This window comes from Methylophilus sp. Leaf414 (genome assembly GCF_001425425.1).
GTDB lineage: Bacteria > Pseudomonadota > Gammaproteobacteria > Burkholderiales > Methylophilaceae > Methylophilus.
Genome location: NZ_LMQQ01000001.1, coordinates 518,013 through 919,897, shown reverse-complemented (window position 1 = coordinate 919,897; position 401,885 = coordinate 518,013). Strand labels below are relative to the sequence as shown.

At 48.0% G+C, this 401,885-nt stretch carries 396 protein-coding genes, 6 tRNA genes and 1 pseudogene (1 of these 403 only partly in view); 236 read left to right on the top strand and 167 right to left on the bottom strand.

Features of this window, described 5'->3' with window-relative positions:
- Window positions 1-229: 229 nt before the first annotated feature.
- Window positions 230-1,183, bottom strand: coding sequence for an integron integrase (locus ASG24_RS04490; RefSeq protein WP_055868304.1), 954 nt, complete (start codon window positions 1,181-1,183; stop codon window positions 230-232).
- A 1,002-nt stretch (window positions 1,184-2,185) separates the two neighbouring features.
- Here ASG24_RS04490 and ASG24_RS04480 point away from each other — a divergent pair.
- The 8 genes from ASG24_RS04480 to ASG24_RS04445 all read left to right on the top strand — a co-directional run bounded on the left by ASG24_RS04480 (window position 2,186) and on the right by ASG24_RS04445 (window position 7,048).
- A complete protein-coding gene (locus ASG24_RS04480; protein ID WP_055868298.1) occupies window positions 2,186-2,578 on the top strand; it encodes a hypothetical protein in 393 nt (130 codons plus the stop codon).
- A 73-nt stretch (window positions 2,579-2,651) separates the two neighbouring features.
- A complete protein-coding gene (locus ASG24_RS04475; RefSeq protein WP_055868295.1) occupies window positions 2,652-2,975 on the top strand; it encodes a hypothetical protein in 324 nt (107 codons plus the stop codon).
- 74 nt (window positions 2,976-3,049) lie between these two features.
- Window positions 3,050-3,382 (top strand): hypothetical protein, encoded by a 333-nt coding sequence (locus ASG24_RS14605; protein ID WP_156376514.1) that lies wholly within the window; start codon window positions 3,050-3,052, stop codon window positions 3,380-3,382.
- 30 nt (window positions 3,383-3,412) lie between these two features.
- A complete protein-coding gene (locus tag ASG24_RS04470; RefSeq protein ID WP_055868290.1) occupies window positions 3,413-3,925 on the top strand; it encodes a hypothetical protein in 513 nt (170 codons plus the stop codon).
- A 673-nt stretch (window positions 3,926-4,598) separates the two neighbouring features.
- Window positions 4,599-5,285, top strand: a complete 687-nt coding sequence (locus tag ASG24_RS04460) for a hypothetical protein (protein WP_162241157.1) — start codon at window positions 4,599-4,601, stop codon at window positions 5,283-5,285.
- 164 nt (window positions 5,286-5,449) lie between these two features.
- Window positions 5,450-5,953, top strand: coding sequence for a T6SS immunity protein Tdi1 domain-containing protein (locus tag ASG24_RS04455; RefSeq protein ID WP_055868279.1), 504 nt, complete (start codon window positions 5,450-5,452; stop codon window positions 5,951-5,953).
- Window positions 5,954-6,320: 367 nt separating this feature from the next.
- Window positions 6,321-6,548 carry a hypothetical protein gene (locus ASG24_RS04450; protein ID WP_055868276.1) on the top strand — a complete coding sequence of 76 codons (228 nt, stop codon included), beginning with the start codon at window positions 6,321-6,323 and terminating at the stop codon, window positions 6,546-6,548.
- Between the two features lie 176 nt (window positions 6,549-6,724).
- Entirely contained in the window at window positions 6,725-7,048 is a 324-nt protein-coding gene (locus ASG24_RS04445) for a hypothetical protein (RefSeq protein ID WP_055868272.1), read from the top strand.
- Between the two features lie 125 nt (window positions 7,049-7,173).
- Here the strand turns inward: ASG24_RS04445 and ASG24_RS14600 are convergent, their stop codons facing one another.
- Window positions 7,174-7,632: a hypothetical protein gene (locus ASG24_RS14600; RefSeq protein ID WP_162241156.1), complete on the bottom strand. Its 459-nt coding sequence runs from the start codon at window positions 7,630-7,632 to the stop codon at window positions 7,174-7,176.
- Between the two features lie 255 nt (window positions 7,633-7,887).
- On the opposite strand from ASG24_RS14600, the gene ASG24_RS04440 reads away from it, so the two are divergent.
- Entirely contained in the window at window positions 7,888-8,409 is a 522-nt protein-coding gene (locus tag ASG24_RS04440) for a hypothetical protein (RefSeq protein WP_055868269.1), read from the top strand.
- 421 nt (window positions 8,410-8,830) lie between these two features.
- Window positions 8,831-9,160, top strand: a complete 330-nt coding sequence (locus tag ASG24_RS04435) for a hypothetical protein (protein ID WP_055868266.1) — start codon at window positions 8,831-8,833, stop codon at window positions 9,158-9,160.
- Window positions 9,161-9,612: 452 nt separating this feature from the next.
- On the opposite strand, the gene ASG24_RS04425 is transcribed toward ASG24_RS04435, so the two are convergent.
- Together ASG24_RS04425 and ASG24_RS04420 are read right to left on the bottom strand one after the other, a co-directional pair.
- The gene (locus ASG24_RS04425) at window positions 9,613-10,356 is read right to left on the bottom strand and encodes a hypothetical protein (protein WP_055868259.1); all 744 of its coding nucleotides are present in this window, start codon (window positions 10,354-10,356) and stop codon (window positions 9,613-9,615) included.
- A 3-nt stretch (window positions 10,357-10,359) separates the two neighbouring features.
- Window positions 10,360-10,725: a hypothetical protein gene (locus ASG24_RS04420; protein WP_055868256.1), complete on the bottom strand. Its 366-nt coding sequence runs from the start codon at window positions 10,723-10,725 to the stop codon at window positions 10,360-10,362.
- A gap of 415 nt (window positions 10,726-11,140) precedes the next feature.
- Here ASG24_RS04420 and ASG24_RS04415 point away from each other — a divergent pair, with 415 nt between their 5' ends.
- The 3 genes from ASG24_RS04415 to ASG24_RS04410 all read left to right on the top strand — a co-directional run bounded on the left by ASG24_RS04415 (window position 11,141) and on the right by ASG24_RS04410 (window position 12,899).
- A complete protein-coding gene (locus ASG24_RS04415; protein ID WP_055868252.1) occupies window positions 11,141-11,557 on the top strand; it encodes a hypothetical protein in 417 nt (138 codons plus the stop codon).
- A 340-nt stretch (window positions 11,558-11,897) separates the two neighbouring features.
- Window positions 11,898-12,257 (top strand): hypothetical protein, encoded by a 360-nt coding sequence (locus ASG24_RS14595; protein ID WP_156376512.1) that lies wholly within the window; start codon window positions 11,898-11,900, stop codon window positions 12,255-12,257.
- 144 nt (window positions 12,258-12,401) lie between these two features.
- Window positions 12,402-12,899, top strand: a complete 498-nt coding sequence (locus ASG24_RS04410; protein WP_082487978.1) for an ATP-binding protein — start codon at window positions 12,402-12,404, stop codon at window positions 12,897-12,899.
- 103 nt (window positions 12,900-13,002) lie between these two features.
- On the opposite strand, the gene ASG24_RS14345 is transcribed toward ASG24_RS04410, so the two are convergent.
- From ASG24_RS14345 to ASG24_RS04395, 4 genes are read right to left on the bottom strand one after another with little or no spacing between them, the layout of a single operon-like run.
- Window positions 13,003-13,425 (bottom strand): GyrI-like domain-containing protein, encoded by a 423-nt coding sequence (locus ASG24_RS14345; RefSeq protein WP_369814156.1) that lies wholly within the window; start codon window positions 13,423-13,425, stop codon window positions 13,003-13,005.
- Window positions 13,426-13,430: 5 nt separating this feature from the next.
- A complete protein-coding gene (locus tag ASG24_RS04405) occupies window positions 13,431-15,551 on the bottom strand; it encodes a bifunctional diguanylate cyclase/phosphodiesterase (RefSeq protein ID WP_055868248.1) in 2,121 nt (706 codons plus the stop codon).
- Complete coding sequence (locus ASG24_RS04400) at window positions 15,551-16,060, bottom strand: YfiR family protein (RefSeq protein WP_162241155.1); 510 nt, start codon at window positions 16,058-16,060, stop codon at window positions 15,551-15,553. Before ASG24_RS04400 ends, ASG24_RS04405 begins: the two co-directional genes overlap by 1 nt.
- Window positions 16,057-18,018 (bottom strand): TonB-dependent siderophore receptor, encoded by a 1,962-nt coding sequence (locus ASG24_RS04395; RefSeq protein ID WP_055868243.1) that lies wholly within the window; start codon window positions 18,016-18,018, stop codon window positions 16,057-16,059. Before ASG24_RS04395 ends, ASG24_RS04400 begins: the two co-directional genes overlap by 4 nt.
- 610 nt (window positions 18,019-18,628) lie before the next feature.
- Here ASG24_RS04395 and cheY point away from each other — a divergent pair.
- Window positions 18,629-19,021 carry a chemotaxis response regulator CheY gene (cheY, locus tag ASG24_RS04390; RefSeq protein ID WP_055826752.1) on the top strand — a complete coding sequence of 131 codons (393 nt, stop codon included), beginning with the start codon at window positions 18,629-18,631 and terminating at the stop codon, window positions 19,019-19,021.
- Between the two features lie 40 nt (window positions 19,022-19,061).
- Here the strand turns inward: cheY and xth are convergent, their stop codons facing one another.
- The 3 genes from xth to ASG24_RS04375 all read right to left on the bottom strand — a co-directional run bounded on the left by xth (window position 19,062) and on the right by ASG24_RS04375 (window position 24,187).
- Complete coding sequence (gene xth, locus ASG24_RS04385; protein ID WP_055868240.1) at window positions 19,062-19,853, bottom strand: exodeoxyribonuclease III; 792 nt, start codon at window positions 19,851-19,853, stop codon at window positions 19,062-19,064.
- A gap of 361 nt (window positions 19,854-20,214) precedes the next feature.
- Window positions 20,215-22,668 carry a PAS domain-containing sensor histidine kinase gene (locus ASG24_RS04380; RefSeq protein WP_162241154.1) on the bottom strand — a complete coding sequence of 818 codons (2,454 nt, stop codon included), beginning with the start codon at window positions 22,666-22,668 and terminating at the stop codon, window positions 20,215-20,217.
- A gap of 4 nt (window positions 22,669-22,672) precedes the next feature.
- A complete protein-coding gene (locus ASG24_RS04375; protein WP_055826744.1) occupies window positions 22,673-24,187 on the bottom strand; it encodes an ATPase domain-containing protein in 1,515 nt (504 codons plus the stop codon).
- A gap of 384 nt (window positions 24,188-24,571) precedes the next feature.
- Here ASG24_RS04375 and ASG24_RS04370 point away from each other — a divergent pair, with 384 nt between their 5' ends.
- The 3 genes from ASG24_RS04370 to ASG24_RS04360 all read left to right on the top strand — a co-directional run bounded on the left by ASG24_RS04370 (window position 24,572) and on the right by ASG24_RS04360 (window position 26,763).
- The gene (locus ASG24_RS04370; protein ID WP_235562308.1) at window positions 24,572-25,060 is read left to right on the top strand and encodes a heme-binding protein; all 489 of its coding nucleotides are present in this window, start codon (window positions 24,572-24,574) and stop codon (window positions 25,058-25,060) included.
- 63 nt (window positions 25,061-25,123) lie between these two features.
- Window positions 25,124-25,696 (top strand): TetR/AcrR family transcriptional regulator, encoded by a 573-nt coding sequence (locus ASG24_RS04365; protein ID WP_055868232.1) that lies wholly within the window; start codon window positions 25,124-25,126, stop codon window positions 25,694-25,696.
- Window positions 25,697-25,713: 17 nt separating this feature from the next.
- A complete protein-coding gene (locus ASG24_RS04360) occupies window positions 25,714-26,763 on the top strand; it encodes an aldo/keto reductase (RefSeq protein WP_055868229.1) in 1,050 nt (349 codons plus the stop codon).
- Window positions 26,764-26,946: 183 nt separating this feature from the next.
- On the opposite strand, the gene ASG24_RS04355 is transcribed toward ASG24_RS04360, so the two are convergent.
- Complete coding sequence (locus ASG24_RS04355; protein ID WP_055868479.1) at window positions 26,947-27,378, bottom strand: lysozyme inhibitor LprI family protein; 432 nt, start codon at window positions 27,376-27,378, stop codon at window positions 26,947-26,949.
- Window positions 27,379-27,780: 402 nt separating this feature from the next.
- Here ASG24_RS04355 and ASG24_RS04350 point away from each other — a divergent pair, with 402 nt between their 5' ends.
- Both ASG24_RS04350 and ASG24_RS04345 read left to right on the top strand, forming a co-directional pair.
- Complete coding sequence (locus tag ASG24_RS04350) at window positions 27,781-29,907, top strand: molybdopterin-dependent oxidoreductase (protein WP_055868226.1); 2,127 nt, start codon at window positions 27,781-27,783, stop codon at window positions 29,905-29,907.
- 208 nt (window positions 29,908-30,115) lie between these two features.
- Window positions 30,116-31,276, top strand: coding sequence for a hypothetical protein (locus tag ASG24_RS04345; RefSeq protein WP_055868223.1), 1,161 nt, complete (start codon window positions 30,116-30,118; stop codon window positions 31,274-31,276).
- A 248-nt stretch (window positions 31,277-31,524) separates the two neighbouring features.
- On the opposite strand, the gene ASG24_RS04340 is transcribed toward ASG24_RS04345, so the two are convergent.
- Entirely contained in the window at window positions 31,525-33,726 is a 2,202-nt protein-coding gene (locus ASG24_RS04340; RefSeq protein WP_082487976.1) for a TonB-dependent siderophore receptor, read from the bottom strand.
- 205 nt (window positions 33,727-33,931) lie between these two features.
- On the opposite strand from ASG24_RS04340, the gene ASG24_RS04335 reads away from it, so the two are divergent.
- The 7 genes from ASG24_RS04335 (at window position 33,932) to ASG24_RS04310 (ending at window position 38,008) form a co-directional block, all read left to right on the top strand.
- The gene (locus tag ASG24_RS04335; protein WP_055868218.1) at window positions 33,932-34,171 is read left to right on the top strand and encodes a hypothetical protein; all 240 of its coding nucleotides are present in this window, start codon (window positions 33,932-33,934) and stop codon (window positions 34,169-34,171) included.
- 44 nt (window positions 34,172-34,215) lie between these two features.
- Complete coding sequence (locus ASG24_RS04330; RefSeq protein ID WP_055868215.1) at window positions 34,216-34,452, top strand: hypothetical protein; 237 nt, start codon at window positions 34,216-34,218, stop codon at window positions 34,450-34,452.
- 164 nt (window positions 34,453-34,616) lie between these two features.
- The gene (locus ASG24_RS04325; RefSeq protein WP_055826722.1) at window positions 34,617-34,904 is read left to right on the top strand and encodes a hypothetical protein; all 288 of its coding nucleotides are present in this window, start codon (window positions 34,617-34,619) and stop codon (window positions 34,902-34,904) included.
- A gap of 67 nt (window positions 34,905-34,971) precedes the next feature.
- Complete coding sequence (locus tag ASG24_RS04320) at window positions 34,972-36,069, top strand: catalase family protein (protein ID WP_055868213.1); 1,098 nt, start codon at window positions 34,972-34,974, stop codon at window positions 36,067-36,069.
- 211 nt (window positions 36,070-36,280) lie between these two features.
- Window positions 36,281-36,958 carry an alternative oxidase gene (locus ASG24_RS04315; RefSeq protein WP_235562307.1) on the top strand — a complete coding sequence of 226 codons (678 nt, stop codon included), beginning with the start codon at window positions 36,281-36,283 and terminating at the stop codon, window positions 36,956-36,958.
- A 218-nt stretch (window positions 36,959-37,176) separates the two neighbouring features.
- Window positions 37,177-37,518, top strand: a complete 342-nt coding sequence (locus tag ASG24_RS14340) for a PilZ domain-containing protein (RefSeq protein ID WP_082487975.1) — start codon at window positions 37,177-37,179, stop codon at window positions 37,516-37,518.
- Between the two features lie 190 nt (window positions 37,519-37,708).
- Complete coding sequence (locus ASG24_RS04310; RefSeq protein ID WP_055868210.1) at window positions 37,709-38,008, top strand: hypothetical protein; 300 nt, start codon at window positions 37,709-37,711, stop codon at window positions 38,006-38,008.
- Between the two features lie 143 nt (window positions 38,009-38,151).
- On the opposite strand, the gene ASG24_RS04305 is transcribed toward ASG24_RS04310, so the two are convergent.
- Window positions 38,152-38,670, bottom strand: coding sequence for a hypothetical protein (locus ASG24_RS04305; RefSeq protein ID WP_200936965.1), 519 nt, complete (start codon window positions 38,668-38,670; stop codon window positions 38,152-38,154).
- A 224-nt stretch (window positions 38,671-38,894) separates the two neighbouring features.
- On the opposite strand from ASG24_RS04305, the gene ASG24_RS14590 reads away from it, so the two are divergent.
- Window positions 38,895-39,038, top strand: a complete 144-nt coding sequence (locus ASG24_RS14590) for a hypothetical protein (RefSeq protein ID WP_162241153.1) — start codon at window positions 38,895-38,897, stop codon at window positions 39,036-39,038.
- Here the strand turns inward: ASG24_RS14590 and ASG24_RS04300 are convergent.
- Both ASG24_RS04300 and ASG24_RS04295 read right to left on the bottom strand, forming a co-directional pair.
- Window positions 39,018-40,667 (bottom strand): histidine kinase famiy protein, encoded by a 1,650-nt coding sequence (locus ASG24_RS04300; protein ID WP_055868207.1) that lies wholly within the window; start codon window positions 40,665-40,667, stop codon window positions 39,018-39,020. The two genes, ASG24_RS14590 and ASG24_RS04300, sit on opposite strands and share 21 nt — an antisense overlap.
- A gap of 375 nt (window positions 40,668-41,042) precedes the next feature.
- Window positions 41,043-42,074: an LLM class flavin-dependent oxidoreductase gene (locus ASG24_RS04295; protein WP_055868475.1), complete on the bottom strand. Its 1,032-nt coding sequence runs from the start codon at window positions 42,072-42,074 to the stop codon at window positions 41,043-41,045.
- 198 nt (window positions 42,075-42,272) lie between these two features.
- On the opposite strand from ASG24_RS04295, the gene ASG24_RS04290 reads away from it, so the two are divergent.
- The 5 genes from ASG24_RS04290 (at window position 42,273) to ASG24_RS04270 (ending at window position 46,923) form a co-directional block, all read left to right on the top strand.
- On the top strand, window positions 42,273-43,418 hold the full coding sequence (locus tag ASG24_RS04290) for a diguanylate cyclase (protein WP_055868204.1): 1,146 nt from the start codon (window positions 42,273-42,275) through the stop codon (window positions 43,416-43,418).
- 311 nt (window positions 43,419-43,729) lie between these two features.
- Window positions 43,730-45,982: a bifunctional diguanylate cyclase/phosphodiesterase gene (locus ASG24_RS04285; protein WP_235562306.1), complete on the top strand. Its 2,253-nt coding sequence runs from the start codon at window positions 43,730-43,732 to the stop codon at window positions 45,980-45,982.
- Window positions 45,983-46,146: 164 nt separating this feature from the next.
- Window positions 46,147-46,359 carry a hypothetical protein gene (locus ASG24_RS04280; RefSeq protein ID WP_235562305.1) on the top strand — a complete coding sequence of 71 codons (213 nt, stop codon included), beginning with the start codon at window positions 46,147-46,149 and terminating at the stop codon, window positions 46,357-46,359.
- Window positions 46,360-46,369: 10 nt separating this feature from the next.
- On the top strand, window positions 46,370-46,654 hold the full coding sequence (locus tag ASG24_RS04275) for a hypothetical protein (protein ID WP_235562304.1): 285 nt from the start codon (window positions 46,370-46,372) through the stop codon (window positions 46,652-46,654).
- A 29-nt stretch (window positions 46,655-46,683) separates the two neighbouring features.
- A complete protein-coding gene (locus ASG24_RS04270) occupies window positions 46,684-46,923 on the top strand; it encodes a hypothetical protein (RefSeq protein ID WP_055826703.1) in 240 nt (79 codons plus the stop codon).
- 71 nt (window positions 46,924-46,994) lie between these two features.
- On the opposite strand, the gene ASG24_RS04265 is transcribed toward ASG24_RS04270, so the two are convergent.
- Entirely contained in the window at window positions 46,995-47,432 is a 438-nt protein-coding gene (locus ASG24_RS04265) for a MarR family winged helix-turn-helix transcriptional regulator (RefSeq protein WP_055826701.1), read from the bottom strand.
- 273 nt (window positions 47,433-47,705) lie between these two features.
- Between ASG24_RS04265 and ASG24_RS04260 the strand changes: the two genes are divergently transcribed.
- Window positions 47,706-49,097, top strand: coding sequence for an exonuclease domain-containing protein (locus ASG24_RS04260; RefSeq protein ID WP_055868201.1), 1,392 nt, complete (start codon window positions 47,706-47,708; stop codon window positions 49,095-49,097).
- 38 nt (window positions 49,098-49,135) lie between these two features.
- Here ASG24_RS04260 and ccoG read toward each other — a convergent pair whose 3' ends face one another.
- Together ccoG and ASG24_RS04250 are read right to left on the bottom strand one after the other, a co-directional pair.
- Window positions 49,136-50,548: a cytochrome c oxidase accessory protein CcoG gene (gene ccoG, locus ASG24_RS04255; RefSeq protein WP_055868198.1), complete on the bottom strand. Its 1,413-nt coding sequence runs from the start codon at window positions 50,546-50,548 to the stop codon at window positions 49,136-49,138.
- Window positions 50,549-50,636: 88 nt separating this feature from the next.
- Window positions 50,637-52,061: a PLP-dependent aminotransferase family protein gene (locus ASG24_RS04250; protein WP_055868470.1), complete on the bottom strand. Its 1,425-nt coding sequence runs from the start codon at window positions 52,059-52,061 to the stop codon at window positions 50,637-50,639.
- Between the two features lie 121 nt (window positions 52,062-52,182).
- Between ASG24_RS04250 and ASG24_RS04245 the strand changes: the two genes are divergently transcribed.
- From ASG24_RS04245 to ASG24_RS04215, 7 genes are all read left to right on the top strand, one after another.
- Window positions 52,183-52,530 carry a hypothetical protein gene (locus tag ASG24_RS04245; protein ID WP_055826693.1) on the top strand — a complete coding sequence of 116 codons (348 nt, stop codon included), beginning with the start codon at window positions 52,183-52,185 and terminating at the stop codon, window positions 52,528-52,530.
- A 115-nt stretch (window positions 52,531-52,645) separates the two neighbouring features.
- Window positions 52,646-52,957 (top strand): 50S ribosomal protein L21, encoded by a 312-nt coding sequence (gene rplU / locus ASG24_RS04240; RefSeq protein WP_055826691.1) that lies wholly within the window; start codon window positions 52,646-52,648, stop codon window positions 52,955-52,957.
- 30 nt (window positions 52,958-52,987) lie between these two features.
- Entirely contained in the window at window positions 52,988-53,245 is a 258-nt protein-coding gene (gene rpmA / locus ASG24_RS04235; protein ID WP_055826688.1) for a 50S ribosomal protein L27, read from the top strand.
- Between the two features lie 218 nt (window positions 53,246-53,463).
- Window positions 53,464-54,540: an Obg family GTPase CgtA gene (obgE, locus tag ASG24_RS04230; protein ID WP_055868467.1), complete on the top strand. Its 1,077-nt coding sequence runs from the start codon at window positions 53,464-53,466 to the stop codon at window positions 54,538-54,540.
- 23 nt (window positions 54,541-54,563) lie between these two features.
- Window positions 54,564-55,685, top strand: coding sequence for a glutamate 5-kinase (proB, locus tag ASG24_RS04225; protein WP_055868195.1), 1,122 nt, complete (start codon window positions 54,564-54,566; stop codon window positions 55,683-55,685).
- A gap of 86 nt (window positions 55,686-55,771) precedes the next feature.
- A complete protein-coding gene (gene purE / locus ASG24_RS04220; RefSeq protein WP_055868192.1) occupies window positions 55,772-56,266 on the top strand; it encodes a 5-(carboxyamino)imidazole ribonucleotide mutase in 495 nt (164 codons plus the stop codon).
- A 90-nt stretch (window positions 56,267-56,356) separates the two neighbouring features.
- Window positions 56,357-57,550: a 5-(carboxyamino)imidazole ribonucleotide synthase gene (locus ASG24_RS04215; RefSeq protein WP_055868189.1), complete on the top strand. Its 1,194-nt coding sequence runs from the start codon at window positions 56,357-56,359 to the stop codon at window positions 57,548-57,550.
- Window positions 57,551-57,995: 445 nt separating this feature from the next.
- Here ASG24_RS04215 and rpsT read toward each other — a convergent pair whose 3' ends face one another.
- On the bottom strand, window positions 57,996-58,397 hold the full coding sequence (rpsT, locus tag ASG24_RS14335) for a 30S ribosomal protein S20 (protein ID WP_082487973.1): 402 nt from the start codon (window positions 58,395-58,397) through the stop codon (window positions 57,996-57,998).
- Window positions 58,398-58,637: 240 nt separating this feature from the next.
- On the opposite strand from rpsT, the gene murJ reads away from it, so the two are divergent.
- The 8 genes from murJ to ASG24_RS04170 all read left to right on the top strand — a co-directional run bounded on the left by murJ (window position 58,638) and on the right by ASG24_RS04170 (window position 67,377).
- On the top strand, window positions 58,638-60,182 hold the full coding sequence (gene murJ, locus ASG24_RS04205) for a murein biosynthesis integral membrane protein MurJ (RefSeq protein WP_055868186.1): 1,545 nt from the start codon (window positions 58,638-58,640) through the stop codon (window positions 60,180-60,182).
- Between the two features lie 40 nt (window positions 60,183-60,222).
- Entirely contained in the window at window positions 60,223-60,954 is a 732-nt protein-coding gene (locus ASG24_RS04200; protein ID WP_055826675.1) for a hypothetical protein, read from the top strand.
- A complete protein-coding gene (locus ASG24_RS04195; protein ID WP_055868183.1) occupies window positions 60,951-62,105 on the top strand; it encodes a M48 family metallopeptidase in 1,155 nt (384 codons plus the stop codon). The genes ASG24_RS04200 and ASG24_RS04195 overlap by 4 nt, the downstream gene beginning before the upstream one ends.
- A 25-nt stretch (window positions 62,106-62,130) precedes the next feature.
- On the top strand, window positions 62,131-62,700 hold the full coding sequence (locus tag ASG24_RS04190) for a PsbP-related protein (protein WP_055868180.1): 570 nt from the start codon (window positions 62,131-62,133) through the stop codon (window positions 62,698-62,700).
- A gap of 12 nt (window positions 62,701-62,712) precedes the next feature.
- The gene (locus tag ASG24_RS04185; protein WP_055868177.1) at window positions 62,713-63,615 is read left to right on the top strand and encodes a bifunctional riboflavin kinase/FAD synthetase; all 903 of its coding nucleotides are present in this window, start codon (window positions 62,713-62,715) and stop codon (window positions 63,613-63,615) included.
- 63 nt (window positions 63,616-63,678) lie between these two features.
- A complete protein-coding gene (ileS, locus tag ASG24_RS04180) occupies window positions 63,679-66,537 on the top strand; it encodes an isoleucine--tRNA ligase (protein ID WP_055868174.1) in 2,859 nt (952 codons plus the stop codon).
- 7 nt (window positions 66,538-66,544) lie between these two features.
- A complete protein-coding gene (lspA, locus tag ASG24_RS04175; protein WP_055868465.1) occupies window positions 66,545-67,018 on the top strand; it encodes a signal peptidase II in 474 nt (157 codons plus the stop codon).
- A gap of 44 nt (window positions 67,019-67,062) precedes the next feature.
- Window positions 67,063-67,377 carry a DUF1905 domain-containing protein gene (locus ASG24_RS04170; RefSeq protein ID WP_055868172.1) on the top strand — a complete coding sequence of 105 codons (315 nt, stop codon included), beginning with the start codon at window positions 67,063-67,065 and terminating at the stop codon, window positions 67,375-67,377.
- Window positions 67,378-67,380: 3 nt separating this feature from the next.
- Here ASG24_RS04170 and ASG24_RS04165 read toward each other — a convergent pair whose 3' ends face one another.
- Both ASG24_RS04165 and ASG24_RS04160 read right to left on the bottom strand, forming a co-directional pair.
- Window positions 67,381-69,687 (bottom strand): bifunctional diguanylate cyclase/phosphodiesterase, encoded by a 2,307-nt coding sequence (locus tag ASG24_RS04165; RefSeq protein WP_200936964.1) that lies wholly within the window; start codon window positions 69,685-69,687, stop codon window positions 67,381-67,383.
- A gap of 46 nt (window positions 69,688-69,733) precedes the next feature.
- A complete protein-coding gene (locus ASG24_RS04160) occupies window positions 69,734-70,624 on the bottom strand; it encodes a DUF808 domain-containing protein (RefSeq protein WP_055868169.1) in 891 nt (296 codons plus the stop codon).
- A gap of 62 nt (window positions 70,625-70,686) precedes the next feature.
- Between ASG24_RS04160 and ASG24_RS04155 the strand changes: the two genes are divergently transcribed.
- The 5 genes from ASG24_RS04155 (at window position 70,687) to ASG24_RS04135 (ending at window position 75,465) form a co-directional block, all read left to right on the top strand.
- Window positions 70,687-71,121: a DUF2946 domain-containing protein gene (locus ASG24_RS04155; protein ID WP_235562303.1), complete on the top strand. Its 435-nt coding sequence runs from the start codon at window positions 70,687-70,689 to the stop codon at window positions 71,119-71,121.
- Between the two features lie 66 nt (window positions 71,122-71,187).
- Window positions 71,188-71,436, top strand: a complete 249-nt coding sequence (locus ASG24_RS04150) for a helix-turn-helix transcriptional regulator (protein ID WP_055826655.1) — start codon at window positions 71,188-71,190, stop codon at window positions 71,434-71,436.
- A gap of 71 nt (window positions 71,437-71,507) precedes the next feature.
- Window positions 71,508-73,574, top strand: a complete 2,067-nt coding sequence (locus ASG24_RS04145) for a TonB-dependent receptor (protein WP_055868166.1) — start codon at window positions 71,508-71,510, stop codon at window positions 73,572-73,574.
- Between the two features lie 53 nt (window positions 73,575-73,627).
- Window positions 73,628-74,995, top strand: coding sequence for a PepSY domain-containing protein (locus ASG24_RS04140; RefSeq protein ID WP_055868162.1), 1,368 nt, complete (start codon window positions 73,628-73,630; stop codon window positions 74,993-74,995).
- On the top strand, window positions 74,992-75,465 hold the full coding sequence (locus tag ASG24_RS04135) for a copper chaperone PCu(A)C (RefSeq protein ID WP_055868159.1): 474 nt from the start codon (window positions 74,992-74,994) through the stop codon (window positions 75,463-75,465). Before ASG24_RS04140 ends, ASG24_RS04135 begins: the two co-directional genes overlap by 4 nt.
- Window positions 75,466-75,551: 86 nt before the next feature.
- Here ASG24_RS04135 and ASG24_RS04130 read toward each other — a convergent pair whose 3' ends face one another.
- Window positions 75,552-76,832 carry an HD domain-containing phosphohydrolase gene (locus ASG24_RS04130; RefSeq protein WP_055868156.1) on the bottom strand — a complete coding sequence of 427 codons (1,281 nt, stop codon included), beginning with the start codon at window positions 76,830-76,832 and terminating at the stop codon, window positions 75,552-75,554.
- Window positions 76,825-79,770, bottom strand: a complete 2,946-nt coding sequence (locus ASG24_RS04125; protein ID WP_055868153.1) for an EAL domain-containing protein — start codon at window positions 79,768-79,770, stop codon at window positions 76,825-76,827. The genes ASG24_RS04130 and ASG24_RS04125 overlap by 8 nt, the downstream gene beginning before the upstream one ends.
- A gap of 137 nt (window positions 79,771-79,907) precedes the next feature.
- On the opposite strand from ASG24_RS04125, the gene ASG24_RS04120 reads away from it, so the two are divergent.
- From ASG24_RS04120 to ASG24_RS14735, 5 genes are all read left to right on the top strand, one after another.
- Window positions 79,908-81,098 carry a sialidase family protein gene (locus ASG24_RS04120; RefSeq protein ID WP_235562302.1) on the top strand — a complete coding sequence of 397 codons (1,191 nt, stop codon included), beginning with the start codon at window positions 79,908-79,910 and terminating at the stop codon, window positions 81,096-81,098.
- 130 nt (window positions 81,099-81,228) lie between these two features.
- Window positions 81,229-83,811 carry an ATP-dependent chaperone ClpB gene (clpB, locus tag ASG24_RS04115; RefSeq protein WP_055868461.1) on the top strand — a complete coding sequence of 861 codons (2,583 nt, stop codon included), beginning with the start codon at window positions 81,229-81,231 and terminating at the stop codon, window positions 83,809-83,811.
- Between the two features lie 85 nt (window positions 83,812-83,896).
- Window positions 83,897-84,427: a hypothetical protein gene (locus ASG24_RS04110; protein ID WP_229007848.1), complete on the top strand. Its 531-nt coding sequence runs from the start codon at window positions 83,897-83,899 to the stop codon at window positions 84,425-84,427.
- 98 nt (window positions 84,428-84,525) lie between these two features.
- Entirely contained in the window at window positions 84,526-84,945 is a 420-nt protein-coding gene (locus ASG24_RS04105; protein WP_055868148.1) for a secondary thiamine-phosphate synthase enzyme YjbQ, read from the top strand.
- A 57-nt stretch (window positions 84,946-85,002) separates the two neighbouring features.
- Window positions 85,003-85,299 (top strand): hypothetical protein, encoded by a 297-nt coding sequence (locus ASG24_RS14735; RefSeq protein ID WP_055868144.1) that lies wholly within the window; start codon window positions 85,003-85,005, stop codon window positions 85,297-85,299.
- A 276-nt stretch (window positions 85,300-85,575) separates the two neighbouring features.
- Here ASG24_RS14735 and ASG24_RS04095 read toward each other — a convergent pair whose 3' ends face one another.
- Both ASG24_RS04095 and gpmI read right to left on the bottom strand, forming a co-directional pair.
- Window positions 85,576-86,874 carry a murein hydrolase activator EnvC gene (locus ASG24_RS04095; RefSeq protein ID WP_235562301.1) on the bottom strand — a complete coding sequence of 433 codons (1,299 nt, stop codon included), beginning with the start codon at window positions 86,872-86,874 and terminating at the stop codon, window positions 85,576-85,578.
- A 104-nt stretch (window positions 86,875-86,978) separates the two neighbouring features.
- Complete coding sequence (gene gpmI / locus ASG24_RS04090; protein ID WP_055868138.1) at window positions 86,979-88,529, bottom strand: 2,3-bisphosphoglycerate-independent phosphoglycerate mutase; 1,551 nt, start codon at window positions 88,527-88,529, stop codon at window positions 86,979-86,981.
- Between the two features lie 135 nt (window positions 88,530-88,664).
- Between gpmI and ASG24_RS04085 the strand changes: the two genes are divergently transcribed.
- From ASG24_RS04085 to ASG24_RS04065, 5 genes are all read left to right on the top strand, one after another.
- The gene (locus tag ASG24_RS04085) at window positions 88,665-89,075 is read left to right on the top strand and encodes a rhodanese-like domain-containing protein (protein ID WP_055868135.1); all 411 of its coding nucleotides are present in this window, start codon (window positions 88,665-88,667) and stop codon (window positions 89,073-89,075) included.
- 50 nt (window positions 89,076-89,125) lie between these two features.
- Entirely contained in the window at window positions 89,126-89,383 is a 258-nt protein-coding gene (gene grxC, locus ASG24_RS04080; RefSeq protein WP_055868133.1) for a glutaredoxin 3, read from the top strand.
- 105 nt (window positions 89,384-89,488) lie between these two features.
- Window positions 89,489-89,965, top strand: coding sequence for a protein-export chaperone SecB (gene secB, locus ASG24_RS04075; protein ID WP_055826615.1), 477 nt, complete (start codon window positions 89,489-89,491; stop codon window positions 89,963-89,965).
- 69 nt (window positions 89,966-90,034) lie between these two features.
- On the top strand, window positions 90,035-91,027 hold the full coding sequence (locus tag ASG24_RS04070; RefSeq protein ID WP_055868130.1) for an NAD(P)H-dependent glycerol-3-phosphate dehydrogenase: 993 nt from the start codon (window positions 90,035-90,037) through the stop codon (window positions 91,025-91,027).
- Window positions 91,028-91,235: 208 nt separating this feature from the next.
- A complete protein-coding gene (locus tag ASG24_RS04065) occupies window positions 91,236-92,171 on the top strand; it encodes an SdiA-regulated domain-containing protein (protein WP_082487971.1) in 936 nt (311 codons plus the stop codon).
- A gap of 101 nt (window positions 92,172-92,272) precedes the next feature.
- Here ASG24_RS04065 and ASG24_RS04060 read toward each other — a convergent pair whose 3' ends face one another.
- The 3 genes from ASG24_RS04060 to ASG24_RS04050 all read right to left on the bottom strand — a co-directional run bounded on the left by ASG24_RS04060 (window position 92,273) and on the right by ASG24_RS04050 (window position 95,160).
- Window positions 92,273-92,887, bottom strand: coding sequence for an FKBP-type peptidyl-prolyl cis-trans isomerase (locus tag ASG24_RS04060; protein ID WP_055868128.1), 615 nt, complete (start codon window positions 92,885-92,887; stop codon window positions 92,273-92,275).
- Window positions 92,888-93,120: 233 nt separating this feature from the next.
- Window positions 93,121-94,758 carry a chaperonin GroEL gene (groL, locus tag ASG24_RS04055; protein WP_055826605.1) on the bottom strand — a complete coding sequence of 546 codons (1,638 nt, stop codon included), beginning with the start codon at window positions 94,756-94,758 and terminating at the stop codon, window positions 93,121-93,123.
- 114 nt (window positions 94,759-94,872) lie between these two features.
- The gene (locus ASG24_RS04050; RefSeq protein WP_055826602.1) at window positions 94,873-95,160 is read right to left on the bottom strand and encodes a co-chaperone GroES; all 288 of its coding nucleotides are present in this window, start codon (window positions 95,158-95,160) and stop codon (window positions 94,873-94,875) included.
- Between the two features lie 408 nt (window positions 95,161-95,568).
- Here ASG24_RS04050 and paoA point away from each other — a divergent pair, with 408 nt between their 5' ends.
- Genes paoA through ASG24_RS04035 form a run of 3 tightly spaced genes read left to right on the top strand, consistent with a single transcriptional unit; the run spans window position 95,569 to window position 99,436 of the window.
- Window positions 95,569-96,216, top strand: a complete 648-nt coding sequence (gene paoA, locus ASG24_RS04045; protein ID WP_055868124.1) for an aldehyde dehydrogenase iron-sulfur subunit PaoA — start codon at window positions 95,569-95,571, stop codon at window positions 96,214-96,216.
- On the top strand, window positions 96,213-97,163 hold the full coding sequence (locus ASG24_RS04040) for a xanthine dehydrogenase family protein subunit M (protein ID WP_055868120.1): 951 nt from the start codon (window positions 96,213-96,215) through the stop codon (window positions 97,161-97,163). The genes paoA and ASG24_RS04040 overlap by 4 nt, the downstream gene beginning before the upstream one ends.
- Before the next feature lie 2 nt (window positions 97,164-97,165).
- Complete coding sequence (locus ASG24_RS04035) at window positions 97,166-99,436, top strand: xanthine dehydrogenase family protein molybdopterin-binding subunit (RefSeq protein ID WP_055868117.1); 2,271 nt, start codon at window positions 97,166-97,168, stop codon at window positions 99,434-99,436.
- Window positions 99,437-99,736: 300 nt separating this feature from the next.
- Here ASG24_RS04035 and ribA read toward each other — a convergent pair whose 3' ends face one another.
- Genes ribA through ASG24_RS04020 form a run of 3 tightly spaced genes read right to left on the bottom strand, consistent with a single transcriptional unit; the run spans window position 99,737 to window position 102,679 of the window.
- Complete coding sequence (gene ribA, locus ASG24_RS04030; RefSeq protein ID WP_055868458.1) at window positions 99,737-100,366, bottom strand: GTP cyclohydrolase II; 630 nt, start codon at window positions 100,364-100,366, stop codon at window positions 99,737-99,739.
- Entirely contained in the window at window positions 100,353-101,465 is a 1,113-nt protein-coding gene (locus ASG24_RS04025; protein ID WP_055868457.1) for a sigma-54-dependent Fis family transcriptional regulator, read from the bottom strand. The genes ribA and ASG24_RS04025 overlap by 14 nt, the downstream gene beginning before the upstream one ends.
- Before the next feature lie 5 nt (window positions 101,466-101,470).
- Window positions 101,471-102,679: an acyl-CoA dehydrogenase family protein gene (locus ASG24_RS04020; protein WP_055868114.1), complete on the bottom strand. Its 1,209-nt coding sequence runs from the start codon at window positions 102,677-102,679 to the stop codon at window positions 101,471-101,473.
- Between the two features lie 380 nt (window positions 102,680-103,059).
- On the opposite strand from ASG24_RS04020, the gene ssuD reads away from it, so the two are divergent.
- Genes ssuD through ribB form a run of 4 tightly spaced genes read left to right on the top strand, consistent with a single transcriptional unit; the run spans window position 103,060 to window position 107,074 of the window.
- A complete protein-coding gene (gene ssuD, locus ASG24_RS04015) occupies window positions 103,060-104,193 on the top strand; it encodes an FMNH2-dependent alkanesulfonate monooxygenase (protein ID WP_055868111.1) in 1,134 nt (377 codons plus the stop codon).
- A gap of 9 nt (window positions 104,194-104,202) precedes the next feature.
- A complete protein-coding gene (locus ASG24_RS04010; protein WP_082487970.1) occupies window positions 104,203-105,468 on the top strand; it encodes an acyl-CoA dehydrogenase family protein in 1,266 nt (421 codons plus the stop codon).
- 21 nt (window positions 105,469-105,489) lie between these two features.
- A complete protein-coding gene (locus tag ASG24_RS04005) occupies window positions 105,490-106,350 on the top strand; it encodes an amidohydrolase family protein (protein ID WP_055868108.1) in 861 nt (286 codons plus the stop codon).
- Window positions 106,351-106,363: 13 nt separating this feature from the next.
- On the top strand, window positions 106,364-107,074 hold the full coding sequence (ribB, locus tag ASG24_RS04000) for a 3,4-dihydroxy-2-butanone-4-phosphate synthase (RefSeq protein WP_082487969.1): 711 nt from the start codon (window positions 106,364-106,366) through the stop codon (window positions 107,072-107,074).
- Between the two features lie 98 nt (window positions 107,075-107,172).
- Here ribB and ASG24_RS03995 read toward each other — a convergent pair whose 3' ends face one another.
- Complete coding sequence (locus ASG24_RS03995) at window positions 107,173-108,426, bottom strand: SfnB family sulfur acquisition oxidoreductase (RefSeq protein WP_055868105.1); 1,254 nt, start codon at window positions 108,424-108,426, stop codon at window positions 107,173-107,175.
- 454 nt (window positions 108,427-108,880) lie between these two features.
- Between ASG24_RS03995 and msuE the strand changes: the two genes are divergently transcribed.
- The 8 genes from msuE (at window position 108,881) to ASG24_RS03955 (ending at window position 117,115) form a co-directional block, all read left to right on the top strand.
- Complete coding sequence (gene msuE / locus ASG24_RS03990; RefSeq protein ID WP_055826578.1) at window positions 108,881-109,453, top strand: FMN reductase; 573 nt, start codon at window positions 108,881-108,883, stop codon at window positions 109,451-109,453.
- A gap of 59 nt (window positions 109,454-109,512) precedes the next feature.
- Window positions 109,513-110,601 (top strand): dimethylsulfone monooxygenase SfnG, encoded by a 1,089-nt coding sequence (gene sfnG, locus ASG24_RS03985; RefSeq protein WP_055868102.1) that lies wholly within the window; start codon window positions 109,513-109,515, stop codon window positions 110,599-110,601.
- Window positions 110,602-110,625: 24 nt separating this feature from the next.
- On the top strand, window positions 110,626-111,789 hold the full coding sequence (locus ASG24_RS03980) for an AMP-binding protein (RefSeq protein WP_055868100.1): 1,164 nt from the start codon (window positions 110,626-110,628) through the stop codon (window positions 111,787-111,789).
- A 30-nt stretch (window positions 111,790-111,819) separates the two neighbouring features.
- The gene (locus tag ASG24_RS03975; protein WP_055868097.1) at window positions 111,820-112,596 is read left to right on the top strand and encodes an ABC transporter ATP-binding protein; all 777 of its coding nucleotides are present in this window, start codon (window positions 111,820-111,822) and stop codon (window positions 112,594-112,596) included.
- A 33-nt stretch (window positions 112,597-112,629) separates the two neighbouring features.
- Window positions 112,630-113,511, top strand: a complete 882-nt coding sequence (locus ASG24_RS03970; RefSeq protein WP_055868094.1) for a branched-chain amino acid ABC transporter permease — start codon at window positions 112,630-112,632, stop codon at window positions 113,509-113,511.
- Between the two features lie 11 nt (window positions 113,512-113,522).
- Window positions 113,523-114,590 (top strand): branched-chain amino acid ABC transporter permease, encoded by a 1,068-nt coding sequence (locus ASG24_RS03965; RefSeq protein ID WP_055868092.1) that lies wholly within the window; start codon window positions 113,523-113,525, stop codon window positions 114,588-114,590.
- Window positions 114,591-114,717: 127 nt separating this feature from the next.
- A complete protein-coding gene (locus tag ASG24_RS03960) occupies window positions 114,718-116,064 on the top strand; it encodes an ABC transporter substrate-binding protein (protein ID WP_055868089.1) in 1,347 nt (448 codons plus the stop codon).
- A 277-nt stretch (window positions 116,065-116,341) separates the two neighbouring features.
- The gene (locus ASG24_RS03955; protein ID WP_055868086.1) at window positions 116,342-117,115 is read left to right on the top strand and encodes an ABC transporter ATP-binding protein; all 774 of its coding nucleotides are present in this window, start codon (window positions 116,342-116,344) and stop codon (window positions 117,113-117,115) included.
- Between the two features lie 1,007 nt (window positions 117,116-118,122).
- On the opposite strand, the gene ASG24_RS03950 is transcribed toward ASG24_RS03955, so the two are convergent.
- Window positions 118,123-119,220 carry a hypothetical protein gene (locus ASG24_RS03950; protein WP_055868082.1) on the bottom strand — a complete coding sequence of 366 codons (1,098 nt, stop codon included), beginning with the start codon at window positions 119,218-119,220 and terminating at the stop codon, window positions 118,123-118,125.
- Between the two features lie 304 nt (window positions 119,221-119,524).
- Window positions 119,525-120,658, bottom strand: coding sequence for an MFS transporter (locus ASG24_RS03945; protein WP_055868079.1), 1,134 nt, complete (start codon window positions 120,656-120,658; stop codon window positions 119,525-119,527).
- A gap of 143 nt (window positions 120,659-120,801) precedes the next feature.
- On the opposite strand from ASG24_RS03945, the gene ASG24_RS03940 reads away from it, so the two are divergent.
- The gene (locus ASG24_RS03940; RefSeq protein ID WP_055868076.1) at window positions 120,802-121,455 is read left to right on the top strand and encodes a nucleoside-diphosphate sugar epimerase; all 654 of its coding nucleotides are present in this window, start codon (window positions 120,802-120,804) and stop codon (window positions 121,453-121,455) included.
- Between the two features lie 63 nt (window positions 121,456-121,518).
- Here the strand turns inward: ASG24_RS03940 and ASG24_RS03935 are convergent, their stop codons facing one another.
- Window positions 121,519-121,770: a DUF2798 domain-containing protein gene (locus tag ASG24_RS03935; protein WP_055868072.1), complete on the bottom strand. Its 252-nt coding sequence runs from the start codon at window positions 121,768-121,770 to the stop codon at window positions 121,519-121,521.
- Window positions 121,771-121,885: 115 nt separating this feature from the next.
- Here ASG24_RS03935 and ASG24_RS03930 point away from each other — a divergent pair, with 115 nt between their 5' ends.
- Entirely contained in the window at window positions 121,886-122,809 is a 924-nt protein-coding gene (locus tag ASG24_RS03930; RefSeq protein WP_055868068.1) for a LysR family transcriptional regulator, read from the top strand.
- 161 nt (window positions 122,810-122,970) lie between these two features.
- Window positions 122,971-123,990, top strand: coding sequence for a bifunctional DNA-binding transcriptional regulator/O6-methylguanine-DNA methyltransferase Ada (ada, locus tag ASG24_RS03925; protein WP_235562299.1), 1,020 nt, complete (start codon window positions 122,971-122,973; stop codon window positions 123,988-123,990).
- Here the strand turns inward: ada and ASG24_RS03920 are convergent.
- Window positions 123,987-124,883, bottom strand: coding sequence for a LysR family transcriptional regulator (locus tag ASG24_RS03920; protein ID WP_055868064.1), 897 nt, complete (start codon window positions 124,881-124,883; stop codon window positions 123,987-123,989). The genes ada and ASG24_RS03920 overlap by 4 nt on opposite strands.
- Window positions 124,884-125,023: 140 nt before the next feature.
- On the opposite strand from ASG24_RS03920, the gene ASG24_RS03915 reads away from it, so the two are divergent.
- Window positions 125,024-125,782, top strand: a complete 759-nt coding sequence (locus ASG24_RS03915) for an SDR family NAD(P)-dependent oxidoreductase (RefSeq protein WP_055868059.1) — start codon at window positions 125,024-125,026, stop codon at window positions 125,780-125,782.
- A 65-nt stretch (window positions 125,783-125,847) separates the two neighbouring features.
- On the opposite strand, the gene ASG24_RS03910 is transcribed toward ASG24_RS03915, so the two are convergent.
- The 3 genes from ASG24_RS03910 to ASG24_RS03900 all read right to left on the bottom strand — a co-directional run bounded on the left by ASG24_RS03910 (window position 125,848) and on the right by ASG24_RS03900 (window position 127,949).
- Window positions 125,848-126,705: a DUF6279 family lipoprotein gene (locus ASG24_RS03910; protein ID WP_055868054.1), complete on the bottom strand. Its 858-nt coding sequence runs from the start codon at window positions 126,703-126,705 to the stop codon at window positions 125,848-125,850.
- 214 nt (window positions 126,706-126,919) lie between these two features.
- Window positions 126,920-127,477 (bottom strand): YMGG-like glycine zipper-containing protein, encoded by a 558-nt coding sequence (locus tag ASG24_RS03905; RefSeq protein ID WP_055868050.1) that lies wholly within the window; start codon window positions 127,475-127,477, stop codon window positions 126,920-126,922.
- Window positions 127,478-127,481: 4 nt separating this feature from the next.
- Window positions 127,482-127,949, bottom strand: a complete 468-nt coding sequence (locus ASG24_RS03900) for a hypothetical protein (protein ID WP_055868047.1) — start codon at window positions 127,947-127,949, stop codon at window positions 127,482-127,484.
- A gap of 272 nt (window positions 127,950-128,221) precedes the next feature.
- On the opposite strand from ASG24_RS03900, the gene ASG24_RS03895 reads away from it, so the two are divergent.
- The 5 genes from ASG24_RS03895 to pqqA all read left to right on the top strand — a co-directional run bounded on the left by ASG24_RS03895 (window position 128,222) and on the right by pqqA (window position 132,404).
- Window positions 128,222-128,794 carry a hypothetical protein gene (locus ASG24_RS03895; protein ID WP_055868044.1) on the top strand — a complete coding sequence of 191 codons (573 nt, stop codon included), beginning with the start codon at window positions 128,222-128,224 and terminating at the stop codon, window positions 128,792-128,794.
- Window positions 128,794-129,852, top strand: coding sequence for an aldo/keto reductase (locus tag ASG24_RS03890; protein ID WP_055868040.1), 1,059 nt, complete (start codon window positions 128,794-128,796; stop codon window positions 129,850-129,852). The genes ASG24_RS03895 and ASG24_RS03890 overlap by 1 nt, the downstream gene beginning before the upstream one ends.
- A 67-nt stretch (window positions 129,853-129,919) precedes the next feature.
- On the top strand, window positions 129,920-131,005 hold the full coding sequence (locus ASG24_RS03885) for a phospholipase A (protein ID WP_055868036.1): 1,086 nt from the start codon (window positions 129,920-129,922) through the stop codon (window positions 131,003-131,005).
- A 58-nt stretch (window positions 131,006-131,063) separates the two neighbouring features.
- Window positions 131,064-132,218 carry a Na+/H+ antiporter NhaA gene (gene nhaA, locus ASG24_RS03880; protein WP_055868033.1) on the top strand — a complete coding sequence of 385 codons (1,155 nt, stop codon included), beginning with the start codon at window positions 131,064-131,066 and terminating at the stop codon, window positions 132,216-132,218.
- A gap of 114 nt (window positions 132,219-132,332) precedes the next feature.
- Window positions 132,333-132,404, top strand: coding sequence for a pyrroloquinoline quinone precursor peptide PqqA (gene pqqA, locus ASG24_RS14875; protein WP_081624291.1), 72 nt, complete (start codon window positions 132,333-132,335; stop codon window positions 132,402-132,404).
- 74 nt (window positions 132,405-132,478) lie between these two features.
- On the opposite strand, the gene ASG24_RS03875 is transcribed toward pqqA, so the two are convergent.
- Window positions 132,479-132,973: a pyridoxamine 5'-phosphate oxidase family protein gene (locus ASG24_RS03875; RefSeq protein WP_055826508.1), complete on the bottom strand. Its 495-nt coding sequence runs from the start codon at window positions 132,971-132,973 to the stop codon at window positions 132,479-132,481.
- 66 nt (window positions 132,974-133,039) lie between these two features.
- Window positions 133,040-133,237: a hypothetical protein gene (locus tag ASG24_RS03870; RefSeq protein WP_055826504.1), complete on the bottom strand. Its 198-nt coding sequence runs from the start codon at window positions 133,235-133,237 to the stop codon at window positions 133,040-133,042.
- 312 nt (window positions 133,238-133,549) lie between these two features.
- On the opposite strand from ASG24_RS03870, the gene ASG24_RS03865 reads away from it, so the two are divergent.
- Window positions 133,550-133,792 (top strand): DUF2171 domain-containing protein, encoded by a 243-nt coding sequence (locus ASG24_RS03865; RefSeq protein WP_055826501.1) that lies wholly within the window; start codon window positions 133,550-133,552, stop codon window positions 133,790-133,792.
- A 65-nt stretch (window positions 133,793-133,857) separates the two neighbouring features.
- On the opposite strand, the gene ASG24_RS03860 is transcribed toward ASG24_RS03865, so the two are convergent.
- Window positions 133,858-134,322, bottom strand: coding sequence for a PA2169 family four-helix-bundle protein (locus tag ASG24_RS03860; RefSeq protein ID WP_055868029.1), 465 nt, complete (start codon window positions 134,320-134,322; stop codon window positions 133,858-133,860).
- Between the two features lie 415 nt (window positions 134,323-134,737).
- Between ASG24_RS03860 and ASG24_RS03855 the strand changes: the two genes are divergently transcribed.
- A complete protein-coding gene (locus ASG24_RS03855; protein ID WP_055868027.1) occupies window positions 134,738-135,340 on the top strand; it encodes a Yip1 family protein in 603 nt (200 codons plus the stop codon).
- 94 nt (window positions 135,341-135,434) lie between these two features.
- Here ASG24_RS03855 and ASG24_RS03850 read toward each other — a convergent pair whose 3' ends face one another.
- The 5 genes from ASG24_RS03850 to ASG24_RS03830 all read right to left on the bottom strand — a co-directional run bounded on the left by ASG24_RS03850 (window position 135,435) and on the right by ASG24_RS03830 (window position 140,248).
- Window positions 135,435-136,052 carry a response regulator transcription factor gene (locus tag ASG24_RS03850; protein WP_055826491.1) on the bottom strand — a complete coding sequence of 206 codons (618 nt, stop codon included), beginning with the start codon at window positions 136,050-136,052 and terminating at the stop codon, window positions 135,435-135,437.
- A gap of 79 nt (window positions 136,053-136,131) precedes the next feature.
- Window positions 136,132-137,235, bottom strand: a complete 1,104-nt coding sequence (locus ASG24_RS03845) for a DNA topoisomerase IB (protein ID WP_055826488.1) — start codon at window positions 137,233-137,235, stop codon at window positions 136,132-136,134.
- 72 nt (window positions 137,236-137,307) lie between these two features.
- Window positions 137,308-138,639, bottom strand: coding sequence for a sorbosone dehydrogenase family protein (locus ASG24_RS03840; RefSeq protein WP_055826485.1), 1,332 nt, complete (start codon window positions 138,637-138,639; stop codon window positions 137,308-137,310).
- Between the two features lie 38 nt (window positions 138,640-138,677).
- Window positions 138,678-140,024, bottom strand: a complete 1,347-nt coding sequence (locus tag ASG24_RS03835; protein WP_082487968.1) for a cyclopropane-fatty-acyl-phospholipid synthase family protein — start codon at window positions 140,022-140,024, stop codon at window positions 138,678-138,680.
- A gap of 35 nt (window positions 140,025-140,059) precedes the next feature.
- A complete protein-coding gene (locus ASG24_RS03830; RefSeq protein WP_055868024.1) occupies window positions 140,060-140,248 on the bottom strand; it encodes a hypothetical protein in 189 nt (62 codons plus the stop codon).
- A 445-nt stretch (window positions 140,249-140,693) separates the two neighbouring features.
- Here ASG24_RS03830 and ASG24_RS03825 point away from each other — a divergent pair, with 445 nt between their 5' ends.
- The 7 genes from ASG24_RS03825 (at window position 140,694) to ASG24_RS03800 (ending at window position 144,740) form a co-directional block, all read left to right on the top strand.
- The gene (locus ASG24_RS03825; RefSeq protein ID WP_055868021.1) at window positions 140,694-141,017 is read left to right on the top strand and encodes a hypothetical protein; all 324 of its coding nucleotides are present in this window, start codon (window positions 140,694-140,696) and stop codon (window positions 141,015-141,017) included.
- 138 nt (window positions 141,018-141,155) lie between these two features.
- Window positions 141,156-142,019 carry an SDR family oxidoreductase gene (locus tag ASG24_RS03820; RefSeq protein ID WP_055868018.1) on the top strand — a complete coding sequence of 288 codons (864 nt, stop codon included), beginning with the start codon at window positions 141,156-141,158 and terminating at the stop codon, window positions 142,017-142,019.
- A 207-nt stretch (window positions 142,020-142,226) separates the two neighbouring features.
- Complete coding sequence (locus ASG24_RS03815) at window positions 142,227-142,676, top strand: hypothetical protein (protein WP_055868016.1); 450 nt, start codon at window positions 142,227-142,229, stop codon at window positions 142,674-142,676.
- A gap of 234 nt (window positions 142,677-142,910) precedes the next feature.
- On the top strand, window positions 142,911-143,078 hold the full coding sequence (locus ASG24_RS14580; protein ID WP_156376450.1) for a hypothetical protein: 168 nt from the start codon (window positions 142,911-142,913) through the stop codon (window positions 143,076-143,078).
- A 254-nt stretch (window positions 143,079-143,332) separates the two neighbouring features.
- Window positions 143,333-143,866, top strand: a complete 534-nt coding sequence (locus ASG24_RS03810; protein ID WP_055868014.1) for a cytochrome c — start codon at window positions 143,333-143,335, stop codon at window positions 143,864-143,866.
- 123 nt (window positions 143,867-143,989) lie between these two features.
- On the top strand, window positions 143,990-144,295 hold the full coding sequence (locus ASG24_RS03805; RefSeq protein WP_235562297.1) for a hypothetical protein: 306 nt from the start codon (window positions 143,990-143,992) through the stop codon (window positions 144,293-144,295).
- Window positions 144,296-144,401: 106 nt separating this feature from the next.
- Complete coding sequence (locus ASG24_RS03800; protein ID WP_055868011.1) at window positions 144,402-144,740, top strand: four-helix bundle copper-binding protein; 339 nt, start codon at window positions 144,402-144,404, stop codon at window positions 144,738-144,740.
- Window positions 144,741-144,810: 70 nt separating this feature from the next.
- On the opposite strand, the gene ASG24_RS03795 is transcribed toward ASG24_RS03800, so the two are convergent.
- The 3 genes from ASG24_RS03795 to ASG24_RS03785 form a co-directional block, all read right to left on the bottom strand.
- Complete coding sequence (locus ASG24_RS03795) at window positions 144,811-146,295, bottom strand: phage tail sheath C-terminal domain-containing protein (RefSeq protein WP_055868008.1); 1,485 nt, start codon at window positions 146,293-146,295, stop codon at window positions 144,811-144,813.
- Window positions 146,296-146,298: 3 nt separating this feature from the next.
- Complete coding sequence (locus ASG24_RS03790) at window positions 146,299-146,901, bottom strand: DUF4255 domain-containing protein (RefSeq protein ID WP_055868006.1); 603 nt, start codon at window positions 146,899-146,901, stop codon at window positions 146,299-146,301.
- 271 nt (window positions 146,902-147,172) lie between these two features.
- A complete protein-coding gene (locus ASG24_RS03785) occupies window positions 147,173-147,481 on the bottom strand; it encodes a BON domain-containing protein (RefSeq protein ID WP_055868003.1) in 309 nt (102 codons plus the stop codon).
- Window positions 147,482-147,667: 186 nt separating this feature from the next.
- On the opposite strand from ASG24_RS03785, the gene ASG24_RS03780 reads away from it, so the two are divergent.
- The 3 genes from ASG24_RS03780 (at window position 147,668) to ASG24_RS03770 (ending at window position 149,960) form a co-directional block, all read left to right on the top strand.
- A complete protein-coding gene (locus ASG24_RS03780) occupies window positions 147,668-148,240 on the top strand; it encodes a hypothetical protein (protein ID WP_055868000.1) in 573 nt (190 codons plus the stop codon).
- Window positions 148,237-149,172, top strand: a complete 936-nt coding sequence (locus ASG24_RS14575; protein WP_055867998.1) for a Kiwa anti-phage protein KwaB-like domain-containing protein — start codon at window positions 148,237-148,239, stop codon at window positions 149,170-149,172. Before ASG24_RS03780 ends, ASG24_RS14575 begins: the two co-directional genes overlap by 4 nt.
- A gap of 71 nt (window positions 149,173-149,243) precedes the next feature.
- On the top strand, window positions 149,244-149,960 hold the full coding sequence (locus tag ASG24_RS03770) for an alpha/beta fold hydrolase (RefSeq protein ID WP_235562296.1): 717 nt from the start codon (window positions 149,244-149,246) through the stop codon (window positions 149,958-149,960).
- Between the two features lie 72 nt (window positions 149,961-150,032).
- Here the strand turns inward: ASG24_RS03770 and ASG24_RS03765 are convergent, their stop codons facing one another.
- Window positions 150,033-150,566, bottom strand: coding sequence for a carboxymuconolactone decarboxylase family protein (locus ASG24_RS03765; RefSeq protein WP_055867993.1), 534 nt, complete (start codon window positions 150,564-150,566; stop codon window positions 150,033-150,035).
- A gap of 103 nt (window positions 150,567-150,669) precedes the next feature.
- Between ASG24_RS03765 and ASG24_RS03760 the strand changes: the two genes are divergently transcribed.
- The 3 genes from ASG24_RS03760 (at window position 150,670) to ASG24_RS03750 (ending at window position 152,451) form a co-directional block, all read left to right on the top strand.
- Window positions 150,670-151,479 (top strand): AraC family transcriptional regulator, encoded by an 810-nt coding sequence (locus ASG24_RS03760; protein ID WP_055867989.1) that lies wholly within the window; start codon window positions 150,670-150,672, stop codon window positions 151,477-151,479.
- Between the two features lie 101 nt (window positions 151,480-151,580).
- Complete coding sequence (locus ASG24_RS03755; RefSeq protein ID WP_200936963.1) at window positions 151,581-152,108, top strand: RNA polymerase sigma factor; 528 nt, start codon at window positions 151,581-151,583, stop codon at window positions 152,106-152,108.
- A gap of 31 nt (window positions 152,109-152,139) precedes the next feature.
- The gene (locus ASG24_RS03750) at window positions 152,140-152,451 is read left to right on the top strand and encodes a hypothetical protein (protein WP_055867983.1); all 312 of its coding nucleotides are present in this window, start codon (window positions 152,140-152,142) and stop codon (window positions 152,449-152,451) included.
- A gap of 60 nt (window positions 152,452-152,511) precedes the next feature.
- Here the strand turns inward: ASG24_RS03750 and ASG24_RS03745 are convergent, their stop codons facing one another.
- The gene (locus tag ASG24_RS03745) at window positions 152,512-153,426 is read right to left on the bottom strand and encodes a LysR family transcriptional regulator (RefSeq protein ID WP_055867981.1); all 915 of its coding nucleotides are present in this window, start codon (window positions 153,424-153,426) and stop codon (window positions 152,512-152,514) included.
- Between the two features lie 115 nt (window positions 153,427-153,541).
- Between ASG24_RS03745 and ASG24_RS03740 the strand changes: the two genes are divergently transcribed.
- Window positions 153,542-154,297 (top strand): SDR family NAD(P)-dependent oxidoreductase, encoded by a 756-nt coding sequence (locus tag ASG24_RS03740; protein ID WP_055867979.1) that lies wholly within the window; start codon window positions 153,542-153,544, stop codon window positions 154,295-154,297.
- A gap of 58 nt (window positions 154,298-154,355) precedes the next feature.
- On the opposite strand, the gene ASG24_RS03735 is transcribed toward ASG24_RS03740, so the two are convergent.
- Complete coding sequence (locus tag ASG24_RS03735; RefSeq protein ID WP_055867977.1) at window positions 154,356-155,369, bottom strand: MBL fold metallo-hydrolase; 1,014 nt, start codon at window positions 155,367-155,369, stop codon at window positions 154,356-154,358.
- Between the two features lie 91 nt (window positions 155,370-155,460).
- On the opposite strand from ASG24_RS03735, the gene ASG24_RS03730 reads away from it, so the two are divergent.
- Window positions 155,461-156,363: a LysR family transcriptional regulator gene (locus ASG24_RS03730; protein ID WP_055867974.1), complete on the top strand. Its 903-nt coding sequence runs from the start codon at window positions 155,461-155,463 to the stop codon at window positions 156,361-156,363.
- A 522-nt stretch (window positions 156,364-156,885) separates the two neighbouring features.
- On the top strand, window positions 156,886-158,280 hold the full coding sequence (locus tag ASG24_RS03725) for a PEP-CTERM sorting domain-containing protein (protein ID WP_156376510.1): 1,395 nt from the start codon (window positions 156,886-156,888) through the stop codon (window positions 158,278-158,280).
- Window positions 158,281-158,465: 185 nt separating this feature from the next.
- Here ASG24_RS03725 and ASG24_RS03720 read toward each other — a convergent pair whose 3' ends face one another.
- From ASG24_RS03720 to ASG24_RS03645, 16 genes are all read right to left on the bottom strand, one after another.
- Window positions 158,466-158,900 (bottom strand): heme-binding protein, encoded by a 435-nt coding sequence (locus ASG24_RS03720; protein WP_055826420.1) that lies wholly within the window; start codon window positions 158,898-158,900, stop codon window positions 158,466-158,468.
- Window positions 158,901-158,990: 90 nt separating this feature from the next.
- On the bottom strand, window positions 158,991-159,467 hold the full coding sequence (locus ASG24_RS03715; RefSeq protein ID WP_055867969.1) for an arsenate reductase ArsC: 477 nt from the start codon (window positions 159,465-159,467) through the stop codon (window positions 158,991-158,993).
- A gap of 16 nt (window positions 159,468-159,483) precedes the next feature.
- Window positions 159,484-160,527, bottom strand: a complete 1,044-nt coding sequence (arsB, locus tag ASG24_RS03710) for an ACR3 family arsenite efflux transporter (RefSeq protein WP_055867967.1) — start codon at window positions 160,525-160,527, stop codon at window positions 159,484-159,486.
- A complete protein-coding gene (locus ASG24_RS03705; RefSeq protein ID WP_055867963.1) occupies window positions 160,514-160,978 on the bottom strand; it encodes an ArsI/CadI family heavy metal resistance metalloenzyme in 465 nt (154 codons plus the stop codon). The genes arsB and ASG24_RS03705 overlap by 14 nt, the downstream gene beginning before the upstream one ends.
- Entirely contained in the window at window positions 160,975-161,313 is a 339-nt protein-coding gene (locus ASG24_RS03700; RefSeq protein ID WP_055867960.1) for a helix-turn-helix transcriptional regulator, read from the bottom strand. The genes ASG24_RS03705 and ASG24_RS03700 overlap by 4 nt, the downstream gene beginning before the upstream one ends.
- Before the next feature lie 174 nt (window positions 161,314-161,487).
- Complete coding sequence (locus ASG24_RS03695) at window positions 161,488-161,994, bottom strand: hypothetical protein (RefSeq protein WP_055867959.1); 507 nt, start codon at window positions 161,992-161,994, stop codon at window positions 161,488-161,490.
- 170 nt (window positions 161,995-162,164) lie between these two features.
- Window positions 162,165-162,455, bottom strand: a complete 291-nt coding sequence (locus ASG24_RS03690) for a hypothetical protein (protein WP_055826407.1) — start codon at window positions 162,453-162,455, stop codon at window positions 162,165-162,167.
- 94 nt (window positions 162,456-162,549) lie between these two features.
- On the bottom strand, window positions 162,550-164,799 hold the full coding sequence (locus tag ASG24_RS03685) for an ATP-dependent DNA helicase (RefSeq protein ID WP_055868448.1): 2,250 nt from the start codon (window positions 164,797-164,799) through the stop codon (window positions 162,550-162,552).
- A 95-nt stretch (window positions 164,800-164,894) separates the two neighbouring features.
- Window positions 164,895-165,179 (bottom strand): hypothetical protein, encoded by a 285-nt coding sequence (locus tag ASG24_RS03680; RefSeq protein ID WP_055867957.1) that lies wholly within the window; start codon window positions 165,177-165,179, stop codon window positions 164,895-164,897.
- A 198-nt stretch (window positions 165,180-165,377) separates the two neighbouring features.
- The gene (locus tag ASG24_RS03675; RefSeq protein WP_055867954.1) at window positions 165,378-165,917 is read right to left on the bottom strand and encodes a cytochrome b; all 540 of its coding nucleotides are present in this window, start codon (window positions 165,915-165,917) and stop codon (window positions 165,378-165,380) included.
- Window positions 165,918-165,959: 42 nt separating this feature from the next.
- Window positions 165,960-166,454: a hypothetical protein gene (locus tag ASG24_RS03670; RefSeq protein ID WP_235562294.1), complete on the bottom strand. Its 495-nt coding sequence runs from the start codon at window positions 166,452-166,454 to the stop codon at window positions 165,960-165,962.
- On the bottom strand, window positions 166,447-167,376 hold the full coding sequence (locus ASG24_RS03665; RefSeq protein ID WP_055867948.1) for a DMT family transporter: 930 nt from the start codon (window positions 167,374-167,376) through the stop codon (window positions 166,447-166,449). Before ASG24_RS03665 ends, ASG24_RS03670 begins: the two co-directional genes overlap by 8 nt.
- Window positions 167,373-168,623, bottom strand: a complete 1,251-nt coding sequence (locus ASG24_RS03660; RefSeq protein WP_055867946.1) for an NAD(P)-binding domain-containing protein — start codon at window positions 168,621-168,623, stop codon at window positions 167,373-167,375. The genes ASG24_RS03665 and ASG24_RS03660 overlap by 4 nt, the downstream gene beginning before the upstream one ends.
- Window positions 168,620-169,828: a hypothetical protein gene (locus tag ASG24_RS03655; protein ID WP_055867944.1), complete on the bottom strand. Its 1,209-nt coding sequence runs from the start codon at window positions 169,826-169,828 to the stop codon at window positions 168,620-168,622. Before ASG24_RS03655 ends, ASG24_RS03660 begins: the two co-directional genes overlap by 4 nt.
- A gap of 8 nt (window positions 169,829-169,836) precedes the next feature.
- Complete coding sequence (locus ASG24_RS03650) at window positions 169,837-170,340, bottom strand: GNAT family N-acetyltransferase (protein ID WP_055867941.1); 504 nt, start codon at window positions 170,338-170,340, stop codon at window positions 169,837-169,839.
- Window positions 170,341-170,364: 24 nt separating this feature from the next.
- On the bottom strand, window positions 170,365-171,177 hold the full coding sequence (locus tag ASG24_RS03645; protein WP_055867940.1) for a hypothetical protein: 813 nt from the start codon (window positions 171,175-171,177) through the stop codon (window positions 170,365-170,367).
- 184 nt (window positions 171,178-171,361) lie between these two features.
- Here ASG24_RS03645 and ASG24_RS03640 point away from each other — a divergent pair, with 184 nt between their 5' ends.
- Together ASG24_RS03640 and ASG24_RS03635 are read left to right on the top strand one after the other, a co-directional pair.
- Window positions 171,362-172,384, top strand: coding sequence for an isopenicillin N synthase family oxygenase (locus tag ASG24_RS03640; RefSeq protein WP_055867934.1), 1,023 nt, complete (start codon window positions 171,362-171,364; stop codon window positions 172,382-172,384).
- Window positions 172,381-173,574: a M20 aminoacylase family protein gene (locus ASG24_RS03635; protein WP_235562293.1), complete on the top strand. Its 1,194-nt coding sequence runs from the start codon at window positions 172,381-172,383 to the stop codon at window positions 173,572-173,574. The genes ASG24_RS03640 and ASG24_RS03635 overlap by 4 nt, the downstream gene beginning before the upstream one ends.
- A 10-nt stretch (window positions 173,575-173,584) precedes the next feature.
- On the opposite strand, the gene ASG24_RS03630 is transcribed toward ASG24_RS03635, so the two are convergent.
- Window positions 173,585-174,298: a LuxR family transcriptional regulator gene (locus ASG24_RS03630; protein WP_055867927.1), complete on the bottom strand. Its 714-nt coding sequence runs from the start codon at window positions 174,296-174,298 to the stop codon at window positions 173,585-173,587.
- Between the two features lie 370 nt (window positions 174,299-174,668).
- On the opposite strand from ASG24_RS03630, the gene ASG24_RS03625 reads away from it, so the two are divergent.
- Window positions 174,669-175,649 carry a helix-turn-helix domain-containing protein gene (locus ASG24_RS03625; protein ID WP_235562292.1) on the top strand — a complete coding sequence of 327 codons (981 nt, stop codon included), beginning with the start codon at window positions 174,669-174,671 and terminating at the stop codon, window positions 175,647-175,649.
- 218 nt (window positions 175,650-175,867) lie between these two features.
- Here the strand turns inward: ASG24_RS03625 and ASG24_RS03620 are convergent.
- Together ASG24_RS03620 and ychF are read right to left on the bottom strand one after the other, a co-directional pair.
- A tRNA-Met gene (locus ASG24_RS03620) sits at window positions 175,868-175,944 on the bottom strand.
- 81 nt (window positions 175,945-176,025) lie between these two features.
- A complete protein-coding gene (gene ychF / locus ASG24_RS03615; RefSeq protein ID WP_055867920.1) occupies window positions 176,026-177,111 on the bottom strand; it encodes a redox-regulated ATPase YchF in 1,086 nt (361 codons plus the stop codon).
- 214 nt (window positions 177,112-177,325) lie between these two features.
- On the opposite strand from ychF, the gene ASG24_RS03610 reads away from it, so the two are divergent.
- Entirely contained in the window at window positions 177,326-180,088 is a 2,763-nt protein-coding gene (locus tag ASG24_RS03610; RefSeq protein WP_055867913.1) for an EAL domain-containing protein, read from the top strand.
- A 43-nt stretch (window positions 180,089-180,131) separates the two neighbouring features.
- Here the strand turns inward: ASG24_RS03610 and pth are convergent, their stop codons facing one another.
- From pth to ASG24_RS03570, 8 genes are all read right to left on the bottom strand, one after another.
- Entirely contained in the window at window positions 180,132-180,704 is a 573-nt protein-coding gene (pth, locus tag ASG24_RS03605; protein WP_055867911.1) for an aminoacyl-tRNA hydrolase, read from the bottom strand.
- A 164-nt stretch (window positions 180,705-180,868) separates the two neighbouring features.
- A complete protein-coding gene (locus tag ASG24_RS03600) occupies window positions 180,869-181,489 on the bottom strand; it encodes a 50S ribosomal protein L25/general stress protein Ctc (protein WP_055826376.1) in 621 nt (206 codons plus the stop codon).
- A gap of 118 nt (window positions 181,490-181,607) precedes the next feature.
- Complete coding sequence (locus ASG24_RS03595; protein ID WP_055867909.1) at window positions 181,608-182,543, bottom strand: ribose-phosphate pyrophosphokinase; 936 nt, start codon at window positions 182,541-182,543, stop codon at window positions 181,608-181,610.
- Between the two features lie 125 nt (window positions 182,544-182,668).
- Window positions 182,669-182,745, bottom strand: a tRNA-Gln gene (locus ASG24_RS03590).
- A gap of 36 nt (window positions 182,746-182,781) precedes the next feature.
- Window positions 182,782-183,657 carry a 4-(cytidine 5'-diphospho)-2-C-methyl-D-erythritol kinase gene (gene ispE, locus ASG24_RS03585; RefSeq protein WP_055868444.1) on the bottom strand — a complete coding sequence of 292 codons (876 nt, stop codon included), beginning with the start codon at window positions 183,655-183,657 and terminating at the stop codon, window positions 182,782-182,784.
- 81 nt (window positions 183,658-183,738) lie between these two features.
- Window positions 183,739-185,178 carry a carbonic anhydrase gene (locus tag ASG24_RS03580; protein ID WP_200936962.1) on the bottom strand — a complete coding sequence of 480 codons (1,440 nt, stop codon included), beginning with the start codon at window positions 185,176-185,178 and terminating at the stop codon, window positions 183,739-183,741.
- Window positions 185,179-185,271: 93 nt separating this feature from the next.
- Window positions 185,272-185,832 (bottom strand): lipoprotein insertase outer membrane protein LolB, encoded by a 561-nt coding sequence (gene lolB, locus ASG24_RS03575; protein ID WP_235562291.1) that lies wholly within the window; start codon window positions 185,830-185,832, stop codon window positions 185,272-185,274.
- Between the two features lie 74 nt (window positions 185,833-185,906).
- Entirely contained in the window at window positions 185,907-187,613 is a 1,707-nt protein-coding gene (locus tag ASG24_RS03570; protein ID WP_229007776.1) for a tetratricopeptide repeat protein, read from the bottom strand.
- Between the two features lie 294 nt (window positions 187,614-187,907).
- On the opposite strand from ASG24_RS03570, the gene ASG24_RS03565 reads away from it, so the two are divergent.
- From ASG24_RS03565 to mutM, 5 genes are read left to right on the top strand one after another with little or no spacing between them, the layout of a single operon-like run.
- Entirely contained in the window at window positions 187,908-188,861 is a 954-nt protein-coding gene (locus ASG24_RS03565; protein WP_055867901.1) for an ATP-binding cassette domain-containing protein, read from the top strand.
- A 38-nt stretch (window positions 188,862-188,899) separates the two neighbouring features.
- Window positions 188,900-189,643 carry an ABC transporter permease gene (locus tag ASG24_RS03560; protein WP_055826367.1) on the top strand — a complete coding sequence of 248 codons (744 nt, stop codon included), beginning with the start codon at window positions 188,900-188,902 and terminating at the stop codon, window positions 189,641-189,643.
- 30 nt (window positions 189,644-189,673) lie between these two features.
- Window positions 189,674-191,059: a GldG family protein gene (locus tag ASG24_RS03555; RefSeq protein WP_055867898.1), complete on the top strand. Its 1,386-nt coding sequence runs from the start codon at window positions 189,674-189,676 to the stop codon at window positions 191,057-191,059.
- A gap of 53 nt (window positions 191,060-191,112) precedes the next feature.
- Window positions 191,113-192,021, top strand: a complete 909-nt coding sequence (locus ASG24_RS03550; protein WP_055867895.1) for a DUF4340 domain-containing protein — start codon at window positions 191,113-191,115, stop codon at window positions 192,019-192,021.
- 3 nt (window positions 192,022-192,024) lie between these two features.
- Window positions 192,025-192,879: a bifunctional DNA-formamidopyrimidine glycosylase/DNA-(apurinic or apyrimidinic site) lyase gene (gene mutM / locus ASG24_RS03545; RefSeq protein WP_055867891.1), complete on the top strand. Its 855-nt coding sequence runs from the start codon at window positions 192,025-192,027 to the stop codon at window positions 192,877-192,879.
- Window positions 192,880-192,919: 40 nt separating this feature from the next.
- Here the strand turns inward: mutM and ASG24_RS03540 are convergent, their stop codons facing one another.
- The 6 genes from ASG24_RS03540 to ASG24_RS03515 form a co-directional block, all read right to left on the bottom strand.
- Window positions 192,920-194,383: a sensor domain-containing diguanylate cyclase gene (locus ASG24_RS03540; protein ID WP_055867887.1), complete on the bottom strand. Its 1,464-nt coding sequence runs from the start codon at window positions 194,381-194,383 to the stop codon at window positions 192,920-192,922.
- 164 nt (window positions 194,384-194,547) lie between these two features.
- A complete protein-coding gene (locus ASG24_RS03535) occupies window positions 194,548-196,017 on the bottom strand; it encodes a sodium:solute symporter family protein (RefSeq protein ID WP_055867884.1) in 1,470 nt (489 codons plus the stop codon).
- Window positions 196,018-196,152: 135 nt separating this feature from the next.
- A complete protein-coding gene (ubiB, locus tag ASG24_RS03530) occupies window positions 196,153-197,700 on the bottom strand; it encodes a ubiquinone biosynthesis regulatory protein kinase UbiB (RefSeq protein ID WP_055867881.1) in 1,548 nt (515 codons plus the stop codon).
- Window positions 197,701-197,702: 2 nt separating this feature from the next.
- The gene (locus ASG24_RS03525) at window positions 197,703-198,296 is read right to left on the bottom strand and encodes an SCP2 domain-containing protein (RefSeq protein WP_055826354.1); all 594 of its coding nucleotides are present in this window, start codon (window positions 198,294-198,296) and stop codon (window positions 197,703-197,705) included.
- Window positions 198,297-198,300: 4 nt separating this feature from the next.
- On the bottom strand, window positions 198,301-199,068 hold the full coding sequence (gene ubiE, locus ASG24_RS03520) for a bifunctional demethylmenaquinone methyltransferase/2-methoxy-6-polyprenyl-1,4-benzoquinol methylase UbiE (protein WP_055867872.1): 768 nt from the start codon (window positions 199,066-199,068) through the stop codon (window positions 198,301-198,303).
- 1 nt (window position 199,069) lies between these two features.
- Window positions 199,070-199,447 (bottom strand): gamma-butyrobetaine hydroxylase-like domain-containing protein, encoded by a 378-nt coding sequence (locus tag ASG24_RS03515; protein ID WP_055867868.1) that lies wholly within the window; start codon window positions 199,445-199,447, stop codon window positions 199,070-199,072.
- 234 nt (window positions 199,448-199,681) lie between these two features.
- On the opposite strand from ASG24_RS03515, the gene ASG24_RS03510 reads away from it, so the two are divergent.
- Window positions 199,682-201,637, top strand: coding sequence for a dynamin family protein (locus ASG24_RS03510; RefSeq protein WP_055867865.1), 1,956 nt, complete (start codon window positions 199,682-199,684; stop codon window positions 201,635-201,637).
- Between the two features lie 69 nt (window positions 201,638-201,706).
- Here the strand turns inward: ASG24_RS03510 and rpoH are convergent, their stop codons facing one another.
- Window positions 201,707-202,561, bottom strand: a complete 855-nt coding sequence (rpoH, locus tag ASG24_RS03505) for an RNA polymerase sigma factor RpoH (RefSeq protein ID WP_200934437.1) — start codon at window positions 202,559-202,561, stop codon at window positions 201,707-201,709.
- A 533-nt stretch (window positions 202,562-203,094) separates the two neighbouring features.
- On the opposite strand from rpoH, the gene ASG24_RS03500 reads away from it, so the two are divergent.
- From ASG24_RS03500 to ASG24_RS03480, 5 genes are read left to right on the top strand one after another with little or no spacing between them, the layout of a single operon-like run.
- Complete coding sequence (locus ASG24_RS03500; RefSeq protein ID WP_055867863.1) at window positions 203,095-203,736, top strand: thermostable hemolysin; 642 nt, start codon at window positions 203,095-203,097, stop codon at window positions 203,734-203,736.
- A gap of 4 nt (window positions 203,737-203,740) precedes the next feature.
- Entirely contained in the window at window positions 203,741-205,234 is a 1,494-nt protein-coding gene (locus ASG24_RS03495; RefSeq protein ID WP_055867861.1) for an AMP-binding protein, read from the top strand.
- Window positions 205,231-205,896 carry a TenA family transcriptional regulator gene (locus ASG24_RS03490; protein ID WP_055867858.1) on the top strand — a complete coding sequence of 222 codons (666 nt, stop codon included), beginning with the start codon at window positions 205,231-205,233 and terminating at the stop codon, window positions 205,894-205,896. Before ASG24_RS03495 ends, ASG24_RS03490 begins: the two co-directional genes overlap by 4 nt.
- 1 nt (window position 205,897) lies before the next feature.
- Window positions 205,898-206,689, top strand: a complete 792-nt coding sequence (locus ASG24_RS03485; RefSeq protein WP_055867855.1) for an SDR family oxidoreductase — start codon at window positions 205,898-205,900, stop codon at window positions 206,687-206,689.
- 18 nt (window positions 206,690-206,707) lie between these two features.
- Window positions 206,708-207,355: a tetratricopeptide repeat protein gene (locus ASG24_RS03480; protein ID WP_055867853.1), complete on the top strand. Its 648-nt coding sequence runs from the start codon at window positions 206,708-206,710 to the stop codon at window positions 207,353-207,355.
- Between the two features lie 139 nt (window positions 207,356-207,494).
- Here the strand turns inward: ASG24_RS03480 and ASG24_RS14320 are convergent, their stop codons facing one another.
- Window positions 207,495-207,833 (bottom strand): DUF2171 domain-containing protein, encoded by a 339-nt coding sequence (locus tag ASG24_RS14320; RefSeq protein ID WP_082487966.1) that lies wholly within the window; start codon window positions 207,831-207,833, stop codon window positions 207,495-207,497.
- A 1,348-nt stretch (window positions 207,834-209,181) separates the two neighbouring features.
- Here ASG24_RS14320 and ASG24_RS03470 point away from each other — a divergent pair.
- On the top strand, window positions 209,182-210,666 hold the full coding sequence (locus ASG24_RS03470) for an Atrophin-1 multi-domain protein (RefSeq protein WP_200936961.1): 1,485 nt from the start codon (window positions 209,182-209,184) through the stop codon (window positions 210,664-210,666).
- A 163-nt stretch (window positions 210,667-210,829) separates the two neighbouring features.
- Here the strand turns inward: ASG24_RS03470 and ASG24_RS03465 are convergent, their stop codons facing one another.
- The gene (locus ASG24_RS03465) at window positions 210,830-211,318 is read right to left on the bottom strand and encodes a hypothetical protein (RefSeq protein WP_055867847.1); all 489 of its coding nucleotides are present in this window, start codon (window positions 211,316-211,318) and stop codon (window positions 210,830-210,832) included.
- Between the two features lie 253 nt (window positions 211,319-211,571).
- A complete protein-coding gene (locus tag ASG24_RS03460; RefSeq protein ID WP_235562290.1) occupies window positions 211,572-212,207 on the bottom strand; it encodes a hypothetical protein in 636 nt (211 codons plus the stop codon).
- 162 nt (window positions 212,208-212,369) lie between these two features.
- On the opposite strand from ASG24_RS03460, the gene ASG24_RS03455 reads away from it, so the two are divergent.
- The 21 genes from ASG24_RS03455 to ASG24_RS03350 all read left to right on the top strand — a co-directional run bounded on the left by ASG24_RS03455 (window position 212,370) and on the right by ASG24_RS03350 (window position 235,855).
- Window positions 212,370-213,554 (top strand): hypothetical protein, encoded by a 1,185-nt coding sequence (locus ASG24_RS03455; protein ID WP_055867843.1) that lies wholly within the window; start codon window positions 212,370-212,372, stop codon window positions 213,552-213,554.
- 40 nt (window positions 213,555-213,594) lie between these two features.
- Window positions 213,595-214,818: a formamidase gene (gene fmdA, locus ASG24_RS03450; protein WP_055826334.1), complete on the top strand. Its 1,224-nt coding sequence runs from the start codon at window positions 213,595-213,597 to the stop codon at window positions 214,816-214,818.
- Window positions 214,819-214,871: 53 nt separating this feature from the next.
- Complete coding sequence (locus ASG24_RS03445; RefSeq protein WP_055867841.1) at window positions 214,872-215,210, top strand: FmdB family zinc ribbon protein; 339 nt, start codon at window positions 214,872-214,874, stop codon at window positions 215,208-215,210.
- Window positions 215,211-215,347: 137 nt separating this feature from the next.
- On the top strand, window positions 215,348-216,586 hold the full coding sequence (gene urtA, locus ASG24_RS03440; RefSeq protein ID WP_055867838.1) for an urea ABC transporter substrate-binding protein: 1,239 nt from the start codon (window positions 215,348-215,350) through the stop codon (window positions 216,584-216,586).
- A gap of 106 nt (window positions 216,587-216,692) precedes the next feature.
- A complete protein-coding gene (gene urtB / locus ASG24_RS03435) occupies window positions 216,693-217,610 on the top strand; it encodes an urea ABC transporter permease subunit UrtB (RefSeq protein WP_055867835.1) in 918 nt (305 codons plus the stop codon).
- Between the two features lie 115 nt (window positions 217,611-217,725).
- Window positions 217,726-219,009, top strand: a complete 1,284-nt coding sequence (gene urtC / locus ASG24_RS03430; RefSeq protein WP_055867832.1) for an urea ABC transporter permease subunit UrtC — start codon at window positions 217,726-217,728, stop codon at window positions 219,007-219,009.
- On the top strand, window positions 219,006-219,749 hold the full coding sequence (gene urtD, locus ASG24_RS03425; RefSeq protein ID WP_055826325.1) for an urea ABC transporter ATP-binding protein UrtD: 744 nt from the start codon (window positions 219,006-219,008) through the stop codon (window positions 219,747-219,749). Before urtC ends, urtD begins: the two co-directional genes overlap by 4 nt.
- 11 nt (window positions 219,750-219,760) lie before the next feature.
- Window positions 219,761-220,450 carry an urea ABC transporter ATP-binding subunit UrtE gene (gene urtE, locus ASG24_RS03420; protein WP_055826322.1) on the top strand — a complete coding sequence of 230 codons (690 nt, stop codon included), beginning with the start codon at window positions 219,761-219,763 and terminating at the stop codon, window positions 220,448-220,450.
- Between the two features lie 124 nt (window positions 220,451-220,574).
- On the top strand, window positions 220,575-221,444 hold the full coding sequence (locus ASG24_RS03415) for an urease accessory protein UreD (protein ID WP_055867829.1): 870 nt from the start codon (window positions 220,575-220,577) through the stop codon (window positions 221,442-221,444).
- Window positions 221,445-221,508: 64 nt separating this feature from the next.
- Window positions 221,509-221,811 carry an urease subunit gamma gene (gene ureA, locus ASG24_RS03410; protein ID WP_055826318.1) on the top strand — a complete coding sequence of 101 codons (303 nt, stop codon included), beginning with the start codon at window positions 221,509-221,511 and terminating at the stop codon, window positions 221,809-221,811.
- A 159-nt stretch (window positions 221,812-221,970) separates the two neighbouring features.
- Window positions 221,971-222,279 carry an urease subunit beta gene (locus tag ASG24_RS03405; RefSeq protein WP_055867824.1) on the top strand — a complete coding sequence of 103 codons (309 nt, stop codon included), beginning with the start codon at window positions 221,971-221,973 and terminating at the stop codon, window positions 222,277-222,279.
- Between the two features lie 37 nt (window positions 222,280-222,316).
- Window positions 222,317-224,020: an urease subunit alpha gene (ureC, locus tag ASG24_RS03400; RefSeq protein ID WP_055867820.1), complete on the top strand. Its 1,704-nt coding sequence runs from the start codon at window positions 222,317-222,319 to the stop codon at window positions 224,018-224,020.
- A gap of 87 nt (window positions 224,021-224,107) precedes the next feature.
- The gene (gene ureE / locus ASG24_RS03395) at window positions 224,108-224,596 is read left to right on the top strand and encodes an urease accessory protein UreE (protein ID WP_055867817.1); all 489 of its coding nucleotides are present in this window, start codon (window positions 224,108-224,110) and stop codon (window positions 224,594-224,596) included.
- On the top strand, window positions 224,589-225,272 hold the full coding sequence (locus tag ASG24_RS03390) for an urease accessory protein UreF (protein ID WP_055867815.1): 684 nt from the start codon (window positions 224,589-224,591) through the stop codon (window positions 225,270-225,272). Before ureE ends, ASG24_RS03390 begins: the two co-directional genes overlap by 8 nt.
- Complete coding sequence (gene ureG, locus ASG24_RS03385; RefSeq protein WP_055867813.1) at window positions 225,269-225,922, top strand: urease accessory protein UreG; 654 nt, start codon at window positions 225,269-225,271, stop codon at window positions 225,920-225,922. Before ASG24_RS03390 ends, ureG begins: the two co-directional genes overlap by 4 nt.
- 184 nt (window positions 225,923-226,106) lie before the next feature.
- Complete coding sequence (locus ASG24_RS03380; protein ID WP_055867811.1) at window positions 226,107-226,670, top strand: HupE/UreJ family protein; 564 nt, start codon at window positions 226,107-226,109, stop codon at window positions 226,668-226,670.
- 217 nt (window positions 226,671-226,887) lie between these two features.
- Window positions 226,888-230,322 (top strand): ATP-binding protein, encoded by a 3,435-nt coding sequence (locus ASG24_RS03375; protein ID WP_055867809.1) that lies wholly within the window; start codon window positions 226,888-226,890, stop codon window positions 230,320-230,322.
- Window positions 230,319-231,251, top strand: coding sequence for a response regulator (locus ASG24_RS03370; RefSeq protein WP_055826302.1), 933 nt, complete (start codon window positions 230,319-230,321; stop codon window positions 231,249-231,251). The genes ASG24_RS03375 and ASG24_RS03370 overlap by 4 nt, the downstream gene beginning before the upstream one ends.
- A gap of 402 nt (window positions 231,252-231,653) precedes the next feature.
- Window positions 231,654-233,969, top strand: a complete 2,316-nt coding sequence (locus tag ASG24_RS03360) for a DUF1549 and DUF1553 domain-containing protein (protein ID WP_082487965.1) — start codon at window positions 231,654-231,656, stop codon at window positions 233,967-233,969.
- Window positions 233,970-234,029: 60 nt separating this feature from the next.
- The gene (locus ASG24_RS03355; RefSeq protein ID WP_055867801.1) at window positions 234,030-235,484 is read left to right on the top strand and encodes a DUF1501 domain-containing protein; all 1,455 of its coding nucleotides are present in this window, start codon (window positions 234,030-234,032) and stop codon (window positions 235,482-235,484) included.
- Window positions 235,484-235,855: a hypothetical protein gene (locus ASG24_RS03350; RefSeq protein ID WP_055867797.1), complete on the top strand. Its 372-nt coding sequence runs from the start codon at window positions 235,484-235,486 to the stop codon at window positions 235,853-235,855. Before ASG24_RS03355 ends, ASG24_RS03350 begins: the two co-directional genes overlap by 1 nt.
- 70 nt (window positions 235,856-235,925) lie before the next feature.
- Here the strand turns inward: ASG24_RS03350 and ASG24_RS03345 are convergent, their stop codons facing one another.
- The 4 genes from ASG24_RS03345 to ASG24_RS03330 form a co-directional block, all read right to left on the bottom strand.
- Window positions 235,926-238,799, bottom strand: a complete 2,874-nt coding sequence (locus ASG24_RS03345; RefSeq protein ID WP_162241152.1) for a TonB-dependent receptor — start codon at window positions 238,797-238,799, stop codon at window positions 235,926-235,928.
- A 361-nt stretch (window positions 238,800-239,160) separates the two neighbouring features.
- The gene (locus ASG24_RS03340; protein WP_055867791.1) at window positions 239,161-240,183 is read right to left on the bottom strand and encodes a hypothetical protein; all 1,023 of its coding nucleotides are present in this window, start codon (window positions 240,181-240,183) and stop codon (window positions 239,161-239,163) included.
- A gap of 56 nt (window positions 240,184-240,239) precedes the next feature.
- A complete protein-coding gene (locus ASG24_RS03335) occupies window positions 240,240-241,043 on the bottom strand; it encodes a hypothetical protein (RefSeq protein ID WP_229007742.1) in 804 nt (267 codons plus the stop codon).
- Between the two features lie 42 nt (window positions 241,044-241,085).
- Window positions 241,086-241,502 (bottom strand): DUF6152 family protein, encoded by a 417-nt coding sequence (locus ASG24_RS03330; protein ID WP_229007741.1) that lies wholly within the window; start codon window positions 241,500-241,502, stop codon window positions 241,086-241,088.
- A 436-nt stretch (window positions 241,503-241,938) separates the two neighbouring features.
- On the opposite strand from ASG24_RS03330, the pseudogene ASG24_RS03325 reads away from it, so the two are divergent.
- Both ASG24_RS03325 and ASG24_RS03320 read left to right on the top strand, forming a co-directional pair.
- Window positions 241,939-242,730 (top strand): annotated as a pseudogene (locus ASG24_RS03325) (SDR family NAD(P)-dependent oxidoreductase).
- Between the two features lie 178 nt (window positions 242,731-242,908).
- Window positions 242,909-244,327: an MFS transporter gene (locus ASG24_RS03320; protein ID WP_055867788.1), complete on the top strand. Its 1,419-nt coding sequence runs from the start codon at window positions 242,909-242,911 to the stop codon at window positions 244,325-244,327.
- A gap of 24 nt (window positions 244,328-244,351) precedes the next feature.
- On the opposite strand, the gene ASG24_RS03315 is transcribed toward ASG24_RS03320, so the two are convergent.
- Genes ASG24_RS03315 through ASG24_RS03300 form a run of 4 tightly spaced genes read right to left on the bottom strand, consistent with a single transcriptional unit; the run spans window position 244,352 to window position 247,386 of the window.
- Window positions 244,352-244,819: a GNAT family N-acetyltransferase gene (locus ASG24_RS03315; RefSeq protein WP_055867786.1), complete on the bottom strand. Its 468-nt coding sequence runs from the start codon at window positions 244,817-244,819 to the stop codon at window positions 244,352-244,354.
- Window positions 244,820-244,874: 55 nt separating this feature from the next.
- Complete coding sequence (locus ASG24_RS03310; RefSeq protein ID WP_055826285.1) at window positions 244,875-245,657, bottom strand: ferredoxin--NADP reductase; 783 nt, start codon at window positions 245,655-245,657, stop codon at window positions 244,875-244,877.
- A 50-nt stretch (window positions 245,658-245,707) separates the two neighbouring features.
- Complete coding sequence (locus ASG24_RS03305) at window positions 245,708-246,637, bottom strand: electron transfer flavoprotein subunit alpha/FixB family protein (protein ID WP_055867781.1); 930 nt, start codon at window positions 246,635-246,637, stop codon at window positions 245,708-245,710.
- The gene (locus tag ASG24_RS03300; protein WP_055867778.1) at window positions 246,634-247,386 is read right to left on the bottom strand and encodes an electron transfer flavoprotein subunit beta/FixA family protein; all 753 of its coding nucleotides are present in this window, start codon (window positions 247,384-247,386) and stop codon (window positions 246,634-246,636) included. The genes ASG24_RS03305 and ASG24_RS03300 overlap by 4 nt, the downstream gene beginning before the upstream one ends.
- A 150-nt stretch (window positions 247,387-247,536) precedes the next feature.
- Between ASG24_RS03300 and ASG24_RS03295 the strand changes: the two genes are divergently transcribed.
- Together ASG24_RS03295 and ASG24_RS03290 are read left to right on the top strand one after the other, a co-directional pair.
- Window positions 247,537-248,475, top strand: coding sequence for a LysR family transcriptional regulator (locus tag ASG24_RS03295; RefSeq protein ID WP_055826279.1), 939 nt, complete (start codon window positions 247,537-247,539; stop codon window positions 248,473-248,475).
- A 28-nt stretch (window positions 248,476-248,503) separates the two neighbouring features.
- Window positions 248,504-250,150, top strand: a complete 1,647-nt coding sequence (locus ASG24_RS03290; protein WP_055867776.1) for an electron transfer flavoprotein-ubiquinone oxidoreductase — start codon at window positions 248,504-248,506, stop codon at window positions 250,148-250,150.
- A gap of 805 nt (window positions 250,151-250,955) precedes the next feature.
- On the opposite strand, the gene ftsX is transcribed toward ASG24_RS03290, so the two are convergent.
- From ftsX to ftsY, 3 genes are read right to left on the bottom strand one after another with little or no spacing between them, the layout of a single operon-like run.
- A complete protein-coding gene (gene ftsX, locus ASG24_RS03285) occupies window positions 250,956-251,846 on the bottom strand; it encodes a permease-like cell division protein FtsX (protein ID WP_055867774.1) in 891 nt (296 codons plus the stop codon).
- Entirely contained in the window at window positions 251,843-252,520 is a 678-nt protein-coding gene (ftsE, locus tag ASG24_RS03280) for a cell division ATP-binding protein FtsE (protein ID WP_055826274.1), read from the bottom strand. The genes ftsX and ftsE overlap by 4 nt, the downstream gene beginning before the upstream one ends.
- A gap of 60 nt (window positions 252,521-252,580) precedes the next feature.
- Window positions 252,581-253,564: a signal recognition particle-docking protein FtsY gene (gene ftsY / locus ASG24_RS03275; RefSeq protein ID WP_055867771.1), complete on the bottom strand. Its 984-nt coding sequence runs from the start codon at window positions 253,562-253,564 to the stop codon at window positions 252,581-252,583.
- 194 nt (window positions 253,565-253,758) lie between these two features.
- Here ftsY and ASG24_RS03270 point away from each other — a divergent pair, with 194 nt between their 5' ends.
- Both ASG24_RS03270 and ASG24_RS03265 read left to right on the top strand, forming a co-directional pair.
- A complete protein-coding gene (locus ASG24_RS03270; protein WP_055867769.1) occupies window positions 253,759-255,132 on the top strand; it encodes a pitrilysin family protein in 1,374 nt (457 codons plus the stop codon).
- Between the two features lie 62 nt (window positions 255,133-255,194).
- Window positions 255,195-256,505, top strand: coding sequence for a pitrilysin family protein (locus ASG24_RS03265; protein WP_055867767.1), 1,311 nt, complete (start codon window positions 255,195-255,197; stop codon window positions 256,503-256,505).
- Between the two features lie 59 nt (window positions 256,506-256,564).
- Here ASG24_RS03265 and ASG24_RS03260 read toward each other — a convergent pair whose 3' ends face one another.
- Window positions 256,565-256,771 (bottom strand): PLDc N-terminal domain-containing protein, encoded by a 207-nt coding sequence (locus ASG24_RS03260; protein ID WP_055867764.1) that lies wholly within the window; start codon window positions 256,769-256,771, stop codon window positions 256,565-256,567.
- Window positions 256,772-256,894: 123 nt separating this feature from the next.
- On the opposite strand from ASG24_RS03260, the gene rsmD reads away from it, so the two are divergent.
- The 5 genes from rsmD to ASG24_RS03235 are packed head-to-tail and all read left to right on the top strand — an operon-like array spanning window position 256,895 to window position 258,929.
- Window positions 256,895-257,455: a 16S rRNA (guanine(966)-N(2))-methyltransferase RsmD gene (gene rsmD / locus ASG24_RS03255; RefSeq protein WP_055867761.1), complete on the top strand. Its 561-nt coding sequence runs from the start codon at window positions 256,895-256,897 to the stop codon at window positions 257,453-257,455.
- 31 nt (window positions 257,456-257,486) lie between these two features.
- Window positions 257,487-257,972: a pantetheine-phosphate adenylyltransferase gene (coaD, locus tag ASG24_RS03250; protein ID WP_055826263.1), complete on the top strand. Its 486-nt coding sequence runs from the start codon at window positions 257,487-257,489 to the stop codon at window positions 257,970-257,972.
- Window positions 257,973-257,980: 8 nt separating this feature from the next.
- Window positions 257,981-258,229, top strand: coding sequence for a YfhL family 4Fe-4S dicluster ferredoxin (locus ASG24_RS03245; RefSeq protein WP_055826260.1), 249 nt, complete (start codon window positions 257,981-257,983; stop codon window positions 258,227-258,229).
- 39 nt (window positions 258,230-258,268) lie between these two features.
- Window positions 258,269-258,676, top strand: a complete 408-nt coding sequence (gloA, locus tag ASG24_RS03240) for a lactoylglutathione lyase (protein WP_055867758.1) — start codon at window positions 258,269-258,271, stop codon at window positions 258,674-258,676.
- Window positions 258,669-258,929: a hypothetical protein gene (locus ASG24_RS03235; RefSeq protein ID WP_055867755.1), complete on the top strand. Its 261-nt coding sequence runs from the start codon at window positions 258,669-258,671 to the stop codon at window positions 258,927-258,929. The genes gloA and ASG24_RS03235 overlap by 8 nt, the downstream gene beginning before the upstream one ends.
- A gap of 15 nt (window positions 258,930-258,944) precedes the next feature.
- On the opposite strand, the gene ASG24_RS03230 is transcribed toward ASG24_RS03235, so the two are convergent.
- On the bottom strand, window positions 258,945-259,169 hold the full coding sequence (locus tag ASG24_RS03230) for a hypothetical protein (RefSeq protein ID WP_229007732.1): 225 nt from the start codon (window positions 259,167-259,169) through the stop codon (window positions 258,945-258,947).
- Window positions 259,170-259,412: 243 nt separating this feature from the next.
- Here ASG24_RS03230 and ppc point away from each other — a divergent pair, with 243 nt between their 5' ends.
- Window positions 259,413-262,202 (top strand): phosphoenolpyruvate carboxylase, encoded by a 2,790-nt coding sequence (ppc, locus tag ASG24_RS03225; protein WP_055867752.1) that lies wholly within the window; start codon window positions 259,413-259,415, stop codon window positions 262,200-262,202.
- A 74-nt stretch (window positions 262,203-262,276) separates the two neighbouring features.
- Here ppc and ASG24_RS03220 read toward each other — a convergent pair whose 3' ends face one another.
- Complete coding sequence (locus ASG24_RS03220; protein WP_055826253.1) at window positions 262,277-262,480, bottom strand: CsbD family protein; 204 nt, start codon at window positions 262,478-262,480, stop codon at window positions 262,277-262,279.
- Window positions 262,481-262,732: 252 nt separating this feature from the next.
- On the opposite strand from ASG24_RS03220, the gene ASG24_RS03215 reads away from it, so the two are divergent.
- From ASG24_RS03215 to kdsB, 9 genes are all read left to right on the top strand, one after another.
- The gene (locus ASG24_RS03215; protein WP_055867750.1) at window positions 262,733-264,040 is read left to right on the top strand and encodes a lipoprotein-releasing ABC transporter permease subunit; all 1,308 of its coding nucleotides are present in this window, start codon (window positions 262,733-262,735) and stop codon (window positions 264,038-264,040) included.
- Window positions 264,033-264,740 carry an ABC transporter ATP-binding protein gene (locus tag ASG24_RS03210; protein WP_055826249.1) on the top strand — a complete coding sequence of 236 codons (708 nt, stop codon included), beginning with the start codon at window positions 264,033-264,035 and terminating at the stop codon, window positions 264,738-264,740. The genes ASG24_RS03215 and ASG24_RS03210 overlap by 8 nt, the downstream gene beginning before the upstream one ends.
- Before the next feature lie 8 nt (window positions 264,741-264,748).
- Window positions 264,749-267,157, top strand: a complete 2,409-nt coding sequence (locus ASG24_RS03205; RefSeq protein WP_055867747.1) for a DNA internalization-related competence protein ComEC/Rec2 — start codon at window positions 264,749-264,751, stop codon at window positions 267,155-267,157.
- Between the two features lie 84 nt (window positions 267,158-267,241).
- The gene (locus tag ASG24_RS03200; protein WP_055867744.1) at window positions 267,242-267,847 is read left to right on the top strand and encodes a MotA/TolQ/ExbB proton channel family protein; all 606 of its coding nucleotides are present in this window, start codon (window positions 267,242-267,244) and stop codon (window positions 267,845-267,847) included.
- Between the two features lie 36 nt (window positions 267,848-267,883).
- Complete coding sequence (locus ASG24_RS03195; RefSeq protein ID WP_055826243.1) at window positions 267,884-268,312, top strand: biopolymer transporter ExbD; 429 nt, start codon at window positions 267,884-267,886, stop codon at window positions 268,310-268,312.
- 86 nt (window positions 268,313-268,398) lie between these two features.
- Complete coding sequence (msbA, locus tag ASG24_RS03190) at window positions 268,399-270,153, top strand: lipid A export permease/ATP-binding protein MsbA (protein ID WP_055867742.1); 1,755 nt, start codon at window positions 268,399-268,401, stop codon at window positions 270,151-270,153.
- Window positions 270,153-271,166: a tetraacyldisaccharide 4'-kinase gene (lpxK, locus tag ASG24_RS03185; protein WP_055867739.1), complete on the top strand. Its 1,014-nt coding sequence runs from the start codon at window positions 270,153-270,155 to the stop codon at window positions 271,164-271,166. The genes msbA and lpxK overlap by 1 nt, the downstream gene beginning before the upstream one ends.
- 1 nt (window position 271,167) lies before the next feature.
- A complete protein-coding gene (locus ASG24_RS03180) occupies window positions 271,168-271,350 on the top strand; it encodes a Trm112 family protein (protein ID WP_055826237.1) in 183 nt (60 codons plus the stop codon).
- A 9-nt stretch (window positions 271,351-271,359) separates the two neighbouring features.
- Complete coding sequence (gene kdsB, locus ASG24_RS03175) at window positions 271,360-272,103, top strand: 3-deoxy-manno-octulosonate cytidylyltransferase (RefSeq protein ID WP_055867736.1); 744 nt, start codon at window positions 271,360-271,362, stop codon at window positions 272,101-272,103.
- An 84-nt stretch (window positions 272,104-272,187) separates the two neighbouring features.
- On the opposite strand, the gene ASG24_RS03170 is transcribed toward kdsB, so the two are convergent.
- From ASG24_RS03170 to ASG24_RS03135, 8 genes are all read right to left on the bottom strand, one after another.
- Window positions 272,188-272,679, bottom strand: a complete 492-nt coding sequence (locus ASG24_RS03170) for an FxDxF family PEP-CTERM protein (RefSeq protein WP_235562289.1) — start codon at window positions 272,677-272,679, stop codon at window positions 272,188-272,190.
- Window positions 272,680-272,811: 132 nt separating this feature from the next.
- Complete coding sequence (locus tag ASG24_RS03165; protein WP_055826230.1) at window positions 272,812-273,156, bottom strand: DMT family protein; 345 nt, start codon at window positions 273,154-273,156, stop codon at window positions 272,812-272,814.
- Between the two features lie 68 nt (window positions 273,157-273,224).
- Entirely contained in the window at window positions 273,225-273,563 is a 339-nt protein-coding gene (locus tag ASG24_RS03160; protein WP_055826229.1) for a P-II family nitrogen regulator, read from the bottom strand.
- 97 nt (window positions 273,564-273,660) lie between these two features.
- Window positions 273,661-275,262 carry an NAD+ synthase gene (locus ASG24_RS03155; protein ID WP_055867731.1) on the bottom strand — a complete coding sequence of 534 codons (1,602 nt, stop codon included), beginning with the start codon at window positions 275,260-275,262 and terminating at the stop codon, window positions 273,661-273,663.
- A gap of 11 nt (window positions 275,263-275,273) precedes the next feature.
- Window positions 275,274-276,179 (bottom strand): ankyrin repeat domain-containing protein, encoded by a 906-nt coding sequence (locus ASG24_RS03150; RefSeq protein ID WP_082487990.1) that lies wholly within the window; start codon window positions 276,177-276,179, stop codon window positions 275,274-275,276.
- A 165-nt stretch (window positions 276,180-276,344) separates the two neighbouring features.
- Window positions 276,345-277,226, bottom strand: coding sequence for a succinate--CoA ligase subunit alpha (gene sucD, locus ASG24_RS03145; RefSeq protein ID WP_055867728.1), 882 nt, complete (start codon window positions 277,224-277,226; stop codon window positions 276,345-276,347).
- 2 nt (window positions 277,227-277,228) lie between these two features.
- Window positions 277,229-278,398 (bottom strand): ADP-forming succinate--CoA ligase subunit beta, encoded by a 1,170-nt coding sequence (sucC, locus tag ASG24_RS03140; protein ID WP_055867725.1) that lies wholly within the window; start codon window positions 278,396-278,398, stop codon window positions 277,229-277,231.
- Window positions 278,399-278,538: 140 nt separating this feature from the next.
- Window positions 278,539-279,309, bottom strand: coding sequence for a hypothetical protein (locus tag ASG24_RS03135; RefSeq protein WP_055826221.1), 771 nt, complete (start codon window positions 279,307-279,309; stop codon window positions 278,539-278,541).
- A 163-nt stretch (window positions 279,310-279,472) separates the two neighbouring features.
- Between ASG24_RS03135 and serB the strand changes: the two genes are divergently transcribed.
- Together serB and chrA are read left to right on the top strand one after the other, a co-directional pair.
- Window positions 279,473-280,312, top strand: a complete 840-nt coding sequence (gene serB / locus ASG24_RS03130; RefSeq protein WP_055867721.1) for a phosphoserine phosphatase SerB — start codon at window positions 279,473-279,475, stop codon at window positions 280,310-280,312.
- A gap of 65 nt (window positions 280,313-280,377) precedes the next feature.
- A complete protein-coding gene (chrA, locus tag ASG24_RS03125; protein WP_055867718.1) occupies window positions 280,378-281,724 on the top strand; it encodes a chromate efflux transporter in 1,347 nt (448 codons plus the stop codon).
- A 29-nt stretch (window positions 281,725-281,753) separates the two neighbouring features.
- Here chrA and ASG24_RS03120 read toward each other — a convergent pair whose 3' ends face one another.
- The 4 genes from ASG24_RS03120 to ASG24_RS03105 form a co-directional block, all read right to left on the bottom strand.
- A complete protein-coding gene (locus ASG24_RS03120) occupies window positions 281,754-282,497 on the bottom strand; it encodes an EAL domain-containing protein (RefSeq protein WP_235562288.1) in 744 nt (247 codons plus the stop codon).
- Between the two features lie 283 nt (window positions 282,498-282,780).
- Entirely contained in the window at window positions 282,781-283,587 is an 807-nt protein-coding gene (locus ASG24_RS03115) for a ferritin-like domain-containing protein (protein ID WP_055867712.1), read from the bottom strand.
- A complete protein-coding gene (locus ASG24_RS03110; RefSeq protein WP_235562287.1) occupies window positions 283,538-284,983 on the bottom strand; it encodes a sensor histidine kinase in 1,446 nt (481 codons plus the stop codon). Before ASG24_RS03110 ends, ASG24_RS03115 begins: the two co-directional genes overlap by 50 nt.
- A complete protein-coding gene (locus ASG24_RS03105) occupies window positions 284,980-285,657 on the bottom strand; it encodes a response regulator transcription factor (protein WP_055826210.1) in 678 nt (225 codons plus the stop codon). Before ASG24_RS03105 ends, ASG24_RS03110 begins: the two co-directional genes overlap by 4 nt.
- A gap of 173 nt (window positions 285,658-285,830) precedes the next feature.
- On the opposite strand from ASG24_RS03105, the gene ASG24_RS03100 reads away from it, so the two are divergent.
- Window positions 285,831-286,019, top strand: coding sequence for a hypothetical protein (locus ASG24_RS03100; protein WP_235559639.1), 189 nt, complete (start codon window positions 285,831-285,833; stop codon window positions 286,017-286,019).
- Between the two features lie 124 nt (window positions 286,020-286,143).
- Here the strand turns inward: ASG24_RS03100 and ASG24_RS03095 are convergent, their stop codons facing one another.
- The 13 genes from ASG24_RS03095 to ASG24_RS03035 all read right to left on the bottom strand — a co-directional run bounded on the left by ASG24_RS03095 (window position 286,144) and on the right by ASG24_RS03035 (window position 299,617).
- Window positions 286,144-287,019 (bottom strand): SMP-30/gluconolactonase/LRE family protein, encoded by an 876-nt coding sequence (locus ASG24_RS03095; RefSeq protein ID WP_055867710.1) that lies wholly within the window; start codon window positions 287,017-287,019, stop codon window positions 286,144-286,146.
- 8 nt (window positions 287,020-287,027) lie between these two features.
- Window positions 287,028-287,609 (bottom strand): hypothetical protein, encoded by a 582-nt coding sequence (locus ASG24_RS03090; protein ID WP_055867707.1) that lies wholly within the window; start codon window positions 287,607-287,609, stop codon window positions 287,028-287,030.
- 80 nt (window positions 287,610-287,689) lie between these two features.
- Window positions 287,690-288,931 (bottom strand): sorbosone dehydrogenase family protein, encoded by a 1,242-nt coding sequence (locus tag ASG24_RS03085; protein WP_082487988.1) that lies wholly within the window; start codon window positions 288,929-288,931, stop codon window positions 287,690-287,692.
- Window positions 288,932-288,960: 29 nt separating this feature from the next.
- Complete coding sequence (locus ASG24_RS03080) at window positions 288,961-290,250, bottom strand: NAD(P)/FAD-dependent oxidoreductase (RefSeq protein ID WP_200936959.1); 1,290 nt, start codon at window positions 290,248-290,250, stop codon at window positions 288,961-288,963.
- Between the two features lie 5 nt (window positions 290,251-290,255).
- Window positions 290,256-290,633 carry a c-type cytochrome gene (locus tag ASG24_RS03075; protein ID WP_055867690.1) on the bottom strand — a complete coding sequence of 126 codons (378 nt, stop codon included), beginning with the start codon at window positions 290,631-290,633 and terminating at the stop codon, window positions 290,256-290,258.
- Between the two features lie 193 nt (window positions 290,634-290,826).
- Entirely contained in the window at window positions 290,827-291,312 is a 486-nt protein-coding gene (locus ASG24_RS03070) for an ankyrin repeat domain-containing protein (RefSeq protein WP_055868427.1), read from the bottom strand.
- Between the two features lie 56 nt (window positions 291,313-291,368).
- Window positions 291,369-295,277: a phosphoribosylformylglycinamidine synthase gene (gene purL, locus ASG24_RS03065; RefSeq protein ID WP_055867687.1), complete on the bottom strand. Its 3,909-nt coding sequence runs from the start codon at window positions 295,275-295,277 to the stop codon at window positions 291,369-291,371.
- A gap of 158 nt (window positions 295,278-295,435) precedes the next feature.
- Window positions 295,436-297,226 carry a ferrous iron transport protein B gene (gene feoB / locus ASG24_RS03060; protein ID WP_055867683.1) on the bottom strand — a complete coding sequence of 597 codons (1,791 nt, stop codon included), beginning with the start codon at window positions 297,224-297,226 and terminating at the stop codon, window positions 295,436-295,438.
- Entirely contained in the window at window positions 297,223-297,468 is a 246-nt protein-coding gene (locus tag ASG24_RS03055) for a FeoA family protein (protein WP_055826191.1), read from the bottom strand. The genes feoB and ASG24_RS03055 overlap by 4 nt, the downstream gene beginning before the upstream one ends.
- A 156-nt stretch (window positions 297,469-297,624) precedes the next feature.
- On the bottom strand, window positions 297,625-298,440 hold the full coding sequence (locus tag ASG24_RS03050) for a peptidylprolyl isomerase (RefSeq protein ID WP_055867679.1): 816 nt from the start codon (window positions 298,438-298,440) through the stop codon (window positions 297,625-297,627).
- Window positions 298,441-298,490: 50 nt separating this feature from the next.
- On the bottom strand, window positions 298,491-298,754 hold the full coding sequence (locus tag ASG24_RS03045; protein WP_055867676.1) for a BolA family transcriptional regulator: 264 nt from the start codon (window positions 298,752-298,754) through the stop codon (window positions 298,491-298,493).
- Window positions 298,754-299,053: a YciI family protein gene (locus ASG24_RS03040; protein WP_055867673.1), complete on the bottom strand. Its 300-nt coding sequence runs from the start codon at window positions 299,051-299,053 to the stop codon at window positions 298,754-298,756. The genes ASG24_RS03045 and ASG24_RS03040 overlap by 1 nt, the downstream gene beginning before the upstream one ends.
- A 21-nt stretch (window positions 299,054-299,074) precedes the next feature.
- Entirely contained in the window at window positions 299,075-299,617 is a 543-nt protein-coding gene (locus ASG24_RS03035) for a septation protein A (protein ID WP_055826184.1), read from the bottom strand.
- A gap of 143 nt (window positions 299,618-299,760) precedes the next feature.
- On the opposite strand from ASG24_RS03035, the gene ASG24_RS03030 reads away from it, so the two are divergent.
- From ASG24_RS03030 to ASG24_RS03020, 3 genes are read left to right on the top strand one after another with little or no spacing between them, the layout of a single operon-like run.
- Window positions 299,761-300,612, top strand: coding sequence for a 3',5'-nucleoside bisphosphate phosphatase (locus tag ASG24_RS03030; protein WP_055867670.1), 852 nt, complete (start codon window positions 299,761-299,763; stop codon window positions 300,610-300,612).
- A 5-nt stretch (window positions 300,613-300,617) separates the two neighbouring features.
- Window positions 300,618-301,229 (top strand): L-threonylcarbamoyladenylate synthase, encoded by a 612-nt coding sequence (locus ASG24_RS03025; RefSeq protein WP_055867667.1) that lies wholly within the window; start codon window positions 300,618-300,620, stop codon window positions 301,227-301,229.
- A 30-nt stretch (window positions 301,230-301,259) separates the two neighbouring features.
- Window positions 301,260-301,898 (top strand): site-2 protease family protein, encoded by a 639-nt coding sequence (locus ASG24_RS03020; RefSeq protein ID WP_055826177.1) that lies wholly within the window; start codon window positions 301,260-301,262, stop codon window positions 301,896-301,898.
- A 59-nt stretch (window positions 301,899-301,957) separates the two neighbouring features.
- On the opposite strand, the gene ASG24_RS03015 is transcribed toward ASG24_RS03020, so the two are convergent.
- The gene (locus ASG24_RS03015; protein ID WP_055867665.1) at window positions 301,958-305,647 is read right to left on the bottom strand and encodes a DUF748 domain-containing protein; all 3,690 of its coding nucleotides are present in this window, start codon (window positions 305,645-305,647) and stop codon (window positions 301,958-301,960) included.
- 159 nt (window positions 305,648-305,806) lie between these two features.
- Between ASG24_RS03015 and ASG24_RS03010 the strand changes: the two genes are divergently transcribed.
- Together ASG24_RS03010 and ASG24_RS03005 are read left to right on the top strand one after the other, a co-directional pair.
- Entirely contained in the window at window positions 305,807-306,667 is an 861-nt protein-coding gene (locus ASG24_RS03010) for an HlyC/CorC family transporter (RefSeq protein WP_055826173.1), read from the top strand.
- Between the two features lie 77 nt (window positions 306,668-306,744).
- The gene (locus ASG24_RS03005; RefSeq protein ID WP_055867662.1) at window positions 306,745-307,128 is read left to right on the top strand and encodes a hypothetical protein; all 384 of its coding nucleotides are present in this window, start codon (window positions 306,745-306,747) and stop codon (window positions 307,126-307,128) included.
- Window positions 307,129-307,191: 63 nt separating this feature from the next.
- Here ASG24_RS03005 and mscL read toward each other — a convergent pair whose 3' ends face one another.
- A complete protein-coding gene (mscL, locus tag ASG24_RS03000; protein ID WP_055867659.1) occupies window positions 307,192-307,608 on the bottom strand; it encodes a large conductance mechanosensitive channel protein MscL in 417 nt (138 codons plus the stop codon).
- Window positions 307,609-307,762: 154 nt separating this feature from the next.
- Between mscL and panC the strand changes: the two genes are divergently transcribed.
- The 6 genes from panC to ASG24_RS02970 all read left to right on the top strand — a co-directional run bounded on the left by panC (window position 307,763) and on the right by ASG24_RS02970 (window position 312,839).
- Window positions 307,763-308,617, top strand: coding sequence for a pantoate--beta-alanine ligase (gene panC, locus ASG24_RS02995; RefSeq protein WP_055867656.1), 855 nt, complete (start codon window positions 307,763-307,765; stop codon window positions 308,615-308,617).
- A 102-nt stretch (window positions 308,618-308,719) separates the two neighbouring features.
- Window positions 308,720-309,100 carry an aspartate 1-decarboxylase gene (panD, locus tag ASG24_RS02990; protein WP_055826164.1) on the top strand — a complete coding sequence of 127 codons (381 nt, stop codon included), beginning with the start codon at window positions 308,720-308,722 and terminating at the stop codon, window positions 309,098-309,100.
- Between the two features lie 17 nt (window positions 309,101-309,117).
- Window positions 309,118-309,489, top strand: a complete 372-nt coding sequence (rsfS, locus tag ASG24_RS02985; protein ID WP_055826162.1) for a ribosome silencing factor — start codon at window positions 309,118-309,120, stop codon at window positions 309,487-309,489.
- 151 nt (window positions 309,490-309,640) lie between these two features.
- Complete coding sequence (gene rlmH / locus ASG24_RS02980; RefSeq protein ID WP_055867653.1) at window positions 309,641-310,108, top strand: 23S rRNA (pseudouridine(1915)-N(3))-methyltransferase RlmH; 468 nt, start codon at window positions 309,641-309,643, stop codon at window positions 310,106-310,108.
- Window positions 310,109-310,110: 2 nt separating this feature from the next.
- Complete coding sequence (locus ASG24_RS02975; protein ID WP_055867650.1) at window positions 310,111-311,541, top strand: deoxyribodipyrimidine photo-lyase; 1,431 nt, start codon at window positions 310,111-310,113, stop codon at window positions 311,539-311,541.
- A 221-nt stretch (window positions 311,542-311,762) separates the two neighbouring features.
- Window positions 311,763-312,839, top strand: a complete 1,077-nt coding sequence (locus ASG24_RS02970) for a VacJ family lipoprotein (RefSeq protein WP_055867647.1) — start codon at window positions 311,763-311,765, stop codon at window positions 312,837-312,839.
- A 95-nt stretch (window positions 312,840-312,934) separates the two neighbouring features.
- Here ASG24_RS02970 and pmbA read toward each other — a convergent pair whose 3' ends face one another.
- Window positions 312,935-314,257, bottom strand: a complete 1,323-nt coding sequence (gene pmbA, locus ASG24_RS02965) for a metalloprotease PmbA (RefSeq protein WP_055867644.1) — start codon at window positions 314,255-314,257, stop codon at window positions 312,935-312,937.
- Window positions 314,258-314,364: 107 nt separating this feature from the next.
- On the opposite strand from pmbA, the gene yjgA reads away from it, so the two are divergent.
- Together yjgA and ASG24_RS02955 are read left to right on the top strand one after the other, a co-directional pair.
- Window positions 314,365-314,877: a ribosome biogenesis factor YjgA gene (gene yjgA / locus ASG24_RS02960; protein ID WP_235562286.1), complete on the top strand. Its 513-nt coding sequence runs from the start codon at window positions 314,365-314,367 to the stop codon at window positions 314,875-314,877.
- Window positions 314,878-315,034: 157 nt separating this feature from the next.
- The gene (locus tag ASG24_RS02955) at window positions 315,035-315,271 is read left to right on the top strand and encodes a sulfurtransferase TusA family protein (RefSeq protein WP_156376509.1); all 237 of its coding nucleotides are present in this window, start codon (window positions 315,035-315,037) and stop codon (window positions 315,269-315,271) included.
- A gap of 65 nt (window positions 315,272-315,336) precedes the next feature.
- On the opposite strand, the gene ASG24_RS02950 is transcribed toward ASG24_RS02955, so the two are convergent.
- Window positions 315,337-317,337 (bottom strand): site-specific recombinase, encoded by a 2,001-nt coding sequence (locus tag ASG24_RS02950; protein WP_055867642.1) that lies wholly within the window; start codon window positions 317,335-317,337, stop codon window positions 315,337-315,339.
- A 48-nt stretch (window positions 317,338-317,385) separates the two neighbouring features.
- Window positions 317,386-318,186 (bottom strand): PDZ domain-containing protein, encoded by an 801-nt coding sequence (locus tag ASG24_RS02945; protein WP_235562285.1) that lies wholly within the window; start codon window positions 318,184-318,186, stop codon window positions 317,386-317,388.
- A gap of 121 nt (window positions 318,187-318,307) precedes the next feature.
- Here ASG24_RS02945 and mog point away from each other — a divergent pair, with 121 nt between their 5' ends.
- From mog to ASG24_RS02920, 5 genes are read left to right on the top strand one after another with little or no spacing between them, the layout of a single operon-like run.
- Entirely contained in the window at window positions 318,308-318,919 is a 612-nt protein-coding gene (mog, locus tag ASG24_RS02940) for a molybdopterin adenylyltransferase (protein ID WP_055826149.1), read from the top strand.
- Window positions 318,916-319,275, top strand: a complete 360-nt coding sequence (locus tag ASG24_RS02935) for a hypothetical protein (RefSeq protein WP_235562284.1) — start codon at window positions 318,916-318,918, stop codon at window positions 319,273-319,275. The genes mog and ASG24_RS02935 overlap by 4 nt, the downstream gene beginning before the upstream one ends.
- Window positions 319,268-320,227: a thiamine-phosphate kinase gene (gene thiL, locus ASG24_RS02930; RefSeq protein ID WP_055867636.1), complete on the top strand. Its 960-nt coding sequence runs from the start codon at window positions 319,268-319,270 to the stop codon at window positions 320,225-320,227. The genes ASG24_RS02935 and thiL overlap by 8 nt, the downstream gene beginning before the upstream one ends.
- Window positions 320,211-320,717 carry a phosphatidylglycerophosphatase A gene (locus tag ASG24_RS02925; RefSeq protein WP_055868416.1) on the top strand — a complete coding sequence of 169 codons (507 nt, stop codon included), beginning with the start codon at window positions 320,211-320,213 and terminating at the stop codon, window positions 320,715-320,717. The genes thiL and ASG24_RS02925 overlap by 17 nt, the downstream gene beginning before the upstream one ends.
- Window positions 320,717-321,220 carry a CinA family protein gene (locus ASG24_RS02920; RefSeq protein ID WP_055868413.1) on the top strand — a complete coding sequence of 168 codons (504 nt, stop codon included), beginning with the start codon at window positions 320,717-320,719 and terminating at the stop codon, window positions 321,218-321,220. Before ASG24_RS02925 ends, ASG24_RS02920 begins: the two co-directional genes overlap by 1 nt.
- Before the next feature lie 5 nt (window positions 321,221-321,225).
- On the opposite strand, the gene ASG24_RS02915 is transcribed toward ASG24_RS02920, so the two are convergent.
- On the bottom strand, window positions 321,226-321,570 hold the full coding sequence (locus tag ASG24_RS02915; RefSeq protein ID WP_055867633.1) for a hypothetical protein: 345 nt from the start codon (window positions 321,568-321,570) through the stop codon (window positions 321,226-321,228).
- 201 nt (window positions 321,571-321,771) lie between these two features.
- On the opposite strand from ASG24_RS02915, the gene recA reads away from it, so the two are divergent.
- The 7 genes from recA (at window position 321,772) to ASG24_RS02880 (ending at window position 328,747) form a co-directional block, all read left to right on the top strand.
- Window positions 321,772-322,800: a recombinase RecA gene (recA, locus tag ASG24_RS02910; RefSeq protein ID WP_055826141.1), complete on the top strand. Its 1,029-nt coding sequence runs from the start codon at window positions 321,772-321,774 to the stop codon at window positions 322,798-322,800.
- Window positions 322,801-322,805: 5 nt separating this feature from the next.
- A complete protein-coding gene (gene recX, locus ASG24_RS02905; protein ID WP_055867630.1) occupies window positions 322,806-323,279 on the top strand; it encodes a recombination regulator RecX in 474 nt (157 codons plus the stop codon).
- A complete protein-coding gene (gene alaS, locus ASG24_RS02900) occupies window positions 323,254-325,905 on the top strand; it encodes an alanine--tRNA ligase (RefSeq protein WP_055867627.1) in 2,652 nt (883 codons plus the stop codon). Before recX ends, alaS begins: the two co-directional genes overlap by 26 nt.
- A 25-nt stretch (window positions 325,906-325,930) precedes the next feature.
- Entirely contained in the window at window positions 325,931-327,160 is a 1,230-nt protein-coding gene (locus ASG24_RS02895) for an aspartate kinase (protein WP_055867624.1), read from the top strand.
- 118 nt (window positions 327,161-327,278) lie between these two features.
- Window positions 327,279-327,372, top strand: a tRNA-Ser gene (locus ASG24_RS02890).
- A 58-nt stretch (window positions 327,373-327,430) separates the two neighbouring features.
- Window positions 327,431-327,507: transfer RNA gene (locus tag ASG24_RS02885), tRNA-Arg, on the top strand.
- A 307-nt stretch (window positions 327,508-327,814) separates the two neighbouring features.
- Window positions 327,815-328,747 carry a polyprenyl synthetase family protein gene (locus ASG24_RS02880; RefSeq protein ID WP_055868410.1) on the top strand — a complete coding sequence of 311 codons (933 nt, stop codon included), beginning with the start codon at window positions 327,815-327,817 and terminating at the stop codon, window positions 328,745-328,747.
- Window positions 328,748-328,790: 43 nt separating this feature from the next.
- Here the strand turns inward: ASG24_RS02880 and ASG24_RS02875 are convergent, their stop codons facing one another.
- Window positions 328,791-329,189 (bottom strand): hypothetical protein, encoded by a 399-nt coding sequence (locus ASG24_RS02875; RefSeq protein ID WP_055867620.1) that lies wholly within the window; start codon window positions 329,187-329,189, stop codon window positions 328,791-328,793.
- A gap of 211 nt (window positions 329,190-329,400) precedes the next feature.
- On the opposite strand from ASG24_RS02875, the gene ASG24_RS02870 reads away from it, so the two are divergent.
- The 5 genes from ASG24_RS02870 (at window position 329,401) to ASG24_RS02850 (ending at window position 333,370) form a co-directional block, all read left to right on the top strand.
- Window positions 329,401-330,273: an A24 family peptidase gene (locus ASG24_RS02870; RefSeq protein WP_055867617.1), complete on the top strand. Its 873-nt coding sequence runs from the start codon at window positions 329,401-329,403 to the stop codon at window positions 330,271-330,273.
- A 27-nt stretch (window positions 330,274-330,300) separates the two neighbouring features.
- Window positions 330,301-330,903, top strand: a complete 603-nt coding sequence (gene coaE / locus ASG24_RS02865) for a dephospho-CoA kinase (RefSeq protein ID WP_055867614.1) — start codon at window positions 330,301-330,303, stop codon at window positions 330,901-330,903.
- Window positions 330,904-330,972: 69 nt separating this feature from the next.
- Window positions 330,973-331,746 carry a cell division protein ZapD gene (zapD, locus tag ASG24_RS02860; protein WP_055826127.1) on the top strand — a complete coding sequence of 258 codons (774 nt, stop codon included), beginning with the start codon at window positions 330,973-330,975 and terminating at the stop codon, window positions 331,744-331,746.
- Complete coding sequence (locus tag ASG24_RS02855) at window positions 331,746-331,934, top strand: DNA gyrase inhibitor YacG (RefSeq protein WP_055867610.1); 189 nt, start codon at window positions 331,746-331,748, stop codon at window positions 331,932-331,934. The genes zapD and ASG24_RS02855 overlap by 1 nt, the downstream gene beginning before the upstream one ends.
- 635 nt (window positions 331,935-332,569) lie before the next feature.
- A complete protein-coding gene (locus ASG24_RS02850; RefSeq protein ID WP_235562283.1) occupies window positions 332,570-333,370 on the top strand; it encodes an alpha/beta hydrolase in 801 nt (266 codons plus the stop codon).
- A 20-nt stretch (window positions 333,371-333,390) separates the two neighbouring features.
- On the opposite strand, the gene ASG24_RS02845 is transcribed toward ASG24_RS02850, so the two are convergent.
- The 6 genes from ASG24_RS02845 to ASG24_RS02820 form a co-directional block, all read right to left on the bottom strand.
- Window positions 333,391-333,615: a VF530 family DNA-binding protein gene (locus ASG24_RS02845; RefSeq protein WP_055867604.1), complete on the bottom strand. Its 225-nt coding sequence runs from the start codon at window positions 333,613-333,615 to the stop codon at window positions 333,391-333,393.
- Between the two features lie 22 nt (window positions 333,616-333,637).
- Window positions 333,638-333,988 (bottom strand): hypothetical protein, encoded by a 351-nt coding sequence (locus tag ASG24_RS02840; RefSeq protein ID WP_055867600.1) that lies wholly within the window; start codon window positions 333,986-333,988, stop codon window positions 333,638-333,640.
- A 191-nt stretch (window positions 333,989-334,179) separates the two neighbouring features.
- The gene (locus ASG24_RS02835; RefSeq protein WP_200936957.1) at window positions 334,180-334,479 is read right to left on the bottom strand and encodes a hypothetical protein; all 300 of its coding nucleotides are present in this window, start codon (window positions 334,477-334,479) and stop codon (window positions 334,180-334,182) included.
- Between the two features lie 468 nt (window positions 334,480-334,947).
- On the bottom strand, window positions 334,948-335,445 hold the full coding sequence (locus ASG24_RS02830; RefSeq protein ID WP_082487960.1) for a septal ring lytic transglycosylase RlpA family protein: 498 nt from the start codon (window positions 335,443-335,445) through the stop codon (window positions 334,948-334,950).
- The gene (locus ASG24_RS02825; protein ID WP_055868403.1) at window positions 335,390-336,340 is read right to left on the bottom strand and encodes a Nudix family hydrolase; all 951 of its coding nucleotides are present in this window, start codon (window positions 336,338-336,340) and stop codon (window positions 335,390-335,392) included. The genes ASG24_RS02830 and ASG24_RS02825 overlap by 56 nt, the downstream gene beginning before the upstream one ends.
- A gap of 2 nt (window positions 336,341-336,342) precedes the next feature.
- Window positions 336,343-337,203 (bottom strand): ATP-binding protein, encoded by an 861-nt coding sequence (locus ASG24_RS02820; protein ID WP_055867593.1) that lies wholly within the window; start codon window positions 337,201-337,203, stop codon window positions 336,343-336,345.
- Window positions 337,204-337,378: 175 nt separating this feature from the next.
- Here ASG24_RS02820 and ASG24_RS02815 point away from each other — a divergent pair, with 175 nt between their 5' ends.
- Window positions 337,379-337,945 (top strand): nucleoside triphosphate pyrophosphatase, encoded by a 567-nt coding sequence (locus ASG24_RS02815; protein ID WP_055826108.1) that lies wholly within the window; start codon window positions 337,379-337,381, stop codon window positions 337,943-337,945.
- Between the two features lie 49 nt (window positions 337,946-337,994).
- Window positions 337,995-339,461 (top strand): ribonuclease G, encoded by a 1,467-nt coding sequence (gene rng / locus ASG24_RS02810; RefSeq protein ID WP_200936972.1) that lies wholly within the window; start codon window positions 337,995-337,997, stop codon window positions 339,459-339,461.
- A 50-nt stretch (window positions 339,462-339,511) separates the two neighbouring features.
- Here rng and ASG24_RS02805 read toward each other — a convergent pair whose 3' ends face one another.
- Genes ASG24_RS02805 through ASG24_RS02795 form a run of 3 tightly spaced genes read right to left on the bottom strand, consistent with a single transcriptional unit; the run spans window position 339,512 to window position 341,629 of the window.
- Complete coding sequence (locus ASG24_RS02805) at window positions 339,512-340,048, bottom strand: YggT family protein (RefSeq protein ID WP_235562282.1); 537 nt, start codon at window positions 340,046-340,048, stop codon at window positions 339,512-339,514.
- A gap of 14 nt (window positions 340,049-340,062) precedes the next feature.
- Complete coding sequence (proC, locus tag ASG24_RS02800) at window positions 340,063-340,893, bottom strand: pyrroline-5-carboxylate reductase (protein WP_055867585.1); 831 nt, start codon at window positions 340,891-340,893, stop codon at window positions 340,063-340,065.
- Window positions 340,894-340,915: 22 nt separating this feature from the next.
- Window positions 340,916-341,629 carry a YggS family pyridoxal phosphate-dependent enzyme gene (locus ASG24_RS02795; RefSeq protein WP_055867582.1) on the bottom strand — a complete coding sequence of 238 codons (714 nt, stop codon included), beginning with the start codon at window positions 341,627-341,629 and terminating at the stop codon, window positions 340,916-340,918.
- A gap of 63 nt (window positions 341,630-341,692) precedes the next feature.
- Here ASG24_RS02795 and ASG24_RS02790 point away from each other — a divergent pair, with 63 nt between their 5' ends.
- Window positions 341,693-342,736 (top strand): type IV pilus twitching motility protein PilT, encoded by a 1,044-nt coding sequence (locus ASG24_RS02790; RefSeq protein ID WP_055826097.1) that lies wholly within the window; start codon window positions 341,693-341,695, stop codon window positions 342,734-342,736.
- Window positions 342,737-342,744: 8 nt separating this feature from the next.
- Window positions 342,745-343,905, top strand: a complete 1,161-nt coding sequence (locus ASG24_RS02785; protein ID WP_055826095.1) for a PilT/PilU family type 4a pilus ATPase — start codon at window positions 342,745-342,747, stop codon at window positions 343,903-343,905.
- Window positions 343,906-344,005: 100 nt separating this feature from the next.
- Here ASG24_RS02785 and ASG24_RS02780 read toward each other — a convergent pair whose 3' ends face one another.
- From ASG24_RS02780 to ASG24_RS02750, 7 genes are read right to left on the bottom strand one after another with little or no spacing between them, the layout of a single operon-like run.
- The gene (locus ASG24_RS02780) at window positions 344,006-345,304 is read right to left on the bottom strand and encodes a dihydroorotase (RefSeq protein WP_055867579.1); all 1,299 of its coding nucleotides are present in this window, start codon (window positions 345,302-345,304) and stop codon (window positions 344,006-344,008) included.
- Window positions 345,301-346,257 carry an aspartate carbamoyltransferase catalytic subunit gene (locus tag ASG24_RS02775; protein WP_055826091.1) on the bottom strand — a complete coding sequence of 319 codons (957 nt, stop codon included), beginning with the start codon at window positions 346,255-346,257 and terminating at the stop codon, window positions 345,301-345,303. Before ASG24_RS02775 ends, ASG24_RS02780 begins: the two co-directional genes overlap by 4 nt.
- A 1-nt stretch (window position 346,258) precedes the next feature.
- Window positions 346,259-346,822 carry a bifunctional pyr operon transcriptional regulator/uracil phosphoribosyltransferase PyrR gene (gene pyrR / locus ASG24_RS02770; protein ID WP_055826089.1) on the bottom strand — a complete coding sequence of 188 codons (564 nt, stop codon included), beginning with the start codon at window positions 346,820-346,822 and terminating at the stop codon, window positions 346,259-346,261.
- A 12-nt stretch (window positions 346,823-346,834) separates the two neighbouring features.
- Window positions 346,835-347,335, bottom strand: a complete 501-nt coding sequence (ruvX, locus tag ASG24_RS02765; protein WP_055867575.1) for a Holliday junction resolvase RuvX — start codon at window positions 347,333-347,335, stop codon at window positions 346,835-346,837.
- Entirely contained in the window at window positions 347,328-347,933 is a 606-nt protein-coding gene (locus ASG24_RS02760; protein ID WP_055867572.1) for a YqgE/AlgH family protein, read from the bottom strand. The genes ruvX and ASG24_RS02760 overlap by 8 nt, the downstream gene beginning before the upstream one ends.
- A complete protein-coding gene (ribBA, locus tag ASG24_RS02755) occupies window positions 347,930-349,039 on the bottom strand; it encodes a bifunctional 3,4-dihydroxy-2-butanone-4-phosphate synthase/GTP cyclohydrolase II (protein WP_055826084.1) in 1,110 nt (369 codons plus the stop codon). Before ribBA ends, ASG24_RS02760 begins: the two co-directional genes overlap by 4 nt.
- A complete protein-coding gene (locus ASG24_RS02750; RefSeq protein ID WP_055867570.1) occupies window positions 349,039-349,632 on the bottom strand; it encodes a riboflavin synthase in 594 nt (197 codons plus the stop codon). Before ASG24_RS02750 ends, ribBA begins: the two co-directional genes overlap by 1 nt.
- 92 nt (window positions 349,633-349,724) lie before the next feature.
- On the opposite strand from ASG24_RS02750, the gene ASG24_RS02745 reads away from it, so the two are divergent.
- The 14 genes from ASG24_RS02745 (at window position 349,725) to ASG24_RS02680 (ending at window position 361,542) form a co-directional block, all read left to right on the top strand.
- Window positions 349,725-350,570, top strand: a complete 846-nt coding sequence (locus tag ASG24_RS02745; protein WP_055867567.1) for a neutral zinc metallopeptidase — start codon at window positions 349,725-349,727, stop codon at window positions 350,568-350,570.
- A gap of 29 nt (window positions 350,571-350,599) precedes the next feature.
- Window positions 350,600-351,217 carry an NUDIX domain-containing protein gene (locus ASG24_RS02740; protein WP_055868400.1) on the top strand — a complete coding sequence of 206 codons (618 nt, stop codon included), beginning with the start codon at window positions 350,600-350,602 and terminating at the stop codon, window positions 351,215-351,217.
- A gap of 11 nt (window positions 351,218-351,228) precedes the next feature.
- Window positions 351,229-352,062 carry an NAD-dependent epimerase/dehydratase family protein gene (locus ASG24_RS02735; RefSeq protein ID WP_055867564.1) on the top strand — a complete coding sequence of 278 codons (834 nt, stop codon included), beginning with the start codon at window positions 351,229-351,231 and terminating at the stop codon, window positions 352,060-352,062.
- Window positions 352,063-352,099: 37 nt separating this feature from the next.
- Window positions 352,100-353,284: a lytic murein transglycosylase gene (locus ASG24_RS02730; protein ID WP_055867561.1), complete on the top strand. Its 1,185-nt coding sequence runs from the start codon at window positions 352,100-352,102 to the stop codon at window positions 353,282-353,284.
- 251 nt (window positions 353,285-353,535) lie between these two features.
- Window positions 353,536-353,612 (top strand) — tRNA-Val (locus ASG24_RS02725).
- Between the two features lie 210 nt (window positions 353,613-353,822).
- Complete coding sequence (gene thrS, locus ASG24_RS02720) at window positions 353,823-355,745, top strand: threonine--tRNA ligase (protein WP_055826073.1); 1,923 nt, start codon at window positions 353,823-353,825, stop codon at window positions 355,743-355,745.
- 47 nt (window positions 355,746-355,792) lie between these two features.
- Entirely contained in the window at window positions 355,793-356,371 is a 579-nt protein-coding gene (infC, locus tag ASG24_RS02715; RefSeq protein ID WP_200936971.1) for a translation initiation factor IF-3, read from the top strand.
- A 101-nt stretch (window positions 356,372-356,472) separates the two neighbouring features.
- Entirely contained in the window at window positions 356,473-356,670 is a 198-nt protein-coding gene (gene rpmI / locus ASG24_RS02710; protein WP_019881750.1) for a 50S ribosomal protein L35, read from the top strand.
- Window positions 356,671-356,680: 10 nt separating this feature from the next.
- A complete protein-coding gene (gene rplT, locus ASG24_RS02705; protein ID WP_055826068.1) occupies window positions 356,681-357,040 on the top strand; it encodes a 50S ribosomal protein L20 in 360 nt (119 codons plus the stop codon).
- A gap of 82 nt (window positions 357,041-357,122) precedes the next feature.
- Entirely contained in the window at window positions 357,123-358,124 is a 1,002-nt protein-coding gene (pheS, locus tag ASG24_RS02700; RefSeq protein ID WP_055867553.1) for a phenylalanine--tRNA ligase subunit alpha, read from the top strand.
- A gap of 45 nt (window positions 358,125-358,169) precedes the next feature.
- Window positions 358,170-360,518, top strand: coding sequence for a phenylalanine--tRNA ligase subunit beta (gene pheT / locus ASG24_RS02695; RefSeq protein ID WP_055867551.1), 2,349 nt, complete (start codon window positions 358,170-358,172; stop codon window positions 360,516-360,518).
- A gap of 90 nt (window positions 360,519-360,608) precedes the next feature.
- The gene (locus tag ASG24_RS02690; protein WP_055826063.1) at window positions 360,609-360,923 is read left to right on the top strand and encodes an integration host factor subunit alpha; all 315 of its coding nucleotides are present in this window, start codon (window positions 360,609-360,611) and stop codon (window positions 360,921-360,923) included.
- Between the two features lie 14 nt (window positions 360,924-360,937).
- Window positions 360,938-361,360: a MerR family transcriptional regulator gene (locus tag ASG24_RS02685; protein ID WP_055867548.1), complete on the top strand. Its 423-nt coding sequence runs from the start codon at window positions 360,938-360,940 to the stop codon at window positions 361,358-361,360.
- Window positions 361,361-361,465: 105 nt separating this feature from the next.
- A tRNA-Pro gene (locus ASG24_RS02680) sits at window positions 361,466-361,542 on the top strand.
- A gap of 158 nt (window positions 361,543-361,700) precedes the next feature.
- Here ASG24_RS02680 and ASG24_RS02675 read toward each other — a convergent pair.
- Both ASG24_RS02675 and ASG24_RS14570 read right to left on the bottom strand, forming a co-directional pair.
- Window positions 361,701-361,919, bottom strand: a complete 219-nt coding sequence (locus tag ASG24_RS02675) for a hypothetical protein (protein ID WP_156376508.1) — start codon at window positions 361,917-361,919, stop codon at window positions 361,701-361,703.
- Between the two features lie 34 nt (window positions 361,920-361,953).
- Window positions 361,954-362,109, bottom strand: a complete 156-nt coding sequence (locus ASG24_RS14570; protein ID WP_156376507.1) for a hypothetical protein — start codon at window positions 362,107-362,109, stop codon at window positions 361,954-361,956.
- 311 nt (window positions 362,110-362,420) lie between these two features.
- On the opposite strand from ASG24_RS14570, the gene ASG24_RS02670 reads away from it, so the two are divergent.
- The 9 genes from ASG24_RS02670 (at window position 362,421) to ASG24_RS02630 (ending at window position 373,337) form a co-directional block, all read left to right on the top strand.
- Window positions 362,421-362,858 (top strand): hypothetical protein, encoded by a 438-nt coding sequence (locus tag ASG24_RS02670; protein ID WP_156376506.1) that lies wholly within the window; start codon window positions 362,421-362,423, stop codon window positions 362,856-362,858.
- 158 nt (window positions 362,859-363,016) lie between these two features.
- A complete protein-coding gene (locus tag ASG24_RS02665) occupies window positions 363,017-365,413 on the top strand; it encodes a catalase (RefSeq protein ID WP_055867540.1) in 2,397 nt (798 codons plus the stop codon).
- Between the two features lie 416 nt (window positions 365,414-365,829).
- Window positions 365,830-367,083 carry a glycosyltransferase family 1 protein gene (locus ASG24_RS02660; RefSeq protein WP_055867538.1) on the top strand — a complete coding sequence of 418 codons (1,254 nt, stop codon included), beginning with the start codon at window positions 365,830-365,832 and terminating at the stop codon, window positions 367,081-367,083.
- Window positions 367,083-368,234: a UDP-galactopyranose mutase gene (glf, locus tag ASG24_RS02655; protein WP_055867535.1), complete on the top strand. Its 1,152-nt coding sequence runs from the start codon at window positions 367,083-367,085 to the stop codon at window positions 368,232-368,234. The genes ASG24_RS02660 and glf overlap by 1 nt, the downstream gene beginning before the upstream one ends.
- A 34-nt stretch (window positions 368,235-368,268) precedes the next feature.
- On the top strand, window positions 368,269-369,366 hold the full coding sequence (locus tag ASG24_RS02650; protein ID WP_055868399.1) for a hypothetical protein: 1,098 nt from the start codon (window positions 368,269-368,271) through the stop codon (window positions 369,364-369,366).
- Window positions 369,367-369,952: 586 nt separating this feature from the next.
- Window positions 369,953-370,555, top strand: a complete 603-nt coding sequence (locus ASG24_RS02645; protein WP_156376505.1) for a PEP-CTERM sorting domain-containing protein — start codon at window positions 369,953-369,955, stop codon at window positions 370,553-370,555.
- A gap of 275 nt (window positions 370,556-370,830) precedes the next feature.
- The gene (locus ASG24_RS02640; RefSeq protein WP_055826050.1) at window positions 370,831-371,580 is read left to right on the top strand and encodes a Crp/Fnr family transcriptional regulator; all 750 of its coding nucleotides are present in this window, start codon (window positions 370,831-370,833) and stop codon (window positions 371,578-371,580) included.
- A gap of 227 nt (window positions 371,581-371,807) precedes the next feature.
- Entirely contained in the window at window positions 371,808-372,512 is a 705-nt protein-coding gene (locus ASG24_RS02635) for a Crp/Fnr family transcriptional regulator (RefSeq protein WP_082487958.1), read from the top strand.
- 426 nt (window positions 372,513-372,938) lie between these two features.
- On the top strand, window positions 372,939-373,337 hold the full coding sequence (locus tag ASG24_RS02630) for a hypothetical protein (RefSeq protein ID WP_055867530.1): 399 nt from the start codon (window positions 372,939-372,941) through the stop codon (window positions 373,335-373,337).
- Window positions 373,338-373,393: 56 nt separating this feature from the next.
- Here ASG24_RS02630 and ASG24_RS02625 read toward each other — a convergent pair whose 3' ends face one another.
- Window positions 373,394-375,490 (bottom strand): bifunctional diguanylate cyclase/phosphodiesterase, encoded by a 2,097-nt coding sequence (locus ASG24_RS02625; protein ID WP_055867527.1) that lies wholly within the window; start codon window positions 375,488-375,490, stop codon window positions 373,394-373,396.
- A gap of 202 nt (window positions 375,491-375,692) precedes the next feature.
- Between ASG24_RS02625 and ASG24_RS02620 the strand changes: the two genes are divergently transcribed.
- From ASG24_RS02620 to rluB, 3 genes are all read left to right on the top strand, one after another.
- Window positions 375,693-376,700 carry a hypothetical protein gene (locus ASG24_RS02620; protein ID WP_055867524.1) on the top strand — a complete coding sequence of 336 codons (1,008 nt, stop codon included), beginning with the start codon at window positions 375,693-375,695 and terminating at the stop codon, window positions 376,698-376,700.
- A 26-nt stretch (window positions 376,701-376,726) separates the two neighbouring features.
- Window positions 376,727-378,412, top strand: coding sequence for a single-stranded-DNA-specific exonuclease RecJ (recJ, locus tag ASG24_RS02615; RefSeq protein WP_055867521.1), 1,686 nt, complete (start codon window positions 376,727-376,729; stop codon window positions 378,410-378,412).
- A 157-nt stretch (window positions 378,413-378,569) separates the two neighbouring features.
- Window positions 378,570-379,679: a 23S rRNA pseudouridine(2605) synthase RluB gene (gene rluB / locus ASG24_RS02610; protein WP_055867517.1), complete on the top strand. Its 1,110-nt coding sequence runs from the start codon at window positions 378,570-378,572 to the stop codon at window positions 379,677-379,679.
- A 113-nt stretch (window positions 379,680-379,792) separates the two neighbouring features.
- Here the strand turns inward: rluB and prmB are convergent, their stop codons facing one another.
- The 8 genes from prmB to xseA all read right to left on the bottom strand — a co-directional run bounded on the left by prmB (window position 379,793) and on the right by xseA (window position 389,702).
- Entirely contained in the window at window positions 379,793-380,695 is a 903-nt protein-coding gene (gene prmB, locus ASG24_RS02605; RefSeq protein WP_055826036.1) for a 50S ribosomal protein L3 N(5)-glutamine methyltransferase, read from the bottom strand.
- Between the two features lie 13 nt (window positions 380,696-380,708).
- Entirely contained in the window at window positions 380,709-381,848 is a 1,140-nt protein-coding gene (dapE, locus tag ASG24_RS02600; RefSeq protein WP_055867516.1) for a succinyl-diaminopimelate desuccinylase, read from the bottom strand.
- Window positions 381,849-381,853: 5 nt separating this feature from the next.
- Window positions 381,854-382,207 carry an ArsC family reductase gene (locus tag ASG24_RS02595; RefSeq protein WP_055867513.1) on the bottom strand — a complete coding sequence of 118 codons (354 nt, stop codon included), beginning with the start codon at window positions 382,205-382,207 and terminating at the stop codon, window positions 381,854-381,856.
- 89 nt (window positions 382,208-382,296) lie between these two features.
- Window positions 382,297-384,369: an EAL domain-containing protein gene (locus ASG24_RS02590; protein ID WP_055867511.1), complete on the bottom strand. Its 2,073-nt coding sequence runs from the start codon at window positions 384,367-384,369 to the stop codon at window positions 382,297-382,299.
- 242 nt (window positions 384,370-384,611) lie between these two features.
- A complete protein-coding gene (dapD, locus tag ASG24_RS02585) occupies window positions 384,612-385,439 on the bottom strand; it encodes a 2,3,4,5-tetrahydropyridine-2,6-dicarboxylate N-succinyltransferase (protein ID WP_055867508.1) in 828 nt (275 codons plus the stop codon).
- 104 nt (window positions 385,440-385,543) lie between these two features.
- A complete protein-coding gene (locus ASG24_RS02580; RefSeq protein ID WP_369814153.1) occupies window positions 385,544-386,371 on the bottom strand; it encodes a M48 family metallopeptidase in 828 nt (275 codons plus the stop codon).
- Window positions 386,372-386,465: 94 nt separating this feature from the next.
- On the bottom strand, window positions 386,466-388,349 hold the full coding sequence (locus tag ASG24_RS02575; protein ID WP_055826027.1) for a potassium transporter Kup: 1,884 nt from the start codon (window positions 388,347-388,349) through the stop codon (window positions 386,466-386,468).
- Between the two features lie 126 nt (window positions 388,350-388,475).
- The gene (xseA, locus tag ASG24_RS02570; protein ID WP_055867505.1) at window positions 388,476-389,702 is read right to left on the bottom strand and encodes an exodeoxyribonuclease VII large subunit; all 1,227 of its coding nucleotides are present in this window, start codon (window positions 389,700-389,702) and stop codon (window positions 388,476-388,478) included.
- Window positions 389,703-389,995: 293 nt separating this feature from the next.
- Between xseA and ASG24_RS02565 the strand changes: the two genes are divergently transcribed.
- Complete coding sequence (locus ASG24_RS02565) at window positions 389,996-390,979, top strand: lytic transglycosylase domain-containing protein (RefSeq protein ID WP_235562281.1); 984 nt, start codon at window positions 389,996-389,998, stop codon at window positions 390,977-390,979.
- A 106-nt stretch (window positions 390,980-391,085) separates the two neighbouring features.
- Window positions 391,086-391,589: a disulfide bond formation protein B gene (locus tag ASG24_RS02560; RefSeq protein WP_055867502.1), complete on the top strand. Its 504-nt coding sequence runs from the start codon at window positions 391,086-391,088 to the stop codon at window positions 391,587-391,589.
- Between the two features lie 52 nt (window positions 391,590-391,641).
- On the opposite strand, the gene ASG24_RS02555 is transcribed toward ASG24_RS02560, so the two are convergent.
- Together ASG24_RS02555 and ASG24_RS02550 are read right to left on the bottom strand one after the other, a co-directional pair.
- Window positions 391,642-392,649 (bottom strand): hypothetical protein, encoded by a 1,008-nt coding sequence (locus tag ASG24_RS02555; RefSeq protein ID WP_235562280.1) that lies wholly within the window; start codon window positions 392,647-392,649, stop codon window positions 391,642-391,644.
- A 48-nt stretch (window positions 392,650-392,697) separates the two neighbouring features.
- Complete coding sequence (locus ASG24_RS02550; protein ID WP_055867499.1) at window positions 392,698-393,858, bottom strand: diguanylate cyclase; 1,161 nt, start codon at window positions 393,856-393,858, stop codon at window positions 392,698-392,700.
- Window positions 393,859-394,052: 194 nt separating this feature from the next.
- Here ASG24_RS02550 and cysM point away from each other — a divergent pair, with 194 nt between their 5' ends.
- From cysM to ASG24_RS02520, 6 genes are all read left to right on the top strand, one after another.
- Complete coding sequence (cysM, locus tag ASG24_RS02545) at window positions 394,053-394,946, top strand: cysteine synthase CysM (protein ID WP_055867495.1); 894 nt, start codon at window positions 394,053-394,055, stop codon at window positions 394,944-394,946.
- Window positions 394,946-396,934: a hypothetical protein gene (locus ASG24_RS02540; RefSeq protein WP_055867492.1), complete on the top strand. Its 1,989-nt coding sequence runs from the start codon at window positions 394,946-394,948 to the stop codon at window positions 396,932-396,934. Before cysM ends, ASG24_RS02540 begins: the two co-directional genes overlap by 1 nt.
- Before the next feature lie 48 nt (window positions 396,935-396,982).
- Complete coding sequence (locus ASG24_RS02535; RefSeq protein WP_369814152.1) at window positions 396,983-397,267, top strand: hypothetical protein; 285 nt, start codon at window positions 396,983-396,985, stop codon at window positions 397,265-397,267.
- 92 nt (window positions 397,268-397,359) lie between these two features.
- Entirely contained in the window at window positions 397,360-397,746 is a 387-nt protein-coding gene (locus ASG24_RS02530; RefSeq protein WP_055827267.1) for a YdbL family protein, read from the top strand.
- Window positions 397,747-397,946: 200 nt separating this feature from the next.
- On the top strand, window positions 397,947-398,426 hold the full coding sequence (locus tag ASG24_RS02525; RefSeq protein WP_055827264.1) for a hypothetical protein: 480 nt from the start codon (window positions 397,947-397,949) through the stop codon (window positions 398,424-398,426).
- Between the two features lie 182 nt (window positions 398,427-398,608).
- The gene (locus ASG24_RS02520) at window positions 398,609-399,397 is read left to right on the top strand and encodes a 3'-5' exonuclease (RefSeq protein ID WP_055867490.1); all 789 of its coding nucleotides are present in this window, start codon (window positions 398,609-398,611) and stop codon (window positions 399,395-399,397) included.
- Window positions 399,398-399,415: 18 nt separating this feature from the next.
- Here the strand turns inward: ASG24_RS02520 and ASG24_RS02515 are convergent, their stop codons facing one another.
- Window positions 399,416-399,922, bottom strand: a complete 507-nt coding sequence (locus tag ASG24_RS02515; RefSeq protein ID WP_055867487.1) for a hypothetical protein — start codon at window positions 399,920-399,922, stop codon at window positions 399,416-399,418.
- Window positions 399,923-399,987: 65 nt separating this feature from the next.
- Between ASG24_RS02515 and rlmD the strand changes: the two genes are divergently transcribed.
- Both rlmD and ASG24_RS02505 read left to right on the top strand, forming a co-directional pair.
- Entirely contained in the window at window positions 399,988-401,346 is a 1,359-nt protein-coding gene (rlmD, locus tag ASG24_RS02510) for a 23S rRNA (uracil(1939)-C(5))-methyltransferase RlmD (protein ID WP_055867484.1), read from the top strand.
- 29 nt (window positions 401,347-401,375) lie between these two features.
- Window positions 401,376-401,885 carry the 5' portion of an ABC transporter substrate-binding protein gene (locus tag ASG24_RS02505; protein ID WP_055867481.1) on the top strand. 945 nt of this gene lie beyond the right edge of the window, so the window shows 510 of its 1,455 coding nt (coding positions 1-510); its start codon is at window positions 401,376-401,378; the stop codon falls past the right edge of the window.

The window sequence follows — 401,885 nt, the reverse complement described above, 5'->3', positions numbered from 1 at the left end:
TAGCCCTTTATTTTTTTGTCATCTCGCAAAAAGTTCAACCGAGGATCTGTAATCACTCTTATCCGGCCCATATTTATGGATCTTAATTAAGGCCGATAACAATAGTATTTGTTTATTGGTTGTGCGTTCGTACTCGGAGAACTTGGTAGATAATCCCTTGTGAGTAAAGTGGTTAGATTTTTCTCGGATTCGAAAGAACGGCCACAAATGGCCGTTTATAAGCTTCTTGTCAAAGTCGATCAAAAGGGCTGATGACTGATTTTGTTGCTTGCAGCACATGCGTGTAAATCATAGTGGTTTGTAAGCTGCGATGCCCTAGTAGCAATTGAATCGTGCGGATGTCGGTACCTGAGTGCAATAAGTGTGTTGCAAATGAGTGACGTAGTGTGTGAWTAGATGCATGTTTTCTGATCTCTGACTTAATAATTGCAGCGCGAAATGCTCGTTGAAGGGTGGTGTCAGCCATATGCCAACGTACCAGGTGTTGATCCTTCCAAGGCCTCAAAATTGAAGAAGGAAACACAAACTGCCAGCCAAGTGTRCGCGAAGCTGATGGATATTTTGTATACAGAGCATTTGGCATCAGAGCATTTGGCATCACTGCGTAACCACCACCTTTGAGTACATCCGTAGTGTGTAGTTGGGCGACCTTGATTAGATGTTCTTGAAGGCTAGTGATGAGCATGGTTGGAATAATAGTTGTTCTATCTTTGCCGCCTTTTCCATCTCGCACGACCAAGGTTTTCGAGCTAAAGTCTAAGTCTTTTATGCGCAGCCCAATGCACTCACTAATTCTTAAGCCTGCTCCATAAATAAGTTGAGCCATTAATTGGCAGGTGCCATTCATCATCGTCAAAACATTGTTAACCTCATCTACCGTTAAAACAACGGGAACTGTATGTCGACGTTGAATACGCTGGAGATGAGCCATTTGGCCTAATGGCTTTTGTAGCACAGCTGAGTATAAGAAAACGATTGCGTTCAAAGCAATCGTTTGCGTCGAGGCAGAAACTTTTCGATCCCGAGCAAGATGATTCAAAAACAGTTCAACTTCTGCTGAACCCATAGTTTGAGGGTGGCGTTTATTGTGAAAGTAAATGAATCTTCGAATCCAGTGARAGTWAGCTTCTTCAGTGCGTGGGCTGAAGTGTCGTCTTCGACACACAGTGCTTACCTGATCCATTAGACGCGGCGGGTTAGGTAGATTTTGACCCCATAAATGTAGCTCCTAAACAGGGGTTGAAAATGATGAAGTTTACCTAAATTAAAAGTGATTGCGTCCGCAATTACACTTAATTATTATACGGACAGGTTTNCCATAAATGTAGCTCCTAAACAGGGGTTGAAAATGATGAAGTTTACCTAAATTAAAAGTGATTGCGTCCGCAATTACACTTAATTATTATACGGACAGGTTTCCTTCTAAACATAAGAAATACTTGGAACGACGCATGAGAGTTTCCCTTTTAAAAATATTATTATGCGAACAGATGCGTCCGGTTAATAACTGTTAGAGCACAAATCATGAAAGCCACAGAGTTGAAATTCCGCGCTCACGAATATACAGGGCGAGAAAAAGGGATGATGGTAATCGGAAGCACTACTCAACTTCAGCAGTTATCCGAGCTTTTGAAAGCTCCAATTCATACTGAAAAATTACTGAATGGCCAACACAAGTTACTTCAATTAATATTGGCTCTGAATCCAACCCATATATTTTGTCATTTCACATTGAAAATAACTCTAATAAGCCAGTTTCAAACATACTACTGAATGGCCAACACAAGTTACTTCAATTAATATTGGCTCTGAATCCAACCCATATATTTTGTCATTTCACATTGAAAATAACTCTAATAAGCCAGTTTCAAACATACCTAGAAACTCTAGTCCATTTTGGCTACTGGCTACATTATTTCCCTTAGCAGTTATTGGTGTGTTTGCAATAATCCATTGGGGCAAAAATGCGCTCTAACCCATCCATCAAGCGGGACTGGCGAAAACAAGCATCTATGAAANCCCTTAGCAGTTATTGGTGTGTTTGCAATAATCCATTGGGGCAAAAATGCGCTCTAACCCATCCATCAAGCGGGACTGGCGAAAACAAGCATCTATGAAAGCAATTTTAATAACTTCGGCTGTGCCACCATTCTCGCCAGCCCCTTATCTCAAAAGTTAGAGCGCTATGAGCCATTTGCCAAAATTTGCTACTGATCAAGAACTCATTAAGTTCGTCGATGATTGGGCCGCCTTGATGGAGAGCGAAGACTATGAAGCAGCTTTCGCACTCACCGCGCACATACCCGAGATGAAGTGGACTCCATCTCTCATGAAAGACGTAGTAAAAGCATACGACGAGTGCAGCCCTGATCAGAAAGTAACAGTCCAAGGCATGCCCTCCGACGTGAGCCAGCGCAAAGAGGTCAGTCGCTGGCCTAAGAATCGCTACGGCGAAATTGCTGAAATTTGGCATGACCTAAACATTAACGGGTTGGCGTCTGACCTTACGGCCACATTTCGTGTTGTGGAAAGCAACAACGGCTTGGTGGTAAAGCTCAATGATATCCATGTCATGTAGTTTGCGCTCTAACCCATCATTCAAGCGGGACATGCTAAAGCGTGCCCCTTAATTCAAACGTTAGGGGTTAAAGATGGCTCGCTTATCTGAAGCGCAGAATGTGCTAATCGAGGCTTCTGTCCCTCTCGTCAACGGGCACAAGGTGGTTCTTCTTGACGTTGGCGGGCGCAAAGACGTTCCACTTGTCGAGTACAACCAGAACATTTACTGCGTGGATGACTTCGGAAATATTGTTTGGCAAGTTGATGCGCCAACGTCACAGTTCTCTGAAAGAGATTCCTTCGTCGGAGTCTTCAAGAACAAAGAGGGCCTGTTACGTGCAGATCGGTTCGGAGGGAACGAATACGTCATCGACCCAAAAACCGGAAAGGCAAACTATGTCGGCTGGCATAAATAACCCTAACTGGCGCTTCAAGCCGACGTGCCCGAAAAGCCCGGCACGCGGCTTAAGCTGGCGTTAGAGGTCTATCTGTGGAAGCAGTCGCTGGAGGTCAATCGCTCGCTCGAATCCTTGCTGCTATCGAAGGGTTCTTTGTTACTTATGGCGAGTGGCCATCTATAGTTCGCCTCACTCCAGGCTACATTGCGCATTTACAAAGTAATGTATTATCGCCATCAGAGTTATCGAAGTTAAAAGACAAAATTACCCTTGTTCCCGATGTGTTATCAACAGTTATCGCAGAGAATCAAAATGGCCTGCAATACAACTATGGCACTTCAGGTTTTCCAAAATCAAAACCACCAATTCGTGCAAGAGATTGGCTTTGGCAACCTCTAACCCATCAGTCAAGCGGGACTGGCTAAAGCCAGGCCTTAATTCCAACGTTAGCAATCATGAATTATATCTTTGTCATTCTTTTTGCCTTCGCACTGTCAGGCTGTCATGGTATGGCCGACTATCTCGGCCCGCCTCCTAGTGCCATTGGGGCATCAGCCGTTCCAGTTGACCCCGAAGCAGTGAGGGTGGATTCCAAGCTGTATCCAAAGTTTCACCTTGCATCAAAGATAAGCCCACCCAATTGGGTCTCTCCATATAACCCTAAATTTCAGCTTCCGATGGTTGACATCCTTCCAAGTGACACATGGACAGTCCGCCATTTTATTGGAGGACTTTTTATAATCACATCGGAATCATACGACACGCGTGAAAAAGTGGCGGCAGGGAAGTTTGGAGGAGATTATATAAATGGAATATTTATTACGCCTGAGGGTCATGTCTCTGGAGGCTGGATATGTTTTAAGAATCCGAAAAAAGCTATTCTTGCATCGGATCGTAAAACTTACCTCGTGCCATCACCATCGCAGGATAACGGATGGGAAAAGATTGTTTTTGAGAAAGTAGAGTGAGCGGCAACAAATCGTTCGAGTCGTTCGCTTCGCTCACTGGTACTGGCCGCTTGGCGTGTCCGGCCCCTCAACTCAAACGTTACGAGGGTTGAGATAGTCCTCTATAGAGGAGGTACAACGAAAGTTCAACGTTATAGTTAGGTGACAAGTCTACTTAGTTGCATAACGTAATTTATGTATATGTATGTGGACTCATAATCCGTTGGTGCTGTGTTCGACTCACAGAGGGGCCACCATTTATAGAGAGACTCAAGGTTAACGCCTTGGGTCTTTTTTGTTTTTTGGGTTAGTGTAGACTTCAAAAACTAAATTCGAGTGATGACATAGAAGATGCATTTAAAAATATACCCAATTAGTGAGAGCATATTTGAAAATGGTGTACCTTGGGACATGTTTTTAGAGGCATTTTCTGATTTTGAAATTATTAAAGATCCCAAAGATACATATGACGGACGTTTAATTCTCCAGCACCCTCTTCAAGACATTCATATATATATATATAAGGCTATCAGATTTTATTAATAAAGACTGTCTAGATATTGATTTTGAGTATGATGATGTTTGTGAGATAAGACACTTAGAGGCAAGTTTGGACCATCCTCTCTGGAAAGGCATTTATTTCATACTGAGCAATCATAAAACTCTTCTATTAGTAAAACCGCCAGGCCCGGGCATGCCTCTCACAACGGGTGTCATTGTGAGCCGAGATGATTATTTGCGAGAGTTACCAACTTGGATAGATGATGAAGATCATAAATTTTTATGCTCAACATTTGAAGATTTTCAAAGGGTGATTGTCTCCGGATGGCAGTTAAGCATGCAGTTTATTGAAGCATCAGATTCAAAGACTAAATGGGCCAGTAAAGAGCATGATGCTGAAATCTATAAGGTTTTTGAGAATTACATCACAGGCAAAAGAGGAAACAAGATACGATATGCTTGGGACGGAAGGCCTGTTAAGCCGAATCTAAGCTCAGGGACATTCCTCGATGTCTATGGGATAGACGTAGATTGGCGTGATATGGACTCATCAATTGTTGAATACTTTGCGGACTCTCTGAAATATGAACAACTAATTGGAGAAGAGACTGAAACTTCTTTGGTCATAAGCTATGAAGGGCGAACTATCGAATTATCCATTGATGAAATAGGTAAAGAGCGCTACAACACAATACGAGCTATAAATAAATTAATTGCTCCAGATTATGAGATTCGCGCCGTTCTGCGTTCAATGCGTGGTGACACACATTGCTTTCTATTCGCACCATCATGGTTATGGCAAAATCTTCAAGAGTCTTACAGCGAGCAATTGAGTCTTAAAGTAAAGGTAATTACCGAAACAGATGGGTTTGTTTCATAGCCCATCCGTTGGTGCTGTGTTCGACTACAGAGGGGCCACCATTTATAGAGAGACTCAAGGTTAACGCCCTGGGTCTTTTTTGTTTGTGGTGGTGAGTAGAGATTAGTATCAGTATAAAAATAGCTTAACCAAATTAGAGCATGCCTGAATTAAGAAAGAATAGTATGACTAACCGCTACTTCATTAATCCTTCGCAAGATGATCTCGATAGAGCACTTGAATCATGGAACTGGCTTGAGCTTCAAGGAAAGCAAGTTTTATTAGTTACAGCTTTTGCCGATGTATTTTTCGCCGCGTCCGATGGTATTTGGCTTCTTGATACCCTGGAAGGAAAGCTTAAAAGGATTTGTAAAACGCAAAGAGAGTTTGATGCGGCATTATTAACCGAAGAAATGGAAGATACATATCTTATGGCTCCCATAGTGGACTACTTGATTAATTCAGGCGTTACTTTGGCCGACTCAGAATGCTATGACTTCAAAATTCATCCTCGTCTTGGAGGGCAGATGCATCATGAAAATATTGAAGCTTCTAACTTCGTTCTGTCACTAAATCTAAGAGGTCAGCTTCTTGAGCAAATTCGACAAATGAAGCCAGGGACTAAGATTTCTAAATTTGTAATGCAGAATGATGCCGAACCAAAGCCATGGTGGAAGTTCTGGGCATGAGGCCATACTCCGAAACTCACATCCACCTGCAGCCCCAAACCCTACCTATAGTCGCACGTTCGGAGCCTTAGACCCTTGCCCCTAGTCACACATCTTGAGCCATAGCCAAACAATCAGGGGCTAGGTGATACGACTGGTAATCCCGGTGGGAATCGTTGGCCGTTATGTTGGCTTGGCGTGGGAAGTGTAGTTTCTTAGAGCGGGAGTGATTAGCGTTGGTAATCAGATTCGATTGAGAGGTGGGCCGTATTAGTTAGATTGGGGGCTCAAGGTTAACGCCTTGGGTCTTTTTGTTTTGGGTGAGGTAAACTAGGGATAGTTCTAAGGCTGGGAATTGCTGAATGAGTTCAAGTGTTGAGGAAAACTTATGAGTTGGAGAATAGGAAGCAGAATTTTTATAGAAATATGGCCGATCCTTCAAAAACACATCGAGGATGAAGATGAGCGGATTGAGTTTACTGCGGCACTATTGAAGTTATTCACAGAACGGGACATGGATACATACGACATTGAAGATGTTCATGCAGAAATTCGTGCAGCCATGAAAGAGGCTGGAATTGAGCTTGCTGAACCAGAGGAATACGAGGACGATTGATTTGTCCACTTCTAACTCTTCAGTCAAGCGGGATAGCTGAAGCACGTCCTTTATCTCAAGCGTTAGTCATAATGGAAGATTTAGAATTTATTTTCATTGGTGTTTTTTAATGATTACACCATTAGTTATATTTTTCCTAATTCGTTTCCTTTTGGTCGAAAGGTATATATAGGTATATGACTCAGGTATTCCAAATTTTTAGAGTTGCCGCCCTTACACAAACACCTGGCATGGAGGATGACAGAGAAGAGACTATAAATTTGTGCTATCAAGTCATTAAGTTCTTACAAGATAATGATTTATTGCTGCGCACCATGGCCAAGAGTATTGAGGACATAAATGATGACTTTGTTTTAATGTCCACAGACTTAACTGAAGACGGTGTAGATGTAATGAAAGCTGCATTTTATAAGTGGCTTAAAAAGACTGATACAGGCATGCCGCCAGAAGATACAACTTTGCTTATTAAAGCTTTAAACAAAGTCAGAAGTAAGAGCTAGGTGCACAAGTGGTACTGCTACTTAACCCCCTTATTGGTTGGAGGTTAGTACAAGGTTCGATTGTTAGGTGGGCAGTTCTAGATGAGACTCAAGGTTAACGCCTTGGGTCTTTTTTATTTTGAGGTCTATCTTACATCACATTCCTTTTTCCCACGGACGATGGTTATTTGATCGGCAAGTTGGCCTCTCATGCCGCAATGAAGCATATGCGAAACATCAATGAATTGAATCGTATAAGTATTGCCACTTCGAGTAATTGCGGCATTACCTTCTTCAAAACTGATCATGGTTGTCTTTCCTTTTTCAGACCATTTTGACAGCCTGTCGCCACGGCTAGCGCTTACATCGCAACTAAAATCATAGACTGTGCTGAAGTAACTAAAGGCGGTTACTTTGCCCTGACTAATTTCCAAAGATAAGGAGTGGCTATATTCATCATCTCCTGATCTGCAGTTTAATTTCTCACTAGCAGATAAGTGAACTGTCGAGAATGTAAGCAATATGAAAATAATCTTGTGGCTGGAACCTCGATTGAAAAAAATCATGTAAGAAACTATTCGCGTTAAGGAAGAAGTATTTAGCATATTACATCTATAGAAGCACATTTGAGGCATAGCTGGCTAATAGTCGGGATCCCGGTTGAGATCGTTGGCCGTTATGTTGACCTAGTGTGAGAATTGGATTTGTCCAGGCGGAAGTAACTTAGGGTTAGTTCAATATTCGATTGTTAAGTGGGCCGTACATCATGAGAGACTCCAGGTTAACGCCTTGGGTCTTTTTTGTTTTGTGGTAAGGTAGATAAACTAAATACTGATTTAAGTTGGATCCTTCGTCTTTATATGAAGTTACTTTATTTTATTGTTTTTCTAGTCTGTGCTTTTTGTTGTTCTACTGCATCTGCAGAAAAACCTGAATGGGCAGTGGCTTTGGTTAATACAAAAGTGCATGCTTTTGCATCAAGCGATAGTTCAATTATCCATGAGTTGTCAATCGGTGATAGATTACTTATTGTCGAGAGGGACGTTTCTGGTACTTGGGTACGTGATCGAGATAGTGGATGGGTACTCACTAGCACTACTGCATTCTTACGGCATCTTGAGAAAGTGCGCTCATGGAGGGGGCCAAAAAGTATTGAGATTGAAAATGGTGACTTTTCCGGCACATATCAATTTAGGCGTAATGGAAGCTTTACTTTGACCTCCGCAGGTAATGATGGAGCAGATGAATATTCCGGTCATCTTTTCAAGAAAGGTTTAGTTGTTTTCGCAAAGAAGTCAGGTGAACCTGATTTTGGTGATGTGTTTGTTTGGAATGGAGCCAGTTTTTGCTGGACGACAGACAGTAAACAGTGTTCGAAATGAAGCGGTGTGGAACTCATGTAAATCATTTCAGAATTCACCCGACGCACTTGTCGCCTTTCGATGCACTACATGGCTTTTTGCCTGGTTTCGGGTTCGTCATGTCGTCGATTCGTAACTATCCAGGCCACACTCGAAAACTCCTCCACTCGCAGTCCCAGGTCCGGCCCATAATCGCACGTTATAAGCCATTGTCAAGAAATCAGGCGCTGGCAGATATCGACGGTAATCACGGCGGCAATTGTTGGTAGTTACGTTGGCTTGGCATGGGAGTTTTGGTTTGTCAAAGCGGAATTGACTAGCGTTGATATTCAGATTCGATTGTTAAGTGGGCAGTCTATGATGAGACTTAAGGTTAACGCCTTGGGGTCTTTTTTTGTTTTGAGGTGGGGTAAACTAGTTAGGCCGTCAAATTGAGACAAAAATGAAAACCTTAAGTTATAAGTATTATTTTTATTTGCTGATGACAGGGCTATTTGTTTTGCTTTGTGAAGAGGCGGTTCCAAATGACAAAGCCTTTTTTCCAACAATATTCTTTACTCTTTGGCTTGTGTTTTCCCCAATCGTTATAACAATACTTTTATTCAAGCATTGGTTATTTTATTTGACAGTAAGCGCTTTAACTTTTTTTGTTTTAACCGTATTTATTAATAGTGTATTCATTGTTACAGCGGCCTATAGTGGAGTAATGCTAGGAATTATGATTAGGCATTTTTTCCCCGAGGTCAAACTGGCTAGAGAAGCAAAAGGATAAATAAATGATTTTTTTTCTAAGCACATTTTTATTGATACTTGGGGTGTTAAGTACAATTAGATTTGCGGAGGATGACAAAATATTCTGGTTATTATCATCGCTGTTGTCCGTTAGTGGACTCCCGATAGCGTTGTCATTATTCCCTGTGCCAAAATTAATAATTGATATATCAATCGTAATTGCGCCCTGGCTTGTCTTTATAGTTCAGCAATTCTACTGGAATGCTGAAAGCTGAATTACACCCTTGTTGCAGCCTACTCAAAAGTTTATCCGTCGCACTGCAGCCACAAATCCTGCCCAGAGTCGCTCGCCTTGTGCCATAGCCCGCAATTAGGGGCTGATTGATACGACGGTAATCCCGCTGGAAATAATTGGCCGTTATGTTGGCTTGGTGTGGAACTTGGAATTTTTTCAAGCGGGAGAGGCGCAAGGTTACCTGAGTTTAGAATGCATCATTGATTTACACTAGAAGTCTTCGAAGCAATTGTTTTCGACATATCCTGGAGCCAAGTTAAATCTTCTTCTCTCGAATATTTACAGTACCCATAGATATTAATTAGTTTCCCCTTGGCTAACAGTATTGTAGACACCGATGCCATAAGTACCTCCTCTGATTTATTGCCAAATTTAAAAATGTTCTTTGTCACGGAAGCTGTCGATAGGTAATTTTCTTGCTCTTCCGTTTTACCAAGGATGATTGTGTTTCCCAATCGGAAATCAAACGGTTGGAGTTTATAGCGCTTCTGTAGTTGTGAAATATTGTTTTTCACATCACGTTGATCTTTCAAGTCCATAGAGCTTGGAGGTTGCTCTTTTTTTGTTTTCTCAATGATCGCTTTATTAAGTGCTAGCTTAAGACGAGAGAATTCAGATACTGTCATCGTCTTTTCCTCTTCCTGACGCTCAGTTTGAATAATGAAATATCGATCAATGTCCAGTGGTTTACCATTCAACCAAGCTTCAACTCTATCTTTCTCATAAAAAGCATTTATAAATCGATGAGATGGAGGGGTAACAGCTTCAGAGCCTGCGTAAAGCTTGGGAATGGTTTCTACGCTTACAAATCCTTTAGGGGTCGGAAGCAGAATTCGCTGGTTCCCAACACTTCCCACGTAAACCTTTTCATCTTCAGCTGACTGGCATGCGCTAGAAGCAACTAGGCTAAGGAGTAAAAGTATTCTTAATGTTTTCATCATGCATTAAGCCAACCATTGCGGGGTAATCTCCCTTTTTAATCTTTGATTAATCCACCATCCTAACGCTCCAAGAACTGCACCAAAAGCAATAGCATAAGTTGGAGGATATGGCCAGATTAATGATGGAACACAAATCAATAAACCAATTGCTGATACTAGAAATAGCTTACCTTTACTTTTCCTTTTGAGTAGTAGTCTAATGGCTGCAACATAAAGACTGAGACTTGCAATAACCCATATTAAAAAAGAATACATGGATATTGCACCTTGGCTGGTCAAATAATAAATTGTTGTTGAGTAGTGAAACATTAGTCCAAATTGTATGAAGATTAGTAGGAGAACTATATTCTTAAGATTTTCAGTGGTCATTGCATCCCTCTTATTGATTAGATGTTTTTAGAGTAAGGCTAACATGCGAATGCTAGGCGGTTCTACGTTAATCAATATAAATGGTCAAAGCCATTTTTTGCAAGAAGTAGGTAGTACTTATTAGCTATAAGTTTCTATCATTATTCACAAACCCCGCCCAAAGTCGCACGTCTTGAGCCATAGCCCAACATTCAGGGGCTGGCTGATACGACGGTGATCCCGGCTAAGATCGTTGGCCGGTATGTTGGTTAAGCGTGGGAAATCAGATTATCCAGGCTGGAGTGATTTAGCCTTGATATTCAATTTCAATTGTTAGGTGGGCATTTCTTGATGAGAGACTTGAGGCAAACACCTTGGGTCTTTTTTGTTATGTGTTGAGGTAAGCTTGTGACTGAGAGTATTTTCAGAGCATCGAATGCAAAATCTTAAAATAAATACATTGATAACCATACTCGCAATAATGGGGATGATTTTGCCTTTAATTGTGAATGCTGACTCTGGTCCGTTGCTAAATGGGCCAGCTTTAGAGTGTATAGAACTAGACTTTCAGCATGTTCAATCAGCTCCTGAAAATTTGGAATCTATTTATTGTGGTTATTGGGCTGGATTAAGAATTCTTGAACTGAATCCACATCAGCCTTGGGTCGGTGGATACTCAACTCATGAAAATACAGAGGCTGTGCGGGAAAGAAGACGGATTGAGCTTTTAATAGTATGTAATGATGGGAAAAATAAAGCGTTTCACATTCTTGAAACCCGCTTTACAGACTATCAAATTAATTGCAGTAAATATCTGAATTTCGATAAGTTAACCACACAAAAATATCCTTAATTATTAGTTTATAGACGTGCGCCTTGAGCCATAGCCAACCAACCACGAGTAGGCTGATACGACGGTAATTTCGACTGAGATCGTTAGCTGGTATGTTGGCCTGAAGTAGAGGTTGGGGTCTGTTCAGACCTGCCAATCCAAATCCAAGTTTATTAGAATGCAACTTGGTGGACTCAACTTAATGCAGGAGTTCTATGCTCAAGCTCCAAAGTATCCCGCTGATCCTATTAGCAGTAAGGTGTAAGATAATTCTTACACCATTTTAAGAATGATTCTTATTTAAAGGGAAGGTGATTTTTAGGATGATTGCGGCTAGGTGTTTTACAACCGAGGGTGCTGCGTGTCTCAAGTTACAAAAAATAAAAAATTGGAAAGATCCATTGCAAACCTGTTAATGCCCGCTGGGGCAATAGTTGTTGCTGTTGGCGGTATGTTTGTAGTTTCAATTAGCTTGATAGTATTGATCGGTATTACCTTGGGTGGTAATTTTTCATTTGATGCGAAAAACAGTTTGAGTAAAAAAACTCAAGTATTGTGTTTATTACCAATTCAAACTCTATTGAAAGTGAAATCAAAAAGGCTGAGTTGGCAACTCCAGAACTTCCACTGCATGCCAGATTCCCACCTCAAATATCTTTGTCCAGTTTGCAGTTTATCTATCGCAATTAGGGTTTTGCTAGATCCTAGTGTGTACTGTTAAGTCATAGAGTTGACTCATAATCCGTTGGTGCTGTGTTCGACTCACAGAGGGGCCACCATTTATAGAAAGACTCAAGGTTAACGCCTTGGGTCTTTTTTGTTTTGTGGTGTTAGTATCAACTTTAGCAAAACTCAAGGATATGCTGTGAATCAAAAAGGTAATTTAATTTTCTTCTGTGGAGAGATGGGAGCTGGGAAAACTACAACATCAAAAACGATTGCGCGAGAGAAAAACGCTGTATTGATATCAGAGGACGAGTGGTTATCTGCACATTATCCAAACGAAATAAATTCCTTTGACGACTATCTAGCGTATTCATCTCGAATAAAAGCTTTTGTTATGTTGCACGTTCAGTCGATTCTAAAAACCGGCACTGATGTTGTTATAGATTTCCCAGCAAATACTATTAATCAAAGGGGTTGGTTTAAACAACTTTGTAATGAAATTGAATGCAACCACGAGCTTATTTATCTTGATCTAAGTAATGAGGAATGTCTTTTACAGATAGCGAAGCGAAGACATGAACATCCAGAACGTGCGCAGTTTGATAATGAGGCTGTGTTCTATCATGTAACTAACTTTTTTGAACCGCCTTCAGAAAACGAAGGATTGAAAATTGTACAAAAAAGTTCTGGTCTATGAGTTGATTAATATCGGAAATTCCCACTTACTCGACGACTTGTCCCCTTTAGATGTTCTGGCTGGCGTCGGTTTCATTAGGTCGTCGAGTCGACGTCTTGTTTGATTACTTCAGAGGTAGATAGATATCTGTCACTAGATCTGCCTCAGCAATATCTGGTAGTAAATTCAAATATTGAAAGTAAAGTGGGTAGTTACGTAATTCTTCGCCACTATTAGGCAGCCATTCCCAGGATAAGGGATAGATTGACTCTCCCAAGCGGTTATGTGATCCCAAATGCCTCACTACTGCGCAACGGCCACCAGGAATAGTTTTCATAACGATTCCATGCGTATTTTCTGGGACAGCACTTTTAACTTCGCCAGCAATGTCAAAGCGAAATTGTGAAGGTTCAGCTGTATCTGGATTGTCATAAGCGATGCCAAAGGTTCTGCTTTTGTTTTTGGGGGACAGCCCCGTTGCTTTCCTCCAAGCGATGAATTGACCTATCGTATTGTTAAGCTTCTCAACGGGCTCATTTTTCGGGATATTCTTTAATCCAAATTTGATGAGTCCACATAATTGATGAAGTTTTGATCATGCTCTTCAAGAGTATTTTGTGAGAAATTAGCTCTAACCACACTTTCTAGTGCAGGCGATGGTAATGGTTTACTAAATAAATAGCCTTGAGCCTTCTCGCAATTATTTTGCCTTAAAATCCTCTTTTGTTCAGCAGTCTCAACACCTTCAGCCACAACGGTGAGTTTGAGCGTGTTTGCCAGGGCAATGATTGCCAGCGTAATGGCCTGGTCCTCTGAATCGTGCGAGATATCCATGATAAAACTGCGATCAATCTTGATTGTATTGATTGGGAACCGCTTCAGGTAGCTTAATGATGAATAGCCGGTACCAAAATCATCAATGGAAATGCTTACGCCTGCAGCGCGCAAGACATGGAATTTATTGATCGTAGACTGGGAGTTATCCATCAGCACGCTTTCAGTCAGCTCAATATTCAAGGCGGTCGGGTTGATGCCGGTTTCCGACACAACATCCAGGATTTTATGCACCACATCAAACTCTCTCAGCTGTCTCCCTGAAAGATTCACGTTCATCATGAAATCGATACCAAACTCATCTCGCAACTTTTTCTGTTGCAGGCAGGCTTGACGTAACACCCATTCACCTATCGGGATAATTACACCGATACGCTCCGCGCACGGAATGAAAATGCCGGGGCTGATATCTCCATAAATGGGTTCATGCCACCTTAGCAAAGCCTCAAAACCGACGATCTGCTCGGACTTCAGGTTGATGATGGGTTGGTAATACACTTCAAATTCATTGCGTCCCAGTGCACTTCTAAGCGCGGTTTCCAGATAGTTCCTGAAATGAGATTCATCATCAATTTCCTTGGAAAAGAGTTTGAAATTATTCTTGCCCTCATTTTTTGCCCTATACATTGCGCTGTCGGCTGAGCGCAGCAAATCGGTAGCCTGTATGCCAGGCTGGGTTGAACCGCTAATGCCTATGCTGACGCCGATATATAGGTCATTGTTATTGATGATGAATTTTTCAGCACAGTTGTGGATGACTTTAGCGGCTAATTCCCGCGCATGGGAAAACTGGTTATTATCAGAAATCAGGATAGCGAACTCATCGCCGCCTATACGGAATACTTCATCGCCAGGCCTGAGGTTTTCCTTAAGGCGATGCCCTACATCCGCCAGCAACTCGTCGCCAACCCGGTGCCCATAGGTATCATTGATGACCTTGAAGTCATCAAGATCAATGAACATCAGGCAGCAAACCTTGTTGAGGCGCTCAGCCTCTATAATTTTCTTTTGCAATTGCTGGTTGAAATAGTGTCGGTTAGGCAGCTGGGTAACGGTGTCAAAATAGGCCAGCCGGTCAAGGGCTTTCTCCGCCTGCTTCTGTTTGGCCAGCTCAGCTTCCAGAAGCTCATCCCTTTGCTCAATGCTGCGCAGCATGGCGTTGATCCCCACTGACAGGCTGCCTATCTCATCTTTAGTTAACAGGTGGCTACGTACGGTGTAGTCATGACTGCTGGAGACTTTATCTACCAGGTTGGTTAAGGCCAGAATGGGTTGCGTCAAAAATTTGTTGATCCTAATTGAGACTAACAGTGAGATGATCAGTCCTATGAAGGCAGCAATCATGACCGCCAGGACCAGCAGGCCGAGCCGGGTATTCAATTTATCCAGATTTGCTTCTATAAAAATAGTGCCGATTACACGGTGATCAAACACGATATCCCGGGTCAGGATATGCGTTTTGAAACTGGATTTCAATTTGCGTAACGCGGGCAAGCGGATTTGGGAGGCGCGCACGGTTTGTTGATTTTTGTCATAGGTGGCCAGCAAATGACCAGTCTCATGAAAGAGATAAGCGCGGTTGATGCTGCCCATTAGATTTAACGTGGACAATATTTCATTTGCTGCATTTTTGTCATCAAAGAGCAGCGCGGCAGTGCTGCTATGTTCAATGATGGTGGCCTGGGTGTCCAAGTCATTGTACAAGTCATTCCTGAAACTGGTGTAGCCGTAGCCGAGAACGATGGCCAACAACACAAATAGGGCAGAAATCGTCACCACACCCTGGGCCATCAATAATTTAATCTGGATAGACAGATTATTCAATCTGGCAGAAAACATTATTCATGCACTTTCTGGGCAAGCGGAATCAATTTTGAACTCAGAGAGATATTGGCTTTGCGCGCACGTGAGAGGTCAAGATCAAACACTAGACGGTTGTTCTTGATCGACAAGTTGATTATCCCAGGCCCGCTGCCGTTATATTCTTCCCCTACGGTCAGCACATGCTCGGTGCTCAGCATCTTGGCAATTTTTGCGACATAGGCGGCGTCTGAGGAATTTAGGTAAACCAACTGGCACTCGGTGGCATCCGTCGATTCCGAAAAACGTGCAAGCCGGATTTTCTTGCCATGGACCGTTTTGTTAGCCAGCACTTCCGGGCTGATACTATCTGTAACTTTTTCCAAGGTACAGATATTGAAGGTCGGCTGATCATTGACTGGCCAGTCTGTAAATTGAGCAAAGTTATATAGGTAGGCAGAGCGCATATCCAATTCGGGGATTGCCGCTGCAAGAGCATGGCCATGATGGCACAGCAGGCCCATCATCAACAGCAGAGGTTTCTTCATGGCCATTGATACACCATTTGTAGCCAAATATTTCTGCCATCTTGAAGAATGGTTTCCTGCGCATTGAAACCCGACGCGGCAATCGCATAATCGCGGTCAAACAGGTTGCGCACCGTCGCACTGACATTCACATGCGGAATCAGGTGGGTGGAAGACAGACTGACATTGACTAAGCTGTAGCCAGCTATGTCGTTACGCTGCTCGCTTAAACGCTTGCCAAACGATTGCAATTCCACGCCGAGGTAGAGCTGGTTGCTGAGTAATGGCATGGAAAAGTTGGACTTGAACAAATGTCTGGGTGAATTGACCATCCACTGTCCATTGCCATCTTCAACCAGTTGCCAGGCATAACTGGTTTTCAGATGCATACCAGATTTCCAGAAATGGTCCAGCTCGATATCCGCCCCCCTGGTGATGGCCTTATCCCAGTTGCCATACTGAATGATGCCCGGTCCCCCTACCTCGCTGGCGGATATAAGGTTTTGCGTTGTGTAATAGAAAAAGGAATTCTGTATTTTGGTCTGGCTATCCGGACGACTTTCAATCACCAATTCCGTCGCATCCACTGTTTCTTTCCTCAGGTTCCTGTTCGGTAGCAGAAAACTGGGGTCGGAATAGTATTTCTCATAGACATTCGGTCTCCTGAATGCCGAAGCATACGAAACCTTCACATCCGTTTCTTCGGTTGCCGAATAAATAGCGGCCACACGCGGGCTGACAAAAGTGGCATTTTTTCCACCGTAGTCATAACGAGCACCCATATTCAAGCGCACGTTACGCAGCCACTGATATTCATCTTGCGCATAACCACTTATCAGGTACTGGCTGTGCTCCAGCGAAGCATCTGGCAAGTAAAAGTCCTGCTGGTAATCATTTCGATATTCGACACCATAGAGCAGCTTGTGATTGGCGATGCTGGTATTGGTGAATTTTGCTTCTGCCCCCCACCAGCGACCCATATTTTTTTCCGAATAAAATTCCCCGGTGAACACTGCACGGCTACGGTACTGATACTGGCCATAATAGGTTCGGTAAGAAGCCTTATGCTGCGCGTTGAAATCAGCGTCGTATTTGAGATCGATAAAGCCGTTGCTATCCTGGATCCAATTAGGGCTGACATTAAAGTCCGCGCCAAACTGTGCAGTCGGATCACTTTTACGGCGGCTAACAAATGCACCTGTTAAGGTCCATTTATCAAAAATTAGCTTGCCAAAAAAACGTCGGTTGCGCTCATCATCCAGGTTTTCTGCTCGGCCATTATTGGTGGCAGGGAAATCAAATTCAGGATAATAATGTGTCTGGCCATCACTGGCGAACCGTGAGGCTGACAGTAATATATTTAAGCCATTGGCCAACGTCTTGCCATAGGTCACCCGTTCCTTCTGGCTGCCAAAACTGCCGGCATCCAGAGCAGTTTGCACTCCATTGATATCACTGCCTTTTTTAGTGATGACATTAATGATGCCGTAAAATGCGCCGTTTCCATAAGTGACGCCACCGGGGCCAGAAACATATTCGACCCTGTCTATCAGCTCGGCATCCAGCAGCCCGTCATTGCCCAGGTAGGCAGCGTTGTAGAGATTGTCATTGGCCTGGTAGCCATCGATTAACAACATCACCCTGCCAGCATAATCGCCGGTCCGGCCGAATCCGCGCCCCCCCATATAGGTGTAGGTGCGGTCATTGGTGGTATATAACCCGCGCATGCTGCCGATAATGTCAGCCAAAGTTCGATAACCAAATTTGCGAATATCTTCCGCAGTGACTGTGCTGACTGCAGAGGGCGCGTTACTAATCTGCTGGCCGATCCTCGATGCGGTGATAATGTCTGTCTGTATAAGATGTTCAAAAGGAATGTCAGTGACATCGGTGGATGCGGCAAAAACACTGGTGCATCCCTGTATAACAATTATTGCGACGTAGGCATAAATAACTCGATTTTGAGATCTGAACTTCATTCACGTTTAACGGCTTTATTAAATAAATCTTCAGTAAAAAATCAGCCATTCTGTTACTCTCAATATCGAGAAATAATGGCTGTGAAAAATGCTTCTTGTACCAACCCAATTTAAATATGTGGTTGCTCATTAATGAATGAAAAAAAGCCATCAAAAGATGGCCCACGATTATGCAGTCACAACTATACTTTCATGCAGAAAGTGTAGGAATAATATCACTATTGAAACATCTAAATTAGCAAAAATCGCACCGATGTAGTCCTCATTTCATTAGTGCATATATTACGATGTTATCTAATAACAACCTATCAAACCTGAACACTCTTCCGGAGTTCCTTACCTTGTAGCACCGATGAATGATTACATCGATTCATTCTTGTGCCCACCGTCGGAAAACTCTTTAGTTGTATTACCACTCATATTATGAAATTGGATGTTTTACAATGCCTGTGCTGTTAAACTGATTTAGCATACATATCTACTTTCATGACTAATTCTCAAAGTCTGCACAATCCACTATTTATTTTTCAACAGTTCCACCCAAGTAAGCTGTCAATAACTCAATTTTGAATCAACCAGTATCAAACCTTTTTAGAACAGTGGAGTAACAGTGGGTAACCCAAATACTAAATTTCTGGTGGTAGACGATTTCTCTACAATGCGAAGAATTGTACGTAATTTACTGAAGGAACTCGGCTATAACAATGTAGAGGAAGCTGAAGATGGTGTTGAAGCGCTAGAAAAGCTTCGCGACGGTAATTTCGAGTTTGTAGTGTCTGATTGGAATATGCCTAATATGGATGGTCTTACTATGCTTCAAAACATTCGTGCTGACCCTAAATTGTGTAATTTGCCTGTTCTTATGGTGACGGCGGAAGCAAAAAAAGAAAATATTATTGCCGCCGCCCAAGCCAAAGCCAGTGGTTATGTAGTGAAGCCATTCACCTCAGCAACTTTGGAAGACAAATTAACTAAAATTTTTGAGAAAATTGATAAAGGCTAAGCTTGATTTGCATGAATCTCAACTCAAATGGAGTTCATGATTAGTTTGTAATCACAGGCTCCCAATCAAACTCCACCCATGTTGGCGCGTGGTCACTAGCACCTTCTATGCCTCTATAATCCTTATCCACATTTGCATTTCGGAGACCTGCGGCCAATACCGGGCTCAGTAACAAGTGGTCGATTCTCAATCCGGCATTTCGAGACCAGCGATTTCGTTTGTAGTCCCAGTATGTGTAAATGCTTTCATTGGGATGACATGACCTCAATGCATCTGTCCAGCCTTGCTTAACCAGATCTGCGAATGCTGTACGACTTTCAGGCTGTAAAAGGGCATCGTCGTCCCATGAAGTGGTTTTGTATATATCTAGATTGGTTGGAACAACGTTATAGTCGCCAGCGAGAACCACAGGCAAACCGGTATCTAAAAGCTCTTTAGCATGAACGTTCAACCGCTGAAACCAGGCTAATTTATAGTCAAATTTTGGGCCCGGTTGGGGATTGCCGTTAGGCAAATATAAACTGGCCAGAATCAATTCATTCACAGCCGCTTCAATATACCTTGCTTGTTTGTCAGCGGGGTCTCCGGGTAAGCTGCGGCGTATTAAAAGTGGCTCACTATCTCTACTAAGTATAGCGACACCGTTCCAGGCTTTTTGACCTTGCCATAAAGCACCATAACCCGCTTTCTCAATAGCCTTGACTGGAAACTTATTCGTTTCTGACTTAAGCTCCTGGAGACACACTGCATCAGGCTCTGTTTCGGCTAACCACTCCAATAATCGCTCAATCCGATTATTGATCCCATTAATGTTGTAAGTGGCAATCTTCATATGGATATTATGTTGTAGTGGCTTTCGGCTGAGCGATCATTTGATGAGTTTATATACAGAAAATCAAATGGTCGGCTCAATAAGTTATCAGTTGGTCCTGTGTTCGACTCACAGAGGGTGACCAATGATAAAGACTCAAAGTTAACGGCTTGGGTCTTATTTGTTTGAAGTGAGATAAACTGGATATTATTCGAAATCAAATTTCAGGAGACCTTAGTGTCTGGAGAGGATTTAATTCGGCTTGCTGTTGCTGAAGCACCTCGTCCTGGCCAAGAACAATTAAAGGTTAAGGTTCTGGAAATTGTTGATCGCTTAATTTAGGAGCAGAATCAGTAGCTGAGTTAGGAGTCAATCGCAATCCTTATATAATTTTAACTAGCTCAGTTACTTTCGTAATCAATGATTCCATTTCAAATGGTTTAGTGATTAATGCCATTCCCTCACGTAAAAATCCAGAGGATGCAACTGCAGCCTCTGCATAACCTGTCATGAATAAAACTTTTAGTTCAGCCCTATCAACTAGCGCAGCATCTGCAATTTGTTTGCCATTTAAACCGGGCAAACCTATATCTGTGAGTAGTAAATTAATTGACGCTTTGCTTTTTAAGATATCCAAACCAGAAGGGCCATCACTGGCTTGAAGAGTTTTAAAGCCTACATCTTCAAGGGCGTCTACAACAAGGGCTCTGATTATTTCATCGTCTTCGACTACCAATATGACTTGCCCATCAGCTGTAATTGAATTGGGAAAGTTTGAGACTTCAGTGGCTGGCAAGGCCTCGTGTTGGCTTTGGTGTCTAGGTAGATAAAGATGCAATGTAGTTCCGGCACCCAGCGTACTTTCTATTTTACTGAATCCATCGGACTGTCTGGTAAAACCATAAATCATTGATAGACCAAGCCCAGTACCTTGACCTTGAGGTTTGGTAGTGAAAAACGGATCGAATGCACGTTCAATAACATCAGGTGACATGCCAGTACCGGTATCACTGACAGAGATTCTGACAAACTCGGCATCATCTTGGCTAGCAAACTTCTTTTCAACTACATTGCGTGTAGAAATTTTTAACTGACCACCATCAGGCATGGCATCACGAGCATTAATGGCCAGATTGAGAATTGCACTTTCTAATTGGTTGATATCACAAAGTGTTTCCCATAGCTTATCTTCCAGATCTAGTACAAACGATATCTTTTCATCCAGCGTTCGAATTAAAAGATCATCCATAGTTCTAATGAGAGGATTGACTTGAACAGGCTTAGGGTCTAAGGGCTGCCTACGTGAAAAAGCTAGTAACCGATGCGTCAATCCAGCCGCTCTGAAAGATGCACTCAAGGCATTATCAATATAACGTTCAACATCTACAGTTTTTCCGAGTTGCAGACTTTTTTTAATGACGTTCAATGAACCGGTGATACCTTGAAGTAAGTTATTAAAGTCATGTGCGATTCCACCAGTTAGTTGGCCGACAGATTCCATCTTTTGAGACTGCCGCAATGCATCTTCTGCAGCCAATCGCTCATCCATAGCTTTTTGTAAGGCTAAAGTACGTTCAGCAACGCGCTGTTCTAAAACGATCTGGGATTGGTGGTAAATCTCTTCTGCAATTTTCCGATCTGTAATTTCCATTACAAATAAGTGGAAACCATCAACTACAGCACTTTCAGACAATCGAGGTAAAAACCTTACTTCGGCTTCTCTTCTTTTGCCGTCTATATGTGGCCAAACAAGTTCGCAGTGAACAATTTTGCCAGCTAGAGCGTTAGCGATGTGCTCTAAAGAACCATGATTAGTTCTTTCCACTAAAAAATTATCGATCTGATTGCCAATGAGATCACTCTCATGTCTGTAAAACCAAGTTTCGCAAGCATTGTTCACAAACTTGATCCGGCGTTCCATATCAATAAATGCAATTAATACAGGTAAAGAGTCTGTGACTAATCGAAGCTCACTTTCGCTCTGTTTTAAAGACTCCTCTGCATTTTTACGCTCATCTATGTCGATCAGGACACCAGGAAACCGTATAGCCCCACCCTGCGCGTTTAATTCGCAATATCCATTGGCTTCAACCCAGCGCCAGTTACCGTCTCCATTTTTAACACGATATTCAGCTCGGTAGACTCCACCATTTTGGACTGTTTTGGCAATCATCTGATTTAGATAGGCTTGATCTTGAGGATGTACTAATTGCACAAACGTATCAACAGCGACTCCCTCTATGAATACGTCCGGGCTGGATCCAAAGCTTTTAGCTAAGCGTTCATCACCTGTCAAAACATCATGTTGGACATCCCAAATCCATGTCCCTAACACCGTGCCAGAATTGAGTGCTAAATCGATACGTTCATTTGAAACGCGTAATTGTTCAGATGTTTGCCTCAGCTGTTCCAGTTGATCACGAATCACGTATTGTCTGAGTCTTGCAGATAATGCCCACTTAACGGCACTAATTAAGGACTCTCTACTTAACGGTCTTTCAAGGACCATGACATTCGAGATTCTTTCGGGCAATAGATTACGTACTGCAACACTGTTTGTAGAAGAAGATACTTGCCTAGCCGGTGCTAAATATATAAAGGGAATATCTGACCAGGTTGGTTGCGCATTCAACGCTTCAACTAATTCATTGAGATTGATTCGAGCAATTGACTCGCTGGTCAACAAAATTGAGCCTGTATTATCGTTTATGGCAAGCGCTAATTCATGTACTGAATGAATTACATCAGCTTCAATACCCGCAGTTTCTAACAATGCCAGACAATATTCGGCATCTTTACCAAATGAAGCGAGAATTAATACAGTGCATTTACCCATTAAACTATTGGGTATCATCTGTGCGTGGTTCTAATAGTTGATCTGAACTGCCTTTGTAATCTGGTACACCGGTTAACACGCCCTTGAAGCCATCTAACACTTCACCAACGCGTAATCCTTTAGAGTCGATCCTCAGTTCACGAATAGTATCTTCATGAGAACCACCACGGTTTTTGATGATGGATATGGCTTTCCTGATCCTGCCTTCAAATTCAAAGAAGCGTAATAAAATTACCGTATCGGCTATATAGCTAACATTCAAACCTGTCACCGACATCGTTCCTACAAGGCTTTGTTGCGGATTGATCAATAAGGTAACGATACCTTGTTGGTTGAGATAAGACAGCATTTCATGCATTTGAAGAAGTAGTTGCTTTTCTTGTGGCATAGAGGACATGTAACCTGCCAAGCTATCCACTACTATCATTTTCACATCAAATTCCTCGACCTCCTTTTTGACTAAACATGCAAATTCACCTGGTGTAATCTCGGCTGGATCCATCTGCCTGATGTTTAATTGACCTGAAGCTATATATTGTTGTAGATCAAATCCTAAAAGTTTTGATCTGGTAAGTAATGTGCCGATACGCTCATCAAACTCATAGATAACGGCCCGCTCACCACGCTTGCAAGTTTCGGCAACATACTGAAGGGCAATATTCGTTTTACCGCTGCCAGCAGGGCCAGTAATCAGTGTAGTAGTGCCTTTTAGCATGCCTCCATCTAGCAATTTGTCTAATTCATCTATTCCAGATTGAACAGGCTCCTCTAAAAATTCAGTATGAAATTTAGAGGCAATTAATCTTGCATAAACATTTACTCCACCTTTTTTTATCGCGAAGTCGTGGAAGCCAGCTATGAAATCAACACCTCTTAGCTTTTGAACTTGTAATTTCCTAGTTGCTCCACCGAACTCAAGTGTTTTTCGTTCTAGCGTAATCACTCCATGACAGAGGCTGTGTAGATGCACATCACGTTCGCCAGCATTTCCCGTCATATCATCAACGAGTAAAACCGTAATTTTTTTTGAGGCAAAGTGTTGTTTAAGCATCAATAACTGTCGTCTATAGCGCAGCGAGTCCTGTGCTAGCAATCGCATTTCTGACAAGCTATCAAAAACAACTCTACTCGGTTTTATTTCTTCAACTTTATCAGTGATTAATTTAATAGTCTCGGAAAGCTCAACCTCCCAAGGATGCAAAATACTTTGTTCACGATCAAAACTTAGTGCAACATCTGCCTGTGCTAACTCGAACAGTGGCATTGTTTCTAAATTCCAGTCATGTGATTGCCCGACTGCATATAATTCTTCAGCAGTTTCTGACAAAGTTACATAAAGTACCTTTTCACCATTGGACAAACCTTCCATCAAAAACTGTATAGCAACTGTCGTTTTTCCAGAGCCAGGGGCACCTTCTAATAGATAAAAACGGCCGGCAGGCAATCCGCCTTTAAGCACAGCATCTAACCCTTCTATGCCTGTTCTTGCAATTTTGATATTTTCTGAAATAGTGTTCATTAAATATTAGTAAAAATTAAATTTATAGTTCACAACCTACATGTCTTGTAACACCTCGTCAACACAGAGATCACTAGATAACTTATTACATGAGACTATCCTACAACCTTATCAGGATAATCCCACACGTCGTTGGCTTGGAGGGGAGCTAGGATTACCCAGATGTGAGGAATTTTGGGGCTAGATTCGATTGAGATAGGCAGTTATAGATGAGAGACTCTAGGTTCACGTCTAGGGTCTTGGTTACAGCTGCGCAAATATTTCATAGGATTATGGAAAATAGATTATATTCATAATCTAAATTTGACTTATTCAAGAAGCCCCTTTATTATTAGATTACGGTCGTAATCATATGGCTGTTTCTATTTACTAAAGGATATGGATATGAATCCCAAACATTTATTCATCAATCTGGCATTTGCCGCAGCGAGTGTCAGTTTCCAAGCGCATGCATTTGAAACCCAGCCTGTACTTAATCTTGAAACAGCGCAGAAGATTGCAGCAGGTTGCCAAGCCAAAGCTACAAAGGAAGGTTGGAAAATGAGCATTACTATCGTTGATGCAGGCGCTAATCCAATCTATTTTCAACGTATGAATGGCGCTTATATTGCTTCAGCTGAATTATCAAAGCTCAAAGCGTTAAATTCTGCTGGTATGCAGCTACCAACAAGCGCGCTTGAGGAATTTTCTTTTGGTAAGGATAAAAAAGGTGGGCCAGCGCCAGGTCTAGCTAACTTGCCTGGTTTCGTTACTTTAGGTGGGGGTATTCCCTTTAGCGTTGGTAAAGAATTTTTAGGCGCTATAGGTGTTAGTGGTGGCATGCCTGATCAAGATGCTGCTTGTGCTCAAGCGGGTATTGATGCGATTCAATAACTTTTAAATAAGTAATATCGAAAGTCACAGCAAAATAGTTGGATTTCATGTGAAAGAACACTGATGAGAGTAAGTAGGGCTAAATCTGTAGAGAATCGTGAACTGGTGCTAGACACTGCGTCAACCCTATTTAAGGAGCATGGGTTTGATGGTATTGGTGTAGCTGATTTAATGAAAAGTGCTGGATTGACTGTCGGCGGGTTTTATAAAACCTTCCAGTCAAAAGAGGATTTGATCGCTCAAGCTTGCCAACGAGCTTGCGATAAAACTCTAAAAAGATGGGAAGAGCATATAGCCAATCCTGAAATTGAGAATCCTATTGCTCGCATCGGCAACTCTTATCTCTCAACCAAAAATAGAGACGAGTTAGCTACAACATGTGTGTTTTCAACATTGGCGCCTGAAGTGTCACGCCATGATATAGCAGTTCAAAAAGTTTTCGAAGGTAGTATTGAGTCAGTCGTTAAGCTTCTATCAAAGATTGTTCCTGGCGAATCTGAGCAAGAAAAGCGCGAGAACTCTATCGCCATGTTTTCTCAATGGGTGGGTGCATTGATATTGGCTAGAGCCGCAGGCACGAGTGAATTATCTGAAGAGATTCTGGATACCTCGAAAAAAATGACTTTGAATGAGTAGTATCAAGAAAGACGCATATGAAATTTAAAGTATTTGGCCGGAATTCTGGATTAAGGGTGTCTGAGTTAGCACTGGGTACGGGCAACTTCGGTACAGGTTGGGGGCATGGCGCAGAGCCTGAAGAGGCTAAAAAGATTTTTGATCAGTATGTAAGTGCGGGTGGGAATTTCTTTGATACTGCAAACGCATATCAACGCGGTGAGTCAGAGTCATTATTAGGTGATTTCATTGCCTCGGATAGGGATCAATTTGTCGTTGCAACCAAATATAGCAATGCAACTGCACCCGATGCCGGGATTTCCAGAACCGGTAACAGCCGTAAGAACATGGTGCGCGCTGTTGAGGAAAGCTTAAAGCGGCTGAAAACGGATCGCATTGACCTTTACTGGGTGCATATCAGTGATGGTGTCACGCCTATGGAAGAAATCCTGCGTGGATTAGATGATTTGGTGCGCAGCGGGAAAGTAATTTATGCGGGCCTTTCCAACTTTCCTGCATGGCGGATTGCACGGGCGGACTTGATGGCAGATTTGAAAGGGTGGTCTCCCATCATCGGCATTCAGATTGAATACAGCTTGGCAGAACGTTCGCCAGATCGAGAGCTGATCCCAATGGCAGAGTCTTTAGGGTTGGGAATCACCACTTGGTCACCCCTTGGTGGAGGCTTTCTAACGGGTAAATACCGGGAGCATCATATGGACACTCGCTTAACTAAGCTGGGGATGTTGGTCCATACTGAAAAGTCAGAAAAAGAAACTGAATTGCTCAATATGATTTTGTCCATTGCAGATGAGTTGGGGGCTAGTCCAACCCACATTGCTATTGCCTGGTTGCTAGACAAGGCCGCTAGATCGACAACTTCAATCATACCAATATTAGGACCTCGCACAGTAGAACAATTAGATGCCACCTTAGGTGCTTTGGATATCAGTTTGCCCCCTGAAATGGTTGCGCGATTGGATGCAGCGAGTGCAGTAGCGTTGGGTGTACCGCATGAACAAATAAACTCTTCTTATAGAAGCCTGTCCGGCGGCAATGATTTGCAGGTGCTAATAAAACCAGCTTAAACCATTTAATACTCAAAAACATTCACAAACTGTAAAGCCTGCTCATAGTCACACATTTTGAGTCATAGCCAAACAATCAGGGGCTGACTGATTCAGCTTCCCCGGGCAAATCGCTGGCCGTTATGTTGGCTTGGTGTGGAAGTAAGGACTTATCCAGGCGGGAGATGGAATAGCTTGATTATATTATTTCGAAAACTCTTGTTCATATGCGAGCAGGTTCAATGCTCGGGAACGTTCTAGCTGCATGCCTAAGTTTGTGCCGGTTAATTGGTGAATAGTGCCTTGCTGTGATGAGATAATTTCACTAATAGCTTTACCTTCGGTATCTCTGTACTTCAGCCATTGTTGTTGAGCTTTCCTAAGCGCCACTTGCTGGGTCGAATTCAATCTTTTCATGAGCCGCTTGTAGACTATATTCATTTCTGAATCCCACTTAACTCTGGCTTCATTAGTAATGTTACGCATGTCAGCAGTTGTTGAAACTGTCTCTTCAGCCATTTTGTTTTCATACCATACATCAATTGGATGTTGAATAGGTTTGATGTCAATGCCGGCGTGCGCAATCGCTGATAGAAAGATAAATACTGTAACCAATAAGGGCTTAAGTAAATTCATATTCACCATAACATTAGGACACTAATATTTAAAGATCACAACTATCCAATACATCACTCAGCTTCAGGCCCACAGCCTCAAACCTTACCCATAGTCTCAGGTCTTTAGCCATAGCCAGAAAATCAGGAATTGGATGATACGACGGTAATCTCGGTGACAATCGTTGGCCATTATGTTGGCTTGGATTATTCATGAAGATCAATTTTGCATACCTCTAGTTCAGGGGAGCGCATGCTCGCATTTTACAGAAAAGCAATACTAATATAAGGATTCAAGCTTAATTCCTTGAGTCTTTGTTTTTAAGCCCGTACAAGTTAGTATGTTTAATAGATTGCCTGGCGTATTGTTTTTAGTCTGCTTGTTTTAGCTGTTATCAATTGATTGCTTATCAAGGAGTGGAAGATGAATGATGTTGCAGATGTAATTGAAACCTTTCATGGTGGGTGTCCTCATGATTGTCCCGATACCTGTTCCATGCAATTCCATGTCAAGAACGGGGAGCTGGTGTCGGTTTCAGGTAATCCTAATCATCCGATGACGCGCGGCGGTTTGTGCGTCAAATTAAAGGATTACGAAAAGCGACATTATCATCCAAACCGTCTTCTATACCCGATGAAGCGGGTAGGGCCAAAAGGAAGTAATCAATTTCAGCGAATCACATGGGATGAAGCGCTGGATACTATTGTTGATCGATGGCAAGCCCTGATTAAAGACGATGGTCCGCGCGCGATACTCCCGGTGAGTTATTTGGGTAATCAGGGGCTTGTGCATGGACTCAACGGGGGTGATGCTTTTTTTAACCGATTGGGTGCTACCGTATGCGAAAGGACCTTTTGTGGTGAAGGCTCCTGTACTGCCTGGTTACTGACTGTTGGGCCTACCGCCGGGGTAGACCCCGAAAGTTTCATACATGCAAATTTCATTGTGATCTGGGCATGTAACTCTGTCTCCACCAATCTACATCACTGGCACATCATTAAGGAAGCGCAAAAAAGAGGCGCGAAGATCGTGGTGGTGGATTCTTTCGCTTCCAAAACGGCGAAAGAAGCGGATTGGCATATTGCACCCAAGCCGGGCACCGATGGCGCTTTGGCGATGGCGATGATGAACGTAATCATTGAAGAAAACCTGGTCGATCATGATTATGTCGAAAGATATACGGTCGGGTATGCAGAGCTAGCGGAAAGGGCGAAAACCTGTACTCCGGAATGGGCTGCCGAAATAACCGGTATACCAGCAGACGAGATTCGATTGTTCGCGCGTGAGTATGCTTCAACTCCCCCGGCAGCCATCCGCATAGGCGTGGCTTTGGAACGTAATTATGGTGGAAGCCAGGCGATACGGGCAGTCACCTGTTTGCCTGCACTTATAGGTGCCTGGCGTCATGTGGGAGGAGGGGCACTACAATTCCCGGTCTGGGAGCATCCCTACAAATTTGATGTGATTTGCAGGCCGGATCTCATTCCCGAAGGTACGCCCGTTGTGAATATCTTGCAATTAGGCAGAGCCCTGCTTGGCGAAACGCCTCTGGAAACCCCCATTAAATCCATCATGGTGTGGAATACCAATCCTGTCACACAGTCTCCTGAAACCGACAAGGTGATAGATGGTTTGAAGCGGGAAGACCTGTTCACCATCGTGGCCGATCACTTCATTTCTGATACGGCTTCTTATGCAGATATCATCTTGCCGGCAGCCATGGGGGCGGAGCAGGAAGACATGATTTTATCCTGGGGCCATTTGTATCTCACCTATAACACCAAATGTATCGAGCCTCCCGGAGAGGCATTACCAAATAATGAGATATTCCGCCGCTTAGCCAAACGGTTGGGATTTGAAGAAGACAATTTCAAATGGACTGATGGCGAGTGCCTGCAGAATTATGTCGACTGGAGTTCACCCGCTTGCAAGGGGATTGATCTCAACTATATGCGTGAGCATGGGTTTGCCAGATTGAATGTGGGTACCAAAGACGACCGTGCACCCCATCGGCAGGGCAATTTCCCTACCCCAACTGGTAAATGCATGTTCATGGTCGAAGGCGCGAAGAATTTCGTTGCCGGGCCTTTCAGGCAGATGTACGAGGGTTTTCAACCCGGGGAAGATCTGGATCCATTACCTGCATATATTGCAAGTCGAGAATCAGCTGATACCAATGCTGTGCTGGCAGCCAGGTTCCCTTTGAATATCATTTCTCCTAAAAGCCATGGCTTCATCAATTCCTCATATGCGAATATGGAATCCAAAATCCGCGTGCAGGGAGAGCAATACCTGATGATCAACCCGGTCGATGCACTAGCAAGAGACGTTCAGGATGGAATGGTGGTAAAGGTATTCAATGACAGAGGTGCTTTTGAGGGGCTGGCACGCGTCACTACAGATGTAAATCCTGGAATAGTCGTAGCAACATTAGGCTATTGGCGCCAACTCAACAATGGTACTGTGAACTGTATCAGCTCCGCTGAGTATGGCGACATGGGTCATTCAAATACGTTTAGCGATAACCTGGTTGAAGTCGAGCTGGTTTGAATAAACAGAGGCAGAGGGTTCAAGCTATCAGGTGCTGTGTTTGACTCACAGAGGGGCTACATTTATAAACAGACCCAAGGTGGAACACCCTGGGTCTGTTTTTATTTTTCAGGTTATATTAATGATTGCTGCAAATTAATTATTCCAATATTAATAAAAGCTCATCGTTGAGTAATAAATCGTTTGTAAATCAAGGGGAGGATTGTTTATGTTTGCAACTTCAACACGTTCTGTGCTGGTGATGACCGTTTTAGGGATGTTATTGATTCCGCTAACGGCATCCTGGTTTGCTTATCCGTCTACGCATCTACCACCCGGTTTTGGTGTTTTTCCGCCACAGTTTGTTGAAGAACCTCCGGGGTTTAATCTGATTGTTTTTATTGGGGTTGCCCTGCTTGAAGCGGCATTTGCTGTTTTTTTGATTTTTCCGCAATGGTTTGGTTTTAAACCGGTCGCACCATCCCCGCAGCCTGCACTGCGTGCCTTGCCCTGGTGGTTTTGGGTGGGGGCGGTTGTGACACTGTTTTTCTGGTGGTTGATGTGGACGCGCACGACACCATTTGGTGATTTGGTTTATTACGCGTTTACGCCGATGTGGTGGGGCTTTATCTTTGTACTTGATGGCCTGACATTCCGTTATTCTGGCGGTTATTCTCTGTTCGCTAGTCGCCCCAAAACTTTTCTGATTAGTGCGGTTGTATCGATTGGTGGCTGGTATTTCTTTGAATATTTCGATTACTTTGCCTTAGGTAACTGGTATTACCCAAATACCGAGATCCCAGGGTTAAGCCATGCCACGATCGTGTGGATATTTATTTTTGCCTACAGCACCGTTTGGCCTGCCGTTTTTGAGTGGTATACCTTGTTGAATGCTTTTCCTAAAATTGCCGGGCGCTATGCCCAGGGCCCCGCGCTTGCACTGCCAGCAAAGCCGATGCTGTATCTGAGTTTTTTATTGTTTGCTGCCGTGCCGTTCTGGCCTTACCCATTGTTCTGGGCAATGTGGATCGCGCCTTTGATAGGTATTGCTGGCATATTGATGATGTGCGGTATCTGGACCCCATTTACGGACATGGCTAAAGGAAATTGGAGCCCGGTGCTTCTGATGGCACTCAGCTCCTTGTTTAATGGATTTTTTTGGGAGGTTTGGAACTACGGCAGTGCGCATCCAGCATTACCTGTCACCAACCCGAATTACTGGCTTTACGATATCCCCTATGTCAATGTAATTCATATTCATGCTGAAATGCCACTACTGGGTTTTGCAGGTTATTTGCCCTTTGGTGTGCTGGTATGGGTGGTGTTTATTTTGGCGGGTAAGGTGTTTGGTTTTAACACCGATATTCTTAAGAGTGGCCAAGGTCATTGAGTTGTGTTTTATGCGGAGAACACTAAACCTATGATGCGTTTGTCATAGGTTTGATTAGCTTATCCTATCAAAATTAAAAAGCGGCTTGCAGGAATGTAAGCCGCTTTTCTTTCGGCGCGTCCGATTTTAAGACTCTACAAAAACAAGGTTTCTTATCAAGAGTACGAAGTTAAAAAGTCCATTTATTCTAAATGGACTTTTACTTTTGAAGCGATAGTTTTTATTACACTCTCTTAAACCAATGCGTACTAAAAATCTAAAGTGGCTGATAACAATGCTGTTCTCGGCGTACCGAAAGTTAAGCCAAATTGAGACGCTGTGCTCCAGTATCTTTTATCGGTGACATTTTCGACACTTGCTCTTAAGGTTACTGTTTTGCCATGGGTTTTGAATACGTAACGACTACCAATGTCTAAACGAGTCCAGTCAGGTATCTCTAATGTATTGGCTTCATTCACATATTGGTCACCTGTGTGAATAGCTCGGGCAGTTAACGTTAAACCTGGCACATAGCTGATATCCCACTCGGTACCAACATTCACATTTACTTTTGCAACGCCAATTGCTGTATTACCTTCATTGATGCCACCTCTGGTTTTGGTGAGCTCGGCATCCAACAGCATAAAGCCACCTAATAGCCTAACCCCGGTCACTGGTTCACCGAAAACGTTGAGTTCCAATCCCGTATTCTGTTGCTCGCCATTCAAGCCAAATATGTTCGTAGTTAGATCAACGAAGGTATTTGGCCGCTCAATCCTAAAAACACTCAGGGTGGTAGTGAATTTGCCCATATCCACTTTGACGCCAGCTTCGATTTGTTTGGACTTGCCAGGAGGCAACATCGCTCCAGGGTTAGATACCCCAACATTCGGGCCAATTGGCGTTTGAGTAAGCGCTTCAATATAGTTGCCGAACACTGAAACCCCTTCAAGAGGTTTAATTACAATTGCGGCAGTTGGTGTTAAAGCATCTTCATCGTATTCGGTTCTCACGCCGTTAGCCGGTGTGCTTACACCGATCACACGCTGCTTTCTGGCGCCGAGCGTGAGCTGAACACGCTCATTCAGTATGGATAAAGTATCGGTAACAGCAAAACTTTCAAGCTGTGTTTTCCCGGTGGGGCGCTCTGAACTCCCTGGTGTATTTGATTGCGGTCGATTAACCGGGTCATAGATATTGGAGGTTATGCTGCCTAAACCGGTTTCAGAGTTGCCGAAGTCAATCCTGTACAAGCTGGCATTGAAATTCACTGAATGATCCACAAAACCGGTTGAAAAAGCAGTTCTTAATCCTGCCTCATTGGAAATGGTGTCTTCATCACGCAGAAATCTATTGGTTTGCGCAGTAAAATTACCAGCTGAATCAACATTTATGGGAGATACCCGAAGGAAATCATAACGGCCTCTTCTCGCGCCCCAGGCGCCGTAAACCGTTGTGAGCGGCGTAATATCGTACTCGCCTCTAAACATTAAAGAGCTATCAATGGTGTCAACATATGACCATTTTTGGGCAAAATTGCGGTCAATGCGATCAGCATTTGGCACAACGGCATTCGTACTTAACGCTACACGTTCTAAGGGGGCAGTTCCATGACTCTCATAATGGTTGATATCGCTTGAAAGCCGCAAATTTTCACCCCGGAAATCAAGACCTACAGAGATTAAACTTCTCTCAATGGTCTGATCATTTGAAAAAGCTGTTTTCCCATCTTGGTGCACTGCATTCACTCTTACACCGAATTGAGCATCAGTGCCAAAGCGTCTTCCCACATCCAGATGCCCACCTAACACTGATTGAGAGAGATAACTTGCGGTGAATTGAGTGATGTCTTTATCCAGAGCGCGCTTAGGCACAATGTTGATGCTGCCCCCAACTGCGCCACTTGGCGACATCCCATTCAACAGTGTATTAGGCCCTTTAAAAATTTCTACCCGTTCAGCAGATTCGACTGGCACTGTATAAGTCGGCACCAGGCCATATAAACCGTTGAAAGCAATTTCGCTATTTACCAGGTTAAAGCCACGAATAGTGAATTGATCAAAACGACCAAAGCGAGGATTGATATTCCTGACTGAGGGATCGTTAGCAACCACATCGGCTACCGTGGTAGCTTGTTGATTTTGAATCAGTTCCCGGGTGTAATTTGTGACGCTATAGGGAGTATCGATTATAGATTTGTCACCCAGTAAGCCAACTCTGCCGCCCGATGCAACTTGCCCACCGGCATACACTGGCATAGGCTTGCCACGTACTTCTGCCGATGCTTTTACTTTTACCGTCTCTAGGGTTTGATCTTCAGAAGATGTTTTTCCAGATTTTGATTCATTGCTTGTTTCAGCTGTTTCGGCTGCATACACAGTTGTAGCGGCGCACATGGCTGCAATTAAAGAACTTAACGTTGTCCGTTTGAATGTATACAGTGGAATAGAGAAAACTTTTTGATTCGGCATTACTTAACCTTGATATTAATACTACGGGGTCAAGATTATAATGTATTTAATGAGAATAATTATCAATTACTTTATGCTTTAGTTCCAAGATTCTTTATTTAAGTACGCGTTTTCCTACAGAAATTTCAGCTTTAAAGGTATGTAGCAAAGTTTTCTTTGAGTTCATTATTGAGTGAGTTAAAACTAAACCTAATTGGAGATTGCTATGGCCTTGAACAAAGACACTAACCCGCACAGCGTCAATCATATTGATGAAAGCCGTCTCGACCCTTCAAACCCGAATTCGATTGATCCAGCCAATACAGATCCGGCTGATGACTCACGTGGATATGAGAAAGATGAGGCAAACGCAGGTAATCAGGATAGAAGTTTGAATAAGCAGAATATTGATGACCGAAACAAGAAGTTTCCTAACGATATCAGCAATCCGGATGCCGGGATTTAAGCTGTTGATATAGCTTCCGCACTTCCTCAATGTGGAGTACATAGATGACGAATAAAACCTTTAATCTTATTGCAACGGTAGTTTTTTATTTGGCCGGCGCGATAGCTGTTGGTTTAGTGTTTATCAGTTGGAATGAGTCCGATACACCTCCTGCTGCTGAACCTCTGAGTGAAACAGTAAAACCCATCACAAACTCTGAAGCCGCCAATCCGCTCCCAATTAATGACAGGGAGCCGCAAAATTTTGCTCAACCGACGGTTAAGCCTGATTCACAACAATAATTCAATCCCAAAAGCCGATTTTGGAATTCATTCATAGTCAGTTACGTCCTACATGTAAATGAGAGCACTACGGATAGGCCTGAGACCAGATACGTCATTTAATGGTTAGCAGTCTAGAAAAGAGTTAAATCCAGTAATGATTTCAATTTTATAGGGACATAGATATGAACAAACTTTTGATCGCATTATTATTCTCGGCATTTGCAATGACAACTAATGCTGCTGATACTGATAACCAGACAGATGGTGCTGAACTGGGTACCCAGGAAACCCCACAAGCACAGGATCAAAGCAAAAATAGTAATAAATCGACGACTACCAACAAACATAATAAAAAGCGTAACCATACGCAGAAAAAAGCCAATCACAATCATCCCAAAGCCAATGGCGCTGAAGAGAATCCACTACAGCCTACCGATTCAGAACCAGCACCAGGAGCGGCTACCAAGTAATAAAAAAGAGATTGCATGCAGCAATCTCTTTTTTATTCGCAGCCCCCAATTATGATCATGGAACTTTATGAACGCCACTATCAGCTTAACCCCCCTCATTTATAGACCTGATTATGAAAAGATTCAGGATGATGAAGGCGACACTCTCAAGGAGTTGGTAGAAACCCTCCAGGAAATTTCCGACATTACTTCTAAGGATTATGGCCGGGCGGTACGTAGCGTTCATGCAAAGCCACATGGTTTGATTCGCGGTAAGTTAACCATTAAAAGAGATCTGCCTGACTTTTTAAAACAGGGCATTTTTGCTTCTGAAGGCATATATCCGGCAATTATGCGTTTTTCCACCAGCCCTGGCGATATCATGCACGACAGTGTTTCCACTCCGCGAGGTATTGCGATCAAACTCATGGGTGTTGAAGGTGAACGCTTAACCGGAGAGCCTACAAGCAGAACACAGGATTTCCTGATGGTAAATGGCCCGGCCTTTTTAAAACCAGATGCCAAGAGTTTTGTGCCTGGCCTGAAATTGCTTGCGAAAACAACTGATAAGGCAGAGGGTTTAAAAAGAGTGTTTTCCGCAGTCTTGCGTGGCACGGAAAGATTGATAGAAAGATTGGGTGGAGAAAGCCCGACCATTAAAAGTCTGGGAGGCCATCCGCAAACCAACATTTTAGGTGAGACTTTCTTCACGCAAGTGCCTTTGCTATATGGGAAATACATGGCGAAGTTTTCTTTAGTGCCCATTGCACCTGAATTGACCGCCTTGAAAGATGCACCATTGGAAGCTGGTAAGGAAAATGGAATCAGGGAAGCGGTTTCAGCGTTCTTCAAAACGCATACAGCGAAATGGGAGCTGCGTGCGCAATTATGTACAAACATCGAAACTATGCCGATTGAAGATGCTTCAGTGGTGTGGCCTGAAGTGGAAAGTCCGTACATTGCTGTCGCCACCTTAGAGGCAACCCCGCAGGTGTCCTGGGATGATGCCACCTTTCCACAAATTGAGGACAGGCTGACTTTCAGTCCATGGAATGGAGTTCAGGATCATCGTCCGTTGGGGTCCGTCATGCGTGCACGCCGCCACGTTTATCAAAGCTCCAGCAACTTCCGCAAGCAATTTAACGGTTGCCCAATGACAGAAATAAACGCTTTGGAAGAGGTATGAGCAAACCGCATTTGATAGCATCAACGGGGGCTGCGGTTGGTTGGAGCTGTTGTAACGGTCTTTCAGTATTTTTGCAATGCCGTATAAAGAGCCTATACGGCACTTATAAGGCCTGAAACGACCTCAATGCTTTTCCTGTACGAATTGTGCATGGTCAAAGCTGGCAAAATTAATTATTCGATTTTTTTGAGAATCTTGCCATGGCACCTGCATGTCAGATTATTGTCAAAAAGCCGATGCCGACTTTCTTAAAAAATATACCTACAACATGATTAAAAATAAAACTGCCGCGCCATATCACGAACCAAATAGTGTTTCCGACCGAATTGCCTTGGCTATAGTCAAATTCATGCGGGTTTTTGCGGATGCATTTTTTTCAGGCCGCTACGGGCATCGTGCCGTTGTACTTGAAACGATTGCAGCTGTACCAGGCATGGTGGGTGGTGCTTTACAACATCTACGTTCGTTAAGACGGATGGAAAATGATGATGGCTGGATCAATGTCCTGTTGGATGAAGCCGAGAATGAACGTATGCATCTGCTCACCTTTGTGCAAATTGCAAAGCCCAGTTTATTCGAACGGTTGCTGGTTATCATCGCTCAAGGCGTTTTTTATAATTTATATTTCATCTTGTATATATTTTCTTCAAAAGTAGCTCATCGGATCGTGGGCTATCTGGAAGAGGAAGCTATCTACAGCTATGGTGAGTACCTTGCAGAAATAGACGCTGGAAAATGTGAAAACGTACCCGCGCCGGGTATTGCTATTAAATATTGGGATCTGCCAAAAGAAGCCCGCTTGCGCGATGTGGTGGTCGTGGTAAGAGAAGACGAAGCCAAACATAGGGATGTTAATCACGGGTTCGCAAACCAACTCGAAAATGCCTGAGTATTCTTGGCGCTTCTCTCCTCTATCAGGCATTTGTAAAATGACACACCACTATGATGTCTATGAGTGACTTAGATTATTCAATGTAATGGAGCAGTACAGAATAATCATGAATGAAAGGCTGCAACTGTAAACCCCTGCAAACAGGGCACTTATTTATTCAGATCAGAGCTTATCCGGCATATAATGTAAGGTAGTAGAGAAAGTAACAGAAATCCATGTCCCCCAGTAGTTTGCGCAGCATCTCCGTAGAATCAAACCGTCGTTCTTGGCAAAAGAAGTCTCAACTTGTAGATGGGTTGGGCGGTGAATATACAGTATTCACCCACGATATTTCTCATACGGGCATGAGTCTTTTTGCTGACAGGCAATATAAGGCTGGACAATTGTGCAAAGTGAATGTGCCTGTATTTGTCGGGTCATCCCTTCGACATTTCAAATTTAATTGCCGGGTTGTTTTCTCATCCCTCAGTGGCATGAAAGGTTTTAGAACAAACCTGGAGTTTCTTGAAGTAACGCCAGAAAATAAAACCTTGATCCAATCGGTGATGGCAAGATAATCCGGGCTAAAGTTTAATAAGCTGGCTAGACTCAAGGTCAATACCTTGAGTTTTTTGTTTTAGAAGATTATCGTTGCCAAATTCAGTAACAGCTTGCCTACAGAACAATCAGTGCTATCTGACTTACCACACTTAGAATCCCAAACTAAACTCAAATCTTTCCGCTTAGCATTTAAACTGGAGATTGAGTATGGACCTGAAGTCAGAAGTAAGCAGCGCCGATAATTCCCTTAAAAGCAGTCTGGACCCATCTACTACCAATGTGGTAGAAACTCCTGAGGAGGAGCCTGCAGAAAATTCTGCAGATTATGAAGCTGATCCTGCGGATCCAGACACAATAGACCCCGAACTGATTAATGCACCTTCGCTGGACGCTGAGGATGATGATTTGACAGAGGAAGAAGTGGATCCTGATCTTGATGAGGATGCGGGTAATCCTATTGAACCTGATTTTGATTTGCCTAGTCCGGATGAGGGGATTCCTGACTAAATTGATTCTGGTTTGGATGGCCGCAACTCTGAAAAAAAGCAGTTGCGGGATGTGAACTGATGCAATTGGCTGGATTGCCATACGAAATCAGTCTATTGATGTGCTGAAGTCGATCATTATCAAGTGATTAACCAGTCAGCTTACTAAACCGATTTTAATGATTTGGTGGTTACTTTAACTTTACTTTTTTTGGTATTCAGTCCGACATTGCCGAGTGTATACATGCTGATTAGGCTTGGCGTTGCGCCTTGGCACAATTGGAAGTGCATAAGGTAACTTTTGCCAACCTGGATAAATTGGCTTGCACTTCGGATCTCATCAATAGTTAATGCTGCATTTTCACCGATATTGGTAAGCACGGTAGTATCAGTTTCATGCCATTTGAAGTTCATACTTTGTAATGAAATGCCGCTTTCGCTATAAGCAACATTTTTAATCTTTGCCTGGGTGACATGCTGCGTGCAGTCCGGCAGTACCTCATCCATGCTCATCAGCGCAATTACATCCTGTTTAACACCTGCTTTATTTAAAGATGCTTGTGGTGAAGTGCATATTACTTTAGCACCGTCGCTTGAAGTATGACCAAACAATGGGTTCAGGAGCAAAGGAAAAAGAGCTATCTGGCACAGTGTTTTGCTCGCTTTTTTAGTGAATATTTGCATGGCATGTTCCCTTTATTTTTATCAGGATTACTTCATCCGCTAACGAATTACATGATGACTGATTCAACTTGCTCCGGAGTCACGGCGCAAGAAATAGCCGCTTAAATCATACAATATATTTATCCTAATTTATATCGGAGTCTGCCAGCTAATGCAATGAAGTCTAGCGGGTTTTGGGATTGTGAAGTCGGCGGCATGATAGAGTTGTGATAAAGCGTGAAGCCATGATCACGCATATCAAACGCGATAAGGAATTGCCAATCATGAAAACAGACAGCAAATCACTGGTGAAAGATCTTCCGTCAATTTTGACCAGTGATTCGCTAAGATTCAAACGCTGGCAGGGATTATTTTCTGCGATTCTGTAATACTGTAGGGCCTTCCAATACGGACCTCACTTTTTTAGCCAGATCTGCCATTTTGTATGGCTTGGTCAGGACTTCAAACTCTACACCCTGATCCTGTTCTTTATCCGGTGACCCGGCATAGCCAGTGGTGAGGAGAACCGGCAAGTTAGGGATAAGTTTACGCAATTCCCGCGCCAGCATAATGCCATTGATACCGCCAGGCATAATAATGTCCGAAAACAGTAATTGAGGAGGCTGTTTTTTTTCAACCAGCTTCTTGGTGGTATTGATCGCTTCAATCGCGCTATTGGATACAATCACTTCGTAGCCAAGCGTCAGCAACATTTCCATTGCTAATTCAGACACTTCAGGCCGGTCATCCACCACCAGGACTGTTTCTTTGCCGCCACGATCTGCCTGCGTTTTAGCGCCAGCCAGGTCAACATGGCGGGTCTGGTCAGTTGCTTTAAAGTAGATACGCACGGTGGTACCCAAATTCAACTCTGAATAAATGGTCGCAGTACCACCGGATTGTTTGGCAAAACCATACACCATTGAAAGGCCAAGGCCAGTGCCTTTGCCTTCTTCCTTGGTGGTAAAGAAAGGATCCATCACGCGATTCAAGATTTCCGGTGGAATCCCGGTGCCGGTATCGGTGATCGCAATCGACACATAGCGGCCAGGTGGCAATCCAGCATAGGCGCTGATGTCTTCCGGGGACACGGTTACATTTTCGGTAACCAGGGTAACTTTGCCGCCTTTAGGCATCGCATCACGGGCATTCACCAGCACGTTAATCAGGCAGGCTTCAAGCTGGGTCGGGTCGAGCTGGCAATTGTGCAGGTCAGGGTCAAGCTCGCGTTGCAGTGATATTTCAGGCCCCAGCGTTTTTAGAACAAGATCACTAATGCCTTGCGCCACGTTGTTAAGATTGACGATACGGCCATCCAGGCGTTGCTTGCGGGCAAATGCCAGCAATTGCTGTGTCAGTGCTGACGCTCTGGTCACTGCACTGCGTATGCTTTCCAACCCGCGCAAGATGGAGGCATCATCCGCTTGTTGGCGGTCTATCTTCAATTTGAGGATATCGACATGGCCAGACATCACTTGCAGGAAATTATTAAAGTCATGCGAAATACCGCCGGTAAGCTGGCCTAACGCTTCCATTTTCTGCGCCTGCGTTAAAGCATCTTCGGCATCGCGGCGTCGGCTGACATCCAGTTGCGAAGCAAAATAATACACCAGTTCTTTTTTCTTGTTGTACACCGGCGAGATGTAGAGGGCATTCCAGAAGGAAGAGCCATCCTTGCGGTAATTGAGAATTTCAGTAGTGATTTCGGTGCGCGAAGCAATCGCTTCACGTATCGAATTCACGGTATGAGAATCCGTATCTGGCCCCTGTAAAAAACGACAGTTATGACCGATGATTTCTTCAGCTTTGTAGCCACTCATGGAAATAAATGCCCTGTTGGCAAACACGATAGGATTATCCGGTTGCCTCGGGTCTGTCACCAGCATCGGCATGCGTGTACTTTCAATCGCGGCAAAAAAGATATCGTCTTTATGCTCTGCAATCGCGTTATCGTGGTATTCGGTGACTTCAATTGTGGAGCCTTGCGAATGGGAAGGCTTTTCGGGATGTTTGCTCATAAATTTTTGTAATGCTTGTATTTGTTATTAATGGGCATAAATATATTTACTCAATAAAACCAAATGCTTGCGTACATTTATGCAATATATTTATCAACGCGTGATATTACCGTTATAGCCGTATTTTGTCTGTCAGATATTTAATAAGTCCTCTTGAAAAGGGCTAAGTTCCATGGATTAGTTGTATCTGCTATCAACAGGCAAAAAAAAACCACTCCGGAGAGTGGGTAGATAGGGAAATAAATCTAGATGTAGATAAGCACCAAATATTATGGTTGCCGTGATAAATATTATCATAATGCATGCAGGTTGGTTTTAATTTAAAAGTAATTTTTAAAACAGATGCCAAGTTGAACCATAGATGAGCGTGTCTAATCAGGTCTTCGCTTCGAATGGAATGGTTTTGTAAACATTCGCCGTAATTTCATATGATCTTAGCCGCGCTGTATGATCAAAGATCTGCGAAGTAATCATCAATTCATCAGCGCCGGTTTTGGCGATAAAAGCCAGCATGTCAGTGATAACTTTTTTGCCGTCACCGATTGCCGAGCAAGATAACACCTGGCTCAGAATCGCCCGCTCAGCACCTCCCAGTTGGTTCCATAGATCAAACATGGGCGGCGGTAATCTGGTTGGATTTCCACTACGCAAATTGACAAATGCCTGCTGCATTGAGGAAGCCAGGAAAATGGCTTCTTCCTCAGTATCTGCCGCAAAAACATTAAATCCAAGCATCAGATAAGGTTTATCCAGGTACTGTGAGGGCTTGAAAGTTTCCCTGTAAATTTCAATCGCTTGCAGCATATAGGCCGGAGCAAAGTGCGAGGCGAATGCGAAAGGCAAGCCCAAAGCCGCGGCAAGCTGTGCACCAAATAAGCTGGAGCCAAGAATCCATACCGGTATTTCTAATCCCGTTCCCGGAATCGCTTTTACCGGACGCTTGGGTTCAGCAGAAAAGTAATCCAGTAACTCCATTACATCTTGAGGAAAAAAAGCATCAGCATCCGAATCAAGATTTCTTCGCAGGGCGCGCGCAGTCAATTGATCAGAACCTGGCGCACGCCCAACGCCGAGATCGATCCGTTTGGGGAATAGAGATTCTAAAGTGCCAAATTGTTCAGCAATCACTAATGGTGAATGGTTGGGCAGCATGATGCCGCCAGCGCCGACACGAATACTGCTCGTGCCCGCTGCGACATGACCTATTAGAATCGATGTGGCGGCACTGGCGATACCAGGCATGCCATGATGCTCAGCCAACCAATAACGATGGTAACCCCACTTTTCTGCATGCTGGGCAAGATCCAGCGTATGCTTGAACGATTGTCCTGCATGACTGCCTTCAGCAATAGGGGAAAGATCAAGGACTGATAACTTGGGTCTGGTGGTGTGTTCGATGTTTAGCATGTCATAGGTTTGATTACTTGATGGTGATTCGTTCACCAAATCAGTGAGTTTTTGACACATTAATTCAATCATGCGTGATTGTAATGAAATGAAAAACCCTGATCGTAAACTGGTTATTTTTGCAGGCTTGTATTAGCATGAGTTTAAATAAGATGGCTATTTATTTAGCTTTAACAAGCATTAAGAGTGAGAAAGTTGATGAGTTTAGAGGGCCGTGTTGACGAAGCGCTGTTTCATCGGCTGATGTCGAGCGCCCATATTCCGTTAATCGGTAGTGCCCTCGGTGGTTTGCTGATCTCTATTTCACAGCTTGATTCTGATAACCGCCACTTGTTTTTTGCCTGGGCTTTCCTTGTATATGTGGTGATTGCGATACGCTGGTGGTTAACGCAGCGCTGCAAAAACAAATTAGCCAGGCAGGGGTTTGATCGCAAGTTAGCTTATCAGTATTGCCTGACCCTGGCGTTATCTGGGATAGTGTGGGGGGCGCTAGGTTTCCTGATCACTGATGCACCGCCGATGACGGTGATTATCGTGATTACGGCTATCCAGGCGATGGTCATGGGTGGCGTGGTGACCATGGCTTCCTGTATCCCTGCGTTTTTTGCATTCAGCCTGCCTGCGATGTTGCCTACGGTAGTGATTTTTGCGACCGGTAACAGCACGCCGAATGCTGTGATGGCGGTGTTCAGTGTGATTTTCTATTTGCTGATGGTAGGCGTCACTTATCGTTTTAATCATTCGTTACGGCAGGCGCAGCGCATCAGCTTCGAGAATGAGGATTTAATCGGGTCACTCAAAGAGGCTTATCAAAAAATATCCGCGCAAAACCTGGAGCTGAACCACGTTGCCCACCACGATATATTAACCGGCTTGCCCAACCGTAAATTGCTGGCTGTGCGCATACAGCAAGCGATCGAAATTGCAGAAGTTAAAAAAACCAGCACCGCGATTTTGTACCTGGACCTGAATGGATTCAAGGCGGTTAATGACCAGCTTGGACACGAGGCCGGCGATCTGGCGCTGATAGAAGTGTCACGCCGGTTGGGTAAGGTCATTCGTGGTAGCGACACGCTGGCAAGGGTAGGGGGCGATGAATTTGTGATTGTGCTTTCTGATCTGCAAGGACACGCCAAGTCTTCGGTAGAGATGGTTGCCAGCAAATGCCTGATGGTGTTTGAGCAGGAGTTCGTTATTCAGACGTCTGAACGGCAGCTAGGGGCATCCATAGGACTAGCACTTTGCAAAGAAGGCGACACGATAGAGCAGCTACTTTCGCTGGCCGATAAAGCCATGTATCAGGCCAAATTATTAGGTTGTGGAAAAGTACACTGGGCATCTTAACAGGTGCCTGCTTTAGCGCTCTTCTAAGCCCATATCCAAATTCTTCAGTTGATAGTTAAACTGCAGGTCTTTCCTCTGCATATTCTATGCTTTGATTTTTATCCTTTCACTTACAGTTTGAGAAATAAAGGCAGTTTCGCAAGTAGATGACAGTTTCAGGAATAGTTTTTATTTATTCCTGTGAATGTATATCATCATGTACAGCAAGAAATAAAATAGCAGGGCCAGTACTTGTGAGTAGCGGGTTCAGGCATGTGCTTGATTTTACAAGCGCGTGAATGTGTTTATATGTATCTGTAGCGGAGTGGTTGATGAGCACGTCGCAAACTGTAAAGCATCATCAGCAATTGACGCAGCTTTATCTGGCACTGAGTCAATGCAGCCAGGCGATTGTGCAAAGCCACGATCGGCAGGCGCTATTTGAGAAAATTTGCCGCATCATCGTCGATTTCGGTCACGCGAAAATGGCCTGGGTTGGCGAAGTCAATCCTGAAACAAGGCAAGTGAATGTGGCGGCAGCTTTTGGTACCGGGCTTGAATACCTCAACAAAGTGTCTATTTCTGCAGATCCGGAACAACCTAATGGAAGAGGTCCTTGTGGGCTAGCCATTTCCACCGACCAGCCTTACTGGCTACAGGATTTTCAAACAAACCCGGTTGCCTCTTTATGGCATGCTTCGGCAGCAGAGTTTTCCTGGAAAGCCGCGGCCTTCTTGCCGCTACATACCGAAGGTAAAGTGGTCGCTTGCCTTTCATTATATGCCTCTGAAGAACACGCTTTTGATCCTGACACCCAGCGCCTGTTGATGGACATGGTGGCGAATATTGACTTCGCACTGGACCGTTTTGCAGTGCAGCAGGAGCGCACGCAATATCAAAAAAGCCTGCTGGCCAGCGAGCAGCGTGCGCGTCAGGTGATGGAAAATGCGCTGGATGCGATTATCAATATGGATACCGGCGGTTTTATCATCGAGTGGAATAAAGCGGCCGAGCGTATTTTTGGCTATAAACGTAGCGATGCCGTGGGTAGAAGTCTGGCAGAAGTGATTGTCCCTGAAAGCTACAGGGAGGCGCACAACAAAGGTCTGCAACGGCTGCAACATTCTGGAGAATCCAAACTGCTGGGCCGTTCTATCGAAATTACAGCGATGCGTAGCAATGGCGCTGAATTCCCGGTGGAATTGACCATTATAGAAATAGTCAGCAGTGGAGAGCGCTATTACAGCGCTTTCCTGCGCGATATTACCCGCCGCAAAGACTATGAAGCGCGCATAAAATTTTTAGCCAATTATGATGCGCTGACCAGCTTGCCCAATCGTAACCTGTTGAATGAGCGTGTGACCAAGGAAATCGAGAATGCCTGGGCGAATGATAGCCAGTTTGCCTTGATGTTCCTCGACCTGGATCATTTCAAGGATGTAAATGACAGCCTTGGACACCGCTACGGCGACAGCTTGCTGATTGAACTGACCAAGCGTTTTCAAAACCTGGTTCGCCCGGAAGATACGATTTGCCGTTTGGGCGGGGATGAGTTTGTGTTTTTATTGGCGGGTTCAGGGCATGCTGTCGCTAAAGAGGTGGTGGAGCGTTTGCTCGCGGCGGTCGAGCAACCTTTGGTGATAGACCAATACCAGCTAACCGTGACCGCTTCGGTTGGCATTGCCATTTATCCTGACGATGGGCTGGATATTGAAACTCTGCAACGCAATGCCGATGTCGCCATGTACCGTACCAAAAAGGAAAGCCGTAACGGCTACCGTTTTTTCAGTAACCAGATGCAAATCCAGACCACCCGTCATTTGCAAATGGCTAATGCCCTGCGCCAGGCAATCTCCTTGAGACAATTGGAAGTGTATTACCAACCGCAAATGGATCTCACTACCAAAAAACTGGTTGGGGTAGAGGCCTTATTACGCTGGCAGCATCCGCAATTGGGTGCAGTGTCGCCGGCCGAATTTATTCCTCTGGCAGAAACCAGTGGTTTGATTATTTCGATAGGCAGCTGGGTGCTTGAACAGGCTGTGCAACAAATACAGCAATGGCAACAAGCGGGTATTCATAATATTTGTGTATCGGTAAATTTATCCAGCATCCAGTTCCGTGATCCCGAATTGCCGGCATTGGTGCAGAGAATATTGCATCGCTACCAGGTGATGCCGCAGGCGCTTGAACTTGAGTTGACAGAAGGCGTGGCGCTGGAAAACCCTGAAGGGGCCGTCAATATGATGGATGCGCTAGATCTGTTGGGTATCCGGTTGTCGATTGATGATTTCGGTACCGGGTACTCATCGCTGAGTTACCTTAAAAAGTTTAAAGTCTACAAGTTAAAGATCGACCAGTCGTTCGTTCGCGATATTTCTACCGATGATGAGGACAAGGCGATTGTGATCGCTATTATCCAGCTGGCGCGCAGCCTGGGATTAAAAACTATCGCCGAAGGCGTGGAAACGGCCGAGCAGAAAGCATTCCTGCTGGCGCATGGCTGCGATGAGATGCAAGGCTATTATTTAAGCCGGCCTATGCGTAGCGAAGATGCAACATCTTTTTTATTGGAAAATCAATAGTTAAACATTTCGGCATTTCTGTTGATGCCATCCTTAAAGCACATGCTGATGTGTGCATTTTTCTTAGATTTCCCTCCTGCTTCAACAAGTACCACAAAATAAAATAGTTGACTTCCTAAATGATAATAATTATCATTTACTTTAAGTTAATCAAGAGGAGAGTGATGATGAAGCGTCAAACTGTAGTGGGCAAGACCATGCTGGCAGGTAAAACGGCTTGTAAAGTGCTTTATCACAAATCTTCCGATACGGTAGAAGTTGAAGTTGGCGGCACAACGCTCAAGTTCGAAGCGGATAGTTTTATTGTGATTAACGAAATGCTGCGCAAAGCTGCCGCCAGAATCGTGATGCAAACCGAGATAGAAATGAGTATTTGAAAGGATCATCATGCAGGCAATCGGAAAAGAGACAATGCGCTTTGATCCGTCACTGCCGGACGCAGAGTCCGTCATGGCGTCATTGCTTTACATCGCAACGCTATATATTAAAAAGCCCACTTACGAGCTGGCCAAGCAAGCCTTGCGCTTGGCAGAAACGCTGACCGCGCCTGAATATGCAGATTCAGATCTGATCTGCAGGGTGTCGCGTCGCATGTGTGTGCAGTGGACGTTGCTGGTGAATGAGTACGAGCAATCAGCGCTACACACTAGCCTCATGCGAGAGTGCCGCTAATTCCATCCATTAATTCAATGAAACTAATCATGAGCGAACATTCAATGTGTAAGAAAATTTTGTTATCAGGCCAGGCGGGTTTCCGCGTACATTACTGTGAAACACACCGCACGGTTGAGCTGGAAATAGGAGCCATGAGTTTGAGGTTGGATGAAGATGCGCTGGAAATGATGAGTGAATCTTTAACTGAATCTGTGAGCAAGTTACATGCATTGCAAGCCACCAAAGGCTCATTTGAGGCGTTTATGCGTCAGTTGAAAAACGCCTGATAACGGAAGAAAATGGTATTAAAAAAGGCAGTGACTTAACCGTCACTGCCTTTTGTTTTTCAGATTAAAGTTTAATCTACAGATTTCGAGCTGACGTTTCTTGTTAATTCACTCAAGGTTTTATTGAGTGTATGGAAGGCTGCATCAGACAAGCCGGTATCGCAGGCAACGCGTTTTTGCACTTCAGACAACTTGCTGCGCAGGTTCAAACCCTCTTCAGTCAGGCTGACAATCACTACCCGCTCATCATCTTTCTGGCGTGTACGTTTAGTCAGTTTCTTCACTTCCAGCCGTTTTACCACAGGCGTAATCGTAGCCGGTTCCAACAGCAATTTTTCGGCGATTTCTTTAATTGAAAGCTGCTTGTATTGCCAAAGTGCGACCAGTACCAGATATTGAGGGTATGTTAGATTCAGCTTATCAAGGTCGGGCTTATAGGATCGAAGTAGGGCATGCGTTGCGGAGTAAAGTGAAAAACATAGCTGATTTTCTAGGTATAAATTCGGCATGAATGGAGCTTTAAATTGTCATCAATGGAATCCGAATATTACAGCATCAATTACTGACACTGTCTAGAGTTGTTTTACGTAGTTATGAAGGTAATTCAGTATAATTGGCTGTTGCATGCTTAAATTATTGTCAATCTCGGCAAAGAACCGCTCTGCGTTGCATGAGTCATAGATTTAAAGCCCCTTATAAGCGTATCAATTAAGATAAAATATATAAGATAAAATATATGGGCGCACATTACTTTTAGTGCCACGAATTGACTCTTCGGAATTATGCTGCCGTCCATCACTTTTCTTGATCTCGAAACCACAGGCGCCACCCCGCTAAAAGACCGCATTACCGAAATTGCGCTGGTGCGTTTTGATGGTGGGGTCGAAACTGCCCGCTGGCAGACATTGGTCAATCCGCAAATGGCGATTCCCCCATTTATCCAGTCATTGACCGGCATCAACAATGCCATGGTTGAAAATGCTCCCGAGTTTTCTGAAGTGGCAGGCCAGCTGCTGGCTTTTCTGGAAGGCAGTGTGCTGGCGGCTCACAATGTCAGGTTTGATTATGGTTTCCTCAAAACCGAATTCAAGCGCATGGGCATCAATTTTCAGCAAAAAGTGTTATGCACGGTCAAGCTATCACGTCTGTTATACCCGGAACATTTCAGCCACGGCATAGATGCGATTGTGGCCCGCCATAAAATCGAAGGCCTGGCCCGCCACCGCGCAATGGGCGACGTCGAAGCCATCCTGAGAATGCTGGCTGATGCGAGGCAGCAGTTGGGTGAGACTGTGATCCAGAGCGCTGCGCAAAAACTGATGGCATCGCCTGTATTGCCGCCGCATATTGATGCAAACCTGATTGGTGAATTACCGGAAACACCAGGCGTGTACCAGTTTTATGGTGAAAACGACTTGCTGTTATATATAGGCAAAGGGACGAATATGCGTGCCCGCGTACTCTCTCATTTTAGCAATGAGCGAGCTACCGGTAAGGATAAGCGCCTGGTGCAGGAGATTAAGCGCTTGGAGTGGATACCCACCGCCGGAGAGTTGAGTGCTGTAATACTGGAGTCGCGCCTGATCAGGGAGCGAGCACCGGCCTACAACCGTCAGATGCGGCAAGAGCGCCAACTTTGCAGCTGGTTACTGGATTCGTCTGCGCAACCAATGATCAGGCTCGTTGATGAAGAGGATATGGACTCCAGCCAGTTGAATCACATGTTCGGCACGTTTAAAAGCCGTCACCAGGCAACTGAAGCCTTGCGTAAAATTGCCCAGCAAAATCGCTTATGCCTGAAAACATTAGGGCTGGAAAGCGACAGCAGCGGCGCTTGTCTGGCGTATCAGTTGAAACGCTGCAAAGGCGCCTGTTGCGGTCATGAATCAACCGAGATGCACGGCTTGCGGCTGCAACAGGCGTTAATCGCCCACAAACTCAAGGCCTGGCCTTTCGCAGGCAAAATTGGTATCGAGGAGTACAGTCTGGAAAACGATATAAGGCAGATTCATGTGTTCGAGCATTGGGTTTACCTGGGAGTGGCTGATAGCGATGAAAGCCTGCAAGGATTAAGCACACAAATCACTAAGCTTAAATTCGACCTGGATACTTATAAACTGCTGAATAAAGTATTTGCGCAAAAAAAGACCCGCGTGCTGAACCTGCCGCTTTAACACGGCAGTCCGGCTTGCGCGGGTGAAGGGGTAGTCAATTAATGTGGTATATAAAAGGTGCTGTCGGTCGATACCGTCTCGCCAGAAGGCTGCGCAGTGACTTCAATCGTAATGCGCTGGCTTCCCGCTCTTTCTGAATGGGGGATAGCCAGGCTTAGCGGTATTAATGCTTCCTTGGTAGCGTTAACAGTGAGTGACTGTTCACTTTCTACCTTGATTTCAGGCAACCCTTTGGCACGAATACGGTAGTGCTGTGCTTGCTCGGTGGCATTGATCAGGTGTAACTGGTAAAGGTTTTCTACACCCTGGCTGGTTTCCCGGTACATGATGTTACGGTCCCGCATGATGTCGACCTTGAAGTTTGGTTTATGCAACATGCTGTACGCCATCCAGCCAAATATCAGCGCAAACAATGCGCTATAAATCAGCACGCGCGGTCGTAACATATGGCTTAATAAACCATGTTCGCTGGTATTGCCGCCTGCAGAAAATCGGATCAACCCACGCGGGTATTGCATTTTATCCATTACCTCATCGCAGGCATCAATGCACAGGCCGCAGCTGATGCATTCATATTGCAAGCCCTGGCGGATATCAATCCCCACTGGACATACCTGCACGCAGATGTTGCAATCTATGCAAGAGCCCAGGCCCTCGGCCTTGAAATCCTGCCCTTTGCTGCGGCCGCCGCGTGGTTCGCCACGTTCGCTGTCGTAAGCCACAATCAGCGTGTGATTATCAAACATGGCACTCTGGAAGCGCGCATAGGGACACATATGTTTGCACACCTGCTCGCGCAGAAAGCCGGCATTGCCATAAGTGGCAACACTGTAAAAACCAAACCAGAACCATTCCCAGCCACTCAGCTGAAAATTCAGCAATGCCGGTGTCAGTTCGCGAATAGGCGTGAAGTAACCGACAAACGATATCCCTGTCACCATCGCAAAACCGAGCCAGACACCATGCTTGCTAAATTTAATAGCTGTTTTTCTTAATCCCCAGGGCTGCGCATCCAGCTTCTGCCGCGCCATGCGGTCACCTTCGATGCGGCGTTCCATCCATAAGAATATTTCTGTATACACCGATTGCGGGCAGGAGAAGCCACACCACAAGCGACCGGCGACAGCCGTAAACAAAAACAAACCCAGCGCGCACACGATTAATAGCAGCGCCAGGTAAAACAGATCCTGTGGAAAAATCACCATCCCAAACAGGTAAAACCGCTGCGCGTTGATATCCATTAAAAACGCCTGGCGTTCGCCATATTGCAGCCAGGGCAAGCCATAAAAAACGATTTGCGTGAGCCAGATCATCAGCCAGCGCCAGTTTTTGAAATAGCCGTTGACCGTTCGCGGATAAATCTTCGCGGTTTTCTGATACAAGGACATGGTTTTTTCCGTGACCGGGGTGGCCACAATGGGAATCACGGTTTTGCTACGAGAGGCTTGCATGATGACACTCGAAAACGACTGGAGACGAGCGCACTATAGGCTGTTTGCAAAAACTAAAACAGATTCAGTTTTTAATTAAAAAACCATATCAGTTTGGTGTGAGTGTTTTTAAAATGAGCTTGCCCAGTGTCTGGATAGCTTGCAGGCCTGCTGGGTTTAATGGGTGCCCATAATTGAGGCGGATAAAGTTGGCGTATTGTTGTTGCGACGAAAACATATGCCCAGGTGCAAGACCGATATTTTGGGTGATCGCCTGCTGAAAAAGCTGCAAGCTATCGCACTGTTCTGGCAGTTGCATCCAGAAAAAATAGCCTCCTTGTGGCTGGTTAAAGCGTACCTGCTCGGGAAAGTGCTGATGAATGGCCTGTGAAAACTGCAATTGCTGCAACATGAGCTGGTGTCTGAGCTGGCGCAGGTATTTATCATAACCGCCTTTCGCCAGATAACTTGCCAGTGCATGCTGGGCCGGGATGGACGTGGCAAGGGTGGTCGAGATTTTCAAGCGCGTGATCTTGTCAGTAAACCGTCCCGCCGAGACCCAGCCGACGCGGTAACCCGGCGCCAGCGATTTGGAAAAAGAGCTGCAATGCATGACCCAGCCCTCCGTATCCCAGGCCTTGGCTGGCAGCGGACGCTGCTTGCCAAAATACAATTCGCGATACACGTCATCTTCGATCAGCGGCAATCGGTGGCGTGTCACTAAAGCAACGAGTGCCTGCTTTTTATCTTCCGGCATCAGGCTACCGGTGGGGTTTTGAAAATTGGTCATCAGCCAGCAGGCTTTGGGCTGGTGTTGAATGATGGCCAGTTCCAGCGCAGCTAGATCAATACCATGCTCGGGATGGCTGGGTACTTCAATCGCCTTTAGCCCCATTCTTTCAATTGCCTGCAAGGCAGCATAAAAGCTCGGTGACTCTATGATCACGCTATCACCAGGCTGGGTTACGGCGGCCAGGCTCAGATTGAGCGCTTCAAGTGCACCGTTTGTCACGACGATATCTGTTGCATCAGTTTGCGTGCCATCCAACTGGTAACGCAATGCAATCTGGCGCCTCAGCTCAAAATCGCCTTGCCCGATATCACTTACCGTATCAGACGGTTGCATACGGCGAACAGAGGCCACCATATGGTCAGCCAGTTTTGAAAGGGGAAAATGCAATGGACTGGGAAACGCCGAGCCGAACGGCACGTGCTGAGGGTCTTTAATGCGATCCAGAACAGTAAAGACCAGATCGCTGATTTGCAAAATGGTCGGCAGGCCGGTTTGCGCAGGGCTTGCTGGTGCGAGTGACCGTTCGCTACGCAATGGCCCGGCCACGTAATAGCCCGAACGTGGCCGCGTGACCAGCAGGCCACGCGCTTCCAGTAAATAATATGCCTGGAACACGGTGGAGGCATTCACCTGTTTCAGGGCCTGAATCTGGCGTATCGAAGGCAATTTGTCGCCGCGGTTGAGCAACCCTTGCTGGATGGTGCTGGCAATTTCTTCGGCAATGATTTCGTATTTTTTCACGTAGTGACCTTGCGACATCGTTGCCGGGCAACTGATATGGTAAATTAAATCTAAACTGAAGCTGTTTGGCAAGTGTCATTATGTTTAGGATGCAGCTTTTTGCAGATTGAGATATTTCCTCATGCCCCAGCTAATCATCAGTCATATTGAACGCTTGAACAAAAGACATTACCTGCTCTGGCTTAGCGACGGGCAATCCTTGCAGTTATCGATTACGGATATGTTCAATGTCAAAGTCATGCTGGCCGATCAGGAGGTTGCTTCTGTGCATTTTCAGCCATTAAGCTCATTGAATAATATTGAAATGCCGCCGCTGTATCGCATTAATGACTATCGCGCGCCAGCAGGTGTTTTTGCTTTATTGGCTGATGGTTTTCTCAATGCCATATTAAGTGTGTACGCGTTCTATACACACGGTATAATCAAGCCTTGGCGAGCGGCACCGGCAACTAAATCGCTGCTGGCTTGACACTCATCCATTCACCACCCGCATTCGCTGTTGAATATACGCAAATGTATTTGCATTCTTGAATTAATTGCGTATAATTGCGGGTTCTTTAAAAGGCGACGTTTAAGGCATTTTTATGTACGCAGTGATTAAAACAGGTGGCAAACAGTACAAAGTTACCGCTGGTGAAAAATTAAAAGTTGAAAAATTGGTTGGCGACGTGGGTTCTACTGTTGTGATCGACAAAGTATTGTTGATTGCAAACGGCGAAACGACTACGGTTGGTGCACCTTTGATAGCCGGCGCTACAGTGAATGCCACAGTGGTATCACATGGCCGTGGTGACAAAGTGATGATCTTTAAAATGCGTCGTCGTAAGCACTATCGCAAGACTCAAGGTCATCGTCAGAGCTATACTGAAATTCAAATCGATACTATTTCTGCTTAATCGGCAGATTGCTAGAGTAAGGAATCAAACATGGCACACAAAAAAGCAGGCGGTAGTTCACGTAACGGCCGCGACTCACAAGCCAAACGCCTGGGCGTAAAAGCTTTTGGTGAAACAGTAGTTAACGCCGGTAGCATTATCGTGCGTCAACGTGGTACAAAAATGCATGCTGGCGAAAACGTTGGCATGGGTAAAGACCACACGCTGTATGCACTGGTTGAAGGCAAAGTTAAATTTGCTATCAAAGGCGCGTTAAAGCGTCATACAGTGAGCATCGAAGCGGTTTAATCGCAGATTCATGTAAAAAGCCCTGTCGCTTGACGGGGCTTTTTACTTTATAGTTATCAGATTGTAGCCTTGTATAATTGCCTGTTAATAAGCACAGGCAATTTGAAATTTTAAGATGCAGTGCAAGGCACACGGCACGCAGAAACCGGAATGTACAAAGTACACAAGGATATTGAGTACCGTGTAACGCAACAATGCGCTTAAAAGGCAAATTGATCATGAAGTTTATTGACGAAGCTACTATCAAAGTTTACGCCGGTGACGGCGGTAATGGCGTAGCCACATTCCGCCGTGAAAAATACGAGCCTATGGGCGGCCCCAATGGCGGTGATGGTGGCAAGGGCGGTTCGGTATTCGTGCTCGCTGACCGCAATATCAATACCCTGGTGGATTATCGCTATACCCGAACTTTCAAAGCCCAGCGCGGTGAGAACGGTAGCGGATCAGATTGCTACGGCAAGGGTGGCGATGATATGGTGCTGCGTGTGCCTGTAGGTACCACTATCAGCGACAAAGCGACCGGCAATACCATGGTTGACCTCAATGTCGACGGCCAGCAGGTGATGATTGCCAGTGGCGGTAAAGGTGGCTTGGGCAATATTCACTTTAAAACCAGTACCAACCGTGCACCTCGCCAATGTACCAAAGGTGATCCGGGTGAAGCTTTCGAGCTGTATCTGGAGTTGAAAGTGCTGGCAGATGTCGGTTTGCTGGGTATGCCAAATGCGGGCAAATCTACATTTATACGCTCGGTGTCAGCTGCTAAACCAAAAGTGGCTGATTATCCATTTACAACGCTGCACCCCAATCTTGGCGTAGTACGCGTCGATAGCAATCGCAGTTTTGTGATCGCCGATGTGCCTGGCCTGATTGAAGGTGCTGCTGAAGGTGCTGGTTTGGGCCATCAATTCCTGCGCCATCTGCAACGTACTTCTTTATTGCTGCATTTAGTCGATCTGGCGCCATTTGATGAAATGGTCAATCCAGTGAAAGAAGCTAAAGCCATCGTTAACGAGTTAAAGAAATACGATCAAGAGTTATACGACAAACCTCGCTGGCTGGTGTTGAATAAAATCGACATGCTGCCTGACAGCGCTGACAAGGTCGCAGACTTTGTCAAAGCCTATGGCTGGGATGGTCCCGTGTTCGCTATTTCTGCGATCAGCGGTATTGGCTGTAAAGAGCTGACGTATGCCATCATGGATCATATCGACCAGGCGCGCGTTCAGCGCCATGCTGAAGCTGACCAACAGCAAGCAGCACCGGCGGCTCAAGCACCGCAAGTGATTGAATAAATAACAGATAATAAAAAATCGGTATGGGTGTCTCCCTTATTCAAGATAGTAAAACCCTGATTGTAAAGGTCGGATCCAGCCTGGTCACCAATAATGGCCAAGGCCTGGACAGGGCTGCGATTGCTGCTTGGGCCGAGCAAATCAGTGCCTTGGTTAAGCAGGGCAAGCATGTGGTACTGGTATCCAGTGGCGCCGTGGCTGAAGGCATGCAGCGCCTGGGCTGGAAAAAACGCCCGGTGGAAATCAACGAGTTGCAAGCTGCTGCGGCAGTAGGGCAGATGGGGCTGGTGCAAATGTATGAGCAATGTTTTGCACAACACGGTTTGCACACTGCCCAATTACTGCTGACCCATGACGATCTGGCCGACCGCAAGCGCTATCTCAATGCGCGCACTACCTTACGTACCTTGCTTGATTTGAACGTGATTCCCATCATTAACGAAAATGATACGGTGGTCACTGAAGAAATCCGCTTTGGCGATAATGATACCTTGGGTGCGCTTGTAGCCAACCTGATTGAAGCCGATGCGCTTATTATACTCACCGACCAGCAAGGCCTTTACTCTGCTGATCCGCGCAAAGACCCCAATGCCTTATTTGTGCATTCCGAAATGGCAGGTAACCCGGCTTTGGAAACCATGGCTGGTGGTGCTGGCAGCGCGGTCGGTACAGGCGGTATGCTCACTAAAATACTGGCTGCCAAACGTGCCGCCAATAGTGGCGCGCACACGGTGATTGCTTCAGGCCGCGAGCCTGAAGTCCTAATCAGGTTAAGCCAGGGCGAAGCGATCGGTACCCACCTGCAAGCAGGCAAAATGAAAATCATCGCCAAAAAACAATGGCTGGCAGATCATTTACGTCTGGGTGGAAAACTGGTGCTTGATGCAGGTGCAGTAAATGTATTATGCAAGGATGGCAAAAGCCTGCTGCCGATAGGGGTAGTCGAGGTGATTGGCCAGTTTGAGCGTGGCGATGTAGTGGCCTGTGTCGATGCCGAAGGTAAAGAATGGGCGCGCGGCATTGTGAATTACCATGCCAGCGAAGTACGCCGCATCATGCGCAAACCAAGTAGCGAGATTAAAAACATACTTGGCTATGTAGAACAAAAAGAACTGATCCACAGGGATAACCTGGTGGTGTTATAAAACAAGTCAGTCATGCACTTGCATGGCGGTTTAAATCTGATCAAAGCACTTTGCACTGAAAAAGTTAACTAAAAAGGTTGTGTGATATGAGTAAACCTCTGGTAGCCATCATTATGGGCTCTGACAGCGATTGGCCGGTCATGAGAAATGCCGCGCAAATGCTGGCAGATTTTGGCGTGGCTTATGAAGCCCGCGTGGTATCCGCACACCGGACGCCCGACCTGATGTTCCAGTTTGCTGAGTCAGCAGCGACTAACGGATTCCAGGTGATCATCGCTGGCGCTGGCGGCGCTGCGCATCTGCCAGGTATGGTAGCGGCGAAAACCACATTGCCGGTACTGGGTGTGCCTGTGCCATCCAAGCATTTGCAAGGCCAGGATTCATTGTTATCTATCGTGCAGATGCCTAAAGGTATCCCGGTAGCTACTTTCGCGATTGGTGATGCAGGCGCTGCCAATGCTGGTCTGTTTGCCGTTTCAGTACTGGCCAATCAGGATGCAGTTTTGGCGCAAAAACTGGCAGATTTCCGCCAGAAGCAGGCTGAAAAAGTGCATGCCATGACTTTGCCTGAGCAGCCTTAATTTTATTCAAGAAACATACCTGGCTTAGAGTTACAAATAATTAGAATAACCGCACAAGGTAATTCTGTCAGGGCATGATGGGGATTGTTGATGAGTTCGCAAGCAAATATTCAAAATCAAAGTTTACATAATTCAAATGAATCCAGCGTGATTCAGCCAACGGCTATGCTTGGCATGTTAGGCGGCGGCCAGCTTGGCCGTTTTTTCGTGATTGCAGCGCACGAAATGGGCTACAAAGTCACTGTGCTCGACCCGGACAAAAATAGCCCGGCAGGGATGATTGCGGATGTGCATTTATGTGCCGCTTTTGATGACGCAGCGGCTCTGAAAACCATGGCTGAAACCTGCGCGGCGATTTCTACCGAATTTGAAAACGTGCCTGCTGAAACACTGGCAACGCTGGCAACATCAACCATTGTCCATCCAAGCGCCGAAGCTGTAGCGATTGCCCAGCACAGAGTTAAAGAAAAAACTTTTTTCAAAGAAGCTGGTTTGCCTATAGGCCCATTTGTCGCAGTCACCAATGCAAGCGATTTGCCGGAAGATGGCGACATGTATCCTGCGGTGCTAAAAGTAGCGCGTTTTGGTTATGATGGCAAAGGCCAGGCGCGGGTGGCTAACCAGGCTGAAGCCAAAACCGCTTTCCAGAATTTCAAGCAGGAAGTCTGTGTGCTGGAAAAAATGCTGGCGCTCGACCTGGAAGTCTCCGTGGTGCTGGCGCGTGATGTGCATGGCAATATTGCAGCTTTTCCAACCGCCGAAAATAGCCATTTGAATGGCATACTGGATATCAGCATCGCCCCGGCCCGTTGTTCTGAGGTGATCAAGGCCAATGCACAGGAACTGGCAAAAAAACTGGCAGCCAGGCTCAATTATGTCGGCGTGCTAGGCGTGGAGTTTTTTGTTGTCGGTAACCAGTTGCTAATTAACGAAATTGCGCCGCGACCACATAATTCCGGCCATTACACGCTGGATGCCTGTATTACCAACCAGTTTGAACAGCAGGTGCGCGTCATTACTGGCCAGGCGTTAGGTAATCCAGGCTTGCACAGCAATGCCGTGATGGTGAATATCCTTGGCGATAGCTGGCTGTATAGTGGGAAACAGAAAGAGCCGGCCTGGGACAAAGCTTTTGCACACGGTAATCTCAAGATGCATTTATATGGCAAACATGAGCCGCGCAAAAGCCGCAAGATGGGCCATTTCACCGTGATTGGCAATGATGCGCAGGGAGTATTAAATACAGCCAAGGTGGCGCGCAGTGAATTGCATATAGGTGAATAGTACTTAAGAGGTATGTATTACAAATCTCGGCTGAAAAGCCGAGATTTTTTTATTTGTATTTTTCAAGCAGGGATGGAGTCTTTTTAAAGTTGCAGCTCTTTAATTCTCAAGTTCTGACACGGGTCAATACACGCCAAAGAGGATATACTTGATATTGTACTGAATACGCAGGCTTGGGTTATGTCGAAGGAAGTTCAGTAATTGCTATTGAACTTAATAGTGCCAGTGATGAGCGTTAAACTCATATTCTTGAATATATAAAATCCACAGCTTTAGAATTTGAACGGCTTGATAGCCTGGTTTTCTTGCCAAGAGACTGGGCTGATCCTTTGATAGTAAGCATTCTTCAGCATATTCATAATCAGCCTAAGGAATTAACCAGCCTTGCAGGCAATAAAAAAGCCAGACATATGTCTGGCTTTTTAAGTAAGCACCCCTACTGAAATTATTCAGCAGCTTTTTTCGCACGAGGCTTGGCGGCAGCTTTTTTGGCTGGCGCGGCTTCGGCTTTAGCAGCAGCTTTTTTCGGAGCTGCTTTAGGAGCAACTGCTTTTTTCACAGAAGTCAAAGTTGCAGGTGCGTCACCTGACAATGCTTTGATCGCAGCTGTCAAACGGCTTTTATGACGGGCAGCTTTGTTTTTGTGAATGATTTTTTTGTCAGCGATACGGTCAATCACGCTCACGTTTTCCTGGTAAGACGCAACTGCAGCAGCTTTGTCACCAGTTTGAATTGCTTTAATTACTTTTTTGATCGCAGTGCGTAAAGTTGAACGTAACGCAGCGTTGTGCGCGTTCACTTTTACGGATTGGCGCGCGCGTTTGCGTGCTTGTGCGGTGTTTGCCATATTCGTTTATCCTGTAACTTTTCAAAAGGGGTGTAATACGAAACCGTGCATAATACTGTTTTTGCTCGGTTTTTGCAAGGCGAAAATCATATTTCTGCGGATTCGAAATAGTCGCATGGTAAAATCGCCCGACTCAAGAACAATTGTTCTAAAAGATTGAAAATTGCAGGCGGAATAATAAAGCAAAAGCTGCCTGCACCTAGCATTTTTTACCAGACTGCCGGAACCTGAATACCCCATATGAACTTGCTTAAAGCTTTGGCCACTGTCGGTGGCATGACGTTTATCTCGCGCCTGCTGGGGTTTGTCCGCGATACGCTGATTGCCCGTATTTTTGGCGCAGGCATGGCGACTGATGCTTTTTTTGTGGCATTTAAAATCCCCAATCTGTTACGCCGCATTTCCGGCGAGGGCGCTTTTAGCCAGGCATTCGTGCCTATTCTGTCCGAATACCGCAAACAGCGCACGCCGGAAGCAACCAAGGCTCTGATCAACCATGTCTCCAGTTTGCTGGGACTGTTTCTGGTCGGCATTACTATCGTTGGTATGCTGGCGGCACCTTTGATTGTGCGACTGACTTCGCCAGGGTTTGTGGGAGATCCGGCCAAGTTTGCGCTAACCACCGATTTATTGCGCATTACCTTTCCCTATATTCTGTTTATTTCGCTGGTATCAATGGCCGGTGGTGTGCTCAATGCACACAGCAAATTCCAGGTGCCTGCCTTTACGCCGGTGTGGCTTAACCTCAGTTTTATAACGGCGGCTTTATTTGTGGCACCACATTTTAATAATTCAGTTTACGTGCTGGCTTGGGCAGTGTTTGTCGGCGGCATCATTCAGTTAATTTACCAATTACCTTCTTTGCAAAAAATCGGCATGTTGCCGCGCTATGCGCTGAATATCCAGGATGAAGGTGTGCGGCGTATTCTTAAATTAATGGGACCAGCCATTTTTGGCGTGTCTGTTGCGCAAATTTCAATTGTACTTAACAATGTATTTGCTTCATTTATGCCCACTGGCAGTGTCTCGTGGCTTTATTATGCGGACCGGTTAATGGAATTTCCGACCGGCGTACTTGGGGTTGCACTAGGCACAATTCTTTTGCCAAGCTTATCCAAAGCACATGTCGATAAATCTCCAGCCGAATTTTCGCAATTGCTGGATTGGGGTTTGCGTCTGACCTTTATGCTTGCTATTCCTGCCGCTGTCGCCATGGCTGTACTTTCTAAACCATTGGTTGCCAGTCTATTCTATTACGGTAAATTTACCGAGATCGACGTTGCGCAAACCGAGCGCGCATTGATTGCGTATAGCCTTAGCCTGTTAGGGCTGATTATGGTGAAGGTGTTGGCGCCAGGTTTTTATGCTCGCCAGAATGTCAGAACCCCAGTCAAAATTGCCATCTTCACCTTGGTGATGACGCAAATATTAAATGTACTATTCCTTTACTTTACCCCGTTGCGCCATGCAGGACTGGCACTGGCAGTAGGATTGGGCGCTTGTTTAAATGCGACTTTGTTATGGGTCACATTGCAAAGAACCGGAGCCTTCGTGCCAAATAAAGGTTGGCTGGCATTCCTCGCAAAACTATTATTGGCCGTCACAGTAATGGCAGTGGGCCTTCATTTTGTTGCAACATGGTCAGGTGACTGGCTGAGTATGCCAGTTTTGCCGCGATTAATGCATTTAGCTGGTGTAGTGGTATTAGGAATAGCTGTGTATTTTGCTATGCTTGGCATACTTGGATTCAGGCCAAGAGATTTTTCACGTAGGGTTGTTAATTAATTCATCAAGTATTTATCAGACAATAATAAAGAGGAACAATATGAACAAAAACCTGATTGCTTTTGTATTATTTTTTACCACTTCAGTAGCATGGTCAGCAGACACCAGTATTAAGAAAGCCCATCTGGACTTGGGTAGTTTGCCTAAGAAAATAGTACTTATTGAACCTGAAATTTTCGTCAAGGAACTATCTGTTGGTGGTGTGGCTGAAAAGGTGGATGAATGGTCAATCAAAGCCAAGAATAACGTGCGCTCGGCGCTTGCCGCTCAAATTGCTTCTAGACATTTGTTTGATAAGTTGGAGTTGCCAGAAAATTTATCTCCTGAAGAAATTGCCAGCCTGGATGAACATGTCGCTTTATACGATGTAGTCGGATTCAACGCATTTTATTACTCACGTGCAGAATTTGATGCCTGGAAACATAAACGCACAGAGTTTGACTATACATTAGGTTCCGGATTAAAAACGCTGGCGGAAAGATCAGGAGCAGATGCTGCCTTGTTTATTGTTGGTGAAGATTATATTTCAACCGGTGGCCGCAAGGCGGCACGTGTATTCGCTGCCATGTTTGGTGTGGTTCTTCCTCCTAGTCCAACGTTTTTATCAGCAGCTCTGGTGGATTTAAGGTCAGGGGATATTCTATGGATGAATTATGGCTTCGCCATGGATAGTAAGGACCTTAGGATAGCCGAAGACGTCAATAAAATGATGAATGAAATGTTCTTAAATTACCCCGGCCGCGTAAGTCTTGAAAACCAGGCCGGATTATGAGAACAATCAGAAAAACATTGAGTGCACTGCTGACTGGCATCTTGTTGATGCAGCAAGTTGCATGGGCTGAATCGCGTTTGCCCTATTCTGATGCGAGTTCATTGCAGAAGCTGGAATCAGATGAACAACGTCTGTGGTCTGCCAGTACTGATTTTGAAAAGGCCATCCGCAAAGGCGGACAGATTTATGCCTCACCTGAACTTGAGACTTATCTACAAGGAATTATGGATAAACTTTATCCGGAATTCGCGGGGCTTATCAAAGTGCATGTAGTCAACTCTCCAGTATTAAATGCATTCGCTATCCCTAATGGACATATTTACATGCATACCGGCCTGCTCGCCCGTTTTGACAATGAGGCACAGTTGGCAACCGTACTTGCACATGAAGGCGCGCATTTTGTTTATAGACATGGTTACTTCAACCAACAGTCCATAAAGGGATCTTCTGCATTTGCTACGATTACTGCCGTCATCGGCATTCCTATCGTTGGATTGATAGGTAATATCCTTGCAACTTCCTCAATTTATGGATATTCCCGTGAACTTGAAGCTGAGGCCGATAATATGGGTTTCAAGCGTCTTGTTCAAGCGGGCTATGATCCCCATGAAGCGCATAAAGTCTTTGAACATCTAGCTAGGGAGGTGAAGTTATCAGAGGCGCAGGAAGGCTTTTTTTATTCCACCCATCCAAAACTTAAAGATCGGGTAGACAACTTTACCAAGCTGGCGGCGCAAGAGTCGAACACGGGGGTTATGAATGAAGCGGAATATGCTGCCAAAGTGAATCGGTTGCGTATTGAAGTACTAGAGCAGGAATTCAGTTTTGGCCGTTATAAGCATGTCATTGCATTGCTGTCTGATGAAAACGTACTGAAACGATACCCGCCCACAGTACATTACTATCTGGGGGAAGCGCACCGAAAACGTAACGAAAAAGATGACATTGACATCGCGTTGCGTGAATTTGACCGGGCAATAGAGCTCAATTCTGATTTTGCACCGGTATATCGTTCAAGGGGTTTGCTGTTAATGAGTCAGAGTAAGAGAGAGCAGGCAGCCAGCGAATTCAAGCGTTATTTAGAGCTGGTACCAGAGGCCAGTGATAAGAGTTATGTAAATAGTTACCTTGAAACCCTTGCTAAACAATAATTTGAAAACTAAAAAAAGGCAAATCATGCATTTCTATAAAAAAATTATAATCTTCAGTTTAATTACATTACTCACTTCATGTGGCGGACCATTCACACGACTGACAAAAGCGGAGTATGTTGATACCAATAAAAACTTTAAAGTGAGTTTGCCGGTAGGGTGGGTGCAGATCAACGGATATCAAAGCGAAAATGCGCTATGGATATCAAAAGATGGTTACAGTTTGCAATCAATCCGGATTGAGGCATTGAAGCCAGATAAAGCGTTCTCCCGCATTAAGAAACCAGCAGCAGCCAATATGCCTATTTCGGATCTTGCAGAATTGGAGTTGGCTGAAATTAAGGCTAAGAGCAGCAATGCCGCCAGTATCAAAGTGCTTGAAAACACTTTGGAAAATGTTTCTGACCAAAAAGCCTTTCGTTTGCATATTCAATATTTAAATGAAAAAGGATTGAGGTTCGAGCAGGTCACTTATGGCTTGGTTAGCGCCCAAAATTATTACAGAATTAGCTATCAGGCTCCTTCAATTCATTATTTTGAACGTGATAAACAGACTTTTAATCAAACAGTAACCAGCTTCAAGATCACGGGTTAATTTAAGTATTCAGTGAAAATATACAGACACATCCCTGATAGCTCTTTACCTCAGACGATTGCGATCGGTAACTTTGATGGGATGCACCTTGGGCATCAGGCGTTATTACGCCAATTAGTTGCCTTTGCTCAAACCTACCGGATTGTTCCGGCAGTGATGACGTTTGAACCTCATCCACGCGAATTTTTTGTGCCGCAAAATGCGCCTGCACGGCTGGCCTCCATGCGGGAAAAACTGGAGTATTTAGCTGAATTTGGTGTGCAGCGTGTCTATGTGCAACGCTTTAGCCATGCTTTTGCTGCCCAGACCCCTGCCACGTTTATGCATACATTGCAGCACCAGCTTAATGCCAATGTGGTCATGGTGGGTGAAGATTTTTGTTTTGGTGCCAAACGGGCAGGCACTGTACAAACCTTGATTGAACATGGGTTCAACGTTATTCCCTTGCCGGAAGTGCAATTTGACGGTGAACGGGTGTCCAGCACCCTGGTGCGTAACGCACTGGCAGCAGGCGATTTTGCAAAAGCACATACTTTGCTAGGGCGCACTTACAGCATCAGCGGCAAGGTGGTGCATGGAGCAAAATTAGGCAGGCAGCTTGGCTTCCCCACGGCTAACGTGCATATGCGCCACGAACGGCCTGCACTCACCGGGGTTTATGCGGTAAAATTGAACAATTTACCGGCAGTTGCCAATCTGGGCGTGCGACCCACCATTGAAGGTATCCCTAAACTCAAATTGGAAGTGCATGTATTTGATTTTAATGGTGATTTATATGATCAGCATGTGCATGTGGAGTTTTTGCACAAATTGCGTGATGAGATGAAATTTGCCGGTTTGGACGCACTGACAGCACAGATTGCAGCCGACGTTGTGCATGCTAAACAATACCTCCAGTCCGGTGCCGTTAAATAGTTAAAAGAAATAGTGTGTCATGCCTTATGAAAATGCAGGGCATGCAATGTTGAGATTTTTTAAATGACTGACCAAAATAAAGACTCTAAATACAAACTGAATTTACCTGAGACCAGTTTCCCCATGCGTGGCGATTTAGCCAAGCGTGAACCGGCCTGGCTAGCTGGCTGGCAGCAGCGCAAAGTGTATGAGCGCATTCGCACCAAACGCCAGGGCGCTAAAAAATTCATTTTGCATGATGGTCCGCCGTATGCCAACGGTGACATTCATATCGGTCACGCAGTGAATAAAATCCTCAAAGACATCATCATCAAAGCCAAAACCATGAGTGGTTTTGATGCACCCTATGTGCCAGGCTGGGATTGCCACGGCCTGCCAATTGAACTGGTAGTTGAAAAAGCCCACGGCAAAAATATAGATCCGGCCAAATTCCGTGAATTATGTCGTGCCTATGCTGCTGAGCAGGTTGAAAAGCAGAAGAAAGACTTTATCCGCCTGGGCGTATTTGGTGATTGGGATCATCCCTACCTGACCATGGCTTTCGATACCGAAGCTGACATCATGCGTGCGTTGGGCGATATCTACAAAAACGGTTACCTGTATCAAGGTAGCAAGCCTGTGCATTGGTGCGTGGACTGTGGTTCGGCCCTGGCTGAAGCCGAAGTTGAATACGAGGATGTGAACTCACCAGCGATCGATGTCGGTTTTAAAGTCGCAGATAACGCGGCGCTGGGTAAAGCGTTTGGGGTTAATGTAACAGGTGATGTTTATGTGGTGATCTGGACCACGACGCCATGGACACTGCCTGCTAACCAGGCGGTGAGCGTAAATGCCGAGCTGGATTATGACCTGATTCAAACCAGCAAAGGCTTGTTGATCCTTGCACGCGAGCTGGCTGAAAAAACGCTGGCACGGTATACCGAAGAAAATACTGCTGTGCTTGCCAGCGCAAAAGGCGAAGCCTTGCGTGGATTAATATTGCAACATCCATTCGATAACCGTCAGGTGCCTGTGATCACAGGCGACCATGTCACGACCGAAGCAGGTACCGGCCTGGTACATACAGCTGCAGCACACGGTAACGATGACTGGCTGGTGATGCGTGCCAATTTCCCGAATGAGAAACCGCGCGTGCTCATCGGTGGAGATGGCAAGTTTTTTAACAGTGAACTGGTCGAGTTTGCTGAAATCCGTGGCTTGAGCCGTCAGGAAGCAAACAAGATTATTCTGGCAAAGCTACAAGAAAACGGTGTTCTGTTTGCCTCTGCACGCCTGAACCATAGCTTTCCGCATTGCTGGCGCCATAAAACGCCATTGATGCAATTAGCGACACATCAATGGTTTATCGGCATGAACTCTGTTGGTACAGATGGTAAACCTTTGCGTGAGCAGGCCAATACCGCTGTGGATGCTACCGAGTTTTTCCCTAGCTGGGGCCGTGCTCGTTTGGAAGCGATGATTAAGAATCGTCCGGATTGGTGCGTGTCGCGTCAGCGTAACTGGGGCGTGCCTATGCCTTTCTTTGTGCATAAAGAAACCGGCGCACCGCACCCTGACACATTGAATTTGCTGGAGACTGTTTGCAAACAGGTTGAACAACAAGGTGTGGAAGCCTGGTTTAGCCTGGACGGTGCTGCTTTCCTCAATCAGCATGCGCCGGAAAATGCCGAGCAATACAAAAAAGTCACCGACACCCTGGATGTCTGGTTTGACTCCGGCGCTACGCATTACGCAGTTATCCGTTCTTCACAACATCCGTCATTGGCGGTTGAAGCACAAGCGCGAGTAGCAGCAGGCAAACCAGTGGCAGATTTATACCTGGAAGGCTCTGACCAGCATAGGGGCTGGTTTCAGTCCAGTTTGTTGACCGGTTGTGCGATTGACGGCCATGCACCTTATAACGCCTTGCTGACACACGGTTTTGTGGTGGATGGTGCCGGTCATAAAATGAGCAAATCCAAAGGCAATGTGGTCGCACCGCAAAAAGTAATGGACACTTACGGCGCGGATATCCTGCGCTTATGGGTAGCTTCGACTGATTATTCCGGTGAATTGACCATCAGTGATGAAATCCTGAAACGTGTCGCTGACGGTTATCGCCGTATCCGCAATACCTTGCGCTTCCTGCTTTCTAACCTGGCGGACTTTGATGCCAGCAAGGATTTATTGCCGGTGGAGCAGTGGCTGGAAATCGATCGTTACGCCTTACATCTGACCCAGCAATTGCAGGCAGATATCCTTGCGGATTATGATAAATACGAATTCCACCTGGCGGTACAAAAGTTCGTTGGTTTCTGCTCTGAGGATCTGGGTGGTTTCTACCTGGATATCCTGAAAGACCGTCTATATACCAGTGGTGAAACTTCACGTGCACGCCGTGCCGCGCAGAGTGCGCTGTATCACATCACTCACGCTTTGATGCGTTTGATGACTCCTATCCTGAGCTTTACTGCGGATGAAATCTGGCAGACGTTGAGACTGGATGAAGTAGCGACCGTGTTTGAAGAAGAGTGGTATAGCTTGCCTGCGCATGGCTTGAGCGATACGCAATTACAACACTGGCAGATCATGATTGATTTGCGCAGCCAGGCTGCCAAAGAAATCGAACTGTTGCGTGGTGAAGGAAAGGTCGGTTCTTCGCTGCAAGCAGAATTGGAATTCCATGTGGCGGGTAAGGCATTCGACGCACTGAAAAGCCTGCAGGATGACTTGCGGTTTGTCACCATCACTTCTGCAGCGACGACTTATCAAGTGGCGGATGCGGCGGCGCAGAAAATCCTGGTTAAACCAAGCGTATATCAGAAATGCGACCGTTGCTGGCATTACCGTGCCGATGTAGGCAGCGATGCCGCGCACCCAAGCATTTGTGGCCGTTGCGTCAGCAACCTGTTTGGTAGTGGTGAAGCACGCAAGTATGCTTAATGTCTCTATGCGCAATATAAGGTCGGCAATGCCGTGGTTTGTGTTGAGCGCAATTGTGATTGTGCTCGACCTCTATACCAAGCACCTGATCCAGCAGGCATTTGTGTATGGCGAACATGTGCCAGTAACTGGTTTTTTTGATCTGGTACGCTATCACAATACCGGCGCGGCATTCAGCTTTCTCGCGAATGCCGGTGGCTGGCAGCATGGATTTTTCACCGCGGTGTCTACGCTGGCATCTGTAGTCATGGTCTATTTGCTGGTCAAGTATCCACAGAAAACATTGTTCTGCTTCGGTATCGCACTGGTGTTAGGCGGTGCACTTGGTAATTTGTATGACCGCCTGACCTTGGGCTATGTGGTTGATTTTCTGCTGTTTTATTATGAACAATGGGCATGGCCAGCGTTTAATGTGGCTGATAGTGCCATTTGCGTGGGCGTAGCTTCGTTGGTACTGGATAGTTTTAAGAATCCTGGCTAGTAGCCACATAGTTTTGGCCTACCAGCTGATGAAAGTGCGTGTGTATGGAAGGTTTGAATTACACTTTTACTGATATCATCAAAGTCTGGCAGGGCAGTAAAAGCATTTGGCATTACATCAGTTTGCCTGAACAGATGTCTGACGAAATACACACACTAAGCCAATATCATCAAACCAAGCGTAGAGGTTGGGGCGCAGTCAAAGTCGAAGTCACTGTGCAGGATCAACAATGGCAGACCTCCATTTTTCCGGTATTTGAAGGTGGCCGTTATGCGCTGTTTTTAAAAGCGGATGTTCGTAAAAAGCTCGGTGTAACTGTTGAAAGTGAAATCACCGTCACGTTGAAAGTGACATTTTAAGCATTAAGCCGGCTGTTGATCTGTCCTGTCAGATTTCAGGAGTGCCTGAATATCTTGAATGGGCATAGGCTTTCCAAGTAAAAAACCTTGAATACAATCGCAGCCGATCTCCTCTAAAAAGTCGAGTTGCGCCTGGGTTTCTATTCCTTCTACTACGACTGAAATCCCTAAAATGCCTGCCGTTTTAACGATGGTGCTAACAATTTCACTATCCGAACTGCTATCCGGTACATCAACCATAAAAGCACGGTCAATCTTGAGTTCGTCAATTGGCAAGTGTTTCAGTTTAAACAGCGAAGAATTACCCACGCCAAAATCGTCCAGTGACACACGCACGCCCATCGCTTTTAGCTGATTGAGCATTTCGAGTGCCTGTTCTTCATGCTCAAATACTGCGCTTTCGGTGATCTCCAGCGTGATACGTCCAGGGGCAATGGCATATTGTTTTAAGTGCTGTGCCACTCGGGAAGGCAAGTGATGGTCGCGGAATTGGCGCGGGGAGATATTAATGGATAGCCCCGGCGCTTGATCATGTGCATACGTAAGTAAAGATAAATGGCGGATGGCCTCAGCGATGACCCATTCACCAATCGGCAGGATCAGCCCGGACTGTTCGGCATATGGAATAAATTCGATCGGCGAGATAATCTCGCCTTTGCTGTTTTTCCAGCGGATAAGTGCTTCTATATTGGCGACTTGAGGTTGATTTTGTTTATTTAGTTTGAATATCGGCTGGAAAACCAGAAAGAACTCCTGCTTTTTAATCGCTTTGCGCAATTGCACATCCAGCTTAAACCGGTTTTGTGCCTGCTTGGTTTGTTCTTTACAATAAAACAAAAATGACTGTTCAGTAGAGCATTTGGCATGGGCCAACGCTGTATTCGCACTACGTGCCAGCTGGTCTGCATTCTCTGCATCGCGCGGGTAGACGCTGATACCAATGCAGGCATCAAGTATCAATTCATGATCTTCAATCATCACAGGTTTATGGACGATTTTGCATAGATTATTGGCCAGCCTTAACAACTCGGCGTCTGATTTATGCTGGGTGATAATCAAGGCAAATTTATCGCCATGCACACGGCCTAACTCGCCACTTTCATTCGCGATGTATTGCAAACGTTGGGATATCTCGATCAAGAATAGATCGCCTGCGCGATGGCCAAAGCTGTCGTTAATGCTTTGAAAATGCCTTAAATCAATCATCATTAATGACACCATCCCGCTCTCGCTGGCGGCATTAATAATATTATGTTCAAGCAGGCTCAACATAGTGATGCGGTTAGGTAACTGTGTCAGCGCGTCCAGCCGCGACAGTTGCTGATATTCCAGTTCTTTTTCAGCCAGCTTTTTCTCGGCGCGTAATAGCCGCTCACTTTCATTTAACAATATGCTTTGCCTGAGCGCCGAAAAAATAAGGATAGAAACAACTGAGCCGATGGCAATGTGATACGCATATGGGTGTGGGCCACTTTGCCACCAGATCTGTATCAATGTGCAAATGCTGAAGATAAAAGCGATCACCGGAATCCAGCCGCGTAGCCGCCTGCATTGACGATGATAGTTTGTTTGTTTGGCGATGCGTACCTGCCAGCCATAGAGGCCGCTGCCTATCAGTAAATCAGCCACTGAGAAGCCGTAATTAATATACAGGCTGGTTTGCGGGAGGTGATTTAGCGCATTCAAATTCCATTGCATCCAGCATATTCCTAACAGTGCCAGCCCTGCGCTAAGCAATAGCCAGGGCAGCATACACACCGGTCTCAGGTAGGGAATTAACAGCAACGAAACCAAGGATGCACTGAGCATGCTGACGGGGTAGGCGGTGAGTACGGCAAGTTGAAACAGGCTGATTCCTGCGGATTTTGGTAAGTAGGAAATCAGCACATAGCCCAGGATGGCGATGCTGAATGCCGTTGCATCTACAGTAAATGCCCAGGCTTTTGAGTGGGAGAGCTGAGTGCGTAACGCGATGATGAAGCCGACGATAATACAGGGGCCCATCAATGGGTAAAAGATATCGGACTGGGCAGGGAATTGCGATTGCTGCGAGAGGACTTCAAAGATCCACATTAAGCCACCCGTAAAGTAGAACAGGGTGCCAATCACAAACCAGCCTTTGCAGGGGCGATGGGTAGTATTCGCGCGCAGATATCCCAGCATGGCCAATATCAGGCAGGCTGCATTGGTGGTGAACCAGTGAATATTATCCAGCCACAGTGACATTTCTGGGGTGGCATGAATGGTTGCTAGCAGGCAGATAATGGTTATGGATAAAGCAACACCAATAACTTTACGAGAAAGTGTCATGCAGCCCCCCTTGTTAAGTCAATTCTAACAAGGGCTTAGAAAAAAACTAGTCTTTATTGATAAATAACTTCACGATACTAATCAGCACAAAACATAATGCGCCAGTGAGTATGCCAACGCCTGCATTGACGAGTAAAGACCACGGTAGCGCAAGTTCAGTCAAACCGTGTAACTGAGGGATACCATGCGCAATAATGCCACCACCCACCAGGAACATGGCGGCGGTCCCCAGCACACTCAGCAAACGCATCAGGTAAGGCACTATGCGCACCATGCCCCAGCCAAGTTTACGTATCGATTGCGAGGTAACATTTTGTCCCTGGCGCTGCATTAACCACAAGCCGATATCATCCATTTTGACGATAAACGCCACCAGGCCGTAAACACCAATTGTCATCAGGACGGCAATGATCGAAAGCACCACAATGCGCTGGGTCAATGCGGCTTCAGCCACCACCCCCAAAGAGATTACGATAATCTCGGCCGACAAAATAAAGTCAGTGCGCACCGCACCTTTAATTTTTTCTTTTTCCAGCGCAACCAGATCAGTGTCAGGGTTTTGCACAGATACATGCACTTTTTCGTGTGTGTCGCCTTTTTTTTCATGCAATTTATGCCAGATTTTTTCAAAGCCTTCGTAACATAAAAATGCACCACCCAGCATCAGTAACGGAGTAATCAGCCACGGAATAAAAGCGCTGATCAGCAGGGCCGCAGGTACCAATACCAGTTTATTCAGGAAAGACCCGCGCGCTACTGCCCACACCACTGGTAATTCACGTTTTGCCGATATTCCGGTTACCTGTTGTGCATTCAATGCCAGGTCATCGCCTAATACGCCAGCCGTTTTTTTGGCGGCTACTTGGCTCATGACGGAAACGTCATCCAGCATGGTGGTGATGTCGTCTAATAAGGCAAGCAGGCTTGGGGTGGCCATGAAAATATCCTGAAACAATGAAAGAGTTGTTTATTCTAAAGGATTGCCGTTAGAATGACGCCATGGTGACGGTCAAATTTCAAAAATGGATGGCGCGCATGGCATTGATGGCAATCATGCTGGCTTCGCTTATCCCGACTTTGAGCCTGGCTTTCCCCATGCAAAACGGTGGCACGTTTATGCAACAAATCTGTTCTACCCAAGGCAGTAAACTGTTGGTGCAGGTGATTACCACGCAAGGCAAGCAATTATCCACGCTGATAGACTTTAAGCCTTCGCAAAAGCCAGTGTCACTGAGCCACCATCTTAATCATTGCCCGTTTTGCCATATGGCGCTGGATGAAATAACTTTGCCTGCGCATAGCCCAGCTTACATTCTGTTTCAGCAAGCTCAGGCTGAGATCGCCCTTAGCGAATATCAGCCACCTGTTGTTTCCAGTTTTTACCCTACTGCGCATCCCTCACGCGCACCGCCACTGACTCCACACTCAATCTAAGCCCGTCCACATGGTGGCCGGATTCTGAGTAATGCCTGCTTCGCAGGCATGGATGGAGTCATCTCAATGATCGTTATCAACCTACAGGCAATGATTTTTGCCAAACAGGTGGAGTGGAAACGCCACATCACCCTTAAAGAAATCGCCGAATCCACGGCTATCAGCCGCATGACCTTGCATCGCATGGTCAAAAATCCTGCTTACAACGCTTGTACCGAGCACCTGGACAAGCTGTGTGCCTATTTCACTTGCGATATTTCGGCATTGATCAGCTGGCAGCCCGACTCGGCCGCCAGGCAAGTATTTGCTGCCTGAATAACTCACTCTGCTGATTAAGAGTTAGTCAGCAGAGTGAATGCCTATTAAAAATAAAGAAAGAATTCGCAATGAAATATACCAACATCGGGCTGGCGATTTTGTCAGCCTTACCTTATCTCGCACATGCTGAGCATGAGGGAACACAACATCTGGATACCGTGCATGTGGTTTCAGAAAAACAGAAAACATCACTGACGCAGCCGGACATTGAGGCGGCCAAAAAAGAGCTGGCGAAAACAGCAGGCGGTACCACCTTAGTGGATATGGTGACCGTACGTGAAGGGCGCACCAGTAATATGCAGGATACGCTGGGCATGGCGACCGGCGTGCTCGCACAGTCACGTTTTGGCGCTGAAGAAACACGATTATCGATTCGCGGCTCCGGCCTGCAGCGCACATTTCACGGGCGTGGTTTGAAATTAATGCAAGATGGCATCGCCATTAACCTGGCTGACGGCGGCTTTGACTTTCCTGCCATCGACCCGATGGCGACGGATTATATTGAAGTCTATCGTGGCGCCAATGCCCTGCAATATGGTTCAAGCAATCTGGGTGGCAGCATCAATTTTATTTCCCGCACCGGCTACACGGCATCTCCGCTGGAAATACGCACTGAAGGCGGTAGTTATGGCTATGCCCGCCTGGGCATCAGCACCGGCGGTGTCAAAGATGACATAGATTATTTCGTCACTGCCAGTAAATACCACACCGATAGCTTCCGTGATAATGCGCAGCAAAGTGCTGATCGCCTGACCGGTAATGTGGGCATCAAAATAAATGAGCAGGTTGAAACCCGCTTTTACTTTGGTTATGTCAACAACGATTCGCAGCTTTCCAGTAGCCTGACCAAATCGCAATTGAAAGATGACCCCAGGCAGGCAACTGTGACTCCCGGGCAAGGGATTAATCAACGGGATATTAACGTGAGCAGGCTGGCGAATAAAACAACCATCCTGTTTGACCAGAGCAAACTGGAACTAGGCGCGTTTTACTCGCATAAAAGCTTATATCACCCGATAGGCAATTTTGGCGATACTACCGGCGTGATTGACCAGTTATCCAACGATGTGGGCCTGACGGCAAGATGGTCGCACATGGGAGAGTTGTTCGGACTTAAAAATGAATTCATTGCCGGACTTTCTCCGACTCGAGGACGTACCGATGCAAAAAACTTCGTGAATGTGAATGCCAAGCGTGGTGCGTTACTGAATAATTTTGACCAGAAAGCTTCCAACTTTGAAGCCTATCTCGAATACAGGTTAAGCCTGGACGAACAATGGACAGTGATTGCCGGTGTGCAATATGCCAAATCCAAACGCGATTCACAGGATCAGCTGATCACCGCCAGCGGTAACCAGAGCGTGGATAAAACTTATAGCCAGACCAGCCCGAAACTGGGTGTGCTATATCAATTGCAACCGCAAGTACAACTATTTGCCAATGCATCGCGCAGTTTTGAGCCGCCAAGTTTTGGTGAGTTAAATAGCCTGGTCGTCAGCAGCTTAAATGCGCAGAAAGGCACTACGTTTGAAATTGGCTCACGTGGTAATAGTGAGTTTATTGATTGGGATATCGCGCTTTATCAAGCGCGCTTGCAAGATGAGCTGCTTCAGGTGGGGGCCGTAGGTTCACCTTTCGCTAACCAGACCATCAATGCCGGGAAAACCATCCATCGTGGCCTGGAGTTTGGACTGACGGGGAGACTTCCTTACAGCCTGCAATGGCGTTCCAGTCTGTTAATCAATGATTTCAAGCTCGATGGTGATCCAACATTCGGTAATAACCGCCTGCCCGGGATTCAACGGTCTTTGTTGCGGGCCGAGCTGTTGTACCGGGGCAGCGACTTTCTCGAAAACTTCTATATCGGCCCAACCATTGAGTGGTCACCACAACGCTACAATGTTGACTTTGCTGAGACGCTATATGCAGATAGCTATTTCCTGTGGGGAATCAAAGCCGGACAGAAAATCAGTCAGCATTGGTCATGGTTTGTGGAGGGACGTAACCTAGCTGACCAGAAATATGCTGCGACGACTGGTGTCATCGCCGATGCAAGACGCGCCTTCACAAGTCCTGCCCAATTTTTTCCTGGCGATGGCCGCACGGCTTACCTTGGTGTGACCTGGACTTACTAATAAATAGCCCGGTAAATAATACCGGGCTTAATAAATAACAATCGGTGCTACAGATGCAATCAGTCAATACAAAGGTGATCCCCCCAGCAAAAGCCGGTTCTGCACTCTATGCACGTGTGTGGCGCTGGCATTTTTTTGCCGGATTATTATGTTTACCAATCTTGCTTAACCTCGCGATCACCGGAAGTCTATATCTTTTTAAAAATGAGATTAATGATTGGATTTATCACAATGAGCGCTTCGTTTCTCCCTCCTCGCAAGCGGCGATCTCCCTGCAGCGACTGACGCAACAGGTGTTACTCGAGTATCCCGGCGAAGTGAAACTGGTGCAAACGCCAGCAACCATTGATCGCAGTATGGGCATACTCATCAAACAGCCACATGGTGAAACCGTGCAGGTGCTGGTGAATCCTTTTACCGGTCAAATCCTGGGTGCACATGCCGAGAGCCAGCAATGGGAGCTGATCGTCAAAAAGCTGCATTCTCTGACCTTAGTCGGTACTTGGGCAAACTGGCTGGTGGAGGTTGTGGCGGGCTGGACGATGGTGCTGGTCATCACCGGCCTGTATCTTTGGTGGCCGCGTGGTAAAAGTGCGAACATTGTGCGTGTGCGTGAAACGCCTGAAAAGCGGGTGTGGTGGCGCGATGTGCATGCGCTCACTGGCCTGATAGGCGGTGGCATTATTCTGTTCCTTGCATTGACGGGGATGCCATGGTCTGCGTTCTGGGGGCAACAGCTGGGGAAAATCAGCACTGCCTATGGCTGGGGTTTCCCCACCTATCTCTGGGCTGCGGTTCCGCAATCCAATATACCACTCGAGTCACAAGGTGATGTGCCGTGGACGCTGGAGAAAACCACTTTGCCGACTTCAAGTGATGACCCATCGAATGGCGCTATTGTATCTATCGGATTGGATGCCGCGCGGCATGTGTTTGAGTCCGCCAGCTTGAAACCGGGATATTCTATTCGCCTCCCCATGGGGCCTGGCGGCGTATATACCGCCTTGCAGTTTCCCGCCGATGCGACGCAGGAGAGGGTGATTCATATTGACCAGTATTCAGGAAAGACGCTCATCGATACCGATTATGCAGAATATGGACCTGTCGCCAAAGTGACTGAATGGGGAACCTCTGTGCACCAAGGCAAGCAATATGGCTTGATCAGCCAGTTGATCATGCTGGCGGGTTGTATTGCCTTGTTTCTGCTAACCATTTCCTCAGTAACGATGTGGTGGAAGCGCCGCCCGGCCGGCAAACGCGTGGCAGCACCACCCAAGCGGCAAGATGGAAAAATAACGCGTAATGTCGCCATCATTACCGTGGCGCTGGGTGTTATATTTCCGTTGCTTGGTGTTTCCATATTATGTGCACTCATTTTCGACACCCTCTGGCAGTTTGTGATTACAAAGGAGCAGCAATGAAGTCTTATGTAAAAAAAATAGTGGTGGCTATCAGCATGTCCTGTTTCACCATCGCAGCCCATGCAGAACTGAAGGTAGCGAATGCATGGGTAAAACCGACTGTGTCGGGGCAGCCAGTGGGCGCTGCCTATATGCAATTAACCTCTGATAAAAATGTTGAGATTATAGCGTTATCCTCACCAGTTGCAGGTAAAACTGAGCTGCATTCAATGTCGATGACGGGCAATATCATGAGGATGAAAAGAGTCGACCGGTTACAGCTCAAAGCCGGAAAGCTGGTGGAGTTAAAGCCAGGCGGGTTTCATATTATGCTGATGGAATTGAAACACCAGATCAAAGAAGGTGAAACAGTGCCTATCAGTTTTGTGACGCAGGATGAAGCCGGAAACAAGGCTACCGTATCAATCAAAGCCATTGCAACTGCGCCTCCAGAATCTGACTCAGATTCTCATATGCATATGCATCATTGATTCCTGTAACCAAGAGGCTGACTTGGTCAGAGGACAGCCTGATTAATAATGCCTCTTGTATTCACAGGAGGCATTTTCAACGTTAACTAAGCGCTGATGACTTTGTCCAGGAAGTAGCTGGTACGCTGTTTCTGGCGCATCATTTTTTGCAGGATAGTAGGTAACTGCTCAGGTTTAAGGCATTGGATAATATTTAGATCCAACACTTCACGCAAGTCGATAATTTCACCATCTTCGTCATTGTCATCCGTGATCATCTGAATAAACGGACGCAAAGGTTGTTGTGGATTGGTCGATAATACGGTCGCCAGTTTCTGGTCAGAAAGTCTGATCACGCTGCCTGGAGGATAAATGCCAAGGCACTTGATAAAGCGGCGCAGAATAGTCTGGTCAAACTGGTGGCGCTGCTGGGCAAACATCACGCTTAAGGCTTCATATGGGGTTTTGGCCAACGCCGGGTTTGAAGGGTTGCACAGGTTATCGTACATATTTGTAATAATCAGGATATGCGATAACGGATCAATATCATCGCAATGCAAGCCTTTCGGATAACCACTGCCATCGGCAAACTCATGATGCTGGCCTATGATGGAGAGTATTTTCCTGGGGACTGAAACCTCTTTCAGCATATTCAGGCCCAGCATTACGTGGGTTTGGTAAATGGCGGTTTCGCGGACACTTAACGGGTCTTTTTTTAATAAAATCTTGTCGCTGATCTGCCTTTTGCCAATGTCGTGCAAAATGGCGGCCATGCCTAGAATAACGGCGTCATCATCCGAAATATCCAGGTTTTTTGCCAACAGCATTGAAAGCACCAGGATATTCAGCTCATGCTGGTAATGCTGGTCACCAATACGATGGCCATTCATGGCATGGATGGCCACGTCACCCTCAGTCAGTGTGCTGGTTACCAGGTCTTGCACCACGCTGGATGCCAGGCCAAAAGCTTTGTCTGGATGCTCAACAGACATTTTCTGTATGTTCCACACATCGGAGCTGGCCTTAAGGAATTTTTGCTCGCTTTCTGTAATCGCGTGCTTGAGTGCCAATTGTTTTTTTTGTGCAGTGCTTAATTCAGGGCTGTCGTCTATCACTTCCAGTCTTGGTAAAAACGCCTTCTTCAAAGGAAATTCAACCACATTGTTGTGGCTGCCAGACCTTAAAGGTGTGCTGGAACTGCGTCTCGGGTCGTAACGCAATTGCGTGAGCCCCAAAGATTTAATGGTTTCAATCTGGGATTCTTCAGTGACTTTGAAGTTGCTGATGGAGAATGGGTGATCCATCCATCCCAAATCCAGATGGATGTAGAGTCCGATCTGGAGTTGTTCTATGTCGATGTAAAAAGTATCGGAGGCGTGATTAGGCATGGCGTTTTATTTTTCTTTGATTATTTAACACTAATAACTGCAAAAAGTCGTCCGAATTGACCGGGTAGGCATACAAATAGCCTTGCGCCGTCTGGCAACCCAAACGCTGTAAAAATTTTTCCTGTTCTTCTGTTTCTACTCCTTCAGCAACGACAGTGAATCCCAACTGGGTCGCCATCGCATAAATAGCACTGGTAATAGCCGCATCATCTTTGTCATCTGGCAAATCTTTGACAAAGCTGCGGTCGATTTTAATCTGGTCTAATGGCAAACGTTTTAAGTGCGACAGCGATGAATAGCCGGTGCCAAAATCATCAATCGCAATGCTGATACCCAGTTTCTTTAACTGGTTGAAGGTATCCACCACATGCTGCGTATGTTGCATCAGCGTGCTTTCGGTGATTTCAAGCTCTATGATGGCCGGGTCACAATCACTTTCCATCAGGATGCCGTATACAGTATCGGCAAACTTGCTCTTCATGATTTGCACGGCTGACACATTGATCGCAATTTTTTTGAATTCGGGATGCAGTTTGTGCCACGCATGCGCCTGGCGCACAGATTCACGCAATGCCCATTCACCTATGCTTAAGATCAAGCCGGTTTCTTCCGCCAGCGGAATAAATTTCATGGGTGGAATCAGGCCCTGGGTCGGGTGCTGCCAGCGTATTAACGCTTCTGCCCCGATAATCATGCCGGTAGTCAGGTCAATTTGTGCCTGGTAGAACATTTTGAGCTGTTTTCTGGATAGCGCCTGGCGCAACTCTGTTTCCAGCTGGAAATGCTCCACCGCATTACGGCTCAACGCAGCGTCGTAGAATGCCACGTGGTTTTTACCATTGTTTTTGACCTGGTACATCGCGAGGTCAGCGGCCTTGATCAGGCCTTCAACATCCTTGGCATCATGAGGATACATGGAAATACCAATACTGGCGCCGATAAATATTTCATGATGATCAATCATGAACTGGCGTTTCAGCGTATCCAGGATATCCTGTGCTTTTTGCGCAGCATCTGCCTTGTTGTGCAGGTTTTCCAGCAACACAATAAATTCATCACCACCAAGGCGTCCGACAATGTCAGACTCTCGCAAAGAGGCCTGGATACGCTCGGTCACGCCCAGCAGCAGCTGGTCGCCTGTGTAATGACCCAGGCTGTCGTTAATATTCTTGAACCTGTCCAGGTCAATAAACAATACCGCTGCCTGCTGCTCATTGCGGTTAGCCCGCTGAATGGCATGTGTAAACAGATGGTTAATCAATCTGCGGTTAGGCAGCCCTGTTAACGGGTCGTGGTTGACCAGCGAATTGAGTTGCACTTGTGAGCGCTTCATTTCGGTGATGTCCGCAAACACACCCACATAATTGGTAATCACGTTGGCATGGTTGCGCACTGCGGTAATCGTCATCCATTCGGTATAGCTTTCACCACTCTTACGTACGGTCTCAATCTCGCCTGACCATTTGCCATGACGCTTGAGTGCACCAAACAGGCCACGCGGGCGTTGGCGGAAGATTTGCGGTTTGGTCCCCAGTACTTCAGCTTCATCAAAGCCAGTGATCAGGGTGTAGCCTTCATTAATCCCTACCAGTTCCCCGGCGGGATTCACAATCATGATGCCCTCGGTGGTACTGTCGAAGGCAATCTTGGCCAGTTTCAGACTTTTGCCGGTTTGCTCGCGGTCTATAGCCACGCTCAAGGTACGACCAATCGCCATCAAAGAGCCTAATTCTTGCGAGCTGGTGCTCTCGGCATCGAAACAGCGCTCAATCACCATTGATCCCCACCACTCATGATCTATCATCAGCGGCACAATCACCAGGTTGACGGTGTCATGCGATTTGAGCAGGAAACGCTCATCTTCCGGCAAGGTATGCGCATCGCACATGACGGGCTGCCCTTTGGAGAGCAACTCATGCCAGCGCTTCAGTTCAGGGGAGTGGAATGAAATTTTCTCCCAATGCTCGCAAGTCGAATGGAAGCCGTTGGTCGCCCAGTGGAATAAAGCTTTGGAACGTGTTTCGGTTTTTTTGCGTGCAGTCGTTGTTGTGTGATGTTGCAGCAAAATCGCACGGCTAAAGCGGAAAGACAGGCAGCATTGCTGCAACACATTTTCCGCAACGGTTTGCCAGCGTTCTGCCGAATGCAGCATCCAGTCGCAAGAAATTAACGTATCCAGCACCGCGCTTCGATTGACTAATTGGCCTTCAATAAACTTTTGCTCGCTGACATCACGCGCCACGCTAATCAGGTGGCTGGGCTGTTCATCCTGGTCGTAATAAGCGGTTTTATTCACTTCCAGCGTTTTGTAACCACCTTGCGGCAAATGCACCAGTTCTTCATTGTGGTAAGGCTGACGCGTTTGCCATACAGTCTGGTCAGACTTCTCGTGGTGTTCAAAACTGTTCCGGAATACCGGATGCAAGTTATCCGCAATTTGCAGATTATTCCGGAATTCGTAATCGTTATTGTCGATCTGAAAGGTGTTCAACATACGCTGATTGGCCATCATCCAGCGATTGTCATGGTCTTTGATGCAGATCAGGTCAGGGCTCATTTCAATCAATGAATGCACAATGGATTGCATGTGCACTAATTGCTGGGCTAATGTATTTTCTTGTTCTTCCAGCATCAAGCCAATTGCACGCCGGCCATTCTGGGCATAAAACAGGCGGCATTTAAACTCGCGGTTTAAACCATTCAAGCGGGTTTGCACTATAAGTTCGGTTTTATTCTCGCGTATGGCTCTTATCAATGCCTGTTGCATCTCTTTGGGCAAGCTGCCTATGCTTTCTCCCAGCAACGTTTTTGCCATCTCGTTGGCAGCCGAGCACTGTGCCCGGCGGTTGATTGCCAGCATGGGCATATCCGGCATGGCGGCCGCCAAAGGCTGTAGCCACGCTGTGCTATGATGATCAAAGGTTGCTTGCATAGTCATAAATTAATTGCTATTCGACATGTCGTCGTTATTCATCCAGTTATTTGGGTTAACGGCTTTTGACCCCCTAACTTTAGCAGCTTTGTTATTTGTAAAGAATTATTTTTTTTAATATATTTTAGTAAGGAAATCTAGCGGTGAGATGGCTGGTGAACGGATTGATGGTGGTCCTGGGTTTTGGTTATTTTAGCCAGGTGAATGCGCATGACAGCCATGCTGATCATTCTGCATTCGGACTGGCGATCAGCCTGACAACAGACAGTGATGGCAGAGTGTGGCAGGCACGTACAAGCAAGGGTCAAGTGTGGGTTTCTTCCAGTGAGGACGCCGGGCAACATTTCAGTCCGGAAGTGGCAGTGAACACTAAGCCAATGAAAGTGTCCTCCGGTGCCGAGGCCAGGCCTAAGATTGCGATTGCCAGTAATGGCAATATCTACCTCAGTTGGACTGAGTCACTTAGAAAAGCCTATGCAGGCTATGTCTGGTTTGCTCGCTCCACCGATGGTGGTAAGCACTTTGATGACCCATATATTGTGCATCAGGACAGGGCAGAGATCACGCATGCGTTTGAGGCCTTGCAGGTAGCTGCTGACGGCACCATTACCGTTGCATGGGTTGATAAGCGAGACCTGGTGGCGGCAAAGGCTGCCGGAAAAACCTATCACGGCGCCGGGATTTATTACGCTATATCCACCGACCAGGGCAAAAGCTTTATGCCGGAGCAAAAGCTCGCGGATAGCAGTTGCGAATGTTGCCGGATTGCCATGACAAGTAAACCTGATAGCACAGTGGCTGTACTGTGGCGGCATGTGTTCGAAGATAGCGAGCGCGACCATGCCATGGCGGAAATAAACAAAGCAGGCGCTGGCAAGCCGGCTATCGTGCGTGCCAGCTATGGCCGCTGGAAGATTGATGGATGCCCGCATCACGGTGCCGCTCTGGCAGTGGGTGAAGGTTTTGGTTACCACCTGGCGTATTTTGATGGTGCCGGTAACAAGCCGGGATTGCGCCTGGTGCGTATGGATGGGCAAGCGTGGGTGATGACACCGCCGAGACCCATTGGAGACCCAAAAAAGAACGCCGGGCATCCGGCATTGCTGAGCGTGGGAGACAAAGTCTGGCTGGCATGGCAGGAACGCAACAATGAAGGCATGGATATGATGACGATGACTTCACTGGATGGCGGTAAAACCTGGGGTTTGCCGACCTTGGCTATTCACAGTGCGGGCAAACTTGATTATCCGCAATGGCTGAATGTTCGCGGCCAGTCAATGCTGGCGGTGAACAGTGCTGAAAAAGGGCTGATTGTGATGCCATATCCGCAATAGAAATGTAATACCCAAGCCTGTAAAACTGACCCGAATTTGATCTGGCTCTATTGAAAACACAAAAACCCGCCTCATTATAGGGTTATCCCGCCGCAGCATGTGGCATGACTTTTGTGTGAAAGGGTTTAACGTGCGTTTTGATAAGCTCACTACCAAATTCCAGCAGGCACTTGCCGATGCGCAAAGCATGGCAGTCGGTGCCGACCAACCAACGATAGAAGCACCACATTTATTACTGGCGATGCTGAACCAGGACGATAGCGGCGTGGCCGCTTTGCTCTCACGGGCAGGCGCGCAGGTGAATGCCTTGAAAACCAGCCTCCAACAGGCTGTAGATGCCTTGCCTAAGGTCAGTGAAAACAGTGGTGAAGTCACTATTTCACGAGACCTGAATAACCTGCTCAATATCACCGACAAACTCGCCCAGAAAAGTGGCGACAGCTACATAGCCAGCGAAATGTTCCTGCTGGCCTTGACTGATGACAAGGGCGAAACCGGTAGATTGCTGAAACAGCATGGCTTGAATAAGGCCACGCTGGAACAAGCCATTAAAGCGGTGCGCGGCAATGACACCGTAAATAGCCAGGAGGCTGAAGGGCAGCGCGAAGCGTTGAAGAAATTTACGCTGGACCTGACCGAGCGCGCCCGTGCCGGTAAGCTGGATCCGGTGATTGGCCGTGACGATGAGATACGCCGTGCCATTCAGGTATTGCAACGCCGCACCAAAAATAACCCGGTATTGATCGGTGAGCCAGGGGTGGGTAAAACTGCCATTGTCGAAGGGCTGGCGCAGCGTATCGTTAATGGCGAAGTGCCTGATTCACTCAAGAACAAAAAAGTCCTCAGCCTGGATATGGCAGCATTGCTGGCCGGTGCCAAATACCGAGGTGAGTTTGAAGAGCGCCTGAAAGCAGTGTTGAAAGAGCTGGCTCAGGATGAGGGTCAGACCATTGTGTTTATCGATGAAATCCATACCATGGTTGGCGCCGGTAAATCAGAAGGTGCCATGGATGCCGGCAATATGCTGAAACCTGCCCTGGCACGCGGTGAACTGCACTGTGTAGGCGCGACTACCTTGGATGAGTATCGTAAATATATTGAAAAAGACGCTGCTCTGGAACGCCGCTTCCAGAAAGTGCTGGTCGATGAGCCTACAGTGGAAGCAACCATTGCGATTCTGCGTGGTTTGCAGGAAAAGTATGAACTGCACCATGGGGTGGAAATCACTGACCCAGCGATTGTCGCCGCCGCAGAATTATCCAATCGCTACATCACAGACCGCTTTTTGCCGGATAAGGCCATCGATCTGATTGACGAGGCAGCGTCCCGTATCAAGATGGAAATTGACTCCAAACCGGAGGTGATGGACAAACTTGACCGTCGCTTGATCCAGCTCAAAATTGAGCGCGAAGCTGTGCGGCGCGAGAAAGATGAAGCCAGCCAGAAACGTTTCACCTTGATTGAAGACGAAATAGACCGGCTTGAAAAAGAATATGCCGACCTGGAAGAAATCTGGAAGGCTGAGAAAGCCGCAGTCCAGGGCTCTGCAGGCGTCAAGGAAGCGATTGAAAAGGTCAAGCTGGATATGGAAGCAGCTACCCGCAAGGGTGACTGGCAGCGTGTGTCTGAGTTGCAATACGGAAAATTGCCCCAGCTCGAAGCACAGTTAAAACATGATGACACGGCTGATGTGCAGCACCAGGTCAAACATAAAATGCTGCGTACTGAAGTCGGTGCCGACGAAATCGCCGAAGTAGTCAGCCGCGCAACCGGCATTCCAGTCAGCAAAATGATGACCGGTGAGCGGGAAAAACTGCTGGGTATGGAAAACAAACTGCATGAACGTGTGGTCGGCCAGGATGAGGCTGTACGCCTGGTATCGGATGCGATTCGCCGTTCGCGCAGTGGTTTAAGCGACCCTAACCGTCCTTATGGCAGCTTCCTGTTCCTGGGGCCTACTGGTGTTGGTAAAACCGAGCTTTGCAAAGCTTTGGCTGGCTTTTTGTTTGACAGTGAAGAGCACCTGATCCGCATAGATATGAGTGAGTTTATGGAAAAACACTCGGTCTCCCGTCTGATTGGTGCGCCCCCCGGCTATGTCGGATATGAGGAGGGCGGCACCCTGACCGAGGCTGTGCGTCGTAAGCCTTATTCAGTGATTTTGCTCGATGAAGTGGAGAAAGCACACCCGGATGTATTCAATGTGTTGCTACAGGTGCTAGATGATGGCCGCCTGACGGATGGCCAGGGTCGCACGGTGGATTTTAAAAATACCGTGATTATCATGACCTCAAACCTCGGAAGCCAGATGATACAAAGTATGGCTGATCAGGATTACCAGGTGGTCAAACTGGCAGTGATGGGTGAGGTGAAAACGCATTTCCGTCCGGAGTTTATCAACCGTATCGATGAAGTGATTGTCTTCCATTCACTGGGCGAAGCGCATGTGAAATCCATTGCAAACATTCAGTTGCAGTTGCTGGCAAAACGTGTGGCTGCCATGGATATGCATCTGGAAGTAACGGATGCAGCGCTGGCGGAAATCGCCAATGCCGGGTTTGACCCGGTGTATGGGGCGCGGCCATTGAAACGGGCGATTCAGGGCGAAATAGAAAATCCGCTGGCAAAAGAAATTCTGGCCGGGCAATTTGCAGCCAAGGATACAATCAAAGTGGACTTTTCTGCAGGAAAAATGCAGTTCAGTAAAGCTTAATCGCATACTGCAAGCGAACCATCGCCATTACTTAGGGTCACAATGATTGTGGCCCTATTCTTTTAATATAGGGATAAAAACTGAAATGATGATGAATCACTTAAAACTCTTGCGTTTAATCTCTGCCATTTTTGTACTCGGCGGCCTGGCAGGTTGCGCCACGCAACCGCAGCAGCCAGTGCAGATTGAGAGAATCTCGCCAGAACAACTGGCAGCATTGGTGCCACCTGCACAATCAACTTTGAGTCTAGAGGAGATTGCCAGCATGAGCAAAAAAGGCAAGCCAGATGCTGAAATTATTGAGGCGATAAAACAGTCCCAATCCCGTTATTCACTGACTGCATCTGAAGTGCTTAGCTGGCATCAAAAAGGAATTTCAAAAGGCGTGCTCGACTATATGCAGCAGGCCAATGCCTTGGCGCAACAAAATGCCATTGCCGATGAAATCAACAAGCGTGAAAAAGCGCGTGTGGAAGCAGAGACTCGACTTAAGCGAGAACGTGATTCTGCCAGACTGCGTAGCATGGACCCATGGTTTTACGGTCCCGGTTATTATGGCGGCCCTTGGGGATACAGACCTTACTGGGGCGGTGGTATGGGTTGGCGCTATTGGTAAGTAAAGAACAGATGGGAAGCCGCTGTAGTACTGATTGCAGAGATGGGTCGCTTAGTCTTGAGCCAGTATAATTAAGTTTTTTGATAGCGGAAACCGGCATGAAACAGCTTCATGAAACACTTTCAATTAATGCACAAGGTAGACGTTTGTACGACATTACGCCGCAAGTGGTGCAATGGATAAAGCAGTCAGGGATACAAAGCGGCTTACTGACTTTATATATTCAGCATACTTCCGCCAGTTTGCTGGTCAATGAAAATTATGACACTGATGTATTGGTAGATCTGGAAGCATTTTTTAACCGAATCGCGCCGGATGGTGACGATTTGTTTATACACACAGTGGAAGGGCCAGATGATATGCCTGCCCATGTGAGAACCGCATTAACGCAAACCAGTTTGTCTATTCCTGTGATTGATGGCGGAGTGGCACTAGGGCAATGGCAGGGAATTTTCCTGTTTGAACATAGACATCAGCCAGCCCGCAGGCGGGTGTTGATGCATGTGATTGGCGAATAGCCAGTCGTTTTTTGCAGTACCTATAATTTTATAATGAAGTAATAAAAGGAGAAACTTATGAGATGGAATACTTACTTGCTGACATTTATTTTGGCGTTGGGCCTGATGGCGTGTGGAAAAGAAGAAGCCCCCGCACCTGAAACAGCAGCCCCCGCAGCAGAGGCAACCCCGGCCGCTGCGGCTGATACGCCTGCTCCAGCAAAGTCTAGCGGCGGCGGCTATGAGCCTGCAGAAAATGAACGCGTGCCTGGTATTACCGTTTCTAAGGAAGAGTTGGAAAAGCAGTCAGAAGCTGCGCTCGCTAATACACCACAGCCAGAAATTCCTGCTGATGAAGCACCTAAAGCAGAATAACCTTGTTGAGCCTGGCAACTCCCTATGAGTTGCTAGTTGATGAATAGATATACCATTCGAAGTCTGTTGCACAGTGTTTCATCCGATGTGTGAAGGCTTCGATGTTCTTCCAAAAGTCTTAAACTTCTAATTTTTAGACTTCTTTTTAGTGCGGGACTGTTAGCCCTAGGCACTTCACCACCCATCAATATTATTTCCAATAGCTTACTCAAAGAATGCGGGTTGTGAGAATGAAATTCGCACCCAGTTTAGCCAAGCCAAGTCTAGCCTTGTGCGTTAACGGACGCTGCTCCATTGCAGCGGATCAAACGGAATGCTGTTGCGGCGCAATTCGTAATACACGCCATTCTCGGCATTGCCACCACTGTTACCGACCGCAGCAATCGTATCTCCACTTTTGACCGCCTGGCCTGAAGATTTATACAGCGCTTCATTATTGCCATACAGGCTCATATAGCCATTGCCATGGTCAATGACAATCAGGTTACCAAACCCGCGCATCCAGTCGGCAAACACCACTTGCCCGCCGGCGACAGATTTAACCTCGCTGCCTTCTTTGGCGCGTATAAACAGTCCTTTCCAGCTGACACCGGTATCTGCACGTGCGCTGCCGAATCGATTGATCACTTCGCCGCGTGCAGGCAAGCGTAACCGGCCACGCAATTGAGCAAAATTTTCTTTAGACGCGTTGTATTCAGGCAAGGTCTCATTTTTTGCAACTACAGTATTGCTCTGAGATTCCGATTCACTATCATCGCCTTTCTGCGCATCTACCTTGGCTTGTGAAGAGTGTTCAAACGTGCGGCCACTGGTTTTCTTCTTGCGTGCCAGTTCGGCTGAGCGTTTGGCAGCCGCTTCCTTTTCACGTTTGGCGCGGGCGATTGCTTCCTGCTCACGTTTTTTTGCTTCTGCCGCCAGTCGCTGGAATAGCCTGGATAATGCTTCCTCATCTTTTTTCAGGCGCACCAGTTGCTGCTCCTGAGTTTCGATCTGTTTGGAAAGCTGGGTCAGTGCCTCGGCGCGCTTTGATTTTTCATTCACCAGTTTATGCGTGGTTTCGGTATATTGATTCGCCAGCCGGTCAGTTTCATGCAGCTGTTCAGTGGTGGCGGCGCGCACGCGTTCAATGGCGTCACGGTTGTCCTGCAAGGATTGTATCTGCTGCTGGTGTGCAGCTGTTAAGTAACCGAGATATTTCAGATTACGGGTGGTATTGGCCGGGTCTTGTTGCTGTAACAGCATCTGCAACGGACTATTATTGCCATGACGATATTGCTGATTTAGCTGCTGACTAAGCAACTCGCGTTGCTGGTTCACTTGCCTTTGTAGCAAAGACATTTGTTTTTGCAGGTCTTGCAACTTACTACGATTTTCCTGCTGCGCATCCTGGATTTCGCGTAGCTTTTTACGTGAGGCACTGATGGCAGTTTCAGAGGCTTTTAAAGCTTCATTGGCATCCTGTTTCGCCAGTTGCGAAGCTTTGATGGCATTGGCTAGTTGCTGGATTTTTTCTTTGACCTGTTCCAGATCACCTTTGGCTGCCTCAGCCTTGTCATTGTTCGCAGCCACAGCCATGATGGGCGCGGCCATGAACAGGGCAAGGAGGGCCGATGCTGAAAACAATCTGCGCAAAAGGGGGCGAACTAACAGGATATCAGGCATGCACCAACAAAGTTTGCTTAGGCTGCTTCATTCAATGTAACCAGGCTTTCACCAGTCATTTCTGCCGGTTTTGGCAAACCCATTAATTTCAGTAACGTCGGTGCAATATCAGACAGCGCGCCACTTTCATTCACTTTCCCCGAGCGGCCAATGTAAATGAACGGCACGAGATTAGTGGTATGTTGGGTATGCGCTTGGGCGCTGTCGTGATCAAACATGCTTTCGGCATTGCCGTGGTCGGCAGTGATGATGACTTCGGCCCCGCTTTTTTGTGCGGCTGCGACGACTCTGCCCACGCATGTATCCAGCGTTTCAACGGCTTTAATCGCCGCTTGCAGGTTGCCGGTATGGCCGACCATATCACCATTGGCATAATTGCAAATCACCGCCTGGTACTGCCTGGACTCAATAGCAGCCACCAGTTTGTCGGTGAGCTCAGGGGCGCTCATTTCTGGTTGCAAATCGTAAGTGGCCACCTTGGGGGAGGGCACCAGAATGCGGTCTTCACCCGTAAATACGGTTTCTTCGCCACCGTTAAAAAAGAAGGTGACATGCGGATATTTTTCGGTTTCGGCAATCCGTAATTGTTTGAGGCCGAGGTTGGCGACATATTCGCCAAATGTGTTCGGCACAGTGAAAGGTGCAAAAATCGGCTGCGCCAAACGCTGGTTTTTATCATATTGCGTAAGTGTCAAATAGTGGCTAAATGCAGGCACACGGCTACGCACAAAGCCATCAAAGTCTGGTTTCAGCAACGCATCAGTGAGTTGGCGCGCGCGGTCACTTCTGAAATTCATGAACACTAGCGCATCGCCATCTTCCATGCGCACAGGCGCATCATCAGCGTTTCTGATAGCCGTACATTTAACAAACTCGTCACTTTCATCGCGTGCATAAGCCTGTTGCAAGGCAGTCAGGCTGTCCGGCGCGACATACTCTGCTACACCATTCACCAGTAATTCATAAGCGACTGAAACGCGTTCCCAGCGCTTGTCTCTATCCATGCCATAAAAACGGCCACCTACTGTGGCAACCTTGCCCACGCCTTGCAGTTTCAGCTCTTTTTCCAGCGCTTCAAGGTTGGGTTGGGCACTTTTAGGCGGGGTGTCTCGACCATCGAGGAATGCATGGATGTAAACCTTGTTCAGGCCTTGCTGTTTAGCCATTTCGATTAATGCATGGATATGCGGCTGGTAGCTATGGACCCCGCCGTCGGACAGCAATCCCAGGATATGCAGGGCTTTGTCGTTAGCTTTGACGGTTTGCATGGTGTTGACCAGTGTTGGCAGTTTATAAAACTCGCCACTGCTGATGCTATTGTTTATGCGCTCAAAGTCTTGAAAAACGATACGTCCTGCCCCAATATTCAGGTGGCCTACTTCAGAGTTACCCATTTGCCCTGCGGGCAGGCCAACGTAATGTTCGGAGGCGTTAATCAGCCCATGTGGATAATGGGCCTTGAGTTGATCCAGATTAGGTGTGTTGGCTTGCAGTACTGCATTGTGCTCCGGGATTTCGCTATGACCGAAGCCATCCAGAATCAGTAAAATAACAGGTTTAATTGACATGGCTTACCGTTTAAATGTGGTGACTGAAAGTCGGATTCAAGAATTACTCTATTATAATCGCAACCGCTGGCGGCGCATACCTAACAACGGTGATGCGGGCGACAGGTTCGACAACAAGCTTAGGTAAAAGATCAAGTGGAATTCTTTAAAGAAAATGTTCTATTAATCGGGCTGGCAATCGGCTCAGGCGTGGCTCTACTATTTCCACTGTTAAACCGTTCTGCAGCGGGTAGCACATTGCTAACAGTCACTGAAGCGGTGATGCTGATGAGCCGCAAGCAGGTTGTGGTTCTGGATGTACGCGAGCCTGATGAATTCAAGCAAGGGCACTTGCAAGGCGCGCGCAATATCCCGTTGTCGCAATTGGCAACGCGCGTAGCAGAGCTGGAGAAGTTCAAGGACAAACCGGTATTGCTGGTCTGCGAGCGGGGCAACCGTACCCGCGCAGCGGTGAAAGTACTCCGGGAAAAGCAGTTTTCGGCATTGCATCAGTTAAAAGGTGGTATGCAGGCCTGGATTGAAGCCAAGATGCCTCTGGGAAAATAACAGCTGAGTAATCTTTGAACAATCATTAAAGTGAAGTTGGAAAGGGAATCATGGCAAAAATAATGATGTATACCTCGGCAGTCTGCCCTTATTGCATCAATGCCGAACGTTTGCTGCGCAACAAGGGTGTGACCGAGATTGAAAAAATCCGTATAGATTTACAGCCTGAACTGCGCGCAGAAATGATGGAGAAAACCGGTCGCCGCACCGTGCCGCAAATCTACATTGATGAGCGACATGTAGGTGGTTTTGATGATTTGCATGCACTGGATGTACGCGGTGAGTTGGACCCATTGCTGGCGGCCTGATGTCGAGATTGAAATCCAGATCAAAACCTTCACAAAAAACACATAGTCAGGCCGTGGATGACCAGTTAGAATAGCGGCTTTGCGTAGATATTATAAGGACGATTCATGGCTCAGGAACCACAAAACCAAGCAGAACAAAACGCAGGTCCAGTTTTCAGTATTGAAAAACTGTACGTGCATGATGCATCCATCGAAGTGCCAAATGCACCAGCTATTTTCACCGAGCGTACTACTCCGCAAATCAACGTAGAGTTGGGTAATGCTGTTGAGCAAGTACAGGATGGCATTTTTAATGTGTCTATCAAGGTGACGGTGACTGCTAAAATTGAAGACAAAACTGCATTCCTGGTAGAAGTTAACCAATCCGGCATTTTCGCGATCCGTAATGTTCCGCAAGAAAATCTTGAGCCTATCCTGTCAGTGGCTTGCCCTAACATCCTGTTCCCATACGCGCGCGAAGCAATTTCCGACATGGTGACACGTGCCGGTTTCATGCCAGTATTGCTGAACCCTATCAATTTTGAAGCGTTGTACCTGCAACAGCAACAGCAGGCTGCCCAAGCCGCTGGCGCGCCTAATTAATTTTTAAGACTATTTTATTTAAGCAAAAAAATAGGTCAGTGATGGCCTGTTTTTTCTGGATAAATGTAAATGAGTAAAGTCGCAGTTTTGGGTGCAGGTGCCTGGGGTACAGCGCTTGCCATGCATATCGCATTACGGCATGAAGTGGTGCTGTGGGCGCGTAATAGTGGTCACGTTTCCGGTATGCGTAAAGCGCGCGCCAATCCCCTCTACCTGGGTGAATTCCCTTTCCCTGAAAAACTGACCGTTGAAGATGACCTCGCAACAGCCGTTGCTGGATCAGATTTGATTTTATCTGTGGTGCCGACTGCGGGTTTCCGTCCGATTTTGCAACAGCTGAAAGCGTTGGGAATAAGCCAGCCTTTGATCTGGGCCAATAAGGGCTTGGAGCCACAAACTGCAAAACTGCCTTTTGAAGTGGCGCAGGAAGAACTGGGCAGTGCTTACCCTTGGGGCGTATTAAGCGGCCCCAGTTTTGCGGCTGAACTGGTACGAGGCTTGCCAACCGCGATCACGCTCGCGGCCAACCATACAGAACTTGCCCAAGAAGCCGCGCAGTTAATCCATGGAAGCTGTCTGCGTGTATACAACAGCACTGATGTCATTGGTGCCTCAGTGGGTGGTGCAGTGAAAAACGTGATGGCAATTGCCGCCGGCATCTCAGATGGTATGGGTTTTGGTAATAATGCACGTGCAGCCATGATTACCCGTGGCCTTGCTGAAATTACCCGCTTTGGCATGGCTTTAGGTGCTAAAGCTGATACCTTTATGGGTCTGGCCGGGGCAGGTGACCTGATCCTGACGTGTACCGGCCAATATTCCCGCAACCGTGAAGTAGGGTTGCAACTGGCTTCAGGGAAATCACTGGAAAGCATTCTGGCCGGTCTAGGGCATGTCGCTGAGGGTGTGAATACAGCACGGGAAGTAATGCGGCGCGCTGAGGTTATTCATGTCGAGATGCCCATTACTTTTGAAGTGAATCAGTTGCTGACTAATCAAAAAACCGCGCAAGACGCCGTCAGTGCTCTATTAGGCCGTGGTCAACGCCAGGAATCTGCCTGATCCTTTTGCTAGTCATTCCAGTCCATTTTCTAGAATTTGTTTATTCTTAATGAGTTCATCTAATTGCTTCACAGGCACTTAGATCCTGTTTAAAATTTTTCCAGCTAATTCTGTCGCGGGCTATTGCGCCGTATCGCATCCTTGTCATGTAAATGCTCTATAAAACCAGGAACTATACTTAGCGAACGCAGTCTGGTAGTTAGCTCAAATGAATGAGAAGATTATTTTGCAGTTTAGTAAAACAAAGTTATTAAAAGCAGGCTTTACTCTGGCGATTATTGCGTCCATCGCCTCCACCCTGTATGTCATGAAGGCCGAAGCGCTGGCCTGGCATGTGTGGCATCAATTCACTCATCATGATCATCATGGCCTCGATCTATCCGAATATGAGGTAGCCATCGAAGGCAAACAGCTCGCTGATTACAAAAATGCTTCTGGCCTGGCGTTCAATAATGAAACAGGCACATTGTTTACCGTGCTCAATGATATGAGCATGATTGTAGAGTTAACCCGTGATGGCAAACCTATCCGTGAAATCAAAGTCCACGGCACTGATGACCTGGAAGGCATCTCACACCTGGAGAAAGATTATTATGTAGTTGCCGATGAGCGCGAAAGTAAACTCTGGTTACTGCAAATAAAACCGGAGACGCGTGAACTCTCAATCAAGGATGCACGGTTGCTGAAGTTTGGCATGAACGAGCGTGGTAACAAGAATTTTGAGGGAGTAACGTGGGATAGCGTTCACCACCGGCTGATCGTAGTGAAAGAGCGTGATCCTAAATATGTGATGTCTGTGACAGGCTTGTATGAGCCGAATGAAGACAAGCAGAGCCAGATAGAAGTGCAGCGGATGACACAATTTGATCCCGCGTTAAAATGGGCACTAAGGGATTTATCCTCAGTCACCTATCATGAGCGTACTGGTCATTTCTTTTTGCTTAGTGATGAGTCCAAATTGCTCAAACAGTTTAACGAACAAGGTCAAACGCTGGGGTCATTAGCCTTATGGAAAGGCTTTCACGGATTGCACGAAAATGTCCCGCAAGCCGAGGGCGTTTCCATCGATGATGAAGGCAATGTATATATCGTCAGTGAGCCTAACCTTTTTTACGTTTTCAAGCCTAAATCCAGCCGCACTTGAGTCAGATCTAGAGGCCTATTAGCCGGGGCTGATTTCAAAGCTGAGATAATAAAAAACCCGCCTTGGCGGGTTTTTTGTACTAATCTCTTTGTTTAAAACAGTTATTCAATACCCAACAACTCAACTTCAAATACTAGCGTCGCATCCGGACCAATCACCGGGCCGCTACCGTTAGCACCATAAGCCAGTTCAGAAGGAATCGTCAGCTCGAATTTGCTGCCAACCTGCATTAACTGCAAGCCTTCTACCCAGCCAGAAATCACACCGGTCACCGGGAAAACGATAGGTTCACCACGGTCATAAGAGCTATCAAATGCGGTGCCATCAATCAGCGTGCCTCTGTAATGCACTTTTACGCGATCGCTAGGGACAGGTTTTGCACCGTTGCCAGTCACCAATACTTTATATTGCAGGCCGCTGTCAGTAGTTGTCACGCCTTCTTTTTTAGCATTCTCAGCCAGGTAAGCCACGCCGTCAGCCTTGTTTTTTGCCTGTGCAGCCACTTGTTTTGCCTGGCTTTCTTTCTGTACCTGCTCAACCGCGCTTTGCTTTTCTTCATTCGATAAACGGGATGGCTGGTCTGTCATCACATCGCGGACAGCAAGCGCAACCACGTCTGCATCCAGCTCAAGATTATCATTTTTAAGCTGGTGAGCCAGGTTTTCACCCACGATATAGCTCAGGCGCTGGGTCAGGGTTTTTAATTCGATTGTCATTAAGGGTTCTTTCGTGATTTGAGGATGTTGCTTTGTATCGACAACATAATGCGTGATTATGTCCGAGAAAGCCTATAAAACAAAACCCGCCAAAGCGGGTTTTGTCTGAAATGCTACTTAGGGCATTTTGCGTTAAGCAGGAAAGTGAGACAAGGCGCGCAAGTCGAAGACAATACATTTTAGTATGGCAAGACTTGCGCAACGCAGTATCACTGAACTGCTTAAATGCAAAATTACATCATACCGCCCATGCCACCCATACCACCCATATCCGGCATCGCTGGCGCATCTTCTTTAGGCAACTCAGCAACCATGCAATCCGTTGTCAGCATCAAGCCAGCGACTGAAGCGGCATTCTGCAATGCAGAACGGGTTACTTTAGTTGGGTCCAGAATACCCATCTCAATCATGTCACCGTAAGTTTCATTAGCAGCGTTGTAACCGTAGTTACCTTTACCGGCAGCAACGTTGTTCACAACTACAGATGGCTCAACACCAGCGTTTTGCGTGATCTGGCGCAATGGCTCTTCAACTGCGCGCAATACAATTTTCACGCCAGCTTCCTGGTCCAGGTTCTCACCTTTCACTTTAGCAATCGCATCACGGGCACGAATCAGCGCAACGCCACCACCAGCTACGATACCTTCTTCAACCGCAGCACGTGTTGCATGCAATGCATCTTCCACGCGGGCTTTTTTCTCTTTCATTTCGATTTCTGTTGTCGCGCCAACCTTGATCACAGCAACACCACCAGCCAGTTTGGCTACGCGCTCTTGCAGTTTTTCACGGTCATAGTCGCTAGTCGCTTCTTCGATTTGAGTTTTGATCTGGCCGATACGGGCTTTGATGGTTTCTTCGTTGCCAGCGCCGTCGATGATGATGGTGTTTTCTTTACCCACTTCGATGCGTTTCGCTTGACCCAGGTCAGTCAGTTGTACACTTTCCAGTTTCAGGCCAACTTCTTCAGAAATCACGGTACCACCGGTCAACACAGCAATGTCTTCCAACATGGCTTTACGACGGTCACCAAAACCAGGGGCTTTCACAGCAGTGGTTTTCAGGATGCCGCGGATGTTGTTCACCACCAGGGTAGCCAGTGCTTCGCCATCTACGTCTTCTGAAATGATCAGCAGTGGACGGCCAGCTTTAGCGACTTGCTCCAGTGTAGGCAAAAGGTCACGGATGTTAGAGATTTTTTTGTCGTGCAATAACACGAAAGGATTGTCCAGCAACGAAATTTGACGCTCTGGATTGTTGATGAAGTAAGGGGACAGGTAACCGCGGTCAAACTGCATACCTTCAACCACATCTAATTCATTGGTCAGGCCTGAACCGTCTTCAACAGTGATCACGCCTTCTTTACCCACTTTGTCCATTGCATCAGCAATGATCTGGCCAACTGAGCTATCGGAGTTTGCAGAAATAGCACCTACTTGTGCGATTTCCTTGCTGGTTGTACATGGCTTGGATTGTGCAGCCAGGTCAGCCACAGCAGCTTCAACTGCTTTATCGATACCGCGCTTCAGGTCCATCGGGTTCATACCAGCTGCTACAGATTTCATGCCTTCGCGGATGATCGCTTGTGCCAACACTGTGGCAGTCGTTGTACCGTCACCGGCGATGTCATTGGTTTTAGAAGCCACTTCTTTCACCATCTGAGCGCCCATGTTTTCGAACTTGTCTTTCAATTCGATTTCTTTGGCTACAGAAACACCATCTTTAGTGATGGTAGGCGCGCCGAAAGAACGCTCCAACACTACGTTGCGGCCTTTAGGGCCCAAAGTCACGCGTACTGCATTAGCCAATACGTTGACACCGTTAACCATTTTTTGGCGAACGTCATCACCAAATCTTACGTCTTTAGCTGCCATTTAAATTCTCCTAAATTGCTTAATATTCAATTGGTTTTTACTAGAAATTGTGTCTAATCATGAAGCGCTGAAAAGGGATGCTGTAAGCAGAATCGCCTTAAAAGCGGTCAAGAATTACTCAACAATCGCCATGATGTCTTCTTCGCGCATAACCAACAGCTCTTCGCCATCGACCTTAACTGCTTGACCGGAGTATTTGCCGAACAACACTTTGTCGCCCACTTTTACGTCCAACGGAATAGATTTTCCGTTGTCATCTTTTTTACCGTTACCAACGGCTTGCACAATGCCTTGATCAGGTTTTTCAGTTGCGCTGTCTGGAATCACAATACCAGAAGCGGTTGTGCGCTCTTCAGCGGCGCGTTTAACAATCACTCGATCATGCAATGGACGAATACTCATAAAAGTCTCCTTGTATTCCTAAAGTATTATTTGGGAAGCGTTTTAATAAAAAATAACCAACGTTGAGTTGCAGTGCGCATTTTAGCACTCGCGCACCTTGATTGCTAATTTGGGGTATAAAGCCACATTTCAAGAGGGGAAATTAAAAAAATTTGTGGGCAGGCAAACATTAATTACTTTTCAAAACCCATAAGTAAATAACTCGTCTTCAGGACCTTTGTTTCTGGGGCTTTAAAATAATGAATGTCTTAGATTGTTATTTATTTTCCATCAAATTTTCCGGGCTGCATTCTTCTCATTCCTGTCTCCGCCGTATCGAACAGGAACTTAATCCACTCTTATCTATCACTCTAGTTGTCGCGAATAGTATTGATAAATCCGGCAATCTCTTTTTCAAGGAAGTGAAGAATGGCTGAATTCGATCCAAACAGACGTAAATTCATAAGAAATACTGCGGCTTCAAGTGGAGCGATAGCGGTTGCCAAAATTGCGACTGAAGCTGAAGCCAGATCAGTTATCCAGCCTTCACAGACTACCGAGCCTTCCAAGGTGAATGTCTTATTGAGAGTGAATGGCAGTGAGCACCAGTTGCTGGTTGATTCACGAACTACGCTACTTGACGCCCTGCGGGAGCGACTGCATCTCACCGGGACGAAAAAGGGCTGTGATCAAGGCCAGTGTGGCGCTTGTACCGTCATCGTAGACGGACGACGTATCGCTTCATGCCTTACCCTTGCAGTGATGCAAGAAGGCCACGACATCACTACGATTGAAGGTTTGGGTACTCCGAATAATCTACATCCGATGCAGGCTGCTTTCATCAAGCACGATGGCTATCAATGCGGATTCTGTACTCCGGGACAAATCTGCTCCGCAGTTGCGATGCTTGATGAGATCAAAGCCGGGATACCGAGTCATGTCACGGAGGATCTGACACACCCAATTGAGATGAGCCCTATTGAGTTCAGAGAACGCATGAGTGGTAATTTATGCCGCTGTGGTGCTTATTCAAATATCCAGGAAGCCATCACAGAAGTTGCCGGGGTATCCAGATGAAAGCATTTACTTATGAGAGAGTCAATTTACCGGTTGATGCGGCTGTCAAAGCAGCACGTATCGGTAATTCGAAATTCATAGCAGGCGGGACTAACCTCCTCGATTTAATGAAATTGCAGGTAGAGACTCCTGGTCATTTAATTGATATCAATGACCTTGGCTTGGACAAAATTGAACCTACCACCGATGGGGGTTTACGAATCGGTGCCCTGGTGCGCAATACGGACCTTGCTGCGCATGACATTGTGCGGCGCAAATATGGCGTCCTTTCAAGAGCCTTGCTTGCAGGCGCCTCCGGTCAGCTGAGAAATCAGGCAACCACGGCGGGTAACTTATTACAGCGTACTCGCTGTGCTTATTTTTATGATACCAATCTGCCCTGTAACAAACGGGAGCCCGGGACTGGCTGTGCGGCACTTGGCGGATATAGCCGCAATCATGCGATTGTAGGCGTGAGTGATCAATGTATTGCTACTCATCCTAGCGACATGGCTGTTGCCATGCGGGTATTGGATGCGACGATTGAGACAGTTCGTTCGAACGGGTCAACCCGATCAATACCTATTGCTGAGTTGCACAGGTTACCTGGTAATACACCCCAGATCGAACATACGCTGGAGAAGGGGGAATTGATCACTGCGGTGACACTTCCGCCGCCTGTTGGAGGCATTCACATTTACCGGAAAGTAAGGGACCGCGCATCTTATGCCTTTGCTCTTGTATCTGTTGCAGCCATTATTCAACGAGACGGATCAGGCAGAGTGGCGCTAGGCGGCGTGGCACATAAGCCCTGGCGCGTTGAGGAAGCTGAGCGGGCTTTGCCGAAAGGGGCCAAAGCAGTGTCGGCTAAGTTGTTGGCAAATGCGCGTACCACACATGACAATGCATTTAAAGTGTCCCTAGTGGAACGTACGCTAGCGTCGGTCATCAATGAAGCGAAGGCATAACCATGAAATTCGATACCCCGGCAACCAATAACCCTATAGACCAGCTGAAAGTGGTGGGTCAGCCCGTTTCCCGCATTGATGGCCCGCTCAAAACCACTGGCACCGCGCCTTATGCCTATGACCGGAATGACGTTATCGCAAACCAGGCCTATGGTTACATACTTGGATCGAGTATTGCAAAAGGCCACATTACCTCACTTAATTTATCAGCTGCCAAAGCTTATCCTGGCGTAATCACAATCGTGACTTACCAAAATGCGGGAAAGCTCGCTAAAGGTAAATTCAATACAGCCCTGTTGCTGGGTGGCCCAGAAATTCAGCACTATCACCAGGCTATCGCCATTGTGGTGGCCGAAACCTTTGAACAAGCCCGGGCTGCCGCTCACCTGATCCAGGTTAAGTATGAGCGATCCAAGGGCTATTATGACCTGGAAAAAGAAAAGCCCAAAGGCGTCCCCACAGATGATACGGGTACAGCGGGTGAGAGTGCCGTAGGTAATTTCGACGCCGCTTTTGCATCATCATCTTTAAAGTTGGATGCGACTTACTCCACCTCCCATGAATCGCATTCGATGATGGAACCGCATGCCACGATTGCAGCCTGGGATGGCGGCCAGTTAACACTATGGACCTCTAATCAGATGATCGATTGGGCGGTTGGAGATATGGCGAAGACTCTCGGCATTGCCAAGGAAAAAGTGCGGGTGATATCCCCGTATATCGGTGGTGGATTTGGTGCCAAATTATTTTTGCGCTCTGATGCCTTAATGGCCGCCCTTGCAGCCAGGGCCGCACAACGCCCCGTGAAAGTGAGTTTGCAGCGCGCTTTGATCCCTAACAATACAACGCACCGTTCCGCAACGATTCAGCGCATACGCATTGGCGCTCATAAAGATGGACTGATTACCGCTATCGGCCATGAAAGCTGGTCGGGCAACTTGCCGGAGGGCGGGCCTGAGGCCGGCGCATTCCAGACGCGCTCCCTGTATGCGGGAGCAAACCGGATGACCTCGAATCGCGTGTCCAGGCTGGATCTACCTGAAGCCAACGCCATGCGTGCGCCAAACGAGGCTTCCGGGCTGGCGGCGCTGGAAATCGCCATGGATGAAATGGCAGAGAAATTAGGCATGGATCCCATTGAGTTCCGCATCAGGAATGACACTCAAACTGTTCCGGACTCTCCTGCTAAACCTTCATCGACAGATTCACAATCCAAAAAAACTGAAGAAAAAGAGCCACCAAATCCTCATCCACCATTTTCCTTACGCCAACTGGTGAAGTGCTTCCAAACTGGCGCTAAACAATTTGGATGGAGCAAACGAAAAGCTAAGCCTGGGGTATTGCGTGAAGGCCGCTGGTTGATTGGATTGGGAGTCGCATCCGCTTATCGGGATAACATCGTCACGAAATCAGCTGCGCGCGTACGTCTGGATCGGCGTGGCTATTTGACTGTTGAAACTGACATGACGGACATCGGTACCGGCAGCTACACCATCATTGCCCAAACGGCGGCGGAAATGATGGGCGTGCCTTTAGCAAAGGTCAATGTCAGACTTGGCGACTCGAATTTTCCGGTTTCATCTGGTTCAGGCGGTCAGTGGGGCGGTAACAGTTCTACTTCAGGTGTGTATGCTGCCTGTGTCAAATTGCGGGAAGCCATCGCGCAAAAAGCAAATTTCAATATCGAGAGTGCTGTTTTTGCTGATGAGAAAATCCTTCATGGCTCAAAGAGCTTTACTCTGGCGGAATTGGCGGGCAGCCAAGGTATAAACGCTGAAGATACGATTGAATTCGGTGATCTTGATAAAAAATACCAGCAGTCCACCTTTGGTGCACATTTTGTAGAGGTTGCTGTGGATGCTTACACCGGCGAAACCAGGATTCGCCGTATGTTAGCCGTTTGCGCAGCCGGGCGCATCCTTAATCCAAAAACGGCACGTAGCCAGGTGATTGGCGCGATGACCATGGGGGTAGGGGCTGCTTTGATGGAGTCACTGGAGGTCGACCAGCGCTATGGTTATTTTGTGAATCATGATCTGGCAGGCTATGAAGTCCCAGTACATGCAGACATTCCGCACCAGGAAGTGATTTTCCTGGAAGAAACTGATCCTATCTCATCCCCTATGAAAGCCAAAGGCGTCGGGGAGTTAGGTATCTGTGGTGTGGCTGCAGCAGTATCGAACGCCATTTACAATGCCACAGGTGTTCGTGTGCGTGACTATCCTGTCACCCTCGACAAACTTATTGGCAAAATGCCGATCAAGGTGGGATAGATTTCATAGTAATCCCTGAAACTCCAATAAGAACGCTTAAAGTTATCGATAAAATATATAAAAGTGTTCGAGTCATTTTTTATAAGACTTAAATTTTTATGATTCTAAACAGATAGTTATTACCATGGCTGTCTCAAATGCCAAATCGTGACTGGTGTTTTTAAGGTTTCAGTAAGGATTTATATGAGTAGGGCCAATTTGGCTTTTCTTGGGTTGGTTGCGTAGGAGGGCATGCTTACGCTTCTGGAATCATGGCGTTGCAGACTGCCTTAATCAATCAAGTTATAGAGTTTGATTGTTTTATATGGATAGCACATGTCCCAATTTTAATTTCTTAGCATACAAATAGGATTGATTCGAGGCGTTCACTTCTGTCTGCAAAGGTCGGATTTTATCAATCACGATTTTATGGGAAAGCAATGATGAGACCTTTCCCGGATTATTAGTGAGCAGGGTGATGGAAGCGATACCGAGTTTTTTTAAAATGACAGCAGCGGCTTCATATTGTCTGCTATCCACCGGCAGGTTTAGTTTAAGGTTGGCGTCCACGGTGTCCAGCCCGCTATCTTGTAGCGCATAAGCCAGTATCTTGTTGGTGATGCCTATGCCCCGGCCTTCCTGGCCGCGCAGATAAACGATAACTCCTTTTCCTTCTTGCTGGATAAGTGACTGCGCCAGCTTGAACTGATCGCCGCAATCGCAGCGTTGCGATGAAAACACGTCACCAGTCAGGCATTCGGAGTGGACGCGGGTTAACACATTACTCTGGCCTGCGATATCACCCAGCACCAATGCAATATGCTCAATATGGGTTTGCGTGTCTTCAAACACATGCAACAGGTATTCGCCGTATTGCGTGGGTAATTTCGAAGTCGCTTTCAGGGTGATGCGCTCGGCCTCTAATGCGGGCAGCAAATCATCTAAGCGCATTGATGGCTCCCATTTTGATCAGCTTGGCGCGAACTACGTTTCTGCTGACGCCGAGTAATTTGGCGGTTTGCACCTGGTTCTGGTGGCAATGGTCATAGGCGGCTTTGACAAACGCGTCTTCAAAATAGGTATATAAATCCTCTCTGCCTGACTCAAATAACTGGTCGAAGGCCTCTTTCAGAACATCTGCTTCAGCCTGATGTTGCACTTGCTGTTCAGATTTCTGGCGGTGCAATTGGATGGAAGACAGGTGCAGGTCTTCGCTACGTACCAGATTGTTTTTGCAGATGAGCAGTGAGTGGTGGATGACATTTTCCAGTTCACGGATGTTGCCTGGCCAGCTGTGCTGTAGCAGTTTCTGCCTGGCGGAGTCATCCAGGCGGATTTCTGAATAACCCAGGCGGCGTGTGTATTCACCGACGAAGTACTCAGCCAGCGGCAGTATATCGCCGGGGCGGTTTCTTAAGGTTGGTAATTCCAGGTGGGCAACGCGTAAGCGATAGAATAAATCTTCCCGGAAATTACCCGCCTGTACTGCTTCCTCCAGCCGGACATTAGTCGCCGCCACCAGCCGCACATCAATGGGTGTCGATTTTCGTGCGCCAAGGCGGACGACTTCGCGCTCTTGCAACACACGCAGCAATTTGACCTGGATGTTGAGCGGTAAATCGCCAATTTCATCGAGGAACAGTGTCCCGCCATTAGCCGCTTCAAACCAGCCTGCTTTCGCAACAAAGGCGCCGGTAAACGCACCTTTCTCATGGCCGAACAATTCACTTTCAACCAGGGTTTCAGAGAATGCACCGCAATTTACCGCGACAAACGGTTTGCCTTTACGGTTGCTGAGCTCATGCACATGCCTGGCAATCAGTTCCTTGCCGGTACCGGTTTCACCTATGATCAGCACATTAGCATCACTGGGCGCGATCTGATTGATGCGGCTCAGCAGTGCGATAGATTTAGGGTCTTCAAACACCTGCGCCGTGGCACGGATAGAGGTCGTCAGCGAACGCGAATTCGGCAGCGTCAGCAGCTTCTTTTCGTTCTCGCGGGTGGTCACATCATTCGCGTAATCCAGTTGCTCGATAAATTTGTCCATAATTTTCATGAGTAAAATGTAGGGTTAGGGAAGCTGCCATTCAGCGCCCATTCACCCAGCTCCTTGATTTTGTAATCTATGGGGTCATGCAGGGTATGTGTTCTCAGGTTGCGCCAATGCCGGTCCAGTCTCAAGCCTGCATGTGTTGCCCTTGAACCCGCGACTTCGAACATGCGGCTGGTAATATCCAGGCCGGTGCGGGTAGCCAGCACTTTGGCGGCACTGATGCTGGTTGCTACCAGGCCACGCTCTTCTTCAGTTAATGCCAATTCTTTTGCCCAGGCGTCATCCAGTTTTTCTGCCGCCAGGTTGGTCAGCGCACGTGTGGCCTCCAGGCTCACCCAAAACTCGCCATAATGGCTGAGGATATAGGGATCTTCGCTGGTCAAAGCCACGTTAGAATTCTTCCATGGCCTGGCTTCGTGCAAGGTGTAGTTTTGCGCATCATTAAAAGCGCCTTCTGCAATGCCCAGGTAAATATTGGTCAGGATCAATTGCGCGATCAGCGGCCTTAAACATGCAAAAGGGTTGCTGAGTGGCCCCGGCTCGGTCAGCAGTTCGTTTTCTTCAACACGTACTTTCTCGAAATTCACGGTGCCGCTATCAGTTTGGCGCTGGCCGATATTGTCCCAGTCATCCATGATAGTAATACCCGTCCGCAACGTGGGAATAGCCGCAATCACCAATTCGCCATCTGTTTTCCTGATTGCCGATGCAATCAGCATTTCCGAATCCAGCGCGCCGGAACAAAAACTTTTCTTGCCGGAAAACTCATGCCAGTGCGCGTACGATTTCGAAATCGTCCTGTCATCTAAAGGGTTGAGCGCATTACCCCAGAACCAGTCCAGTTGTGCCGTTTGCTCAAACCAGCGTTCCCATTGGTCAGGCCGCGAAAACAGGCGCACAGTTGCCAGCATCAGGTGTTGAAAGCCATACACATGCGCAATCGAACTATCCACCTTGGCAAACTCACGTACTACCAGCAAGGTTTCCTGCCAGTTGGCACCATAGCCACCATATTGCTGTGGAATGATTAACGACAGCAGGCCACTGTTGCGCAACGCATCACGTTCAAATTTTGGTGTGCCACCGCGATGATCACGCTCCACTGCGGTCAGTGCAAATGAATCAGCCAATAGTCTCGCTACCGCCAAAGGTTCCAACCCATCACTCAGGTGCACTGTGGGTATGAGGGCAAATTGATTTATATTCAAAAGTTATATCCAGCTTATTGCTTATGCTGGAATATTCAGCAGGATTTGTGCCAACTCAATTGAGTGCTGATTTTCAGCATGCCGCAGCTTTAATAGTGTCTTGATATTGGCAATAAGTATATATAAAACAATAGCTTATTTATTTATAGATAGGTTGAGGTTGTGGCAATCAAATAACTCTATATTTCTTATTAAAACCACATCTGCTGCTGTATCAGCAACTGTGCTGCTGATACAGCAGCACCCCGGTTAATTGTGCTGCTTATCCAGCAACATTGAATTTCTATCATTTAAGTGACTGAATTGATTGATTTTTATTTATGGCATGCTCTTTGCAGTTGTTCACTCAATCTGTAGCACGAGTGAAGGAAAGCACTATTATGGAAATTTTCTGGTTTTTACCCACACATGGGGACCAGCGTTACCTAGGCACCAGCAAGGGTGCCAGGCCGGCAACATTCTCTTATTTAAAACAAATTGCACAGGCAGCCGACAGGCTGGGCTTTGGTGGCGTACTGGTTCCGTCCGGCCGTTCCTGCGAAGACGCCTGGGTGATTTCTTCTGCCCTGATCAATGAAACCAAACAACTCAAATTTTTAGTCGCCACGCGTCCTGGATTTATATCTCCAGTGGTGTCCGCCAGGATGGCCTCCACCCTGGACCGCATTTCCGGTGGCCGTTTGCTGATCAATGTGGTGGCTGGTGGCGACCCGGCAGAGCAGCAGGCGGAAGGCAGCTTTCTCGCCCATGACGAGCGCTATGCAGAAGCGGAAGAATTTTTATCTATCTGGCGTGCAGTACTGGCAGAAGAAGTGGTTGATTTTGAAGGCGATTACTTGCGCGTCAAAGGTGCCAGCCTGCCCACTGGCAGCCTGCAAAAGCCTTATCCGCCATTATTTATCGGTGGTGCTTCTGAAGCAGCCATTGCACTGAGCAGCAAGCATGTAGATGTGCATTTGACCTGGGGCGAGCCACCGGCAGCGGTAGCGGAAAAAATCCGCGTGATTCGCGAGGCGGCGGCACAGCAGGGGCGCAGTATCCGATTCGGTATCCGCCTGCATGTGATTGTGCGCGAAACCAGTGAGCAAGCCTGGGCGGCAGCCGAGGATTTAATCTCGCATGTGACCGATGACACGATTGCTGCTGCACAGGCAGCAGTTGCGAATTTTGATTCAGTCGCGCAAAAGAAAATGACCGAATTACATCAGGGTCGGCGTGACAAGCTGGAAGTGTCTCCCAATTTGTGGGCAGGGGTAGGTTTGGTGCGCGGCGGCGCGGGCACAGCGCTGGTGGGTAACCCACAGGAAGTGGCTGACAGGATCAAAGAGTATCAATCGCTAGGGATTGATTACTTTATCTTCTCCGGCTATCCGCATCTGGAAGAATCTTACCGCGTCGCCGAGTTGTTGTTTCCGCTATTGCCGGTGCAGCCCAGGGTAGAAGCCGAGGTGAGTATCAACACCAACATGACCGGGCCCTTTGGCGCGGCCAGACCGGTTAAACATGCGGCGTAGGGGAAAGTAATGACACTTGCAGTTAACGCCCGCCAAAAAGATGAATCCAAAGAAATAGCATTGAACGGCGGTACATTAAAGAACGACACATTTAATCAGCATGGCATCTCGTTCAGTGGCGACCCGCAGCAGGTCACGCAGCAACTGGTCGCCTATTTAGCCAAAACAGCGGTAGAGCGCGATGCGGCAGGTGGCACGCCTTACGAGCAAAGGCAGGCGGTTCGCGATAGCGGGTTATTGAAATTACTCATCCCGCAAACCTATGGCGGCCTGGGAGGTAATTGGCAGGAAATCTACACCATCATCCGCCAGATCGCCCGCGTCGACAGTTCCATCGCCCAGGTATTTGCCTTCCAGTTTTTGATGCTGACTTCTATCCGCCTGTACGCCAGTGACACGCAATGGCAGCACTATTACCGGTTAACCGCCAGTCATAACCTCTGGTGGGGAAATGCACTCAACCCGCTGGATAACCGCACCATAGCACGCAAGATTTCCGGTGGTTATGAATTCACCGGCCAGAAAAGTTTTTGCTCGGGCTCTATGGATTCGGACTACATGATTGTTTCCGCCATTGAGGAAAATACCGGCAAGTTCCTGGTCGCGGCGGTACCTACCCAGCGCAAGGGCATACACCTGAAAGGCGATTGGGACAATATCGGCCAGCGCCAGACCGACAGCGGAAGTGCAGAGTTTGAGCAGCTATTGGTCGAAGATGGCGAGTTACTGATTGATCCGGGTCCGCTGAGTTCTTCTTTTGCCAGCCTGCGCTCGCTGGTCGCGCAATTGATATTCACCAATATCTACATTGGCATTGCCGAAGGCGCGTTGGAAGAAGGTGTCAAGTACACCAGCAGCAACAGCCGCGTCTGGTCTGGCTCGCTGGCGCAAACCATACATCAGGACCCGTTTACGCTGCTGCATTACGGCGAATTCTGGGCCGGTCTGCATGCCTCGGCCATCCTTGCTGACCACGCAGCCACTTTGCTTGACCTGTCCTGGGAAAAAGACCTTTCCCTGGACGAAAAAACCAGGGGTGAACTGGCGCTGGCGGTGTTTTCCGCCAAGGTGAATGCGACAAAATCCGGTCTGGATGTGACGACGCGCATATTCGAGGTTGCAGGTGCCAGGGCCACCACCGCCAAACTGCGCATGGACAGGTACTGGCGCAACTTGCGGGTATACACCTTACACGACCCGGTGGATTACAAACTGAAAGACCTGGGGGATTGGGCACTGAATGGCAATTATCCAACCCCAAGTTTCTACGCTTAAACTCTTGATTGAATTGATTTCATGAAACAAAAAATAATTGATATGCGCAACCGTCCTGCATTTTTGCATGACTTCTTTGGCGCAACTCCCAACACGCCTTCATACGAAACAGCAAAGTGGCTTAATCAGCGGGTGGGTTCGCTGGAGCCTGAACATTTCCGCCGCTCTTACACGGTTGAAGGGTACCTGCAGGAAATTGATGAGGCTGGGATTGATTACGCTGTGGTAGTCGGCCGTGAAACACCAGATCTGACGATAGATGATAATCAGGTCGCTCAGTTGGTAAGACACAGCCCTAAGCTGGTGGGATTGGGTTCGGTGGATATCGAAACCCGCGGTGTGGAGAGTGCGCTGGCAGCGATTGATCAGGCTATCAATGACCATAAGTTCAAAGCCATCAACATCGAACCTGGTTTCGGCAAGCCTGCACGTTATGTAGATGACCCGATATTTGATCCGGTTTATCAGGCGTGCCAACGCCACAAGGTGCCGGTGTGCGTGATGTCCGGACCAACCACGCCAGACCTGGATTATGCGCACCCGAATGCGGTCGCGCGGCTAGCCAGGAAATACCCGGATTTAAATATCATTTGCTTTCACGGCTATTACCCGTTTGTGAACGAAATCGTTGGTGCGGCTTTCCGCTACCCCAACTTATACCTGGTACCTGATATGTATATCTTCCAGCCGGGTGCTGAGCTCTATGTGCAGGCAGCCAACAAGTTTTTGGGTGACCAGCTGTTGTTTGGTACCTCGTATCCTTTCCGGCCCATGCAGCAAACTATTGATGATTTTATCCAACTGGGTTTCAAGGACGAAGTGTTGGATAAAGTGTTTTACCGCAACGCAGCCGGATTATTAAATCTGGGCGAAAAAGAATAAGGAAGTGTTTTAAATGCAAAATAATCTGGAAAAGTTTGATGCTGTCAGCCAAGCGATTGAGGCTATCGCCAATGGCGAGTTTGTGATTGTGGTGGATGACACTGACCGCGAAAATGAAGGTGATTTAATCATCGCTGCGGAGAAGATCACGACTGAACAAATGGCGTTTTTGGTAAGGCATAGCAGTGGCCTGGTGTGCGTCGCCCTTGGTGAAGAGCGACTGAATGCGCTGGCACTGCCACAGATGGTGGCTCAAAATGCAGACCCGTTCAGGACTGCTTTTACGGTCAGTGTGGATTATAAATACGGCACCACCAGCGGCATTTCTGCTGCGGACAGAGCCTTAACGTTAAGGGCATTGGCCAACACTAACAGCCAGGCAAACGAGTTTCATAGGCCTGGCCATATATTCCCGTTACGGGCGCGGTTAGGTGGTGTGCTTGAACGCCCGGGGCATACCGAAGCCGCTTATGATTTAGCACGGATGGCAGGCCTCAGCCCTGTCGGTGTGTTGTGCGAAATCGTCAATGACGATGGCAGCATGGCAAGGCGACCGGACCTGCTGTTATTCGCTAAAAAGCATGGTTTGAAAATCATCACCATTGCTGAACTGATTACGTACCGTGAGCAGGACCTGGAGCAAACTTTCCCTTATCAAAGCGAACGTCCGGCGCCTAGCCGTTTGCAGAATAAACTGCTGGATTCCGCAATCAGCTATATTTAAAAATGCCTGGCGGTAACTGAAAAAACGCTGTGCTTTTCAGGTAGCTATATAAAATAAAGCCCTCAATCGAGGGCTTTATTTTTAGCTGAATTCTTGAATCAAATCCATGGATGGCGCGGTGGCTTCACCTTGTTCAGGCTGTAATTGCCCACTGCATGGTATTTCCAGCGTACCGGGTCATGCAGTGTATGCGTACGTGCGTTGCGCCAGTGCCTGTCCAGGTTGTACTCACCGAGTGTGGAGCGCGTGCCAGCCAGTTCAAACAGCTTGCTACCTGCCAGCAAAGCGGTTTCAGTACTCAGCACCTTGGCTTCAGCCACTGCAATCGAAGCTTCCGCGACAGTTTCTTCATTCGGGTTGCGTTGCGCTTCATCGATGTATTCACCTGCACGGGCCAATAATGCGTCCGTAGCATGGATACGGATTTGCAGGTCGCCGATATCCTTGATCGTGTGCGGATCTTCATAACCATGTTCCAGCTCGGTATCTATCCATGGACGGGTGTAATTGCGCACGAAATGCAGTGTGTCCTTAAATGCTGCACGTGCAATGCCTGTATCTACCGCTGCCTGGATGATTTGTGCCACCGGACCCATGGCCGTAGGACGGTCAAACGCCAGGTGATGCGGCACTACATGTTCGCTAGGCACAAAAATATTGTCCAGGATGGTGGTGCCGCTCGCAGTAGTGCGCTGGCCGAAACTGGACCAGTCATCAATAATGGTCAGGCCTTCAGCGCCAGCCGGGACGAACGCCACCACGGTATTGTCGTTTTCGTCTTTGGCCACCACTGGCACCCAATCCGCCAGCAACGCGCCTGAGGAATAGAATTTTTTGCCATTCAGGAAGTAGCCGCTGTTGGCGGGTGTCAGCCTGGTTTTCACATCATTGACGCTTTTGGTGCCGACTTCAGAAAAGGCATTGCCAAAGCGTACGCCTTGCAGCACCAGGTCAAAAAAGTAGCGCTTCTGGAAATCCGTGCCATCCAGGCGCAAACCTTCCACCATATACAAATGGTTTTGCGGGATCTGGCCTATGCTGGGGTCAGCCTCTGCCACTATTGCAATCACTTCTGCCAGGGTTTTATTAGAAACTCCTGCGCCGCCATATTCCTTAGGCACGGTAATGCCCCACAAGCCGCTGCTGGAGAATAAATCCAGCTCTTTGCGCGGCAAGCGTCTTTCCTTGTCGCGGATGGAAGCCTCTTTGGCGATTTCAGTGGCTACCTGATGTGCAACCGCGATGGCTTCGGCATCACTTTTAATAATATGGGCGGCATCCCTGCCGCGATGTTCGTGCGCCTGGTTCAGGCTCTCTGGCAAATGCGCAAGGTTGCTTGCATGTGCAGTCATATTTGAATCCTTCTAACTAAAAATAAGGGAGATTTAAAAGCGCAGTCATTTAGTTCTTAAATAGCGCTGCGCGTCGGTGTAGCTATTGCATTTAGCATGCCAATAGATAAGTAATTGAATTTAAATGTTTTATTTAATTTCGTGATGACGTTGAGCGCTTTAGAAACAGCTTTCTGCTGAATGGGTGCTGATTAATCAGCACCTAATAGCTAGTTTTTAGCTGGTAAAGCGTGAGTCAGGTGCTGTATTTCTGTTTTAGCTGCTGCTATATCAGCAGTGCATCAGCATATATAGCTAAATTTCAACATGGTTAAATGGCGCTTAATTTTCATAAGTCATTGAAATATATAAAAAAAATACTCTTGGCATGGTTGCTGCTATATCTACAGGGAGCTGGCTCACCGATATTGAACACATCAAATTGGCGCCGGCAACCAAAGTTTAGGAGCCACACATGAGTCGTCCATTAAGAGTTACTGCTGTATCAGGCAGCTATAAATTACCTTCACGCACTGCCGCCCTCGTAGAAGCCTTGACCCAGCAGCTGGGCCAGCATATTCCGATTGAACTGCATTCTATTGAGTTGAGCGAAATCGGCAGCAGCCTGGTGTCTTCATTTGACCCTAAACAGCTGCCTGCGAAAGTGCAGAAAGATATTGAAGCGATTGAAACCGCTGATCTGCTGATTGTGGCAACGCCGGTTTACCGCGCGTCTTACACTGGTTTGTTCAAACACCTGTTTGACCTGGTCAATTACGAAGCATTGATTGATGTGCCGGTATTGCTGGCAGCGACCGGCGGCAGTGAGCGCCATGCCCTGATTATCGACCATGAGCTGAGGCCGCTATTCAGCTTTTTCCAGGCATTGACCTTGCCTATTGGCGTATACGCCACCGAGGGCGACTTTGAAAACTACAAAGTGAAAAGTGAAACCGTGAAAGCCCGTATCGAGCTGGCGATAGAGCGGGCATTGCCATTATTAACACATCGTGAACTTGTGAAGGCTGCCAGCCTGCAAGCGGTTTGACGCAGGCCAGTATTTAGAGAAAACCAGTATTAGAGTAAAACAGATTTGGAGATTGGGTGATGAGTACAGAAAACATTAAATTTGCATATTGGGTACCTAACGTCAGTGGTGGCCTGGTGGTCAGTAATATCGAACAGCGCACCAGCTGGGATATCGATTACAACCGTAAACTGGCACAAATTGCCGAAAAGGCGGGTTTTGAATATGCCTTGAGCCAGATTCGCTTTACTGCCGGTTATGGCGCTGAGTTCCAGCATGAGTCAGTCTCGTTTTCACATGCCTTGCTGGCAGCGACCACCAAACTGAAAGTGATTGCAGCGATTCTGCCAGGTCCCTGGAATCCGGTACTGGCGGCCAAGCAGCTGGCAACCATTGATTTGCTGACTGAAGGCCGCGTCGCGGTCAATATCGTTTCCGGCTGGTTCCGCGGCGAATTTACCGCGATTGGTGAACATTGGCTGGACCATGATGAGCGCTATCGCCGTTCAAAAGAATTTATCGAAGCCTTAAAAGGTATCTGGACCCAGGATAACTTTACCTACCGCGGTGACTTCTACCGCTTTAGCAACTACACATTGAAACCGAAACCATTGCAGCAGCCGCATCCGGAAATCTTCCAGGGTGGCAGTTCGCGTGCTGCGCGTGACAATGCCGCCAGCGTGTCTGACTGGTATTTCACCAATGGCAATACCGTGGAAGGCATCAAGGCACAAGTGGATGATATCCGTGCCAAGACTGCTGCCAATAATCACAGCGTCAAAGTCGGCGTGAATGCTTTCGTGATTGCGCGCGACACTGAAGAAGAGGCCAGGGCTGTGCTGAAAGAAATTATCGACAAGGCCAACCCTGATGCCGTGAATGCCTTTGGCCACGAAGTGAAAAATGCGGGTGCTGCCAGCCCGGAAAAAGAAGGCAACTGGGCAAAATCGACGTTTGAAGACTTGGTGCAGTATAACGATGGTTTTAAAACCAACCTGATCGGTACACCGCAACAGATTGCTGAACGTATTGTTGAATTGAAAGCCGTTGGCGTTGACCTGATCCTGTCCGGCTTCCTGCACTTCCAGGAAGAGGTGGCTTACTTTGGTGAAAAAGTATTGCCGCTGGTGCGTGAGCTGGAAGCCAAAAAACTGGCGAAGGCCGCCTGATCAAGACTAACAGAGCTAAAGACGATGGCCGCTGATACATTACCCGACTGGCTCGCTGTGCAGGCTGAAAAGCGGCCTGCACAGGTCGCTATCCGCCATAAAAAACTGGGTATCTGGCATGAACAACCCTGGCACGCAGTACACAACAAAGTGCTGCTGGCAGCGCGATTTTTAAAGCAGCAAGGGTTCGGCAGCGGCGATACGCTGTTCCTGCTCAGTGAGCCAAGGCCGGAAGCCTTGTTGCTGTCTCTGGCAGCACACTGGCTGGGAGGCATCGCCGCACCATTAGACCCTGCCTATGCACAACCGCAGTTGCTGGATCTGTTGCATACCTTGCGGCCACAATTTGTATTTGCTGAAGCACAAGCGCAAGTTGACCAGGTGTTTGACGCCAAGCCGGATGTCTCAGTGCTGATTTATGCCAATGCGCGCGGCCTGGCTGATTACACACATCCTGCCATTCATGCTTACACGAACATCATCTCGGTTGGTGAAGCTGTGCATGGCACATTGGCCGCCGTGGCGAAGCCGGAAAGTCTTGCTTTCCGTTTTTACCGTTTGGGCGATGCCTATCAACTGGAGTACCGTGAACTTAGCCACGCAGAGTTGTTGAAAAATGGCCGTCAGCTGGTTGTACATGAGTTACTGACTGATAAGGAAGAAGCGCTGGCAGCGCGTGCGTTTGCCGCCAGCGGCCATGCGCGCTACCTGCTTTCACCCTGGTTGCTGGCCGGCTTCAAGCTTAATTTCCCTGAAAACCTGTCCACCCGGGACACTGATCGCCGGGAACTGGGGCCTACCCTGGTCGCAGGGACAGCGGCGACTTATCAAAGGCTGTATACATTGGTTCAATCACGCTGGCCGCTGCCAGCCAGCTGGCAATTTACATTAGTTAAATGGGCGCTGCATCAATACCAGAAACGTGTGCCGCTGCTGGCGGCAATTGCAAACTGGCTGGTGATTCTGCCCTTGAAAGACGTACTGGGTTTGCGGCATGCGCGCGTGCCACTCTTGGTTGGCGAGCCTTTATCAGCCGAAGCAGAGCAGTTCTTTAAATCAATCGGTATCCAGGTGCGGGACTGGCCGGAAGAGGCAGACTGGCAGGCCAGTCCTTTACAAGTGATTCCACGCCCACCCAGCCATACCGAACATTACTTTGGTTTGAAAAACCTTAGAGCAGCAATATGAACGATGCGGCAATATGAAAGGCGCAGCAGTATGACAGAGGCAACGCAGCTATTACGCCTGGATGGTATCTCCTTATCCTTTAAGGGGGTGAAAGCCATCACCAACATCAGTTTTTCAGTGAAAAAAGGCGAAATCTGCGCCCTGATTGGCCCCAATGGCGCTGGTAAAAGCTCACTGTTAAATGTGATCAATGGCGTTTACCAGGCTGATGAAGGGCAAATTGTTTACAAGGGTAATGCCAGGAAAAACATGCATCCGCAATGGGCAGCCAGGCGTGGTGTAGCGAGGACTTTCCAGAATATTGCCTTGTTCAAAGGCATGTCAGTGCTGGATAACGTGCTGACGGGCACCAACCTCAAAGTGAAAAGCAGCTGGATAGAGCAGGTGTTTAATGTCGGGCGGGCACCCGCTGACGCCCAACAGCAACGGCAAAAGGCCGAGCAGGTGATTGCTTTCCTCAAGCTGCAACCCTGGCGAAACAGCATCGTCGGCAATTTACCCTATGGTTTGCAGAAACGGGTTGAACTGGCGCGTGCACTGGCGGCAGAGCCCGAGTTGCTATTGCTGGATGAACCTATGGCCGGCATGAATGCCGAGGAGAAAGCCGAGATGAGCCGCTTTATCGTAGAGACCCGCCAGGAGTTTGGCACCACCATCGTGTTGATCGAACATGATATCGGCGTCGTGATGTCACTTTCCGACCATGTGGTGGTACTGGATTATGGCAAGAAAATTGGTGATGGCACGCCGGACGAAGTGCGGGTCAACCCCGAAGTGCTGGCCGCCTACCTGGGTACTAAACACTAAATTTGGCCCAGGCTGGCAGAGGATGACGAAACAATGAATTTTTTTCTGGAAGTGTTTACCGGCGGTTTGCTGGCCGGGGTGATGTATTCGCTGGTCGCCATCGGCTTTGTGCTGATCTACAAAGCCTCCGGGGTGTTTAATTTCGCGCAGGGCTCTATGGTGCTGTTTGCCGCATTGACCTTCGTCAGCCTGGTTGAACGCGGTATTCCGTTCTGGGGTGCATTTGCAACTACATTGATCACCATGGCGGTGCTGGCCTGGTTGATAGAAGTGCTGGTGCTGCGGCAGTTGGTGAATCGTTCGCCTATCACCCTGTTTATGGCCACGCTGGGCCTGAGCTATATTGTTGAAGGCTTGGCGCAAGCTGTATGGGGCGCACAAGTGCATGCGCTCGACATCGGTATCAATGACGAGCCTTATGAGGTATTCGGCATCCTGCTGTCACAGTTTGATTTATTTGCTGCCGGGATTGCCGGTGGTTTAGTCGCCTTGCTCGGCTTTTTGTTTAACAAAACACGCATTGGTATCTCGCTGAGAGCGGTGGCTGACGATCAGTTGGCTGCCCTGGCAGTGGGGATAAAATTGCAGCGTTTATGGCTGATTGTATGGGCGGTGGCCGGCTTTGTCGGGCTGGTCGCAGGCATCCTCTGGGGTGCGCGGGTCGGCGTGCAATTCTCTTTGTCCCTGATTGTCCTGAAGGCATTGCCGGTGCTGATTATTGGCGGCTTTACTTCGATTGAAGGTGCGATTGTCGGTGGGCTTATCGTCGGCGCCTCTGAAAAACTGGCGGAAGTATTTATCGGCCCGCTGATCGGTGGCGGCATCGAAAACTGGTTTCCGTATGTGCTGGCGATGCTGTTCTTGCTGGTCAGGCCATACGGGTTGTTTGGTGACAAAGCGATTGAACGCGTTTAGCAGGATGCAAGATGCTTTATAAAGAATCTGGACAGTTTGTAACCACATATCGTTTTGATAAACGATTTTTCCGGCTCAAGCAGGAGCGGTGGGCATTTGCACTTTTGCTGGCTTTTGCTTTCCTGGTGGTGCCATCCATAGGCAATGATTACTGGTTTAGCGCAATCCTGATTCCTTTTCTGGTGCTGTCACTGGCAGGGCTGGGGCTAAATTTACTGACTGGCTATGCCGGGCAATTATCTTTGGGTTCAGCGGCGTTTATGGCGGTGGGTGCGTTTGCCACCTATAACTTCAATCTGCGTATTGAAGGGTTGCCATTGATCATCAGTCTGATTTTAGGCGGGCTCACTGCCGGTGGCGTAGGACTGGTTTTCGGTTTGCCCAGTCTGCGGATCAAAGGCTTTTATTTAATCGTTTCTACCCTTGCAGCCCAGTTTTTTGTGCAATGGGTATTCACCAATTTCACCTGGTTTTCCAACAACTCTTCTTCCGGGGTGATCACAGCGCCGCCATTACATGTGTTCGGTTCTGATTTCAATTCGCCGGTGGGACGCTACTTGCTGACGTTGACCGTGGTGGTCGCACTTGGCTTGTTGGCCAAAACGATAGTCAGCGGTGAGCTGGGCAGGAAGTGGATGGCGGTACGGGACATGGATACTGCGGCGGCCGTGATTGGCATCTCCGTGCCCAAAACCAAATTGCTGGCTTTTGCGATCAGTTCATTCTACCTGGGCATTGCAGGTGCACTTTGGGCTTTCACTTACCTGGGTACCGTCGAGCCGCACGGCTTTGACTTGACGCGCTCATTCCAGATTTTGTTCATCATCATTATTGGTGGCATGGGCAGCATTTTAGGTAATTTTTTGGGTGCGGCTTTTATTGTGCTGTTCCCGATATTACTGTCGAACCTGTCATCGGGCTTGTTTGCCGGCGCGATTGACCCCGGGCAGCTGGAGAATTTTCAGAAGATGATTTTCGGCGCATTGATCATATTTTTCCTGATCAAAGAGCCCAACGGGTTAGCCAAAGTCTGGCAAACCGTCAAGCAACGGCTGCGCGTCTGGCCGCTACGTTTCTAGTTTATCCAATGCATTAAGGGAGATTTTTCATGTGTTGAATAGGCTCATTACAATTTTTTATATAACCAAAAACGATTAGTAACTGTTTTTATAGTTCAATATTTATTTAAAACCAAGGAGTCTCAAAGTGAAATTTTTAGGCAAACATCGCTGGCTGCTGCTGGCATTAGGGTTAGGCATCGCCAGCGTCACTTCGCAAGTGCAGGCGGCGAACGAACAATATTTTCCGTTACAAAGCTACCGGATCGGGCCTTATGCAGCCGGTGGCTCAGGCTTTTTTGGCGGATTTATCGATTACCTGCAATACGTCAATGCCAAAGAAGGCGGCGTCAATGGCGTCAAATTCACCTGGAGTGAGTGCGAAACTGAATATGTAGTGGAAAAAGGTGTCGAGTGCTACGAGCGCCTTAAGAAAGGCCTGAACGGCGCGCCAGCCGCAGCGACCAATCCACTATCAGTCGGTATCGCTTATGCCACGCTGGAACGCTCTACCGCTGACAAATTGCCGCTGATCACCATCAACCACGGCCGCACCGATTCTACAGATGGTAGCGTGTTCCCGTATGCGTTCCCGTTGCAGTTGAACCCGTACAGCGAAGTGTCTGCGATCGTGAATTACATTGCCACTCAATCCGGTGGGCTGGATAAACTCAAAGGCAAAAAAATCGTGACCTTGTATCACGGTTCACCTTATGGCAAGGAAACCAGCCCTATACTGGAACTGCTGGCCAAGAAATATGGCTTTGAACTGACACTGCTCGAAGTGCCGCATCCGGGCAATGAGCAGCAGTCACAATGGCTCACTATCCGCCGCATCAAACCGGATTGGGTGATCTTGCGCGGCTGGGGCGTGATGAACCCGGTAGCGTTGAAAACGGCACAGAAAACCGGTTTCCCGGCTAACCATATCATCGGCAATATCTGGAGCAACTCCGAAGATGATGCGGCACCAGCAGGCAGTGCAGCAAAAGGCTTTATCTCGATCACCACGCATCCCTCAGGCACCAGTTTCCCGGTGTTGCAAGGTATCAATCAATACGTGATCAAAGCCGGCAAAGGCAACCTGCAAGACCCGAAACGCTTTGGTAACGTGTATTACAACCTGGGTGTGGTGAATGGCATCCTCAACGTAGAGGCGGTTCGCGTGGCGCAGGCCAAATTCGGCAAACGCCCGTTGACCGGGGAAGAAGTGCGCTGGGGCTTTGAAAACCTCAAGCTGGATGACAAACGCCTCACTGAACTCGGTGCCCTGGGTCTGGTGCAACCATTGAAGTTAAGTTGCGCTGACCACGAAGGCGGCGGTGCGGTGCGCTTCCAGCAATGGGACGGCAGCAAGTGGAACGTGATTTCAGAATGGGTGCAGGCTGACCGCCAGTTGTTGCGTCCTATCATCGAAAAATCGTCACACGAATATGCCAAGGAAAAAGGCATCACCCCGCGTGATTGCAGCAAGGAAACTGTCGCTGCCAAGTAATTCTTAACATTGTCTTGATTGGAGATGCATACCGCGGAAGCGGTATGCATGTTCAAGAAAACATGGAGTCAGTGAGCGAGCGGTACAAAGTGCAAGGCGCACTGAACGCAGGAACCAAGACAGTACAAAAGTACGGCTTGGTTACGATGCTGTAATTAGAAAAGCTTGCGCAACGCAGCACTTTGTTCGCGTAGCCACTGAATCCTTGTTTTCTTTAGTTTGATGCCTTGGGCAATGTTATAACAGTGTCCATGAGATCAAATTGAGGAGCACAGATATGTCCCAGACCAGTGAAAAACTTAATCCGGCTGCCGATGCCATTTTGCAGCTGGATAATATTGAAGTGATTTATGAAAAAGTCATTTTTGCCATCAAACATATTTCGCTACAAGTAGGGCCGCAAGCGATTGTCGCCTTATTGGGCGCAAATGGGGCGGGTAAAAGCACTATACTCAAAGCCATTTCCGGCCTGATTCCCGCGCAGCGTGGTGAAATCGTGCAGGGCCGGATTTTTTACCAAGGCCATGATGTGACCCAGGCCACGCCTGCACAGCTGGTATCACAAGGCCTGGTGCAAGTGCTGGAAGGCCGGCATTGTTTCGGCCATTTAACGGTAGAAGAAAACCTGCTGACCGGCGCATTTGTACGCCGCCCATCCGCCAAGGTGTTATCGCAGGAACTGGAGAAAGTGTATAACTTTTTCCCCCGGCTGAAGTTATTACGTAAAAATCAAGCCGGTTACACTTCTGGTGGCGAGCAGCAGATGGTGGCGATAGGGCGCGCGTTAATGGCAAACCCCAAGCTGATCCTGCTGGATGAACCTTCCATGGGGCTGGCGCCACAGATCGTGGAAGAAATTTTCGAGATTGTGCACCAGTTGCAGCAGACGCAAGGCTTGAGTTTTCTGCTGGCTGAGCAGAATGCCACGGTGGCGTTGAGATATGCTGATTATGCCTATGTGCTGGAGAGTGGGCATATTACGCATCATGGCGATGCGCAGACAATAGCAAGCAGTCAGGCGTTGAGTGACTCGTATTTGGGTAAGCAGTGATTGAGAGGTTATTGAAACGTAGTTTTTCGCACCTAGGCGAGTTACTTTTCTTTGCTTGCCCAAAGAATAAGTAACCAAAAGAAAGGGTACCCTAGCTTCCGCTTGATTCCTGCGTTGCTCGAACTAGGACTTTCGTCCGTTGCTTTGCCGGACTTAGGCATAAGCGGTCACGAAACTCATCCTAGCGGCCTGCACAAAACGCAGGCCACCGCGGGATTCGAACAGTCGCTCCCTTCCTCCTTATTTTGCCTGCGCTACTAGGCGCGTCAGATAGGGGCCCGTTTAAACCACCACGGTGCAACGTTGATTGGATATGTAACATTCAGCGCGCTAAGTGAGTTTTAAACTTTAGAGGATCAAAAATTAAATGCTAGTAACTCTAGTTCTTTGCTTCTTTTTCCGCAGTGCTTGAGCGTGATGTAGTGCAAAGAATTACTCTCAAATTGAAAGCGTGTGCCTTTCACGGGCCCCTATCTGACGCGCCGAGTAGCGCAGTCAGCGTGGGAGTTTTCGGCCAGCGTTTGTTCGAGTTCCGCGGTGGCTTGCGTCTTATGCAAGCCGCTAGGGCGAGTTTCGTTGGCCGCCCGCGCTGATGAGCAACACAGGGAAAAAGCGGAGGCTAGGGTGCCCTTTACTTTGGTGCCTTTGCTTTGGGCAAGCAAAGGAAAGACACTCGCCTAGAGGCGAAAAAGAACAGTGAATATTCTGAAGAAATACCTATTTAGGAAATACAGCAAGCGTAGAACCCGCTCTTCGATTTAATCAAGCTTGGCATCAACCTTGCCTGGATTCTGGCCTCCGCCAGAATGACGATATTTTTGCAGGGCGCGCTGGCTTCTGCGGAAGTCAGCTGTTACGCAGAAAGCACAGCATGCTGTGCGAAATCGCTACGCCAGAATGACGAGCATGCAATATAGCGTTGACTTTATCTCGTTGTAAATAAACTTGCGTTCGCCATAAAAAAACGGCTCAGAAAGCCGTTTTTTTAAGATGTTGATGCAGGCGGGTTAGAAAAAATGCGCCACATGGAAAATGGCCTTAATGCCATCAATATCCGGCAGGTTATTACGGTTCTCCCTAAAGTAGAACACATCGATACGTTTGTTGCTGTCACCATCAATCAGGTAACCCACGCCCACATCCACGCGCTTGCGATCCAGGCCGGTGGTATCGTTGTTAAATTCCTGGTAAATCACTTTTGGCTGGAATTTACCGATCCATACCGTATCGGCAAAGGTGTAACTACCATTTACGAAAAAGCCTTTTGCTTCCGGTAACACGGTATCGCCGGTATTGTCGTTATCATAATTATAGTAAGACGCTTCAGCGCCAAGCACCGCGCCATTGCTTAATGGTTTTTCCAGGCGCGCATCTACGTTCCAGTATTTGGAATCGCCCTGATTAAGGATAGTCCCCGTACCATCTTTCTGGTAACGGTAGGAGCCGCCGATGGAAAGGATAGACTTTTTACCATCATAGCTGGCAAGGTTGTAAAAGCCTGGCTCGGTATCCCAGAAGTTGTATTGCAGGCGGGTGGCATATGACAAGTTGTCAGACTGGTTTGAGCCGCCCTGGCGTCCGTTGGTAGCAGACACATAGTATTTAAAGGCGGCGCTTTGGTCCCATCCAAAAAATACCGCGCCGTTATCACGACCGGCAAATTCATAAGAACCCTGTTCCGCAATCGGGAAGTCAAAGGTTGTGGAATACATTGGTGCCGAGGCGGATGCACGGCTGGCTGCCGGCAGGAAGCGACCGGCCCAGATATTCACGTAGTTGTTGATTTCCAGACCCAGGTGACCATCCAGTAATTCAATTTTGTCATCAGCGACATTGCGCGCGAAGTTGAATTCATAGGTCACGTTTTTATGCAATTTACCGTTGGTATATAAACGCGCTTCTTCCACTTCAAAGTCTTTGGAGCGGCTTCTACCGTTCGGGGCGGCATCGCTGATCGAACTGAAGCTCACGCGTGAAGCCAGGCCGATATTGAGGAACAGATTTTCATCCCGTTGGATAGTCGGATCTGCATAAGCCTGGCTGCTGAGGATCATCCCGGTGAGAACCGCTAACTGTTTACGATGAATTTTTAATTTTGTTGTCATTTTAACTCTCTGCTGTTTGAAAGATTGGAATAAGACTTTCGAGCGTTTTCAGGCGCAAAACGAAGTGATACCAATCTGCTTATTGCAGAAAGTGTGCCATTATAAAAACTTAATTAAAACAATGGCTTAATGTGTTTTTTGGTGTGTGGGGTATGCTGGGTAATCGGCACGGTTGCTGGTGCTATGCCGTTGAGTCAGCAGGCCATGATGTGGCGGTCAAATAAGGTAAATCAGGCATCCTTAAATTGCTGCTTTACAAGCATGAAATGGCCAGTGAAGCAGCAACACGATTTATTTTTCCGGCTTATTTTTTGGTAATCAAAAATGAGAAAACCGGCACTAAACCAAGCAGCAATGCCAGCATGATAAATGCATTGGGCAGGCCGATTTGTTGCGCGACAAACCCGATCAAGGCGGGGCCGAGTAAGACGCCGGAATAGCCAACAGTGGAAATAGCCGCCACCGCCAGACCGGTCGGCATCTGGGTTTGCGCACCTGCCAGCCTGAATAGGATAGGTGCCGTATTGGAAGCCCCTGCGCCAATCAGCAGAAATCCAGTCAATGCGGCAAGCCTGGAGCTTGCATGCACTGCGATAAACATCCCCAGCACGGCGACGATACCTCCCCATAATAAAACCCTGCGATCCCCTAAACGGTTACTCAGGCCATCTCCCATAAAACGGCCGCTTAGCATGGCAATGGAGAACATAATATAGGGCAGGCCGCCTTGTGCGGTGGGTACTAAACCGGCATCGGTAATCAGCAAGGCGCTCCAGTCCAGCATGGCGCCTTCGACCAGGAAGGCGATGCCGGTCAACAAAGCAAGGATCAGCACAATACCTCTGGGCAAGGAAAAAAGTTGTCCATGCTCACCTTTAGGCGTTTGCGATAGCCGAGGCCAGGTTGCCAGCATTAATACGGCTAATAAAATAGCAGAGACCAAGGCACTGCTGAACGTGGTCATATGCAAACTCAGCATCAAGGTCATGATGGCCGAACCAGCAAAGCCGCCCACACTGAACATGGCATGAAAACCCGACATCAATGAACACTCGGAGGCTTTCTCTACCTCGACTGCATGCAGGTTCATGGAGACATCCAGTGAACCTAGGGATGCGCCAAAAAACAATAAGGTAATGGCGAGTTGCAGGGTGCTTTCAGCAACCGGGAGTAGCATGACGGTCATGGCAAGTGAGAAGCCACTCAGGATGATGATGGAACGGTTACCAAAACGCGCACTGATGGCGCCGGTCATCACCATGGCAGAAACGGAGCCTAGGCCCAGGCATAACAATAATGTACCTAACACGCCGGGATCCAGATGCAGCTTCTCCCGCATAAAGGGAATCAAAGGTGCCCAGCATGAAAGACCAAATCCGCCCACAAAAAAAGCGAGCCTGGTGGCTAATCTCGCGGCGTTACTATTTAAAGCTGGCATTGATTTCCTGTATAAAATTATAGGTACTTCTTTTGAGTTGATATGTTTTTGGCCTACACTCGCCTTTGCGGTCACTCATCATATAGATCATTGGTGTCTGAATGATTTCAGGAAAACAGATTTACTCCAGGGAGGTATCACAAATGGCAAATCGTCGAGTTGTTCTGGCTGGCGCATCAGGGTTGGTAGGCTCCTCACTATTGGTGTATTTATTGCAGGATAGTTCCGTGTCAGAGGTGCATGTATTGGGCCGGCGTCCTTTAAATATTTCACACCCGAAGTTAACTATCCATGTAGTGGATTTTAAGTTCATTCCTGCTTTGCCTCCTCTGGATGAAATCTATCTCGCATTAGGCACTACCATCAAACAGGCGGGGAGCCAGGAGGCATTCCGGGCGGTGGATTTTGAGGCAAATCTGGCAGTCGCGCATGCAGGATTTTCGACGGGTGCAAAGCGTCTGGGCTTAGTCAGTGCCATGGGCGCCAACGCCAACGCTTCCATTTTTTATAATCGGGTGAAAGGCGAATTGGAAGATGCATTATCCAGCCTGGCGTTAGAAACACTCATTATCGCCCGGCCGTCATTGATCATAGGTGACAGGGAAAAGCTGAACCAGCCCAGACGGGTTGGCGAGAAAATAGGCACCTGGCTCAGCACGCTTTTGAATCCATTACTGCCCATGAATTACAAAGCGGTTGAGGCAAAAAAAATTGCCCTGGCGTTGGTTTCTGAAGTCCCTAGGCATCAAGGAAAACGCGTGTTGCTATCGGGTGAGATTCAAGGTTTTAATACATGATCAGCGTGGATGTGGAGTTGGCTATCTTTGCAGAACCGCAAAAGATAGCCGGTTGAAGACTTGTTAATCAGTGTATACCACGACTGATACCAGGTGCATCACGACCGGCCTGACAATCAGCACGCAAAAAAATGCCACCGGCATTGCCAGCGTGTAGGCGTGCAATACACGCCAAATATATCCGCTATGGATGCCGCTATTCGCCGCCACAATCACCATGGACATTAAAAAAGCCATGATGCCTGCCATAAAGAAAGCAAACACATAAGGGGTAAACCTTTTTGGAATTCTGTATGTGCTGTTTACTTGTTTCATTTTCATCTCCATATTCGAAGCGACACTTTATTCGTATCTTTATTGGTCAGGTAGAAGATTGATTATTTATTCATCTTAAAGATAAACTATCGAATGCATTCATTATTCGATAGTTATGGATACGCTCAGAAGTATTGAAAGTTTCGTCAAAGCCGTACAGGCAGGCAGCATTGCTGCCGGAGCGCGGTTACAAGGCATCACTGCTGCTGCAGCCAGCCAGAATATACAGCGTCTTGAAAAGTCACTCGGCACGCGCTTGCTGATTCGTACTACACGCAATCTGGCGATGACGGAAAGTGGCGAGCTGTATTACGCAGAAGTTGAGCATCTGATTGCGGGTCTGGCTCGTGCGCAATCTGCAGTGACTGAGTTTCATGGCCAGCCGCAAGGGCGTTTACGGGTAGGCACCTCCGTGGCTTTCGGGCGGCATATCCTGATGCCTTTGATTCCGGTATTTGCGCGCAATTTTCCTAAACTGTCGATTGAGGTCGTGTTATCTGACCGCAGTCTGGATCACGTCACCGAAGATATTGATGTCAGTATCCGCTTCAAGGAACAGCTGGAACCTGGCCTGGTCGCCAGAAAGATTGCAACCGCACCTGTCGTCTACTGTGCTTCTCCAGACTATTTGCAACGAAAAGGCATCCCGAACAATCCGGAAGCGTTGTCGCGGCATGACTGCCTGATGTTTCGTGTGCCTGTGGATGGTCGTCTATTCAGCTGGACATTTGTGCGTCAAGGTATCCGTTATGCGCCCGAAATCACGCCCAGCATCATTTGCAATGACATAGACTCACTGCATCGCCTGGTGCTTGAAGGCGCGGGGATTACGCGCCTGGCGACATTTATCGCCAATAAAGATATTAACCGGGGAGCGCTAGTCGCATTATTTCAGCCCGATCCTGCCAGCGCTGACGAGGTTCAATCGGATACAGTTCCACTGGAGTTCTACGCCTGTTTCCGTGACCGGCATGCCATCACCAACAAAGTGCGGGCGTTTGTAGACTACCTGGTGAGTGCCATTCCGCAAAGCTGGTAAATGTGGAAAACGCATCGCAGTAATTCAAAAGCAAGAATCGGCGTTCTTGAATTTTTATTTCCGGGTATCTTTGTGATTATCCAAACAAGTTCAAGCAGGATAGTGTGACCATGCATAGTGACCGTGAACCAGATATCAGGAGTGATCCCCGCTGGCAGTAAGTGCTCACGCGAGACCGTGACGCAGACGGAGAATTCTTTTATTCAGTAAAAACCACCGGCATTTACTGTCGCCCATCGTGTGGCGCACGGCTACCTTTGCCGGAAAATGTTGAATTTCACGTGACCGCCAGTGAAGCAGAAAAAGCCGGGTTCAGGCCATGCAAGCGATGCAAACCAGATCAACTCGCTTTATCGGCTGCACATGCAGAAAAGGTTGCCGAAGCCTGTCGCCTGATAGAAAGTGCTGAGGTAGCGCCTACGCTGACGCAGTTGGCCGCTCACGTAGCATTAAGCAAATATCACTTTCACCGGCTGTTTAAATCCATGACAGGATTAACCCCTAAAGCTTATGCGTCGGCACATAGAGCACACAACGTGCGGCAAAATCTACAAGCCAATATCAATATCACCGATGCCATTTATGCGGCAGGCTATGAATCGAATAGCCGCTTTTATGAAAAATCCAGCCAGACCTTGGGCATGAAGCCTTCGCAATACAAGAAAGGCGGCGCTAATACCGAGATCCGTTTTGCCCTGGCTGAATGTTCGCTCGGTAGCCTCCTGGTAGCCAGCAGTGCCAAAGGCATATGTGCAATTTCCATGGGTGATGCTCCGGATACTTTATTACGTGAATTGCAGGATAAGTTTCCTCAGGCAAATCTCATTGGTGGTGATGCTGGATATGAGTCGCTTGTCGCACAGGTGGTCGGTTTTATCGAAGCACCCAAGCTCGGATTGGAATTGCCATTGGACATACAAGGGACGGCTTTCCAGCAAAGGGTGTGGCAAGCCTTGCGTGAGATTCCTTGCGGAAAGACCATTACTTACAGTCAACTAGCCCAAAAGCTGGGTATGCCAAAAGCGTTACGGACAGTGGCCAGCGCGTGTGCCGCCAATACACTGGCGGTGGTAATCCCCTGCCATCGCGTGGTCAGGCTGGACGGTTCACTTTCCGGTTATCGTTGGGGCGTGGAGCGTAAAAAGATGTTGATTGAATCAGAGAAAATGAAGAGTTGTTAAAGCTGCGTTTTAATCACTTCGCTTAGCCAGTCCATAAAAATACGTACCCGCTTGGACAGATTGCGTCTATGCGGGAAAAGAAGTGAAACTGGCATAGCTGGCGCTGTGCTATTACGCAAAATCTCAACCAGGTTACCACTAGCCAAAAGTTCATGCGCGCCGAACCTGGGCGCTTGCATAATGCCTAGCCCGGCGGCGCAGGCTGCGCGATAGGCATCCGTGTTATTGACGCAGATGCGGCTTTTCATTTTATAGCTTTGCGCTTGGCCTTTTACGCTATATTCAAAGGCATCGAATCGCTTGTCGGTGCCGGTCTGGTAATGAATCAGGTAGTGGTTCTGTAAATCTTCAATACTGCGTGGTTCACCATGTTCGGCAATATAGGCGGGACTGGCAAAGTTGGTTTGCTGCATTTCGCCAATTTTGCGCATGATCATGCCTGATTCTTCGACTTCGCCAGTTCTGACCACACAGTCATAACCTTCGCTGATCAGGTCAACCTTGCGGTCTTCGCTGCTGATGTCTAGGGACAGGTTAGGGTAACGTTGCAGGAATTCCGGTAATGCCGGAATCACCAGGTGACGTGCCATTGGGTGTGACATATTGACGCGGATGACGCCGGAAATTTGACTGTCATCGCTAATGAACAGGGTTTCCAGTTCTTCTATTTCACTGAGCACATCTTTGCTTTTCTCATAAAACAGTTGCCCGTCTGGTGTCAGTTGCACGGTACGTGTGGTGCGATGAAACAGCTGGGTTTGCAGTTTGGTTTCAAGCTGTTGTATGGCTTGTGACACGCTAGCTTTGGGTAGGCTCAGGCTTTCTGCTGCCTTGGTAAAACTCCCTAACTCAGCCACACGGACGAAGCGCTTTAAACTTTCATTAGTATCCATCTTCTAAACAACCATTCTTTGAAATGCTACTGTTCATTAATTATGAACAGTATAGTCAAATTTTGCATATTTATCCGTTATGAGAATACCAATAAACTGCACCTACTTTGATTACCTTTAATCACTTTAGGAGATAACAAATGGCTACAAAAATTGGATTAATCACTGGCGGCAGCCGTGGATTGGGTAAAAACACCGCATTGGCGATGGCACGTCAAGGTATTGATGTGGTATTGACTTACCAAAGCAAACAGGACCTTGCTCAGGAAACGGTCAATAAAATTGTAGCGCTGGGCCGCAAAGCGGTGGCGTTGCAACTGGATGTAGCAAAGGTCAGCAGTTTTGATGCTTTTACTACCAAGTTGAAACAGGCGTTACAAACAGAATGGCAAACCGGGAAATTTGATTTTCTGATTAACAATGCGGGCACTGGTATCACTGCACCATTTGCGGAAACGACTGAGCAGATTTTTGATGACATGGTGAATATCCACCTGAAATCTACTTTCTTCGTGACGCAGAAATTGCTGCCATTGCTCAATGATGGAGGCCGCATTATCAATATTTCCAGTGGCCTGGCACGATTTACTTTACCTGGCTACAGTGCTTATGCGGCCATGAAAGGTGGCATCGAGGTACTGACGCGCTATATGGCTAAAGAGTTGGGCGCAAGGGGGATTGCGGTAAATACTGTGGCCCCGGGTGCGATTGAAACCGATTTTGGCCAGGGCCTGGTAAGGGATAACAAGGATGTGAATGCGTTTATAGCCTCACAAACAGCACTTGGCCGTGTTGGGGTGCCGGATGATATCGGCCCCATGATCGCCAGTTTGCTGTCTGAAGATAACCGCTGGGTGAATGCGCAACGGATAGAGGCATCAGGCGGGATGTTGATTTAATAAGCGTATGGATAAAAAAACAGGCATTCTCTAGCCTGTTTTTTTACTTACCCTAATCCATCAGGTTATTTGCTTTGCAGTTGGGTGAATTGCGTCTTGTAATCTTCCACCCACTGTTGAGCATGCAACCGTTGTTTGTCATTTGTACTTGCATGCAAGCTGGCGATGGTTTCACAGGTTTGTTGCGTGATTTTGTCGATGTGAGCCTGGTAAGCCAGATTGGGACTGTTTTGCATACGCTCAAAACCTGCACGGACCAGTTGTGATTTTTCTTCGTTTGACGTAGAAGGGTTTCGTAGGGCTTTTAAAATATTTAACGCATCTTCATCACGCCGTTGAATTTCAGAGAATATGGTAGCCGGGTCTACATTATTCCTGGCAATGCTTTGTTTTAAGATGTTTATTTGTTTTTCGTTTAAATCCCCATATATTTTTTCAGCATACTCTTTGGATTTCTCCAGTCTCACTTCACGCTGTTCCTCGGCGGTTTCCTGCCACCATTCCTCTTTCCATTCTGTATTGCGTTTTTCCAGCTTTTGCTGGAAATGCTGCAATTGTTTATCGCTCAGGGTAGTGCCTATGTCCACAATGATAGAGATGAATTTCGTTTGCAGCGCCTGCGCATTGGATTTGATGGATTCAATGCGCTGGCAGGCGGTTTCTGCAGTCACCTCATGGCCTAGATCTTTGTTTATTTCATCCAGCAACGCTACATAACGAGGCAGCTCGTTTTTACGGTGCCATGCATGCAACTCCTGCAGCGCTGGTTTAAGTTTGGCTTTTTGCGCATCGCTGAAATTGAAGTAATCATCCAGCCGCCATGCGATCAGCGCAGGCGCGTTGTTGTAAGCGGTTTTTACCACACTACAACTGAGGGTTGAAAAGGCGAGCGCCAGGATAAACAGGTTTTTAATTATTTGCATGACTCTAGGACCACGCCTGCAATGCTTAAGTTTGCGATGCAGTGATTTATAGCTAGTGTTTTATTGTGAAACTGGCCTGGCTCGCCAGCAGCGCTATCTTTGCCGAACCCATCTTTACACAGGCGCACCTGTGCCTGCGTTTGCGCGGCCCGGAATAGAAAGTGAACAGACCAGTCACCATCAGGCAGCGCAAAATGGTTACCTTTTTGGATTATTAACGCTGATAGCCAGGGGGTGGCGGTGGAGGAGGGTAGTAGGTTGACCTCTCAGGAGGCGTGCCTATCGTAGTTTGCGTTCTGGTGATTTGGGTTGAGCTGGTGCCCTGTGTATAGGTTTTAGCCATGCTGGCAGGCACGGGGATTTTATGACCTGCCGCATACATGCATTGAAAATACGCATTGTCGTATTTTTGCTGGGCATTCTCGCCACTAGCCGCGGCGGTATCTGCGCCAATCGCGCCGCCGGATAATGCCCCTACACCGGCACCAATCGCAGCTCCCTGGCCACCGCCAGCAGCAGCGCCTATCGCTGCACCGATGACAGTGCCGACTGCGGTGGTCGCGGCCAGGCTCTCGTTATATTGCTGATTGACCGATTTGGAACCCATCTGCGTCATGGCAAAATTCCGGCAGGATAAATCGGCACTCCTGAATGTGTTGAAGTCTTTGCCGGTGCCGGGTAAGGCCATGTTGCTAGGGCCGGTCGGGGTTGTTGCACAGGCCGTTAAAGCCAGCGTCAAACTGACAAGCGCAATATTTGTGGTCTTGCTCATATGCTTATTTCGCCGAAGTCGCTGGAGGTGTTGGTGTCACCTGTTTCCAGCCGGCCGGGCATTCTTTCACGTATGGATAATAAGTATCTGACTGCTCACAGTAATACCAGTAACCCTGGCTGTTACCTGCGCTGGTAGAGGGCGCAGCCTGTGCTGGTGGCTGAGCGTTGGCGTTGGCATCAGGCACTGAAGTGATACTCCCACCCTGTTCGATATATACCTGAGGTTGTGGTGGTTGTGTCACAATCACCTGCGGCTGGCTGTAAGCATATGGGTATGGGTAATAAGGATAGCCATAAGAATATGCAAACGCTGGCGGAGGCGCATAGAACGGGTAGGGGCTGCCGACATAGACGCCTACACTGCCACGCCAGCCTCCGCGGTGACCGGGTGGATGCGCTTGTGCGATGTTGCTGATTAGCGCCAGGCTAACCAGCATACCCGCCAATATACTTGATTTCATTTTCATCATTTACTCCCAAAAAACTTCGGTAATACGCTTAGCAATTAAGACCGGAGAATAATGAAATCTATTCATAAATACCCTTGTTGTTTTGTATCGGTTTGTATCTATAGTGTTTGAAAGCGTATTGCCCTGTAGCCACATTTGTTGCCAACACGCCCAAAGTGAAACATTTCCATAAAAAGCCGCTTGATAGCCTATCTTTTTAAGGCTGCTTTTAGTAACTTGTCAAAGTGCGTACAGAGTGCGCAAGCAAATTGCTTGATTCCAGGAAGTACAAGATGCAACCTCAATCCCAATCCGTGCAGCAAATCAATTTGGCTTATGACAACCAGCAGGATCGCCTGCTGTTGAAAGCGGCTGTAAATAATGAGCAGGAAGTCCGCGTATGGATTACTTACCGTGTCGCGCGGCAAATATTCATTGTGTTAAACCGTGAGGCGCATTTGCCGGTGGCAGCGACTTCAGTGACTGCTGCCTTGCTGGATAATATGCAATCCCCGGCAGAAGCGACACGCCAGTTTGAACAGGAAGCAGAAGCGGTGCAAAACCTGGAAGCACTGGATTTTGATACGGCTTATCAGCAACGCGGATCTTCAGTGAGTGAGCAGGAGTTATTGGCAATCGAGGCCAGGTTTGTGTCTATTAATGATCAATTGAACAGCATGCAGCTGGTATGTGCAGGCGGCATGAACGTCAATATGGGCTTGAACAAGGAGCTGGTGCTGGCGATCAGCCGCATGTTGATGATCGCCAGTAAAGACGCCGGTTGGGTTTTACCGGCAGAGAAGGAACCACAAGCCGTTTCCAGCATCGTAATGCAGGTACCAACAGAAAAGCAGGTGTTGCATTAATGGATGAGACGTATCTTGGAGACAGCGGCATCCGCGTTTCTAAAATTGCTTTGGGCACCATGACGTATGGCGACCAGAACACACAACAGGATGCAGAGAACCAGCTGGACTTTGCCCTGGCGCAAGGCATTAACTTTATCGATACCGCTGAAATGTATCCGGTGCCGCCCAAAGCCGAAACAGTTACCCGCACTGAAACCATCCTTGGCCACTGGATCAAGAAGCAACCGCGCGACCGCTTTGTACTGGCAAGCAAGATAGCCGGGCCGCGGCGCGGCATGCATTGGATCCGCGGAGGTCCTACCGGCATGGATAGGGCGAATATCCGCCAGGCCGTGCATGACAGCTTGCAGAGACTACAAACCGATTACCTGGATGTGCTTTACCTGCATTGGCCGGAGCGCAACGTGCCTATGTTTGGCCAATACCAGTTTGATCCTGAAGCTGAACTTGATAGCGGTGGCCAACCGATGGCATGGGTGCCTATTCAGCACCAGCTGGAAACGCTGGCGGAGCTGATCAAGGAAGGCAAGGTGCGCACAATCGGGCTTAGCAATGAGCAGCCATGGGGAGTGATGGAGTTTTTAAGAATTGCGCGCGAACAGGGCTTGCCGCGTATTTCTGTATTGCAGAACTGTTATAACCTGATGAACCGCGGTCTTGAGTTTGGCATGGCAGAAATCCTATACCGCGAACGTATCAGCCTGGCGGCGTATTCACCGCTGGCATTTGGCCATTTGACCGGAAAATATGTTGAAAATCCTGCCGCGCAGGGCCGGGTCACCATGTTTCTTGGTTATGCGCAGCGTTACAAAAAGCCGGGCGTGCTGGCCGCCTCCACTGCCTACGCTGCGCTGGCAAAAGCGCACGGACTGACCCCGACTCAACTCGCTTTGAGCTTTGTCTATCACCGCTGGTTTATGGGGGCTACCATTATTGGCGCGACCAACATGACGCAGCTGCAGGAAAATGTTGCTGCTTATACGGTTCACTTAAGCGATGAGGTTTTGCAAGAAATTGAGCTGTTGCATTTAACCATGATGAATCCAGCGCCCTGATGAATCACAGATATATAGAGCGTAGTAACCACTATGCTGTTTAAAGTAATTGGATAAGGAAAATCGTATGTTAAAAAGTAATGGGCTGACTGGCCTGATGATGCTGGCATTAATGTTTTCCAGCGGGGCACATGCAGCGACCACCAATGATATGCAAAATGCTCTGCGTACCTGCAAAACCGAGTTTATCGATGATGCCAGTCGCCGGCTGGTGTGTTTTGACCAGGTTGCAGCACAATATGCAACCACGCAAGTCGCTGCCGTAGCCTTAACACCCAAGCAGGAAAATCTTGTGAAAACGGTGGATGCCAAAACCGGCTTCCTGGCACGCAAATGGCATTTGAACCCTGATGACGAGTTGCATTTCACCGATCTGGAAACGTATCAACTGAACTACGTGGTCGGTTCGATTTCTTCTAACCCGAACGATGTACCTACCTCACCTTCCAGGCCTAACACCCAGAATAGAGACTTGAGTAACAGTGACCTGCATTTCCAGATCAGCCTGAAAACCCAACTAATGAATTTGTCTGACTGGTTGCCCGAGAATAACTGGGTACATAGCGCAAGGCTTTGGGGTGCTTACACCCAGCAATCTTTCTGGCAAGTGACCGAAAAAGACCAATCGCGCCCCATGCGTGACCACAACTATACCCCTGAACTGATTTTGTCATTAGGCCTTAATAAACCCGGTGAAACCAAACAGTGGGCAGTCATGCCGGACATGTTAAACCTGGGCATAGTGCATGACTCCAATGGGCGTTCACAGCCACTGTCACGCAGCTGGAACAGGATTTACCTGCAAGGCGGCTGGCAACTGAACGAGCGTTATAGCCTGTTGTTCAAGCCATGGTGGCGTATTCCTGAAAGTAAATCAGAAGATGACAACCCTGACATCAGCAAGTACATGGGTTATGGCGACGTAAGCTTGCGCTGGGATAATGAAGCCAATGACACGGCTGCCAGTTTTACATTGCGCAACAATTTGCGCAGCGATAACAAAGGCTACGTGAAGGTTGATGTGCAATACAAACCACTCAAGAGCGAAAGTGTTAAATTTTACGCCATGCTGGCAAGTGGCTATGGTGTATCACTGCTGGATTACAACCAGGCACAAACGATGTTCGGAATTGGCTTTGCCATTGGGGAGTAATCCCAAGTTTCTGTAAAAAGTGTATTGGCAAGTATGTATCAAGGTAACATGACGGCTTATGTGGCTATTTAATCAACTTCGCAGGCTTTTTGCGTCCGATCAGTCAAGTAGTTTACTGCTATTGCTATTCACCATACTGGCGCTTGTCATTGCCAACAGCGGTTTAGCCGGGGAATACCATGCGTTTTGGCATGTCCACTGGTTGGATCTGAGTTTGGAAGAGTGGGTAAACGATGGGCTAATGGCCATTTTCTTTTTGCTGATTGGCCTGGAGTTGAAGCGCGAGCTATATGTCGGTGAGCTATCCAATCTCAATGATGCCTTATTGCCGACTGTTGCCGCCATCGGCGGTATGTTAACTCCGGCCCTGATCTTCTGGACATTCAATCATGGCACCGAGTACCAGTCAGGTATAGGTATCCCGATGGCAACGGATATCGCGTTTGCTATTGGAGTGCTATCGGTATTGGGATCGCGTGTACCCGTCGCTTTGAAGGTGTTCCTGGTGGCATTTGCGGTGATTGATGACCTTGGTGCGGCTATCGTGATTGCCGTATTTTATACCTCCTCCATCTCGCTGGCTTACCTGCTCGCTGCACTGGCAGTCATCGCATGCTTATTGTTGTTGAACAGGTGGCAGGTGCGCTTCATGGTGCCTTACATACTGGGTGGCGTGATGGTGTGGTGGTTAACGCTGCAATCCGGTGTACATCCCACTGTCGCCGGCGTTGCGCTGGCGTTTACCATCCCCTTTTCAAGGGAAGACCAGGATTCACTTTCGCATAAACTTGAACATGCCCTTTATTTGCCTGTGGCTTTCCTGATTTTGCCGATTTTCGCATTTGCCAATACCGGGCTGGCGATTGATATGCGCAGTTTGCAAGACATGTTCTCTCACAGCAATAGCATAGGTATTATCGCTGGTTTACTCATTGGCAAACCGGTTGGTATTGCATTGGCAGCGTGGCTTGCGGTGAAAGCTGGCCTATGTAAGCTGCCTTCTTCGTTACGATGGGGGCATATAATCGGCGCTGGTATTCTCGGCGGCATAGGCTTTACCATGTCTATTTTTATCACCAACCTGGCCTATGCTGGTGAAGAAGAAATTATCCATATCTCTAAAATGGCGATTCTGGCGGGTTCATTGTTTTCCGGGGTTATCGGTTGGTGGTGGCTTAAAATCGCGCTGCCACCGAAAACGCTCACTACGTAAAATCATGACTGATTTTTAGGGATGCTACGCAAGCCTTGTGCACGGCATCTGCGTATAGTTATTCCTAACGAGATGCATCATGTGATGCGCTCTTAACCTTCTAGGAGAATGACTATGTGGACTAAACCAGCAGCTACTGAAATGCGTTTTGGCTTTGAAGTGACTATGTACGTCATGAACAAATAATTCAAGCGTTAACTTGTATAAACAAACCCGACCTAGTGTCGGGTTTGTTGTTTGTAAAGCCTTAAAGCCTGTTGTTATAGATGATTTAAATGTCCATGGTCGCCCAGGCCGATAGGTCTTGCGGCAACAATGGAAGCTGCCATTGCAAACAACCTGACCACGGAACTATGCGGTGCGTCCCAATATTCAGCGGTATGCGGTACAAACTTAAGCAACGCCAAATTAGGCGAATCAGGGCCATCAGGAAACCAAGGTTTCACAAATGGCGACCATAGCTCTTCTTTACGCGCCTGATCTGTTACCAGCTCGCCGTAACCTGACAGGGAAATATAAGTGCCATCAGGCTCGCCGCTAAAGGCGAGGTTTAATTCATCCAGGTGCTGCGCTTTTTCTGAAGTGCTGTCAGTAAAAAACCAGATATTGCCATCACTATCCATTTCTATCGGACCCATAGGCTGGCTGATTAAAGCACCTTTGTCATCGATAAAGGTGAGCATTGAAATCCTGAAGTCTTCAATCAGCTCGCCCAGTTTGGTCAGTTCTTCTGTCGTTTGTGGGTGAATTTTCATTCTTTTTCCTTTTAAATAGATCAATGTAAATTAATTCAATAGTGGTTAAGCCAGGTATTTTGTTAGTTAAGTCGTAATCGATTTTTCAGCAGATTCACCGGTCGCAACCAAGGTAAAGTCCTCTATATTTAAATCGGGGTTTTCGCTTTCAAATCGCTCCTTGCCTATCCGGTAACTTTCTTCCATATCCTGAGCAATCACGCTGGATGTCCAAAAGGGAACGTCTTGTTTGGGTTTGCTAGCGCTTACATAAAATAAAGCCATCGAATAATCTCCTGTAATTGAAAGGCTAGTCTCAAGAAATAGCTTCTACATTTTTCTTTACGACTACACTTCTATCAGTAATCATAAATTTTCACTCTTGAACTTGCCGTAGGACATTCGAGGATAAGGCTGTCAGATATCATTTATTTTTATGTCAGTCACAAGGAATCATGGATAGTCACAACCAGTTGAATATTCCTACAAAACATTCAGTCATAGTGCCCTAGAGGCTAGAGGCGGCTTGCAGGCAAAATAGAAGCTCGAATTCAGTATGCATCTGGATTAACTAATGCCAACGAAGGGAAGTTAAAAATGATTGAAGCTCATGAAATTAAAGAAGATATGCCGGTAGTGACTGCGCAAGCTGAAGAGTTCGCGGTAGTTGATCACACCACTGGGCCCGATTCGATCAAGCTGAAGAAGGATGATTCCGGCACTCACCATTACATTCCGGTTAGCTGGGTCATTTCTACTGAAGGCGGTGTGGTAAAGATTAACCGCACGCTTGAGCAAGTTAAAAAGGACTGGACCACTAAATCAATGGAAAACGTTTAACGTTTTTCACATTGTAGAAGCAAAAAAGCCCTGCCATATGACAGGGCTTTTTTCTGCTTCATACCTTAGTGAACTTCAGCTGCAGCACGTGCTGCGTCACGTAAATGTTTCACTTCGTCATGGTTACGTTTAGCGCCTTCAAGTTGGCGAGTAACCACCATGCGCACGTTGATTGGCAAGTCTTTTTCAGCCGCTTTACGATAAGCTTTCAGTGCAACGTCCTCACCGCGTTCTGCTTCATTCAGCACTGCGACTGTGTCATTGCTGGTCAACGCTGTTTTCAAATCAATCCAGCGTCTATGCAACGCACCCCCCAAGGTGCTTGAATCGGCAGGGTCGCCACCTAATGAACGCACCAGACCTTGCAGTTCTTTAACGCTGGAAGCGACCTCTAAAGAGCGGCGTAAAAAGAATGCTTTCAACTGTGGGTCGTCCACATTTTCTGCTGAACTGCGGAATCCTTCTTCACCATCTTTAGAAGTTTCAATCAAATCATTGAGTGTAGAAATTACTTCGTCGTTATCTGCCATATCGTTCTCCAAAGTTAAAATTTAAGAGTAGAAATGTCAGTATGCCAACAGCACCTCGCCATCTGAATCAGAGAGAGTCGTAAATACCTGTAGGAATGCCTTTACAATAAAATATAGGCGCTCACGAAACTTTGCTATGGGATATTTTAGCGTGGTTATTTTCATTGAGTCTTGCCTTGGAAGCAAATAACGGAGCATGCGCGAAAGGCGGGTATCAATGATTTTAGTCAGGATTTTAGTCAGGATTTTAGTCAGGCTAACATTGTGGGAATCTACTTCATGCGAAATGTGCTTTTTCCTACATCCAAATCAGACGCAGTCTTGTAGTGACTTTTCTGCAACGCTGGATAATGGCTACTAACGGGCTTTTGAATCTAAGCCATCACCAATTTTTAATAGTAGTCAGGAGTACATTATGAATCTCATCCGCTTGTTTAGTTATGTCACGCCTAAAAGCAGGGAAAAAAGCTTTAAAGCTGAAAAACCCAGTGCCATGCAGTTAATGTTGTTCTATGTACTGCCGCTGTCGCTGATTCCATGCGCGATGATGTATTTCCGTTTGTACCATAATTACCCGAAACAGTTTATGGATACCTTACCCGGTAACCGTTTGATGGTTATCAGTGCCGAGCTGCTTTTGTTACAGATCAGTGTCATTCTAGCGATGGCCTGGATTACGCAGAATCTGGCAGAAATGGTGAATAGGAAGCCATCGTTTCGTGACTCGTTACTGATGATTGCGATCGCCACCACACCATTATGGTTAACTTCTATTTTTTATGTAGTGCCTAGCCTGAGCTTTAATGTGATTGTGCATGCGGTGGCCGTGTTGATTTCAATCGGCCTGGTTTATCGTGGGGTGAAATATATATTCACGATACAAGAGCGTGGTGCGATCGCAACACTGACACTAGCGATTGTTTGTACGGCCGGTTTGGGATTTGCCGTGGTGATGATCGGATCCCTGATTTCATGGGAAGCGATTGAACAATTGCAATTCGCGGTCAAAAAGTCCTAAACATTGATTATTAAAAAAACCTGCGCTCGGTTGAGTGCAGGTTTTTTTTGTTTTCATCTAATATGTGAATTAAAGGTGGCGAGCAACTCAGCGCTTAATTAATCAGGTGATGATCAAGCGCATAGTGGATTAACGAAGCATTATTATGCATATTCATTTTCTTCAGTATCTTGGACCTGAATACACTGACCGAACCGGGTGCGATAGAAAGCTCTTCCGCCACTGAATTTACCGCCTGTCCTTTAATCAGTTTAAAAAACACCTGCAGTTCTCGAATAGACAAGCGCTCATGAAGTAAAGGGTGATCTCTTTCATCCAGCTTCTCATGCGTCGACGCATAATAGGTCTGGCCACGTGCCAAGGCCTTAATCGCCGGCACTACTTGTGCGCTGGTGGCGGTGTAAGACAGATAGCCTCTGCAGCCTAGGCGGGTGAAATTCGCCATCCGGTCTACCTGGTCACTGCCATTAATAATCAATATGGCTAAATTCGGGTAAGCCTGTTTCAGGTCACAAAAAGTTTCCAAGCCGTTTTTATTGGGCGCGGAAACGTCCAGTACCACTACATCAAATTGCTGGGTGCGGATTTTTTCGATGGCTTCACCGACATCACTCACTTCTTCAGCGAGATGCATGGTGCCATCGGCGTCTATCAAGGCTTTTAGTGCGTTATGACTTAATTCATGGCCATAGAGTAATAATATTTTTTTCATTTCTTCGTCTCCAGATCAAAGGGAAGAAGAGTCAGCAAAAAACATAACTTTTTACAAACTAAACTTGTGATCAATAAATTCATGATTGTGCGCTTACCCTTTGTTTTAATAAGCACAACATATATTGCTCGGCCGGATTCAGCTCGGTATCCTTATATTCGGCCTCTTGCACATCGTGTGTAAATCCACTGCCGGACAGGTAGTGTTCGAGAATAAAAGGATGCACATAGCTATTGCGGCATATCGCCGGCGTATTACCCAGTTTAGAAGCCGCAATACGAATGGCTGCCACTATATTTTTCTTGGCTTCGGTGACACTGGTAAATGGCTCCAGCTCGCTCAGAGCCAGCAGCGTATGCAAGCTGCCAAACCAGGTGCGGAAATCCTTGGCAGTAAAATCGCCTTCGGTGATTTGCTGCAAATACTCATTCACATCAGATGAGCCTATGGTGTGGCGTTCTCCTTCAGCATCAACATACTGAAAAAGTGCCTGGCCCGGCAACTCGCGCATATTGCGTATCATGCGCGCCAGCCTGCGGTCTTTCAAGCTGACGCTATGTTCTACCCCGCTTTTGCCACGGAAATGAAATTTGACTTCACTGCCCGCTATCTCGACATGGCGATTGCGCAAGGTAGTGAGACCAAATGATTTATTGGTTTTGGCATATTCGTCATTGCCTATTCGGATCAAGGTGTTTTCGAGCAAGTAAATCATCATTGCCAGCACTTTTTCTTTGCCCAGGCCGGATGACGCCAGGTCGTGTGCAATGTGCTTGCGGATAGCAGGTAACTGCCGGCCAAACTCTATCATGTGCTCGTATTTCTTCGCTTCCCTTAGCCGGCGCCATTCAGCGTGGTAGAGATATTGTTTGCGTCCCTTCACATCGCGGCCGGTAGCCTGGAGATGTCCGTTGGCGCGGGCGCAAATCCATACCGCTTCCCAGGCGGGGGGGATTCTTAACGCAATAATGCGGCTGATTTCGTTTTCTGCCTTGATCAACTGACCCTGCAGATCCAAATACCTGAATTTTCCGCGAAAGCGTTCCCTGCTAAACCCAGGCGTGTTGTCCTGGATGTAATGCAGCTTGTTTAACCTGGCTTCACGCGCAACGTCGATATCAATCGATGTATGCGTATCTTCAGCCAGTGATCGGGTATTTTTTGACAGTTCAGAATCCATCATCAGTTAAAGACATATCTTTCAATAATTAAACGCTGCGCTCCCGCTATCAGGAGCACAGCGTAAATGCTGGTCTTATTTTGTCGCGGTTTTATTATTGCCTTTAACATTCCAGATAACATTGCCAACATCATCAGCCACTAACAGGTGACCACGTTTGTCAACAATGACACCAACCGGACGGCCTTGTGCCTCGCCATCTACATTGAGGAATTCAGTCAGCACATCAATCGGTTTACCTGCTGGTTTGCCACTTTCAAACGGCACAAAAATCACTTTGTAGCCGCTATATGGAATCCGGTTCCAGGAACCATGCTGGCCAATAAACATGCCATTCTTGAATTGGTCAGGCAGGTTGTTGCCTTTTGCCGCAGTGAGGCCCAATGAAGCGGTATGCGAGCCCAGCGCATAATCCGGTTTAATGGCTTTAGCGACCAATTCCGGCTGTTGTGGCTTGATGCGGGTGTCCACATGCTGGCCATAATAACTGTAAGGCCAGCCATAAAAGCCGCCTTGCGACACGGAGGTCATGTAGTCAGGCACCAGGTCGCTGCCGATTTCATCGCGTTCATTGACTACTACCCACAAGGCTCCGCTGTCTGGTTCCCAGGTCATGCCGTTTGGGTTGCGTAATCCGGAAGCGAAAATATTATGCTGACCGGAAGCCGCATCCACCTCCCAGATGGCCGCGCGCTCTTTTTCAGTCTCCATGCCGTTTTCGCCAACATTACTGTTAGAGCCCACGGTGACATAAATCTTGCTGCCATCTTTGTTTGGCAGAATATTTTTGGTCCAGTGATGATTACGTTCGGCAGGTAAATCAGTCACTTTCACGCCCGGCGCAGTGATCTCAGTCTGGCCTTCTTCATAAGGAAACTTCACCAGTGCATCCGCATTGGCGACATAAAATGTATTGCCTACCAAAGCCATGCCAAAAGGCGAGTTCAGATTCTGCAAAAAAATGTGTTTTTGGTCAGCGACGCCATCGCCATCGATATCGCGCAGCAATGTAATGCGGTTAAAGCTCTCAGCACCGGCACCGCCTTCTTTCATAAACAAACCGGCAATCCAACCTTTCAGGCTAAAGCCATCGCTTTTTTCATGATGGTTGGTTTCAGCAACCAGAATGTCTCCATTTGGTAACTCATACAACCAGCGTGGATGTTGTAAATCCGTAGCAAACGCGACTACATTAGTGCCAGGCGCCGAAGTTGGCTTTTTGCCTTCAGGCCAGCCAACCGCTTTAGCGACATTGACGGTAGGGATTAAACCGGTCTGATATGAAGATAAATCGGGTTCGGGACCAAAGCCAGCGGCTTCGGGCAGTTTGGCTGGTTGCGAGCAGCCACTCAGGGCGATCATTAACAGGGAAGCTTTTAGCAGGTGTTGTGGGGGTGTGGTTTGCATGTTGTAACTCCTCAGGCTATTTTATGATGGCAATTTAATTATGTTGTGCGGACGGCGAGAATCTGGTGAGTGCCGGTGACACCTTGTTCAAACTGAATGGCGCAAGCTGTCATATACAGGCGCCAGATGCGATATGTACGCTCACCGACGATCTGTGTAATTTCTTGGTGAGATTGTTCCATTTTTGCCAGCCAGCGGCGTAATGTCAGTGCCTGGTGCCGCCGTAAACCCTCCACGTTAAATACTTCCAGCTTTGCTGCATGCATTTGTTCGCGAAAGTGGGAGAGGGAGGTTAACGGGCCGTCAGCAAATATCTGGCGGTTAATGAATTCTGTGGAGAGCTCATGCTGGCGACCAGGGCTTTCAGTGGTAATGGCATGATGAAGGAGTAAACCACCGGGTTTCAGCACCTGGTGGATTTTAGCGAGATAAGCTGGCAGGTTTTGTTCGCCAACCTGTCCGCAAACATCAATATTCACGGCTTTGTCGTAGCACGCAAAATCGGACAAACTGTCATATCGACCTAGCCCCACAGTCACCAGTTTTTCCAACCCATGCTTTTTGATCTCGGCAGATACGTGCGCACATTGCTCAGGGTTGTGGACTAAAGTGTGTACAAATGCACCATAGTTTTTAGCCGCCCAGTATGCCAGTCCGCCCCAGCTACCACTTACATCTAATAACCTGTCGCCATGTTGCAGATGCAGTTTCAGGCATATAAGATCGAGCTGGTTATGCTGGGCTTGAGCAAGGTCTTGTGAAGCATTGCTAAAAAAGGCACATGAATGCAGCATTCTTTCATCTAGCCACAAACGGTAAAAAGCACTGGGTAGGTCGTAATCAAGCGTAAATGCTGGGGATTCATTTTTTTGTAATGAATTGGTTGCAACAGTATGCTGGTCTGTTTCGGCAACATCAGTCTGATTATCAGCAAGTGTCAGCGCTTTAAATACCAGTCCCAATTTTTCATGCAGTGGCAATGACAGCGACTCAAAATAATAACGCAGCTGCATAGCTGCATTGAAATCACCTAAAATTTGTACTTCACCGGCAAAGTAGGCCTCTGCCAAACGAGCCGGATCACTGAAAAACACCATGTCGCGCAACACTGACGCTTGTTCCAGGCAAAATGTAAATGCAGGCGTGTCGTTGCCGATATAAAGCATGCTGCCATTCCATAAGCGAACCGCAAACGATCCACTATAGTCCTGGAATAAACGGTTCAGGATAAAACGTGCTTTCGATGTTTCATTGACTGCACCGGCAGTCTCAGGCGAGGGTAATTCGGTGGGTGCACTAGGTAAACTGGATGAGAAAGTTAAACTGGTTTCGTCAAATTGCCATGCTTGATCAAATGGAAGCAGGTGATGAGTGTTGCTTAACATGTTATCTGTCTCCAAATTGATCTGTAAAATAATGGCTAGGCATTATCTGAATCAGGGTTAGTCGAAAAATCAGCATCGTTTGAATCATACGAATTCGCCAACATCGGACGATGGCAGGCAAGTAGTAAACGCGCTTTGGCGATCTCCATCCTGGCTTTCTCAACACTGATTGCAGAAACCAGCGAGTTTTCATACATGGATAGAGCTTGATTGGTATTACGCATAAAGACTCCTGCCAATACATGATTTAACTGAAAACTTCTAATGAACCCACAGCATTTTGCATGAGTCAGGCTGAGATCAATTTTCCAGCTTTCAGAAAATGATGATTACTGTCAAACGAAGGCTTGAGTGTAAAAATGAAGTATGTTTTTCAACATAGGTCGGCTACTGATTGTATTGTCAGACCTGTCTGACACAAGTCTTTACGCCTGTTAAGGTGCCTAATTCATGACTAATATCAGGCTAAATTACCCCTCGCGAATTTGACGTTTTTCTCTTGTTGCAACGCTGAATTAGTACAAATTGAAACCGATTCCTACAGTGAAATCAGTTTTTGCCTATGACATGGTTATTAATGTGCCCCTAGAATAAGCTGGAAATTCAATAAAACCGTTTATTTCTGGTTCAGTAGTATTTCCCTTAACAATAAATATAGGAGCAGTAGTTATGCGTAAATTAATTGTGATGATACTTGTAATGATGCCAATGATAGGGACGGCCTGGGGTGCTGATAAACCAGCTAAAAAGCCCCTCACCAAACCTCCGGTAAATAATGCAGTGCCACCCTGTGATAACTCCCCAAACTCAAAAAAACCTTCCTGTGATATGGATTCGGATAGCGTGAATGTGCCACCGAAAATGCCACATGAGCGCGGCGTGATTGTGCCACCAGAAGTACCTGCTGAAGGTTTGCCAAACCGCGAGAAAGATATTCCTACCCCTCGAGAGCCTATGCAGCCTACCTCGTTTGAGAACAATCTGCAGAATTAGGTTACAGAAAGCCACTCTGGAAAAAGCCAGGTGATAGCCTGGTTTTTCCACCTAGATACACATGTCACAGATATACACATGAAGCACAGTAGTTTTGCTAGTTAGCTATCCTGCCAACTAGCCGTTAGGAGAACTTGTATGGAAGCAGCAAAAGAAAAACTTAACCCGCCACAACATCAGGAAGATCAACCGGGTTCGGAAGAAGAGATGACGCCAGCACCAGTTTATATTGATGCTGCATATAGTGCCGGTGCTAAATTAAAAGATAAAGTAGCCATCATTACCGGCGGTGATAGCGGTATTGGACGCGCAGTGGCGGTGCACTTTGCAGCTGAAGGCGCCAATGTGGCGATTGTCTATCTTGATGAACACGAGGATGCGCACAAGACGAAAGCGCTAGTCGAATCTTACGGTAGCAAATGTTTGTTACTGCCGGGAGATATTTCAGATGAAGCATTTTGTCAGCAATCCGTGCTGAATACTTTAAAGCAGTTCGGCAAGCTGGATATTGTGATTAACAACGCCGCCCAGCAATTTCCGCAAAAAAGTATCCTCGATATTACTCAGCGACAACTGGAACATACTTTCCGCAACAATATTTTCTCTATGTTTTACCTGGTCAAGGCGGCATTGCCGCATTTGCCGAAAAAGAGCCACATTATTAATACCACTTCCGTTACCGCTTATCGTGGCAGCCCTGAACTGCTGGATTACTCATCGACCAAAGGCGCGGTGGTTTCATTTACCCGTTCATTAGCAAAGCAGTTGGTCGAAGAAGAGATTTATGTAAACGCTGTCGCTCCAGGGCCGGTGTGGACACCTTTGATCCCTTCCACTTTTGATGAGAAGAAAGTGAGTGAGTTTGGTAATCAGGTGCCAATGAAGCGCCCAGGGCAGCCAAGTGAAATTGCGCCTGCCTATGTTTTTTTAGCCTGCCAGGACTCTTCGTATATGACTGGCCAGGTTTTACATGCAAACGGTGGTGAAGTTGTGAATGGCTAACCATTTTCTACCTGTTGCCGGGTAGATTAATTAGCGACATGTTTATTAAATGTTAACCGTTAAGCATTAGTTTGTCTGACAACAGAATACGTCATTGGATGATAACCGCGGCAGTTACGGTCACCTAAGATAACTTAGGGTTAAATTTAAAATTAGGGATTCAGCCTATTAACCCTTTGGCTGCATCTACACATTAGGAGAAGCGATATGTCAAATCCACAAGATAATCAAGTAGGCCAAGATCAGAAAAATCAAGGTCAGCAGAATCAAAGCCAACCAGGTCAAGGCCAGCAGGGTCAAGGCCAGCAAGGGCAAAATCAGGCAGGCCAAGGTCAACACAACCAAGGTCAACAAAACCAGGACCAGAAGAATCAGGTTCAACCAGGTCAGGATCAACAAAGACAAGGTCAGCAGAACCAGGGTCAATCTAGCCAAGATCAGAAAAACCAGGGTCAGCATAATCAGCAAGGCCAGAATCCAAGCCAACAAGGACAGAATCAGCCTAAGCAAGATCAACAGCAACAAGGCATTGGTGCAGGTACTGAGCATCTTGACCCAGCCCAAAAGCAACAGTCCAATATTGGTAAAGATGAGGCGCCTGGTAGCCAGCCTTTGTCAGGTGGCAATAGGCAAGGTGAAGGCGATAGTGGTAATTAATGCCTGCTACGCTTGATCATAAAAAACCTGGAGTAATCCAGGTTTTTTTTGTTTCAGATAATTGGTTATATATGATGAAAAGGTTGGATATTCTGACAGCAGATTAGGCGCTTTCACGATAAAGTCATTGCTAAAACACTTTTATCATGAACTCACGTTACTATATTTCTCAAGAAACATTTAGGTCATTCAAGTAACGGTTTGACTAAATAACATTCCGAAGGAGATTTAACAATGGCAAATGTACAAAATAACAAAAATCAGCAGCAGGATAAATCCAGTTCTAAAATATCTGGCTCTACCAGCAAAGATCAGCAGCAACATGCGCAAGGTGGAAAACAGCAATCGCCTGGTAGCCAGCAAGATAAATCCCGTCAGCAAAGTAACAAGCAGCACGGCTAGAGTAAGCAAGTTCTAACTAGCTGCACATAGAAAAGCCTGGAGAAATCCGGGCTTTTTTAATGCTTGACTGATGAAATCTTTCCAGATTTGATAGCGAAAAAGATCCTCTGTCCGAATCGTCCTACAAAAGATTGCGCCATTCTTACATGGGCGGCACTTTCTGTTTTATTCATAATCGGTCTGCAAGCAATGCTTATATAAGCAGTGACTACAATAATTTTTCAAGAGAACATTTAATACTAAGGAGAATAAGCATGAATACTAAGCTCGGACTTGGCATGTTGGTGTTGATCACAGGCCTTACCGCCTGTAACAAAAATGAATCCGGTTCTGGTGAGGCTGCTTCTGCAGGTGCCAGTGGACCGGCCATCAAATTCGTTACCACCCAGGATGGTTCTCCAATGGAAATCAAACCTGAGTTATTTGATACGCCTGCTGCGAAAGAGTTTTTAGCCACAGGTAAAAACCCATATGTGGGTAAAGATGATGCGATTAAAGCCGGTAAGAAAATTTTCCAGCTGTATTCATGTACCCAGTGTCATGGCCCTGAAGCAGGTGGCCAGGTAGGCCCGGCATTGACTGGCCCAAATTATAATTATGCCAAAGATGCCACTAACAAAGGGATGTTTGAAACCGTGTGGCACGGTACTAACGGCGGTATGGGTGCAAAAGGTAAAGGCCTGATGGACCCTTCCGACCCTAATAATGGTATTTCACCGGATGAATTATTGAAGGTGATTGCCTGGATTCGTAGCCATGGCAGCCTGACCGGTAACGAGGATAGTTAAGCGCTCGTCATTATCCTACATCACATTCGTAGGCCTGCTTACATACAAGTAAAACGTGGGTAAGTAACATGGTTATCACGCTTCTAAAATAAGAAGCAATCCAATAATTTTTGAGGAGATACCATGAATAAATTACTCACAGTTTTACTTGCAGGTCTGTTTATGTGTACGACGACTACTGCCTTTGCAGCGGACACTAACGCTGGTGCGGGTCGTGATGTACCGCCTGCGCATCAGCAGAAAAAAGAAGTGCCTAACACCACCAAAAATGGTGATTACCTGCAAGAACAGCAAGACAACAACAATGGTAACAGTGCCAACCAAGGCTCTGGTAATAAACAATCCAAGCCTGGCAGCAATATGGAAAAAAGTAAACGCTTCCATGAGCAACCTGCTGATGGTGGTACTAACGTTCAACAGGGTAAATAACCCTCGTTAAATTTACGTTTTCACTCCTTTTTAATAGGGGTGAAAACGTAAGTCACTATTATCAAATGTGGTTCCTGACAGCTGATTTATTATTTGGGAGATTAAGATGAACGAACAGAATTTAAAATTGTGCATGGATCTCTGTAAAAAGGCTGCAGATGCATGTGACAGCTGTGCTATCGCTTGCGAAAGCGAAGCCAACCCGATGATGCGCACCTGCATTGAACATGACATGGATTGTGCCGACTTTTGCCGTTTGACAGCTTCATTTATTGCCCGTGGTAGTGAGTTCGTTGATTTGGTCTGCCAGGACTGTGCTGAGATTTGTACTGCCTGTGCGGAAGAATGTGAAAAACATGCATCTGAGCATTGCCGTCTCTGTGCGGAAGCTTGCAGACGTTGTGCTGAAGAATGCCTCAAGGTAGGTGTTGCAGAGTATGCATAAGCACGATCAAGAATAAAAGTGGAGAGGCTAAGTGGCCTCTCCATTTTTTATATCTCAACGTTGATAAGAACTAATTCTGAGCCATTTTCTGGCTAAATTTCAGAATAATAAATTCAGCTGGCCTCACACTGGCCAACCCGATTTCCAGCAGCATGCGCCCCTCTAAGATATCCAGGGCTGTCATGGTCTTGTTTAAGCCAATAGCTACGTAAAAAGCATGTTCAGGTTTAGCGCCTTGTAATGCGCCTGCACGCCACTGTAGTGTTAGGAAACTTTCAATCATGGCTTTAATTTTGACCCAGGTATTGGCATCGTTGGGTTCAAATATAAATGCATGAATCGCTTGTTTAACGGATGCTTCGATAAAGTTGAAGTATCTGCGCGCACTGATGTAACGCCACTCATTGTCATTGCCTGCCAAAGTCCTTGCTCCCCACACCAGGGTCCCTTTGCCGCTAAAACGACGAATAGCATTGATGGATTTACCCGTAGCATGCACGTTCAGCGTTTCTTGCATGTCATCTGTGATTGCAAATACAGGCTCTAAGACCTCATTGATAGACACATTAGCCGGGGCTTTCCAGACGCCACGATTAGCATCTACGCGTGCATAAATGCCCGCCATTACGCCGCCTGGCGGGATGGTATTCAGGGCTGCCGTCGATTGAGTCACCCAAGTTTTGAATAATTCAAACTGGGAGTAGAGGTCGTTGTATAGCTGCTGTAAAGATTTATGCCCAATTTGAGTGTTTACTGCAGTTGCTTCTATCTCAACACTGGTTCCTGAGGTTTCTGCCAGGCGGATCTGTGCGATCAATTCAAGAATACTTGCGTCGCTGGTGAGGCTCTCCGGCCGGATGACGGTGCCATCTGTTTTGCGCTTGAGGGTCAAATTTGCAAATCGGATTTCTCTGGGAAGAGTACTGATCAGCCATGGCCCATAAGCTGCTCCGTATTTAAGATTCTCATTACCGATCTCGTTTCTGAATGTATCCACGACTTCGCTAAAATCAGTATCGGTTGAGTGGTAACCCAAGTCGCAAATAACGATACGGTTGTGCACCTCTGCACATTGCGCCAGTGCAGCCATATATAGCGGCGCGCCATATTTTTCAGTGGCAACGGCTTCCGGCATCACGATGATGGTTGGCTCAGGGAGCTTTTCAATACTGCTTAATCCCTGAGCAAGCGCTGCTGCAGAAACAGCACTGCTGTAGCCGCCAACTGACACTATCATGCATGGGCCGCCGCCATTAAAAAAATACAAACGCAAGCTGTCATACAGGTAAAAAACATGATCAACCCTGGTATCAGTGACCTGATTTTGCTCATCTAGCCATAGCGTCACAGCCTGTGCAGGCGGACCACCAAAGCAGGATTCATATTCAACTAAGGACGAGATTCTGGTAGGTACCTGCAACAACGAGGCACCATCGCGCTCAGCTTTTTCTGTATAGCCGATAAACACCGGAAATGCGGTTTCAACCTCGGTGACTGTCGGGGGTAGCTTGATGATTTCTTCTATATACACGCCTGGAGTTTTGTATTGGGCCATGATTTAATTTCTATCGCGGTTAGGGGTGGGCAGCCGTCTTTCCAGCATAGGCAATACCTTGGTGTCCGGCGCATCTGTCGCTAAGGTCAGTAAACGTAATTTATATAGTGCAGAAGGCACTGGCACTGCTTTCAATGTCGACCACACATCATGCGTTTCTTCCAGTGTCGGCGAATATAAATCAATCGCAAGCTTGAATTCGCGCAATCTGTCCAGCGCATGCGTCGGCGCATTGTGCGTCATGGATTCGTGCTTCACATTCATCTCGCTAAACAATGGCTGTGCGTGGAAAAACTGCATGGCGCGTCCAAGCATTAACAATGCTTCAGTATAGGATGCATAAGTCGCGGACAGCAACACAAGCAGGTTTAGCTGCAGCGGTGGCGATTGATAAACGGTATGGGAGGGGTTCATGCCCGGCGGCGAATTTTTTAACCCGGCATCTTCCTGAACATTCACCAGCGTCAGGTTTAAACCTTCACGCTGAGCATTTGCAGAAGAAAGATCATGCAATCCGGCTGGCGTGGCATTACTACTGATACCGTACGCCTCTACCAGCTGATGATTTAACTCATTCACAATGATGGTTAATGCATGTGCGATCATGGCTTCTCCCCAGACTGTTCAAGCCATTATAGGACGGTTAGCACGGACGCGCGACCCTTAACGTTGCACTAGTGTAAAAGCTGTATATTGCGAATCAATGAATGGTAAACGCAAAGCCGGGTGGCAACTGAAGATGGTGAGGATGTATTTAGCTTAAGAATAAGAGCCCTGAAAATTAAATACCCATAGGAATTTTGAAATTCCTATGGGCAAGTCCTGCGCTTAGATGTGGCGAGTTGTAAGTCTTGTCTATCTAAGTATCGATTGCTGCTTAGTTAGCAACAACGATTTCGTTTTTAACGGCAGTTACGCCTTTGATGCTCTTAGCAATTTTTTCTGCTTTTTGAGCTTCAGCTTTAGATTTTGCATTGCCTGACAGTTGTACCAGGCCATTGCTATCAGTTTCGACGCTGATGTCAGTTGCGCTAACAACTTTGTCTTTAGCGAAAGCAGCTTTAACTTTAGTAGTGATCACTGAATCTTCTACTTTGGTACCCAATGAGTCACCGTCAGCAGCAAAACCAGCCATAGGCAAAGCCAAAGCACTTACCAGCAATAATGATTTGATTGTATTTTTCATAATGTTTCCTTCTTGAGTGGATTTAGGAGGTTCCATTATTCAAAAATCGCCTCATGCCGTGAATACACTAAATTCTGATAGTAACGTAGGAATGGGCTGACTTGCTTTAGCCACCGTTGCATGCCATTTGATTGCAATGCAAACTGCCTGTATTCTTGGGTGGATCAACTTATCTAAGCTTGCAATATGCAACTGCATTTTTTATCGGCGCTAGCCATTTTTATCAGCGGTTACGCACCGTTGGGCCTGATTCTCATCATCAAGGACTTGAATGAAGACACGCTTCATTTTGAGCATCCGATGCGTGCGCTCGCCATTTTTGTGATCTTCGCACTCAGCGCTTTATTTGCCTTGAGTGCAGCGCGCAATATCAGGCAGGGCGTACCGGTGAAGATTTCCAAGGTATCCAATAAATCCGGCGATATGTTTACGTATACCATCCCCTACATGATGTCTTTTTATAAGTTTGACCTGGGTGACTGGAAATTGCTGTTATGCCTGTTTATCTTTTTGAGCCTGATGTTTGTGCTTTCATACCGTACGCAAAATGTGTTCGTCAACCCGGTGCTGGCGCTGGCCGGTTACGGGCTGTATGACTGCCAGTTCAAAGATGGCACGCAAGAGAGGCAGGGCCTGCTGTTGTCAAAACAGCATTTCCAGGTCGGTGATTATTGCGCAATCAAACGGCTTTCCAATTTAATGTACTTTGTTACTCATGTAGAAGTCACGAAGGAAGCAGGCGAAGGAGAATCTCAGTGACGACTAATGTGAAACACAGCTTACAGGCCCTACGCGCCAGTGATTTCAAGCATTGGGTGACCACTTTTTGGCTGGTGAAAAGAAAGCTCAGCCAGCAGCAGGCAAAATATTCGGTGTTAAAAGTAGATACCGATACCAAACTGGAGCAAAAGCTTAAAAATGCAGTCACCGAAAAAATCCTTGATCAGGACTACCAGCTGGATGAGTACGACTTCCTGACCGCCGACCAGGACAAAAGCCTGTTAACCATTGCTTCGTCTGAGACCGATGTCACCCTGATCCAGGCCGAGATTGAAAAAGGCACCGCCAACGCCAAAGTCGAGCAATATGAGCAACTGCTGGATTCATGGGCGATGGTGATCAAACTGGAGCACCAGGACAAAGCCATCTATGCCTACCGCAAAATCAATAAATTCAATCATGCAGCCCGCCTGTCGCATGTGTCTTTTATCCAGTTCAAAGACCAGGAACTGAAAGACCTGGATGAAAAGGAGATCTTCACCATTGATACCCAGGTGGATTTCTTCACTTATGACGGCACGACTTTCATCGCCAATAAAAAAGAGTTTGAAAAGACGTTGAATTTCCGCGCCGGTATGGAGAAAAACCGCGATGTGGTGTTAAAGGAATTTGTAGACCTGAACATATTCAACGATGCCAGCTTGCTGAAAGAACATATAGGCGCCAACCTGAATTACCTGCGCAAGGTGTCTTCGATCCAGAAAAGCGGCTACTACAAAGACGCCACATTCATGGAAGAACTGGTCAAAGTCAACCAGCTGAAAAACTGGGGGCTGCAAGTCGAGAATGGTGCGATTGTCATCAATGAAGCCTCGATAGACCTGGTACTGACATTGCTGAATAACGGCCGACTGGAATCGCCGATCAACCACGAAATGTTTGATGCTGCCGTCAAGAAAAAAGTCACTTAATATCATTTAATGCCGGTGAATGCCGGCATACCTAAAGTATGCAACTACATTATCAAACGCTAGGCGAGGGGATGCCGTTAGTCCTTATACACGGCCTGTTCGGCTCAGCCGATAACTGGGGCAATATCGCCAAACATTTTGCTCAACATTTCCAGGTGATCAGCATAGATCTGCGCAATCATGGCCGCTCGCCGCATAGTGAGTCGCAAAGCTACGCTGACATGGCAGATGACCTGCTGGAGCTATGCGATGTCTTAGATTTAGAGCAGATTCATTTACTCGGGCATTCTTTAGGTGGCAAGGTCGCCATGCAGTTTGCCACGCAATACCCTGAGCGTGTCAGCAAGTTGATTGTGGTCGATATGGCCATGCGGGCTTATGCGGATGAACACACGCATTTGATCAATGCCATGATGACCGTAGATTTAAGCCATGCGGAATCACGTAATGATATTGATCGCGCATTAAAGGCACCGATCAGCAACCTGATGGTGCGCCAGTTTTTACTGACTAACCTGGTAAAAGTAGAAGGTCAGTTACAGTGGCGGATCAACCTGCCAGCAATCAAAGTTAACTACCCAAAATTTCAGGCTGCATTTTCAGCGCACTTTGCAAAGCCTTGCCTGTTTATTCGCGGCGAGCGCAGTCAATATGTGCAAGAAAGTGATATTGCTGAGATTAAGCAGCATTTTCCTAAAGCCGAATTTATCAGTCTGCCAACGGATCATTGGGTACATGCCGAACAGCCACAGCTGTTTATACAAACGGTTGAAAATTTCCTTGTTTAGCCAGTTAATTAACATCAGCAATCGTCGCCACTTGAATGAATCAGGCCACATCGTTGTGGCCTGATCTGCTGCTTACACTGCGACTACGGGAAAATCAATCTCCGTCTGCGCAATATGGTTGGTGTAGTTGGTCAATGTGTTTAAAGCAACATTGGCAATCACTTCCAGAATTAAACCGTCATCGACACCTGCCAAATGCGCTTCACTCAAGTCCTGTTCTGACAATACCCCACGCTGTTGCACAATTTTCACCGCCAGTTTCAACAATCCATCAGTCACTTCATCGTTTGCCCCGGCGTGGCGTGCGGCCTGGATAGCCTCTGAGTTAAGGCCAGCCCCCCTGGCAATCAGGCTATGCGCAGACAGGCAATACTGGCAACTATTGGCCTGCCCAATGGCAAGTGCAAGTGACTCCCTTTGTTTGGCGGTCAAGCGGCCTTTGGTGACTCCTTCACTTAAGCTGAGGTAAGCATTTAACGCAACCGGTGCCTGCGCAAAAGTGGCAATCAAATTAGGGACTTTGCCCAGTTTGGCTTTGACTGCGTCTAGCGTTGCATTGATCTCCGCACTGGCGGTTTCGCGGTTGATTGTTTGAATTCGTGCCATGATAAATCTCCTTGTTTGGTTAATTAAGACGCTTTGTGCGTTGGAGATATTATGCAATACTAATGATTATCAAAGGTCTCGTTATGTTGATCAGGAGTATCGTTTGGACCCATTATTACCCCTTTTGAATCAGATTTCACTTTCTGCCAAAGTATTTTTTACCGGTGATCTATGTGAAATTGCAAACTTTGATGGATCAGGGCAGGTGGGACATATCCACTTGCTACGGTCCGGCAAGCTAGACCTCATGTGGAAAGGTCAGCCTATTTCACAGATAGAACAGCCCAGCGTAGTGTTTTTCCCGCGCCCCAGCATACATATGCTCACGCCTGTGGCGGGCTCAGCCTGTGAGCTGGTGTGTGCCTCGATTGATTTAGGTGCCAGTGTGCGTAGCCCGTTGGCGACTGCATTGCCAGAATTTGTGATCGTGCCTCTGAATGAAGTGCAGCTCATTGCGCCCACCCTGCAATTATTGTTTAACGAGGCATTTGAGCAAGCATTGGGCAGGCAGGCTGCCTTAGACCGATTGGCAGAGTATTTCCTGATTCAGGTATTACGGCATGTGATTCAGCACGGTCAGTTGCAGCAAAGCATTTTTGCGGCATTGGCCGATACTCGCCTGGCACAGGCCGTGAAGGCCATGCACGAAAAACCATCACATCCGTGGACACTAGAAACCCTGGCCGATGTATCCGGCATGTCACGCGCCAGGTTCGCGGCTAACTTTAAAGCGACGGTAGGCACCACACCGTTAGACTATCTCACCGATTGGCGGCTCTCCATTGCGCAAAACCTGATCAGGCAGGGCAAGCCACTCAAAAGCATTGCCACCCAAGTGGGTTACCAAAGTTCAGCGGCATTCAGCCGGGTGTTTGCAAAACGGCTAGGCATTACACCGACCGAGTGGCATTAGCTGCGCCATCATCTTTTTAAGCATATTTCAGCCTGCATACAATATTTCCAAAGCTGAAACGTCTACACAGCATGGATACACATTTAGAAAACAACTTGCGCATGGCCCAACAAGATTCTGTGATCACAGAAACATTCAATAAAGAAAAAGCCAGGCTACGCAATTTCATCAGAAAAAGTGTCCCGAATGCCGGTGACGCAGATGATATTTTGCAGGATGTGTTCTACGAGTTTGTGTCGGCTTATCGCTTGCCCGAGCCGCTGGAGCAGGTCGGCGCGTGGTTATATCGTGTAGCAAAAAATCGCATTATTGACCGTTTTAGAAAGCAAAAGCAGGAGGTCACACTTGACCAGGATGAGGATGAAGACTCCCTATGGCTGGAATCTATACTTTCGATTGAAACCGAAACCCCGGCCTCAATTTACGAAAGAAAAATGCTGGTTGAACAAGTGATTGCGACGCTTAATCAGCTACCAATTGAGCAACGACAAGTGTTTATCGTACATGAGATAGATGGCAAAAGTTTCAAACAAATTGCCGCAGAAACCGGTGTTTCTATCAACACCTTATTAGCTAGAAAAAGGTACGCAGTGACTTTCCTCAGAGATCAACTGCATGCCAGTGACTAAGCATATTAATGACTAATGATTGGAGAGATGAATGAAAAGTTGTAAAAGTAAATGTGCTGCCTTTGCAGCGTTAGCCGTAGTTGCAATCGCCGCGTTATCTTATGTCGTCATGCTGTTGTGGAACCACGTGGCTGTTTCATTAGCCGATGGTATTCATGCGATTGATTACTGCCAGGCAGTGGGCTTGTTGATCCTCAGCAGGATTCTTTTTGGTGGATTCAGAGGTCGTCATGGGCATCACCACAGGCATTGCTGTGATGGCGCCATGACCGCAGATGAGGCAGAAAAAGTCCGTTGTGGCCTGTTCAGTCGGTTTAAATCCAAACAGGATACGGAGTCATAATGGCAGCATAAAACAAGGAAGGCCACGTGTGAAGAACGGCTTCTGGCAACAGAGGCCCTTTTATATTTTTAAATTTGGGGTAGTGGCAGTCTGTTTCACTTGAGCTGCCAGGTGATCAATAAATGCCCGCACTACTGGTGGTAATCCGCGTCGGGTCGTGAATACAATATGCAGAATACCCATGGTGGTTTTCCATTCAGGGAAAACCTTTACCAGTTTGCCGTCATGCAAAGCTTCACTGCACGTATGGTCAGGCAGCAATGCAATGCCAATCCCAGCGATAGCCGCCTCTCTCACCGTTGAAAAATCCACACAACTCAATATGGGTTCATGCCAGATAGATTTTTCTCCTAACGAAGCATGATGGAATTGCCATTCGATGGCATGGTTCTGGTCCGAAGTCGCAATGGTTGGCAGGCTGGATAAATTGTCCAGGCTAGATTGATCTATTTTTTTTGCCAGCGTCGGTGAGGCCACAAGGATGCGTTCAGAATGGCCAAGCGTCCTCATTACCAGCGAGCCATCGGTATCCAAAACCGTACGCACCCTGATGGCGACATCGATTCTATCCTCGATCAGGTTCACCGGATTATCTCCGGCCACCAGCTGCAACCTGGCTTGGGGAAAGGCCAACAGAAATGAAGAAAAAATAGAGGAGAGGGTTTCGTACAAACCCAGCGGGCAACTGCACCGCACCAATCCTTTCGGTTCGCTAAGTGACTCCGAGACAATGGAATCCGCCTGTTCTACATCCAGCATAATCACTTTGCACCGCTCATAAAACGATTGCCCGATTTCAGTTACCCGAAACCGTCTGGTGGACCGTTCAATCAAGCGTACGCCCAGCCTTTCTTCCAGCAAACCGATTCTTCGACTAATGGTGGATTTAGGGATACGCACGCGTCGGCTGGCCGCTGCAAAACTGCCGCCACTCACCACCTCCGCAAACAAGATGTAATCATTAATGTCACGCATATTGGCTCATTATTGGAACAATTAAACTCAAAAAAGCAGTCTAGTGCATTTATTGGCCCACTGGCAATATTTCATCCATGCAGTGACGTTCATTAATTACTTAAGGAGAAATATCATGTCAACAACATTTGAAAACAAAGTCGTCGTGGTTACGGGTGGCACTAGCGGTATCGGCCTGGCCACAGCCAAACATTTTTCAAACCAGGGCGCTTATGTCTATATCACTGGTCGCAGACAGGCTGAACTAGAGGCCGCCATCAAAACCATAGGCGGTAAGGTGAAAGGCATCCAGGCCGATATGTCCAAGCTGGCGGACATTGACCGTCTCTATGATGCAGTACAGCAAAATCACTCACAAATTGACGTGATTTACGCCAATGCAGGTGGCGGTAACATGTTGCCATTAGGCGCAATTACTGAAGATCACTATGAAGATATTTTTGGCCGGAACGTAAAAGGCGTGATCTTTACCGTGCAAAAAGCCTTGCCGTTGCTTAAAGATGGCGCGTCTATTGTATTAACCGGCTCAACCACCAGCATCAAAGGTACCGCCGCATTCAGTATTTACAGCGCCTCAAAAGCCGCAATCCGCAACCTGGCCCGAAGCTGGATTTTAGACCTCAAAGACCGCGGTATTCGTGTCAATGTGGTCAGCCCTGGCCCGATCAAAACCCCAGGCCTGGTTGAACTGGCCGGTAACGACCCAGCGCAGCAACAAGGCTTGCTGGATTACTTAGGCGCTCAAGTGCCTATGGGCAGAGTGGGCGACCCTGATGAAGTCGCCAAAGCTGTGGCATTCCTCTCATCACCACATGCCAGCTTTATTAACGGGATTGAGTTTTTTATAGATGGGGGCCAGGCACAGATTTAACCTAGCCTAAAATAAAGGCCCTCATTGAGAGGGCTTTTTCACGTCTAAATCTGCTTAATCACAGTCCATCCCTGTCATGAAATTCTGTACGGATAAATGCAAACCCTTCTTTTTGCGTATGAATGTAGCCAATCCCAGGATATGGCAAGTGTGGGGCGGCAATCATGGCCTTGCTTTTAGCAAGTTGATCGAATTGAGTCTGTCGTTGTTTCGCTGCACTAGGTTGGTCAACATCGTAAGTAATGGTGATGTCAGGTTGAGGAAACTGCACCGCTTCAACATGCACGGAGTCACCAATGAATGTAATCGACTGGCCCTGGCTTTCTAACCTGTAGTAGTAATGCCCAGGCGTATGGCCGGGTGTTGGGTAAGCATTAAAATCAGCAAGAATTTTTTGTACGCCACTCAGCGGTTTTACACGGCCCAACGCCACATAAGGCTGCATCGCAGTTTGTGCCTGCTGGAAATAGGCTTTGTCATAGCCATCCACCCCGTTTTGGTTTTTAGCATCCAGAAAAAAAGCTACATCGGCTTTACCTACATAGATATTCGCATTGGGGAAAACGGCTTTGCCCTCATGCACCAGGCCGCCTGTATGATCGGTATGGATATGAGTGATCAATATGTCAGAAATATCCTCAGGCTTCACGCCCAACTTGTTTAAGCGCTCACTAAACTTGCCGCCAAACCCCTTGCCAAAAAAATCGCCCGCACCCGTATCCACCAGTATTAACTTCTTGCCTGTGTTAATTAAAAACACATTGATGGATGCCTCTACCGGGTTATGCAAATGCACCTGCTCCAACAAGCCATCCACCGTTTGCTGGGGCGCGCCTTTTAGCAATGCATGTAAGTCTTGAGGCACCGTGCCATCCGAAATCACCGTGATTTCATACGTACCCAATTTAAACGTGTAATAACCAGTTTCAGCATGGTATTTAGCAACAGGGCTTGCTGGTAATTCAGCTCCGGCAACAGAAGTGTTGGCGTAAGTCAGGCACTTCAACAATAAGCCGATGGCTAAAACCGTCTTCTTGAATCTCATTCTTTTTTTGCCTTGCACATTGCTCATCAATATTCTCCTTTTCATTTAAATTGCCGTCAGAATACGTATAATTAATGATTATTTAAAATTGAATATTTGTATTGGAAGTATAAATATTATGGATATTAAAAGAGCCGACCTCCCTTTATTGATTTCGCTGGATATTCTTCTGGAAGAAAAAAACGTCACCAAGGCGGCGCAGAGACTGAATATCAGCCAGCCAGCGCTCTCTACGCAGTTAGCCAGGCTGCGGGTGCTGTTTGAAGACCCGTTGCTGGTTCCGGCTGAAGTAGGGCGCGGTATGGTGCTCACTGAGCGGGCTTTAAACCTACAGCATAAATTAAGGGCATCCATTAACGAGCTTAAGTTTGCCGTCAATTTCAAATCCAGCTTTGACCCACTCACCTCGCGCCGCAAATTCACCATTGCAACCAACGATAGTGTATTCACGATTCTGGGCTTGCCAGTCTTAAAAAAGGTTCTTTCATTTAATAATCCCGGGCTGCAAATTTCATTCGTGTCAGTGTTTGGCGTGAATGTGAAAGAAGACCTAGAGAAAGGCAACATTGATTTATACATAGGCGATATCAACAAAATGCCAGACAGCCTCAAGGTCAGGTATTTAATGAAAGACAGCTTTATCATGGCGCAGAAAAAAAGGCATGCGCGAGGCACCAAAAAACCGACGCTCAATGAATATTGTCAACTCTCGCATGTCATCGTATCTGCAAAAGGTGACTTATCCAGCTCAATTGATCATTTGTTATCCGAGCAGTCACAAACCAGGAATATCGTGGCGTCTGTGCCCAGTTATAACCAGATTGCTTTGGTGCTCACTAATAGCGATTGCGTCGCCACCTTACCTAAGCAGTTACTTGAGAAGTATCAAGATTCGTTGGATTTGATTGAGCTGCCATTCTCAATCCCGCCTTTCGAGCTAGGCATGGCGTGGCATATAAAGTCTCAAGAGGACGAGGCGATGGTTTGGTTAAGGCAGCAGTTTACACAAGCTAAATTCTAGGAGATCAAAGCTCACGAATCTAATCATCAACTTTGAAAGTGCAGCAAGTTTGAAAGTGTTGCTCTGGCAGATATTCATTTAATTCGCATTTTTAGTGCATGTTATGCACTGTTTTTGAGAATTAACTGGTATTTAGTACCTTTTTCAGCGAATTTAAAGTCAAAACATGTGCGTGTTTTTTACCTTAACACTGTTTTACCTGGGACTGATTGTTAATCCTGAAATCCTTTTATCAAGTGAGCAGTAAAAAAGGATTCCTAAAAGATTACGTCTTTATTCCTAATCATTTCTCATGAATTTTAGAACTTGTTTTTTTATTCAAAAAGTCGTCTGAATGTTTTGAATTTTGATAAGTAATATTTATTTTATTTTAATTTATAAGAATTATTTTTAATTTTAAATTGATGTTTAATCAACCTTGGGTGCACTGGAAAAGCAGTAAAAAGAAATGGCATGTGAATTGCTGTAAGTGAGAAAAGTTTTTAAAAAGCAGCAATCTCATCGTTATCTCAGGGAAAAATCATGAATAAATTCATACGTTTGTTGACAGTTCTATATGTTTTTCTACTTTTTGTAAGTCCAGCCAAAGCTGCATTCGATGTATGGGATGCGGCAGCACCTTGGGGTTCTTCGCCAACTTATTATGCGGGGTGGAATGTGTTTGACGTGCTGCCCCAAGACAACACGCCCGATGCTCCTGGGAGTGGTACAGGGTCCGTGTTTTTTTATCCTTACAATGGCGGGCCAGTTTTTATGACACCCACTCCATATTACGGTAGTGGCAACGTGAGCATGCCGAATCCGTCCGGGAATGTCAGTGGAATCTTGAGCTCAAATATATCGGGGATGGACCCCACTTTGCCGGGTACTTTTGATGTGTATTTGAGGCTGGAGACATACAAGGCGCCGGTACTGACGGATGCCTATTTATTTACCAGCACCGATTCGTATATGGCTACAAGTATCGTTGCCTATTCCGATTCAAATTTCCTGGAGTATGAGTACTATTGGCTGTTTCAGGGAATACCTGCGGACAGCACATATCAATTCAAGGTACTCAACGTTGGCAACCTCTTTAATCAGACTAACTTCACCCAGGTAGACATCGCAGTGGTTGGTTCAGTCACTCCAGTACCGGAGCCAATGAGTAGCAGCTTGATGCTTGCGGCAATGTTCATGTTATTTTTGAATCGTAAGGCAAGTACTTACCTCAAGAAAATATCAAAAGTTAAATTGTTCAAACATGCATTGCTAGTCACAGCCGCCACTACAACAGTCAATGCACACGCTGCCATGGATACATGGGATTCCGCCACACCCTGGGGTAGCGCGACAACTTCAATGTATGTGGGCTGGAACAACTTCGATCAAGTGCCGGTTGATAGCACGCCAGATGTCGTCGGTAGTGGCGGTGGGTCATTCACATTAAATGTTCCAGGTTCAAATTTTTACGGTGGCGGTAATGTGTATTCGCCGCCTAATAACACGAATGGCAGTTACAGCATCGTGATGCAAGGTTCTACCGGTGGCTTTTATGATATTTACCTGAGAATTGAAACTGGTCGTGCTACACCCACAACATTTACCGGGGCAACGCTGATTATTGATGATGATGTTGCGTCTTCACTAGGTTTAAGCAATGATTTTCAGACCACGCAGGTCGTGACGTTTTTTGATACTAGCAGTGGCCTGAATGAGTCAGAGTCTTATTGGGTATGGCACAACATTCCTGGCTCTAATTTTTACAATGTGATGCTCGCGCAGGATTCGCAGGCTTCGGGTAGCAATTACTACACGATCTTTTCGCAGGCTGAGATGGCTGCAGTCGCAATCCCAGTGCCTGAACCTGAAAACAAAGCGATGTTGATGGCAGGATTATTATTGATCGGGATGATGTTTGCGCGTCGGAAACAATAATCTATCCAGTAGCGTCATTATCAATCACGCCAAAGGCGGTGAGCAAAAGTCCGAAGTTATCTTTGATTTTTGTTAGAGTTTATCGACACTCATGAAGTATTTTGCAAGCAGGACTCAAGGTATTCACTTGAGTCCTGCTGCTTTTTAAATAGCGCTGTTAATTAGTTTTCTGATCTGATCTGAAACTATGTACGCCAAGGATGCTTAGGCACATCACAGACACCAGCGACATTCACACCGGCTTGCGCAACCAAATGATCATTCTCAACCGTATCACCACTGACACCGATAGCACCAATCAACATGCCTTCTTCATCCACAATCGGTAACCCGCCAGGGAAAGTGATCAAGCCATCATTGGAATGCTCAATGCCGTATAAAGGCGAGCCAGGCACTGAAAGTTTGCCGATTTCACCAGATGGCATGGCGAAATAACAGGCTGTTTTCGCTTTTTTGATGGCAATATCGATACTGCCTACCCACGCATCATCCATTCTTGTGAAGCTTTTCAGGTTGCCGCCAGAATCCAGTACGGCGATACACATCTTGACGCCGATCTCTTTGGATTTTTCAACTGCTTTATCTATGATTTCTTGTGCGACTTCAAAGCTTACGTGCATTTGTTTTCCTTATTTTTATGAATGGAACAAATACGACTACCGCAGCCCATTTAAATTCATTGAAAGTTTGTTTGAAACCCAAATTAGCCGCTAGGTGATGTTTTCGCCTATGCGCTGCAATTCTTTTTGCAGTTTATCTTTATCTGCCAGAAACTCGGCATCCAGCGTTAAGAGTGCCTCTATGCGTTTGCGCAGCGTGGAGTAAGCTTTGAAGAATGAGGCTTCTATTTCAGCTTCGCTTCCCGTTGCTTTTGCAGGGTCATCAACGCCCCAATGTGCCCTTAATACATTTCCTAAATAAGCCGGGCAGGTTTCTCCGGCAGCATTGCTGCACACTGTGATCACGATGTCTGGCGTTGCGGGCAGGTTATCCCACGACTTGCTGTAATAGCCTTCTGTGGCGATGCCTTCACGCTTAAGCAATGCCAGGGAACGCGGATGTACTTCGCCTGTAGGCTGGCTGCCGGCGCTCATGGCTTGCATGCTTGCCGGGGCTAGTGCGTTAAACGTGGCTTCTGCCAGGATGGAGCGGCAGGAGTTGCCGGTGCATAGAAACAGGATATTCATAGACTGCTTTCAAACATTAGTGGGTCTCGTACCAGGTACGGCTACGGTTGACGATGGAAACGACGGAAAGCATGACAGGGACTTCTACCAGCACGCCGACGACAGTGGCCAGCGCTGCCCCTGAGTGAAAACCAAACAGTGCGATAGCTGTTGCCACAGCCAGCTCAAAGAAGTTGGAAGCACCGATGAGTGCAGAGGGCGCAGCAACACAGTGGGCGACCTTGAGTTTTTTGTTCAGCCAGTAAGCCAGCATGGAATTGAAGTACACCTGAATGATGATAGGCACGGCAAGCAAGGCGATGATAAGTGGTTGTTCCAGGATCTGCTGGCCTTGGAACCCAAATAGTAAAACAAGCGTTGCCAGTAAGGCGGACAGGGAAACAGGCTGGATGCGCTTAAGTAACTTTTCAAGTGCGCCTTGCCCTTTTGCCAGCATGACCTTACGCAGAGCCTGGCTGATCAAGACAGGCACAATGATAAAGACAACCACGGACATAAAGAGCGTGTCCCATGGTACAGCGATGCTGGAAAGGCCAAGCAAAAGCGCTACCAGGGGCGCAAAGGCAAACAGCATAATGGTGTCATTGAGTGCGACTTGTGACAGTGTGAACCTGGGCTCGCCATTGCAAAGCTGGCTCCAGACGAACACCATGGCCGTGCATGGCGCGGCGGCTAAGAGAATCAAGCCTGCGATGTAGCTGTCGAGCTGGTCTGCCGGTAGCAGGTCTGCGAACAGGTGCCTTATAAAGACCCACGCAAGTAAGGCCATCGAGAACGGCTTGACTACCCAGTTAATGAACAAGGTCACGCCTATGCCCTTGCTGTGCGCGAGGACTTCTTTCATGGTGCTGAAGTCGATTTTTAGCAACATGGGGATAATCATCAGCCAGATCAGTACGGCCACTGGCAGGTTTACTTCGGCAACCTTTAAGCCACCTATGGCCTGGAAGAAGGCGGGGAAGGCTTGGCCTAATGCTATCCCGACCACTATGCAGCCCAGTACCCACCAGGTCAGGTTACGTTCAAAGCTAGAGATTGCAGTTGGGTTAGCAGCAGCCATGATGTTCTTTTGACTTTCTCGGGGTGATTTGTATGGCTTGCGTTACTGGCGTACAGCATGCACTTTCGGTTTCTGCATTGTTAAACGTGGGCGCGCTTTCCAGCGTGCGGTAACTTTCCCAGGCGATGCCGGAGGGATCTTGCACCCAATGCTTGTCTGACCTGGCGTAACAGCAGGTGGTACTCTCCTGGGTAAGGAGTGACATCTCGGCTTGTTCCAGTCGTGTCCTGATCTCCTCCAGCTCTTCTTCTGTTTCAACCTGGATGCCGATATGGTCCAGGCCCGCTTTGGCACCGCGCGAGCTAATAGCGAAATTCACGTGCGGGCTTTCCAGCATCCATTTGGCATAGTCAAGTTTCTCAACTATCGGAGGGACACCAAAAAGCGCCGAGTAGAACCGGACACTTTGCGGGATATTGTCGACAGCGACATGCATGTGCATACGTTTCATGCGTTGTTCTCCGTTTCAGGGTGGCAATTGAGGTCAGGGCAACACACAGCCTGGCCTGCGCAGCAGTTTTCGGTGAGGTAGGCGAGCAGGGTGTTCATGGCTTGATAGTTGGCTGTGTAATAAATAAACCGGCTGACCTGCCGTGAGCTGGTTAATCCGGCATGGGTCAGTTCTTTCAGGTGGAAAGACAAGGTGCTCGCAGGAATCTTGAGCTGTTCACCAATTGAGCCCGCCGGGAGGCCTTCGGCACCTGCCTGAACCAGTAACCGGAATATCTCCAGCCTGGCCTCTTGTGCAATGGCTGAGAGTTGCGTAACTGCTGTTGTCGTTTCCATAGATTCTATATTTCCATAAATATGGAAATAATGCAAGCGCTGGCAGATTGTTAAGTAAGGTGCTTGCTTCAAAAACTGTGATGCGCTTCAGTGAGCGATGAATCACTCTCTAAGAAAGGCGTGATAAAAAACCACCCGGAGGTGGTTTTTCATGGCGGGCTATTTATTTCACTTTTAAACGCGATTGAGTTCTGGATTGCCCCAGTCGCTTTGGAAACGGCGGGTGTCTTCATCATTTTTTGAATTAACACCAATCAGGATGCCACCCTCTTTAACATCAGCTTCGTATTGTTTCAGGGTATCTTCCGGAATACCCCAGCCAATCAGTGCACCGACCAGACCGGCGGTTACCCCGCCAGCACCTGCGCCTGCAATACCTGCGGCCAGTGGACCGGCAATGACCAGACCCAAGCCAGGTACCACAATGGCTGTACCCACAGCGGCGATAGCAGCTGCAATCGCACCTGCCGTTGCACCAAGTGCACCGCCGATAGCCGCGCCTTCAGCCGCTTTGCTGCCCACTTCAGTTTCTAGTGTGGCATTTTTACCATAGTAGCGCTCACGCGTTTCCTCGGACATGATGACGTTGATGTCATTCGCCCCGTAACCCGCTTCAGTAGCAGAAAGATATGCACGCTCTGCACTTTCCTGATCTTTAAATAAACCGGTAACTGTAGTCATAGTCGTTCTCCAAATGTTTTTTTATTAGAGCGACCAGTGTAGGTATTGGTATGGGATGTGACGAGTGTGATTATTCTGATTCGAATGTAGGAAGGCGCCTCAACGAATTAGCATCCAGCAAGTATTGCCATATGTTTTAATTCAATGACTGGTGCGTCAGAATTAGGACGTCAGATCACCTTTGCAACCGCTAATAGCCTTTCGCGATCAGCGTCTGGTAGCTGGTTGGGTGTACAAGCGTATACAGCTACGTCTAACAGCTGTTCCAGTTGATGTTGAATTTTGCCAATATCTTCTGGCATAAACTCATAGGTGCGGTCGACCACGATTTCTAGAAATGTTTCATCAAGATCGTAGCCATGTAAATCGTTGAAAAGTATTCGAGGATATAACGCGTGATTTTTCTCAACGATCTGGATAATTTCTAAGCGTTTTGATTTTATTTTGGCCGAAAGCTTCATTCTCAGAGGTTAGTTAAATTACTTGTTTAACCTTATATGATTTTATGCGCTTCAATATGTTCATTTTTTTGAAGCTCTAGATTGAATGCAGACGTTAATGATCTGGGGACGGCCACCACTTAGGCAGCAGTTTTTTAATTTTGGATTGGTTGTAGCGGTCGTCCATTAAATGAATCACGCCACTATCATTGGTTGTGCGAATCACTCTGCCGGCTGCCTGGACAACTTTTTGCAATCCCGGATAGAGGTAGGTGTATTCATAACCCAAGCCAAATATCTTTTCCATTCTCAAGCGCATTTGCTCATTCACATCATTGAGTTGTGGCAATCCTAAGGTGGCGATAAAGGCGCCGATTAACCTGTCACCCGTTAAGTCAATCGCTTCACCGAATGAGCCGCCCAATACCGCAAACGCGATGCCTTCTGAAGTGAGGGTGAAGTCATTCACAAATTGCTGTTTATCCATTTCCGACATTACCCTCAATTGCGCGCGCGTTGGAATGTGGGGATACAAACTATTGAACAAGGATTGCACATCGTTCAGGTAATCAAAACTGCTCAAAAACAATATGTAATTGCCCGGTCTCTCGATGAACTGCTTTGCCACCAGATGCACAATCGGTTCATGGGATGAATGCCGCTCTTTGAACCTGGTTGAAATATGTCTGGCTACTTTTACTTTCAATTGCTTGGCGTCAAACGGCGATTCCACATCCAGAAAACTGGTATTTTCAGGAAGGCCCAGCATGTCATTAAAGAATGAGGAGGGGCTTAGGGTGGCTGAAAATAAAGTGTTTGAATTGGCTGCCTGGAAGCGGGGGGTTAAATGTTTTGCCGGAATCACATTGCGGATGCATAACGTGGCGTCTTGCTGAAACAGGCCGACACTGGTTTCGTTTTTAGTGATATCGAATAGGGAGTGATCCCCAAATGATTCAGCCAGTGTCGAAAACTGCAAGGCATCAAAATAGAAATTGAGCACTTTGGCATCATTGAAAGTTGGGTACTCCGCAAGATAATCAGTGATTTTTGAGATCACGCGTTGTAATGCATCTTCAAACTCTTCAGGGATATAGGGATACACTTCATAACGCACCTTCTGGCTACGGTTCAATACCGCCCAGCTGACATTCAGTTTCTCCAGTACACCTTTTAATGACTTGGGCACATGCGGCAGCATTTCGTTGAAAGCGCCATAATTCAATTCTGCACTATACATTTTGCGTGAGCGCTCGATCATGTTGTGCGCTTCGTCAACCAGTACACTGACTTTCCATTCATTGAGCACAGTGCCCGCATACAGCAAGGCATGCAGATCAAAATAGTAGTTGTAATCACCCACCACCACATCGCTCCAGCTAGCCAGATCCTGCGATAGGTAGTACGGACACACCTGGTGTTTAAGCGCAACCTTTCGGATGGTGGGTTTATCCATCATAGTTTGTTTAAGCGCCTCATTTCTGGCGTTGGGCAAGCGGTCATAAAAGCCATTGGCCAACGGGCATGACTCACCATGACAGGATTTGTCCGGATGCTCGCAAGACTTCTCGCGGGAGGTTAATTCCAGTGTCCTGATAGGCAAGCCTGGATTGGTCTTTTGTACCATTCTGATGGCATTTAATCCCAGCTCACGGCCGGATGATTTGGCAGTCAGGAAAAAGACCTTGTCCAGTTTGGCTTCTGGCATGGCTTTTAATAAGGGGAAGATAGTGCCCAGTGTTTTTCCTATGCCTGTGGTGGCCTGAATCAACTGGTGCCTTTGTTTCATGGCTGATTTATACACCGACTCTGCCAGCACTCTTTGACCAGTCCTGAATTCAGGATACGGGAAATTGAGTCTGGATAATTCACTATCCCTGCTGGCTCTGTGTGCCAGTTCCTGCTCCGCCCATACCAGCAACTTGCGACACAATGACTCAAAGAATGCTTGCAAGGTAGCTGCCGAATATTCTTCAACCAGCAGCGTTTTCTCTTTGGAAGTCACGTTGTAATACACCAGGGCCACGTTGATGGAGGGGAGCTCTTTCTCCATACACATCAGATGCGCATACACCTTGGCCTGCGCCCAGTGCAGCAACCTGTGGTTCTCAGGCATGCGGTCCAGATGCCCTTTATAGGTTTTCACCTCTTCCAGCTGGTTGAGCTCCGGGTCAAAGCCATCGGCCCTGCCACGCACAAAGATATTCTGGTATTCACCGGTGAGGGTAATTTCAGTCTGGTAATAATGCTCGCGACGGTAAGCCACGGCCAAATGACACAGCATGCCTTCGATGGCAGTGGGGGAAGGGGTAAATCGTTGATCCAGGCTACCGGTTTTGGCAGTCAGTTCACACAGCGTGCGCACAGAAATCACATACTTAAAGATGGCTTTAAGATCTTCTGAGATTGCTAAGTTTGCGACTAACTTAATGGCTGGCCTACTTTGGGGGATTTAGAATTTTAATTATCAAGCACGAGAGGCAGGTCCATTTCAATTCTTGCCAGTCTCTGCGCCATTTTGATTGTTGACTCATCAAAAAGGCTGATGTCAGTATCTGCGAGTGATATTTGCCTGTATTTTTCCAACGCATTTTCAAAAGGTGACTCTTTGATGAAGGCAATCAGTTCAGAGTACCTATCCCTTTGTCTGGTGTCTTTCGGATGGTTGTGTTCGCTGTAAATGTTTTCCAGATGCATGGAAAAACAGGCAATAAACTCTAATTCAAAACTATTGTTGATTTCCATGCGGGTAGTTACAAAATAGATTTTGATGAATTCAAGTACACTATTTTAAAGCTTTTTAGGTCAGTGAAGCTTTTTAGATTGTCGCCAGAGTCCCATGCGAAGCTACACTAGTTGATACGATTTCTTTGAACTTCTCAACTGCCTTTTCAATGCTTTGCTGGGCGGCTTTAAAAACTTATGTGCATCTGTTTTCTATCGTTACTCTGCAATCGGTTTTTCTTCTACTAAACCAAAAATTTGATGATAGATGGCCGCCGTAATGTGGATAGCGAACAGGGGATAAATCATGACTGAAATGAAATAGTGAAAACCTAATATTTTTTCGTAAATGGAAGCTTTTTCAAGCAATGGCGGTAAATCAAATATATTGAAAAAATGCAGTACTTCGCTTCCTGTCAGCAACATCAATACACCTAAAACACATTGTGCAATGATGATCACATAGATTGATCGGTGAAGGGAAAGCGCGAGCAGTTTTTGCCAGTTTTTGATGCTGTAAGAGTGAATAGGATTTGGATTCAGGTTTCGCCATGTGAACCTAGTGATCATGAGTATAAATAACATGATGCCTATTGAAGCGTGCAGGTTGATCAATTCCTGTTTTTCAGGACTAGGCGCTTGATCTGTAAACTGACTCGCCACCACAATAAGCGTTAACAGCATCGCAACACTGGTCCAATGCAAAATCCTGGCGATCAGACCATATTGCGTATGCGAGTTTTTAAAAGCAATGCCCATGTGGAATAACCCCAAGTTCTATAGCTTTACTCTAACGTCCATTTATTTGAGTGAGAATCTCAGTGTTTTAATTGCGGCCATCCCATAACCAAAGGTCGTTAAAGATAAGGTTGTGTAGAGGAACACCATAAAAGTCAGTGATTGAATTTTGGGGGCCATTGCTAATACAAGGAAAGCCGTTGGGTTGCCGATAGAACCAAGTGCCATTGGCCAAATAACAAATTTGGGTAATCTGATTTTTGATGCGTAAAAACCTAATAACAACATGGTCATCATCAAAAAGTCTAAATGGGCAGAGAGCAGGTTTTCGGTACTAGGGAATATATTCAGCATGTAAGGAATTTTCATGCCTCGCGTCATGACCAGGCACCATGCAAGCACCAGCCCGGTAAGTAATGTAATACAGGCTGTTCTCAATAAAATCACATTGCCTGCATGTTTATCTTCATTCATTTTTTGTTTTCCCTTGAAGTCTTTGTTTTGATTAACCGTAACGCTAATAGCGCCACTTCTTAAGTATCTATTCTGTTTATGCAATTCCTGGTTTCATGAGCTTCACTCTTATTTCTGCCAAGTAAACTCCGGTTAATCCCAATACCAGTGCTATTACGTGGTGCGGCAGGAAAGGCTCACCTAAGATAATGACGGCGAACATCGCCCCCAATGCCGGAACCAGGCAAGGGAACAAGCTAGCGCGGGAGGGGCCGATCAACTCTACTCCTCGCATATACGCTAATTGTGCTGTCAAGGTAGGCCCGATCGTTACGAACAGCAACACCCACCAGCCTGTAGAGTTTGGCCAATAGGTATAGCCTGCTGCCAATTCCACTATGAAGAGTGGTAAGGATGTAAGCAGGCCGCCGATAGCCATACCGAAAAAAAATACTAATGCCGGTAATGCTGGCCTTGTACGAATTGAAAGCGTGTAAAGGGCATACAGCATGCATGCCAGTATCATCGCAAGATCGCCCAGATTGAAAGAAAGCCGTAGCAGAGTTTCCAAATGGCCATGAGATGCAATGAATACCATGCTTAACAAAGCCATCAACATGCCAATGACTCTAATGCTATTGATCTGCTCTTTGAAGTAAAGCCATGCCCCAAGCATGATAAAAGGGGGCATGGAAGTTTGAAGTAAGGTGATGTTGACGGCTGAGGTTTTATACGCTGCGAGATAAAATAGAGCGCTGAACCCGGTGAATCCTGCAAATCCCAACCAAAGAAAGCGCACGGAGTTAGCTTTGAGTAGTGGCATGTGACGGTGTATGGGTTCTCGCAGGAATATAGCCAATACTGCGCACACCATTAGCCAGCGCAGCATGACTAAACTCATAGGCGAAATGTTGCCTGCTGCTATTTTGGCAGCGATGGCATTACAACCCCAGATTGAGGCCGTGTAAAGTAAAAGCAGCACGGGGCTGTGCCACAACTGATGGATGACTTTTTTGACAAGTGTCATCTTAAGTATTGCTCAGTAATGCCTGCTTGCTGATGGGCGACAGGGCGTTGCACCTGGCTTAACTCATCTGCCAAATGTCGGGATATGATTTTTGAGCTATATCCCGCGCCCAGGGCAAACCGCATCAGAGGACCAAAGTTATTGACCGTAGATGGTCCGGCGAAATACAACCCGCGTACGCTAGATTCGAAATGCCGGTTTAGTCGGGGGGTATTTCCTATGAGATGTATTTCCTTACGTATTCCTTGGCTCAAGAAATGAATACCCTCCAGGCTGGCTTTGTAGCCGGTCGCTGCAATCACATGATCAACCTCTATTTCGGAAGTTTTACCGTTTCTGTCGATAAAGCGTAAAGAGGCCTTATCTGCAAGTGAATGTGCCAAAATGAGGTGCTGCCCCAATATAATCGGTACTTTATTCAGGCGGTCTTGTATAAACCAGGCACCGGATGGGCCAAGAAAATTCTTGGCAATACGGATGCGCGCCTGCGCGGGCAAATAGCGAAAAAGCCCTGGAGCGGATGCACATAACAGGTTCTGCCATCCAGGTCCCAAACCCGACATAGGCGCTAAAATTCTGCTCAATAGTCCCCTGACTCGGCCTTCTTTCTGATTAAAGTTTAAAGTGCTGCGCCGAGCTAACAGTGTGGGCTTTGCACCAATTTCATTAAGTAATACAGCCATATCTATCGCTGAAGAGCCGCTGCCAATGATCGCTACTTTTTTACCTGAAAAATGACTGAGCTCATGATGTTGCGAGCTATGGGAATAATGCCTCTCATTTAAGGATTTCAAGGCAGCAGGCGTGTAGCGGAAATAGTCAATGCCCACTGCAAGTATCACCTTGCCAGAAGTGAACTGGTCGCCGTTGTCTAAAGTCAATTCAAACCCATCACGCAGTTTTTCCATCTTGACTACTTTTGCCTCCTCAAGATGAGGCGCAAACTGTTGTTGAAAGGCAATGCCATATTTGGTAAATAACTCTAGGGAAATGGGTAAGCCCTCATCCTCATAAGGGATGTTATTTTGCCTGCAATAATCTTTAAGCCTGAACTTGTGTTCTGGATCAAAAAGAGTGGCAGACAATCCTGCAGACTTCAGATGCATGCCCTTGGGCATATGTATGCGCCAGGTATGCATCGGGCTACCTATAATGCGGAATCTGAGGCCCAGGTGTTTGAGATGTGCAGCAATAGAAAGCCCATACGGTCCTGCGCCAACGATAGTAATTTCGGTGGATGCACTCATTCCAATCTCCTGTCCATAGTACTGTTCTTAAATCGATAACCTGTGGGGAAAACAAAGTCTTTGCCGGCTCTTGTCGCTTCAAGAAATGCTTCAATCGTTGGCGTGGTATAGCCCACAGCGCCTTCCCGAATAGCCGTTGCGGAAATGCAGTCGGAGCGCACAACTGGATAAGGATAGATATCACCTGATAACTCAAAGATGTTACGTACCCATATTCCACCCACGTCGCTACCATGCATGCCATGCAGTGGTTCACCTGGCGCCAAGGCTTCTTTCACTATGTCCAGCAAAGCAAAAAAACCACCATGATCATAAATATGAGGAAGATTGAGCACTTCAACTTTATCCTGAAGACCTGCATCAAATATCGCGGCTTGTAGTAATTGCTGGCGTAACTCATATTCATAAAATTTTCGGCCGGTTGGGAAGTAATGTTTATGGGGGTCAGCCAGCTTAGTAGTGCTATATACGCGCATTCCCGCTTCCTCAACCATACTGAGTTCTCCTTTTTCCAATGCCACTCTATGTAACTTGGGAACGGTAGTAGGATGTATATAAACCTTGCGTAAACCGCGCTGCTGGATAGCTTGTTGCAAAATCTTTACGTGGGTTTTATGGACTGGATTAAAGCTTCCAAAAAACACACCTACTCCATGCTTTGGATAGAACATAGAGCGAAAATCAGAGCAGATGCTTTCAACCAGCGTAAAAATCCATTGCACGGCTAGACCAATCGCTAGCAGTAAGGCCACTGGCTTAATCAAAATTAAGGTAATAAGTATGGATGCGCTACAAAATGCCAGTAATGAGTTGCCGGCTCTATCGCCCCATCCCCTGTAGGCGGCGGCGGTTGCTAGTGAATGCAATCCGGAAGATGCCATTATAAGGATGAGTATGAATACCCCGTTCGCAGCCGATGAGGTGGCTATTGCCTGGATTAATAACACTAGAGGAATATGCCATATCAGCCTTAACACCCGAGCCGGGGTCAGAAAGCCCAACTTTAAATTCACCACATCTTCAACATCCAGAATGCCTTTGATATATCGCGGTATGATTTGTAGGCTGATGAACATTACCAATGGATAAGCTAGCAATGTAAACGCCACGCCTATTAATTTGGGCGCGAAAAATAAATAGGGAGTTGATAAAGTTAATCCTGCATATAGCCTTGAACGGTGTTTGATCCAGAATGTTTTAAACATATGCGCTCCTAGTTTCTAGTCATAGCAATATGTGGAATGCGGTCTTCGATGTAGGGCTCACCTTCTGCGACAAATCCAAACTTGCTGTAAAAGTTTTTGAGGTATAACTGGGAAGAAATACAAATAGGCGTTCCATGGCGTATGGAGTCCAAATATTCCAGGCCTAGTCCAACCAGGGTATGACCTATCTTCCCGCCTCGTAATGATTGCTTTAATACCACTCTGCCCATGCTAAAACTGTCGGGTTTAAATAACCCTTTTGGCACCAAACGAAGATAAGCGACAAGTTCATTGTTCAGATAACCCATTAAATGTGTACACTGCATGTCCTTACCATCAATGTCGATGTAAGGCACATCTTGTTCGACGATGAAAATACTTTCTCGGAGTGCCAGGATTTCATAAAGCTCCTGAATTTTAAGTGACTCAAAATCCCTGAAACACCAAACCAGCTTGGTGCTCAGGTCATCATTAATCAAATTTGCCTGCATGGCATCATTGGTTATATGCATACTTGTCGTCTCCTGAGCATTGCTTCACACTGCATCCGACAGGCCGTACAGCAGTGTCGCTGTGCGCCCATAATCCGCTACCGGTGTCGATTGAAATGCCAGGTTTACCACTGACCGGCGTTCACCTGAGCGCTTGAGCGGGCATACGCGATGCAAATTGATATCAGCCCTTAACAAATAGGCGTCGCCACTGTTGTGTGAGTGTCTGTCCACCATCCCATTCTCTTCAGCCCACAAAATGAGATCTTGAATATTGCTATCCGGCTGGCGCTGTTTTCGCCTGCAAATATCTTGCCAGTTAGAAATAAACTCAACTTCGCCTCCACCTCCTTCCAATGGGCTTTCGGCAAAAATAATCAAGGCATAGGCCGGGTCATCCAGGTGCCAGCCGTGAGTGTCTCCACTGTTATGCAGGAAATTGGCCACCATATACTCTTCAGGATGTGTACATGTATAAATGCGGCGACCTGTGAGCTGTTCAACGCAACCACGCAACGCATAGTGATGGTACAAAGTGTAAAGTACAGGGGAGTAGGATTTAATTTGGCTACCTCCGGCGACTGAAAGTTTGCGGGGAGTCTGGTAGCCTGGCATTTCGAACTTCTTGCGGGATGCGAAAAACTCAAGTTGCTCCATTTCATCGCGAAACACAGCTAAAGCATCTTTGGAGAGAAATGAAGGCAGCTTGACGTAGCCAGAGCGGGCAAATTGCTCGCGCATATCAAGTAATTCATCCGCCAAAAAAAACTTGGGTGTGATGAGTTCGTATAGGTCTACATTCCTGCTGAAGTCGAGTAAATTTACTGGTTGTTCAATTGCAGCAATCGTATCTTGCACAGTATCTCTCCCATTATTCGAGGCGATAGCCCCAATGTCGATGAGGTTGTTGGGTATATCCTGTTTGCAGGAAAACTACATTGGATTATAGGAATTGGAAGCGGTGAATTAACCTAGTAAATGTGCTAGGTGTATGTCTTCAGGGAAACGCATATGATCCCTTTCCATATCGAGGGAGGGGACAATGGACGACAATCATTTCACGGAATTAGAAATACCGATTATTGACATTGCCGACTTGCGAAAGCCGGGAACAACAGGATTGTCTGAAGTTGCGCAGCAACTAGGCAGGGCGTGCCGGGAAGTGGGATTTTTCTATATAAAGAACCATGGTATTGAAGAAGGGCTGATACAGCAGACCTTTGAAATGGCCGACACCTTCTTTTCTCAGCCTTTGGATGCCAAGTTAGATTATTCAATGGAAAAACATAGTAAATGCTTTCGCGGCTATTCCCCAGTGCTAGCAGAACTTGCAGACGGGAAACGTAATTCTTATGAGTTGATGGAGTTCAGCGTAGATTTTCCACCAAATGCACCGGAAGTTTTAGCGAAAATGCCTATGCATGGCCCTAATATCTGGCCGCAGATTGATGGTTACCAAGGTATTTTGACGCGGTATATAGACGAGATGAACCGGCTGGGGTTTGATCTCATGCGAGGTATCGCCATTAGCCTAAACCTTGATGAACATTACTTTTTCAATGCATTCAATGGACGTTCATTCTGGCAATTCCGTACGGTTAATTATCCTAAATCATCCGAAATAGGACAGATGGCAAAGAAAATGCCAGAACTTGAAAAGCGTATGGAGGGTATTGAAATCGGTGACCATAACTGTGGGGCCCATACCGATTACGGCTGTTTGACGATTTTATTAGCAAACAATCCCGGTTTGCAGGTTCTGAGTAAAAACAATATTTGGTTTGATGCGCCGGTGATAGAAAATGCTTACATCTGCAACATAGGAGACATGTTGCAATACTGGTCCAGAGATGCGTATGTCGCGACTAAACACCGTGTGCTTACCAATATTCCCCGCTTATCCTTACCATTCTTTTTTCAGCCTAATTACGACAGTGTGATTGAGCCTGTTTCTACCATGCAAGGATTGCCCGGTAAGGCATATCCCCCCATTCAGTACGGGCCATATGCTTATAAAAATTATCGAGGGATTTATCCTGCCTGCCCCACCTACGAAGGTTCATGACCATCATGATGAATCTTATTCCTGATGTTGTGGAACAGTCCAATGCATTCAAGAGTATCCGTCGCCACATACATGCTCATCCTGAAATTGCGTTTGAAGAGTACGACACTAGCAAACTGGTGGCCGGCATGCTTGAGGAGTGGGGCTTGGAAGTTCATCGAGAGATTGCTGGAACAGGGGTGGTAGGCGTACTCCGAGGGCAGGCTGGAGCTAAGTCTATTGGCTTGCGTGCGGATATGGATGCTTTGCCAATGCAAGAAAACAATACCTTTTCGCATTGCTCACACAACAATGGAAAAATGCATGGCTGTGGTCATGATGGACATATCACTATGCTGCTTGCAGCCGCGAGATATCTTTCTTTGAACCGAACTTTCAAGGGTGCCATCAATTTTATCTTCCAGCCTGCAGAAGAAGGGGGTGGGGGAGCGAAACGTATGATAGAGGAGGGGTTGTTTGAGCGATTCCCCTGTGACGCAGTGTTTGCCTTACATAACTGGCCTGGTCTTCATGCTGGCGAATTTGCTACCCGATCCGGGCCTATTATGGCTTCATGTAATCAATTTAGCATCACCGTTCATGGCAGAGGTGGGCATGCAGCCATGCCACAACATACTATCGATCCTATTCTGGCGGCAGCTAACATTGTCAGTGCATTACAGTCTGTTGTGAGCCGGAATACTTCTCCGCTAGACAACGCAGTCCTATCTGTGACTAGCCTGCAAGCAGGTAGTAGTTTTAATATCATCCCCGATCACGCTCGCATAGGAGGTACGGTGCGTACTTTTGACATGACAGTATTGGATATGATTGAGAAGCGTATGGAGGATATTTCAAAGTTAACTGCACAAGCGCATGGCTGTCATGCGGAATTTAGTTTTCATCGGCAGTCTATCGCTACAGTTAACGATGCTGACCAGACTGCATTTGCCTCAAGTATCATGAGTGCTATTGTAGGCTCTGAAAACGTCAATACAAATATCGAGCCAACCATGGGGGCTGAAGATTTTGCTTACATGTTATCTGAAAGGCCAGGGTGCTATGCTTTTATTGGCAACGACATGCAAGCAAAAAATAGCCGGAATTTTGGCTTGCATCATCCTAGTTACGATTTTAACGATGATGTTATTTCATTGGGTGCCAGCTATTGGGTGAAACTGGCAAATGCTTTTCTTGATGGTGCCCATTAATTGCCAGCAGTCAGACAGAAATTAAGCCACAACGCATTGCTTTGACGACAGCCAACTGGGTGCTACCAACATTGAATTTATTTCTTATGTTCGAGAGATGAAAATTAATAGTTGACTCAGAACAGCTTAGTATTCTTGATACTTCCCAACTGGTTTTTCCAGCGGCACACCAATTGATGACCTCCTTCTCACGCGGTGTCAGGTGTGCGGAACGATAATTCAAATGATTGTTGAAGGATTTCGACAATTCAAACACATAGTCTTTGAAAAGGGACAGCATAGGAATCGAGTTTGAAATATGCTCCTTTTTAATCTTGCTGATTGGTGTATTCGTTGCGAAATTCATCATACCAAACTCCCCATTAGCACCATGTATTGGGAATACCAAGCCTGAATTTAATCCAAACCTCTCTCCTTGCTTATACATAATTTCTTGTGAAGGCGTCGAATAATCAGATTCATCCCAGAGCATGGGGAAGTGTGAGGAATAACAATGCTGGACTATTGGATCAATATCACAATAGTGATAAACATTATAAATAGAACACCATCGGTCATCATAATTAGTAAGCACAAAGGCTTTATCCATAGGGCTGAATTTATTTGGTAGGACTCTGAAATTGCATTTTTCAAAGCCGTAACTTTCTGCCCAACGAAAAACAGCTACAGACAGCTGATCCAAGCTTTTTAATTCAAATAATCCTGCGAATTGATTTATATGCATCTCACTCTCACCTGTTTCACTGGGTTGCTATGCACTGCTCAGGCTACCCATTAATTTCACTATTCTCAGTTGTTTACTTCCAGCTACCGTGGCATGACTTCATATTGAATTGATTTCGTGACTGCAAAGAATGACGAATGATTTGTTTTTTTTAAGTACCCTTCAGTGGCCAACTATTTCAAAATAAGATATTTGTATTTATTTAAATTTAAAAAATAACATTAGAATGTGATTGATTAATTTTCTCTAAGGGAGTGGCTAGGATAATCGACCGCATATTGTTCGCTTGACTGAAACGGTATTAAAACTTGACTTAAACGGAGGCATCTCACGTACGTGTTGAGATGTTCGCATCTTTAGAAGGAGGGATATGATGCAGCAGACTTCACAATTAGTAACTGAAACTAGGCGCAGATTCACCACTGAAGACATACAACCCTGGCATCGCAAAGCCTGGTTGCGTGAAGTGATTGGTAGAGAATATGCCGATGTCGAGATTATTCCACCCTCAACAATGCCGTTGTTCAATGAGATGACACTTTATCCCTGGCAGGATCTTCAGTTATCGGTCATTCACTCCAACAGTCTCACCATAGAGCGAGGGGCACGCGAAATCAGCCATCCCGATCTTGATAACTACTTTGCAGTTGTATTGTTAAAAGGACGTTATAGTTTGCAGCAACAGGGTAAAGAGGTGTTTCTTAAACCGGGTGATATGACAATCTACGATGCCACTCGCCCTCATCGTATCCATTGTCCTGATGCTTTTTCTAAGCTAATTGTGACTATCCCGCGTGTTTTACTGCATCAGCATTTACCTATGGCTGGGCATTACACTGCGATGCGCCTGGATGGTGAGCGGGGGATGGGCGCCATACTTTCACCCTTGATACGTAATTTGAATGCTCAATTGAACTATCTCTCAACGAAAAGCTTTAATCATAGTGCCAATACGGTGATTGAACTACTTGGATTAACTTTGAGTGAGCTGGCTGAATCTCCTGTACCGTTATCCAGCAGTCGTTCGTTGTCATTGCTCAGAATCAAACAGTGGATAGCCAATAACCTGCATGACAGCGAATTAAATAGTGAAAAGATCGCAGCTGCTACTGGCTTATCTTGCCGTTATATCAATCAATTATTTGCTGAGGAAGATACTTCCTTGATGAGGTACGTTTGGCAGCAACGATTGGCAATGAGTGCCCAAAGCATGTTGCGTCCATCTTTGCAGCATCGGAGTATTTCCGACATTGCATTGACGTGTGGATTTAATGATTTTTCACACTTCAGTCGTGCATTTAAGAAGCAGTTTGGTCAATCTCCAAAAAGTTATCGAGAGTGTGAAAAGTAGAGATGCAAAGGCGATATTTTCAATGACATCAAGCACAGCATCCCCTTTCAGTATAGCAATGCTGTTTTAGATAGTTAGTATCTTTAACGAAGTAATAAAAATTAATTTATGGCGTGACCATATAAGGAATTAGCTGACACGATGTATAGCCCTATCGCCGAATTCAAGGCAAAAAAATAAGCCACTGATTTATTAAATCAATGGCTTATTTAAAATTTTGGTGGTGAAAGAGGGACTTGAACCCTCGACCCCAGGATTATGAATCCTGTGCTCTAACCAGCTGAGCTACATCACCATTTGAAAGACCGCGATTATAGCAGTTGTGTCTAGGGACGACAACAATCGTTTATAGTGTTTTCGCAGTCTTTTAAGTCAATTAAACATTGAAGCGGAAGTGCATGACATCGCCGTCTTGCACGATGTATTCCTTGCCTTCCAGACGCATTTTGCCTGCTTCCTGCGAGCCTTTTTCACCTTTGTATTGCACGTAGTCGTTGTAGGCGATCACTTCGGCACGGATAAAGCCGCGTTCGAAGTCGGTGTGGATGACGCCAGCAGCTTGCGGTGCGGTAGCACCTTTTTTCACAGTCCATGCGCGGACTTCCTGTACGCCGGCGGTGAAGTAGGTTTGCAGGCCTAGCAAATCGTATGCGGCGCGGATGACGCGGTTGAGGCCTGGTTCATCCTGGCCGAGTTCTTCCAGGAACAGCAGTTTGTCTTCTTCGTCCAGTTCGGAGATTTCACCTTCGATTTTGGCGCAGATAGTCACGACGGGTGCTTTCTCGGTTTTTGCCAGGGCTAATACTTTGTCCAGGTGCGGATTGTTTTCAAACCCACCTTCAATTACGTTGGTGATGTACATCACTGGTTTTACGGTGATCAGGCACAGCGGTTTCAGCAATGTTAGTTCATCAGAATCCAGGTTCAGTGTGCGTACGGCTTTGGCTTCGTTCAGGCACGGTAATACCTTGTCTAATACTTTTATGAGTGCGATGGCGTCTTTGTCGCCACTTTTGGCTTTTTTGCCTTCGCGCTGCATGGTTTTTTCTACGGTTTCCATATCCGCCAGTGCCAGCTCGGTATTGATGACTTCAATATCGGCCAGCGGATCGATTTTGCCAGCTACGTGAATCACGTTGCCGTCTTCAAAACAGCGTACGACGTGGGCAATGGCATCAGTCTCGCGGATATTGGCGAGGAATTTGTTACCCAGGCCTTCACCTTTGGAAGCGCCGGCAACCAGACCGGCAATATCTACGAATTCCACAATGGCAGGCTGGACTTTTTGCGGCTTGACCAGGTCGATCAGCGGTTGCAGGCGGTTATCCGGTACTTCAACAATGCCAACGTTAGGCTCGATGGTACAGAAGGGGTAGTTTTCTGCGGCGATGCCGGCTTTAGTAATTGCATTAAACAGGGTGGATTTGCCTACGTTTGGCAGGCCGACAATACCGCATTTCATAATGGAATGGCTTTCAGTGTGTGCTGCCGCACAAGATTTTTGCGGCTGGCATTGAATAAAAGTGATATTTTACCGTTAGTAAAGAAATACAACAAAAGTATCTTGCAATGACTTGCTTTTATACAGGCAGGCGGGCAGGATGATGACAATATACATTGCATGACAGCGGGGGCATAATCATCCTGTCATGCATCTTCCTGGATAAGGATGAGAAATGTTTCTTTTCGAAATGGCGCCGTTGCGACAACTCCTAATGTCGCGCTGGATTGCCGGGGTGATATTTTCGGGAGCGGTGCTGACTACACTATTGCTGTGGATCAGCGAGCGTCACCATGCGGAAGCATTGCAGGAAATACAATTCAGGCAATCCGTCGTCAATGCCGCGGAAGATATTCAGCACAGGATAGAGGCCTACCGCCAGATATTAAAGGGGGTTGAACAGCTGTATATTTCTTCAGAGCATGTTTCTGCCGATGAATTCAAACTCTACGTGAATGACTTTATCGAGCGCCCCGGTGATGCCAGCCTGAGCGCGATCGGATTTATCAAATACATCAACCTGCAACACCCTGATACTTTTAAAGACCTGGAAATGCCTATCCAGAAACTGTTGCAGGAGCGTGGCAATACATTCAAGGGCGACGAGTTCGCGCCTATCATCTATGTGGAGCCTCGCAACGATACCAACCGTGAAGTATTATTCAAGAATGCTTTTGGTCATGCAGCGATAAGGGCTGATTTGCTAACGTCTGGGGATGGTGGGCAGCTGGTAATGGCTACCCATTCGATGATAGATGATATCTTGCCGCTGCAAAAACATTATGTGTTACATGCGCCGGTGTATCGCGGCAAGCTGACGGATATTCCTGTGCATGACCGCAGGCGCATGTTGAATGGCTGGGTATTTTTGCGTTTCGATGTGGCGGTTTTCTTAAGTGAAGCGCTGCACCAGACAGAGCAGCGGCATGTGCATTTTGATGTGTTTGATCAGGTCAAAGGCAAGGGACAGACGCCGTTGTACCACAGCAACGACGAATCGCAACTGCATGCACTGAAGGCGATTTACGGCATGTCTCATGTGCTGGGCATCAATGGGCAGGAGTGGAGTTTGCGGGCCCGCTCCACGCCTGCATTTGAAGCGACAATTGATTATGGCCAGGCCAACCGCATCGGTATTCTGGGGATTTTCCTCAGTATGTTGCTGGGCGGCATTGCCTACTTCGCAGTGATGCGCAGCCAGACTCAGCAGGCACTGGAGAAATTTAACCAGGAGTTCAATACCAGCGAGCAGCGCTGGATGCTGGCACTGGAAAGTACCGGCGATGGTTTGTGGGATTGGTATGTACCGGAATCCCGCATTGTGTATTCTGACCGCTGGAAAGGCATGCTGGGGTTTTTACCGCATGAGTTTGATCACCAGCCTGGCAGCTGGCATACGCGTATTCATGAAGATGATTACCCGGCGGCGATGGCCATGCTGCAACAAGTGCTGGATGGCGAGCGTGACCACTATGCGATGGAGTATCGCATGGCATGCAAGGATGGTAGCTGGAAGTGGGTGTATGACCGCGGCATGGTGTTCAAGCGCGATGACGAGGGCAAGTCATTGCGGGTACTTGGCACATTGGCAGATATCAGCAAAATCAAGCAGTCTGAAGAGGCGATCTGGCAGTACGCGAATGTGGACACGTTGACTGGCTTGCCTAACCGGCGCATGTTCTTTGACCGCCTGGATCAGCAATTGCGACTTGTTAAGAACAATAACCATAAATTGGCGATTATCTTTCTAGACCTAGACCGCTTTAAAGAGGTGAATGATTCGCAAGGTCACGACCAGGGCGACCTGTTACTGAAACATGCTGGGCAACGCCTGACACAATGTATTGATGAAAACGGCCTGGTGGCGCGGTTGGGCGGTGACGAATTTGTATTGATGCTCACCGATGCACATGCAGCTTATGTGGAGAATATTGCGCAGAAGGTGATTGATAGCCTGTCTACACCATTCAAGCTGGAAAACAGCCATGCATATGTTGCCGCCAGCCTCGGGATTGCGATTTTCCCGGATGATGCCAGCAATAAGGATGACCTGATGAAACGGGTGGATCAGGCCATGTATGCCTCCAAGCAGAAGGGTGGTAACTGCTTCACCTACTTTACGCCGCGCATGCAGGAGCACGCCGAAAACCGCATGCTGTTGTCGCATGACCTGCATATGGCGATTAAGGGACAGCAGTTTTTCCTCGAATACCAGCCGGTGGTCAATCTGCAAACCAACGCGGTGTTAAAAGCGGAAGCGCTGATTCGCTGGCAGCATCCGGTCAAAGGGATTATCCCGCCGATGGAGTTTATCAGTATTGCAGAAGATACCTTGCTGATTGTGTCGATTGGTGACTGGGTTTTTAAAACCGCAATCCAGCAATGCCGCACATGGCGGCAGAGTTTGCATGCTGATTTTCAGGTGGCGATTAATAAATCGCCTGTGCAGTTTGCATCCGAGTATAAAAAACAGCATGACTGGCTAAAAGAGATTTTAAGCGGCAATACCGAACGCAACATGGTAGTAGTGGAAATCACTGAGCGCTTGTTAATGGATGCCAATTCGCAGGTGAGTGAACGCCTGGCGTTATACCAGCAGGCGGGCGTGCAGGTGGCGCTGGATGATTTTGGTACAGGCTATTCGTCATTGTCTTACCTGAAAAAATTCCCGATTAATTACGTCAAAATAGACCGTTCGTTTGTACGCGAACTGGAGACTTCCAGTGAAGATGAAGCTTTGTGCCGTGCCATTATCATGATGGCTCACAGCCTGGGCATGCAGGTGATTGCAGAAGGTATTGAAAGTCTGCGCCAGCTAGAAATATTACGCGATATGGGTTGTGATCACGGCCAGGGCTTTTATTTCTCGCAACCACTGCGGCCAGATGATTTTGTCAATTGGGTCCACCAGTGGCAGCAGCATACCGTGTCGCAGTAGGTTGTTTGTGAAGTCATTCAGCGCACCGCTGATAGTGGCGTTGTTATTTGCTATGCAGTTGCAGCATGGCCTTTTCAAACTGGCCTTGTGCCAATAGGTCAGTCACTGTAGTCGCTTTAATGATGCTGTCGTCTATGGCCTGCTGCTCGTTTTTACTGGCCGCTTTCAATACAAAATTAACCACTTCGGCTTTGTTGCCTGGGTGACCAATGCCTATGCGCAAGCGCCAATACTCAGGCGTGTTTAATGCTGCATGAATATCCCGCAGGCCATTGTGGCCACCATGGCCGCCGCCGAACTTGAGTTTTGCCTGACCGGGTAGTAAATCCAGCTCATCGTGCACCACCAGAATTTCGGCAGGTAATATTTTGTAGTAATTGGCGAGTGCAGCGACGGATTTTCCGCTGGCATTCATAAACGTTGTGGGTTTTAAAAGCCATTTGTCAGCATGTGGCGACCATTTTCCGGCGATGCCAAACAGTTTGGCTTCAGGCGATAAACGGCTGCCAGATTGCTGCGCCAGAAGATCTACCATCCAGAAGCCGGCGTTGTGCCGCGTCATGGTGTACTTTTCACCCGGGTTACCCAGGCCTACAATTAATTTGATCCCGCTCATGAGTTGTCTTTAATGATTAAAAGCGCACAGCTTTAAGAGTGGCTGCAATAAGTGGCCTATATATTTCACGTGGAAATTCAACCTAATAAACCTGTCGCCATAAAAAAACGCGCACAAAACTGTGCGCGTTTATTTTAGCGTTAAATCGCCGGCCTGGCCGATGATTATTCAGCTGCTGGTGGTGCCTCTTCTTCAGCAGCTACTTCTTCTTCACCACCGCGTGGTTTCAGGAGTGTTGCAATCGCTGCATCATCACCATGTGCCAGTTGTACGAACTCAACGCCTTTAGGCAGTTTGACTTCGGACAAGTGTACTGAATGGCCTGTTTCCAGGTTGCCCAGGTCGATTTCAATAAACTCTGGCAGGTCTTTAGCCAGGCAACTGATATCAGCTTCAGTCTGGATGTGCGAGATATTACCGCCACCCAGTTTAACGCCAGGTGCTACATCTTCATTGATGAAGTGGAAAGGCACTTTAACGTGGATTTTTTCTGAAGCAGACACACGTTGAAAGTCGATGTGCTGAATCGTATTGCGCACTGGGTGCAGTTGATAGTCACGCAGTAACACGCTTTCTGTTTTGCCATCCAGAACCAGGCTCAGGATAGAAGCGTGGAAAGCTTCGTGGCGGAACTGCATAAACAGTTCTTTATGATCAAACTCGATAGAGATGGCTGGCTTTTCACCACCATACACTACACCTGGCACATTGCCAGCGCGACGTAGACGGCGGCTCGCACCCGTACCTTTAACGTCACGTTTGACGGCTTTAATTTCGATACTCATGTGGAAAACTCCTAAAAACACCATGAAAAATGGTGGTACTACACTAAAATCCACCCGCCGCGACCAGCTGGTGGTGTAAAAATTATTCTTTAATCCTAGCCTTAACTGTTTATGACATTCAGTCCATAAACAGCGAAGAAACTGACTCTTCCTGGCTGATGCGCTTGATGGTTTCAGCCAGCAAGGTTGCCGCACTCAGTTGGCGGATCTTTCTACAGGCCCGAGCATTGTCGTTTAGCGCAATGGTATTGGTCACGACCAACTCATCCAGTTCCGAATTCAGTATGCGCTCGCCGGCGCCGCCTGACAGTACCGGGTGAGTAGCATAAGCCACCACTTTCACCGCACCCTGATTTTTCAGCGCTGCTGCGGCTTCGCACAGGGTATTTGCGGTATCCACCATATCATCCATGATGACGCAGGTGCGGCCTTCAACTTCACCAATAATATTCATGACCTTGGCAACGTTCGCTTTTGGGCGACGCTTGTCAATAATTGCCAGGTCAGCATTCAATTGTTTTGCAGCGGCGCGTGCACGTACTACACCACCAACATCCGGTGAAACGACCACCAGGTTTTCATAACCTTGCAGGGCCAGGTCATCCAGCAAAATCGGCGTTGCATAAATATTGTCGACCGGAATATCAAAGAAACCCTGAATCTGGTCGGAGTGCAAATCCATGGTCAGCAAACGGTTTACACCGACGCTGGTCAGCATGTTTGCCACCACTTTGGCCGTAATCGCAACACGGGCAGAGCGCGGGCGTCTGTCCTGGCGAGAATAGCCAAGGTAGGGAATCGCTGCGGTAATACGGCCAGCGGATGAGCGACGCAATGCATCTACCATGACCATGACTTCCATCAGGCTGTCATTGGTTGGATAGCTGGTGGATTGCAGCACGAATACATCACGGCCGCGCACGTTTTCCAGCAGCTCCAGCATGATTTCGCCATCCGAAAACCGGCCAACATCAGCGCGCCCTAATTCAATGCCCAAATGCGTGGCAACTTCTTGTGCCAGTACCGGATTGGCATTGCCGGTAAAAACCATCATGTTGGCGTTACTCAACGTTGTACCCTTTTCAGCGAAAACGATGTCTTAAAACCCGAATTCCTGCCGGAGGCAGAAACCTGCAAAAAAATAAGCGTGTAAATTGTTAAATCTACACGCTTTATATTTGGCTGAGGAGGAAGGATTCGAACCTTCGCATGCCGGAATCAAAATCCGGTGCCTTAACCAGCTTGGCGACTCCCCAAAAACTTTTCTTACTATCACTTTTACTGCCGGCAATTTAATCTTTTGCCGAGCTGAAAAGCGGATGGTATTTTAACCCTTTTGCCCAAAAACCAGAAGTGTTTTCTGGTCTGTTTGCAATCAATTCATCTGCTTTTTTTGCACTGTCTACCGCCACAAATACTGAAGCACCGGAGCCACTCATACGAGCATCGCCGTATTGTTTTAACCAGGCCAACGTATTGTTAACTTCAGGATAGAGTGCACAAACAACTGGTTCCATATCGTTTCTGGCTTGCTGCCAGAACGCGCTGGAATTAGCGCCGTTTGAAAAGTCCGCTATTCTCAATGGTTTTGAATCTCTTGTCAATGCTTGATGTGCAAATATTTCAGCTGTTGGAACCTGAATTTGCGGGGTAATCACCACATAGTATTTTTCCTGCATTTCAGCGGTTAAAGTGACTGCCGAAAGTTGTTCGCCAACACCTTCTGCCCAGGCAGTTTGGCCAAAAATAAATACCGGCACATCGGCACCCAGGTTTAAGCCAATCTGCATCAGCTGCTCACGCGAGTAATTCAGTTGCCATAATTGGTTAAGGGCCAGCAGGGTGGTAGCGGCATCTGAACTGCCGCCGCCAAGGCCACCCCCCATAGGAATGCGTTTAGTGCAATGGATATCCGCGCCAAACTGGCAACCGCTGGCAGTTTTTAAGGCACGGGCAGCACGAACAGCGAGGTCTTTTTCCGGCGGCACGCCGGCGAGCGGGTTTTGGTGCACGATTTGGCCGTCAGTCCGTACACCAATGCGCAAGTCATCGCCATGGTCTAGCAGCAGGAAAATGCTTTGCAGGACATGGTAGCCATCGGCACGGCGACCAGTGATATGTAGAAACAGGTTGAGCTTGCACGGCGCGAAATATAACGAAGAATCCATGCGCGTATTGTAAAGCATGTGCCTCAATTAAAGGCACATGCATATTGATTCTGGAACGAGGCTAACTTTGAAGTCCTGGCCTTATTCCAGAATCATGCGGCCCTGGCTGTCCTGGATAGGACGCAAATTTGGTTCGCCAATCGCCTGTTGCAATCTGGTCAGCTGTGCTTTGGATATTTTTAAAGCTTCCTTCATGATGATCCATTGCACACCTTCGGTACAAGGCGGGGAGGTCAATGAGCCGGTGTAGCGGTAGTAAGCCGGTTTGGTTGGCATCAACTCTGCCGGTGTGACCCGGATCGCCAGAGATTTGCTTTGTCCTTTTTCCTTAGGAATGCTGCTGATCAACGTTTCCAGCGTGCTATTTGCAGTGCCTTCTTCCAGCATGACGGCAATAATCACGCGATGCCCGGCCTTATCTTCATGCACCATTTGCAATTCTGCCGCATAAGACTTTTCTTTAATCTGGTGCTCGGAAGGCGCATGCACGCTGATATATTTCAACTGGTAAGGCTTCTGATCCAGCACCATCATATTGCCGCTACCCGCATCCAGAATCAGGCTGTGGTCTTTTAAAGCAATATTCTTCAGCGGAAATTTTTGCAAGCGTTTGATCGGCTTCAGCGCTGCGGTGATGGTGTTGTCCACGTTAATCGGAGATTGCTGGCTACCGGCATTACATACTGCAAAATCAGGGTTTAAGCTGCCCCATTTATCAGGACCGTGCGGACCACTATAGGCCCAGGACTTATCTTCTTTATCTTTATCCTGTTTCTCCTCTTTGCCTTGTTGGGCAGATTTGTCTTGCTTGGCGGCTTTGTTCTTGTCTTTTTCCGATGCTTTGATTTGCTCTGTTGCAGCCGCTTGCTCAGCTTTTTTGGCTGGCGCGTCTTTAGCAGGTGCAGGTTTTTCTGCAGCCGGTTTATCAGCGGCGCTGGTTTTCTCCGCAGGTGCAGCCTCTGCAGCCGGTGTCGCAGGCTCGGCTACACTATTTGGAGCGGCCGGTTTATCTTTATCGTTAGCAACAGCTGGCTTGATAGGATTGGCCGCCCGATTGGCGATGGCTTCGGCACGTTGCTTTTCCTTGGCTTGCCATTTGCAGGCATATTGCTGCGTAATTTCCACTTCGGAGTCAGGCAGTGGCTCGATAAAATCGGCTTGTTTGAGTGTAGTGCCAGCTGAATAGACCAGTTCACCCTGGTCATATTGAAATACCTGGATAGTCGCTGCTTTACGCTTGGCGCAATCAAAATACCATAGTGCTTTTGCGTGATTGTAAACACGGTCTACCGACTCCACATTTTTTTGCGGCTGGCGGTAATCCACTTTTACCCAGGCTTTGATGTAATTTTTTTCTTCTACCAGTGATTGCTTGTCAACCATCAGTTGGTTGAGATCTGTTTTCTTGATCGACAGCCATTGCGCAGCCTGGCAATCCATAGACGGCAAGCAGGCGAGAATTAGCAGGCCGGAGGCTAGCCAAAAGCGATAGTAAGTGATTGAAAACTGATAACGGCTCATAGTGCCATTATCGACAGCTGGGGATGAATCTTTAGTTAGAACGCAGGCTTTTACCGCAGGTTGTGATGATCGGCTGTTTTTAATACAGATTTATTACCAATGCTGAATCACCAGTTTTAGCCGCACATCCTGCTGTTGCAAGCGGGTGGTGTATGGCAACGACGCTGTGATGCCATTTATTGAAGCTGTCTGGTAGTCATCATATTCTATGCGCCAGTCATCCTGGGTTAAGGTAGCAGGTTCGCCACTAGGAAGATAGCTGGCCTGGTATGGGCTGGCATTATGCGGAATACCTAATATCCACTGGCTTAGGCCTGCCAGTGGCAATCTCCAGCCTAGCAAGCGCTCAGTCAGGCTGGCAACATCACCAGCCTGATGCTGTTTGCCCGCCTGGTCGGTGAGGGTGACGGAATTTGCAGTGCGATGAATCAGCGCGACTTGCTGACCTAAGGGGCTGAAAATCCGCATGTGATCTTCCTGACCATCATGTTGCCAGTCCAGCCTTGCGGTATAGCCTTTGCCGTTGTATTGCACAGCCAGTTTGGCTTCTAAAGAAAACTGTTTTACTGCTGCGAGCGTTTGTATGCGTTGCTGTGAAGCAGCGCTTGCAGTCTGGCTCACTGGCTGTTTTGGCAGGATGCTGCAAGCTGCCACGGCTAACGCCAAACAGCAGCTTGCAACAATTCTGCCCCAGGCCAGGGGCGTAGACAGTTTCAAAAGCAGCGGCATTACAATGGTGATTTAAGTTTTTGCGCCGTAGAGGCAAGCACTTCGTTTTCCGGATTGGCAGAAAGCGCCTTATCCAGGATTTGCTTGGCTTCTTCACGCTGGCCTTGCTTCCATAACACCTCGGCCAGGTGGGCAGCGATTTCAGGATCTTGCTGAATGGCATAAGCACGGCGTAATTGCTCAACGGCATGACCCATGTCGCCTAATCTGTAATAAACCCAGCCCAGGCTATCCATGATGTAATGATCTTCAGGTGACAACTTGGTGGCGGCTTCAATCAGCGCTTTGGCTTCGATCAGCTTGATGTTGCGATCAGCGAATGAGTAACCAAGCGCATTGTAAGCAGCCGCGAAATCCGGTTTCATTTGGATCACTTTACTCAAGGTGTCTTCCATCACCTTGAAATTACCCACACGCTCTGCATTCAGCGCATAGTCATACAAAAGCTCAGGACTATCCGGATATTTTTGCACTGCCTTTTCCAGCAGGGCATAAGCTTCATCTGTGCGTTTGGCCTGGTTGAGTAGCAGAGCCTGGTTTTGCACAACCAGGGTTTGTTGTTCAGGCGTGAGGCCGCTGACATTATCCAGCATGGCAATCGCGGCATCGATGCCGTCGCGACGGGCGATAATCGCAGCTGCCGCTAATCTCCCGGCCAGGAACTGTTCACCATCGGTAATTTTGTCAAACCACTGTAGCGCGCGGGTATCATCATGCTGTTCAGCAGCCGAGCGGCCCAGATTGAAGTAGACCTTGTTCGGTTCCTTGAATCCGACTTCCAGTGCATGCTGCAGATAGCGGTCGGCAAATTCATATTCTTTGGCGTCCAGCGCCAGCAGGCCAACAATCACGTTCATTTCCGGATTGTTCTGGTGTCTTTCCACCAGTTTGGTGAACTCTACTTTTGCTTCGGTAGGATTTTTCTGTAAAAGCAGCGTGCGTGCCAGCGCCAGCCTGATCTGGTCAGCTTCCGGGTGCGATTGCAGGAATTCCCTGTAATAGGCGATGCCTTTTTGCGGGTCTTTCTCAGTCAGCATCTGGCCGCGGATCTGTGCCGGTGCTTCCCAGCCAGGACGCAGTTTCGAGGCTTCTTTCAGCTCTTTTTCCATCAAGGCTTCATTGCGCGCAAAGTAAGCCGCCTGCGAGATGGCAAAATGCGCTTCAGGCAATTTAGGATAAGGTTTAGCCAGCAACTGGATGGTTTCCAGCACACTGTTCTTATCTGTCACGCGCATCATCAGGCTGTTCAGTTCCATAAAGGCACTTGGGCGTATGCGCTCATCCGCCAGTACTTTCTGGATATTAGGCACCGCTTTTTTCAGTTCGCCGTTGGCGATTAATAACTGGCTGGCGGCTTGTGCGGCAGGGATGGAGTCCGGCACCAGTTCAGACCAAAGCTCTGCGGAAGGCAGAGCGAGTTGCGGCGCACGTGCGATGGTGGCCGCCTGGGTGGCACGTTCTGCCAGTAATGGGTCGCGGGTTTGTTTCGCTAAATCAAGGAACAACTGGCTGGCTAGTACAAACTCACCGCGCTGAGCCGCCACTTCTCCCAGCAGGTATTTGTATACAAATTCGGCAGTGGGTGTTGTCATCGTGGGAGAGCTGCTGGCAGACCAGACAGGGGGTGCCAATAATGCAAGCCACAACGCCAACGCCGGGCGGCGCAGTAAGGTTGGTTTAAGCTTTGGGCGGCGGGTTTGAGGCATACTTGATTCCTGTTTAATAAGTCTTGTAATGGAGGCTGCAATGAGGGTCATGAAGCGGGCAATAGTGATCCCTGAGTTTTAGTTTAGTCCGTGACAGTTGCTGCAAGTTCATCCATAATGTGCGATTTGTAACTGAATTGTAATTGACGTTTATCATCAGTCTTCAGGCACTGATAAAACGTGATGTAGACACTATAACTTTTTGGTGAAAACTTTGTCTAGGAATTTGCTTGCCGGTGCATCATTGTGCCTGAGTCAGGCAAAGTCTTGAGTAAGCAGGTGTGTGGAAGAATTATGGCAAATTTGACAGTTGAAGCAATTGAATTGACCCGTCTTTATGGAGGTCGTGCCGCAGTAAGTGACGTGACTTTTACTTTGCAGCAAGGACAAGTACTCGGATTTCTCGGCCCGAATGGCGCCGGTAAATCCACCACGATGAAAATGTTGACCGGCAACCTTGCACCTAGTGCCGGCAGCGTGAAAATCTGTGGCATCGATATGATAGAAAATCCCAAGGAAGCCAAGGCATTGATCGGTTATTTGCCGGAGATGCGCCCGCTGTACAAAGAGTTTACGGTAGACGAATACCTGACTATTGCAGCACGACTGCATAACGTTTCCAGCAAACACATTAAAAAAGCGGTTGAACATGCCAAGGAGCGTTGCGGGTTAACGCACATGAGCAAGCGCCTGATTGAGAACCTGTCTAACGGCTATCAACAACGCGTTGGCATCGCTCAAGCGATTATTCATAACCCTATGGTGGTGATTCTGGACGAACCGACTGTCGGTCTGGACCCTATCCAGATTCGCGATATCCGTGCGTTGATCAAAGAAATTGGCCAGGCGCACAGCGTGATTGTGTCTACGCATATCCTGCCGGAAGTGGAAATGGTGTGTGACCATGTGCAGATTATCGATAAAGGCAAGCTGGTGTTTAATGGCGGCATTGATGTGCTGAAACAGCAGCGTATTGGTAACAAATTGCTGGTAGGCCTGCGTCAGTCACCAGATGTTGCGCAGCTGGCTGCCATCGAAGGTGTCGCAGAGGTTGAAGCGGCAGACGGTTTATGGCGCATCCGCTTTCATGAAGGAAGCCAGCCGCACGAAGCGATTGTGCAGGCTGCAGTTAAAAATGGCTGGGGGCTGTATCATATCGCTCCTGACCAGACCAGCCTGGAAGACGTATTCGTTCAGCTGACCTATCATGACTCTGCCACTTCGTCAGACCTGCCAAAAGCGGCTTAAGCTGATTCTGCAAGACTGTCTACATTGAAAGACCACGTATGTTGAATATAGCAAGAAAAGAACTACAAAGCATGTTCGCCTCGCCTATGGGGTGGATTATCCTGGCTGTGATTGCGGCGATGTTTGGTAACTACTTCGCCAATGGCGTGACGGATTACCTGGATGTCGCCTCTGGCGCCATTCGACCGGCCGAGCGGTTTGGTATTACGCAATCTGTATCGCAGAGTGTCTATGGTTCGGCCTCTTTTATCATGCTGTTCGCCGTGCCTTTACTTTCCATGCGCCTGATTGCCGAGGAACGCCGTAGCCAAACTTTACCGTTTCTGTTTAGCTCGCCACTGTCCATTACCGATATCGTCGTGGGTAAATTTCTAGGACTGATGATATTCCTGTCTAGCCTGATCCTGTATATAGGCCTGATGCTATCTACGCTCAATCTGTGGTCCGACATAGACTTTGGATACATCATTGCGAACACCCTGGGACTGCTATTATTGACCGGGAGCTTCTGTGCACTGGGGATTTACTTTTCCAGCCTGACTTCCCAGCCTATTATTGCCGGTATCTTGAGTTTTATTGTGTCGTTTATCCTGATGATCCTGGGGCGTTTTTTCGCAAACGACCCTACCAATGTAGCAGGGCAGTTTTCTTTCTCCACCCATTTCCAGTCATTTGCCAATGGGCTGCTCGATACCGCTGACCTGGCCTTCTTTATTTTATTCATCATCACATTTTTAACTTTGACCATCCGTCGCCTGGATGCTGATCGTCTGCGTGGTTAACAGGAACTGTTTTTTAAGTTTGAAAGCATTATGAAAATTAACCGTAAATTTAGATTGCAGTTGTTGGCACAAAACTGGATGTTCGTGCTGGTGTTTTTAACCATGATAGTCATGTTGGGCTATCTATCTAACCAGTACCGTTGGGCAAAAGATATCACACAGGCCAACCGTAATATCCTCACCCAGGGCAGTATCAATGTGCTCAAGCAGATGGATGGTGATATCAATATTACCGTCTATGCGACCAAGGATGACGCCAGTAACGGTGACACTTTCCGCAAGGGTATGCTGGATTTCGTGGCCCGGTACCAGCGCGAAAAGAAAAATGTGTTCATCAATTTCGTCAATCCATCCGAAGAGCCAAAGCTGGCGCAAGAAGCCGGTGTTAAGGTGGATGGAGAAACCATCGTTGAATACAACAAACGCAGCGAGCACATTAACCCGCCGTTCGCCGAGCAGGAGATGACCAATTTGCTGGTACGCCTGTCACGTACCAATAACCAGCCGGTAATGTACCTAGATGGACACGGTGAGCGCTTGCTGCAAGGCGAGAAAAACCATGACCTGGGCGAGTTTGGCAAGCAACTGGAAAGCAAAGGTTTCAAGTTCGCCAATCCTGATTTAACCATTGCGCAAGATGTACCGGCTAATGGTTCCATGCTGGTAATCGCAGCGCCCCAAGTAGATGTCAGTGCGGTAGAGGCCAAGAAAATCAAGGCTTATATTGAAGCCGGTGGCAATGTACTCTGGTTGTTGGATGATGATAACCTGCATGGTTTGCAAGAGGTTGCCGATTATCTTGGTATCAAGGTTTCGGCAGGCATGGTGGTTGACCGCACGGCTGAACAGTATGGCGCGGACCCTAAAATGTCATTCGCCAGCCTCTATGGTGATCATCCGATTACCCGTAATTTCATGTTGCGCACCGTATTCCCTGAGGCACACGAGATCGATGGTCACGCATCCGATGACCTTGGCTGGAAAGTAGGGCGCCTGATTGATGTGGCCCAGAACGGCTGGCTGGAATCGGACAAAATACCAGCCGGTGCGCAAAACCTCAAAGTACGTTTTGACCAGGGCAAGGACAAAGCCGGCCCGATTAATATCGGTGTGGCTTTAGAGCGCCAATTTGGTAAAAAAGGTCAACGCGTGGTGGTGATTGGCAATGCTAATTTCCTGGCTAATACGTTTATCACCAATGGCGGTAATCTTGACCTGGGTATTAATATCATCAACTGGCTGGCTGGTGATGACCGTTTGATTACTATCCAACCCATGCCCTTGAAAGATATCAATATTAATATCCCTTCAGGCTCTATTGCGGCATTAGTCGTCGGCTATGGCACCCAGTATGTGTTGCCGGTCATTATCCTGATCGCAGGCTTTTTCCTGTGGTGGAAACGCCGTAAAGCATAATTGGGTAAAGTTTGTGAATTATTGAAGTCGTATCGCGCACGGAGTTGGTCGCAATGAAAAAAAGATGGATTTTGAACCTGTTGCTGCTGGCAGTTGTGGTTGGCATTGCCGTTTTCCTGCACCTGAAACCTGAAGAAAAAGCGCTGGCTGCCAAGTATGATGTGTCTAGCCTCAAAATGGCGGATGCAGAGGCATTAAAAATCGAATTCCCAGCCAAGGCGCCGACCATTTTTGAACGTCAGGATGGTTACTGGATGATGCGCAAGCCATATGCCGCACGTGCTGACCAGATGTCTGTCCAGCGTGCCTTGTCTATTATTGCTGCCACCAGCGGTACCAAGTTGCCATTGCAGGATGCAGCGAAATACGGACTGGACCAGCCGGAGTTGAAAGTGACTCTGTCAGGCGCGCAGGGCGAGCATGTATTTATTTTCGGCACGCATAATCCTGTTACCGAAGAGCAGTATGTTGGCTACGCAGGCAATGTGTATATGCTATCCGGCCAATATAGTGAGGCGGCGTCCACGCAGCCTATTGAGATGATAGATAAAACACCGCTGTCACCTGCCGAGCGCAAACAGCTGGCCGGCCTAGACCTGGCGCATCTTGAACAGTGGGAAGAAAACGCCCTCAAGATTGAGTTGGCAACTGATGGCAAATGGTCTGCGAACGACCCCAAGGCCAAGCCTACCCAGAATGAAATGAATGAGTGGCTGGACTTTAGCTGGAAACAGGCGCAGGCGACTTCTGTTGAAGTGTATACGCCGGATCGCAGACAACCTTACGCGTCTTTCGAAGTGCTGCTGCGCGATGGCAAAAAAGTGCACTTTGATAAAATCCAGGAATCCCCGGAATACCTGCTGGCACGCCCCGATGAAGGCATTATTTATCACTTCCCAAATGACGTTGGTTTCACTATGGTCAATCCACCGGTGAATATCCAGGCCCCGAAAAGCAAATAGCGCATGCCAGAATTACCTGAGGTAGAGGTCACCCGCCTGGGTTTGTTGCCGGTGCAGGGTGCGCGCATCAGCGAAGTCACTATCCGCCATCATGGCCTGAGATGGCCGATTCCGGCTGATTTACCACAGTATTTGCACGGCAAACGGGTATTGCAGCTCACCCGTAGAGCCAAATATATCCTGATGGAAGTCGGCGAAATCAGCGATGCTGGGGAGCCGGTCTCCCAGGGCGTATTGTTACTGCATTTGGGTATGTCGGGCAGGCTATGTTTGCTGGAGCGCTACTTTCCGCATGAGAAACATGACCACGTCGATATTGCCTTTGAAGATGGGCGAGTAATTCGCTTGCGTGACCCAAGACGGTTTGGTGCCGTCTTGTGGCTGGATAAAGATCCATCTGAGCATCCATTACTAAGTAGCCTTGGGCCGGAACCTCTGGATGCCGAGTTTGATGGCGAATATTTGTTCCAGCAATTACGCTCACGTAATGCGGCAATCAAACCAACGATTATGGATGCGCATATTGTCGTCGGCGTCGGGAATATCTATGCCAGTGAGTCTTTGTTCCGGGCGCGTATTCATCCGGAGACACCATCCAGAAGTCTGACGCTAGCACAATGCCAGTTGCTGGTAGCAGAGATCAAGGCAACATTACTTGCGGCGCTGGAAGCTGGTGGGAGTAGTTTGAGGGACTTTTTTGGCGCAGATGGCAACCCAGGCTATTTTCAGCAGACCTACTATGTCTACGGCCGTACAGGACAGCCTTGCCGGGTGTGTGGGCAATTAATTGCTAATATACGCCTGGGCCAGCGCTCTACTTTTTATTGCGCGACATGCCAGCCGCGTGCACTTGTGTAACTGCCAGATTTTCAAATAACGCTTCATCAAGCCAGCCTTATCAAGCCGTCTCGTTATCCGTATCACTATCAGGCTTAATGCAGTTGCGTCCGGCATGTTTGGCTTCATAAAGGTGATGGTCAGCACGTTCAACCACTTGGGCGAACGCTTCACTTTGCTGCATTTCTGCCAGCCCGGCACTAATCGTCACCCTGACAACCTGGTTGTTAAAGTGAAATTCCAAACCAGCGACTGCTGACCGGATGATTTCGGTAATTCCCCGCGCGCGCTCAAGATTGCAGCTCGTCAGTAGTAGCAGGAATTCTTCACCACCCCAGCGGCAAACAATATCTTCTTCACGTACATGGGATTTAATCAGCTGGGCAATTCTGGTCAGTACCAAATCGCCTGCCTGGTGGCCATAGTTATCGTTTATCAGCTTGAACAGGTCGATATCCAGCAAAACTAATGACAGTGATTCGTCACGTCGTTTGCAGCGCGCAACAGCCTGACCAAAGTAAAACTCAAATACCTGGCGGCTGGTGGCACCGGTTAGCTTATCCTGTGTCGCCATCGACTCCAGTCTTTCATGGTAACCACGTACCGCCACATGTGCGAGTAACAATACAATCACGCTAATAACCAGTGCTACTGCCATATTAATAATAAAGGCAGTTTCAATGCGGTCAGAGCTCGGATCGTTGACCTGTTCGACAATCAAATGCCAGTCAAACTCAGGCACCAGCCTGCTGTTGAGGTAAAGCGTACTGCCATTATTGGTTTTAAATGAAGATGACGCGCTTGGAGAAGTCAGGATTTTGACAAATGCCTTGCTCAATGCCGCTTTGTTTTCGTTATGCAGCTCGGCATGATACTGGCTGCTTCGCAACATGATTTCGCCCTGGCGGTTCACGAAGTAAATCTCGCGGCCATAGCGTTTTTGATAGTTTTCTATCAGTTCAACCACCGATTGTAAGGCCAGGCCAACACCGATGATGCCGATAAAATTGCCTGATTTGTCCTCGATGCGGTAATTCACAAAAATGCTTAAGCGACGTACGTCTGCTGTGTCGCGATCAATATTGATGACATAGGGATTACGTGATTTTTTTGCCTCAAAATACCAGCTTTCATCTTCATGTTTTTCCGAAATTTTCTTCAATACGCCCGACGGGTGATAGTAAAGCCTGGATTTTTCGGAGATGAAAAATGCGGTGATGGTGTTATATTTTTTCTGGATCTGGGCCAGATAACTGGTCATCTTGCTGGCATCTTTTTCGCCACCATTTACCCAGTCAAACACAAATACATCATTAGCCATCAGTGAAGAAATCAGCAGTGGCTGTAACAAGTCACGCTGGATTTCCGAGTAGATATTGTCGCTGGTAAGAGGCAGCATTTCCTGCTGCAGGCGCTCGGTCAGCGAGTCTTTGGCCACAAAGTACCCAATCAGGCTGGTCGCCAGAAAACCTGTCAACACAATGACGCTGAGGATGATGATGTAAAACCGTTTGTTGACTACCATAAAAATGCTTGCTTACGAATTACTGAAAACGCCCCGGCATTATCTTGAATGCCCGCCTGTTTTGTTTGCGGGAACAGTCGTGGCTTTAAACTGCAGTTCCATAAATACCGTTCCGGATCCGATCATTTTATATCAATACAGTTTTAAGCGTTACCTGTGAAGGTTTATTCTGTATGCCTGCGCGAAGCATGTTCGTGCAGGTAACCATGCGGCGGTTGCGGTGAGCCGCCAAATTTTTGTGGTAGCAGCGAGCCTGCCACCATCGCTATCGCACTGATGACCAATCCCAGTAATTGTGCCGGAATCACGCTTTCGTCACCAATCATGACTTCTACCAGTATCCAGCTGCCGATACCAAAAATAATCGCAGCGAGCGCACCCTGGCTGCTGGCTCGTTTCCAGAATGCCCCAAAAAACAGTGGCACAAATGCGCCAGCCAAGGTGATTTTATAAGCACTTTCTACCATGCCGAAAATAGAGAGCTCGGAATTGAGCGCATAAAACAGTACCATACCGGCAAAGCCGACCAGGCACAGGCGCATGACGCGCAGGAATGCATGGTCGGTCATGGTGGGGACAAATCCTTTAATGACATTTTCGGCAAAAGTGACAGAAGGCGCCAGCAAGGTCGCAGAAGAGCAACTCATAATGGCGGACAGCACTGCGCCAAAGAAGATTGCCTGGGCCACTAATGGCGTATGCGTTAGCACCAAGGTTGGCAACACACGCTGAGAGTCCGATTTAACTAGCGCACCAAAGGTTGCAGGGTCTATCAACGTTGCCGCATAGGCAATGAACATGGGCACGAACGTAAAGCAGAAATAAATGCTGGCCCCCAGGAAAGAACCCCAAAGTGCGATATTGGCAGTTTTTGCCGAGGTGATACGCTGGAAAACATCTTGCTGTGGAATCGAGCCCAGCATCATGGTGAGCCAGCCGCCCAGAAAAGTTAGCCAGACGCTCCAGTTGGTGGATTGCGGGAAAAAGTGCAGTTTTCCTGCATTGCGTGCATGCTCTATCACCGGACCCACGCCACCCGTCTGGCCGGAAACAATGCTGGCGATATAAAGCAGCCCGCCTATCACTACAATCATCTGCACAAAGTCGAGGATAGCGACAGATAGCATGCCGCCTAATGTCGTGTAAGTGAGGACAATCGCGGTGCCTAGAATCATGCCGGTCTGTTCCGGAATATGGCCATCGCTGATCAGGTTGAAAATCAGTCCCAGTGCTTTGATTTGTGCCGCGACCCAGCCCATGTAGGAGACGACGATGGCAATAGTGGTGAGGATTTCTACCGTGCGGTTATAACGCATGCGATAAAAGTCGCCAAGGGTCAGGATATTGAGTTTATACAGGCGGCTGGAAAAGAAGATACCGGCAATGATCAGGCACATACTGGAGCCAAACGGGTCTGCCGCAACGCCGGTCAGGCCCTCACGTACGAAAGTCGCGGAAACGCCAAATACAGCTTCGGCGCCAAACCAGGTGGCAAATACCGTCGCCATGACGACGGGTAGCGGTAAATGGCGGCCAGCGACCGCATAGTCCTTGGTGCTGTGAACATTTCTGGCTGCAAACAGGCCGATTGCAATGGAGACCAGCAAATACGCTATCACAAACCAGAGCAGCACTATCTCTATCCTTTTAAGGCCGTTGCAAAAGGCAGATTTTAAAACAAAACCTGTTTAAGGATAGGGTTTGTTTTGTCTGGAAAAGTAAAAAAGCCTGAAACCCAGGCTTTTTTACTTGTGCGTGTGTGTTGCGACTTAATTTGTGAATAACAAGAACAAACTGCCGAGTTGTAACACTACCAGTACGCCAATGGCGCTGATAAACCATTTCTGCCAGATCGCTTGTTTGTGTTGCGTTGCCAGCATGGCATCAATATGGCTTTGCTGTTTGGCAAACTCGCTCTGGTTGCGTAAATATTGTTCGAACAACCTTGGAATTTCTGCCGCGTGTGCCAGCATGTAAGGTAATTCATGTTTGGCGGATTTGATTAACCTGCGCCAGCCTATCTGCTCGCTCATCCAGCGTTTGAGGAATGGTTTTGCGCTATGCCATAAGTCGATGTTGGGATCGAGTTCACGCCCCATGCCTTCAATATTGAGCAGGGTTTTTTGCAGCATGATCAGCTGCGGTTGAATATTGACGCCAAAACGGCGTGACATCTGGAACAAGCTGAGCAGGGTCCGGCCAAACGAAATATCCTTAAGCGGTTTCTCAAAAATCGGCTCACAGATGGCACGGATCGCCGTTTCCAGCGCTTCAACGTTGGTATCCGCTGGCACCCAGCCAGATTCAATATGCGCTACCGCGACATCGCGGTAATCACGGTTGAAAAATGCCAGAAAATTCCGCGCCAGGTAATATTGGTCTGTCGGGGACAAGCTGCCCATAATCCCGAAATCGAGGGCAATAAATTTGCCCTTGTCCGGGCCTTCGGTCACAACCTGGATATTACCGGGGTGCATATCCGCGTGGAAGAAGCCATCACGAAACACCTGGGTGAAGAATATTTCAACACCTTCGTGTGCGAGTTGGGTAAGGTTGATTCCTGCTTCTTTTAATGTGTAGGTATCACGCACAGGTGTGCCAAACATGCGCTGCATGGTCATGACTTGTTTGCGCGAATAGTCCCAGTAAACAACGGGCACAAGCAGGCGCTTGTCACTGAAGTTGCGGCCCAGTTGTGAGCATTGCGCAGCTTCAAGCGTCAGGTCTAGTTCATGCTCTGTATGGCGGGCAAATTCATCCACCATTTCATCCGGCTTCAGGCGGCGGCCTTCATTTGACAGTTTTTTGACCCACCATGCCAGCGTGCGTAATAGCGCAATATCACGATGGATAATCGCAGCAATACCTGGGCGCAATACTTTAACTGCTACCTGTTCGCCACTGTGCAGGGTGGCGAAATGCACTTGCGCGACAGAGGCGCTGGCGACCGGCACCGGGTCGAAATCGGCATAAGTGCTCTGAAGTGGAGCGTTAAAAGCTTCCATGAGAATGGTTTCTACCATGCTGAATGCAAATGGTGGTACCCGGTCTTGCAGTTTGGTCAGTTCATCGGCCACATCAGGCGGTAACAGGTCGCGGCGGGTAGACAGCATCTGGCCGAACTTAACAAAAATCGGCCCTAGTCTTTCCAGTGCCAGCCGTAACCTGATCGCGCGCTGATGGGGTGCCTGGCGCCAGAAAAACATCAGGTTAAGCAGGCGCGGTAATGTATTGGATTTCTCTTCGCGTACAAAAAAGATGTCCAGTCGATACCAGATAAAAATGCCGATAATATGGAAGAGGCGAAACCAGTGCATGTTTATCGGCTTTCTGTCGAGGGCGCGGCCGCCAGCAATCTGTCGACGCGCGACTGCAGACGGTCAGTATCTTCGCGCAGCTGGTCTACTGACTGATTGAAGCGTTCAATACTGGATTTCTTGGCAATCAAGGGTTGCTCTTCCTGCCAGTATTCCACTAGCATTTCCCCGAGATTTTTGGCATTGGCTTGCAGTTGCTTGAATTTTTCCTGGCCCAGTTGCACTACCTGGTAGGCGGCGACGTCACCGACAATTTTACTCAAGTCCTCTTCTACATCCCAACGGATAGCAGAGAATATTTTGCCGATTTCAATACCCAAAGCGACATCACCATCAATTTTAATCAGGCTGGAGGCGAGCGGGTCTTTGCGTAACAACCGCATGGCCAGGCTAGGGGGTAAATGAATCGTGGCGTCTGCCGTCGCGGAGTCGGCAGCGACGGCCAGTTCACCATTTTGCAGGATGGTAAGAGCGACCCTGGCCACCTTGAAATCCATGCAGATGGTCTGGTTGGCATATGGCTGAAGCAGGGGTGCAGTCCAGCTGTTTTGCTGCATCAGGTGTTGCAGCACAAATTGAATCAATGGTTTAAACATAGAATTAAAGTTTAATGCCTTTGTGCAAGGCAACGACGCCTGCTGTCAGGTTGTAATAATCGACTTTGGCAAAACCGGCGTCATGCATCATCTGTTTCAGTGTCTCCTGGTCCGGATGCATGCGGATGCTTTCAGCCAGGTAACGATAACTGGGTTCGTCATTGGCAATCCATTTACCAAGCTTGGGCAGCAGTTTGAAAGAATAGGTATCGTATAATTTTTCCAGCGGTTGCCATACTTTTGAGAACTCAAGTACCAGCAGGCGGCCACCTGGTTTTAGTACACGTTGCATTTCACTCAGCGCATTATCTTTATGTGTCATATTGCGCAAGCCGAATGCCACGATCACACAGTTAAATGTTTCATCTGCAAATGGCAGTATTTCGGCATTGCATTGGGCAGCCGGAATATTCAACCCTGCATCTATCATGCGGTCACGGCCCACACTCAGCATGGAGGCATTAATATCGGTCAAAATTACCTGACCGGGGTTATGTGCTGCTTGCGTGCCTACTTTTTTGGCAAACAGGCTGGATAAGTCGCCACTGCCACCAGCAATATCCAGCACCTTGTCACCCTGGCCAACGCCGCTGACATCCACTGCAAAGCGCTTCCATAAGCGGTGCAATCCAGCCGACATAACATCATTCATGATGTTGTATTTTTGCGCCACAGAATGGAAAACCTCGCCGACTTTCTTTTGCTTGTCTTGCTCGGCGACCGTTTCAAAGCCAAAGTGGGTCGTTTTATCCTGCTCAGTGTTGTCTTGCATATTAGGTTTCCTTACGGGTGTGGCCTGCCATGGTCAGCTTGGTGATGTAGTCCTGCCACAGGCTTTCATAGTGTTGGGCCAGGTAGTACAGATAATCCCATGAATACAGGCCGGTATCATGACCATCATCAAAAATCAGTTTAATAGCATATCGGCCCACCGGTTCGATTCCGCTGATGTTCACAAGTTCTTTACCTGTTTGCAGGACTTCCTGCCCGGCACCATGACCGCGCACTTCAGCCGAAGGTGAATACACACGCAAAAACTCGCATGAGAGCATACATTCGGTATGGTTATCGAAATGAATTTCCAGCAAGCGCGATCCCTGATGTAACTGGATCAGGGTAGGGGTTGGAGTTTCTGCTTGAAGACCGCTCATGGCATTGAAGAATGTCGTACTTTGGACCGTTATATAGCTTATGTGAATGATAGCAGATGACAACCACCTACGCATAAGTGCGTATATGTCTAATCTTATGGTTGATAATTCATTTTATTTATGAATTAATGGCTATACCTTCATGATTTATTTGAACTTTTACGAAATCATGATAGATTAATGAAAAACAGGCAATCCTAAGTAGGTTACCGGATAACTATATAAGCAGGTCCTATGGAAAATAACAGACTGGCACAACAATTTGATTTGTATACGCGCTGGCGTGAGACGATTGCTGATGTATTGGGGGAGTATCGGCGCTGGTTGGCTGATAAGCAACTCAGCGATGTGCAACTTGAAGAACGTATTCAGCAGCAGCTTAACCGTTTGCGGGAAGATAAACTGACGGTCGCATTTGTGGCAGAGTTTTCCCGTGGCAAGTCCGAACTGATCAACGCTATTTTCTTTTCAGATTATGGTCATCGCTTATTACCTTCCGGTGCCGGCCGCACCACGATGTGTCCTACCGAACTTCGTTATGACCTGGGCAAGCCAGTCAGCCTGTCATTATTGCCGATCGAGAGCGGCGCCAATCAAATATCCATCAGCGAATACAGACGCATGCCGCAGGCATGGTCGGTGATTGAATTCGACGCCCATTCCCGCGAGAGCATGGTTGAAGCCTTTAAAGAGGTCAGCCGCACCCGGCGTGTCACGCGTGAAGAAGCGCAAGCATTGGGTTTATACCATCCTGATCATCCCGATGACTTAATGCTTATCGGCCAGGATGGCTTGATGGAAATCCCGTGCTGGCGCTATGCAGTGATTAATTTTCCGCACGCCTTACTCAAACAAGGTTTAGTCATTCTGGATACGCCAGGGTTAAACGCGATTGGTGCCGAGCCGGAATTAACCATGAGCATGCTGCCAAATGCGCATGCAGTACTGTTTATACTGGGTGCCGATACTGGCGTCACCAAGTCCGAAATGGAAGTATGGCGCCGTTACATCAGTGGTGCACGCTGGAAGCAAAAAGGGCGCATGGCTGTGCTCAACAAGATAGATGGCCTGTGGGATCCGCTAAAAACTGACGATGAAATACAAGCCGAACTGTCTCGCCAGTTGCAAACAACTGCCGAACTCCTGGGCCTTTCTCGTGAGCAGATTTTACCAACTTCCGCTCAGAAAGGCCTGCTGGCAAAAGTGACTGGAGATCATCAGTTACTGGCAAAAAGCCGTTTGTTACAGCTGGAAAAAAATCTTTCTGATGAATTGATTCCTGCCAAGCAGGAAATTGTGCGTGAAAGCATACATAGCGAACTCGAAGATATGATGCTGCAAACCCGCAGCATTTTGGAAACGCGCTTGCAAAGCGTTATCGATCAAACCGATGAGCTCAGATGCCTGCAAGGCAAAAACGAAGATGTGATTGCGCAAATGATGCGTAAGGTCAAGCAGGATAAAGTAAATTTTGAAATTGGTTTGCAGCGTTATCAAGCGCTACGTAGCGTATTTTCGGTGCAATCCAACCAGTTGTTCCATCACCTGGGCATGCCGGCCCTCAAAAACAAAGTGCGCGAAACACGCGACAATATGATGAAAGCGTCATTCACGAAAACCATGCGTCAGGCAATGGATGATTTTTTCAGTGACTTGAAGCGCCGCATGATGGAAGCGGACATCCATGTGCTCGAAATCAAAAAAATGATGGAAGCCATGTACGAAAAATTCTCGAAAGAACACGGCCTGTTGCAAAAAAGCCCACCCCCATTTTCAACTTCGCGCTACCTCAAAGCGCTTAATAAGCTTGAAACCATATATCGCGATCAGTTCAATACGACATTCAATATGATTGCGCATGAGAAATTCACGTTAACCAGCAAGTTTTTTGAAACATTGGCCAGTCATGTCATTCTCGAGTATGAAGCAGCCAACCGTGACGCTGAAAGCTGGCTGAAAGCCGTGATTGCGCCTATGGAAAGCCAGATGCGTGAGCATCATGTGCAATTGAAACGCCGCGTGGAAAGTATTAAGCGTATCTACCAGGCGACTGATACGTTGGAAGAGCGTATTGGAGACCTGGAGCAGGTCGAACTGACCATCAGGCAGCAACTTGCCGAATTGGAGCAACTAAATGGCAAAGCCTTACATACCCTGCAACACGAAGATGTGATTGTGCAGGCGGCTTAGATTATTAGTTGGAGATTGATAATAGTTGAATAACACAAATAAAAACGGGTGCCTAAGCACCCGTTTTTATTATTTGCTTTCCAGCATGTAAGTCTTGATTTTCTGCATCGCCTTTTGCTCAATCTGGCGGATACGTTCCGCAGACACATTGAACTCAGCCGCCAGTTCGTGCAGAGTAGATACATCGCCCTCAGTCAACCAGCGCGCCTGCAACACACGGCGGCTACGCTCATCCAGCTGTTGCATGGCATTACTTAAGCCTTCAGTCTGCATATGCTCTGTTTGCAATGTCTCAAGCAAAGCTGACGGCTCAGGACCTTCATCCTGCAAGTAAGCAATCGGACTGTATGCTTCTTCACCATCATCATCTACCTGAGCGTCCAGTGGAATCTCCTGACCATTCAGGCGATATTCCATTTCAACGACTTCTTCAGGTTTTACATTCAGTTCGGTAGCGATACGATTTACATCGTCCGGGCTTAATGTTTCAAAGCCTTGCTTCATGCTACGCAGATTAAAGAATAGCTTACGTTGTGCTTTAGTGGTCGCGGTTTTCACCAAGCGCCAGTTGCGCACAATGTATTCATGAATTTCAGCTTTGATCCAGTGCATGGCAAAAGACACCAGGCGCACGCCGCGCTCAGGGTCAAAGCGTTTGACTGCTTTCATCAAACCAATATTACCTTCCTGAATCAGGTCAGCTTGCGGTAAGCCATAGCCACTGTAACCACGCGCAATACTGGCAACCAGGCGAAGATGCGAAACAATCAGCCCACGTGCAGACTCAAGGTCGCCGGTTTCTTTCAAGCGTTTGGCATAGCTGTATTCTTCTTCAGGCGTGAGTATTGGAAACTGCTTGATGGTTTGCAGGTATTTATCCAAGCTGTCCGCTGAGGAAACGACAGGTATAGTTAAAGCGTTAATGGTAAAGCTCCTTGTTTGATAAAGAGGTTTAAACTAATTTTAGCACTCAAAGAGTGAGAGTGCTAGCCTGATAGAAAAGTTCAGGCAAATTGTGATGATTTGCAAGTTGGCGGTTGCCATAGCATTTAATCTAAGACAGGTAATGTCCCCATTTTCATTGATACTGAGCAATCGATAATGCGCGGCTTAGCGTCATTTAGAGAGTAGTTGGAAAGAAAAGTTAAATTTAAAAATATGAGCCCGGTAAAAAATATCTAAATTTTCTATAGATGCAAAAACATGGTGTTCCAATTTATTTATCTAGAATGGATATACATGCGATTAGAGAAGTTATCGACCCTCAATCTAAGTAAGAATTAATTCGCGAGTTTAGGAGATAAATTGTCTGCAAAGTTTGCAGGGCTTTTCTTTCGCAGCTATGCATTTATTGCATGAATTATCAATTTAATTTCCTTAACTTAATGATTTTAAAGTAATTTTTTTATTGGCATGTCGCTTGCTCAGTTAGGATCGTATTCTTACGGAAAGCCTATATGTTCAGCGCATCGATCCCAGTGTTTCCTCAGGCCTTTTATGCTGAAAGAGCCTATGATTTACGCGTCTTTGCAAAACCCAAAAGATATACCCTGCAAGAGATTAACGCGTTTGAAATAAATGCAACTCATTCGGATCGAATCGAGGTCGAAAACTTCATTGCAGCAGTTTTCGATTTTGCATACGGCGCGCATGTAAAAAATTTCATGCCTAAACTGATCGCTTTACGAGATCAGAATCATCAATTGATGGCAGCGTTTGGAATGCGCGATGCAAGCGATTCATCTTTATTCCTGGAACAGTATCTGGATGAACCTATTGAAAACGTTATATCGCAAAACCTCAATTGCAATATTCAACGTTCAGATATCACGGAGATCGGCAATCTTGCTGTTGCCAACCCCAGAAACGCCGGCATCCTTATCTCACATGTAATCCAACATAGCATTAATGCAGGGGTGCAGTATTGTGTGGCGACTGCTCATCACACATTACAAAATGGATTGATTAAAGGTGGCGTCGATGTACTGCCTTTATCACCCGTGGACCCCATGCGCTTACCCCCTGGTGAACTAGCCAGCTGGGGGCGTTACTACGATAACCAGCCACAAGTCGTGGTTGTTCGTCAGCCTGTGAGGTAAGAAGATGCAATACGCTACTTTTGAACAAGCTTTAGCGAAACATGCCTTACTAAGCCCTCATTCCGTCGCCTTGCAGGGTAGTAGCACAGCACTTACCTATGCGCATTTGCAGCTCGAAGTTGATCAACTGAGACGCGAGTTAGCTCTGGATAGTAGTTGTCAGCCGATTGCTTTTGCAATTTCCAATCATCCGGCATGGGTAGTATTGGATATAGCTGTATTAGGTTGTGAAATTCCGTCAGTGCCTCTTCCATTTTTCTTCACTGACACGCAAATCTTCCATGCGGTTTTGGATGCCGGTGTCGGGACATTGATTACAGACCAGCCTGAACGATTCAGCAGGATTTTTGCAAGCTTAATCAAGAGAAAAATGACCTTGCTGATTGCAGGTAAACGCGTCATGCAAATCGAGTTAAGTGTTCCTCCAAAGCGTTTACCAAAAGGAACTGTAAAAATTACCTATACCTCTGGCACCACGGGAACCCCGAATGGCGTGTGCTTAAGTGTAGAAAGCATGTTGAATGTAGCCGAGTCTGTGATTCACGCAACTGGGATCACTGGTGAAGCGAATCATTTATGCGTATTGCCACTAGCTACACTTTTGGAAAATGTAGCGGGTGTTTATGCAGCCCTGCTTGCAGGCGCAAAGGTACATTTACTCTCCAGCCAGGAAGTGGGATTAAATGGCAGTCAATTAGATTCTCAGCAATTGCATTATGCACTATCGGACACGCAAGCCAACACCGCTATTTTCATTCCAGAGCTACTCAATGCACTGGTCAGTGTGATTGAGTCCGGGGCCTTGCCTCTGCCCAATTTGCGCTTTCTTGCAGTGGGTGGTGCAGCTGTGGCGAGCCAATTGCTGTCCAGAGCCAATAAGCTTGGCGTGCCAGTCTTTCAGGGTTATGGGCTATCTGAATGTGCCTCAGTGGTTGCTTTAAATACCATGTCCGAAAATCAAGTCGGCAGTGTTGGTAAACCTTTGCAACATCTGGAAATCAAGCTGGCCGATGATGGTGAGATATTGGTGAAATGTACGCATTTCCTAGGGTATACCGGACAAGCGGAAGTTGTTCGCCATGAGTGGTTAGCCACTGGTGACATAGGTGCTCTGGATGCGCAGGGATATTTATATATCAAAGGTCGCAAGAAAAACATGTTCATCACATCCTTTGGTCGAAACGTTTCACCCGAATGGGTTGAATGCGCCTTATTGAATTCTCCATACATTACTCAAGCGTGTGTTTATGGAGAAGCGCAGCCATGGAATATTGCACTCATCGTATGTAAACCAGGCATATCCGAGAAATTGATTTCGGAATCAATCGCGGAAATTAATCAACAGTTGCCAGATTACGCCCGTATCAAACAGTGGGTGCCGGTCAGCCCATTTAGTAGTGCCAATCAACAGTTAACCCTGAATGGCAGACTGAAACGAGAGGCAATTTATCAAGTACACCAGACAGCGATTGATCATTTATACAAGGAATTGGCATGACCTTTTACGAACAGCTTTTGCAAGCAACAGAACCGGACAGAAAAGCACTTCTAAGTCTACCGTTAATAACGCGTGGTGCTGCAGGTGCATTGAACCTGGAAGCCTATGTGGCATTCCTCACACAGGCTTACCACCATGTTAAACATACTATTCCATTGCTTATGTCTACAGGCGGACGTTTAGAGGAGCGATACGAGTGGTTACGGGTGGCGACTGGTGAATACATCGAAGAAGAAATGAGTCATCAGGAGTGGGTACTGAACGATATTGAAGCCTGCGGATTTGATAAAGAAAAAGTACGTCATGGCAAGCCAGGTTTAGCCACTGAACTGATGGTTTCATATGCATATGATATGGTTAACCGTGTCAATCCAATCGGCTTTTTTGGCATGGTATTAGTACTTGAAGGGACGAGTACAGCAGTGGCGAGCCATGCAGCAAAAGCAATTTCTCAAAGCCTGAATCTACCAGCCAACTGCTTTAGTTATCTGGCTTCTCATGGCGCTCTTGATGTCGAGCATACGCAATTCTATGAGGAGATTGTTAACAAAATCTCTGATGAGAAAGATCAGCAGTTATTGGTACATGCTGCCAAGGTATTTTACAAATTGTATGCCGATATCTTTCGGGATTTGGGTGAGCAGTTCATTGGGAAGGCTTGATATGGACCTCAAAGAAAAACGAATTCTCCTGACTGGTGCAACAGGCGGGTTAGGCCAAGAGCTTGCAATCGCACTTGCCAGAAGAGGCGCTGAACTCACCTTGGTTGGCCGTGATGAGGCCAAATTGCTACAACTGAAAAATTCGTTATTTCAGATTGGCAAAAGTGCGCACACTATTGGGATTGATCTCAGTGAAACGGGAGCAATTTCTCACGTTTCAAAAGCTGCCAGGCGATATATGGGCGGGGTCGATATTTTAATCAATAACGCAGGTGTCATGGATTTCATTAAATTTGAACAGCAGACTCCAGAGCGCATCGAGCAAATGATAGAAACAAATGTAACCATACCGATTCAGCTTACTAACGCCATTCTTGCAGAATTCCTGCTGAGGGGTACAGGCCATTTAGTATTTGTTGGCTCAATATTTGGCTCGTTGGGTTTTCCTCATTTTGCAACCTACTGCGCCAGCAAGTTCGCTATTCATGGATTTTCACAATCTTTACGCCGGGAGCTATTAGGTACCAATATTGGCGTCACTTATATTGCACCCAGAGGGATTAAGACTGCGATGAACGATGCCAATACTGTTGCCATGTGGGAGAAGACTAACAGTGTAATGGATGAACCGGTAGTAGTTGCCAACCGTATTGTTCGCGGCCTTGAAAAAAATCAACAAGAAGTGTTTATTGGACAGCCACAGTCATTCTTTGCCTGGTTAAATGCGGTGTGTCCGAAATTAGTCAGTAGTGGTACTAAAAAAGATACAGCCATCGCACGTCATTTTTTATAACTTCGAAGGAGCATTCTCATGAAACATTATCGGCTAGGTATTTCTGTTCTCTTATTCAGTTTATTTTCCGGTTTAGTCATGGCTGATGAAAAACTTGATGGAAGTATTGCCAGTTTGCAGCACGAATGGGCGAAGGCTAATTACAGTACCCCTAAAGATGCACAGGAGTCTGCGTTCAAAAATCTGTCCGAAGAAGCGCACCTGATCACTGAGAGAAATGCTAATGCCCCGGAAGCCCTGATCTGGGAAGGCATTGCCAATGCTTGTTATTCTAAAGCGAAAGGTGGGCTTGGGGCACTTAAGCTTGCCGAAAAGGCACGTGACTTGCTGCTTGCAGCCGAAAAGTCTAATCCAAATGCGCTCCAAGGATCAGCGTATACCAGTTTAGGTTCACTATATTACAAGGTACCAGGCTGGCCAATCGGATTCGGTGACAAGAAAAAAGCTAAAGCTTATCTTGAAAAGGCATTGCAAATAAATCCAGCTGGCATAGATCCCAACTTTTTTTATGCGGATTTTCTGAGTGAACAAGGTGAATATAAGCAAGCCATTCCGTATTATGAAAAAGCATTGGTTGCCGCACCAAGGATTGGACGCGAAGATGCTGATGCCGGCCGTAGAGCTGAAGTTGAAGCAGGGTTGAAGTTAGCCAAGAGCAAAGTCTGACTTAAAGTGACCAGCCTAATTGTTTATCGAATGGATAATAAAATTTCAGCGAGATATCGACGCTTAATAATCAAACAGACTCAAAGAGTTAACCTTGAGTCTGTTTAAAAATAATACTCATTGCAGAGCAGAGAATGCATCAATGAATTGGCGTTAGCGACCAATTTTTCATTGCTTCATCGCCAGGGCGATCAACGACAACTTTGCCATTTTCAGTACTGCTTACCCAACTGGTCGGAATATAGTGATGCTGGCCGTTACTATCTTTATTCAACTTGATGCAGTCGGTGCCTTCAAGGTGATCCACTGTAGCAAACTGACCACCTTGCGAACAGACGACCGGCATTTCCGGAAGGATCTGGTTGATATTCACGTTGTTTTCCTGTGACAGTGCGTTTTGATTGCCCGTGTCAGCGTCAGGGGTAAGCGCGTTATCAATGATTTCTTCTACAAAGTTTTTTGGGGAAGTGTTCGCCATTTGATCTCCTTAATGTTCTTCTTCATTTGAAAATTCGATGATAAATGGACGGTTTGGAAAAGCTTATCAGGAGATGGCTGATTGCGCTGTAAGAATTACGGAAAGCTATTAAAAACCCCAAGGCTTCAATTACTAGCATGTTGTAAACACCGGCAGTGATTTCAAAGGATCTCAAGCGAGACTCATGGTTGAAAATTTGCGAAGTGTTTATTAGCTCATCTGCCTGGGTTTTCGCAATAAAAGTCAGTAAGGCATCCCAAACCTGCTGGCTGGTGCCTCGCCGAACATGATAATCCCATGCTTGATGAAAGCCCGTTCCGCACACCTAGTTGATCCCAGAGATTTGCAGGTGGTAGTAATTTGATGAGACGGCTGCAGGGCAGATTGATAATAACTGTTGTGCGGAGAGGTCACGAATACTGTCTCCTCTTCTGTTTCCGCTGCAAACACATTGAACCCCAGAATCACTGAAGATTCGCCAGATATTGCTAGGGCTTGAAAGTTCCTCTTTATATTTCAATGGTTTGCAATAGATAAGCTGGCGCAAAATGCGAGGAAAATGCTAAAAGCAGGGCCAATGCAGAACTTTGCGAGACACAAATCAATTAATTCATTTTAAGTAATTTTACTTATCCAATTGTATAAATGGACTTTACAAACTTTTGGTTTAAAAACTGGGAGCATAGTTGCAGGAGACTTTGAGTGACTAGTTACATAAGTGGTATATCTTTTGCTAATAGGTCTTGTAAATCGATATTGAAGCTAAATTCACTAGCAATTTAATCCGAGATGTTTAAACAACTTCCCATCCTGGTCACTTTATACAATAGCTTGTAAATTTTGTGACAAATTTTAGCTATTCTTGATGCGCAAGAAGGGTAATCATCAAAACAGCAATGCAGTGTAAAAGCACTTTAAATATCGAATAATCGGACACTGTCTAGATTAAAAATGTGGATCGACTTAAAAGAAAGGATGTTATCTAAACCGTTAAACTTTAGTGTTATGGGTTTGCTAACAGTACAAATTGAGATAATAGACTGGCAATTATTTTTTGACTGTCAGTAATTATACTCATATCGAAAAAAACAAAAGCCTTTAGGTTTTTGATGCAGGTGAGTTAGAAGTGTTATTGGAAAGCGTTTTAGTCGTTGGCAGTCACCTCGTGGAAACAATCCGTATGGCGACTGCTTGGAATGTCAGTGCAGTAAAAAATGTAAAGTGCATATCATGAATGTTGTGCTTGTTCATCAGTATAACTACTCATAAATGCCACCCAAGTTTGCATGGGTTACGTTGGATTTACGAATGCTGATCATTTAATCATAACCTTTCCTTATAGGAGTAAATGATGAAAGCATACACAAACGTGTCTTTTATTATCCGGAATTGCCTAGCCTCAGTGTCCCTATTAACAGCCATAAGTGCTGTTGGTGCAGTTGATCCAAATGTTGCGGCAGCCCAATTAAGTAACAATACTAATTCGAGCAGTAGTCAATTACGGCTTGCTGAATATTATGCAAAGCCCTTTGCTAAAAACTCTCTTTGGAATAGCAGGCCTATTTCCCCGACTTTTTCTAATTATGTGATCCCACCTTCAATATATTATCCTTTAATTGAATCAGGTAAATATTCGTCAGGATGTTTTTATGCTGACGATAAAAGTGGGGCTGTGACGGTTAAACCCACTCCAGGTCGACAGGGTATATATGATGCTGATTCCGAAACAAATCTGCCTCAAGTCGTTGTCCCGCATTGGCCCGCTGACTTGGAGCCTTCTGCAAGTGGCGATGGTCATGCTGATATCTATGATGTTTCAACCGGCGTGATACATTCTTTTTGGCAGCTGAAAAAAGTGAATGGTGCCTGGACGGCCTACTTATACGCATGGTCATCAATGAAAGGTGATGGCTGGGCTGATCCGGCACATTATTACCAAGGTGCAAGGGCTGTCGCGATAGGCGCCTGCCCAGGTATCATCCGGAAACAGGAGTTTCTAAGTAACGATGCTATCTATCCTCATGCGCTAGCCATGTCTCTTGATAAGACTGGCATGGGACCAGGATATGTTTATCCTGCAACATCAGCTGACACTTTAAGTGCAAAAAATACTGGTCAAATCCCTGAAGGTACATTACTCATGCTGCCCTCAGATTTTGATGTTTCCAAGATTAAGACGCCTGAACTGATCAAAATTGTGAAAACATTAAAAGTGTATGGTGCCTATGTGGTTGATCTTAATCACGGCACGCCTTTTGTGATCTATGCTGAAATAGGCTCTGGGCTTAATGTACATAAAAATGGATGGAATTCCAGAGCCGGTAACGAGTTGCACTTAATTCGCCAGTCTTTGCGTAGAGTCACCGCTGCCAAGTATTGGGTGGATGCAAATGGAGCCCCATTTACGCCAGAGAAAAATTTAAATATTTTATCTATGCGTGGACCATGGGGTGTTAAAAGAGGAAATGGTTGGTACAAGAATGACCCTAGCGTCGGGCAATTTAATACGTGGAAACAAGCGGTGGAATTTGGCCCAACAAAATCACCTATTGTGCAGTCGAATCCAACTAACCGGTTTGTAAGCCAGGTGACATGGGCTAAACCTAATCCTGGGGACAAGTTTAAACTGACTGCCGTCACTACTGGTGGTGGTAAACTGAGACTGGTTATTTACGACCAGAGCGGGAAGACGAGGATTGATACTTATGATTTATCTAATGGGCAATCGACGACTTTCATTTGGCCGACTGGTACTCTTAACTTTAATCTTTTTGCGACTAGTGGTGTCGGTCAGGGCTCAAGCGTCAGTGGTACTTTATTACGGGTTAAGTAAATCATAGCTTACCCTAAAAAACGGACACTTTTATCAAGCGTATTAAGATGAAAGTAAACGTAAGAAAGGGTAAGCAATTTGCTGCAAAAGAAGAGAAATACATAAAGAAGCTTATCATTTCAAAGTATTGCACGGAAAGTGTGTGCAATACTTTGAATTAAAATCAATCCCTGCCCTTACTGTTTCCATTGCCGTTCCCACGCCCTTTGCCATTTCCCGGCACACGATCATCATGCCTGGGGCCACGTCCTTTTTTGTCATAGTGCTCATGGTGATGATCATCTCTGTCACCCCTGTAATCGCCATGATCATGTGAGTAAGATACATAGCGGGGCGCATATACGTTTTGATACCATGAATCCTGGACAAAATACACCTGTCTGCCACATGCGCCGTAGTGACCACAATAGCGTGACCATTTTTTCATCTGGCCAGGCGGGACACGCAAATACATAGGCGGTTGGACAACAGCTACGGGTGGTGGTTGGATAATCACCGGTTGCGCATAGACGACTTGTGGGGCCGGGTAGGGGTCACCTAAAACGATCTGACCATAAAATCCCGGTTGACCAATACTGACAGCGACGCCATCTGCATAGGCTAGCGCTGAAGTTGTTAAAAATACTATACCCATCGCTACATTTTTAATCATGGTATTTCCTCTCAGATAAACATGCTTATTAGATTAAGCATGAAATAAATGCATGGTGGGCATTTTAAAAATCTGTACAAAAGGAAAGTAGTCTCATAAATCTGATAGCTTCGTCAGAATGCGCTGACAGCTGGATAGGAATTTATCCTAGTGAGAGTGGTAGATAAGCAGAAAAGATGTTGATTAAAGTGATAGCTTAAAGGATGCAGGAAAATGAAGCAATTTTCCTGCGTGTAATTTAATGAGCGATACATTACTTAATATTCCTGATCGCCATCCATCCCAAATCATGCATGCATACTACAAAGGCGCGTTTGAACGTCTGGGTTTTGTAGTTGGGTAAATAATCTGGCCCCAGTTTTTTCTCACAGGAGACTTGATCCTGTTTCAGCTTGTCTGGAAATGCCCCCATTTTCCACCAGGAGTTAATCGCGTATTCCACATCGGGGCCGTCATTTACTGTTGAGAGGCTGGCGGCCTTATCTGTTTTCTCTTCAGAGGTGGTGCTGGTTGTCGTTGCAGCAGCGGTAGGTGCAGCCATCTCTGTAGGCTTGGTTAAAGTTGTAGCACTATTCTGTGGTGTTTTCGCAACAGCAGGGGCGACTGGTTTTTCCTTTTTATCCGGAGTGATCTCAATAAACGGACTCGGCTTACTGATGACTTCCTGGTGGTTGTCACGGGTTTCAATGGTCGCAAACAGCGGATCCATCGCGTCAACTTTTGGTTTTTGCCAGCCTTGTTCTGCCAGGCAGGCACTCAATTGATCGCCGCTGCCGCGGCAGGCTTGATGCGCTCTATCTATATCTTGCTGTGAACCTCCACGCTTATATGAAACCTCGCCACAGCCGGGCAATAATGCTACCAATATTAAGTAAGTTAAAAGACGCATTGCGAGTCCTGTTCTCAATTTGTTATGTGCAGTCTAGCGATGTTTGCTATTTAGCATCCTACGCAAATTGACGTATTTGTCCTACACCTCCCTGTCGTTAATCTGGGCACAAGTTTTGATCGACTGTGATTGTTTTGAAGTTAACGAGAAAGGGAGTTTTAGATGATGAATATTAAAAAATGTGCCTTGCATACCGCTGTAGCAATGGCTTGTGGCTTCGGTGCGCAATTGGCAAATGCGGGCGCCACTATCAGTTTTGGTGAAGACAAGTATATCAGTGCCGGCTTCGGTTTTATCACCAGTTATAACTCTGTTGAAGATGCGGCCAACAACGGACGTGACCGCTCAAACGATTTTGCGCTGGATAGTGCGCGTTTATATTTGTCTGGTTCATTCAATAAATACATCAAAGGCATGTTAAACACCGAGAAGTCCGGTGGTGGTTCTGCAGGTAGTAACTTTGAAGTGATTGACGCCAACGTGCAGTTCCAGGTCACGCCTGAAGTGTCCATCTGGGCAGGTCGCTTCCTGTCTCCAAGTGACCGTGCCAACATGGCAGGCCCTTATTACTCTATGGGTGGGGGTTACTGGGCAAACATCGCTTCACGTTACGGCTGGAATGGTGGCGTAATTGGTCGTGATGATGGTGTGGCAGTTGTAACCAGCTTTATGGAAGACCATGTAGCTGTTTCTTTCGGTGCTTTTGAAGGCGACAACATTTTCCGTTTCAGTGGTCCAGCTGGCGCACGCCTAGGTGGTCAAGAAAATGCCGCAGTAAAAGATAAGTTGATGTATGCCGGTCGCGTACAAATCGACTTCTGGGATGCTGAACCAGGCTACTACGGTACTGGTAATTATTTTGGTGCCAAGGACATTCTGGCTATCGGTATTGCCGGGCGTATGAAGAAGGATGGCGCAATCAGTACATTGGCGGGTGTTGTGGGTGATTACAAGTCCTACAGTGTCGATTTCTTGCTTGAGAAAAAAGACGTAGGTCCAGGCACATTCTCTGCCGAAGCAGCTTACTACTACTACGACACTGATGATGTCTTCCTGGCAGAACAAGGCAAGGCTTATTCAGCTGGTCTGGGTTATCTGTTCAACGATCCAATCGGTTGGGGCAAGATTATGCCTATCGTTCGTTACCAGAAATTTGATGCGGATGGTTTGACCAGTGGCGGCAGTGTCAATACTCGTACCGGTGCAGATACAAAGCGTTTCGAGATCGGTGCTAACTACGTCATCGCGCCTTATAACTCAGTGATTACCGCGACTGTGGGCAAAACAGATGTACCGCAGGCGTCTACTGATAATTTCTTCAAACTTGCGTTACAGATGCAATTTTAAACAAACCTTATAACCCTTTCTCACAAAGGAGATGAGTGTAATGAAAACAATAGTGAAACTGGATTTGGATAAAAAACCCTGGGAGCAGGACGGTCAAATCCATAACCGTTGGCACCCGGACCTGCCGATGATTGCCATGGTCAAGCCTGGTGACGAGTTCCGTGTCGAGTGCATGGACTGGACCGGCGGCCAGATCGGTAACAACGACAGCGCCAACGATATCCGTGATGTGGACCTGACCCAGGTGCATTACCTGAGTGGCCCTATCGGGGTTGAAGGTGCTGAACCGGGCGACCTGATGGTGGTGGATATCCTCGACGTGGGTACGTTTGAAGACCAGCAATGGGGCTTTAACGGCCTGTTTGCCAAGGAAAATGGCGGCGGTTTCCTGACTGACCATTTCCCTAAGGCAAGCAAGTCAATCTGGGATTTCCACGGCGTTTACACTACTTCCCGCCATGTACCTAAGGTGCGTTATGCCGGCATCATGCATCCTGGCTTGATCGGTTGCCTGCCATCACGTGAATTACTGGAAACTTGGAATGAGCGTGAAGCTGCGCTGATTGCCACCGACCCTGACCGCGTACCGGCGCTGGCACTGCCACCCGAGCCACAGTCTGCGGTAATGGGCCGCTTGTCAGGTGATGCTGCCAAAAAAGCGGCGGCGGAAGGTGCGCGTACCGTTCCGCCACGTGACCACGGCGGTAACTGCGACATCAAGAACCTGACCAAAGGCTCCAAAGTATATTTCCCAGTGTATGTGAAAGACGGTGGTCTCTCCATGGGTGACCTGCACTTCTCACAAGGTGATGGTGAAATTACTTTCTGCGGTGCGATTGAAATGGCCGGCTACCTGGACATCAAGGTCAGCCTGATCAAGGATGGCGTCAAGAAATACGGTATCAAGAACCCGATTTTCCAGCCTAGCCCGATCACTCCGACTTATCGTGATTATGTGATTTTTGAAGGTATCTCGGTAGATGAAGCTGGTAAACAACACTACCTGGATGTACATGTGGCTTACCGCCAGGCTTGCCTGAATGCGATCGAGTACCTGAAGAAATTCGGCTATAGCGGCGAACAGGCGGTGGCTATCCTCGGCACGGCCCCGGTAGAAGGTCATATCAGCGGCATTGTAGATATCCCGAATGCGTGTGCAACGTTGTGGGTCCCGACCGAGATCTTCGAATTTGATATCCGTCCAAATGCTGATGGACCGAAGATCGAAGTCCCACCTGGAATCAATGTGGCGCCAAGTACTTAAGATTTAAGGAAACTTAGGTTTACGTTTTAAAAGTTTGCATAAGGAAAAGCGAGATGCCTCTTTACGAATATGAGTGTGACAGTTGTGGCGTGTTTACCGCGCTACGCAAGATGAGTGAATCCAGTTTGCCAGCTGATTGTGAGTGTTGTGGGTCAGAAAGTCCGCGCATCCTGTCGGTGCCTAAACTGGCCATCATGGGCAAGCAACAACGGTCAGCGCATGAACGTAACGAGAAATCTGCCCACGAACCACGCAGTGGTCGCCGCTCAAGTTGTGGTTGTACAGGCTCACATACCTGCAAAACCACCACCAAGGTGAACCCTGATAACGGCAAACCGGCGATGCAGATGCAAACCAAGAAAACGGCCAGGCCCTGGATGATCGGACACTAGTCTGATAAGTAAAGCTGATCGGACACTCGTCTGATCAGCCGACTAAAGCCCTCATCGTAATAAAGCAGTTCCTGAATACAGTATGTAGTGAGCAATGTTTAATTTTGAAGTTAACTGATTTTTAAAGGAGAGTTGTAATGAGTACCTTGAACAGAAGGGGTTTTATCAAAGGCGCGATGTTAGGTGCCATGATGGCAGCGGGTCTCGTTACCGGACACGCATTTGCTGCAGACTATCCAACAGCAAAAGTGAACACCACCGGCCTGGCCGTGACTGACACAACCGTCAAAGTCGGTATCCTGCACTCCGCAACCGGCACGATGGCGATCAGTGAAACAGGTTCTATCCAGGCTGAAAAGCTGGCGATTGAGCAGATCAACGCCATGGGCGGTATCCTGGGTCGCAAGATCGAAGTCGTGCAGGAAGACGGCGCATCTGACTGGCCGACTTTTGCTGAAAAAGCGAAGAAACTGCTGGAAAAAGACAAAGTGGCTTCTGTGATGGGCTGCTGGACATCCGCTTCACGTAAAGCTGCATTGCCAGTGTTTGAAAAAGACAACGGCTTGCTGTTCTATCCAACATTCTACGAAGGTTTAGAGCAATCTAAAAACGTGTTCTACACAGGTCAGGAAGCGACTCAACAAATCCTAGCAGGTCTGGACTGGATCGCTAAAGAGAAGAAAGCTAAAACTTTCTACCTGATCGGTTCTGATTATATCTGGCCACGTACTTCCATGAAAATTGCCCGTAAACACATCGAGCAACATCTGGGCGGCAAAGTGGTAGGTGAAGAGTACATTGCTTTGGGTGATACGCAATTTGGTTCTGTGATCAACAAAATCAAACTGAAAAAACCTGACGTGATTTATGCAGCGGTTGTTGGCGGCAGTAACGTAGCCTGGTTCAAACAGTTGAACGCAGCTGGCCTGAACTCAAGCAAGCAAACCATGTTGACCATCTCCGTGACCGAAGATGAAGTATTGGGTATCGGTGGTGAGAACCTGGCTGGCTTCTACTCAGCCATGAAATACTTCCAGTCGCAAGACAACGATGCAAACAAAAAATTTGTTGAAGCCTTCAAAAAACGCTGGGGTAAAGATGCTGTGATCGGCGACGTGACGCAAGCGGCTTACCTGGGCCCATGGTTGTACAAAGCAGCGGTTGAACGTGCTGGCAGCTTCGATGTAGACAAGGTTCAAGCAGCATTGCCTGGTTACGAGTTTAAAGATGCACCAGAAGGCCCTGTGACTGTAGAAGCTAACCATCACCTGACTACCAAACTGCGTATTGGTCAGTGGGGTAAAGATGGCCAGGCGAAAGTGGTTTACACCTCTGGTTACATCAAACCTGATCCATTTCCAAAAGGCTACCAATAAACTAGTCTGGTCTTAAATGCCTGAGCGGTAGCCGGTTTTGCCGGCTACCGTTTAGCGCAAGTAGTCAATCCCATTAGTGTGTTTTTTAAGTTTCAAGGAGACCTGTATGTTTGGTTATTCGATGGCAGATATAGGCAATATTGTGGTGATGCAGGGCTTTTCCGGCCTGAGCATGTTTACAGTGTTGCTGCTGATGGCACTTGGTCTCGCAATTATTTTCGGGCAAATGGGTGTAATTAACATGGCACATGGTGAGTTCATGACCATCGGTGCGTATACCACGGTCCTGCTTTCCAAAGTGGCGGCGACTTATGGCTTCACTAATTATTACTTTATATTTGCCATAGCGATTGCCTTTTTACTGGCATTCGCCGTCGGTTACTTTATTGAATTCATTATGATCCGGCACCTCTACAAGCGGCCGCTGGATACCTTGCTGGCCACCTGGGGTTTGAGCCTGGTCATGCAGCAAATTTTCCGCTCGACCTTTGGCGCCAAAGAAGTCAGCGCCGAGTTGCCTGAATGGATGCTCGGGTCATTTAAACCGACACCAGATATTGATATTCCTATTAATGGCGTATTCGTGATGGTGCTGGCAGCGCTGGTGACTTTCGGTGTGTATATGTTTATGTACAAGTCCCGCTGGGGCCTGCGTGTGCGCGCTACCGTGCAAAACCGCACCATGGCTGGAGCAGTAGGTATCAACACTGCCAAAGTTGACCGCGTCACATTTGCACTGGGCTGCGGCATTGCCGGAATCGCTGGTGCTGCGTTTACTACCATTGCTTCCACTGGCCCGACCACAGGTACCTTGTACATCGTCGACAGCTTTATGGTGGTAGTGTTTGGCGGCGCAGCAAGTATCGTCGGTACGATTGCCTCTGCCTTCGGTATCGCCCAGGCACAATCTATCCTGCAATTCTTTATGACCAGCTCTATGGGTAAGGTGTCTACCTTGCTCGTCATCGTCACTATCCTGATGATGAAACCAGAGGGCTTGTTTGCCTCCAAACTGCGTAAATAAAAGGGTGATGGCAACGTGTGAACAGGTTTTCCACGCGTTGCCATAAGTAAATGAACGTATTAAGTGTTTTGCCCTGCCGCAATAGAATCAACGCATCAACAGAGGAGAAATCTTGATGACATTATGGGAAAAAATGAAAGCCAGCCCTGTACTGGGTGGTAAGGAGGGAGTGATCAGCCTGGCTGTACTGGCTGCCATCATCTTCGTTGTACTTCCACTGGGCTTAGATATCTTCCGCCTCAATTTAATCGGTAAATACCTGACTTACGCGTTTGTTGCTGTCGGCCTGGTCATGCTGTGGGGGCACGGCGGTATCCTGAGTTTAGGCCAGGGTATCTTTTTCGGCCTCGGCGGTTATGCCATGGCCATGTTCCTTAAACTGGAGGCTTCTGATCCGCTGAGTACCAAGATCCAGTCTACACCTGGTATTCCTGACTTCATGGACTGGAACCAGCTGACTGCCTTGCCATGGTTCTGGGAGCCGTTCAAGAGTTTACCGTTCACCATCTTTGCCGTGCTGACCATTCCTGCATTGTTCGCCTACATCATCGGTTACGCCATGTTTAAACGTCGGGTGGGCGGTGTGTATTTCTCCATCATTACGCAAGCCGTGGCGCTGATCCTGAGTATCCTGATTGTCGGCCAGCAAGGGTATACCGGCGGCGTGAATGGCATGACTGATTTGCGTACCATGCTGGGCTGGGATATCCGTAGTGACTCTGCCAAATACATCCTGTACTTTGTGAATGGCCTGTTGCTGTTCGGTGCGATTTTCCTGTCCAAATACATCATGAGCAGCAAGTTCGGTATGTTGTTGCTGGCGATGCGTGACAAAGAAGAGCGCGTACGTTTCTCCGGTTACGACGTCTCCAATTTCAAAATCTTTATCTTCTGCCTGGCTGCGATGATGTCCGCGGTGGGTGGTGCCATGTTTACCCTGCAGGTGGGCTTTATGTCACCTTCCTTCGTCGGGATCGTGCCATCGATTGAAATGGTGATCTTCTGTGCTGTGGGTGGCCGTGCTTCACTGGTTGGCGCTGTCTATGGCACCTTGCTGGTGAATTATGGAAAAACCGTGTTTTCGGAAACTTATCCTGAAATGTGGCTGTTCCTGATGGGCGGGCTGTTTATCGCAGTGGTGATGTTCTTCCCAAGCGGTTTGGCTGGTATCTGGGATAAATACGCGACTAAATATGGCTGGTTCAAAGACAAGGCACCTGCAAAAAAGCCTGAGGTAAGTACTTCTAAGGTAGAAGCACAAGCAGTACTTACCGAAACAAGCATTGAAACATCCCTGGCTACAGACTCTACCGGTGTAGCCACCAAGAGATCACCGCGCAAGAAAGCAGATGCGACATCTGCAATCGAGGGTAATAAATTAAGAGGAGCAGAAGCATGAGTAACACCGACTTCGTCTTGGCAGTAGAAGATTTAACCGTCTCCTTCGATGGCTTTAAAGCAGTGGATAGCTTGACCATGTATATCGACAAAAATGAACTGCGTGTACTGGTGGGCCCTAACGGTGCCGGAAAAACCACGGTGCTTGACCTGATTTGCGGTAAAACCAAATCTACCGCCGGGTCGATCAAGTTTAACAATACCGAATTGACCAAGCTCTCTGAGCACGAAATCGTACGCTCAGGGGTAGGCCGTAAATTCCAGAATCCATCGATTTATGAAAATCTGTCGGTGTACCAGAACCTGGAAGTTTCTTACCCGAAAGGCCGTGGCGTGTTTGGCAGCCTGACTTTCAAACGTACACAGGAAGTCGAAGATCGGGTACGCAAGGTAGCAGAAGACATCATGCTGACCGAGTTCCTGGATATGGAATCAGCCTTGCTCAGCCACGGCCAGAAACAATGGCTGGAGATTGGCATGTTGCTGATGCAGGAGCCGGAGTTGCTGATGCTGGATGAGCCAGTCGCTGGCATGAGTGCAAAAGAACGCGACCAGACGGCTGAATTGCTTAACCGCATTTGCCAGAACAGGTCAGTGATTGTGATTGAGCACGACATGGAATTCGTCAAGAAAATCGCACATAAGGTCACTGTACTGCACCAAGGCAAAATCCTGGCTGAAGGGCCGATGGAAAAAGTGCAAGCTGACGAAAAAGTCATTGAAGTATATCTAGGCCATTAGAGGAGCACAGCATGTTTGAAATTGAGAATTTGCAGGTGAGTTATGGCCAAAGCCAGGTGATTCATGGCCTGAACTTCAAAGCCAATAAAAACGAAACCTTGGCGATTATGGGCCGCAATGGTATGGGTAAAACGACCTTGTTCAAGTCATTGATGGGTATTTTGCCTAGCAAGTCCAGCAAGGCCACTGTGGATGGCGTGGATCTGCAAGGTGCCGCTACGCATGATCGAGTGATGAAGGGCCTGGCTTATGTACCGCAAGGCCGCTGGATTTTCCCTAACATGACGGTGCAGGAGAATATCGAAACCGGGTTGGAGAAATCTTCCAGCCGCGAGATCCCTGATGATATTTTTGCCTTGTTCCCCGTGCTGCATGAAATGCGCAAGCGCAAGGGCGGTAACCTGTCTGGTGGTCAGCAACAGCAACTGGCGATTGCCCGTGCGCTGGTAACTAATCCTAAAGTGTTATTGCTGGATGAGCCAACCGAAGGCATCCAGCCTTCTATCATCAAGGATATTGCCAGGGTATTGAACGAAATCCGCAAAATGCGTGAAATCACCATCATTGTCTCAGAGCAGGTGTTGAGTTTCACGATGGAGGTGGCTGACCGTATTATCGTGATTGATAAAGGCCGCTTTATTCATGAAGATACCCGCGATAATGTCGATGCTGCCAAGGTGAAAAGCTATTTGTCTGTTTAGCTTTAGGATTGTTTTAGCTACAGAGAACACAGATTTCAAATGCTGAGTTAAGTTTTCTCAGTGAACTCAGTGTTCTCTATGCCAAGTATTAAAATAATTTTCTAAGCTGTGGCATGATGCCGTTATGGATGATTTAAAGCCTGCGATCGTATCGCCACCCTTAAAGCTCACTGCCACAAAACACTGGCAAGCAAGGCTTGAGCTTGGCTTCGCCAGGCGTGATGCACGCTCTTACCTGGCACATCGTCTGCATCATGGACCATTGGTCGTTCAGAAAAGCCTGCATCCTGAAGGCGAAGATATCTGTCATGCGGTAGTGGTGCATCCTCCCGGTGGGGTGGCAGGTGGCGACGCACTGCATTTACAGGTACAAGTCGGAGAAGGTGCAAGAGCCTTGTTGACGACGCCTGGTGCAGGCAAGTGGTACAAGGCCAATGGTACCAAAGCGACACAAACGCTCACCTTTCAATTGGCGGCAGGCAGTGGCCTGGAATGGTTACCGCAGGAAAATATTTTATTTGATGCTGCAGAAGTAGGTTTTTCTGCAGAGATAGCGCTGGCAGCAGATGCCACTTTGGCGGCGTGGGATATCGTTTGCCTTGGCCGCCAGGCGCAACAGGAAATCTGGCAAAGTGGTTTTTACCAGTTAAATCAGCGTATCACTCGAAATGGTAGATTGATCTGGAACGAGCGTGCGCGCATGCAGGCGGATGACCTGGTCAAGACGAGTCGAGTTGGTTTGGGGGGTGCAGCGGTATTCGGCACCTTTCTGGTATGTGCAGGCGCTGTACCTGCCGAAGTGTTACAAGCCTGCCGTGAGATAGTGTTATCAGATGCCAAAGTAGGCATCACGGCCTTACCCGAAGTGCTGTGTATCCGTTATATTGGTAATGCATCGCAGCAGGCCAGGCAATACTTTGAGCATTGCTGGCAGATTTTAAGGCCGTGGTATTATCAAAAAGACGCCATCAGGCCACGTATCTGGAATACCTGATCGCCATAGAAATAGTCAAAGAGCATTTGTCTACGTAGCTCACCATTTATGGAATTAGCCGCTTATGGAATTAACCCCAAGAGAAAAAGATAAATTATTGATTTTCACTGCCGCTCTGTTGGCCGAGCGGCGCAAGGCACGTGGTTTAAAGCTGAATTATCCTGAGTCTGTCGCTTTTATTTCCGCGGCGATCATGGAAGGGGCGCGGGACGGCAAAACGGTGGCGGAACTGATGAGTTATGGCACGACTTTGCTGGCCCGTGATGAAGTGATGGAAGGGGTGCCGGAGATGATTCCGGATATCCAGATAGAGGCAACATTCCCGGATGGGACGAAGCTAGTCACCGTCCACCACCCCATTCCTTAGGCATGGAGTTGCAAGCGCAGATGGCGGTGTTACACAACCTTGTCGTACTGATTGTACTGTCTGCGGTTGTGCGCCTTGCCCTCCACGCTTGCAACTCCACGCCTGAATATGCAGAGAAATAATGTTTGAAAATAAAGTAAGAAACGACTGGAGTAATTAATGATTCCCGGCGAAATGCAGGTCGCAGCAGGCGACATCGAATTAAACACAGGGCGCGAAACGGTGACGCTGGATGTGGCGAACAAGGGTGACAGGCCAATTCAGGTCGGCTCACACTATCATTTTTATGAGACGAATGAAGCGTTGTCGTTTGACCGTGAGTTAGCTTACGGTGCCCGCTTGAATATTGCGGCGGGGACGGCGGTGCGGTTTGAGCCAGGCCAGACGCGTACAGTGCAATTGGTCAAACTGGTGGGCAAGCGTGAAGTCTACGGCTTTGCCGGTAAAGTCATGGGCGCCCTGAAATAGCAGGCGAGCAATAAAGTCAGAGCAATAAGGAAAAACAATGACAGTGAAAATGGATAAACGCGCCTATGCTGAAATGTTCGGCCCGACTGTCGGTGACAAGGTAAGGTTGGCGGATACCGAGTTGTGGGTGGAGGTCGAAAAAGACTTCACCATCTATGGCGAGGAAGTGAAGTTTGGCGGCGGCAAAGTGATCCGTGATGGCATGGGCCAGGGGCAAGGCCTGGCAGCTGAAGTTGCTGATACCGTGATTACCAATGCATTGATTATTGATCACTGGGGTATTGTTAAAGCCGATATTGGTATCAAAGGTGGTTATATTTCTGCCATCGGCAAGGCAGGCAATCCTGATATCCAGCTCGGTGTCACAATTGCAGTGGGCGCAGGTACTGAAGTCATTGCCGGTGAAGGCATGATCATTACTGCAGGCGGTATTGATACGCATATCCATTTTATTTGCCCGCAACAGATCGAAGAAGCATTGATGTCCGGCGTCACCACCATGATTGGTGGCGGTACCGGCCCGGCGACTGGCACTTTCGCCACTACCTGTACACCAGGACCATGGCATATCCATCGTATGTTGCAGGCCGCAGATGCCTTCCCTATGAACCTGGGTTTTCTGGGTAAGGGGAATGTGAGTTTGCCTGAACCACTGCGTGAGCAAGTACGGGCGGGTGTGATCGGGCTTAAATTGCACGAAGACTGGGGAACCACACCGGCAGCCATTGATAATTGCCTGAGCGTCGCTGACGAAATGGATGTGCAGGTTGCCATCCATTCGGATACCCTGAATGAATCAGGCTTTGTCGAAACCACTATCGGTGCGTTCAAGGGCCGCACCATCCATACGTTCCATACCGAAGGGGCGGGTGGCGGCCATGCGCCGGATATTATCAAGGCGGCTGGCTATCCGAATGTATTGCCTTCCTCTACTAATCCAACAAGACCATTTACCGTCAATACCATCGACGAACATCTGGATATGCTAATGGTCTGTCATCACCTGGATCCTGCGATTGCAGAAGATATCGCGTTTGCCGAAAGCCGTATCCGCCGCGAAACCATTGCTGCGGAAGATATATTTCATGACCTTGGCGCTTTCTCGATGATGTCGTCTGATTCACAGGCCATGGGGCGAGTGGGTGAAGTAATTATCCGCACCTGGCAAACCGCGCATAAGATGAAAATTCAGCGTGGACCACTGGCGGAAGACACAGCTGGTAATGATAATTTCCGTATCAAGCGCTATATAGCCAAATACACCATCAATCCTGCCATTACGCACGGTGTATCGCATGTGGTGGGTTCTGTTGAAGTGGGCAAACTGGCTGACCTCGTGGTCTGGAAGCCGGCATTCTTTGGGGTGAAGCCTTTTACCATTATCAAGGGCGGCATGATTGCCGCGGCTGCAATGGGTGACCCTAATGCTTCCATTCCAACCCCGCAACCCGTACATTACCGTCCCATGTTTGGCGCTTATGGCGGTGGCCTCAAAACAGCAGTGACCTTTGTTTCGCAAGCCGGGCTGGATAATCCTGAAGTGAAGGCACTGGGGTTGCAAAAACCACTAGTCGCTGTCAAAGGTACGCGCGACGTGAAAAAATCCGACATGGTACATAACACCTGGCTACCCAAAATTGACGTCGATCCCGAAACTTATGAAGTGCTTGCTGATGGCATGCCCTTGGTCTGTGAACCGGCGGATGTGTTGCCTATGGCACAACGCTACTTTTTGTTCTGATCAATGTGGGCAAATTGCAGCGTTTCGGGCACTTTGTACTTTATCCCGCTCGCTCATTGATGGAACTGAGTTTATAAAAGATTAAAAATGATTCATCTCACCGAACGTATCACTGTCAGTGGCCATATAGACGACACACTCGAACTGCCTTTTGACCTGCGGCAGAAAAGCCGCCTGCGTGTGAAGTTGGCCTCGGGCAACGAAGCGGCATTGTTTTTAACCCGGGGCATCATCCTGCGTGGTGGCGATCTACTCAAGTCTGAGGATGGCCTGGTCGTCCAGATTGTGGCAGCACAAGAGCCGGTCTATAACGTGATTGCGCCTACACCTCGCGACCTGATGTGTGCAGCCTATCATTTAGGTAACCGTCACGTGCCATTGCAAATTGGCGATGGCTGGTTACGCCTGGAGCAGGATTATGTGCTGAGAGATATGCTGTTGGGGTTAGGCATGCAGGTGAGCGAGGTTAAAGCGCCTTTTGAGCCGGAAGCCGGCGCTTACGGTGGCGGTCATCGCCATGGGGATGATGCCTTGCATTCGTTACGACCAAAAAATAGTGGGCGTGCACATGGTTAATGCCCTGGCACTCAGTCGCTTGCTGCAATTGGCCAGCCCGCTGTTGCCAGTCGGTGCTTATGGCTATTCGCAAGGGTTGGAGTGGGCCATTGAATCGGGTGAAGTTACCAGTGTTGCAACCGCACAAGCCTGGATAGGCGACAGTTTGCAGATTTATCAGGCCCGTTTTGAATTGCCGGTGCTATACCGTTTATACCAGGCCTGGCAGGCGCAGGATTTAGTCGCAGTGCAAGAGTGGGACATGTTTTACCAGGCAGGGCGGGACACCGCTGAAGGATGGGCAGAAACACGGCAAATGGGCTATTCCCTGCGGCGTTTGCTGAATGACCTCAAGCCCATGTCGCCCGCATTGGTGGCACAGATTAACGCACTGGAATCGCCAGCTTTCCCGACTTTATATGCAGCCATTGCCCAGCATTGGCAAATTCCGGCTGAACAGGTGCTGCATGGTTATATCTGGGGCTGGCTGGAAAATCAGGCCAGCGCTGCCATGAAGGCTGTGCCGCTTGGTCAGGTGGCCGGGCAGACCATCCTGCTTAGCTTGGGAGAGCGCTTGCCACAAGTGATAGAAGCCGCTATGCAATTACCGGATGATGCCATGAGCAACTTTAACCCGTTACTCAGCATTGCCGGCTGCCAACACGAAACGCAATACAGTAGATTATTCAGATCATGAAAATACATACCCAATTTGAAACTCCCACACCCGCGGTTACCGAGTACAAAGAGCCTTTACGTATTGGCATCGGTGGCCCGGTCGGTTCCGGTAAAACGGCTTTAACACTTGCGCTTTGCCAGCGGTTGCGCGAGCTTTACAACATTGCTGTGGTGACTAACGATATCTACACCAAGGAAGATGCCGAATTCCTGACGCGCAACGAGGCGTTATCGCCTGAGCGTATCATCGGCGTGGAAACCGGCGGTTGTCCGCATACAGCGATTCGTGAAGATGCCTCCATGAACCTGGAAGCGGTGGATCAGTTAAGTAAACGCTTCCAGACGCTGGATATTGTGTTTGTCGAAAGCGGTGGCGATAACCTGGCGGCAACATTCAGCCCTGAGCTATCTGACCTGACGATTTATGTGATCGACGTAGCCGCCGGTGAGAAAATCCCGCGTAAGGGCGGCCCCGGCATTACCAAGTCTGATTTGCTGGTGATCAACAAGATTGACCTGGCGCCTATGGTAGGCGCTTCGCTGGAAGTGATGGATCAGGATGCAAAACGCATGCGTGGTGAAAAACCTTTTATTTTCAGTAACCTGAAGAGTGGGCAGGGGTTGGAGGAGATTGTCTCCTTCATCGAAAAACAAGGCCTCATGCTTTGAAAATGATGGCTGTACGCCTGTGGCGGTGTTGTGTCGGTTTGCCGTACTGAATTGTACTGTCTGCGCCGACACGCCTTGCCACAAACGTACAGCCATCATTTTCTAATCGAGCCTTTTTTGAGAGCCGAGGTTGGGGCAAATTAAGTAATCTATTAGTAATTGAAATGTTGTGGGAGAAGATTCTATGAAAAAAAGTATTCTTTTAGGTATCGGGGCTAGTGTGTTATCGGGTGTGGCATATGCGCATCCTGGACATGACTTACAGGCGGGGTTCGCCACTGGTTTTTTTCATCCACTGACCGGATGGGATCATCTGCTGGTGATGTTGTCCTTAGGTATCTGGGCAGCACGTCGCCAGGCGCAGCAGGGCTGGCAATTACCAGTGTTGTTTGTCAGTGTGATGGCAGTGTTCGCGGCACTGGCGATGGTGTGGTTGCCGATGTCACTGGCGGAAGTCATGGTGGCGGCCACTGTGCTGGTGATGGGTGGGCTGCTGGTCGCTCGGGTTGAGTTATCTAGGTGGACGCAGTTTGGTGTAGTTGCTTTAGTCGCGGCTGCGCATGGTTATGTGCATGGTGTTGAGCTTGGCCAAAGCTGGAGTTCATTAACGGGGATGGTGCTGGCAACAGCCACCCTGCATGGCCTGGGTTGGATATTGGGTCGCCAGCAACAGCCGTGGCTAAAAGCCACTACGCAATTGCTGGGCGGCATGATGATGGGCCTGGGTGCTTACTGGCTGATTGCCTGATCACGAATTTATAAATACGAATCACCTGGAAGCGGATCATTGAGATCCGCTTTTTTAATGTAAAGGCCTGTGATGTTGCTTGCCTTTCATCGCTACGTCAATTAACGTAATGATTGATTTACCTGCAGACCTTACTATAGCGTGGGGAAAGTTTTTGGTCTGTGGTGCATTGCCACAGGCCTGTTATTAAAGCCTGTCATCATTAAAGGGTTATTGATTGTCTACGCCGTCTCCCGGATTAGCTAGCGAAATTACTGCCGAACCGATACAGCGTATCGTCAAGATTCGTCGCGACTATAACAATTGGGTAGCGAACGAGACGATTGAGGATTATGCGCTGCGCTACACGCCGCGTGCCTTTCGCAAATGGTCCATTTTACGGGTATCCAATACTGCGTTGGGCGCCATCTCTTTCCTGGTGCTGGAAGCGATTGGCGGCACAATCACCATTAATTACGGTTTCCCCAATGCCTTATGGGCGATTTTGGCTGTCGGCGCGATTATCTTCCTGACCGGTCTGCCTATCAGCTATTACGCGGCCAAATACGGGCTGGATATGGATCTGCTGACCCGCGGCGCCGGATTTGGTTATATCGGCTCGACGATATCGTCTTTTATTTATGCCTCGTTCACCTTTATCCTGTTTTCGCTGGAAGCGGCGATTATGGGCTATGCGCTTGAGCTCTATTTCCATTTGCCGCTATACCTGGGTTACCTGGTCAGCGCACTGATTGTCATTCCGTTAGTCACACATGGCGTGACCCTGATCAGCCGCATCCAGATGATCACGCAGCCGATCTGGATCGCGCTGATGTTCCTGCCATTTTTTGCGATTCTGCATGCTGATCCCGATGTGTTGCACAGGCTAAGTAATTTTGCCGGGACATCCACCAATGGTGGGCATTTCAACTGGTTGATGTTTGGTGCGGCGACCGCTGTTGGTGTGGCGCTGATTCCGCAGGTTGGCGAGCAAGTCGACTTTTTGCGCTTTATGCCGGCGAGAACTAAAGAAAATTACTGGCGCTGGAATATTGGTGTATTAATGGCTGGCCCCGGTTGGGTCATTCTCGGCATGCTCAAAATGCTGGCAGGGGCTTTGTTAGCCTACCTGGTATTTACTCGAAATATGCCAATCAGTTCTGCGGTCAATCCGACGCACATGTATCTGGTTGGTTTTGAGCATGTATTCAGCAATCACGATATTGCCCTGGCAATCACGGCCTTATTTGTCTGTGTGTCGCAAATCAAGGTCAATATGACCAATGCCTATGCCGGCTCACTGGCATGGTCTAATTTTTTTGCGCGGCTCACCCATAGCCATCCCGGGCGTATCGTCTGGGTAGCCTTCAACGTGATGATTGCCATTGTGCTGATGGAGCTGAATGTGTTCCAGGCACTGGAAGAAATTCTGGGACTGTATGCCAATATTGCCATTGCCTGGATTGCTGCAGTGGTTGCTGATCTGGTCATTAATAAACCGCTCGGGTTAAGCCCGAAAGGCATTGAATTCCGCCGTGCTTATCTATATGACATCAACCCGGTTGGCGTGGGGGCCATGTTTATTGCATCGGCGATTTCGATTGCGGCTTACACCGGTGTCATGGGCGTAGTAGCGCAATCCTTTTCTACTTTTATTTCATTATTTACCGCGATGCTTCTATCGCCGCTGATTGCCTGGTATACCAAAGGCAAGTATTACCTGGCCAGGCAGCGGCCGATCTATCTGCAACCTTCAGCGACCAAGCAATGTGTGATTTGTGAACGGGAATATGAAGTTAGCGATATGGCGCATTGCCCTGCATATGGCGGCGCGATCTGCTCCTTATGCTGCTGCCTGGACGCAAGATGTCATGATGCCTGTAAACCGCAGGCACGGTTAAGTGCGCAGTGGGAAGCAGTCAATAGAAAAATCCTGCCAAAGCGCTTTTGGCCGCATCTTAACGGTGGTGTGGCGCACTTCTTGTTGCTGATGGTGATAGCCATGCTGTTATTTGGCGCGACCATCAGCTTGATTTACCTGCATGATTCATTGACCATAGGGCAGCAGTATCCTGAACTGATGGCGCGCTTCCGCTCTGGCTATCTCAAGGTATTTGTTGCATTGCTGTTTTTGGGCGGCATTGTGGCCTGGTGGCTGGTGCTGACTTCTGCCAGCCGCCGCGTCGCACAGGAAGAATCCAACCGGCAGACGGGCTTGTTGCTGGAAGAGATTGAATCTCATAAAAAAACCGATACCCAATTGCAAAAAGCCCGCCGCTTGGCTGAAGAGGCTAACCAGGCCAAGAGCCGTTACATTACCGGCATCAGCCATGAATTGCGCACGCCGCTCAATAGCATTCTTGGCTATGCCCAATTGTTGACTAACGATGACAGTATCCCTGCGCATCGTAAACAGGCAATCAAAACCATCAGCCGTGGCGGCGAGCATTTGCTGTCGCTGATTGAGAGTACGCTGGATATCGCGCGTATTGAAAGTGGAAAAATGGCGTTTGATGTGAAGCCACTGCATTTTCCCGAATTCATCAGCCATATGGTGAGTATGTTTGAAATCCAGGCACAAAATAAAGGCCTGACTTTCAAGTTTGAACAGAGCGGCACCTTGCCTGAATATGTGCGTGCAGACCACAAGCGCCTGATGCAGATATTGGTGAATATCCTCGGTAATGCGGTGAAATTTACCACCAAGGGTAGTGTGACTTTCCGCATCAGCTACGCACGTGAAATTGCACAGATTGAAATTCAGGATACCGGCCCCGGTATTGCTCCGAATGAGGTTGAGAAAATCTTTGAGCCATTTGAGCGGGGCAGTGCAGCGAATGTGGTCGGCATTGGGGGCACTGGCTTGGGTTTGACGATCAGCAAGCTTTTAACGCAACTGATGGGTGGTGAAATTCATTTCGACAGCGTGGTCGGGTATGGCACACGTTTTGATATCCGTTTGTTTTTACCACAAATTCGCGAGACTGCGCATTTATCCAAACAGGCGGTCAGGCAACGTACCGGCTACGAAGGCTCGCCCCGCACTATTCTGGTGGTGGATAATGAAGAGGTCGATAGAGAGTTGTTGCGGGATACCTTGCAGCCGCTTGGGTTTATTATCCACGAGGCGGCCAATGGCCAGGCTTGTGTAAATCAGTATCGGACTGTGAAAGCTGATTTGATATTGATGGATCTGGCGATGCCGGTGATGGATGGCTGGGAAGCCGCATATATTATCCGCGAGGTGCATCACTCGCAGATTCCTATCGCGATTGTGTCTGCCAATGCCTACGACCGCAGCCTGGATAACCAGGCCAAAATACCGGCACAGGATTTCTTTGTTAAACCGGTGAATCTGGACGAAGTGCTGGATTGGGTAGGGCACCGCCTGGGCCTGGTCTGGCGGTATGTAGATAGCAACAAAGAAACCCAGTTACTGCTGTCAGACGCTCAGGCGATACCAGTTCCAAAAGACGCCCCCGCTATTCCGGAAGAATTAATTGAAAACCTGATGCAGTATGCCAAGGTCGGCTATGTCAAAGGTGCGCGAGAAGTACTTGCGACATTGGCGCAAAAACATTCACATCATCAAACATTGATTAACGCTCTGCAACAGGCCATAGACCGCTTTGATTTTGCTACACTGCAACGCTTGATTGAGGATGCAAAATGACCAACCCAAACTATACTGTGTTGATTGTAGATGATGTGCCGGAAAACCTGGCTTATCTGCATGATGCCCTGGATGAGTCTGGCTATCAGGTCTGTGTCGCCAATTCAGGTGAAATGGCCTTGCAGGTCGCCCACCTGATGCAGCCGCATGTGATCCTGATGGATGCGATGATGCCCGGCCTGGATGGATTTGCCACCTGCAGGCGCATCAAGGCCACTGCCGAAACCCAGCATATCCCGGTGATTTTCATGACCGGCCTGACTGAAATTGAACACGTCACCATGGCGTTTGACGCCGGTGGTGTGGATTATGTGACCAAGCCCGTGCGTCCGGCGGAAGTGTTGGCCCGCGTGAAAGCGCATGTGCAGAATGCCACAAAAATGCATCAGGCCACTTCTGCCCTGGATGCCTTTGGCCAGGCCACGATAGCCATTCTACCTGCGGATAAACGGTTGGTATGGCAAACGCCGTTAGCCAAGCAATACCTGGAACAGTATTTCGCCGAATGGGTAGCCAAAGAGGCTTACAGCGCAGTGCAGACTTTGCCACCCATGATTTATCAATGGCTGGAAAACTGTGTACAGCAATTTTCCGCCAAGCAAACCATGCAAACCTTGAATGTTAATCAAGGCAGTGCGCGGCTCAGCCTCACGGTTGCAAATACCAGTGAAGAGCAATGGGTAATCGTGCTGCGCGAGCACTCGGACGAACTGCAGATTGAATCACTGGGTAAGGTATTCCAGCTCACCAAACGTGAATCAGAAGTGCTTTACTGGACAGTCAAGGGCAAAACCAATAAGGACGTTGGTGAGATCCTGGGTACCAGCCCGCGCACTATCAATAAACATCTTGAACACGTGTTCCAGAAACTCGGGGTGGAAACCAGGACAGCTGCCGCTTCGCTGGTCGCTTCAAAAATTAAATTCTAGTTTTTAACCCACAGTGGTTTGAATGAGTATTTTAATTTTTTATCCGGTAATCACTAACTCGGTTTAGCAGTTCAAAGCTGATGTCATCAGAAAAACCGTCACCAGGCCTGGTGATGGTTTTTTTGTTGGTATTTTTGCTGATCTGGATTTTTAAGCTGTTGTTGCTGCAACAGCCTACTGTTTTATTTAAAACAAATTTTCTTTTGTTAAATTATTTTTCTTATCTCCCGGCCTGCTTTTTTAATTCTTATCTCATTGTTTCTATTGCAATAAGTTATGTGATGTAAGCATTTTTGTCATCTGGTATAGCGTTTGCTATATCCCCTGTAGCCGTTGATGTCATGGTGTTGTAACCGATACGGTGCGTTTTCTAACATTTACCTGATGATGGAAATAAAAACAATGAAGAACATACAGTGCCTGGCTTTACTGTCAGTCTTATTTGCTGGTCCGTTAATGGCTGAAGAGGGGAGTCCGGCTAATTCAGTGACAGAAAAACGCTGGTCACCTTATGAGACAGCGCAAAAACCTGCTGTGCCGGTGGTGTCGCAAAAAGCATGGGTACGCACGCCTATCGATAGTTTTGTTCTGGCGAAGCTGGAAAGTAAACAGTTAAAGCCTGCTGTAGAAGTTGATCGGGTAACTTTTATCCGCCGGGCAACCCTGGATGCCTGGGGCTTGCCACCTACCCCCGAAGAGGTGAAGGCTTTTGCCGCTGACAGGTCTTCTGACGCCTATGAAAAGCTGGTAGATCGCCTGCTGGCATCTCCTCGCTTCGGAGAACGTCAGGCACGTCGCTGGTTGGATCTGGCGCGGTATGCCGATAGTGCAGGATTTGAGAATGATGCCGGGCGTCCAAATAACTGGCGCTATCGCGATTATGTGATTGCGGCCTTTAACCAGGACAAGCCGTTTGACCTGTTTATCAAGGAGCAAATTGCCGGGGATGAATTATGGCCGGACAGCCAGGAAGCGAAAATCGCCACCGGTTATCTCGCTGGCTATCCTGATAACAGCAATTCGCGCGATATGATACAGCGCAAATACCAGATTGAAACCGATATTGCTGACAATGTGAGCGAGACTTTCCTGGCCACCACCATGGCATGTGCGCGTTGCCATAACCACAAGCAGGACAAAATCAGTCAGAAAGAGTATTTCCAGTTCCAATCGGTGTTCTCCAACACGGTGTTTGACACCAAAAAAGAGCTGGCAAAAGGGTCTGAAAGTGTCTGGGACAAGCAATATGTGGAGCAGTTTGTCAAATACCAGGCCGCAACCAAACATATCCGTGATGCTCAGCGCAAAGTGCTGGATCCATACAAGGATGCCAGCATTCAGTACCAGAAGTCGCGCTATATCACCGACACCCTGGCTGCCTTGCAAAAGCCGGAAAAGGAACAGAACGGGCTGGATAAATGGATTAATTTCCGCTGGCAATCTGTGTCTGGCGTGAATGGCGGCACCGGCTACCTGAAACTGGTGGCTGAAACCAAGGAGCATCCGGAGCATACGCCGGATAAGGTGGCTGCGTGGGATGAATACCAGCGCCTGCAGAAAGAATTACGCAAGTTTGATGACCTGAAACCTGCCAGTGGTTCCTCAAATTACACTGCAGCGGCAGAGCTGAGCGCGACTGATATCCCACCGACCTTTGTACGGTTCGGTGGTATTCATGAGCGGCCAACCGAAGCTGTGCAGCCAGGCCTGCCAAAGCTGTGGGGCAATGCCACACTCGACATCAAGCCGACCACCACTTCTTCAGGCCGCAGGACTGCGCTCGCTAACTGGCTGGCCAGCCCGGAAAATCCTCTCACTGCCCGTGTATATGTCAACCGCGTGTGGGCGCAATACTTTGACCGCGGCATTATCTCCACGGCTGAGAATTTTGGGCGTGCCGGCGACAAACCTACGCATCCCGAACTGCTTGACTGGCTGGCGACTAACTTCACCGAGCAGGGTTGGAGCATCAAGAAACTGCATCGCCAGATTCTGCTGTCCAGCGTCTATCGCCAATCTTCAGCAGAGCGTCCGGAAGCGGCCAAAGTCGATCCGGAAAACAAATTGCTGGCAACTTATCCGCGCAAACGACTGGAAGCTGAAGTGATCCGTGATTCTCTGCTCTATGTAGCTGGCGTGCTAAACGAGGAAGTAGGCGGCCCATCGGTATTGCCGCCTGTGACGGCTGGCGACCAGGGGCCTGTGGATGAGAATGGCAACCGCCTGTGGCCGGTTTCAAAAACCACATCTGACTGGAACCGCCGTTCGATCTATATCTACAGTAAACGCAGCTTGCCCTATCCGATGTTGCAGAATTTTGATCCGGCGGATCCTTCCAAGGCCCATCACAAACGTGATGTCACCACCACTCCCTTGCAGGCGTTGACCTTATTCAACAGCCCGCTGGTGGTCAACTGGTCGCAGTCGCTGGCTGGCCGTGTGATAAATGAAGCCGGTACCAATGAAAAAGCACAGCTGGACCGGTTGTATCAGGTGATCTTCTCCCGCTTGCCTAGCAACCAGGAGCGCGCCTCATTGCAGGCTTTCCTGAATAAGCAGGAAAACATCATTAAAACGCAGGCCAAGGATGGCGGATTTGCTGTCGCCGTGCCCATAGGTGTGGCAGATACCAGCCACCTTAACCCGGTACGTACCGCAGCTTTTGTCGATATGGTGCAAAGCCTGGTGAATACCAATGAGTTTGTATACAGGTTCTAAGTCCGTATTACCTTAAATGTGAGTTTCTAGGATTAACGTTTTTAAGTTTTGGGGAAAACAATGAATGACAGTCGCAGGAAGTTTTTGATCAATGCCGGTTTAGGCCTGGGTGGCGCAGCCGCTGCGGCCGGATTTATTCCAGGCGTTGGCTTTATTGGGACGGCCATGGCGTCCGATCTGGTGGATCCTCTCGCACCAAAACCGACGCAATTTGCCGGCAAGGTGAAGTCGGTGATCTGGCTGCATATGAAAGGCGCGCCTTCCTCACTCGATTTGTTTGACTATAAACCGGAACTGATCAGGCTGGCCGGGCAAGATGTACCAGCCTCTTTCCTCAAAGGACTTAAAACCTTTACTCAAGGGGGCGTAGGCAAACTGTATGCGGCTAACAACCGTGACTGGAAGCAGCATGGTGACAGTGGTGCCTGGTTTTCAAATCTGCTGCCTAACATGGCCAGTCAGGCCGACAAGATGGCATTTATTCGCTCCAGCGTGACCGTGGGTGCCACGCATGATATTTCTATCCTCAAGCTGAATACCGGGGATTTAAACCCTGGCCGGCCTTCACTCGGCGCCTGGGTGAATTATGCACTTGGCTCAGCCAACCGCGACCTGCCTTCTTATGTGGTGCTGTACAACGGCATGCGTGAACCGGATGCCGGTTCGGTCAACTGGAGTTCCGGCTTCCTGCCGGCTGTGTACCAGGGTACCGCTTTCCGTCCTGGTGATTCCCCTATTGTTTATCTGGATCGCCCCGAACTGCGCTCAGTTTCACAACAGCGGAATTCGCTGGACTTACTTAACCAGCTAGACCGGTTGCGTGGTTTGGGACACACCCATGATACCGAGTTGCAAGCGCGGTTACGGTCATATGAATTGGCTGAACGTATGCAACTGACGGCGCCTGAAGCCGTAGACCTTAAAGGAGAATCCGCTGCGACCAAAGCCCTTTATGGCCTGGATGACAACACCAGTGAAGGGTATGGCGCCACTTTGTTGCGTGCACGTCGTCTGGTGGAAAGAGGCGTACGGTTTGTGCAAGTGGTATCCGCCGCGCCAGATAACAGGCCGGAAGGTTCTGCCGATGACTGGGATGCGCACCATGACCTGGACGGCAACCATGGCCTGATGTCACGTATGGTGGATAAACCGGTCGCCGGTTTGCTGGCTGACCTCGAATCACGTGGTTTGCTGGATAGTACGCTGGTGGTATGGGCTTCAGAGTTTGGCCGATCACCCTGGAGTGAAAGCGGCACTGGTCGTGACCATAATGCCTTTGGCTACACCCAATGGATTGCTGGCGGTGGTGTGAAAGCAGGATCCTCCTATGGTGAAACCGATGCCATTGGCCTGAAGGTAACAAATAAAGATGATGCTGTTGACACTTATGACCTCCATGCAACTGTCCTGCATCTGTTAGGCCTGGATCACCTCAAAGTAACCTATCTGAATAATGGACGTTCTGAGAGACCGACTGTGGTATATGGCCGGGTGATTGATGAACTGCTGGCATAATGCGTTTGCAGGTAGTCATGATGCTGGCGGTCATGCTGGCCACCACGTGGAGCGTAGAGGCCGGAGATTTTGAAGTCGATGAAGACTTCATGCATGACGTTGAAGATACCAGCAAAAGCCTGACTAATCACCTGGCGTTGAATAACAAGACAGCCAGCAATGATGACGTGCAGCGATTAATAGGCATGTTTTCCAAGGTGGAGTCCTATTACACGCTCAAAGCTGATTCTGATGAGCAGTTAGGCTTGGCACAAAAAAGCCATGAGTTGACCAAGGAGATTAAATTCCTGGTCGACGCCGGTGATTTCGAGCATGCGGGTCAAAAAGCGACCGTGCTATCGCGTACCTGCAAGTCCTGCCATGATTTATAAGTTTTTGTTTGATATGCCCTAATAAAAAAACCAGCGTTTTCACGCTGGTTTTATTTTGCCTACTCTTTCATTAAAGTTTGCTGCTAAATACAACTCCTATCCAACGTGGTAATGATGGTGTATAGCTGGCGAAGCCATACGGGTTGTATTCTTTGTCAAACGCGTTTTTAACTAGGATGTTGGCATCAAACAGTCCATCACGGCGGCCTATACCTATGCCTAAATCTAACAGGCCGTAAGCATCCACTCTGTCATATTCCGATGTGCTGGTATAGAAACTGGTGGTGTATTTGTAATTGGCATCCGCGTGGAACACATGATTGCCGAATACCGGCAGCGTAGAGCCTACAAAGAGGTTAGCAGTAAATTTAGGCGCCTGTGTGAGTGTGTCACCCTTCGCATTATAAAAACGTCTATTTGCAGCTATGTTTGTAGTGTCACGCTCACTGGGGAAAGCAATGTAATTATCCTCGGCATAACGTACATCGTTGTATGCAGCAGCTAGGCGAAAGTTGAAATGCTCAAGGCCAATATAAGAGGTATCGATTTCCACACCTTTGGCGCGCACCCTAGGCACGTTGCCTACCTGGCTGGTAAATGCCTGGCAATCGGCACCGCTACAAGTTCCTCCAACCACGTTAGCTGCCGTCTGTACCGGATCCACCGTGGCAACAGTTGTCTGGAAATCTCTTATGTCGTTCACATAAACGTTGGCATTGAATAACAGCTTATTATCCAGCAGGCTGGTTTTAGCTCCCAGCTCAAAGCCAGTGGTTCGCTCCTTGGCGATCAAAGCGGTTGCGCCACCTGCATTAACCTGTGCAATCCCGGCTTTCTCGCCGTACTGTACAGAGCCATATACTGAAACTTCATCCGTGAGTTTGTCAGTCAAAGTCACTACAGCAGCTTGTACTGTACCATCCCAAGGTTTTGCTTTTTTGTAAGGGTAAAGCTGGGTAGGCTGTAAAGCGCCGTTTCTGACAGCTGCAGCATTTTGCAGCAGCGCACGTTGGTTATTGTTAAGGGGATTAGCGCTGCCGACAGCGAAAGTTTTACCCGCACCAAAATACTTGGCGGCCAAGCGATCTGCTGCGGCTATGGCTTCTGCGCTAGAAGGATTGTTGCCATTGACGAATGCGGTGGTGAAGTCTTGCCCAACACCTGGATCAAGCAAGAATAGTCCTTGTGTGGTTTGACGTTCTTCCTGAGCAATTGCATAACCGGTGGTAAGTGTTAAAGGTTTGGAAAGATGCCAGTCTGTTTGTGCGTTAATGCCTACACTTTTGTTCTGAATGCGGGTGTCCTGCGAGCGGTAAGCATTATTTAAAGAATCCCTTAGCATTGCTTGCGCTGCTCCTGCATCAGCACCAGTTGCACCTACATTCGGCTGCGGAGCTGCTGGTGGTATTGCAGGTGCAAAGGTGATACCACTTGTTAATGCTGTATATTGAGCATCACTCGCCTGAAATGCACCCGCATCACTACCATAACGTGTACGACCTCCCAAGGATTGATTGTCACTTTTGAGGTATGTCAAACCGCCCTGGTAATCAACAAGGCTGTTTTCGTCTTTGAGAGAGTTAAAGTGGAATTCCTGACTGAGCTGTTTGTATTCTGTAATGTAGCCACCACTTTTGGTAATGTCGTAGGGGGTGCCTTCATCATTAGAGGCACTAAACCAATGGGTACGCCAACCTGTGGTTGAACGCAGTTCATGTCCCAACACATTCCAGTATAGATTCCCGGTCAACCCTTCTGAGCTGGTGATAATTGCACCGTTATTATCAGAATTAGTCATGTCTCCATAAAATGATGTGGATGGATTCCAGAACGTTGGATTCGAATTGAACCAAGCCCGGCTGATGTATTTTTTGTAATTCGTATCAACCAGGTTTGCAGGTCTTGCCACGCCGTTACTAAATGTGGTTGGTTCTGGATGGCGCACGGTATTTCCGTTTACAAACTCTGAGCCTTTAGGTTGTAATTCATAACTGAGCTTGGCTCTAAAATTTTCTGAAGGCGTCAGCAAAAACTGGATACGGCCAAAGGTTCGGTCTGTGTTCTGGTAAGAAGCTCTGCCTTCGGAATCCGGAAACTCGTTTTTAAATGGACCTTCTTGCTGCTCACGCACAAAACTACCGCGCCAAGCCAGTAAGTCATCAATGATAGGGCCGCCAACCACGCCTTGGGTTTTAGAAGTCTTCCACTCTCCGAAAGTCTGGGCCACTTTCGCCACCGGAGTGAACGTGGGTTCCTTGGTTTTAAAGGTGATTCGGCCGATATTACTTATTTTGCCCCCAGTTGTACCTTGTGGGCCACGTGTGACATCTACAGTATCAATGTCGGTATATATATAGCCGTTTGACAAGGGTGTGTATGCGATACTGACCCCATCGATCATCACGCCTACAGTCGGATCGATCTGGTCGCTGGAACCGGTAGTAATGCCACGTAATGTCAAAGAACCTGTTCGTGGGTTGCCATAGTTAAAATTGACGTTACCGATGCGACGCAACACTTCAGTCACGTTTGTGGCCTGAAAGCGATCAAGTTCTTCACCGCTGACAATTGATACAGAAGAGGGTTTGTCTTTAATATTTTCCAGTGGACTTTTCTTCCTTGCTGTTACGACCAATGAATCCAATTCGTTGGCATCTTCCGGTGGTGTCGTCTGTGCCTGTTGTGGAATTGTAGTCTGTTCATTGTCGGTTTTTTCGGTGCTAGTTTTCGCAGACTTTTCCTCCGCCAAGGCTTTTTCAGAACGACTAAGCGCTTGTTTCAGTCTTTCGACCTCTTGCCTTAGTTCGTTCACTTCCTGATCGTCAGCCGCGTAGACTGGATTAACTGCAGTCAGCGAAAGTCCGGCAACGGCAATGCTAATCAATGTTCGTCGGAAGATCGGCCGGACAATCTGATCGGCCGGGTATTTTTTTATATAGTTCACTTTTAGAGTCCCTTTACTTGTTTGAGGTGCCATGGTTTTAGCAACTTGCATTCCAAATCCAGAGTAAGGGAGTTTTAATCGGTGTGATCTATATGTGATTTAATAAGTAATTGATTTTTAATGAAAAATAAACATTCAGTATTGTGTTTTTTTATGTAAATACGTGGGTGGATGAGTTATTTTGTTGATGATAAAACATATTTCAAGCAAACTGTTTATACAGAAACATGATGTTTGTTTTTGACGTCATTTTAATGATTAATAATGAATGATAGATTCAACTTGTATCATTTTAGATACAAAATAATTTATAAAAAAGCCGGAAGCATTCGCTTCCGGCTTTTGAGTCTCTAACAGTTTCTTATCTACGGGCGCCTAAACCGAATCCACCGTTATTTTCGGTACAAATACGTTCTTCTCGATCTAGAAACACTTTGCCCTGTGGGTGATTGGCAATAGTGGCTTCAAATTGCCAGCCATTGGTCTTATCAGCAGCTGTCCAGCGTTTGGCGGGTATGGTCACTGTAAATGGTCGCGTATAAACCTCAGGGTCATCGAACGTCGCAACATAGTTAAAGCGTTTGTTGTCTTTATCAAAAATATAGCGTTCCTGGATTTTTGCATTTTCGCTAACGAACTCGCCAGAACGGCCAAATAAGGCTTTACCGTTATGGTTGCTTACATCCACTACCAGCGTGTTGCCTTCCCAGTGGCCGCGCGAATCACCGTTCCACAGCTTGATGTTGTCCGGCAGGTGCGGTTTGTTATCCAGGTGGATAATGCGCGTGCCGGAGTTGAACTGGAACAGCACGTAACCGGGATACTGGCTGATCTCGAAACCGTGCCAGGTAAAGGTCTTGGGAACGCCGCCAGGCGCGCAACGAGCCAATGGTTCTATGTACTCAGGCTTTTTCGGGTCGTGGAAACCGATCTGGAACTCCTTCACTTTTTCCAAAGCCCATGGCCGTAATGGCAACTGGCCATCTGCCGGGTCGCTGACTCGGCTAGGCGCGCGTTCATTACGCGGACCTTTGGCCAGGCGGTTAGGGTTAGGGTCGTGAGGAATACCGCCTTGCGGGTCAGTGAAATTGTTGTGGTTGGCAATGGTGTTGGACCAGTGGCCTGAAATATCCGGTTGACCGTCCGCAGTACGTGCGCCAGTCCATTTGCCTGAAGCGATGGCCGGAAATTCTTTTTCCCAGCGGGCCACTTCAGGGTTGGGCGTACCTTGCGTGCTGCCAGCTGTCGCTGCAACTGGTTTAGCCGGTGGCGTTTTTGCTGGCTGATCGGCAGAAATACCAAGCAGCGGGGTGAGTAACAGGCAACCCGCCACCACATTTGACAACGAGGCCAGCGGATGCTTGATAGATGAGTTGGTTTGCATACTTATTCTCTCTTGATAGATTACTTATCTTTAGTGATCGCGATGTCGTAAAGGAGCTATTCGGCGTTGGCCGGGCGTTTAGGTGGATAGTACTCATCGTAATCAAGGGTGAAACGGTAATCCTCGATCAACTGGAAGTTCTTTTCGCGGTGGCGGTACAAGATTACGCTCAGTGTCCAGGGTTTGCTGTAGACGTTTTCATCTTCCAGCGTGGCTTTGTACTCGATGGTATTGGCGTCCAGGTATTTCCATTTTTCAACCACATGCAGTGCATCACTGTGGAAGTTGCCGGAACGGTCCAGCCAGGTCTTGCCATTGAAGTGCTTGACGTCCACTACCAGCGTGTCGCCTTCCCACTTTGCGCGGGAGTCGCCTAACCACCAGTCATTAGGTTCCAGGGGATGGTCTGTACCGTTGGTGTAGATAGTACGTACCGAATGGCCGAACTGGTGTACAACGAACAAGTCATTGGCGCGCTGGAATATCTGGAACGGTTCAGGGTAATACACACCTCTCACCGCACCTAAAGTGTAGCCTTTGAGCGCAGGATCATCCGTGGCGCGTGCTTCAAAGTTCTTCTTACGTTGCTCCAATGCTTTGGGCAGGTAGGGAATCAGGTTGCCCTCAACGTTGCCGGCACTTGGTGGGGCGTCTTTGCGATTAGAGTGTGGCTCAAGATCATAATCGGCCGCGCTGGTGGTTTGCCAGATGCCGGAAAAGTCAGGCTTGCCATTAGCCAGGCGCGGCAGTTTTTCAGCGGCATAAGCCTGGCTGGTAAGGGTACTTGCCACGACCAGGATCAAAGCGTGCAAGCCGACGCGCCAGGATGGCTTACCGAGCTGTAAGGATAGCGTTTTCAAAGTGACTCCTTGTTTTCCTTAAATGGATGATAATTAAAATGTTTATGGGTTTACTGTGGGAGCATCCTGCGCGCCGCCTGTTTTGAAGCTACGGCCATCCGCAAGGGTAGTAGTCACTGCATAACCATATTCTTTATCGTTTTTAGAGCGGTAGCCTTTGATTGAAACTTCTACCCCTGCTTTGAGAACGGTTTTATTAATTCCTTTTTCGCGCAGGCTGAACGGCGCCCCGAATTCAAAACCCCAGTTCGTCACGCTTCCATCAGGGTTTTTAACGTCTATGTATAACCAGCTGTGTGGGTTGGTAAGCTCCAGCTTGGTAACTACCCCTTTAACCTCAACAGGGTTGTTGGCATCGAACTCAGCTGAAAAGGCATGGTGTGCATTCGCAGGTACGATGAATGAAGTGGCTGTAGTCAGTGCTAGCGCTGCGATGCCTAATGGATGGGCGGTTTTCAAAGGTATCTCCTTGATTTTGAAAAAATGATAGTCGGGTCATATCTTTTGAATGATGATTCCCGTATGGCAGGTCAATCTTTATTCGTTTCTGGTGCTGATCTCTTTAGCATCTAGCATGCCAGCTTGGAAAAGCGGATTGCGTCATTTGCTCACTTGGGCTAAGTGATTGATTTAATTTAAATGATTATTCTTTTATTGGATCAGTAATTGTGAGAATGATTGAATTTTTATGTTGCCGTATAAACATCAAAGGTAAAGCTGCTGGTGCTTTGACAGCACATAGATTAGGGGGGTATCTCTATAGATTTTGAGCCGATTGCAGAGGCTATTCTCAGGAAAATTCCGAAACGCCGAAGCATCTTTTCTTGCATGGCGCAAATACGCAAGTCGCAATAGAATAACTGTCAATTTTTAAACTAAATGGAAAGGCACGTTCATGGACTTGCAACTGGGAGGTAAAAAGGCATTGGTCTCCGGCTCCACGGCGGGGATCGGTTTGGCAATAGCTACCTTATTAGCAAAAGAAGGTGCAGAAGTAGTCATTAACGGGCGTTCTGAACGTTCGGTCCAGCAAGCGATCGAGGATATTCAGCATGCGACCGGTAAAAAGGTTTCAGGCTTTGCCGGAGATTTAACGCAGGCAGAGGTGGCCGAGAAGCTGGTGGCGGACTAACCGGAAATCGATGTACTGGTGAATAATCTGGGGATCTTCGAGCCCAAGAATTTTGAAGATATTCCTGACGCTGACTGGCAGCGTTTTTTTGATGTGAATGTATTAAGTGGTGTTCGTCTCGCCAGGCTTTACCTGGCCAGCATGAAGCAAAAAGACTGGGGCCGTATCGTGTTTATTTCCAGTGAAAGCGGCGTGCAGATTCCGCCAGAAATGATTCATTACGGCATGACAAAATCTGCCCAGATTGCGGTCGCGCGTGGTCTGGCCGAATCTTTGGCGGGGACGCAGATTACCGTCAACAGCATATTGCCCGGACCTACACGATCCCGTGGGGTAAGCGACTTTGTTGAAGCACTTGCTCAGGCAGAAAACAAATCACAGGAAGCATTCGAGCAGGAGTTTTTTGAGCATGTCAGGCCAACCTCGCTGATCAAGCGATTTGCTACCACTGAAGAAGTCGCCAATCTGGTGGCCTATATTGCCAGCCCCTTATCTTCCGCAACGACAGGTGCTGCTTTACGCGTAGATGGTGGCGTCATCAAGAGCGCGTTTTAGCCGGGTATGTTTTCAAGCTTTGGCGCGAAGGCTTAATCACTTAAGCGTCCTGGTGGTTTAACGATAACCATATAGTGCGGGGCTAGTCTATTTCGTTTCATGGTGAACCGGCTTCGGTAAATGTAAGTCACAATGCTGTATGGCTATTTACGCTGAATAAAAAGAACAGGCGAAATCTGTGAGATTGTTTAGACGAGTGCATTCTTATGATGCCTTAACGCAGCATTATGGTGAGCAGTATAAGTGGATGGTGTTATGCATCATTGGCCTGGGCACGATAGCCGGCGTGCTATGTACCTCCAGTTTCAATGTGGCGGTGCCAGCGTTAACGAGAACGTTCCACTTGGGGCAAGACCATGTGCAGTGGGCGATGACGGCCTTCCTGGCTGCCATGACCATTGCCATGTTGCCTGCTGCCTGGCTGCTTGAGCGCTTTGGCCTGCGGCGAGTATTTATGGCAGCCTTATGGTTGTTGATTGCCGCCAGTGTGGCAGGGTTTTATTCGCATACCTTTGTCCACGTTGTTATCGCACGCCTGGTGCAAGGCCTGGCAGCGGGCGTGTTGCAACCGCTGGGCATCATGGCATTGATGCGCTTATTTCCACCTAATATCCAGGGGCGCGCATCAGGCATCCTGATTGTCGGCATTGCTTTTACGCCTGCGATTGCACCTTCCATCAGCGGCTGGATGCTGGACCAATTTGGCTGGCAAGCTATTTTCCTGTTAGGTGTGCCGTTTGCATTCCTGGCGCTGATCGCCGCCCGCATCTGGTTGCCGGCGCCACGCAAAAGGGAGGTGCAACCATTTGACTGGTCAGGCCTGGGCTGGCTATCTGCCGCCTCCATAGGATTAATCGAGTTTGTATCCAGTTTGCATCATAGCGGCTTGATAGCATTGTGGACTTTAGGTTATGCCACATTGCTAGTCGTCTCCATGGCATGCTACATACGCCATGCGCGCAGGTTGCCGCACGCTATTATTCAATTGCACCTGTTCTCCAAACCAACTTTTAGCCGCGGTACTTTCGTGGCGTTTGCCTATGGCTTTGGTTTATTTGCCTCTACCTATTTGATACCGGTATTTTTACAAACAGCCTTGTCTTTTAGTGCCACTGACGCCGGATTGTTGCTGCTCCCTTCAGGCATCGCGCTGGTGCTGACGATCCCGTTTGCCGGGCAAATGGCGGATAAATTGTCCCCGAGGCGCATCACACTGGCAGGGTTGTCTATATTTGGCGCCTCGTTTTTGGTGTTTGTCGTCGCGGCCGATACGGTGCAATACTGGGAAATTGTCGCCGCCACTTTGGTTGGCCGTATCGGCCTCGGTATGATCCTGCCCGCACTCAATCTTGCTACCTTGCACGAGATGGAACCACAAGATTTAGGGCAGTCTTCGGTGGTGGTCAGTTATGCCAGGCAATTGGGTGGCGTGGTCGGTGTGACTATGATGGCAGTGTTTCTCGAATGGCGGCAGGAAATGTGCGGCGCAACCTCTGCCGGAACCTTCCAGGCCTATGCGCAGGGTTTTTTGTTACTGTCCGTCGTGTTTGTGCTGGCGATTGTGGTTGCCATTGGCATGAAAGATGCCCGACGTTAATTCGCCCGATTCCAACTCAGAAGTTTAAAGTATCAGGCGCCACGCCTGCATGCCGGACTGCTGAAAACCATGCTGTTGATAGAAGTGCTGGGCGGCTAGATTGTCGTGATCTGTGAGTAAGGTAATTCTGAGTATCTGCTCCATCTGGGCAAACGCCAGGGCATAGGTCAGCAATTGCGAGCCTATACCTTTGCCACGATGTGTCGGGTTTACGACCATATCTTCCAGCAAGGCAACACGGCCACCCAATGCGGTGGAGATTGTAAACAGTAAACTTACCATGGCAATTACTTCACCTTGATATCGTGCCACCAGGATACGGCCGCTGTCCTGTTGCTCAAGGATAGCAGCCAGGCCTAATTGCTGGGCGGCAGGGTCAGGTGTGAATTCTTGCTCCTGCGAAAACAGCAGGGTGAGCAGGGCGCTTAATGCCGGCAGGTCAGAGAGCTCAGCTTGCTCAAAAGAAATCGCAGTGTCAGATATCTTGCTCATACTATTGATATCCGGACACTGCGATCATATGCTGTGTTAGTTTTTGTGAGCAGGCTTATTTTTCTACGAAAGCCTTCTCAATCACATAGTCACCCAACTCGCCGATACGCGGTGAAACCTTGAACCCGCGTTTGTCCAGCATGGCAGCGGTGTCTACCAGCATGGCCGGGCTACCGCAGATCATGGCGCGGTCAGTTTCCGGGTTTAGCGGTGGCAGGCCGATGTCTTCAAACAGCTTGCCGCTTTCCACCAGGTCAGTCAGGCGGCCCTGGTTTCTGAATGGTTCGCGTGTCACTGTCGGATAGTAAATCAGCTTGTTCTTCACTTCTTCACCAAAGAATTCGTTATTCGGCAAATCTTTGGTGATGAATTCTTCATAGGCCAGTTCATTTACATAACGTACGCCATGAATCAGGATGACTTTTTCAAAGCGGTCATATACTTCGATATCCTGGATCAGGCTCATGAAAGGCGCCAGGCCGGTTCCGGTAGAGAAGAAATACAGGTTTTTACCTGGTTTCAAATCATGCGTCACCAGTGTACCGGTCGGCTTGCGGCTCACCAGTAATGGGTCTCCCACTTTAAGGTGCTGCAGGCGTGAAGTCAGCGGGCCGTTAGGCACTTTAATACTGAAAAACTCCAGATGCTCTTCGTAATTAGGGCTGGCAATACTATAGGCGCGAGTCAGTGGCAGGCCGTCAACTTCCATGCCTATCATCACAAACTGGCCGTTTTCAAAACGCAAACCTGGGTCGCGCGTGGACTTAAAACTAAACAGGGTGTCGTTCCAGTGGTGAACGCTCAGGATCGTTTCGGTGGAATATTTTTTATTACTCATGTTTTATTTTTACTCGCGACTAGGCAAAGGGTTTGAATTTAAAGGGATTATTATAACGCAGCTGTCAACTGAGGCACGACTTCAAACAAGTCTGCCACCAGGCCGTAGTCTGCAATCTTGAAGATTTGTGCTTCCGGGTCCTGGTTAATAGCCACAACCACTTTGCTGTCCTTCATGCCGTACGCATGCTGGATGGCGCCGGAAATACCGACGGCGATATACAGTTCGGGGGCAACCACTACGCCGGTCTGTCCCACTTGTAAATCGTTGGGCGCATAACCGGCATCTACGGCTGCACGGCTGGCGCCAATGGCTGCATGCAGTTTATCCGCCAATGGCGCGATCACCTGGGCGAAAGCATCTGCACTACCTAGGGCGCGGCCACCGGAAACCACCACTTTGGCAGCAGTCAGGGCGGGGCGTTCGGATTTGTTAAATGCTTCAGATACCCAGCGGCTGCCTTGCGGGGCGGCTGGCGTTGCAATTGCTTTAATCTCTGCTGTAGCGCCAGACGGTGCAGCGGCAAATTTGCTGCCGCGCACGGTTAACACTTGCGTCGCATCCTGGTTATGCACGGTTGCCAGTACGTTACCGGCATAAATGCCACGCACGTAAGTGTTACGATCCAGAATCTCCAGCACGTCGGACAGCATATTCACATCCAGCAAGGCAGCAACGCGAGGCAGCACATTTTTGCTAAAGGCGCTGTGCGCAGCAAGCACTACGTTGTAATTGGCAGCCAGCGGCACGATGATATCAGCCAGGTGTTCGGCAGTCGGATGTTGCAAGGCCGCATCACTTGCGACCAATACGCTATTCACACCCTGTAAGGCGGCAATCTGTGAGGCCAGGGCATCTGGCTGGGCCCCGGCAATTAGCACATCTACCGGTTGCTTCCAATGCTGCGCAGCAGTGATGGCACGCGCGAGCTGTTCATTCAAATGCTGGCCGTCGTGTTCGGCAATAATCAGTGTGCTCATCCCAAAATCCCCTCATGCGTACGCAATTTGCTCAGTAATTCATTCACATCTTTCACCATCACGCCAGCTGGGCGGGCAGGTGGTGTGGCAACTTTCAGTTGCTGCACATTGTGGCTGAGGGAGACATTCAGGGAGTCCAATGGTACGTTTTCCAGTGGTTTTTTTCTCGCCATCATCAGGTTAGGCAGTTTGACATAGCGTGGTTCGTTCAGGCGCAAGTCAGCAGTAATCACGGCTGGCAGGCTGACAGCCAGTGTTTGCGTACCACCATCAATTTCACGGACTACAGTCGCCTGGTTACCTTCAATCGTGATTTGCGAAGCGTAAGTGGCTTGCGGCAATTTCAGCAAGGCTGCCAGCATCTGGCCAGTTTGGCCAGCATCATCATCAATGGCCTGTTTACCGAGTAAAATCAGGTTTGGCTGTTCGCGCTCTACTACCGCTTTCAATACTTTAGCCACACCCAGGGAATGCAAGGTTTCCTGTGTCTCAATCAGCATGGCGCGGTCTGCACCCATCGCCAGCGCGTGGCGCAATATATCCTGGTTGGCCGCGCCACCGATAGTCACTGCAACGATCTCGCTGACGATGCCTTTTTCTTTCAGGCGAATGGCTTCTTCAATCGCGTTTTCATCGAAAGGGTTGATGCCCATCTTGACGCCATCAATATCCACATTGGAACCGTCGGCTTTCACGCGGACTTGAATGTTATAATCAACGACCCTTTTGATCGCTATTAATGCTTTCATAAAACGTTGCTTTCTCTGAGATGTTCTTGCTCGTAACCGAGCATTTTAAGCTAGCTTGTAATATTTATTAAATTGATTATTATAATAATATATATCTATTTTATAGATTGATATTGATGCGACGTAAATCTCGCATAATCCTTTTACTTAATGAAATACACCCTCAGGCAATTAGAGATTTTCGTCGCCATCAGCCGGGCTGGCAGTGTCTCCCGTGCCTGTGAGCAACTGGCCCTGTCTCAATCCGCTGCCAGCACCGCCTTGATCGAGCTGGAAAAGCAATTTGAAATCCAGTTGTTTGACCGCGTCGGTAAAAGCCTGCGTATCAATGAATCCGGGCAACAATTACTGCCTAAAGCCGTCGAGTTGCTGGACCGCGCCCGCGAAATCGAACGCATGCTGCATGGCCAGCAAGGCTATGGGCATTTGAAAATAGGCGCTACACTCACCGTCGGCAATTACCTGGTCACCTTGCTGGTTGCCAAATTCCTGCAGCAATATCCCCAAAGCCACATCCAGCTACAAGTGCAAAATACCCGTACCATCGTTGAGCAAATTGCGAATCATACACTGGATTTGGGTATGATAGAGGGCGAGTGTAATCATCCGGATATTGCTGTAGCGCCCTGGATTGCAGATGAGCTGGTCATTTTTGCCGCACCTTCGCATCCTTTGGCGCTATTAGCGCAGACAGGTAAAACCATCTATAAGTCTGACTTGCTGTTGCAGCCGTGGATAGTGCGTGAAAAAGGCTCTGGTACACGTGAGACATTTGACCGCGCATTCAGCCAGGATTATTCCAGGCTCAATATCACGCTGGAGCTGGAACATACCGAGGCCATCAAGCGTGCGGTGGAGTCGGGGCTGGGCATAGGCTGTATTTCCAGGCTGGCACTTAAAGATGCATTCCGGCGCGGCAGCCTGGTGCCGATCGAAAACCATAGTTTGCAGTTTCACCGAAATTTTTATTTTTTATGGCATAGACAAAAGTACCAGACCGGCGGTATCCGCCAGTTCCTGGCGTTTTGCCAGGCGTTCACCCAAGGGGCGACGCGTAGCGATTTAATTGATATCCCGGCAATTGCCTAATGGCGGGAACCTGAATGTTGGAGGAAGCATGGAAAGAGATGTAATGGAATATGATGTGCTGATTGTCGGGGCTGGCCCGGCAGGATTATCAGCCGCCATCCGTCTCAAGCAATTAGCACAGACGCAAGGTCAGGAACTGAGTGTTTGTATTCTGGAAAAGGGTGCCGAAGTCGGCAGTCATATCTTTTCCGGTGCAGTGCTGGACCCCAGGGCCTTGCAGGAGCTATTGCCAGACTGGCAAGCTTTGGGCGCGCCTTTGAATACGCCGGTGGGTAAGGATACTTTTGTCGTGCTGGGTAAGGAAAAAGACTGGGCATTGCCCGATTGGACTTTGCCGCCGCTGATGCGCAATCACGGCAACTATATTGTCAGCCTGGGTGAAGTCTGCCGCTGGCTGGCTACGCAAGCGGAAGAATTGGGTGTGGAAATCTACACCGGCTTTTCTGCACAAACGCCAAGTTATGATGACGCCGGCCGCATGGTAGGCGTGATTACCGGTGACATGGGGTTAGATAAACAAGGTAATCCCACGGGAAATTACACGCCTGGGATCGAGATCCGTGCCAAATATACCCTGGTGGCCGAAGGCACACGTGGTTCGCTGACCAAACAGCTGGAAGCACGTTATGGTTTACGCGCGGCTTCCAGTCCGGCCAAATACGGATTGGGCTTCAAAGAAATCTGGCGCATCAAACCGGACCTGCATCAGAAAGGCCTGATTGAGCATACGTTAGGCTGGCCGCTGGATGCTAATACCGGTGGCGGTGGCTTTATCTATCATCATGGTGAAAACCAGGTGTCAGTCGGCTATGTGGTGCACCTGGATTACAGCAATCCGTACCTGTCTTTATTTGATATTTTCCAGACCTATAAAACCCACCCGAAACTGAAAGCATTGCTGGAAGGCGGGCAACGCATCAGTTACGGCGCACGTGCTATTTCAGAAGGTGGCATACAGGCTTTGCCAGAGTTGGCATTTCCCGGTGGTGCATTGCTGGGATGCAGCGCTGGCTTGGTAAATGTGCCCAAGATCAAGGGTAGCCACTACGCAATGAAATCCGGCATGCTGGCGGCAGAATCGGTGTTCGATGCCATTCAGCAGGGCGCACCGGAAATATTAACCAGTTATCCGCAAAAGCTGCGGGCATCGTGGGTATGGCAGGATTTAACTGCTGTGCGCAACGTGAAACCTTACTTGTCGCGTTGGGGCACGTGGGTAGGCACTGTGCTGGGTGGTGCGGAAATGTGGTTGTCCGGCTTTGGTATTACTTTGCCCTGGACTTTGAAACACACCACTGCTGATCATTCCACGCTGGATGAAGCCAAAAATAGTCGGCAGCCTGAGTATGCCAAGCCAGATGGCGTGCTGACTTTTGATAAACTGAGCTCGGTTAGCCTGTGCAATATCGGGCATGATGACCAGCAGCCGTGCCATTTGAAACTGACGGTGAGAGATATTCCAGAACGGGTTAATCTGCCGAAGTATGCGGGCCCGGAACAGCGGTATTGCCCGGCGGGGGTGTATGAGTTTATCGAGCAGGAAGGGGCGCAAGTGTTGCAGATTAATGCGCAGAATTGCATTCATTGCAAAACCTGCGATATCAAGGACCCGACGCAGAATATTACCTGGGTACCGCCGGAGGGGGGGAGTGGGCCGAATTATGTTGCGCAGTGATTAGGTGAGTTTCGCTACTCGGCGAGGTACTTTTCTTTACTAGTACAAACTGGTGGACTGACGCAGAGCGAGAAATGCACTTGCTGTGAGGGTTTAATCGGTATGTCTTTGGGTGGTTCAGTGCTTCATTTGTGCTCTGATTCGGCATTTTCTTTCGCCCCTCGGCGAGTGTCTTTTCTTTGCGTGCCCAAAGAAAAGACACCAAAAGAAAGGGCACCCTAGCTTCCGCTTGTATCCTGCGTTGCTCATCAACGTGGGCGTCCAACGTAACTCGCCCTAGCGGCTTGCACACTGCGCAAGCCACCGTGGAACTCGAACAGACGCTGGCCGACCCCTCCCACGCTGACTGCGCTACTCGGCGCGTCAGATAGGGGACCCGGAAAAGCACTACGCGGTGAGTGAGGTGATGCTCTTCAGATGGCATCCCGCTCTACTAGCGCAATAAAACAAATACTTAGTTGCTAAGCGCCCTCTGCGCATGGGTTTTCACTGATCGCACATCGTGGTGGTGTTGACTTCGGGCCCCTATCTGACGCGCCGAGTAGCGGAATCAAAATAATGAGGAAGGGAGCGACTGTATGAGTTCCGTGGTGGCCTGCGTCCTGTGCAGGCCGCTAGGGCGAGTTTCGCGACCGCTTATTTGATGAGCAACGCAGGAAACAAGCGGAAGCTAGGGTGCATTTCTTTTGGTTACGTTTGCTTTGGGCAAGCAAATAAAAGTAACTTGCCTAGAGGCGAAAAGCAACCTTCCAATCATCCAAAGAAATACCGATTACAGCATACAGCCTGAGCCTGTAAACACAGTTCAGCGTTTCTGCGTCAACGCAATAAACGCCGCTATCCAGCCTATCAACGTCGAAGCCAATAAAATCAACCCACCAATATTCACCAGATGAAACACCAACTGGAAGTTGCTCTGGTAATTATTAGCCAGCAATTGCACGGGCTGTTTCAGATTCCAGACAATCGCAAACAACAAGCCAACCGCAATCAAGCCACCACCCAAGCCATACACACTACCCATATATAAAAACGGGCGGCGGATAAAGCTGTGTGTCGCCCCAATCAAACGGCTCACTTCAATCTCGGCTTCATGTGTCAGCACTTGCATGCGTACCGTGTTGCTGATCACTGTGATCATCGCAATCCCCAGCAGGCTGGCAAAGATCAGCGCAATGCGTTTACCAAGCACCAGCATGGAGTTCAGGCGCTCCATCCACACGCTATCTATCACCAGTTCTTCCACTTCTGCCCGCGCTTGCAAGCTGTCTTTCACCGATTTGGCGGTAGCTGGCTGTGTATCTGCCAGCGTGATAAACAGGGCATCTGGTAATGGGTTTTGCGGCAAATCCGCAAGCAGGTCTTTTTGCAGGAACTGTTCCCCAAGCTGTTTTATCGCTTCTTCTTTGGGGACAAAGCGTACTTCTTTTACCTGGGGCAATTCCTGCACGTCATTAATCAGGCGTTGTATTACATTGCCGTTCAACGCAGGTTTGAGGAATGCACTCATCTGCGCATCCTGCTTGATGGAGCGCGATACATCTTGCAGATTGTCGAGACCGACAAATAGCAGACCTGGCAAGGTGACGGTGATACCAATCACCATGCAGATGGTTAGTGTGTTTAGCCAATGCGATTTCAGTCTCTGCATGACCAGTTGAATGGCAAGGGTATGTTGATTCAACCAGTTTTTCATAGCATGCCTACCTGTGCTGGCATTGCCGTGATTGTTTGCTGGTCTATATGCAAGGTCCTGTAGGCGATGGTGCTGACCTGCGCCACATCGTGCATGGCGATGACAACGGTGACGCCGACATCATTAAACGCTTTGAGCAGTTGCATGATTTCCAGGGATGCGACCCTGTCTAATCCGCCGGTAGGTTCATCGGCAATCACAATCGAGGGGCGGCTTACTACCGCACGTGCAATGGCAAGCCGCTGTTGTTCCCCACCAGACAAGGTGATCGGCATGGCTTTTTCTTTGTTTAGCAAGCCTACTTTGTCCAAGGCAGCACGCACACGGCGGGCAGCTTCTTCGCCGGTAATGCCCTGTATGCTTAGTGGGAGGGCGACATTTTCAAAGCTGTTACGGTCATACAGTAGTTTGTGATCCTGGAACACCAGCCCAAAACGGCGGCGCAGGTAGGGAATGGCGTTTTGATGCAACTGGCTGATATCCTGTTCATTGATCAGGATATGGCCGCCAGAGGGCGCTTCTATGCCTGCCATCAGTTTAAGCAGGGTGCTTTTACCGGCACCGGACTGGCCAGTGATCAGCACAAAGTCACCTTTTTCTATGTTGAAACTGACCTGGCGGAACAGGTGCGCGCTATTCGGGTAGCGCATGCTGACGTTGTTAAATGCAATCATGTTTGAATCATCTGGTGTTAACAGCCTGGTTTAACAATGGATAGTCAAATACTGCCACGTCTAATCAATCAGGGCATCAATAAAGTCATTGGCGTCAAATGGACGCAAGTCATCAATACTTTCGCCGACACCGATAAAACGTACTGGGGTGCTATGTGCAGATTGCTGGCTCAAATGCGCAATCGCTGCAATCACGCCGCCTTTGGCAGTGCCGTCCAGTTTGGTTAGTGCCAGGCCGGTGACGCCAAGCGCATCGTTAAAAGCTTTCAGCTGGTTAACCGCGTTCTGGCCTGTGTTGGCATCCAGCACCAGCAGGATTTCATGCGGTGCACCTGGCAATGCCTTGTCAATCACGCGCTGGACTTTCTTGATCTCATCCATCAGGTGCAACTGTGTCGGCAAACGGCCGGCGGTGTCGGCAATCACCACATCTATTTTCCTGGCAATAGCCGAGTTGACTGCATCATAAATCACTGCGGCAGGGTCGCCACTTTCCGAGGCAATCACATGTACATCGTTACGCTCTCCCCATACCTGCAATTGTTCACGTGCTGCAGCACGAAAAGTATCACCTGCCGCGATCAAAACGCTGTGCCCTTGTGCCTGCAGGTATTTTGCCAGTTTGCCTATGGTGGTGGTTTTACCGGCACCATTGACGCCGACCATCATCATCACATAAGGCTGGTGGCCGCTGACATCCAGCGGCACTTGCAACGGAGAGAGCAGGTCAGAAAGCGTTTCTTTCAGCGCCTGCTTTAATGCAATGGTGTCTTGTAATTCTTGCCGTTTGACGCGGGCGCGTAGCTGCTCTAGCAAATGCTGTGTGGCATTGATACCGACATCCGAGGTCAACAGGATAGTTTCCAGTTCCTCATAAATGTCTTCATCTATCTTGCCGCCACCGAATAAGGCGCTTAGTTGACCGCCCAACTGCTGGCGGGTTTTCGCCAGGCCATTTTTGAGGCGTTGTGCCCAGCTCAGGCTGGTAGTTTCTTCAGGAGGAGGGGCAGAAGACTCGGTTTTTTTGGCAAAGGGATTGAACATGGCAGCTTAAAACTCGGTAATATGGTTATTTTATGCCGAATCGCGTTTTACCGCCACGGCAAAGGCGTTCTGGAATATATGTGTTGTACAGATAACGTTATAGTCTGGCGAACTTAGTAGTCAAGCATTCGGTCACACCTCTGCTTTTAAAACCTGTTTCTATAGTGATTTCATCCATGACAAAAAGTTTTCCCATGCGTCACCAGGCAATCTTGATTCTGGCTACTTTATTAAATGCCAGTCACTTGCAAGCGGCCGAAATTGTGCAAACCACCTTGAAAAATGGCCTCAAGGTGATTGTGCAGGAAGACCACCGGGCGCCGGTGGTGGTTTCACAAGTATGGTACCGCGCCGGCTCGCTGGACGAGGTCAATGGCAAAACAGGGGTTGCCCATGTGCTGGAACACATGATGTTCAAGGGCACGAAAAAAGTCCCGGCCGGACAGTTTTCACGCCAGGTGGCAGCCGCAGGCGGTAAGGAAAATGCGTTTACCAGCAAGGATTACACCTGTTATTTCCAGCAGCTGGAAAAATCCAAACTGCCATTATCATTCAAGCTGGAAGCTGATCGTATGGCCAATCTGCAGATTACCGATGCCGAATTTGCCAAGGAAATTGAAGTGGTCAAGGAGGAGCGTCGCTGGCGTACAGAAGATAAACCTCAGTCGCGTGTCAATGAACAGTTTGAAGCATCATCTTATCGTGCGCATCCTTATGGCCGCCCGGTGGTGGGGTTTATGAACGACCTCGACAACATGACGGCACAAGATGCTCGTGACTGGTACAACACCTGGTACACACCCAACAATGTCACCGTCGTGGTGGTCGGGGATGTCAATGCCAAAGAAGTATTCAAGCTGGCGCAAGACACGTTCGGCAAGCTGGCGGCCAAACCGTTGCCTGTGCGTAAACCCCAGGTGGAACCCGCACAGCTGGGTGAGCGGCGTGCGATTGTCAAGGCACCGGCCAAGTTACCTTATTTTACGATGGGCTTTCACGCGCCAGCCATGAAAAACGGGTCTGCTTACAATGAGCAGGATTGGGAGCCATACGCGCTGGAAGTGTTATCCAGTATTTTAAGTGGCAATGATGCATCGCGACTCAACCAGAAACTGGTCCGTGAGCAGGCGATTGCGCTGGATGTAGATAGTGGTTATGACGGTACCAACCGTGGCCAGGAGTCGACGTTTGAGATTGCTGCTTCACCCAGTGAAGGCGTCGCACTGGAGGCACTGCAAAAAGCCATTTGGGAGCTGGTGGAAGAAGTGAAGAACAAGGGTGTTACGGCTGCCGAGTTGCACAGGGTAAAAGCCGCCGTGATTGCCGCAGATGTCTATAAACGGGATTCCATGTTTTACCAGGCGATGCAGATCGGCCAACTGGAAACCATGGGTTATCCATTAAGCCTGCTGGAAAAAAACGCAGCACGCGTACAGGCAGTGACTTCCGAGCAAGTGCAGGCGGTAGCCAGGAAATATCTGGTCCCGGACCAGATGACCCTGGTTACGCTGGATCCGCAACCGATGGACCCGAATGCCAAACCGGCCGGGCGACCACACCAGCATTAAAGGTGGCAATAAATTTAAATCCGTAACGGAAATCGCGTAACACACGTTGTGTAGGAAACAGAATGAAAGCTTTTAAGTATTTAAAAATCACGCTGCTGGCATTGTTGCTGCAAAGCCATGCCATCAATGTGCTGGCTGGTTTGAACATTCAGCACTGGACCACCGCACAGGGCAGTGAGGTCTATTTTGTTGAAAACCATGCTTTGCCTATGATGGATATCAGTGTCAATTTCCCGGCAGGCAGCGCGCACGATTCGCCGGAAACTTCAGGCGCTGCGGGAGTGACGCAACACCTGATGGCACTCGTCGCTGGCGGGCTGGATGAAGAAACCCTGACCAACCGTTTTGCCGATATTGGCGCTGTGCTTGGTGGTAACTTTGATGCGGACCGTGCCGGATTCAAGTTACGTACACTGACCAGTGAGCAGGACGGTGCGATGGAAGCCTTCAGTTTTGTGTTGCACAAACCCGACTTTCCCGAGGCGGTATTGAAGCGTGAACAGGCGCGGATTGTTGCTGGCTTGCAGGAAGCCGAAACCGAGCCTGACAGCATCGCGCAAAAAGCGTTTATGCGCTCTCTGTATGGCACGCATCCTTATAGTCTCGACCAGAGCGGTGAAATCGATACCGTGCAATCCTTAACCGTGACGCACTTGCGCCAGTTTTATGAGACACATTACACAGCCAAGTCAGCAGTTATCTCGCTGATAGGCGATTTAACGGCGGCACAGGCCAAACAGATTGCCGAGCGTCTGAGTGCAGGTTTGCCGCAAGGCCCGGCGGTGGCAGCGGTGCCGCCAGTACCAGCGCTGAAAACTGCCAGCGTGAAAAAGTTACCGCATCCTGCCTTGCAGGCGCATATTCTGTTGGGCCAGCCCGGTAACAAGCGCGGTGATGCAGATTTCTTCCCGCTATATGTCGGTAACTATATTTTAGGGGGTGGCGGTTTTGTTTCACGGCTGACCGAAGAAGTACGTGAAAAACGCGGCCTGGCGTACAGCGTTTATAGCTATTTTCTACCGATGGCAGAGTTAGGCCCGTTCCAGATCGGCTTGCAAACCAAGAAAGAGCAGGCGGAAGAAGGATTGCAGCTGGTCAAGCAAACCGTACAGCAGTTTATTGATAAAGGTGTGACCGAAAAAGAACTGCAGGCAGCCAAGGATAACCTGATCGGTGGTTTTCCGTTACGTATCGACAGCAATGGCAAGATTCTGGAATATTTGAATATTATTGGCTTCTACAAATTGCCGCTGGACTACCTGGACAGTTTTAATGATCGCGTTGCGCAAGTGACTGTGCAGCAAGTGAATGATGCATTCAAACGTCGCTTGCATCCGGAGAATTTTGCTACCGTGATTGTTGGATCCGAGTAAGCTGAGTGAAAAAGGAAAGCCGACAAATTGTCGGCTTTTTTGATAATGGCTTGATTGTTTTAAAGTACTGAACCCTTACGTTTTTTGCGTGCCAGGAAGTAATATAAAACAGCTCCCACCAGATTAAGGAAGAAAATCACCAGGAACCAGACCAGTTTGTCTTCTTTCTGATCGGCAAGGCAATCGACCAGCATCCATACCCAAAACAATGTTAGCGCTAACCCTATCAAGCTGCCTATCAGACCAAATCCAAATAAAAATTCCATGTGATTTCCTTTATTAATTGCTGTGAATAATAGCACGCTCTGTTTTATGGGTTAAACGCGATGCCTTCTGTATGCATCCCCTTTATAATGCTGACCTGGTCGCTAGTGAATTGAGTAGTATTCATGAATCAAGTTCGTCTAAATGCAGGGGTCTGGCGTAGTCGGGTATTAAAGTTTCCTGATGCTGAGGGCTTGCGTCCTACCTCTGATCGCGTGCGTCAAACCTTGTTTAACTGGCTGGGTCAAGAGCTGACAGGAAAAACCTGCCTGGATTTATTTGCCGGCACCGGCGCGCTAGGGTTTGAAGCGCTATCTCGCAATGCAAACAAAGTCACCATGCTGGAACTCGCCAAAGCGCCATTCCAGGCCTTGGTGCAGAATCAGCGATTGCTGGATGCGACAAAAGCCGATATCCGCCAGGCAGATGCACTGAAATTCCTGACTCAAAACACGCAACGATACGATGTTATTTTTTGCGATCCGCCGTACCATAAACAATGGCTGGATAAATTGCTGCCACACTTGGCTGCCCATTTGTCCAATGACGGCTGGTTGTATGTAGAAGCCGAATATGCGTTAAAATCTGATTCTGACTGGCAAGTGGTCAAGTCTGGCAAGGCAGGGCAAGTCTATTACCATCTGTTGCAGCCAGCAATCACGCCAGCGTCAGCAACAGCTGTCTAAGCGTGCGCATGATTTTCGGGAATATCAGTGAATGAGCAAAACCAGAATTGCAGTCTATCCGGGTACTTTTGACCCGATTACCATGGGACATGAAGATATTGTGCGCCGTGCTGCCAACCTGTTTGACGATGTCATCGTGGCCGTGGCTGGCAGTACCAGCAAACAAACCCTGTTCAGCCTGCAAGAGCGTGTGGCATTGGCGCAATCGGTATTTGCCGGCGAGAACATCAAAGTGGTGGGTTTTGATGGCTTGTTAATGCAATTTGTACAATCACAGGGCGCGCAAATGGTCATCCGCGGATTACGCGCCGCCAGCGATTTTGAATACGAATTCCAGCTGGCAGGCATGAACCGCAAGCTGTACCCAAAACTGGAAACCTTGTTTATGACGCCGGCAGAAGAGTATATGTTTATTTCATCCAGCCTGGTGCGAGAAGTTGCCCGTCTGGGCGGTGATGTAAACCAGTTTGTTTCTCCTGGCGTTGAAGCGGCTATCAAACAAAAGCTGGCGGCTTAATACTACGTATGTCTTTATTTATTACTGATGAATGCATTAATTGCGATGTGTGCGAGCCCGTGTGCCCTAATGAAGCCATATCGCAAGGCGAAGAGATTTATGAAATCAATCCTGACCTGTGCACGCAATGCGTAGGACATTTTGAAGAGCCGCAATGCCAGCAGGTATGCCCGATCAGTTGTATTCCGCTAGACCCGGATCGACCGGAAACCCAGGAACAGTTAATGGAAAAATACTTGCGCATTACCAGTGTGTAAGTATCAATATTGAGAGCAGTAATAATATAAGGGGTAATGATGCGAATTTTACATACCATGTTGCGCGTTGGTGATTTACAACGTTCTATCGATTTTTACACTGGCGTGTTGGGTATGAAATTAATTCGTACCCAGGATTACCCGGATGGCGAATTCACGCTGGCATTCGTCGGTTATGGCAACGAATACAACAATACGGTGCTGGAATTGACCTACAACTATGGCAAATCTAGTTACGATATGGGTGCAGCCTATGGCCATATGGCGATTGAAGTGGATGATGCCTACCAGGCCTGTGAACAGGTGAAAGCCCAGGGCGGCAAGGTGATACGTGAAGCCGGGCCGATGAAACACGGCACGATTATAATTGCGTTTATTGAAGACCCGGACGGCTATAAGATCGAATTTATCCAGAAGGGGACTATCGATTATCCGCAGCATGTCTAACCAAGCGCATTTGCTTGAGGCCGTGGAACTGGCGCAGGTCAGTGACTGGGATGCTGCGCACAAGATTGCGCAGGATTACAGTGACTCCACGGCAAACTGGATACATGCGGTGTTGCATAAAGTCGAAGGGGATACCTGGAATAGTAAATACTGGTATGCGAAAACCGATGGCCGCAAGTATGAGGATTATGCAGATGATGTACAAAGTGAACTGGAGGCCATTAGGCAGTTATTGGCTTCTAACCTGAAGTAATACCAGGATTGTTAACTAAGTTTCAGATTCTACAGCGTGACGATGGGTCACAAAAATTCCCCATAGCGATTGCACAAAAAGACCTATCACTGTGCCTGAAAAAAACAGCATCACCACTGCAATCACACTCATGAACAACAAAAAACCATCCTGAACCCACGCGCCTTGCGGGGCCATGGATTGCCAGATACTCAGCAATTGTTGTATCAATCGATTTTCATCCATCTGTTTTATATCCATCAAATATGACCATGATGCGTTATATAGTTCATTGTCTTGCACATTCATTGCAATAAAGGTGCTCAATCCCTGCTTATAACCCTGAGCCTATTTCAATGTGGGCCAAATCGGTGCACTTTTTAAATCCAGTTAAAAAAATCCGTAGCATGATTTTTTTAAGCTTATGATTTTTAAGTGGAAAATCTCAATATAGAGGTGGCCTGCTTGTTGCTAGTGTATCACTGAGCTAGGGGAGAAGACACCATGATAAAAAAACCAGAGGCCAGCAGCACTGTTTCGGCAGAAGCGCGACTGGCAGATAATATCCATCTATTGGGGAATTTGCTTGACCAGGCCATTCAGGAAGTTGACGGGCCAGCCGTTTTTGCACAGATCGACTCTATCCGCCAGGCGGCGACCAAATTCCACCACACGCACGATCAGAATGCCTCATTACAGCTGGAGCAATTGCTGGCAGCGCTGACACCAGCACAAACTGTGTGTGTCGTCCGCGCGCTGAGTTATTACAAGCATCTGGTAAACCTGGCTGAAGATTTGTATGGCCAGCAAATCGCCAATTCTAACCAGGGTATCGCTGTGGCAGGAATGCTGGCACATTCATTGGCACTGTTGCGCGACCAGGCAGTCCCTTTTGATACTGTGCACCAGTTTTTTGATGATGCATTGGTGTCGCCGGTATTGACAGCGCATCCTACTGAAGTACAACGTAAAAGCGTGCTTGATATTGAGCGTCGCATTGTAGAGTTGCTGGCAGAGCGTGCCCACTTAATGGCAGAACGCCAGCTGACACGTAATACCTTGCTGCTGCAAGGCGCGGTTGCTGCCTTGTGGCAAACCCGTATGCTGCGTTTTTCAAAATTGACCGTAGTGAATGAGATAGAAAACGCACTGACCTATTACGAGAGCACTTTTTTGCATGCCATTCCTGAACTGTTGCAGGATCTAGAACGTGATCTTGAGGCACTGCTGCCAGCAGGCAACCACTATCACTTGCCAGCTTTTTTACGCATGGGCAGCTGGATCGGCGGCGACCGGGATGGTAATCCGTTTGTCGATGGTACTACCTTACGTGAAGCGTTGCGTTTGCAGACGGCGACCGTGTTGCGCTTTTATCTGCAGGAATTAGCCCAGCTTAAGCGTGAGCTAGGTGTCTCCACCCGATTGATTGCGGTGGAAGAGGGGGTGCTGGCGCTAGCCAAAGCGTCGCGTGACCAGTCTGCGCATCGCATTGATGAGCCTTATCGCTTGGCACTGAATGGCATTCATGACCGTTTATTGGTGACTGCAAAAAATTTGCTGCCGGCTTGCAATTGGGCAGATGACAGCGATAGCGATCTTTTACCATATGAAGGTTACGAAGCCTTGCTGCGACCTTTGCAGACCATTGCGGAGTCTTTACGCAAACATCACGGTGAGGCGCTGATCTATCCGCGTCTGGGCAAGCTGATGAAAGCGATTGAGTCTTTTGGCTTTCATCTGGCGACCGTGGATGTACGTCAGTCTTCAGATGTACATGAAGCCGTGATCACCGAGCTATTGCAAAAAGCGGGCTATGAATTTGATTATGCCGGATTCAATGAAGATGAAAAAATAGGTATTTTACTGGAAGAGTTGAAACAGCCACGGCTGCTGTTCTCGCCTTTCCAGCAATATTCCGAGCTGGTGCACAAAGAAATCGGCGTGCTGGAAGCTGTGCGGGAAATGCGGGAACGCTTTGGCAGCCACGCCGTGCGCCAGTATATTATTTCGCATACTGAAACACTGTCTGACCTGCTGGAAGTCGCCCTGCTGCAACGCGAAGCGGGCTTGCTGCGTGGCGTATGGGGTTCGGCGAATATCCAGGTAGATTTAAATATCGTTCCCCTGTTTGAAACCATTGCCGACCTGCGCGATGCCCCTATGATTATGGGCAAATGGTTGAGCTTGCTTGGCATTCGGCACGTGATCCGCAATCAGGGCAGTGAGCAGGAAGTCATGCTTGGTTATTCGGACAGTAATAAAGATGGCGGTTTCCTGACTTCTAACTGGGAGTTATACAAAGCCGAAATTTCACTCGTGGAGTTGTTCCAGCAGGCTAAAGTGAAGCTGCGCTTGTTTCATGGGCGTGGCGGTACGGTGGGGCGTGGCGGTGGGCCGACTTACCAGGCAATCATGGCGCAGCCGCAAGGCACGGTCGATGGCCAGATCAGGTTAACCGAGCAAGGCGAAATTATTGCCAATAAATATGCAGACCCGGTGGTCGGGCGCCAGCATCTTGAAACGCTGATTGCCGCGACGCTGGATGCCAGCTTATTTCCTTCTGATCAGCTGGAGCCGACTAAACGGCGTACATTCGAGAGTGTGATGGAAACCCTTTCCGCCACTGCTATGACCACTTATCGAAGCCTGGTTTATGAAACACCGGGCTTTGCCGAATACTTTTTCAGTACCACGCCCATTGAGGAGATTGCCGGATTGAATCTAGGCAGCCGTCCGGCCTCACGCAAATCTACGCGGCGCATTGAAGACTTGCGCGCCATCCCCTGGGGCTTTTCATGGGGGCAGTGCCGTTTATTGTTGCCAGGCTGGTATGGATTGGGGAGTGCCATTCATCAATATCTACACCAGCCAGGCAGTGATAAAGAATCCCGTTTGGCATTGCTAAGAGAGATGCTGCTTGGCTGGCCTATATTCAAAACGTTAATCAATAACGTGGATATGGTGCTAGCCAAAACCGACCTCATCGTTGCCAGGCATTACGCACACCTGCTGCCTGACCGCACTTTGCGTGAAGAAATTTTTAGCCGTATAGAACAGGAACACAAATTGACCACAGAGGTAGTGAATTTGTTACTTGGAAGCACGCAAAGGCTTGCCAGCCAGCCGGTATTGGCAAAATCGATACGTGAGCGTTTGCCTTATCTGGATCCACTCAATCACTTGCAGGTGGAAATGATTCAACGTTACCGCAACGGCGAGACTGATGAAAAACTCAAATTGGCAATCCCGCTGACGATTAACGGGATTGCGGCTGGATTGAGGAATACCGGTTAGTGTCGAAATTTTAGTGTTTTAGATAGCAAAAAAGGACAAGCTGAGCTTGTCCTTTTTTTAGAATCAATCACGGATTATCCGCGGTGATCGTTTTCCCATGTGTTGATTTGCTTTTCAGCTTCATCTTTAGTGATACCGTAACGCTCCTGGATTTTACCAACCACTTGTTCGCGTTTACCTTCAATCACGTCAAGGTCGTCATTGGTCAACTTGCCCCATTGCTCTTGAACCTTACCTTTAAGTTGTTTCCAGTTACCCTCAAAAATGTCTTTATTCATGATGTAAGTCTCCTTAGTTTTTTGGATTAGTCTCGGTCAACGACCTGAGAATCATAGTATCCAGAATTAGTTTGGAGATAAGTCGGTGAATCGAGTATTTGTGCGTAAGACTTGACTGACAATTAATCGCACACTTTCTATTTAGGACATCACCCGTTTTATGAGTTTGAAGCCGGTATGGATGTATCACAACTCGTTTAAACCTTGCGCTTTTGAGATCAAATTAGGCTTTAAACCTGTTAACATGCGAGCATGAATAAAGCTTCTTTTTCCGCGTTTAAACACGCGTTGGCCCAACGGCTACCTTATGAATTGTGGATAGGCTGGCGCTACACACGTGCCAAACGTAACAATCATTTCATTTCATTTATTTCACTGACCAGCATGATAGGCATCGCTTTGGGTGTGATGGCTTTGATTGTCGTATTGTCCGTGATGAATGGTTTCCAGGACGAATTGCGTAAACGCATTCTGGGTGTGGCTTCACACATAGAAGTACGCAGTTTTGATGCCGGCTTGTCTGACTGGCAGCATGTGCAAAGCCAGATTCAATCCTTACCACCTAAAACCTTCACCAGCCCGGTACAAGGCATGGCGCCTTATGTGATGGCGCAAGGCATGCTGACGCGTGACCAGGCAGTGCAAGGCGTGTTAATTCGTGGGGTGCTGCCTTCGGCCGAAGGCGCAGTGTCGGATTTATCGACGCAAATGAAAATCGGTAAATTAGAGGATTTGCAGGCGGGGAAATTTAATATCGTCCTCGGCGGTGACCTGGCGCAGGCACTGGGCGTGCGCATAGGCGAAAAGGTGGTGCTGATGGCACCGCAAGGCCAGGTAACGCCAGCGGGTCTGGTGCCACGTATCAAACAATTTACCGTGACCGGTATTTTTCAGGTGGGTATGTATGAATATGATGCCGGGTTGGCATTGATACACCTGGATGACGCTGCCAAACTATATCGCTTGGGCGACCAGGTGTCGGGCTTGCGTTTGAAACTGGCTGACCTGTTTGCTGCGGACCGCGTTAGCCGTGAGTTGATGCAAGCGCTGGGGCCGAACTATTACATTACTGACTGGACCCAGCAGCATGCCAATTTCTTTAAGGCGATTCAGCTTGAAAAACGCGTGATGTTTATTATCCTGGCGCTGATTGTGGCCGTGGCTGCGTTTAATATCGTGTCGACACTGGTCATGGCTGTGACCGACAAGCGTGCGGATATCGCGATTTTGCGGACCATGGGCGCCACGCCGCAGGCGATACGGCGTATGTTTGTCGTCCAAGGCGCCATGATAGGAGTGATTGGTACTGTCTCTGGTGCATTGCTTGGTGTGATCCTGGCGCTGAATATTGAAACGGTGGTGCCGTGGATAGAGCGTACTTTTAATGTGCAGTTTTTATCCAAAGACGTGTATTACATCAGTGATCTGCCTTCCAAACTGATGTGGTCGGATGTCACAACGATTATCGGCTTGTCCATTTTCCTGAGCCTGGTAGCGACGTTGTATCCAAGTGGCCGCGCTTCCAAAATGAATCCGGCGGAGGCTTTGCGCTATGAGTAATCTGATTTTGCAGTGCCAGGGCCTGGCTAAAACCTATCAGGGCCTGGATACCTCGGTGTTAACCGGAGTGGATCTAAGTCTGGCTGCAGGTGAACATATTGCGATTGTCGGTGCTTCTGGCAGCGGCAAAAGTACGCTGTTGCATTTGCTAGGCGGGCTGGATGCGCCTACGCACGGCGAAGTGCAATGGCTGGGTAAACCGTTGACCACGCTATCCGAAGTGGAAAAAAGCGCCATGCGTAACCAGTACCTGGGTTTTGTGTACCAGTTTCATCATTTGTTGCCAGAATTCAGTGCGCTGGAAAATGTAGCCATGCCTTTGTTTATCCGCCGCATTCCACGTGCGCAAGCATTGGCACAAGCCGAGTATTACCTGACTCTGGTCGGTCTTGCCCATAGACTGGAACATACCCCAGGCGAATTGTCCGGCGGTGAACGGCAGCGGGCTGCACTTGCACGTGCGTTGGTGACAGAGCCGCGTTGCGTGCTGGCAGATGAGCCAACCGGTAACCTTGACCGGCAAACCGCCGAGCAGGTGTTTGAGTTATTGTTAAACATCCAGGTTGAGCGCGGCACTGCGCTGGTGGTGGTGACACATGATTTATCATTGGCTGCACGCATGCACAAGCAATACCGGTTGCAAGACGGCACACTGCAACCCCTTGAATCTATTTCCGAGCCAGCGCTTACCCCGGTGTAACGCATACCATGCTGCCGGGCGCCACAGTCGGGTTGTTGTTTGGTGTGTGGCTGTTTCAGCAACAACCGCATCTGTGGTCAGTTAGTGCATGGCTGGGCTGGCTGGCAGCCTTAATCCTCATCGGGTGCTTAGCCTATGGCAATCAGGTGATAGCCGCTCGGCATATTCCTTATCAACATACCTTCCGTAAACTATTCATTATTGTATTGATTTCTGCGCTCGGGTTTGCCTGGGCGCAGCTGCGTGCATGGGACCGCCTGCAAACGCAACTACCCTCAGACTGCGAGCAACAGGTCATTGCTGTACAAGGCGTGATTGTCAGTGTGCCTGAACGAGATGTCCGCGGGCAACATGTGGATTTTGCTGTTGAGCGCAGTTTCACGGCAGATTGCCCCATGCCTAAGCGGGTAAGGTTGCATCTCTATCATCAATCCTATCGTGGCGAGTCAGCCAAACCATCGTCCGTGTTACCGACCTTGCAGGCAGGAGAGCGCTGGCAATGGAGTGTCAGGCTAAAGCGCCCGCATGCCACCAGAAATCCGCATGGCTTTGATTATGCGGCGTGGTGCCTGTCTAATAACATCGGCGCTAGTGGGGCCATTGTGAGCAAAACACCTATGCGCCGGTTGCAAAGACTAGTGTGGAAACCATCGGCACTTATTGCTCATTGGCGTGCTGCTGTCGGTAATCGCATTGAAAAAGTGTTGGGAACGACCCCGCAAAGCGCTGTATTGCGGGCGTTAGTTATCGGCGATGATAGCCAGATTGCTCGGGCAGACTGGCAGCTGTTTGTGGATACGGGCATCAATCATCTCATCAGCATTTCAGGGCTACATATCACCATGCTGGCGTCTATGGGATATCTGCTTACCGGCTGGGCCTGGCGATTGCGCCCACGCCTTGCATTGCGAATACCGTCAAGGCTGGCGGCAGGGGTCGGTGGTGCGCTGGTGGCGATTGCCTATTCTGCCCTGGCCGGCTTTTCAATCCCCACCGAACGTACATTATTGATGCTGCTGACCATGATCGTCATGCTTAGCCTCAAGCAGCGATTGCCTTTTTCATGGGTATTGAGTGCCGCGGTGTGGGTGGTGTTAGTGGTGGATCCCTGGGCGGTAATGGCACCCGGATTTTGGCTATCATTTGGCGCGGTGGCAATTCTGTCTTTTGCCATGAGTGGCCGGTTACGGCCCGCGCGCTGGTGGCAAAGTGCATTGCAAACCCAGTGGGTGATCACGCTGGCATTTGTGCCGGTACTTATTTTATTTTTTAATCAGCTTTCGCTGATTTCACCATTGGCAAATGGTTTGGCTATTCCCATTGTGAGTCTGGCTATCGTGCCGCTTGCCATCGCTGGCGCTATACTGCCGCTCGACTTTTTGTTACACCTGTCCGCTACTTTGTGGGAATGGTGCGCACATGGATTGCACTGGTTACGCCAATTGCCGGGCGCGGTCTGCTATTTATCCACGCCACCGATCTGGGCCTGGCTGCTGGCGATGGCAGGCATGCTGGTCTGGTTAATGCCGCGAGGCTGGCCGTTGCGGTGGGCCGGGCTATTGTTATGGCTACCACTCTTATTACCTACGCAAGTCGCATTGCAGCCTGGTCAAATGCGGGTAACGGTGCTGGATGTGGGGCAGGGACTCAGTGTGCTGGTGCAAACCGCTCACCATACTATGCTGTATGACGCCGGGCCTGCTTATAATGAAGAAAGCGATGCCGGTCAGCGCATCGTACTTCCTTATTTACGCCATTTGGGGGTGAGTCATCTGGATGCAGTAGTCATTTCTCACGATGATAATGATCATTCTGGCGGTATGGCTTCAGTGCTGGCAGGCGTATCGGCCGGTAATTTTCTAAGCTCGCTAACGCCGGCGTCTGATTTTTTCAAACAAATTCAAACCTTACCGAATCCGCCAGTTTTGCGGCCGCAACCGTGTTATCAGGGTCAGCAATGGCAGTGGGATAATATTAGTTTCCGCATGCTGTCACCCGAAAAAAACACCGATACAGATTTAAAAGATAATGATAAAAGTTGCGTGCTTCAAGTCCAATCACCTCATGGTAGCTTGCTGCTGACGGGTGATATCGAGAAGGAAGCCGAACGCCGCTTACTGGCATCCGAACCGGATCAGTTAGCGACAACCGTGATGACCATGCCTCATCATGGCAGTAAAACTTCTTCCACTATCGGCTTTGTTAATGCGACCAAACCTGCGATTGCCATCGCCACTGTCGGTCACCTTAACCGCTTCGGTCATCCCAAACCGGAGGTGATTTCACGTTATCAAGCAATCGAGACAACAATATTGCGATCAGACAACGATGGCGCCATCTTGATTGATTTCTTATCAGGCCAGGCGCCAGTAGTCAAACGATGGCGGCAAATAGAACCGCATTACTGGGAATTGTAACGGCACAGATACTGGACAAAACTTGCCCTTAAGGCTGGTTAACGCTAAAGTAGCGGAAGTTTAAAAACAACTGGAGTGTTTGCTGTGTGGGAAATCATTTTAGCGGCCGGATGGCCAATCTGGCCTCTGGTTATTGCTTCAGTCATTGCACTGGCGATTATTGTGGAGCGTTCCTGGGCCTTGCGCGCATCGGTCGTCACTCCTGATCAATTATTGCCTGAAGTCCAAAACTGGCTTAAGCAAGGTGGCATCACCCGTGAAACCTTAAGCCGCCTGGAAGCCCACTCTCTGTTAGGAAAAGTGTTCGCCAGCGCACTTGCCAATATTGGTAACTCCCGTGAAATCACAAAAGAAGCGATTGAAGAAACCGGCCGTGCGGTCGCACACAAGCTGGAACAGTATTTGCCAACCCTGGGCACAATCGCTACTGTCGCGCCATTGCTCGGCTTGCTGGGTACTGTGATTGGTATGGTAGAACTATTTGGTTCGTTTACCAACAGCGGTCACGATGTGGCCCAGTTCGCGCGCGGTATTTCAGTGGCACTGTACAACACGGCCGCGGGTATTGTGGTCGCTGTGCCAGCCATGATTGCCTACCGCTATTTCCGCAGTAAAATAGACGGTTTCCTGGTGGATATGGAGCAGCAAGCCATCAAGCTGGTTGAAATTATTCATGGCGATCGCAATTAAGCTGATCACAGTCAAGATACAAGGCTAAGGCAATTTATGAATTTCAAGCGTGGTGTCCGCGATGAAGAGTTGGAAATTAACTTTATTCCACTTATTGATGTGTTGCTGGTGATTATTATCTTCCTGATCGTCAGTGCCACCTTTTCACGTACCAGTGAACTGCAAATCAATTTACCTACCGCGGATGCCAGTTCGCCGCAGGAAAAACCATTGACGATTACGGTTGAAGTCGATGCCAGTGGCCGTTACCTGGTAAACGGTAAAGAGGCTAATGGTGCGGTAGTCGCGGATTTGTCGAACGCATTAACCCAAGCAGCTGCCAGTGGCCCGGCCGGTAAAGAGCCAACCATCATTATTAACGCGGATGCAAAAGCCACGCATCAGTCGGTCATTAATATTATGGAAGCCTCGCGCATGGCGAATTACACCCATATTACCTTTGCAACACAGGTAAACTCGCATTAATGTGTGAGTTGCAGCTTGCTGTGATTGCCTGCAAACAAGCCCGTCAACTTTGGCGGGCTATTTGTTTATAGTATCCGAGAATTTGCATGTCCCGTAGACAGAAATCTGAGCACAATAAAATCATTAATCCCGGCCAGTTATACCGCCGGTTGATTGCTTATGCCTGGCAATTTAAATTTCATTTCCTGGTCTCCATGGTGGCAACCGCTGTCCTCTCTACCAGTAACACCGCATTTCTGGCATTGATTAAAAAAATCACTGACGATGGGTTTGTAAAAGAGTCCGCACAGGAAATGCTGCTATTGCCATTAATGCTGTTTGGCCTGATGGCTATTCGCGCCCTGGCAGGGTTTTTTTCATCGTATAGCTTGCGTATTGTTGCGCGGCGCGTAGTTGAGATATTACGCAACCAGGTGTTTTCCAAGTTATTGATGCTGCCTGTCAGTTTCTTTGATGCCAATTCCAACGGATTGTTGGTTTCAAAACTGACTTACGATATTGAACGTCTCTCCAACGTAGTTACCCGTTCAGCGTTGAATGTTTTACGCGACGTGCTGACAGTCATCGGGCTGGTCGCTTACATGCTCTACCTGGACTGGAAGCTGACGCTGGTGTTTGCTGCGGTGGCGCCATTGATGGGTATGTATCTCGCGCGCTCAACGCCAAAATTACGTGCCAATGCTAAAAAAGTCCAGGAAGCGGTGGGCGAAATCACTAAAACGGCTGAAGAAGCGATTTCAGCCCAGCGTATCGTCAAGATTTTTGGCGCGCAAGCATTTGAGAATGAGCGATTTGCTAATGTAGTCGCAAAAAATCGCACACTGGAATTACGCACTGCCAGAATCTCCGGCCTGAATAGCTTTGTGATTGAAATTTTATCCGCAGTCGCTTTAGGCCTGGTGGTTTACTACGCCTTGGGTCAGTTCACGGTGGGTGAATTTGCCGCTTTTGTTGGAGCCTTACTGATGCTGATTGCTCCCATTAAACATATTACTGCCGCAAATGAAGATGTACAGGTTGGCCTGGCAGCTGCGCAAAGTGTATTCGAGCTGATGGATCTGGATAACGAGCGTGAAAGTGGCGACTACCGCATTGCGCATGCGCGGGGAGAGCTAAGTTTTAAGGATGTGACTGTGCGTTACCCGCAGGCTAAGAAAAGTGCATTAAACCAGCTTAGTTTTGATGTGCGGGCCGGTGAGAAAGTAGCGCTGGTTGGCCGCTCCGGCAGTGGCAAAACAACATTGGTCAACCTGTTACCGCGTTTTTACGAAGTGCAAGAGGGAACAGTATCGCTTGATGGTGTGAATGTGCGCGATTACCAGTTGAATAGTCTGCGCGCCCAGTTTTCACTTGTGAGCCAGGATATCGTATTATTTAACGACACCATTTTTAACAACATCGCCTACGGTGCGTTGCGTAACGCCAGCGAAGAAGAAGTGATCTCAGCAGCCAAAGCTGCCAACGCCTGGGAATTCATCGAGCACATGCCGCTTGGCTTGCAAAGTGAAATAGGCGATAGAGGCGTGCGTTTATCTGGCGGTCAACGACAACGCATTGCCATTGCGCGGGCTATCCTTAAAAATGCGCCTATACTATTGCTGGATGAGGCAACCTCTGCACTGGATAGCGAGTCTGAGTTGCATGTGCAAAATGCGCTGGATAGATTGATGCAGAACCGGACGACTATTGTGATTGCGCACCGGCTGAGCACTGTTGAAAATGCTGACCGGATTTTCGTAATGGATCACGGAAAAATTATTGAAACCGGTTCACATCAAGAGCTGCTGGCGCTGAACGGATACTACAACAAGCTCTATCACAAAGAGTTTAAAGACGATTAATGTGGCGCAGATGGTTTGAACAGCAGTGGCAATATAAAGGCTGGGCGCAATGCCTGCTGTTGCCATTAACCTGGCTGTTCGCAAGCCTGGCCGCCTTGCGCAGAGCGCTATATCGAGCTGGATTGTTTTCCAGCAGCAAGCTGCCAGTTCCCGTTATTGTGGTGGGCAATATTTCAGTAGGTGGCGTAGGCAAAACTCCACTGGTCATTTATCTCGCCAATGCTTTACGGGCAGCTGGCTACCATCCGGGTATTTTGAGTCGCGGATATGGGGGACAGCACACTGGCAAAGTCACCCCAACCAGTATGCCTGCTGAATATGGTGATGAGCCGGTACTGATCGCACATCGGACTGCGTGCCCCGTGTGGGTGCACCCGCTACGTGCAGAAAGTGGCCGGGCTTTATTACAGGCGTATCCGCAAACAGATGTCCTAATTTGTGATGATGGCCTGCAGCATTATGCTTTGCAGCGGGATATTGAAGTTGCAGTTGTGCAGCGTCCGCATGGCCTGGGTAATGGTCGTTTATTACCTGCTGGACCATTGCGCGAATCCCTGAGCCGCCTGCAAAAAGTTGATGTCATCGTTGAGACCGGGCAATTACCAATCGTCCCCCTCGAACAACCTTGTTTTCAACAATCTTTGCAAGCCGGTGAGTGGACGGCTGTTTCTGATTTTTCAAGTCGAATCCCAGCGCAGGCATTGAAACAGAAACCGTTGTTAGCTATAGCAGGAATAGGACATCCGCACAGGTTTTTCGACTCACTGATTGCAATGGGGCTGGTATTTGAGACGAGAGTTTTTGCCGACCATTATGCATATACCAGACAAGATTTTCAGGATGCGGCAGGCAAAACCCTACTGATGACCGAGAAAGATGCCGTAAAATGTCGACATCTTGATTTAAACAATGCCTGGTTTCTACCGGTGACTGCCGAACTGACACCAATAGGACATCAGCAAACCTTGGCAGGCTGCGTATTGGGCCTGCTAAAAAACGCGAAGGAAATTTAAAATGAATCCCAAATTACTGGAAATTCTGGTCTGTCCGGTCACCAAAGGGCCGCTGGTATACGACAAACAAAAACAGGAATTAATCTCCAGGTCGGCCCGCCTGGCCTATCCGGTGCGTGATGGCATTCCGGTCATGCTGGAAGACGAAGCCCGCCGTTTGGAAGAACACGAATACACAGAGTAGGGCAGACGCATGTTTAAAGTGGTTATTCCTGCCCGTTTTGCCAGTAGCCGCCTGCCGGGTAAGCCTTTGCTGGATATTGCCGGCAAACCTATGGTAATCCAGGTAGCTATCCAGGCTAATAAAAGCCAGGCATGCGAAGTGGTGATTGCAACTGACCACACTCCCATTACACAGGTGGCCGAACAGTTTGGATTTGCCTCAGTGATGACACGTGAAGATCATCTTTCAGGCACTGACCGGATTGCCGAGGTCGTCCAAAAAATGGGCTGGCCCGATGAGACGATTGTGGTGAATGTACAAGGCGATGAGCCGCTAATAGATCCGATATTGATCAATGAGGTCGCACAGGCTTTGGCCAAAGATACGCAAGCAGTCATGGCAACGGCTTGCCATCCCATTCATGACGGCGCAGCTTTTGAGAATCCCAATATCGTCAAAGTGGTGTTAAATGTTCACAACCAGGCGCTGTACTTCAGTCGCGCGCCTATTCCTTATCCACGTGATGCAGAATTCCGCGAGCAGTTAATCGCCCATAGGCACATTGGTATCTATGCCTATCGCGTTGGTTTTCTCAAGCAATATGCCAGTTTACCAGCTACTGCCCTTGAAAAGATTGAGAGTCTGGAACAGTTGCGCGTGTTATACCATGGTTACCAGGTTGCTGTGACAGTGACTGAGAACGCACCGGCCAGTGGCGTGGATACCGCCGCCGATCTAGAAGCGGTACGACAGATTTTTGCCATGCAATCATAAGCATGCTAAAACCCTTATTCAGTTTTGCGAGCAATAAAAAAAGCCTCATTAATTGAGGCTTTTTATTTAAGACTAAGCTAAAAACTAGCGGTTTTTCTGGCGGCGCAGTGCAATGGTACCCATCAGGCCCAAGCCTACCAGCATCATGCCATAAGTTTCTGGCTCCGGTACCGGAATGGTGACTGGCGAAATAGTGTAGCTACCGTTGTAGTGACCACCAGCAATCAGGTTGAATTGCAATGTGTAAGTACCAGCAGCCAGATTTGAGAAGCTGAATGTGTATCTTGTCAGGTCAAAATCATGCAAAGGGAAAATGATAGGAGAGTATGTAAAAGTATCATCCGCATCGCTAATCAGAGTTAAACCGTTATAGAAACCTGAGTTATTCTCATGAATCAATCTGAAGCTAGGATCCAATACGCCTGACAAGTCAAAACTACCATCCAGATAAGAAATACTGATTTTGGTGGTTTTTGAATTGCTTGTACCTGGCTGGTCATAGCCACTAAATGTAGTGGTGGTAGCAAAAACGGAAGTACTGGCTAACAACAACGCTGCGGCAAGTAATTTTTTCATGATATTTTTTCCCTGATTAAGATTGGTTATTTGGATTTGTTAATATGGCAATCATAAGGATGCGGACTATTAAATGAAATAGCCCGTTAGGGTCAATGAGCATGTAGAACGCTGGTAAGCCGCTGGCGAAAGTCAATGGCGGAAAATAAAGTATACCGCGCCCATGATGCACAAGCCTGCCCAAAGGTAGTCCCACTTCAGCGGCTGTTGCATATAGAAAATGGCAAACGGTACAAAGATCACAAGTGTAATCACTTCCTGCAGGATTTTAAGTTGCGCCAGGTTTAACTGTGTGAATCCTATGCGATTGGCCGGTACCTGGAACAGGTACTCAATCAGGGCGATGCCCCAGCTAATCAGGGCGGCGATGATCCAGGGTTTGCTATTCAGGTTTTTGAGATGGCCATACCAGGCAAACAGCATAAACAGGTTGGAAATGCTAAGCAGCACAATGGTTTTAAGGAGGGTAAAACTCATTGGTTTTCCTGTGGAAGTAAGAATGGCAACTTCAGGTCAAAGTTGCCATGGGAATAAAGTAATTTGGCTTAAATAGCGGCTTCGCCTGTTTCACCGGTTCTGATACGAATCACTTGCTCTACCGAAGTTACAAAAATCTTGCCATCACCGATCTTGCCGGTGTGCGCAGCCTTGATAATCGCTTCGATCGCGTTATCCAGCATGTTTTCTGCCAGGACAACTTCCACTTTGATTTTTGGCAGAAAGTCCACCACATATTCCGCACCACGGTAAAGCTCGGTATGGCCTTTCTGACGTCCAAATCCTTTGACTTCTGTGACGGTTAGTCCGTTGACACCAATTTCTGATAAGGCCTCGCGCACTTCGTCTAGTTTGAATGGTTTGATGACGGCTTCTAGTTTTTTCATAAGTGCTCCGTGATTAATTTTTAAAACATTCTACGCAACCGCTGCTTTTAATTCAAATGCCATGGTTACTGAATGACTGAGTAATTAATTTGTAAAACTAAAATGATAAGTTGCAGGTGATCGGGTAACGTCGGTCTTTGCCGAATCCACGCTCAGTGATACGGACCCCCACTGCAGCCTGCCTGCGTTTGTATTCGTTTCTGTCTATCAGGCGGGTCACTCTTTCGACATCTGCCCTTGCATAGCCTTGTTGGATAATATCTTCAATGCTGAGGTCTTTCTCGGCATAAGCTTCCATAATCGCATCCAGTATTTCATAGGCCGGCAAACTATCCTGGTCGGTTTGGTCAGCACGTAATTCGGCACTTGGGGGACGTGTGATAATTCTCTCTGGAATGACTTGGCCGAGACTATTGCGGTAGCGGGCGAGTTTATAAACTAGCGTTTTAGGCACATCCTTGATTAACGCAAAACCACCCGCCATGTCACCATACAGTGTGCTGTAGCCAACTGCTGTTTCTGATTTATTGCCGGTGGTAATCACCATATTACCGAATTTATTACTGATCGCCATCAGCAACATGCCTCGGATACGCGCCTGCAAGTTTTCTTCAGTGGTATCAAATGCCTTGCCAGTAAACTCTTCAGCCAGCGTCTGACAAAAGCCATTGAATAAAGGTTTGATCGGCAACACACTATATTCCACATCCAGCAGTCTGGCCATTTCTGCGGCATCGTCAATGCTGATATCTGCAGTGAATTCCGAAGGCATCATCACTGCTTTCACGCGTTCCTTACCCAATGCATCGACCGCGATTGCCAGTGTCAGCGCAGAATCAATGCCACCAGATAAACCCAGCACCACACCAGGGAAACGGTTTTTATTGACGTAATCTTTTAAGCCTAATTGCAAAGCTTGATAAACCGTCGCTTCTAATGGCGGATGCGTCTCAAGTGTCGTAGCAACCGGTTGGTTGTTTTCCAGTAACACATAGCTCAACTTATCTTCAAACATCGGTAATTCTTGCATAAGCTCGCCCTGATTATTCATAGCGAATGAGCCACCATCAAACACCAGTTCATCCTGACCTCCCACCATATTCGCGTAAATGATCGGCAGGCCGGTTTCGCGGATACGGTCTCGCAAAACCTGGTAGCGAGTGAGCTGCTTGTGCATGTGGTAGGGGGATGCATTAATCACCAGCAAGACTTGCGCATCTGCCTGCAAGGATTGCAGTGCGGGCGCCGGTTCCCAGATATCTGCACAGATTAAAATGCCATAACGCGTGCCTTGCCATTCAAACACCACTGGTAGCTCACCCGCTTCAAAATAACGTTCTTCATCAAACACATTGTAATTGGGCAGGTGATGCTTATGGTAAGTAGCCTGAATACGTTTTGAATGGATCACGGAAGCTGCATTGTAGCGGTTGCCAGCAATTTCCTGAGGGTGACCAATCACCACTGCCATATCGCTTGGCAACTGTTGTTCCAGCCAATGCAATGCACGTTGATTCGCCTCGTAAAAATCCTGCCGGAATAGTAAATCTTCCGGCGGATATCCGCACAGTGACAGTTCAGGGGTCAGCAGCAGCCGCGCGCCTTCGGCATAAGCCAGGTTGGCGCGTTCCAGTATATGTTCAGCATTTTGTTGCATGGCGCCAACCATGCTGTTCATTTGGGCTATGGCGAGTTTCATGCAGCGGACATTCAGTATTTGCCACCCGCGGCTTTAATCAGTTCGACCATGGCCGGGTTTTGCGCTTTTAAAGCATAGACATAAGCAGTCAGACCATACTGGTCGCGCGTTTTGACATTGGCACCGTGTTTAAGGAGCAAGTCCGCCATGTCTGGTGAATTATTGCTGACGGCCAAATGTAGTAGCGGTGTGCCTTCGCTATCCTGATGATCAATATCCGCCTTGCGCTCCAGCAGGGCTTTGGCGACATCCTTCTGGTCTTTTTTGACCGCCCAGGTCAACGCTGTCCATTCGTGTTCATCTTCTTCATCAATTTTCGCACCTTGTTCGAGCAAGGAGATCACCGCAGGCGTAAAGCCTTCGCGGGCTGCGATCATTAACGCAGTAGTGCCGAGCTTATCTTTCAGGTTAGGATCAGCGCCGTTTTTAAGAATCGCAGTGATAGTAGGCACGCTGCCACTTTTAGCTGCATACATCAGCACTGTTTTGCCATCACTGGCGCGCACATTGGCATCAAAACCTTTCGCGATGATCATGCCGACCAGATCACTGTAGCCTGAAGTCGCCGCCAGGCCAAGCGCACTCCAGCCATCCGGATCACGGACTTTTACATCAGCGCCTTTATCCAGCAATACTTTCACGGCATCGATATTGTTTTTCTTGGCGGCAAACATCAGCGCAGTCCAGCCACCCTGGTCTTTGGCATTGATACTGGCACCACTTTCCAATAAGACACGTATGACTTCTGCCTGGTTTTTACGCGCGGCATACATGATAGGTGTTATTCTTTCTGCATCGGTGACATTGGGATTAGCGCCGCTTTTGAGCAACGCTTTTACCGTTGCGACATCTCCTTTGGAGGATGCAATCAGCAGATAGGAAATGTTTGCGCTGGCATCTACCGGCGGCGCATCCATGGCTGATTTATCGACTATGGTCGCTTCGTCGGGGCTGGCTTTACTCTTTTTTTTGCTTGCAGCTTCAGCGGTCAAGGACAAACCTAGCAACAGTACGGTGCCACATAACAACAAACTGGTCCAATAAGTCGTCCGCGCAATACGCTTCATGCTATCTCCAAACAATTATTTTGCAGCACGTTGAATCGCCGCCAATACCGCTTCACCCAGGCCTGCAGGTGAATCAGCTACCACGCAGCCTGCGGCTTCCAACGCTGTGATTTTGTCTTCAGCACGGCCAGAACCGCCGGAGATAATGGCACCTGCATGGCCCATGCGTTTACCTTTAGGGGCAGTCAACCCGGCAATATAAGCCGCCACTGGTTTGGTCACATGGTGTTTGATAAAGTCAGCCGCGGCCTCTTCATCGCTACCACCAATTTCCCCCACCATGATAATCGCTTCGGTTTCCGGGTCATTCTGGAAGAATGCCAGACAATCAATAAAGTTCAGGCCTTTGATCGGGTCGCCACCAATGCCGACACAGGTCGTCTGGCCTAATCCAAGCGCAGAGGTTTGATGTACCGCTTCATAAGTCAATGTGCCAGACCTGGAAACCACGCCAACCTTGCCGCGTTGATGGATGCTGCCCGGCATAATGCCGATTTTGCATTCATCCGGCGTAATCACGCCAGGGCAATTAGGACCAATCAGTCGGGTGCCGTTAGCAAGCAAGGCGGCTTTCACATTCAGCATATCCAGCACCGGAATGCCCTCAGTGATACACACAATCAGTGCTATGCCGGCATCTGCAGCCTCAAGGATAGAGTCAGCGGCAAATGGCGGTGGTACATAAATCACGCTGGCATTTGCCTGGGTTTCTTTGACCGCTTCGCGCATCGTGTTAAACACCGGCAGGTTTAAATGAAGCTGGCCACCTTTGCCCGGTGTCACGCCACCGACCATTTGAGTGCCGTAAGCCAAGGCTTGTTCAGAATGGAATGTGCCCTGTTTACCGGTAAAGCCCTGGCACAATACTTTGGTATTTTTATCGACTAAAATTGCCATGACTACACACCTTCACTTACTGCTTTAACTGCTTGTTTTGCCCCATCGGTCAGGCCTTCTGCCGAAATAATATTCAGGCCGCTTTCGCGCAACATTTGTTTACCCAGCTCCACATTGGTGCCTTCCAGTCGAACGACGACCGGAATAGTCATGCCTACTTCTTTCACGGCAGTGATAATGCCGGTCGCAATGATGTCGCAGCGCATAATGCCGCCGAAAATATTCACCAGGATGGCTTTTACGTTCTGGTCTGCCAGGATGATTTTGAATGCCTTGGTCACGGTTTCCGCCGTGGCACCGCCGCCGACATCTAGGAAGTTAGCCGGCATGCCGCCATGTAGCTTGATCAGGTCCATGGTGGCCATCGCCAGGCCGGCGCCATTCACCATACAGCCGATGTTCCCATTCAGTGCAATGTAATTCAGTCCGCTGTGATGCGCTTCAGCTTCCTTTGCATCATCCTGTGACCAGTCGCGAATTTCCGCAAACGGTTTCTGACGATAGAGCGCGTTATCATCGACGGTCATCTTGCAATCGAGCGCGACCAGTTTTCCTTCGTTGGTCACCACCAGCGGGTTGATTTCCAGCAGGGATAGATCGTTATCCTTGAATAGTTTGTACAGGCCTTTGGCCAGTTTGGTGAAAGCCGCAATCTGGTCACCACTTAAGCCTAAGCCAAACGCGAGGTTACGCGCCTGGTAATCGACCAGGCCATTCAGCGGGTCACAGATTTCCTGCAGAATTTTGTCTGGCTGGGTAGCTGCGATTTCTTCAATATCCATACCGCCTGCACTGGAAGCGACCATAACCACACGTTCCAGGCTGCGGTCTACCAGCATTGAAAGATACAGTTCTCGCGCAATCGGCAATGTCTGCTCCACCAGCACCTGATGTACAGGTTGGCCATCAGGTGCATTCTGGTAGGTGACGAGGTGTTTGCCGAGCAGGCCACCAGCCACTGTTTGTGCTTCCAGGGCCGATTTCACAACCTTTACGCCACCAGCTTTACCACGGCCACCGGCATGTACCTGGGCTTTCACCACCCAGGCTTCACCACCCAGTTCTTTGGTGGCGGCTGCAGCAGCTTCTTCGGATTGGACAACCAGGCCGGCGGGAGTGACCAAACCATACTTTTGCAGTAATTGTTTAGCCTGATATTCGTGCAGATTCATGAAAATAAACTGTTTTTATGATTAAGCTGTTATTTTCGCGCAAATACCCACTCAAAGCTAGGCTGCAAACAAAAAAACCGCACCCAAGTGCGGTTTTCTGACTAAAGTGCGGTTTTATATTGGCTATACGAACTTATTGCTTAGAGGTCTTCAGCCCAGGCATTGCCGTAAACTTTTCCATTGCGCGAAAGTATCAGCATCTGGTACATGCTGATAATCCACATATAGCTGGAAGCCAGACTGTAGCCCATGCCGCCGATAATGGTTAACCATGCAAAATGGGGCGACCATTTGGTCAGCCACCATGACATCACATCGGCAATCAAAAAGGCGAAAGGAAAGCCGATAGCAATCACTTTGGCGGTTTTTGGCACATTGACAGCGAAGCTGAAAATAAGGCCAATGAAAAAGAAGATAAAGCTGATACCAAACAAGTGGATATGCGACACGCGGGTCAAGCCACTAATAGTCGCGCCTTCATTCACTTCAGCGCGCGCTTTGACTTCTTCATATTTGGTAAAGTCAGGAATGCCGGGAATATTGCTGTGGCACATGACACAGTGCTGGGCAAAAATCTGTTTATAGTGTGATTCCCACTGGTCTTGTGGTGCGCCTTGCTGCGCCCACTTGATAATGTCCTGACGCACTTCCAGCGGCGCTTTGTCTGACATCGAACCATTCAGTTTGCTTGCCAGTTTAGTGCCGCTACGGTCACCGTAATAGCTGTATACAATGTCGTTTACAGATAAACCAAATTTACCGTCAGCCATGCCGTGTGTCAGCATGATTTGCAAACCGGCCATACACAAGCCCACGCCAACCACCAGCAAATAGCCTACGAACAAAGCTTTAAGCGGCAATGGCAGGTTAGGCAGGTTAAGCCACGGTAATGTTTGAGACGCTTGTTTCATTGCTTTCCCCAGGTGAGATGTTGAATGCTAAGTTTCAAATTTTTTGGCAAGCATACCATCGGCGGGGCGAATCCTAAAACAGAAATATGCCTGAACAATACAAAATCAGGCATTGTGGCTTCCACTGGTATAATTCAGCCTTTAAATTCGAGTTGATTTCATCATGCGTTTAGTGGTTCAAGGGCCTGCCATCAGCATGGCGCATCTCACGCACATTCATGGCCTGGTTGGTGGCTATAACCAGTTTGCACAAGTCGCTCTACATGCATATTACCTGCCGGTTGCCGAAGGCGATTATGTGGAGGTGAAAGCATTTTGTGCCAGCCAGCAAATTGATTGTGCATTGGTTGAAGACGCGCATCGTCTGGCAAAATTTGGCCTGTGCGTCATGGATATGGATTCCACCCTGATTTCGATCGAATGCATAGATGAAATTGCAGACATGATGAATATCAAACCGCAAGTGGCCGAGATCACCGAAGCAGCCATGCGTGGTGAACTCGATTTCTCCGCCAGTTTGCGCAAGCGTGTTGCACTCCTCAAAGGTTTGCCGGAAATAGCACTGCAACAAGTAATAGATGAACGATTACGTTTTAATCCCGGCGTTCCACAGTGGATAGATACCTGTAAACAGCACGGCATTAAAACCATGGTGGTATCGGGTGGTTTTACTGTGTTTGCGCATTATGTGCAACAAACGCTAGGGCTGGATTACGCCGTTTCCAACACTCTCGAAATCGTTGATGGCAAATTGACTGGTCAAGTGCTGGGCGATATTGTCGATGCCCAGCGCAAAGCCGACGAGCTGGTCAAACTGCGTGACCAGCTTGGCTTAACCGCCCAACAGACAATTGCGATTGGTGATGGTGCCAATGATCTGAAAATGATGTCAGTGTCTGAAGTTGGGGTGGCCTATCATGCCAAGCCTGTGGTACAGCAACAGGCCAAGTATGCATTAAATATTGTCGGCCTGGATGGTGTGGCAAACCTGTTAACGATGTAGTCCCACATCGGTAATTGTCATATCGGACGTGTATGTTGGTAGCATAACCCTGTTGAGAAGGCGTCATGAGCGTGTCCACAGAAACAGATTCTCCGCCACAGGCGGTCTCTTTAACAGAAGCCAGCCTCTACTGGTTTAAGTTGGGATGTATCAGCTTCGGCGGCCCAGCCGGGCAGATTGCACTGATGCACCATGACCTGGTTGAACAGAAACGCTGGATATCAGAAAGCCGCTTTTTACATGCACTGAATTACTGCATGCTATTGCCTGGCCCTGAAGCGCAGCAACTGGCGACTTATATCGGCTGGCTGATGCACCGTACGGCAGGTGGCCTGATTGCCGGTATCCTGTTCTTTCTGCCATCATTTTTTATGCTAGTCACTTTAGCATGGGTGTATATGGCTTATGGCTCAATCCCCACCGTGGCAGGTATTTTTCATGGTATCAAACCGGCGGTGATCGCCATTGTTTTATTTGCTGCTTATCGCATAGGTAGTAAAACCCTCAAAAATCCATTGCTGTGGAGCATTGCCATCCTGGCATTTATCGGTATTTTTTTCTTTAAGCTGCCGTTTCCGCTGATTGTATTGTTTGCCGCCCTGGCTGGTGTGGCCGGTGGTTATTACTTTCCGCATTATTTCCAACAGGTAAGCGGGCATGCTGTAACCCATCAAGCCCATTATCCAGCATTGATTGATGACGCTACTCCAACGCCGCTCCATGCGATATTCAGCTGGCAACGTTTCCGGCACGTGATCTTATGTGCTATTTGTCTGTGGGTAACAGTGATGCTGATACTGGTTGGTCTATATGGCTGGCAAGGCGCTTTTACGCAGATGGGCTGGTTTTTTACCAAGGCAGCGCTGCTCACGTTTGGTGGCGCTTATGCGGTATTGCCTTATGTTTATCAAGGGGCTGTTGAGCACTACCAGTGGTTAACGGCAGGCCAGATGATGGATGCACTGGCACTCGGTGAAACGACGCCCGGCCCACTGATTATGGTCGTGACATTTGTTGCTTATGTCAGTGGCTGGAACAACGAAATACTGGGTGCGGGACATGCCGGTTTATCAGGCATTGTGGCGGCAACCATAGTGACTTTTTTTACTTTTTTACCTAGCCTGGTTTTTATTTTCCTAGGCGGACCTTTGATTGAAACCACGCATGGTAACCTCAAGTTTACCGCACCTTTGAGCGGCGTGACTGCCGCCGTGGTTGGCGTTATTTTTAATCTGGCTTTATTTTTTGCATGGCATATCTTCTGGCCGCAGGGTATGGCAAACGGCATCGATTGGTTTTCAATTGTGCTCAGTTTAGTGGCGCTGATTGCGGTGCTCAAATATCGCGTAAATGTAGCGATTGTGATTTTAGTGAGCGGGTTGGTGGGTGCGGTGGCGCAATGGTTAATTTAATGTGAATCAACAGGCTAAAGTGTGCCCAATCAACCGAGATTAAAACATTCCTCAGGAATCGCAGGCAAGTTCTCGAAAAGTGGTCGGGCGAAATAATAGCCCTGGTATAGATTGACGCCAAAATCCACCATGACTGACAATTCACCGACCGTTTCTATCCCTTCGGAAATCACGGTGATATTCAAGCCATGACATACATCCAAAATACTTTTCACAATCAATTGTTTGGTTTTGTTTTTATCAATATCGCGGATCAGATTCATATCCAGCTTGATAATGTCCGGTTGCCACTCCGCTAACAGGTTGAGACCTGAGTAACCTGCGCCAAAATCATCAATCGCTGTCAGAAACTGGTGTTTCTTGTATTCAGTAAAAATATTCTTCAAATGTGCGTGGTCAGTAATTTTTTCTGCTTCTGTCACTTCAAACATAATACGTTTTTTATCAAAACCCAATTCATCACACACTTTTAAAGTCGCCTGAATACAGTTTTCAGGGTTGTAGACTGCGTTAGGCAAAAAGTTGATAGAGAGTATCTGGTCAAATTGAAGTTTATTGGCGAGTCTGATGGATCGTGACCTGATGATCTGGTCGAAGCTGTGCACTTTTGATCCATTCACCTGATCAAGGATGAAAGAAGCGGGTTCATTGTTGAGGCCACGCACAAGCGATTCGTAACCCCACACGTTCTTTTCGTGAAATGCCACAATCGGCTGAAAAGCCATTGAGAAATCAATTCCCAGATCTTGTGGATTACACTTGCCGCAATTCATTTCAATTGGTTCCTTTTGCATTATAAGTAACTAAAACAGACCTGAAATCTTGTGCAGGCTAAATAGAAGCCTATTTTAATGATTTCACTCATATTGCGATTGTTTAAATAAAAGATAGTTCTTACGTCAGTTTAGGCTTTCTAGTTTTAAAAAAGGTATGTTTTGGATATAAATATTACCGAAAACGGTACTTTGTTGAGACTAGGGTTTGCAAATAACCGTGTAATTGCAGATATTAAAATAGTTGTCAGGTGGCAAAATAAATAAAGGGGGATACCAGTTTTTAAACAAATTCCCCGTTTAAATAGGCTAATTCCTGATCGGTAAATCCGGCCTGTTTGCGTGCTTGCATATTAAATGGCGGTTTTAATTTGGGGGCCTGGAATTGAGCACACAGTTCTTCAAACGTTGCGATTGAGTCAAGACCACGTTGATCACATAAAAAGTGGAACCAGCGATTACCAATGGCGACATGGCCTATTTCATCACGCAGAATAATATCGAGGATAGCCGCTGCCGCATGGTCACCGGCTTGTGCCAGCTTTTGTTTTAACGGCGGGCTTGCATCCAGGCCACGTGCTTCCAGGGTTCGCGGCACCAATGCCATGCGGGCCAGCACATCGGATTGTGTTTTTTCGACCATTTCCCACAAGCTATTGTGACCATCAAAATCACCGTAATCAAACCCAAGATTTTGCAGGTGTTTCCGCAGTAAGGTGAAGTGATAAGCCTCTTCTTTCGCCACTTGCAACCAGTCTCTGTAATACTCTGCTGGCATGTCTGCAAACCGCCAGACGGCATCTAAGGCGAGATTGATAGCATTGAATTCGATATGCGCGAGTGCATGAATCAGGGCAGCACGTCCTTCAACCGTATTCATGGCGCGGCGTTTAAGCTCCCTGGGTGGGACTAATGCTGGGCGCTCAGGCCGGCCTGGAATAGGCGCAGCACTATGTAATTTAAGGGAGGTATTTAGGTGCAATTTACCTGTATTCAAGTCATCCCACAGCAAATGCACTCGTGTGCATTTTAGTTGCGGGTCACTGAGCGTGAGTATTTGCAGGGCGAGTGTTCTGAGGCAGGACATCATAGCAGCCGAATTTTACCGTGAATTGGCTACCGGTGTCGTGTGTCACCGGATGCTCCAATCCAGGGCTGACATTAATCGTGGCGTTATGATGCTCGGCTACTTCGGCCACAATCGCCAAGCCAAGACCACAACCGTTGCCCTGATTGGGGTTGAGTCGGTAAAAGCGCTCGAATACGCGAGCAGCCTGTTGTGGGGGAATGCCCACGCCGTTATCTGTTACCTGCAAAAACACATCGTTAGCGGTTTGCCATAGCCTGATTTTGATCAGCCCTTGTTCAGGCGTATACAGAATAGCGTTTTCCAATAGGTTGTTAAGCATCTCGGACAACATCAAGGCATCGCCCCAGACATGATCATGTTGAGTTTCAATCAACACTTCGAGTTCAAGCCCTTTGTCAGTTGCCGGGCCTATCCAGCGTGCGCATTCTTCGTAAATAATGCTGGTCAGCGATACTGTCTGGAATTTCAATTGAGTGGTTGCCGCATCTGTTCTGGCCATACTCAATAGCCGCTGTATCAGGTGCGATAGCCGCGTAGTACTGCGCAATATGAAATTAAGCGGTTCTTTCACTGACTCTGGCGGCTCACTGCGCAGAGCCAGTTCAGCCTGCGTTTGCAAGCCGGCAATGGGAGTGCGTAATTGATGTGAGGCATCCGCAATAAATTGCTGCTGTTGCTGTAGTCCGGATTTGACCCGTTCCAGCAAGGCGTTCATGGCTTGTACCAAAGGCTGAAGCTCGTGTGGCGTGGAGTCAGTATCCAGTGCACTTAAATCGCGGTAAGAACGTTCATGCAAAGCGTTTTTTAAATCTTGCATCGGTTTGAGTGCGAAAAAAATACCTAGCTCGATCACGATGGCGGCCAGTATCATCATCAGTACTTGCGGCAGCAACATTTCCTCCACCATCTCTGCCACCATCGCGTCCCGTTTGGCGGTGGTTTCCGCCATGCTAATCAGGATATTCCCTGCATTGGGCTCGGTGCTGACCGGTAACGCGAAAGTCACCACACGAATAGGTTCGCCCTTGTAGGTGCTGTTGTAATATATCTCCTGATTGCCTATCACCGGATGTGTGGGTAACGGCAGGTGGGCTTCACCAAATACCAGCTTGCCTTCGGGGCCGGTAATGCGGATATAGATATGATCACCTTCGTTGTAGCTGAGTAAATGGCTGGCGATTTCCGGCAATTCGATTTTGACCTGGTTATGCTCATCGACGATCACTTCGTCGGAAAGTGCCAGCACCGTACGCAGCAACGCCTGGTCATAAGCCTGCGTTGCATAATGCAATGCGCGCGAGTAAGAGATAGCCGCAGAAATGCCCAGCACAAACAACATGGTGAGCAGCAACCATAAACGTAACTGGTTTTTGAGCGAGCGGGGTGGTGCCATCATGGGTTGATATGTTCAGCTTCCAGCATGTAACCCAGGCCACGAACGGTGCGGATGCGTGCACCACTTGGTTCGATCTTTTTGCGCAGGCGGTGGATATACACTTCAATCGCATTGTCACCGAGGGACTCGTCCCAGTTACAAAGCGATTCCATAATCTGTTCTTTAGCGATAATCTTACCCATGCGCATCATCAGGGTTTCCAGCAGATGCAGTTCACGGGCTGACAAGGTAATTGCCTGCTCGTTAATGCTAGCCAATTTGTTAGGAACATCCAGCTTCAGATTGCCGCATTGCAACGGTAAGTTATTACCTAGTTTACTGCGGCGTATGAGCGCCCGCACGCGCGCCTCGAGTTCTTCAAGGTGGAAAGGTTTGGTAAGGAAGTCATCAGCGCCCAGGTCCAGCGCCTGTACGCGCGTGGCGACATCCTCTCGCGCTGTGAGTATCAACACCGCTACCGGGTTTGCCTGCTGTCGTAAGTGCGACAATACCTGCGTGCCGTCCATCGTCGGCAATCCCAGGTCTAAAATCACCAGGTCATAAACACCATCCTGAATGGCACGTATGGCCTGTTTGCCATCTGCCACATGGTCCACTGCATATTCTGCCTGCGTCAGTACGCGCACCAGCCCGTTTGCAATGACCAAATCATCTTCAACAATTAATAAGCGCATTATGTCTGCCAATCAATATGAACGAGTGCAGTGTACTCCAAATTATCTGTCTTTTTGGTTTGTAAGTTGGCTGTAAGGGGAGGGGCGTATTGTGCAATGGTGACGACACGGAATACATATCACCGTGCGATGAAAAAATTTAAAAAGCGCCATTGGAACATATGTAAGGAGCGATGATGAGGAAGCGTTCTATCGTAATGCTAGGCTTGTTGATTTCGATTGCCTGTACTGCGAGAACCAACCCGACTCCTCAAGAACAAGTCGAGATGAACAAGCATCTCAGGTCTGCCAAACACGCTGGTGCGCAGCCAGTGGTTAACCCCCGAAAGGAGGTTGACAAAAAAACTGCGCAAAGCAAGTAACTGTGATGTTGCCAAAGCTAGCTGTATTCCCTGCGGTATAGCTGAGACAATTAGCGGTTTCGTGTGTATCCTCTCACTTAACCACGCGCAAGCGTGGTTTTTTTTGTCTGTCGATCTCGTTCAGTTACTTCAGACGGATGACATCCAGCGCGCCTGCTTTCATATCCGGTACCAGTAGATGATGATCATCCTGGCTGAGCGCGATATCTGCGGCAGACTGATAACCATCTTTAAGCAACACAGCCTTGTTGTTATCGACACGGTAAACCTTGCCGTTTTTCCAGTCACTCACATAAACCGTACCGTTTGCCTGACGAACGATGCCATCAGCGCCGCCAAATCCACTGGCAATTTCCTGTAACTTACGGGCTGCCAGATCATAGTTGTAAAGAATGCCGGAGGTAAAATCAACGACTAACAGGTGTTCGCCTTTGGCATCTGCCAGTAAGCCGTTAGGCGCCAGCACGCGCGGATCTGCTTTTCCATCAATCACCAGGCTGAGTTTGCGTTGCGGCGTAATTTTATAAACTGCACCGCCTTTGCCGGTGCCCATAATGTCGCCACTGTCGCTGACATATAGATTGCCGTTTGCATCTGCAGCCAAGTCATTCAAAAATTGCGGTACTTGAGGGAACTCAGTAGCAGCGATATACACCTCGGCCTTAGCCGGGGTTTGGTTGAGTGGCACGCGCCAGACTCTGCTTTTATCAGCCACAAACAGGTCAGTGCCGATAATGGTCAACCCTTTTGGATCATCCAGGCCTTGCACCAGCACGCTGGATTTTCCGTGATCAATGACGCGGATCTGGCCATCGCCATCTTTACCAAACTCATTAATTTCGGATACATACAGTTTGCCATCTGCTGCCTGAATGACCGATTCAGGGGTAAGCAATCCGTTAACCGGATCCAACCCGTGTGCATGGCTATAGCTGCTTAAAGAAAAAAACGCTGCAGCGAATAAACTTGAGATAACGCGGTGACGATAGCCATACAACATGGTTGCTCCTAAAAGAATAATTTTGGTTGGGTAATAGTGTTGATACTATCGCATAAAGCTTCAAAATTCTGTACAGACGCTTGCTCAACTGATTGTTTGAACACAGGATCTTTCTGTAACTGCTGAATCACCTGGTCGAATGCCTGCTGGTAAGATTTCTGGGCAAAGTTTTCAACATTGTAAGTGATCCAGCCTCGTGACTGGCCTTCGCCTTTGGCGGTCAATAGCGGTTTACCCAGGGCGCTGTCTGCGCTTGCTTTGGTATAAACCCGGGCAGTGATCTGGCTATGAAATACGCCCATTTGCGGGTTATAAAACATATTTGGCTCAATAACAACCAACGCCTGGCCATTCGCATCTGCTGTGCAACTTGAGGTGGTGTAATGCCGGGACTGAAAAGCAGATGCACTTACTTTATCAGCCGACTCTCCACGGTTATGCCAGTAATTGGCATAAGGGTGTAGTAAACGTACCGGATGCTGGTAAAAAGTATCCGGTACCTGAATGACTAATGCCGGCGTAGTTGCAGCGTTAGCGACGCCGATCCAGCTTGCACAGATCAAGCCCACAGTCATTAAAATTTGCTTCATGCCTTGCTCCTGTTATATCAGCATTAAATGGCTGATTCACTATCCCAAATGGGGATCACACATAAGGATTGCAACTGGACTTAGTCATTGCGTACGCGATAAATCCAGCCAGTTTGATCATCACTGACATAAAGCCAGCCATCAGCGCCAACAATCACATCTACTGGTCTTCCCCACGACTGGTTGCCTTGCAACCAGCCTTCAATGAATGGGACGGTGGCGACCGGTTGATGGTTCCTGAATTTTATACGGAACAAAGCATATCCACTTGGCTGTCGGCGATTCCATGAGCCATGCAAGGCGACAATCGCATCCTGTTGCATGTTTTCCGGTAAACGGCTCCGGTGCAAGAATGTTAATCCTATGGGGGTGCTATGTGCCGGCAGGGTGATGGCTGGTGCTTGTGTTTGTTTGCATACATCGGCTTCGCCGGTAAAGTTTGGGTCTTGAAACATGTGCCCCTGATTTTTGATGTCTGCCCAGCAATAAGGCCAGCCGTAATTTTTGGCGGGTATGATCTGGTTCAAGTGCTCGGGTGGCAAATCATCATTTGCGGGACCATTTTTAACACCACTGCGGTTATCAGCACCATTATTGGTGGCAAACAGGTCGCCGGTTTCTGGGTGCCAGGCAAACCCTTGCGTGTTGCGCAGCCCTGTGGCCCAGATGGCGCCTTGCGCATGCCGGCCAACCGTTTGCAAAGCACCGGCCGGGCGACCATCCGCAGTGAATCTCAGCAATGTAGCACGCATGGCATTCTCTTCAATGCATACATTGCAGCTGGAACCGACATTAATATAGATAAAACCATCGGGAGAGACTTTTACCGTTTTTGAACTATGTCCGCCGCTAGGCAGGTTGTGGATAAAAGGTTGGGGTGATGCCCAGCGATCACCTTGTTTGACCAGTTTCACTACCCCTGTCTGCTCGGCAATCAACAAATCTTCACCCAGGAGCGTTATGCCATGCGGTGTATCCAATCCCTGGGCAATGACTTCAACCTCTCCCTGCTGATTCAATCGAATGACGCGACCTTGATCAGTCAGGCTCACCAGCAAGCGACCCTGTTTGTCCAGGGCAAGCATGCGTGGCGAGCCCCATTGACTTACATCACTGAAAAGTTCGATTTTCAGACCGTCTGCAACTTTTAATCTTGACAGCGCTGTTTGCACTTTTGGGTCTTGTTTCAGCGAAGCTGGGGCTGTGGTTTGCTTTTGAGCCGGGACTTCAGTTTGCGCTAAAGCAATAGTTTGAATGAAAACTACAGCGACGACACTGCATGCGCCGAATAAGCCTGTTAACAGACGTTTTGATAATTTCATTGCAGCGTCAGAATTCAAGTGAACAGTCATTATGTCAATGTATCCGCCCAGATGTTTTGCGCCCAGGCTTGGGCATAGTCACCTTCCTGGTCCGTGGCTTTTGTAGACACACCACCTCCTTCAGCGGACACCATGGATTTTTTGGCAGGATCATAACGGTAGACGTTTGCCACGTGCATTGCCTGTTTGTCGTCGACAAAGCTGTAGCAGGTGTTAGCAAATACCGGCAGCGGATTCGGCGGGATGCCTGACTGAATATCAACAATGGCGGCAGCGCAGATTTTGGCTTGCGAAGTCGCCATGTGCGCAGATTTTGGCAAACCCGCCGAAATACTGTCACCAATGATATGTACATCCGAATTTACATTTGAAGCATAGGTTGTAAAGTCTACTTCGCACCAGCGTTGATCAACATTCGCCAGTCCAGCAGTTTGAGCCACTTTGCCTGCCAGTTGCGGTGGAATCACATTCAGTACATCCGCTTTCACTGTCTCAAAGTCTGTCTTGATGGTTTTACTGGCAGTGTCTAATTGCAAAATGCCGCTGTTATTATGGTATTCAATAATGCCCTGATAGGCGCCTTGAAAGCTCTGCAGAAACAAGCCTTTTTTAGAAGTGATATCGGCATTGGCATCCAGGATAATCACTTTACTACCTGGCTTGTATTGTTTGAAATAATGCGCGACCTGGCAGGCACGCTCATAAGGCCCGGGTGGGCAACGGTAAGGGCCTGCCGGAATGGTCATCACGAATACGCCGCCATCCGGCATGCTTTCGAGCTGCTGGCGTAATTGCAATGTTTGTTTGCCCGCTTTCCAGGCATGTGGAATATCAGCAACCGGCGCAGGCATGCCAGGGATTCGGCTGTAGTCAAAGTCTACACCTGGCGCCAGTACCAGGCGGTCATAACGTAAACTCCCGCGTGACAGGGTCACCTGTTTGTTTGCGATATCTACCGCGGTGACCGCATCTTTAATCCATTGCAGGTTATGCTGCTTGCGTGCCAGCGCGTAAGAAAAACTTAAATCATCCAGCGTGCGGCTGCCGCCTAATACCAGGTTACTTTGCGGGCAGGAAATAAACTGTGGATTTGGTTCAACAATAGTCACCTTGATATTGCCCAGACTCCATTCGCGAAGATATTTGGCGGCTGTCAGCCCGGCAAAACCGGCACCTACGATCACTACATGCCCAAGAGGTGGTTTACTGGCACGCGCAAACGCAGGCATGCCATAAAAAGCCAGGCCTCCATAAATAACTGAGCGAACAAATTGTCTGCGGGATGACGTTTCAAGAGTTGAGGGGAGGTGTTTGTTCATACGCATTATTGTGCCCCCTGAAAAGACTGATGTGGTGCAACTGTGGGCGTGTGTCTTTGCTGGAGAGCAAAGTAATTTGCCAATGCGGTGATTTCTTCATCCTTCAAGCCCTTGGCATGATGATGCATCACGGTAGATGAAATTGAGCCGTTTTTGAAACCCTGCATGCGTTGAATAAAATAGTCTTTATTTAACGCCGCCAGGGTAGGCGTACCACCCAAACTATTTCCTTGAGGGCCATGGCAAGCGGCACAAGAGGCGGCGAGTGTCGTTATCGCATGAGAAATATTTTCTTGTGCATCATTGTCTTGAGCATAAAGGGACAGTGGCATTATCCACGTCACACTACAAGCCAGTGCAATACTCAGGTGCAATCTTTTCATCAATCCCCCAGGAGTGTGGTTTAGTTATTCTTGTTTTATATTATTCTAAGTCATCGCGGTGGTGTGCGTGACTCTGGTTACATTACAGAATTACCTAACTAAAAATTACATAGCTGAATTGCAAAGGCCGAATGCAAAAAAAACGGCCATGCAAGACATGACCGTTTTTTTTAATGATGGTATCTACCAGACATTAAAAGCATTTATCTTCCTTACAGCCGTCATCTTTAGTGCCGAGCTCTGTGAGTAACGCAACCATTTTTTCGTTATGCTCTTCCCTGAAGTAACGGATCAATGAAACATCACCTTTCAGTTTTTTATTCACATCAGCCCCTTGTGCGGCCAGATATCTCATTAATTTTTCGTCGCCAATAAAGGCAGCCATATGAAAAGCCGTATTGTTGCTGGCCGGGTGAACGTAATCTTTGTCAGCACCTTTTGAAATCAGGTATTTCACTACGTCCATCCGACCTTTAGAAGCCGCCATTTGCAAGGGTTCCCAAGCAAAAAACTTCTGGTTAACCAGGCTTGGGTCAGTTTCTACGTATTTCTTGACGACTTTAACATTGCCGCCGGTAAGCGCTTCAGTAAACTCCATATATTCTTCATCTGACAGCGCAAAAGCCTGCAGTGAAAAGGACACGGCGAGTAAGGCCAGTAAACATTTAATTGATTTCATAATTTCTCCAAACACCTGATTTTCATTTTTTAAAATTAACAACTTTGCTTTATTGCTTAAGCAACAAACTTGCGGGCGTTGCGGAACATACGCATCCACGGGCTATCTTCCTGCCAGTCATCCGGATGCCATGAGTTCTGCACAGTCCTGAACACGCGTTCCGGATGTGGCATCATGATACTGAAACGCCCATCCGGAGTGGTGAATCCGGTCAACCCCTGGGCGGAACCGTTAGGGTTAAACGGATAGACTTCCGTCGGCGTTGACGCATGATCCACAAAACGCACACTTGCCAGCTGCTGTTTTAGCACATTTGTGACAGCGTTGGCATCAGTAAATTCCGTAAATCCTTCACCATGGGCCACAGCAATCGGCATACGGCTGCCTGCCATGCCATCAAAAAAGATGGATGGCGAGCTTAAAATCTCTACCAGCGCAAAGCGTGCCTCGAATTGTTCTGATTTATTGCGCACAAAATGCGGCCAGAGGTCAGCGCCAGGAATAATGCTGTGCAGGTTGCTCATCATCTGGCAACCGTTACACACGCCTAGTGCAAACGTGTCACCTCGGTTGAAGAAGCCGCTGAATTCATCGCGCGCACGGTTGTTGAACAGGATGGATTTTGCCCAGCCTTCACCGGCACCAAGCACGTCGCCATACGAGAAGCCACCACAGGCCACCAATCCAGCGAAGTCCTTCAGTGACACGCGGCCACTGATGACGTCGCTCATATGCACATCAACGCTGTTAAACCCGGCACGATCAAATGCTGCGGCCATTTCAGTCTGGCCATTCACACCTTGCTCGCGCAAGATCGCCATATTCGGGCGTTTGCCGGTATTGATATAAGACGCGGCAATATTGTCGTTGATATCAAACGTTAACTTTGCATGCAGGCCTACATCACCTGCATTCAGGATACGGTTGTATTCTTGCTGCGCACAGGCTGGATTGTCACGCAGGCTTTGCATCCGGTAAGTGGTTTCAGACCACATGCGATGCAGGTCTATACGAGCGGCCTGGTAGTGAGTGGCGCCATGCTTGATCACAATGTCGTGACCATTGTTAACGTTGCCTATACGGTGAACGCTACTGCCCAAATTTTGTTGCAACAGGCTGCTAATGTCTGCAGCTTCAGCTGCGCGCACTTGCAGTACGGCACCCAGTTCTTCATTAAACAATACGCTGATGCTGTCGCCCGGCAGCTTGCTCAAATCCACAGTTAAGCCACAATGACCGGCAAACGCCATCTCTGCCAAAGTCACATACAGGCCGCCATCAGAACGGTCATGGTAAGCCAGCAGTTTGCCATCAGCATTCAATTGCTGGATGGCGGTAAAAAATGCTTTCAACTGTGAAGGCTGATCTACATCCGGCACCGTGTCGCCTAGCTGGCTATACACTTGCGCCAGTGACGAGCCACCCATGCGGTTTTTGCCATTACCCAGGTCAATCAGGATTAATTCACTGTCACCGAGATCGGTACGCAATTGTGGCGTCAGTGTTTTGCGCACATCTGAAGTATTGGCGAACGCTGAAATCACCAGTGAAATGGGTGAAGTGACGGCTTTGTTCTGGCCATCTTCATTCCACACTGTTTTCATGCTCATGGAATCTTTACCCACCGGGATACTGATGCCAAGGGCAGGGCATAACTCCATCCCCACCGTTTTTACCGTTTCGTATAAGGCAGCATCTTCACCCGGGTGGCCCGCGGGTGCCATCCAGTTCGCGGAAAGTTTCAGGTTGCCGATGTCGCTAATTGAAGCGGCGGCAATATTGGTAATCGCTTCACCAATCGCCATACGGCCGGAAGCTGGCGCATCTAGCAATGCCAAAGGCGCTTTTTCGCCGATGGCAAACGCTTCACCTTCGTTGGTTTCGTAACCGGCACACGTCACAGCGACATTGCTGACAGGCACTTGCCATGGGCCGACCATCTGGTCGCGCGCAATCAGGCCAGTGACCGTACGGTCACCAATGGTAATCAGGAAAGTTTTGTCGGCCACGCCAGGCAAACGCAATACCCGGGCAACAGCCTCTTGTAAATCAATCTTGCTGGTATCAAATGCAGATAAAGTTTTTTGGCTAGACTTCACATCACGCAACATTTTTGGTGGTTTGCCCAGCAATACGGATAAATCCATATCCACAGGTTTATTGGCAAAGTGGCTATCTTCCACCGTCAAATGACGTTCAGCAGTTGCAATGCCCACCACCGCAAATGGGCAGCGTTCGCGGGCACAAATTTCTTCAAATAATGGCAACTGATCCTGGGTCACTGCCAGCACATAACGTTCTTGCGCTTCGTTACTCCACAATTCACGTGGAGCCATGCCCGGTTCTTCATTATGCACATCGCGCAACTGGAATATCGCACCGACTTTGGCATCGTTAACCAACTCAGGAAAAGCGTTGGAGATACCGCCGGCACCGACATCGTGAATGCTTACAATCGGATTTTTGTCGCCCAACTGCCAGCAACGGTCAATGACTTCCTGGGCACGACGCTGTAATTCAGGGTTGCCGCGTTGCACTGAGTCAAAGTCCAGGTTTTCAGTGTTGGACCCCGTATCCATGCTGGATGCCGCACCACCGCCGAGGCCAATCAGCATGGCAGGGCCGCCTAGCTGAATAAGCGCTGCGCCCGCAGGAATAGTGTTTTTATGGCTATGGCTACCGGAAATGTTACCGACACCACCGGCCAGCATAATCGGTTTATGGTAGCCGCGGACCTCAGCATTGCCGTCGACACCAGTGGTTTCCAGCTCAAACGTACGGAAGTAGCCGGCAATATTAGGACGGCCAAATTCGTTGTTGTACGCTGCACCGCCTAATGGGCCGTCGATCATGATTTGCAAGGGGCTGGCGATACGGCCAGGTTTACCGTAGTTCGACTCCCAGGGTTGCTCAAAGTCAGGCAGGTTGAGGTTGGAAACCGAGAATCCAGCCAGGCCTGCTTTGGGTTTGGAGCCGATACCGGTAGCACCTTCATCACGAATTTCGCCGCCGGCGCCAGTGGCAGCCCCTGCAAAGGGTGAAATGGCGGTCGGGTGGTTATGGGTTTCTACCTTCATCAGGTAGTGCATGTCATCTTCAACGAACTGGTAGCTGCGGTCGGCAGATGGGTAAAAGCGTTTGGTTTTCTGGCCTTGCACAATCGAGCTGTTATCCGAATAAGCGACCACGGTCGTGCCCGGGTTCAGCTTATGCGTGTTGCGGATCATATTAAATAGCGACAGCTCTTGTTGTACACCGTCGATCACCCAGTCGGCATTAAAGATTTTATGGCGGCAATGCTCGGAGTTGGCCTGCGCAAACATCATCAACTCGACATCGGTCGGGTTGCGGCCCATTTTAAGGTAGTTCTCAAGCAGGTAATCCACTTCGTCCGGAGACAGTGCCAGGCCCATTTCATTATTGGCGGCTTCGAGGGCTGCCTTACCACCGGCCAGGATATCAATGCTTGCTAATGGTTTCGGGTCGGCATGGTGATACAGCTTTTCGGCATCTGCCACGCTGTAAATCACCGTTTCAGTCATGCGGTCTTGTATCACTGCACGCAAAGCCTGTTTTTCAGCGTCCGTCAGTGGCTGTCCATCGCGGGTGGTGACAAAATAGGCAATACCACGTTCAAGGCGCAATAAGTGCAAACCACAGTTGTACGCGATGTCTGTGGCACGGGAAGCCCATGGTGAAATGGTGCCTATGCGTGGAATCACCAGCAACAATTCGCCGGCGGCAGTCTCGGCTTTGGTTTGTGGGCCGTAGGTCAAAATCTGCTGAAGGGTATCTTGCTCTGCCGCGCTTAATGCATTTTCGCTAAAAGCAAAATGCACAAACTCCGTAGCAATATGCGCAATATTCGGGGCGCTGACTTTGAGTGTGCTATAGAGTTTATCGAGACGGAACTGGGAGAGGGCGGCACTGCCGCGCAGGCTTAAAAATTGCGCTTGATTAGACATGAGGCGAGTGGATTTTTCGGTGAAAATTCAAACCGCTATTTTAGCAGAAAGTGAACAGTCCCGCAGTGCCAAAAACAAGCGCCGGTTAAAAACAGCAACCCACGAGTTGCCGTGAAATTGTCTGGATCAATTGGAGTTTAAATGCAGCTTTTGGCTGATTAATAGCCAAGTGCGCGAACGCCTTGATAGAAAGCCAGGCTGATGAGCCACGCCAGGCCAAGTGACCAGCCAAGCGAAAGCCACATAAATCCGCGGCTTTTGCTTTCTGACCGCAAGGTGGCAATGGTTGACAGGCACGGCGTATAAATCAGTGTAAACAGCATAAAACTCATGCCTTGTACCCAATCAATATTGGCGGCGATCTGATGGCTAAGCGCATCTCCCTGTAAACCATAAATCACGGCCAGCGAACCCACGACAATCTCTTTGGCGACAAAACCAAATATAAGCGCAATCGCCAGGTGATTATCAATGCCGATCGGGTCAAGCACCGGCGCAAAAAAGCGACCTATGCTGCCGGCCCAGGTTTCTGAGCTTGCCGGGACTGCCGTGGTAGGCAAATGCGTTAACAGCCAGACCATCAACACCCCGATGACGATAAATTTAGTAGCGCGATAGAGGAAATGTTTGACTTCCTGCCAGCCACGTATCCAGATTTGATTTGGCGTAGGGAAACGATATGGAGGTAATTCGAGCACAAACGGTTCACTACTGACAAATTTCTGTTTGAACAGGATGGCAGTGAGAAAAATAGTGAAAAAACTCACCATATATAGCGAGAACAGCGCCATTGCTGCCTGTGAAGGAGGGAAGAGTATGGCGATCATAAACAGGAATACCTGCAAACGTGCAGAACACAGGGACAAGGGTATCGTCAGCATGGTCAGCAGGCGCATAGGGCGGCTACGCATGACACGGGTGCCCATCAGCGCCGGTACGTTACAGCCAAACCCCATCAGTACCATCACGAAGCCACGTCCATCCAGCCCCATTTTGGCCATCAATGTATCCATGAGGAAAGCAGCTCGGGAGAGATAGCCGCTATCTTCCACCATACTCATCACCAGGAAAAACAGCACAATAATCGGCACAAAAGCGGCGACCGTGCTCAGGCCAGTATAAAGCCCGTCCAGTAATAATCCATTGAGCCATGTTGGCAGTCCTGACAATGCCGGATCCAGTATTTCACCCCGTAAAGTGTCAAAAATCCAGGCAGTGGCATCCTGTAACGGAGCACCTATGGTGAAAATAAACTGGAATAACAGAAAAATAGCGAGAAAAAATAACGGTAAACCAAACCACGGGTGCAGGAGCACACGGTCAATGCGATCAGTCGTCGATGTATTCAGCTGCAAAGGCATTTGCACCGAACGGTCAATAATGCGTTGCATTTCCTGTTCGACGGCATTGTCGGCTTGCAGCTGAGTAGCAATCAGCTGGGGGTCGCTTGCAGGTGCTTTTTTTTCAAGCACTCTGGCTGCCAATTGCAAAGCTTCCGGGCAACCGCTGCCGTATTTGGCGCTGATAGTCAGCACCGGCATGCCAAGTTCCTGGCTCATCTGCTTGGTGTCTATGGTGATGCCAGCGCGTTTCGCTTCGTCTTCCATATTCAGTAGCAACACGGTTGGTAAACCCAATGCGCGGATCTGCAAAGCTAGAGAGAGTTGCCGGTCAATCTGCGCGCTGTTGAGGATAATCAGCGCCAGGTCGATCGGATGATTACTAAGGAAATGCCTGACGACTTCTTCATCATCTGAAAACCCGTGCAGATCATACAGGCCAGGTAAATCTACTAGTTCAGCAACATGGCCGCCAAGTAAAATTTTGGCGCTCAACAGGTCTACTGTCATTCCTGGCCAGTTGCCGACGCGTGCCGAGGCACCGCTTAATCGATTAAACAAGGTGGATTTGCCCGTGTTGGGCATGCCGAGTAGAGCAACACGTTTCATGCGGACAAGGATTCAGGTGAAGGGTTAGCTAAATGAATGGCCTGCGCATCTTGCACGCGGATCACTACATCCGTTGAGCCTATACGGATATGTAAAGGTCCGTTGAAGGCGGCCTGGCGGACAACTTGCACCTGCTTTCCCGGGCGAAATCCTAAGGCATGCAGGCGTTGTACCAGTGCCTGTTCGGCCTGGATGCCATTGATGATTGCGGATTCACCGGGTTTGAGTGCGTTGAGTTGCATAGGGGCTAAGCAAGCCTGCAAATGAGAACAATTCTTGATTTTATCGCAGAACCCAGAGGAGAGTAAAACCTTAAATGGCGATTACTGCAATTTACAGGCACATTAAAAAGTAAAAGCCAGCATGGGCTGGCTTTTAACTCATCAACACTGAAATGATTAAGGGGTTTTTTTCTCAACACCCGAAACTTCAATTTTCGCTTTGTCTTTCAGGCTCAACATGTATTTTTCCAGCTTGCGCTGCTGAATCGTACGCTCAATGCCTTCTTTAACTTTGTCAAAAGGAGGCACTTGCAATGCACGTGTATCGACCAGTTTGATTACGTGCCAGCCGAATTGAGACTGAACCGGCTCAGGTGTTGTTTCGCCTTTTTTCAAGACTAGCAATGCGTCTGCAAATGGTTTAACCATGCCAGCTGGAGAGAACCAGCCCAAGTCGCCGCCTTTTTCTTTAGAGCCTGGGTCCAATGATTTCTCTTTGGCAATCTTGGCAAAGTCAGTGCCTTTTTTCAGGTCTGCAATAATCGCTTTTGCTTCAGCATCGGTTTTAACCAGGATGTGGCGTGCGTTGTATTCCTTGTCACCCAGCTCTTTTTTGTACTGCTCGTAACCTTCTTTTTTCTCGGCTTCAGTCACTGGGTTTTTTCTGATGAAATCAGCCAGGAACGCATTTACCAACAGTTTGCGACGAGCCAGTTCTTCACTCGCGATAAAGTCAGGCTGTTTATCAATGCCTGCTTTTTGCGCTTCCTGGTAAGCCAGTTCAGAACCTACCAGTTCATTCACGACAGCGGCTTTCATGCCATCGTTGGCTTTTTGGCCAGTACGTGCTTCAGCATCTCTTAAGATAAACTCAACCCAGGTTTTCTTGATTGGTTTACCGTTAACAGTAGCGATGGCATCAGCATCAGCTGCGTAAGCATGTGGCAATGCGCTGAAGCATGCAATCGCCAACATCATTTTCAAAAATTTCATGCAATATCCTTAAAAAACGAAATGGTGCAATATTAAAAAACAGAATTGTTTCAATCAGATGACTCATCAGTGGATAATGCGTTGATACTGAGCGCATGTATGCGATGAGTCATCAAATCTTGCAAGCATTGATATACCATGCGATGGCGCATTATCTGTGATTTTCCTGAAAATAGCGAGCTTTTCACCGTGATGGTAAAGTGCCCGCCGCCCGTGTTTCCTGCGTGTCCTTTGTGCAAAGCACTGTCGTCTTCGATGTCGAGTTGTTCGGGCTGAAGTGCTTGCAGACGTTGTGTAATTTCAGTTTGCAGCATTATGGCAACGTCTTGCGGAAAGGGTTCACTACAATGTTGCCATAGACGCCTGCATGCCTGAAAGGGTCGTTGTCAGCCCATTCGGTAGCGGCCTGTAATGACTCAAATTCTGCCACGATCAGGCTGCCGCTAAAACCGGCTTCGCCCGGGTCTATATTATCAATGGCAGGTAACGGGCCTGCCAGTACCAAGCGGCCTTCGGCTTGCAACTGCTGCAGGCGCTCCAGGTGGGCAGGCCTGTGCTGCAGGCGCAACGGCAGGCTGTTGGCATTATCCTGGGCGTAAATCATGTATAACATAAGGACTATCCGTCAGTTTTCTCAGGCAGGCGGTGTGTGCTCTATCCAATAATCTTTTAGCACAAACACCTGCGAAATAATGAATATGAACATGATGCTGGTCGTGCCGAATAATTTGAAATTTACCCAGGCATTCTCATCATAATGAAAAGCCACGTACAGGTTTAAACTGCCCAAACCTACTAAAAAGAGTACCCAGCACAGGTTTAGCTTATCCCATACATTATTTGGCGGGGCGATGATTTTGCCCAGCATGCGGGCGATCAGGTTGTTCTGGAAAATGTAGCGGCTGGATAAAAGTGCCAGTGCGCCTATCCAGTAAATCACGGTTGGCTTCCACATGATGTAGGTTTTATCGTGCAGCAATAAGGTAATGCCGCCAAGCACTGTGATTACCGCGCCATTAATCATCAGCATCTTGTCAATTTTGCCGCGCTTTAGCCACACGACCAGCATGAGTACTAATGTGCTGATAATAGCAACAGAGGTGGCTACAAAAATACCTGCTTTTTTATAGGCTATAAAAAAGAGGATGACGGGCAATAAATCGATAATGACTTGCATGTGGGATCAGGTGACTGAATTCCTGCTATCTGTGAGGGCACTATTTTGCTATGATTTCTGTCGAATTGCAAAGTTCGTTTCCTAACGAAGGTCAGAACAGGCGAAGTTTCCTCCCAATTACCGAATCAGCATTATCATCAATCATGACAGTCCCCATCGATTTGCATTGCCACTCAACCATGTCTGATGGTTTGCTTTCGCCTGAAGAGCTTGTGGCTCACGCCGCCAGCAAAGGTGTACGTGTGCTGGCATTGACCGATCATGATGAAGTGAGTGGGCTGGCACGTGCACGTGTGGCCGCCGAGCAGCATGGCATTCATTTGATTGATGGGGTTGAGATTTCAGCCACCTGGAAAAAACGAACTTTGCATATCGTCGGATTGCGCGTTAATCCTCAACATCCTGCACTGCTGGAGGCTTTTGCCAGAGTGCGGGAGGGACGCGATGCGCGTGCCCGCCAGATAGCCGAGGGGCTGGCGAAGGCCGGTATTGCCAATGCCTATGAGGGTGCACGGGAAATATCCGGCAATAGCGTAATGACGCGTAGCCATTTTGCCCAGTTCCTGGTGAAACAGGGGCACGCAAAAAACATTAAATCCGTGTTTAAAAAATACATGGTTAAAGGCAAGCCTGGCTATGTGAATCATGAGTGGATGAGCCTCCAAGAGGCGCTGACGCTGATTAAAGATAGCGGTGGCCAAGCGGTGCTGGCGCATCCGGGCAGATATGACCTGGGTTTCGTCAATATGCATTTGCTATTGAATGAGTTCAGGGATCAAGGGGGTGTAGCGCTGGAAGTGGTCACTGGTAGCCATCAGCCACCACAATATGCACAGTTTGCCAAACTTGCGCACCGTTTTGACCTGAAAGCTTCACAAGGGTCTGATTACCATGGGCCTGGTATGTCCTACATGGAAATGGGGCGTTTGCCGGATCTGCCAGCCGGCTGCGTGCCTGTCTGGCAGGATTGGCCGGAAGCAAGCCTGCTGCAATAGTTACGATGGCACAATATTTCATCATTCATGCGGAAAATCCGCAGACCAGATTGATCCAGCAGGCAGCCCAGTTGATACAGCAGGGCGGTGTGATTGCCTGCACGACAGATTCCAGTTATGCACTGGTCTGCTCGATGGAGTTTAAGGACGCACAAACGCGTATCCGGCGCATGCGCGGCGTGGATGATGACCATCCGTTTACTTTAATCTGCCGCGACCTGGCCGAGATTGGCACCTATGCCAAAGTAAATAACAGCCAGTTCCGTTTACTCAAAGCCTTGACTCCCGGCGCTTATACCTTTTTGCTGGAAGCCAGTCGCGAAGTGCCTCGCCGCCTGCAGCACCCTAAACGCAGCACCATAGGATTACGCGTACCCAGGCATATCGTCACGCAAGCATTGCTTGAGTCGTTGAATATGCCTTTAATAAGCATGACCTTGCAATTGCCTGGCGATGATGTGCCGATGTCGGTCGGCTGGGAAATACGCGAGACACTGGAGCACCAGGTCGATGCGGTGATAGACAGCGATATTGCGCATGTCGGCGCTACGACAGTGCTGGACTTGACCCAGGACCCACCTGAGCTGGTACGTGCCGGTGTTGCTCCCTGGCCTTGACTAGGTCAGAACTTAGGAATTTGAAATCAAATGGAATTAACCGTCATACAAAAAATCGCAGCTTATGCATTACCCATCTTGTTCGCGATTACCGTGCATGAAGCCGCGCATGGCTATGCGGCAAAATATTTTGGGGATTTGACGGCTGAGCGTATGGGCAGGATTACGCTGAACCCGTTTAAACATATTGATCCTGTCGGCACTATTTTATTACCTGCATTAAGCGTGATGCTGGGTGGCGTGTTGTTTGGCTGGGCTAAGCCAGTGCCGGTGAATTTCGCTAATTTGCGTCATCCTAAAAAAGATATGCTATGGGTCGCATTGGCCGGGCCTGCCTCCAACTTTGTCATGGCGATAGGCTGGGGTTTGATTCTTGCCAGGATTGAACTGTTTCCGCTGTCAGCGCAGGATTTCCTCTCACAAATGAGTATTGCCGGCATTCAGATTAACCTGGTTCTGTTAGTACTGAATTTATTGCCATTACCCCCATTAGATGGTGGCAGGATGGCTGTGAGTCTGTTGCCGATGCGAGCAGCTATCGCATTTTCCAAGGTAGAGCGTTACGGTATGCTGATTTTGATTGCGCTGTTATTTACCGGCGTATTAAGTATGATCCTGTCACCGGCATTGAGGTTTTTTCAGCAGCTACTGACTGTGCTGGTGATGTAGATTCTTCTTCTACCGAATCAATCAAGGGCACTCTCATGACCTTGATCCGGAAGCATCAGCTAATTTTTTATCACATCCAGTGTCAATTTACTTGGCACCTGGTTTCTATCCCCTTTGACCGTGACGGGAGTTGCTGACGTCACTCTTTGCGCACTGACTCCCGCCTCTTGCAATGTTTTCTGAATAGAGTCTGCACGGGATTTGGCCAGGTTCTGCAAGTCGGTTTCCGTGACTTGAATACTGGTGGTTAATGCTTCCTGCGCCTGAGGGTAAAAACCTTCGGGTACTTTTTCCAGTTTGGCGGCCAGACGTTTGAGCAGGCCTTTATTAGTCTGGCGATCGTGCAAAGCTGTTAACGCTGATTGTACTTTTGGGTTATTCAGGTCTATTGGCCCAGCCGATTGCCCCGCTTCAAGACGTATGCCCATCTCTTCAGCGACTTGTTTGCGCAGCATCATTTCCTGGATGGCACGGGTATCCGCTGCCGAGTCATAACCAGGAATAATGCCTAATTTCAATTGCTGGCGTTTTTCCAGTGCTTTGCTCACTGCGTGCAGCTTTTCCAGTTCCGGAGGCGAAATTGCAGATTTTCCTGCCTCAAACACAATAGCCTCGAGTTTTTCGCTACTGCCAAACAGTTTGCCTAATGCGCTGAATGGGGCGGTCACAATTTTAGTCAGCACGTTGGTAAAGGCTTTCCACATAATACCGCCGTAGCTGAATTTAGGGTCATCCAGGCTGCCGCTGATCGGTAAATCCAGGTCAATCACACCGTCACTGTCTTCCAGGATCGCGATAGCAAGGTCGAGTGGCAGGTCAGGCGCATCTTTGCTATCTATTTTTTCACCTAACGTCAGTTTCTTGAGCACAAATTTGTTTTCACCCGTCAACTGGCGCTGTTTGATTTTGTACTCGAGGTCCACAGATAGTTTGCCGGATTCAATTTTGCGCCCGGCAAATTTGCCGGAGTAGGGTGTGAGCCGGTTCATATCAAGATTGCTAAACGCCAGTTTGATATCGGTAAACTCAGTTGCTTTGAATGGTTGCAACGACCCTTGAATACGCGCTGCCCCATATTCATCGACCTTGCCATCAAGCTCTACCTGGGCTGTTGCAACGGGATTGGTTGAAATGCCGTTGATGACTCCGCCAAGCGAGTGGATGTTGGTCCCAAAAGGTTGTGGTAACGACAAATCCGCGAATTCGAGTTTGGCGCCATTGATACGTACCGTATCCACGCTGACAGGAAAGTCCGGTGAATGGTTATTTGTATTCGCTGGCTTAGTGTCAGCCGCTGTCGCGGGTGGCTCATTGCCGGCTGGTTTGGTGGCAGCTTGTTTGCTGGCTGTAGTCGGCGAGGTTCGCATGACCTTGGAAATGTTCAGGCTACGGTCAGGGTAAATGATGAATTTTGTTTGCGCGCTATTCAGCGTTAGCGTGTTTATTTGCAGGCGGTTAGGTGCCAGCGAAAGGGCAAGTCCATCTCCCTGCAATGATTCCCAACGCAGAAAAGGTTGCTGGCTGGCTTCTTCCAGCAGTGACCAATTTTTTACATTGAATCCACCATCAAAGGTGGTCGCACCATTGCTGATTTTCTGAAGTTTCCCCTGAATACTGGCGCTTCCATCTTGCAAGTTGAGCAAGGCGACTTGCTGGATATAGGGAGCGAATGGTTTGAGTGATAAATCGACCAGCGATAATTGCAAGTCAGTCTTAAAGGGTGAAGGAGATAATTTGCCATGGGCGCTGAACTGCCCGCCCTGCTTTACTTTGAAAGCGGCTTTCACCGGTAATGCACGTGTCATCTGCTGGCTCAGGTCAGCAAGCTCAATGCTACCATCTGCGACATCCAATATCACCGGTGTAGCGGTGGTATTGTCTTCAATATGAATATCGGCCTGCTGCAAGGTAAAACGTTTTAAACCAAATGCCCAGGCAGATTTTTCCGATGCTGCAGAAGTAGTCGCTTTTGGCTTGCTTGGCACAGAAATGCTGTTTCCTTGTGTCGGCATGACTTCTGCCATTTTAGCCGCCGGGGCAAGTAATGCCTGCCAGTTTAACTGCTGGTCAGCTTGCCTGATCACACTGGTTTTGAGACCGGTAAGTTGAAGGGCGCCCAGATTGATTTTTTGTTGAGCCAATCCCAATGAACCATCAGTAAGCGCCAGACTGCCCAGTTGCGCGACTGGTTTCTTGTCCGATTGCACGCTGAGCTGCTTGGCTTCGGCCTTGATTTGTTTTATCTGTGTGTCTGTTTGCTGGTCTAGCGCCAGATGCAAGTTAAAGTCGGCGATATTCGCTTCCAAGGGTTTCGCAAACTGCTGGTCCAGGTAAGCGAGTTGCCAATGTTCTAGCGCAACTTCGCCTATATTTAAATGGAAAGGGGCATCCGGTTTTTGCGTAGCCTCGGATTTTTCCTTATTTGCAGACACTTTTTGTTCTGTGTTTGATGCGGTTGCGGTGGCTAATGCCTGCTGCCAATCCAGTGTGCCATTGGCGTGATGGGTTGCAGAAAATTTGCCATCCGCCAGCAATATTTTTCCGACGTCTGCCTGGCGTTCGGCCAGATTCAGACTGACTTGCTCTACAGATAATGCGGGGAGCTGGAAAAGACTTTTTTGCTGATGCTGCAATAGCAATTGCGCAAATTGCAAGTTGAGATTTTCAAAAGTGACTTGCGCATGGTCCTTATCGGTAAACTCAAGCATGGGTAAGGTGGCATTGGCTGAGGCCAGTGTAAATTCTGCTTGCGGTTTTTGTAACTTGAGTTGATCAAGATTAAGGGTAATGCCTTGTGTTGTAATCGTGGTATGCGATGGCTGGGTAAATGCAAATTGCCTGATCAAGAGCTTGATCTGGTTGAATGTTACTCGATCACCTTGTGCCAGTTTTCCCGCCAGGGTATCAATCGCAAATGTCGCATTAGCTACTAACAGTTTAGGATGCTGGTCTGGTAGTGAAAAATCATAGTTTAACTGACTGGAAAAGGTGCCTGCATCTGGTTGAAATGGCCATGATTGAGTGTTCACCCATTGTACGAGTTTCGCAATTTTCAACCCTTCTATGGCAAGTGAGCCTTGCGATGCCAGTGGATTAACACCAAAGTTACCTTTCCACTTCAACGTCCCACCCTGGTAAGGCAGTTTGGCGGCTATCAGGTAATCACCACGGTCTTCAGGCAAGGTCGAGAAGCCATCCAGTTCGAAGTCCAGCGGTTTTAAGGAGGCTTGTAGCGGTGTTGAATGCTGGTCATCCAGATATTCGATATCACCTTTACGAATATCAATATTTTCAATAATCACACGCGGCAGGTCTTTTTCTGGCGGAGATGGCTCTTCGTTAAGCTTGGCAATCAGGTCTGACCAGTTGAGTTTTCCTTGCTTGGAAATATGGACGTTCACTTGGGGTGCAGTTAATTCGATATGTTTCATTTTCCAGGCCCAGCTAAACAGCCCGCTGAATTCCATATCTACGACCAATTTGTCAAAAGACGCTAACGGTGCGCCGCTTTTCTCAGCCAGCGCAAGGTGCTCTATCGTCGCTATCAGGCGGAAAGGATCAAAAATGACTTTTTCAACGGAGGCTTTACTCGCCAATTGGGTTTCGGCGATTTTAGGTAGCAGCCATTTCGCCAGGGGATTAATAGCTAGCCAGGCGAACAAAAAATAGAAAATAAGTAATCCGGCAACAATTTTAAAGATAAGCGATGCACGCAGCGCAGCCAGCAGGAGAAAAAAGCGATTTAACATAGCGAGATAATTTAGCAGATTTGTGCCGAAAAGTGCCAATAACCACCTTAAATCTGGCATAAATCCACAGTAGGCCAGTGGCCGGAGGTGACATATTCATCGTTTTTAATGTATGCTTAAATCATCTCTTTATACAGGATGCTGTTTTCAGCAGTACATATGGCTTCTGAGCCGGAAAAGTTGTCCCATAAACCCTCTTTATTAGAAAGATTAAGTCATTTCCTTCTGCGCGAGCCAGAAGATCGCGAGCAGCTGGTTGAGTTGCTGCATGGGGCTTATGAAAATCACCTGATGGATGGCGATTCTCTCGCCATGATTGAGGGTGTGCTGCAGGTTAGCGAGATGCAGGTCAGGGATGTCATGATCCCACGCTCACAAATGGATGTGATCGATATTGCGCAACCCGCCGAGACCTTTCTGCCATTTGTCATTGAAACAGCCCACTCCCGTTTCCCCGTTATTGAAGATAATAAAAACGATGTGATAGGGATTCTTCTAGCCAAGGATTTGCTGCGTTATTACGCCAATCAAACCTTTGAATTACGGGACATGCTGCGTCCGGCAGTGTTTATTCCCGAATCCAAACGCTTGAATGTGCTGTTGAAAGAGTTTCGCAGCAACCGCAACCATATCGCCATCGTGGTGGATGAATATGGTGGCGTGGCAGGTATGGTCACCATTGAAGATGTACTCGAGCAAATTGTCGGCGATATTGAAGATGAATATGACGACGACGAGGATGAAGGCAACATTATTCTGCAAGACGCCGGCAAATACCGTGTCAAGGCGCTGACTGAAATTGGCGAGCTAAATGAGACGATTGGTACCGACTTTAGCGACGAAGAGTTTTCTACCGTAGGTGGTCTGGTGGTTAATCATTTCGGCCATTTACCTAAACGAGGCGAGCAGATCCGCATAGGTAACCTCAGTGTAACTGTGGTGCATGCAGATAGCCGTCGGGTACATGTATTGATGGTCGAACAGTTGCCGGAAGAAGTTTACCCGATTGAATCTGTTTAAAGAAATTGTGTGAGTGCCTCACTGGTGCGAACCAATTTTTGTTTTGATTGCCTGAGTATCTGAAAAGGAGCGTTAAAATGAAAACACAATCCTGGTTTACCCTCTTGGCAACGTCGGCACTGGTTACTTTAAGCACTTCAGTGTTGGCGGGTAATACGACTGAAAAACTCCCGCAAGACGAGCAAGGCTTTGTCACTGCCATTGGCAAGCTTAAGCGCTCTGAAATTATTGCGTTGCTGGGCGAGCCCGCACGCGCCGAAGATGTGAAGCTAAAGGACAGTGGTCGTGTAGTGGCTTCTATCTGGCATTATCATAATATCAATAAGGATCCGCAGGGCGCTTATTACCCGACCACGGAGCTGGATCTGATTGATGATCAGGTGAGCGTGATTGTATTTTTGAATAATGATGGTTCAGATGCGACATCGGGCCAGACTTATGAAATACAACCTACACCTTAAGATTTTAGGTTGAAAATTAAAGGGCGCCTGGGCGCCCTTTATTGTTGATGCATACTGAATCGTTTATTTCTTCTTCAGGCTATCGCGAATTTCACGTAGCAATACAATGTCTTCCGGCGTAGCAGCTGGTGCTGGTGGTGGTTCTGCTTGTTTCAGGCTATTCATGAATTTCACCATCTGGAAGATGATAAAAGCCAGGATAATGAAATTGAGCACAATGGTAATAAAGTTACCATAAGCAAGTACAGCCCCCAGTTTTTTTGCCTCTACCAAGGCAAGGTCGGCAGATTGCCCGTTCAGCGGCAAATACATATTACTGAAATCGAAGCCACCGAAAATCTTGCCGATCACTGGCATGATAATATCATTGACCAGGGAGTCCACGATTTTACCAAATGCACCGCCGATGATCACACCGACTGCCAGATCCATGACGTTGCCTTTTAGCGCAAATTGTTTGAATTCGGATGCCACACTCATAACTTCACACTCCTCTAATTGTTATTTATACAAGATTGCATAACCGACTATAGGCGTTGGTTCGCCCGCTTGTCAATTGGCTGACAGCATCGAATGCCAAACTGCGCTGTGTTATATTGCTGCGATCTTAAGCCTTTAAAGGATAAGCACTAGCATGCAGTTGTTTCATACTTTGCGCGAATTGCGCGCTTTCCTCGATGGTTGTGCAGGCAAGCGTATTGGCTTTGTGCCAACCATGGGTAACTTGCATGCCGGGCATTGCCAGCTGGTAACCCAGGCTAAAGGCCGAGCCGATATCGTGGTAGTCAGTATTTTCGTCAATCCACTGCAATTCGGTGCCAATGAAGATTTCGGCAGCTATCCGCGTACGCTGCAAGCCGATTGCGATCAGTTACGTACTGTGGGTGCAGATGTCGTGTTTGCGCCTGCGGTAGATGAAATGTACCCTGACTTTAATGGGCAGGATTTAATGCAACAGGTGATTGTGCAACCACCGCATTTAGCCGATATATTGTGCGGAGCCAGCCGTCCAGGCCACTTTGCCGGCGTCGCCACGGTGGTGACCAAATTATTCAATATGGTTAAACCTGACCTGGCGGTGTTTGGTAAAAAAGATTACCAGCAACTGATGGTGATACGCACAATGGTGCGCCAGCTTAATTTTGGCATTGAAATATTGGGTGTGGATACCATGCGCGAATCTTCAGGCCTGGCGATGAGCTCCCGCAATAGCTATCTAACACCAGAACAAAAGCATCAGGCGGCCCAGTTATATGCACAATTACAGCAGATACTAACTGCCTTGAAACATGGCAGGCGTGATTATATTACGCTTTGCCAGGAAAGCATTTCCAGTCTGGAAAAACAGGGCTGGCAGGTAGATTATGTAGATATCCGCTCCCAAACGGATTTGAGTGATCCATCCCCAGATAAAACTGAACTAGTGATACTGGCGGCGGCCAAACTGGGTAATACCCGTTTGATTGATAATTGTGAAGTCAATCTTTAGAGAAATCGTCTCGGTTTTATGAAAATTATTTTGCGCTAAGCTATTGATAACTTTATAATTACGACCTTTTCCGCGCTGGCGGAAATTAACTGAAGGGATGCAATGCAAAGAACCATGTTGAAATCAAAGCTGCATCGGGTGCGTGTGACGCACAGCGAGCTGCACTACGAAGGTAGTTGCGCCATCGATGAAGCCTTGCTGGAAGCTGCCAATATACATGAATATGAGCAGATCCAGATTTACAATATCAACAATGGCGAGCGGTTTACAACCTACGCGATTCGCGCTGAGCGTCACTCTGGTGTCATTTCAGTCAATGGGGCCGCAGCGCACAAAGCAGATCCGGATGACCTGATCATCATCGCCAGCTATTCACAATACACCGAAGCCGAATTGGCCAACTACCATCCACAACTGGTCTATGTCGATACACACAACCGTGTCGTCGAACAAAAAGACCATATCCCGGCGCAAGCTGCCTGAACCCATTGAATGTGCCTATGCAACCTATAGATAAAACTCTCCCTCTTGAAGATATAAAAGCAGCCGTTGTCGACGCGCTGGAAGATATTAAAGCCTTTGATATTACGGTAATGGATGTGCGTCAGATGACCACCGTTACCAGCTACATGATTGTAGCGAGCGGTAATTCCACCCGCCAATGTAAGGCGATTGCGGATAACGTCCGTGAGAAACTGAAAGAAAAAGGCGTTGATGCGCGTGGCATTGAAGGTGAAAAAGACGGTGAATGGGTGCTGGTTGACCTGGGCGAGATCGTTATTCATGTGATGGTGCCTGCCACCCGCGCTTATTACAACCTTGAGCAATTGTGGAGCGAATCGCAATCGCGCCGCGCTGCTTCCGCCGCTTAATTAAGCGATCTGCCTACTCACTATGTACGCGCACAAGAACGTGCACATTGCACCGGACATCAAAACCGGAGTGAGTTTTTGTTTACACCAAGGTTTTGCGTGTGAACGCAAACAGTAATTTCTCCAGCACAATCTTCGTCATCATCCCTGTATGAAGCTGAATATCATCTCGGTGGGACATAAAATGCCCGACTGGGTTGAATCGGCTTGTGCCGAGTATTTAAAGCGCATGCCGCGCGAGCTTGAAACCCGCATTATCGAAATCAAACCTGACAAACGGGCAGCAGGAAAAAATAGCGAAGTGGTGCAAGAGGCGGAAGCCAGGCGCATTCTTGAAGTGGTCGGCAAGGATTACCTGGTGGCGCTGGATGAGCGCGGTCAAGCCGTGACTACCTTGCAATTGGCAGACAAGTTAAAAGGCTGGCAGGAAATGGGCCGCGATGTGGCGCTGGTGGTAGGCGGCGCAGATGGTTTATACCCGCAACTGAAGACGCAGGCACAGTGGTTATTCAGTCTTTCCAAACTCACCATGCCACATGGAATGGTGCGTGTAATGCTCGCCGAGCAACTCTATCGCGCCCACACGGTCCTAAGTGGTCATCCTTATCACCGGGAATAATCATGTCTAAAGCTTTGGTCTGGTTGCGTCGCGACCTGCGCATTGACGATCATGCTGCCTTGTATCACGCCTTGAAGCTTCACGCGCAAGTGTACGTGGCGTTTGTGTTTGATACCGATATCCTGGATGCCTTGCCTGATAAATACGACCGGCGGGTTGAATTTATCTGGGAAAGTCTCAATGAACTTAAACTGGCACTTCAGCAAAAGGGCGGCGACCTTTTAATACGCCATGGCAAAGCCATAGAAGAAATACCCAGACTGGCACAAAAGCTCGAAGTCGCCGCAGTGTACGCCAATCGTGATTACGAGCCGCTGGCCATTGCCCGAGATGAGAAAGTGGCACAGGCTTTATTGCGCGTAGACAAAACGCTCCATTTGTTTAAAGATCAGGTGCTATTTGAACAGGACGAAATCCTGACCCAGACCGGTAAGCCTTATGGCGTATTCACGCCTTATAAACGTGCGCATCTGGCCAAGTTGAATCCGTTTTACTTAAAGGCCTATCCGGTACAACGTTACCTTAAGTCTTTGGCCGGTGGCAAGGCTGAAGGTATGCCGTCGTTGGAAAGTATGGGTTTCTCCCGCACCAACTTGAAAACGATGCGCTTGCCGACAGGCATCAAGGGTGCGCAACAGTTGTTTGATGACTTTTTACAGCGCATAGAAGATTATCATGATGCACGCAACTATCCTGCCATCAAAGGTGTCTCTTATTTGTCGGTGCATTTGCGATTTGGCACTATCTCAATTCGCCAGTTGGCCCATGCAGCCTGGCAATTGTCTTTGGCAGGTAATGAAGGTGCGGCAACCTGGCTGAGTGAATTGATCTGGCGCGATTTTTACTTCCAGGTGTGTTATCACCGGCCGGATTTGCAACTGGAACGGCGCGCATACAGGCTGGAGTATGACCAGTTACCTTTTCCCAATAACCGCGACTGGTTTGCGGCATGGTGTGAAGGGCGTACCGGTTATCCAATTGTGGATGCAGCGATGCGGCAGTTGAATGAGACCGGCTATATGCATAATCGCTTGCGTATGGTGGTAGCTAGTTTTCTGGTCAAGGATTTGCTGATCGACTGGCGCTGGGGCGAGCAATATTTTGCCGAGAAATTAATTGATTTTGACTTTGCTGCCAATAATGGCGGCTGGCAATGGGCGGCTTCCACCGGATGTGATGCGCAGCCTTATTTCAGGATTTTTAATCCGCAGTCACAGTCGGAAAAGTTTGATGCAAAAGGCAAGTTTATCCGCAAATATGTACCTGAGTTAACGGGGTTAGATGACAGGAAGATTCATGCCCCATATGCGGATACTCCAAACAAGAAAGATTTGCTCGTCAGTATGCCTCAAATAGACTATCCGATGGCGATTGTAGACCATGCTGTACAAAGGCAAGAGGCATTATCGCTATACAAAAATAATGTGAAGTAAAAATGACATTTGATGTAGAATAAACTCGTTTTACTTTGCAGTTATTAAGCTAGTAGTAAGGATTCTGTAGTAGATCGCGATAGCGTTGTTGCCCTTCAATTATTGAAGAAGGCGCCGATAAAAGTGATTGCAGGGTGTTTCAAGTCTAAGCTTGTTACACGCCAAGATGATTTTTTAATGCTATTGATACCAAGGCGCTTGATCTAAATATAATGACAAATATGAATAAACTAAAAGCCGTTTTATTGATTGCCGTACTTGTTGGCCTTTCAGGGTGTGCAACCACCAATAAAGATCCGCTTGAAGGGGTTAACCGCGGGATTTACAAATTCAACGATGTGGTCGATAAATATGCCATGAAGCCGGTTGCCAAGGCGTATAAGGCAGTTACACCATCACCAGTGCGTACTGGCATCACCAACTTTTTCAATAACCTGGGTACTTTGACCACAGTGGTTAACGACTTGCTGCAACTCAAGTTTGCGCAGGCATTTACCGATGCGGGTCGTTTTGTTATCAATACCACCTTCGGTATCGCTGGCGTTATCGATGTCGCCAGTAAAGACAACTTCCCAAAACATCAGGAAGACTTCGGTCAGACTTTAGGTCACTGGGGCGTCGGCACAGGCCCTTACCTGGTATTGCCGATTTTGGGACCAAGTACTGTGCGGGATGCGGGTGGTCTGGCATTTGATACTGTGACTTCAGACCCGATTACCTACCTGCATAACACCGGCCAGATCCGCGCGCATAACCAGGTGCGTTTAGTGCAGTTTATAGACAAACGTACGCAATTGCTGGATGCCAAAGACCTGGTAGATGATGCCTCTATCGACCCGTATGCTTTCATGCGTGATGCCTACCTGCAACGCCGAGCAAGCATGGTTCAGGATGGCATTGTGCCGGCAGAGTTGCTGCAGGATGAATTTGAGCCAGAAGATGAACCAGCTGCAAATGGTGCTGCAGCTGAGCCAGCTGTTTCTGAAACCGTTGTATTGCAATCATCTGTACCGATTGAGGAGCAAGCAGGTATGCTGACTACAGATGCGGCAACGGTAGAAGTTCAACAGCCTGCTGTTGAAGAGTCGACAGTATCCACTGAGCAAACAACACCTGATATCGCTGCTGACCTGGCTGAAACACCAGCCATTGAATCTGCACCAGAAGAGGCGTTGCCCCCATTACTTGATCAAGTGAGCGAGCAACCAACTCCTGTAGAGACTGTGGTAATGGAAAGCACTGCCACAGAAGTAGTTGCAGGTATCGACGATACTTTACTAACACTGGAAGCTAAATAAGGGACTTAATCCTTTTAGCGATCGTTGGTTAGTGCGACAAAAAAGGCTTTGCAGTGATGCAAGCCTTTTTTATTTGTACCGCCGACCCTCAGAGGCTAGTCAGCCGAGGCGACGGTCATGCGATCAATTAATATTGAGCCGGTCAGCTTGGAGCTATTCGGGATAATATCGTTCCCAATCGCAGCTATGCCTTTCAGCATTTCCTGCATATTGCTGGCAATCGTGATCTCTTCTACCGGGTGAGTAATGACCCCATTTTCAACCCAGTAACCAGCAGCACCACGTGAGTAATCACCCGTAATCATATTCATGCCATGACCAAGTAGTTCTGTCACCAGTATTCCGGTGCCCATGGTCTGTAATAATTGTTCGAGGTTATGACCGGTAGACCGCACTAGGATGTTATGGGCGCCACCGGCATTGCCGGTAGATTGCATGCCCAGTTTGCGTGCAGAGTAGCTGCCAAGCAAATAACCCTGCAGCACGCCATTCTCTATCAGGGTACGTTTCTGGCAGGCAACGCCTTCATTATCAAACGGGCTGCTGCCAGCACCCTTGAGAATGAAAGGATCTTCATCGATATGCAATAGCGGGCTGGCAATTGTTTGCCCCAGGCTATCAAGTAAAAATGAAGATTTTCTATATAGATTACCTCCTGAAATTGCACTCAGCAGCGTACCGATAAGTCCACTTGCCAACGGTGCTTCAAATAACACCGGATACTGGCCTGTCTTGAGTGGGCGGGCGTCTAATCTTTTGACCGTGCGTGAGCCTGCGATTTGGCCGACTTGCTCTGGTGACTCCAGGTCAAGCGCATCGCGCGCACTGCTATACCAGTAATCGCGTTGCATCTGGTTGTTGGATTCGGCAATCACTGAACAGCTAATGCTATGGCGTGAGCTAGGGTAACCGCCAACAAAACCGTGACTATTTGCGTATACAAATGCGCCACTTTGGCTATAGACGCTGCCGCCTTCACTATTGCTGATGCGCGGGTCTACTGCAAGTGCTGCTGCTTCACAGCGCCTGGCTAATTCCAGCGCCTGATCGACATCGATAGCCCACGGATGGTGTAACGACAAATCCGGGAATTCTTTTGCCATGCATTCAGCATCGGCCAGGCCGCAAAAAGGATCTTCTGCAGTATATTTCGCAATATTACAGGCGGCTTCGACGGTATCTTTAAGTGCCTGTAAACTAAGGTCAGAAGTGCTGGCATAGCCTTTTCTCTGCCCGAAATACACCGTCACCGAACAACCTTTGTCACGGTTGTACTCAATATTTTCAGTCTCGCCCTGGCGGACAGAAACATTCTGGCCGGTGCCGAAACTGACATCGGCCTCGGCACTGCTGGCCCCTGCCTGCCTGGCCAGTTGAATAATATCTTCAGAGATTTGTTTGAGTTGTTCCAGTTGCATGCTATGAGCGCTTGTTTTTTGCTTGGCAATTAAAGCTGGTATCATACCGTGATTTGGCAGAGATTGCTTTTACCATAACTGCACAACCGCGAATGATAGCTAAACCCATGGAAGATTCCCAACCCAGTAAAACCAAATTAAAAGCAGAAGCCGATGCCGCGCAGGAGATCGGACGGCAATTACTTGAACTGCCAAAAGAGAGATTAAAAAAATTACAACTGGATGAAGCCTTGAGTGACGCGATTGCCGAAGCAAAGCGTTTGACTGCCAACGGGGCGATCCGCCGCCAATTGCAATATATTGGACGTTTAATGCGTGACATTGACCTGGCGCCAATCGTAGAGCAACTGCAGAAATGGGAAGGTAAGCATGTGGAAGAAAATGCCCGCTTTCACCAGATGGAACGCTGGCGTACACGCCTGATAGAAGACGCAAAGGCGGTTGAGGCATTTCTGGTGGAATATCCGCATACCGATGTGCAGCATATGCGTACATTGATCCGTAATGCGCAAAAAGAGCAGGCTGCCAATAAGCCGCCCAAGAGCAGCCGTGAGTTATTCAAGATGATACGGGACCTGGCTGAAGGCGTTACAAACGCGCCTGATGAACATACCGAATAGTGGTTAAGTTGGGGCCGTAAAGTTAGACGGCTAGCTTGTCGTTTAATGCAAGTTTATATGATGCCTGTAAAGTGGGTAATTTTACGGCTCCAAATAATGCACTACAATCAAAAAAGTAGCTGGCATTTGCCGAAGTACTGTCTATCTAGGGGTTATCGTGAAACAGAACGTTGATTTAGAGTTGGATTTAACAGGGCTGGAAAGTCCTGAACCGATGTTAAAAACCAAGGAAGCAATAGATAAACTGTCCATTGGCCAGATTGTCCTGGTTAAAACAACAGCGCTAGGCAGCGAGCAAAATATCCGTAACTTGATTACCAATCATCCGGTGACCTTGCTTTCCTTTAAAAAGGAAGACGGCATATTTCACTTTGTAATAGAAAAAACTTCCTGATAACAAAAGCTCCACATAGGAAACAAAGAAATCCTATTAAATATTAGCCACTAAGTTGCTTTTACTTAGTGGCTAGTTTTCTCAAGTCTAGTCTCCATCCCCATCTTTTTAGGTGGCAAAAAGAATTTCCAAGGTTGGCGATAAAGCAAAGTCAGTAATTCCAGCGCAAAAGCTTTCCAATGCCGGTAGCGTACTTGCCGTGATTTCATGGCGACAAAAATGGCTAAACCAAAGCTGGTCAGCAAGTTAATGGTCGCCACCACAAAAATCCCGAGTAAGGCTGTACCAAGCATGTAATAGGTGATCTGGAAATCCAGTGCAGAAAATGCATATCCCGAGAATGCCGCTACAAAAGTCACGTGACGGATATCCAGAGGTAAGCCAAGCATCACTCCCAACCCGGAGGCAAACCCAAGTAGGCAGCCAAAATAGAAGTTACCGGCCAGTGCGCCCAGATTATGGCGTATATATTCTGAAATACGGTGCAGGCGCGCTTTCCCCAGCAGGCGTTGTAAAAACGGCAGGTGGGCAATACGTTCAGGAATGCGGTTATAAGCCGCCAAATTGTCATGATAGCCCGCAATCAGGCCGGACAGGAACAGGCACACACCAGCCACCGCAGCATACAGGGCGCTGAGGCTGATCAATGGGTTGTTGGAATCCAGCAAGATATTGGCTTTGGCCTCACCTATAAAATGATGGCCGCTATATTGCACTACCAGCCAGTCGATAAACATTGCCATCGGAATCACGACGATCACATTACCCAGAATGGCGATTGTCTGGCTGCTGGTCGTCTGCGCGACAATGTTGACCAGACTGTGTATGTTTTTGCTATCGTGCCCGTCATCATCAATCGCTGATGCAATGGTTGCCGCCGTCATCGCCGGTTGTTTGGTGGCAACTGTGAAATGCAGCAGATGAATCAGGACAAACCCTAACCCATAATTCAGGCTAAAGAAAATGGCTTCTGCAAGCGGGGCAAAGTGGTAGCTGGCGATGATGATTTTAAACATGGCCATAAAGGCAATAATGACCCCGGCGCCCATGGCTGAACCCATCAGCTTGAAATACTCCTGCCGATGCTGTGCAATGTAATGCTCACCGGTGTGGCTGGCGTTTTCAGTCACGCGCAGGGCCAGTAACTCGGTGTTATGACGCCAATATTCGGACAGGTTATTCTTTTTACACTCTGCATATACCAGTTGCTTGAACAAACGCGTAATCGCATCACTGACATCATGCTTGAGTAAAAGCCCGTGCAGAATATCCACTAATAATTGCATGCGATGAATTTGCTGCTGCATTCTTTGCATCAGGGCAGTCAGCGAAATGCTGGTACCGGTCTTTGCATTCGCTTTGCGGATTTCATCGTTAAGGTTCTGGCAGCGTTTCAATACGTCATAAATATGCTGTATGTCGTCTGCAGTGGTAGTGGTGAGCGACAGAAATTTCTGGATTTCGATATTCTGGGTGATGAATGGCGAAGTGTTATTTTCCAGGTCTTCATGCTGCAAAATAAGCTCAGGGTCCAGGCCAGAAGCGGATAAGCGGTAAGAGAGTACCTGTAATGCATCCTTCAATTCTTGAATGCAGCTCTCCTGCTGCAAATCATTCCCTTCACCTAATGCCAGGGTATGTATAAAGTCGCGCCATACGGTATTCGGCACGCCGGTTACCCAGTTGGCATCATGAGTGTGGTGAAAAACCTGGCCAAATACATCTTTCAGGTATCTAGGGTCTGGGACTTCAGGTAATAATTTATGGGAAAACCGCCGGTAGATTTCAGTAAAAAATCCTAAGTCAGACTGAATGCCATGCTCGGAATACAGTGAAATCACACTTTTTTCGTTCAAAAGGCGCAGGATGCTGTTTCGCAATTCCAGGGCAAATGAAGGTTGCTGTTGTAGCAAGAAACACAACGCCTGTATCGACTTGCTTGCACTCTCGGTATCGCTTGAGTGACGAGGGCGAATATCATCAAGCAGCGCCCGTAAAAACTGGATATCGTCGATATGACCAGACGCTATGCGGGCTGCCTGATGCTCGAACGTAACTTGAAACATTTGAAACACTTTCTATTTAATATGATGACAATTCAGAATGGCTCGCAGTTAAAGGGCGACTTTTAACGAAAGCGGTTCAGATTGCCGTTGAATTTTTATGGTGACCGTATTGCCTTTGAAGCGTCTCACCAGGCTGGATAAAGTCGCAGCATCATTTACTTTTTCCTGGTTGAGGCTGAGTAACTGGTCTCCGCGCAATAACCCGCCTTGCTCTGCAGCAGAGCCATGTATCACAGCAATCACTCTAACGCCTTCATTGACATCAGTCGCCTGTGCTTGTTCATCCTGTTGAGAAGATTTACGGGCAACCAGTTTAATCACATGCACGCCTAACACTGGCGGCGGCAATTTGGCCCAGTAGGTTACGTAATAGCGGTATTTGCCTGGGTCGATCGCCATATCTTTTTCAGTCAGCGATTGGCCTTTTTTGACGGCTTCTTTAATCACTTCCATCTTGGAGGCCGGTGTCGCGTTACCGGATTTTTTAACATACACCAGTATGGTATCCGCCTGGATATTGCGTCCATGAATAATCGCCTGTTCGGGTGCGATGTCTCCTGCTTCAAACTCACTCAGGCCCATCAGGTCATAGCCGTTTTCCAGCATTTTGATATTGTCGGCATCACGACGGGTACCAATAAGTAATTGCGGCTCGGGATTGTTTTGCAGTGAATGTAAATTACCCTGGTTTTGTGCCTGGTAATTGGCAGCATAAGGGTTTTCATCTGCCAATACTGTTTTCGAGAACATCAGCAAGGTAATGATTACCAGCGAAGGCAATAGAATAAACCACTGGCGAGGCGAGGCGGCTCGACCTGTTACACGCGCTGCTTTGCATAAGACTTTCATCTGACTCTCCATGACGAATGACACCTTTTCAGCTTACTGATGTGTCGGGTAATGTTATGATGTGCTGGTACATTAACACAGACCATCTCAATACAGACCAACTTAACATAGACCTCAAGTTATGCAACAACAATTCACGCGCATTGGGCTGGTTTCCATCAGTGATCGCGCTTCGCAAGGCGTTTATGAAGACAAGGGCATTCCAGCATTGTCTTCCTGGCTTGAAAAAACCCTGACTTCACCTTTTGAAATCGTGACCCGCTTGATTGCCGATGAGCAGGCCACCATTTCAGACACACTCAAGCAATTAGTCGATGAAGAACAATGTCATTTGATCCTCACCACCGGGGGCACCGGACCTTCGGTTAGAGACGTTACCCCAGAAGCCACGCTGGCCATTGCAGATCGCGAAATGCCTGGTTTTGGTGAGCAAATGCGTCAAATCAGTTTACGCTTTGTTCCCACTGCCATTTTGTCACGGCAGGTGGCAGTGATTCGCAAGCAATGCCTGGTAATAAACTTGCCAGGGCAGCCAAAATCAATTCAGGAAACGCTGGAAGGATTAAAAGATGCCGAGGGCAATACATTGGTGCCGGGGATTTTTGCAGCGGTGCCATATTGCCTCGATTTACTGGCGACAGTCAATCAGCCTATGCCGTATCTTGAAACTGCAGAAAGTATTGTTAAGTCTTTTAGACCCAAATCTGCCCAACGTCAAAAAACGAATGAATGATGAATTACAAAAAGATTTCCACCCTGATTTTTATCACCTGTTTTAGCATATTGACCTATTTGTTATTAATGGAAATGCCGCCATCTAATGATGTCTCAATCTATAAAGACAAAATACAACACATTATTGCTTTTGGCGGTGTGACGTTCTGGGGCCTGATGGCTTTCCCAACGCACAGACTGTCTATCGCGATTGGATTGACGGTGTTTGGTGCATTAATGGAAGTGTTGCAAGGTGTGCTGACAACCACACGTCAGCCTAGCGTCTATGATTGGTTCGCAGATTTAGCAGGGATCAGCTTGGCCTGGCTAGTGATAGTTTTGCTAGAACGCTGGTGGAAAAAACGGCATGGCTGAATTTGATCTTATCGCTCAATACTTTACCCGTCCGGGTACAGCAGATGCGAGTAATCCCGATTTGGGTATTGGTGATGATGCAGCATTGATCAGCGTAATGCCAGGCTATCAACTGGCTGTCTCCGCCGACATGTCCGTATCAGGGACGCATTTTTTTGCTGAGGCTGATCCTTACTCAATAGGGTGGAAAGCCCTGGCGGTCAATATCAGTGATATGGCAGCCATGGGCGCCAATCCTAAATGGGCAACATTGTCGATTGCTTTGCCGGAAATCAATCATGACTGGTTGCAAGGTTTTAGCCAGGGCTTATTCGCCTGTGCCGATAACTATGGCGTCTCACTGATTGGTGGTGATACCACGCGCGGACCATTAAACATAGCGATTAATATTTTAGGTGAAGTGCCGCTGGGCAAAGCGATTAAGCGTAGTGGGGCGCAGGTTGGTGATGATATCTGGGTCAGCGGTACGCTAGGTAAAGCGGCATTGTGGTTGCAAAATAAACTGGGTAAGCTGGATTTGCATGCGGAAGATGTAGCGAATTTTGCGCCTGCCATGCATCAACCACAACCTCGGGTGGCCCTGGGGCTGGCATTGCGTGACATCGCGCATACAGCACTTGATATTTCAGATGGCTTGCTGGCGGATTTGAACCATATCCTCCAGGCTTCCGGCAAAGGCGCCGAGCTTGATTGGGCGTTATTCTCCAAACCTCAATTGGTCAACAATGTTTCGCAGTCAGTACTTCAGCAGGCAGTGCTGGCTGGAGGCGATGATTATGAATTATGTTTTACTGTATCTGCGCAGCGACGCGATGAAGTATTGGCATTGTCAGAGAAGCTTAATCTGCCTTTAACGCGGATAGGTAGTATTACCGAAGCAACTGGTCTGAACGTCAGTGATGGTGAAGTTCAGATCGAGTTATCGCAGAAAGGATATTTGCATTTTGGCTAACCACCGTTATCCAGCCACTGATCCTGACTGGGCGCTGCTTTTCTCGCATCCTTTGCATTTCTTCAGTCTGGGACTAGGTACTGGCCTGTTTCCCAAAGCGCCAGGCACAGCAGGCACGCTATTAGGTTTTCCGTTATTCTCGGTCATCATGCACTTGCCGGAGTTGCAACAATGGCTGGCTATTCTGTTGATGTTTATATTTGGTATCTGGTGCAGTGCTTTTACCGGTCGCGCGTTAGGCGTAAATGATCATGGTGCCATTGTCTGGGATGAAATTGTCGCCATGGCAGCGATTCTTATCACCGTGCCATTGACCTGGGGCTGGGGATTGGCCGCATTTGTGTCATTCCGCCTGTTTGATATCTGGAAACCGTTTCCAATCAGCTGGGCAGACAGGCACGTCAAAGGTGGCTTGGGCGTGATGCTGGATGATGCACTGGCAGCAGTGATGGCAATCATCGTTTTGCAACTGATTAAATGGTGGTTTTAATGAATGACCTCGAAACATTAAGCCAGACTTTGGGCAAGACATTGCAAGCAAAGGGTTTGCAACTAGCGCTGGCTGAATCATGCACCGGAGGCATGGTAGCCCAGGCAATCACCGCTATTGCAGGGAGTTCAGGCTGGTTTGACCGTGGCTTCGTTACTTATAGCAATGAAGCAAAAACAGAAATGCTAGACGTGCCTGAAACCCTGATTGATATGCATGGTGCAGTCAGTGAACCGGTTGCTCAAGCGATGGCTTTAGGCGCATTACAACATAGTCGCGCCAATATCAGTGCTTCCGTGACCGGCATCGCTGGCCCAAGCGGAGGTTCTGTGCAAAAGCCAGTGGGAATGGTTTGTTTCGGCTGGGCGATAAGCTACAACAACAAGCAACCGAAAAAACTGCTGGTAGCAACACGCTATTTTGATGGGGATAGAGCAGACATTCGTCAACAAGCTGCCAGTTATTCACTGGCAGGCTTGCTAACACTGATTAAAGAAACCTGACCGCGCTAATGGTGATGGTGGTGGTGACCATGGTCATGACCACGTCCCCAACCGCCACGAGGGCCTCGGTCATAATTCCGGTAGCCGCCATTACCATAACCAAACTGGATAAAGCCGTGTGCTGGGGGCGCATAACCGACCGCTGGTGCACCGTAGTAAGTACTATGCGGGTGACGATAAATTACTACTGGCGGTGGTGCGTAATACACCGGTGGTGGCGCGTAGTAAACGGGTGGGGCTGCATAAGGATTGCCCACCACAACACCGACTGACCAGTTGTTATCAGCATGGGCAGATAATGCTGCTATGCTGCTTAACGCAACACCTAAAATGTATTTAACGATCTTCATAAAGGCTCCTCTCACGGAAAACGATTAAAGCATGATGGCTATTAAACGCGTGTGCCTTATTACGGTTGACAATTCACTACACTAATCGTTCGAATGCCATATCACTGATGGTCGATTTATGAAATAATTAGCAGTTATTTATCTGATTATATAGCGTTTAAATTAAAAACGCATTTTCCCCTACATACAGAAGGCAACACCATGGATGACAACAAAAGCAAAGCACTCGCCGCCGCACTTTCCCAGATTGAAAAGCAATTTGGCAAAGGCTCCATTATGCGCATGGGCGATGCTGATATCGGTGAAGATTTACAGGTAGTATCAACCGGCTCGTTAGGCCTGGATATTGCCCTTGGCGTCGGTGGTTTGCCGCGTGGACGTATTGTCGAAATTTACGGTCCTGAATCTTCAGGTAAAACCACATTGACCTTGTCAGTGATTGCCGAAATGCAGAAACTGGGTGGCGTTGCTGCATTTATTGATGCCGAGCATGCCCTGGACCCGCAATACGCGGCCAAACTGGGTGTGAATGTGCCTGATTTGTTGATCTCGCAGCCGGATACTGGCGAGCAGGCGCTCGAAATTGCAGATATGCTGGTGCGTTCCGGTTCAGTGGATATCGTGGTGGTCGACTCGGTTGCCGCATTGACTCCACGTGCCGAAATTGAAGGCGAAATGGGCGATAGCCACATGGGCCTGCAGGCACGCCTGATGTCGCAAGCTTTGCGTAAATTGACCGGCAATATCAAACGTACCAATACGCTGGTGATCTTTATTAACCAGATCCGTATGAAAATCGGTGTCATGTTCGGTAACCCTGAAACGACCACTGGCGGTAACGCGCTTAAATTCTACGCTTCTGTTCGCCTGGATATCCGCCGTACCGGTGCCATCAAAAAAGGTGATGAAGTCACGGGTTCCGAGACACGCGTCAAAGTGATCAAAAACAAGGTCGCGCCTCCATTCAAGCAGGCTGAATTCGACATCATGTATGGCGAAGGTATCTCCCGTTTGGGCGAAGTGATTGAGTTAGGTTCTAACGCCAAACTGGTGGAGAAGTCTGGGGCATGGTATAGCTACAAGGGTGAAAAAATCGGCCAGGGTAAAGAAAACGCCAAGGAATTCCTGCGCGAAAACCCAGCCATTGCCGCTGAAATTGAAGCGCAGATCCGTGCTAATTCCAACATCCTGGCAGATGGCATGACAGCTGCCAGAACTGAGGATGATTAAACCATTTGCGTGAGCAGCCTGCAAAGTCACTGCGTCAGCGTGCCCTGGAATATCTAAGTAAAAGGGAATATTCCGAGGCTGAACTGGCGCAGAAACTGAAAGCCTATGCCAATGAAGAGGATGATATTCCTGCATTGATTACTGATTTCAAGACGCGCGGCTGGTTAAGCGATGCCCGCTACACCGAGCAAATGATACATGCCCGCCAGGTGAAGTTCGGCGCTGCACGTGTGGCTAATGAGCTAAGAGAGAAGGGCGTTGATGATGCTCTGGTAGCCGAGGCAGTGGCTGTATTACAGGTCAATGAAGTGGAACGCGCCAGTGAAGTCTGGCGCAAAAAGTTTAAAGCGTCCCCGACCACGCGTGAAGAATGGGCTAAACAAGCCCGTTTTTTACAGAGCCGGGGTTTTACGTTTGATGTAATTAAGAAAATTTTGAATAGACACGCAGAAGATGACAGTCCAGAAGACTACAGTTAGTTACGGAAGTAAACCTTCCAGCAAGCAAATCCGCCAGGCATTCCTGGATTTTTTTGCTTCTAAAGGCCATCAGGTGGTGGCTTCCAGCTCGCTGGTACCACATGGCGACCCCACCTTGTTGTTCACTAATGCGGGCATGAACCAGTTCAAGGATGTGTTCCTCGGTTTTGATAAACGCGCTTACACACGTGCAGCTTCTTCGCAAAAATGTGTGCGTGCAGGTGGCAAGCATAATGACCTGGAAAACGTAGGTTATACCGCGCGTCACCATACATTTTTCGAGATGCTGGGTAACTTTAGTTTTGGCGATTATTTCAAGCGCGACGCAATTACGTTCGCCTGGGAGTTACTGACTCAAGTTTATTCCTTGCCTAAAGAGCGCCTGATGGTGACGGTCTATGCTGAAGATGATGAAGCTTATGACATCTGGAACAAGGAAATCGGCGTGCCTGCTGACAAGATTGTACGCATTGGCGACAACAAGGGTGCGCGTTATGCCTCAGATAACTTCTGGATGATGGGCGATACCGGCCCATGCGGCCCCTGTACCGAGATTTTCTATGATCACGGCGATCATATTCCTGGCGGCCCTCCAGGCAGCCCCGATGAAGATGGTGACCGTTTTATCGAAATCTGGAATAACGTGTTCATGCAATTCAACCGTGATGAAGCGGGCGTGATGCATCCTTTACCTAAACCTTCGGTAGATACCGGTATGGGCCTGGAGCGGATTTCTGCGGTATTGCAAGGTGTGCATGCCAACTACGAAATCGATTTATTCCAGGCACTGATTAAAGCCGCGGCACGTGAAACTAAAACCGCCGATTTGGAAAGCCCCAGCCTGAAAGTGCTGGCTGACCATATTCGCGCCTGTTCTTTCCTGATCGCTGATGGTGTGATTGCAGGCAATGAAGGTCGAGGCTATGTGCTGCGCCGTATCATTCGCCGGGCGATTCGCCATGGCTACAAGTTAGGCTGTCGTGCTGCATTTTTCCATAAGCTTGTGGCAGATCTGGTGCTGGAAATGGGCGAGGCTTATCCTGAATTGATCAGCAATCAAGCGCGTATTACACAAGTGCTTAAACAGGAAGAAGACCGGTTCTTTGAAACGATTGAAAATGGGATGCAGATTCTGGAAACAGAATTGGCGACCAAGCCAGCGGTATTCAATGGTGATCTGGCGTTTAAACTACATGACACTTTCGGGTTTCCTCTGGATTTAACTGCGGATATTTGCCGTGAACGCGGTGTTACTGTCGATACGGCCGGTTTTGATGCAGCCATGGCACGCCAGAAAGACCAGGCACGTGCGGCCGGTAAATTCAAAATGGCACTTAACCTGGAATATGCAGGCCAGGCCACCAGTTTTCATGGCTACGAAAAGCTGGAAACACCAGCCAAAGTATTAGCCTTGTATAAAGATGGCAGCCCTGTTAAATCATTGAATGAAGGCGACCTTGGCGTAGTCGTGCTGGATGACACCCCTTTCTATGCCGAATCCGGCGGCCAGATTGGCGATAGTGGTGAGCTTAAATCTGCTAATGGTATTTTTGAAGTGGAAGATACCCAGAAAATCCAGGCAGCGGTATTCGGTCACCACGGTGTGCTGAAAACCGGCACCCTGTCTGTGGGTGATGCTTTAACGGCCAAGGTCAACCTGCAAGCACGCCACGCGACCATGCGTAACCACTCAGCCACACATCTAATGCATAAAGCGTTGCGTGAAGTGCTGGGTGAACATGTGCAGCAAAAAGGCAGCCTCGTCGATACTGAAAAAACCCGTTTTGACTTTGTACACAATTCACCGGTGACTGATGCACAAATAGCCAAAGTGGAGGCGCTGGTCAATGCCGAGATTTTGACCAATACCGACACACTGGCAAAACTAATGGATATTGAAGCCGCCCAGCAAACCGGTGCCATGATGCTGTTTGGGGAAAAGTATGGTGATGAAGTACGCGTGCTGGATATCGGGACTTCAAGAGAATTATGCGGTGGGACACACGTGAGCCGCACTGGTGATATAGGCCTGTTCAAAATCACATCTGAAAGCGGTGTTGCTGCGGGCGTACGCCGTATTGAAGCGACCACTGGCGAGGCTGCACTCAAACTGGTGCAAGCCCAGCAAGTGCTGATTAATAAAATGGCCGGTGAGTTGAAAACGCCGGCAAATGAGCTTCCGGTCAAAGTTTCTCAGATACTGGATAACGTCAGGTCACTGGAAAAAGAACTGGCGCGTCTGAAATCGAAATTGGCCAGCGCGCAGGGCGATGACCTGGTGAACCAGGTGCAGAATGTCGATGGTGTTAACTTGTTGGCAGCGACTCTGGAAGGTGCTGATGCCAACGCCCTGCGAGAAACCATGGATAAACTGAAAGATAAACTCAAATCGGCCGTGATTGTGCTGGCAAGTGTGTCTGACGACAAAGTCAGTTTGGCTGCAGGTGTGACTGCGGATTTGATTGGCAAGTTTAAAGCTGGTGAGCTGGTGAACCATGTTGCCGGCCAGGTAGGTGGTAAGGGTGGCGGTAAGCCAGATATGGCAATGGCGGGCGGTACAGACGCCAGCAAACTGCCAGAGGCATTAAGCAGTGTGCCTGAGTGGGTAAAACAAAAATTACATTAATTTATTTGATAATTAGAGCTTAATAATGGCATTAATAGTACAAAAATATGGTGGTACCTCAGTCGCAAATCCTGAGCGTATCCGCAATGTGGCCAGGCGCGTCGCGCGCTACAAAGCCATGGGTCACCAGGTCGTAGTGGTCGTGTCGGCCATGTCCGGTGAAACCAACCGTCTGATTGCACTGGCTAAAGAAATCATGCCGGATCCGGATCCGCGTGAACTCGATGTGATGTTGTCTACCGGCGAGCAGGTGACGATAGGCATGACGGCACTGGCATTGTCGGAGCTGGGTATTAAAGCTAAAAGCTATACCGGTTCACAGGTAAGAATTCTGACCGATGATGCGCATACAAAAGCCCGTATTCTGGATATTGATCAACATCACCTGAAAAAAGATCTCGATGATGGCTATGTCTGTGTCGTCGCCGGTTTCCAGGGTGTAGATGCCAATGGCAATATTACAACCCTTGGTCGCGGTGGTTCTGATACTACCGGCGTCGCCTTGGCTGCGGCCTTGGATGCGGACGAATGTCAGATTTATACAGATGTTGATGGCGTATATACCACCGACCCGCGCGTGGTGCCAGAAGCGCGCCGCCTCGAAAAAATTACCTTTGAAGAGATGCTGGAACTGGCATCTCAAGGTTCCAAAGTATTGCAAATTCGCTCAGTGGAGTTTGCCGGCAAATATAAAGTGAAACTGCGTGTGCTTTCCAGCTTTGAGGAAGAGGGCGATGGCACATTGATTACGTTTGAAGAAAATGAGGAAAACATGGAAGATCCAATCATCTCCGGCATTGCATTTAACCGCGATGAAGCAAAAGTGACTGTGGCAGGCGTGCCTGACAAACCGGGTATCGCTTACCAGATTTTAGGCCCGGTGGCCGATGCCAATATTGATGTGGACATGATCATCCAGAACGTCGGCGCAGATGGCACCACCGACTTTACGTTTACCGTACACAAGAATGAAATGAACAAAGCGCTGGGTATTTTGCGTGACAAAGTGCAGGGGCATATCCAGGCACGTGAAATCAGTGGCGACGACAAAATTGCCAAGGTATCTGTAGTGGGTGTTGGCATGCGTTCACATGTGGGCATCGCCAGCCAGATGTTCCGCACCCTGGCGGAAGAAGGCATCAATATCCAGATGATTTCCACCAGTGAAATCAAAATTGCCGTGGTGATTGAAGAGAAATATATGGAACTGGCAGTGCGTGTGTTGCATAAAGCTTTTGCTTTGGATGATGCGTAATCTGACTAAAAACATTCTTTAATTTTGCGTTGATTTACGAAGGGTTTTCGCGTACTATGGCGCCCTTCGATGCAGTAGCAATACTGTGTTGAGCAGTAATGTAGTACTCGTTTAAAACGGTGAGCTGGCCGAGTGGTCGAAGGCACTTCCCTGCTAAGGAAGCATATGGGCTTAAACCTGTATCGAGGGTTCGAATCCCTCGCTCACCGCCAAAAAATTTAAACTTGTGTTATAATGCTGTCCTTGTTGCAACAGCGTTGTAACACCTTGGCGCCCGTAGCTCAGTTGGATAGAGTATTTGGCTACGAACCAAAGGGTCGGGCGTTCGAATCGCTCCGGGCGCGCCAAAAAATAAAAGCCTTGTTTCTCACGAAACAAGGCTTTTTTCTTTTCCACTACATCTCAATTATGTCCTCTTTTTAAAAAGAAATTCTTTTTAAAAGTAGCACTAGGTTTTTAAACGCATCAAACGTAAGAAAAGTCTTAATCGCTAATTTTCCAATCAAACTGGGCTAAATATTCAGCGTATCGGTATTGCCTGCACTAGCATTCCTGCATAGCGAGAGGAGTGTCAGATATGATATGCTCTAGCTTTGTTTTTTTATTGGTATGTTAGTGTCTTTAAATGCCTGTTTGGCGCGGATTGCAGACGATATGCAGCAGGTGGATGTCGTTATTCGCCAGTCTTTGTCATCGCAAGTTCCGCTCATTAATCAAATCTCGGAATATATCATCCATAGTGGCGGCAAACGCCTGCGTCCGGCATTGGTGTTAATGTCGGGAGATTTGGCTGGCACCGGAGTCACGCCTGCACATCATCAGCTGGCAGTCATCATTGAGTTTATTCACACGGCGACTTTGCTGCATGATGACGTAGTAGACGCTTCTGACTTGCGCCGCGGTAAATCCACCGCCAATCATGTGTATGGCAACCCCGCCAGCGTACTGGTGGGTGATTTCTTGTATTCCCGTGCTTTCCAGATGATGGTCAAGCTGCAGAACATGCGCGTGATGGAAATTCTGGCTGACGCTACTAATACTATTTCTGAAGGCGAAGTCCTGCAGTTGCTCAATGTGCGCAATATAGGCGTCAGTGAGCAGGATTACCTGCAAGTTATCCATTTTAAAACAGCCAAGTTATTTGAAGCGGCCACCCGCCTGGGAGCCGTGCAATGCCAGGCTAGCCCAGAACGGGAAGAAGCGCTGGCAACCTATGGCATGCATTTAGGTACGGCATTTCAGTTGATTGATGATGTACTGGATCTGACCGGAGATAGTGAAAAATTTGGTAAAACGCTAGGCAATGATCTGGCAGAGGGTAAGGTTACATTGCCGATGCTGTATGCGATCCAGCAAGCGCCAACCGCACAATCAGAACTGGTAAAACAGGCATTACTGGAAGGGCAGGTTACGCACCTCGAACAAGTACTGGAAATCCTGCATGCAGTAAAAGCATTTGATTATGTGCGTTCGGTTGCACAAAAAGAAGCACAGTTCGCCTGCGACGCACTAGATATTTTTGAAACAAGCCCGGCTAAGCAAGCATTGCTGGATTTAGCCAGGTTTTCAGTCAGCCGCCAACAATAAGACTGGCAGCATGCATTTTTCAACGCATGCCACACCTCTTACGTTAGTTTAGCGCTATCGGTTCACCACTGGCATGGTAATAACTGAGTCTTGCGCATTCATTGGTTGCGTTAGTCAACGCGCCATCAAACAATGATTCGCCATTGACATCTACCACTGCATAACCATTATGGTAAAGCGTCACTTCAGCTTGCAATGCATTGTCGATACGACTGGTAATGGTATGCAGGCCATGTTTTTGTGATGCGCGCATGGCGAAGCTGACGCAATTTTCCTCTTCCTCTTCACTGTAGACTTCCCAGTGTGATTGTCCGGTCAGGTTTGCCAACCATCCTGGCAGGTCGACTTCAACACGGCAGATAACCGGTTCATCCCAGGCAGGATGTTCTACCTGGCCCAGTTCGACTTCGGTGGGAGGCGTGAATTTGATTTGATCAGACATAGGCAACTTCCTTCACTAATAAGATTCGGATTCGAAGTCACTCGGCTGGAGTGCAATTCTCATCTTACACATAAATGGTGACATTGAACCTGTTTTCAAGGCAGTAATTTCGGCTTTCTAACAGGCTTTACCATGCGTCACAGGCTTTTAGCCTTGATTACTTGTATTAACGATGAGATGATGCAGCAACCTTAATAGTGTTATCGGTATCATGACAGAAATCCTTGAGCCTGTTTTAAGTTTGTTGAGAACGCAACCACATTTTCTGCAGGGTGTATGCCTGGTGATGGGCTTGCTGGTTGGCAGTTTCCTTAACGTAGTCATACATCGCCTGCCCAAAATGATGGAGCGTGAGTGGCACGCTAACTGCCTGGATTTACAAGGCCAACCTGTACCCGATCAGCCTAAATATAACCTGGTAGTTCCGCATTCTACCTGCCCTCATTGCGGACACATGATAGGTGCACTGGAAAATATCCCTGTCATCAGCTACCTGTTTTTACGCGGGCGTTGCAAAGCCTGTAAAGCCTCTATTTCAGCGCGGTATCCCCTGGTAGAGGCTGTCTCCGGGGCGCTGTCACTGGCAGTGGCAGTGCAATATGGTTATAGCCAACTTACATTATTTGCCCTGATATTCGTCTTTGCATTAATCGCATTAACTTTTATAGACTTTGATACCCAGTTATTGCCGGATGACATCACTTTGCCATTGTTGTGGCTGGGCTTGCTGCTGAATTTAAATAACGGGTTCACCGATATCACTTCAGCAGTAGTTGGTGCGATGGCAGGTTACCTGGTGCTGTGGGCTGTGTATTGGTTGTTCAAGCTGGTGACTGGTAAAGAAGGTATGGGCTATGGTGACTTTAAACTGCTGGCTGCTATTGGCGCCTGGTTTGGCTGGCAATTACTGCCAGCGGTCATATTGCTCAGCTCAGTGGTTGGTAGTGTGATTGGCATAGCGCTTATTTTATTCAAAGGTAAAACCCGCCAGACTGCCATTCCGTTTGGTCCTTTTCTGGCGCTGGGTGGTATAACAGCGCTGTTTTATGGGCAAGTTTTGGCCTCTTTTTACCTGGCCACTTAATTTCCTTAGTACCTGAATATATTATCGATGACTAAAGTAGTGGCCGTTACCGGCGGCATAGGCAGTGGCAAAAGCGAGGTGTGTAAAACCTTTATTGAACTGGGCGTGCCAGTGGTAGACCTGGATGAAATCGCCCGTGCAATGAGCACTCCCGACAGCGTAGCGATGCAGGCGGTGCGTCAGGCTTTCGGGGATGCGATGTTTGACGCTGCGGGTCAGCTGGACCGTACCAAATTGCGCGAGCTGGTATTTTCAGAACCAGATGCGCTGGATAAATTAAATCACATTATGCATCCTGCCATCCGTGAAGAGGCTGCACAGCAGATTGCACATTATGCTGCACAGCCTTATGTCGTATTAGCGATTCCGCTATTGGTCGAAAGCCGCGATGACTGGCGCATGATTGACCATGTGCTGGTGATCGATTGCAGTGAGCAAATACAAATCTCGCGAGTGATGCAACGTAGTGCGCTATCCGAAGCCATGGCAGAAGCTATTATCGCCGCGCAGAGCAGTCGCGAAGCGCGTTTGGAAATTGCAGATTCAGTCATTGAAAACAATCAAACCCTGGAAAATTTACGTGAAAAAGTGCTTAACTTTCATCAAATTTTCTCAAAAACTTGCCACTGAGTAAAAAGGGTTTCATAATCAGGCTTTTATTGCATACTTTTCAAGTATCAGCTGACAGAAAAGGCTGCCGTGTCTAGCTACGAGTTTCCATTTAACGAGCGCATCAGAACATATCTCCGCCTGGAAGATTTGTTTGTAAAGATGCTGCATCACATTGAAGTAGGCCATGAGGTGAATCACCATGTGGCGCTGCTAACGCTGTTACAAATCCTGGACCTGATTGATCGTGGCGATTTAAAAGTCGATTTATTGCAGGAACTGGACAGGCATAAAGTCCAGCTTTCATTCTTGCAGGGCAATCCGAATATTGATCAAAATGCCCTTGGTGAAACCCTGGCTAGCCTGGACCGGTGTGCCACGCTATTAAGGTCAGATCACCAGAAACTCGGCCAATCGCTACGTGACAACGACTGGTTGATGAGTGTGAAACAACGTGCTGGTATTCCAGGCGGTGTCTGCGAGTTTGACCTGCCTTCCTACCGGCATTGGCTGTATTTGAGTGTAGATCGTCGTAGAACCGATTTTGCGCAATGGCTGGGCCGCCTGATGCCTATGTACGAAGCGATACGCATGCTACTGCAATTGCTGCGCGGCAGCGGTCAAGTCATGTCCTTGGTGGCGCATAAAGGCGCTTACCAACAGCAACTTTCAGGGCACAAACCTGCACAACTCTTGCGGATTGAAATTAGCCATGATGAGTGTTTCCCCGAGGTGAGTGCCAATAAATACGCCATCAATATCCGTTTCCAGAAACTGGATTTTGTGCAACGGCCTAAGGCTTGTGAGCAAGATATCCCTTTTAAGATGATTATCTGCAACTTTACCGGGCCAGGACACAATTGATGCAAGCAGCAGTAAAGCCACGCAAGGTTGCTTGCCCGGGCTGTGGCGAAATGACAGAGTATTCGACCGCTAATGCATACAGGCCGTTTTGCAGCGAACGCTGCAAGTTGATGGATTTAGGCGACTGGGCTATGGAAAAATTCAGGATTCCTGATACCACACCACCCGATCTTGACGAGCCTGAATAAAACTTTAATGGTTACACGCGGGTGTAATTATTGAATTCTCGCACAAATAATTAACATGCCTTTTTTCTCTGGCAGTATTCACTCCAGGTAATAGCACCGTTAAATAATATAAAGCTCAACGCATTCAAGTGCCTATTATCATCTAAGACGATTAGTAAAACGGGTTATAAAGCAATGACAATCATTGCGATGCGAGAAAAATCCACGGCGTATTATTACGCCCCGCCTTGCCATTTGAGCTGGAATGTCTGGAAGGCCAAACACTACCTGTTCAAGAAATATTTCTACAACAAGTAATTGCTAAAACTGCAATTTTGATTTGCAGCTATCTTGATGTTTAGCAAAATAGCTAACTCGAAAATTCTGCCAGGACTTTACGCACACTTACTCTGGCTTTGAAATGAATTTTTTCAGCATTTAAAGCTCATATCGGTGTAATTCATTTATACGCTATTCATTCATCCACTGATGCTTATTGCCAACACTAATAACAATTTATGCCTCATTGCCATGCCAGTCCATCGATCTTCCCAACCAGTTTTTACTATATTGTTTTAATTATCATGGGTTTTCTCGCCACTGCGTGCTCGCCGGTCAACATACTTAATGCTGTCATTTCGGATAAAGAATATCAATTGAAAGAGGGGGTTGCTTATGGTGACTTACCCAGGCAAGCATTAGATATCTATATCCCTAAACATCATGTGCTGGCTAATAATCCGCAGCCAGATACCTCAAAGGATATCGCTGGCACGGGCACTACGAACAAAGGCCTGCCTGTCGTGGTGTTCTTTTACGGCGGAAGCTGGGATTCCGGCAATCGCGGGAGTTATAAGTTTATAGGCGAAGCCATGACATCGCAGGGTTTTATCACCATCATTCCCGATTATCGCGTCTACCCTGAGGTGCTATTTCCAGGCTTTATGGAAGACCCTGCCAAAGCTGCTAAATGGGTGAAATTGCACGCAGCCGAATTGGGAGGCGACCCTGATCGCATTTTCCTGGCAGGCCATTCTGCCGGTGCGCATATCGCCGCCATGCTGGTATTAGATCCTGAGTTTCTTGCAGAGCACAACAGCAAACCAAAAGACTTTGCCGGCATGATAGGACTGGCTGGCCCGTATGATTTTCTGCCGCTCAAAAGTAATCGATTGAAAACAATTTTTGGCCCGGATGACCAACGGGCGAAATCGCAACCCATCAATTTTGTCACTGGCAACAATCCACCCATGTTGCTAATGGTAGGTACCAAAGACGGCACCGTCTGGCCCAGAAACACGTATAATCTGGCCGCTAAAATCAAGGCCGCAGGCGGGCCGGTAGAGGTCGCCGAGTTTGCTGGGTATGGCCATGTCGATATGGCTGCCAAACTGGCAAAACCGCTACGTGACAAACGCATGTTAGATACGATTACAGCGTTTATAAAACAGCATTAAAGCCGTTGCCAGCTACTTAGTTAGAAAGTGAAAAGATAAAGGTTTTCCACCTGTTCCCTGGCCCAAGGTGTTTTGCGTAAAAACTTGAGGCTGGATTTCACCGATGGATCATTCTTGAAGCAATTGATATTGATTTTATCGCCAAGTTTATCCCAGCCATAATGGTCAACAAGCCTCGTCACGATACTTTCCAGGGTGACACCATGTAAGGGATTATTTGGCTGAGCAGGTTTAGAGGTAGTCATTTGGGGCAGGTTATGTTTTTTATTAAGCCTGGCTATCTTGCTGCCAGTGAAATTTGTGCATGATGCGATGCACAATTGGCGTAAGAACCAAACCAACCGTGACTATAAAAACAAGCCCCGCATATAGTGCATACAGGCCGGCAAAGATTTTTCCAGCATCTGTTTTTGGCGCATCCACAGGCCCCATGCCACCCATCAGCATTGCCGAGTTTAAAAAGGCATCGCGCCACGCGAGCTGCTCATAATGCATGTAGCCCGCCATCCCTATAGCCAGTGAAAGCAGCAGCAAACCGATAGCTATTACAGCATGGAGCGCCACACGCTTGGCGAACAGTCTATGTGGAATAGGCGGCTTATTTTTTGATTCGTACATGATAACGATTGTAGCCTAAAGCAAAGGTGCGGAAGTTAGCTAATCATGATTTGGTAGTAGGTTAGACCTTCAAAAAATTAACTTCCTGTCCCCAGCCTATAAGACAGTGAGCGTTTCAATACACTTCTAAAGTTATCAGGTTTTATCTCGACTTAAATTGCAGCCTTGGTACAGTACAATATGGATTTTATTTAGTTGCGCTGAAAATGTAGTACCGGAGGCTTGGTTGCCCACCAAATACATAACAACAACAGTATCTGCAAAGGTAAGCGAGCGACTAGCGCCCAATAAGGTACCTCGGGAAACTGGCTGGCGTTTTGCAACATAAAAATATTGGCAGGCGTCACTGCTATAGTTAACAGAATCAGTCCCCAACCCGCAATACGACGAGTGCGGGCAAATAAAATCCCAATAGCGCCTGCCAACTCAAAGAAGCCACTAATCAGCACCAGCTCCCTGTGTGCTGGCAACCAGGGAGGCATAATTTTCATCTCTAATTCAGTAAAGGCAAAATGCGCAATTCCACCAATAAAAAACCATAAGAAAACAAAGGCAAGCGCGAGAATTCTGGGAAACCCAAGCTTTGGATGTAGGACTTTCTCAGTATTTTTTGACCGCATTCTTAGTTTCCAAAATTTGTGCTCATGGCTAGCGTTGTAATGCAGGCGCTGGCGAAGCCGAACGCCTGAAATGATTTGTTAGCTGCTGATCTTCTCAGTTAGCAGCTTTTGTACTTTTGTCCTCGCTGTGAAATGCCCGGCCCTCTGATTTCGCGTTGGCAATTCGAAAATTATCCTGTGCGATTTGCAACTCGCCCATTTCGTATGCGACTTTGCCCTTAAGAATTCGGTTTCCACCATGTATAGTCGCTGCGCGCTAAACTTTGGCGCTAAAATGCCTAGCGCCAGGCAGAGTTGAAAGTCCTCGAGTTATATAAGATCAAACGCTTGAGTGAGATATTATTCGATAACCTCGATTTGCACATCAATAACACCGTTTGAAATGCTGCCGATCTCACTGAATGCAGACTTTGAAAGATCAATTACCCGTCCCTTTACATAGGGACCACGATCATTGATTTTGACAATCACCGATTTAGCAGTATCGACGTTTGTCACTTTAACCAGCGAACCAAATGGCAATACTTTATGAGCACCTGTTTTAAGTTCCTGTTTATATAGCTCACCGCTTGCCGTCTTTTTTGACTGGTGGCTGTTGGCGTAATATGACGCCTTTCCACTTTCCTTGTATCCAACCCAGTCTGCATTGGACCTTGGGCTGAGGGTGCTACATCCACTAATAACGAAAGCGATAAAAATTAAAAGATACCTTGTCAATTTAATCCCTGCTTTGAGTTTATGTTTTGAAGACAGATGCGATGCAAGGTGGATCCAGTCATGGTTATATCCAGATCGCCCGTTGCATAGCGACGCCGCGCGCACCACAGGCTTGGGCATGGGCCAAGTGTTCCAGTTGCATGCCGCCCAGCGCATAAACCGGTATTTCCAGACCATTGAGCATTTCACCAAATTTCTCCCAGCCTAATCCAGGCTCTTCCGGATGACTGCGTGTCGGTAATACAGGCGAGAGTAGCGCAAAATCGAGCAGGGCTTGTGCTTTTTGCAGTTGCCCAGCATCGTGGCAGGAAGCGCCAATGAGCAAGTTGTCTGGCTTAGTCATCATGGTCATCAGGCGCTGGCTGTTAAGATGCACACCTTGGTAGCCGAGTTGCATGGCTTGCTCGGGGCTGCCATTCAACAGGCAGCGACAGTCGTAAGGCGCACACAATGACAATACTTTTGTGCTCAACTGAGTGAGGTTGTGTTTGTCGAGTTGCGGTTCGCGGATTTGCAGCAGTTGCAGGCCTTGATCCAGTTGTTTTCTCAATGCTTGCAAGAAAGCATGTTCCCCCATTTTCTGCACATTGCTGATGGCGTACACAGAGGGTAATGATAGCGCCTGCATGATGGGGGCATTTGCGGGAAGCACCGGGCTGACATTCAGCTTTTGAGGATGCTGCCAGGCAAACTGCTGGCCTTCACGTGCCTGTAATTCACCTCGCCACTCACTGACAAAAAAGAAATGTAGCAGCACGGTTTTGGCTTCTGCATCATGCGTGGCAGCATAGTCGTAACGGCGTTTTATCCAGGGTTGAATCTTTGTCGGTGTGATGCCAAGCTCTTCCTGGGATTCACGGATCAATGCGTGTTCCGGAGTTTCGCCAGCTTCGATCTTGCCACCGGGGAATTCCCACCAGCCTGCCCAGCCCTTGCCATCTGGCCGGCTGGCGAGCAGGTATTCACCGTTTGGCCGTATCAGGATGGCGACCGCGACTTGGACTAGTTTTGCCATCATTAAGACTTCAGTTGCAGTTTGCCGGCATAATCCTTGGCAAACTGGTAAGCGACGCGTCCGCTGCGGGCACCGCGGGTATGGTAAAACTGCAAGGCAGCATGGCGGGCAGTGTCATCCATGCTGACGCCAAAAGTTTGCAGCCAGTGTTCGGCAATGCTCAGGTATTCATCCTGGTCAAAACTGTAAAACGATAACCACAAGCCAAAGCGTTCTGCTAATGAGGTTTTTTCATCTATGGTGTCATTCGGGCGAATTTCGCCGCTTTTTTCCAGTATCGGCTGGTTATCCGCCATATACTCAGGCATGAGGTTTTTGCGATTGGAAGTTGCGTATACCAACAAATTGGAAGAGGCGTTTTCAATCGAGCCGTCGAGGATGACTTTCAAGGCTTTGTAGCCGGTGTCATTCGCTTCAAACGTGAGGTCGTCACAGAAAATAATGAATTTTTCCGGGCGGTTCCTGATCAATTGCGTGATTTGTGGCAGGTCGGTTAAATCCTGTTTATCGACTTCGATCAGCCTTAAACCAGTGTCTGCATAAGCATTCAGCAAGGCTTTTACCAATGACGATTTGCCGGTGCCACGCGCACCCGTCAGCAATACATGGTTGGCAGGCAGACCTTGCAGGAATTGTTTGGTATTGCGTACTACTTCAGTTTTTTGCCTGTCGATAAACCGGATATCTTCCAGAGAAACCGTATGCGGGTGTTGGACTGATTGCAACTGGCCTTGCGCACCATGTTTGACCCAGCGCCAGGCAGTCACTTGCCAGTTAGGTTCAGCCAGTGGTGCAGGTAACAAGGTTTCCAGGCGCGTAATTAATTGCTCGGCGCGCTGCAGCAGGTGTTCAATCGAATTCATGCAGGTTTTCTTAAATCATGATGTGAGGTGAGCGGCTATTGTACACAATGCCGGAAAGGCCTGTCAGTGGCAGTGTTGCTTTGGCAAAAGGGCTTTACCGAAAATATCGACACCTTTGTGGTAACTTGTCGGGCTTATACCAGTCACGTTTTCAATTTCAACAGGCTACTTAACTATGCAACAACAAAAGATTATTCTGGCATCGCGCAGCCCGCGCCGTGTCGAGCTACTGGCGCAACTTGGTGTGCAGTGCGAAATCGTGCCGGCAGATATTGATGAGTCCACCCTCACAGGAGAAGACCCGGCGCTATATGTACAACGTCTGGCAAAAGCCAAGGCGCTGGCGATTGCCGCTACTTATGCGGATAGCGGAATACCCATTCTGGCTGCGGATACCACGGTGGCGCTGGGACAAGACATTCTTGGCAAACCAGAGAATGCTGAAGAAGCGATGGCGATGTTGTCCCGCCTGAGTGGCAGCGTACATCTGGTGCATACTGCGGTGGCGGTTTACCAGGCAGGGGAGGTGCACTCTTTACTGAACACAACGCGCGTGGAAATGATGCAAGTGCCTAAGGATGTTTTGCAGGATTATGTGGCTAGCGGTGAACCGATGGACAAAGCCGGTGCCTATGGAATACAGGGCCGCGCAGGTGCCTGGATATCGCGCATTGACGGCAGTTACAGCGGGGTGATGGGCTTACCGCTGCATGAAACGGCGCAGTTGTTGCACGCGTGGTAAACTCTGGAAAAAAACGATAATAGTTGGGATCGGGTAAAGCAAAATGTCATTGGCGCAGGAAGTACTAATTAACGTCACGCCGCAGGAGACTCGGGTGGCGATTCTGGAACAGGGTGTCGTTCAGGAGTTGCATATTGAACGTGCATCTTCACTCGGTATTGTCGGCAACATTTATCGTGGCACGGTCGTGCGCGTGTTACCAGGCATGCAATCTGCGTTTGTTGAAATAGGCTTGCCACGCGCGGCATTTCTGCATGCAGCGGATATCATGGATTGCCATGCTGAAGAAGGCGATGTTAAAACTGACCGGCCGATTCAGGAAGTACTGCACGAAGGCCAATCGATTATCGTGCAGGTGATTAAAGAGGCGATAGGCACCAAAGGTGCGCGGTTGACCACTGAAATCAGTATAGCCGGTCGTTTCCTGGTTTATTTGCCTTATCAAAAACATATCGGCGTTTCACAGCGGATTGATATTGAGGAAGAGCGCGAATTTTTGCGTAATCGTCTGCTTGGTTTGCTGCCGGAAGAGCGCGAAGGTGGTTACATTATCCGCACTATGTCAGAGGCTGCTACTGATGAAGAGTTGCTGGCTGACATTGAGTACCTGCGCCGGGTATGGAGCAAGATCCAGACCGAGAGCAAAACCGTCGGTGAGCGTTCGCTGATTTTTTACGACCTCAGTTTGCCGCGCCGGATCTTGCGCGATGTAGTGTGCAAGGAAACCACCAATATCCGGGTCGATTCGCGAGAAATGTTTGAGCGGCTGAAAGAATTTGCCGAGCTTTATGTCTCACATGCCGTCAAGCCGCTGACACATTACAAGGGTGAGCGCTCCTTATTCGAGTTTTATGATATTGAAAATGAAATCGAAAAAGCGCTGTCACGTAAAGTAGAGCTTAAATCCGGTGGCTACCTGATCTTTGACCAGACGGAAGCGCTCACCACTGTCGATGTGAATACCGGCAGTTTTGTCAGTGGTAAAAACCTGTCCGACACCATTTTCAAAACCAATCTTGAGGCGGCACAAACCATCGCCCGCCAACTCCGTTTGCGCAACCTGGGCGGCATTATCATTGTCGATTTTATCGATATGGATGAAGACGCACAGCGGGAAGCAGTACTCGAGGAATTGCGCAAAGCGGTCACACTGGATAGGGCGCGTATCAACGTCAACGGCTTTTCTGCTTTAGGCCTGGTGGAACTGACACGTAAACGCACGCGTGAAAGCCTGGCGCATTTGTTGTGTGAATCCTGCAAAGTATGCCAGGGTCGTGGCGAACTGAAAACTGCACAAACCATCAGCTATGAAATCATGCGTGAATTGCTGCGTGAATCCAGGCAGTTCAAGAGTGCCAATGCCTTTAAAATCCTCGCGTCGCCAGAAGTGATCAATATGCTGGGCGATGAGGAGTCACAAAGCCTCGCCAGCCTTTCGGACTTTATTAAAAAGCCGGTGACACTGCACCCGGATACCCAGTACGGGCGTGAAGAGTTCGATATCGTATGGATGTAAAAATAGTCACGATGCAAGCCGGGCGACCTTTCAGCCGCCCGGTAATCCAATTAAATAACGCCGACTGCCAACCCTGGTATCACAACCCGGCTGATCATTTGCAATAAGATCAGCGCCACCAATGCTGAAAAATCAAAACCTTGAATCTGCGGCAATACACGGCGCAACGGGTCAAGGATAGGCGAGCTCAGCTGGTTGAGTACGCCATAAATCGGGCTGTACGGGTTAACCCAGCTTAAGATTGCCATCAACAGAATCGCATAGAAAAATACGTCAATGATTTGTGCCAATACGCCAACCACGGCCTGCCATAACCAGAACAGCGGTGCAGGCGGTAATCCGGCCAGGGTGGAAAGCAGCGCGAATAAAATCACCTGCATGAGCAAGGCCAGCAATAAAGTTGACATATCCCATTGCCTGACCGGGCGTATCAGCTTGCGCGCAGGTTTGACCATAAAGTCGGTCAGCACCACGGTCATTTGCCCGAGCTGGTTCTGAAACGAGGTGCGGGTCCATTGCATCAAAAAACGTAACACCAGTAAAAACGTCAAAATCCCGAATACTGTCCTCAGCAAAAATATGCTCATTTCACCTAACATTGTTATTGTCCTCCCAGTTCGTCGCCGAGGGTTTTTGCCCGGTTGGCTGCTTGTTGTGCCGCGTGTTGCATGATGGCATGAATATTATGCTGATTAAGGCTCAGCAAACCTTGTTCGGTGGTGCCGCCTTTGGAAGTCACTTGCTCGCGCAATGTGGCAATGGGTGTCTCGCTTGCGGCGGCGAGCAGGCTGGCGCCTTTAAAAGTCGCCACGCTCAGTTGTAATGCCTGGTCTTTATCCAGCCCTAGCGCGACTCCCGCATCGGTGAGTGCTTCAATCAGCAAGAATACATAGGCCGGGCCGCTGCCGGAAATGGCGGTGACCGCATCCAGTTGTGCTTCATCGGTCAGCCACACCACGTCACCTGCCGCTTGCAGCAAACTATCTGCCAGTAGACGCTGGCCTTCGCTGACACTCGCAAGTGCGTAAATGCCGGTCACTCCCGCCTGGATTTGTGCCGGTGTATTCGGCATGGTGCGTATCAATGTGCTGTAGCCATTTAACCAGCGGCTTAAATCGGTGGTACGAATACCTGCTGCCACCGAAATAACCAGTTGTGACTGCAGGTAGGGTGCAAGTGATTCAGCGACTGTTTTCAATTGCTGCGGTTTTACCGCCAGTACAATGACATCCACCTGCAAAGCTTTCGCCGACAGCACCTGTGCGGTACGAACTCCCAGGGCTTGCTGCAATTGATCATGCTTGCTGGCATCCGGATCTATCACGGTAATCTGTTGCATGGCAAAATCGCGCTGTCTAAGGCCGGTGATCAGTGCTTGCGCCATATTGCCGCCGCCAATAAAAGTGATACGGGGCGATGCGAGTGAGGACATGTTTAAACAGCTCCTTTGGTAGCTAATCTGAATCTGGGGAAGTTTTCGGCAAACGTGCACCAAAGATTGCGGTACCTATACGTACCAATGTGCCGCCTTCGGCGATGGCAGCTTGGTAATCACCGCTCATGCCAATCGACAAAGTATCGAGTTGTAGGCCATGGCTATTTAATTGCTCGAACAATACCCGCACCTGCCGGAATTGGTCACGTTGCGCATCAAAATCCTGCTGGGGCGCCGGAATCGCCATCAGTCCGCGCAAGCGTAAATGCGGCAATTGTTTGATATTTAAGGCAAGTTCCAGCAGTTCCTGGCCGCTGGCACCACTCTTGCTTGCCTCTTCGCTAATATTTACCTGCAGGCAAATGTTCAGCGGCGCGAGTTCTGCAGTGCGTGCATCTGACAGGCGTTGTGCGATTTTCAGACGGTCAACTGAGTGTACCCAATCGAATTGACGGGCAATTTGCTGTGTTTTGTTGCTTTGAATCGGCCCAATAAAATGCCATTCTATTGCACAGTCCTGTAATTGCTGCTGTTTCATCAGCGCTTCTTGCAGATAGTTTTCGCCAAATATGGTTTGACCTGCCTCAAAAGCACTGCGAATGGCCTCGGCCGGTTGCGACTTGCTGACTGCACACAGCGTTACTTGTTGTGGCGCTTTAAAGCTCGTTTTGGCTTTAGCAATATGTTGCTGAATATCAGCAATATTTTCGGCCAGGTTGATAAGCGCAGTCATGGGTGTGCCGGGATGCAGTTTAAAAGACAAAATAACATTATATAAAAATCACTGGAGTCAAATGTGGATATTTCAGATTTATTGACATTTTCTGTTAAAAATAAAGCGTCAGACTTACATTTATCTTCCGGTTTGCCACCGATGATCCGTGTGCATGGCGATGTGCGTAAAATCAATTTGCCGGCCATGGAGCACGCTGAAGTGCATCGCATGCTGTATGACATCATGAATGACAGCCAGCGCAAAGTGTATGAAGAAAACCTGGAATGCGATTTCTCGTTTGAAATCCCTGACCTGGCACGTTTCCGGGTCAATGCATTTAACCAGCAACGTGGTGCCGGTGCCGTATTTCGTACTATTCCGAGCAAAGTGCTTACGCTGGAAGAATTGAATGCACCCAAGGTATTTAAAGACCTTGCCGATACGCCACGTGGCATTGTGCTGGTGACCGGTCCTACCGGTTCCGGGAAATCCACCACCCTGGCAGCCATGGTGGATTACATCAACGAGACGCAAATGTCGCATATCCTGACCGTGGAAGACCCGATCGAATTTGTGCATACCTCGAAAAAATCCCTGATCAACCAGCGGGAAGTCGGCCCACATACACAGTCGTTCGATAATGCCTTGCGTTCGGCACTGCGTGAAGACCCGGATGTGATTCTGGTTGGTGAGATGCGTGACCTCGAAACCATACGCCTGGCGCTGACAGCTGCGGAAACCGGTCATTTGGTATTTGGAACCTTGCACACCAGCTCTGCTGCAAAAACCATAGACCGGGTGGTCGATGTGTTCCCTGCCGCTGAAAAAGAAATGGTGCGCTCCATGCTTTCCGAATCATTGCGCGCTGTCATTTCACAAACCCTGTGTAAAACCAAAGATGAGCAAGGCCGTGTGGCTGCGCATGAAATCATGATAGGTACACCGGCGATCCGTAACCTGATTCGTGAAAACAAGATCGCACAAATGTACTCTGCGATTCAAACAGGGCAAAACGTAGGCATGCAAACTTTGGACCAGAACTTGCAGGATCTGGTAAAGCGCAATGTGATCAGTGCAGATGAAGCACGTACCAAAGCAGCAAACCGCGACTCAATCATGGGCTAAGAAACAGGATGGATACTATACAAACAGGCGAAGACCGAGCACAAACTGAAAAGTTTGTGAACGACCTGCTGAAGCTGATGGTCACCAAAAAAGCGTCTGACTTGTTTATTACAGCCGGTTTTCCGCCCGCCATGAAGATTGATGGCAAACTGACACCGGTGTCATCGCAAACTCTGAATACGCAGCAAACTGCCGAAATTGCACGTGCAGTCATGAATGACAAGCAAGCCCAGGAATTTAAAGAAACCCTGGAATGCAATTTTGCGATCAGCATGTCGTCCGTTGGCCGTTTCCGCGTGAATGCGTTTATTCAACGTAGCGCGGTGGGTTTGGTATTCCGCGTCATTAATACCAATATTCCAAAATTTGATGATTTGAAACTGCCGCCAGTCCTTAAAGACGTAGTGATGGCCAAGCGCGGACTGGTGATTTTTGTCGGCGGTACCGGTTCGGGTAAATCTACTTCGATGGCGGCGATGCTAGGCCATCGTAATGAAAGCAGCTATGGCCATATTATTACCATTGAAGACCCGGTAGAGTTTATCCACGGCCACAAAAACTGTATCGTTACCCAGCGCGAAGTAGGTGTAGATACTGAGAACTGGCACGCGGCGCTGAAAAATACCCTGCGCCAGGCGCCGGACGTGATTATGATTGGCGAAATCCGCGATCGTGAGACCATGGATTATGCGATTGCCTTCTCTGAGACCGGCCACCTGTGCCTGGCGACTTTGCACGCCAACAGTACCAACCAGGCATTAGACCGGATTATTAACTTTTTCCCCGAAGAACGACGTCAGCAATTACTGATGGATTTATCACTCAATCTGCGTTGTATCGCTTCGCAGCGCTTGATTCCCAAAGTCGATGGCAGTGGTCGTGTGGCAGCGGTTGAAGTATTGCTACATTCGCCATTGATTTCTGACCTGATTTACAAAGGCGATGTGCACGCGATTAAAGAGATCATGGCCAAATCGCGTGAGTTAGGTATGCAAACCTTTGACCAGGCCTTGTTTGAGCTTTATGAAGCCAGCAAAATCACTTATGACGATGCATTGCGTAATGCCGACTCGGTGAATGATTTGCGACTGAAAATTAAACTGAACAGCAAACTGGCAAACCCGGAAAATCAGGATCAAAACAAGATTTCCAACCTTGATATTTTATAAAGTGATTCTTTGAGACAGTCGTAAAGAATAAGAGTTGAATATAGCAAGCCCCACTAGCGTTGTTTAGTGGAGCTTGTTGATTTCTGGCACCTGCAACTGCTTAGGACTTGGTTTGCTGCAATGATTCCTGCTGGAATACCAATTCACCGCTGGTGAAAGTTGCCGAGACTTTTCCTGCCAGTGACTGATTCAGGAAAGGTGTATTTTTTCCTTGGCTGACCAATACGCGGCTATCTACACGCCATTCGATTTCCGGGTCATAAATCACTACATCCGCAATTGCCCCGACTTTGAGGGTGCCTGCCGGCACGCCTAAAATATTGGCAGGGGTTTGCGTGATTTTCAGTAGCGCTTGTGCGGGTGAAAGCTTGGCTTGCGCTGCCCATTTTAAAGTCAATGGGAGCAATAATTCCAGTGCTGACGCGCCGGGGCGGGATTCGGCGAAAGGCAAGGCTTTATCGTCATCGTCAACCGGTGTGTGGTCAGAGCAAATGGCATCAAGCGTGCCATCCAGCAAACCGGCGCGCAAAGCGTCGCGATCACGCTGTGTACGCACCGGTGGTTTCAGGTGCACCATACTGTCAAAAAATCCTATATCCATTTCTGTCAGGTGCAGGTGCTGGATGCTGACATCAGCAGTCAGGCGTACACCAGCTTGCTTGGCCTGGCGTATCAATTCCACAGACTCCGCCGTGGAAACACGGGCAATATGTAATGAAGCGCCAGTGTTTTGGGCAATACGCAGCATGGCTTGCAGGGCGATGCTTTCGGCTGCAACCGGGATACCTTTCAGGCCTAATCGGGAAGCAACTTCGCCATCATGTGCAACACCGTTTTTCGCCAGGTACGGATCTTCTGCACGCATAAACAAGGTATAGCCGAAGGTGGCAGAGTATTCAAAGGCACGCCAGAGCACTTGCGTATCGACAATCGGTGTATCAGCCTGTGAAAAACCGACGCAACCGGCTGACGTCAGGGCAAACATCTCGGTGAGGAAATGGCCTTCTAACTGGCGGGTAACGGCACCTAAAGGATAGACATTTGCCAGGGCATGTGACTTCGCCCTGTGCTTGAGCATTTCAACCAGCCCAGGTTCATCCAGTACCGGATCGGTATCCGGTGGGCATGCCAGGCTGGTGACACCACCGGCCATGGCTGCACGTAATTCGCTCAACAGGGTAGCTTTGTATTCGCTACCAGGTTCACGCAGGCGCGCACACAAATCTACCAGGCCGGGCAGTACCCATTTGCCATTGGCATCCAGCGTCTGGTCTGCCTTGAAACCGGCTGGTGCATTGCCGATGGCGGTAATTTTATCGCCACTGATATAGATATCGCAGACTTGGTCCAGTTGCTGGCTGGCATCGATCACACGGCCTTGCTTGATGACTATATTCATGCGGCGTTGCCTCCCCCAAGAATTGCCATCACGGCCATGCGTACCGCGATGCCATAGGTAACTTGCGGAAGAATGACGGATTGTTTGCCATCCGCCACGCTGGAGTCGATTTCAACCCCACGGTTCATTGGCCCCGGGTGCATGACAATCGCATCTGGCCTTGCCAGTGTCAGCCGCTCGGGTGTCAGGCCAAAGGTCTGGAAAAATTCCTGTGTACTTGGCAGCAGGGCGCCGGACATGCGTTCGTTTTGCAGGCGCAGCATCATGATCACATCAACGTCTTTCAAACCTTGATCCATATTGTGATAAACCTGTACGCCCAGTTTTTCCACTTCTGCAGGCAATAAGGTGCGGGGTGCGATGACACGTATTTCAGGCACACCTAGCGTGGCGAGTGCGTGAATTTCGCTACGTGCCACGCGGGAATGCAATATGTCTCCCACAATTGCAACGCGCAGATTATGCATTTCAGGTTTGTATTTGCGGATGGTAAATACATCCAGCAAGCCCTGGGTAGGGTGCGCGTGGCGGCCATCACCGGCATTAATCACGCTGATATGCGGCGGTACATGCTGTGCGATAAAGTGTGCGGCGCCGCTCTGCTGGTGGCGCACCACAAACATGTCGGCATGCATGGCAATCAGGTTGTTGACCGTGTCAAGTATGGTCTCGCCTTTGGATTGCGATGAGGTGCTGACATTCAGGTTTAACACATCGGCAGACAAACGTTTGGCAGCAATTTCAAAGGTGGTGCGCGTACGGGTACTGTTTTCAAAAAACAGGTTGCAGACCGTTTTGCCACGTAATAGCGGCACTTTCTTGATTTCGCGCTCAGCTACCCCGACGAAGTTTTCAGCAGCGTCCAGAATATCGGTCAGGATACGTTTGGGCAGGCCCTCGATACTGAGCAGGTGTTGTAGTTGCCCCTGCGCGTTCAGTTGCGGGTTGTACATGTTAATTGGCTCCACTGTCGTTAGGCAGATTGGCTTCTGGGGAATGGGTAGCAGACTGGCTGGAATCTGTCACCGTCAGGTGCAAACGTCCCTGCGTATTGATGGAAAGTTCAAATGCCTGGTGCGCGAGCAGTGGGATATCGGCGCCAACGATATCAGGACGAATCGGTAATTGTGCGCCACCACGGTTGATCAGTGCAGCCAATTCTATCAAGCCAGGGCGACCATAATCAAATAGCTCGTTAATCACGGCGCGCACTGTGCGGCCTGTGTAGAAAATATCGTCGATCAGGATGATATGCCTGTCATTCACGTCAAAAGGGATGTGGCCGGGTTGAGCGGTGGTTTTCATTCCGCGTCTGGCGTAGTCATCGCGGTACATGGATGCATTCAGTTTGCCATGGGCAATGTCGCGCCCCAGTTCGGTTTGCAGGCGTTGCAGCAATTTTTCCATCAGCCACACGCCGCCGGTGTAGATGCCGACCAAAGCGGTATTTTCATGGACGCGGGGTTTTAATTGTTGGTAAAGCTGATCCAGCAACTGTTCGGGGTCAGGCAATATCATGAGAGTCCTGTGCTATGAACGTGAGTGATAGGCGTCAAAGTAAGATTGTAATATAGTTTGTGCGGCAACCTGGTCCAAATGTTGTTTTTGCGCACGGCCCCGGACCCCTGCTTCGCGCAGTGATTGTGACGCTTCGGCTGAAGTCAGGCGCTCATCTATCATCATCACGGGTAAGTTAAAGCGGCCCTCAAGGCGCTGCGCAAATTTCTGTGCCAGGGCGGTCATCGCATGGGCGTCGCCGTCCATGGTCATGGGTAGTCCAACGATGAGTAGAACCGGTTGCCATTCCTGCAATATAGCCGCGATGCGGTCAAATTTTCCGGCATTATCTTCCGTTTCAATGGTGAGCAGCGGATGCGCCAGTCCGAGCAGGGTTTCACCCACTGCGACGCCAATCCTTTTTTCACCGAAATCAAACGCGAGCACACTGCCGCTAATATCTGGATAAAGGCGTTCGGTAATAGGCAGGTGACTTTGCGTTAAGGGTTGCTTGCTGTGCTTGATCTCAGGCATGCCCTGCAACCTCGGACAGTGTGGCGTAGTCCACGCCTAACTGCTGCATGGCCCACAACACTTTGTCATCATTGGGCAGGTTGAAGATGAGCTTATGTAAATGCTCGCGGTCATCCAGCGGCAGGGTGAGCCAGGCATTGGCCTGGATCTCATCCTCCAGTTGGCCTGAAGACCAGCCGGTATAACCGAGAGCGATAAACATATCCTGCGGGGCTTCATCGCGTGCTGCCGCTTCCAGGATATCCTTGGAAGAAGTCATCGCCAGCCCTTCAGACAAGCCCAGCGTGGTGTTGAATTCAGTAGCAGGTGTGTGCAGCACAAAGCCGCGCTCGACCTGCACCGGCCCACCAAAATGTACCAGGCGGTCCTGTTGGTGTGGGGCGTCGCACGGCATATCCAGTTGCTCAAACAGGTCGCCTACATTGAGTTGTAACGGATGGTTGAGGATCATACCCATGGCGCCATCATGGTCGTGGCTGCAAATCAGGATCACGCTTTTGCTGAAATAGGGGTCTTGCATGGCTGGCATGGCGATGAGAATCTGGCCAGTCAGGTTTAATCTGTCGCTGATATCGGACAAAGGTAATTGTTCACTCATAAGGGTGACGCCTCTTCTTCGCTGAGGTAACCTGTAATTTCCAGGCCGAAACCATCCATGCTTGGCATTTTGCGCGGTGCTGCCATCAGGCGCATTTTTTTTACGCCCAGGTCGAGCAGGATTTGTGAGCCGATGCCGTAGTTTCGTAATTCCTGGTTGAGTGTGATTTTCTGGTCTGCGCGTAAAATCCTGTCTGTCAGTCCCAGGCCATCTTCATCATGGTTGATTAACACAATTACACCACACGGCGCATTGCTGATGGTACGCATGGCTTGTAACAGATTCCAACTATGCGATTGATGGCTGCTATCCAGCAGGTCAATCATGGATAAAGGTTCATGCACCCGTACCAGGGTTTCGGTAGCGGTTAACGGATCACCTTTCACCAGTACCAGATGCGTTTCCTGCGCAATATTGTCGCGATAGGCTATCAGTTGCATGGGGCCGAAAGCCGTTTCAATTTTACGCTCGGCACTGCGCTCAATCAGGGTTTCATGCGCAGCGCGGTAATGAATCAGGTCGGCGATAGTGCCGATGCGGATGTCATGCTCTGCTGCAACCTGCATCAGGTCTGGCAGGCGCGCCATTTCGCCGTCATCTTTGAGTATCTCGCAGATCACGCTGGCAGGTTCGCAGCCGGCCAGTTGTGCCAGATCGCAACCCGCTTCAGTATGCCCGGCACGCACCAGCACGCCGCCATTCATGGCACCAATCGGGAAAATGTGCCCCGGGCTGACAATGTCACTGGCCTTGGCATTCTTGGCGATGGCTGCGCGGATTGTGGTTGCGCGATCAGCCGCTGAAATGCCGGTAGTGACACCTTCAGCCGCTTCGATAGAGACGGTAAAATTTGTACCCAGGCGCGTACCGTTTTTGCGGGTCATCGGCGGTAGATTCAACTGGCGGCAACGTTGCTCTGTCAATGTCAGGCAAATCAGGCCGCGGCCGTATTTAGCCATAAAGTTGATATGCTCTGCGGTCACAAATTCAGCCGCAATCACAAAGTCACCTTCGTTTTCGCGGTGCTCGTCATCGACCAGAATGACCATTTTTCCGGCGCGGATGTCGGCAATAATCGCTTCAATAGTACTAATCTGCGCCGACATTATTCCTGCTCCCAGGCTTGCATGCGCTCTACATAACGCGCAATCAAATCAATTTCCAGGTTCACTGCGTCTCCGGGTTTTGCATACTGCATAATTGTATGCTGCATGGTATGGGGGATCAGGTTGATGCTGACTTCATCCTGCGTGATGGCATTGACTGTCAGGCTGATGCCATTGACGCACAACGATCCTTTTTGGGCGATGTATTTACTCAGGGCATGTGGCGTGCGTACTTTCAGCAGCCAGCATTCGCCTACCTGCTCCAAAACGCTAATGGTGCCGACGCCATCAACGTGGCCGGTCACCAGGTGGCCGCCCAGCCGGTCTGCCAGTCGCAACGCTTTTTCAAGATTCACAGCACCAGGTTGGCCGAGGCCACTGGTCACATCTAAAGTGACTTTGGACACCATGACTTCGAAGGAAGTAGATTCCAGTTTGGTAACAGTGAGGCACACGCCATTCACGGCAATGCTGTCACCCAGCTGTACATCTTGCAGGCCTAAATCGGAGGCTTCGATACGTAATGCGCAATCGTCGCCGTGTGTGACTACGTCGGCAATGTGGCCGACGGTTTGAATAATCCCAGTGAACATGGTGTGATTTTATCAGTGCTGCATGCTAAAGTAATCACATTCACGCAACATTTTTCATAATCCAACAATTTTCAACCAGGCTTGGTGACCATATGCGTTTAGATGATCTTGAAGAAAGCCAGCATGTAGAAGATAGCCGCGGCAGCGGCATGATCGGTGGCCGCAGCATAGGCATAGGCACGATTGCTATTGCGCTGGTAGCGATGTATTTTGGTGTCGACCCAAACCTGGTATTGAATCTGGCGCAACAGGGCCAGCCTGCCACGCAAACTTCGGTGCCAGCAGCCGATAGCAATGATCCTAACGTCAAGTTTGTCTCCCGCGTGTTGTGGAGTACCGAACAGGTCTGGCAATCATTATTCTCCAACGCCGGGCAGCAATACAGTGCACCTAACCTTGAAATATTCGGTGGCGCGACACAAACGGCTTGTGGACAAGGTCAGGCGGCGATGGGGCCGTTTTATTGCCCGGCAGACCAGAAAGTCTATATTGACCTGAGTTTTTATAAAGAACTGCAAGAGCGTTTCAAAGCGCCCGGTGACTTTGCCCAGGCGTATGTGATTGCACATGAAGTCGGCCACCACGTACAGAATTTATTGGGTACCTCGCAAAAAGTACAACAGGCCAGGCAACAGGCAGGTTCTGAAGCTGAGGCTAATGCCTATTCGGTAAGGCTGGAATTGCAGGCAGATTGCTATGCCGGCGTATGGGCCCATCATGCGGATGAGAAATTCCGTATCCTGGAAACTGGCGATATTGAAGAAGCTTTGCGCGCAGCGACTGCGATTGGTGATGACACCCTGCAAAAGCAGGCGCGCGGCTATGCAGTACCCGACAGCTTCACTCATGGCAGTGCCGAACAGCGTGTGCAATGGTTTAAAGCGGGCCTGCAATCAGGGAGTGTCAATGATTGCAATACATTTAAAAATGCAGTGTAAACATAGTAAGTGGTATGGAAGTGTCAGGTATGACCGAACAAAGTAATTCTTCTCAGGCTGTGTCTGCAAGTGATCAATCAGTCGATCAGCACTTAATTGAAACTACCGTTTCCAGCGAGATCATGGCGCAAGGCAAGATGTTGACCGTGCGTTACGACGAAGCGCGCTTACCTAATGGCACCATTAGCGGACGCGAGTATGTGATGCATCCGGGTGCTGTGGTGGTGGTCGCGTTGACGCAAGACGGTGGCGTGGTGCTTGAAAGACAGTTCCGCTATCCGCTCAAGCAGGTATTTATAGAATTGCCCGCCGGTAAAATTGACCCGGGCGAACCAGTATTGCGAACCGGGCAGCGTGAGTTGCTGGAAGAAACCGGCTACAGCGGTAACGAATGGGTGAAGCTGGGTGTTCAGCATCCTTGTATTGGCTATTCGAATGAGGTGATTCATATTTACCTGGCGACTGGCCTGACGCTGGGAGCACATGCCAGGGACATTGACGAAGCGATGGATGTTTTTGTCTGGCCTTTTGCGCGCGTGATGCAAGCAATTGAAAGCGGCGAAATCACTGACAGTAAAACGATGGGTGCCATGTTGCTGGCAGAGCGATACTTACTCAAACATCCGGTGTCAGGATTAAGTCTTTAAGAAAGTAGTTGATGAGAGTATTACAAATAGGCTGTGGTGGCTTGGGCACATTAATTGCGCAAGAAACTCTTGCACACGGACATGAGCTGATTATCGTCAGGCGTTCCAGGCAGGCTGTGCCGCAAGGTGCGCAAGTATTGCATCTGGATGTGGTAAAAGGAGACGCGTTAGCGCCGATTGCCGAGTTGCAGCCTGAAATTCTGCTGTATTGCCTGGCCCCAGTGGAAGGCCAGTCTTACCAGCAAACCTATGTGCAAGGCTTGAAAAATGTGCTGGCGCATGTCTCCAAGTCTGCACTACGCCATGTCTTTTTTATCTCCAGTACCGGCATTTACGGCGAACATCAAGGCGAATTTGTGGATGATAGTACTGCCGTTGTGCCTGCAGATGCTGATGGACAGGTAATGCTAGACGCTGAGCGATTGCTGTATGAGTTGCCATGCGCGCATTCGGCGTTACGCGTGTCAGGCATTTACGGCCCGCAACGTTTGTATTTATTGCGTGCGGTGCCGGATCAAGCGCGCTGGCCAAAAGTGGCCCATTGGACCAACCGTATTCATGAACTGGATGTAGCGAGGGCTGTAGTGCACTTGTATGAACAGGTGGCGAACGGCATGGTTTTGCCGGCACATTGCATTGTGACAGATGGTGTACCGGCGCTACAGCACGAAGTGTTGCAGTGGATGGCTGGCAAAATGCAATTGCCATTGCCGGACACGCCTCCTTTAGAGCCCCAAACCGGCAAGCGCATCACTAACCAGTTTTTGCCACAAAGTGGCTTTAAATTGAAGTTTGCCGATTACCGTGCAGGCTACGAAGCCATACTGGCAACCAGACGGTTATGACCAACTTCTATCATTCATGCCGGGAAAATCACACGCTATGTTGAAGGTATTATGTATTGCAGCGCTGCTGCTAAATAGTGTGATGGCGAATGCAGAAGATGAAGAAGCGTTTCAATCCTGGGTCTCGGCGTTACGTCAGGAAGCGCTGGCTTTACACATTGCGCCACAAGCGGTTGATTTCACGCTCAATAGTGTGACCTATCTGCCAAAGCTAATTGATCTGGATCGCAAGCAGCCAGAGTTTGTGACCAGTTTCTCAGCCTATGTGAATCGCCGCATCAACCAGCGTGTAGTCATCAAAGGCAAGCAAATGCTGCAAGATTACCAAGGTGTTTTGTATGTGGTGGAAGAGCTGTATCAGGTGCCCAAAGAGGTGCTGGTCGCTTTTTGGGGGCTGGAAACCAACTTTGGCGGCTATATGGGCGATATCCCCCTGGCATCCGCCCTGGCTACTTTATCTTATGAAGGCCGCCGGGCAGAGTTTTTCAAGCGTGAACTGCTTAACCTGATGCGCGTGGTTGAGCGTGAGCATCACTACGATAGTGTCGTCACAGGCTCTTGGGCGGGCGCCACCGGGCATATGCAATTCATGCCAAGCACTTTGCTCAAGTATGGGGTTGATGCCGATGCCGACGGCAAAATTGATATATGGAATTCATACCCGGATATATTCAGCTCAGCGGCCAATTATCTTTCCCAGGCCGGTTGGCAGGCCGGAAAACCCATCAGCATGATGGTGGCATTGCCTCAAGGATTTGATTACAGCCTGGCACAGTTGCAGCTGTATAAACCAGTCAGTGAATGGGTAAAACTGGGGGTGATCGGCGTGCCGGATAATGCGATGAGCCTGCCGCAAGCAGCGATTATCCTGCCACAAGGCTTTGATGGACCTGCCTACATGATATTCCCGAATTTTGATGTGATCATGCAATGGAATCGCTCGGTGAATTATGCACTCAGTGTGAGTCTGTTAAGCCAGCAGTTACGGCAGGATATATACACCCTGGCAATGCCCCCTGAACCGCCGGCACTTAGTTACCAGCAAATGTGGGCATTACAGGAGGCACTGAACGCGCAGGGGTTTGATAGCGGCACGCCGGATGGCTTTCCTGGTGGCAAAACGCAAGCCGCGATTCGTCGCTACCAGGCAACCCAGAAGCTGCCACAGGATGGTTACCCGGGTGTTGAGATATTTAACCGGCTGACAGCGCCACCCCCTTAAAGAGAGAGCCATAGTTTATGAACTGATGTTGACGCAAAAGATGTTGTGAAGTCAGCGCAAAATCAACCGGCAATGAAGGAATAACATTGCCCAGGCAGCGAATTAAGCCATTAACTGATCATTTGTAGCCAGTGCTGGCTTATTGCAATGGGTTTTATAGCCCATTAATTAAAATGCATGCCATTGCTTAGCCGCATGCTTTCGGATAGAATGCGCAACCTTATTGATTCGCAGCATGTCTGTGAGTTTATAGTCGCGTAGCTCAGCTGGTTAGAGCACCACCTTGACATGGTGGGGGTCGATGGTTCGAGTCCATTCGCGACTACCAGATATTAAAAGCCACCTCAAGCGAGGTGGCTTTTTTATTTTTCGCATTTTCGACGCTGATCAACCAAGCTTAATGACGATTGACTGCTTCAACTTTGGTGAGCAGTTCCGTTGCAGACTTTTCACGCGCTGTGCGATAATGTTCGTTTGGTCACAAAGCAGTGCCATGCGCTTGTTTTATTAGTGATTTTAACCTTTCGAGAGAGAATACATGCCTGTAATACGCTTGCCTGATGGGTCCACCAGAAGCTTTGAGAATTCGGTGACCGTGGCTGATGTTGCGATGAATATTGGTGCTGGGCTGGCGAAAGCCGCTTTGGCAGGCAAAGTCACGCATCCAGGGCAAGAGGCTAAACTGGTAGATACCAGTTACCTGATCGAGCAGGACGTGGATCTCGCAATTATCACTGACAAAAATGAAGAGGGCCTGGAGGTGATCCGTCATTCCACCGCTCACTTATTGGCTTATGCCGTCAAAGAATTATTTCCTGATGCGCAGGTAACCATAGGTCCTGTGATTGAAAACGGCTTTTACTATGATTTTAGCTATAAGCGCCCGTTCACACCGGACGATTTGGTAGCGATTGAAAAGAAAATGGTTGAGCTGGCTAAAAAGGACGAAAAAGTCGAGCGCACGGTATTGCCGCGCGATGAAGCGGTCGCTTATTTCAAAAGCATTAACGAACATTACAAAGCAGAAATCATTGCCAGCATCCCCAGTAATGAGGATGTGTCTTTGTATGGTGAAGGTAACTTTACCGATTTGTGTCGCGGTCCTCACGTGCCGAACACCGGCAAATTAAAAGCATTTAAATTGATGAAGCTGGCTGGCGCTTACTGGCGTGGCGATAGTAACAACGAGATGTTGCAGCGTGTCTATGGCACAGCCTGGCGCAATAAAGAAGAGCTGGAAGCTTATCTGCATATGCTGGAAGAAGCTGAAAAACGCGACCATCGCAAGCTGGGCAAACAGCTTGATTTCTACCATATGCAGGAAGATGCGCCTGGTATGGTGTTCTGGCATCCTCGTGGCTGGGTGATTTGGCAAGAAGTCGAGCAATATATGCGCGCCAAATTCAAAGAATATGATTACCAGGAAGTGCGCACGCCGACAGTATTGGATAAGACCCTGTGGGAAAAATCCGGTCACTGGCAAAATTACCGTGACAATATGTTTATCACCCAGTCGGAAAGCCGCGATTACGCAGTGAAACCGATGAACTGTCCCGGTCATATTCAGATTTTCAACAGTAGCCTGCATAGCTACCGTGACCTGCCTTTGCGTCTGGCTGAATTTGGCTCCTGTCACCGTAACGAACCTTCCGGTTCCTTGCATGGTTTGATGCGCGTGCGTGGCTTTACCCAGGATGATGCCCATATTTTCTGTATGGAATCGCAGGTCGAGGCCGAAGTGGCCGACTTTATCAAGATGCTATACGAAGTCTATAAAGACTTTGGTTTTGATGACGTGATTGTCAAGCTGTCTACCCGTCCTGAAAAACGCGTGGGTACTGAAGAAGCGTGGGATATGGCTGAAACCGCATTGGCAAATGCGATTAAAGCTAATGGGCTTGAGTTTGAATATCAGCCCGGCGAAGGTGCATTTTATGGCCCTAAAATCGAGTTCACACTTAAAGATTCATTAGGAAGGATGTGGCAATGCGGCACAATCCAGCTTGACCCGAACCTGCCGGAACGCCTGGGTGCAGAGTATGTGGCAGAAGATAATTCCCGTCAGCGCCCGATTATGTTGCATCGCGCGATTGTCGGTTCCATGGAGCGTTTCCTGGGTATTTTGATTGAGAACTTTGCTGGTGCCATGCCCACATGGTTGGCGCCGGTGCAGGTCATGGTATTGAATATTTCTGATGGTCAAGCCGATTATGTGCGCCAAGTGGTTGAAAGTTTGAAGAAAAATGGCATTCGATGCGATTTTGACTTGAGAAATGAGAAGATTACCTATAAAATACGCGAACATAGTTTGCAGAAGTTGCCATACCTGATTGTGGTAGGCGACAAGGAAATGCAAAATGGTCAAGTGGCCGTACGTACCAGAAAAGGTGAAGATCTGGGTGTGATGACGGTAGACGCGTTTGTAGCGCGTGTGCAACAAGACATCCAAAGCAAGGTCTGATTTTCTCAGGTGCTGTGCGGCTTTGTTTATTTGTTTAGGGGATTGTTATAGCTCAAGATAAAGATACACGCATCAATGGCGATATTACTGCGCCACAAGTGCGTTTAGTTGGTGTAGATGGCGAACCGTTAGGTGTGATGACTCTGAGAGAGGCCTTTGCCAAAGCGGAAGAAGCTGATATTGATATTGTTGAAATTGCACCAAATGCAGCACCACCAGTGTGCCGTTTGATGGATTATGGCAAATTCAAATACGCCGAGAGCAAACGTCTGCATGAGCAAAAACTAAAACAAAAACAGGTGCAAATTAAAGAGGTCAAGTTCAGGCCCGGCACCGATGATGGCGATTACAACATCAAGCTGCGTAATATCATCCGCTTTTTGGGTGATGGTGATAAAGCGAAGATTACTTTACGCTTCCGTGGTCGTGAGATTACGCACCAGGAATTTGGTTTGGCGTTGTTAAAACGCCTTGAAGCAGATTTAACAGAACATGCATTGGTTGAGCAATATCCTAAAATGGAAGGCCGACAAATGGTTATGGTACTGGCACCGGCTAAAAAAGTCGTTCCGGTTGCCAAAAAAGCAGATAAACCTGCTGATAAAGAAACCCCAGGCGTTGAATAATTTTCACGCCAGCAAGCTAAAGTAATAAAAAAATTTTTTTGGAGTAATACGGCTAAATTGGCTGCCTAGTTACTCTCTATTCAACCTCTAAGGAGACCAAAATGCCAAAGATGAAAACAAAGAGCAGCGCCAAAAAGCGCTTCAAGTTCTTGGGTAACGGTAAAGTGAAGCGTACGCACTCTCACTTGCGCCACATCCTGACCAAGAAAACCACCAAGCAAAAACGTAAGCTGCGCGGTACTTCCATTATTTCTGCAACTGATGTCAAACGCGTTCGCGCAATGATGCCTACACAATAAGGAGACCGACATGCCTAGAGTAAAACGTGGCGTCATAGCCCGCGCAAGACACAAGAAAGTTTTAAAAGCAGCTAAAGGTTACCGTGGTCGTCGTAAGAACGTTTACCGCGTTGCCAAACAGGCGGTGATGAAAGCCGGTCAATATGCATACCGTGACCGTCGTCAGAAAAAACGTCAATTCCGTACATTATGGATTGCACGTATCAACGCTGCAGCCCGTGAAGCTGGTTTGACATACAGCCGCTTCATGAATGGCTTGAAAAAAGCTGCGGTTGAAGTTGACCGTAAAGTATTGGCTGACCTGGCTGTGTTTGATAAAGCTGCTTTCGCTAAATTCGTAGAATTGGCAAAAACAGGTTTAAGCGCCTAGTCTGACCTACCGAAAAAAGAGGCTGCGGCCTCTTTTTTTATTTCAATTGCTGCAACAAAAATAATCGCAAGAAAACATAATTATGGCCGATCTCACCCCCTTAATCGCAGAAGCGCAGCAAGACTTTGCTAACTGTCATGATGTGCCAGCCCTGGAAAACGCCAAAGCCAAATATCTGGGTAAGTCTGGCGCATTGACCGAAGCCCTGAAAGGCTTGGGTAAACTTTCTGCGGAAGAACGTCCGGCAGCTGGAGCCGCGATTAATGTGGTTAAACAATCGGTTGAGCAGGCACTCAATGCACGCCGCGACAGCATTCTGGCTGCAGCACAAGCCAAGCAGCTGGCGAGTGAGAGCATTGATGTAACGTTGCCGGCAAGAGCACAGTCTGCAGGTGGTTTGCACCCCGTTACGCTGACGTTACGCCGGGTAGAAGAACTGTTTCATTCTATCGGTTTCAGCGTTGCCAACGGCCCTGAAATAGAAACTGATTTTTATAATTTCACCGCTCTGAATATTCCTGATAATCATCCTGCGCGTGCCATGCACGATACGTTTTACGTAGATAACGGCACTGACAGTATGGAGCACGTGTTGCGTACACATACCTCACCAGTACAAGTGCATTACATGGAAACCAACACGCCGCCGCTGAAGATTATTGCGCCTGGTCGCGTGTATCGTGTCGATTCCGATGCCACCCATTCACCTATGTTCCACCAGGTGGAAGGTCTGTGGGTAGATGAGCAGATCAGTTTTGCAAACCTCAAAGGCGTGGTACAGGATTTCCTGCAAAAATTCTTTGAGCGCGATGACCTAACGGTGCGTTTCCGTCCCTCATTCTTCCCGTTCACCGAGCCATCTGCCGAAATGGATATGAGCTGGAATGGCGGCTGGCTGGAAATCGGTGGTTGCGGCATGGTGCACCCGGAAGTACTCAAGCACGTGAATATCGATAGTGAAAAATACCGTGGCTTCGCGTTTGGCCTGGGCGTAGAGCGCCTGGCAATGTTGCGCTACGGGGTAAATGATTTGCGTCATTTCTTTAATAATGACCTTCGCTTTTTGCAGCAGTTTATTAAATAAACGCTCGTCACTTTTAAACCTCATCAGATAGGTATAAATAAGAATATGCAGTTTTCAGAACAATGGTTACGTTCCATGGTCAACCCAGCGCTGGATACTGCGCAACTTGGTCATGCATTGACGATGGCGGGCCTGGAAGTCGAAGAGTTAACCGCGGTTGCGCCTGCTTTTCAGCGCATAGTGGTGGCAGAAATCCTTGAAACGGCCAAGCATCCGGATGCTGACCGCTTGCAGGTCTGTAAAGTCAATGTCGGTGGGGAAGTGCTGCAAATTGTGTGCGGCGCATCTAATGCACGTGCCGGCCTGAAAGCACCTTGTGCATTAGTCGGTGCAGAATTACCTGGTATCAGTATTAAACAGGCTAAAGTGCGCGGTATGGAGTCATTCGGCATGATGTGTTCAGCCAAGGAGCTGGGGATTGCTGCCGAAGCCAGCGGCCTGCTCGAACTGCCTGCCGATGCGCCTGTCGGGCAGGATATCCGTGAATATCTAGACCTCAATGATCATACTTACACACTGAAATTAACGCCTAACCGTGCTGACTGCCTCAGCATTATCGGCATCGCACGAGATGTCGTAGCCATGACAGGCGCGCCGATTCAAGTGCCTGCCATCCAGGCTGCTGTTGTCAACAGTAACCAAAGCAAGGCTGTTAATGTCACCGCCAGCGAAGCCTGCCCAGCGTATTACGGCAGGGTGGTTGAAGGTGTGAATGCACAGGCTCCAACACCGGACTGGATGATTCGCAGGCTGGAGCGTAGCGGTATCCGGAGTATCAGCGCCTTGGTTGATATCACCAATTACGTATTGCTTGAGCTGGGTCAGCCACTGCATGCGTTTGACCTGAATCTGCTGCAAGGCGATATCCAGGTTCGTTTTGCACGAGCGGGTGAAAAATTATCCCTACTTAATGATACTGAAGTAACCCTGAAAGCCGATGACCTCGTCATCGCAGATAGTCATGGTGCAGTGGCACTGGCAGGGATTATGGGTGGCAAACCTACTTCAGTGACAGATAAGACACATTCCATATTCCTTGAAAGCGCCTTTTTTACGCCGGATACTTTGGCGGGCAAAGCTCGCCGTCTGGGCTTGAGCACAGACTCATCCTACCGTTTTGAGCGTGGCGTGGATTTCGGTAATACTTCGCAAGCGCTAGAACGCGCGACAGCACTGGTGCTGGAAATTTGTGGCGGCAGCGCTGGGCCTATCACTTCTGCGACTGCTCAACTGCCAGAGCGTAAACAGGTGTCTTTCCGTTACGAGCGTTTGATTTCGGTGCTTGGCATTGAGATAAGCGCAGCGCAGGTCGGCCAATTGCTCACCCAGTTAGGCTTTGTATTCAGCGAATCGAATGGGGTGTTCAAGGTGAGCGCGCCTAGTTTCCGCTTTGATATTGCGCGTGAAGAAGACCTGATTGAAGAAGTTGCCCGGTTGCATGGTTACGAGCATATCCCGGCATTAACGCCAGTCGCGTCTCAAGGCATGCTGGCAGCGCCTGAAGCTAAGCGTAGTCACGACCGTTTGCGTGACGTGATGGTGCAACAAGGCTATCAGGAAGTCATCACCTATAGTTTTGTCGATGCCGCCTGGGAACGTGATTTATATGCTAACCACCAACCTATTGCCTTGAAAAATCCTATCGCCAGCAATCTGAGCGTGATGCGCTCTGGTTTGTGGGGCGGCTTGCTCGATACCTTGAGTTATAACCTCAACCGTCAGCAATCGCGTGCGATGTTGTTTGAGCTTGGCAGTCGCTATTTGCGCCAGCCTCAAGGCTATACGGAGACACTTGTGTTATCAGGGTTATGTTATGGCAATGTGTTGCCAGAACAATGGGGCAGTGCAGCGCGCCAGTTCGATTTTTACGATGCCAAAGCACATGTTGAAGCATTATTCGCGAACACAGTACGTTTCGTTTACGAATTACATCCGGCACTGCATCCTGGTCAGTCAGCACGTATTTACATGGGTGATAAAGCCGTAGGCTGGCTGGGAAAATTGCATCCGCAATGGCAACAGCAATATCAACTTACCCAGGCTTGTTTCCTGTTTGAGATAGATGTGGCTGCCATCCAGACCAAACAAGTTCCAGTGTACCAAGAGGTAAGTAAATTCTTGCCGGTGCGTCGCGATTTAGCCATGGTGGTTGACCAAAATATCTCTGCGCAAGCAATGATAGAAGCCATAATTGCAGAGCAAATTCCGCAGTTGCTAACGGTTAAATTGTTTGATGTTTATCAGGGTAAAGGCGTGCCAGAAAACAAAAAAAGCCTTGCATTTCTTGTACTTATGCAAGATACTGCCAAGACTATGGTCGATGAGGAAGTGGACACAATCTTGTCACAAATCCTAAAAAATTGGTCATCGAATTTTTCTGCAGTACTAAGATAATTATTCGGATATTCCTCGGTGAGTCGAGGAATATCAGTTAATTCAATACTAGCGTAATCTCACATAATAAGAAGGTTCAGGGGATCGTTAATGACACTCACAAAAGCTGACTTGGCTGATTTGTTGTTTGAACAAGTCGGACTAAATAAGCGTGAAGCCAAAGATATGGTCGAAGCGTTTTTTGAAGAAGTACGTAATGCACTGGAAAATGGAGACAGCGTAAAACTCTCCGGTTTCGGTAATTTTGAGTTGCGCACTAAATCAGAACGTCCTGGCCGTAACCCGAAAACAGGCGAAGAAATACCAATTTCGGCACGTCGCGTGGTGACTTTCCATGCCAGTCAAAAATTAAAATTGCGGGTAGAAGAGCACTACGCAGAACAACCTTTGCAAGCACAAGCTTAATTTAGTATTTACACATGGTCGAAACGCAAAAAATCACGCTACCGCCTATCCCCGCCAAACGCTACTTTACCATTGGTGAAGTCAGCGAATTGTGCGGTGTAAAGCCACACGTATTGCGTTACTGGGAACAAGAATTCACCCAGCTCAAACCTGTTAAACGTCGCGGCAACCGTCGCTACTACCAGCATCATGAAGTTTTGCTTATCCGCAAGATTCGTGAACTGCTTTACGAGCAAGGTTTTACTATCAGTGGTGCCCGCAATCGGTTAGATGGCGTGGATGAAAAAGCAGAAAAGGCCGGACGCTTGGCAACAGAGTCCGCAAACCAGAATGCAACTGCAATTTCAGCTGAAGCTTCAAAATTGCCGACTGTAGATATTTTGGCTTTAAAAGAGCAGTTACAGCAGGTAATAAACTTGCTCAAAGTCGCTGCCTGACTAGCTTCCAGACACACAAAACCGCATATTCTGCTTAGCGAATATGCGGTTTTGTTTTATAATTCAGCCTTCTTTTCAGGCGGGTTCCCGCTTGAGATCAAATGTCGGGGCGTAGCGCAGCCTGGTAGCGCACTTGCATGGGGTGCAAGGGGTCGAGTGTTCGAATCACTCCGTCCCGACCAATCGAGACTTATTAAATTAAGTGTTCCATTTTATTTAAAACGGCTCTGAATCCCAAATCAAATGCGGCTGAAAACTTGTCGTTCGTCCGACTGTGTAAGTTTGATAATCAGAATTCCTCGCCCCTATTAAAAGCAAATAACCGCTTTTAGTATTTACGTTAGTATTTACGTGTTCGCTGTTCCAAGTATTTATCACCAGCTATTTGATTTGCTTTATACATTTCATCAAGCTTTTTATTCAAAGCATCACACTTATCTTTCCATTGTTCAGAGTCTTCCAAGCCGTCATTAAGGTGTGACATTAAATAATCATACCTTTCATTTTTCTGCTTTTGCGTTAAGCCTTGCTCATCCATGGAGGCATTGATTGCTTTCACGCGTTTTATCCGGATGTTTGATTTGGCAGAATATTTAGCATATACCATCTTGATTCGCTTCAACTTTTTTTATTTCAGCCTTAGAAAACGGCATTGCCTTTTCATAAGTATTTGTTGTGGTGATAGATTGCTGTTGTGCGCATGATGTTATTCCTAAAGCAACCAGAGAAATCAATACTCTTATCATCATAGACCTCGTTCTTTACTTGCTTAATTGTAATGACGATTTGTTTGGGATGGTGACATTTAATAGATGGGGGTAATTTGGGTGTAGATATACAGTGGTATTGTTTGACTCAGGAGATTCGGTGATTATCTTAATTTTAGATCTTCGAGATATTCACTTGATCGTTCAAAGTTAGAGATTCTAGCTATATGCAGTCTGAAGTGAGTCATTTTTGGCTGTATCCATGATGTAAACTGAATGGCCTTTAATACGTTCACACTTTAAGCCAACCATTTAATTCAACTATGAAAACGCTTATATTGGCATTAACTCTAATGACTTGCGTACTTGCAGCCCATGCAGAAAAAAACGCCTGGTTCTATAAGTCGTCCAGGCTCCTGTTATCCAAAGAATTGAATACTTGCCATGACTTTAGGAATGCAGGAAATATTCCACGCTTTAACGAATGTGTGACTTCTAAGTTAAATGCTTATGATTCAATCAAGCTTAAGATGGATGACCCCTCAGTAAGCCCGTTGATAGGCGAGTCGGTGTGTGTGGACAAGATTAGAGCGGGTTTTGAAAATGGCGCGCGTTGCATGGTGGCTGCCATTGATATCTGTAAGCAAGACAGTAGTGGCAATATCCCCAATGCACTCACCTGTTTACGTGCTTTCTCAACGCCAAACTGGCAAGCTAATCCTTCCGCGATGAAGCTGGATTTCACCAGGCCTGTAAGGAAAGAAGATGAGATCAAGGGCTATATTCAGTAATTATTATGTCAATGAAAACAAACCCGCATTACGCGGGTTTTTTTATGTGAGCAAAAAGAAACGATCTTCCTACATCAAAATAAGGAGACACTTATAACCGCATTCCATTTAAGTTTCGATAATCCATGCTCCTTATCAATTAAATTGGAATAAATATCATGGCTAAAGCACCGAAGACTCAAATTGGATTAGGTTCCGTTTTATCAACTGTATCTGGACCTTCTACCCATGAGCCGCCGGACTCAGCTTTGGATAATTCAGTGCCTACCAAATTAGTAGATAAATTTGTAGGGTCGGATGAGCTTTCAACATCTTTTCCCCACAATGCCACAAAATCCTCTGAATACGGTGAAGCTTCACGTTGTCCTTTCTCAGGTACGATTTCAGAGGCGCCAGACGCAATAGTCGGCGCCAGCACCGTCAGTGAATTGAATACCAATGAAAAGACTGGTGAAGGTCCGCCAGATGGTGAGAATCTGCAAAAAGGCGATTTGGATCGTGTTCGTTCTGATTCGGCTGGCCAGACACTCACAACCAACCAAGGCGTTGCTGTTGGTGATAATCAAAGCTCTCTTAAAATTGGACTGCGTGGTCCGACCGCGATGGAAGATTTTATCCTCCGTGAGAAGCTTACACATTTTGACCATGAGCGTATCCCGGAGCGCGTAGTGCATGCGCGTGGTTCTGCAGCACACGGTTATTTTGAGAATTACCAGCCTTTATCCAAATATACCAAAGCTACGCCTTTTAATGAGGCGGGCAAACAAACACCGGTTTTTGTCAGATTCTCTACAGTGGCTGGTGAGCGCGGTTCAAGTGATACAGCCAGGGACGTACGCGGGTTTGCCGTTAAGTTTTATACTGACTCAGGCAACTGGGATCTGGTGGGGAATAATATTCCGGTGTTCTTTATTCAGGATGCGATGAAGTTTCCTGATCTGGTCCACGCGGTGAAACCTGAGCCGCACCACGCCATGCCGCAAGCTTCTTCCGCACATGACACTTATTGGGATTTTGTTTCCCTGATGCCTGAATCAACCCATATGCTGCTATGGCAAATGTCGGATAGGGCGATTCCCCGTAGCTATCGCACGATGCAAGGCTTTGGTGTACACACCTTCCGTTTGATTAACGAAAATAATGAATCGGTATTCTGCAAGTTCCATTGGACGCCGGTGGCAGGTACGCATTCGTTAGCCTGGGATGAAGCAGTGAAGATCAGTGGCGCAGATCCAGACTTTCATCGCCGTGATTTGTGGGAAGCGATTGAAGCGGGTGCTTATCCTGAGTGGGAGCTTGGCCTGCAAATATTCACTGAAGCAGAAGCCGATAAATTTGACTTTGATGTGCTGGATGCGACCAAACTGATTCCGGTTGAATTGGTGCCGCTGGTTGCAGTTGGAAAATTAGTGCTGAACCGTAATCCGGATAATTTTTTCGCAGAAACCGAACAGGTTGCTTTCTGTACTGCACATATTATTCCAGGTATAGATTTCACTAATGACCCATTGTTACAGGGCCGCATTCATTCTTATCTGGATACGCAAATTTCCAGACTAGGCGGTGTCAATTTCCATGAAATCCCTATCAATGCGCCGCTAGAAGAAGTTCATAACAATCAGCGCGACGGCATGCATAGACAGAATATTCCACGCGGCCGTGTGGCTTATGAACCAAACTCCTTAGGCGGTGGTTGCCCATTCCAGGCGGGTATGCAGGGATTCACCAGCTTTCCAGAACCTGTCGCGGAGGATAAAGTGCGCGGCAAGCCGGAAAAATTTGCTGACCATTATTCTCAAGCAACGCTTTTCTGGATTAGCCAGTCTGAAATTGAAAAGCAGCACATTATCAATGCCTTCAGGTTCGAACTCACCCGCATACAGGTGCCTGCCATACGCGAACGGGTGGTATCCCTATTAGTGAATGTGGATGAGACATTGGCTCAGGAAGTGGCTGATGGATTGGGCATTGATTTGCCAGCTGCCGCACCTTTAGCAAGTGATATTTCGTTTCCGGTATTGGATGCTTCACCGGCTTTGTCAGAAACCTTCTATCCAGGTGATGGCACTATTAAAACCAAACGTGTTGCCATCCTGGCTGCGCATGGTGTGAATGGAGCCAACGTCAATGCTTTGTATGATGCCATCCTTGCTCAAGGCGGGGTACCACGTATATTGAGCACTAAACTAGGCAAGCTGGAAACCGCAGAAGGAAAGACTATTAATGTTGAAGCGACCTTGGAAACCATGCCTGGCGTGCTGTTTGATGGGATGGTAATCGCCGAGGGTGAGCAGTCGGTGGCCAATTTGGCACTCAATGCCCACACCTGTGAATTCCTGCAAAATCAATACCGTCATTGCAAACCTATCCTGGTTCCTAATACGGCAAGAAGCTTATTGCAAAAAGCAGGCATTCAGGAAGTTTTATCAGATGGTAACCCTGATCCAAGCCTGTTTATCGCGGATGATGACGCTTATGACAATATTGAAGCATTTATCACTGCACTGGGTAAACCGCGCGATCACTCTCGTGAAACAGACCCGCCGCTGGTCTAATCTGTTTTTAAACGCTTAAATACTCAAAAAGCTTTAAAGTTTTTCTTAGTTAATTGCTTCTATTTGAAAATAGCCAGCCTTACGGGCTGGCTATATTTTTTGTGTTTCAAGTGTGAGTTTTTTGAATATCAAAGGCTATCTTTTTAGCCATGATGGTGTGCAATAAAAGTAATTTACGCAGGCTTCACATCTAAAAACAGATCATAATTTCCAGCTCTTCACTGTACGCTAACCCGCTTAAAACTTCATGTTGTTGTTATTTCTGTGAAATAAAAGAGCCTGTTTAACTGCACCCGTCTTAATCCTTAATATCCTCCTACATGAGAATAATTCAAAGGCCGATTTTGTTTGGTCTGCCAAACCCTTAAGCTACAAAGGAGTTAAGCAAGGTCTAAAAATTTAATGAGGAGCAGTTGATGAGTCGGTCGCCTTTTGAAGTTAAAAATATCAAGCCGCATGCGGCACACAACAGTCAGGGACTACTCGCTTTGCCAGGTAATTCCAAACCTGCATTGTTATGTTTATCACATTTGCGCTGGGATTTTGTGTACCAAAGGCCGCAGCATCTGATGAGCCGCTTCTCCAAGATGTTCCAGGTATTGTTTTTTGAAGAACCGATTGCCAGTGAAGGCGAAACTGCCTGGCTGGAAGTGAAAATGGCACATGAGGATGTTCGCGTATTGATCCCGCATATTCCTGCCCGAGAGATAGGCACAACTGGCGGCATGGATTTACTCAGGAGTTTACTTGATCGCTATCTGATGATTGCGGACGTTGATCCAATATTGTGGTATTACACGCCGATGAGCCTGTCGTTTACTGATCATATTAATGCGTCGCTGGTTGTTTACGATTGCATGGATGAACTTTCTGCTTTTCTTGGGGCACCACCTGAGTTGCTCGGTTATGAGAAGGCTTTATTCAAAAAGGCTGACATCGTGTTTACCGGTGGCTACAGCCTCTATGACACGAAACGCAAGCAACACCAGAATGTGCATCCGATTCCAAGTAGCGTTGATACCGTGCATTTTGGCAAGGCAAGACTCGTGAATGAACAGCCTGTTGATCAGGCCAATATAGCTGGACCAAAAATCGGTTTTTATGGCGTGATTGACGAGCGGATTGATGTTGCGCTCATTCGGGAGATTGCTACCGCGCGCCCGGATTGGCAGTTGGTAATGATAGGACCGATTGTAAAGATAAACCCGGAGACGCTGCCAAGACTGCCGAATATCCATTATCTGGGGCCAAAAACGTATGATGAGTTGCCGGTATATTTAAGTGGTTGGAAGGTGGCATTAATGCCATTTGCCATTAATCAATCCACGCGGTTTATTAGCCCCACCAAAACACCGGAATACCTGGCAGGCGGACGGCCAGTGGTTTCCACCCCTATTCATGATGTTGTCCGCATGTATGGTGAAAGTGAGCTGGTGCTCATTGCCGCAGATAGCCAGGCATTCATTGATTCAATCGAGATGGCGCTCGAAGCTATGGAAAATCCTGCTGTTATTTCTGCAAAAGCTGACAGCATTTTGCGTGGTATGTCATGGGATAAAACCTGGCAAAAAATGTATTTGCAGATGGAAGATAAGCTGCAGATCAGTCCAGCCAATGCTTTTCTCTCTAAAGTATCGCAAACAAGTCCGGTATTGTTAGGGAGCAGTTAATGGCTGAATTAGAGTTCGACTACTTGATTGTAGGAGCCGGGTTTGCCGGTAGCGTGCTGGCGGAACGGTTGGCATCTGATTCGAACAAAAGTGTGCTTCTAATTGATCGACGCCCGCATATTGGCGGCAATGCTTATGATTATTTCAATCATGATGGCATCCTTATTCATCAGTATGGCCCGCATATTTTTCATACCAACTCGCAACGTATCCTGGACTATTTATCGCGCTTTACTGAATGGCGCGCGTATGAGCATCGCGTGCTGGCAGATGTGGATGGCCAGTTGCTGCCCATCCCCATTAATTTAACAACACTGAACAAGTTGTATGGTTTGAACATGGATGCTGAACAGGCTGAGAAATTCCTGGCAGCGCGCGCCGAACCTGTGGCGGACATTAAAACGTCAGAAGATGTGGTCATCAACCAGATTGGCACAGAGTTATACGAAAAATTCTTCCGCGGTTACACTAAAAAACAATGGGGGCTTGATCCTTCTGAGTTGGATAAATCGGTGACTTCGCGTGTGCCTACACGAACGAATGATGATGACCGCTATTTCCAGGATGAATTTCAGCAAATGCCACTGCATGGCTATACCGCCATGTTTAAAAAGATGGTGGACCACCCCAATATTAAAACGCTCCTAAATGTGGATTACCGCGTCGTCAAAAATACCATCAAATATGGGCATTTGATTTTTACCGGACCTATTGATGAATATTTTGATTATTGCTTTGGTAAGTTGCCATATCGCTCGCTTGAATTCCGGCATGTGACAGTTGATAAACCCCAATTCCAGTCCGTGGCTGTGGTGAATTACCCGGATGAACAGATCAAGCATACGCGCATCACGGAATATAAATACCTCACCGGGCAAGTGCATGACAAAACAGCATTGACTTATGAAGTTCCGCAGGCAGAGGGAGATCCTTACTATCCTATCCCGCGACCACAAAATGCAGCTTTGTATAAAGAGTATCAAGCGTTGGCAGAGGCAACCCCGGAAGTAACTTTTGTCGGGCGTCTGGCCACTTACAAGTATTACAACATGGACCAGGTGGTGGGTCAGGCATTGGCAACTTACCAGCGATTAGTAACGGTGGAGGCTGATTCGGCGCTTGTCATGGCTACTGCGCTTAAAGAGACCTAAATTGCATCCTTCAGAAAGTTTCAACAGTTTTTTCATGGGCGGGTTTGAATGTTCGACACATTGTAGACGAGATGGGCGGCGGCTGGACCTGATTGCTTCCACCAGGCATGACAGGTGGGCACTTGAAGATTACATGGCACTCAGTGCGCATGGGCTTAAAACCATACGTGATGGCCTGCGATGGCATTTGATTGAAACCCGTCCAGGTGAATATGATTGGTCAAGTTTTTTACCACTGGTGAAGGCGGCCCATCACGCTCAAGTTCAGGTTATCTGGGATCTGAGTCACTATGGCATCCCGGATGGATTGAACATCTGGCGTCCAGAATTTGTGAAACGGTTTTCGCGATTTGCTGCTGAAGCGGCTCGCGTGATTAAAAATGAGACAGATACTAACCCGCTATTTTGCCCAGTCAACGAAATGTCGTTTTGGGCCTGGGCCGGTGGAGAAGTCGCCTTTTTTAATCCTTTAGCGAAGGGACGCGCGCTGGAGCTGAAACATCAACTCGTGCGGGCTACCATCGCTGCGATTGAGGCTATACGGGAGGTGGACCCTCGTGCACGTTTCATCACGGCTGAGCCGTTGATTAACGTATTACCCAGAATTGACCGACCAAGAGATAAAGGCCAGGCCGAAGCTTATCGACAAGCGCAATTTGAAGCGTTAGATATGCTGATTGGTGAAGCATGGCCTGGCTTAGGCGGCGATCCTAAGTATCTGGATATTGTCGGTCTGAATTATTACAGCAATAACCAGTGGTATATCGGAGGTGAAAAAGTGTCTCCCACATCGCCGGCTTACCGGCCTTTGTACGACATGCTGGCTGAAGTATATTTGCGCTATGGGCGGCGCATGCTGGTGGCGGAAACGGGTGCTGAAGGAGAAAACCGCACAGCCTGGGCAAGCTATATTTTTAATGAAGTGGCTAAAGCGCAAATATCCGGAATTCCGATTGATGGCGTCTGTCTCTATCCTGTGGTGGATTATCCAGGTTGGGATGATAACCGGCATTGCCCGGCAGGGTTGCTAGGCTATGCTGATAATACGGGTCAAAGACCAGTATATACGCCACTGGCAGACATTTTGCATGATTGGCAAATCAAGCCAGTCATTGCCACTACCGTCAATTAACAACTTGGTCTGGCTTCTCTCCTGTGTGCGGTTTCGCGCATTACAGGTTTGTAATGTTTTCAATGCGTATCTAGCAAAAAAATCCCGCCGAAGCGGGATTTCCCTTTTCTTATGGAGGGGATAGCCATAGGGAAAGAGTTAAGTGGTACAGACTCATCACCTGTTAAACAAGCACAAGTTACGTTTCTAAAAGTCCTCTGCAATTGATTTATCTTCTGGCAACTGCAGCTCATTTAAGCCATATATTGAGATGTTATTGAATTAGTGTCTGTACGCTATCGAACACAGTGGCAGGCATAAGATCACTCAACATCACCCAAAATAAACCCTGTTTATCCAAGCTCAAGCAGCAATTTTATCCAGGTGGTCTTCATTGCTTTTGCACTGAATTAGGCAGAAAAACAACCAACGCCAGAACTCTTTTTTGATAAGTGTTCTAGCGTACAGAACTCAAGTTTGCAATCAGTAATGATGCATATCAGCGCAAGAGTTCACCTGATTTATTGCGCTATCCCTTCCCCTTAAGGAGCTCGACATGCATTTGAAAATGAAAATTTTAGTCCTTACCCTTGCTATGGCAGGTGTAATGAGTAGTGCCCATGCCACCGTACTCGTGTCGAATTCTTCGGCTACTAGCGTAGATATCGTAGCCAGCGGTTTTGGTGGCACTTTGATTGATAGTGCTATCACGGCCATCAGTAATATCAGTTACAACGGTACCGCCCGTTCTGCCGTATATCAAACCGCCACAGGTTTTGACTTTTACTATCAGTTCACCAATGAAGACAGCTCCCAGAATGGCGTTCACCGCTTTGCGGGATTTGATTTTAGTAGCCTGGGCGCGAGTGTGGTTGATGTGTATCAGACTGGAACTGGTTTCGGGATCTTCGCAAATGGCAGTGAGTTTTCTGATAACGCAGACCGCTCAAACGCCGGTGTCATCGGATTTAATTTTGTACCGGTGGTGACGGGCGATATTCAACCTGGGTCAACCAGTTACATCCAGATTATCAGTACCAATGCGACAAACTATCAACCAGGAAACTTTGTGATATCAAATGGGATCGGTTCAAATGCTGAAGGGTTTGCTTCAGCTGCTGCCGTACCGGAAGCTTCAACCGGCCTGATGGTTTTTTCAGGACTGGGCTTGATTGGCTTGATTGGTGCACGTCGCACCAGGAAAGGTTAGTAAGGAAATCAAATTGGATTGAGATGTGATAATAAATAAAAAAGCGCCATTCGCATGGCGCTTTTTTATACTTTTTTCCGTGTGGATTGCGCGTAAGTTAACCAGAATGTTGCTTGGGAGAGACTTGGTCAAAGTGTGAATCACGGCATCACTATCTATGTAGTTAACTTTAGGCAGGTTAACGCTGTACATCATGCAAGAATCCTAATGTACGCTATCGCACATAATAGATAAGTAAGGTGTACTATCATGTAACTTTCAGCTAAAGGCGGAATATGGTTAGCAAACCCACTCCACAACCACAACAAAACCACTTGTTGAAGGCGCTGCCAGAATCCGATTATCTCCGAATTGAACCCATGCTTGAGTATGTCGCTATGCCCTTGGGGCATACGCTGTACGAGTCTGGTGGTCAGCTCCAGCATGTGTATTTTCCCACTACTTCTATCGTGTCTTTATTGTATGTCCTGGAAAGCGGGGCATCCGCGGAAATTGCAGTCGTAGGTAATGAAGGGGTATTAGGGATTTCATTGTTTATGGGTGGTGAAACGACGCCCAGCCGTGCTGTGGTACAAAGTTCAGGCCATGGTTATAGAATGCGGGCCAGCCTGTTAAAACTGGAATTTAGCCGTGGAGGCGCGATGATGCATTTACTATTGCGCTACACACAGGCCTTAATTACTCAAATGACCCAAACTGCCGTATGTAACCGCCATCATTCGATTGAACAGCAATTGTGTCGTTGGTTATTACTGAGCCTGGATAGGTTATCTGCAAATGATCTTCATATGACACAGGAGTTAATGGCCAATATGCTGGGTGTACGACGTGAAGGGGTGACGGAGGCAGCCGGCAGGCTGCAACGTGCCGGCATGATAGAGTATTCACGTGGGCACATACGCGTACTGGACCGACCCAAGCTGGAAAAGGCAGTATGCGAGTGCTATCAGGTAGTCAAAACAGAATTTGATCGACTACTCCCGGATATGCAAAGAAATCATCATCAAAAAGCCGATACCATTTAGCTTGATTGAAGCTGCCATCTCCTTATACATTTGCTGCGCAACATATGCGCGCCAGTAATAGCCCGATACAAGCCTCATAACCTAAGCTAGGTAAGGTTTCATTAAGGCCATCTTTCTTTAAAGATGCCGTGACTGTCTAGCAGATAAGCATGCCTAAAGCGGGAAGGGATGCTCCGCATGTGTGTAAACGAACATACGTAACATTGCATAGATGTTATTTTTGTTGAATGGAACACGCGCTTACTTGGAACAGGCTAATAAACCAACTAGATCGTCGTTGCCAAAATCGATTGGTAAAGTATGGCGTATGGGTAGAGCTTACGCTAGGACAACAACTCAATGCACCTGGCATTGCCATTGAATACATCTATTTTCCAACTTGCGGAGTCATTGCTTTAATCCTGCAGCACGCGCTGGATAAGCCATTAGCAATTGCCTTGATTGGTAATGAGGGAATGTTAGATATCGCGCCAGCACTTGGTGTTCAGTTTGTACCGTATTCTGCCATCGTGCTTGCGCAAGGGACGGCACTGCGCATTTCTGTAGAGCATTTGTATGCCCTCAAGTTGAGCAACAAAAACTTCGGTATCTGTCTGGATCGGTATATTGCAGTATTGAATGCGCAACATGCGCAGGCTGCTGTGTGTAATGGCCTGCATAACGTACAGCAACGGCTGGCTCGATTGCTGCTCGCCTATAGTGACCGGCTGCAGACATCGACGCTTACCATCACCCAGGAGTTACTGGCGACTTTGTTGGGAGTGCGCCGGGCAGGCATTAACAATATCGCCAGTAAATTACAGCAAGCTAAAATCGTACATTACAGCCGGGGTCACATTGAGATATTGAACCCGCTGGCATTGCTGCAAAAAGCATGTTATTGCTATGAGATGGATAAGCAAACGTATGAGTCCACAATGATTGCTCATTAAAAATCCAGTTTTAGAATAGCAGTAAACAGCCTTGAATATTTTCCAGTGGCAGCGCCGCCTTTTCTGGGAAACTGTCTTAAAGTTTGCATCGGGAAAGATGATTATCCAAACAATAATCAACCGAGTTTGAGATTGGGGAGTTGCTATGAATGTGTGTCGATTGTGTACGTTATCAGACTGAATTCTTTAATGAGCAATGTAACACTCTGTAATACTATTTGTGGAGAATTGATCATGGCGAAATCGCATTTATCAGGTCAGCACACTCACCGGATTCAAATTCCACCAGCGCATGAGGGTCATTCTCTAAAGGTGAGTCGCATGCACATTTCTAAGGCGGTTCTTCTAGCCGGTGCCGGTGCGGTGGCGGTCATCGTACCTGTCGCAATCATGTCGCTGATTCTTTTTCTGATAGGAGCCTGATGTATGAAATTATTTCATCAAAGGCCTATCGATGTTTGCATGGTATTTTTTGTTTTTCTGTTTCCTGTGCATCATTCCATTTACGCCCAGGCGGCCATCGATAGTGCCAACGTGATCTCTTCAATTTCTCAAAATGGTTTGACAACAGCAAATGCCAAACCGGCTATCGTGGTTTTGCTTAATATGGATGAAGTATTACCTGAGTGTCAGCAGCAGGTGATGAAGGCCACTATTGTGGGCGTACATTACAGTGAAAGCGGGATTTCGATTGATTCAATCCGTATTAACAGTGTGGGTAACGAACTGGATATTCCGACAAATATCGGCGAGGAAGCGATATTCACAATTGATGATATTCGCAAGCAAGCATCGTTAGAACGTGCAACAACACTGTTTCTTTGAAACTGACATGAAGCCAAGTCCGTATTGCTCTAAAGCACCCTACGGATAACGAGTGCCTAGGCAATGGTATCAGTCTTGGTGACAGTTTTTTTGGCTGGCTGCGAATTAGCGATATGGCGGGAAAGTGCCTCACTCAATGGAATCGGCCTGTTGAGGTAAAAACCCTGTGCATAGGCAACGCCCATTTCGTTCAGGCAGTCTAGAGTGGCCTGGTCTTCAACGTATTCAGCTATTGTTTCAATTTCCATGGACTCGGCGACACTTTGAATCGCTTTTGCCATCGCCAGATCCACTTTATTGGTGGTGATATCTTTCACATAAGCGCCATCCATCTTCAGGAAATCGACCGGCAAATGTTTGAGGTAGCTGAAGGAAGACATGCCACTGCCAAAGTCGTCCAGCATAAAGCGCGTACCCATCAGCTTCAATTCGTTAATCAGTTTGATGGTGTTGTCGATATTAATGATGGCTGAAGTTTCAGTGACTTCAAAACAAACATGACTGGGAGAAACTTCGTAATTGCTGAAGCAGTTTTTAATATAAGGTAACAGCGTCGGGTCGCCCAAAGACATGCCTGAGAGATTGATGCTGACGATAAATGGTTTGTTGCTGGATTGCGTTTTGAATAAAGGCTGCAAAGCCATAAACGCATGCTGAATAACCCAGCGATCGATCTTGTTCATCAGTTGATAGCGTTCAGCTGATGGCAAAAATTCTGCAGGCGGGATAATGCCGCCATGTTCATCACGCTTGCGGATCAGAATTTCATAGAACGGCGGCAACTCTTTCTGTTGCATGGGGAAAATCCCCTGGCAATACAGTACGAAATCATTGTGTTCTATTGCCTCATTGATGCGCAATACCCATTCCATCTCCACATGTCGCTTGAGTAACACATCATCTTCAGGATGGAATAAATGTATCTGGTTACGTCCGTTGTCTTTAGCCACATAACAGGCGGCATCGGCATGACGGGTAATCTGGCCTACGTCTTTCAGGTCAGCCGTGACTTCAACGATACCTATGCTGATTCCGGTATGAAACAACCTGCCTTCATGCATAAACCGGAATGATTCCACCATTTGGCGCAATTGCGCGGCGATTTCAATGGCTTTTTCGACCTGGCAATAGCTGAGCAGTAAGCCGAATTCATCACCGCCAAGTCTGGCAAATGTGTCTTCAGCGCGTATGCGTTGACTCAGGATCATGCTGATCTGTCTCAGCATTTCATCGCCAGCAGGATGGCCGCAGGTGTCATTAATGACGCGGAACTGGTCGAGATCCATGTAGCAAAACACATGATCGGCACGGTGCTGCTTAACGTCTTCCAATGCTTGTTGCAGGCGTCTTTCCAATTCCTGGCGATTCACCAGGCCAGTTAGTGCATCATGTCGTGCCTGGTAACGTAATTGTGCCTGGGCATCCTGGATACGATGACGCATGTCAGCTTCGACGTGCTGCATCTCTCTCGAGATTTCATTGATCGTTGTTTGCAGCGAATTAATTTCAGGCAGGGTATTTTTCACCTGGCTGATGTGCTGGTTACCTATCACGAAGCGCTTCAGTGCGGCTGTCATCTCGCGAATGGGCTGGCTAATGGAGCGGCTGACCCAATATACCAGTATTGAGCACAGCATCAGCCCTAATGTGATGTAACCTACATTCCTGATAAACGCCTGGCGGTGATCTTCGATCAAAGCTGCTTTATCGATGGCAACAAACACAAATCCCAGCAGGGCATGCTTAGGTTCAGTGGTAAACACTCTCACCATAGTGACGTCATGCGTGGCTTGCTGCATCACGATAGCGTCCTGGCGAGGTAATGAATCACCTACGGTAAACGAAGCACCCAGTTGTGCCAGCGGGCGTTTATCTGCATCCGCAATCATCAGGGAAAGATAAGGTTCGCGATCTAGCTGACTAGCCTTAAGCAGGCGTTCGATATAGGGACGACCATGCAGGTCTGTTTGGTTATGTACAACGGCTGAGAGAAATTTTGCAGTGGTCAGCGCATGCTGACTCAGTTTTTCTTCATCACGTTGCAGTTGCTCTTTGAAATCCAGCATCAGCAGGGAGCAGGATAAGGTAAATATCGGCGCGATTACTAATAACAATAATCGGGACTGGATACTTAATTGCTGGAAAAATTGCATGGTGACGGGTAATTCGGTTGGTTCAACACGGTGGTGGATGTGCGATGATGATTATCGCATATGGGTATTGCTAATGTCATGACATCCCCTCTTAATTCGTGTATAAGTCCACAAGATACCAACAGTAAATTTTGCGGACCCGCTTAAGCCAGTCTTGCATATAGTTGGCTCGTTTTTGTAAAAAGAGTGTATTTGTTTTTTCATGATACAGCAAATTTATATCACAGATTATCTCTCCGATGCAGCCACTGAAACGGCTGGCCTCGTGCAGTCTCTGACTGGACAGTGCTCCATGCTGTTAAAGGCTGACTGGCAAGTAAGCTCCGCCACACCGCTGGCTGCTTTGTTTTCAGCTTTGCACGTTAAGGATAAGCTTGTAACGGATGACGCTTCAGTATCTACATCAATTGTGTCAGCCGTACTGCGCGCAAGCAATGATGCAATGAAAGATACGCCTGTAATGTGCCTGCTGCCTGTGCATCTCGGTTTACAGCGGGATACGTTTTCCTTACAAGGCACTATCCAGTTACCTGCTGAAGTTTATCTGTATTTAACCCAGCGATTGCAGCAACATTTTCAAGAAGATTTTATTGTGTACCCAACACCGGGTCAGCGATTCTGGTGGACACAACCTCTGAGCAAACTGGATGTGCAATCGCCCTGGCCGCAAGACTGTTTATATCAGCAGGCTTTCCAGTGGCAACCGCAAGGTAAGCATGCCTCACTTGTTCGTCATTGGACGAATGAAATTCAGATGCTGTTGCATCAGCTATCCAGCGAAACTGGTTTAACAGCCTGGCCGGCGCAGCTAAACAGTTTGTGGTTTGCGAGTGTGCCAGCGCTACCGGAATGGCAACATCCACCACAAGTGGTTTATGGCTCTGGTGACGTATTTGATGGCTTATCCGCCTGCCAGCTGCCGGGAGTGAAGCAGCTGTCAATGGCTGAAGCACTTGGCCAATCGAATCAGGACGCATTGATGGTGGTTGACCGCGTTGATCAGGTTGACTGGAATGCGCTTAGCAATGCATGGCAAAAAGGACAGTTGTCTCAGCTTGAAATTGTGTTGCCGGTGGCCGAGCGCAGTGTGCGGATCAGCTGTAAAAAAAGCCATCGCTGGCACTTCTGGCGTAAAGCCTACACCCTGGAAAGTTTGTATGCGCATCTGGAGGCCTCACTGCCAACATCCAAATTACCCGAGGCCATTTAATCGCCTTCGCTCGCGTTTAATCATTTATGAAAATTCAGCAAAGACAATATTCAACAACATCATTTGAGGCTTTGCAGGCGCAAGGCTTGCCTGACTTATTAGCCCGGTTACTGGCTGCCAGGTCAGTGTCTGTTGATGACTGGACAATGCAAGACATGCCACATCTGCTAAAACCACAGGCACTCACGGGTTGTACAGAGATGTCCATAATGCTGGCGGATGCAATACAGGAAAAGAAGCATATCCTGATTATTGGCGACTATGATGCGGATGGTGCCACCGCCACCTGTGTTGCCATGCGTGGCTTAGCGATGATGGGCGCGCAGGTAGATTTTTTGGTACCCAACCGTTTTGAATATGGCTATGGCTTAACGCCGGAAATCGTCGCTTTGGCCGCCAGGCAGCGGCCGGATGTGATTTTAACGGTAGATAATGGTATTGCCAGTATTGACGGTGTACTCGCGGCGAAAGCGCTGGGGATGCAGGTATTGATCACCGATCATCATTTGCCGGCAGAGCAAACACCGGTGGCGGATTGTATCGTGAACCCCAATCAGCGTGGTTGCGATTTTCCCAGCAAGCATTTGGCCGGAGTGGGCGTTATGTTTTATGTGCTGATCGGCCTGCGCGCAGAGTTGAAGCAGCGCGGGTTGCTGACTGATGATGCCGTGCATCTTGGCAGTCTGCTCGACCTGGTGGCACTTGGCACCGTAGCTGACCTGGTCAAACTGGATGCCAATAACCGCATCCTGGTGCGGCAGGGCTTAAAACGTATCAGGCAGGGGCAGGCTTGCCCGGGGATTCTGGCAATATTGAAACTGGCGGGCCGTCATCCGGAACAAGTCACTGCGCAAGATTTGGGGTTTTATGTAGGTCCGCGCCTGAATGCCGCCGGCAGACTGGATGACATGACCATAGGTATCCGTTGCCTGCTGGCAGCCACGCCGCAAGAGGCCATGCAATACGCACAGCAATTGCATGCGCTAAATGCCGAACGCAAACAAATCGAAGCCGAAATGCAATGGGATGCCATGGCAGACCTGGCGCAGGATTTTCAGGATGAACAATACACGATTAGCGTTTTTCAGCCAGACTGGCATCAAGGCGTCATTGGAATTCTTGCTTCACGCATCAAAGAGCGCTTCCACCGCCCTGTGATTGCATTTGCAGATGCCGGTGACGGTCTTATCAAAGGTTCCGGTCGTTCGATTGCTGGTTTGCATCTACGTGATGCATTGGACTTGGTGACCAAGTTACACCCTGATTTAATTATCAAGTTTGGTGGCCATGCAATGGCGGCAGGCCTTATTATACGCGCCGATGATTTTGTCCGTTTCCAGCAGGTTTTTGAGCAAGTAGTACAGCAGCTGATTACTGCAGAAATCCTGCAGCAAGTGCTGGAAACCGACGGTGCCCTGGAAATAGAGGAGATGACCCTGCAAAACGCAGAAATTCTCAGCCATCAGGTGTGGGGTCAGGGCTTTCCGCCGCCTTTGTTTTATGACGACTTTGAAGTAGTTCAACAGCGCATTCTGGGCGAAAAACACCTTAAATTGCGTTTGCAAAAACAGGGCGCACAGTTTGAGGCTATCTATTTCCAGCAGGCTACCTTGTTGCCCGAAAAAGTGACGTTGGCCTATGCATTGCAAATCAACGAATTTAATGGCGCCAGAAACCTGCAATTACAGGTGGTGCATGCCGAGACTTTGTGACGTAATCTCGCACGTATTAAATTTGCCTGCCGTGTGTTGCCTTGCTTGAATGCCGCCAAGCCAGGTTTCAGGTTAAGTTTTCAAATCGGCCAAGATTTAGCCTTAGGGCGAACCTCTTAAATACGGTAAAATAGAGCCTTCATTCAAGAGGTTAAGCATGGCGCGTCCATTTAAAACACCTAAACCAGGTTCTCCCGCAAAACGTCCGGCCGTTACCCCGCCACCAGTCGTGCAAGAGGAGGGCGAAGATTCGGCTAACCCTGCACGTGCGGGGCATCGCTTGCATAAACTGCTGGCGCTGGCAGGCTTTGGTTCGCGCCGTGAGATGGAAACCCTGATAGGTAGCGGCCGCATCACCATCAATGGCCAAGTCGCTGTGGTGGGTGCTACTGTTGATGAGCACGATGTCATCCGTCTTGATAGCCGCATCCTGCATTTGCCGTTTGAACCGGAATTGCCACAAATATTGCTCTACCACAAACCAGAAGGTGAACTGGTCAGCCAGGACGACCCGGAAGGGCGTGCTACCGTATTTGATAAATTACCCAAGATCAAACAGGGTAAATGGATCGCGATTGGCCGCCTGGATATGAATACCAGCGGCTTATTAATATTCACCAACTCGGGCGAACTGGCTAACCACTTCATGCACCCGCGCTATGAAGTTGAACGGGAATATGCGGTACGTATTCTGGGCGAGCTGACTGAAGACCAGATGGCGCAACTGAAACAAGGTATTGAACTGGAAGACGGCCCGGCCAATTTCGAGAGCATTTATGCGACCGGTGGTGAAGGCGTTAACAAATGGTACCAGGTGGTGATCAAAGAAGGCCGTAACCGCGAAGTTCGCCGCCTGTTTGAAGCCTTCCATTTACCGGTCAGCCGCTTGATGCGTGTGCGCTTCGGGCCTATCAATCTACCGCCACGTCTTAAACGCGGTACCATGCTTAAACTGGAACAAAAACAGGTGGTTGGTGTTCTGGAATGGGTGGGATTGCCGGTGCCAAACAAACCGCTGAAGCAGTTAAGCCCGCGTGAAAAAGACCGTGCAACCAGTGTATTTGTGCCGAAAGTGCGCAAACAACGCCGCAGCCTGCTGGAAACAGCGAATGGCGCTGCACCCACTGAAAAACCTGCGCGTCCGGCACCCCCACCAGGTACACGCCGTATTCGCCAGGATTCAGATTTAAAACAGGCTTCGCGCCAGAATGCCCGCGTGAACTCTGGGGCTAAAAAGCGTAGCGATAGGGATCGTGGTCGCGGATAACTGGAATAAAGCCAAGGCTTGCTAAATTGACACTGCGTTAATCGCGGCAGACAAGTTAAAAAGCCTAATTAGTATTTGAAAAAAACCGATTCAGTAAAGCTTAAACAACAGCTTTACTCTGCAAGCAAACCTGCTTCCAGCAAGTCTTCCCTGGTCAGAATAAACACAAACTGGTCTCCGCCGCTGGTATCCAGCCACGTGAATGGCAGATCAGGATAGGCCGCATGCAAGGCATCACGGTTATGACCGATTTCAACTACCAGCACGCCACCATCATTTAAATATTCACTGGCTTGCGTAAGCAGCGTGTGCGTGTGATCCAAACCCGCATCACCACTGCCTAGCGCCAATTGAGGCTCCTGGCGATACTCTGCCGGTAATTCGGCCATGCTTGGTGCATCCACATAAGGCGGATTGCTGATAATAACGTCGTATTTCCTGCCTTTGAGTGCAGTAAACATATCGGACTGCACGGTTTGTACCTGATGCTCCAGGCCATAACGTCCTATATTGATATTACTCACCTCAATTGCATCCGGAGAGATGTCGATCACATCGATATGCGCATTCGGGAAAGCCTCCGCCAGCAACACACCTAAACAGCCTGAGCCGGTGCAAATATCGGCAGCCGATTCCACCATTTCCGGAAACTCTACCCATGGCTGCAAGCCATTTTCAAGCAATTCGGCAATAAATGAGCGCGGTACAATCACGCGTTCATCGACATAGAACTTATATCCGCGTAACCAGGCTTCATTGACTAGGTAAGCAGTGGGTGTATGTTCAGTGACACGCTTTTCTATCAATGTTGCGAGATGCTGGCTTTCTTCTGCCGTCAGCCGTGCATCAAGAAAATTATCCAGCGTATCGTGCGGCAGATGCAGTGCGCTCATCACCAGCCAGACAGCTTCGTCATAGCTGTTATCGGTGCCATGACCATAAAAAATATCCGAGTTTTCAAAACGACTGACTGCGTAGCGCAGCCAGTCACGTATGGTTTGTAAAGTGTGTGTCATAGGTTTATTCGGTTTATTTCAGCAGCAATTGCATGGTCCGCTTGTAGGTCTCTTTCAAGGGTTCGATATCCGCTACGCCAACACATTCATTCAGTTTGTGGATAGTGGCGTTTAGCGGGCCGAATTCAATGACTTCCTTGCAGATATCCGCAATAAAGCGACCATCAGAAGTGCCGCCGGTAGTCGACAGTTCCGGAGTGATGCCATAACTCTGCTCGATGGCCTGGCTGATGGCGGCAACCAGCTCACCACGCGGCGTGATGTATGACTGGTTATGTTCCCAGTCCAGAGAATAGTCCAGTTCATGTTTATCCAGGATGGCATGCACACGTGAACGCAAGCTGGTCTCAGAACTGCCTTGACCATCGACCTCAGGGCAATAACGGAAATTAAACAGGATTTCGACTTCACCAGGCACCACATTGGTCGCACCGGTGCCGCCATTCATATTAGAAATCTGCCATGAGGTAGGCGGAAAGTATTCATTACCGTTATCCCACACCGTTTCCACCATGTCTTTAATGGCAGGCGCCACCAGGTGAATCGGGTTTTTCACCAAGTGCGGGTAGGCGATATGGCCCTGGATACCTTTAACGATCAATGTGCCGGACAATGAGCCGCGACGGCCATTTTTAATCATGTCGCCCACCAGTTTGTTACTGGTCGGTTCGCCAACGATGCAATAGTCAAAATTCTCACCGCGTGCCTGCAATGCTTCTACTACTTTGACCGTGCCTTCAATGGCAATGGCTTCCTCATCCGAAGTAATCAATAAACCGATAGAACCAGGATGATCCGGATTCTCCGCCACAAATTCTTCAATACTGGTGATAAATGCCGCCAATGAGGTTTTCATGTCGGCCGCCCCGCGCGCATATAGCATGCCATCTTTAATGGTCGGTTCGAAAGGTGGCGTATGCCATTTATCCAACGGGCCGGTAGGCACCACATCGGTATGGCCGGCAAATACCAGCAATGGGCCGGTAGTGCCGCGGCGGGCATAAAAGTTATCTACTTCGCCAAAACGCATGCGTTCAATCTTAAAACCCAGTGGTTCCAGGCGCGCAATCATGGTTTCCTGGCAGCCGGCATCTTCCGGTGTCAGGGAGCGGCGTTTAAGCAAGTCAATGGCGAGTTCCAGTGTTTTTGACATGATCACTATTCTTTGGCAAAGAGTTGGTTGTAATCGGCTTCGTTAAAACCAAGGGTGAGAATCTGATTGTTATCGACCAGTACCGGGCGTTTAATCACTGAGGTTTTCTCCTGCATCAGCCGCAATGCACTGGCTGTATCTACCACGGCATTTTTCTCGGTGTCACTCAGGTTGCGCCAGGTCATGCCACTGCGGTTGACCAGTTTTTCCCAGGGTTGCTGGGTTAGCCATTGTTGCCCGGTGGCAGCATCCAGCCCCAGTTTTTTAAAATCGTGAAATTCGTAAGCGACTGCATGCTGATCCAGCCATGCGCGTGCTTTTTTGACAGTACTGCAATTGGGGATGCCGTAAAGTTTCATGGCGATAATTCTTGGTCAAAGAAACCATTTTACCAGCCAGCAGCAAAGGTGTAGTAATTAATTCGGCGGGAGAAGGGAGCACTAAAAAACTAAAACAGGCTTTTGGTGATGGATTTCAACTGGAGTTCACTGAACACATCAAACAGGAATTTTTGCTCAACCGGTTTCGAGAACAGGTAGCCCTGCATCTGGTCGCAGTTGATGCTGACCAAGGCCTGGCGCTGTTCTTCATCTTCCACACCCTCAGCCACCACGTTCAAGTCCAGCGCATGTGCCAGTTTGACAATCGCTTCCACAATCGATAACGAGATTTTTGAGGCAGCTACACCTTTAGTCAGGGAGCGGTCCAGTTTTACTTCGCTGATCTCCAGATCTTGCAGGTGGGTCAGGCTGAAAGGGTGCAAGCCAAAATCGTCTAGCGAGATTTTCAATCCCTGCTTTTTAAAGTGCCGCAAAGTTTCTTTAAACTGCGATTGATGATGGATAGCGGTGGTTTCGGACACCTCTAAAATGAGGTTGCGCGCTTCAACCTGATGTTCTTCCAGGATAGCTTGTATATGCGCACTAAGATGCTTATTCCTGAATTGCTGGTTAGACAAATTCACTGAGATACTCAAATCTATGCCACGCTCCCTGGCCTGGCTGATGGTGTTGCAGGTCTGCGAAATCACCCAGGCATTGATTTCTTCAATCATGCCAAACCGCTCGGCTGCCTCAATAAAGTGAGTGGGTGATAGCAGGCCGCGGGTAGGGTGTTGCCAGCGCAATAAGGCTTCAGCACCATGAACCAGCCGCGTTGCCGCATCTACCTTGGGTTGAAATAACAACCTGAATTCTTGTTCAGTAATGGCTTTTTTCAACTCCACCCGCGTCTGCTGCATTTCGTCAGAAGCCTGCTCAATTTCAGCATCGAAGAAACGGTACTGGTTTTTACCGTTTTCCTTGGCTTTATACATGGCCGCATCGGCATTCAACTTGAGTTTTTGCAGATTGCCATCCTGCGGATACATGGAAATGCCAATAGAGCAGGAAATTTCAATCACGTGATTTTCAATCACAAAGGTCTCACGCAAGGAATCAATTATGCGCTGAATAACAGTGACTACGCTCTGGTGATTTTCGATTTCGCTGAGTACAGCGATAAATTCGTCACCGCCGGCGCGGGCGACGTAATCACAGTTACGGATAGCGTTACTAATGCGTTTGGAAACCTCGATTAACAACAGGTCACCGATATGGTGGCCATACTGGTCATTAACCGGCTTGAAGTGGTCCAGGTCAATATATGCCAGTGCCAATGATTCGCCGTTGCGGTCACAGCGCTTGGCATTAATAGCCAGATGCTGGTTGAGTGCATCGCGGTTGGGCAATTGTGTCAGCGGGTCATAAGCCAGGAATTTTTTGTTGGCGCTTTGGGTGTTGCGGAAAGTCAGCTTGCTTTGCGCGAGATCCACATTCCGCTCGTAAAAAATCACCAGGATAAATGAGGTGATAAATAGCAAAACCGGCGCCAGCGTTAATAGCAGTACCAGGTAATTGCCTGCCTGGTCAGTTGGCTGGCCGATAAACATGTTGTTGTGCCGTATGCTCAGGTTAATCGCCGCATGCGAGGCCAGGAAACCTAGTGCGATTTCAACCGAGAACATGACTTTGAGGCGTTGCAATGCTTTGCCTTCGTAACTTTTGATCCACAGCATGGTGACAATCGCGAGGGCAGAAGTCAGACATGAGAGGAAGAACGCAAATAATGCAGTCCAGGTATCGATACGCGTATTGATTGCGCCAGCACTGATCTGGTAAAAATATGAAAGCAGGTAGCCACTTAGTGCTGCGGCCAGTGAACCATAAAGCAGTTCCCGCAATGGGAGTTTCTTTTTATTGACGGTACTGAGTAACGACAGTGAAAGCATGTATGCACATAACAGGCTGCCGACGAAGTCAACCGGATGTTCGGCAATTCTGGGGAAATTGTCAGCAGACATTTGATAGCCGCAATGCAACAGGAATACGCCCAGGGCGACAATAATCGCATTTTTCCTGAGCAGGCTGTCATGGTCTTTGGCAGCTACCTTGCGCAGGCGATCTACCAGTTCAAACGCAAAATAGCACCCGATCACACTGAGTGTGAAAAGAATCGGGACAAAAAGATGCGTTGTAGTCATAAATGAGTGATTCACGATTATTTTGATTGTTGGTGTTGTGACACTACTACTTTACTGCTTGTGCTTTATAGCCTGATTAATTTACTGCTATTCTATTTCTCCATCCTCAAATCTCGTCTTCGCCTATGCATTAACGAGAATCACTGTTATAACGACTGGTTGCGCTGATAACTTGAGCTTAAGTTTTTAAGCCTCAGCGCATCATTCCTGAGACTATTATTAAGTGATTCCCGCTGCAGAATTTAGATGCCGCGTAGCAATTCGTTGATACCGACTTTGCTTAATGTTTTGGCATCAACTTTTTTCACGATCACTGCGCAATAAAGGCTGTACTTGCCATCGCTGGAAGGCAGGTTGCCGGAAACGACTACTGAACCGGCCGGTACGCGACCATAATGCACTTCGCCAGTTTCGCGGTCATAGATTTTGGTTGATTGGCCAATATAAACACCCATTGAAATCACACAGTTGTCTTCAACCACTACGCCTTCAACCACTTCAGAACGTGCACCGACGAAACAGTTGTCGCCAATAATGGTAGGGCCAGCTTGCACTGGTTCCAGCACACCGCCAATACCAACGCCGCCAGACAAATGTACGTTTTTACCGATTTGCGCACATGAACCGACAGTCGCCCAGGTGTCCACCATGGAGCCTTCGCCGACATAGGCGCCGATGTTGACGTATGAAGGCATCAACACAGTATTTTTAGCAATAAATGAGCCTTTGCGCACGATCGCATTTGGCACAACGCGGAAACCGCCAGCTTTAAAATCTTCTTCGGTATAGTCCGCGAATTTCGGGTCCACTTTGTCGAAGTAACGGGTAACGCCATCATCCATCAGGTAGTTATCTTTCAGGCGGAAAGACAGCAGCACGGCTTTTTTCAGCCATTGATGGGTTTCCCATTGCTGGGTGTCGCCGATACGGCTGGCCACGCGCAATTTACCAGCGTCGAGGTCATCAAGAATGGAAGCAACAGTTCGCTTGATTTCTGCAGATGCATTTGCAGGGTTGATGTTGGCGCGGTCTTCAAAAGCCGCCTCGATAATACTTAGACGTGGATCCATGATGTTCTCTAAATGATAGGGAGGAGTAAAACCCGAAATTTTAACCTAATTTCGGGTTTTTAGTGCTGATTGAATGTGGCAGGCTTATCCCAAGCCGGGGGAAGTTATTTAGACTTCGCCGCCAGGTAGAGTGGCATGACTTTGGGAGTCAGCGCCTGCAAATCCTTGATGCGGTTTTCGCTGGAAGGGTGGGTACTTAAAAATTCTGGTGGCGCTTCTTTATTAGCCGCCATCATTTTTTTCCATAAACTCACCGCCGCTTCCGGGTTGTAGCCAGCGCGGGCTGCCAGTTCCAGTCCCATACGGTCAGCTTCGCGCTCCTGCTCCCTGCCATTTGGCATGGAGAACAGTAATTGGCTGCCAAGCCCGGCACCCTGTGCCGCCATATTCCCGGCGGTACCGCCCACTACGGTAGCCAGCGCTTGCAAGCCAAATTGCTGTATATAAGCTTGCGACATACGTTCACGACCGTGTTCCCGCAGGGCGTGGGCAATTTCGTGGCCGATCACTGCGGCTAATTCATCATCAGTTGCTTTGAGTTTTTCAGCCAGGCCAGAGAACACCATGATTTTGCCGCCAGGCATACAGTAGGCGTTCAGCTGGTCATTTTTTTCGACGTTCACTTCCCATTTCCATTGCGCCGCATCCGGGCGGAAAACACCTACCTGCGCAATCAGCCGGTTGGAGATAGTGGTGACACGCGTCAATAGTGCCTTGTCAGCATTGAGGGTGTTATTTTTCTTCGCTACCTGCAAAGTTTCTGTGTATGACTGTGAGGACATTTGGTTCACAGTACTTGTCGGCAGCAGCAGCAGCTGGCTGCGCTGCACGCCAGATACGCTGTTATTCGTGGTGCTGGCACAAGCGGAAAGCATGGCACACAAAATGGCGATGGAAGTTGTTTTGATCGATGTGGTTGTTATCATGGACATTAAAGTTTTTCCTTTCTCGGTACCGGAATACATCCAGACTGGATACGGGTTATTTTTTATAACATTCTAGTGTGACACAGTCATGTTGACCAACTTAAATTTTTACTTGTGACCCCAATTCAACCACCCTGTTAGGCGGTAATTTGAACTGGTTGGTAATGGTTTCTGCGGTCCTGAACAAACCAATAAATATTTTTTTGCGCCAGAAGGCCATGCCAGGCTTATCAGACACAATCAGACTTTCTTTACCAACGAAGAAAGAGGTGTCCATGGCATCCAGTATCAAACCTTGTGCTTCGGTCAATGCCAGGTCACGCGGTAAATCCGGTTCATCCATGTAGCCATAGCGGATGGTGACGCGATAAAACCCAAAGTCCAGATTCTCAACCAATACGCGTTCTTCCCTGTTGGTGTAAGGGTAATCTTCAAAACGTACTGTCAAAATCACGACGCTGTCATGTAATACCTTGTTGTGTTTCAGGTTGTGTAACAGTGCATGTGGCACACCGTCCGGGTTAGGTGTCATGAAGACACCGGCGCCGTTGACGCGTGCAGGCGGGTGCGCACCTATCGCTTTAATAAACGGTACCAGCTCCATCGATTCTGATTTGAGGGTACTGTATAACAAAGCGCGACCGGTTTTCCAGGTGCGCATCAGGGTGAAGATGATCAGACCCATCAACAGCGGCACCCAGCCACCATCAGGAATTTTCAGGATGTTGGCGGTAAAGAAAGACAGATCAATGACCAGGAACAGTGAAATCAGGCAGGCGGTTTTGAACTTGCTCCATCCCCACAAATGATGGAAAACCACTGCTGCCAGCAAGGTTGTAATGACCATGTCGCCAGTCACGGCAATGCCGTAAGCAGCAGCCAGGTCACCGGAACTGCCAAAAATCAGTACCAGCCCCATGGTCGCAATCATCAAGCCCCAGTTTACCCTCGGCATATAGACCTGGCCTTCGGTTTGTTCAGAGGTATGCGCAACGTGCATGCGCGGGATAAAGCCAAGTTGCAAGGCCTGGCGGGAGACAGAGAATGCGCCCGTGATCACGGCTTGTGAGGCAATCACTGTGGCCAGGGTCGCCAGGATAATCAGTGGGAAAAGAGCCCAGTCGGGGGCAAGGTGATAAAAAGGGTTCTGGATAGAGTCAGGTTCGGAAAGAATCAATGCGCCCTGGCCGAAGTAGTTGCAGATTAAGGCAGGCAATACGAACAGGAACCAAGCCAATCGTATCGGTTTGCGGCCAAAGTGCCCCATATCGGCATATAGTGCTTCGGCACCTGTGACCGCCAGTACTACCGCACCTAAGGCAATAAACGCAATCTTGGGTTGGGTACTAAAAAAAAGGAAAGCGTAATAAGGACTCAGTGCTTTGAGAATTTCGGGGTGATGACTAATGTTAATTGCGCCTAAAATACCCAGCACCGCAAACCATGTCAGCATGATAGGGCCAAAAAACGCGCCCATCACCGCGGTGCCTTTACTCTGCGCCCAAAACAGTAAAAACAGGACTAACAAGGTGATGGGGACTATCCAGTTATCCAGTTGCGGGGCGGCGACTTCCAGGCCTTCGACTGCGGATAATACTGAAATCGCCGGGGTAATCATGCCATCTGCATAAAACATGCAGGCGCCGATAATACCCAGCATCATGATGCGTTTTCTTTGCTCCGGTTCACCACCTGCATAACGGCTGGCAAGGGATAGCAAGGCCATGATCCCGCCTTCACCGCGGTTATCCGCCCGCATGATAAAGGCTACATATTTGAAGGAAACAATGAGCAGGAGAGCCCAGGTTATTAACGATAAAATACCGTAAACGTTATCTTGTGTGAGTAGTAACGGGTGATGACCTACCGCAAATACTTCTTTCATCGTGTAGAGGGGACTGGTTCCGATATCACCAAATACGACCCCGAGGGCGGCAAGTGCCATGGTATGCAATGCCGCGGGCTGACTTTTTGTATTGTCCATTGTGTGAACTACGTAAAGCAAACGTTTATTATCTGTCAATTTGACAGCTTAACCAATGACTTTTGCAGTCGCGCCTGTGTGCCCTGTGTTAAGAGTTTGTAAATTTTTCAATTATCCGCAAGGTAATCAGGATTGCTGATCTGGCTGGTGGATCTCGGTAACCACCACTTCTGCCGATCCGTTGTATAAAGTGACACGCAAGGGTTCCTGCGAAGTCAGTTGCCGGGAATCTGTGACTGCATGACCATCCGTTTTTTGCACAATGGCATAGCCACGCGCCAGTACCTGATGCGGATTCAGCTGTTGCAGGCTGGTCGAAAAATGGTCCAGCCGCCGTAACTGTTTATTCAAAAGATGTTGCATGGCTAATTGCAAACGGTGCTGCCATTGCTCCAGAGATTGCTTTTGCTGCTGTAACTGCTGCGCCGGTGAAATCATCCTGCGCGATAAATAATCCAGCGTTTGTGCCTGTTTTTGCAACAGGGATTGCATGGCTCGCATCAGTCTTTGTTGTAATTGGGTAACCTGTAAACGCAATTGCGACTGATCCGGGCAAGCCAGTTCTGCCGCCGCGGTAGGCGTGGCTGCACGCAAATCAGCGACAAAGTCAGCAATGGTGAAATCGGTTTCATGGCCCACGCCGCTGATGGTCGGCAGCCGGCAATCGGCAATCGCTCGCGCCACGACTTCTTCGTTAAATGACCATAAATCTTCAATACTCCCGCCGCCACGGCAAATCAGTAGCGTATCAACTTCTTGTCGCTGATCGGCCAGGCGGATGGCATTCGCAATCAGCTCGGCCGAGCCTTTGCCTTGCACTGGCGTCGGGTAAATGATTACCGCAATGCCGGGGTGGCGTCTGCGTATCGCCGTGATCACATCGCGTAACGCCGCTGCATCGGGAGAAGTTACGACGCCGATGGTATGCGGGTCGACGGGGATAAGTTGCTTGCGAGACTGGTCAAATAAGCCCTCGGCCTGCAAGCGCTGTTTTAGTTGCTCATAAGCTTCGTACAAGCGCCCTAAACCGGCCGGTTGCATAAACTCGATGGTCAGCTGGAAATCACCACGCGCTTCATACAGTGTCACCGTTGCGCGTGCTTCTATCGAATCACCTTCGCGCGGCATGCTTTCCACCAGGCTGTTGCGCCCTTTAAACATCACGCAACGTACCTGTGCTTTGGCATCCTTGAGCGAAAAGTACCAGTGACCACTGGCCGCACGGGTGAAATTGGAGATTTCGCCACTGACCCAGAACAACGGAAAACTGGTCTCGAGTAATTCTTTAGTTAAACGCGTCAGGTCACTGACACTCAAGAGTTGCTTGGAAGACGTCGATAACAAACTAGCCATAGCCTACATTATCCAACAGCTGATTGCAGTTTGGCTATTTTTCTATAAAACCGGCAAGGTTTTCAGTACACCACCAGCCATTTAGAAATTATAAAAACAAATTTTAATCATGTTTTTCGCACTCTTTAACAAATGTAGTTGGCACTTTGTCAGCTCCCCGAGGTCATTTAAAGAGTGGGGCATTGCGATATTTAATATGGTGTCAAACAATGCGAGCTAGCCAAAACACAAATTCCTATTCTATATATAAATTCATTTTGCTTTCGACTAAGACCTGGTTTACAACCTGGTTGGTGATAGCTTTTTTTGCGCTATGGTCGTTGGCGTCTAAGGCGGATGACGAGGCTGTCGTCAGCCAGCCTGGTATAAGTGAGCCTGCGATTGATGAAGCTGCTACATCCCAACCTGCGAAAGAGATTGAAGTAGCTGATATGCCAGCAGTCATTGAGCCAATCACCAGTTATACCCGTGAGCAGTCAAAAATGCAGAATGATGCTTACAAGCAATTTATCAAGCTGCAAATCAGCCTCGCTTCAGGCACTAAAAATGCCTTGGGCCTTGGCAGTTATGAGCAAGCCTACACGCATTATTGTGCGCTCGCAGGCGAGGCGCGCGACCCGGATGCACAATTTGCCATGGGTTGGTTATACAGCACTGGCAAAGGTGTGGAAGTGAATCATGATATTGCGGCACGCTTTTTTAGTTTGGCGGCCATACAAGGACATAGGGAGGCCAGGGAATGGCTGGATAAAGAGCCGGGCAATGCCGAACTGGCAAAACTGCCAGCATGTATGCATACGCATGAAAACTCTGCGGCTCAAGTGTTGTACCGCAAACGTGGCCCAGTCTATCAGTTAGTGAAAAAGCATGCCCCTAAGTATGGCGTAGATGTTGACCTGGCGATGGCGGTAATCGCAGTGGAGTCTGGCTTTAACCCGAAAGCGACTTCACGCAAGAAGGCGCAGGGCTTGATGCAATTATTGCCGGACACGCAGGCCAGGTTCCATGTTAAAGATGCTTATGACCCGGAACAGAATATCAAAGGCGGGCTTTCATATTTACGCTGGCTCATCGGTCATTTTAAAGGTGATGTCGAGTTGGTGACCGCAGCGTACAACGCGGGCGAAAATGCCGTGCAACGGCATAAAGGTATTCCGCCATATCCCGAAACGCGTGATTATGTGAAACGCGTTGCTCACTACTATAAAAAGAAACATCACGAGGTCAGGCAAAAGTCAGCCATGCGCGAGAGTGATGCAGTATCTGCCGCATCCTGATGCCAGCTTCAAACGTTCATTAAAGTCAGGCCCATGTCTACACCAGCAGCCGCATTAGCGCTTAATCCATTACAATTCAATTTTATTCAATGCGCAGGAGCAGGCAATGTGTCAATGGTTTAAAGGTAAAGGCGGTTACGTGTTAGGGTTTCTGGCCTGTTTCGGGATAGTCGCGCTGGCGTTGGCAATCCAGGTGCATTACAACCTCGAACCTTGTCCACTGTGTATTTCACAGCGCATCATTTTTATGAGTTTAGGCGTGCTGTTTTTACTGCATGCATTTCTACCGCCCAAATCCTGGGTAAGTGCTGGGCTGGCAGTGGTTGAAGTATTGACTGCTTTGGGCGGCGTGGGCGTGGCGATTCGTCACTGGTGGTTGCAAGTGCATAAAGACGAAATCATTGCCGACTGTGGCGTGGGGTTTGATTATATGTTTGAAAACTTCCCGCTGAAGAAAGCCTTGACGCTGGTGTTTCGAGGTACCGGTGATTGTGCCGCGATTGACTGGACTTTCCTTGGTCTGACCTTGCCGCAACTGGGGCTGATCAGCTTTTTAGCTTTTGGCACGTATGCAGTGTTCCTGTTCCGTGCGAGACGTTGCAGTCGTTAATGATTATTCTGCTGGCGGCATAGAAAAAGGCGCTTTTAAAGCGCCTTTTTCATTAATACTGAGATGTTGTTTTTTTCAGCATGGCAGATTGTCTGGATATCGTCTCATGCCATTCCTGAAACTGGCTTTCGCATGATTGCTCAGCCAACTGCGGAAGCATGTCATTTGGGATGCTGGCAGCGCGTAGTCTGGCTGTTTCGCGTTTTACGCAACCCAGGTATTTGGCCTTGGCGTAAATCTCTTCAGTTTGCATGCTTGCAATCGCCTGATCAGCCTGATTGAGCGATTTGCATACTGGGCCTTGCTGGCTGCTCCAGCTGTAGCTGGCATTCTTCGGCATATGAATCACGCTGGCAATATCTTCGCCGCGTTTATGTATCCAGTTCTCCAGGATCTCATTACCGCAACTTTCATTCTGGCAGCGCATGACATTCTTCAACAACCATGCCGCCTGTTTGGTCATGCGGTCTTCCGCAATACCGCAGTTATGGATCACATCATGCGAGCGCGACATATATAGCTTGTAATTGGCACGCCAGCTGCCATGAATGGCACACGCTACTTTGCGTAACGGGTTCGTCATTGCACACTGTTCTCTGGTAGCAGGCATGCTTAACAAACGCTCTGGCGCGCGATTGCCGACCCTGCGGCATGCCAGTGAAATCGCTTGCCCGTAAGCCTGGGTATATCCCCAGAATGACAATCTGGCCTGGGAGGATTCAGCGCTGCTCTTTAACGCGTTATCGTTTTTCCAGTCCAGTGTTTCTGAAGTCATAGTGGATTTATGAAACACCACTTCACGTTCTGCTTCTATCGAAAATTCGCTGCACGATGCCTGCACGTATTTGGTAGTGATGGTGTCATCATGATCGTCCGCCCTTAATTTGAAACGGATCATATCGTCGAGCTGGCCGACTTGCAGAGAGTCCAGGTCCACGGACACAGTCAGGAATTTTTCGCGGCCCTGAACCGCTTGCCATTGCTCCGCGTATAAATCAGGGCTTAGTAGTATCAACTGCAAGAAAACGACTAAAACAAGGGCAGGGAATCTAAACATCATAAATAAAACTAAATCCGGAGTTGTCAGGTACTTTTTTCCAACAGCGCATTAGCCTAACTCAGCCGAATATACATTGTTACGCCCGGCCTGTTTGGCTTCATACAGCGCATTGTCAGCGCGGTGCAGCAAGTGTGAGAGTGTATCACCGGCTTGCATCGCGGCAACCCCTGCGCTGATGGTGATTGACTCTATCTCGCTAATATTGAGTAAATGTATTTGTTTGCGCATCTTTTCAGCCAGTTGAGAGGCTTGCTTGAGTGACGTGCGAGGTGCATACACAATCAGCTCATCACCACCCCAGCGCACGACAATATCCGAAATCCGGCTATGTTGTTTAATGCATGCTGCCACGTTCTTCAGCACCTTATCACCCAGCACATGCCCATAGGTGTCGTTGATTTTTTTAAAATTATCGATATCGATCAATATCAGCGCATCAGGCGTTTTGCCACGCGCAGCGGGAGAGTATTCGGCAAATACTGTCTCGAAATGGTGACGATTGCTCAAGCCGGTTAAATGATCCGTGCTGGAAAGTCTGGTCAGGTTTTCTTTTTCCTTCTCCAGCGCCGAATTCACGGCCGCCAGCTGTTCGGTGCGTTGCTTAACCCGGGCTTCCAGATCCGTATTTAACGCTTTCAGGTAGTTGGTTTGTGTTTCGCGCAGGCTTTCATAGTTATGAATAATAAAAAACTGGGCCAGCATGTAAAACCCCAGGCTGAGAATATCCAGGTTATTGAATTCCGAAGGGAACATTCCTGTTAAATGATTGCCCACCACCAGGGCTAGTATGATTGCCAGCATCGAATACCCGGCTTTGCGACCTTTGAGGTAAAAAGCGGAAGCCAGTACCAGCAACAGCAGACCGCTTCGAGTTGGGTTGCCGTTGGCGAGAAAAAACACGATCAGAAATTGTACGAAACATAGCCAGAGAGCAATGCTCGCAATTAATTCAACCAGTCTATGGTGGCGGTGCAGTATCCATAGCAGGATAAAAGCGATACAGGAGAATAAAAGGTCGACTTTGCCGAGAAAGGGATTGGTATTCCAGCGGATCACGCTCATTGCAAGGGAAACAAGGCCGGCAAAGGTGAAAACGTTATTGAGGAAAATAACCTTGTAACGAACGTTAACAGTATCGGTTAATTTCGGAAAAAGCTGGATCGGAAGTAACATGACGACAAGCACTCGGCTAAGCCACTTTTTCAACATCCGTTTTTCCTCGGCAATTATTGTTTTTGTGATGCGGTCAGTTTATGTAAAATGCGTACTTCACCAGCTAACTCAGTAACAATATGGGAATTTTACATATATTAAGCTGGCGAGTGTATTAAATTATTCCTCAAATTTGAAATGTTGGATGACGGTTGATTCCGGGTCCGGAACACAATGTCTGTCAGTCTGTGATGAAACCATATAAAACTTTAGATGACTTTGTCGGTAATACGCCGTTGGTCGCCTTGCAACGCATGAACCCGAATGAGAGCAATACCATTTTGCTCAAGCTCGAAGGCAATAATCCGGCCGGATCGGTGAAGGACAGGCCTGCCTACAGCATGATTCTGCGTGCCGAACAACGCGGCGATATCAAGCCTGGCGACACCCTGATTGAAGCGACCAGTGGCAACACCGGCATCGCGCTGGCGATGGTGGCGGCCATGCGTGGTTATAAAATGGTGTTGGTAATGCCGGAAAACCAGTCCGTTGAACGCCGCCAAAGCATGAAAGCCTATGGTGCTGAGCTGGTGCTGACGCCCAAAGACGGCAGTATGGAGCTGGCGCGTGATGTCGCGATGAAGCTGCAGGCTGAAGGCGAAGGCATTGTGCTGGACCAGTTTGGTAATTCGGATAATCCGCTCGCGCATTATGAAGGCACCGGGCCGGAAATCTGGCGTGATACTGAGGGTAAAGTTACGCATTTTGTTTCCAGCATGGGTACTACCGGTACCATCATGGGTACCTCGCAATTTCTTAAAGAGCAGAATCCAGCCATCCAGATCATTGGTGTGCAACCGGAAGAGGGCGCCCAGATTCCCGGTATCCGCAAATGGCCGGAAGCCTACATGCCTACCATTTTTGATGCCAAACGCGTCGATGAGCTGCGTTACGTCAGCCAGAAACATGCGGAAGATACCACGCGCAAACTGGCACAGAAAGAAGGTATTTTTGCCGGTATTTCCAGCGGCGGGGCTCTATACTGCGCGCTACAACTTTCCAAAGAAGTCGATCACGCTGTGATTGTCGCCATCGTGTGCGACCGCGGTGACCGTTACCTGTCGACCGGAGTTTTCCCAGACTGATGCGCATCTGGTGCCTGAGCCTGATGTTATGGTCAGCACAGGCCTGTGCCATCAGCCAAATTAGCTTAAGCGCAGACAGTATCAGCAGCGACCTGTTTCGACTCGATAAACCCAATGCCGTCTTGGATTTAAGCAGCAAACAACAGGTTAAAATCAATGCCCAACGCCTGACACTGGGTGATGCCACGCTGGATAAACCGAATATCTCACTCGATATCAGCCAGCGCCCGACCTTGCTGATTACTTCCGATCAACTGCAAATGGAGCCATACCAGGTCAGGCATCCACGCATTTTCCTGGATTACCGTCAGAAGGTCCTGCAACCCACTTTGTCCCTGGACGCTGAAGTTAAAGCATTGCATGACGCAGTGTGGGGCAAGTTTCATCTTCATTGTCTGGTGCCAGCACAAGCGGCTACGCAAACCTGGCGTTGCGAAGATGGCTTGTATCAAGATATCCGTTCCCACATCCCATTTGAGTTGCTGGTGACACCGACCTGGAAATCGGTCGGTAAAAGCGGTGAAATGGCGAGGGGCGTAGACCTGGAGTTATCAGTAAACCAGGCAAAGTTCAGTGATGCAGAAGGCTTGCATGCGGCGGATAAACTTACCGGCAAGGTCAGTCTTTCTGCGCATGAACAAGCGGGTGGCTGGCGCTGGCAGGGTATTTTCGATTGGCAGCAGGGTGAATTATTCTGGCAACCGTTTTATTTTGCCGATGGCAACAAGCGCTTTGAAATCAAAGGGTTTTACCGGCAGCCTTATCTTGATGTCGAGCAAGCGACCCTTAACTTACCTGGCGTAGGTACATTGCACAGCCAGAGCCGCGTCAACCTGGTCAGCAAAGAATTCGATTTATTAAAGGTCGATGCGAGTGATGTTGATTTTAACGGCGTTTACCAGGCATTCATCCAGCCATTGATCCCCGATTCGGCATTTGGTCACCTGAAAGTGTCCGGCAAAGCTGACTGGTCTTTTGAAGCCAAAGGATTGCAGCCACTAAAATTTCACCTGAATATTACCGATGCTAGCCTCGAAGACCAGCTCGGCAAATTTGGCTTTAGCCATTTTAATGCCAGTATCCCGTGGGATTATGAGCAACCAACACAGATAGCCATGGGTTACCAGTCCGGTCATGTTTTAAAAGTCCCGCTGGGGCCCACCAGCTGGTGGGCTGAGGTGAACCGTTATTCGATCACTTCACCCAGCCTGAAGTTGCCGATACTGGATGGTGCGCTGGAGTTTCAGGATATTTCCGCTGCCTGGATCAATCAAAGCATGGTCTGGCATGTGAGAATGGATATGCAGCCTATCAGCATGTCACAGTTCAGTCAGTCGCTGGACTGGCCGACCATGCGTGGCCAGATAACCGGGTCGGTGCCCTTAATCACCTATGCCAACCACGAGTTGCGCATGACAGGCGATATGCAGTTTAAATTGTTTAATGGCATGGTCGGTATGTCTGACCTGGATATTGATGACCCCTTAGGTGCAGTACCAAAGCTGCACGCCAACTTCACTATGCGCGATATAGACCTGGGTGAAATTACGCGTACATTTAATTTTGGCTCGATTACCGGCAAGCTGGAAGGCGATATCAGGCACTTGCGTTTGCAAAACTGGAAGCCGGTATATATGGATGCTGTCATCCAGACTGCCGATGGACCGTTTGAGAAGAAGATATCGCAGCGTGCTGTTGAGAATATTACCGCACTGGGTGGGGAAGGCACGGCTGCAGCCTTGCAACGCACTTTCCTGCGGTTCTTTAAAGAATTTGGCTACGAGAAAATTGGCTTGCGTTGTGAATTGCGAGGTGATATCTGCAAAATGGGTGGGGTGGAAGCGATTCCCGATGGCTTTGTGATTGTCAAAGGCAAAGGTGCGCCTTCGGTCAATGTGAACGGGTACACCAGGTATGTCAGCTGGAAAGATGTGCTGGCACGCATGCAGCGGGTAACGGATAGTAATAGTAAAATCATTATCGACTAGAACTTGTTAACTGATTAAAACCAGCGGAATTTTGTGAAAGGAACCAGATTGAAACTCGCTTTTGCTAAACCATACCGGCATTGGGTAAATGGATGTTTACTGGCAGTTGTCGCGTGCGGATTGACCGCTTGCGTCACGATCAATATTTACTTTCCTGCCGCGGCGGCTGAAAAAGCAGCCGATAAAGTGATCGACGAAATCTGGCAAACACCTGCTGGCCAAGCTCCTGCGCATAATCCGGACAAGGCGCCCAGCCCAACCCCTAAAGAAAGCAATGTCCCTGCAGCCATACCAGCAGTGACACCATCCGTTAATCAGGAGTCTGCACCATGAGTTCAATCATCAAAATACGCAAACCATGGTTAGGGAAATTGCAACTATTTACGCTTGATTGCTATCACAACTTTAAGCATCTGATATTTGGCATGATATTTGGATTGTTGTCGATGCAGGTACATGCAGCAGCCGACCTTGATGTAAACACGCCCGCTGTTGCTGCAGTAAAAGCCAGTATGCAAAACCGTCATCAATTGCTATCACCGCATTATCTATCGGGCGCAGTGGGATTGACTGCTGATGGATTTGTCGCCGTGAAGGATGCCGGATTGGTGCCATTGTCCCAACGTAGTGCGCTGACCGCGCTGGTGAAAGATGAAAATGCTGACCGCGCAAAGCTATATCAGGGAATTGCTGCCGCAAATGGTCACCCGGAGTGGGAAGGTGAGATACAACGCACATTCGCCCAACGCTGGATTGATAGAGCGCAAGCAGGCTGGATGGTACAGCGCGACGGACAGTGGGCCAGAAAGTAATTGGCTGCATCGCGCTAAGGCCTTGTAAAGAAAATAGATTATTCAAGTTTTATGAAATGACCATGCGTTAAAGAGCAGTTGAGTAATATTTTTGCCGCTACAACAAATCAAAAAACAAAGGGGTAAAAGCACTTTATTTAAATTTCAGGCATGGTCATTGCATGCAAACTAAGTGCATATTGCAATGGAAGGAGTTTGTTGTGGCAAATAATCTTTTCGTTCTACCTCGTCTGGGCCAACCTATCCGACAGGAGGATTCCGGGATTTACTATATCCTGAATCAACAAACTGGCCGCGTGCGATCGTTGATACAGTTGGTGCGTGAAAATTTGCACTGGTATATCTTGCAGTTGCAGCCGATTGCCGACGGTCTGGATTATCGCTGGTCGGTGATGTCACGCGAAAATGATTGCGTGCTCAAAACTGCGACTGACAAGCAAATCGCACATTATTTTTCCAAGCCTGAATACACCGAGCCGGTAGGTGCCTGGCAAGTCATGCGTAACGCTGATTTTGGTTTTGGTAAATTCACTCCCATTGAAGCGCCAGAGGATATTAGCTATGCCATCCTGACGTTTGAAGGGGACGAGATGAAAACGCCGATCCGATTGCACAAAGCGCCTGCGGAATGGCTGCAGGAAAATAATGATCAGGATATTTTACAGCTGGAAATTGCCTGATTTTTAGCAGGTGATTGGCTGGTTTTAAGGCCAATGCCTGTGAGCAATTGACTGGTGGATTAATTCCCCAAAGTCTTTAAATTGCTTAAAGATGAGGATTTTCGGCTAGTGAGGTAGCCATTGCCTGTGATATGGTTACGACCATATTATTTTGTAGGCAATCCTGCCGGATTGGGGCTCTTATGCTTCGCAGCCTTGTGTTTGATATCGAAACTATTCCCGATGTTGACGGTATACGTCAATTGCACGACCTTCCTTCCGGTTTGAGTGATGCTGACGTAGCCAATATCGCTTTTCACCAACGCCGACAGCAAACCGGTAATGATTTTCTACCGCATCATTTGCAACGTGTGTGCGCTGTCTCCTGTGCTTTGCGTGAAGGCAACCAGTTCAAGGTTTGGACCTTGGGCGACGAAGATGCCTCCGAAGCAGAAATCATCCAGCGATTTTTTGACGGCATTGAAAAATACACGCCAAATATCGTCAGTTGGAATGGTGCTGGTTTTGATTTGCCGGTTTTGCACTATCGCGCCATGGTGCACGGCATTACTGCGCCACGTTACTGGGATCTGGGCGAGGATGATAAAGAATTTAAATGGAATAACTACATCAGCCGCTACCATATGCGTCACCTGGATCTGATGGATGTGCTGGCAATGTATAGCGGCCGTGCCAATGCGCCTCTGGATCAGGTGGCACAGTTATGTGGCTTCCCCGGTAAACTGGGCATGGACGGCAGCAAAGTGTGGCAAGCGTATTTAAATGGTGAAATCAAGGCGATACGCGATTACTGTGAAACCGATGTTGCCAATACCCATTTGGTTTATTTGCGTTTTTTGAAAATGCGCGGCCATTTAAGCGAAGCGGAATATGAAGAAGAAATCCGCGTGACGCGTGAGACCTTGACTGGTTACGCCGGCACGCACTGGCAACAATTTCTAGCGGCCTGGACCCCAGTTAGCTCAGCTTAAATGATCAGCAGCTTAAAGTCAGCTAGTGCCAGGCAATGCGGCCCTGGTATCGTTTCTAATTTCATCAGGTGCCGCGTCTTCCTCCCTGTTGTCTTCGCGTGAATCTTCATCGAGATTGGCATTCTTCCAGTTCAGGATCACACGCTGATGTTTTTTTGCGTTGCTGGTGAAAGTGTAACGCTGGGTATTTCCCTGGTAGCTGGCAATAATGGAATATTTGCCATTAGGTAGATTGAGCAGTAATCTGGGCGCCGCTTGATCCAGGCTGAATACGGTCTGTTTTTTTGCATCCATGATAGTGATACTGACGCCATCTATCAGCCGGCCAATTTTACCTTCCGAAAACAGGAAATATAGGTTGAATTGCTTTTTAAACGCTTCCAGCGCCTCAACTTCTTCCGAGCCGATTCCACCAGTCACATAATCCACACCATGTTCATCCTGCTGGATGGCGACATCTGCGAGGCAGGTTGCAGAACAAACTGCCATCACCAGAGCAATACATAGACTCCATTTTTTTAACATATGGTCTCCCTTATTTGCAGTGCTTCGTGAAGGATTGTAAGCCCAAATCAGGTAAAATAACAGCTATGAGAAGCAACCGTCAAAGAACCCGCCTGTCGCCAGCGTCCATGGCGAAACAAACATCCCGCATCGCCGTCATCGAATCCCTGGACCAGGAAGGTCGAGGGGTCGCGCATGTCGATGGCAAAGTCGTTTTTATCGAAGGCGCATTGCCGTTTGAAAAAGTGCGCTTTGCGTCGCATTATTCAAAAGCTACCTATGAAATTGCCGCCACGCTGGAAGTGCTTAAACCTTCCAGCCAGCGCGTTACCCCAGGCTGTGTCTATTTCGGCACGTGCGGCGGCTGTGCCATGCAGCATCTGGAGTTTTCTGCACAAGTGGCTGCCAAGCAAAGGTTGCTGGAAGCAGATTTATGGCACATTGGCCGTATCAAGCCTGAAAAAATACTGCCACCAATCCAGGGTACGCCCTGGCAATACCGTCACAAAGCGCGTCTGCGGGTGAAGTATGTAGAGAAAAAAGGCGGCGTACTGGTAGGCTTCAATGAAAAAGGTACCAGCTATGTCACGTTTATGGATAGCTGCCAGGTGCTGCCTAAAGCCATTTCTGACCTGATTGTGCCACTAAAGGAATTGATAGGGCAGTTAAGCGTCAGGCAGTCACTGCCGCAGATTGAACTGGCAGTCGGCGAAGATGCCACTGTATTGCTTCTGCGTATCCTGGAAGCGCTCGAAGAACGTGACTTGCCTTTGTTGCAAGCGTTTGAGGAACGGCATGGCGTGCAATTCTGGACGCAGACCAAAGGCCCGGACACCGCCAAGCCCTTATTCGGCCACAGTGACCGCCTGCATTACAGCCTGCCTGAATACAACCTGGAATACCCGTTCAGCCCGATAGAATTTACCCAGGTAAACCCGGGTATCAACCGGGTGATGATCCGTCGCGCCATGCAATTGTTGCAACCCAAAGCGGGTGAGCGCATTGCCGACTTTTTCTGTGGCCTGGGAAACTTCACGTTGCCAATCGCCCGCAGTGGTGCCCAAGTCTACGGTGTAGAAGGCGCACAGGCATTGGTTAAACGCGCGATTGAAAATGCCCATTTAAATGGCATCAGTAATGTCGAGTTTGCCGAGTCTGACCTGTTTGATATGACGCCGGAACTGCTGCAAGGCCTGGGTTATTTTGATAAATGGCTGATTGATCCGCCACGTGATGGCGCGATGGAGCTGATCAAGTCATTGCCGGATGATGGCCAAGGCGCGCCTCAGTTAATCGTCTATGTATCCTGTAATCCTTCTACGCTGGCACGTGATGTAGCGATTTTGACCCAGTCTAAAGGCTATCAGTTGAAAGCCGCAGGTGTCATGAATATGTTCCCGCACACCGCACATGTGGAATCAATCGCTGTGTTTGAACGCATTTGATTTAGCGAAGTTGCTTGAAGGCATTTGACATGTTGTTGAGAAGAGTTGCAGGCTATAGCTTATTAGCGATTGCGCTGGTGTTGTCAGGCTGCCAGTCAGACACTGAGCCGCGCGCGCTGGTGTTTGCAATCGCACAAGCGCCAGTTAACCTGGATCCAAGGTATGCCACAGATGCCGCTTCGGAGCGGGTTAATCATCTGCTTTATCAGCGGCTGGTTGAGTTTGATTCGGCTTCGCATGAGGTGCCAGGGTTAGCTTCATGGCAAATGCAGGATGCATTGCATTACCGCTTTCAGCTTCAGCGGCCATTGGCAGTCTTTCATGATGGCAAACCATTGACCGCTGCCGACGTGAAAGCTACTTATGAAAGTTTGTTGCAACTCAAAAACTCGCCACATACTGCTGAATTCAAGCATATCAAACAGATCAGCACGCCGGATTCACACACCATAGATTTTGAGCTCAGCCGCCCGGATCCCCATTTCCCGGCCAGGCTGATTATCGGTATCTTACCCGCTGAACTGATTAGAGCGGGGCAT

Coding starts and splice junctions, on each gene's coding strand:
- ASG24_RS03970 (WP_055868094.1), top strand. CDS start 112,630: ATGAATTTTTTTCTGGAAGTGTTTACCGGCGGTTTGCTGGCCGGGGTG.
- ASG24_RS02835 (WP_200936957.1), bottom strand. CDS start 334,479: ATGAAAATTATGCCTCCCTGGTTGCCAGCACACAGGGAGCTGGTGCTG.
- ASG24_RS03630 (WP_055867927.1), bottom strand. CDS start 174,298: ATGCATATAAATCAATTCGCAGGATTATTTGAATTAAAAAGCTTGGAT.
- ASG24_RS03155 (WP_055867731.1), bottom strand. CDS start 275,262: ATGAAACTCGCCATAGCCCAAATGAACAGCATGGTTGGCGCCATGCAA.
- ASG24_RS03120 (WP_235562288.1), bottom strand. CDS start 282,497: ATGAATTGCGGCAAGTGTAATCCACAAGATCTGGGAATTGATTTCTCA.
- ASG24_RS03640 (WP_055867934.1), top strand. CDS start 171,362: ATGGACGACAATCATTTCACGGAATTAGAAATACCGATTATTGACATT.
- ASG24_RS03805 (WP_235562297.1), top strand. CDS start 143,990: ATGAATAAATTACTCACAGTTTTACTTGCAGGTCTGTTTATGTGTACG.
- ASG24_RS02735 (WP_055867564.1), top strand. CDS start 351,229: ATGAGAGTATTACAAATAGGCTGTGGTGGCTTGGGCACATTAATTGCG.
- ASG24_RS03680 (WP_055867957.1), bottom strand. CDS start 165,179: ATGGAAATCAACAATAGTTTTGAATTAGAGTTTATTGCCTGTTTTTCC.
- ASG24_RS03750 (WP_055867983.1), top strand. CDS start 152,140: ATGAAAAGTTGTAAAAGTAAATGTGCTGCCTTTGCAGCGTTAGCCGTA.
- xth (WP_055868240.1), bottom strand. CDS start 19,853: ATGAAGATTGCCACTTACAACATTAATGGGATCAATAATCGGATTGAG.
- ASG24_RS02805 (WP_235562282.1), bottom strand. CDS start 340,048: ATGAGCATATTTTTGCTGAGGACAGTATTCGGGATTTTGACGTTTTTA.
- ASG24_RS02780 (WP_055867579.1), bottom strand. CDS start 345,304: ATGAATATAGTCATCAAGCAAGGCCGTGTGATCGATGCCAGCCAGCAA.
- ASG24_RS04295 (WP_055868475.1), bottom strand. CDS start 42,074: ATGCTAAACATCGAACACACCACCAGACCCAAGTTATCAGTCCTTGAT.
- secB (WP_055826615.1), top strand. CDS start 89,489: ATGGCTCAGGAACCACAAAACCAAGCAGAACAAAACGCAGGTCCAGTT.
- ASG24_RS02645 (WP_156376505.1), top strand. CDS start 369,953: ATGAGTAGTGCCCATGCCACCGTACTCGTGTCGAATTCTTCGGCTACT.
- msbA (WP_055867742.1), top strand. CDS start 268,399: ATGTCCCGTAGACAGAAATCTGAGCACAATAAAATCATTAATCCCGGC.
- ASG24_RS14570 (WP_156376507.1), bottom strand. CDS start 362,109: ATGATGATAAGAGTATTGATTTCTCTGGTTGCTTTAGGAATAACATCA.
- ASG24_RS03310 (WP_055826285.1), bottom strand. CDS start 245,657: ATGAGTAATAAAAAATATTCCACCGAAACGATCCTGAGCGTTCACCAC.
- ASG24_RS03515 (WP_055867868.1), bottom strand. CDS start 199,447: ATGAGCGGTCTTCAAGCAGAAACTCCAACCCCTACCCTGATCCAGTTA.
- coaE (WP_055867614.1), top strand. CDS start 330,301: ATGACTAAAGTAGTGGCCGTTACCGGCGGCATAGGCAGTGGCAAAAGC.
- ASG24_RS02830 (WP_082487960.1), bottom strand. CDS start 335,445: ATGCCCAAGCCTGTGGTGCGCGCGGCGTCGCTATGCAACGGGCGATCT.
- ASG24_RS02880 (WP_055868410.1), top strand. CDS start 327,815: ATGCAGCAGGTGGATGTCGTTATTCGCCAGTCTTTGTCATCGCAAGTT.
- ASG24_RS03390 (WP_055867815.1), top strand. CDS start 224,589: ATGGTTAATGCCCTGGCACTCAGTCGCTTGCTGCAATTGGCCAGCCCG.
- rlmH (WP_055867653.1), top strand. CDS start 309,641: ATGAAGCTGAATATCATCTCGGTGGGACATAAAATGCCCGACTGGGTT.
- ASG24_RS03920 (WP_055868064.1), bottom strand. CDS start 124,883: ATGGATACTAATGAAAGTTTAAAGCGCTTCGTCCGTGTGGCTGAGTTA.
- ASG24_RS02635 (WP_082487958.1), top strand. CDS start 371,808: ATGGAACACGCGCTTACTTGGAACAGGCTAATAAACCAACTAGATCGT.
- ASG24_RS04140 (WP_055868162.1), top strand. CDS start 73,628: ATGCAATCAGTCAATACAAAGGTGATCCCCCCAGCAAAAGCCGGTTCT.
- ribB (WP_082487969.1), top strand. CDS start 106,364: ATGCAAAATAATCTGGAAAAGTTTGATGCTGTCAGCCAAGCGATTGAG.
- ASG24_RS04265 (WP_055826701.1), bottom strand. CDS start 47,432: ATGCCGAATTTATACCTAGAAAATCAGCTATGTTTTTCACTTTACTCC.
- rpsT (WP_082487973.1), bottom strand. CDS start 58,397: ATGGCAAACACCGCACAAGCACGCAAACGCGCGCGCCAATCCGTAAAA.
- rluB (WP_055867517.1), top strand. CDS start 378,570: ATGGCGCGTCCATTTAAAACACCTAAACCAGGTTCTCCCGCAAAACGT.
- ASG24_RS02580 (WP_369814153.1), bottom strand. CDS start 386,371: ATGTCCATGATAACAACCACATCGATCAAAACAACTTCCATCGCCATT.
- ASG24_RS04435 (WP_055868266.1), top strand. CDS start 8,831: ATGAAAACCTTAAGTTATAAGTATTATTTTTATTTGCTGATGACAGGG.
- ASG24_RS03340 (WP_055867791.1), bottom strand. CDS start 240,183: ATGCAAACCAACTCATCTATCAAGCATCCGCTGGCCTCGTTGTCAAAT.
- ASG24_RS04290 (WP_055868204.1), top strand. CDS start 42,273: ATGAGTTTAGAGGGCCGTGTTGACGAAGCGCTGTTTCATCGGCTGATG.
- ASG24_RS03085 (WP_082487988.1), bottom strand. CDS start 288,931: ATGAAATTATCAAAACGTCTGTTAACAGGCTTATTCGGCGCATGCAGT.
- ftsY (WP_055867771.1), bottom strand. CDS start 253,564: ATGTTCAATCCCTTTGCCAAAAAAACCGAGTCTTCTGCCCCTCCTCCT.
- ASG24_RS03405 (WP_055867824.1), top strand. CDS start 221,971: ATGATTCCCGGCGAAATGCAGGTCGCAGCAGGCGACATCGAATTAAAC.
- obgE (WP_055868467.1), top strand. CDS start 53,464: ATGAAGTTTATTGACGAAGCTACTATCAAAGTTTACGCCGGTGACGGC.
- ASG24_RS03360 (WP_082487965.1), top strand. CDS start 231,654: ATGAAGAACATACAGTGCCTGGCTTTACTGTCAGTCTTATTTGCTGGT.
- ASG24_RS04380 (WP_162241154.1), bottom strand. CDS start 22,668: ATGGGTAAATGCACTGTATTAATTCTCGCTTCATTTGGTAAAGATGCC.
- yjgA (WP_235562286.1), top strand. CDS start 314,365: ATGGAAGATTCCCAACCCAGTAAAACCAAATTAAAAGCAGAAGCCGAT.
- ychF (WP_055867920.1), bottom strand. CDS start 177,111: ATGAAATGCGGTATTGTCGGCCTGCCAAACGTAGGCAAATCCACCCTG.
- ppc (WP_055867752.1), top strand. CDS start 259,413: ATGATAAAAAAACCAGAGGCCAGCAGCACTGTTTCGGCAGAAGCGCGA.
- ASG24_RS03235 (WP_055867755.1), top strand. CDS start 258,669: ATGTCTAACCAAGCGCATTTGCTTGAGGCCGTGGAACTGGCGCAGGTC.
- ASG24_RS04060 (WP_055868128.1), bottom strand. CDS start 92,887: ATGACAATCGAATTAAAAACCCTGACCCAGCGCCTGAGCTATATCGTG.
- rsmD (WP_055867761.1), top strand. CDS start 256,895: ATGAATCAAGTTCGTCTAAATGCAGGGGTCTGGCGTAGTCGGGTATTA.
- ASG24_RS02690 (WP_055826063.1), top strand. CDS start 360,609: ATGACACTCACAAAAGCTGACTTGGCTGATTTGTTGTTTGAACAAGTC.
- ASG24_RS03495 (WP_055867861.1), top strand. CDS start 203,741: ATGCAATACGCTACTTTTGAACAAGCTTTAGCGAAACATGCCTTACTA.
- ASG24_RS04200 (WP_055826675.1), top strand. CDS start 60,223: ATGAACAAAAACCTGATTGCTTTTGTATTATTTTTTACCACTTCAGTA.
- ASG24_RS02540 (WP_055867492.1), top strand. CDS start 394,946: ATGCGCATCTGGTGCCTGAGCCTGATGTTATGGTCAGCACAGGCCTGT.
- arsB (WP_055867967.1), bottom strand. CDS start 160,527: ATGGCTGCTGCTAACCCAACTGCAATCTCTAGCTTTGAACGTAACCTG.
- purE (WP_055868192.1), top strand. CDS start 55,772: ATGAGTAAACCTCTGGTAGCCATCATTATGGGCTCTGACAGCGATTGG.
- ASG24_RS03850 (WP_055826491.1), bottom strand. CDS start 136,052: ATGAAAAAAATATTATTACTCTATGGCCATGAATTAAGTCATAACGCA.
- ASG24_RS03290 (WP_055867776.1), top strand. CDS start 248,504: ATGGAAAGAGATGTAATGGAATATGATGTGCTGATTGTCGGGGCTGGC.
- ASG24_RS03950 (WP_055868082.1), bottom strand. CDS start 119,220: ATGACAACAAAATTAAAAATTCATCGTAAACAGTTAGCGGTTCTCACC.
- ASG24_RS03300 (WP_055867778.1), bottom strand. CDS start 247,386: ATGAAAGCATTAATAGCGATCAAAAGGGTCGTTGATTATAACATTCAA.
- ASG24_RS02745 (WP_055867567.1), top strand. CDS start 349,725: ATGCGTTTAGATGATCTTGAAGAAAGCCAGCATGTAGAAGATAGCCGC.
- ASG24_RS03245 (WP_055826260.1), top strand. CDS start 257,981: ATGTCTTTATTTATTACTGATGAATGCATTAATTGCGATGTGTGCGAG.
- ASG24_RS04480 (WP_055868298.1), top strand. CDS start 2,186: ATGAGCCATTTGCCAAAATTTGCTACTGATCAAGAACTCATTAAGTTC.
- ftsE (WP_055826274.1), bottom strand. CDS start 252,520: ATGATTGCATTTAACAACGTCAGCATGCGCTACCCGAATAGCGCGCAC.
- dapE (WP_055867516.1), bottom strand. CDS start 381,848: ATGTCAAAAACACTGGAACTCGCCATTGACTTGCTTAAACGCCGCTCC.
- ASG24_RS04270 (WP_055826703.1), top strand. CDS start 46,684: ATGAGCGAACATTCAATGTGTAAGAAAATTTTGTTATCAGGCCAGGCG.
- ASG24_RS03730 (WP_055867974.1), top strand. CDS start 155,461: ATGGATATTAAAAGAGCCGACCTCCCTTTATTGATTTCGCTGGATATT.
- ASG24_RS03040 (WP_055867673.1), bottom strand. CDS start 299,053: ATGTTATACATGATTTACGCCCAGGATAATGCCAACAGCCTGCCGTTG.
- ASG24_RS04095 (WP_235562301.1), bottom strand. CDS start 86,874: ATGGCTGTGGCTGCGAACAATGACAAGGCTGAGGCAGCCAAAGGTGAT.
- ASG24_RS03465 (WP_055867847.1), bottom strand. CDS start 211,318: ATGATTAAAAATGTAGCGATGGGTATAGTATTTTTAACAACTTCAGCG.
- ASG24_RS03350 (WP_055867797.1), top strand. CDS start 235,484: ATGCGTTTGCAGGTAGTCATGATGCTGGCGGTCATGCTGGCCACCACG.
- ASG24_RS03510 (WP_055867865.1), top strand. CDS start 199,682: ATGGAAAATAACAGACTGGCACAACAATTTGATTTGTATACGCGCTGG.
- ASG24_RS02520 (WP_055867490.1), top strand. CDS start 398,609: ATGCTTCGCAGCCTTGTGTTTGATATCGAAACTATTCCCGATGTTGAC.
- msuE (WP_055826578.1), top strand. CDS start 108,881: ATGAGTCGTCCATTAAGAGTTACTGCTGTATCAGGCAGCTATAAATTA.
- ASG24_RS03075 (WP_055867690.1), bottom strand. CDS start 290,633: ATGAAAAGATTGCACCTGAGTATTGCACTGGCTTGTAGTGTGACGTGG.
- ubiE (WP_055867872.1), bottom strand. CDS start 199,068: ATGCAAGACAACACTGAGCAGGATAAAACGACCCACTTTGGCTTTGAA.
- ASG24_RS04355 (WP_055868479.1), bottom strand. CDS start 27,378: ATGAATTTACTTAAGCCCTTATTGGTTACAGTATTTATCTTTCTATCA.
- ASG24_RS03555 (WP_055867898.1), top strand. CDS start 189,674: ATGAAAATTAACCGTAAATTTAGATTGCAGTTGTTGGCACAAAACTGG.
- coaD (WP_055826263.1), top strand. CDS start 257,487: ATGAGCAAAACCAGAATTGCAGTCTATCCGGGTACTTTTGACCCGATT.
- panC (WP_055867656.1), top strand. CDS start 307,763: ATGCAGTTGTTTCATACTTTGCGCGAATTGCGCGCTTTCCTCGATGGT.
- ASG24_RS14580 (WP_156376450.1), top strand. CDS start 142,911: ATGGCAAATGTACAAAATAACAAAAATCAGCAGCAGGATAAATCCAGT.
- ASG24_RS02935 (WP_235562284.1), top strand. CDS start 318,916: ATGATGAATTACAAAAAGATTTCCACCCTGATTTTTATCACCTGTTTT.
- ASG24_RS03885 (WP_055868036.1), top strand. CDS start 129,920: ATGTTAAAAAGTAATGGGCTGACTGGCCTGATGATGCTGGCATTAATG.
- ASG24_RS04420 (WP_055868256.1), bottom strand. CDS start 10,725: ATGACCACTGAAAATCTTAAGAATATAGTTCTCCTACTAATCTTCATA.
- ASG24_RS03655 (WP_055867944.1), bottom strand. CDS start 169,828: ATGTTTAAAACATTCTGGATCAAACACCGTTCAAGGCTATATGCAGGA.
- dapD (WP_055867508.1), bottom strand. CDS start 385,439: ATGGATCCACGTCTAAGTATTATCGAGGCGGCTTTTGAAGACCGCGCC.
- ureA (WP_055826318.1), top strand. CDS start 221,509: ATGGAATTAACCCCAAGAGAAAAAGATAAATTATTGATTTTCACTGCC.
- ASG24_RS04335 (WP_055868218.1), top strand. CDS start 33,932: ATGGCCTTGAACAAAGACACTAACCCGCACAGCGTCAATCATATTGAT.
- urtA (WP_055867838.1), top strand. CDS start 215,348: ATGAGTACCTTGAACAGAAGGGGTTTTATCAAAGGCGCGATGTTAGGT.
- thrS (WP_055826073.1), top strand. CDS start 353,823: ATGCCTGTAATACGCTTGCCTGATGGGTCCACCAGAAGCTTTGAGAAT.
- ASG24_RS04025 (WP_055868457.1), bottom strand. CDS start 101,465: ATGGACAAATTTATCGAGCAACTGGATTACGCGAATGATGTGACCACC.
- ASG24_RS02825 (WP_055868403.1), bottom strand. CDS start 336,340: ATGGCAAAACTAGTCCAAGTCGCGGTCGCCATCCTGATACGGCCAAAC.
- ruvX (WP_055867575.1), bottom strand. CDS start 347,335: ATGCCTGAGATCAAGCACAGCAAGCAACCCTTAACGCAAAGTCACCTG.
- ASG24_RS04070 (WP_055868130.1), top strand. CDS start 90,035: ATGAGTAAAGTCGCAGTTTTGGGTGCAGGTGCCTGGGGTACAGCGCTT.
- urtC (WP_055867832.1), top strand. CDS start 217,726: ATGACATTATGGGAAAAAATGAAAGCCAGCCCTGTACTGGGTGGTAAG.
- ASG24_RS03460 (WP_235562290.1), bottom strand. CDS start 212,207: ATGCGTCTTTTAACTTACTTAATATTGGTAGCATTATTGCCCGGCTGT.
- ASG24_RS03870 (WP_055826504.1), bottom strand. CDS start 133,237: ATGGCTTTATTTTATGTAAGCGCTAGCAAACCCAAACAAGACGTTCCC.
- xseA (WP_055867505.1), bottom strand. CDS start 389,702: ATGGCTAGTTTGTTATCGACGTCTTCCAAGCAACTCTTGAGTGTCAGT.
- ASG24_RS02515 (WP_055867487.1), bottom strand. CDS start 399,922: ATGTTAAAAAAATGGAGTCTATGTATTGCTCTGGTGATGGCAGTTTGT.
- glf (WP_055867535.1), top strand. CDS start 367,083: ATGGCTGAATTAGAGTTCGACTACTTGATTGTAGGAGCCGGGTTTGCC.
- ASG24_RS03820 (WP_055868018.1), top strand. CDS start 141,156: ATGGAAGCAGCAAAAGAAAAACTTAACCCGCCACAACATCAGGAAGAT.
- rpmI (WP_019881750.1), top strand. CDS start 356,473: ATGCCAAAGATGAAAACAAAGAGCAGCGCCAAAAAGCGCTTCAAGTTC.
- ASG24_RS03900 (WP_055868047.1), bottom strand. CDS start 127,949: ATGATGAAAATGAAATCAAGTATATTGGCGGGTATGCTGGTTAGCCTG.
- ribBA (WP_055826084.1), bottom strand. CDS start 349,039: ATGTCGGCGCAGATTAGTACTATTGAAGCGATTATTGCCGACATCCGC.
- ASG24_RS03195 (WP_055826243.1), top strand. CDS start 267,884: ATGAATTTCAAGCGTGGTGTCCGCGATGAAGAGTTGGAAATTAACTTT.
- ASG24_RS04285 (WP_235562306.1), top strand. CDS start 43,730: ATGAGCACGTCGCAAACTGTAAAGCATCATCAGCAATTGACGCAGCTT.
- ASG24_RS02730 (WP_055867561.1), top strand. CDS start 352,100: ATGTTGAAGGTATTATGTATTGCAGCGCTGCTGCTAAATAGTGTGATG.
- ASG24_RS03010 (WP_055826173.1), top strand. CDS start 305,807: ATGGCTTCTGAGCCGGAAAAGTTGTCCCATAAACCCTCTTTATTAGAA.
- ASG24_RS03485 (WP_055867855.1), top strand. CDS start 205,898: ATGGACCTCAAAGAAAAACGAATTCTCCTGACTGGTGCAACAGGCGGG.
- ASG24_RS04330 (WP_055868215.1), top strand. CDS start 34,216: ATGACGAATAAAACCTTTAATCTTATTGCAACGGTAGTTTTTTATTTG.
- ASG24_RS03055 (WP_055826191.1), bottom strand. CDS start 297,468: ATGCAACTCAACGCACTCAAACCCGGTGAATCCGCAATCATCAATGGC.
- ASG24_RS03220 (WP_055826253.1), bottom strand. CDS start 262,480: ATGAATAAAGACATTTTTGAGGGTAACTGGAAACAACTTAAAGGTAAG.
- ASG24_RS03690 (WP_055826407.1), bottom strand. CDS start 162,455: ATGAAGCTTTCGGCCAAAATAAAATCAAAACGCTTAGAAATTATCCAG.
- ASG24_RS03550 (WP_055867895.1), top strand. CDS start 191,113: ATGAAAAAAAGATGGATTTTGAACCTGTTGCTGCTGGCAGTTGTGGTT.
- lpxK (WP_055867739.1), top strand. CDS start 270,153: ATGTGGCGCAGATGGTTTGAACAGCAGTGGCAATATAAAGGCTGGGCG.
- ASG24_RS04005 (WP_055868108.1), top strand. CDS start 105,490: ATGAAACAAAAAATAATTGATATGCGCAACCGTCCTGCATTTTTGCAT.
- ASG24_RS03905 (WP_055868050.1), bottom strand. CDS start 127,477: ATGAGCAAGACCACAAATATTGCGCTTGTCAGTTTGACGCTGGCTTTA.
- ASG24_RS03600 (WP_055826376.1), bottom strand. CDS start 181,489: ATGAGTATCGAAATTAAAGCCGTCAAACGTGACGTTAAAGGTACGGGT.
- ureG (WP_055867813.1), top strand. CDS start 225,269: ATGAAAATACATACCCAATTTGAAACTCCCACACCCGCGGTTACCGAG.
- ASG24_RS04130 (WP_055868156.1), bottom strand. CDS start 76,832: ATGCCTAATCACGCCTCCGATACTTTTTACATCGACATAGAACAACTC.
- ASG24_RS03635 (WP_235562293.1), top strand. CDS start 172,381: ATGACCATCATGATGAATCTTATTCCTGATGTTGTGGAACAGTCCAAT.
- ASG24_RS02595 (WP_055867513.1), bottom strand. CDS start 382,207: ATGAAACTTTACGGCATCCCCAATTGCAGTACTGTCAAAAAAGCACGC.
- ASG24_RS03705 (WP_055867963.1), bottom strand. CDS start 160,978: ATGAAACGTATGCACATGCATGTCGCTGTCGACAATATCCCGCAAAGT.
- lspA (WP_055868465.1), top strand. CDS start 66,545: ATGCGCAATATAAGGTCGGCAATGCCGTGGTTTGTGTTGAGCGCAATT.
- ASG24_RS03020 (WP_055826177.1), top strand. CDS start 301,260: ATGGAATTAACCGTCATACAAAAAATCGCAGCTTATGCATTACCCATC.
- ASG24_RS04405 (WP_055868248.1), bottom strand. CDS start 15,551: ATGTTTTCTGCCAGATTGAATAATCTGTCTATCCAGATTAAATTATTG.
- ASG24_RS03625 (WP_235562292.1), top strand. CDS start 174,669: ATGATGCAGCAGACTTCACAATTAGTAACTGAAACTAGGCGCAGATTC.
- ASG24_RS04440 (WP_055868269.1), top strand. CDS start 7,888: ATGAAGTTACTTTATTTTATTGTTTTTCTAGTCTGTGCTTTTTGTTGT.
- kdsB (WP_055867736.1), top strand. CDS start 271,360: ATGTTTAAAGTGGTTATTCCTGCCCGTTTTGCCAGTAGCCGCCTGCCG.
- ASG24_RS04425 (WP_055868259.1), bottom strand. CDS start 10,356: ATGATGAAAACATTAAGAATACTTTTACTCCTTAGCCTAGTTGCTTCT.
- ASG24_RS03610 (WP_055867913.1), top strand. CDS start 177,326: ATGTTTCTTTTCGAAATGGCGCCGTTGCGACAACTCCTAATGTCGCGC.
- ASG24_RS03735 (WP_055867977.1), bottom strand. CDS start 155,369: ATGAGCAATGTGCAAGGCAAAAAAAGAATGAGATTCAAGAAGACGGTT.
- ASG24_RS02575 (WP_055826027.1), bottom strand. CDS start 388,349: ATGGACAATACAAAAAGTCAGCCCGCGGCATTGCATACCATGGCACTT.
- ASG24_RS03855 (WP_055868027.1), top strand. CDS start 134,738: ATGAATCTCATCCGCTTGTTTAGTTATGTCACGCCTAAAAGCAGGGAA.
- ASG24_RS03210 (WP_055826249.1), top strand. CDS start 264,033: ATGAGTAATCTGATTTTGCAGTGCCAGGGCCTGGCTAAAACCTATCAG.
- ASG24_RS03780 (WP_055868000.1), top strand. CDS start 147,668: ATGCAACTGCATTTTTTATCGGCGCTAGCCATTTTTATCAGCGGTTAC.
- ssuD (WP_055868111.1), top strand. CDS start 103,060: ATGGAAATTTTCTGGTTTTTACCCACACATGGGGACCAGCGTTACCTA.
- urtB (WP_055867835.1), top strand. CDS start 216,693: ATGTTTGGTTATTCGATGGCAGATATAGGCAATATTGTGGTGATGCAG.
- ASG24_RS14735 (WP_055868144.1), top strand. CDS start 85,003: ATGAGATGGAATACTTACTTGCTGACATTTATTTTGGCGTTGGGCCTG.
- ASG24_RS02915 (WP_055867633.1), bottom strand. CDS start 321,570: ATGAAGATCGTTAAATACATTTTAGGTGTTGCGTTAAGCAGCATAGCA.
- ASG24_RS02870 (WP_055867617.1), top strand. CDS start 329,401: ATGACAGAAATCCTTGAGCCTGTTTTAAGTTTGTTGAGAACGCAACCA.
- ASG24_RS03795 (WP_055868008.1), bottom strand. CDS start 146,295: ATGGCCCAATACAAAACTCCAGGCGTGTATATAGAAGAAATCATCAAG.
- ASG24_RS02530 (WP_055827267.1), top strand. CDS start 397,360: ATGATATTTGGATTGTTGTCGATGCAGGTACATGCAGCAGCCGACCTT.
- ASG24_RS02560 (WP_055867502.1), top strand. CDS start 391,086: ATGTGTCAATGGTTTAAAGGTAAAGGCGGTTACGTGTTAGGGTTTCTG.
- murJ (WP_055868186.1), top strand. CDS start 58,638: ATGAACTTGCTTAAAGCTTTGGCCACTGTCGGTGGCATGACGTTTATC.
- ASG24_RS04375 (WP_055826744.1), bottom strand. CDS start 24,187: ATGAACACTATTTCAGAAAATATCAAAATTGCAAGAACAGGCATAGAA.
- ASG24_RS03715 (WP_055867969.1), bottom strand. CDS start 159,467: ATGAATATCCTGTTTCTATGCACCGGCAACTCCTGCCGCTCCATCCTG.
- ASG24_RS04320 (WP_055868213.1), top strand. CDS start 34,972: ATGAACGCCACTATCAGCTTAACCCCCCTCATTTATAGACCTGATTAT.
- ribA (WP_055868458.1), bottom strand. CDS start 100,366: ATGCGCTTAGATGATTTGCTGCCCGCATTAGAGGCCGAGCGCATCACC.
- rlmD (WP_055867484.1), top strand. CDS start 399,988: ATGAGAAGCAACCGTCAAAGAACCCGCCTGTCGCCAGCGTCCATGGCG.
- ubiB (WP_055867881.1), bottom strand. CDS start 197,700: ATGCACTGGTTTCGCCTCTTCCATATTATCGGCATTTTTATCTGGTAT.
- ASG24_RS04445 (WP_055868272.1), top strand. CDS start 6,725: ATGACTCAGGTATTCCAAATTTTTAGAGTTGCCGCCCTTACACAAACA.
- ASG24_RS04475 (WP_055868295.1), top strand. CDS start 2,652: ATGGCTCGCTTATCTGAAGCGCAGAATGTGCTAATCGAGGCTTCTGTC.
- ASG24_RS02845 (WP_055867604.1), bottom strand. CDS start 333,615: ATGACTACCTCTAAACCTGCTCAGCCAAATAATCCCTTACATGGTGTC.
- ASG24_RS03865 (WP_055826501.1), top strand. CDS start 133,550: ATGATTGAAGCTCATGAAATTAAAGAAGATATGCCGGTAGTGACTGCG.
- ASG24_RS03035 (WP_055826184.1), bottom strand. CDS start 299,617: ATGCAAGTCATTATCGATTTATTGCCCGTCATCCTCTTTTTTATAGCC.
- ASG24_RS03490 (WP_055867858.1), top strand. CDS start 205,231: ATGACCTTTTACGAACAGCTTTTGCAAGCAACAGAACCGGACAGAAAA.
- ASG24_RS02970 (WP_055867647.1), top strand. CDS start 311,763: ATGAATAAACTAAAAGCCGTTTTATTGATTGCCGTACTTGTTGGCCTT.
- nhaA (WP_055868033.1), top strand. CDS start 131,064: ATGTGGCTATTTAATCAACTTCGCAGGCTTTTTGCGTCCGATCAGTCA.
- ASG24_RS03595 (WP_055867909.1), bottom strand. CDS start 182,543: ATGATGGTTTTTACCGGCAATGCCAATCCGGTACTGGCACAAGAAGTT.
- ASG24_RS04160 (WP_055868169.1), bottom strand. CDS start 70,624: ATGGCCACCCCAAGCCTGCTTGCCTTATTAGACGACATCACCACCATG.
- recJ (WP_055867521.1), top strand. CDS start 376,727: ATGAAAATTCAGCAAAGACAATATTCAACAACATCATTTGAGGCTTTG.
- mscL (WP_055867659.1), bottom strand. CDS start 307,608: ATGAGTGTGGCATCCGAATTCAAACAATTTGCGCTAAAAGGCAACGTC.
- ASG24_RS02775 (WP_055826091.1), bottom strand. CDS start 346,257: ATGTACAACCCGCAACTGAACGCGCAGGGGCAACTACAACACCTGCTC.
- ASG24_RS02625 (WP_055867527.1), bottom strand. CDS start 375,490: ATGCAATTTTTCCAGCAATTAAGTATCCAGTCCCGATTATTGTTATTA.
- ASG24_RS04035 (WP_055868117.1), top strand. CDS start 97,166: ATGAAATTCGATACCCCGGCAACCAATAACCCTATAGACCAGCTGAAA.
- ASG24_RS04145 (WP_055868166.1), top strand. CDS start 71,508: ATGAAATATACCAACATCGGGCTGGCGATTTTGTCAGCCTTACCTTAT.
- ASG24_RS04450 (WP_055868276.1), top strand. CDS start 6,321: ATGAGTTGGAGAATAGGAAGCAGAATTTTTATAGAAATATGGCCGATC.
- rplU (WP_055826691.1), top strand. CDS start 52,646: ATGTACGCAGTGATTAAAACAGGTGGCAAACAGTACAAAGTTACCGCT.
- ASG24_RS04110 (WP_229007848.1), top strand. CDS start 83,897: ATGATGATGAATCACTTAAAACTCTTGCGTTTAATCTCTGCCATTTTT.
- panD (WP_055826164.1), top strand. CDS start 308,720: ATGCAAAGAACCATGTTGAAATCAAAGCTGCATCGGGTGCGTGTGACG.
- ASG24_RS04155 (WP_235562303.1), top strand. CDS start 70,687: ATGGTGACGGTCAAATTTCAAAAATGGATGGCGCGCATGGCATTGATG.
- ASG24_RS03090 (WP_055867707.1), bottom strand. CDS start 287,609: ATGAAGCAAATTTTAATGACTGTGGGCTTGATCTGTGCAAGCTGGATC.
- ASG24_RS03100 (WP_235559639.1), top strand. CDS start 285,831: ATGATGAGGAAGCGTTCTATCGTAATGCTAGGCTTGTTGATTTCGATT.
- ASG24_RS04245 (WP_055826693.1), top strand. CDS start 52,183: ATGCCCCAGCTAATCATCAGTCATATTGAACGCTTGAACAAAAGACAT.
- ASG24_RS03205 (WP_055867747.1), top strand. CDS start 264,749: ATGCTGCCGGGCGCCACAGTCGGGTTGTTGTTTGGTGTGTGGCTGTTT.
- ASG24_RS03755 (WP_200936963.1), top strand. CDS start 151,581: ATGGCCCAACAAGATTCTGTGATCACAGAAACATTCAATAAAGAAAAA.
- ASG24_RS02620 (WP_055867524.1), top strand. CDS start 375,693: ATGATACAGCAAATTTATATCACAGATTATCTCTCCGATGCAGCCACT.
- ASG24_RS02665 (WP_055867540.1), top strand. CDS start 363,017: ATGGCTAAAGCACCGAAGACTCAAATTGGATTAGGTTCCGTTTTATCA.
- ASG24_RS03770 (WP_235562296.1), top strand. CDS start 149,244: ATGCCGTTAGTCCTTATACACGGCCTGTTCGGCTCAGCCGATAACTGG.
- ASG24_RS03965 (WP_055868092.1), top strand. CDS start 113,523: ATGCTTTATAAAGAATCTGGACAGTTTGTAACCACATATCGTTTTGAT.
- pth (WP_055867911.1), bottom strand. CDS start 180,704: ATGAGCGGGATCAAATTAATTGTAGGCCTGGGTAACCCGGGTGAAAAG.
- ASG24_RS03975 (WP_055868097.1), top strand. CDS start 111,820: ATGACAGAGGCAACGCAGCTATTACGCCTGGATGGTATCTCCTTATCC.
- ASG24_RS02630 (WP_055867530.1), top strand. CDS start 372,939: ATGAAATTATTTCATCAAAGGCCTATCGATGTTTGCATGGTATTTTTT.
- gpmI (WP_055868138.1), bottom strand. CDS start 88,529: ATGTCAATTAAACCTGTTATTTTACTGATTCTGGATGGCTTCGGTCAT.
- ASG24_RS04165 (WP_200936964.1), bottom strand. CDS start 69,687: ATGACACTTTCTCGTAAAGTTATTGGTGTTGCTTTATCCATAACCATT.
- ASG24_RS02670 (WP_156376506.1), top strand. CDS start 362,421: ATGACTTGCGTACTTGCAGCCCATGCAGAAAAAAACGCCTGGTTCTAT.
- feoB (WP_055867683.1), bottom strand. CDS start 297,226: ATGAAACGTGTTGCTCTACTCGGCATGCCCAACACGGGCAAATCCACC.
- ASG24_RS03370 (WP_055826302.1), top strand. CDS start 230,319: ATGACCAACCCAAACTATACTGTGTTGATTGTAGATGATGTGCCGGAA.
- proB (WP_055868195.1), top strand. CDS start 54,564: ATGGGTGTCTCCCTTATTCAAGATAGTAAAACCCTGATTGTAAAGGTC.
- ASG24_RS03945 (WP_055868079.1), bottom strand. CDS start 120,658: ATGCCAGCTTTAAATAGTAACGCCGCGAGATTAGCCACCAGGCTCGCT.
- ASG24_RS04195 (WP_055868183.1), top strand. CDS start 60,951: ATGAGAACAATCAGAAAAACATTGAGTGCACTGCTGACTGGCATCTTG.
- pyrR (WP_055826089.1), bottom strand. CDS start 346,822: ATGATATTGCCTGACCCCGAACAGTTGCTGGATCAGCTTTACCAACAA.
- ASG24_RS04415 (WP_055868252.1), top strand. CDS start 11,141: ATGCAAAATCTTAAAATAAATACATTGATAACCATACTCGCAATAATG.
- ASG24_RS03915 (WP_055868059.1), top strand. CDS start 125,024: ATGGCTACAAAAATTGGATTAATCACTGGCGGCAGCCGTGGATTGGGT.
- ASG24_RS03745 (WP_055867981.1), bottom strand. CDS start 153,426: ATGCGTGACATTAATGATTACATCTTGTTTGCGGAGGTGGTGAGTGGC.
- ASG24_RS03025 (WP_055867667.1), top strand. CDS start 300,618: ATGGCACAATATTTCATCATTCATGCGGAAAATCCGCAGACCAGATTG.
- ASG24_RS03790 (WP_055868006.1), bottom strand. CDS start 146,901: ATGATCGCACATGCATTAACCATCATTGTGAATGAGTTAAATCATCAG.
- ureE (WP_055867817.1), top strand. CDS start 224,108: ATGATTCATCTCACCGAACGTATCACTGTCAGTGGCCATATAGACGAC.
- ASG24_RS03720 (WP_055826420.1), bottom strand. CDS start 158,900: ATGCACGTAAGCTTTGAAGTCGCACAAGAAATCATAGATAAAGCAGTT.
- ASG24_RS03765 (WP_055867993.1), bottom strand. CDS start 150,566: ATGGCACGAATTCAAACAATCAACCGCGAAACCGCCAGTGCGGAGATC.
- ASG24_RS04395 (WP_055868243.1), bottom strand. CDS start 18,018: ATGAAGTTCAGATCTCAAAATCGAGTTATTTATGCCTACGTCGCAATA.
- ASG24_RS03005 (WP_055867662.1), top strand. CDS start 306,745: ATGAAAACACAATCCTGGTTTACCCTCTTGGCAACGTCGGCACTGGTT.
- ASG24_RS03455 (WP_055867843.1), top strand. CDS start 212,370: ATGATGAATATTAAAAAATGTGCCTTGCATACCGCTGTAGCAATGGCT.
- ASG24_RS04300 (WP_055868207.1), bottom strand. CDS start 40,667: ATGAGCAAACATCCCGAAAAGCCTTCCCATTCGCAAGGCTCCACAATT.
- ASG24_RS03845 (WP_055826488.1), bottom strand. CDS start 137,235: ATGATGGATTCTGAACTGTCAAAAAATACCCGATCACTGGCTGAAGAT.
- ASG24_RS04315 (WP_235562307.1), top strand. CDS start 36,281: ATGTCAGATTATTGTCAAAAAGCCGATGCCGACTTTCTTAAAAAATAT.
- ASG24_RS04190 (WP_055868180.1), top strand. CDS start 62,131: ATGCATTTCTATAAAAAAATTATAATCTTCAGTTTAATTACATTACTC.
- ASG24_RS02795 (WP_055867582.1), bottom strand. CDS start 341,629: ATGACTGCGCTTATCAACCTGGCCGAAAATATTGCTGATATTCAGCAA.
- ASG24_RS03415 (WP_055867829.1), top strand. CDS start 220,575: ATGGATGATTTAAAGCCTGCGATCGTATCGCCACCCTTAAAGCTCACT.
- thiL (WP_055867636.1), top strand. CDS start 319,268: ATGGCTGAATTTGATCTTATCGCTCAATACTTTACCCGTCCGGGTACA.
- ASG24_RS02660 (WP_055867538.1), top strand. CDS start 365,830: ATGAGTCGGTCGCCTTTTGAAGTTAAAAATATCAAGCCGCATGCGGCA.
- ASG24_RS03380 (WP_055867811.1), top strand. CDS start 226,107: ATGAAAAAAAGTATTCTTTTAGGTATCGGGGCTAGTGTGTTATCGGGT.
- ASG24_RS03695 (WP_055867959.1), bottom strand. CDS start 161,994: ATGACTACAGTTACCGGTTTATTTAAAGATCAGGAAAGTGCAGAGCGT.
- ASG24_RS04325 (WP_055826722.1), top strand. CDS start 34,617: ATGAACAAACTTTTGATCGCATTATTATTCTCGGCATTTGCAATGACA.
- ASG24_RS04280 (WP_235562305.1), top strand. CDS start 46,147: ATGATGAAGCGTCAAACTGTAGTGGGCAAGACCATGCTGGCAGGTAAA.
- ASG24_RS03030 (WP_055867670.1), top strand. CDS start 299,761: ATGACAGTCCCCATCGATTTGCATTGCCACTCAACCATGTCTGATGGT.
- ASG24_RS03115 (WP_055867712.1), bottom strand. CDS start 283,587: ATGATGTCCTGCCTCAGAACACTCGCCCTGCAAATACTCACGCTCAGT.
- ASG24_RS04275 (WP_235562304.1), top strand. CDS start 46,370: ATGCAGGCAATCGGAAAAGAGACAATGCGCTTTGATCCGTCACTGCCG.
- ASG24_RS03895 (WP_055868044.1), top strand. CDS start 128,222: ATGCAACCTCAATCCCAATCCGTGCAGCAAATCAATTTGGCTTATGAC.
- ASG24_RS02760 (WP_055867572.1), bottom strand. CDS start 347,933: ATGAGTGAACAATTACCTTTGTCCGATATCAGCGACAGATTAAACCTG.
- ASG24_RS02815 (WP_055826108.1), top strand. CDS start 337,379: ATGCAACAACAAAAGATTATTCTGGCATCGCGCAGCCCGCGCCGTGTC.
- ASG24_RS02650 (WP_055868399.1), top strand. CDS start 368,269: ATGGGCGGGTTTGAATGTTCGACACATTGTAGACGAGATGGGCGGCGG.
- ASG24_RS04125 (WP_055868153.1), bottom strand. CDS start 79,770: ATGACTATGCAAGCAACCTTTGATCATCATAGCACAGCGTGGCTACAG.
- ASG24_RS03660 (WP_055867946.1), bottom strand. CDS start 168,623: ATGAGTGCATCCACCGAAATTACTATCGTTGGCGCAGGACCGTATGGG.
- ASG24_RS03295 (WP_055826279.1), top strand. CDS start 247,537: ATGAAATACACCCTCAGGCAATTAGAGATTTTCGTCGCCATCAGCCGG.
- ASG24_RS02640 (WP_055826050.1), top strand. CDS start 370,831: ATGGTTAGCAAACCCACTCCACAACCACAACAAAACCACTTGTTGAAG.
- ASG24_RS04470 (WP_055868290.1), top strand. CDS start 3,413: ATGAATTATATCTTTGTCATTCTTTTTGCCTTCGCACTGTCAGGCTGT.
- ASG24_RS03260 (WP_055867764.1), bottom strand. CDS start 256,771: ATGGAATTTTTATTTGGATTTGGTCTGATAGGCAGCTTGATAGGGTTA.
- chrA (WP_055867718.1), top strand. CDS start 280,378: ATGAGCGTGTCCACAGAAACAGATTCTCCGCCACAGGCGGTCTCTTTA.
- ASG24_RS03270 (WP_055867769.1), top strand. CDS start 253,759: ATGCGTCACCAGGCAATCTTGATTCTGGCTACTTTATTAAATGCCAGT.
- ASG24_RS03930 (WP_055868068.1), top strand. CDS start 121,886: ATGGATACGCTCAGAAGTATTGAAAGTTTCGTCAAAGCCGTACAGGCA.
- ASG24_RS03015 (WP_055867665.1), bottom strand. CDS start 305,647: ATGTTAAATCGCTTTTTTCTCCTGCTGGCTGCGCTGCGTGCATCGCTT.
- ASG24_RS02590 (WP_055867511.1), bottom strand. CDS start 384,369: ATGACTACAACGCATCTTTTTGTCCCGATTCTTTTCACACTCAGTGTG.
- ASG24_RS03935 (WP_055868072.1), bottom strand. CDS start 121,770: ATGAAACAAGTAAACAGCACATACAGAATTCCAAAAAGGTTTACCCCT.
- ASG24_RS02950 (WP_055867642.1), bottom strand. CDS start 317,337: ATGTTTCAAGTTACGTTCGAGCATCAGGCAGCCCGCATAGCGTCTGGT.
- ASG24_RS03180 (WP_055826237.1), top strand. CDS start 271,168: ATGAATCCCAAATTACTGGAAATTCTGGTCTGTCCGGTCACCAAAGGG.
- ASG24_RS03105 (WP_055826210.1), bottom strand. CDS start 285,657: ATGCGCTTATTAATTGTTGAAGATGATTTGGTCATTGCAAACGGGCTG.
- ASG24_RS02740 (WP_055868400.1), top strand. CDS start 350,600: ATGACCGAACAAAGTAATTCTTCTCAGGCTGTGTCTGCAAGTGATCAA.
- ASG24_RS03525 (WP_055826354.1), bottom strand. CDS start 198,296: ATGTTTAAACCATTGATTCAATTTGTGCTGCAACACCTGATGCAGCAA.
- ASG24_RS14590 (WP_162241153.1), top strand. CDS start 38,895: ATGATCACGCATATCAAACGCGATAAGGAATTGCCAATCATGAAAACA.
- ASG24_RS04460 (WP_162241157.1), top strand. CDS start 4,599: ATGCCTCTCACAACGGGTGTCATTGTGAGCCGAGATGATTATTTGCGA.
- ASG24_RS04010 (WP_082487970.1), top strand. CDS start 104,203: ATGACACTTGCAGTTAACGCCCGCCAAAAAGATGAATCCAAAGAAATA.
- ASG24_RS03110 (WP_235562287.1), bottom strand. CDS start 284,983: ATGATGGCACCACCCCGCTCGCTCAAAAACCAGTTACGTTTATGGTTG.
- alaS (WP_055867627.1), top strand. CDS start 323,254: ATGACAGTCCAGAAGACTACAGTTAGTTACGGAAGTAAACCTTCCAGC.
- ASG24_RS04150 (WP_055826655.1), top strand. CDS start 71,188: ATGATCGTTATCAACCTACAGGCAATGATTTTTGCCAAACAGGTGGAG.
- ASG24_RS04340 (WP_082487976.1), bottom strand. CDS start 33,726: ATGCCGAATCAAAAAGTTTTCTCTATTCCACTGTATACATTCAAACGG.
- ASG24_RS03665 (WP_055867948.1), bottom strand. CDS start 167,376: ATGACACTTGTCAAAAAAGTCATCCATCAGTTGTGGCACAGCCCCGTG.
- ispE (WP_055868444.1), bottom strand. CDS start 183,657: ATGGATTCTTCGTTATATTTCGCGCCGTGCAAGCTCAACCTGTTTCTA.
- ASG24_RS02920 (WP_055868413.1), top strand. CDS start 320,717: ATGAATGACCTCGAAACATTAAGCCAGACTTTGGGCAAGACATTGCAA.
- ASG24_RS03500 (WP_055867863.1), top strand. CDS start 203,095: ATGTTCAGCGCATCGATCCCAGTGTTTCCTCAGGCCTTTTATGCTGAA.
- ASG24_RS03860 (WP_055868029.1), bottom strand. CDS start 134,322: ATGGCAGATAACGACGAAGTAATTTCTACACTCAATGATTTGATTGAA.
- ASG24_RS02820 (WP_055867593.1), bottom strand. CDS start 337,203: ATGAATTCGATTGAACACCTGCTGCAGCGCGCCGAGCAATTAATTACG.
- groL (WP_055826605.1), bottom strand. CDS start 94,758: ATGGCAGCTAAAGACGTAAGATTTGGTGATGACGTTCGCCAAAAAATG.
- ASG24_RS02975 (WP_055867650.1), top strand. CDS start 310,111: ATGTCTAAAGCTTTGGTCTGGTTGCGTCGCGACCTGCGCATTGACGAT.
- ASG24_RS03170 (WP_235562289.1), bottom strand. CDS start 272,679: ATGAAAAAATTACTTGCCGCAGCGTTGTTGTTAGCCAGTACTTCCGTT.
- ASG24_RS02685 (WP_055867548.1), top strand. CDS start 360,938: ATGGTCGAAACGCAAAAAATCACGCTACCGCCTATCCCCGCCAAACGC.
- ureC (WP_055867820.1), top strand. CDS start 222,317: ATGACAGTGAAAATGGATAAACGCGCCTATGCTGAAATGTTCGGCCCG.
- prmB (WP_055826036.1), bottom strand. CDS start 380,695: ATGACACACACTTTACAAACCATACGTGACTGGCTGCGCTACGCAGTC.
- ASG24_RS03070 (WP_055868427.1), bottom strand. CDS start 291,312: ATGAAATCAATTAAATGTTTACTGGCCTTACTCGCCGTGTCCTTTTCA.
- ASG24_RS03810 (WP_055868014.1), top strand. CDS start 143,333: ATGAATACTAAGCTCGGACTTGGCATGTTGGTGTTGATCACAGGCCTT.
- urtD (WP_055826325.1), top strand. CDS start 219,006: ATGAGTAACACCGACTTCGTCTTGGCAGTAGAAGATTTAACCGTCTCC.
- ASG24_RS02840 (WP_055867600.1), bottom strand. CDS start 333,988: ATGTACGAATCAAAAAATAAGCCGCCTATTCCACATAGACTGTTCGCC.
- ASG24_RS04370 (WP_235562308.1), top strand. CDS start 24,572: ATGAATCCCAAACATTTATTCATCAATCTGGCATTTGCCGCAGCGAGT.
- ASG24_RS03315 (WP_055867786.1), bottom strand. CDS start 244,819: ATGAGCAAGATATCTGACACTGCGATTTCTTTTGAGCAAGCTGAGCTC.
- ASG24_RS04135 (WP_055868159.1), top strand. CDS start 74,992: ATGAAGTCTTATGTAAAAAAAATAGTGGTGGCTATCAGCATGTCCTGT.
- ASG24_RS03840 (WP_055826485.1), bottom strand. CDS start 138,639: ATGCAAACCACACCCCCACAACACCTGCTAAAAGCTTCCCTGTTAATG.
- urtE (WP_055826322.1), top strand. CDS start 219,761: ATGTTTGAAATTGAGAATTTGCAGGTGAGTTATGGCCAAAGCCAGGTG.
- ASG24_RS04360 (WP_055868229.1), top strand. CDS start 25,714: ATGAAATTTAAAGTATTTGGCCGGAATTCTGGATTAAGGGTGTCTGAG.
- ASG24_RS03740 (WP_055867979.1), top strand. CDS start 153,542: ATGTCAACAACATTTGAAAACAAAGTCGTCGTGGTTACGGGTGGCACT.
- ASG24_RS03470 (WP_200936961.1), top strand. CDS start 209,182: ATGATGAAAGCATACACAAACGTGTCTTTTATTATCCGGAATTGCCTA.
- ASG24_RS03160 (WP_055826229.1), bottom strand. CDS start 273,563: ATGAAAAAACTAGAAGCCGTCATCAAACCATTCAAACTAGACGAAGTG.
- ASG24_RS03150 (WP_082487990.1), bottom strand. CDS start 276,179: ATGGATGCGCCGCCGGTAGATGCCAGCGCAAACATTTCCTATCTGCTG.
- rsfS (WP_055826162.1), top strand. CDS start 309,118: ATGCAACCTATAGATAAAACTCTCCCTCTTGAAGATATAAAAGCAGCC.
- serB (WP_055867721.1), top strand. CDS start 279,473: ATGCGTTTAGTGGTTCAAGGGCCTGCCATCAGCATGGCGCATCTCACG.
- ASG24_RS03825 (WP_055868021.1), top strand. CDS start 140,694: ATGCGTAAATTAATTGTGATGATACTTGTAATGATGCCAATGATAGGG.
- mutM (WP_055867891.1), top strand. CDS start 192,025: ATGCCAGAATTACCTGAGGTAGAGGTCACCCGCCTGGGTTTGTTGCCG.
- ASG24_RS03980 (WP_055868100.1), top strand. CDS start 110,626: ATGGCCGCTGATACATTACCCGACTGGCTCGCTGTGCAGGCTGAAAAG.
- ASG24_RS03815 (WP_055868016.1), top strand. CDS start 142,227: ATGTCAAATCCACAAGATAATCAAGTAGGCCAAGATCAGAAAAATCAA.
- ASG24_RS04305 (WP_200936965.1), bottom strand. CDS start 38,670: ATGCAAATATTCACTAAAAAAGCGAGCAAAACACTGTGCCAGATAGCT.
- ASG24_RS04170 (WP_055868172.1), top strand. CDS start 67,063: ATGGAAGGTTTGAATTACACTTTTACTGATATCATCAAAGTCTGGCAG.
- ASG24_RS04345 (WP_055868223.1), top strand. CDS start 30,116: ATGTTTGCAACTTCAACACGTTCTGTGCTGGTGATGACCGTTTTAGGG.
- ASG24_RS03910 (WP_055868054.1), bottom strand. CDS start 126,705: ATGCAAATAATTAAAAACCTGTTTATCCTGGCGCTCGCCTTTTCAACC.
- fmdA (WP_055826334.1), top strand. CDS start 213,595: ATGAAAACAATAGTGAAACTGGATTTGGATAAAAAACCCTGGGAGCAG.
- ASG24_RS02855 (WP_055867610.1), top strand. CDS start 331,746: ATGCAAGCAGCAGTAAAGCCACGCAAGGTTGCTTGCCCGGGCTGTGGC.
- sucD (WP_055867728.1), bottom strand. CDS start 277,226: ATGGCAATTTTAGTCGATAAAAATACCAAAGTATTGTGCCAGGGCTTT.
- ASG24_RS03675 (WP_055867954.1), bottom strand. CDS start 165,917: ATGGGCATTGCTTTTAAAAACTCGCATACGCAATATGGTCTGATCGCC.
- ASG24_RS04215 (WP_055868189.1), top strand. CDS start 56,357: ATGAGTTCGCAAGCAAATATTCAAAATCAAAGTTTACATAATTCAAAT.
- pheS (WP_055867553.1), top strand. CDS start 357,123: ATGGCCGATCTCACCCCCTTAATCGCAGAAGCGCAGCAAGACTTTGCT.
- ASG24_RS03540 (WP_055867887.1), bottom strand. CDS start 194,383: ATGGTAGTCAACAAACGGTTTTACATCATCATCCTCAGCGTCATTGTG.
- ASG24_RS02945 (WP_235562285.1), bottom strand. CDS start 318,186: ATGAAAGTCTTATGCAAAGCAGCGCGTGTAACAGGTCGAGCCGCCTCG.
- ASG24_RS03355 (WP_055867801.1), top strand. CDS start 234,030: ATGAATGACAGTCGCAGGAAGTTTTTGATCAATGCCGGTTTAGGCCTG.
- ASG24_RS03700 (WP_055867960.1), bottom strand. CDS start 161,313: ATGGAAACGACAACAGCAGTTACGCAACTCTCAGCCATTGCACAAGAG.
- recA (WP_055826141.1), top strand. CDS start 321,772: ATGGATGACAACAAAAGCAAAGCACTCGCCGCCGCACTTTCCCAGATT.
- ASG24_RS14600 (WP_162241156.1), bottom strand. CDS start 7,632: ATGCTAAATACTTCTTCCTTAACGCGAATAGTTTCTTACATGATTTTT.
- ASG24_RS03890 (WP_055868040.1), top strand. CDS start 128,794: ATGGATGAGACGTATCTTGGAGACAGCGGCATCCGCGTTTCTAAAATT.
- ASG24_RS03565 (WP_055867901.1), top strand. CDS start 187,908: ATGGCAAATTTGACAGTTGAAGCAATTGAATTGACCCGTCTTTATGGA.
- ASG24_RS03995 (WP_055868105.1), bottom strand. CDS start 108,426: ATGACTGCACATGCAAGCAACCTTGCGCATTTGCCAGAGAGCCTGAAC.
- ASG24_RS03800 (WP_055868011.1), top strand. CDS start 144,402: ATGAACGAACAGAATTTAAAATTGTGCATGGATCTCTGTAAAAAGGCT.
- ASG24_RS03165 (WP_055826230.1), bottom strand. CDS start 273,156: ATGAGTTTTACCCTCCTTAAAACCATTGTGCTGCTTAGCATTTCCAAC.
- ASG24_RS03480 (WP_055867853.1), top strand. CDS start 206,708: ATGAAACATTATCGGCTAGGTATTTCTGTTCTCTTATTCAGTTTATTT.
- ASG24_RS03135 (WP_055826221.1), bottom strand. CDS start 279,309: ATGAAACAAGCGTCTCAAACATTACCGTGGCTTAACCTGCCTAACCTG.
- ASG24_RS03570 (WP_229007776.1), bottom strand. CDS start 187,613: ATGCCTCAAACCCGCCGCCCAAAGCTTAAACCAACCTTACTGCGCCGC.
- ASG24_RS03230 (WP_229007732.1), bottom strand. CDS start 259,169: ATGGATATAAAACAGATGGATGAAAATCGATTGATACAACAATTGCTG.
- ASG24_RS03445 (WP_055867841.1), top strand. CDS start 214,872: ATGCCTCTTTACGAATATGAGTGTGACAGTTGTGGCGTGTTTACCGCG.
- ASG24_RS03875 (WP_055826508.1), bottom strand. CDS start 132,973: ATGAAAATTCACCCACAAACGACAGAAGAACTGACCAAACTGGGCGAG.
- ASG24_RS02785 (WP_055826095.1), top strand. CDS start 342,745: ATGGATACTATACAAACAGGCGAAGACCGAGCACAAACTGAAAAGTTT.
- ASG24_RS02895 (WP_055867624.1), top strand. CDS start 325,931: ATGGCATTAATAGTACAAAAATATGGTGGTACCTCAGTCGCAAATCCT.
- ASG24_RS03080 (WP_200936959.1), bottom strand. CDS start 290,250: ATGAACAAACACCTCCCCTCAACTCTTGAAACGTCATCCCGCAGACAA.
- sfnG (WP_055868102.1), top strand. CDS start 109,513: ATGAGTACAGAAAACATTAAATTTGCATATTGGGTACCTAACGTCAGT.
- paoA (WP_055868124.1), top strand. CDS start 95,569: ATGGCTGAATTCGATCCAAACAGACGTAAATTCATAAGAAATACTGCG.
- purL (WP_055867687.1), bottom strand. CDS start 295,277: ATGTCTAATCAAGCGCAATTTTTAAGCCTGCGCGGCAGTGCCGCCCTC.
- ileS (WP_055868174.1), top strand. CDS start 63,679: ATGACTGACCAAAATAAAGACTCTAAATACAAACTGAATTTACCTGAG.
- ASG24_RS03580 (WP_200936962.1), bottom strand. CDS start 185,178: ATGAGCCGTTATCAGTTTTCAATCACTTACTATCGCTTTTGGCTAGCC.
- grxC (WP_055868133.1), top strand. CDS start 89,126: ATGGCAAAAATAATGATGTATACCTCGGCAGTCTGCCCTTATTGCATC.
- ASG24_RS03215 (WP_055867750.1), top strand. CDS start 262,733: ATGAATAAAGCTTCTTTTTCCGCGTTTAAACACGCGTTGGCCCAACGG.
- ASG24_RS03835 (WP_082487968.1), bottom strand. CDS start 140,024: ATGTTAAGCAACACTCATCACCTGCTTCCATTTGATCAAGCATGGCAA.
- ASG24_RS03095 (WP_055867710.1), bottom strand. CDS start 287,019: ATGTTGTATGGCTATCGTCACCGCGTTATCTCAAGTTTATTCGCTGCA.
- sucC (WP_055867725.1), bottom strand. CDS start 278,398: ATGAATCTGCACGAATATCAGGCTAAACAATTACTGCAAAAGTATGGT.
- ASG24_RS03650 (WP_055867941.1), bottom strand. CDS start 170,340: ATGCATATAACCAATGATGCCATGCAGGCAAATTTGATTAATGATGAC.
- ASG24_RS02550 (WP_055867499.1), bottom strand. CDS start 393,858: ATGTTGAAAAAGTGGCTTAGCCGAGTGCTTGTCGTCATGTTACTTCCG.
- rpmA (WP_055826688.1), top strand. CDS start 52,988: ATGGCACACAAAAAAGCAGGCGGTAGTTCACGTAACGGCCGCGACTCA.
- ASG24_RS03725 (WP_156376510.1), top strand. CDS start 156,886: ATGAATAAATTCATACGTTTGTTGACAGTTCTATATGTTTTTCTACTT.
- ASG24_RS04050 (WP_055826602.1), bottom strand. CDS start 95,160: ATGAGTATTCGTCCATTGCATGATCGAGTGATTGTTAAACGCGCCGCT.
- ASG24_RS04455 (WP_055868279.1), top strand. CDS start 5,450: ATGACTAACCGCTACTTCATTAATCCTTCGCAAGATGATCTCGATAGA.
- proC (WP_055867585.1), bottom strand. CDS start 340,893: ATGTCCTCACTCGCATCGCCCCGTATCACTTTTATTGGCGGCGGCAAT.
- ASG24_RS03265 (WP_055867767.1), top strand. CDS start 255,195: ATGAAAGCTTTTAAGTATTTAAAAATCACGCTGCTGGCATTGTTGCTG.
- ASG24_RS03940 (WP_055868076.1), top strand. CDS start 120,802: ATGGCAAATCGTCGAGTTGTTCTGGCTGGCGCATCAGGGTTGGTAGGC.
- mog (WP_055826149.1), top strand. CDS start 318,308: ATGCAACAACAATTCACGCGCATTGGGCTGGTTTCCATCAGTGATCGC.
- ASG24_RS03305 (WP_055867781.1), bottom strand. CDS start 246,637: ATGAGCACACTGATTATTGCCGAACACGACGGCCAGCATTTGAATGAA.
- ASG24_RS03785 (WP_055868003.1), bottom strand. CDS start 147,481: ATGAAAAATACAATCAAATCATTATTGCTGGTAAGTGCTTTGGCTTTG.
- ASG24_RS04400 (WP_162241155.1), bottom strand. CDS start 16,060: ATGAAGAAACCTCTGCTGTTGATGATGGGCCTGCTGTGCCATCATGGC.
- ASG24_RS04040 (WP_055868120.1), top strand. CDS start 96,213: ATGAAAGCATTTACTTATGAGAGAGTCAATTTACCGGTTGATGCGGCT.
- ccoG (WP_055868198.1), bottom strand. CDS start 50,548: ATGCAAGCCTCTCGTAGCAAAACCGTGATTCCCATTGTGGCCACCCCG.
- gloA (WP_055867758.1), top strand. CDS start 258,269: ATGCGAATTTTACATACCATGTTGCGCGTTGGTGATTTACAACGTTCT.
- ASG24_RS02875 (WP_055867620.1), bottom strand. CDS start 329,189: ATGTCTGATCAAATCAAATTCACGCCTCCCACCGAAGTCGAACTGGGC.
- ASG24_RS14340 (WP_082487975.1), top strand. CDS start 37,177: ATGTCCCCCAGTAGTTTGCGCAGCATCTCCGTAGAATCAAACCGTCGT.
- ASG24_RS04065 (WP_082487971.1), top strand. CDS start 91,236: ATGAATGAGAAGATTATTTTGCAGTTTAGTAAAACAAAGTTATTAAAA.
- ASG24_RS03955 (WP_055868086.1), top strand. CDS start 116,342: ATGTCCCAGACCAGTGAAAAACTTAATCCGGCTGCCGATGCCATTTTG.
- ASG24_RS04260 (WP_055868201.1), top strand. CDS start 47,706: ATGCTGCCGTCCATCACTTTTCTTGATCTCGAAACCACAGGCGCCACC.
- ASG24_RS14320 (WP_082487966.1), bottom strand. CDS start 207,833: ATGGCGAACACTTCCCCAAAAAACTTTGTAGAAGAAATCATTGATAAC.
- pmbA (WP_055867644.1), bottom strand. CDS start 314,257: ATGCAACTGGAACAACTCAAACAAATCTCTGAAGATATTATTCAACTG.
- ftsX (WP_055867774.1), bottom strand. CDS start 251,846: ATGAAAAACTGGTTGAATCAACATACCCTTGCCATTCAACTGGTCATG.
- pheT (WP_055867551.1), top strand. CDS start 358,170: ATGCAGTTTTCAGAACAATGGTTACGTTCCATGGTCAACCCAGCGCTG.
- ASG24_RS04350 (WP_055868226.1), top strand. CDS start 27,781: ATGAATGATGTTGCAGATGTAATTGAAACCTTTCATGGTGGGTGTCCT.
- ASG24_RS04105 (WP_055868148.1), top strand. CDS start 84,526: ATGAAACAGCTTCATGAAACACTTTCAATTAATGCACAAGGTAGACGT.
- ASG24_RS03045 (WP_055867676.1), bottom strand. CDS start 298,754: ATGCTGCAAACTGAAATTACACAACGTCTGCAAGCACTTCAGCCCGAA.
- ASG24_RS02555 (WP_235562280.1), bottom strand. CDS start 392,649: ATGATGTTTAGATTCCCTGCCCTTGTTTTAGTCGTTTTCTTGCAGTTG.
- ASG24_RS03050 (WP_055867679.1), bottom strand. CDS start 298,440: ATGAAATTTTTGAAAATGATGTTGGCGATTGCATGCTTCAGCGCATTG.
- ASG24_RS03830 (WP_055868024.1), bottom strand. CDS start 140,248: ATGCGTAATACCAATCAAGCTCTATCCATGTATGAAAACTCGCTGGTT.
- ASG24_RS04365 (WP_055868232.1), top strand. CDS start 25,124: ATGAGAGTAAGTAGGGCTAAATCTGTAGAGAATCGTGAACTGGTGCTA.
- cysM (WP_055867495.1), top strand. CDS start 394,053: ATGAAACCATATAAAACTTTAGATGACTTTGTCGGTAATACGCCGTTG.
- ASG24_RS04310 (WP_055868210.1), top strand. CDS start 37,709: ATGGACCTGAAGTCAGAAGTAAGCAGCGCCGATAATTCCCTTAAAAGC.
- ASG24_RS02750 (WP_055867570.1), bottom strand. CDS start 349,632: ATGTTCACTGGGATTATTCAAACCGTCGGCCACATTGCCGACGTAGTC.
- rplT (WP_055826068.1), top strand. CDS start 356,681: ATGCCTAGAGTAAAACGTGGCGTCATAGCCCGCGCAAGACACAAGAAA.
- ASG24_RS03560 (WP_055826367.1), top strand. CDS start 188,900: ATGTTGAATATAGCAAGAAAAGAACTACAAAGCATGTTCGCCTCGCCT.